Raw genomic sequence first — 461,373 nt, 5'->3', positions numbered from 1 at the left:
CGGATTTGTTTCGCTTGATCGCTGTGCCGACCAATTTGTTTTGGCGCTTGCTGACCGCACTGATATTCAGGCTGTATCTTTTGAGGCTGCCGATAACCGCTCTTTTTATGAAGAGGCGGCGTATGGTTTGCCAGTTGTGGGGGGGAGCCTTGAAGAGGCGATTTCCATAAAACCTGATTTAGTGTTGTTAACATACAGAGGCGGCCCAAGGGCTGTGGCTGTTCTTAATCAGGTTGGTATAGCAGCATATATGCCGCCTTATGCAGGCTCGCTTGATGAAAGCCTTGGTGTGCTGATGGATGTTGGCCGCTTGCTTGGGGCAGAAACCCGCGCGGGTGAACTACAGCAAAACTACAGAAAGCGCTATCAAGCGCTTATGGATGCAGAGCGATATAGCCAGAAAGCTGTTTATATGACACCGGGCGGGTTCACGGCAGGTGAGGGTACCTACATTGATGACATTATCAAGCTTGCAGGGTTTGATACGGTGGCTGCAGAGGCAGGCATCAAGGGTTGGGTGCCACTGCCACTAGAGAAAATGGTGGTGAGCCCGCCTGATTTTGTGGTGGCCACGTTTTTCCATGATGCCGATATTCATGTTTCAAGCTGGAGCAGTAGCAGGCACAGTGTTTACAAGCATTTGATGGGTGACTTGCCCATCATTCATGTTCCAAGCCGGTATCTAACATGCAGTGGTGTTTTTGCGATTGATGCGGCAGAATATATTAGAGAGCAGGCTATAGGGCTTGGCATCACTACAAAGGCAGCGCCATGATAACAATGTTCACCCGCAAGCCTTGGTTGTTTCATGGTGCATTAGCTTGTCTTTTGGTGGTGGCGGCTTTTGTGTCTGGCATGTACGGGCAAATTTCCTTAACGGCGGCGGAATTCCTGCGGGCGCTTTTGGGGCGCGGCGATGAAGGTCTGGTGCTTATTGTACAAGACCTAAGAATGCCGCGTGTGGCGCTTGCTATTTTAACCGGTGCAACACTTGGTTATACGGGCGCTGCTTTGCAGGGATTGCTGCGTAACCCGCTTGCTGACCCGGGCGTAATTGGTGTTACATCATCTGCAAGCCTTGGGGCTGTTATTGCCATTTATTTTGGTTTTTCAGCCGTTAGCCTTTTTATGGTGCCTGTTTTTGCCATGACAGGGGCGCTTTTTGCTACCTTTGTTCTGGTAATATTGGCAGCAAGAGATAGTAGTGTTTTAACACTGATACTGGCTGGCATGGGTATATCAAGCCTTGCTATGGCGGGGGTGTCGCTTGTTATGAACTTTGCCCCAACACCTATGAGTGTGCAGGAAATGGTGCTCTGGATGTTAGGATCCCTTGAAAACCGTACGTATGAAGACCTGATTCTGGCTAGCCCTTTCATTCTTGCAGGCTGGGTTATGATGCTGGGTTCGGGGCAAGGCTTGAATGCCTTGTCGCTTGGTTCAGAAGCTGCTGCAACACTGGGGATTGATGTTGCTCGCCTGCGCTGGCGTATTGTTATGGGCACGGCTTTATCAGTGGGGGCGACAGTAGCCGTTTGTGGTTCTGTGGGTTTTATTGGCCTTGTGGTGCCACACTTTGTGCGTGCAGTTATTGGCTATGAACCACGCAAAATTTTACTGCCAAGCGCCTTTGTTGGTGCTTTTATTATGCTCCTTGCCGATATTTTAACACGTCTGCCCATTGGTCACGGCCAGCTTAGGCTTGGGGTGGTAACCGCCCTTATCGGTGCACCGATGTTTATCTATATCGTTTTTAAAACGCGGGAGAGCATGCGGTGACGGGGCTTGAGCTTAAAAATATCAGTGCCACGCTGGAAGGGATGGCTGTTCTTTCCGGGGTGAGTTTCGCTGTTAAGCCTGGCGAGGTAGTGGGGCTTATTGGCCCGAACGGTGCTGGCAAAACCACAGTTTTAAAGGCAGCACTTGGGTTACTTCCTCTTGTTGGCGGTACTGTTTTTCTGGACGGGCAGCTTCTTGAAGGGATGAATGCCAAAGACAGGGCCTGCAAGGTTGCTTACGTACCACAAGGGGCGCCGGTGCACTGGCCGCTGACAGCAGAGCGTACGGTTGCTCTAGGCCGTATCCCCCACATCAGCCCGTGGCAAAATATAACAGCTGACGATACAGCCGCTATTGAAAAAGCAATGCGGGTAACCGACTGTTGGAAGCTGCGGGACCGGCTGGTAACAACGCTTTCTGGCGGCGAGCGCGCCCGCGTTTTGCTGGCCCGTGCTATTGCTGTAAATGCTTATTTCCTGCTGGCAGACGAGCCAACGGCATCTCTTGATCCAGCACATCAGCTTCAGGTTATGGAAATTTTAAAAGAACAAGCATCAAATGGGGTTGGTGCCGTTGTGGTTATGCACGATTTGGCGCTTGCTGCTCGTACCTGTGACCGGCTTATTCTTATTTGTGAAGGCCGTGTGCTGGCGGCAGGCACACCCGGTCATGTGCTCACTGATGCAAACATTCAGAAGGCTTTTCATGTGAGTGTGTCTCGCTGGAAAGCTGGTGGTGTTGATATGATCGCCCCTATAGCCCGGATTGATAGCTAATGTCTGCACGCAGTATTATGGTGCAGGGTACAGGCTCTGATGTTGGTAAATCTGTGCTGGTTGCGGGGCTTGCCCGCGCCTATACTCGGCGCGGTTTGAAGGTGCTACCATTTAAGCCACAAAATATGTCGAACAACGCGGCCGTAACGCTCGAAGGCGGTGAAATTGGCCGTGCCCAGTGGCTACAGGCTTTGGCGGCTGGGGCAGAGCCATCCATTCATATGAACCCGGTGCTTTTAAAGCCCGAATCTGAAACTGGTGCACAGATTATTGTGCATGGTAAAGTGTTTGGCAGGGCAGAGGCTGGTGCATACCAGCGGCTTAAGCCCCAGTTGTTGTCTGCGGTTAGTGAAAGCTTTAACAGGCTAAAAAATGATGCTGACCTTATACTAGTGGAGGGGGCTGGTAGCCCGGCAGAAGTGAACCTAAGGGCGGGTGATATTGCCAATATGGGTTTTGCTGTACCCCACAAAGTACCGGTCATTTTAGTGGGGGATATTAACCGGGGCGGCGTTATTGCCTCTATTGTTGGCACTCATGCTCTGCTGCCACCTGAAGAGCGCGCCTTGATTAAAGGTGTTATTATTAATCAATTCAGGGGTGATATGAGCCTGTTTGATGGCGGTATAACCCGTATTGTGGCCGATACCGGCTGGCAGTCATTTGGTATTGTTCCGTTTTTACGGGTTGTGCGTGAACTTCCCGCTGAAGATGCTGTTGTGCTTGAAGACATGCACCAAGGCGAAGCAGGAAAAAACCTCAAGATAGCTGTGCCGCTTTTGCCGCGTATTGCAAACTTTGATGATCTGGACCCCTTAAAGGCTGAAGCTGGGGTTGAGCTTGTGTTTTGCCCGCCCGGCACCCCCTTGCCGCGGGATGCTAGGCTTATTGTTTTGCCGGGTAGCAAAGCAACTATTGCAGACCTTCGTTTCCTAAAGGCGGAAGGCTGGGCAACTGATATAGCAGCCCATGTGCGGGCGGGCGGCGCGCTTCTTGGTATATGCGGTGGTTACCAGATGCTGGGCACAGTGGTTACAGACCCTGACGGTGTTGAAGGCCCAGCAGACAGGGAGGAAGGTCTTGGGTATCTTGATATGGAAACGATACTAAGGCCTGAGAAAATTATTACGGGCACAGTGGCACGTGTGCCAAATCTGGGTGCCACTATGGGATATGAAATTCACACGGGGGAAAGCTTCGCGAAAGCGGGCACGCCTATTTTTATGAAGGCAGGACAACGGGTGATTGGCCACAGTCATGCAGATAAGCCTATTTGGGGAACATATTTGCATAGCCTCTTTGATGACGGTGCCTTCAGAAGCAATTTTTTGGCACTGCTGGGTGTGAAAGGCGGGGCGGTAAACCACCGTGCCCGCGTTGAAAAATCGCTGGATGCTTTTGCGGATGCTCTTGAACAACATCTGAACCTTGATGCAATACTGGACGCGGCGCGTTAAACTGAGTATGCGTGTTTCAGAAAGGGCCAGCTATGCATGATTTACTGTTTTACTTTGATATGGCGGGGGTTTTTGTTTTTGCAATTTCAGGCGCGCTTGCTGCGGTTCGGAAAGGCATGGACCTTTTTGGTATTATAGTGTTGGCGCTTATGCCTGCGGTTGGCGGCGGTACTATCCGCGACCTTGTGCTTGATCAGCCTGTGTTCTGGATTGTGAGTACACATTCCATATGGGTGGCTCTTATTGCTGCGGGCTTAACCTTCTTGTTTGCGCGCCATCTTGAAAGCCGTATGCGCTGGCTTATTTGGGCTGACGCTGCGGGGCTTGCGCTTTTCTGTGTGGTGGGCGCAGAAAAGGCACTTGTTGTATCAGGCAGTCCGATGGTGGCGATTATGCTAGGTGTTACCACAGGCGTGGCCGGCGGTGTTATCCGCGATGTAATCTGCAATGAAATTCCGCTTGTTATGCGTGTTGATGAGTATTTTTACGCGACAGCCGCTTTTTTTGGAGCAGGTGTTTACTGCCTGATGGATTATTTGGGATACGCTGGCCCCATTGCCTTGTGGGCTGCCATAGCAACAGCCTTTACAACGCGTGCTATGGCAATTTTAAAAGGTTGGCGCTTGCCTAAAGCCCTGCGCTAGTGGGCTTCTTTGGGGGTTGAGCCGTTCTCATTGTCCATGGTGACCTTTTCTGCATGCAGGGCATAATGGTCATCAAACCACAGGGCCGCATCCATATTGTATTTGAACTCGTTAACATACCGTGCTTGCATGTCTTTATCAGCCCAACTGCGCAGGGCTGTGCGGTGGGTAAAGCGCTCGTTTGGTGTCATGGCGACATACTCTTCTGCCGTGGGCACGGGCATGGGGTAATCGTTATATCTTTTGGCGGTTACAGGTGCAGGCTCAGGCTGGGTGGCATCTGGTGAGAGAGCAAAGGTAATTCCTCTGCTGATAGCGGCGGGTACAACACTGCCGTGGTTTTCGCCTTCAAAAATAATTTTTTCAGCATAAATGCCGGGGGTTTCTTTTAGCATGCCTGCCATTTTGACAAGATCATCCACCTGAGTGCGACCAATAACGCCAGGCAGCGCAGGTCTGCCTGTTGAGGCGGGTGGTGCTGCCTCTGGCTCTTTTGGCTGCTCTAGGGCGCCGACAGTTAAGAGAACGCGCGCTGTGGCACCTGTCGTCTCTAGTTTAGGGCTAAGCCTGCTGAGGAAGTTTTTATTGCGGAACATAAAGCGGTCCCCCCACCAGATGGACGGACTAGCGATCAAATAAGTTTGAAACGCATCAGGCTGGTTTATCAGGGCATTGAGGGTAAAGAGGCCGCCAAAGGAATGCCCAAATAGCGTTTGGCTCTGTTTGTTCAGAGTAAAACGATCTTCTATTTGTGGTTTTAGTTCATCCAGTATGAAATGTAAAAAACCGCTGGCACCGCCAAAGCCTTCAGGGACCGGGCTATCAGCTAGTTGAATGGTTAGGTCAAAAGAGCGGGCTTTGCCAATATTGGTGCCCTCTGGGTACCCAATACCGACAACCACGGCTTCGGTTCTGTCTTTACCGCCGCGAACAAAGTGCCGCATGGTTTCAACCATAGTGCCAAAATAGGCGTTGGCATCGGTCAGGTAAATAACTGGATAACCACCTACCGGCGCGGGTTGAAGTGGTGTTGAGATAAAAATCTGGTATGTTCTACCGGTGATCTTGGATGTCAGGGGGTAGGTTTCCGTGTTTGGAATAACCGATTGAGAGGCTAAGGCGATTTCAGCTTTCACTGGCGTTAAAGCCAAGCAGATAAACACAAAAAATGCTAATTTTTTTATAACGGTCAGGGACATAATGTAGCCTTTAATAGAAGCGTTAACCCTATAATAATTTCGAAATTATTATAGGGTTATACCAGAAAAAAGGTCAACATATTCATGAAATATATACATTATTGCTTTTATTCAGGTGTTAGCCAGTTTTTGAACGCCTGCACTTTGTTGCTGCCGCTTAAGTGGTCTGGGTAGGCGAGGTAATAGCCGTTTTTACTGGCAACTGGTGCCCCGAACGGGGCTAGTAGCCGGCCTGATTTAAGGTCAGACTCCACATACATATTGGGTAGAACGGCCACACCAAGACCAGAGCGAACAGCTTCGATCATCATGGTGAAGTTTTCAAATTTGGGCCCTAGCTTTTGTGCCCGCTCGCCGCGGCCATTTGCATGCAGCCACACTTGCCATGCTTTTGGCCGGGTTGCCATTTGAAGATGTTCATAGTCCATAATTTCGGGGCTTTGATATAGCTCTGGCATAATAACGGGGACAATTTCTTCGTCGACAATTCTTTGGCTTTCATAGCCTTTCCATATGCCGGTGCCGTATAAAATAAAGACATCCGTATTGGCGGCGATGAAATCCTCAAGGCTTAGCCCGGTAACAATATTTAGCTGAATATCAGGGTTTTTGGCGGTGAAACCACCAAGGCGCGGGATTAACCAGCGCGATCCAAAGGTGGGTAGCAAGCCAAGGGTCAGTATGCGGTCTTCCGCGCCCCAGCTCATTAGGCGCATGGTTTCTTTTTCAAGCTTGTCCATGATGGGGGACAGGGTTGTGCTAAATTCTTTAGCGGCCTCGGTGGGCACTAGGCGCTTGCGCTCGCGCTTGAAAAGTGGCTGCCTGATAAAAGCTTCCAGATTGCCGATTTGGCGGCTAACCGCGCTTTGTGTCAGGTTCAGTTCGTCTGCCGCGCGGGTCACAAGGCCGTGCCGCATAACATTTTCAAAGCACTCAAGGGCTGTCAGTGATGGGATTTGTCTTTTCATATGGCTTTTATACCACCAATAATTTTTAAATACATGATTTTTTATCATATTATGAGTGGAAATCAGCACTTTATTTCGCTGAAATATGTATTATACATGCATAAATGTAATTTATAAAGATATGAGGACCAAGCCATGTCAGCCAAACCAGCATTTAATTGGGAAGACCCCTTTCTTCTTGAAGATCAGCTTACAGAAGAAGAACGCCTGATCCGCGATAGCGCGCGTGATTACTGTCAGGCAAAGTTGATGCCGCGTATTTTGATGGCAAACCGCACAGAAAATTTTGACCGTGCGATTATGACTGAGCTGGGCGAGATGGGCCTGCTTGGGGCAACCTTACCTGAGCAATACGGCGGGTCTGGTGTAAACCATGTGTCGTACGGCCTGATTGCCCGCGAGGTTGAGCGTGTTGACAGCGGCTACCGGTCTGCCATGAGTGTGCAGTCTTCCCTTGTAATGCACCCTATTTATGCATACGGCAGTGAAGAACAGCGTATGAAATACCTGCCAAAGCTGGCTTCTGGCGAGTTTGTTGGTTGTTTTGGCCTGACAGAGCCTGACCATGGTTCTGACCCCGGCGGCATGCGTACGCGCGCCGAAAAGGTTGATGGCGGCTATAAGTTAACAGGCAATAAAATGTGGATCACCAATAGCCCAATCGCGGATGTGGCTGTTGTTTGGGCAAAGCTCGACGGCAAAATTCGCGGCTTTATTGTTGAACGCGGGATGGAAGGTTTCTCTACACCAAAAATTGAAGGTAAAATGTCTCTGCGTGCTTCGATTACGGGCGAAATTGTACTTGATAATGTTATTGTTCCGGAAGAAAACCTACTCCCGAATGCAAGCGGCCTTGGTGGCCCGTTTGGGTGCCTGAATAAAGCACGTTTTGGTATTGCATGGGGTGCGCTTGGTGCGGCTGAGTTCTGCTGGCATGCAGCACGGCAATATACAATGGACCGTAAGCAGTTTGGTAAACCACTGGCCCAGACCCAGTTGGTACAAAAGAAACTTGCAGACATGATGACCGAGATAACGCTGGGCTTGCAAGCATGCCTGCGTGTTGGGCGGCTGCTGGATGAAGGTAAGTCAGCACCAGAAAACATATCGCTGATCAAGCGCAATAGCTGCGGCAAATCGCTTGATATTGCCCGCATGGCGCGTGATATGCACGGCGGTAATGGTATTGCAGACGAGTTCCATGTGATCCGTCATATGGTAAACCTTGAGACAGTTAATACCTATGAAGGCACATATGATGTGCATACGCTTATTTTAGGCCGTGCACAAACCGGCCTTCAGGCCTTTATGTAAGGGGTATAGAGTGGCTGGCCCCCTTACTGGTATCCGTGTTCTTGATCTTAGTCGCATTTTGGCAGGGCCTTGGTCTACCCAGTGTCTTGCTGACCTGGGGGCTGAGGTTATCAAGATTGAACGCCCGAACGAGGGCGATGATACCCGCACATGGGGGCCGCCCTTTTTTGGTGAAGGCGATGAAGCCCTTGCAGCCTACTATATGAGCGCAAACCGCGGCAAACAGTCTGTTGCGGTTGATATGGCAAGCCCAGAGGGGCAGAGCATTATCAAAAAGCTGGCAGCAAAGTCTGATATTGTTGTTGAGAACTTCAAGGTTGGTGGATTGAAGAAATACGGCCTTGATTATGAGAGCCTGAAGGCGCTTAACGTAGGCTTGATTTATTGTTCTATCACTGGTTTTGGTCAAACGGGGCCGTATAAAGACAGGCCGGGCTATGATCTGATGATACAGGGTCTTGGTGGCCTTATGAGCGTGACAGGCGAAGCAGACGATAAGCCCGGTGGTGGCCCGCAGCGCGCTGGTGTTGCGGTGGTTGATTTGTTTACTGGCCTTTATAGCACCATTGGCATTTTAGGGGCTTTGCATCACCGGGAAAAAACCGGTGAAGGTCAGCATATTGATATGGCCCTTCTTGATACACAGGTTGCTGTCCTTGCAAACCAAAGCTTAAGCTACCTTGTATCGGGGACGGCACCAAAGAGGCAAGGCAATAGCCACCCGGCTATTGTGCCGTACCAAAGCTTTGAAACCAAAGACGGCCACATGATTTTGGCAGTTGGTAATGACGGCCAGTTCAAGCGGTTTTGTGATGCGGCGGGCTTACCGGGTATAGCGGCTGACGCGCGCTTCAGTACAAACCCGGGCCGGGTTGCAAATAGGGGTGATCTGGTCCCTGTTCTTGCGGGGGTTATTGCTGGTCGCACGACAGATGAATGGGTGACAATGCTTGAAAAAGTGAATGTGCCGTGCGGCCCTATCAACACGCTTGACCGTGTGTTTGATAACGAGCAGGTAAAAGCCCGCGGCATACAACTAGCGCATAAAGATAGCCTTGGCCGTACATTGCCGGGGGTTGCTAACCCTATTCGGTATTCGGCAACACCTATAGAATATAAAAAAGCACCGCCCATGCTCGGTGAAGATACGGATGCGGTTTTAAGTGCACTTTTAGCTGAGTAGCCTTGGCCTTTAAGGCAATTACACATAAAATTGACCCATATGTGAGGCGCCTACCTGTACACCGTATGGTACTGATACCCTCTAGGCTAAGAGGAACATGCCATGAAAAAACTTAGTATCCGCATTTGTGCTATTATTTTTATGATGCTGGCTTTTGGCTCTTTTGCGCAGGCTGGTGATGACCCGGTTTATACAGGCACATTCAGTAATGTCGCTGTGGGTGGTTATGATACCGTTGTGTATTTTACAGAAGGCCAGCCGATAAAGGGTAATAAAAAGTTCAGTACTGACTATAAGGGCGCGCAGTGGCGTTTTGTAAACGCAGAAAATAAGGCGCTTTTTCTTGCGCACCCCGAACAATATGCGCCGCAGTATGGCGGCTACTGTGCATGGGCTGTAAGCCAAGGCTATACTGCATCAGGTGATCCAACTGTTTGGAAAATTGTGGATGGTAAGCTCTATCTTAATTATAATGACGATGTAAAAGCCAAGTGGGAGCAGGATATTCCCGCCTTTATAAAATCAGCCGATAAAAACTTTCCAAACCTTGTAGATGCCCCTGAATAAACATCGGGTCAGGTGATCTAAAGCCAGTGATTAGGAAGCCTTGCTGTGTGTGGGGTTTTCTTTTTTGCTGACTAAGCCCATAGTATGATCAGATACGCTAGAGGATATAATCTGACTGTGGGACTTTTTTTTATGACATTCGTGAAGAGAATTTTTGTGTTTTTTGTGCTGTTGCCGCTGTCTTTTGCAGCCGAAGCACAGACCCCCCTTATTACCTATAATACACAGTTTCACCCCACACTGGCGCGAAATGGCATTGTTGTAAGCCAAGAAACCTACGCAAGCGAAGCTGGTCTTGAAATATTAAAAGCTGGCGGCAATGCCGTTGATGCCGCAGTCGCTACAGGCTTTGCCCTTGCTGTTACGCACCCACAGGCAGGCAACCTTGGTGGTGGTGGCTTTATGATGATTTACCTGAAAGCCGAAGATAAAGTCATTGCGCTTGATTACCGCGAGATGGCCCCAAAAGCTGCCAGCCGTGATATGTATTTAGATGCAAATGGTGCGGTTGATAATAAACTGTCACGCTTTAGCCTGAAGTCAAGCGGCGTGCCGGGTACTGTTATGGGCCTTGTTGAGGCGCAAAAACAGTATGGTGTGCTTACGCTCCCTGAAGTGATGGCACCTGCGATTAGATTAGCCGAACAAGGTTTTGCCGTGCCGTGGGAGCTTGCAGAATCGCTTTCCCGCTACGGTAAGCGCTTATTAGCAGACAGTGCTAGCAAGGGTTATTTTTTCAAGCCTGATGGCAGCGCTTATGTGGCGGGAGATATATTCAGGCAGGTAGATCTGGCAGAGACGCTGAAAACTATCGCTCAAAAGGGTTCTGATGGTTTTTATAAAGGCGCCGTTGCAGATAAAATTGTCACCACAATGGAAACAGGTGGCGGCCTGATCACCCATGAAGATTTGGAAAACTATGAAGTGCGTTTCCGGGAACCTGTTTCAGGCACGTTTCGGAATGTGAAAGTCGTTACCATGCCGCCACCTTCGTCTGGCGGGGTGCATGTTATCCAGATGCTGAATGTGCTGGAAGGCTGGGATCTGCGCTCGATGGGGCATAATAGTGCGGCCTATATCCACCGTATGGTTGAAACCATGAAATATGCCTATGCAGATAGATCAAAATATCTTGGTGATCCTGATTTTTTCAAGGTGCCTGTTGCAGAACTAACCTCTAAAAAATATGCGGCTGCAATCCGCGCTAAAATTAACCCTGATACAGCAACGCCGTCTGCTGACATTGGGCCAGACCCAGACTTGCTTTATGAAAGCCATGACACCACGCATTTTTCTGTGGCGGACAGGTTTGGTAACATGGTTGCAAACACCTATACCCTGAATTTTACATACGGTAACAGCAAGTCTGTGGCGGGGGCAGGCTTCCTGCTAAATAATGAAATGGATGATTTTTCCGCAAAAGCCGGTGTGCCAAACGCATTTGGTTTGCTCGGTGGTGAAGCTAACGCGATAGAAGCAGGCAAGCGACCGCTGAGCAGCATGACACCAACATTTGTGTTCAAAGACGGCAAGCCCTATATCGCAACAGGCAGCCCGGGTGGGTCACAGATTATTACCACTGTTCTCAATGTTATTATGAATGCGGTAGAGTTTGATATGAATATTCAGGCAGCAACCAACATGCCGCGGTTTCATCATCAGTGGTTCCCGGACCAGATTTTTATGGAGGCGGGCTTCTCACTTGATACACGGCGGTTGCTGGCAAAAATGGGCCATCATCTTTCCACAGAGCCTTTTGACAGCAATGCTCATATCATTGGGGCTGCACAGTCGATCATGGTAACACCAGAAGGCTTGCTCGCTGGTGCGGCTGACCCGCGCAGGCCTGGTTCATTCGCGGCGGCTTACTAAGGACATAAAAAGGGCCACAGAAATATTTCCCGTGGCTCTTTTATCTTTTCAAAAGTTCTTATTCCGCTTGTGATGGAATATCCTTTGGTTGATCTTTTTTTACTGCCTGTAGAAGCCTGATTTTGAGGTGTTCTTTCAGGATAGTTAGATCATAGCCAATGGCATAAAGCGCAGGCACGAGTAGAAGAGTAACAAAAAACGCAATCACAACCCCTGCGGAAAGGGACATGACCACAGGTTTTAGGAAGGCCGCTTGAATAGACTGTTCAAGCATCATAGGCGTTAAACCGATAAAGGTTGTAACCGATGTTAGCAGAATAGGCCTGAACCGAGCAACGCCCGCCTCTACAATCGCCTCAACAGGGTTAAGGCCGCGTTCCCTAAGTTTGTTACTAAAATCAACCAGAACAAGGTTATCGTTGACCACAACACCAGCTGCAGCGGCAATACCAAAATAACTAAATACGGACATGGTCATATCACCAACATAGTGGCCGTATATAGCCCCAATAAAAGCAAACGGCATGGCCACCATAATGGCAAGTGGTTGCCAATAGCTTTTAAAGGCGGTCGCAAGCAGCATATACATAACAAATATGGCTACCAGATACAGGTTCACAAGCTGTTGTTGGAATTCAGCTTCGCCCTCGGCCTGACCAATGGAGCCACGCTGGATACCGGGATATTTTTTCTCCCATTCCGGGAAGAAGTTTTTATTGAGGTCTTCCATAATATTACCGCGAACACTATCTTTCATGTCCGCACTCACCCGTGCAGCCCGGTACATTTGCCAGTGGTGAATGTTTTTAATGCCGGGGGCATAGGTTAGTTCTGCGACAGTTTTAAGCGGTACTTCGTTGCCATCTGCGGTACGCACCCGGAAGTTTTCAAGACTTTCAATAGATTGCCGTGTTTCTTTGGGGTACCGCACCTTCACCTTTACGTCCTGCCCTTCACGAGGCAGGCGCTGCACTTCGTCGCCGTAGTAAGCTTGGCGAACTTGCAAGGATACATCTGCAAGCGTGAGGCCCAGCTTTTCTGCGCCCGGCTTCATGCTTATACGGATTTCTTCTGATGCGGCATCTAGATTGTTTCTAATGTCATAAAGGGCATCATAGGTACGCAGCTTTTCTTCAAGATCAGCAACTGCTTGCCTCAGAATAGTAAGGTCAGAGTGTCGAACAGAAAGTTCAAAGTCTGGGTCGTTATTACCATTCTCGTAGGTAACGGACACTTCTTTGGCGTCAGGAATATCACCAATAAGGTCACGCAGCTTAAGGGCAGCTTCTTTCGCGCCTATACTGCGGTTCTCTGCCGGGGCAAGCTTCACAATGGCAATGACACTGTCTTTTCGCGCCCGTGTGTACCAGTTTTCAACCAGTTTGCTTTTCCCGCCTGTTAACTGGTCTTCCTGCTCGATCAGTTTTTGCTCGGCGACTTGAAGCTGTTGTAATATCTCAAGCGCACGCCAGTAAGGCGAGCCTTCAGGCATCGTTACATTTATGGAGATTTCTTCACTTTCGAAGGACGGTTGAAAATTGCTTTTCACGTAACCAGACGAAAACAGGCCAAAGCCAAACATGAAAATAAAGACAAATATGGATGTTGTCAGATATTTGTTTTCTACAGCAGCCGTACCAATTTTGCGGTATTTATACTGGGCAAAGTCAGTAATGCTGGTTGCAATTTTTTTCTGAAATTTGCCAAATCGACCAACATGTTCCCGCGGTTTCATTTTTGAAAGGTGTGCTGGCAAAATCAGGAGTGATTCAATCAAAGAAAAAGAAAGCGCGGTGATAACCACCCATGTAATATGCCGTGTAAATTCTGTGGACTCGTTGTTCATAAACACCCACGGCGTGAAGGCAATGATGGTGGTTAGAACAGCGTAAATAACAGGTTTGGCAACAATCTGAGCACCAAATACAGCTGCCGTTATGCCGCCACCAGTTCTTTGGCTTTCTGTATGGATGCTTTCGCCAATAACAATGGCATCATCCACAACAATCCCAAGCACCAGCAGGAACGCAAAGGTTGATAGCATATTTAGCGAAACATCAAGCGCAGGGAGGAACACAAAGGCACCAGCATAAGCTGTAGCAATGCCCATCGTAACCCAGAAGGCGACTTTAGGGCGCAGTGTTAAAAGGAGGACAATAAGCACCAGCACAAGCCCTTGCAGCGCCGAACTGCTTATTGTTGACATACGGCTGTTAAACTCGTTTGCCTGATCAGTCCACAAGGTCATTTGAATACCGGCAGGCAGTGTTTTTGATCGTTCCTCAATCCATTTGTGAATGGATTCAGAGGCTTTAACAACGTCCATTTTCTCGGTGCTTAGAACTTGCAAGAGTACAGCTGGTTTGCCGTTCAGGCTGGCAAGTAAGTCAACATCCTCAAAGCCGTCGATCACTGTCGCTACATCACGCACGCGCACAATGCCGCCGTCTGCGGTTTGTCGAATGATGATATTTTCAAAGTCATGCTGTGTATCAGCCAGATTTCTGGCGGTAAGTGTCAGGTCGCCGCTATCTGTTTCGATGGTGCCGCCAGATGAATTAAGCGAGTTATTGGCAATGGCACGGGATACTTCTGAAAAAGTAAGGTTATAGCGGCGGAGTGCATCTTCTGATACTTCAACAGAAACTTCTTCGTTACGCGTACCAAAGGTTTCCACCAGTGAAATTGCAGGTAGTTGTGCTACTTCGCGCCTAAGTGTTTCGGATGTCTGTTTCAGTTCGCGTTCACTTACATCACCATAAACAGCAACCCTGATAAACTCTTCGCGCTGCACAAACTGTTTTACAATAGGTGGCTCTATATCTCGCGGAAAACTCGATATGGAATCAACACGAATTTTAACATCGTTCATGAACTGGGTGAAATCTGCATCCCGTAGCGCAAGGACAATAATTTGTCCAAAACCCTCGGATGATGTAGACCTGATCCAGTCGATATTATCGAGATCCTGCATGGATTCTTCAATGCGGGAAACAATTTGTTCTTCTACATCCTGTGGGCTGGCGCCAGGCCATGTTACTGTAATGGCAAGCCCTGGAAAGCGAACTGTTGGAAATACTTCCCGCTCCATGGCCATAAAGCCAAACACACCGGACAGAAAAATACCAATCATCAGCAGGTTGGCGGCTACTTTATTGCGTGCCCACCATTCAATTGTCTTGTTCATGCTGTTTCTCCCTAACGGTCTGTGTCAGAGAGGGTATTACCCGCGGCGCGGGTAATAGTGCTAACAGGCATACCGCTGTATGCGGCACGGACAGCCGAGGTCACAACCATTTCGCCTTCAGCAACACCACTGGAGACATAAACATTGTCGTCTGATGTTGAAATTACATCTACGGTGCGGATTTCTAACTTGTTGTCTTTCACAACATAAATCCGGTCGTCCCCTCTTAAGGCGAGACGTGGCATAACCATGGTTTTGGTTGGTATTGCGCTTTTAATGGTGGCTTTCACAAACATGCCAACGGCAAGAGGTTTGCCCATGTCAGCTGCTTGGCCGTAGGGGTCCTGCACTTCTGCAACCGCATATATCAGTCGGGTTTGGCGGTCGATTGCAGCATTTACCCGCACGATGTGCCCAACCCAGCTATATGATTTATTATGTACTGTGCTGCTAAAAGTAACTTCTGGGGCATTTGTGCCGTTTGAGACAAAGCCAATAGGCAAGTCAATTTCCGCAAGCTGTGTATCGGTGAGGGGTAGCCGAACCTCAACAACATCAGTGGCAAATACGCGGCCCAGTTCAGTGCTGGGTGTTACAATCTGGCCTAAGCCTACACTACGTTCAAGAACTTTGCCGTGGAAAGGTACACTAACATTTGTACGGGAAAGGTTTAGCTTTGCGGTTTCAAGATCAGCTTCAGCAGCACGTTTTTGTGCCTGAGCTTCTGCAACTTGTGGCGCGTTCAGGGCAAGGGGCGTTGGTTGCCCGTCTTTTACCCATTCATCCCACTGTTTGCGCTTTATCCGGGCATCTGCCATTTCTTTTTCAAGAACAACAGCCGTTTGAGCGACGCGGGCTTCTGCTGTTGCAAGCGCCAGATTATAATCAGCATCATCAATTTTGATAAGGGTTGCATTGGACCCAAAACCAGCACCTTCAGCAAATGATTCAGAAATAGAAACAATCCTGCCGGAAACCTGTGGCATCAGGGCTATTTCTGTTTTGGCTTTCACTTCGCCCTGTGTGGTAACGGTTAAACGTACGTCTTCTGTCTTAACCGTATCGACATAAAGCGATGTAGGTCTTTCTTCAATCTCTGTTTTTTCAGGGGGTGATTTAGCTGCATCAAGGGCTATTACAGACCCTATGCTAGCCAGCAGCACCACGGCAGGTACTACAAACTTCACAATCTTGCTCACGATATATCCTCGCATTTTATTATCAGGCTTTTGCCTGTGTTTTTTTAGTTATTGGCTTACGCCTGTCGTGTTTGTATTTACCCTCTTACTGTATAAATGAATAAAAGTCACTTATTTTTAATACAGTAAAGCTGTCTCCAGCACAGGGTGCGAGGGTGTCCCGTGCCAGAGTAATCCTTTAGGTTTTTTGCTTAAGTAGTCGCTTTTTCGCGGTTGATAGCACGCCAGCCAATATCCCTGCGGCAAAACCCATCAGACCAGTCGATACTATCAACAGCCTTGTATGCTTTTTCCTGTGCTTTTGTCACGGTGGCACCAAGCGCGGTTACATTGAGTACTCGGCCTCCAGCGGCTTGAATATGGCCGTTTTCCTGTTTGGTGCCTGCATGGAAAATGCGGACGTCAGCGTCACCAGACGCAGCAACCAAGCCTTTGATCTCGCTTCCTTTTTCATAACTAGCAGGATAACCTTTTGCTGCCATTACAACAGTTAAGGCAGCTTTTTCATCCCATTCAGCAGAAACGCCTGCAAGCTCGCCCTTTGCAGTGGCTACTAGCAAGGGCACGATATCACTTTTCAGCCGCATCATCAGAACCTGACATTCAGGGTCACCAAAGCGGCAGTTGTATTCAATCAGTTTTGGGCCATCTGCTGTGATCATGAGGCCGGCAAAAAACACGCCGCGATAGGGGTGTCCCATATCGGTCATGGCTTGCACGGTTGGTGCAATAATGGTGTCCATCACTTCTTTGCAGAGTGTATCTGTCATAACAGGGGCGGGGGAGTAAGCACCCATGCCGCCAGTGTTTGGACCAGTGTCACCTTCACCTACGGCTTTATGGTCTTGGGCAGTAGCAAGGGCGAGGGTTGCGGTGCCGTCGCAGAGAGCAAAAAAGCTGGCTTCTTCGCCGGTCAAGAATTCTTCAACAACCACTTCAGCGCCAGCACTGCCAAACGCGCCGTCAAAAATATAATCAACAGCGGCAAGAGCTTCCTCTAGGGTTTGCGCTAAAATAACGCCTTTGCCAGCGGCAAGACCGTCAGCCTTAATAACAATTGGTGCGCCTTCTTTGGTGATATAGTTTTTGGCGCTGGCAGCATCTTTGAAACGGCCATAACTTGCTGTCGGGATATTATATTTAGCGCAAATATCCTTGGTAAAGCCTTTTGAACCCTCAAGGCGTGCAGCCCCTGCTGTTGGCCCAAAAGCCAAGATGCCAGCCGCAGTTAGGTCATCAACCAGACCTGCAACAAGCGGACCTTCAGGGCCAACTACCACAAATTCAATTTCATGATCTTTGCAGAATGAAATAACTTCACTATGATCAGATGTATCAAGCGGGGTGTTAATCGCCACTTCCACTGTGCCGCCGTTGCCGGGTGAACAGTATAGGGTTTGCAGTAAAGGACTTTCGGCAATTTTCCAGCACAGAGCATGCTCACGGCCACCAGACCCGATCACAAGTATATTCATTTTTATGACTTCCCTTCAAGACGACGGTTGCTTGTTGGCGGGCCCCTTGTATCATAGCCATCTAATGTGGCAAGACTTGAAATCCATAACCAGCATCAAGAAGTAAGAAAGATATGTCAGATACGGCCCTTGGCTCAAATGAATATGAATATACGGTTTCCGAAATTTCAGGCGCGCTCAAGCGGTCGGTTGAAGACCAGTTTGGCTATGTGCGGGTGCGGGCGGAGCTTTCTGGGGTTAAGCGGGCTGCTTCTGGCCATGTTTATTTTGCACTCAAAGATGATCAGGCCGTGATTGACGGCGTGTGCTGGCGTGGTAGTGCATCGCAGCTTTCTTTTGTACCGGAAGACGGGCTTGAAGTGGTTTGCACCGGCAAACTTACGACATATCCGGCGCGGTCAAAATACCAGATGGTTGTTGACAAAATGGAGCCAGCGGGCGCTGGCGCGCTTATGGCGCTGCTTGAAGAGCGCAAGAAAAAACTGGCGGCGGAAGGTTTGTTTGACCCTGCCCGTAAAAAGCCCATTCCCTATATTCCGGGTGTTATTGGTGTTATTACATCGCCGACCGGCGCTGTTATCCGCGATATATTACACCGCCTTGCAGACAGGTTCCCACGCAGGGTTATTGTGTGGCCTGTACTTGTGCAGGGCGAAGGGGCCGCAAACCAGATTGCAAAAGCCATTGAAGGCTTTAACGCTTTAACAGCAGAAAGCCCTATACCGCGTCCAGATGTACTGATTGTTGCGCGTGGTGGTGGTTCGATCGAGGACCTGTGGTCGTTTAATGAAGAAGTGGTGGTGCGGGCTGCAAGCAATAGTGTTATTCCACTTATCTCTGCGGTTGGCCACGAAACCGACACCACCCTTATTGATTACGCCTCAGACCTGCGGGCGCCGACACCCACGGGTGCGGCAGAAATGGCGGTTCCTGTTAGGGAAGAGCTTGTCTACACAGTTGCAGACTATGGTCGCAGGCTGGTGGGCCAGAAAAATATTATGATCAGGGATCGCAGCGAGCGCCTTAAAGGGTTGGCGCGGGGGCTTCCCAAACCACGGGATATGCTGGGGCTTCTAAGTCAGCGTTTCGATGAACTTGCTGAGCGCCTACCGCGCGGCCTTATTAGTATTGCACAGGCAAAATCCATTCGGCTGAACCGGCTTCTTGGTGGGCTGAGTGCCGGGCGGTTATCGCAGCTTTTATCATTCAGAAGCAATCAGTTAGAAGTAAACGGCAAGCGCTTGCAGCCCTTGTATACACGCCGACTTGCTGATTTGTCTTCAAGGCTTGAGGGCACGGGGCGTATGCTGGATAGCCTGTCGTATGAGCGGGTATTGGACCGTGGCTTTGCACTGGTTGAGGACGCAAACGGAACACCGGTTTCAAAGGCGCAGGCCTTATCAGCGGGGGACATGTTAAAGCTGCGATTTGCGGATGATAGCCGCCAGGTTCAGGTGGTGGAAGGCGGCGGTGTGGTGCCGCCTTCTTCGCAGGCGCCCGCTAAAAAAACACCGCCTAAAAAAGCAGATAAAAAACAAACTGATATGCTGCAAGGCAGCCTGCTGTAATTATTTTTATGTGCGCCAAACTTTTGCCGCCTTCTCTTGATGGAATGCTAGAATGAAAGCTTTAGAAACTGCATTTTTATTATTGTTTACAGTGACATGTGCTGCATATGCTGTGGCTGCTACAGAGTTGCAAGGCAGCGTAGCACAGGGCGGCATGGTGTGGGGCATAGCAGAGCAGGGCGCCGTAATATTGCTTGATGGCAACCCCGTTAAAGTGGGGCCAGAGGGGCAATTTGTTTTTGGTTTTGGCCGCGACGCCGGCCCTGAGGCAAGGCTGATTATCATCAGCAGGGCAGGTAAGCGCACGGAGAAAATTCTGAAAGTAGAGCAGCGTACTTTTGATATAGAACGGGTGAAAGGCTTGCCGCCTAAAACGGTAAACCCGCCGCCAGAGTGGGCGGCACAGCGCAAGGTGGAAACCGGGCGTGTGGCCAAGGCGAGGGCAGAAACCACAGGCGATACTTTCTGGACAGAAGGCTTTATAAGGCCCGCAAAGGGCCGGTTTTCCGGCTTTTATGGCAGCCAGCGTATTCTGAACGGCGAGCCAAAAAACCCCCATTACGGGCTTGATATTGCAGCCAAAGTGGGAGAGCCTATTTATGCGCCAGCGGGTGGCACAGTGCGCCTTGCGGACCCTGGTTTTTTGCTGGAGGGCGGCATTGTTATTATTGATCACGGCTACGGTGTAACATCAACGCTGTTTCATATGAATTCGGTTGACGTAAAAGAAGGTGAAACGCTACATCAGGGCGACCCAATTGGCACGATCGGCGCAACGGGAAGGGCCAGCGGCCCTCATGTTGACTGGCGGGTGAATTGGGGGAGTGTGCGGCTTGATCCCTATTTGCTGCTGTCAGAGGCTGATAAAAAATAACAACTCATTATGCTGTAATAAGGGCGGAAAACAGGCCCGGACAAGGAAATAAAGATGATCTTCAGGCGAGGAAATAGCACACAGCAACAGCAGGCACAGTGCCGGCACAGTGTGCCATATTTGTGCGTTGTTGTGCCACTTTTGGCGCTGCCATTTGGCACCGCTACATATGCGGCAGATAACAGTTTTGAAATAGATGGTTACGTAGGCGTAACAAGCGACTACCGCGACCGGGGTATCTCAATGTCTGATCTCGACGCTTCCGTTCGGGGTTCCATTTCTGTATTTCACGATAGCGGCTTTTACGGCGGGGTAGATGCTGCCCTGATTGATGATCAGATGGGCGGGGATACCAAAACAGAATTTTTCGCGGGTTACAGCATGGACCAGGGTGATTATATTTATGATTTCTCGGCAGAGCTTGACGGCATTCACGGCAACGGATCTGACTATTACCCAGAGTTTAAAGCCAGCATGGCGCGTGACTTTGGCCTTGCCTTCATTCGCACCGGCCTTGCATACGCGCCTGAAGGCCGCTGGAACACACCAGATGTAGATAGCCTTTATGCCTATACCGATCTTGAAATTCCGGTTCCAACCTTTCCTGAGCTTACAATCATCAGCCGCCTTGGCTATGACATGCGCAGTGACCGGTCGAATTTGCTCGACTGGTCTGCCGGTCTCTCCGTGTTTGTTGACAGCTTTGAAGTGACGTTGATCTATGAGGATTCGTCCCTTGATAGCGAGATCGCAAAAGGCCGCTTTGTCTTTGGCACCCGTTTTTATTTTTAAGGCTGGATGCGCCGTTCTAACCGTCGCATGACGAATAGGATGAAGTGGTGAGTGATGTAATAATGATCACCTAAATCGGGGCGAACAGGCCGTGGCGGAGGGCGTTTTTGCGGCTATAGGTATGCACAGGCCTTTCTGCATCTTCAACCCGGCATTGCCATTCCGTGAGCGCCGGTTTCACCCGTTCCATCACTGGGGCCTGCAACGCGGGGCTAACCGCAACAATATGGTCATGCAGGGGTTTTTCGCGGTTGAAGATCAGGTTTTTGCCGTGGGCAGTGGTGCAAATGCCGCCTGCTTCCAGCAGGATAAGGTCTGCGGCTGCCACGTCCCAGTCATTTTTGGGGCGCAGCGTAACGCAGCAGTCAAACTGGCCATCAGCGATTTGACATATCCTGAGGGCAATGCTGTTTGCGGCTTCGGCCTGCATGGTTTCTGGCCACGGGTTTGGCCAGAATTTCTCATGACGGAAGGCCTCAGGGTCGCCCATCATGCGGGCTGTGTTCAGGTTATCTGCGCCTGAAACCTCAATATGTTTGCCGTTTTTGCGCGCCCCCCGGCCATATTCAGCAAAATAGAATGCGTCTTTCACCGGCGCATAAAAGGCGGCTACAACAGGGCGCTGGTCTTGCACCAATGCCACCGATATGCCCCAGTCATCGCCGCCTGCAATAAAGGCGCGGGTACCGTCGATCGGGTCCACCACCCACAGGCGGCCACAGCGCAGGCGCTCTGGCTGGTCTTCGGTTTCTTCAGACAGCCAGCCATAACCGGTCCGGTTTTGCATCAGGGTGGTACGCAGAAATTCATCAACAGCCATGTCGGCTTCGCACACAGGGTTCCCGGGGGATTTTTCCCACACTTTTACATCACGGGCGAAATAGGAAAGGGCGATCCGCCCTGCTTCCTCTGTTACCTGCCGTACAAGGCGGGCATCGTCGGCAAGCGACCACGGGCTATAATCATCATCAAACACGTTTTGGGCATTTTTTGCCACGGGTTTACTCTACATCCAAAGCGCGCATCCCCATATACGCCGGGTTATCATTCGCTTCCCTCAGTTCCCACTAAAACCTACTATGCGCCAGCCACCATCATGCCGTCAATACGGCTTGTGGGCGCGTTGGTACCATACTGCATCACCAGATCAGATGATACCTGAAGCTCCATGAACATTTCCTTAAGATTGCCAGCAATTGTAAACTCGCTCACAGCTTCGGCGATAACACCGTCCCTGATCATAAAGCCAGCGGCCCCCCGGCTATAGTCACCTGTTACACCGTTCACACCCATGCCGATAAGATCGGTAATATAAATGCCTTCCTTGATGTCGGCCATTAAGGCACTGGGGCTAAGGTCGCCCGGTGCAATATATAGGTTTGTGGTGGAAATGCCGGGCGCTGACGAGGTACCCCGGCTGGCGTGGCCGGTAACGGCAAGCCCAAGCTGGCGCGCGCTGGCGCTGTTCAAAATCCACGATTTTAAAACGCCGTTTTCCACAAGGTTCTGGCGGCTAACTGCCACACCTTCGCCGTCAAACACTTTGCTTGAAATGCCGCGTTTTATCAGCGGGTCATCGGTTACTGTAATGGCCGGGTTAAAAACAGGCTTGCCCATTTTATCTTTTAAAAAGCTGGTGCCGCGCGCCACGGCTGTGCCGGAAATAGCCCCGACAAAATGGCCCAAAAGGCTGTTTGCCACACGGGGCGCAAACACAAGCGGCATGCGCCCGCTTTTTGCTTTTGCGGGGTTCAGGCGGCCTACTGCAAGATCGCCCGCTTTTTTGCCAATATCGGCGGCGTTTGCCATGTCGGCAAAGTGGCGCTTTGACGTATAGTCATAGTCGCGTTCCATCGCGGTGCCAGTGCCAGCAACCGCCGTGGCGGAAATGGAAAAACTGCTGCCCTGATAGTGGCCTTCAAAACCGTGGCTGGTGATAAGCGAAATGGCATAGCTGCCAGCGCTGGCACCTGCGCCGCCCGAATTGGTAACGCCTTTTACGCTGTAAACCGCATCTTCTGCAATTTGCGCCAGTTCTTTTAGCTGGTCGGCAGATATATCAGTATCGTCGTAAAGGTCAAGGTCAGGGAACGGGCCGTGGGCCAGCGCTTCCTTGGGCGCAAGGCCGCAGTATTCATCCTCTGGTACAGCGCGTGCCATGGCAACAGTGCGCTCGACTAGCTCTTTCAGGTTGGCGGGCCGCCTGTCGCTGGTGGAAACCATGGCCTGCTTTTGGCCAAACATAACGCGAAGGCCAATGTCTTCGCCCTCTGAACCTTCTACATCTTCCATCTGGCCGTTGCGCCACGAAACCCCACGTGAACGGGCATCTACCGCCACAGCGTCAGCGGCGTCAGCGCCTGCTTTTTGGGCGGCATTTACAAGATCGTGAAGGGTCTCAAGGGTGCGTTGGGGCATAAACAATTCCGGTGGGTTTTAAAGCGAACACTATAGGACCGCCAATAAGCCACAAACAGGCGCTAAGGGCAAGGCAGGAGATATGATTTTTAAGGGTTACGCAGGCAAGGAAACGCCCTTCATGCTGGATGAAAGGCGCTGTAGGCTGGTTTAGTGGTGTTTCACTTCGGTTTGGTGGCCGGTTTCTTCTGCATGAAGCTCTGCCTCGTGCTGGGCTTCGGCTTCATCGTGGCTGTCGTGCCCTATTTGTTTATTCTCATCATGGCAGTAAACATAATACACATTTTCGTCTAACGCGATTGCCGCACCAGAAAGCGCAAACAGGCCTGCAACCATTATCCCCGTAATACCCTTAGTCATGTTTCTCATGATATTTCCCCTATCGTAATGAGGACAGAATAATACCGCATGATATATTACTTTTGTCTTAAAGCGGGCATCTTACTTTATTAGGCGTCATTACCCGGCTTGACCGGGTAATCTATACATTATGACAATCACCCTAGACTCGCCGATCAAGTAGGCGAGTGACGAATATTATAGACTCCCGCCTGAATGAGAGTGGCGCTATAGTAGCTACAGTTACAGTTTACGATCAGGGGGATTTATGACTGACGATGGTCTTCTCTATCACTACACCAGCAATGAAGTATTCATGAATATAATCGAAAGTGACACATTGCGTCTTTCATCTCTGGATGGAACCAATGATTATCAAGAAGGCACATGGATATTAGACAAATATACTGACTTTTTAATCAAGGAAGGTGCTGAACTAAAGAAGAATACAGGTGAATCTCGGCGTCACAAAGAAAGAATTCTAGCGGCAAGAAATAATTTTCTTGGTTTTGCTGCTTGTTTTTCTCAAGGAGGAGAGAAACTAAGCCAGTGGCGAGGATATGCCGATAATGGCAAAGGCGTGGCTCTGTGCTTAAACAAAGAAAAAATGGAGAATTTCATTAAGTCTATTAACGAACAACACAAGTTAAATATACGATATGGCGAAATTAAATATACTGAGAGTGATCATGATAAGTTTATTAAACAACATATCGAAAAAACTATAAAAAAGCTTAGTCGTTCAAAAAATCTAACTCCAGAAAAAGAAAAAGATTTAATTAACGATCAATGGGCTAGCCTTTTCTCCCATATATATTTTCATAAAAACCCTGCATTCAAAGAAGAGCAAGAGTATCGTATTTGTCTAAATGTACCAGTTATAGAATTATATGAAGAAATATGGGCAATCAGAATAGGAATGAAGGGAAAACCCTTTGGAATCGTACCTTATATCAACTTCCAATACCCTAAAATAAAGCGAAGAGCAGTACTTGGCGGTATGCTAGAGAAGGTAATCTTGGGGTCAAAAAATATCACGCCCTCAAATCATCTAGAGTTTTGGTTAAAGACAGGTGGTTTTGAAAATGTAACTGTTGAACAGTCTAAAGCCTCTTACCGCTAATCATTTCCAGACCTTCTTGCCGCTACCCGGTATGCCGAGGGTGTCCCACAGGGCGTCTACCTTATCCACCACATCTGCGTCCATCGCAATTTCCTTGCCCCATTCGCGGTGGGTTTTATTTTGATATACGATAGCGATATGCTATATTTATATCTTAAGGAGTAAGGAAATGACCATGCAGCAAATTATAGCACGTATCCCTGATGATGAGCTTGCTGAACTGGATCAGCTCGCACATCGAAAGCATATTTCACGGGCAAAAGCGATGCGTGATGCCGTTCGAATGTATCTGGATGAAAACAGCAAATCAGTTAATCAGGAGGCGTTCGGCTTGTACAAAAAGGCACCAGTTGATGGTCTTCAGGTGCAGCAAGCCCTGCGCGAGGAATGGGGCAAGTGAAGGTTGTTTTTGATAGTTGCATCCTCATTGATTACCTGAATGGCATCAAGCCAGCGAAGGCTGAGATAGAAGCCCTGGATAAAGGGTCCCGCTGTATCAGTACATTAACATGGATTGAGGTGATGGTCGGGGTTGAAGAAGACCATATTGATATTGTCAGTGATTTTTTAGCTTCCTTCACTGTATTGTCGCTAAACGCAGATGTTGCCATGGCAAGTGTGACAGTGCGGAAAGAGCGAAAAATAAAGCTGCCTGATGCGATTATTGAAGCAACGGCAATTGCAAACAATGCATTGCTTGTGACCCGTAATACAAAAGATTTTCAGGCTTCTGTCAGTGTGCGTATCCCGTACACACTGTAGGTGTTATTTCCAAATCTTCTTGCCGCTACCCGGTATGCCGAGGGTGTCCCATAGGGCATCCACCTTATCCACCACATCCGCTTCCATATAAATCTCGCGGCCCCATTCGCGGTGGGTTTCGTTGCCTATTTTATTGGTGGCATCCAGCCCCAGCTTGCCGCCAAGGCCGCTTTCGGGGGAGGCGAAATCAAGGTAATCAATCGGGGTGTTCTCCACCGTCACGATGTCGCGCACCGGGTCCATCCGGGTAGAAATCGCCCACATCACTTCTTTCCAGTCGCGGCAATCAATGTCAGCGTCCACCACAATTACAAATTTGGTATATACAAACTGGCGTAGGAACGACCACACGCCCATCATCACCCGTTTGGCGTGGCCCGCGTAAGCTTTTTTAATGCTCACAACCGCAATGCGGTAGCTGCAGCCCTCTGGCGGCAACCAGAAATCCACAATTTCGGGGAACTGCTGTTGCAGCAGCGGGATGAACACTTCATTCAGCGCTTCGCCCAGCACGCTTGGCTCATCAGGCGGCTTGCCGGTGTAGGTGGAAAGGTAAATTGGGTCTTTCCGCATGGTGATGGCGGTTACGTTAAACACCGGGAACTGTTCTACGCTGTTATAATACCCCGTGTGGTCGCCGTAAGGGCCTTCGGCGCGGTAATCGTCCAGGCTCACGAAACCTTCGATCACAATCTCTGCGGTGGCGGGCACTTTGAGGGGCACGGTCTTACAGTCTACCAGTTCCACCTTTTTGCCGCGTAGCAAACCGGCGAATTGGTATTCGCTCAGTGTGTCTGGCACGGGCGTTACCGCCGCCAAAATGGTGCCGGGGTCCGCGCCAATCACGGCGGCAGCGGGCACAGGCTCGCGTTTCTGGTCTTTCCACCTTGCATATTGCTGCGCACCGCCCCGGTGCTTTAACCAGCGCATCAGCGTTTGGTTTTTACTTACCCGCTGCATGCGGTATATGCCCAGATTAAATTTATCTTCCGGTGCGCCAGATGGCCCCTTTGTTACCACCAAGGGCCATGTTATCAGCGGCGCAGGCTCGCCCGGCCAGCAGGTTTGAATGGGCAGTTTAAAAAGGTCAATATCATCGCCCGTTAGCACCACTTCCTGTACGGGGGCTTTTTTCACCGTTTTTGGTTTCATCGCCAGCACTTGTTTGGCAAGCGGCAGCATTTTAAGCGCGTCTTTTACGCCAGCGGGTGGTTCTGGCTGCTTCAAAAACGCCAGCGTTTCGCCCACGGCGCGCAGTTCGTGCGGTTCGCGGTTCATCCCCCACGCCACACGCTCAACCGTGCCGAACAGGTTGATCAGCACGGGCATGTCTGCTTTTTCGCCGCGCTCGTTTATCACATGCTCGAACAGCACTGCAGGGCCGCCAGCCGCCAGCACGCGGGTGCCGATCTCGGTCATTTCCAGATGCGTGGAAACCGGCTCTGAAACCCGCACAAGGCGGCCTTCTTTTTCCAGTATATCGATAAAATCTCTAAGCGATTTATAAGCCATATGCGCCTTATATAGCAGCTTTTCTGTGTGCGCTACGGTGAAATGCGGCTTTGGGGGAAATTACAGCCAGCGGCGGGTGCGCATGCAGTAAGCTTGGTAATCTGCCCCAAATGTGTGCAGAAGATGTTTTTCTTCCATCGCGATAAAGCGGTAGCGCATAACAAGCAAAAACAGCACCAGCACGCCGAACGGGCTATAGCCCCCCACCCACGACCAGTAACCCGCAAGAACCACGGTCATGGCAATATACATGGGGTTGCGCGAACGGCGAAACATGCCAGTGGTTACAAGCTTTGTGGGCTTGTCGCCCGGTAAAATAGTGGTGCGCGCGCGCTTGAACTGCCTGTTGGCAACAATAGCGATAAGCAGCCCAAGTGCCATAACAAGGCCGCCTGAAAGGCTGTAGGCGACCGGCTCGCCGGTTTCCCATTTGCCGAGATAATATATTGCCACCATGGCGGCAATAAAAACATACGGCGGCAAAATACGCGGCACCCCGTATGGGGGGCTTGTATCTGTTTTAGGGTGAGTCATGGTGCTTCTCCCTCAATGTATGGGTGGTAGCTAACTAAAGCCAGCGGCGAGTGCGCATGCAGTATACCAGATATTCCTCGCCGAACACAGCCAGCATATGCCGTTCTTCCATTGCAATAAAGCGGTTCTGGATAAAGGCTATAAAAGGCAGCAACACCATAAAGGGGCTAAAGCCGCCCGTGAATGACCACAGGCCCGCAAGCGCCAGCACCATTGCACCGTATATGGGGTTGCGCGAATAGCGGAACGGCCCATTTGTGATAAGGGCTGCGGGTTTGGCGCCCGGCATGATGGTGGTTTTGGCGCGTGCAAATGTAACGGCAGACCATGCTGTGATGCCAGCCGCCGCTGCCAGCACCGCCAGCCCACCAGTGGTGAGCGTGAAAGCACCCGTTTCCATATGGCCCAGCCACAGGGAAAGCCCTGCCGCCAGCACAAACAAATGCAGCGGCAACAGGCGTGGCACCTTGTAGCCGCTGTTTTGGTTTTTAGGGTCGTTTCTGCTCATGCTGTTCCCTTTGGTGGTTGCAGAGCAGTTTTACGGCTATTTCTCCAGCAGTTCAAGCGCGGCGATGGTCATGGCCTCTACCCCGGTTTTAATCGACGGTTCTGGCGCGATTTTGAACACAGGGCTATGGTGTCCCGGAATGGCGGGGCCGCCGTTTTTCGCTGCTTCAAAGGCTTCTGCCGGTGTGCCGCCTACCATAAAGTAAAAACCGGGTACATTTTCGGGTGTGCGGGTGAAGTCTGTAAAGTCTTCCGCAGCCATATTGTGCTGTTCGTAAGCAACAATCCGGTCAGCGCCGAACTTTTCCTTGAAGGTGCTGTCGAGCCGGGTGGTGAGGGATGCATCATTTTTGGTTACTTCATAGCCGCCCTTGTGCACCATGTAGGGCAATTTGTCTTCCGGCAGGCCGGCGGCGCGGCCCATGTTTTTGGCAATGCGCTCTATGCCGGTGAGCAGGGTTTCGCGCACTTCGTCGCTGTTGGCGCGCACAGTGAGCGCCATGGTCGCCTGATCAGGGATGATGTTGCCAGCGGTGCCCGCATGGAAGGTGCCCACGGTTACAATACCTGCTTCAAGCGGCGATATATCCCGCGTGATCAATGTTTGCAGTGCGGTGACAATCTGCGCGCCGATCACGATCGGGTCTTTGCCGTACTGCGGGGCAGCGCCGTGTGTGCCAATGCCGGGCACGATAATTTCTACACTGTCGGCAGAACTATACATGGTGCCAGCGCGGTAATAGATTTTGCCAGCAACATCGGCCGAACCAACATGAAGGGCAAGGGCATAATCCGGTGTGGGGAACTTGCTGTATAGCCCGTCATCCAGCATGGCTTGCGCGCCGCCGTATGCTTCCTCTGCCGGTTGGCCGATCAGCACAAGGGTGCCTTGCCACTGGTCTTTTCTCGTGGCCATTTGTTTGGCAGTGCCCACAAGCGCCGTGACATGCATGTCATGCCCGCAGGCGTGCATCACCGGCATTTCCACCCCGTCAAGGTTCACTTGCGTTTTGGTGGAAGCATAAGCAAGGCCTGATTTTTCCTGTAGGGGCAGGGCGTCCATATCGGCGCGAATCAAAACCGTGGGGCCTTTCCCGTTTTTCATTACGGCTACAACGCCCGTTTTGCCAACACCGGTGCTAACACTGTAGCCAAGGGCTTTCAGTTCTGCGGCAAGGCGTTTCGATGTTTCGGTTTCCTGAAAAGATAGCTCAGGGTTGCTGTGCAAATGCTTAAATAGCTTTTCAAGGTGTGGGTAATCAGCATTGATATCGGCCTGAAGTGGGCTTTCTGCTTTTGTCGGTAGGCTTGTTAGTATGCTGGACGCGAGAAGTGCAATCGCAAGCTTGTTCATCGTAATTCCTTCCTGAAACTGTACAAATTGAGGGTATTTTACATGCAAAATTTCGAATATATATATTTTTTTTTCAAAAGGTGTATTTGTTACGTTGACTCCGCACTTTCCCTTCGGTATTCACGGCGGCGGAGAGGTGGCTGAGTGGTCGAAAGCGGCACCCTGCTAAGGTGTTATACTGGTAACGGTATCGAGGGTTCGAATCCCTTCCTCTCCGCCATTTTCCTTTTTATCAATAAAATCAATAACTTAAATTTGCAAAAATGGCCCTTGTAGTACAGTTTGTGGTACAAAGTGTGGTACAATTTTTTTAAGTATATTTTGCTGTTTTAGCGCAAAGATATTTCATTATAGCAACGTGCCATGACTTTCCTCTCAGAATCAGGAATAATCGGGTTCATTTTCATTAGATTTTGAGGGTTTAAAAGTTTAACAATACACTGAATTTGTATTCAGGATATTACCCGCCGATAAGTAATTAAAGCTCTTTAAAATGGATACACCCCCGAGAACTGGGTTCAGCGGGGGCGTTGCGGTTTTGCCCACTCTCAATTAGCGGGCTACGTATGAGTGTATTATTATAGCAGTGTTCCCCGTCAGGCCCTATGGAACCAAAGTTAGGGATTGCATAAGAGAGGATTTTGATTTCATTTGAAGTGACGTAAGGAATGTAGAATGAAAGCTAAATCCACTAAGTCTGCTAGCAGCAAAGCTGCCGCTGAGCAAACAGTTAAGAACATCCGCATTGTGCTGGAAAGCCTACGCGGGGAAGGCTCTATCGCTGAGCTTTGCCGCCGCGAGGGTCTTGCCCAAAGCATGTATTACAAATGGTCCAAGGAGTTCCTTGAGGCTGGCAAGCCAGTGGACCTGAGCGCCCCAAAGGTGAAAGAGGGTGAACTTGAGCTGTGGCTGGTGGGCCTTGTGTGCCCCTTCGCCACCAAGGACAATAAGCTTGTGGAAGCCTGCCTCCATGACCTCATCACCGGTCCCTTAAAGGGCATACCACTTAAGATGCAAAAGACCGACCCCAAGACTGGGGAAAAGTCTGTAATTACGTTGGGAGGGGGGAAGTGAAGGGGATAGTTCCAATATTGTTTGTTTTTGTTTGTCTTAGTGCTTGTCAAACAGAATCCAAAGCGGAGAGTGAGCAGGTGTATCCGCAAAACTCTTGCTTAAGATATTGGGATGAGGGAACCAAAAACGTTGTTTGTGCAGAAATTCGTAGACTGCTCAATAACTATGTGACGGTGTCATTGAGGGACGATGCTCAGGCAGAAGTGATTGTCTTTCAAATAGAAGGCCTTTTAGAAGGTAAGGGTGATTATTCAACGTGGCAGTATGCTGCTACTCAAATAGCAAACCATTTACTTCGCGCTAAGAAAGTACAGCAATCAAAAGTGATTGTCGAAAAGCTCATAAATAAAGAGCAGTCGGATAATACGTTGTGGCATCGGTTTTATAAATTCCAACTATATAGCCTCGCGAGAGAGCTTGGTGTTGATATCGACTTTTATCAGTCTAGTGATCAAGCTGTGGGTATTGCTAAGAATCTGTTGACGATTACTTCATCACGCAGTTTGAAGTCTCATCTGATGCTGTCAACGCAAAACTATGCTAGGATTTTTCTGTCGTCTCAGCAATATAGTCAAGCAATTGCCATGATGGATTCATGTCGTGATGCAGCTTTTGCTATCAAATATGATATCGCTGTTTCTACTTGCTATAGCCCGTATCTTGACGAGCAAGATACGCCTTCAGAAGTAAAACTAGAAATTGCTACTAAGCTATATGGTGCGACTTGCTCAAGGGGCATTAAGTCACTTTGCATGGCATTACGGCACAAATTTGCCAAATTCAATTTGATTGGAAGTGAATAAAATGTCTGATCTACAAAACTTTTGGGAAACCAATGAAGGCCAAATTCTATCAATATGGCATAATGCGTTACAAGATATTGCATCATTTAACCATTATAATAACCTGATAAAAGATCGAGAGCTTAATGCATTTTCTTCATTTATGGTCACTCAAAATTTTGACTACCAAATTATTGAAGGGGCATTATTTCAAGCAAACTCTAAACTAGAATCGTTGTCTATAGAAGATTTTACTTTTACTAGGGACATGTTGGTAAATTCAGGGCCAACCAGTTCGGCCGATGTAAACATTTTAAACCCTGATTTTATACCAGATGATTTGGCTGTGCAGTGGTCTATATTGATTGAATCTGGACTTGGGCAGCTTAGCAATGTTAGCGATGTTTCAACAACTGTAAACGTTGACAATATAATAACCATTAATGGAAGTTCTTTTCAGGTTCAGACGGCAGGCCTTGATGATATTTCTGCAATAGAAATAGCCGATGCTGGCGGCGGAAACATGGTGTCCTACAATCCAATCGAAATACCGGCTATGGAGCAATTGGGTGGCTGGTATAATGATGACTATTTACCGCAATTAGACAACTCTTCATTTTCTGATTTTGACACCGGCGTGCTAGCCTCAATTCAAGCGAGATTTGACAATCCTAATGATATACATCCCGCGGGGGTCTCTTATTTCTTTGAAGAAACTGATCCTAATTGTTCCCCGTCAGGTCCTATGGGGCCAAAGTTAGGGATTGCACAAGAGAGGATTTTGATTTCATTTGAAGTGACGTAAGGAATGTAGAATGAAAGCTAAATCCACTAAGTCTGCTAGCAGCAAAGCTGTCGCTGAGCAAACAGTTAAGAACATCCGCATTGTGCTGGAAAGCCTACGCGGGGAAGGCTCTATCGCTGAGCTTTGCCGCCGCGAGGGCCTTGCCCAAAGCATGTATTACAAATGGCCCAAGGAGTTCCTTGAGGCTGGCAAGCCGGTGGACCTGAGCCCACCGAAGGTAAAAGAGGGTGAACTTGAGCTGTGGCTCGTGGACCTTGTGTGCCCCTTCGCCACCAAAGACAGGCTGGTGGAAGCCTGCCTCCATGACTTGATCACCGGCCCCCTTAAGGGCATGACCCTTCATATGCAAAAAACCGACCCTAAGACAGGTGAGAAGTCCATCATCAAGCTGGGAGGGGAAAAGTGAGAGAGTTACGGCCTAGATATGGAATAATAGCAATAGCCTTAGCACTATTAATTATTCTTATTTGGCCAGAAAAAGAATATTATAGAAAAGCCCCGCTAAGTGGTGAGTTATTAGATGAGTACGGGTGCCCCCGATATATCAAACCTGATAACCCCCGTGTAACTGCAACGCGGGGAAAATTTTCCAATCCTCCAGATGCGGGTACGCCACTTGAAACTATAGGGCTTGTAAAAGCACCTAAAGCTGATGGGAATGGCTTTTTCTATTACCGTATGCCCATTGGTTATAGTTTGAATTGGCTGACATGGGAAGAAGAGTCTCGCTTTGATCCTAACACTCCGTTGTTTGGGACATGGTGGACTTTTTGGATGCCTGAAAAAAGATATCCTGAAATGCCTGTCGGTTATTCGCTTATGACGAAGGCCTATAAATGTGAGCAGGGTCGGCCATATCCAAGTGAAGATCATTATCTTGTATCATTTGGTGTGGAGGCTCTTGTCAATGAGAAATTAAATAGTGGCGGTACGCCAGAACATATGTGGCGCCGTAAATTTAAAAAACCGGATGGTGATATTATATTACCGTCAGGGATTATTACCCGCCAGTCAACCTCGGGGGATTTTGTCATTCCTGAAAAGTTAAGCTCAGCGCGACAGTTACCTAATGGTTTGAACGCAGATAAGGGGTGGGGTATTGGGCGTGTTTACTATCGCAATCCCGAAAATCACCCCTATCAGTTCATGATAGAGTGTGCCGATTCATTTAGCATGTTATGTTCTAGTCAGTTTTATTTCCCAGATCGCAACTTGAATATTGTCATGCATTTCACTCGTGAGCGTGTGGATATGTGGGAAGATATATTAGTTGCAGCTATGGAGCTGCTTGATCACTGGCAAGTTGATCTAGATTTGCTGCCTGTATTCCAAAACTAAAGTAATAGGGTCTATTCGATGTCTCAGACGCAATATACATTTACGGCGGCTCAAATTTCTGAACTTAAAAGTATTGTTGGCTATAATGACCAGACACAAACGTTTGATACGAGTTTATCATGGCAAGGTTATGAATATGTATCTAGCATTATAGGCGATGTTACTATAAGTGGCGATGCGACAGTTTCAGCCTTCAACCGACGGACCTCCGTACTATCAGTAGTCTCCTGCTTGCGTTCTTTGGCGGGCTTATGGAATTGACGCTTCCAGCCATAAAGGGACTTCGTGCAAACCCCGAGACGCTCTGCAACCTCTTTAACCGAATAACCTCGGTCAGTGATTTGTGCTACAGCATCACGCTTAAACTCTTCTGTATAACGAACACCTATCGGCATAATCTATAAACTCCTTGCTTCCATTTTATAAAGCGCAAGGTGTCTACAAATCTAGGGGCATCTCATTTCTGTTTAAGGCTGGATTTTATCCCTTCATACCCCCTTCCTACGCGGACACAAACTTTGGCGGGCATCTTGACAGAGCAACGCTCTGCACGGTGCAAGGCTCGCTTCACTCGGGCTTCGCCCGCGCTGGGAGGGATAAAACCTGTATCAATATAAAACAGAAACGCTTTAAGTATTTAAGTTATAGGCACTTCTTTTCAGGCGAAGCAATTTACATGTGTTATCTGAGAATAGGTACTATTCTGCCCCAGCCATTTCGATGAATGCTTCATGGGTCTCTCGATAAGATGGCCGCTGCCGGATACGCGCTATATAGGCAGCAACCTTTGGCGATGCATCGATCTGATTAAACAGAACCGAGAAGTCTAGCAGACCGCCAAAGACGACATCGGCAGCGGTGAATTGCTCGCCCAGCGCCCAACCCGTTTCGGGGGTCATTACTTCTATAGTGGCCAATACGCGAGGTATGTCCCCCCATCCAGCTGACCTTGGCTCAGGATGCTGTATTCCAGCAGCTGCAAGTGTGAGTGCAGGCTCAATTGTGTTACCTGCAAGAAACAGATAACGATAATAAGTAGCACGGTCAACAGAACCTATTGCAGGTGCCAACCCCTTTTCCGGAAACTTGTCAGCAAGGTATGCGCAGATGGCAGCCACTTCTGTAACCACCGTTCCACCATCCACAAGTGCAGGCAGCTTACCCATAGGGTTAATTTTTCGAAAGTCCGACAAATTATTCTCGTCTGTAAAGTCGATGATGATTTGTTCGTGCGGAGCATCAAGTTCTTTAAGCATCCAGTCAGTGGTGACTGCCCGGCTCATTGGGTTGAAGTAGTGCTTCATATTTTAGAGTTCCTCGTATCCATATGGAGAAGTTGAAAAATACTTTGATGGCTATGGGCTATTGCCATTTAGAGTGGATTATTCCCACTGGTTTGAAGTATATGGCAATTTATGCCGTTATATGGCATATTAAACTGATGATAAATACCAGCTTTGAACAACGTGCCGAGCGGCGTAACCGCCTCATCGGCCTGCTTCGATCTGAGGAGCACTGGAAGACCTCAGACTTACGTGAACATCTGGGTGTTAGCCAGCGTACGTTGATGCGTGAACTGGCAGAGCTAAGGCATGCCGGTTATCCCATTGAATCGGATAGGGGGCGTGGGGGAGGTATTCGCCTGAATGGTCGGTGGGGAATTGAACGCCTGAATTTAAACCATCATGAGGTAGTTGAACTAATACTCTCATTAGCGATTATGGAGTCTCTGCAATCACCACTGCTAACTGGCAATCTGAAAGCTATCAAGCAGAAGCTTTTCCAAGCCTTCCCTCAAAAGCAGCGAAGCTCAGTCAGCACTATCCGTAAACGTATAATGATTGGCGACAATGCGGCAAACAATATAGTATCCCATTATACGGCACCAGATCAGCGAATTTCCGAGAGTATAGCGGAATCATTTTTACGGCGGAATTTCTTGGAGATCGAATATCAATCTGAGGCAGGCGAGCGAACTCTTCGTGTGATTGAGACGCAGTATATACTGCTGAATTGGCCTATATGGTATATTTTGGCGTGGGATCACCTTCGATTGTCATCCCGAGTGTTCCGAATAGACCGAATTAAAAATGCTCGCATTGTTGATGGCAGCTTCCAGCTTCGCCCAAAACATATGTTCACTGGCATATACGCGCCGATTTACCAAACTATTTAGGCATAATCGGTCTGGAAGTGATACAGCATTGCTGCTCTTTTGCGTCGGGTGTTGGCGCAATTGAGTCCACACCTTAGTAACTAGTACAGCTATAAAGCTTATTTATGCGCTATTATGAAGTTGCCTTGATAAATTGTTATGCACCCATGTTTGATGTCAAAGTCGAGTGAATATGAAAAATAGAAAAAAACTAATAATACGAGTGATGATAGCGGTTTTTTTGACCGTCAGCAGCATATTGATATTCGCCCCTTGGGAGTTTGCGATTTATTATTTTGCCCCTCTCCCTGCGACCGTTCAAGAACAAGTTGATGAGGCAGTTAACCATGGCTTGGATGGCATCATTGTTTATGTCCAAAAGGAGGGACAAGAAGCTGAATTTTATGCCAGCGGCTGGCATAATAGAGATAAAAAAATTCCTGCAGATCCAAACGCGCTTTTCAAAATTGCGAGCATCGGCAAATTGTATAATGCGTCTGCCGTAGCTAAACTTGTAGCGAACGGCGCCTTGTCACTTGATGGAACGCTTGCGGACTATGTGCCGTCGCTCGTGGGGCGCATTGAGTATGCTGACGAGATTACAGTACGCATGTTGGTGCAACACCGAAGCGGCATACCAAATTACACAGATCATGATGATTTTCATTGGTCAGAACAATCTATTGGGCGCGAAGAAAACTTAAATTTGATTTTAGACACACCAGCAGATTTTAAGCCGGGGAGCGATTACAGCTATTCCAACACAAATTACCTGCTGCTTGGTAAGATAATGACTAAGACGCTGGGCTATGATCACAAACACTATATTAAAGATGAAATATTAGTGCCCCTTGGCCTGAAACGAACCTTTTTCTCCATAAATGATATTAATTTAGGCGAGCTTATGAGCGGCTATTTTGTAGGGTATGACGATGACCTTAAAGAGCTTGATCAAGGGTATGTTGCAACCGCTAAGGATGTGGGTGTTTTTCTGAGAGCTCTAAATGATGGCACGTTATTTACTGATAAAGAGCAGGATATATACGCGTCAATTTATGAATACGAGCATAAAGGCTGGGTGCTAGGCTATGTAAGTATAGCGCGTTATCACAGAGATATTGATACGGTAGTGATCCAGTTTGTGAATACGAACGGCGATGATACAGAATTGCTTACAGACATTGTTTATGACCGTATTATTCAAATTCTACGAATGCGGAATGGCAATTAGTAAGGCCATACGCTGCTAAACCATATCCACCTTTCACAGCATACTATAGCACTTAAATATTATGTTCCCCGAAATTCTTACACCTTCAGATGATGACTTAAAGTAACAAAAATGATTGGGCATTCCACCAGTTTACAGCCCCGAAAACCGTGCAGAAAACTTTTTTCTGGCAGTGCCTTTTAGAAACATCCTACTTAGGCTGACATGATCTCCTATATGCGCTATAGTTATATCCTGTGGATTCATACTTCCATACAAAATCTAATTGTGAATAGTCTAGTTCAACGTCATCCGCTATATCCAACTCTGTCAGTTTTGCTTTAAACTTCTCTTCAGAGGTATAATGAATCAAGTTTCCATTCGCTTTATTCAAAACAAAATACATTTTGGTATTTGTAACCATGGTATTTTGAGTGTCTCCACATACAACAGGCTGAAGTTTAAGCCTTAACCCCACTATATATTTTCTGGTTACGTCATAGCTTACAATTGTTCCTTCCACATATGTTTTTCCATCTTTAACAATTGAGGTTTTATCCATCGATGGCCAATTTAACAGATATCCATTAGGTATTGAGCAGGGGTTGGTAACACACCATCTGGAAAGGCTGCATTTTTATATATTTCCTGCATATTCTGTTCAAATTCTTCACCAGTTAGCTCATGAGCCCCCCAGGTATCTTTCAATAGTTTATGAGCCTCAAATAGGGTAGAAAATGCCCCTTTTTCAAAAAAGCGCGACACAGCATTTGTACCCTCCCAGTAGCAACCCTCCACCGTGGATACCGTCTGAGAGCCTAAAAAAGCTGACTGATTGCCGGAACTAGCAGTAACATCATATGTTGTTGTCCTAATACTGCATGTTACTTCCCCCGTTGGATCAATCCCATTCACCGGATCATTAGCTACGTAGCCATACATGTTCATATTATCTTCATAGCCGATGGGGTCGGTCTGCAGTTCACGAGCGAACCGTCCAATTAGGCCAAGCTTAGGCGCTTTCGTTAGTGAGTTGATACTGTTGTGCTATAGCGGTTAAACCATGCTTTTACACTCTCCACTTTTTCGATCTGGTGGCTTGGGCGCCAGCCAGAAGACCCATGAGATTCACCCGGAACCCGTGCCAATACAGCGTCTACATTGTTGAGCCTAAGGGCACCAAACCACTGTTCTGCCTCGGAAAAGGGTGTGCGCCAGTCATTGTCTCCCGACATGATTAAGGTGGGTGTTTTAACCTTGTCAGCGAAATACAGGGGTGAAAATTTTTGGTAGGCTTCGGGGTTTTCCCAAAGTGAACCGGGGAACCAGCTTTGCAGGAAGGACGGAATATCTGTGGTTGTTACAGCACTTACCCAGTTTGTGACGGGATAGAAGGAGGCTGCTGCCTGAAAACGGTCGGTTTTGACCGTGATCCATTCGGTTAGCAGCCCGCCGCCACTGCCACCTGTCACATACAGCCTGTTTTTGTTGACAAAGCCTTTATCGAGCATTGCATCAACACCTGACATCAGGTCATCATAGTCGTTGCCGGGGTAAAGATGGTGAATGCCCATGGCAAATTCCTCGCCGTAGCTGGTGCTACCGCGGGGGTTGGGGTAAAGCACAATGAACCCTGCCGCGGCATAAAGCTGTTTTTCGGCGTCAAAGCGTGGGCCATAGTTCAGCCATGGCCCTCCATGAATTTCAAGGATCAGTGGGTATTTTTTGCTTTTGTCAAAATCGGGAGGGTAAATTGCCCAGCCTTGCATTGGCCAGCCATCATGCGAGGATGCCCAGTTTATTTCTTCAACATGACCGAGTGTGATGTTGTCCATAAGTTTTTTATTGAGATCCGTAAGCTGGTGCAAGGGGTTGCCAACATGGCCTGTAAAGATGTCCCCCACCAGTTCTGGTGATGTACCGGTGAGAGCTATGGTTTTTCCTACAATAGAATATGACCCGCCGCCATAACTGGTGCCTCCTGTGCCTATGTTCGCGGCAATCTCTGTTTGCTCGCCAGACAAATTAAACTCCGCTACTTTAGTGATGCCGTGGTCATCATACATGGCATAAAGGGCTTTGCTGTCCTGCCGCCAAACCGGTTTTTTAAGGGTCCGGTCAAAGTTTTCTCCCAGAACCGAAATTTTCCTGCTTTCGCGGTCCATCACATATAGCTTGCCGATCTGGTAACCACGCTTTTTGTCATCATACCCCACATAGGCAATATAGCGGCCATCTGGTGATGCTAGGGGCGTGTTGTCAGGCCCCACCCGGTCTGTAATTTGGCGAACTTTTCCGCCTGAGGCGGAAATTTCAAATATATTAGGGTCTTTTAGCGCAAACTCTTCCGCGTGTTGGTCACGTGCTACCGACAAAATGGTCTCATTGTCAGCCCAGGCAATATGGTATGTGTGGTTCGCATGTCCATAGCGGCCCCATTCACGGGCGTCTTTTGTGAGCTGTGTCAGTTTTTTTGATTTTATATCAAGGATATAAATTTCATTGGTGCCCGGTTCTTCTGCCCCAACTCCGTTGGCCCGCCCGCCCAGCCTGTCTGTATAAACAATAGGGGGAGACCATTCAGCGCCTTTGGGTTTGTTTGCAGGTTCCGCAACTGTCAGAGGTGCGGCAGGGTCATTCTTAATCAGCGCAATCCGTGCGCCGTCTGGTGACCACGCATAGGCGTGGGGCCTGGCATCTAACTGGGTAAGGGCTGTTTTTTTGCCGGTTGCAACATCAAGGAGTAGCAACTGCGGGGAGCCTGACTGGTTAGAAATAAAGGTTATCTTTTTTCCGTCTGGTGACCACCGGGGTGAGGTATCGATCTGGTTGCCGTGCGTTAGGTCAGTATGGCTTGATCCATCAACGGTAACCAGCGCTAGGTTGGCGTAGCGTTGGTCTGTCATTACGTCGCTGAAATGTCGTACGTAAACGATCTGTTTTTCATTGGGCGAAACCTGTGGGTCTGATGCATACTGAAGGGAGAAGATATCATCTGGCTGAAGTTTTCTTTCTAAAGCCTGTGCAGGAATAGCCAGATAAAAGCATGACAGCAGAACCCAGAATAGTTTCACGACGTTGTCTCCCTATGTTAGCAAACTGGAAGTCGTTCCCTTACGGCGACATATAGCTACACATACGGTATTGGTATTTTAATCATGTACAATATGTAATCTATATACAAACTGTACACGTTTCGTGTTTAATGGGGGTCGGGGCGTGGTTTAGGGGTCTGCTAAACCGAACGGTGTTACTGGCCGGCGAATATCATCCGACAGAAGTGCGCGGCCAATGGGCGGCTCTGCGCGGGCAAGGCAGTCAGCGCGGTGGCACAGGCGGCATGTGATACCTATCGGCGTTGGTTTTACAGCCGAGATTTCTGTATTCTTTGTATAAATGAGCTTATGGGCATGCTGTGATGAACAGCAAAGGGCAATGGCGCGTTCCATGCTGGGTCGCCCGTAACCACCTCCGCCCGCTGTTACTGTGCGCACAATGGAAAAAAATCTCTCACCGTCCGGTAGTTCCACCCACTGTGTTAAAACCCGTCGCGGGTTACTAAAGGCACCGTGAAGGCTCCAGAGTGGGCACGAACCACCGTGCCGGGCGAAGGGAAAGCCCGCTCCGTCCAAGCGCTTGGAAACATTGCCAGCAGCATCCACCCTAATGAAAAAGAAGGGTACACCTTCTTGTCCCGGCTTTTGCAATGTTGTTAGGCGGTGTGCGACCTGCTCAAAACTGGCGCCGAACTGGCGCCCTATTGCCTCAATATCATAGAGGCGGGTTTTTGCAGCTTTCGCAAAGGCACGGTAAGGCATCATGATAGCGCCGGCAGCATAGTTGGCTAGGGCACGGCGGGTCAGTTTTTCACCGCTTTCAGTGTCGAAACTAGTGCCTGCTAGAATGTCTGAAATGACATCTATCATCTCCATATAGACAATTTGCAGTGCAAGCTGAAAAGTTGCACTGGCTTTATCAAGTGCTTCATCCAAAATGATTTCCCTGCGGTGCATATCAAGGCGCCGCGTAAACCCGACCATGACATCAGAAGGCAGGTGTCGAACCTTTAGGCGCTGGTCGGCAAAATATTTCTCATAGCCACCGGCCCGCTTAATATCCTGTGATAAATCCTCTGCCCGATTGTCAATTTCTATAAAGTAATTTTTGCGTGCAGCGAGGAAACGTCTCGCTTCGCTCACGGGGTCAGGCCCTGCTGTTTCACCGCCGGATTGGTCGGCTAAGGCTAGTTGGCCTTCCTGATACGCTGTATAAAGCCGGATCACGGCCTCTGCTGTGGCGGGGAAAGTGCTGCCGAAATCCTGTATTTCGAGCGGGGAAAGCCCAAGATCAGAGAATAAAGGGGCCTTGAATACTGCGATCATTTGGGCATTGAAATCATCTCCGGAACCCCGCGCTAACGACGCAATGTCAGTGCGGTAAATGTCGGCAAGCTTCAAAAGCATTGTTGCGGTAACGGGGCGCTGGTTGTTTTCAATAAGGGCGATATAGGACGGCGAGACATCAAGGTCTTCTGCCATTACAACCTGTGTAAGACCAAGGTCACGCCGAAGGCGGCGTATTCTTGGACCCATGAATGTACTGCGCTCTGTTGCCATGTTTACCTCTTTTCTTACATTCATAATATTACAAATATTACAACTTTACAAAATAATTTGTAATATTTTACAAGTTCACTTTTTGGTGTGTGCAAAAACGGAAAGAAAAGCTTATCAACTGGCCTCAAGGCAGATCAGCTGATTCCCGTAAGGGGAATGCTAGATTTGTTTAGAGGAGAAAAGAGATGCCTTATGATAATAATACTGCAAGACCAGATGGAGCCAAGACTATGAGTTATCAAGATGACATTCAAAATGTTCAAAACTTGATCAAGAGTTACAAGGGAACCTGGGACGGTATCGATGCCGAAGCAGTGGCACGTATGCGTGCACAGAACCGCTTCCACACTGGCCTGGATATCGCACGTTACACTGCAGATATCATGCGCAGGGATATGGCAGCTTATGATGCTAACCCGGCTGATTACACGCAGTCCCTTGGGTGTTGGCACGGGTTTATTGGTCAGCAGAAGATGATTTCTATCAAGAAGCATTTCGGCACCACGAAAGGGCGCTATCTGTATCTTTCTGGTTGGATGGTTGCGGCGCTTCGCTCTGAGTTTGGCCCGCTGCCTGACCAGTCCATGCACGAAAAAACCTCTGTTCCTGCCTTAATTGAAGAGCTTTATACTTTCTTGAAGCAGGCTGATGCCCGTGAACTGGGTATGTTGTTCCGTGACCTAGATGCTGCACGCAAGACTGGCAATGCAGCGCAAGAAAAGGAAGTTCAAGGTAAGATTGATAATTATCAAACCCATGTTGTGCCTATCATTGCGGATATTGACGCTGGTTTTGGTAACGCAGAAGCAACTTACTTGCTCGCGAAGAAAATGATTGAAGCAGGTGCGTGTGCGCTGCAAATCGAAAACCAAGTGTCTGATGAAAAGCAGTGCGGCCACCAAGATGGTAAAGTGACTGTACCGCACGAGGACTTCCTCGCTAAGGTTCGCGCTTGCCGTTATGCCTTCTTGGAGATGGGCGTAGACAACGGTATTGTTGTGACACGCACAGACAGCTTAGGTGCTGGCCTCACCAAGCAGATCGCATACTCAAAAGAAGCCGGTGATATTGGTGACCAGTATAATAGCTTCCTTGACTGTGAAGAAGTGGCTGCTGGCGATTTGAAGGCAAACGATGTTGTAATCAACCGCGAGGGCAAACTGTTGCGCCCGAAACGCCTGCCATCGAACTTGTTCCAGTTCAAGGCTGGCACTGGCGAAGACCGCTGCGTTCTTGATTGCATCACCTCGCTGCAAAACGGCGCTGATCTGCTGTGGATTGAGACAGAGAAGCCACACGTTGAGCAGATCGCAGGTATGGTTGACAGAATCCGTGATGTTATTCCGAACGCGAAGCTGGTTTATAACAACTCGCCGTCGTTTAACTGGACACTGAACTTCCGCCAGCAGGTATTTGATGCGTGGACCGCCGAAGGTAAGGATGTATCATCATACGACCGTGCCAACTTGATGAGCATTGATTATGACGATACGGAATTGGCGGCTGTTGCCGACGAGAAAATTCGCACCTTCCAGCGGGATGGCTCCAAGCGCGCAGGTATTTTCCACCACCTGATCACGCTGCCAACCTACCACACGGCTGCACTGTCTACTGACAACCTTGCGAAGCGCTACTTTGGTGAAGAAGCAATGCTCGGTTACGTGAAGCAGGTTCAGCGCGAGGAAATCCGCCAAGGTATTGCTTGCGTGAAGCACCAGAATATGGCGGGTTCCGATGTTGGTGATGATCACAAGGAATATTTCGCGGGTGAAGCTGCGCTTAAAGCATCTGGTGAAGACAACACAATGAACCAATTCAGCTAATAGCTGATCTATAAAAACACATTTACCGCCTTTTCCTGTTAGGGAAGGGCGGTACATTTATGTTTGCCAGATAGCGTTTACCTGACAATGCCGTTCTCATCCGGCTAGGGTATTATTTTACCAAATCCGTTTTTAGCTCAGGCTGTGCAGCATATCGGCGCGCTAGTACCGCGCAGACAATTAATTGCCATTGGTGAAACAGCATTAAGGGTAGAATAATTAAGCCAACCTGAGGGCCTGCAAAAAGCACACTGGAAATAGGCAGCCCACTTGCTAGCGATTTTTTAGAGCCGCAAAACTGTAATACGATTTCGTCTTCTCGGCTTAGATGCAAAAGTTTACGGGCAATAAGAGCGGTTATAGCAAGAACAACTGCCAGCAAGAGGGTGAGCACCCCAAACAAGAAAATAAGATCATATAATTCAACCTGTTGCCAGATGTGGTCCACCATACCTTTGGAAAAAGCAACATAAATAATGAGCAAAATAGAGCCCCGGTCCACGTAGCTAAGAACGGCTTTCTTTTCCTGTATCCAGCCCCCAATCCAGCGCCTCAGTAACTGGCCCGCAAGGAAGGGGGCCAAGAGTTGCAAGGTAATGTCCCTAAAAATTCCGAAGGATAATTCAACACCTTGGGCTTGTAGTAACCACCCGGCGAGAATAGGGCTTATGAAGACCCCTAGCATGTTTGATGCAGACGCTGAGCATATGGCAGCAGGAACGTTCCCTCTGGCGATTGATGTGAAAGCAATGGATGACTGAACGGTAGAGGGCAGCACACAGAGAAATAAAATGCCGGTTACCAAAGCGGGAGGGAAGCTGGCTGGAATAAAATACTGTAAAGAAAGCCCAAGCACTGGAAAAAGTGCAAACGTGCTGAGAAGCACTGCAATATGAAGCCGCCAGTTAAGCAGGCCGCCGAGCGCCGCTTGGGGGGAGAGGCGTGCACCATACAGAAAGAACAGAAAAATGATGCCAATATCAGCTGCGGTGCCCGCAACAACTGCTCCTTTGCCATGTGCAGGCATAATGGCCGCAATCAGTATCGTGGCAAACATAAGCGCAATATAGGGGTCAAAAGCCTGATATAGTCGTTTCAGCACGGTAATCTCCTTTAAAAGCTATCATTGTCTGAAATATTGCTATTGTAAACTATGTTTACTAAAGTAACTGTTATCGCATAATGGAATAACAAGATGTTTGACCCTGTTTGGCTTAAAAGCTTTATAACTGTAGCTGAAACGCTAAGCTTTACGGCTGCAGCTAAGCGTCTTAATCTTCGGCAGTCGACTGTTAGTGAACATGTGCGGAAGCTGGAACATGCTTGCGATCGGCGTTTTTTTGTCAGGGATACACATTCCGTTAAAATTACAAAAGACGGGGAGGCCATGGTTGGTTTTGCGGCGTCTATTCTGGAAGTTAATGCGCGGGCGCACAGCCATTTTTCCGATAATGATATTCAGGGGCGCATTAGGCTTGGTGTTTCAGAAGATGTGGTGCTGAGTGGGTTGCCGCATGCCCTGCGGCGTTTCACGCTTGAGCATCCTCAAGTGGAACTTGAACTAACAGTGGGAGTAAGCGTCTCGCTTCGTGAGCAACTTACTTTAGGTAGCCTTGATCTGGTGTTTCTGAAGCGCAATCCGGGTGAAATATATGGTGATTTGGTTTGGCGCGAGCCGCTTGTGTGGATCGCGGCACCGCATTTTCGGCTAGATAGAGACCGCCCAGTGCCTTTAATTGCATTGGCCCCGCCTGCTTTAACGAGGGCAACGGCGTTGGCTGTTCTTGAACAGCATGGGCAGAGATGGCAGCTGGTTTGTTCAAGTAGCAGCCAAAGCGGTGTGCATGCTGCGACGCTGGCTGGCTTAGGTGTAGCACCCCATGCACGGTCTCTTGTGCCTTCAGGTTTAGTGGAAATTATGGATGAAAGCTTGCCTGCTTTAGGGGATACCGAATTTGTGTTGATCGGCGGTCATGCCGCTAGAAAAGGGCCAGCTCTTGCGCTGGCAGAAATGATACGCACCAGCGGGGCCTTGCTGCGGAACAGGGAAGTGCTGCGAGCTTATTCTTAAACACTGTTCATTCCCTAAAGGGCCAGAGGCTTATGCCATGAGTGCTATGGCACATTGCCTTGCAAAATTGTAATAAGGTGGTTGGCATCGAGATGTCCGCCAGAGACAACACAAACAATAGGGCCTTCAAGGTGAGCATGCGATAGGGCGGCTGCAACCGGTGCGGCGCCTGCGCCCTCTGCTATAATATGGTGTCGTTCGGCCATAAGTTTAATGGCTTCCGCTGTTTGTGCGAGGGAAACTTGCACAGTGCCAGCAATGTGTGCCTTTGCCAATGGCCAGATGCTCGATAAAACCGTGGGGCCCCCCATGCCTGTTATGAATGTTTTAGTGTTGAATTCAACTTGGGTTGGCTTATCTGCTGTAAGCGCGGCCTGAAGCGGGGCGCCAGCTTCAGTTTCGCAGGCGATAAGCTTTGTCTTGGCACCTGCTGCTTTTAGTGCTGTTGCTATACCCACAGAAAGGCCGCCGCCGCCGTAGGGTGTAATAACAGTGGCTGTATCCGCGAGTTCATCTAGTATTTCAAGGGCAATGGTGCCATTGCCAGCCAGCACATCAGGATCTGTTGCTGGGTGAATAAAGCTAGGGTCACTAGAAGGGTTTGCCAGCATTGCCCACCAGTCTTTGTAGGGTATGGGGGTAACTTTTGATCCTAGCCTTTTCAGGGCCTCTATTTTGCTTTGTGCGGCGGTTTCCGGCACGTATGTATTTATGGGGATGCCAAGTGTGCGACCTGCATAGGCAAGGCCTTGCGCAAAGTTGCCTGCACTTGCTGTTGATGCACCGTTTTTGACAAGATCAATCCGTTTTAACAAGGCATTTGCTGCGCAGCGAATTTTGAAGGAACCAACGGGCTGAAGGTTTTCCAGTTTTAGATATATCTCTCTATCACCTTCAACCTGCAGCTTTACAAGGGGTGTTTTAATGGCGATGCCCCGGATTCTATTTTGTGCATCTTTAAACTCAGATAAGGGAATGTCTGTTACGTTGGGGTTTACCATTTTGGGGCCTCCTAACGGCAATCGCTTATTGGTGTCACTGACTAGAGAGAGTACATATCGCATGCAAAGCTTGGTGTATGCTATTTTTGTATTTCTGTGCCCTGATGGAGGGTGTTAATCCATTGGTTATTGCGCTGAATATAAACCCTGACATGCCTGCCGGTTCTGCTGTGTTTAACACCGTCTGGCGTGACATTCGTGTTTTCAAAACAACCTGTTACAATTGCCGTGCCGTGGTGGATTGATATAATATTATCGCTTGAAATATAGGAAATATATTTTGCCGGGCCCTTTGAAAGGGTGTTCAGAAAATCGGACTTTGTTCGAAGGTTACCGTGTGCGTCAACATGAATGTAATCTTCGCTGGTCATTGCACTTAAAGTTTCGATGTCGCCGTTCGCGATTGATCGGGCACGTAATTCTTCCATCTCTATAAGTTGCTCGCGCATGTCAGTCATTATAGTTCCTTCAAGGTATTTTAATGTCTCTTTCTTGTTTAAATACCGCGCATTGAATGCTGTCTCTAATACTAAAGATGGATTTACAGTATTCATTTAAGGTATGGGTTGGCTCTTTTTAAACGATGGAATACGGTGATTTTTCCCTTTTTTGTAAAGTTCTCAAGTATTGCTAACGGTATTTAGCCATGTTAGTATAGCAAAAAGGTATTGCTTTATTGAGGGGATCTTGCATTGGAGCTACGCCAGTTACGCTATTTTAAAGCTATTGCCGATGCAGGTAGTTTTGTTCGCGGTGCGCAAGACCTGAGGGTTGCCCAACCGGCTTTGAGCAGGTCTATAGCCAAGCTTGAAGAGGAGGTTGAGAGCAACCTTTTTGTGAGGCACAGTTCAGGTGTTTCTTTAACGGATGCGGGGGTTCGTTTTTACGAACACGCGACTGAGGTGTTGGGTAGCGTTCGGCATTTGCTTGAAGGCATGGCAGCGGAAGACGGCGTGCCAAGAGGCGTGGTTACTTTGGGGGCCCCTCACTCTATTCAATCAAAGCTGGTTTTACCGGCTGTGGCAGGTTTTCTGTCACAATTTCCGCTTTGTAGGCTCAACCTGCTACAGAATTCCAGCCCTAGACTGCGAAAACAGGTTTTGGAAGGCTCGCTGGATATGGCAATTTTGCCAAATGTTACAGAAAGCGGCATGCGCATTACGCCGTTGCTTGTGGAAAGCATATGCCTGATATGCCGCAAGGAAGACCGTGCTGCCTTCGGTGATAATATTGATGTAGACGATTTGTTGGAGTTGCCCTTAATCCTTACGGGGTTTCCTGAAACACTCCGTCTTTATATTGATCGCAAGTTCCCTCATCGCAGTGATGATCTAAATGTTAGAAGTGAGGTGAATAGTTCATCCATGCTTGTTGATCTTGTTGTGAGAAAAGTGGGCTATGGTATCGCGCCTTGCAGTGTGGTTGCTCAGCGCCCAGAAGGTGAACTGGCTTTTGTGCCAATTAAGGGGCTGGATGTATCGTGGACCATTGCAACAAACTGGAGCCGCTGCGGCCTAAAAGCGGTGGAAGAGCTTGAAGCGTTGATTATTAGACTGGTGCATGATCTGGTGAGTAAAGGCGACTGGCCAACAGCGGTCCTGGATTCTAAAGCGTCTGGTGGTGCAAGTTTGCCGCTATAGAAGGAACTGTCTGTTCATATTAGGATTTGAGGTTATTGTGCTCACCGGCGGTACTGTCGAAAAAGCTTTTAGGGACTGAGCCATAGCCATAGAGATTGGCGACCTTTTCTGCGAGTGCATGAGCATCATATTGGCCACTTAGTAAGTATACCCGTATCAGTCGCTCTAGGCTGCCGTTATAGCAATGGGACATGAAGACCGGATCAAGCTCAGGGCGGCAATATCCTGCGCCTTGTTCAAAAGCAATATTGCGTGAAACCAGTGCAACAATTTCTTCTCTTATTGCGGAGCTTTTGATGCCATCAAAATATCCTATCGGGGCAAGCTTAGGGTTTTCTTCGAAATACTTCAGAAAGACTTCAATTGCGTTGCGCAGTTTGTCCATAACGTCAGATGCGGGTGTGGTTGCCGGAATTCTGGCTGTTTCAATGAGTCCGGTTAGTTCCATGCGTACACGTTCTACCAGATATTCGTGGATTGCTTCTTTTGTGTCGAAATAAAAATAGAAGGTTGGCTGGGTGACGCCGGCACGGGCAACAATATTGCTGATTTTTGAATTATGAAATCCAAATTCTGCAAACTCATCAATAGCGGCATCAACTAGGCGGGCACGGGTTTTTTCCGCGCGAGGTGTGTGTTTTGTGCGTGCTCTCTTTTTCAAGGGGGCCTCTTTCGCGGTGCTATTTTCTATTTTGTGCGGTGCCATTAATTACCTTTGGAGCATGAAAAATCTAAGTGTTCTAAGGGCCGTACTTCACAGCCTGCTTATGGAAGAATATTGATAAAACTGCTACCGAAAAAAATAGCTTATGTCTACTTAATAAAAATCTACTTTTAAGTAGACTTTATGAAATTCGACCTGTATGAAAAAGAAATGGTGCTAGGTGTTATTATCAGATCGGGCACAATTTTTGATGCCGATATAGCCTGACAAACAGCACATAATATGCCTGGCCGATACTGTAGACAGGCAGTCATTTAAAAGATGGAGAATTTGAAATGAGCAAAACATCTGCTCTGGTTGGTACTGTGCATCATGTTTCATTTCGGGTTGACGATCTGGATGCAGCATTAGAGTTTTATGAAGGTGTGCTGGGGTGCACACGGTTATACCGGCCTGAAGAAATTACTGTGAAAGGCGCATGGCTACAGGCGGGGGATTCGCAGGTGCATATAATGGAAGTGCCTTCCAGTTCAGCGACGGGAACACCGCCTGATCAAATTAACCCGGTTGCAAACCATGTTGCTTTTCTGACGAGCGATATCGATGCAGCAGAAGCAGCCCTTAAAGCTCACGGCTATGAAGTTCAACACGGGCCAACAACTGTCGTGAAGCAAATTTTTGTGCGAGACCCCTCAGGTAATATGATTGAATTAGCACCGTGCTGATATGATTCACGACGGGCTAATCAAGTGATGAGAGACTGGTAAAGGCTGTATTTATACAGCCTTTCTTTTTGGTGTGGATTATGCACCAAACATGCTTTGGCATAAATATATGTATATCCAAAAGTAATGCTACTCATGAGTATGTTATATTGGACGGTATGGAGAAAAACAGTATAAGAAGTGTTCAATGATAACTATAAAGTGGGTTCGGTGTAATCGCCTGTAATTGCCATTACCTGACCTTGTAATACTGGAGGGTGTATATATGCCGCACGTCAGGGCAAATGGAATTGACCTTGCTTACGTGGAAAGCGGTTCAGGGGAGCCTCTGATACTGCTGCACGGTAGCAATGCTGACAGAACCCAGTTTGATGTGTTCCGGCCTCTTTTAGGGGAAGGTATAAGAGCTATTGCATGCGACCAGAGGGATTCTCCTGATAGCCCCTGTGAACCCGTGGGGTATGATGTTTTTGACCATGCTAGGGATGCGGCAGCCTTTATCGAGGCATTGGGCCTGAGGGAGGCCCATGTTATGGGCACGTCTTATGGCGGCATAGTTGCAATGACGCTGGCTATTGCACACCCTGAACGGGTGAAGAGCCTGATACTTGGTGCAACTGCCCCCAGTACTGCCCAGTTTAATGCGCCAGATATGGCTGCCCTGCGAAGTGAAGGGCCAGAAGTTGTTGCGCGTTTTATGCTGGGTACGGTGGTATCGCCAGATGCGATTGATAATGACCCAGACCTGATTGCGGAAACAAAAGCCGCTTTGAAAATTAGGGATGAAGCATCTTTAGCGCGCCGGATGGCTGCAGTAGCGCAGCATGATGTGCGGGACCGCCTAGCCGAGATAAAAGCACCGACGCTGATTTTGCAAGGGGATGAAGACCCGCTTGTTGATGCAGATACAGCTTTTTGGATGGCCGAGCGGATACCGGGCGCAGAAGTTCATATTCTGGAGGGTAGCCGTCACGGTCTTACGTTCCAGCATCGACAGCGTACAGCTGATTTTGTTCGGGCATTCATACTGTCACAGGTTTAAGTTTTAAGGCCATGCTCCACAGGGACTGATCATGGCATCGTAAAAGTAAATTAGGCAGCAACCTTATGTTGCTTGGGGTTGATATTAAGGGAAAGGTTTCGTTCATGGCAAGTTCTGCACCGCGTAAAGTGCTGATATCTGGTGCGAGTATTACGGGGCCAACACTTGGGTTTTGGCTGCATAAGTACGGTTTTGATGTAACCATTATTGAGCGTTCCGACAGTATAAGAATGGGAGGCTACCCAATTGATGTCCGTGGCACGGCCATAGATGTTATTGAGCGGATGGGCCTGCTGCCTGCATTGCAGAAAGAGCATATCCAATCCCGGCTTATTACCTTTATTGGCGCAACAGATAAAATCATAGGCGAAGTTGACTATGAAACACTGGCTGGCGCTGAAGGCAGGGATGTTGAGCTGCCGAGGGGCCGTATGTCGTCGCTACTTTATGACGCAACCCGCGACAATATTAATTATGTTTTTGGCGAATCTATTAAGGCGCTGAAGGATGATGGCGATGGTGTTGATATCGAGTTTGAAAGCGGCAAAAAAGACCGCTACGACTTTGTTCTTGCGGGTGACGGATTGCACTCAAATACCAGACGGCTGATTTTAGGCCCTGAAAAGCAATTCAGCAAATATTTGGGTTACTGCTTTGGTATTTGCACAATCCCCAACACTTACGGGTTTTCTAAGGAAGCAAAAGTACGCACCTCTGTTGGCCAGTCTGCCATGGTTTATGCTATAGGCGACCAAGACATTCTGCATATTTTATTTGTTTATAAAAGGCCAGAGCCTACGCGAGAAGAACTGTCTAATGCTGAATTGCAGCGTCAGTCTATCAAGCAGGCATTCGGCAATCAAAGCTGGATGTTACCTGAACTGCTTAAGGCTATGGAAAATAGTGATGACCTGTATTTTGATGCAATGCAGCAAATACATATGCCGAAATGGTCGTCTGGTCGGGTGGCGCTGTGCGGTGATGCAGCGTACGGCCCGTCATTTTTCTCAGGGCAAGGCACCAGCACATCTATTGTAGGGGCTTATGTTCTGGCAAGCGAGCTTGCGGCGCACAGCGATTATGCAGAAGCCTTTAAAGCATATGAAGCAACTGCCCGCGAGTTTATTGAGGCTAATCAGGCAACGGCCAGTGACGGCGCTGATATTTTTGGGCCCGAGACAGCTTTTAAGCTGTGGATGCGCAATAATATGATCCGGCTGGCACCGCTTCTTGCAAGGCTGGGTTTGGTGAGCCGGTCTTCCAGGAAAATACATAGTTCGCTCAAGCTACCAGATTACGACATGGCTGCTTTACGACCATAAAACGTACCGGCGTGACAGTGATGTCGCACCGACAGGACAAGTGCGCTCTGTAAACTACTAAAAACCATAAAATAAAACAAATGATCAAAGGGAGGCTGAAAAATGAAAAGCCAGACGGAACAAAAACGACAGTCCCAGCGCTTGGGACTTACAGGAATTAAAAATACATCTGGAGCTGGAGGGAAGTGGGCTATGTCGATCAAATCTTTAATGCTAGCAGGTTCAGCGATGGCTCTTGTCCATATGTCACCCGCTGTTACGGCACAGGATATGAACGCAGATACAGATTCTTCATCCGAGAAATTTGTAATGGATGAAATTATTGTAATGGCACGGAAACGTAGTGAAAGCCTCACTAGTATTCCAGAGACAATCGATGCTTTTACATCAGACTATATTGAACGGGCTGGGATCACCTCTCTTGATGATATAGGGCGGCAAACACCGAACATTATTCTTAACCGTAGGCAAGATAACGAGCCGAACGTGGTTATCCGCGGCGTGGGGTCTTTTGGTAATACGCAGGGTGTGGGCTTTTATGTTGATGATGTTCAAAACTTCACAGATCAGTCTGCTTCCATCGAAGATGTTGAGCGCATTGAAATTCTAAAAGGTCCACAAGGTACGCTTTATGGCGGCAGTAATGTGGGCGGGGCTATCAAATATGTTCTGAAAAAGCCAACAGGTGAATTTGGTGTGGAAGGTAAAGCTGAATATGGCGCTTTTGATACCCGCAACTTCTTTGGTGCCATCAATACACCTGTTATAGCAGATAAGCTTTCGGCGCGCGTGTCGGGCTATTATAATCATACCGACAGTTATACCAGCAATTCTTTCTTGGGTAATAAACCCGGGATGACAAATGAATGGGGCATAAGGCTGGCGCTGGCATGGGAAATCTCTGAGAATTTAACTGCTGATTTCAGCTACCGCCATAATGAGATTGAAAATGGTGGTAATATCTATGTGGTCGCAGCTGACGGTGCTGACTATAGCCGCGTGGTTGACTTTAATAACGATGTTTATAATGACCGGAAAGTTGACGGCGGTATCCTGACCTTGAACTATACTACTGATTTCGCTGACCTTACGTCCGTAACCTCATACACAAAACGCACAACTGCACTTGGGTGGGATCTGGATTATGGTTCCGCGGACGGTGTTTTTGCAACAAACGGTGACCGCGATGATACAACCGTGTTCACGCAGGAGCTACGCTTAACATCTAATGGTTCAGGGCCGTTTGACTGGCTTGTTGGTGGTTATTATTCGAGCGTTGATAATAGGGCGCTTACGAATAATATTGATTTGTTTTTGGGCGTTGACAGTGGTGGACCGCTGTTTATTAAAGACTTTAATAACGGTGATACCGATGAAAAGCAGTATGCACTGTTTGCGACCACAAACTATAGTTTTGGTGCCTTTAAAATTGGTGGTGGCCTGCGTGTTGCCCGTTCAGAATATAAGGGTGCAGTTGTCGGCGTGAGCGATGTTGATGTGAATGACACAATTATACTGCCTAAGGTAACGCTTTCCTACGACCTAACCGATAATGCCATGATATATAGTAATATTGCTCTTGGATCAGAACCCGGAAAAGCGAATGTGGCTTCTGGAAGCTTGTCGCCGTATGAAGCTGAAAAAGCAACAAATTATGAGCTTGGTTTGAAGGGTACAGCTGTTGATCGCAGGCTAACATATGATATTGCAGCCTTTTATATCACCTATAGTAAGCGTCAGCTGGAAAACCGGTTTGTTGATCCTGACTCAGGTTTTATTGTTGAGGAAATCACCAACATTGGCCGGTCTGTAAGTTATGGTCTTGAGGGCGGCATTAGCTATATGTTGACGCCAGAGCTGTCCTTCTCTGCCTCAGGAGGGTATCTGAAATCAGAATGGGATGATGAAGATGCTCTTTATAACCTAGAGCCTGTTGATGGTCTAAGTGTTCCAAATGCGCCAAAGTTTTCAGGTAATGCAGCGCTTGATTACCGCAAACCGGTAGGGAATGACCTTGTGCTTGGGTTGCGGGCAGATGTTAGCCACATCAGTTTATTTTACTGGGATGTGCCGAATGTTTCATCTCAACCAGCGCAGACTATTGTGAACCTGCGTGCCTCTATTGGTGATGCGGATGATAAATGGGAACTGGCAATTCGCGGCGAAAATATCTTTGATGAAGAGTATTTCACAGAATATACGCCAGATGTTTTTGGCCCGGGTATAGGGCTTGGGGCGCCAGGGAAACCTGCCAGTGTGATGGCATCCTTTAGCTTTAAGTTCTAAAACCTAGAATAGGTATAAAACGCTACAATAAAGGCCGCCTAGCTATAGGTGGCCTTTATGTGCGTGAAGTATGAACAGGCAAAACATTAGGCTTGAGGAAGCCAAATAGATGCAGAGGGGGGCTTTTATAAGACAGTGGTCTATATGCTGAAGCACCAGCGGTAAAAAAAGAAGGCCAGTACAAAATGTACTGGCCTTAGGTGTATTGGGAAACATAGTATGTGGTTACTTATCTGACAATCGCATAGCCCTGCATGCCGCGTGGGTTGGCGCCTGCCCGTAAGAGTGTGCCACCTGCACCACTTTCATAGGAGCAAGCAGAGAGCCTGCCTTCTGACCAAGGCGCACCAACGGTGATATGATGCCCGCGTTTTTGCAGTTCTGATATTGTTGCACTATCGTAGCGCTCTTCCATGATTAAAGAACCAAGGGACGCTTCACGCGGCCAGAAGCTTGCGATCATATGATCGGTATGGAAGGCGGGTGTCTCGATTGCTTGCTGCAAGGGGCGACCGTGAACAATATGGTTCAGCCACAATTGCAGTGACCATTGCTCTTGCTGATCTCCGCCCGGTGTACCAAAGGCCAGATAGGGTTTGCCATCTTTGAATGCCATGGACGGTGTCAGGGTTGTGCGGGGTCGTTTGCCCGGCTTTAACGAGTTAGGAAGTCCAGGCTGTAACCAGAACATTTGCATACGGGTGCCAAGGGCAAACCCAAGCTCTGGAATAAGGGGGTTTGATTGTAACCAGCCACCAGATGGTGTGGCAGAAACCATGTTACCCCAACGGTCTACCACATCAATATGACAGGTATCGCCGCGTTGGAATTTGTTAAGAGGCAGGCTTGTTGTAGCTGTGTTCTGCGCCATTGTCGGCTCGCCGCCACCTGCAATGGCAGACGGTGCCCCTTGTGCCCCTTTGGGGTGAACAGGTGGTAGTTTTGGCGCTGTACTATTTAGGGTGCCGGGCCGTATTTCAAGAGATGCAGTGTCACCAATGAAACTGCGGCGCATATTGGCATAATCCTTACTTAGCAGCGTCTCCATGGGTACGTCTATTTCGTCGCCGTACCATGCGTCACGGTCTGCCATCACAAGCTTGATTGTTTCCGTTACTAGGTGCACATAATCGGCACTTTCTGGTGCATAATCGGCTATGCCAGACCCTTGCAAGATCTGCACGGCCTGCAAGAGAGCAGGGCCTTGGCTCCACGCACCGCATTTAAAAAGTGAATATTCGCCGTGTGTGACAGATGTTGCCTTTTCAAGGGGAGGAGACCAGTTGTTCAAGTCGTCAGCGGTTAAAAGGCCGCGGTGACGCTGACCGCTGACATCAAGGGCCTCGGTTTCCGTGCAAAAGCGTTCAATCACTTCTGCGGCTTCGCCCTTGTACCAATAATCTATCGCGGCTTGGATTTGTTTCTCGCGGGAACCACTCACACTTTCTGCGTGCTTGATGACACGCTCATAAAAAGCGCCGAGAGGCTTGTTAGTGAAAAGGCTCCCAGGCTCAGGTGCAGAGCCATTCGGCAGAAATGTTGCCGAGGACGTTTTCCATTCATTTTGGAAAAGCTCCTTAACTGAGTTGATGGTGTTGACTGCATTTTTTAATATTGGATGGCCGTTGTTGGCGTAATAAATGGCGGGTTCCAAAACGTCGCGCACAGATACAGTGCCATAATCGCGTAGCATAGTAAGCCATGCACCAAAGGCACCCGGTACGCACGGGGCAAGAAGGCCTGTGCCGGGAATAAGATCAAGCCCAAGGTTTTGAAAGTGTTCAATTGTTGCCGCTGCAGGGGCTGGGCCTTGACCGCATATGACGGTTGGCCCTGTATCGTTTGCGCGGGTAACAAGAATGGGCACATCGCCGCCGGGACCATTGAGGTGGGGTTCAACAATTTGCAACACAAAACCCGCGCATGCGCCAGCATCGAACGCGTTACCGCCAGCTTCCAGTATCCGCATGGCTACAGCACTTGCTATCCAGTGTGTAGAAGCCACAGCACCAAACGTGCCACAAAGTTCAGGCCGGGTGGTGAAATGATCCATTTTTATATGCTCCTAAACGTGGCAGGTGGTATTTATGTATGGCTATAGCGAGTGGCTGAAGAGCAATGCAAAGACCTTATGCTCATGTGCAATATTCAAAAATTTCATGCCTCTGAAATCGTATCTTCATGGGCAACATGGGGAAACCGAAGGAACGCGCTAAGCCAGAAGGTAGACCAGAGTGCCATCATCCCGGCAAAGACGGCAAGTGCCATGCCTGTGCCTTTTTCATGCGCCAGAAACTGTTCGATAACAGGTATAGAGCTTGGGCCCAAAGAGGCACCCAGTGTGCCGGGTATCAATAAATATATAGCAACAGCGCGTGCACTAAATTGTTGCGGGAATAAAGCTTGAAAGCCAAAGGCCCCAAGGGAAATGGCTGTGCCAACGCCGACCATGGCGGTGCTTGCAAATATAAGTGCTGTATATCCACTGGAAACTACAGCAGAGAGAATGGTCGATACACCAAGTAAAATTGCAGCGTAGCGAATGACAATAACTGTGGCGTTGTCTGGCCCATGCTTTACCAGCCGCCCGACCAGCTTGCCGCCGCCAAGCGCCCCAATGACGCCGCCTGTTATAAAGGCGATACCGTATGCAAGCCCTGTTTGTTGTTCGCTCCAGCCATGAGAGCGCATAAACATGGCAGGTGTCCACGCCATGACAGCATATAAAAGAGCGCTCAGGCCGGTAATGGCGGCAAGATAGGCAAGTGCCCTGGCCCGTTTTAGCTTGAGTAGTTTGAAAAATGCGCTCAGGGAGGTTTTGCCCTGCGCTTGCGGCGCGTGTTTATATTCCGGCATAAGGGTAAGAAACGCCAAGCCAAGGGCACCAAGAATGCCGCAGCCAATGAAGAGAACCCTCCAAGGGGCAAGTCCAAAGGGGATAGCCTCTGCATGCGTTTCAAGAGCGGCAAGGGCAGGCCCGCCAATTGTCATGGAAATACCACCACCAATATAAACGCTGATTGTAAGTATGGCGACCGCAAAGGATTGCCGCTCTGGCGGGTAGATTTGCCGCAGAATTGAAATGGAGGCCGGGGAAAGCCCTGCCTCGCCGAGCGCAAGGCCAATGCGAGCAAGTAGAAGCATTGAGAAACTGCTGGCCAAACCAAAGGCAACAGTCATCACACTCCATGCTAATATACTGATGAGTATCACTTTTTTACGGCTAAACCGGTCAGCCAGATATGCCATAGGAAAGGCTGCCACCGAATATACCAGAGCAAAAGCAATACCTTGCAGTAAGCTGAATTCTACATCGCTGATACCAATATCAGTGCGTATGGGCCTGACAAGAATATTGAGAAGTTGCCGGTCCAGAAAAGCCAGTACTGAGGCAAAAAAGAGCGCAAAAAGAGTAAAACCTGTTTTCGCGTATATAGACTTTTTCATAATTTCCTCAATACTCAAAGGCCCCTTTGTTGTAGAGGCACGTTTAACTGCCGTATTAAAAGTAACGGTGTTCCTCACCCGTTCAGCGGTGGAACGTGGAGTATTTGATATCCCAAGAAAAGGCCGTGTAATCAAAGACAAAATAGTCATTGAGGCTATTCAACAAGGGTATTGGTGCGTGCTGTTATTAGCGGTCAGGTCGGTGAAAACCCAGTAGGATATGTAGTAAGCGAGGCTATTAATTTACTGGCTTATGAAGAGACTATAGTGGGGTGCCCCGGTGTGCTCAGCGTAGGCTGGAATCTTGTAAAAGATAACAGATTACCCAAAATATTTGCTTATCTACCCATCATAGCTAACAAAGACCCATTTGGGGTGTCGCGTTCCGGTGTGCTCACTGCGTACAATTCATGCAGATAAATATGTATGTGAAGTGAGATAATTGCCTATGCGACTGGGTATTGATGTAGGAGGCACAAATACAGATGCTGTACTTCTTGAGGGTAAAACAGTTTTGTCATGGGCTAAAAGCCCAACGACAGCTGATGTTACTGATGGTATTATAGAAGTTATAGAAGCTGTCCTCAAAAACGCCAATGTTGACCGCTCAGCACTTGAATGTGTCATGATTGGAACGACCCATTTTACAAATGCCCTCGTGGAACGACGTGGCCTGTTGGAAGTTGGTATAATAAGGCTGGGTAGCCCGGCAAGCGAAGCCCTGCCGCCGATGAGCGGTTGGCCGTCGGATCTCCGCACACACATGGGGGAGACGGTGTTTCTATTGCCCGGTGGCTATGAATATGATGGCAGTGAACTTACCCCCTTTAATGAAGAGAAAGTGCGCCGTGCTGTAAAAAAAATACGGGATGCCGGGCTTCGAACAGCGGCAGTCTCTTGCACTTTTGGCTTAATAAACCCGGCTATGGAGGCAAAAACCGTTGCTATATTTAAGGAAGAAGCACCTGATATTGCGGTAACAGTGTCTGCTTCTTTTGGTCGGTCAGGTTTTCTAGAAAGAGAGAATGCGACCATTATGAACGCATCGCTTGTCGATATGGCGGGGCATGTCATTACGTCTTTCAAGCGCGCACTGGATAAACTGGGTATTGTTGCGCCGTTCTATATAAGCCAGAATGATGGCACGCTTATTTCTGCGTCATATGCTGCGCGTTACCCTGTTTTAACATTTGGCTCTGGGCCAACAAACAGCATGCGCGGCGGGGCTTTCCTGACAGGTTTGAAAGATGCGTTGGTTATGGATATTGGGGGCACAACAACAGACATTGGGGCCCTGACACATGGTTTCCCTCGGGAATCGTCTGTCGCGGTTGATATTGGAGGCGTGCGTACAAATTTCCGTATGCCAGATATTCTAGCTATTGGGCTTGGCGGCGGCACACGTATTCACCTTGAGCCTGACGCATACGACAAAGATAGTTTAGCGGTGGATAGCTTCACTGTTGGTCCTGATTCTGTTGGCTACCGCCTTAATTCAGATAGCTATTTGTTTGGCGGCACTGTTTTGACTGCAAGCGATATTGCGGTGGCCGGGGGGCTGGCGTCTTTTGGTGATGCATCCTTATTGCCTAAAATGAACCCGGTGGTGGTTAAAGGCTTGCTGCGGCAATTCCAGAAGATGATGGAAGATGGGCTGGACCGTATGAAAACCGCCCAAGGTAAAGTGCCGGTGATCCTTGTAGGCGGCGGCAGTGTGCTTGTTGGTGAAAACCTTATGGGGGCCTCAACTGTTATTAGGCCTGAGCATGCATCAGTTGCAAATGCGGTAGGCGCTGCCATTGCCCAAGTGGGCGGTGAAGCCGAGAGCATTGTATCGTATGATACTGTACCGCGTGAGGAGGCTATGCGTTCCTTGCAGGAAACGGCAGTTAAGAAAGTGGTGCATGCCGGGGCTGACCCTAAAACCATAAGTATTATTGATGTGGACGAAGTTTTTCTAAGTTACATGCCAGGAAACACAGCGCAACTGCGTGTCAAAGCTGTGGGTGATCTAGCTCTTGGGAAAAATGTTGGAAAGAATGCGTGAGCTATGTTTGAGAGTGATTTAAAACCGGTAACACTTAACCAGCAAGCTCTTAATGACCTTGCTGTTGGGTGTGCATTTTTAGGGTCAGGCGGTGGCGGTGACCCCCATTATGCTTTGCTTGAGCTCTCCATATTAATTGAGAAAAAGGGCCCAGATTTTCATATTGATTTGATACCTGCGAGCAAACTTTCTGATAAAGATCTGGTTGCGCCGTGCGGCTGGCTTGGTGCCCCTACGGTGTCGCTGGAAAAGTTGCCAAGTGGCACGGAAGCTCTTGCAGGCCTTGAAATGCTGGAAGAAATAATGGGCCGGGAAGTGAATGCGGTTTTCCCTGTGGAAATTGGCGGCAGCAATGGTTTGGCTCCGCTTATTCTTGCCGTTAAAACAGGGTTGCCTGTTGTGGACTGCGACGGCATGGGGCGGGCATTTCCTGAATCTCAAATGGTTATCTTTAATGTGCACGGTGTTTCTGCAAGCCCCGCTGTGCTGACAGATGCCAAAGGGAACTCTTTTGTGATCGGTGCGGTCGATAATATCACAGAAGAGCGTGTTGCACGCGCCGCGGCGGTATCACTGGGTGGTATATGCCATTTGTTTGAATATGTTCAAAGCGGGAAACAGGTAAAAGACCATGCTATTCACGGAACGCTGTCAATCGCTGTAGAAATTGGCCGCAGTATTCGGGAAGCCAAAGAAAAGGGCGCAGACCCGTTTGAGGCATTGCTCGATGTCATGCGCTCCTTTCCGCATTATGGTGCCGCTGGCATTCTGTTCGACGGTAAAATTATGGATGTGAAACGAGAGACAAAACAGGGTTTTTCTGTTGGGCATTTATTGATTGAAGATTTTGCCGGTAAAAACCAGATGGAAATAGAATTCCAAAACGAAAATCTGATCGCCCGTGTGGGCGATAAAATATATGCAACGGTTCCTGATATTATTTCAGTGATGGATAGAGAAACGGCGCATACAATAACGACTGAGCAAATTAAGTACGGGCAGCGGGTGAAAGTAGTGGGTGTAAGTGCACCCAGTGTCTTGAGGACACCGGAAGCTCTTGAAATTATGGGGCCGAAAGCTTTTGGCATGTCTGATAGGTATAGATCTATAGAGGCCTTGAATGGCTGGAAAGGCTCTAATGATGCTCAGTGAAACAGATACAATTGAAGATTATTCAGTTTCTACTGTCCCAGAAGAGCAAACTATTAGTGGCTGGCGCGTGGCGGCTATTATTATTGGTATCAATGTTGGCTTGGCGACGTTTTTAAATGGTGCTCAGGTGGGGAGCGCTTTAGGGTTAAAAGATGCGCTTTTCTGTGCTTTTCTGGGCGGCGTTATTTTATGTATAATGGGGTCACTTACTGCTATTGCAAGTGTTCGTTCCCGCCTTTCCACATACCTCTTGGTGCAACATTCTTTCGGCCTGAAAGGTGCGGTTGTTGTTAATATTATGCTGGCTATCATACACTTGGGCTGGTTTGGTGTGAATGCGTCGTTTTTTGGCAGCGCCATGGTTGCTGCTATTAGAGAATTATATCACATAGCGGGGCCGTTTGGTGTCATTGTAATGGCAGGTAGCCTGCTTATGGCCATCACCACAATTTTTGGCTTTAAGGCTATTAATAAATTAGCCCTGTGGGCCATCCCGATATTATTGGGTATTTTCATAACTGTTTTTGTGATGAGTATTCAAAAATTTGGTGTGGTTATGACTGACCCAACCCCGCCTGTTGCGATGACATTTGGTGTTGCGTTGTCAACAATCGTGGGGGGGAACCTTCTAACGGTGGCGGCGATGCCTGATCTGTCGCGGTTTATTACTACAAATAAGCAAGCTGTTATTGGTATGTTGCTGTCGTTCCCTATAGCGACGCCGCTTTTAGTTCTTTTGGCGGCAGTGCCAACCATGGCAACAGACGATGTGGATATTATGAATATTATAACCGGGTTTGGCCTTGGGCTTCCTGCGCTTGTTATTCTGGTGTTTTCAACATGGACTGCAAACTCTGTAAACCTGTATTCCTACAGCCTCAGTTTGGCCGCGACTATACGGTCTATTAAGCCGTGGGTCTTTACGATTGTTGGGGCGTTAATTGGCGGCATTATGGCTGTTGTGGGTATAGTGGAATCCTTTGTGCCTTTCTTGTTGTTATTAGGCGTTATTATTCCACCAATCGCAGCAATTTATGTGATCGACAACTTCACGGTATTTGGAAACGGTTACGACGCAAAAAACCTGACAGAAGGCCCGTCTGTCAGGTGGCGTAGTATCGTAACATGGCTGGTTTCAGCCGCAGTTGGGCTTGCAGGCATGTATGATGTTATCGCCTTAACAACAGCGCCAGCCTTAGATGCAACACTGGTTGCAGTTGTATTGCATATGATCCTGCGTAAATGGTCCCCTCAGCCAGATGTCACCCATATTCGGTAGAATATACCCATCATAACTGTTGGGGGCATGGCTCTTCATGCATACCATCAAGGCATGATGATTAACCGTTGTGACTAAGGCAATAAACATAATATATGGAGAGGGCTGAAATGAAATTCGGATATAAATCGCTGTTTGCTGGAATGAGTGCTTTAGCGTTGCTTGCGGGGCCCGCAAACGCCCATAACCTACTTTGGATCAATGTGGTTCCTGAATTTGACAGGCAGGTTATTGCATCCCTTGGATACGGCGATTCAATGTCGTCAGGCAGTGAATTGTTAACACCTGACTGGTGGCCAGTTACCATTGAAGACTATACTGTTGTTGACCCTAGTGGCAAGCGCACACCTCTCGGCGCGCCTGAACCGGTTACTCAGAAAAAACAAACTCTGTCTTCAGGTATGACTTTTCAAGCTGAAATAGATACCGGCAGACGTAAGTTTGTGACCAATGCTGATGCAGAACAAGGCACCTACCAGATTGTGGCTAAAACACATGTCACCCATGTGCAAGTGTATGAAGGCAAGGAAGGAAACTCTGTTTTTATTAACACTGCGATAGACAAGCTGCCAAAGGGCGCGAAAGTAACGGGCGAAGGCTATAATGTGTTGTTGGCGAAGGGCGTCTTTACCGCAGGTGAATGGACTATGCCAGCCCCGATTGGCTTGCCGCTGGAGGTTGTGCCCTTGTCTGATCTGCAAAAAGCGAAACCGGGTGACAAGGTACGCTTTAAGGTGCTGATGAACGGTGAACCTCTTTTAAAAGAAACCCAGATTGTTGCCTATAACGCAAGTTTTGGCGATACATGGGGCCTTGCTTCTCCGTTAGTAAATGGTGTGGGCGAGTTCCGTATACCAGTCGCTGGGCCTTGGCGTGTTAGTATTGGGCTTGAAGGAAAAACTACTGAGTTCGATGCCTATAAAGACAAGAAAGATACTGTTCTGGTTATTGAGAGCAGCTTGGTGTTTAACACAAAGCCTTAACCCAGCATTCTTATGAAGCAGGCTAAGCGCTGTCCTCGTGAATAGAGGGCCGCTGCTTGGCCTGTTTAGCTTTTGGAAGGTTAATGGGTATCTACTCTTTTTCCACAGAACTCTGCCCTTTTGTTTAAAATTGTTACCCATATTAAAGCAAAAACACCCATTATCTCGGTTGGGACTTCTGGTTTCACGGCATACGATCATAGAGCAAGAACCAAGGGAGTGGGCGGTTCTACAATAGACTGGCATGAGTAGTTCTTGGAACACTCGCTCTTAATGACACGCAGAAAAATCACGGGCATTATGCCCTTTATACGTGAGATGCAGGGAAGAAACAAATGACAGAATATTTGAATTCCGAAAATCGCAACATCAGACAGTTGTCGCGCCGTATTTTAATGGCAAGCACGGCTTGTGTGTGCATGACAGGTGCTGCTGCATATGCACAGGATGCTGCAGATAATGAGATATTTGAAGAGATTGTGATTATTGCTGATTCAGCGCGGGCAGCAACCAAAACTGACGCTAAAATTATGGAGATTCCTCAGGCGATCAGCGTTATCACTGAAGATCAGTTTAAGGAACAAGGGGCAACAAACTTTCAGGATATTTTCCGGTACAGCGCAGGCGTTGCTACAGAGCTTGCTGGTATCGATACCCGCTATGACAGTTTTTCGGCTCGTGGTTTTGGTGTAGCACAGTATATTGATGGCCTTAACAGAATGCCGGACTTCGTATACGGCGCCCGGATGGAAGTATTTACACTGGAGCGGGCAGAGGTGTTGCGCGGGCCTTCAGCTGTGCTTTATGGTGCTGGTGGCTCAGGCGGCATTCTTAATGCTGTTAGTAAAACGCCGAATTTTGAGTTTGGCGGTGAAATTGGCGTACAGTTTGGTACCGATGACCGCAAACAGTTTATGGTTGATGTAACTGGTGGTGTGAGCGATACAGTTGCAACCCGTTTTGTAGGCCTGTTTAGGGACGCTAAATTACAGGCAGAAGATCAGGCCGATGATCGTATCCTTATTATGCCTTCGGTCACATGGTCGCCCGGCCCGGATACAGATATTACGCTTCTGGTACTTTACCAGAAAGATGATATGGGCACACAGACCTATCTACCGCTCTCAAAAACACAGGGCGCAAGTAAAGAGGACAGGCTCCCGATCGACTTCTTTGTCGGTGACAAAGATTTTAACCATATGGACACCACGCATACGTCTGGTACGCTTATGATTGACCATAGGTTTACAGACTGGATCAGCTACTCTGGTCGTATGCGTTATTACGAGCATGATGTTGATTATGCTGAAATATATGCCGATACGGCAGATGGTGTTACGCCCTTTAATGACGCTGACGAAACCATTATTCAGCGGGAGTTTTATGTTCTTGATGAGACATATAAAATTTTAAACTCTGATCACAACGTTAAGTTCGACTTTAATACAGGTGTTTTTGAACATAAGGTTCTGGTTGGTGTAGATTATACCCAATTCAAACAGGATCGCCGCGAAGGCTTTTCCTGTGATGGCTATGCAGGTTTCTTTGGGTGTTATGCAGGTGGTAGCCCTGCGCCGCTCGATCTTACAAACCCTGATTATTATGTTGATGTCGATTCAGGTTTTACCAATGGCTATGATACAAAAAGCACCCAGCTTGGTATCTATCTGCAGGACCAGATTAAATATAAAGACCGTGTAACCTTCATTGCGGGTATTCGCCGTGACCGGTCAACCTCGGAAATTAGTGGTGTTGAAGAAGAACCAAACCATGCAACGACACTGCGTTTTGGTGTGATTGTTGATGTGGGCGGCGGGCTTTCCCCTTATGCGGGCTATTCAGAATCGTTCCAGCCGGTATTTGGCGGTGACTTTTATGGTAATGCCTATAATCCACAGGCTGGCAAGCAGTATGAAGTTGGTGTGAAGTATCAACCTAATAAATCAACTCTGATCACGATGTCTTACTTCGATATCACTGAATCCGGCTTCCTGACAACAGACCCTGATAATATCCAGAACTTCATTCAGTCTGGCGAAATCAATTCAAAAGGTTTTGAGTTTGAAGCGCTTGCCAATGTGTTTGAAACGCTTACGCTGACAGCTGCCTACAGCTATACCAAAGCTGAAATTACCAGTGATAATCAGGGCCGTGAAGGTTTCAGGGTTGAAGACTTACCTGAACACGGTGCTTCTTTCTGGGCAATGAATGACTTTGTCAATTCAGGTGACATGATCATTCGGGCTGGTGCTGGTGTACGGTATGTTGGGTCAAAAATTGACTATTACAACATCTTTGAAACACCTTCGGTTACGCTTGTTGATGCTACAGTTGAAGCGTTTTACAAAGACTGGAGTTTCCGATTAAACGCCAATAATGTTTTGAATAAAAAATATTATGCGGCCTGTTCAATGTGGAGCCCGCCATCATACGGTGCTTGTTCCCCAGGGATCGACCGGCGCATAGTGGCAACTGTAAGCCGCAAGTTCTAAGACCTGAATAAAAGCCACGGTACCGGGAGGTGCCGTGGTGCTTTTGTGTTTATGATATTTTTGGTTAAGTGAGGCGGGGATAATGATGATTGGCAAGGTATCGAGTTTCTTTTTTAACTCTAGCGCAAGCAAGATATTCAGCGTGTTAATTGGTGGGATGTTTTTGGCAGCATGCGACGCATCTGTTGATAGTATGCCTTCAGCGGACATCGTTTTTAAAAATGCAAAAGTCTATACGGTAGATAAAGATAACCCTTGGGCTACTTCGGTGGCGATTAGTGGCGGTAAAATTCTGGCGGTGGGCAGTGATGCTGACACCGATAAATGGCGCGGTGATAAAACAGAAGTTATTGATCTGGGCGGAAAACTTGTCCTCCCAAGCTTTGGTGATGCACATGTGCACCCGGTATACGGCGGCCTCGCTTATGCGCGCTGTTCAATGCACGCTGCAGAAACAGTTGATGCCTATACAGATATTATTAAAAAATGTGTGGATGAAACCGATACGGACCGATGGGTTTACGGCGTGGGTTGGCGGCCTGGCCTGTTCCCGCCTGATGGCATACCACCCAAAGGCTTGCTGGATGAAATATCATCTGACCGGCCGCTGGTTTTTCGCTCGACAGGTGGGCATAGCTTATGGGTAAATTCGAAAGCTCTGGAGCTTGCGGGCATCACCAAAGATACACCTGACCCTCTGAACGGGCGTATTGACCGCGACCCTGTTACGGGTGAATTGCTTGGTGGTCTGCAGGAAACAGCTAAAGATCTGGTCGCCGCGTATTTGCCGGGTCCTACGCAGCAAGATTTAATGAAGGCGATCACCTATACGATCAACCATTTGAACACGATCGGCATTACCAATATTCTGGATGCTGGCGTGGAGGTGAATGCTGACGGTGTTAGCCCGATTGTGGAAGCCTATAAGGCATTGCAGGCAGAAGATGCCTTAACAGCAGATATTGAGGTTGCGGTAAAATGGAATAATGAGGCTGGCATGGAACAGATTCCAGACCTTATGGCGGTTGCGAAAAGTGTTGCAGGGCCAAATATTGCTTCTCATACCCTTAAAATATGGATTGACGGCGTTATTGCCCAGCGAACAGCAGCGTTGCTCGAACCCTATAGTGACGCACACGGGGAACATGGGGAGCCAACATTAAAGCCGGATGTTTTGAATGAAGTTGTGAAGCAATTTGATGAACAGGGCTTTCAGGTAATGATCCATGCTATAGGCGACAAAGGTATCCGTATGTCACTTGATGCGTTTGAATATGCCCGAAAGCATAATGGTGTTACAAAAAACCATCACCAAATTACACACGCCGAGTTCATTACACCGCAAGATATGGCAAGGTTTGCCGAGCTTGGCGTTCTTGCCAATTTCCAGCCGCTTTGGTCAACGATGGATCCATACATGCAGCTTACGGCGGTGCGTGTGGGACCTGAGCGTATGAAACATGTTTATCCTGCCCACAGTGTACTTCAGGCTGGCGGCGAAATGGTTTATGGGTCTGATTGGTCCGTTGCACCTGCTGAACCCTTCATGGGTATTGAAGTGGCGCTGACACGGAGAGCACTGGGGGACCCGGATGCGCAGCCTTTATTGCCTAACGAAGCTGTAACTCTCGAGCAGGCAATAGAGGCCTATACCCTGACGGTAGCCCGTGTAAATCATAGGGAAAATGAAACAGGCTCTTTAACTGTTGGTAAAAATGCAGATCTGGTTGTGGTGGATCAGGATGTTTTTACTATTCCTGTATACGATATCGGAAAGACAAAAATATTATTAACAATGTTTGAAGGTAAGCCACTTTATGGCAATCTGGAAGGATTGTAGGTTGAAGTGTACCTGAACGTGTTTAAAATACCTTGTCTTAAAGGTAAGGGTAATGATTGTTCATGCATCCAGATACCAAAAATGGAGCCTTTTCTTCGATAGCAATGGTTGCGTCTACTAAGCTCGCACCCCAAAGTCGTAAAGGCTATATAAAACGCAGAAACCTGCTGGTCAGAATTGAGGAAATTCTGGCTTGCAGGCTTACTGTTGTTCATGCGGCAGCAGGGTACGGAAAGACCAGCCTGTTAAGCCAGTGGCTTAAAACACTTCAGAAGCAAAAAGTTGCAACAGCGTGGTTGACGTTGGAGGAGGAAGAGGCCTCACAGTCTGCTTTTATCATCCATGTGATTACAGCCTGTATCAAGTCGGGCTACTTGGAAGAAAGCGTTCTCTCAAATATTGGCCGTGTTGACGAAAAAATGTCATTGAAGGTTTTGATGACTATATTTATCAACGCAGTTGCTGTCAGTGACAGGCCGCTGGTGATTTTTCTTGATGAATATAACCGCATTCAATCTGATGAAACGGACAGCTTTTTTCGCATTTTATTGCGCAATATGCCGGCACATGTGCACTTTGTAGTTGCCTCTAGATGGCGACCTAATATCGACCTTGAAAACCTGCGTGCGCACGATGATTTACTTGAAATTACCGCAAATGATTTACGCTTTTCGCTAGAAGAGGCGGCAAGCCTGCTTGATCTTCATATGTCGGACACGGATATAAGGCAGATAGGCAATTTTTGGCAATATACTGAAGGCTGGCCAATGGCATTGCAGATGCTGCGGTTATGGTTATTAGGTAGCAAGCAACGCGTTGGGCAAATAGCTGAATTTGCTGAAAAAACAACTGATATGGCGCGCTATCTTACCGAACAGGTTTTGTCTGAACTGCCTGAAGACGAGCAAGATTTTTTAATGAAAACCGCTATTCTTGACCGGGTAAACGGCGATATTGCTAATACCATTACAAACCGTTCTGATGGCTGGCTGATATTGGAACAGCTTTATGAACGTAACCTTTTTCTAGAACCTCTTGAAAACGATCGTCAGTGGTTTCGTTTTCATGCTGTTTTTCTGGAATATTTACGTGACATGCTTAAAAAGCGTCATCCTGATGCAGTTCAGGGGATGCACGAGCAGGCCGCGACATGGCTTAAAGAACGTGGGTATATAAGGCGCGCCATATATCATGCACAGCAAGCTCATAACGATACTTTAGCAGCCTCTATTCTAAGTGATGCGGGTGGCTGGCGTATGGTTATGGATGGTCGGATCGAGATTATCCGTGCCGCTATCCATAAGCTTGCTGATGCTGCAATTGAGAATTTTCCGAAGCTTTTACTGGCGCGGGTTTTTTTGCTGATCAAGGCGGGTAATATTGATGAAGCGCACCAGCGGTTTAAGCAGTTAAACACGGATAATAACGACCTGTGGTCTGAGCAGGATATGATCGATCATAAGATAATCGAAAATACCCTTTCAGATTATGCCGATGACCGTGTTTCGTTTGAAGAGATTAGCGAGATAGAGGCCCTGAAACAGCAAATCCCAAAGCAGGACCATCTGTTACACGCGTTGCTGTCAGATTCGCTGGCAACAAAATGTTATGCTATGCGCCTGTTTCGGCAAACACACGAAGCGTGTGCTGAGGCGGCAAGCCACTACCGCATTTTACAATCCCTGTACGGTGAAATGTTTATAAGGTTTAAGCAGGTACAGGCATATTTTGCGCAAGGCAGGCTGGATGAGGCAGAAGTTATTCTTAGACAAAATGAAAAAGAAATTGATATTCGCCTTGGGGAAAACACGGACCTTGCAGCCCATAATGCCATTTTTCTAGCGGAGCTTCTTGTTGAACGGCATGCCTTTGATGAGGCAGAAACCAGACTTTTAGATGCCTTATCACTTATTGAACAAGCCGATGGCTGGTTTGAACTGTATGCAGCAGCATATTCATCTGCCGCTGCTATTGCTTGGCAGCGCTCTGGCATTAATGAGGTTCTTGGATTGCTGGAACGCGCAAAGGCCGTTGCAAAATCGCGGTATTTGAAGCGCCTTTCACTGCTCGCTGACTGCGAGACTATTTTTTATTTATGCCAGAACGGCCAGCATATGGAAGCTCAGCCTTATGTTGGCTCCCTTGAAGCCGCGCTGGAAACTGAAAAACAGCCCTTCCATTTTATGAGTGGTCATATAGCGATTGGGCTTGGTATTTTTTATCTGTCTAATGGACAGCATGAACAGGTAGATGCCCTTATTGCGGAGCACAGTAAGGCCGCAGAAGCTTCAGGGGATACCCGCCATCTTATTGCTCTGTATAGTGTTGCTGCCATTTCGCGGTATGGCCGGGGGGATACAATGCAAGCTGCAGCCCTGTTTGATCAGGCTTTGCAGGAAGGCCTTTTTAAAGGGTTTAAGCAAACATATATCAACTATACCTACTGGTTACTGCCGCTTGTGACCTTAATTCTTAAGAGCGATACGCTGCTACCGGCAGACAGATACCGAACAAATTTTCTTATCGACCTTAAAAGAGACATGAAGAATTGGGAGAAAAGCAGGTTAAAGGATGAAAATGCTTTAACCATAGCCGAAATAGAGGTTTTAAAAGAATTAGTGCATGGGTTTTCCAATAAGGAAATTGCGCTCCAACTGGGTATTTCCCCCAACACAGTTAAATACCGCCTGAAGAGCATTTTTGCCAAGTTTGATGTGTCAAAACGGAGCGAATTAGTACAGCTTGTAAGAAACCAGGGCATGGTACCTGAGTATTCGTCTTAGTTAGTGGCATATCTACTAACTGGTCTGTTCTATTAGCCTGCTGGCTTGTATAGTAGGCGCTCTAAGGCTCTATAGGAAGCTTCCCTGCGGTAATAGCATCAGCCAGCGTCGTGCTATCAAGAACCTTGGCTGTTTGTTCATAAGCGGTAGCAAAAACGCGACGAATTTCGCAGGCATGCTCGTCTGTACAATCTTCACAGAGCCGGTAAGCCATGCGGCTAAGGCAGGGTAAGGGGGCCATCGGGCCATCAATGATACGCAAAACTTGGCCAAAGCTAATAAGATTGGGGGCCCTTAAAAGGCTGTAACCGCCGCCGCGCCCCCGCTTACTATGTAATAGGCCTTGGTGTTTAAGGTCGAGCAAGATTTGCTCAAGAAATTTTTTAGGAATATTTTGGCGTGCAGCGATTTCTGTAATCAGAAGTGCTTCACCTGGCTTTGTTTTCGCGAGTTCTAAAAGGGCACGAAGAGCATATTTGGCTTTTTGCGATATCATACCTATTCCTGAATAAGGGTTTGATACTAACCAGAGCGGAGAACTGTATGTATTCTCTACTTATCATGTAGTTTGTTAGTGGATATGCAGAGTATTTACCAGAAATTTGTATAGCAGGGCTTTGAAATGGCTAGGCATTGGCTTTTGGTGAGTTTATAGCCTCCATATCGTTGTCAACATCTCACACTCCATCTTATTATTATAGCTGCCATATATGTTTACAATGCATTATATTTATATATTATGGCTGCCTAATAATTAATTTTAGCTGCTTTATTCCAATAGATACGCCAAACCTACATTGAGATAATATATCAAAATGGTATGCGTGGTATATGGGTGAATGTGCAGAAAATCATTCTGGGGAGAATGTTAATGATACAGATATATAGGGTTTTGAACAAGGTGGCACTTTGGCCTGCAGTTGTTCTGGTCATGCTTTTGGCACAGCCGCCAGTGTATGCTGATGCAAATGAAAACTACGATGTTAAAGCGCACTACGACAAGGCGGAATATTCTATCCCCATGCGTGACGGCAAAAAGATGTTCACTGCGGTGTACCGGCCGAAGGACCGTTCAAAAGACTATCCTATTCTTTTGTTCAGAACACCTTATTCCATTAAAGCTTACGGTGATGATTTTCCGCCTGTTATGCGCATGGCACCGTCGGTTGATTTCCTGAAGTCGGGGTATATCATTGTTTTGCAGGACCTGCGCGGCACTTATAAGTCAGAAGGTGACTTTAAGGTTATTCGCAGCATTCGTGACAACAAGGATGATCCTGTCGCTATTGATGCCAGTACAGATAACTATGATACCATTGAGTGGTTGCTGCATAATATAGAAGGAAATAACGGCAAGGTAGGGCAGTGGGGCATTTCCTATCCCGGCTGGACAACCGTAATGGGTATGGTGGATGCGCACCCGGCGCTTGTTGCTTCATCACCGCAAGCCTCACCGTCTGATATGTTTGTCGGCGATGACTGGCACCATAATGGTGCTTTCCGGCTGATGTATAGCTTTAGCTGGATGAACTTTGCAGCGCGCAAGCGTGATGATCTAACCACCGAGCTTGCCAAGCCTTTTGATTATGGAACCCCGTGGGGTTATGAGTTCTTTTTGAATGCAGGACCAACATCAGAACTGAATGAAAAATATTTCGGCGGCGCCATTCCTGCATGGAATGATTTTATCGACCATCCTAACTATGATAAGTTTTGGAAAGATCAGGTGGCTTTGCCGCACATGAAAAACATCAACCACTCCATTTTAAATGTGGCAGGCTGGTTTGATGCAGAAGACTTTTACGGCCCGATCTCTATTTATAACGAGATAGAAAAAACCACGCCGGGCAACAAGAGTACGCTTGTTGTGGGGCCGTGGCGTCATGGCGGCTGGCTTACTATGGATGGTTCATATCTTGGGGATATTCAGTTTGGTTCAAAAACCTCTGAATATTACCAAAAGAACATTGTGTTCCCGTTCTTTGAATATAACCTGAAAGGCAAGGGGGACTGGAACCCGGCTGAGGCAATTGTATTTGAAACCGGCAACAATGAGTGGCACAGGTTTGACCAGTGGCCGCCTAAAGCCAGTAAAGTTAAAAACCTGTATTTTCAGGAAGGCGGCAAGCTGTCGTTCAATAAACCTGCCGATAAAAGCAAAAAAGCATTTGATAAATATGTGAATGACCCGGCAAAGCCTGTACCCTTTTCAACCGAGATTATCACAGCGCCGGGCCATGACTGGATGATAGAAGACCAGCGCCAAGTGTCTACGCGACCTGATGTTCTGACATACCGTACCGATGTTTTAGAGGAGGACATCACCATTGCAGGGCCTATTCTTGCTAGTCTATTTGTATCGACAACAGGGACAGACGCAGACTATTTTGTGAAACTGATTGATGTGTACCCTGGCGATGCGCCCGATGTGGAGATTGAACATCAAAAGGTAAAAATGGGTGATTATCAGATGCTGGTTGGTGTTGAAGTTATGCGCGCTAAATACCGTGAAAGCATGAGTGACCCAAAACCACTTAAGCCGGGCAAAGTGACCCCTATTTCGTTCAATATCTGGGATAAGTTCCATACTTTTAAAAAGGGGCACCGGATTATGGTGCAGGTTCATAGTAGCTGGTTCCCGGCTTACGACCGCAACCCGCAGCAATTTATGGATATTTATCGTGCAACGGAAAAAGACTTTAAGACTGCCGAGCATGATATTTATCGCTCCGTCCAGTTTCCGTCTCATCTGGAGCTACCTGTCTTGACCGGTAACCAAGATGTAACCGCTAGCGCAGCGCAGTAAGGTAAGAGTATGAAACGCTTTTATATGGTTATCACCGCATGTATCACTGCCTGCTTGCTGGCAGTGATACCTCTTGTTGCAGAAGATGCGGGTGCACCTTTTAAAAAGGTACAGGATATTATTGAGCATGAAGCAGCAGATAAAGGCTTGCCAATGCTGTCTATTGTGCTTGTTGACGAAAACGGCATTGTTTGGTCGGGCGGTGTAGGTGCTGATGCAAAGAACCCAAGCCTACAGGCTGATAATGATACTACGTACCGCATTGGATCAGTTTCAAAACTATTCACTGACATTGCCGTTATGCATTATGTTGAGAAAGGCCTGCTGGACCTTGATGTTCCTGTAACAACATATTTGCCAGACTTTAAACCCCATAACCCTTACGGCACCCCTATTACGCTGCGTATGCTGATGAGCCATTCATCAGGTCTGGTGCGGGAAACGCCTGTTGGTAGTTATTTTGACCCTGAAGCGCCGTCCTTAGCTGAAACTGTTCAAAGCCTGAACGGTACAACACTGGTATATGCACCAAAGACAAAGGTGCAATATTCAAATGCAGGCATTGCTGTTGTGGGCCGAGTTCTGGAAAAGGTTGCAGGCAAGCCATTTGCAGAGGTTCTGGAGACTAATCTTCTACAACCTCTTGGTATGAAAGACAGTGCCTTTGTGCCGTCTGCTCATGTTCGGAAAAGTCTCCCTGAAGCTTATATGATAAATTATCAGGGTACTCGTTCTATTGCTCCAACATTTGAGCTGGGTATCGCACCTGCTGGCTGCATGTATGCGACAATGGGTGATCTGGCCCTGTTCATGAAAGCGCTTATAGATAAGGGGCAGGGCGTAAATGGCCGTTTTATTGAAGAAGATACGCTTGATCAAATGTGGTCCCCGCAAGGAGATGTGAAAAGCGCCCGTGATCGTTCGTTTGGTATCGGTTTTATGCTGAGTGAACTGGACGGAGAAAAGTCTGTCTCGCACGGCGGTGCTATTTATGGTTTTGCGACGCAAATGAAAGTGTTGCCGAACAAAAAGATCGGTGTAGCCATTTCAACCAATATGGATATGGCAAACGGCATTGTTAACAGGATTGCGGATTATGCCCTCAGGGCGCTTATGGCCCAAAAAGAAGGCAAGCCGTTACCTGTTTATACATATACAAAGCCTGTTTCTGATGACATGGTTGCCAAAGTGGCAGGGCTTTATAAAAACCAGGATGAAAGCATTAGAATATACCGCCTGTTTAAAGACCTTTATATAGAGCGCGTTAATGACCTGTCACTGAGGCTTCGAGCAACAGACAACCATGCTATCGTTATTGATGATATGGTCGCTTACAGTGAAGATATTCGCTTTACGGATGCTAGCGTTACTGTCTTTGGCAAAGACTATGCTGCTGCAGAAGATGTTAAGCCCGCTCCTGTTAAGCCGGAATGGGTACAGTATCTTGGGGAGTATGGCTGGGACCATAATGTTTTGTATATCAGCGAAAGAGACGGCAAGCTGCATGCCCTTATTGAATGGGCGACTGATTATCCGCTTACCGATTTGGGGAATGGCACTTTTAAGTTTCCTCCACATGGCCTGTACCCAAATGAAGAAATAACCTTTAAAAAGAACAGTGAGGATAAAGTCTATACGGCTAGCCTTAATGGTATTTCTTTTGAAAGAAGAGAGGTTGGCGGTATTGATGGCCATGTCTTCAAGATTGACCCGGTGAAGCCTATTGCAGAATTGAGGAAAGAAGCACTTGCTGCCAGCCCGCCTCATGAAGACGGCACCTTTAAGCAGTCTGACCTAGTGGATGTGACAGCTTACAGCGACAATATTAAACTTGATATCCGCTATGCATCGAATGATAACTTCCTTGGTACACCAGTTTATTCGTCTGCTCGGGCCTTTATGCAGCGCCCTGCCGCAGAGGCACTTGGCCGGGCGGCAAAAAGGCTGAAAAAACAAGGATACGGCCTGCTTATTCATGATGCTTATAGGCCTTGGTACGTCACCAAAATTTTCTGGGATGCGACACCTATGTCTGGCAAAGACTTTGTAGCAGACCCATCGCAGGGGTCACGCCACAATAGGGGCTCCGCAGTTGATCTGACACTTTATGATCTGAAAACAGGGGAGCCTATTAAAATGGTTGGTCTGTATGATGAAATGTCTGAGCGTTCATTCCCCTACTATCCGGGGGGGACATCGCTGCAACGTTGGCACCGTAACGTGTTGAAAACGGCAATGGAAGCTGAAGACTTTACCGTTTACGAGTATGAATGGTGGCACTTTGATTTTGATGATTGGCGTTCCTACGCGGTGCAGAATGCTATTTTTGAAAATATAAAACCTGCACATTAAGAAGCTGTATTACACCCGCTGCTAGAGGCGGGTGTAGCCAGAATTACATTATTTTAAACCGACCTTGCATGCTTGCATATGGCTTTTGCCTTTGCAGGCATGTTTGCTTTTTGACGCCTGAATATAATTATCTATTTGTTTTATATTATTATTTTTCACACGTAGTTCGTGTTTTACTCTCCGATATATTCATTATGAATACATTACGATGATAATTTATTGACATTTTATAAGTAAATTAATAAATTATCGTCATGATTCTACTAGTATGGTCTTGGAGTAATGCTGTGTGGTGGTTTGTCATGCAGCGTAAGGGAGAGTGAATATGACTATGGATGCTTTGTCTCAGCAGTTTAAGGTTTTGTATGACCAGTGGGGCGCTGCGATTGCAAACAAGCAATATGATTGGTTTGAGCGTCATTTTGCCGATGACTTTTCAGGAACAGCCCAACCATGGCCAACGCTTTTTGTTGATAAAGCAAAAATGATTGAGCTCGATAAAGCCATCGAAAAAATGGACACCGAGTGGCAGAAAGTAACGGCGCAGCAAGTGAGCGCTAATACGGTCGTTACTATTGGTATCGTTAAATACAACGAAGAAGAATTTAGTGACAATTCAGCCATTGCTGAAGGCATGCCCTCAGGAAGTGATCTCGCCGAATTAACGCACGGTAAATCTGTCGCGTACCTGAATGGCTGGCGGCATAACGGCGAAGTTTGGCAGATATTTGATCATCATATGATTGGGATTGTGGATGACCCTAGTGCCTAATTTTGCGGGGTTGAAAGAGATTTGGTTTCAGTAGAAAGCAGCTTCAAAACATGAGAAGCTAATTGGGAGGTTGGAATGAAAATAACAAATAAAAAGATTCAAAAAAGCTTACGCAGTGGTTGTGGTTATGTGGCGCTCTTAACTGCTTCAGCCGCTATTGCACCGGCAAGTACGGCTGCAGACACGAGCGATTTTTCGTTTGAAGAGATTGTGGTGACGGCGCAGAAACGGAATGAAAGCCTGCAAGATGTGCCAATATCAGTGCAGGTTGTGGGAGCTGCTGCTATTGCCCAGCAAAACCTGACATCTGTTGTAACGCTCGCTGAATTGTACCCGTCTATCCATGTTGCTGGTAGTGGTCGCTCCAGTACCTATTATATGCGCGGTACGGGGTCTGGTGAAAGCCAGTCATTTGATCAATCTGTCGGTACATTTGTTGATAATATCTACCATGGCCGCTCACGTAATTCGGCGGCAACGTTCCTTGATCTTGACCATGTAGAGATTTTGAAAGGCCCACAAAGTACCTTTTTTGGTAACAGCGCTATCGCGGGTGCTTTTAATATTGTTACTAAAAAACCAAGCCACGAAACGGAAGGCTGGGCCCGCGGCCTTATTGGTCCTGGTGGCTCAAACGGCGGCAACTATGCCTTAGAGGGCGCGGTGAACACACCGGTTACAGATGAACTAGCACTGCGTTTTGCAGGCACACTTAATGGCCAAAAGGGCTATTTGAAAAACGTTAATACAGATGACCGCTCACCTAATGAAGATAACTATGCTTTCCGTGCTACGGCGCTTTATGAACCATCGGAAGATCTTGAGATCATTCTAAAAGGCGAATTTGGTAAAAGCGTAAATAAAGGCGGCTTGATCCTGCGCCAAGAAGATTGCCCGCCGCCAGAGCCTTATACAGCAGCAGGCTTTTGTGCCTTGAACCTTTCTGAAGGTGTGCCAATTGGTCTGGACACAAAAGAGTATGTCGCAAACGAAGGTAACGAAATCCGCCTCAAAACATATGAAGGTGTTCTGACCATTAACTACCAGATGGGGGATCATACTCTTACATCTACAACAGGTTACGGCGGTTATAAATATAACCTTGATCTGGATGATGATGGCACAACACAGCACTTGTTAAATGTTCAAGCGCCAGAGGAATACAAACAGTTCAGTCAGGAATTCAGGATTGCATCGCCTGTCGGTGAAACGTTTGAATATATGGCCGGTGTTTACTACCAGCACTATACGCTCGATATTGAGCAATCACTGAGCTATTTCTTCTTGACAGGCCCGTTCTCCGGCATTGCGCCCTTAGCCCCTTATCTGCCACTTGGCCAGCGTGTAAACGCATACCAAACCGAAGATATTTACTCAGCCTTTGGGTCTTTCACTTGGAATGTGACTGACAGGTTGAAACTTATTGGCGGTATTCGCGGCAGTATCGTGAAGAAAGATTTTGACTGGGCACTAATTTACGGCACCGCAACTGAGAATTACGGCGGCGTTGAACGGTTCCCTGCTGATGTTGAAGCTATAGCAGGTTCGCTTGGGCTTGGTAATGTTGGCGTTATTAATCTTGACCGCAAGGACGATGCCCTGTTGCCATCCGCCAAACTGCAATATCAGTTGAACGATGGTGTGATGACATACATTTCCTATTCGCGCGGCTTCAAGTCTGGCGGCTTCAGTGTTGCTGATACATCTGCAGACCCGGTTAACTATCCGTTTAACCCAGAATTTGTTGATGCTTACGAACTGGGTATCAAGGGTGAGTTTCTGGATAACACTGTCAGCATGAATCTTGCTTTGTTCTGGAACGACTTTTCTGATCTGCAGGTTTCTATTCAGGGTACTAATAGCAACGGTGGCCTCATTAATATCGTTCGCAACGCAGCTGCTTCGCGTTCAAAAGGTGTGGAACTGGAGATGCAATGGCTTGTGTCATCTAGCTTCAAGGTTGCAGCTAATGCCACCTATCTGGATTCAACATACCGTAGCTATCCTAATGCTGCACCAACCTATGCGCAGCAATATGAGGGTGAAACTGTACAGGATTTAAGTGGTCGTCCCACGCTCTATTCACCGAAGTGGAGCGGTAATGTTGCTGCAACCTATACGTATGATGTGTCAGAAGATTATACGATGACAGCCGAGGTGATTGGTATTTTCTCTAGCAGTTATTTTACCTACTCTACAGATGATGAACAATCCATTCAGGATAGCTATGGCCGTATGGATGCGCGCCTGTCGCTTGATATTGCGGACAGTGGCTGGGGCTTTGATATCATTGGTAAAAACCTGTTTGATAAAACCGTGATTAATTTCTCTGGGTATCAACCAACCTCTTTTGGTAGTCTCTTTCAGGGGCAGGAACCACCACGCCAGATTATGTTCCAGGCGCGGTATCAATTCTAGCCTGCTTGAAGGATAAAACACTAAGGGCAGCATAAAGTGGCTGCCCTTTTCTTTCCTGCTATCACCAAGATTGCTATGGTAAATTAAGGCGCATGTAAAAGCTAAGGAGCCTCCGAAATGTTTGTGACTATTGTACGTCCAGTTACTCGTATATTGAAAAAAGCCTCTGGGCTGCTTCTATGCGGCAGTATCTCGCTTGCAGCTTTAGCATCAGGCTGTCATGCCGACCAAGCTGGGCCAGCGGATTACAAAGGCAATATGCCTGAAGGTATATGGGTTCTTAATCAGGAACGTTCGAAAAAGTTTATGCCGGGCACTCACACATTGTGGGTGATCAAAGATGACGGCCAGCGGCTTGTTTGGGTTTCTGTGGAAGCAGACCCTGAGGGTCATGTAAGGGTAACCTCGTGGGACGGTGAATACGGCGGCGAGCCAGTAGAGGTTAAGGGCAGTGGTATGATGACTGTTGTCTCATCGCCAGAAAAAGGGCGGGTCTTGAACCACGGTGATATTCCCGGGCTTGGTAGTTACTCAGAAGACTGCACGGTGATGAACGAAGGCAAACGTATGCTTTGCACCTTCACACTGACCACAAGCGAAGGAGTGAACACTTACATAGATGACTTTGACTGGTTTTCAGCGGGGCCAATGGTTTTTGCTGCGCCCGAGTAGTTAAGAAGACTGCTGGTTTATAGCGTAGCGGGTGTGGTTTTGCGCCGCTACGCTTGATATACTATTTAGTGCCCTTTAGTGGAGGCCGCAGACCGTGCAGCCTGTTCATAAGCACCAGAAATTGCCCTTAGGAAGCTGTTTAGTGCCTGAATGTCATAGTCTGGATGGGAAATGAAATTAATAGCTGGTTCCAGAAATTTTTTACGATCATTCTGGAAGTCGCTATAATGTTCCTTGCCCATATCTGTTGCTGAATAAAACACTTCTTTGCCGATTTTTTCGCTGGTTGTCAGGCCAAGGCGCGCAAGCTTTTTTAGTGAATATGAAACCAGATGCATGTCCTCAATTGAAAGGGCAAAGGCCAGATCAATGCCTCGCAGTTGGCGGTTTCTGTACACGAGTAAGTGCAGCAGAAAAACGTCGATGTCAGACAGGCCATTAATAGAGCTTGAGTTGCTGCGCTGGCTCATCCACCGGCGCACAGAATTCCATAGAACTGTAAGGGTCAGTTCTAGTTCTGATAGCTGGTCACCATCAATGGAATGCTCAGGTTGCTTTTGTTTCGTCGACATAATTATCCCCTTTAATCGTCGTAAAAAATCATATCTGCAGGAGGGCAGTATGGAACTTTAAATCCGTGGCTTGTCAATGTTTTGTTTTAATAATCTCATGATTTAGATGTTTTGTTACCATGTTATTGATTTTAAAATAATAGCATTTAAAATATATTTCGTTGATAAATTATAAATGATATGTATATAAATTGTTAAAATAAACAATGGGCCAGATGGCTGCACCAACTGTGAGGGGTAATCATGGACAGGAATATGCTTCCCGATACAAAAAGCTGGTTTGAGCTAGGCGAAGCTAGCCGTAATAGCTACCGCCTAAGTGATCATGTGGTTGATATGCGCCGGCAAGAAATGGCGGCAAAAGCTGTAGAATTAAAAGCACAGCCGCAAAGTTTGATTGTGGATATGGCCAAAACAGCCTTGATTATTATTGATATGCAGAATGATTTTTGCCACCCAGAAGGCTGGATCGGCGGTATGGGCATTGATACTGCGCCAGCGCGTTCGCTTGCACTGCCCATCAATGCGGTTACCAAAAGCCTGCGCGCAAACAATGTTCCGGTTATATGGGTTAGATGGGGGGTGCGCCCAGATAAACACAATTTGTCACCCAGTACGCAGCACCCTTTTAATCCTAATGGCATGGCACCGGGTTTGTCAGGCACGCTGCAAAGCTCTGTGCGAACCTATAATGTATTGCAGAAGGGTAGCTGGGGCGCTGAGATTATTGCTGATCTGACGCAAGGCCTTGATGATGTGTATGTCGATAAGCATCGTATTAGCGGGTTTTGGGATACGCCGTTGGATTCCATTTTGCGTAACATGGGAATTAAAACTGTCATGTTTGCAGGGGTGAATGCGGACCACTGTGTTTTAGGCACGCTGATGGATGCCAATTTCCACGGCTATGATACAATCCTGCTGGAAGATTGCACTGCAACGACATCACCTGATTTTTGCCTGCAAGCAACTTACCATAACGTGCGCTTTTGTTTTGGGTTTACAGTTACATCTTCTGATGTTGTTAAAAGCTTGGCATCAGCATGAACAAAAAGACAGAAGCAGGCTCTCGGAACTGGGCATTATTCCTGCTGTTTTCAGTTAGTGTTTTAAATTTGTTTGACCGGCATGTGATCAATATTCTCGCGCAGGATATAAAAACAGACCTTGATATTACGGATACCGAGCTTGGGCTTTTAACAGGTACGGCATTTGGTATTTTTTACTCCATTCTTGGTATTCCGCTGGGTCGTTTGGCTGATCGGGTGAACCGTGTTCGGTTAATTTCAGCAGCTCTAATGCTGTGGAGCTGTTTTACAGCGCTTAGCGGGTTTGCCGTGAACTTCACCCAGCTATTCCTTGCGCGCATGGGTGTTGGTGTGGGCGAGGCTGGTTCTCATCCCGCTAGCACAACTCTTGTGCCAGATTTTTTCCCAGAAAAAACCCGGGGAACAGCAATGTCTATACTGCTCCTTGGTGCCCCTATCGGGAGCTTTTTAGGCATGTTTCTAGGCGGTATGGCAGGGGCAGCTTGGGGGTGGCGCGCAGCGTTCATTGCGGCAGGCATCCCGGGCATAATATTGGCGGTCATTATTTTATTAACTCTGCGCGACCCACGCGCTGTATCGGGCACTAGACCTGAGCCACCAAGCTTGAAAGCATCGCTTTTAGTGCTGTGGCAGACACAGCACTTGCGTTTTCTTGCAGTGTTTTTGGCCTGTGCTACATTCACTGTTTATGCTGGTGGGGCTTGGTTGCCAGCGTTTTTTATTCGGGTACACGGCATAGCTACGGCAGAAATAGGTATTTATACAGGCTTTGCCATAGGGCTTGGGGGGGGTATTGGTGTTTTGGGCGGTGGCTTTATCTGTGATTATTTCAGGGCCAAAGTAAAGTATGTTGAGTTTAAGGTGCTTTTTGGTGCGACCATTCTGTGTATTCCCTGCCTGCTGGTAACACTGTTTACAGCTCATTTTATGCTTGCTGTAGTGGCTATGTTTGCCTTTAACATATGCGTGTTTGCTTATCTTAGCCCTGCAGTTACGTTGATTCAACGTGAGGCACCAGCAGAGGTTAGGGCACTCGCGGTGGCGATCAGTGTCTCAATCGCAAATATCTCATCGCTTACCTTTGGACTGCCATTTGTTGGCTTTATGAGCGATAAATTTGCGCCTACAGTGGGCGTGTTTTCAATCGCATATGCGCTTAGTGTGTCTATTCTTCTTGTTACTTTTTTTGGACTAACATTCCTTTATATGTCATTTGAAAAGAATAAACACAGTGATGCTTTATCTTGATGCTGTGTCCGCGATAACGAGTGGAAGAAATATTATGTCAGTTAGAATTATAAGCCGTGAAGATGTTCAGAAGCACCTTTCTATGGGGGCCTGTATTGACTTGCTGAGGCCTGCGATGGTTTCGCTTGCACGCGGTGAAACACTTCAGTTGCCGCGCCAGATCCTGAAAATGGATGCAGGCCATATGTTTGGTGTGATGCCGGGCGCAATGGGGGGAACGGCAGAGTTTGGTGCTAAAATTATTAGCGTATACCCTGAGAATTTTGCAAAAGGTTTGCAGTCTCACCAAGGCCCTGTTGTTTTGTTTGACCCTGAAACAGGGGCAATGGTGGCAATGCTGCATGCGGGTGAAATTACAGGTATTCGCACCGCTGCGGCTAGTGCGGTTGCAACAGATGCACTGGCGCGAAAAAATGCAAGCCGCCTTGCTGTGCTTGGCTACGGCGAACAAGCAGAAGCCCATGTGAAAGCGATGAAAGAAGTCAGGGATATAACCAGCGTGACTGTGTGGGGCAGAAGTGCAGAACGGTGCAGGGCGTTTGCCGACAATATCCAGAAACATACAGGCATCGAGTGCCTCCCACACGACAGTGTTAAGAGTGCGGTAAGGGATGCCGATATTATCTGTACAACCACATCGGCTTATGAGCCGGTCCTAATGGGCGAAGATGTTGCACCCGGCACGCACCTGAATGTAGTGGGGTCAAGCCATGCAGGCCCTGCAGAAATAGATAATAGCTTAGTGGCAAAAGCAGAATTTTTTGCAGACCACACACCGTTTGTTCTGGCACAGGGCGCTGAGTTTCTGCGCGCTAAGGAAGCTGGTCTTGTTGATGATAGCCATATTCTTGCAGAGATTGGCGAAGTGCTGGACGGCAAACATCCTGGACGCACCAGCGACACAGAGATCACAATATACAAATCGCTTGGCCATGTTGTGCAAGACCTTGCCAGCGGGTGGTATCTTTACACAAAATCAAAAGAACAAGGCTTTGGAACTGAAGCTGCGTTTTAAGGGTAATCGTTACCGCCGTTATGAGGATATGAAAATGAAATCAGCAGACACTTTTGTCATTAACAGCCTTGAAGAACTTAGAGAATATTACGGCGAACCAAGCCCGATGGCGACAGACACGATGCTTGATTTTTTGCATGATCATATGGTTGATTTTGTGCGCAGAAGCCCTTTTGTTGCTGTGTCATCAGAAAGCATGGAGGGGCTTGATGTTTCCCCGCGAGGCGGTGAGGCTGGGTTTGTCCATGTGCTCGACCGTAAAACGGTGATGTTTGGTGATTGGCCGGGCAATAACAAACTGGAAACCATTTCAAACATCATTACCACTGGTCGCTGTGCGCTTTTGCTTCTTGTGCCAACGCTTGATGTTTTTCTGCGCATTAATGGGGCGGCAACAGTTACCCGCGACCCTGAATTGCTTAAAAGCCTTGTTGAGTTCAATAAAGAACCCAAGGTTGCGGTTAAAGTGTCAGTTGAACAGGCTTATTTCCACTGCGGCAAGGCGTTCAAGCGCTCTCACTTGTGGGTGTCAGATAGTTGGCCAGATGTTACTAGCTATCCCAAGGTTGGTAAAATTATGAAAGACCTTGTGGATATTCCAGATCACACGTCGGAAGATCTGAACGCCATGTATAATCAGGCACTGAAAGACGAGCTTTATTAATGTGGGCACCATAAGGGCAAGGGTGATCCCCTTTCCTTATGGTATGCCGTAGCTGGTTTATTGCAATGTAAAGCCGCCATCCACAGGCAGATTTTGCCCGACGACAAAAGAGGATGCCGGTTTTGAAAGCCATACAACAGCTTCCCCCACCTCAATAGGTTCACCGAGGCGGCCAATAGGGTGGGCTGCAATCATATTTTCTTCAAAATTATCAAAGGCGTCTATTGCCGGTTTGATAATAGGGGTGCGAATGGTGCCTGGGCTAACACAGTTTACCCGTATGCCTTTTGGTGCATATTCTATGGCAGTAGCTTTGGTAAGGCCAACAACGGCATGCTTGCTAGCAACGTAAGCGCTGCACCCCATGGCACCGACAAAGCCCCAAATGGATGCGGTATTTACAATGGTGCCAGACCCCTGTTTTAGCATCTGCCGTATTTGCTGTTGCATGCACAGCATTACACCTCTGATGTTAATGCTGAAAACCCGGTCCCAGTCTTCAAGCGTATAGCCATCAAGCATTTGCCCCATGGGGCCTGCTATGCCTGCGTTATTAAAGGCACAGTCCAGTTTGCCGTAACGGTTTATGATCTCTGCTGTGAGGGCTTCGACATCAGAAGGGCTTGCTACATCGGTTTTAATGAAACAGGCTGTTGCCCCGCTCTTATCAAGCTCCTGCAGAAGATCACCTGCATCTTTTTCGTTAATGTCGGCGAGCACCACAGTTGCCCCGTCGCGTGCAAAGGCTTTTGCTGTGGCGCGGCCAATGCCCGTGGATGCCCCGGTTACGAGGGCAACTTTACCAGCTAAATCTAATGTGTTTTGCATTCTTCTGCCTTTTGCAAGTGTATTGGGTGTTATTCAGCGGGCGCATATAGGGGGGCGATGTCTATATATATCCACAGCCGGTCCAGCGTGCCTTTTGCTGTGTGCCTAAGGTGACTTGATACGGGCAGCGATATGTCGCGGCCATCAAGGGTGGTGTAGATCACTTTGCCGAGTTGTACGGCAACAGTATCGCTTTCAAATACAATGTGCTCGGGCACGTGCCGCATGCCGTTGATGGTTTTGTAAAACTCGCGCAGGGTTTCAACAGCCATAGCATGGCCATGGATTGGCGGCGCATTGCCAAACCGTAGTTCGATGTTTTCATCAAACCACGGTGCTAGTTTGTTAATATCAACTGTATCGGCATCCCGGTAAAAGTCTGGTACCCAGTTTCGTGCCATTATAAACTCCCGTATTCCCTAAATAGATAGATATCCGCCATCAACAGCAATTGCTGCACCATTTACAAAAGAGGCTGAGTCAGAGAGTAGCCACTTTACAGCATCGCCGATTTCTGATGGCTCGCCGAAACGCCCCATGGAGTGCCTTTGTTTCAAGCGGCCAAAAACGTCTGCAAGGGCAGGGTCTTCTGAAAGCCGTGCGATCATCGGGGTGCGGGTAATGCCGGGTAACACTGCGTTTACGCGGATACCTTGCTGGCCGTAGTCAGCACCAGCGGCTCGGGTTAAACCCACTACACCGTGTTTAGCGGATACATATTCACACGCACCAGCCAGACCAACCTGACCAAGGGATGATGCCGTGTTTACAATGGCGCCTCCGCCTGTTTTAAGCATGGCTTTTACTTGGTATTTAAGACACAGAAAAACGGCTGTAAGGTCTATCCTGATCGCGTTCTCCCATTCTTCAAGGGAAAGCTGGTCCAAAGGCTTGTTGCGCTGCTCTAGGCCTGCATTATTAAAAGCGCCATCAAGGCTGCCATATGTGCTGACACATGCGTCGACAAGAGCTTTCACATCTTGTTCCTGCCCGAGATCAGCCGCAAAAAACTCTGCCGTACCACCGTTTGCGTTGACAGCGTCGCAGGCTTCTTTACCCGCCGCTTTTGAAATGTCGCTGATAATAAGCTTGGCACCGGCTTTAGCTAACACCAAACACGCAGCTCGGCCAATGCCGCCGCCTGCGCCCGTTACAATAATTGCCTTATTTTCCAGTTCCCGTGTCACTAAGATACATCCCTTTAAAATATAGATACGCCTCCGGCATTGTTACCAGAGGCGTATGTTGGCTTAATAATCAAACGTAAAGCGAATACCGAACGTCCGGGGTTCTTCCAGATAAGCTGTGCCCGGTCCGGGTATGCCTGCTGCGGCTGTTGCAGCGAGAACGGCTTCGTTTGTGATGTTTTTGATCCATAGCCCTAAGGTCCAGTTGCTGTCGTCTGGGTAATAGGTCAGGGTGGCGTTTGATTTCACGTGAGGCTGTTGGCGCACGCCAAGGTTATGCACATAGTCTGCGTACCACTCGCTTTCATAGCGGGCATCTGCCTGTGCCCGAATAAAGCCGCCAGCGGTTTCAAAGTCGTGGGCATAATTACCCATAATGGTCCAGTCTGCGGCATACGGCGGGCTAAAGCCTGTGAAATCATCACTTTCTGGGGTTATGAAGTCTTTGTTGCGGGCATGGAGGTACCCAACATTCAGGCTTAAAGTGTCAGAGGCTGAAGGTTTGAAGATAATATCAAGCTGATTGCCGTATATCTCAACCTTGTCAGCATTAAAGATTGGGTTATACGCCTTGCTTTGGTCATAGGCCTGAATAAGAAGGTCAGTGTAGGAATAATAATAGGCTTCACTGTTAATTTGTAGTTGGCCGTCCATAAACCGAGCCTTGAAGCCGCCTGTAAAGGCAGACAGTTTTGCCGGTTTTACAAGGTTATCATCTGTTGCTGTCGCTGCAACCTCGTTATAGGTGCCAGGCAGATACCCCGTTTGGTATGTGAGATAAACCATAACGCTGTCAGAGACATCGTATTCTGTGCCGACCTTGAAATCAAACCGGCTGAAGTCTCTATCAAATGTATAGTCTGCGCCGTCAAGGGGGGAGACGCCGTTGGCTTTTTTATCATCCTTACTGTAGCGCCCCCCAAAGGTGAGGCGGAATGTATCGCTGACACTATAGGTGGCTTGACCAAACACGGCAGCGCCTTTAATGCGGTTGCGAAGCACATCACTGCTGCGTGTCTCAAAAGCAGTGCCGGGTAGTACAAAATAATCGCCGTAGTTTACAACATGATAGGCATAAAGCCCCACCAGCCATGTTAGGTTATCGGTATCACCCGCTAGGCGCAGTTCCTGTGTCACCTGATTATAATGCTGGGAAATGCGTGCTGGTACAGCACCCAGCCAGTAGCTGGAAGACGAGTCTAGATAGAAGTATGAGGGAATATAGGTAAGGCTCATATTATCGCCGAGCGCAATTTCTAGTTCAGCGCCTGCGACCCAGTTATCATATACTTGGCTTTCTGCAACAGGTTGCCCAAAGGGTGCCAAGGCCGCAAGTGGGCCGGGCCTTAGGTCGTCCCAAGCGCGGTCGCGCAGGAACTCATTTTCGCTATATTCAAATGTTTCGGGGTCTGTTCCCTTGTTGACAAGGTTTGAAGGGCGCCCGTCTTTTGATACGCCGTAACCCCACATATACAGGCTAACATCAGACGAAGGCGTATAGAGAAGGCTAAGCCTGCCAGCGATATCATCCTTGGAATAGGCTCCTGTTTCCATAAAACCTTCATTATAGGTGTAATCAGCCGCTGCACGTACAGCGAGTGTGTCTGAAACCGGAATATTTTGGGCAAGTGAAACATGCACCATGTCATAATTTCCAGCTTCTACAACCCCGCTTGTTTCCCATTCGCCCGGTGTTGGGCGCTTAAACGCTACGTTGATTGTACCACCAAGGGCGCTTCGCCCGTACAGTGTTCCTTGTGGGCCGGGCAGGGCCTCAAGGCGCTCAAGGTCAAAAAGCGGCGCGCTGGTGCCTTCGCGCGGGATAAACACGCCGTTAAAGTTAAAAGCGATGGTGGGTTCGATGTTACTATAATCAAGGTTCGAGCCTACACCGCGCAGAAAGGCCTGTGTGGTGGCCCCCTCTTGCTGCAAGCGGGCGTTAGGAATAATGGTTTGTGCGGCTCGCAGGTCTGTTACCCCCTTTTCTACAAGGGAAATGCCGCTATAGGCTGTAACGGCCGCGGGTGTTTTTTGCAGGCTTTCGCTTCTCTTTTGCGCCGTTACAACAATATCTTCAATAACATAAGTGCCTTTTGACGCTGTACCCGCATCTGATACGGTGGTTTCGTCAGCGGCAGTTTGCTCGGCATAGGCAAGGCTGCTTGCGCCGAGGAGGCCAACAACACTGCACCCAGCGAGCATAAAGGCCCTGCTGGATAAGCGTACTGGCTGAGTACGTTTTTTGTTAATCAAAGTTCCCTCCGGTTTTCCCTAAAATTCCCTTGTAATAGAGGCTGGCAGATTACTTCCCCGTAATGCTGGCAGATATGCGACAGCCCTTTTTCTCCTTGCGAACTGGCGCCGCAAATGGAGTGGAAGGCAGCGCAGGCCAGAAAGTGCAACTAAGGTGCAACCTAATGGCAGTGCGCATATAAATGGTGTTCGATTTCTCCCCTATTGTGGATGCACTTTAGTCACTATATCTTTGGGGAGTCAAGTATCTAATCATTTTATAGAGTAAAATGTTTGCTTAAAAATTTGATGTATTATAAGGTTTTTGTGGGGAATCGGTTATTCTTTATAGAGATGGGGAGATTTCTATATGGATCCACAAAATTTAAAAAATATACCTATCATCCCTAAGAGAGTGTGTTTTGATACGTATGAACGATAAAGGATGATATTATGTCTACTCAGTCACCCAGATACGATTTCGAACCAATCATAAATAGAAAGCCTGTCAAGTTTCCCGGCGGGAAGCGTTTGGCGGTAATGATTTATGTGAATATTGAGCATGTGCCCTTTGGGTCTACGTCGCTTGCGCATGCTGTATACCCGATGACAATGCAGTATAGTCCCGATATTTTGAACCATGGCTGGCGAGATTACGGCAACCGTGTTGGCTTATGGCGCATTATGAAAGCTATGGATGAATATGGTTTTAGAGGAACGGTGAATTTGAACAGTGATGTGTGCCGCGAATATCCGCAGATTATCGAGGAAGGCAATGCCCGGGATTGGGAATGGGGCATGCAGGGTGATAACAACACCAGCATCATGACGGTGATGACGGAAGATGAGGAACGTGCATTCATAAGCAAAAATGTTGCTATTGTAGAAAAAGCAACAGGTAAACGGCCAAAGGGCTGGCTGGGCATGTGCTTGGCAGAAAGCTTTAAAACGCCTGATTTTCTCGCTGAAGCGGGTATCGAATATGTTTCAAACTATGCCCATGATGAACTGCCTGTACCAATGAAAGTTGAAAAGGGTTCCTTGCTGACAATGCCATATACGCTTGAGCTTAATGACGTGCCTACAATTATGGGTAAGGGTACATCGGCAGAGGTTTTTGGCCAAATGATTAAAGACCAGTTTGATGTGCTGTACGAAGAAGCGCTTGAGCTACCACGGGTGATGTCCATATCATTGCATCCGTTTATCACAGGCCACCCTTTTAGGATGAAGCACTTTAAAGCAGCTCTTGCCTATATTGCGGGGCATGATGATATTTGGCAAACCACGGGCGGCGAAATAAATGACTGGTACCGTGCGAACTGCATGTAAAGGCTTGACGGCATACAAAAAAGACGCTGCAAAGTATGCAGCGTCTGTAAGGCTGAGCCAAATGGGAAGGCTATCGGCTCAGGGAGATGTCAAGCACCTTACTTTCCGCTAAAATACCACTGACTTCTATAATTTGTGAGGTGTAATCAGGGTGGTTGATGCTGATGCTATAGCCTGTTGAAGTATCATGGAGATTTTCAAATTTAAAGTCACCAAAGGCATCTGTCAGGGTTTCGGCAAGCGGGGTGCTGTTTTGTAAAAGCGCTATGGTTGCGCCCTCTATGTTTTCAGCTTCACCATCCCTTGTGCCCGAGACATTGCCGCCGATGAAATGGCTGAGGAAAGCAGACAGGTTTTTATAATATACCCGTGGTTTGGTGTTTAGTTCAGGCTGTAAAACTACCAGCTTTTCTACAGCTATAGCTTTTTCCATATCAGAATCAGAAATATGCAGCGCTTTGAGAGCGTCTATCGGGCAACTTTGCACAGCACGTGGTGCTTTCCAGCCGGAATCCAGTAAATGCGCGTCAAAGTTCCATGCCTGAGGGACATTTTGTTCGTCGTTCCATTTGATCATGCCGTAGGGGCACGTGCTGACCAGATTTTTGCGCCCAACAGCTTTGTCTGGGTCAATAATCACAAGGCCGTCCGGGCGTTTGTAGATTGCGCCGTCACTTGCTGCAATACACGGCGCATCATCGCAGTGGTTGCACATTTTTGGTACATGCTGGGCATCAACCATGGATCCTGTGCCGCGCACGCGGTGCTCAATGCTAAGCGGCGTTACACCGGCAGCCCCGGGCTTTGAATAGCCCTTAAAGTCGTTATTCATATATTCGTCTTGTGTTGCAACCACGCAGTTCTGGCAGCCGGTACACAGGTTAACATCAACTACCAAGTGCCATTTTTTCATCACGTACTTCCCAACTGTTATTCCATTGTTCTACTTCAACCAGACATGAGTTTGGTGCGATTGCGGTTGTCCCTTTTGCTTGCGTGCGCGAGGGGGTTAGCAAATTCATGCAGCCACCCCGGTCCAGCACCTTGCCGTTTTCATCTTGTATGAAGTCAAACTCGGCAGAGGATTCGTAGGTTTTAAGGGTGCCACGTGCCACAAGGGGGGACACATCAAGGGCGCAGATCACCCCAGCCCTGTCATTATAAACCTTTACAAGACTATGGTGGTTTAGGCAGCGATCAGCGGCGTCTATGCTGTTCATACGGACGATCCAGTAGGCATAGCCATCAATCTTTATGCGGTGGTCCTGAATGTCATTAATATGGCTGTTTTTACCGTCCATATGGGTATGAAAGCTATAACGCGGGTGCCCGGTTACAAGCTGCAAGGGGTAAGCCTTTACCTGCTCGCCGCTCGCCGGGCCTTCCCATGCTGGTTTATAGCGGTTCAGAACGGGGCGTTCCTCGTTATCCGGGTCGCCGCGTTTCAGGGAGTTTGGTAAAAACTCTATTTTACCAGACTGTGTTTGCAGGCCGTCCAGAAAGTCGCCAGAATAGTCGCCGGGTAAAGGGTGTGGCTCTGGCACATCTTTTTTGCGCCCCTCGTGCATCCAGCGCATATAAACATTATCCCGCATGTCCTCTGCTTGTGGTGGGAACACAACATAGCCTTTTTTCAGGAACTTTGACCAGCTTGTGAAATTAACAGCATCGGTTGAATCAAAAATGCGTTTGCACCAATCAAGCTCGCTGCATCCTTCAGAATACATGGGGCCAAAACCAAGGCGACCTAAAACCTCTGTGAAAATGCGGTAGTCTGATTTTGACTCCCACAAAGGTTTAATGCATTCGTGCTGCATTACCACCATGCGGTGGTTCATTTGGGTCTGGTTATGGTGGCCAAAGGCTGCGCAGCCGCTCACTTCGCTGATGTCGGCGCGCTCTGCAACCGTGCATGCGGGCAATATAATATCGGCGAACTGTGCCTCGCCCTCGTTCCAGATAGACTGGCTCACGACAAACTCAACTTTTTCGTCACGGTACATTTCAATCCGGCGAGATGAGTTCATGGTGGTACCAAAAGACGATCCGCCATACTGGTATATCATGTGAATTTCTGCGTTGCCGGGTGAGGGGTAGGGTGCTTTTCTGAACTGCGCCTCCAGTGACATGCCGTCCCAGAGGTATGCTTCTGCCTTGCCGGTTTTAATGGCTTCTGAGATATATTCGCGGGGTACGCGCTGTTCCACCGGGTTAACAGTTACAACGTGCGGCATGCGAACATAATTATTGATAGATGATGCCGTGCGTGTCAGGTCGCCAGAAATACCGCCCTCTGCATACCCGGGAAAGTAATGAGCAAGGTCAACCGGCGCGCCGCATTGAAGGTTGCCAAAGTTTACACCCGGCTTGCCCCAGCCCTGCATGGTCATAAGCAGGATCATGTTTCGTGCCCATTGCTGGCCTGTGGCCGCCCTGCAGGCGCCGCCAAAACCAGTGCCCAGCCCGCCTGCTGAAAGGTATGTTTTTTTGCTGGCCCACATGCGCGCAAGAGAGGTAACATCTTTTGCCGGGATGCCTGTTTCACTTTCCTGCCATGCAGGGGTTTTGGGTGTACCGTCTTCACGACCAAGGATATATTCTTTCCACTCCTCAAAGCCCGTTGTGCAGTTTGCAATGAAGGTTTTGTCGTAAAGGTTCTCCGTTATCCAAACATACATAATGGCGTGCGCCAGCGCGGAATCTGTTGTGGGCTTTACCGGCAACCACTTGCCGCCAAAAGCTTGCGCTGTGGAATTATAGTGGGGGTCGATATGCACAAACTTGATACCCAGGTCTTTTGCCCACTGCCTGCGCTGCGAGCCTTCGCCGCCGCCGTAAAGGCCAGCGGTAGCTTCAGGGTCGCTTGACCAGAAAACGATCATTTCACATTCTTTTAAGCAGTCTTCCATTGTGCCGTATGGGCCGGGCAGGCCAAGACGCAAGCTGTTGCCGTAGTGATGCTGCGCGCCCCAGTACCAGCCTTCCCAGCTAATGGGGCTAAATTTCATAAGCGTGGCGCCGAGAATGTTAGTGAAGCGCATCAGGGCGGAAAGCCAGTAACCCACATTGCCCATTTGGTGGTGGGCACCGTGTGTAACGGCAATGGAGCCGGGGCCATAAGTTGTTTTTTGTCGGCGAACCTGATCTGCTACAATATCGAGAGCTTCGTCCCATGAAATACGGACATAGCCAGACTTACCACGATTTTGCGTGTTACGGTTGCCCTTGGGGTCAAAGTCTACCCGTTTCATGGGGTATTTAACGCGACGTTCTGAATAAACGACAGATTTAAGCGACAGGGCATGCGGGTTTACGGTCATTTGGCGTTTGGGGGAAAACTGAGTATCGCGCGCTTTAATAACCCAGCTTTCGGGGTCGTCGTCTGTTAGATCTATAGGTGTTGTGCGTAGAATTTTATCGTCTTTTACATAAACAAATAGAGGGCCGCCATTTGTATTGGTTACAAAACGTGTGCTGCCATCGGGCATTTTTGTGCCTTGTTTCCACATGCCGGAATTTATTTTTTTAACAAGGGTTGCAAACCATACGGTCGCAGCATCGTCGCCTGACATTTCAACCTGATAATTTTTAACGAAATGAATAATATCAGCCTGATCTGGAACAGGTTTCAAAAACTTCAGGGCGACAGAGGCATTGAGAAAGGCGACATCAACATCTGGGCTGGCATGAAGCCCGCGCCCAGACGATATATGGCCATTCTGGAAAATGAAATGGTGTGCAACTGAGTTATCTTTTAAGCGTACCTGAATGACAGCATCTCTTTGCTGCACGTGTTCCCGAAAGGAAGTATTGGTGAGTTTTACTGCTTTCATGACCTGTGGCAGGGCCTTGATAATAAGACTCAGCAGCTTTTTTTTCATTATTACTCCCCTTTAACTACATGCACGCCAGACATTCCCCAATGTCATTGTTATAGCGTTGACGTGCCTAGAACCGTAGCACGGGCCTATAAAGCCATAAGTGTATCCATTAATCAATACAAAAGGTGAGGATTATTTCTATAAATTAAGGTTTAATACAATATTGACCTTGCCTTGGGTTGTTGTTGAGCTTATAAAGTGGATGCACATTTTAATGGTATTGAGAATGATATACATGTTGCTGTGTGGCACGGCCTTGGCTGTGCCCCTTGATAGTGCAGGCTTATTTTAGAAAAGACAGAAAGTGTAATGTAATGGCTTTAAGACGGCATTTCTGCATGGTGGGTGCAGGCGCTCTAGTGATGTTATGCCAGCAGGTATGGCCGGTATGGGCGGAGGATAAAAATCTGATGAACAATGCAAAACCACTTGTGATTTATTCACCTGCCCCGCCAAGCAATATGCTGCATATGCTGAATTTACAGTTGGTCGACGTGGCGGCAAAATGCCCTGCCTTAGAGGATGTGACTGTTATTCCTGTTCCCTTGCCGGATGGTATTAACGATATCAACGAGCTTGACGAGCATGAGAAACAATACCACCTGCCAATTGTTACAACCGTAGATTTTTTGCCAGCGCGCACTAAAACCGGCCCTGGTTGGCATGGGTATACTAAAGCTAGTGCGGATTTGATGTTTGTGTCGGTCTTATATGATATCGGCTTCGGTGTGTTGGTTTTTGATTCTGAAATCAAAAACCCTAATGACCTGAAGGGGAAAAAGATAGGTGTACCGCCAAGGGCAAGCTCAGTGAGAATGTTAAGCGAAGCTTTGCTGCGTGACGGGTGGGGAATATTAGACGATGTGGAGTTGGTGGATATTGCACCGCCAAATGTACAAAAGGCCCTTGAGGCAGGCGAGATAGACGCCACAACGTGGAATTTTGTGCGAAGGAACGGTGATAGCTATATTTCATTGTTGCCCGGTCTTTTGGAAATGGAAGCTTCACATTGGCTTGAAGTGGATAGGGAAGCGGTATCTGCAATCAATAAGCATAATCCCTTTGTTGTTGGAGTATCCGTAATGGGCGCAGAAAAAGAAAGCGGCACAGGAGCGCTGAACGATATTCAGATGGTGTCTTTTACGCAGGCTCTTGCCGCATGGGAAAAAACAGATGCTGTTACGGTGAGAGCGCTGCTTGGCTGTATCCACAATCAGCTTGGTCAGTATGATGCCCTGCCACAAGAACAGGCGGGTATGCTTAAGTGGCCTGGCCTTGATTTGGGGCATTTACACCCAGCAGCTGCGGCCTTTTACAGGCTGCATGGAATGATACAATAGGCAGCTAAAGAGCTAATTTAGCTGTAAAGAAAGCCTGCTGTCTCCCATACAGACTATCAGGCGAAAAGCCCCGACATGCCCCGTTGGGGCTTTTCATTTTTTGGGATGTCGCAAGCGGTGATGCTGCTAGAATTACCTTGACAGGCGCGCAAGACAATGCAAAAAGTGTATCCACTTAATTTTAACATATTGTAATGCCATAAAAGGCTTTGTGTGGCTGCGGTGTGGCGGCCCGTTGTCTTGAGCAAAGGTTACAATAGAGGGAGTTCCTTATGTTTGCATTATCATACACTATTCCTATTAACCCGGCTGGTGCACAACCCGTATTAACGCGGGATCAGGTATGGCGCGGACTGGAAATGAAAGCGACAGATGCAAAACCCTTTGTGAAGGGAATGACCCAGTGTGATGTTCTTGAGCGTAAAGATAATACTTTACTGCGCGAGATTACCTTTGCAGGCGACACATTTCGGGAATTTATCACGTTTCATGCGCCGGTGCAGGTGCACTTCACACGGGTTGATAGCAAGGGGGCGAGCGAAGGCTTTATTGAAAACACGATCAGCGAATCTGAAGCAGGATTAATGCTTACCTTTACATTTGCTCTTACTTTTCCGGGCACCAAGCCGGGCTCTGAAGAAGAGCGTGCGAAGGGCGAGGGGATGCGCGGTGCATATGTGGGTGCGGTTGCGGCTACGCTTAACCGTGTGCGTGAGTTGGTGCAGGACGGCACCATCGTATAAAATCTGTCTCGTTATAAGAGGAATTTATTATGGCTAAAATACTGGTGCTTTATTACTCAAGCTACGGTCACACCTCATTGGTTGCTGAAGCTATTGCTGAAGGCGCCCGCTCTGCTGGCGCAATAGTCGATATTAAACGTGTTGCTGAAACAGCGCCTAAGGAGGTAGCTGAAAAAGCGGGCTTTCGCTCAAATGAGAAGCACCCTGTTGCTACGGTCGATGAACTGGCTGGCTACGACGGTATTGTTGTGGGTTCACCAACACGGTATGGCCGGATGGCGTCGCAGATGGCTGCTTTTCTCGATCAAACAGGTGGTTTGTGGCAGCGCGGTGCTTTGAACGGCAAAGTTGGCGCGGCTTTTACTTCAACAGCGACGCAGCACGGCGGCCAGGAAACCACCTTGTTTTCGATTATTACGAACCTTTTACATTTGGGCATGACGATTGTTGGTCTTCCTTATAGCTTTCAGGGGCAGATGAGGCTTGATGAAATTACCGGAGGTAGCCCTTACGGCGCGACAACAATAGCGGGCGGTGATGGGTCGCGTATGCCAAGCGAGAATGAACTGGCAGGTGCGCGCCATCAAGGGGAACTGGTGGCAAAAACAGCTGCCAAACTATTTGATTAGATTGGCCAAGGTATTTTGGCTTGAAGAAATGATTGTCCTGACAAGGGGGCCTTGTCAGCTTTGATGGGGAGATCAAAAATGGGTACGGTAGCATCTAATCCGGCAACGGCAGCGACAAAGCCCGCGCTTGCGCTTAATTTCTATTCACACGCGACCTTAGAGTGTCGAGACATTGAGTTCACCCGCCGCTTTTTTGAAGAATTTCTTGGTTTTGAAGTTGTTCAGATGGCTAAAATTTCATTTTGGGCGCGAATGGGCGGCGATCAGGTTATTGTGGTTGTGAAAAGCACTGGCAAAGAAAAGCAGGAAATGCCGTTCCTGAACCATAATGGTCTTGATGTTGAAACAGAGGCTGATGTGGATGCGGCTTACGCAGTGGTTACACGCGATGCTGAAAAATGGCATTTGAAAAAAATCACTAAACCAGTTGTGCAGCATGGTACTTATTGCTTCTATTTCTGGGATGCCGATGACAATTGCTGGGAAATTCTATCTAATCCTAAAGGTGGATACAGCTGGGGCTTTGAGCTTGGTGACCAAGAAGGTATGGGGCATATGAGTAAAAAGTTTGCGCGGCCACCCTCAACACTTAAAAAAAAGCTGATGATAGCTGAGTACTTTCGCCATTTTTATGGAAATTTCTTTAGGGAAATCTATGCCGCTTCAAGTGTGTCGGGAAGGTTGAATTTCTATGGTCTGGTACCGCGATACCCTTTTGTGTGCCCACTTTAGCCATGATATTTGCTTGACTGAGAGGGGCGGGGTGAATTACTGCTGTTATCCGTTATACCTAGGGTATATGTGCTGATGCCGTTTTACCACGACATCAGGCTACATATTTTTCATTCATCTTTTTAGTATAAATTCGCACGCTATGAAACTTGATTCAAACCTGATTACACCGCTTGAAAAAACTGACGGCCGCCGCGCTGTCGTTGAAATTCATGATATTATCAGGGATCTGATTTTGAGTGGACGACTGGCGCCGAACACAGTGTTGTCACAGGTTGAGCTGTCTAGATTACTGGGTGTTAGCCGCACACCTGTACGTGAAGCTTTACGGATGCTTCAGGAAGGTGGCCTTGTTGGTGCAGAGCCTAACTTTCGGAACCGTGTTCTAGGTTTTGACCCAAAAGACATTGAGGCGCTTTATATGAAGCGTATTATGATGGAAAGCCTTGGTGTTGTGCTAACCACCCAGCGTATGACCGATAAGCATGTCGCTGAATTGAGCGCGTTACTGGAGGCTCTTGAGGGCGACGAATCCCATTCATCTTTCACAACCTGGATTGAACTGCATCGCCGCCTGCACAGCCTGGTGGTTGCTGAAGCCGGAGCTGCTTTTGTTGCAGACCTTGAGGCGCTTGAACTGCGGAGTGAGCGGTATCAGTCTGCATATAAGGGTGCACATTTCCCGGGCTGGTGGCAGCGCGGAGAAGTGGAACACAGGGAAATTTTTGAGGCGATGGCAGCACGTGATGCCTCAAAGGCAGCCGAGCTTGCAGCCCGTCATCTTGCCCGCACAGCGCTAGAGCTGCTGGCAGCCCTTGCGCCTGAATATGATACATCAAGAATTCGCGAAAGCCTGCGATTTGCGCTTACTGCAGCGGCTGCAATGGGCGAAAAAGCCTAGAATTTCTTTTACTCTAGGCCATTTCGGTTATCAGTACGCCAAGCCCCTCTACTTCCATTTCTACTATATCACCCGCTGCGAGGAACTCTTGCGGATCCCGCCCGTGGCCAACGCCTGCCGGTGTACCTGTTGCGATTATGTCGCCGGGCTCAAGGGTGAAAATGCTGGAAAGGTGCTCAATAATCTCGGCAACACCAAACACCATCTGGCCAGTGTTGGAGAGCTGTTTGACTGCACCGTTTACAGACAGTTTGACAGACATGTTTTGCGGGTCAGGCACAAATTTCGCCGGTAAAAAATAGGGTCCCATTGGGGCGAAACCATCGTGGCCTTTGTGACGTACCCAGTCTATACCAACAGGGGGGCGTTTTGCGATCCAGTCGCGTGCGGATAGGTCATTCAGGTTTGAATATCCTGCAATATACTGAAGGGCATCTGCTGCACGTACGTTTTTGGCGTGTTTACCAATCACAACAGCAAGTTCTGCTTCCCAGTCTACCATTTTTGCAACGGACGGAATAGAAACCTTCGCGCCAGAACCTCGCAGCGTTGTGGTGGCAGGCTTGAAAAAAGAATAGGGATAATCAGGCAGCATCGGGATATTCATTTCCGCGATATGATCTTTATAGTTAGCGCCGATACACACAAGCTTTTTGGGGCTTAAGACAGGGGCGCAAAACGTGACTGCATTGGGACTTATGGCTGTGCCGGTGTCTGGTATAGCCGCTTCAATGCGTTTTGGCAGAATAATGGACCAATATCCCCAATTCTCAAGCAATGGCATCAGGTCTGCTGGGCTTTTGTAGCTTAGCTGCTTTCTATCCTCCTCCAGTAGTAGGTGGTCAAGGGTGTAAAGGGTATTATCAAGCTCAACAAAAACGGCTTGCTTGTTGTTGTGTATCGCCGTGGCCAGCCGGTAAGAACTGTTCAAGGTTTGGCTCCTCAATTGTGTTTATTAGTGGCTGCGCCGTTGGCAGCGGTATGTATGACGGGGGGCTATGTATAACGGCTTTGCCATAGATCAGGGGTGCCCCAAGTAAAAATTCTTGTTAATGTTCGTCTCTTTATGGATCCACTTTTTATGATAGTCAATATAAATATGACAAAAAATAGTAATATAATGTAATTTTCATCATAATAGTGGATGTAATATTGGGGCTAGCGAGCAGGGTGTGTATAACGGTTTTTTATGCGTATTTGTTGCTGCTGTGGGTGCGCTTTGGGTGTTGCGACGAGCCACATAGGGGCGTGTGACGCGTCATTTTGTGGCTGAATTTGGCCTGTTGATGTAGCAAAATGTGTTCCGCCATTCGTGCTGCCGCGCCCACGCTTGGCTGAAATTTGTGCCATTATCTGTGCCAAAACGTGTGCCACTGTGCCTGCATTTGTGCCAAATTTTGTGCCGTTGTGCTTAGGTTTGCGCCTGATTTTGTGCCGGATGTGCAAAAGCTGTAATCAGGTGGTCCATCACGGTTCTGACAGCAAGGGAACGATGCTTTTGCCGTGTTGCCACAATCCACGCTGGTGCGCTTTCAAGGGGATAATCAGCTAGTATGGGAACCAGTCTGTTGGCGGCGAGATCATCTTCTATGAACATGGCTGGCAAAATGGAAATACCGGTACTGGCGAGCGTTAGGTCGCGGGCAACCAGCATGTTGCCAGCAGCAATCTGCCATTTGATGTGAATGGTATGGTCACCGGGAAAATGCCATACTGAAAGGTCTTGTCGGGTGATAATGCAATTATGTTGCATCAGGTCTTGCGGGGTGCGGGGGGTGCCTTTTGCTGCCAGATAGGTTGGCGTGGCTACAACAAGGCGGTTTATAGAGGTGAGCCGCCTTGCCATCAGGTCGCTGTCTTCCAGTTCGCCCATTCTAATCGCAATATCAACAGCGTCATTAATGATGTTAATGCGGTTTTCCGATAGTCGCAGCTCTACTTGAATATTTGGATAGCTATCAAGCAGGGCGGGTAAATGCGGGGCCACCAAATGCTGGCCCATGGCAGCAGTTGTTGTAATGCTAACCCTGCCTGAAGCGCGGTTCCCAGATTTTTCCGAAAGGGTTTGGTCTATAGCAAGGGCGGCTTCAATAGCAGGTTTTGCGCTCTGATAGAGCTTCATGCCTTCGTTTGTGAGGGATAGCGCCCGTGTGGAGCGCTGGAACAGGGTTATGCCGAGCCGGGCTTCATAGTCTGACAAGCGCCTGCTAACTGTAGATTTGGGAAGCTGAACTGCTTTGGCGGCCGCAGTAAAGCCACCGTGCTCGGCAATGGCAATGAATAAAGCAAGATCATCCAGTGAATACATATTAGCCCATTAATGGAACAATTTTGTCCAAAACCCCGCAATTGTGCCCTGATTTTACGTGTATTATAGATATATTGTAATTATTTTCAAGACAAAGGCATGGGCTTCAGAATGCAATATTCAACACCACACAGGCCGGGGGCTGCTCGGCACGGCGAAAACTTTAAGGTACGGCAGTACTCACGGCAGGCTTTTGCAGGTTTGGCAGACCCTGTCTTGCAAGTTGACTGGTTTGAAATGGCTGGTCCCACGTTTCCGCCGCACCCCCACGCAGGATTTTCTGCGGTTACGTACCTGTTTGAAGATTCCGGCAATGGTTTTATCAACCGGGACAGTATGGGCAACCAGTGTGAAATACCAGCGGGTGCCATGCATTGGAGCAGGGCATCACGCGGGCTTGTGCATGAAGAGTTTCCCATACCCGGCAAGGGGCCGGTTAAGGGTTTGCAGATCTTTATCAACATACCAGAGGCTTACCAGCTAGACCCGCCTGCCGCTTTTCATGTGCCAGAGGATGATATGGAACCGCTTGTGGGGGAAGGCTGGATAAGCCGTGTTGCGGTTAAAGGCACCACACTTGCCGGGGATAGGGAGGCGTTACCGGCCCCTGTGCTGATCGAGGAAACCCGCATTGCGGGCTATAAAGAGCGCGCCTTTGATGTGCCCACAGGGTGGGGCGGCCTTATCATCCTGCTGGAAGGAACAGCAACACTTATGGGCGGGCCAGAGCTGCAAGCGCAGCAAGCGATAGCTTTTAAGGCGGAGGAAAACGAACAGCTAGTGGTTAAGGGAGCTTCTGCCGATGTGCGGTTTGTGATTATAGCAGGAAAGCGCACGAACCAGCCGGCTTTCCAGCACGGCCCCCTTACAATGGCATCCGCAGAATTATTGCAGGGCAGGCTGGAGAGCCTGAACCGCGGCGAATTTGGCACGATATAGAACGATATAAAACGGGCCTCGAACAGGTTGACATAATATGATGAAAAAGGAGTTGAAAATGACTGACTTTACCCCCGAGAATACAGCACTTGTCCTGATTGACCACCAGATAGGCACTATGCAGTTAATCAAGAATTTAGATGTTGCCCTTGTGAAGGCTCAAACGATTGCGCTTGCAAAAATGGCCCGCATACTTGGCCTGCCCGTGGTTATTACATCCAGCCAGGAAGATTATGTTCAAGGTGCTGTTTTGCCAGAACTAGCTGAGATTTTGCCAGATGCTTTTGAGAAGCGCATACAGCGTGTTGGTATCGTGAATGCGTGGGCTGACCCGGCTTTTAAGGCAGCCGTTAAGGCTACTGGCCGCACAAACCTGATTATGGCAGGTGTTACAACAGATGTGTGCCTTATTTTCCCGGCGATTGATGCTGTGAAAGAAGGCTTTGCCGTGCAGGCAGTGATGGATGCCTCAGGTTCGCCCACGGATTTGTCAGAAGAGCTTGCCCGCACGCGCATGCATGATGCCGGTGTTGTGTTGACCGCGACAAACACACTGATAGCCGAAGTGGCGCAGGAATGGTCATCACCAAATGGTCAGCAACTGATAACGCTTTTGTTCAGTGATGTTTTTCCGGCATACGGCGCAGGTATCGCTGCTTGAGTATGAATGACCCAAGGCTATGCGACACTGTTACCACTTTACGGAAAGGACTGTGCCTTATAGGCTGTAATCCACAGTCTATAAACAGACGGTAAAGGAGAGCGCGGCATGGTTGATTTTTTGACAGCAGAAATTCTGGCCCGTGCGCAATTTGCCTTTACCGTTGCATTTCATATTATCTTTCCGGCTTTCACTATTGGCCTTGCATCCTACCTTGCTGTGCTTGAAGGGCTTTGGTTAAAGACCGGAAACGACAATTATCTGGTGGCCTTTCGGTACTGGCTTAAAATTTTTGCGGTCGCGTTTGGTATGGGGGTCGTGTCTGGGCTGGTTATGAGCTACCAGTTTGGCACGAACTGGTCTGTTTTTTCAGATAAGGCTGGCCCGGTGATTGGGCCTCTTTTAGGATATGAAGTACTTTCAGCCTTTTTCCTAGAGGCTGGTTTTCTGGGGATTATGCTGTTCGGTATGGAGCGGGTGGGCCGCCGCCTTCACTATGTTGCAACCCTTATGGTGGCATTTGGCACCCTGTTTTCTGCTTTCTGGATACTGAGCGTGAACAGCTGGATGCAAACGCCGACAGGCTATGCCTTTAATGAGGTCGGCCAGTTTGTGCCTATTGATTGGTGGGCTGTTGTTTTTAATCCCTCGTTCCCGTACCGGCTGGTACATATGGTACTTGCGGCCTACCTGACCACGGCGTTTGTTGTTGGCGGTGTTGGGGCATGGCACCTGTTGAAAGACAAAACAAACAAGCCAGCACGGATTATGTTTTCTATGGCGCTGTGGATGGCCGCTTTTGTTGCCCCTATACAGATTTTTGCTGGTGACTTGCACGGCCTGAACACGCTGGAGCACCAGCCCCGCAAAGTGGCGGCAATGGAAGGCCACTATGAGACAGGTACCAGAGTGCCGCTTATTCTATTTGGCTGGCCAGATGATGACGCAGAAAAAACAAAATATGCACTTGAAATACCGGGTATGGCGAGCCTGATTTTAAAGCATGATATAGACGGTGAAATTCAGGGCCTGAAAGATTGGCCAAAGGATGAGCGCCCCCCAACAGCTATCGTGTTTTGGGCTTTCCGCATTATGGTTGCTATTGGTTTTTTAATGGTTGGGCTTGGTGTCTGGAGCCTATGCGCCCGTTTTATAGGTAGCCTTTATGATCAGGTTTTGCTGAAAAAGGCAGCTGTTGTTATGGGGCCTATGGGGTTTGTTGCTGTGCTCGCGGGTTGGGTTGTAACCGAGGTCGGTCGTCAGCCCTATACGGTGTATGGTTTGCTGAAAACGGCAGATTCTCTTTCCCCGATTGCAGCGCCTGCTGTTGCGACATCGCTTGCGGTGTTTGCTGTGGTTTATTTTGTCGTGTTTGGGGCAGGGACTTTATATATTCTAAAGCTGATGGCCCGCACCCCCGATAACGCTTCCTCTGGCCCAGAAAGCGGTAAGCCACAACGCGCAGCCGGTACTACACCAATTGCAGCCTATGACACAGAAAAACAGGAGACCAAAAATGTTTGATCTTCCCCTGATATGGTCTTTCCTGATTGCGACAGCTATTCTGATTTACGTTATTCTTGATGGTTTTGACTTGGGCCTTGGGATTTTATTCCCCTTTCTGGAAACACACGAAGACCGTGATACGGCCATGAACTCGGTTGCGCCAGTTTGGGACGGTAATGAAACATGGCTTATTTTGGGTGGTGGTGGTTTGTTTGCAACATTCCCGCTGGCCTATGCCCTGTTGATGCCAGCGCTTTATGTGCCCATTCTGGCCATGCTTTTTGGCCTGATTTTCAGGGGGGTGGCTTTTGAGTTTCGCTGGCGTGACCCAGCCCATCGCCATTTTTGGGACTTTGCCTTTACGACAGGGTCTATCACGGCAACCTTTTCACAGGGTATTGCCCTAGGTGCTTTTATTCAGGGTGTAGATGTGGATGGCCGGGCATATGCAGGCGGCTGGTGGGACTGGCTAACCCCGTTTAGCATGCTGACGGGCTTGGCCCTGATCGCAGGGTATGCGCTTTTAGGGTCTACATGGCTTGTGATGAAAACCGAAGGGCGGCTCGGCGAAAAAGCAGTGCGCTATGCACGGGTGACAGGCGTTGCAACGGTTGCTTTTATTGCCATTATTAGCGGGGCTACCCTGTCGCTTGATCCGCGCTTTATGGCAACATGGCTTTCTTGGCCCGCCATTTTATATACGGCACCAGTGCCGTTTGCTGTTGCGTTAGCAGGCTTTATGTTGTGGCGCTTTTTGAGTGCAAAAATGGATTACAGGCCATTTTTAACCGCGATAGCCCTGTTTGTGCTGTGTTTTATTGGCCTTGGGATCAGCCTATTCCCTTATATCGTGCCGCTTGAGGTAACCATATGGGATGCAGCTGCCCCTGATGAAAGCTTGCTATTTTTGCTGGTCGGCACGGCTGTGCTGCTACCTATCATTCTGGGCTACACCGCTTATGCTTACTGGGTGTTTAGGGGTAAAATGAAACCGGGGGAAGGCTATCACTGATGCAAAAGACACAAAAACAGCACCCTTCCACCTCTAAAAAGCTGCTGTGGTTTGTTGGCCTGTGGTTTGCCAGTGTTCTGGTTCTGGCCCTTGTGGGCGGCGCCCTTAAACTGGTACTTACGCCCTAATGGGTGCAAAGCAGTTTAAAGGCTTTTACCGTCAAAGGGGTTAACCGCTAGGGCTGCTATGTCTATAGCATCAATACAGCGCACATTGAGGGCAATCATTTTGGTACCATCTGGCATGGCGCCACGGCTAAAGGACGCAACACCGCATTTCTGGCAAAAAGTGTGATGAATTCTGTGCGCACCAAATTGATAGTCTGATATTGCATCTGCCCCTTTGATGAGGGTGAAATTTGCCTCTGGCACAAATGACAGTAAATAGCCTTTTTTGCTACAAATAGAACAGTTGCAGGCAATCACATCCTTGATGTCGGCTTCCACTTCATAGTGTACGTCACCGCAGTGACAGCTTCCTGTGTGTTTCATGGTTTTCCCCCGTTTTTGTATCCTGAATTATTCTTGAACTGTTTTGGTAAATTGTCGAGCCTTTCCTTAAAATTTGAAGCTGGTGTAGCTGTTTTGCGTGACAAGGCGGGAAAGCGCGGGGTAGGCTTTGTATGAGTGAAAATTTTACCAAATGGTATGACAGTATGACCTTTCCCCTGACAGTAGCGATTGCGATGGATTCCTTTAAAGGTAGCCTTTCCTCCATCGAGGCCGCTGATGCAGTGGCGGAGGGGCTGAAAAATGTCTTCCCCGGTGCAACCTCTATTGCCGTTCCTGTTGCTGACGGAGGTGAAGGTACGGTCGATGCAGTTCTCACCGCACTTGGTGGCAAGAGGGTAGAACTAGAGGTAACAGGACCGCAAGGCACGCCTGTTGTTGCAGGGTACGGTATTACACATGACGGCGTGTTAGCTATTATTGAGATGGCCGCAGCTTCCGGCCTTACACTGATACCCAAAAATAAACGAAACCCTATGCAGGCCACGACTTTTGGCACAGGGGAACTGATCCTTGATGCGGTAAAACGCGGTGTGCAAAAAATTATTATTGGCATTGGCGGGTCTGCGACTGTTGACGGCGGCGTCGGGCTTGCGCAGGCCCTTGGTGTTGGCTTTCTGGATAAATCAGGTCAGCCTCTTGCAGCCCCATTGATGGCGGCAGATATAGGGCGTATTGCCCAGATTGATTGTTCCCAAATAGGGGAGGCAGTTCGCGTCATAGAGTTTGTCGCGGCATGCGATGTAGATAATGTGCTGTGTGGCCCGTTGGGGGCTGCTGAGGTGTTTGGCCGGCAAAAAGGTGCGACAGAGGCTGATATCGCAGTGCTGGATAAAAGCCTTCGGCAGTATGCTGAATGTATTGCGGCAACGGCAGGTATAGAGATTGCGGGCCTGCCGCGTACGGGTGCGGGCGGCGGGGTTACCGCGGCGCTGCATGCTTTTTTGGGCGCAAAGTTGCTACACGGCATAGAACTGATTATTGAGACCATTCATTTTAAAGACCAAATTGGTGCGGCTGATATGGTTGTTACAGGCGAAGGCTTTATCGATAGCCAGACGGTTTTTGGTAAAACGCCGGTTGGTATTGCAAAGGCCGCTAAAGAACTGGGCATGCCTGTTGTGGCGATTGGCGGGCAGGTGGCAGCATGCGCGGTGGATGTGTACCGGCACGGGGTCGACTGTCTGGAAAGTGCCTATACAGAAGATATTGGTGTTGATGCGGCGATGGCGAATGCACGGGGTGCTTTGGTGCAGGCATCAGAGCGCAGCTTCCGGCAGATCAGGCTTGGGTATCAGTTAGGCATAAAAAAATAGCTGTTAAAAGATTTGTGAGTTTTCGTGCAGGCGAAAATGTGGCACACATAAAATAACAGTGGTCATTTTAGCCTAAATCTTCAGTTTCAGTGGTATTCATGGAATCGCTTCTTTTATTTACCTCAGGTATTGCGGTTATCAGCATACTTATGGTGCCCGTATCGGCTAAGGTTCGGGCGCCCATCCTGCTATTGTTTTTAGGGCTTGGTGTGTTTCTGGGGGAAGATGGCCCCGGCCAGATTTATTTTGATAGTTTTGATCTGGTCTACAGCCTTGGTTCTGTGTGCCTTGCTATTATTCTGTTATTTGGCGGGCTTGATATTAAATTAGCGGAACTGAAAACCGCAGTACGTCCGGCAGGGGTGTTGGCAACCGTGGGGGTTGTGTTAACCGCCGCTATTGTCGGTGTGCTTTATGCACTTATTTTTGATGCCCCCTTGGTGGAAGGCCTGCTTCTGGGGGCTGTGGTTGGCTCAACCGATGCGGCGGCAACCTTTATGCTACTGTCGCAGAGTGGGGTAAAACTGCAAGGGCGGCTGAAGGAAACCTTGTTTATCGAATCTGGCTTGAACGACCCCATTGCTATCTTTCTAACTGTTACGTTTGTCGGGCTGGTAGATGCAGACCTGCCACTAAGCTGGGATGCCATCATTGCATCGGTGCCGCTGTTTTTTCAGCAAATAGGCTTGGGCGCGGTGGGCGGTGTTTTGGGCGGTGTTGCTGTGTCGCGCATTAGCAGCAAGGTGCAGTTGCCGCGCGGGCTAAACTCGCCCTTTTTTCTGGTGGCGGGTCTTTTTACATATGCGCTTGTTGCCCTTGTTGGCGGGTCCGGTTTCCTTGCCATATACCTTTACGGCGTTGTGGTTGCCAACTATTCAGAAAAAGCCCACGAAGGCTTGATCCATTTTCACGAAGGGCTGGCGTGGCTTGCACAGATTGCCATGTTTGTCATGCTAGGCCTGCTTGTAACCCCCAGCGCTTTGCCAGAGGTGTTGCTGGTCGGTATTGTGATGGCGGCTGTGCTTATGTTCCTCGCACGGCCCCTTGCTGTTATGGCTTGCCTCGCGCCGTTTGGCTTTTCCACAAAAGAACAGCTTTATGTTGGCTGGGTCGGCTTGCGCGGCGCAGTGCCTATTTTCCTTGCTATCATTCCGGTTATTAGCCCCGGCCCACTAACACCGCAGTTCTTTAATATCGTTTTTATTATTGTGGTGGCATCGCTTGTGTTGCAGGGCTGGACCGTATCTGGTGCGGCGCACATATTTGGGGTAACCGAAAAAGATACCCCTAAAGAATAACTCGCGCGCGTGTTATTTTGCCCCGTACGGGTGCAATAAAGCCTCACTTTCGCTGGTAAAGTGTCTCTAAGTCATTTGGTTGCTTTGACAATTTTTTATCTCTAGTTTAATGATTCTTATGTGACATGGTTACTTTTTGGGTAATTTTGTCATGAAGCTAATTGCCAGAAGTGTTCACTGTGCCTGTTTTGGGGGCGCAGATGAGAGGGCATGTAGGCCCGTTTCCACCCAGTTTAAATGATCACAGGTACCATGCCCATGGATAATGGATACGCAAACTTTGAGGTGAAACTGAGTACGCTAATCGAGCAGATATACCCTGATGAAAACACAGGGCAACTGATCGACAGGATTGTGCAGACATTTTGGCCCATGGGGCTTGAGCAGATGGTGCCTGAACGCTTGCCGGGAAACAGCTTGTGGTCAGAAGATGATATTCTGGTCATAACCTACGGTAATTCGGTGGTTGATGGTACCTACAAGCCCCTTGATCTGTTACACGATTTCTTGAAACGTTATCTAACTGACATGGTCAGCGGTGTTCATATATTGCCGTTTTTCCCCTACACATCTGATGATGGTTTTGCCGTAACGGATTACTGCGCCGTGAACGGATTGCTGGGTGACTGGGAAGACATTAACCGTATTGCAGGCGAATTTAAGCTTATGTCTGATCTGGTGCTGAACCATGTATCAAGCCAGAGCAACTGGTTTAATGACTATCTGCAAGGCCATGAACCATATGACAGGTTTTTCTATGAAGCATTGCCTTCAGATGACCTGAGCGAAGTGGTTAGGCCGCGCACAAGCCCGCTTCTTCGTAAAGTTGAAACAAAGAATGGCCCGCGTCATGTGTGGTGTACCTTTAGCCATGATCAGGTGGACCTCAACTTTAAAAACCCAGATGTGCTGGTAGAGTTTTTGCGCATCATGCGGCTGCATATTGATAATGGTGTGCGTATTTTACGGCTTGATGCAGTGGCCTTCCTGTGGAAGGAAATTGGCACAAACTGCGTTCATTTACCTGAAACCCATGCTGTTGTGCGGCTCATGCGCCTGCTGCTTGATTATACCGATGAAGAAGTGGTGCTGCTGACCGAAACCAATGTGCCAAATGCGGAAAACCTTTCTTATTTTGGGAACAGGAATGAAGCCCATGCGATTTATAACTTTTCGCTGCCGCCCCTGATCTTGCATGCGCTGCTGACGGGTACCTCGCAGCACCTTATTCGCTGGCAAATGGCCATGCCACCTGCGCAGCTTGGCTGTGCTTACCTGAACTTTACCGCGTCGCATGACGGTATTGGGATGCGCCCGGCAGAGGGCCTGCTATCTGAGGCTGAGATAGATAGCGTAATTGGGGCGGTTAAATCCTTTGGCGGGCTTGTGAGCATGCGTTCGCTGCCAGATGGGACAGAGCGACCGTACGAGTTGAATATCACTTTTTTCGAAGCCATGAAAGGCACGGTTGAAGGGGTGGATGCGTTTCAGATGGAGCGGTTCCTGTGTAGTCAAACCATTATGATGGCACTTGAGGGGATCCCCGCTTTTTATATCCACTCTCTTGTTGCTACCCCAAATGACTATGAAGGGGTGGAAAAATCAAACCACAACCGGGCAATAAACCGGCACCGGTGGGACTATCCTGAACTCCGTGAAAAGCTGGATGATGCCTCTAGCATGCAGGCGAGAGTATATGCCGCCCTTAAAGGGCGTATGGCGATCCGCCGGAAACAGCCTGCGTTTCACCCTAATGCAACACAGTTTACCATGCAGCTTGGGGATAAAATATTTGCCTTCTGGCGGCAAAGCATGAACCGTGACCAGTCTATTTTTGCGCTGCATAATGTGAGCAGGGAGGAGGTTCTGGTGTCGGCTGTGTCTATTAACCTGATTGGCGGCGAAAACTGGTATGACCTGCTAACAGGTGAAAAGATTGCCGCTGATAGCGGCGATATCGTTTTTGCCCCCTATCAGTGCCGCTGGATTACCAACCGTAACTAGGTTTTTAGGCAAAGTCGCGGTTGTCTTCTTTCACAGCCTCTATCATGTCGCGCATTAGGTCTGGGTCGGCAGATTGAACCCGGCTCCAGTTCGCGATGAACGGGGTTTCCATTGGGTTTTCAAGAAAAGTAATGCCTGCTTCAACAATGTTGGAGGCAAATAGCTCTACGGTGCGTTCTTCTGTATGCCGGTCTACGCGCAGGCCGTTCATAACGGCATCGTTATAGTATGTTTCGATCATATCAAGGGCGATACGGTAATAGGTTGCCTTGAGCGTTCTAAAGGTTTCGTGGCTGAAAATGGTGCCATCTGTTGCGAGTTTTCTAAAAAGCGCTTTGCAGATATCTATCGACATGCGGGATAGCCCTTTTGTGGCGTCTTCTTCTGAGAGCGGTTGGTGCTTATGGTCGTATGCATCTGCAATTTCAACCTGACACACGGCCTTTTCACTGAGGTTGCGCCACACTTCAGATAGCACGCCGATCTCCAGCCCCCAGTCTGAGGGGATGCGCATGTCTGGCAAAATCTGGGTACGCATGGCAAATTCGCCTGCAAGTGGGTAGCGGAACGAGCGCAAGTAGCTAAGGTAATTACGGTCACCAATTGTGCGTTTCAGCGCCATTAGTAACGGGGTAACAAGAAGCCTTGTAACCCTACCGTTCATTTTGCCGTCTGCAAGACGTGGGTAAAAGCCTTTACAAAACTGATAGGAAAAGCCGGGGTTTGCCACGGGGTATACAAGGCGGGCTAGCATTTCTTTTGAATAGGTAAGTATATCGCAGTCGTGCAAAGCAACAACGGCGCTGTTTTGCTGTGCCAGAGTGTAGCCAATGCAAAACCATACATTGCGACCTTTACCCGCTTCTATGGGTGATAGACCCGCTTTTTCGAGCCGGTCACTCACGGCTTTCATTCTGGGGCCATCATTCCACAGCACGCTGTGCTTTTGCGGCAGGCGGGCAAAATATTTTTTGGCAAAGCGATATTCAGCTTCATTGGCGCGGTCTAGCCCAATCACAATGTGGCTAATGAACTTCACTTTGGAAAGCTCATCGAGAATGTTTTTAAGGGCAACACCTTCAAGCTCGGAAAACAGCGAAGGCAAAATTAATGTAATCTTGCGGGTTTTGGAAAATATTTCCAGCTCCCGTTCCAGTTTTTCAGGCTTTACAGAATGAAGGTTATGTAGGGTTGCTACATTGCCATTTTGGTGAAAATCTGCCATGCTTTCGCCCTCCGCTCAATACTGTTCCTATGCTTTATAAGAGTATAAATTCATTTCGTGAAGTATTGATAACACAGAATAAGCCCAGCCTTCCGGCCCGGGTTTATCTGACCGCCTTATGGTGCCGGTTTGCTCGCCTTGCAGAGGCGCAATTTTAGTGCCGTGCGGATTTTTTATAATAACCCCGATGTCAGCGGCTTCCAGCATTTCAATATCATTAGGTGCGTCGCCTAGCGCAAGCGACGGCGGGCGTGTTGTATCCGTTGTGTATCTGTCAAGTATTTGCCCCATTTTCACACCTTTTGTTCCCCCATATGACAAGGTGAGGAACCTGCCGCCATGCCGGGCGGAAATATTATGGTTGGTTAAATGTTGAATAAAGGAAGCCAGTTCCTTTTCGGTGCCTGACCATAGACCAGGTTCAGAGAACTGCCGCTTTGATGCCTGTTGTGCTTCGTGGGTGGGTAGGCCGGTTTTTGCCGTAATCTCAGCAACCGTCCAATCGCCAAAGCCTTGGTAAAGCCTACGCAGATGGGGCGGCAAGGCCTGCACGGTATTTCTCAGTTTTTTGTATACGGTTTGGTCAATGCTTTTGGTGTCAAAGGGGCCAGCGGGTAATAAACCACTGCCGTTTTCAATAATCGCGGGGCAATGGGTGAAGCCCATTTTTTCTCGAAGGGTGGCTATTTCAACGGCAGTTTTACTGCTGGCAAGCACAAGGGGAATGCCGCGTGCCTTTAGGATTTCAAAGGCAGGTTTAGCAGCCTCAAACCCGTAAGTTTCATGGTCAAGCAGTGTGCCATCTAGATCAGAAAATATCACAAGAGGTACTGTCATACGATCGTAGTTTACGGGGTTTGCCGGGTCTGTCAAAATTTATGTTTAAATTTACACGAACATATGTTCGGAATTTTCTGGACCTTACTTTGTAAAGCGACTATAAATTTCGAAATTATGTACCGCAGCGAAACTATGATGGGATTGAGCATGAAGAAAATGGGTTTATGGCATCTTATACTGGTTCCATTTTTAATCATGTTGAATGGGGCAGCAGGTTTGGCTGAGGCGGGGGATACCCAGTGGCCGCTTTTTGGAGGCAGCTACGGCGGCAGCCAGTATTCCCCCCTTGACCAAATCACGACCAAGAATGTTGATGACCTTGAAGTTGCCTGGGTGCATCACTCAGGTGATTTGATTGTTGCAAAAGATAAACGCTTTTCTACCGGGTATGAAGTACACCCCATTCATGCCAATGGCAGTATTTATTATTGTACACCGTTGAACCGTATTTTTTCGTTAGACCCGGCAACAGGTAAAGAAAAATGGGTGTTTGACCCCCACGCTGTGCAGGAAGAAACTGGCGAGCCTTTGATCACTCAGAAAAAGTTCCCGGCTTATTGCCGTGGTGTTTCTTACTGGGAAGCAAAAGAAAAGGTGGCGGGGGAACCGTGCCAGAAGCGTATTTTCCGAAACGATAACTATGGTCATCTGTTCGCGGTTGATGCGGATACAGGCAAAGCTTGTAAGGATTTTGGCGCAGCAAAAGGCCACCCGGGCTATGTTACAAACTGGGATTATAATGTAAACGGGTCAGACAATTACCGGGGTACTGCGACACCGCCCGGTGTGGTGGGTGATTTGGTGATTGGTGCTTCTGGAGCGAATGATAGCAATGCCAATGCCAATGATGGTATTGTGCGGGCATATGATGTGCGCACAGGCGATATGGTCTGGGACTTTAACCCTATTCCGGAGCAATACCGTGATCAAACAGGCGCGGGTAATGTGTGGGCGCCGATTGTTGCTGACGAGAAAAACGGCCTCGTATTCCTGCCAACAACGAGCCCTTCACCAGATTATTTTGGCGGTACACGGGCAGAAATGGATATGCCGCTGACAAGTGCTTTGGTTGCGGTGGATGCCAAAACCGGCGCAGTGAAATGGTCTTTCCAGACCGTGCATCATGATGTGTTTGATTATGATAACGGCGCGCACCCCTTGCTGGTTACAATCCAGAAAGACGGCAAGCCCCGTGATGTAGCTATTCTACAAACCAAAATGGGCTGGGTTTTTGTGTTTGACCGTGTCACCGGGGAAGCTATCTGGCCTATTGAAGAAGTGCCTGTGCCGCAGTCTACGGTGCCGGGTGAAAAAACATCACCCACACAGCCGGTGCCGCAAGGGATTGAACCCTTTGCCTTGCAAGGTGTAACCCGGGAAGATATGTGGGGCCTTACCCCTTTTGATAAAGCATGGTGCGAAGATAAGTTCGATACGCTGCACTATAAAGGCATGTATACCCCGCCGAGCAAAAAGGGTGCAATCGCAAGTCCGGGGCCGTTTGGTGGCGGCAACTGGGGCGGGGCTAGTTATGACCCCACCACAAATCAGTTGATTGTTAAATCGCAGAATTTGCCCATGATTTTAACCCTGACTCCACAAAATGAAATGCCAGAGGAAACGGCTTCGACCTTCTCCAGCAGGCCGCTTGTGGGCACCAATTATTATTTTCAGGGTGAAGTGTTCCTCTCCCCGCTTGGTATACCGTGCGGCAAGCCTGCGTGGGGTACACTTACGGCCCTTGATATGGATACCGGTAAGAAAAACTGGCAGGTGCCACTGGGGCAGGCACGGCGCTTTGGTGTGAATTTGCCAGAATTTTTAGGCTGGGGGTCTGCAAACGTGGGTGGCCCGATCACTACAGCAGGCGGCCTTACCTTCATCGCGGCAACAATGGACGAAAAAATCCGTGCTTTTGATACAAAAACAGGCGAAATACTTTGGTCAGACGGCTTGCCTGCTGCGGGGCCTTCAGTTCCGATGACCTATATGGCAGGGGGGCGGCAGTTTGTCGTCACAACAGCAGGCGGCGTGGCGCGGCTGTATGACAACCTATCTGATGCGCTGGTTGCTTATGCTTTGCCGAAATAAGCTTTAATTTCAGGGAATGCCCATTCAGGTGGGCATGCCTACTTATGCACAAATAGTCACCGCTATCCTGCCTATGTGGGGTGGCGGTTTTTTTATTGTGCGTTTCGCGGTGTTATATCGAGGTTGGCCCCAGTACCCATATTGGGTGGGATGCATCCGTGATAGGCAATAAAAAAAGCCGAGGCAATGCCCCGGCTTTTGTGTTTTGATTGTGTTAAACCCCGTTTAGTGGGCTTTTTCTTTAAAGCGAACTTCGCCTTCAACCGCTCCTTCAGTGCGCAGTGCATGGGCATCTGCAATAAGGAAGGCATGGATGGCTTCAGCGTCTTCTTCGCTCAGAAGGTCAGCAAAGCTTGCCATGCCCGCGTATGAATAGGCCCCGCCCAAGAGGATATTTTTAAAATTCTCATGGGTGGCTGGGGCCATGTTCCACAGGTTCGGGTATGATCCTTCAGAGCCCCGGTAAGAATGGCACCGCGCGCAGTTACCATTTTCAAAAAACAGTTCTTCCCCGCGTGCGATCACCTCTGCGCTCGCGGTGGTCATGGCGGGCAGGGGTTCTTCTGCGGGCCATGTTTTAGCGGGTGGCATGGTTACATCAGTACCACCCAGCTTGAACACAAACAGGGTTTCGGGGTTTTCATATTTTTTGGCAGCGGATTCGTCTGGGAAGTATGCGCTTTCAGAACCGCCTAGCCCGCCGAGCACTGCAACATATTGTATGCCGTCTATCATATAGGTCATGGGCGGCGCGAGCATGGCAATGCCGGTGTTGATTTCTTTTAGAACGGCTCCGGTGGCGGCATCATATACCCGGAAGATACCATCAACAGCGCCCTGCATAATCAGGCCGGCTTCGGTGGAAAGAATACCGCCTGACCACCATGTTTGGGGCTTTGATTGCCACACCACTTTTTGGGCGACCGGGTCCCATGCTTTCAAAACGCTTTCCATACGCGGGGCAAAATCATTCACGCCTGCCAGTTTATCATCGCCTTCATCTGCGAACGGGGGCATTAATGGTGGGCCTTTGCCTTCGTTCAGGCTACCGGGTTTATAGTCAACCTTGCTGTAGGCCACATATTTCATTGGCGCTTCTAGTGCAGGAATATATGTCAGGCCAGTTACCGGGCTGTATGCCATGGGCTGCCAGTTATGAGCACCGGATACAGACGGCCAGATGATGGTTGCTTCATCGCGGAAATCAAGCCGTTCATCCAGCACAGGTTTGCCAGTTGCCATATCAACATGGGTGGCCCATGTAACAGTAGTGAATTTGTCGGCAGAGAGCAGCTCGCCTGTTGCACGGTCAATCACATAATAGAAGCCGTTCTTCGGTGCCTGCATAATCACCTTACGGTCTTTGCCTTCGATATTCAGCGTTGCCATGATCATATTCTGGGTGGAGCCAAAATCCCAACTATCGCCCGGGGTGGTTTGGTAATGCCAAACCCGGCGACCGGTTTTATTATCAATCGCCACGATGGACGAAAGATAAAGGTTGTCGCCTTCATTCACGGGATCCCGCAGCCATGTGGGGTGTGGAACGCCGTTACTAGTGCCAGCATAGACAATATCCAGCTCTGGATCATAAACAATGCTGTCATACGCGCCGCCGCCAAGACCAAGGTCCCACCGGGCTTGGTCGCCCCATGTTTCACGGGCGAGGGTAATATCGGGTGTTTCATCGCCGTTTATCGCAGGGTCACCCGGAACGGTATAAAAGCGCCACACAAGCGCGCCGGTTTTCTGGTTATAAGCAGAAATATAACCGCGAATATCCATATCGCTGCCACCGTGGCTGATAATCACGTTGCCATTTGCCAGTGCGGGTGCCCCGGTTACAGAATAGCTTCGTGTACGGTCTATTAGGGTGTCCGTCCGCCATTTACGCTCCCCGGTTTTAATGTCAACGGCATCAAGGTAGCCGTCAACCACGCCGACAAACAGGGTATCACCTTCAATGGCGGCGCCTTTGTTGTTTACATCACAGCAGGTCTTGCGTGCCCAGCCGCCCTCAACCTCTGGATCATAAACCCATAGTTCTTTGCCGCTTACGGCATCAACCGCATAAACCACACTCCAAGGCCCTGTGAAATACATCACACCGTCTACCACTAGCGGGGTGCCTTGGTTGCCGCGGTGAACCCGGCCGCGTACAATAAAGTCATCAAATTTCCAGGCAAGGCCTAGGTCCGTGACTGTGTCTTTGTTGATTTGGGCTAGGGGGCTGTGGCGCTGTGCCATTTCCGTGCCGCCTACTGTAGCCCATTCCACAGTGGTTTGCGCTGCATTTGTTGTGGGCGCTTTTTCCTGTTCACCGCAACCTGCAAGGGCCGCACTAACAGCCATAGCTGCTAGCAGTGGTACCGTACGCCAATATTGTGGGCGTGGTGTTTTTATGATCATTTCATGTCTCTCTTTCCTTCGCTGTCCATTTATTGCAGTGCATGAGGCATGTCCCATTGAGGTTGTTTTTTAATGTGGCTGCGGTGCGCTTTGGTGCACACTATGTTGATCATTGATGATGAAAGCCCGCAATGCGGCAGTATCAGCGGCTGACATAATGTCATTAAACTGCGGCATACCGCTGTATGCATATGCGCCGTTCAATACAATTTCATCAAATGCTTCAAGGGTGTGTGGGGCCATATTCCATAGATTGGGGTAGCCGTTTTCAGCACCCCGGAAAGCATGACATTTACCACAGTTTAGCATGAATAGATCGCGGCCCTTAGTAAGGGTTTCTGTTGTTACTTTTGGCATTGGTGGTAGGGGCTGTATAGCATCCGGCACCAAACGGGGCGGAATGGGTATGTCACCGCCAGCCAGCTTAAACACCAGTAACTGGGTCTTGTTTTCATATTCCAGTGCTGCAACGCCGGGCAGGTAGCGCTTGATGCCGCCGCCAAAGCCGGTTGCGACGGCAAGATACTGTATACCGTCTATTTCATAGGTTATAGGGGCGGCAATAATACCAACACCAAGGAATATTTCTTTTATAATTTTGCCGGTTTGCGCATTTCTGGCGATAAGGTAGCCATCAGCCGTTCCCTGAATGACAAGGTTGCCCGATGTGGTTAGCACCCCTCCACTCCACCATGGTCGTGGCTCGGATTTCCATACAGCTTTTTGGGCAACAGGGTCCCACGCGGTGAGGATGCTTTGAAAAACCCCTTCGGCTGCTGGTGTGCCGGGACGCGGCGGGCTTGCCTGGGCACCGACAAGCGCGGTCGCAGCCTGATAGGTTAGTTGTTTTTCTTGCGAAAATGTCATGGGTAACTCAAGCACGGGGATATATACCAGTTTTGTGTCCAGGCTGTAGGCCATGGGCTGCCAATTATGGCCGCCTGCTGTTGATGGCCATATGGTTTGGCTGGTCTGACTGTAATTTGCCGTGGGGTTCATCACTGGCCTGCCGGTCGCCATGTCAATTTTGTCAGCCCAAGTAACATGGGTATATTTCTCAGCAGACAGCAGTTCACCGGTTTCGCGGTCCAAAATATAAAAGAAACCATTTTTGGGCGCCTGCATAATCACCTTGCGGGCGCGGCCGTTTATGTCCAGATCGGCTAGTATCATATTCTGGGTGGCTGTATAGTCCCAGCTATCGGCGGGGGTGGTTTGGTAATGCCATTTCATGCGGCCTGTGCTGGCATCTAGGGCGACAATAGATGAAAGATAGAGATTATCACCGCCGCCGGGACTTCTGAGCCATACAGGCCACGGTGAGCCGTTACCAACACCTATATAAAGCAGGTTCAGGTCGGGGTCATAAGTCATTGAATCCCAAACAGTACCGCCGCCGCCAATATCCCACCGGCTATTTGTAGCCCATGTTTTGCGGGCTGCAGCCAGTTCTGGGTTTTCGTCAGGCTTTGCTGGGTCACCGGGTACGGTATAAAAACGCCAAGCCTGTTTGCCTGTTTCTATGTCATAGGCTGTTACATAGCCCCTGACACCCATTTCAGCGCCGCCGTTTCCGATAACGACAAGATTACCGGCAATACGGGGCGCACCGGTAATTGAATAGGCGCGGGTACGGTCAATCAAGGTGTCTGTGCGGCGTATAAGCTTACCTGTTGCGGCGTCAAGCGTGTCAAGGTAACCATCAAGCGTGCCTATGAACACCTTGCCATTTGCAAAAGCCACTCCGCGGTTAACTGCGTCACAGCAAGTGTTGCGCATCCAGTTGCCATCAACATTAGGGTCATAGTCCCATATAAGGGATCCCGTTTTGGCATTGAGCGCGTAAACCGTGCTCCATGGGCCGCTAATATACATAATGTCATTTATTACAAGCGGGGTGGTTTCATTGCCGCGAGCTACACGCCCTCGTATCAAGTAATCACCAAATGCCCATGCAAGGCCAAGGTCTGTAATGCTCTCTGTATTAAGGGTGTCTAACCTTGAATAACGTGTGCTATTGAATGGGCCATCGTGTAAGGGCCAGTCAGCGCTATTTTGGTCTGGTGAGAGATAAGACTTTTCGCTGGTAGGGATGCCATACTGTACCGGATGGGGCCTTAATAGAATAAAGGCTGAAACTGCCAGCAAGCTTAAAAACACTATAACTGCTATGGTTCTAAAACAATTGAACCGTGTATAAAAGGAACGTTTCATGAATGGTTCAGGCCTTGTTGTTGTAGTGCAGGGTGGCTAGTTTTTGTTAATAATTTCGATATTTTATTAAAGCTAAGGGAGTTTTAGGCGAAATTTAACCGAAAATTAGCAGATATTCGCTATAATCCGAACATATATTCGAAATAATTACGATATTTATTTCGAGAGAGCAAGGCAAACTTGTGTTTTTCAGTGATTTTGCCGTGATGAGATTCACACACTGCCACGTCTTAAAAGCCTGATTTTCAGTGTTTTATAATGACATTTTTATTTATCATCCTATAGTCAGCCGCAGAAATTGGAGATTCTGCTAAGGCTTGGCAGATAAGGCTTGCAGGGCCTGTCTCCTGCGCCGGGCTTGTGCTATGGGTGGTATCAAGCTAGTCTGATTGATGGGAAGTTGTCAGGGTGGATATCGGGAATGAATAAGCTGGATACAAAAGTTAGCAAAACACTTGCTGATTTCGCATACCAAAAAATACGACGTGATATTATTCGGGGTGAATTAGGTGCGAGTGAAAAGCTGCGCCTGAATGTGCTTTGCCAGAAGTATGATATTGGCATGAGCCCGCTTCGGGAAGCGCTTGCGCGCCTGATTGGTGATGCGCTTGTTATAACAGAGGGCCAGCGTGGCTTTTGGGTTGCACCACTTTCACTCGATGAAATGATAGATATTACCTATGTCCGCAGCCTTCTGGAAACGGAAGCCTTACAGCTTTCAATCGAAAACGGTGATGATGCTTGGCGCGAGCGCTTGAAGCAGTCTTATGATGCGCTCTCCAGTATTGAAAGTAAGCTTGATGGTCGTCACCGCGATTTAGTGCCTGAATGGGAAGAAGCGAACCGAACATTCCATGAGACAATGGTTTCGTGTTGTGGCTCCCCCTGGATGATTCGCATGTTGCAGACGCTGTATCAGCAATCAGAACGGTATCGGCGTATTTCTATAGTGAATGTTCAAAGCGAACGCAGTGTTCATGATGAGCATGAAGCTATCTATGAAGCTGTTATGCAAGGGAATGTCTTGAAAGCCTGTAAATTGACAGAGCTTCATTTGCGCAGAACCACAGACGCCGTGAAAAAGACACTAAGCCTTAACACCTAAATATAATCATTCTGCTTTTCATAGCCTTCTGGGGCTTTATGTGCTGGGAGCAAAGCACCTGTTTCTGTGCCGTATGCATTTGTGCATTAGGTCAAAATTCAAAAAATTTCGAAATTAATTGACATTTATGTCTGCATTAAGCTAATAAAGCTGAAGTGTCAGTGAATAAATATAAATTTTATATTTTCTCTGCTGCTTTTCAGGGGTGCTGGCTTTGTGTGAGTGCCTTTGGTTTGTGTGATACTTGTATGATGACGCATTGTTTCAGAAATATGAGTATTTCAATTTGTTACGAGTAGTGCCGCAGTGTTGCGGTTCGTTTGGATAGTATGAGTAATGTCCCCAACTGCGGCGCAGTCAATCATAAGCTGACTTGACTGCGCTTTTTTTCTGATTGGGCATTAATTTTGCCAAACATTTAAAAGTGTGGGCGTGGTTAGATAAAATTGTTTATTGAAGGTTGCTAAAAAATCGAAAATCGTAATAAAGTGGATACAGATTTAATATTGACTGCTTTAAGGCAGGGGTCGCCTCGTTGATGGTTTTAAAGCCTGTATGAAGGCCCTGTGATGGCAGTGGGGAATATGTTTGGGAACTGGAGAAGAATATGCCCATCGTAAATATATCAATACTTGAAGGGCGCGATGATGCTGCAAAGGCCCGGTTGATTGCAGAAGTGACAGATGCTGTTGAGCATTCTATCGGGGCTTCGCGGGAAGCTATCCGGGTATTGATTAACGAAATTCCGGCAAGTCATTGGGGAACTGCCGGTGTTCCTAAATCTCAAAATAATCAGAATAAGAAGTAAGAGTGGGCCTTGTATGAAAAAGCAGCTTAAAAACTTTGTTGCAGGTGAGTTTGTTACAACAGGTTCGACATTTGATATTTACAACCCGGTTACAGGAACCGCACATGCTGAGGCATTTGAGGCTGATAAGGCTTTGGTCGACAGGGCAGTAAGTGCCGCACGTACAGCCCTGAAGGGCGAATGGGGCAGTATGCCATTGCAGAAGAGGCGCGCCCTTTTAGGGAAAGTCGCCGACCTTATTGAAGCCCGCTTTGATGAGTTTTTGGCGGCAGAAGTTGCCGACACAGGTAAGCCTGTGAGTCTTGCAAGTCATATTGATATTCCTCGCGGCGCGGCAAACTTCCGTGTGTTTGCTGATGGTATCGCTAATGTCTCGACTGAGACATTTGAAATGGATACGCCAGATGGGCGTGGGGCGATCAATTATTCTGTTAGAAAGCCGCTTGGTGTTATTGCCATTATATCACCGTGGAATTTACCATTACTTCTTATGACATGGAAGGTTGCTCCTGCGCTGGCTTGCGGTAATACGATTATTGTAAAACCGTCAGAAGAAACTCCGTCGACAGCAACACTACTTGCTGAAGTAATCAAGGAAGCCGGTATTCCAGATGGTGTCTTTAACCTTGTTCATGGCTTTGGCCCTGATTCCGCTGGAGAGTTTTTGACAAGCCATCCCGGTGTTGATGCTATCACCTTCACGGGGGAAACACGTACTGGTTCAGCTATTATGAGGGCTGCATCGGAAACCGTTAAAGCACTTTCCTTTGAGATGGGCGGCAAGAACCCTGGTATTGTTTTTGCCGATGCAGATTTTGATGCCGCAGTAGAAGGTATTGGCCGTGCGATTTTTGCTAATACCGGGCAAGTGTGTCTTGCTACGGAAAGGGTGTATGTTGAACGCCCGATCTTTGACCGGTTTGTACAGGCAATGAAAGAAAAAGCCGAGGCCATGCATATTGGCTTACCGCAAGATGCTGAGACAAACTTTGGGCCGCTTGTTTCTGCCGAGCACCGCGATAAAGTGCTTTCCTATTACAAGCTTGCTGTTGAAGAAGGCGCTACAGTTGTGACGGGTGGCGGTGTTCCAAAATTTGGTGATGAGCGTGATAATGGATATTATGTTCAACCAACAATCATTACCGGCCTGCCAGAAACAGCCCGGTGTGTGAAGGAAGAAATTTTTGGCCCAATAGCTCACATTGCTCCTTTTGATACAGAAGAAGAAGCGGTGGCAATGGCCAATGATACGGAATATGGCCTTGCCTCCTCTATTTGGACCACTAATCTGACATGTGCACACCGTGTGGCAGGCCAAATTGAAGCTGGTATTAATTGGGTTAACTGCTGGTTCCTACGAGACCTGAGAACACCGTTTGGTGGTACAAAAATGTCAGGGATTGGCCGCGAAGGCGGCATCCATTCGATTAATTTTTATTCAGAACCAGTTAATATCTGCGTAAAGCTATAGAAAACGGGGATTTCCATGACCGATAGTAAGAATACGCTTCAAAGCCTTGCTGACAGGCTATTTGATGCAGAAACATCAGGCAAGCCTTGCGCACCGCTGCGCAGTGAAATTGGTGTAGAGGATCTGGACACAGCTTATGCAATCCAGCAAATCAATGTGGATCGTGCCTTGGCATCTGGTCGTCGTCTTGTTGGGCGCAAAATTGGCCTTACGTCTGTTGCTGTCCAAAAGCAGCTTGGTGTTGATCAGCCCGATTTTGGTGCTCTGTTTGCGGACATGGTTGTGCCAGACAGTGCCGTAATCCCTTTTAGTGCAGTGATGCAGCCAAAAGTGGAGGCTGAGATCGCCTTGGTGTTGGGGCAAGACCTAACCACGGAAAACCCAACTATTGTCGATCTGATCGGTGCGACTGATTATGTCCTGCCAGCCCTTGAGATCGTTGGTAGCCGTATTGAAAACTGGGATATTAAAATCACAGATACAATTGCCGATAATGCCTCTTGTGGTCTGATCGTGCTGGGTCATAGCCCTGTGAAATTGCAGGATGTGGATATGCGTCTTTGTGGCATGGTAATGGAGCGGCGCGGCGAACCGGTGTCAATGGGCGCGGGCGCTGCATGCCTTGGCTCCCCTTTGAATGCTGCTTTATGGCTTGCCAATAAAATGGTTCAAATGGGCACACCGCTTAAAGCGGGTGATCTTGTCATGACCGGAGCTTTAGGGCCAATGGTTGCCGTTAATCCGGGTGATAACTTTGAAGCGCGGATTTCTGGCGTTGGTTCTGTGCGCACGGTTTTTGGAGAAGCCTCATGAAAGTAGGGGTGGCTATTATTGGTTCTGGCAATATTGGTACAGACCTTATGATCAAGCTGCTGCGTAAATCAGAACTGCTTGAGTGTAAGGTGATGGTGGGTATTGACCCGGCATCCGACGGACTGGCGCGCGCAGCACGTATGGGCGTGGCAACAACAGCAGAAGGCATAGACGGCCTTGTGAATATGCCAGAATTTAAAGATGTTGAGATTGTTTTTGATGCAACATCAGCGGGCGCGCACAAACACCACGATAAAATTTTACAGTCCCTTGGGAGGACAGTGATTGATTTGACGCCAGCGGCGATTGGCCCCTATGTGGTGCCACCCGTTAATATGAAACAGCACCTTGAAGCTTCTAACATCAACATGGTGACATGTGGTGGTCAGGCAACTATTCCAATGGTGGCGGCGGTGTCAGAAGTGGCAGATGTTAAATATGCTGAAATTGTAGCATCCATTTCTTCAAAGTCAGCCGGGCCGGGTACGCGCGCCAATATTGATGAGTTCACCGAGACAACCTCACGGGCGATCGAAACAGTTGGCGGCGCAGGCAAAGGGAAGGCCATTATCGTGTTAAACCCTGCTGAACCGCCGCTTATTATGCGTGATACGGTATTGTGCCTAAGCGATATGGCAGAACAAGCGGATATTGAAAAGTCTATCGAAAACATGGTGGCGCGTGTGCAAAGTTATGTGCCGGGTTACAGGCTGAAACAAAAGGTTCAGTTTGAAGTTTTTGGTCATAATAATCCGCTTAAAATACCGGGGTACGGCGAGTTTACTGGCCTGAAAACCACTGTGTTTTTGGAAGTGGAAGGCGCGGGGCACTATCTGCCTAAATATGCGGGCAATCTGGATATTATGACATCAGCAGCGCTAGCAACAGCGGAAGAACTGGTGAAACGGCGCAGTGAAGGAGTGGCAGCATGAGTATAGACCACAAACTTTATATTCAGGATGTTACTCTGCGTGATGGGATGCATGCGATCCGGCACCAGTATTCAATTGAAAATGTTGTGGCGATTGCCAAGGCACTGGATACTGCAAAGGTTGACAGTATTGAAGTGGCTCACGGCGACGGCCTATCTGGTAGTAGCTTTAATTATGGCTTTGGCCGGCATACAGACCTTGAGTGGATTGAGGCTGTATCTGATGTGCTAACACATGCCAATGTTGCAACACTGTTGTTACCGGGTATTGGTACCGTTGAAGACCTGAAAGAAGCGTACCATGCGGGGGCACGTTCTGTTCGTGTTGCCACGCACTGTTCAGAGGCAGATATCTCAAAACAGCATATTGAAAAGGCCCGTGAACTGGGTATGGATGTGGCTGGTTTCCTGATGATGTCACATATGCTGGAGCCTCAAAAGCTGGCTGAACAGGCCAAACTTATGGAAAGTTATGGTGCCCAGTGTGTTTATGTAACAGATTCTGCCGGTGCTTTGCTTATGGACGGTGTCGCCGCACGGTTTCAGGCCTTTAATGAGGTCTTGAAACCAGAGACAACAACGGGCATTCACGCGCACCACAACCTTTCCCTTGGCGTTGCAAACTCGATTGTAGCTGTGCAAAACGGCGCAACTCGTGTTGATGCGTCGCTCACAGGTATGGGAGCTGGGGCTGGTAATGCACCCCTTGAAGTGTTTATTGCCGCAGCGGATCAGCTTGGGTTTAATCATGGCTGTAGCCTGTTCCCACTTATGGATGCAGCGGACGATATCGTACGGCCCCTACAAGACCGCCCAGTACGTGTAGACCGCGAGAGCCTATCCCTTGGCTATGCTGGGGTGTACTCAAGCTTTCTGCGGCATTCAGAGAGTGCTGCTGCAGCCTACGGGCTTGATGTACGGGATATTCTGGTGGAACTGGGCCGCCGCAAGATGGTTGGCGGTCAGGAAGATATGATCATTGATGTTGCCCTTGATTTGAAGGCACAAAAAGAGGGAGTAAACTGATTATGGCACATATTGAAGCACTGGCAAAAGTGGTTGATAGCGCCGCTTTTAATGCAAAAGCTATTCCTCAGCTTGCTGAAAAAGAGGGGCTTTCCCTTTTTGACGCTTACAGTATTCAGGAAGCCAGTATTCGTAGGCGCATCGCGCGCGGTGAAAAGCACATTGGTTATAAAATGGGCTTCACCAGCAGGGCCAAAGCAATTCAAATGGGCGTTGATGACCTGATCTACGGTAAGCTTACTGATGGTATGGTGGTTGAAGACGGTGGTTTCATGAATGTGAAACACTATGTACACCCTCGTGTTGAGCCAGAACTGGCCCTGCTTTTGAAACGCCCGCTTTCTGGCCGCGTTGGTATGGTGGAGGCTTATGCTGCAGTGGAAGCTGTAGCGCCCGCGATCGAGATCATTGATAGCCGCTATGAAAATTTCAAATTCAGCCTGATTGATGTGGTTGCTGATAATTCTTCTTCTTCTGGTTTTGTACTGGGTAACTGGCGCTTAAAACCGGAAGACCCATCGAACCTTGGTATGATACTGTCATTCGACGGCAAGCCCGTGCAAATTGGCTCAACAGCGGCTGTGCTCGGTAATCCAGTGCGTTCTTTGGTTACAGCGGCGCGGATGCTTGCAGAACGCGGCGAAAGCCTTGAGGCGGGCCAGATTGTACTAACTGGTGGTGCAACTGCGGCGGAAGCCTTGAAGCCCGGCGTTTCAGTTGCGGCAGAACTTGAAGGCCTTGGTCGTGTTGGATTTACGGTAGAGGCCGCGTAAAAGGTTATATGTCGTCGCTAAAGAGAGAATATCATTATGGTAACAGTATCATCTGAGCAGCAAAAAAAGGTGCGTATAGCAGCCCGTGCGTTGGCGCGTGCCGGATTTGTTCATGCTTATGGGCACTGTAGCCTGCGTCTTGATGCTGAGTACTTTTTGGTTTGCACTGCAAAACCAATGGGGCTGATTACACCGTCTGATATCGGCACGGTTGTGCCGGTTCAGGGTGAATTGCCCGAGGGTGTTTTGGGCGAGGTTCGGATTCACCAGTATGTTTATCGAAACAGGCCGGATGTGAACAGTGTTTGCCGTACAATGCCGCAAAATGTGATGGCGCTATCTGCGCTTCATGGTATTGCAAAACCAAGGCATGGATTTGGTAGTTATTTTAGCCCCGCTATTCCAATGTGGGATGATGTGCAACTTGTACGTTCAAACCCACAGGCTGAAGGTGTTGCGGAACTTATGGCAGACGGCAAAGCTGTAATCATGCGCGGCAATGGCTTAGTGACAGCTGGGGCAGATATTGAACGAGCTGTTGTGTGGGCATGGTACGCTGAAGATATGTGTCGTGTGGAAATGGAAGCACTTCGATCTGGGAGTGATGCGCCTATTTTATCGCATGAAGAATGTCTCGCCCGCGCCACGGAAAATGGCCATATAATAGAGCGTATGTGGGATTATCTCACTTTTGGTGATGTTGAGCTATAAAAGCAATATTTATGGCCCATTTTCGAAGGTCTTATAAGGTTTTTCCGTATAATATTCGTTAGGTATACTAAGAGAAGAAGCTTCTCTTATGCTGTTTGTAGACATGCACTATTTTTATAAAATTTCATAAGAACTTTACAATTATCAGGTAGTTGTCAGTCAGCAGCACTATAAATACCAACATCAAGAAAAAGAAGGCGCTTTGATCTGCTGGGACTTCAGGTAAGCCAGTTTTTATTAAAACGTCAGAAAAGTGTGAAAGGTAATAATAGTACAATGCGGTATAGAACAGCCATAGCCATGCCCCTTGCAATGGCAATTTCAGCGTCAGCAATGGCGGATAGTGAAACAGACCTAGAACTTCGCAAAATTGTTATGCAGCAGGCGGCAGAACTAGCCGAACTGAAAGCAAGACTGGCGCAACTTGAAGAAAAAAGCAGCGTAAAAGCAGTTGCTGTTTCAGGGGAAGCCCGCACGGTTGCGAGTGCTTCGTCAGCAGCTCCAGCAACGCCGGCTTCAGCGACAGAAAGTAAAGAAACAGGTTTTACAATCAAGCCGCGTGGTCGCATAGAATATGACACTGTATTTTATGATCAAAATGACGGTGGTCGCTCCTATAATGATGGTAGTAGCTTTCGTCGGGCGCGTCTTGGTGTTCAGGGAACACTTCCCGGTAATTTTGAGTATCAGATTGAGGCTGATTTTGCAGGCGGCGATTCTGTAAAGCTTGATGATACATATCTGCGCTACAAGTTTAGCCCTAATACAGCGGTTACATTTGGTTTCCATAAAGTGTACCACTCCCTTGAGTCTGCAACGAGCGACTTGGACGTAACCTTTATGGAACGCCATATGGTTTCTAACATTTTTGAAGTCGGCGCTGGCGGTAAAATGGGTGTTTCTGTGCTTCAAAGCGGCTCAAACTGGAGTGGTCAGTTTGGTGTTTTTGCCGGTAGTGCAAATAGCGGCGATGCTAACAAAGATGGCTGGGGCTTTAATGGCCGTGTAACTTGGGCACCTATTCTGGAAGAGGGTAAACTTCTTCACGTTGGTCTGGATGCTTACTACCGTAATGAAGATGATGATGTCCTTAGTATGGGTGATAGGCCTGAGATCAGGAACGATAGCTTCAAGCCATTTGATAGTGGCACATTGATCGCAGAAAGCTATCGTTACGGTAACGCTGAGATCGCGGGTGTTTTAGGGCCTGTTTCTGCCCAGTTTGAATATAGTGTGCTAGAGACTTCAAGTTCAACAGGGGATCAATCATTTGATGGTTATTCTGGGCAGGTTAGCTATTTCCTAACAGGGGAAAGCAGGCCTTACAGTGCTGGTAAAGGCTATTTCGGTAAACTAAAACCGTTTAATCCGGTTGGTGAAGGTGGCATGGGTGCTTTTGAACTTGCTGCACGCTATAGCCGGATTGATCTTTCTGACGCTGGCCAAGGCACATACGGTGATAACCTGACGCTGGGTATTAACTGGTATCCAACAGATGCGGTTCGCTTCATGTTAAACGCTGTAGATTTTTCTGCAAAAGGTGCTTTAACCGAAAGTGGCCGTGCATACGGTATGCGAGCGCAGGTTCGCTGGTAATAAATACCTCGGATAAACAAATTGTGTTCCTTCAAATACTTGAAGGAACACATAAATACGGGTAGTCTTCAATTTACGGACATTTTCTCTAAGCGCCAGGGCCAAACAGTGCGTTTTGAGAGAATTCCGTAAAATTTTGTGTGCTGTCAGGCACTTTTACAAGAGGTGACACAATGAAAAACTGCAAGACACCAGCTTTGCTGGTGGCTGCCCTATATTATTTTTCACATATAACAGTATCAATGACGTATCTGCGGGCATGGAAAAGGGCTGGGAGGTGTGTATGTTGAATACTGCACGTGTCAAACAGTCGCTGTATGCTCTTGCTGGCGTTGTTGCAATGCCTGAATCTCTTTTTGCTAATGATGACAGCCTGTCGTTTGAGCTTGCCTATACGGCTGAAGTTTGGGGCCTTGCATCTGGCGGGAATGACAAGGGGTTTGAATATCTAGACAACCTTTATGCAGGCCTTGAGAAAAGCTGGGAAAGCACAGGCACGACAATATACCTGTCTGGTCTTTATAATAACGGGCAATCCTTTGCAGGTAATCATGTGGGCGATGCGCAAGTAATCAGCAACATTGAGGCCCCGGTGAGAGCTGCCCGCGCATATGAAGTATGGCTTGAGCAACATCTAACAGACAGCATCTCTATTAAAGCAGGCCTTCTAGACACAAACGCCGAATTTGACGTGCTCGATTCCTCTGGCATGTTTCTGGGCAGTGCGCACGGTATTGGTAGTGATATTGGGCAAACGGGTGAGAACGGCCCTTCCATTTTTCCGATAACGGCACTTGGTGTGCGGTTTCAGGCAGCACTTACGGACGAGTTGATCATTCGGACGGCCCTTATTGACGGCGTACCGGGTGATCCTGATCACTTAAAGAAAACCACCATCAAGCTTGGTAACGGTGATGGTGCCTTTAGTATTAGCGAGCTTGAATATCATCTGCCGAGGGCAAAGGTGCTAGCTGGTTACTGGCGCTACACGGCAGACTTTGAAACCCATGCCGGGACTGTAAGTGATAGTAATGACGGTTACTATCTGCGCGGTGAAGCACAGATAAGCGGTGCTGACGGTGAAAATGGGCTGTATATTTTCGGCCGTGTTGGTGTTGCAGATAGTGCTATCAATGCTTTTTCAGCCTTTTACTCTGCTGGTGTGCGCATGCAAGGTGTGTTTGCCCCAGAAAAAGCTGATGCTGTTGGTTTGGCCTTTGCATGGGCTGAAACATCAAAGGAGTATCAGCAACTGGTGCCCTTTGCTCCTGACAGGGAAATTGCAATTGAACTAACATATCAGCTTGATGTGAATGACTGGTTCAGCATTCAGCCGGATGTTCAGTATATTGTGAACCCGTTTGAGGGTGCAAAGAATGCGCTTGCTTTTGGTATACGGACAACCTTTACCCTGCCATAAGGCGAATACAGGATAATATAGAATAATTAAGAGGCCTTTGGGCCTCTTTTTTTACGGGTTTTTTCTGCAGCTTCGTCATCCAAAGGATGAAAGAGAGTCTTCCCGTTGTGGGAACTCGCAGCAGCGGTATGTTTTGTGTCGCTACCAATGAAGTCTAGCAGGTTGTTTATGAGTGAACTGGATTTAACATCACCCGTACCGCTGATCCACGTTTCGGGTGGGCCTGAGGAACGCGGTATAAGTTATGGCAAACAAGCGGGAGATCGCATTGCTATAGCGCTTGACATTTACCGCGAGGCATTTGGCCGTGTTGGTATAAACTGGGCGCAAGCAATGAAAATTGCTGGACGCTTCCTGCCCGCGGTTGAAAAATTTGATGCTGACATGCTGGCGGAAATTAAGGGTATCGCTAAAGGCTCTAATCAGCCTGTTGAAGCGATCATTGCGATAAATGCTCGCACAGAGATTATTTTTTGGCGTGATAACGAACTGGACGAAAAGTCTGAAACTGATATGCAGGAGGAATGCACCTCAGCGCTTGCCCTGCCTTCGGCAACGGCAAATGGTCATGTAATTCACGGTCAAAACTGGGACTGGAACCCAAAATGTGCAGCCTGTGCTGTGGTGCTGCGAATTGAAAATGATAATGGCCCTGATATTTTGACCTTTGTTGAAGCTGGGCAGCTTGCGCGGCACGGTATGAATGGTAGCGGCCTTGCACTTACCGTTAATGGCCTGCAATGCGATAAGGACTGTGGTAATATTGGGACGCCAAACCCGCTTATTCGTCGCCGCATGCTGCTTTCAAATAGTTTTGCAGGTGGGCTTGATGCCGTTTTAAACGGCGATATCTCTTTTTCGCATAGCCTAACGCTTAGCCACCCAGCAGGTGTTGGTAGTATTCTTGAAGCAACACCGGGTGAAACTTTCTGGCTGCAGCCTGAAAATGGCCTTTTGGTGCATGCTAACCATTTTAAATGCCCTGTGGCGCGCAGTAAAATACTGGATATCGGCCTTCGGCGTTGCCCAGAATCGCTTTACCGTGACCAGCGGGTTCTAGATCATATGATGGCAAATCACGGCAAGATAACGATTGATACCTTTAAGGAAGCCTTTACTGATACTTTTGGTACGCCTGATGCTGTACTACGCACGCCAAAAGCACGTCCTGGTGGAAATCTTTCTGGCACTGTTGCCAGCATCATTATGGATACAATGGACCGTAAGATGTGGGTGGCACCCAGCCCTTATCTGCAGGTCAATTATACAGAATATAGCCTTGATTATTAAGGTCTAGAACGCATTACAAAAAAGGCCCCCTGAGCTTAGGGGGCCTTTTTTGGTGATCAAGGGGGATTTATACGTCCGGGATATAGGTGCCATTCAAAACATCGGCAAAAAATTCGCGGGTTTTATGTATGACCAGTTCAACTTCATGGGTTACATCGTCGACAGCATCCAGTTTGGTTAAAGCGCCGTGGCGGGCAAAGGATGCTTTTAAGCTACGAATACGCTCTTGTCGGCTTTCGCCGCTATCGTTAATGCCGGGCATATAACAGCTATCGCCTTCCTCAATGGTGATTTCCCATGTTTCGCGGTCAGCGGCGCCAATAACAAAGTGTATGGGTTTGCCTTTCAGTTTTGACAGGTCAACAGCTTGGCCTACTATTTCTTCAGCGCCTTTTGTACCCACCCACCAGGGTTTATCCGGGTCTGCGAGTGTTACAACACCGGGCGCACCAACGGAGGCGGCTTTAATACGGTCTGGGTGTAAAAGGGTAAAGCGGTGGGTAAAGTGGCCGCCGCCTGAAAAGCCAAACATAAAGAGCTTTTCATCTGACACGCTATATTTTTCGGCTACTTCACGGGCCATGTCCAGCACGATCAGGTCATAGCGAATATCCTGTTCGCGCATGAATTTGTACCCACTCATATTACCGTCACCAAGTACATTGGCGGGGAATAAGGGAGCCAGAACGATACAATTATTATATTCCGCAAACTCTGCAAACATGTCGCGGTACTGGGATTGCATCCTTAGGGTGCCATGCACAGAAACTAAAATAGTGGTCTTGCTACGATCCATTTGGGCAAGGCGTCGCGGTACATAAAGCGTATAACAAAAACGGCGGTCAGCACGGGCGCTGTATATGGTGGTAACACCTGAGTGGTACACTTCGTTTAGCTTTTGTTTTTGCTCGATTTTGGATGTCATAATCTATCCTGCTGGTTTTAGGTTTCTGTCATGCAGTAGCGACGTGCCAGTGCATAGCCTTTATTAGATTTTTTCAGGTACGGTGTTGCAGCCAGCAATTGCTGGGTGTAGGGGTGCTTGGGCGCGTTAAAGATTTGGCTTGATGGGCCAATTTCAACCAGTTTTCCGTTCAGTAAAACACCCACCCTGTCGGCGATATGCTCTACAACGCCAAGATCATGCGAAATAAACAGGCAGGCAAACTGCATTTCCTGTTTTAGGGTTAGAAATAGATCCAGTACCTGCTTCTGAATTGTAAGATCAAGGGCTGAAACCGGCTCGTCTGCAATAATAAAGTCTGGTTTTGGGGCAATGGCTCGTGCGATGCACACACGCTGACGCTGGCCCCCGGAAAGCTGATGCGGAAAGCGCAGAATAGTATCGGCGGGCATGCCAACCTGCTCAAGGGCTTCCTGAATGCGTGTTTGTCGCTCTTGTGCTGTCATCCTTAAAGGGAGCAAGCTCTCTTCAATGGATTTTCCAATTCTAATACGGGGGTTTAAGGCGCCAGCTGGATCTTGGAAAATATATTGTAGTCTGCTGGTTTTAGCATATTCAAAGGCGCTGCTATAGCCACCATCAAAAGCAACAGTACCAGCGGTTTGGGCTTGCAGGCCAGCAACCGTGCGTGCAACGGTGGTTTTCCCTGAACCAGATTCACCAATAATTGCGAGTGTTTCACCAGCAGCAACGGTGAAGGACACATCCTTAACAGCCATATGGACGGTGTTTAGAAAGGGCAGGATGCGTTTGCTCTTGAAAGAAACTTCTAGGTTTTCAACGCTTAGAAGTGGTTTTGGGACGCTTTTATTGTCAAATTCCATGCTTTCATCAGGCTGTGGAATAGCGCTTAAGAGCTTTTGCGTATAAGGGTGTTTGGCAGCAGACAGTAAAATATCTTTTGTGCCGGTTTCTACGATCATGCCTTTCTGCATCACGCTTATGGTATCAGCGAGCCTTGCAACAGCACCCAGGTCGTGTGAAATTATCAGCACAGCGGCGCCCATTTCTGTGGCAAGTTGGGTCATTAACCCAAGGATTTCATCCCGAATAACCATATCAAGGGCCGTGGTGGGTTCGTCCGCTATTAGAACATCTGGCTGCATGATAAGTGCGGATGCGATCATAACACGCTGGCGCATACCGCCGGAAAGCTCGTGCGGATACGCCTTCATAATAACGTCAGGGTTATTGATTTTTACCCGGTTCAACATATCGATAGCCGCAGCATGCGCCGCACTTTTGTCTATGCCTGAATGTTCGGATAACCCTTCTGTAAGCTGAATGCCGATTTTAAGTGCCGGGTTCAGGCTTGATAACGGCTCTTGAAAAATAAAAGCGATTTTTTTACCGCGTAGCTGTTCACGACTTATAGAAGCGTTTTCTGATAACAGGTTTTCCCCGTGCCACCAGATTTCTCCCTCCGTAATTTTACATGACTTGGGCACAAGGTTTACCAGCGCTTTTGCAAGTAGTGTTTTGCCTGACCCAGATTCGCCGATTAAAGCTGTTGTACGGCCAGAGACCAAGTCTAGCGAAGCTTTTTGAATAACAGGCGTCAGCGTGTTGCCGCTCATAAAGCCAAGGGAAAGACCTTTGACTGAAACGATGTTTTCTGAATGCGTGGTCATATGCTATCCTTTGTCTTCTATGACGAAAGACTGTAGGCTTAACCAGATGAACTACGGTAAAAAACCTTAAGCTCATTATCAAACAGGATATTGAGCATTACGGCATAGCAAACTATATTCCGTCTAGCATCACGTGCACTAGAGTGTAATTTGAAAATAGGTCAGGGGCCAATAGTTTGATACATGAGATACATACAAGGCCAAAATCTCAGGCACTGTTTGAAAATATTAGAGCCAAAATCCTCGAAGGGCATCACCCGTCAGGGCAGTGGTTGAAGCAGGCTGATCTTGAAAGCCAGTATGGTGCCAGCCGCTCTGATGTGCGGAGCGCCCTGAGTAGCCTTGCTGAACGCGGTGTTGTGGAATATGTGAAAAACCGGGGCTTCCGTGTTTTTACGCGGTCCACCGAGGAGCTTGATGAAATTGCAGAGATGATAGCAGCGCTTGAAACCGCAGCGGCCGATAGCATTATTGAAAATGCAACAGTGCAGGACATGGTAGAGACACGTGAAATTGCCAAACGCTTTGAAAGCCTTATACGACAAGGTAGTCAGGCTGAACTTCGGATTGAAAACTATCGTTTCCATGACAAAATTATCAGCATGTGCGGGAACAAGCTTATTGCACGTACAGTGCGTCATTTGCGGGAATGTTGTGCTAGTGGGCCTGAGGTCCGTTATATGACATTTGACGGGCTGCAAAAAAGCAATAAGGAACATTTTGAGATTATTGAAGCAATAGAAACAGACAATGCTGTTGCTTTAAGGAATCGGTTGGCGGCACACGCTGTTCAATCAGAACAAGGTTAAGCTTACATCCTGAAGAGTTGGTTATGAAAAAGCGACCTAAGTGGTCGCTTTTTCTTTTAACGCTTATTTTTATTAGCGGCGAACAAGCTCACCGAATTTTCTTGCGGTTTCAAGGCAGGCTTCTTCTGCATCATCAATCGTGCCGGATGCCTCCAGAAAACCGTGCGTGAGGGAGGGATAGTTTTTATAATCGACCGCACCGCCGCCTGCAGATGTTACTTTTTCAGCAAATACCTTACCGTGATCACGGATTGGGTCAAACCCTGCGGACGCTATTATGGACGGGGGCATTTTATCCATATGTGCGTATTTATTCATAGATATCAGTGGGTCATTTGCATCTACGTTTTGAAACGCCATTTCGGTTGCAGCAAGCATAAAGCCTTCGTCCAACCCAAAGCCTTTTTTGAACAAATCGTATGAAGGATAGTCTTCATAGTTTTTATCGAGAGCAGGGTAATACAGGAGATGGGCTGCAGGCACCTGACCACCACTTTCAAGCTGGCGTATTGTTGTGCTAACAGAGAGGAAGCCACCGGCGCTGTCGCCGCCCACAGACACATTATTGGGGTCGCCGCCGTATTCTGCAATATTGTCCACTGTCCAGTTAAAAGCGGCTTGGGCATCAAGGCTGAAAGCAGGGTACGGGTTTTCAGGCGCGAGTCTGTAGTCAACAGAGACAGCAATAACCTTTGCCTCGGTTGCAATAAGGCGTACAGCACCATCAAGGGCCTGAATGCTGCCAAACAGGTAACCACCGCCGTGGTAATAAACTAGGACGGGCAGTTTTTCTTCGCCCGTGTCGACATCAGGCACATAAATGCGGATAGGTAGACTTGTGTGGTCTGGCCCTTCAATCGCCATATCGTAAACGGCAGCCATTGGAGGCGTTTCTTTTGTAGTTATATCCCAGTAAATATCCACAATTCCGCGCAGCCGGTTTTTTGCCGCTTCATCATTCATGGTTTTGATAAGAGAAGCACGACGGTCTTTCTCAGGCTCCTTTTTATCTTTTTCATATTCCCACTGCAGTTTGGGGTGCAGGGTTTGGCCGTCTATCACAACGGGGGGGTCTGTTAGAAGTGCTTCAAAAGCGCTATTTGGCTGGGTGCGGAAGTCAACATACTTTTGTTCGTCAGCCGTTGGCGTTCTTTTGGTTAAAGGCCCTGAAGCGGGCGCCATACCTTGCTCAACAAGCTGCGAGGCTTGGTCGCCCCTGTTTTCTGTATCCGAGCAAGCGGCAAGCGTGAAGCTTAATAGTGTCGCAACCACTAGGCTGATCGTTTTGTCATATATCATGAGCGGGTCCTTTATCATGTTTATGGCAGCATACTACATCTCTTCATAAGGACGCAGCACCACTGAAAAACCTTATCTCCACAAGTGTGTTTAGCGCGTAACGCTAACGAGTCGTGCTAGTTTCAGCATATTTTGCCAATGATATTTTCTGCAAAGTTTAAAAAATATATTTAAAAACAATGAGTTAATTTTGTTGTAAAAATAAGTTGTAAAATTGGTAACTATTTTTTAGATTATTTTACAGAAGATGAAATCAAGCGCCAATGGGCGCATAAGCAGCTCCGGGGGGAGACCATGCAACCATATAATGACAGGCTGGAAGCAGCCTATGCCGAATACGGCCCCAGAGTACTCAGGTTTATTTTGTCGAAGGTCCGGTGTTATGAAATGGCTCAAGATCTAACACAGGATACGTTTATCCGGTTTTATCAGGCTGACCAAAAAGGCCTTGTACAAGAAGTTGGAGCCTATCTGTTCAGGATAGCCCGCAACATTGTTATTGATCATATTCGTAGTGTCAGGGCCAAGTTTGCACCAAAGGAAGTTATTGAGCTAACAGAGATGGCCGAAGTGTTATCGTCAGGTTCTGATATGGAAGAGGATCTGGCAACGAAAAATAGATTGCAAGAAACTTGCGATGCAGTAGCGGTTTTGCCAGAACCTTGCCAAAGGATTTTTTGGTTAAGCCGTTTGCATGGCTACAAAAATAGCGAAATCGCCGAAAGCGAAGGCGTGTGCCTTAGTACGGTAGAAAAAAATATCAGTAAGGCAATGAAGCACTGCCGGGACTCTGTGGCTCTGGAAGCTGCTTAAACTATTGCTAACTAGGTTACGGGATTTTTTGCGGGTTACGTCATACAAAATGAAGTTCGCTTTCAAAGGTGACTTACAGGGAACTCAAAGTCCTAATACAGGGAGAAAAAGAATGGGTTTGAATACTAAGAAAGCCGTTCGTTTTGCGGGATTGCTCACAGGGTGTAGCCTGGCGGCATTGTCACAAAACGTATCTGCACAGTCAGATAGTAATAGCGGCGAATTCGAGGAAATTGTTATTACGGCATCTGGTTCACGTTTGCCTGCTGATGTTACATCTATCCCCGGTTCAGTTACAATTCTGAGCTTGGCGGAAATTCAAAAGCAATCAGGCATATCGAGTGATCTGGGTGCAATTCTGGCAAAATCAGTTCCGGGCATGGCACCATCAAGTAATGACGGGAATAACTTTGCGCAAACAATTCGGGGTAGAAAGCCAGCTTTCTTTCTTGATGGGATTCCGCAATCAGCAGCCCTTCGTGGTGGTGGCCGGGATATGCGTATTATTCACCCGAATGTTCTGGAACGTGTTGAGGTCATTCGTGGCTCGACATCGATATACGGGCAAGGTGGCTCTGGCGGTGTAATCAACTATATTACCAAGCGCCCAGCCGAGGAAGGCTATAATTTCTTCACCGAGATTGGTTTTTCTACATCTCTTTCCAACATTGATGACCGCAGCTTTAGCTATACTGGCACGCAGGGTATTTCAGCAAAAGAAGGCAAGTTTGATATTGTTGCAAATATTACATACCAGTCACGCGGGCTATATTTTGACGGTGACGGCGACCTGATACCGCCAGACCCTGCAGGTCAAACCGGTATCGCGGATATGGACGAATGGAGCCTGTTTGCAAAGGTTGGCTACGATTTCACACCAACGGTTCGCCTTGAGCTGATGGGTGTTTATTTTGATGCTGAAGTAGATACAGATTATACTGTTGGGCAAGGTAGCTTTGCCGCAGGTGTGAAATCTGTGGGCGAAATTAAAAGCCAAAACAATATTGTGCTTGGGCCATATGCCTTTGACTTTGTAGGCGTGCAAGACCCAGAGAATGATAATAAAGTAATAGCGGCTAGTCTTATTCTGGATGATGTTGCCGGTAGCTCCGTTAAACTACAGACATTCTACCAAGATTCTTATTATGTATGGCGGCACCTAGACTACTTAGGGCCCGGTGTTGCTGGCTTTCCGCCAGAAGGTAGCCAGTTAAGCACCAGTGCAGAAAAGAAAGGCTTGCGCCTTGATGTGAATACACCGGTTACAATGGGGGGTATTGACGGGTTTGTGCTGTGGGGTGTGGATTATCTGAAAGATGAAACGGAAGAGCGTTTGCTCGATGGGCGGATCCGCTCTGCTGGTAAACAGAATAGTCTCTCATTCTTTGGTCAGGCACAGCTTGATATCACCGATGACCTCCATATTCGTGGCGGCCTTAGGTATGATGACTTCAAGCTAACTATTCCTGATTTTGAAGCTATCGACTGGTATACAGCTATTACCCACCCAATTGTGGGCGCTGATCTCAATTACAGCAATCTTTCAGGCAATTTTGGTATTGTTTATGACTTTACCGACAATCTGAATGTGTTTGCTAGCTGGTCAAGTGGCTTCTCTGTCGGGAACGTTCTGCGCACTATTGGCGGCTTGCGGCCTTCTGGTTTCAGTCCGGTTCCTGTTACATATTATGTGGCAGACTTAGGCAAGTTTACGGAAGCTGTGGCAGTTGACAGCTATGAAGGTGGTTTACGCTATTCTGGCGAAGTTGTGTCAGCAAGCATTGCGGCTTTCTACAGCACAAGTGATCTGGGTGCTAGTTTCGACCCTGTAACATTTGAAACAGTACGGGCACCAGAGCGTATTTGGGGCTTGGAACTGACAGCAGATGTGAATGTTACAGATAAACTGCGTGTTGGTGGTAGTTTCTCTATTCAGGACAGTAAAACCGATGCTGATAGTGACGGGGTGTTTGAAGGCCCGCTTGATTTCAGCCGTGTGCCACCTCCGATGTTGACCACGTATGTTGAGGTTGACTTCTTTGAAGGTTGGTCTGCACGACTACAGTCAAACACTCTGTTTGATGAAAGCCGGTTTACCGCACCTTTCAATACGTCACAGCGCGATGTTGAGGGCTATACTTTATTCGACCTTTTGGTGTCTGGGCCGTTCCTTGGTGGTACGATCAATCTGGGTGTAGAAAACCTGCTTAACAAACAGTATTTCCCGCTTGTTACGCTTATGAATTGTTCTGACAGCCCAATATTTGATACATTCTGTGCCACTGCAGCACCTGGTGCAATTGGCTCAGTTCGGTATAAAATAGAGTTCTAGGCGTTTCGGAGCTTGTTAAAATATGGCCTGCGTTTTCAAAAAAGGAAGCGCAGGCCTTTTCTTTTGGAGGGGTAAATGCTGGAACTTGCAATGAGTAGGCTTTGGGCCAAGGAAGTGCTGATATACCACTGTGTGAGCTATATCTGTCTTGCGCTTTTTCTGGTGGGGGCTGCAAAATATCGCGGTGAAAAGGTGAGCTTGTATGCTTTTTTCCCTGTGTTGCAATATTATGATCTTGGTCGAAAGGCCGGGTTACCTGCTATCGCAGGTCTGTTGATGGCTTTGGGGACTCTCTCTGTTTACACAACAGATTTCTTTTACGGGTTTGTATCAATGGTGCGGTTTGCGGGTGGTTTTGTACTTGTGCCAGCTTACTGGTATATCTGGTATCAGCTTGTCAGTGCATATAAAATAAAGCCTTTAGTGTTTTATGGTGGGTTTATACCCATCATTACAGCAAATATTGTATATTTCATTTTGGGGCTAGGCTGGTTATTGGGAAAACAACCCTTTGCCATCAACCATGGGGAAAATACTTAATGCAACAGTTCCTAAAGCTTATGGCTGTTTGGGTTGCTATTCTAAGCAGCATGCCTGCGGCCATAGCATCTGAAAGCCAATACATAGAAAGCTTTGACGGTGAAACGCTGCATTATAAAATATATGGCAGTGGTGAGGAGACTATTCTCTTTGTTCATGGCTGGATGTGCGATGAAACCTTTTGGAATGCACAAATAGAAGAGTTTTCTAACGGTTTTCAGGTTATCACCCTAGACCTGCCAGGGCATGGAAAGTCGAGCAAAACTCGTAAGGGTTGGACGATCGAAGCATACGGGAAGGATATTATCACTCTCGCTAACAAGCTTGATCTGCAAAACATTATTCTAGTAGGTCACTCGATGGGAGGGCCTGTTGTTGTTGAGGCGGCCTCAGGGCTTCAGGGACGTATAGAGGCTGTGGTTGGTGTTGATACCATGAAACGCCCTAATATGGTGCTCGATGAGGCTACGATTAACGGTATGGCTGCTTCAATGCGTCAGAACTTTAAAACCATGATGCACCAAATGGTGCGAGGTGGTTATTTTCACGAGACGGCTGACCCAGCGCTTGTTGATCGTGTTGTTCGGGTTATGGAAAAGGGCGACCCAGACAGCGCAGTAGAAATGGTTTTGTCTCTCTATGGTTACGATCAGGTGTCTGCGATAAAGGCACTACAGGCGATGCCGCTTGTTTTTATAAACTCTAATGTAAAGCCTGTAGATATAGAGGGGCTTAGTGCACTACATGCTGGTGTGCGCATTCTCCGCCTTGATGGTGTTGGCCATTTTCTGATGATGGAACGCCCTGCAGACTTTAACGCAGTTCTGCGCAGTGAAATTTTACAGGCAACAGGCAAACTACATTATTAGATGAGTTATCAGGTAAATACTTACTTAACTCGTTATCAATTAGGTATTTTTTTGAAGGATTGTATGAATGGCAACTATGAACCGGCGGCATTTTCTTAAAAACTCTGTTTCAACACTGTGTGCAACGGCAGCTTTGGGCGCAATACCAAAAGCCGTATTCGCAGGTGATAAAACGTTGCTTGATGCTGATGCCGTGAAGCAAGCAGAGATGGTGCGCTCTGGCGAGGTATCAGCCCGTTATTTGGCAGAAGAAGCCATCGCTCGCATAAAGCGCCTGAATCCTTCTATTAATGCTGTGATAACACCTATGTTTGAGGCAGCACTTGACCGCGCGGACCATTTACCAACCGGCCCGTTTCAAGGAGTGCCATATCTTTTAAAAGACCTGATGGACTATAAAGGGGGGCGTACAGCTTTTGGATCCCGTATGATGATGGGGAATATATCAGCGGACACCCATGTATTTGCGGCAGCGGCTGAGCAAGCTGGGCTTAATATTTTTGGTAAAACCAATACACCAGAATTTGGTCTGCTGGGTACAACAGAACCACTAGCTTTTGGCCCGACAGCAAACCCTTGGAACCTGAAATATTCTGCTGGGGGGTCGTCAGGCGGGGCAGCGGCCGCCGTGGCAGCCGGCATGGTACCGGCAGCACAAGGCAGTGACGGTGGTGGTTCGGTTCGTATTCCCGCATCATGCTGCGGCCTGTTTGGTGTAAAAGTAAGCCGTCGGCGTAATGTGTGGCCGGGCAGGTTAGCCTTAAACGGCCTTGCAGTAAAAGGTCACCTTACCCGCACTGTTCGTGATAGCGCTGCTCTTTATGCTGTAACCGAATGGCAAGGGGCAGATGCGGCCTTGCCGCCTGTTGGCTTTGTAACAGGCCCTGCAAAAAAGCGACTTAAAATTGGCCTGCAATTAGCGAACCTTAAAGGCAATATGCCTGATGATGATGTAGCCTCAGCAATTACGGAAACAGCAGCCTTGTGCCGCCAGCTTGGGCATGCGGTGGAAGAGGTGGCCTTGCCTTTTGATACCAAGCTCTTTAGCCGGTATTTTACGGCGATGTGGTCGCGTGTGCCAGCCGGGCTTGTTGATAAGGCTGGTGCTGCAGCCCCTGAAGTGTTGGAGCCGTGGACACTGTATCTTGCTGATTATTTTAAAAATACGGGTGCAGATGATTTTAAGCCAGCGCTTGCTTTTATGGAGAGTGTACAGACCGAAATGGAAACCCTTTTTGGTCAGTATGATGTTATTTTATCGCCTGTTCTAACAAGTTCGCCCTTGCCGCTTGGGCAGCATGCCCCCACAAAGCCGGGTGACTACCTAATGGAAGATGTGATGAATTATGTGGGGTACACGCCTTTATATAACGGTAGCGGCCAACCGGCTATGTCTGTGCCGCTAAACTGGAATGAAAAGGGTTTGCCTATTGGCAGCCATTTTGGTGCGCGTCTTGGGGGTGAGCGCACCCTCTTTGAACTTGCATATGAGCTTGAGCAGGCAAAGCCTTGGAAACATAAATGGGCGCCAAACTCAGCTTATTACACATAAAGGTACTTTAAGAGATAAGAATTCCGGCAATTATGCTGGAATTCCGTCCTCCCTTATGTAGAGTTTGCATAAATGGGAGATACGACAGTGCACTATAACTTTCTTACATGTATAAAACTGGCTGGTTTAACGGCTGTTTTACTGCTTTCAGCCCCAGCGCGTGCTGATGATCCATCCTTTGTTGATACGCTTTCAGAAAAGGCAAAAAAAGAACGCGCTTATTTCGAACAGCCTAATGCCTATTTTATTGAAAAGCTTGAAGAGCCAGCGGTGGTGATAGATGGCCAAACCTTGCATCCCAAGCTACAGTATGAGTTTCAGGAACGGACAAAGTCGCGCAAGAAAAAAAACATCGATTATAACAAATGGCTGTTTGAAACCTTTGCCACGCCAGAAGGCAAAAAATGGCTTCTTGATGCTGCCGAAGAAAACTGGGTGAAGATGGCTGAAGATGTCGGCCCTATGGCAAAGACAGAAAATGTCACTATCACTGGCCCATACGGTGATCTGCGAGTGAAAGTTTACTGGCCTGAGAACCCAGATACCATGAAAGAGCCAAAGCCGGGCTTGCTCTATTTTCATGGCGGCGGCTTTTTAATGTCGACAATTGAATCTGTTGAACCCCAAGCCAAAATTCTGGCAAAAGAGGGCGACATGATTGTAATTTCGGTAAATTATAACCTGGCACCAGATTACCCTTTCCCTGCGGCGCACTTTGATGCCTTTACAGCTTATGAATGGGTTGTAGAGAATGCTAAAAAGCTTGGTATAAACCCAGGTCAAATTGGCGTTGCAGGTGATAGCGCGGGTGGTAACCTAGCTATTTCTATTGCTGATATGGAAGCTAAAACAGGCGGTCACAGGCCAAAAGCCCAGCTGTTATATTATCCTTTCACCGATGCCTATTATATGGAGTATCCATCATACGAATTGTTCGGCGATGGTTTTGGCCTTGATAAGCATTTCATGAAAACAGCAACAGAAATGTTTTTAAAACGCCCTGAAGATAAGGACCATCCATGGTTAAACCTTGTTCGTTCAGTGGACTTTGCCGAGCAACCTATAACGCTTGTTGCAACTGCGGGGTTTGATCCTATCCGCGATCAAGGCCGCGTGTTTGCTGATAAGCTGAAGGATGCAGGCATTAAGGTGGTGTATAAACACTATCCAAGCCTTAATCATGGTTTTCTGGAGGCATCCCACGCGATAGACGATGCGCGTACTGCCTGCTTTGAAACAGCCCGTCTAATGGGGCAGTTATTACGCGAATAATATATTCTGACGGAAACTGTAAAAGCCCGGTCCTTGTTTGGCCGGGCTTTTTTATGGGCTTAGTTTTGACGTGGGTCGAAATGGTCTCTGAAAGCATCACCCAGCCAGTTTATGCACAGTAATGTGCACACAATCAGCACACCGGGAAACACAGCGAGCCATGGTGCCATGTCCATAAACCGGCGGCTTTCAGCTAGAATACCGCCAAGGCTTGGATACGGTGGCGGCACACCAAGGCCCAAGAAACTAAGCGCGCTCTCAGATAGCAGGGCCTGAGCAAAAAAGCTGCTTGTCAGCACGGTAATAGCGCCGATGGTGTTAGGCAGAATATGCAGCAGAATAATTTTTAGATGGCTACGGCCCATCAGGCGTGCGGCCTCAACAAATTCGCTTTCCCTAAGGGATAACACAGCCCCCCTGATAACGCGGGTTACATTGGGTGTGTAGGCAATACCAAGCGCAACCACGAGGCCAGTTGTGCTGGCGCCGAACACGGAAATGAGGGCAAGAGCCAGCAGGATGCCAGGCATGGCGAGAAAGGCATCTGTTATGCCTGAAATCAGCCTGTCGGGTATGCCGCGAAAATAGCCTGCAACAGCGCCGAGTAGGGCACCTACTATGGTTGCGAACAGGACAGTGAAAAAGCTTACTTTAAGGCTAACAGCAATACCTACCATCATACGACTTAACAGGTCACGGCCAAAATGGTCTGTCCCAAATGGGTGTGTCGCAGAGGGCGCTAGCAAGCGGGCGTCTACATTTAGGGTTAGCGGGTCATAAGGTGTTATTAATACGCCCACTATTGAAAGGCTAATAATGCAGATCAGGCCAATAGCGCTAAAGCGGTATTTTTTTTGGCTTTTTATGGTGGATATCAGGCTCATTGCATTTTTACTCGTGGGTCAAGAAGCGGGTAGATAAGGTCGACAATCAGGTTAACAGCCATGTAAATCAGTACAATAAATAATAGCGTGCCCTGAATAACCGGATAATCGCGGGCATAAATGGCATCGACCAGTAGCCGGCCTAAGCCGGGTAGGCCAAAGATGGTTTCAATTACGGCTGTACCACTCAGGAGCGAACCAAAAATAAGCCCCAGCATGGTAATGGTAGGGGACAAGGCATTCTTGAGCGCATGTCGAATGATGATTGTTTTTTCAGGCAAGCCTTTCGCGCGGGCATAGGAGATATAATCCTGTGATAATACTTCAAGAGTGCTTGCGCGCATTAGCCTTGTGAGGATAGCGGTTTCCACAAATACAAGAGCAAGTACAGGCAAGCTAATATGGCGTGCCCATTCAAGCGGGTTATTGGTAAAGGGTACAAAACCCAGTGCGGGCATCCAGCCAAGGGTCGCTGCAAAGATAAGAATTAGTATCATACCTACCCAGAAGCTGGGCACAGATAGGAAAAAAGTGGCAGCGCCTGTAATGATGGTGTCAACTTGGGTATTCTGATAGCGAGCCGCATAAACACCGGCTGGAATGGAAATGCATCCTGCAATAAGAAATGCAATACTGACAATCTGCGCGGTAATCGCAAAATGTTTTATAATGGCATCGGTAACGGGCTGGTCGGTCATAAAGGATGTACCAAGGTTGCCAGCAGCAACATTTTCAAGCCATATCAGATACTGAACCGGCAGCGGCTTATTAAGGCCCATTTCTTCGCGGACACGCTCCAGTTCGGCGCTGTTCTCTATGTCACCCACTAGCACCGCTGCCGGGTCGCCGGGCACCATGCGGATAAGGGCAAATACAAAAACTGACAGGATTAATAAGGTCGGCAAGCTCGCGATCAGGCGTTTTAAGGCATACATCATTTTTGTGCCTCTCCTTCTTTACTGCGCCATACACCCCAAAGGCGAGGCCTGCCAAAGGGCCAAGGTTTATAACCCTCTATATCTGCGGCGGAAAGGTCAACAACGTGGTCGTTATAAAGGCCTATAACCGGCACCTGTTCAGCCATAAGCACATGCAGGCGAGTAAGAACATCCAGCATTTCAGGCCCCTCTTTGGCACTTTCTAGCTTTTCTAACAAGGTAAAGGCTTCCGGGTTGTCCCACTGCGCACTGGGGCGCTGGTCTTTGTGCCCTATAATGTTATCATATACCAAAGCGGGGTGGCTGCGGGCAGAATAACCAAACGAAGAAAGCTGGAAATCGCCCTTGAAAAAATTTGTAAGTTGGGTTGCCCAGTCAAACACATCAATTTTAACATTAAAGCCTGCGGCATTTAACATGGCTTGTATGGCGACAGCATTATCGAACATATAGCTGTACTTACGGTTTGCCTGAATGGTTAATACCTCGCCCTTATAGCCTGCTTCAGCGGCCAGTGCCCTTGCTTTCTCGGGGTTATACTCTGGCCAGACATCAGGCATCAAGGCACGGTAGGGTGACAGGCTTTGTACTGCGGAGCTATTTGGCGGTGCATAGCCAAAGCTTGTAAAGGTGCTGAGCATATCCTGCGAAATAGCATGGGCTAAAGCCCGCCGCATTCGCACATCAGATAAAAGCGGATCTTGTGTCTGGATAAGAAGGTTAGTCCAATCGAACGTATTCTGATGATATACTTTTACATCTTTCTGATGCTCTGCTCGTCGTTCAACTTCTTTTGCTGCGCTAAGAGGCAGGGCATACACCAAATCTATATTGCCAGCATATACGGACGACTTGCCCGCAATTCGGTCGGGTACGATCTGAAAAATAATGCGGTCAAAGTAAGATTTCTTCTCGCCAGTTAAGCCGCTCTCAGGGTCGGTTCTGCTGCTATAGTCTGAAAACCGGGAAAGGGACACATATTGGCCGCGCACCCATTTTTCCAGCGTGTAGGGGCCTGTGCCAATAGGTGCAACCCAAGCGCCGTTTTCATCAACACTGTCAGGGTGCAAGATCGCAGCAAGGCACTGAAAACTGGACATGCGGTTTAGAAACAGAGAACTGGCCTTGTTCAGGTAAAAACTGACACTGTATGGGCCATTCGCAACAATTTTTTCAATTTTTAAGCCATTGGGCGCGTTGCCGTTAAAGTCACTAAGACACCTAAAACCTGTTTCTGGTGCCAGCAGCCTTTCCCATGACCATAAAACGTCGGCGCTGGTCATTTCTGACCCGTTATGAAACTTTACACCTTTTCTTAGGGTAAAGTCATAGCGTTTGCCGTCTTCGCTTTCGGTTACTGTTTCAGCCAGCATAGGGGCGGGCTGCAAGCTCTCATTAAAAGCGACAAGACCTTCTGCCACATGATAGAGAACAGTATCTGTATTACCGTCGCGTTTAACACCAGGGTTTGTGCTACGAATATCTGAGTTAATGGCAACCTTTATATCGCCGCCGTAAACAGGATCTGAGGCGTGGCTCGGGTTACAGGTAACCGATAACAATACAGCACTTACGGTCAGGAAGCGTAATAATCTGGTTTGTGTTTTTAAACAGCGCACGCCTGCATATCCCTTTAAGTATTTTCTGCTACTATTTTACGGGCGCGCTTTTTAGGCCTGCGTTGTAGCCACATAACAATACCTGTAACGGCGAGGCCACAAAGAAGTATTCCAAGAATACTGAGAATTAATACCCGGAAGGGGCCGTATATCTGGCCTGAATGTACGGGCAGGAACCAGCCCATAAACAGGTCACCGGCGAGTTCTTCGCTGGCATTTTCCAGTTCCATTAATGTACCACTGTAGCGGTCAACACCTGCTATATGGTGTGCCCTTGGGTTTAAGGGCTTGCTGGCATGCAGCACGGCGCCGAGCATGCGATCGCCCATAAACCGTAGCTGTGTGATAGTACCGTCGTCAAAGTGGTCAGCGATCATATCTTTACTGGTTTGCCAAGGCGTTAGGGTTTCTGGGCGCTCGATTTCTTCAAATTCAATGTTCAAAGGGGGGCCAACAGGGGCAAAGATGTTGACGATAGGAGCAACAAGTGGCTCTGCGATAATAAGGGACCCTGCAACAGCCAGAATGATCATGAACGGGGCTGTAACAACTGCAGGAACAACATGAATATCCCGTACTGTGCGTTTTATGCCTTTATCAAAAGTTATTCTAAGGGCACGGGCAAAGCGGTTTTTCTTTGGCCACCAGAGAATAAGCCCGCTAACAGCCATAAAGGTTAGAAGTATTCCTTCCACTAAAAGAATAAAATGTCCTGTGGTGCCGGCCAGTAAGGAAACATGAATACGTTCAGAGAACTGTGCAGGATACTGCCAGACCATGCCGTGGGAAATTGGCCTGCCTGTTTCCCTGTCTAAATACACAATAGCAAGCCAAAAACCATCGTTTGGTGTCATTCTTACAATTAGCGGTACATCTTGTGCCAAGGGGTAAATAATGCGTTCTAAACTATAATCGGGATACAGCGCTTTCACAGCCTCAAGCGTTGTGTCTAGACTTATAGGGCTATTGTCAGTGTTATGAATAGCTGTCCCAAACGACCAAGGTGTCAGTGTATCTTTGTTCGTCATTATAAAGCCTGTTGCGCCTTGCAGGAAAAACAGGATGAAAAGGCAAATACCTGACCATTTGTGGATTGAAAATAAAGTTTTATTCATGACAGCAGCAATTCCTAAGTAGACAATACCTAATGGTTAAGACGAACAAAATGGTCTTTTACCAGACAGTAAAAAACAGCAGCCGCACAGCACCCATACCACTTTAGCCTGCGTATATGATTTTGCCAAAAGGGTTTACAAAAAGCAGTACCCGGCTATATCAGCTACAAACTATTCATAAAAAATGTAGGAGCCTTGCCGTGAAATCATTTATCCCTGAAAAAAGAACTCTTATGGGCCCCGGCCCGTCCGATGTGTCTGCCCGCGTTTTGGGGGCCATGGCGCGTCCAACACTGGGCCATTTAGACCCTGATTTTCAGCGGATGATGGAAGAAGTAAAAGAAGGCCTCAAAGACCTGTTTCAAACGAAGAATCGGCTTACTTTCCCTGTGTCTGCCCCTGGTTCCGCTGGTATGGAAACATGCTTTCTTAATTTGGTTGAAGAAGGCGACACAGTTATTGTTGTGCGCAATGGTGTTTTCGGTGACCGCATGCGCGAAAATGTTGTTAGGGCGGGCGGCATCGCTGTGCTGGTGGATGTTGAATGGGGTAAAGCGCCAGATGTGGCTGTCATCGAGACTGTACTTAATGCCAACCCTGAGGCAAAAATCGTAGCATTTGTACATGCAGAAACGTCGACCGGCGCTTTGGCAGATGCTGCTGCTATTTGCGCACTTGCACAGAAGCATAACTGCCTGACCATTATGGATGCTGTTACCAGCCTTGGTGGTGTGCCTGTGCTTATTGATGAATGGGGCGTTGATGCGGTTTATTCTGGGTCACAAAAATGCCTTTCCTGTACGCCGGGCTTGTCGCCAGTAAGCTTGTCAGAAAAAGCACTAGATAAAATAAAAGCCCGCAAAACACCTGTACGCAGCTGGTTTCTGGATCTTAGCCTTGTTATGAATTATTGGAACGGTGAAGGAGGGCGCAGCTACCACCACACGGCACCGGTGAATGCGCTTTACGGGCTACACGAATCCCTTGTTATCTTGTTTGAAGAAGGGCTGGGTAGTGCAATCGCTCGCCACAAGCATATGCATGAAGCACTTGTTGCAGGCCTTGAAAGTATGGGTCTGAAATTTCTGGTTGATAAAAGCTGCCGCCTACCACAACTAAACGCTGTTGTGGTGCCAGAAGGTGTTGATGAGGCCTCTGTCCGCGCGCATTTACTTAAGGCGCACAGCCTTGAAATTGGCGCAGGTCTTGGCCCAATGGCGGGCAATGTATGGCGTATTGGCCTTATGGGAGCCAGTGCACGGCGCGAGAATGTGGAGCTGTGTATCACAGCGCTTGCCGATGCGCTTAACCGCCACCAGTATAAAACAGATGTTACTGGCGCCCTGAAAGCGGCTCATCAGGTGCTGGATGCTTAAGTAAGGTATTGTCGTCATGCAAAAATTCGCTGCACTAAGCCACGAGATACAGGCGTGCACTTTGTGCAGCGAGCACTTACCCCATACGCCTCGCCCGGTTTTTCAGTCTAGCCCAGCATCAAAAATATTGATCGCAGGGCAAGCCCCCGGTCGTAAGGTGCATGAAACAGGCATCCCTTTTGATGATGCAAGCGGCGAACGTTTGCGCAGCTGGATGGGTATTGGCCTTGATGATTTTTATAACCCTGAAAAAGTAGCGATCCTGCCGATGGGCTTTTGTTTTCCGGGTACAGGTAAGTCGGGGGATCTGCCACCAAGGCAGGAGTGTGCGCCTAAGTGGCGGCAAAAAATGCTAAACAATATGCCTGATATAGGCCTTACCCTTGTTATTGGTCAATATGCTCTGGCATGGCATTTAGGCGAAAGATCGAAAGCAAGCCTAACAGAAACAGTACGTAACTGGCGGTGCTATGGCAGCAAAAATATAATGCCACTGCCACACCCAAGCCCCAGAAATAATATTTGGCTCGCAAAAAACCCTTGGTTTACAGACGAAGTTTTGCCGGTGCTTAAACAAAAAGTTTCACACAGTTTGGCATAATATCTTGTAAGCTGAGTATTCAGTTTTTTTAACTGTTGCATTGAGGTTTTGCAGTTTAGGTTAGCAGTATGCACTTATGCTACATCAGCAGGAAAATTTATGGTTCCCCCAAGTTATACCGATTCAAAAACAGATGAGAAAGAAAATCACTGGCAAACTGTTAAAAGCTTAGCTCCGTATTTGTGGGTGAAAGGCCGGTGGGACCTGCGCATTCGTGTATTGCTTGCTATGGCATTGTTGGTTCTATCTAAAGTGATTGGGGTTTATGTACCATTCCTGTTTAAAGATGCGGTTGATATTTTAACCAGTGGCACCAAGCCTGATATGGCGGTTATTGTGGCTGCTGTGCCAACGGGGCTTATTATTGGCTATGGGATAGCCCGGGTCATGACGTTGGTTTTCGGCGAACTGCGCGACGCTGTTTTTGTGAAGGTTGGTCAGCATGCCTTGAGGCAGATTGCCCTGAGTACCTTTCGGCACTTACATCAGCTTTCCCTCAAGTTCCATATGGAGCGCAAAACCGGTGGCCTAAGCCGGGTTATTGAACGCGGCACTCGCGGCATAGATTTTTTACTACGTTTCATGCTGTTTAATATCTTGCCAACACTTCTGGAAATAGTGCTGATCACTGGTATTTTTTGGCGTAATTTTGGTTTTTATTATGCGCTTATCACGTTTGTTGCCTTGGTGAGTTATATATACTTTACAGTTGCTGTTACGGATTGGCGGCTTAAATTTCGGCGCGAAATGAACGCGCAGGATACAAAAGCCAATACCAAAGCAATTGATAGCTTACTTAATTTTGAAACGGTTAAGTATTTCACAAACGAAGAGCACGAAAGCAGGCGCTATGATGAGGCGCTTGAACGGTACGAATCTGCTTCGGTTAAAAGTCAGGTTTCCCTTACCCTTTTAAATGTGGGGCAGGGTATTATTATTTCACTTGGTCTTGTAGTTGTTTTGTATATGGCAGCACAAGGTGTGGTGGATGGCCGCTTTACTATTGGTGAATTTGTGCTGGTAAATAGCCTGCTTATCCAAATTTACATGCCTTTAAATTTTCTGGGTTTTGTGTACCGCGAAATTAAACAGTCGCTTACAGACATGGAAAAAATGTTTGATGTTATTAAAACCAACCCGGATGTGAAAGATGAGCTGAATGCCGAACCGCTTAAAATCAAAGGTGGAACTGTATCTTTCAAGGATGTGAGTTTTCATTACAATCCGGCGCGGCAAATCCTGAAAGGGATTAGCTTTGAAGTGCCAGCTGGCACCACCACGGCTATTGTCGGTGCAAGCGGCGCTGGGAAATCAACCATCTCGCGTATCCTGTTCCGCTTTTACGATATAACCGGGGGCAGTGTAGAGATAGATGGCCAAAATATAGCCGCTGTTACGCAGCAAAGTATTAGGTCACATGTGGGGGTTGTGCCGCAAGATACAGTGCTTTTTAACGATAATATCCGCTATAATATTCGCTATGGTCGCCCTGATGCAACAGATGCTGAAGTTGAAGAAGCGGCGCGCTTGGCGCAAATTCATGATTTTATTCTGGGCCTGCCTGAAGGTTATGAAACGGAAGTCGGGGAGCGTGGGCTTAAGCTTTCTGGCGGTGAAAAACAGCGCGTGGCAATTGCACGAACAATTTTGAAAAACCCTGAAATTCTCTTGCTTGATGAAGCAACATCCGCACTTGATAGCCATACAGAGCGCGGGATTCAAAAGGCTTTGGAACAAATATCAAAAGGCCGTACAACACTCGTGATTGCACACCGACTGTCAACAGTGGTGAACGCAAACGAGATTTTAGTACTTGATAAAGGTGCTATTATTGAGCACGGCACCCATGATGTTTTGCTGGAAAAAGGCGGGGCTTACCACGCAATGTGGCATAGGCAGCAGCAGGCAACGGAAGCCGCCGAAAAGCTGGAAGAGTTAACTGAAGAGGAAAAGGCAGAAGCTTTTGTAAAGCTTTAGACGGTTTGCTCTTTTGCTGTAGTTTTTTGTTTTTCTGCTTGCTGTGCGGCTTTTGCTTCGCGCCACAGGCGAACCAGCGCATGGCGCAGGTTTTTGCGGGTCGAGCGCAGGTAGGGTTCATTATCAGCCAGTTCAGCAATTAATTTCCGCCGTGCGGCACCAAGGTTATGGTAGGGCATGGACGGAAATAGATGGTGCGTTGCATGAAAGCGTAAGCCCACTGGTGCCCACATAGGCGTAATGAGCGCATTACCTGGCACATCAATGGAATCGTAAAATTCTTGTGCACGGCTCATACGGTTGTCTCCGGGGTTTTTATAAGCATGGGCGACCAGTGTGCGCACCGCATTGAGCATAAATATTAAAACAGTTACAGCATACCAAACACCCAGAAAGGCAAGGGGCACCAAGCCAAAATAAACAGCGGCAAGCAAAGCAACGCCGTAAAAAAATGCACCCCATTCCTGCAATAGCCACGTGCGGTCATTCTGCTTTGTCGCCTCTGGCCGCTTGTAAGCAAGGTCAACTGTAAGCGACGACACGTGCCGCCATACAAGGGCCCGAAGTTTGGGATGCAGGTATGAAAGCGGTGTTAGCACAATGAAACGGAAGGCAAAAACCAAGGGTGGTACCAGCGAAATGATCAAGTATAGCGGTAGTTTCCAAGGGCTTTCAATGCCAATTGGTAAATATTCGCCGTCTTCATGAGTGCCATATATTTGCGGCTTATGGTGGTCAATGTGCACGCCTGCATAGGTAAACGATGGGACCATAAGAGGAATGCCACATGTCACATTCCAGACAAATCTAAACAGTTTGAAACTATCACGCTTTAGGTGCGACAGCTCGTGGATGAAAATAACCGCGCGGTACAGGGCTATGGTCGCAACAACAACGGCAACAATCTGTAGTACAGACAGAAGTGGACTGAAGGTAGCAATGGCAACAGCAGACCAGCCAATTATATTAGAGGCAAGAAAATCGGCCCAGTAAACCAAAGGGTTAGGGGCTTGCAGATCTTTTACAATTCTACGCGCTTCCCTTAGTGGGAAGTCTTCAATCAAGTCTGTTGTGGGCATCAACTGCTCCGGTCTGTCGTTTCCAGCCATGCTTTATTAAGGCATTTATCGGTGTTTATATTTGCGTTTGGTCAATTATGCCAGTTGCTTAAGCCAGAACATAAGGGCAAAAACGGGGCATTCAATGATTTTGAGCCCGTTTTTATTGCTTGTTAGCCAGATTTCTGCGGGCTGTTGCCAGAAGGGCAACATATTTTTTATAATATTCTTCCTGGATAGTCTCACAGAATACTTTGCTTGTTTCATCGGCTTTTGCGACCTTTTCGTCCAGTAAAGCTACTCGGTAGCCATATTCAAAAGCGTATAGGTCGCTGGACATATCATCAAGATAGGCTTGCTGATCTTCTTTTGAGAGTGGATCAAGCAAGCCAAACTCAGGCTCGTCATAGTGAGCGGGAATAGCTGCTTGTAGGTTTATGTTTGCCTGCCGGACGATCAGGTCCATGCTAATGTGCAGTTCATGCCGTTTGCAAACATTCAGGTAGGCGTGGAACTCTGCAGCTTCGTTAATATAATTATATAGTTGTTGGTTCGTTTTCCTGAATTTTAGCCAGTATGTGAGCGAAATGTTTTTCAGGTCATTTAGGTTTTTAGGGATAGGAATACCACCCCGTGCATCAAGAGGGCTAGGGCGCTTTCTTTCTGTAGCATCGCTTTGTGCATGCACTGGCCCCCATATAGTGAAAAGGCATAAAAGGCAGAGTATCAAGCGCGTCGGTTTCATGGTTGTCCTCATTGAGAGTGCTGCACATGCAGGTTGCATGATCTGCTTCATGATTTTATGGTATAGATATATTTTATGCAAACATAAGGTTATAATACGTGATTACTGCATTTCTATTTGCGGCGCTTATGCTCTTTCCTGAGGAGGATACGTGCACAACAACAGAAACAACAATCAGCGGTAATTCCATGCAGGGCCTGCTCTGGGACAAGCAGAACATTACGGTTTACAGTTTTGGCTGTGACACACCTTCGCGCTATGATTATATTCTTTTCACACACCCTGAAACACCAAACGCTGTGGTAAAACAACTATGGGGCCTGCCGGGCGATATACTGAGGGTGGAAGATGACGGGCATTTTTATATTAACGATGTGATGGTAATGACCCCCTTTTCGAAGCCCTACCTTTTATTAGGGGCCTATAAAACTCGTTTTAAAGAAATTGAAGGCATCCTCGACGGTTATATGCTTTTAGGCCACCCCGGCAGCCTTGATAGTGCCCGTGTGGGGCTTCTCCCTGAAAGTAGCTTTCTGGGTTATGTAAAAAAAGCTGAACCGTATGACGGGCATTAGGTGGTAGCTCCAATTACAGCAACAATGCCGATGATAAATAAGGCAATAAGACCAATTTTCCGGTAGGTGGCACTGCCATATTTTTTAAACAGGAATGACCCAAGTTTATCGCCTGCTAGTAATGCAGGTAGGGAAAGCGCTGTTAGTATAAGCTCTCTGGTACCGATAAGGCCTTCGTACGTAAATCCAAGCGTTGCAAATGCTGCTGAAAACAAAAAGAAAACCATTAGAAAAGCTCGGCTTTTGCTGGCTTCAGGGAACACAGCCATGGCATAAATAATGGCAGGTGGGCCGGGTATGGCAATAGCGCCGTTTAAAACACCAGAAAGCAGCCCTGCGCCCCATGCATTTGGGCCGCCTTCTTTCCGTGCTTCGTGGGGTTTAAACTTTGCGAGCAAAAGGCAGGCGAGCATAACGGTGATGCCAAGCACCAAGCGGAAGGTATCGGCTGAAATAAGGGTTAAAACATAAACGCCGATCATGGTCCCCACTGCCGAGAAAACAAGCATAACCCCAATGGGCTTTAGTGATGCAAGCCCCCAATAGCTGCGGATGGTAGCAACAGAGACAATAAGGGTAAGCAAGGTTACTAGGCTAACACTTGTGCCCGGCAGGAAAAACAGGCTTAAAACCGGCAAGGCGGCAAGCGCAAAACCAAAGCCGGTAAAGGCCCTTAGGATAGCTGCAAAAAAGATGGCGATGGTCATGCCTGCAATAGCACCTATGCTGAAGTCAGCCAGTATTTGGTTCATATATGTCCTTATGCAGCGTGCTTGCCGAGCCTGACCAGTCGGCCGGGAAGAGCGCCTGTTAACATGTCATTTTCAATAACAGGCGTACCATTCACAATTACAGCCCGGTAGCCTTTTGCATCTTGTAGTAACCGTTGGCCGCCTGCTGGCAGGTCTTGCACCATGCGCGGCGCATATAGGCGCAGTGCAGCATGATCAATCACATTAATATTGGCCTTTTTACCTACCTCAAGCCGCCCCCGGTCATGAAAGCCAATATAGTCAGCAACGTCGGCTGTCAGCATTTGAACGGCTCTAGCAAGAGGTATTTCTCCGGTTTTTCTGTCTCTTGCCCAATAGGAAAGCAGGTAGGTTGGGAAGCTGGCATCACAAATGGTGCCTACATGGGCCCCGCCGTCTGTCAGGCCCATAAGTGATAGCGGGTGCTGCATCATTTCAGACACAGCGTCATAGTTCATGTTGGTATAGTTATAGATGGGGAAATAGATAAATTCACGCCCGTCTTTTTCGAGCAAAATATCATAGATTTTCTCAAGCGGGCTTATACCTTCACGTTCTGCCATCTTGTAAATAGAATGCTCTATTGGTTGTTCATAGTCAGGGTTTTCGCCGAGTTTGAACATTTTGCAGGATACAAAAGCAATCTGCGCCAATAAAAGATCTGCAAGTGGCGGGATAGGTGTACCGTCGCCTGCCACCTTTTCTGATGTTTCAGAGAGCAGTCGGGCCTTGAAGGTCGCATCTTTCATAATGTTAACCCGCTCGGTAAGGGACAGGTGGGCAATTTTCTTGTAACTGGGAAAGCCTATAAAGGGGTGAAATGTGCATTGCAGCCCTAAAATAACACCAATGCCGCGCGGTGCTACCTGTAGGCGCATATTAATGCCTTTATCAGTTGCTTTTTCTGCCCGGGCGATAATTTTTTGCCACTGTTTTGGGGCAAAGTCCCGCTGCATTAAGGAAAGCGAAAAAGGCTTGCCGCCTGCTGCGCTGGCAAAAGCTTCGAGAAGATCAAACTCTCTGTCAAAAGCCTCAGGGTCACCGCGCTCAAGGTCAAAATCATTTACGGCTTGCAGAACGCCGTGATCAAGCCCTTTTAAGGCCTCGGCAATGCCCGCAAGCTCCTGCTTGCCAGCTTCAGAGGATGGCGTCCACTGGCCGTCAGCACTTCTATGTACATCTGACCGGCCCGTTGAAAAGCCAACCGCGCCAGCCTCTAAGGCTTCGCGGGTCAGTTTTTGCATGGCGGCGATATCTGCGTCTGTGGCGGGTTCATTATAAACAGCCCTGTCACCCATCACATAAACCCGCAACGGGTCGTGTACAATCTGTGCTGCAAAATCAATTGTATGGGGGAAATCAATCGCATTCATATAATCGGGAAAGCTTTCCCAGTTCCATGTAAGGCCTTCAGTAAGTGCTGTGCCGGGAATATCCTCCACACCTTCCATAAGGCGGACCAGTTTGGCGTGGTCTGCTTTTCTTACGGGCGCAAAGCCAACGCCGCAACTGCCCATCACCGCAGTTGTTACGCCGTGATTAACACTAGGTTGCAGGTTTGCATCCCACGACACCTGCCCGTCATAGTGGGTGTGAATATCTACAAAACCGGGGGTAACTATCATGCCCTTTGCATCAATAAGCTTATGTGCTGCTGCATCTATTGATGTTTCAATTGTGGTTATAATACCGTTTTTAATGCCGATATCGGCTCTATAAGGTGCGGCGCCGTTGCCATCATAAAGGGTGCCGCCTTGGACTATCAGATCATATGTCATCATTTTCCCCTTCCCGTACTAAAACACTATCAGCAAGCTGTAATGGCTTGGCAAGAGTAAAGCTTGGATATAAGGGCAGGGATTGAAATTCGTTTTTATATAGACGAAGCTGTGTTCAGTTTGACAAAACTCAAGAAATTAATGCTAGTAAAAAAGAAACTATCAGGGGCGATAAAAATATGATGCGGGAATTAGGGATGAAAATACGGTGGGTTAGCATGTGCTGTGCCCTCATAGCCTGTGTTTCAGGTTTGGCTGTGGCAGAGGAAACTACCCCTAAAATGGCCGACACCATTGTAACCGCTAAATATGTAATAACCATGGATGAAGGTAACAGTGTTTTAAAAGACGGTGCTGTTGCCATCTCAAACGGTGTTATTATGGCAGTGGGCCTGCGGGATGAAATTCTCAAATCATATGATGCTGCTGAAATAATTGATGATGACAATATGGCCCTGTTGCCGGGGCTTATTAACGGCCATACACACTCTGCTATGGTTTTATTCCGTGGGCTTGCGGATGACCTTGATTTAATGACATGGTTGCAAAATTATATTTTCCCCGCAGAAGGTCGCTATGTTGATGAAGACCTGATCAGGGCAGGGGCATCCCTTGCTTGCTACGAGATGATCAGAGGTGGCACGACCACTTTTGTGGATATGTATTTTTACCCGGATGTTATTGCAAGCGTTGTTGAAGAATGTGGTCTTAGGGCAATTATTGCTGCCCCAATGATAGATTACCCAAGCCCGGGCTTTACAGGCTGGGATGACAGCTTTCAGGCGGGCGTTGATTTTGCAAGGCGTTGGCATGGTAAAAATAGCCGTATAAGCCCTGCTCTTGCCCCGCATGCGCCCTATACTGTTTCGTTTGATCATTTGAAGGCAGCGTTCACTGCGGCACGAGAGCTTGATGTACCCATCTCTATTCACTTGGCAGAGGATAAGGCCGAGGTGAGCACCATATCAGAGCAGTATGGTACAACATCGGTGCAGCTTTTATCCCGCGTTGGTATGTTGAACCAGCCAACGATTGCCGCTCATGTTGTGTGGCCCACACCAACAGATATTGCCATGTTAGCGCGCTCACAGGTGGGGGTTATTCATAATCCTACATCAAACCTGAAAACCGCTGCTGGGGTTTCCCCTGTGCCACAAATGCTGAAAGCCGGTGTTAAGGTTGGTTTGGGTACCGACGGTGCCGCATCGAATAACGACTTGGATATGTGGGAAGAAATACGGCTTGCCGCCCTTATCCATAAAGGGGTTAACCTTGATCCAACATTAATGCCTGCCATTGATGCTTTAGGCCTTGCGACTAGCGGCGGGGCAAAGGCGATAGACAAAGCAGACACCATTGGCAGCATAAAAGTAGGAATGCAGGCTGATATGATACAGGTATCGCTTGATAGCCCGCGCCTAAGCCCACTTTATGATGTTGTTTCTCATTTGGTGTATGCGGCAACATCACAGGATGTGGTTACAACCATTGTAGATGGACAAGTGTTAATGCGGCACGGCGTTGTTAAAACACTGGATGCAGAAAAAGTGAAGGCCGATGTTGAAGTGATTGCAGAAAAAATACGCGCTGGCCAAAGTGCAGTTTCTTCCCCTACCCCCTTGAGCGGCGACGGCGCTGCACCAGAATATAACTCTAATTTGAACTAATAATTTACCTGGATTTAAGCCTCCTTTGATAAGCCCTATATAGGGCTTGTGCCCTAGGCCATAAGGCCGTGATTGGCAGATCATTTATTCGGCGAGGAAATCTGGTGGAAAAGGAAGAGTTCAGCCTGTTTTTGGTGAAAAATAGCCTGATAGATAAGGCTGACCCCCGCTTTAAAAGCTTAATGAAATGGCAGGATGTCGACCTTTTCAGAAGGCCGCTTAGCTTTTTGTTTCCCGCCGACGCCCACGGCAGGCTTGATAAATTGCTTGAATGTGACGATGCTCTTCTTGAGGGGGTGGTATTTCCGCGTGTGCCTCTGCGCCTTAAAACGGGTGGCTTCATTAACTTTGATATGAAAATGAAACGCCTTGGCTATGCAGAACGCAGGCTGGATTTTTTCCGCCCCGGTAAGCATGAAGGCTCCTTTGAAGTAGCAGATACGTCGACAGACCTTTACAGCTTTTTTAACTTTGTAGAGGGCTTGTTAAATTCACCTTATGAAGGTGAAATTGGCTTGGCTATGGTAAGTGTTGATGCCTTACGAGAAGGTAGCACACTATCTGATACAGCCAAATATGCTGCTCGCCAGGAAATTGAAAAAGGCCTGAAGGCACGCGCCATTGGGGCAACTCTTGGTATTATGGATGAGGCGAGTTACGGCTTACTTGTAGATGGCACATTTGACGAAAAAGCCTATGCTACAGAAATGCTTGCGGTTGCGGCTAGCCTTAAAATAGACCCTGCCGTATTAACGGCCAAAACCGCCCGTATGAATATGGATAACCGAACACTAGATACCGCTGAGTTGCAGCGAGCACTAGCGCATTCGCGGGCAATTTTTCTGGGTGAGGTAGACACAGGCCAACCCCTTACATGCCTAAGTGGTGTTCTGGATGGTATTCAACATAACCGTAAGCTTATTGAGCAGGCTCTCTCTAAATATGAGTACCGGGTAAGTCCTAGGGTGATACTTGATACTGTTAAAAGCACATCCCTTGCACATTTGCAGCAAGGTAAAATTAATCTTGAGGGCAAAATATGCCAGCCAGATGAAATTCTGGTTATGGCAGACCACCCTGACCTCTGTTTAGTGCATGATTTGGCACAGCTTGATGACCTTATTCGAATGCGGGTCAGGAAAAAACAGATAGAAAGAGAAGTGCCAGATTATTACGAACTTTGCCGCTCGACACTTATTCAGGAAGGTTTTTTTGAAGGGCTGGCAAAGATCATGGAAAAATATAATGAACGCCCTGTGTTTGTGGGCTTTCGCATAAAAGGTGTACCGCCTGTAAAGCGTGGTGGCATACACTGGCATGCGCTCGGGCGGCTTGCTGATCTGGGGCACCCCTTATGGATCGACAGGTTTGGGGACGCTGTTCTAGAAACCGAGGCGCTTGGCTGCGTGCGTGGTGGGTATGTAGAAATTCAGCCAAATTTAATGCGCAAACTCGCGGGCCACTTTGACGGTAAAGACCTGATGGAAAAACTAGTTGAGACATGGCGTTACCGCGATGTGGGGGTATTATCTTGCGATCTGCCGGATTATGATATGAAGGTGTTGGCGCAGGAAATGGGTATTCATATCGCTGTTGAAGATGCCACTTAAAATCTAGGCCTTTTTACCAACCATACTTGCAGGCTTAACCCAGTTTTTAAAATCTTCCTCGCTTACAAGCCCTGACTTTATAGCCGCCTCTTTGAGCGTTATATCTTCAGCATGGGCTTTTTTAGCAATGATCGCTGCTTTGTCATAGCCAATATGGGGGTTAAGGGCTGTTACCAGCATTAGAGACTGTTCCATTAATTCAGCAATGCGGTTTCTGTTAGCTGTAATGCCCATTAAGCATTTATCAGTAAAACTGTGGCTGGCATCGGTAAGCAGGCGTATGGATTGCAGCAGATTATATATAATCACCGGCTTGAAAGCATTCAGTTCAAAGTGACCATTTGAACAAGCAATTGTAACGGTTACATGGTTGCCCATTACCTGTGCACAAACCTGTGTGAGTGCTTCACACTGTGTCGGGTTCACTTTACCGGGCATAATGGATGAACCGGGCTCATTTGCGGGTAGTACCAGTTCGCCGAGACCGCTTCTGGGGCCACTTGCCAAAAACCTGATGTCGTTTGCGATTTTCATAAGGCTGACGGCGAGAACATTAAGAACACCAGATACTTCGGCTGCGGCATCATGGGCTGCTATAGCTTCAAACTTGTTTTTTGCACTGGTGAAGGGTAGGCCTGTGATGGCACAAACATGGTTGGTAAATTCTGCGGCAAAGTCAGGGTGCGCATTGAGGCCTGTGCCTACTGCTGTGCCACCCTGTGCCAGTTCCATGGCTCTTGGAAGGCAGTCGGTTAGGCGGTCAAGGCCAAGCTCTATCTGCCGGGCATAACCAGAAAATTCTTGCCCAAGTGTAATGGGTGTTGCATCTTGTGTATGGGTGCGGCCTATCTTGATAATATCTGCAAATTCAGCTGTTTTTGTTTCCAGTGCTTTGTACAGCGTTTGCACAGCAGGAATAAGGTTTTGCGTTATTTCAAGGGCTATCGCAATCGACATAGCCGTTGGGAAACTGTCGTTTGAGCTTTGGCTCATGTTCACATGGTCATTGGGATGAACAGGGCTTTTGCTGCCCCTTTTGCCGCCCAGTAATTCAATGGCACGGTTAGAGAGCACTTCATTCATGTTCATGTTTGTCTGGGTGCCCGATCCAGTTTGCCACACAACCAAAGGAAACTGATCTAGCATTTGACCCGCAATAATACTGTTTGCTGCATCAATGATCGCATTACCAATGGTCTTATCCAATTGCTGAAGCGCTATATTGGTTTCAGCAGCAGCTTTTTTCTGAATAGCGAGCGCTCTTATAAGCGCTTCTGGCATATGTTCTATACCAATACGAAAATTCTCGTGGGAGCGCTGTGTTTGTGCACCCCAATAACTGTTGGTCGGCACGTCAATGGTACCCATTGTATCTGATTCTGTACGCTTTTCGACCATGAACAGTCTCCTTCGTGTGCAGTCTATGAGAAGTAAGGTAGGGAAGCAAGCGCCGCTGATTGGCTGATCACTGCGGTCAAATTCCTAACAATTATTACATTTTTGGGATAGGCTACTTTTTGATTGCAAATAGTTTTGTCTCCTGAATAGAGATACTTAACAAAAAGCATGTAACCTATATATGTGACATAAAAGGGCAGTTGGTGGTTAGACAGATAAAAAAAGATGTGAAGAGCAAGGTCACTGTCATTGGGTGGCGTGAACATATTGCTTTTCCAGATTTGAATATACCTGTAATCCGTGCGAAGATCGACACCGGAGCCCGCACATCAGCCCTGCATGCAACACATATAAAGCCTGTTACAATAAACGGCGCACCTTGGGTTGAGTTTTGTGTACCGATCGGGAAGCTGAAACGGCAGTGCTGTTTTCCGCTTTGCGATGTGCGTGCCATTAAAAACACCAGCGGTGTGCCTGAAGAGCGCTATGTGATTGAGACATTGCTCGTGATGGGCAAAAGGCGCTGGCACATTGAAGTGTCTCTTGCTGACCGTGAAAATATGGGATTTGACCTAATCCTCGGGCGTACATCAATCCGGGGCAGGCATATTATGGTTGATCCTGGAAAATCATTTTTAGTGGGCCCACCAGTACCGGCATCTGAGGCGGTACTTACAAAAACTATTGAGGTATAACAGATGAAAATCGCCATGCTGGCCCGCAACCCTAACCTTTATTCGCATAAACGCTTGCAAGAAGCAGCCGAAGAGCGTGGCCATACGCTTGATATTATTAACACGCTGCGCTGCTATATGAATATTGCCTCCAGAAGGCCGGAAATTTATTATAACGGTGAAAAGTTGCCGCTTTATGATGCTGTCATTCCGCGCATTGGTGCATCTGTTACCTTCTACGGCCTTGCGGTTCTCAGGCAGTTTGAAATGATGGGGGTGTACCCTTTGAACGAATCTGTGGCTATAGGCCGGTCGCGCGACAAACTCCGCTCTATGCAGATTTTGGCGCGAGACGGTGTTGGCTTGCCGGTTACTACTTTTGCCCACGACCCAAAGCAGACAAAAGAAATACTGAAGCTGTCAGGGGGCGCGCCGCTTGTTATCAAGCTGCTTGAAGGTACGCAGGGCATTGGTGTGGTACTTGCTGATACAGATAGGTCTGCAAAATCGGTGATTGAGGCATTCAGGGGCGCCGGGGTGAATATTCTGGTTCAGGAGTTTATTAAGGAATCGAATGGCACCGATATTCGGGCGCTGGTTGTCGGCGGCAAGGTTGTGGCAGCAATGCAGCGTAAAGGGGCTGAAGGTGATTTTCGCTCAAACTTGCATCAGGGTGGCACTGCACACGCTGTAAAAATACGGCCAGAAGAGCGTTCTACTGCCATTCGTGCCGCCAAGGCTATGGGTCTTAATGTCTGCGGTGTTGACATGCTGAGGGCGAACCACGGCCCAGTGGTCATGGAAGTAAACTCATCCCCCGGCCTTGAGGGCATTGAAACAGCAACAGGCATTGATGTAGCGGGGCAAATTATAGAATTGCTAGAGAAAAAAGCCCAGCCGGGCAAAACCAAAACCAAGGGAAAAGGCTAATGCCAGATCGGGCTTCGTTCAGTATTGGGACGCGTCGTATTGCCCCGGGTACACGGGAAACTGTAAGCCTGCCGGTAAGCGTAACGTCTGACCACACGCCGGTTTCATTGGCTGTGCAGGTGGTGCACGGTAGACGGCCCGGCCCGACCATGTTTGTAAGTGCTGCTGTTCACGGTGACGAAGTGATCGGTGTTGAGATAGTGCGGCGTTTGCTACGTGCCCCCAGCCTTGACCGCTTGAAAGGCACCCTGCTTGCTGTGCCTATTGTTAACTCATTTGGATTTATGAACCGGTCACGTTATTTGCCTGACCGCCGCGACCTGAACAGGTCTTTTCCGGGCAGCCCAAAAGGGTCACTTGCATCGCGTCTTGCTCATATATTTATGCGGGAAATTGTTATTCGTTCCGATTTTGGAATTGATCTGCACTCAGCCGCTATCCACCGTGCAAACTTGCCACAAATACGGGTTTCATCAAAGAAGCCTGAAACATTGGCTCTGGCCGAAGCTTTTGGTGCGCCGCTTGTGCTGCGTTCCGCTCTTAGAGAAGGATCGCTTAGGAAAGCAGCGGGTGAAAAAAATATTGATGTTTTGCTTTATGAGGCAGGCGAAGGGTTGCGCTTTGATGAGTTTGCCGTTAGGGCCGGGGTTACCGGTATTCTACGCATTATGAACAAATTGGGCATGGTGTCTGCTAAAGGCATTACTAAACCCAAAGCCAGCCCTATTTGGTCAAAGTCCAGCCAGTGGGTAAGGGCACCAGCGGGCGGGTTGCTGCGCACTTTTAAACAAATTGGCGAAGAAGTGAAAGCTGGCGAATTGCTCGGTGTTGTATCAGACCCATTTGGGGAGGTTGACGCCGAAATATGCGCGGAAGACGGAGGGCTGGTTATCGGGCGCACAAACTTGCCGGTTGTGAATGAAGGCGATGGCTTGTTTCATATTGCCAGTGTAAAGGCAAAAGATGAGGCAGAAGCAACTGTTGATAGCCTTTCCGCACAGCTGGACGACGACCCCTTGTTTGACGAAGACGAAATTATATAGAGCTAAAAAGCTGAGCGATTTTTTAGCTCAGCTTTTCCCGTTGCCATAAGTCTAAAACCTTTTGAAGCCAGAGCGCTATAGCATCGTGTTTTTCTGCTTGTAAGGCCTGAATCGCCTGTTGGGCTTCAGCAGTTTGGTTTTTCCGGTACCGGTTATGGTGGTGGATAATTGTTTCCTTTAAGGCAACTGTCGTGCGCTCACGGTAGTTCCAAACAGCGCCCATTTCCTGAAAACTTACCCCCGTTTGATTGAGCTGGGGGTTTAACAGTTCATAAAGCCCTAGCTGGTCCATTTTGAGAAGCTTTTGCCTTTTTTTAGGGTCACTAATACCTGCCAGTATTTCAGGGGACGGAAGATTGGTATCTTCGAGCAGTTTGTGATGCTTATGTGTATGTGCTTCCCACTGAGAAAACAGATCCATAACAGTAGGCGTTTGTTTAAAGGCAATAACGCCCGCATTATAAATATCTGTATTAAGGGCTTTAGCGCAGAAGCTGTTATGCGGTGATACGCGCACCATTAGAAGGTCTGCACTGAATAGCAGACGTGGGAAGTCTTTAATGCCAGCATTTAAAATGCGGGTGTCTGTATCAATATAGAGCGTGCGACTGTAAGGGCTGTTTTGCAAAGCCTGCAGCTTTGGAAATTTGCCAGTAACCCATTTTGAGGCATATTTTTTGACAGGGCCTGATTGAATAATTTCAGAGATAAGCTCTGGCGGCGGCATGGGTAGATCAAGGTTTGTAAAAAGACAAATAGGGCCATTATAGCCAACCCGCCGCGCACTAAGCGCAGAAAGGGCTGCATCAAGCACATATTTATAAGACCGTGAAGCCTGATAGATAATACCGTTTTTCTTAAAGGCTTGGGTTTTTGTCGTGCGGCTACTTTCAGGCATAACCCAGAATATCTCTGAGGCCGGGTGCTGCAAAATTGACCAGTTTCTTTTGCATTTCAGGTAGCTCATTGGGCAGTTCTTCTGTGTTACCCGCCAAGTTTTCACGAGCAGTGCCGCTTTGGTTGCGGTCTGACCCTATACGCACACGCTCTTGCCAGTCATGGGGCATTTCCTCAATGCCACATTTGCCAAGAAGTTCGGCAAAAAAATCTTCTGCTTCCTCGGTTTCAAGGTTTTTAACGGCGTGCAATAGGTCTTCATACCTGATCAGCTCTACCTTGGTGCCAAGCCATGACAGGCAGTTGTGGGTGTAAATTTCTAGCATCGTAGGCACTTTGTTATGGATACCAAAAATCATCATGTTCAGGATCTCTTCTGTAGATACATTACCTCCTTTAAGATGCTCGAGGTTGCCTTGAAACGTATCAGAGAGGAAAAACCTAGCCCGTGCCAAAACCCATGTATAGGGGTCGCGTACCAGCAAAATATGGTTCACTGGTTTCAGGGCAATAGCCGAATCGTCAGAGAACAGCAGGTGGCCCCAGCTTAGCTTTGGGCTGGAGGGCGCATAGGCTGCAAGGTGCTGCGATAGTAAGGGGATTTGAATGAAGGCATCATGATATTGCTGCTGAACAGGGACAAACATGCGCATGATATTGCGGATCAGGTGTGTGCCACTTTTGGGGACGCTATTCAGAAATACAGGCTCTTGAAGCGGTGTTTGCTCAAAATTTTTGTTCAGTTCATTCAAATTGTCGGACTTTGCCAGAATGCGCGGCATGAACTTCTCCCCTGACAGTAGGTCGTTACTGTCTGTAGTGTAACAATATTTTAGGGCTGTTTCCTAAAGAAAAGTGCGCCGGCCTAAGCCGACGCACAGAATGCTAGATATCTCTGAATATGTTTCTAGAAGCCGTACTTCACGTTCAGGAAGAAACGACGACCATACCAATCATATTGGCTATAGAAGGCTGAATCGCCCACATTGTACATTTCAGAGTTGTTGTTCCAAACCCGTGGTGGTTTGCGATCCCAAAGGTTGCTTACACCAAGCAGTACAGACACATCTTCGTTGACCTTATAGGTCACAGAAGCATTGTGGTAATGCCAGAATGGAATTTCCAGTGGTACTTCAATGGTTTCACCGAAGTAAGTTGAGGTTGTACCACCCCAGCTTTCTACGTTTGATGTCGCACCAATGAAGGTAACGCCGTAGAAGAAGTCCCATTTGTCGCGCTCAAGTGTCAGGTCAACGCGGCCTGTGTATTTAGGCTCACCTGCTTCACCATTTTCATCGATGAAGGAACCAGGTAGAACCTCTGTTACATCATGGAACTGGAATGTGTGCTGTGTATCAAGTGTAAAGTACCCAAGTTTGGTATCTGTACGATACGTCAGGTGTACATCCATACCGCGGCTTTCCTGTGTCGCGATGTTGATGTAGTTATCTTCAATAGATATGATTTGGTACTCAGGCAAACCAGTTGTGCCGTCTGACCGTGTGATCAGATCACATAGAGGCTCAGTTGCCATATTCTCTGCTTCAAAACAAAGCTTCGAAATATTCTGTGCACCAACCTGAGCAATCTGGCCTTTCACTGTAATGTCAAAATAATCAACAGTCAGTGTTAGGTCTGCCCAGTCTGGTGTCCAGACCATACCCAGTGTTTTAGACGAGGCTGTTTCTGGCTCCAGAGCTTCACCGCCGCCCTGCGTAATGATGGTTGCAGAGATCGCGGATGATAAATCATCAGGGATACCGGCTGCGGCGCAGTTATCAGCAATTTGCTGGCTAATGGCGCCTTCATTAATAGCTTGGCCCCAGTTTAAGCAAGGGTCAGCCGCACTTTGACGTAGTGAAGCAGTTTGGCCCGCAAGGAACGATTCGTACAGAGCAGGTGCCCGGAACGATGTGCTTTTTGTAGCCCTGAAACGAATTTCAGGTGTTACTTGCCAGTTCAAACCAATTTTATAGGTTTTGTCTGTGTCTGACGCGAACGAAACATCACCTTGTGATGCTTTTACAGACGTATAACGACCAGAAATATTCAAGGAAAGGTCCTGAATAAAAGGCTTGTCCGCAATCAAAGGTACTTCAAGCTCACCGAATATGGCCCAAGTTTTCTGGCTACCAAAAGTTGGGCCAGCACTTGATACGCTCCATGCATTACTAACAAGATCCAGCGAGTTATTTGTAGGGTCAGACGCTGCAAGCCCTTGAAGGCGCTGCAGTTCAGCAACATCAGATGGGTTGTTACCAAGGTAGCGGATAGTCTCACCACCATTGAAGCTATACCCTGCATACGTGATGTCACCTGGTGTATCGTTCAGGGATTCGTCCTGAAACTGGAAACCAAAGGCAGCACCAACTGAACCGGCTGGCAGCTCAAACAGGCTACCTGTCATGCTGGCATCAATGGTCATCTGTTTATACAGTGTTGTGCCGGTTTCTTCGTCAAACATGAACTCGCGCTCAGCATCAGAAACATCACCCGCTAGGAAGTCTGGGTCGAGCCAGTCAACATCCACACACTGTTTGCCAGAAATTGGTGTTACTTCATCTGCACCGCAGAGACTAGTGCGGAACATTGTCATGTCGATAGAATCGTTCAGGATTTGCTGGTTATAATAGTCAGCGTCTGAACGGCTAAACTGTGCAGAAACATCCCAGTCCCAGCCCGGCAGCATGTCACCGAAGTCGCCTTTGACACCTGTTACAACACGCATGTAATCAATATCAACAGCACTATCAAACCAATCAGTGATTGGTGTTGGGCTTAGCCAGTTTTCACCTGTCCAGCCATCTGCCAATGGGTTCGCATTGCCTTCACCTACATCACCAGCATCAAAAATAAGATTGTTGGAGTTGTAAATGTAGCTCCAATACTGGCGGTAGCCATTCGCATACGTTTTGCGGCGGTTTACGAGCACTTCAGCATAAGCTGTGATGCTATCTGTGATCTCATATTCACCTTCCATCAGGCCTGTGAATGTCTCAACTTTAGGGATGAGAGCAATTTCATTCTGGTATGGGTGGTCATAGTCTGCAACACCGGCAGAAAGCTTATCATAGTTTACCTGATACCAACCGTCTGGTGCACCAAAATTACCCGGTGCAATACCTGGGATATAGTTGCCCAGATCACCGTTACGGTCATACTGGATAAGCGTTGTTCTTGCACTTTCAAGGTTTGGGTCTGCGGCATAGTCATATACCCAAACATGGCCCCAAAGAAGGTCCTGACAGGCATAGTCACCAGTACGTGGGTCAATCGCGTCCGCACGTTCGCCAGTGTCTGGGTCGTAGAAGTTACCTTCACCGCACTGGAAATACGAACGGTCACCACGTGCGAGTTCGCTCTGGCGGTAGTAATCCGCTGTGATACGGAAGTTACCACGGTCAAAAACTTGGCCGTATGTAGCGTTAATCCGTAGTTCTTCACCGCCTGAACGCTGTGGCTGGGAATAGAAGGCTTCAATAGAGCCGCCATCTTCTTTTTTGGTGATCAGGTTGATCACGCCAGCAACCGCATCTGAACCATATACTGATGACGCGCCGTCTTTAAGAACTTCAACACGCTCAATGGCAGAGATAGGAATTACGTTCAGATCGAAGGATGATACTTCACCGCGAACACCGGCTGGTCCAGCGCGGCGGCCATTCAGAAGTACCAGTGTACGGTTTGCACCAAGGCCGCGAAGGGAAATGGTTTGTGCACCAAGTCCGCCGCTTTGTACAAATTCAGCGCTTGTTGCAGCCGTTACCTGCTGCGAACCGGAAGCAACTGTTGAGGTGCGCAGAAGTGCTCCAACATCAACAATACCTTCTAGTTGTGCTTTATCTGTACGAATTACGTCAACAGGTGCGCTGCTTGAAACTTTAGAACGACGGATACGGGAACCCGTAACCACCACTTCTTCAACTTCACTCATATCTTCATCTGTATCAGAATCTTGTGCCACTGCGAGCGGTGCTGAAATTGCACCAATGGCGAGCATCAATGAAGACGCAGTACCAAGACGCAAAAACGTCTTGAGTTTCTCGCTACTATTCATAAGTGTCCTCCCAAGGAAGTTGTCGCAGTTATACTGGCCGCGACGTTTGTGCCGACAACCAGTTATTAATAAATAGACTGAGCAGGCTAGAATTAGTTCCTAAGTTTAGCGGTAGTGTTGGTACTATTTTACCGAGGATGTGACTTAAGTGTAACAGTTGGTGCTAATGAGTGACAGTCTATTACCTTGTTTTTGGTGCAATATATGGATGATTTCATGATTAAAATTCATCAACTTTATTGTTGTACAATTGTATAACAATTTGATTTTTAAGATAAAAAACAGATTTAAAATAAATTACTTAATTCTAGGGATCGTTGATTTTTTTGATTTTGTAGTACTAGGCAGGAGGTATCCTATAGCAAAAGCTCTATTCCCGGCTTTGAGGCATTCAATAATCGTTGGATATATGCATTTCGAATCAATATTGACCATAAAGACAGGAATGGTATTCGTCGGGGTGTTGATTCGTATGAGTAGATATCGACTTGCTAATTATCTATTAGTTTGATCTGCTGGCGCAGAGGAAATATTTTTAAATTGCTGGAGATAAACGCGTGAGTTCATTCCGATTTGAGGAAGCACAACCAAAAGATATAGATGTTATATTTCAACTTGTTAAAGAACTGGCGGACCATGAGGGGCGGCCAAATGCCGTGACAGCAACGCCACAAGCTTTGGCAGCCCTGCTTTTTGGTGATGCGGCTATTGCAAAAAGCTTTGTCGGATACGGTAATGATAAGCCTGTTGCCTATGCACTGGTGTGTAAAATGTTTTCGAGTTTTAGGGCTAAGCCGATTTTATACATTGAAGATGTTTTGGTAACAAAGACAGTACAGGGTTCTGGTTATGGGCGCTTTATGATGGCACATCTTGCTGACTATGCCCTGAAAACCGGTTGCTGTGCTATGGAATGGTCCGCCCTGACTACTAATGGCGAAGCCGAAGCATTTTATCAGCGCTTGGGCGCAGAGAAAGAGAATGGCAGATTGCACTTCGATATGGGGCTGGATAGCCTTAAACTGCTGGCTGAGCAGCGCGGTGGATGATGAACCGGAAAGAAAAAACAGATATTTATAAACCCTTGCTAATGGCGGTTGAAACGCTCCTGGAGGGTGAACCAAATACAACAGCAAAAATGGCGACGGTAAGCTGCATGCTTTCTGAGGCCTTTGGTGACAGGTTTTTCTGGACAGGGTTTTACTGCGTAGACCCCGCGCGCGAGACTGAACTGGTTGTTGGGCCTTATCAGGGTACATTAGGATGCCTGCGTATAGCTTTTGGGCGCGGCGTATGCGGTACGGCTGCGGCTAGTGGGCTAACGCAGATTGTGGATGATGTGCATGCCATTTCTAACCATATCACCTGCGATAGCCGCAGTAATTCTGAAATTGTTGTTCCCGTGTGGAATGCAGACAAAAAACTTATTGCCGTGCTTGATATTGATTCAACACTTTATGCGGCATTTGACGAGACGGATAAATTGTTTCTGGAAGACATGGTAACTAAAATATTCAAATGAGGACTATATGAAATATCTCCATACCATGGTGCGTGTTACAGACCTAGACGCATCGCTTGATTTTTACTGTAATAAGCTCGGTTTGGTTGAACTCAGCCGCAAAGAGGTGCCGCAAGGCAAATTTACGCTTATTTTTTTAGCAGCCCCCGGTGATGAAGCTGCCCAGGTTGAACTTACCTATAACTGGGAGCCAGAGAAATATGATAGTGGGCGCAATTTTGGCCACCTTGCTTATGAAGTGGATAATATTTACAAAACCTGTAAGGCCTTGCAGGATAAGGGTGTAATTATCAACCGCCCACCCCGCGATGGTAAGATGGCATTTGTTCGTAGCCCAGATAATATTTCTATAGAATTACTGCAAAAAGGCGAGGCTTTAGAGAAAGCGGAACCTTGGGTGTCGATGGAAAATACAGGTACATGGTAGCGTAATTTAATAAAATCCGATATATTATGTACTTGGGGTTGAAAAAACCTTTTCGCAAGTGGGTTTTGTATCATACAACTTACGCTACAGGGTTGGTACAGGTAAAGGCTAAGGTGTTTTGGGGAGTGGTTTGTGAAGCTACATTGGTCTGATCGAATTTCTTTCAAGTTAGCTTGGACAGCCGTATTAATTGCGTTTGTTGTGGGTCTCGTTTTATCTGCCGGGCAAGTTTATCTTGATTATCTTGAAGAAGATGGAATCCTTAACCAGAAGGTAGATAAAAGCCTTGAGGTAGCAGAAAATGCCGCTACCCGCGCTGTTCTTATTCTTGATTCAGATTATGCTGCTGAGGTTGTTTCGGGCTTGTTAGCGTACCCTTATATAGCAGAAGCGGCCATTCTTGATGATCATGGTTCTGTGCTGGCGGGCAATGTTAAAAACACGGCGACGGAAAAAGGTGGCGGGCTGGATTTTGCACGGCTGATTATTGATGATATTTCCATCCATAGCCGCGAGCTGGAACTTCCTGAAACAATGGCAGAGCGCCCGGGCACGTTGCGAGTTGTTGTTGACCGGGCTGTTGGACTGGAACCCTTTTTTGCGCGGGCAATTACCACTTTTATGTCTGGTCTTGTACGTAACCTGCTACTTGTCATGCTGCTGTATTTTGCGTTTCATCAAGGCTTGACAAAACCGCTCACGCAGATTGTTGACAAGATTGCGAGCATTAACCCAGAGCACCCGCATGAACAGCGTATCATCGTCAATAAACGTCATAAAAAAGATGAGTTGGGCTTGTTGGCGACGCAGATGAACCTATCGTTTGATGCTATTCAGGTCCTGCTTGATAATCTCAGATCGACAAATAAAGCACTTTCAGCCTCAGAGGAAACTCTTAGAAAGCGGTCTTGGGAATTAGAGCAGGAAATTGAACGCACTAAAAAAACCTCTGTTGAGCTTATCATCACCAAAGAGCAGGCCGAGGCAGCAAACCGAGCGAAAAGTGTGTTTCTGGCAAATGTTAGCCATGAACTTAGAACCCCGCTTAATGCGATTATTGGTTTTTCCAGTATTATGTCAGACCAGATGTTTGGCCCGATTAGCAATAATAAATACCGCGAGTATATTGATGATATTCGCTCTTCCAGCCAACATCTTTCAGATGTTCTGGGTGAGGTGCTTGACCTTGCAAAAATTGAAGCTGGTCAGTTTAAAATGGAAGAAGAAACCGTTGATCTCGAAAAGCTTATTGTTGAAAGCCAAGCCCTTGTCAATGGTCAGGCCGCGCAAAAAGGCTTTAGTATTGAGCTTGACCTTAAAGAAGGTTTGCCCAAAATTAAGGGTGACCGTCTGCGCATGAAGCAATCGGTTCTAAACCTGCTTTCCAATGCAGTTAAATTCACTCCCGGTGGCGGTTCCAATGTTAGTGTCAAAGCGTGGCAAACTCCTGAAAAAGAAATGGCCATACGTGTAAGTGATCATGGCATTGGGATCCCTGAATCTGATCAGGATCTGATTTTCACACCGTTCATGCGGGCAGCATCTGCACTTAGCCGCAGCCACGAGGGAACGGGCTTGGGGCTTTCAATAGTGAAGGTGTTTGTAGATATGCATGAAGGCCGTATTGAGCTTGAAAGTGAAGTAGATAAAGGAACAACCTTTACCCTGTATCTACCGGCATCACGGGTTATTCAAACAGTAGACGCTTAGCTTTCAAGCCTTCATATCGTCTTGGTTTATCAAATGCGCTGTGCTAGTCACAGGCATGCACATAAAGTCTGCCAAATTCAGGAGAAAATAATGCTGATTGTTCTGTCGCCAGCAAAAAAACTAGATTTTGAAAGTGAAAATTTGCGCGCTGATAACAGCATACCTGCCTTAATGACTGAAACCAAAACGCTTATCAAGCAGGCCAAAACGCTTAAGGTTGAAGACCTGAAAGCAATGATGGGTATTTCAGATAATTTGGCAGAGCTGAATGTTGCCCGCTTCAAGGCTTTTAAAACGCCCTTTACACCAGCAAATGCCCGGCCTGCACTTGATGCCTTTAAGGGTGATGTATATGTAGGGTTAAATGCAGAAACGCTTGATGATGAAGCCCGGTCTTTTGCAAATAACCACATCAGAATTTTATCAGGTCTGTACGGCGTTTTAAGGCCCCTGGATTTAATGCAGGCTTACCGTCTGGAGATGGGCGTAAAGTTTGCCTCAGAGCGAGGGGCTACTCTGTATAGCTTTTGGGGGGACAGAATTTCGAAAGAATTGAATAAAGCCTTCTCAGGAGGGGAGGACCCAGTACTGATTAATCTTGCCTCGGGCGAGTATTTTAAAGCTGTTGATAAGAAGGCGCTAAAAGCACGGATTGTAACACCTGTGTTTCAGGAAGTGCGTGATGATAAGGCTAGGGTTATTTCGTTTTTGGCAAAAAAAGCACGGGGAATGATGGCGCGTTATACTGTCGATAACCGCATTACAGACCCTGAGAAATTAAAAGATTTTTCTATTGATGGTTACAAATATCAGGCTGATAAAAGCACAAAGGATGAATGGGTTTTCCAGCGGCCTCAGCCTTAAATAGCGGTTACTGTCGCCTGTCTGAAAATATATAAATTTTTCGTGTAGTAAAGATAAGTTGTTTCGACTCTGGCATTTGCATCTGTATAGTTAGCCAAAGTCAGGAAAATTTACTGGAGCAGATCAATGGAATTCAGAGTGAATGGCCGGACCGTATCGTATGATGGGGAAGGCGATATGCCTCTTCTTTGGTACATACGCGACATTGAGGGTATGACGGGAACAAAGTTTGGTTGCGGCGCTGGTCTGTGCGGGGCTTGCACGGTTCATGTGGACGGCTTTGCTGTAAGATCGTGCCAGACATTTATGGAAGACATTGAAGGTCTTGATGTGACGACCATTGAAGGTCTTGCTGATAAAGATAAATTGCATGCTTTACAGCAGGCATGGGTCGATAATAACGTGCCGCAGTGTGGGTACTGTCAATCAGGTCAACTTATGCAGGCGGCTTCACTACTTGCCGAAAACCCAACGCCAACAGACGAAGAAATAGACACTGCGATGGAAGGTAATATTTGTCGCTGTGGTACCTATCAGCGTATTAAAAATGCCATTCGTCAAGTAGCAGGAGGGGCAGCATGAATACCTCCATAAGCAATGTGTCCCGCAGGGATGTTGTAAAAGGTTTAGGTGTTGGTACGGGCCTTGTTCTTGCGCTGCCTTTAGTAAGTAAAAACCTTTTTGCGGCCATGAAAGGCCACCCCCGTGAATTTGGCTCAGCGTACCTGACAATTGGCCTTGATGGTACAGTGCATATTTATATTCACCGTGTTGAAATGGGGCAAGGCAGCCGCACCGGGCTGCCGCAAGTTATTGCTGACGAACTGGAAGCAGATTGGGACAGGCTGGTTTTTGAAGCCGCTTACGGCGATAAAAAATTTGGTGACCAGAATACCGATGGTTCAACCTCAATTCGTATGTTCTACGATACATTTCGCCGTGCTGGTGCTGCGGCCCGCTTGATGCTAGAGCAAGCAGCCGCAGCAAAATGGGGTGTTGCATTGGGCGATGTTACCGCCCAAAAGCATCGGATTATAAATAACCTAACAGGCCAGTCAGAAGATTTCTCAGTGTTTGTGGATGCTGCATCAAAACTGCCCGTGCCTGATAGCAGCAAGGTTACATTAAAAGCTCCCAAAGACCATGCCTATATAGGCAAGCCCAAACGCAATATTTATATGAATGACTTTGTAACGGGCAGCAGCGTTTTTGGTCAGGATGTAAAGCGTGACAATATGCTGTTTGCGGTTGCTGCGCGTCCTCCTGTTGTTGGTGGTAAGTTAAAGGCCTATAACCGTGATGCCGCAATGGCCATTAAGGGTGTTGTTGATGTGGTGGAACTGCCTAGCCTTGAATTTCCGGCTATGTTCAAGCCGCTTGGCGGTGTTGCCGTTGTTGCAACAAACACATGGTCTGCCATCAAGGGCCGCACGGCATTAGCGGCAACATTTGAAGGTGGGCCGAATGCAGGGTACGATTCTGTTGAGTATGAAAAAACTTTATGGCAGGCGATCGACGGTGTTGGCACAACGCATTTGCAGCGGGGCGATGCGGAAGATGTAATTGCATCGTCAAAAAAGGTGTATCAGGCAGACTATTACGTACCGCATTTAAGCCATGCACCCATGGAACCTCCTGCCGCGACAGCGGAATGGCAGGGCGAAAACCTGAGCATGTGGGTATGCTGTCAGGATCCGCAATCAGTTCAGGAAACTGTGGCGCCGTTTTTTAATAAAAAGCCTGAAGAAATATATGTTGAGGCAACGCTTCTCGGCGGCGCCTTTGGGCGTAAGTCAAAGCCTGATTTTGCTGTTGAAGCTGCGGTTCTCGCAAAAAAAGCTGGTCGCCCTGTTAAAATGGTGTGGACACGGGAAGACGATATTCAGCATGGCTACTATCATACGGTATCTGCCCAGCGTGCAGAGGCGGCGGTTGGCGCAGATGGTAAAGTAACGGCTTGGAAACACAAAGCAGCCTATCCGCCAATATTGTCGACCTTTAAAGAAGGTGCGTCTGGCCCGCAAGGAAATGAGCTTGGCATGGGGCTTATAGATATGCCCTTTGAAATCCCGAATTTGCAGGTTGATTCAGGGGCAGCCGAGGCTCATGTGCGTATTGGTTGGCTACGGTCTGTTTGTAATATTCAGCAAGCTTTTGCTGTTGGTTCCTTTGTTGACGAGATAGCGCAAGGTGAGGGGCAAAATACCGCAGACCTATGGCTTGAGATGATTGGCAGCGACAGGCACGTTAACCCAGCAGATGACGGTGCTGAGTTTCATAACTATCATATGTCGCTAGATGAAATGCCCTATGATACCGCCCGGTTGAAATCGGTCCTCAGAAAAGCTGTGGAAATGTCCGGCTACGGCAAGGACATGCCAAAAGGTAAGGGTATTGGCATTAGCGTGCATCGTAGTTTTGTTACTTATGTAGCCTGTGCGGTTGAAGTAGAGGTATTGGAGAATGGCACCATTAAGGTACCAAAAGCATGGATTGCAGTAGACTGCGGTACGGCGGTGAACCCAGACAGGGTGAAAGCGCAGATGGAGGGCGCGGTGCTGTTTGGTATGTCGATCGCGCTTCACAGCGAAATTACAGCCGAAGCCGGGCAGATTATGCAAAGTAACTTCGACAGCTATCAGGTGTGCAGAATGAGCGAAAGCCCTGATGTTGACGTATATATCATGGAAAGTAATGCTGCCCCCGGCGGTGTGGGTGAACCGGGTGTACCGCCTGTGGCTCCTGCTCTCACAAATGCTATTTTTGCGGCAACAGGTAAGCGCATTCGTAGGCTACCCATTAAAGATCAATTAATGGCCTGAAGCCTATGGTGAAAATAATAAAAAACGGGGCAAATGCCCCGTTTTCGTTTTCTAGCCATAGGATAGTAAACTGTTAGCCAAGACGGATTTTTAAATCCATGTTTTCAGCAACAGCTTTTGTTTTTTCGCCCTGTTTGCTTGCTTCTGCCAGTTTGAAAGTGATCGGCACAACAAATGAATGCTGATTAAGCCCTTCTGGCAACGAAGGCAGCTTTGCAACGCGCAGCGCAAGGCGCATCGCCTCTGCATCCAAGATGTCACTGCCAGATGTTTCTGTAATCTGAACACCCTTTACAAGGCCGCTACCTGAAACTTCAAAGCGAACCTTTACTTTGCCCTCAATCCCGCGGTTGATAGCTGATTGTGGGTAATAATTATTTTCAACGATTTCATTACGAACCTTGGCAGACCATTCTGTCATGGTATCAGTTGCTTGTGCAGTGCCAAGTGGTAGCAGGGCAAAACTAGCGGCAACAAGAGTTGAGATGAAAGAAGTGCGAAACATATTTAGCTCCTGAAAATAGCAATGGGTTCCTTAGTTGACCTGCGCAGACTATAGTTTTCTTTGGTTTCAACTTTGTCACAGCTATGTGAATAATAAATTTATCACGCCTATCAGGGTTGCAAAAAGCGCATAGCTAAAGTGCTGGAATAGCAAAAAGGGCGTTGCTATAAGCAGCGCCCTTCATGTTTTGGTCTCATGAAAACCTGGTTTTAAAGTGTAAAAGATACAGGCACCAAGAGAGAGTCAAACTCCAGTCCTTCTGGCACAGCAGGCAGGCTTTTCAGGTTAATAACCTGTTTCAACGCTGCCATATCCAGCAATTCATGACCAGATGTTTCAATAATTGTTGCACCTTTGAGTTGGCCTTTTGCCGTCATCTGCACAAGTAACAGAACCTGACCTTGTAATTTCTTGTCGAGTGCAATCTGGGGATAGGATTGCTGCGACGCGATTTTGGAGCGAACTTTAGCAGCCCATGCATCATAGGTGTCAGACGCTTGAGCAGAAGCCAAAGGGGTGGCAAGGAAAAGTCCTGATAATAGGGCAGTTCCGAGGAGTGTTTTTTTGATAGAAGTGGGGAACATCTTCAAATCTCCGATTGGGGGGTTGCTTTTCGTTGCAGAACACATACCTACATCATGCCTGCATTAAAAATGTACACTGCCCATTCTTTGATCAGCAAAGTTAATAAACGCATAGGTGCTACGCACTTTATGCATGGCTATGTAAAGTGTTCACACGTATTCATATTTTCAGTAATCATGCGGTTGCGGTATGAATAAGACTATGGTTCATGCTGTTTGGGGTAACTGAGACCTTGCGGTAAAGGCAATGAGCGCGATTGGGGAGGGATACCAAGAGGCATCGGGGAAAATCACACATCTGACCGTTTGGCAAGGCCTCAGTTGCAACATCCAAGCAGTGCATGCTTTAGATGTTGTTTTTTGTTTCTTTATCTCCTTGTAATATAAAGGAAATAGGAAGTTCAAATGTATGCTCTTGCAAACCCTCAGGTAAGGAAGGTAAGCCTGTCAAGGTGGCAGCAAGCCTCATAGCTTCTGAATCTAATAGATGGTTCCCAGAGGCGGATACCATTTGAACACTTTTGATCTGCCCGGTTTTCATGACAGTAACGCGCACCATAACTTTACCCTCTATGCCATTCTTAATAGCACGTGCAGGATAATGCTTGTTACTGGCAATTTCCTTTTGAACCTGTGCGGCCCAGTTGTTTAGACCCTCTTGGGGCGCAGAAAATGCAGGTTGAAGTGAGACAAGGGTGCAAACTGCAGCGCATGCTAATATGATGTGGCGGCGCATTAAAAAGTCCTTTCCTGTATTTGCAATTAATAATCATTATTAACTAAGAGTACAATACAATATATTAGGAATGCTAAAAGGCTCATTTTTCGAATAGGAGCTATGCTTGCAGAGCATGGCATGCAGGCTCTGTTAATATGCGTGGCTAATGCTGCTCAACTGTGTGTTGGGCGGGCTAAGCTAAAGACGGTGCGATGCTTACATCCAGGGTTTCTTGCTGGTTTCAACGCAGTATAAAATAGTATCGCGCCAGCTTTTTGCATCTTCCATGGGAATATAAGGTAGCTTGAGCGTTGTTCCTGCCAGTTTGATGGTAAGTGTGGCTAACTGTTTGCGGCGCTGGCCGGGTGATTGTTTTACCTCAACAACCTGCGCCTTATATAGTGGGAATACTGTAAGTTTGTGACCAATGAACCCTGTGCGTATCAGGGCGTGTTGGGTATCGGTGTAATATCCGTACATACTTGTTCTGCGGGCTATTATAGGCCAAGCGAAAAACGGCGCTAAGAGCGCTAGCATGCCATCATTGCCGACCGAGAAGCTTAGGCAAAGCGCAGTGATCAAGGAAAGCGGGACAATGAACCAGACGACAATCCTGCGTGTATAATACGAACTGATAGACTGAAGCTGTGCAACGTTCCAGTTAAAGGAAGGGTATAGTTCTTCTGACAGCTGTTTGGTAAATGCGTCAGGGCAGCTGGGAATGATAAAGGCCTTTTTCGTGTTGGCTGCCGCCGATTTTTCATTGAATCCAATCTGTTTTATAGTGATATGGTGCCGGTTAAAAAGCCTTGCTGGCCATGGTTTATTGAGCCTGAGGCACTGTATTTTGCTTTTTGATAAACTGGTTTCCTGCCGTTCAAACAAGCCCTTGCTTTGGTGCAGTTGGCGTTTATCACTTGTTAAGTGGTAATCATAATAAAGTACAATAGCGCCAATGGCAGAGATCATCATCAGGCTGAGGATAAAAGTGATGATACCTGTAGAAAATAATAGCCCTATAATCAGCTTGTCACCACCGGTCATGTCTATAATCGTGGCTGCTACAGTATCGGTGAAAGCATAGTCTTTCCAGTTGACTTGGGCGATTGCGGCGATGATTAAGCTTGCAAAAATCCAGATGTTATTATTTGAAAGGCCATAGCGTATCAGCTCGCTAATAGGTTGGCGTAGCAGGGTTTTAGCCTCCGTTGGCACAGGCGTTGGCACATCTTTGCACTCTGTGCCATTTTGGTCGGAATTTGTGCCATTAGTGTGCCTGAAATGTGCCTTGTCTGGCGCTGTGGTTTTAGCACGCAGAACCAAACGCCGAATTTCTTCTGCAAGCTGTTTTTCTATGCCCGCGAGGCTCACTTCCTCGGCGGAGGATCCCGCACTTTCAATGGAGAGGGCAACCAGCCCGAAAGGCCGAAAATAGATCGGCTCTCTGATAGTAATATTCTGGATGCGATCAAAGCTGATAGAAAGCCGCTTGCGTGTCAGCACCCCGCGCTGGATAAGGACACTGTCGCTGCTTAGCCGGTAGCGAAACTTTAAATATCCCATAAAGGCCGCAGCGGTAAGTAACAGGCCAAGTACCAGCAGCAGTACTATAACGAGAAATAGTTGATTATGCAGAAAAGTGACAGCTACCGCGAGCGCCGGTAGCAGGCTTTGCAATCCTTGCTGAAAGCTCTGGAACAGAAATTTTATGGCAAAGTGCAAAATGGCGATGGGTGATAGCTGGTGCCATTTATCGGTTTGCAGGTCCTTTATGGTTTTGGGTTGCTGCGGTTCAGTCATCTACCGCGCCTGTGCTGTCTGCAATGCCGGCTTTTTGCAAAATATAACTGCGCAGTTTTGAGGCCCTGCCAAATGACAGGCCGGGAATGCTCATATCAGTGCTACCGCCGCCTGCGGTATATATTTTAAGGGTCGTAAGTTTCAGCATTCGCTCAAGCGGGCCACTTTCCATTTCCACATGCTGAATGCGGTTAAAGGGAAGCGAAATAACTTTTTGCCATATAACACCAGAACGGAAATGAATGTCGTGCTCGCGGAGGGCTACCCCGCGTGCGCCAGCAATAACGGGCGTCACTATAAAGCCTGTTGCTATAAACGCTACAAAGGCAGGGAATGCCCATAGGTAGTCCAGAAATATAATAATACCGCTCGCGAAAAACACAGCAGTAGAGCTTGTTAACCCGGCAATACCGCAGATAAACACCCAAGGGATAAGGAGGCTGGTTTTATATCCGGGATCGAGCTTTTCAAAAAGCAGGTCGCTACAAGGGTTAAGGCTGGCCTCAGGCATGGTGCTGTTTTCAAATGGTGTGCTGCTCATTTTGTCCCCCGTATGCCAATTGCAGTGTGAAAAAGTGGGGTTAAGCGCTTTTGGTGCCATGTCCCCGCTTGTCACCACACTATAAACATGGGTATAAGGCGCGGGCAATAAAAGGGTGCATGATGCGTAGAACATAGTGCCCCCGTTTCCAGGAGTGATTGACGCCATGGCGCCGCCGATTTTGAGTTTACGTGATATTGAACTGCATTGGGGTTCTGCTCCGGTTCTCGATAAGCTTGAAATGCATATCGGTATGAGCGACAGGCTGTGCCTGATTGGCCGTAACGGCGCAGGTAAATCAACCTTGATGAAAGTGATCGCGGGCCTTATTCAACCTGACGGCGGTGAACGCTGGGTACAGCCGGGTGCCAAGGTTGCCTACCTGCCGCAGGAACCAGACCCAAGTGGTTTTGCTACCCTTTATGATTATATCGCTGCTGGTCTGCCTGAAGCAGAAGCCGATGAAACATACCGTGTAGATGTGTTGGTCGAAGACCTGAAAATTAAAGCGGAAGCAAACCCCATGAGCGCCTCTGGTGGGGAAATGCGGCGTGCAGCGTTGGCCCGCGCCCTGATCGGCGAGCCTGAATTACTACTGCTTGATGAGCCTACAAACCATATGGATATTGCGACCATCGAGTGGTTAGAAGGCTACCTTGCCAGTTGGCGCGGTGCGATGGTGCTGATCAGCCACGACAGGGCTTTTCTGAACCGTTTGTCCAGCGCTAGCCTGTGGCTTGACCGGGGCCGCATTCGCCGCATGGAAGGCAAGTTTGACCAGTTTGAACTGTGGCAGGAAAAAGTTTACGAAGAAGAAGCCGACGCCCTCAAGAAAATGGACAAGCTGATCAAGGAAGAAACCCGCTGGTCAGTGGAAGGTATTAGCGCCCGCCGTACGCGTAATCAGGGCCGTATGCGGCGTTTGCAGGATTTGCGGCAGGAGCGGCGCTCTGTCGTGAAGGCAGAAGGCAGCGTGAATATTTCGGTTGCTGGCGGTGAGCGTTCTGGCGCACGGGTGATAGAGGCCAAAGGCATTAGTAAGTCATATGGTGGACGAACGCTGTTTTCAAACTTTTCAACCAAAATTGCACGCGGCGACCGCATTGGCATAATCGGCCCGAACGGGGCAGGTAAATCCACGTTGTTGAAGGTATTGATGGGCGAAATTGAGCCGGATGAAGGTACGCTGATTACCGGCACCAACCTAGCCTCGATTATGATTGACCAAAAACGTGCTGACCTCAAGGACACTATGACTGTCATGGATGTGCTAACGGGCGGCGAAGGTGACTGGGTTCATATAGGCGACGAGAAAAAACACGTGATGTCTTACATGAAAGATTTCCTGTTCGACCCAAGCGTGGCGCGCACACCTGTTTCCAGCCTGTCCGGCGGGGAGCGTAACCGGCTTTTAATAGCCGCGAATTTCGCGAAACCTTCAAACCTGATTGTGCTTGATGAGCCAACAAACGATCTTGATATGGATACGCTCGACCTGCTGCAAGAAGTGCTGGCAGATTATAAAGGCACTATCATTCTGGTATCGCACGACCGGGATTTTATTGACCGTGTGGTATCCAGCTCCATCGTGCTAGAGGGCGATGGCACGATCACGGAATATGCCGGTGGCTACAGTGATTATAAAGCCCAGAAAAAACGCGCCGCCAAGGCAGCGCCTTCTGATGAAGTGCAAAAAGATACAAAACCTAAGGCAACGGTAGTGTCTATTAATAGTGGGCAGAAGAAAAAATCGGGCAAGCTATCGTATAAAGACCAGCGCGACCTTGATAACCTGCCTGCTGAGGTGGAAACCCTGACCATGCAGATCGCAGAGATGGAAGCCAAACTTTCAGACCCCGACCTATACGGCAAAAACCCGCAGCGGTTTCAGGAGCTGACCGACAAAGTGATAAAAGCCCGCGAGATGGTGGAAGCCAAAGAGATGCGCTGGCTTGAGCTTGAGGAAATGGCCGAGAGCTTTAAGGGGTAACGCCGTTCACCTGAACTTTTTGAATCCAAAGCTCGCTCCAGCGGGCTTTTTTCTCGCTCGTGCTCAGGCTTTTGGGGCTAATGGTTTGTGCGCTTGTAAAAATTGAGCAATCATCAAGCGCGCGGCGGTTAACAGCGCCGACCAGCTTGTCGCCGGTGTTATATGTAACGCAGGCTACCACGCCACAATTTTTGCATATCCACAGGTCAGCTGTTTCGCTGCCCTGTTTAAAGAGCTGAAGGTTGGCTTTATCCTTAATCGTTATATCAAGGGAACCCGTGGCGGCAGATACCCATTCAGCGCCGTGTTTTTCGCAGAAATCACAGTCGCAGGCACGGGGTACCAAGCTTAAGGTATCATCAACATAAAAGCCAATCTCAATGGTGCCGCAGTAGCAACCGCCTTTGTGTAAAGTCATGATCATATCCTTTCAAGCGCGCGTTGCAGGCTAAAGTATGAAGTAAACACAGGCAAGGCCAAGATTTCCCCTGTTCAAGGGCGCTAAATCTGCTAATAAGGGGGCCAACTTAGGGCACATACTGTGCCCCATGCCAACTTTAAGTGATACAGTGACAGAGGATACCCATGGCTGGACATTCCAAGTTTAAAAATATTATGTACCGTAAGGGTGCGCAGGATAAGAAGCGCTCTAAAATGTTCTCGAAATTCAGCCGCGAAATTACCGTTGCCGCCAAAATGGGTGGCGGTGATGTTGATAGCAACCCACGCCTAAGGCTGGCGATTGCTACAGCGCGTGCCCAGTCTATGCCAAAAGACAATATCGAGCGGGCAATTGCAAAAGCCGAAGGCGGCGACGCTGAGAACTACGACGAAATGCGCTATGAAGGCTATGGTTCTGGCGGTGTCGGCGTTATCGTTGAAGCGCTGACAGATAACCGTAACCGCACAGCTTCTGATGTGCGCACGATCTTTAATAAGGCTGGTGGTAATTTGGGCGAAAGTGGCTCGGTTGGTTTTATGTTTGACCGTGTGGGCGAGGTTGTTTTTCCGGTTAGTGTTGCAGATGCAGACGCTGTTTTCGAGGCCGCTTTAGAAGCTGGTGCTGAGGAAGTTGAATCTGACGATGAAAGCCATGTTGTCTATACAGAAGCGGGCGATTTGCATGCTGTTGTGTCTGCGCTTACTGAGGCGCTGGGCCAAGAGCCAGAAAGCGCAAACCTGATCTGGAAACCAAAAGAGCCGATTGCGCTTGATAAAGAAGGTGCCGAAAAAATGATGCGCCTTATTGATGCGCTGGAAGATCATGATGACGTGCAGACTGTGTTTGGTAACTATGACATTCCGGCAGATGTTCTGGAGCAGCTGGCAGCAGATTAACCTGCACTATTCGGGGGAGTATCAAGGTTTTCATGCGTCTTTTAGGGCTTGATCCAGGACTACAAAAAACAGGGTGGGGTGTTGTGGAAAGCCACGGCAACCGCCTTACGCATGTGGCAAACGGTGTGGTGAAGTCTGATAGCAAAAAGTCACTCGCAGAGCGCCTTGTTGAGCTTTATGACGGCTTAACAGAAGTGCTTGCTGAATGGCAGCCATATTCCTGTGCGGTAGAAGAAACCTTCGTGAACAAAAACCCTACCAGTACCTTAAAGCTTGGGCAGGCGCGCGGTATTGCGCTGCTTGTACCATCGCAGGCTGGGCTATTGGTTGCTGAATATACCCCAAACCATGTTAAAAAATCTGTGGTGGGGGCGGGTCATGCCGCCAAGGAACAGGTTGATGCCATGGTGCAGATATTATTACCCGGTGTGAAAATAAATGGCCCTGATGCCGCAGATGCTCTTGCAGTTGCTATTTGTCATGCGCATCATGTGCAGGCAAACGCCAATATGGGCCTTGGCATGAAGGGAGTACCGCGGTGATTGCCAAATTAAAAGGGCTTGTGGATAGCACGGGCGATGATTGGGCCATTCTTGATGTGGTGGGTGTTGGCTATCTGGTGCATGCCAGCAGCCGCAGTCTTTCTGGCTTGCCGTCTGTCGGCGAGGCCGTAAGCCTTTATATTGAAACTGTTGTACGGGAAGATGCGATCACGCTTTATGGCTTTCTGACCGCCTCTGAGCAGGATATGTTCCGGTTGCTTACCAGTGTGCAGGGGGTTGGGGCAAAAGTCGGGCTTGCTATCCTGTCTGCACTGTCGCCGAATGATTTGCAAAACGCGATTGCAGCGCAGGACAAAACCGTTGTGTCGCGTGCCAAAGGTGTGGGACCAAAGGTTGCAACCCGTATCGTGACAGAACTGAAAGACAAGGTAACGGCCTTTGCCTTAAAGCCACAAGGTGTGCAAATGCCTGCGTCTGGTGCGGCACAAGTGGCCCCTGCTGAAAGCGGCGCGGTGGCAGACGCAATTTCAGCACTGGTCAACCTTGGCTATAAGCCGGTGGAGGCGCACGGCGCGGCTGCAAAAGCCGCAAGTGAGCTGGGTGAGGATGCGACGGTTGGCAAATTGGTGCCAGCAGCCCTCAAGCATTTAAGTAGTTTGGCATGACGGAAGCAGAAGACAGAATTGTAAGCGGGAATGAGGCTTCAGGTGATACACTTGATGCAGGCCTTAGGCCGCAGGTTTTGTCAGAGTTTATTGGGCAGGAACAGGCACGCGGCAACTTGCAGGTGTTTATTGAAGCAGCGCGCACCCGCGCGGAGGCAATGGACCATGTGTTGTTTTATGGGCCGCCTGGCCTTGGTAAAACAACGCTTGCGCAGATTGTGGCCCGCGAACTTGGGGTGAATTTCCGGGCGACATCAGGTCCGGTTATTTCCAAAGCGGGGGATTTGGCGGCACTGCTCACCAACCTGCAAGACCGCGATGTTTTGTTTATTGACGAAATCCACAGACTTAACCCGGCTGTGGAGGAAATTCTGTATCCTGCGATGGAAGATTTCCAGCTTGATCTGATTATTGGTGAAGGCCCGGCGGCGCGCAGTGTGCGCATTGACCTGCCGCGCTTTACCCTTGTGGGCGCAACCACACGTTCTGGCCTTATTACAAAGCCGCTTCGGGACCGGTTTGGTATTCCAACCCGGCTTGAATTTTATAAGGTGAGCGAACTGACCGAAGTTGTGCGCCGGGCATCCCGTCTTTTAGGGCTTCCTATAACAGACGAAGGCGCCCGCGAAGTGGCAGCCCGGTCGCGCGGTACGCCGCGTATTGCGGGGCGCTTGCTACGGCGTGTGCGCGATTTTGCCCTTGTGGCGGCAGATGAAAGGGTGGATGCCAAAATTGCTGATGCTGCCCTTACCCGCCTGCAGGTGGATAATTTGGGCCTTGATATTATGGATCGGCGCTATCTTTCCTGTATTGGGGAAACATACACAGGCGGCCCGGTGGGCGTGGAAACACTGGCGGCGGCGCTATCGGAACCGCGTGATGCGATCGAGGATATTATTGAACCGTATCTGATGCAAATAGGCCTTGTGCAGCGCACACCGCGCGGGCGCATGCTATCGCCCGATGGCTGGAAGCATTTGGGGCTTACACCGCCGCGCAGCATAAGTAATGGCCAGATAGACCTTCTGGGGGATAAATAATGACAATGGTACCACCCACAGGTGAATGGAACGGGGGCATCTTTCGGTTTCCCATTCGCATATATTATGAAGACACAGACGTGGGCGGCATGACCTACCATGGCCGCTATGTTAGCTTTTTTGAACGGGTACGCAGCGAAAGCATCCGGGGGTCTGAGGCCGATGTGGATGTGCTTTTCAATATCCCTGACGATGAAGGTGGTCCGCTTACCTATGTAGTGAGCAAGCTGAATATTGCGTATCATCAGCAATCAAAAATAAATGATTTGCTGATTGGCCATAGTATGGTCACAAAAGTACGCGCTGCTGCTATTGAAGCAAAGCAGTGGATTACACGCGGTGATACACTGATTGCCAGTGCTGATATTCTGGTTGCAATTGTTGGGGTTGACGGCAAACCACGCCGCTGGCACCCGAAAGCAAGAGATTGTTGGAAACAATGGATGACAGAGGCACACGAAGCCGGTCATTTAAACGAGTAGATGACGCGTTAAACGCGGGGAGACTTGAATGCAAAACGTAGCCGTTGAGGCAGTTGAACTGGGCGGTAGTGTACCTGATTTTTCGATCATGGGCATGTTTTTTCAGGCTGATATAGTCGTGCAGATTGTGATGCTGCTATTGATTACAGCCAGTGTTTGGGGCTGGTCGATTATTTTTAATACATGGATGCGTGTGCGTGCCGCCAGAAATAAAGCCGATGAGTTTGAAGAAATTTTCTGGTCTGGCAGCAGCATTGATGACCTCTATACACGGCTTAAAAATGCGCCAAACCACCCGCTTGCAGCGGTTTTTGTGGCAGCGATGCGGGAATGGCAGCGCAGCCTAAGTAGCCGTACAAGCGGTGGTGTTGATAAGGTAACCGTACAAGACCGTATTACAAAGGTTATGCATGTAACCACAAGCCGTGAGATGGACCAACTTGAAGGTCAGGTTGGTTACCTTGCAACGATTGGTTCCGCATCGCCTTTTGTCGGTCTCTTTGGTACCGTTTGGGGTATCATGAATAGTTTTACATCTATTGCGCTTGCGTCTGACACGTCGCTGGCAACTGTGGCCCCGGGTATTGCCGAAGCTCTGCTGGCAACGGCGCTTGGGCTTGTCGCGGCAATTCCATCTGTTATTTGGTACAACAAGCTTTCAACAGATATTGGCCGTTACGCCAGCCGTATTGAAGGCTTTTCTGATGAATTTGCGGCCATTCTTTCCCGTCAGCTTGACGAGAGGGGGCACTAATGGGCGCGACAGTTACAAGCGGCACAGGGCGCGGCACGGCCGGCAGGCGTGGGCGTTATAAGCCGATGGCAGAAATTAACGTAACCCCCTTTGTGGATGTTATGCTGGTACTGCTGATTGTTTTTATGGTGGCGGCACCACTGCTTACCGCTGGTGTTCAGGTGGATTTACCCAAAGCGCAAGCAAAACCTCTGCCGCAGGATAATAAGCCGCTTGAGATTACTATTAATCATGAAGGTGCCATATTTATTGTGGAAACTGAAATAACACTTGATGAACTGGTACCGCGCCTAACGGCAATTGCAGGTAATGATAAAGATACCCGCATATATGTGCGGGGCGATACACGGCTGGATTACGGGCAAGTTATGCAGGTGATCGGTGCCATAAATGCTGGTGGTTTCACGAAAGTGGCGCTTGTGGCGGAACAAAAATAGTAACAGGTTGTGGAGTAACACCAAGTGTCTGGTGGTAATTTGGGCTGGATTTTATCGGCACTTCTGCATGTAGGGGTGGTCTTGGTGGCTTTGTTGGGCTTGCCTGAGCTATCACGCCCGCGCCCCACACCGCCGCCGCCTATTGCAATTGAGTTTGTACAAATTGCAGACCAAACACGGCAAACAGCGCCAGAGGAAGTTGTGGAACAGAAACCGCAGGAAGAAGAGCCAGAGAAAAACTATGCTGCTGCAGAGCAAGCGCCTGCGCCAGTAGCTGAAGCTGTACCGCTGCCTGACAAAACACCGCCAAAGAAAGAAGTGGCACCAGAACCGAAACCAAAACTACAGCCAAAGCCTGAAATTTCCGAGGCACGCAAGCTTGCAAGCAATGTGGTGCCACGCACAAAGCCGAAGGCCCCTTCGCGGCTTAAAATTAGCCGGATATCATCGTTGATTGATAAGTCGATCGAGGAAGAGCAGCGCCAAATGGATCAGGCAGATAAAGAGCGCGAGGAAAAACAAAAGGCGAAAAAGCCTGAAGAAAAACCAACGGCATTGGCGCAGTCACTGCGGGGAACTGTTGCAACAGCGTCGCTGCGCGATGCTTTAAGCCAGAAACTTGCTGGATGCTGGACTTTTCCTCGTGGGGCAAAAGATGTTGAAAAAATGCAGGTAACGGTGCGTATTTGGCTTAGACCTGACGGCACACTTTCACGGCCGCCAGAGTTTGTTGATGCTGGTAATCTGGACGATCCAGACCGGGCTTTTTACCGTGTATTTGCAGAAAGCGCCCGCAGAGCGGTGCGTATATGCGAACCATTTGAAGAAGCTTCGCAGTATATTGGTGCGGGGCAAAAATATATTGACTTTAACTTTAACGGCGCTGAATTCGCCGGAGGGTAAACATGGCTATGATTAGGAAGTCTGTAAATCGTATTCTAGGTGTTATTCTTATGTGCCTTGTTGGGGCAAGTATGGCACATGCGCAGCTGCGGGTTGATGTAAACCGCGGTACTATAGACCCCGTGCCAATTGCGATACCTGACTTTGTGCCGGTTCAGGATGTTGAAACGCCGACAGGTACTTTGTCAGATATTGGTGTCAGTATTTCACAGGTCATAACCAGTAACCTTGTTTCAACCGGGCTTTTTAGAGCGGTTGATGAAAATGCGTTTATTGAACGTATTACGGCTGATGTTGTGGCACCTAATTTTGCTTCGTGGCGGCCCCTTGCAGTACAGGGTTTGGTAACGGGGCGCCTTCAAATTCAACCAAACGGTAACCTTCGGGTTGAGTTTCGACTGTGGGATGTGGTTGCCGAAGTGCAAATGGAAGGTGTTGGCTATAATACCCCGGTTTCCAATTGGCGCCGTATTGCCCATGTAATCTCTGACCGGATATATAGCCGCCTTACTGGTGAAGAAGGTTATTTTGACACCCGCATTGTTTATATTGCCGAGCAGGGCGACCCGCTGAACCGTAAAAAGCGCTTGGCAATTATGGATCAGGACGGCGCAAACCAGCAACTTCTGACAGACGGTAGCTACCTTGTTTTAACGCCGCGATTTAGCCCAAATCGTCAGGAAATTACATTCCTTAGCTATTTTAACGATAAACCAAGGGTGTATCTGTTTAACATTCTGTCAAACAGGTTTGAGGTGTTGGGTGATTTCCCGAATATGACCTTTGCTCCGCGTTTTTCACCGGACGGCAACAAGGTGGTTATGTCCCTTGCTGAAAACGGCAATACAGATGTTTATGTTATGGACCTGAGAAGCCGTAAAATGACCAGGCTGACGGATAATCCGGGCATTGATACATCGCCTTCCTATTCGCCAGACGGCAGAAAAATTACGTTCAATTCTGATCGTGGTGGCAGCCAGCAACTGTATGTTATGGATTCAGATGGTCGCAATGTACACCGGATATCTTTTGGTAAAGGGCGCTATGCAACACCGGTTTGGTCACCGCGCGGCGACCTGATTGCGTTCACTAAAATTGGGGACAGCAAGTTTAGAATTGGTGTTATGAACCCCGAGGGCAAGGGAGAACGCTTGTTGACAGACGCTTTTCAGGATGAGGGGCCAACATGGTCACCTAATGGGCGCGTGTTAATGTTCTTTAGGACAAACCCTTATGATGGTTCAAGCGCTTCTGGCAGACCTAGCCTATGGTCGGTGGACCTGACAGGCTATAATGAACGCAAGGTCTCAACACCGTTTGATGCCAGTGACCCAGCATGGTCGCCGCCTCTACCAGTTACGTCAAAATAGCAGGTTTAAGTGTCGTTACAGGCTGATATTGAAAGGCATATAGCGCTTTTAGAACAAGGCCAGATACTGGAAGCGATGGACCAGTTTCTGGCTGATTACGGCGTTATGTATGCAAACGGTGCCGTATTCGGTGAAGGCCTGCATGATTGCATGGCGCGTCAAATGCCTTTTATGCAATCAGTAACGCAGCTTACATGCACTATTTCAGGTTTATTTGTTGATACGTTCAGCGAATTTTGCGTTTTCAAGAACTTTGTTTCGTATAGTGGGGCAGAGGGCTTGCCGCATACGGTTGACGGGCTGCATATTCAAATGTGGGCAGGCGGTAAAATAGCGTCTGAATGGTATTTTAGCGGCGACAATATGGCGGATATCATCGCCGCTGGAATTTTAGCAGATCCAGCTCATATTCTGGAACTGCTTTAGATTACATGACCGGCACACCAATTATGTTTTGGTGGAAAGTAAAGAATATTCCATAAACGCCGATACCTATCAGCACAGTAATAATATCGCTGATCGGGGACACTTTATCGCGTTTCACCCACACGCCGTCGCGCCGGTTGGTGGCCCATATGCTGACAAGGCTGAAAATAATAAAGCCCCCAAACAGCAGAACTGAGCGGTTCTCGCCGTTTGCAAACAGGTGGCCAATACCCCAGATGGTTACCCCTATAAGCTGTGGGTGCCGCAGGATACGCCTAATGTTTGTGGGGGCGTTGCTTGCAATAAAAAGTATGATGCCAATAAGCACGAACAGGAAAGTAACATGCTTCCCCCAAACTGGCGGCGAGTATATTTGGATTACATCAACAGATTGCCAGCCCATCACGATAACAACAAAGCTGCAGAGGGAGGCAAGGGCAAACAGGCCTTTATAGGGTAATGCGCCAATTTTGCCGATAAGGTTAGTGCGGAGTGCTTGCCCAAAATAGGGTATCATATGTAGCCCAAAAAACAGGGCTATTCCAAGAAACAAGATGGCCATCTATATATCCTTTTGTTCATGACAGACACAGAGAATACCGCGAAATGGCCGGATTTAATACAGCAATATGACGCTTAATTTGCGAGCCACACTATTACCATAGTTTAGACACAGAAATCACAATTAAGGCGGGTACTCTACTTCTTGAGGGGCAAATGTAGTGGAGGATAAGCCATGAAACATTTTTTTAAACATACAGTTAGTGCAACAGTAATGATTTTTTCTTTGGGTGCTGGTTCTGCGGTGTTGGCAGATGCGCCCAAATTGATGTTGGCCCAGTATAACCAGCAGGCAGACCGTGAGTATGCGCGGGAACTAGCGGCTTTGATTAAGCGTCAGCAACAGGAATGGGACGCCATGATTGAAGAGCAAAGTAATGACATGACAAATGCATCAACCGACGCAGATCGGTCCAAGCTTGCGATGGAGCACAGAAAACAGCGCAAGGAAATGGAACAAGAGCATAAAGAACAGATTGCTGACCTGAAGGAAGACCATAAAAGCAGTTAGGCTATTCTATTTGCGGCAGGCCGTGTGGCCTGCCGGCATTTATGGTTACACCGTTGCTTGCAGTGTAGGCACTTGAAATGTTGTATCAGCCCGGCACAGAAACCATGGGTTTAAAAAGGTGGTTAGGTCTTTTGCATAGGTGAGCGGTGCTCCACCTACCACTTCAACAGAACCGCCAGCCGCCAGAAGAACAGCATGTGCCGCCGCTGTATCCCATTCACATGTTGGGCCTAGACGAGGGTAAAGGTCTGCTTCGCCGGTTGCTAACAGACAGAGTTTCAGGCTGGAGCCAATTGAAACATTGTCTGCACCGGGAAAATTCTCGAGATAGGCTTCCAACTCAGAGGAGCGATGTGATTTGCTGGCGACTATAACAAGCTTATCCGGGTTGGCGGTGCGGGTGGATATGGATTTTGTATTTATGATACTATTATCTTCAACATCAGCGACCCATGCACCCGAGCCTACAATGCCCCAGTAAAGTTTATTCATGGCAGGGGCAAGAACTAGCCCCATAATGGGGTGGCCGTCTTTGATTAGGCCAATATTAACGGTAAAATCAGAGCCTTTTTTAACAAACTCTTTTGTACCGTCCAGGGGGTCAACAAGCCAAAATATACCACCAGAGATATCAGGGCACTGGCCTTCTGATTTTGCTTCTTCGCCAACAACAGGGATGTCAGGGGCAATTTTATGAAGTGCTTTTGTTATGATTTCTTCGCCGCGCCGGTCTGCTTCGGTGACAGGCGATGTATCTGCTTTGCCGTAAACTTCAAAGTTTGAATGAAAAACTTTCATCACTACACTGCCTGCGTGTAGCATGGTCTTAATCAGTGGCTCGGTTATTCTATGCAGATCAGGTGTCATAACTACCCCAAAAAATTAACTATACTGGTTTTGTTGCTTGGCCCTGATGCATTCCTTGGTTAAAGTAGCGTGTCAGAGCAGTTGTTATTGCTTTATAGGTATTAAATAACTGCCTGTCATGAGAAACCTGTCGTATTTCATTTAGATGGTATACTGGCGGTGCATAGGGGGAGAAAAGATGTCTGATCTGGATTTTGCTTCGCTGTTATGTTCGCGATTGTGTCATGATCTTGTTAGCCCTGTGGGAGCGATTAATAACGGGCTTGAAATTCTGGCAGAAGAAAAAGATCCCGCAATGCGCGATGCTGTGCTTGATCTTATTGATAAATCGACAAGACAGACAGTTAATAAATTACAGTTTTTCAGGCTTGCCTTTGGGGCGGCTGGGGGCTTTTCCGCACAGCTTGATATGCGCGAAGCTGAAAAAGCTACACGCGCCCTGATAAGTGGCAGCCGCATTGAAATGGATTGGCAGGTATCTGTACCAAGTGCGAGCAAAAGCGTTGTGAAGCTGCTTTTAAACCTGTGTCTTGTGGTTTCTGAAACACTTATCCGGGGCGGCAAAATTACGGTTCAACTAGATGAAGCAGATGAGGCCATTAATATATCGGTGCTTGCGAGTGGTGCACGTATTATTTTTCCTGAAAATATCAGAGCCACACTGACAGCAGGAAATGCTATGGATGAACTGGAACCAAGAACCGCTCCTGCACATCTTGCATCGCTTCTTGTGCGTGAATTAGGTGGGCATCTGGAACTTGATTTTACAGAAGGCGAGCAAATTGCAGTGCATGCAAGCTTACTTAAAAAAGCATTATAATTAATAATTACGATAGGTTTTACACGTTCTTAACTCTTTTTACCTTAGGCTGGCTTCGTGACATTATTTGTACATCAATATCTTATACGTACACACGCTTTTCCTTGCATGGATGACGGACATGGATGATTTATTAAATGAATTTTTAACGGAAACAGGCGAGAGCATTGACGTTGTTGATGTTGAGCTTGTTAAGCTGGAGCAGGACCCAAACAATAAAGAGGTTCTCGATAATATATTCCGTTTGGTTCACACAATTAAAGGAACGTGCGGATTTTTAGGCCTGCCGAGGCTTGAATCTGTTGCGCATGCTTCAGAAAACGTTCTGGGGAAGTTTAGGGACGGCGAGTTACTGGTTTCAGAGCATGCTGTAACCGTTATTCTGGAAAGCCTTGATTGTATTAAGGAAATTCTGGCAGGGCTTGAAGCAACGGAAGAAGAGCCAGACGGGGATGATAGCGATCTTATTAGTCGGTTAGATGCTATTGCCGAGGGTGAGATAAGCGCCCCTGATGAGCCTGAACCAAATACCGTTGAAGGCGAAATTATTGACCCGGTTCTAGGACGTCCGTTGAAGGCTGGCGAAGTTTCCCTTGAGGAACTGGAAGCTGTTTTTAATGCGGCACCAGGGCCGGATGAAGGCGCTGACGAAAAGCCTGAGCCATCAAAGTCATCTGCAAAGTCTACCCAAAAATCACTATTTGATCGTGTTGGCGGTGAAGATTCGATCGCTGTTGCTTCACACTTGATTGCTTCGCGCCTTTCCAACGACGCAAATTTGGCAAAGTTTTTTGAAAACTCTACGCTAGATCAGCGCAAGGGTCGCTTCATGGGGCTGATGATTGCCTTGTTTAAAGATGACCTCGATACAGCAGATACTGTTGGTCGCCAGCTTGTGACTGTGACAGGGTTTGGCGATAGGCAATTTGACCAGCTTTTGACCGTTGTTAAGGATGTGCTTGCTGAATGCAAAGTGTCAGAGGATGCTGTTGATGAAGCCGTAATGACGTTTGAACTTGTTCGCGAGGCTGTTATTACCGCCTCTAAAGTGCTGGCAAAAGCGCCAGCTAATAAAGCTGGGCAAGAAGCAAAGGCCGGTGCCGCTAACCAGCAAGACACGTCTGGGCAGGAAAGTAAGCGTGTTAGCCAGTCTATCAGAGTAAGCGTGGATTTGCTGGAAGACCTGATGAACATGGTGTCGGAACTGGTGCTGACACGTAACCAGCTTTTACAAATTACCCGCGATATTGATAATTCCGAACTTGCCGTGCCGTTGCAGCGCCTAAGCCAGTGCACAACCGAGCTTCAGGAAAATGTTATGAAAACGCGCATGCAGCCGATTGGGAACGCATGGGCGAAGCTGCCTCGGATTGTACGGGATTTGACAGTCGAGCTTGATAAGAAAATCGAGCTGGAAATGATCGGTGCAGAAACCGAACTTGACCGGCAGGTCTTAGAGCTGATTAAAGATCCGCTAACGCATATGGTGCGTAACTCGGCGGACCACGGTACAGAAACACCGGCAGAGCGTATTGCACTGGGCAAGCCTGCGCATGGCACAATTGTATTGAATGCGTACCATGAGGGCGGCCATATTATCATTGAAATCAAGGATGATGGCCGCGGTATTTCTGTTTCTAAGCTCTCTAGTAAAATTCTGGAGAAAGGCCTTGCGACCAAGGCCGAGCTTGAAGACATGTCTGATACGCAGGTTCAGAAGTTTATTTTCCACCCGGGGTTTTCTACGGCTGAAAAGGTTACCAGCGTTTCTGGGCGCGGTGTTGGTATGGACGTTGTCCGCTCTAACATTGAAAAAATTGGCGGCACCATTGATATGGTGTCCATTGAAGGCAAGGGAACGTCTTTCTCTATTAAAATACCACTAACACTTGCGATTGTGGCGGGCTTGATTGTGAAAGCCGCCGACGAACGTTATGCTATTCCTCAGATCAGTGTTTTAGAGCTTGTGCGGGCCTCTGCCAAATCAGAACACAAAATTGAAAACATTAAGGATACACCTGTTCTGCGCTTGCGGAACAGGCTGTTGCCGCTTGTGTATTTGAATGAGGTTCTGGGGTTCATGACCCGCGCAGAAATTGATGCACGCGAAAATGTGGATGACTTTATTGTTGTTACACAGGTTGGCCCTTTTACTTTTGGTATCGTTGTCGATCAGGTTTTTGATACAGAAGAGATCGTTGTAAAACCAGTTGCCCCTATCTTGAAGGACCTTCAAATCTATTCAGGAAATACCATTCTGGGTGATGGTAGTGTGATTATGATTTTGGATCCAAATGGTATTGCTTCCCTTGCCAATAACGGGGTTAGTGACCACGAGGCAGAAGCCGAAGCAGAGAAAGAACAAATTAGAAAAGCGGCAAAAGGCACAACTGAAAGTATGCTGGTCTTTGCGGCGGGCAATAAAAACCCGAAAGCTGTGCCTTTAGGTTTAGTTGCGCGGCTTGAGGAAATTGATATTGCCAGCGTTGAAATTTCTGACGGCAGGCATATGGTGCAATACCGTGGCTCGCTGATGCCGCTTATTCTCGCTGATCAGGGTATGAAACTTCAGGAAAGTGGCAGGCAGCCGGTTCTAGTGTTTACCGACCGTGAATATACCATGGGGCTGGCCGTCGATGAAATTAAAGACATTGTTGAAGAACATCTGGATGTAAAACTGGCATCGAGCAGAGACGGTGTTGTTGGCTCAGCGGTTATTGACGGTAAAACAACGGAAGTGATTGATGTTTCCTACTATCTTGGCCTTGCCTTTAGTGACTGGCTAAAAAGCGGTGCGCAGCGAGATGACGGCGCTCCGGAAAAGGGTGTGAGCCTCTTGTTTGTTGATGACAGTGATTTTTTCAGGAATATGCTTAACCCTGTTTTGGGTGTGGCGGGCTATGATGTTACTTCTGTGTCTAGTGCTGCCGCTGCTTTGAAACTCATGGATGAAGGCTATAGTTTTGATGTGATTGTTTCAGATATTGATATGCCTAAAATGGATGGTTTCGAGTTTGCTCAGGCTATAAAAGCAAGCGATAACTGGAATAAAATTCCGCTTGTTGCCCTTTCTGCTATGGCAACAGAGCGCGATATCCGGCGCGGTCATGAGGCAGGCTTTGATGATTATATCGCCAAATATGATAAGGCCACACTGCTCAGAAGCCTTGCTCAACAGCTTAAGATCAAAGGAGATGCAGCATGAATAACCTCGTTGTGCGCGATGATCTAAGTGTTGTTGGAACTGGCAGCAAAGATTATGTCACCATCAAGGTTGGTGGCCAGACACTTGGTATCCCGGTTCTTGGTGTGCATGATGTTTTAAATGCACAGCAGATTACAAAAATCCCGCTCGCCCCAAACTGGGTGGCCGGGGTACTGAATTTACGTGGTCGTATTGTTACCGCGATTGATTTAAGGTGCAGGCTAGGGCTGCCGCCACTTGAAAAAGGTAAGCAAAGCATGTCTGTGGTTGTAGAGCATAATGAGGAGCCATACAGCCTACAGATCGACGCAGTTGGGGAAGTTTTGTCACTGGATGACCAGTTGTTCGAAAAAAACCCAGTGACACTTGACCCACGTTGGCGGGAAGTGAGCCGGGGGATTTACCGTCTTGAAGGGGAATTGCTACCTATTCTTGACGTAAACAGATTATTAGCATTTGAAAGTAACGGCAAGGCTGCATAACTGGTGCTGGCAGTATAGTATAGCCATTGAACCGGTAGAAGGAATTGGGAGAGGTCTGCAAATGAAGTTATGCTTGGTAGTGGACGATTCAAAGGTTATCCGTAAGGTTGCACGGCGCATCCTTGAGGAATTAAGCTTTGAAATCGAAGAAGCGGTTGATGGGCAGGATGCGCTTGACGCATGCGACAGAAACATGCCTGACGTGATTCTACTGGATTGGAATATGCCGGTTATGGATGGTCTGGAGTTTTTGAAAGCAATTAGATCACGAGAGGGTATTGAACAGCCCATTGTAGTCTTTTGCACAACAGAAAACGATATGTCTCATATTCGTACTGCGATTGAGGCTGGGGCAAATGAGTATATCATGAAGCCTTTTGACCGCGAAATAATTGAAGCCAAGTTTTCACAAGTCGGCTTGATTTAGCCATATTTTTTGAGTGATTTTAACAGTGAATAAACCTGAAAAATCGGTAGATACCGGTGGTCCTTTCCGCGTTATGGTTGTTGATGACAGCGCCATTATTAGGGGATTTTTATGCCGTTATCTTTCTGAAGATTCTGATATTGAAGTGGTAACAACCGCCCATAATGGCCAAATTGCGCTGCGTAATCTTGACACCAATGATATTGAAGTTGTTGTGCTTGATATTGAAATGCCTGAAATGGATGGCATGACAGCCTTGCCTCTTATGTTAGAAAAACACCCAGACTTAAAAGTGGTTATGGCATCTACACTGACACGCAAGAATGCAGAAATAAGCCTGCGTGCTTTGCAAATGGGCGCCGTTGATTATGTTCCGAAGCCTGAAACAGCACGCTCTGTTAATGCTAATATTGATTTTCGCCGCGAGCTTGTTGAAAAAGTAAAGGCGTGGGCGTCTGTTCGCCGTAAAAAGCGGGGGGACAAGTTACCGGCTGCCACTACCGTAGGGGCGGCTCAACCAGCCGGGTTCGTGCGCCCTGCAGAACGTGCGCAGCCCGCAGGCTTTGTGTCGGTACCGCGGCGTGTTGTTGCCCCAGTCGCTGTAGTTGCAAGACCAAGAGCTATTGACGATGATATTCCGACAACTGTACCGCAGCAGAAAAATATCCAGCTTAGGCCCGCAACATACGTAAGGCCTGCCGTGCTGCTGGTAGGGTCTTCGACGGGGGGACCTCAGGCTTTGCTAAAGTTTTTTCAAGGCTTTGAAAAAGCACCTAATATGCCTATTCTGATTACGCAGCACATGCCTGCTAATTTTACAGCAATTCTGGCAAAGCATCTGCAGCATGCAACAGGATGGGAAGCTGCTGAGGCGGTTGATGGTGAAACATTGTTGCCGGGCCAAATATATGTAGCCCCAGGCGGTAAGCATCTTGAGATTGAAAGTTCAGACGGCAAGAAAAAGGCCCGTTTGACGGACGACCCACCTGAGAATTTTTGTAAACCAGCGGTAGACCCTTTATTTAGAAGCGCTGCAACTGTTTACGGCGATAAAGTTATGGCTGTTATGCTAACCGGTATGGGGCATGATGGTCTGCGCGGGGCGCGGGAACTGGTACGTTCTGGTAGCACCCTTTATGCGCAGGATGAGGCCAGCAGTGTTGTATGGGGAATGCCTGGGGCGGTTGCCACGGCTGGTTTATGCGCTGCTGTATTGCCAATAAATGATCTTGGGGCCGCTGTGTCCAAAAGATTGCAAGGAGGAAACGGATGAGAACAGAAGATTTTGATTTCCTCGCAAAGTTGCTGAAAGAAAAGTCTGGGCTGATGCTGACGCCAGACAAAGTGTATCTGCTGGAAAGCCGGTTAACCCCGCTTGCCCGCAAACGCGGTATGGATACACTTGATACACTTGTGCAACAACTGCGTATGCGGGCAGATCTAGGGCTTGTGAAAGATGTCATGGAAGCCATGACAACAAACGAGTCCTTCTTTTTTCGGGATAATACGCCCTTTGATCTGTTTAAAAACCATGTGGCACCTGCGATAGCAAAAGCACGGGATACCCAGAAGCGCTTGCGTATTTGGTGTGCGGCAGCCTCTACTGGGCAAGAGCCTTATTCTCTGGCCATTATTCTGCGTGAAAACTGGGCAAAGTGGCGTGACTGGAATATTGAAATAGTTGGCACTGATATTTGCACAAAAGTGTTGGACAAGGCAAAGGCCGGTGAATATAGCCAGTTTGAAGTGCAGCGCGGGTTACCTATCCAACTGCTTATTAAATATTTCACACAAGACGGCGATGTATGGCGGTTAAGTAATGATATCCGTAGTATGGTTTCATATCGGCCTTTTAATCTGTTAGATAACTTTGCACCGCTAGGGACATTTGACGTTATTTATTGCCGTAATGTGCTTATTTATTTTGATCAACAGACGAAATCTGCGGTTCTGGAGCGTATGAGCAAAACTCTTGCAAAAGATGGTGCGCTTTTTCTTGGTGCTGCTGAGACAGTGCTGGGCATCACAGAAGCTTTCAAACCTGTGCGCGGTCAGCGTGGTTTGTATGTGTCTTCTAACTGTGGGGTTGAACAGCCTTTTGGGTTTGATTGATAAGGCCCTTTATGCTGCGGTAGATATAAAAAAGCAGCAAGATAATTGCTGCTTTTTTACTGTGTCACAAAATGAAAAGGCTTAGCTTGCCGCGGCAATATTATCATCCGACGGGCTTCTCAGTACATAGCCACGACCCCATACTGTTTCAATATAGTTGTCACCGTCCGAGGCGGTCGCCAGTTTTTTCCTGAGCTTGCAGATGAAAACGTCAATAATTTTCAATTCTGGTTCATCTATACCGCCGTACAGGTGATTCAGGAACATTTCCTTTGTCAAAGTACTCCCTTTTCTAAGGGATAAAAGTTCTAGCATTGCATACTCTTTGCCGGTTAAGTGGACACGCTGGTTCGCAACCTCAACCGTTTTTGTATCAAGATTAACGGCAAGTTTCCCTGTTTTGATGATCGACTGTGAATGCCCCTTAGAGCGGCGGACAATCGCATGAATACGGGCAACAAGCTCTTCTTTGTGAAAAGGTTTGGTGAGGTAGTCGTCGGCACCAAAACCAAGGCCTTTGACCTTGTTTTCCATTTCAGTAAGGCCGGAAAGAATTAAGATAGGTGTATTCACCTTCGCTGTGCGTAGTTTTTTTAGAACATCATAACCGTGCATATCAGGTAGGTTAAGGTCTAGTAGGATAATGTCATAGTCATACAGCTTTCCAAGGTCGAGACCTTCTTCACCCAAGTCTGTGCTATATACATTAAACCCTTCAGAACCAAGCATAAGCTCGATGCTGCGGGAAACTGTTGGATCATCTTCAATTAAAAGAACACGCATATTCCATCCCCCATAATAGATGTAATTTTGCAGAAGCTATTTACTTAGCTAGTTCAACACAGCCGGCTAACACAATTAAAAAAACCAGCTATAAACGCGTGTCTGCATAGTTAATATTAACTAAGGTTAACATATTTTAAAAGAAAAATTAAATTTTAACGTAATTGGTTTGACCTAAATTGCCTGACCTTTTACGAATCTTTAAAACAGCTAGTCTAATGTAGCGGGTATGTTAGTCGGGCTGATTCTAAAATAATGAGCGATTCAGGCATTAGCTTCAATAGCGTGCTTCAGGGGTAGTTGTGCATAGTCTTATTCAAGAAATTGACAGAATACGAACAGAACGACGCTATGGGCGGGTTTCCGGTGTGCGCGGACTTTTGGTGGAGGTGTCGGGCATTGGCCAGCATATCTCAATTGGATCAAGGCTTGAGGTGGAAACGCGAAGCTACAGGCGTGTCCCTATCGAGATCATTGGTTTTAGGCACGATACCGCCCTTGCCATGCCTTACGGTGTGCTGGAAGGTGTTGGTGTTGGCTGCAAGGCAACCGTTACACAGTCAGATCCTATGGTGTGTCCGTCTAATGCGTGGCTAGGGCGTGTTGTAAACGCACTCGGGGAGCCAATCGACGGTAAGGGGCCAATTCGTAGTGGTACAAGACCGAAGCTTTTGCGCTCAGGTCCGCCGCCTGCCCACAACCGGCAGCGGGTTGGTGAAAAGGTTGATTTGGGTGTGCGTGCACTCAACACGTTTATCAGTTGCTGTCGCGGCCAGCGTATGGGTATCTTTGCTGGCTCTGGCGTTGGTAAGTCGGTTCTTTTGTCGATGGTTGCGCGGCATTCAGAGGCTGATGTTAGTGTTATTGGCCTGATTGGCGAGCGGGGCCGCGAGGTGCAGGAGTTTATAGAGGATGATCTGGGGCCTGATGGCCTTGCTCGGTCTGTTGTTGTGGTTGCCACATCTGACGAATCTGCCCTTATGCGCAGGCAGGCGGCGTATCTTACAATGACGCTTGCAGAATATTTTCGTGACGGCGGCGCAGAAGTCATGTGCCTGATGGACAGCGTGACCCGCTTTGCAATGGCCCAGCGCGAGATAGGCCTTGCAGGCGGTGAGCCACCAACCAGTAAAGGCTATACGCCAACTGTATTTACAGAGCTGCCCCGTTTGCTGGAACGGGCAGGTCCCGGCCCACAGGGGGCCGGTAATATTACAGGCCTTTTCACGGTGCTTGTGGAAGGCGATGATCATAACGAGCCTGTTGCAGATGCTGTTCGAGGTATTCTGGATGGGCACATTGTTATGGAACGCTCGATAGCAGAGCGGGGCAGGTATCCGGCAATTAATATATTAAAGTCTATTTCCCGTACCATGCCGCGCTGTAACACAGATGCAGAAAATGTTTTGGTGCGGGAAGCAAAGCGCTTTATGTCGACCTTCTCTGACATGGAAGAAATGATCCGCCTTGGTGCATATCGCATGGGTAGTAACCCGGAGGTAGATGCCGCCGTTGCCTATAATCCCTATTTGGAAGAGTTTTTAGGGCAGTGGAAAGACGATAGAACCCCAATTGATGAAGGCTATGCACGTTTGCGGGAAATACTGGAAGCAGGCCCCGCTGCAGAGGTGCTGGCGCAGTTTGACCAAATGGCAGGTCAGGGGTGAGTAGCGTACTAAGTTTTTAACGATTGGGGATAGGCTGTGGCCAGTCGGCTCGATAATATTATCAGGCTACGCCAGTGGGAACTGGATGAAGAGCGCCGAAACCTTGCTATTTTGCAGGGTAAGCAGGATGCGCTTTATCACGAAATCCACATACTGGAAGAAGAGGTAATCGAGCAAAAGAAAGCCAGCAGCCTTGAGGTTTTTTCCCTGACGGTTGGTGCCTATATGGCAGGTGTCAGGAAAAAGCAGGACCTGATTTCGCACCAGATTGATGAGCTGGAGCAGGAAATATCCAAGCAGCAGGATAAAGTCGCGGAAAGTTTTCGCGAGCTTAAGACATATGAAATCGCACGCGAGCAGGAGCAAAAGCGTATTCAGCAAGCAGAAGCCCGCGAAGAACAGCAAACCTATGACGAGCAGGCCCTGCGTGGGTACGCTCGAGGCGGTGATCCTTTTGATTCAGGCTTTTAACCCGTTGGCATGAAAGACATTTCCCATAGTGGTAATATCTGTTAGATACGAAGAGAGGGAGATTGCCATGTCGCAGGAAACGGATCAGGAAGGCGCAAGCCTTATAGAGCTTCAGGAAATTGATCAGAAGCATCATATCCACCCCTTTACGGCAGCCTCAGCCTTGCGGCAAGCGCCGCCTTTCCTTATTGATGGTGCGAGTGGGTGTTACGTTTCGGGGCAGGGTATCAAACTCCTTGATATGATGGCTGGCCTTGGCTGTGTGAATGTAGGCTATGGCCGCAAAGAAATGGTGAATACTGCGGCTGAAGCAATGCAGGCTTTAAGCTATTACCACAGCTTTTCTGCTGTTTCCAATCCAACTGCCGCAGCGCTTTCCGGTCTTATTGCTAACCTTGCGCCCGAGGGCATGAATAGAGTTTTCTTTGCAAACTCAGGCTCGGAAGCGAATGAGACTGTGTTGAAACTTATTCGCTATTATTGGCGCAGCAAAGGCAAGCCAGAGAAAAAAATCATCCTCACCCGCGACTATGCCTATCATGGCAGCACGCTAGCGACGACAGCTCTGAACGGTAACCCAGCAATGCTCGAGCCTTACGGGTTAGAGACAGAAACCGGCATTGAGAGAGTAAGGGCACCTTACTGGTATAGACAAGGTGGCAGTGATACGCCTGAGCAGCACTGGAAAAAAGCGGCGCAGGATATTGAAGACAAAATTATCGAACTGGGTGCAGAGAATGTGGCAGCTATGTTTGTGGAGCCTATTCAGGCCACGATGGGCGCAATCATTCCGCCAGAAGGCTATTTACCTGAAGTAGAGCGTATTTGCAGAAAATATAATGTACTTCTGGTTGCTGATGAGGTGGTTACGGGCCTCGGGCGTACAGGCCACTGGTTTGCACAGGAAACTTTTGGCTTTAAAGCTGATATAATGACCTTGGCAAAGGGGCTTTCATCTGGCTATGTTCCTATTTCTGCTGTTGTTTTACATGATGATATTGCAAGCGTTGTTGAGGACGGGGAAAATATTTTCCAGCACGGTTTTACAACGTCAGCACACCCTGTTATGGCGGCTGTGGCACTACGGAACATTGATATTCTGATGAAAGAAGGCCTCGTGGACCGTGTCAGGACCGATATAGGGCCTTATTTTGCTAAAAAGCTGGCAAGCCTTGCAGATCTGCCTCTCGTGGGCGAGGTTCGTACATGCGGCCTTATTGCTGGTATTGAGCTTGTTAGTGACAAGACAACCCGGGCGCAGTACCCGATTGAAGCTGGCATTTGTAGCCATGTCAGCCAAGCAGCATTGCTGCGCGGTGTTATTGTACGTCCGACAGGCAATAATATTGTTCTTTGCCCACCCTTCATTGTAACACATAAGGAAATTGATGCTGCTGTTGATGTGCTGGCTGAAGCACTGACCGAGATTGAAAACGCTATAAAAGCATCTTGATTACCGACTTTCTTTCAGCACGCTATTAACATCGATAGGGAAGGTATCTGTTGTCACGAAGGACAGTTGGCCAGAAAAGTCATTTACATTCAAGGCATGGTTAAATAGTTCGGTACTGTCTGCTTTCAGGCTGGCTGAAAAGTCTTTATGGCTGTGAACCCCAAGATCAAAACGCTTGCCGTATATAAAACCGTTTAACTGAATTGGCCCTAAAATTGTAAATTCCACTTCTACAACAAAACGTTTACTGTCTTCGGGCAGACTTTCTCCTTCAGGGCCTTGGCGCTTTTGGCTGTCAGGGTTAACAAGCGGTCCTTGGCCAAACAGAAGCGCGAGCATTGAGGCTTCGCCGTTGCGCATGTCAAAAGGCAGCATCAGGCTGCGCCATTCGCCAGCCCTTTCTGGTGCAGACATTAACTGTGCGATATCTTTCTTCAGCATATCCAGTAATTGGCTATTTCTATTTTCCAGAAAATTCTCTGCCTCCCCAAGCCAGCTTGTTTTTGAGCCAAAGCCAAGCGCGCTCATTAAGAAGGTTGCACTGTTGAGAAGTTTGCCGCCGCCCTGTGCCGTTCGTGCGGCAAGGTTTGAAGCAAGCGCAGGGTTTTCCGCAGCTATCAGACTGTAAGTTTGCTCAAAGGCTGGCCAATTACTCCCAGTAGCCAGTTGAAGGCCCTGTAGTGGTAACGCAGGTGCTGCGGTCGCTGTTTGTGCTGCTTCTGTGGGCAATATAATAACTGGATCACCAACATGGGGGCGCAGGGTATTAAGTAGTGTAAGGCTTAGATTACCGAGCGGTGTTTCGAGCATCAGGTCATTCTTGGGGCCTTCTGCTGTTAGATAGCCCCGGATTACATGAACAGCAGCAATCTCTGTATTCCTGTTTGCGGGGCCTGATACTGCGGTATTTTCTTGCGGGAACTGGACGAGAACAGAACGAGGTGGTCCGCCAGTACTGTTTGTGAGCTTGGCTTTATAACTGACAGCATCTGGGGCCGCTGTATGGGGCGCAGTAATAGCACTGTTTGTTACTCTGACCAGTTCACCAGATAAAGGCCCGGCTTTTTGCTGCTCCAGTATATAAGTGCCCTTGGTGGTTTCCACTTTTGCCAGTTGGTATGACCCGAGGACGGCAGGGTTGACTGCGAGCGTTTTAGCTTCGCTTAAGGGCAGGGGCTTAACACTCAGAACTTCAGCAATTTCAGATGGGGCTACTTTGCTGATAGATGGATCTATAAGCTGAATGTTTTTTAAAGCACCTTCCGGTGTGGCTGCGGTAATGACCGGCCCAACACCTGCTGTTTGCTCTGCTTGCTGTAGGCTACTAAGGCGTGTCAGGTCTGTTTCCGGGATAAGCCTGTTAGCAGAGGGCTGTGGCTGTGTTGGTGGAGCAGGGCTGGTAGTTTGCTGGTTACTTTGTACTTGCTGTGTAGAAATAAGCGTTGCGAGGTCTGCGCTGTTTGATCTGGCGGTTGGGTCTGGGTTGTCGCTTTGTAGGCCTGACAGAGGTTGGCTTGCGGGGTTGAATGTACGCCCAAGGATTTGGGCTGCAAACTCTGCTTGTGTCAGGTTATCGGTATAGGGCTTAGATAGCGAGGTAGGCTTATACGGTATGCTAAAACCTGTTGAGATTGTTAGCTGCGGTGCAGGCTCTGCTGGTTCAGCGGGGTTTTTAGGGGGTGTATGAACAGCTATAACGGTAAGAGAAAGCCTGATGGGCGGATCAATCTTGTTACCGTTTAGGGCTAAAAGATCGGCAGCAACAGTTTTGCCGGTTTCTTTTACTTCAATAATGACATCATCCCCCGGCCTTAGGCCCGCATCAGGCCGTAGGGCAAAGGTTGCCGTTTCTGTTACAATGATAGGCCTGCCTTCAGGGTCTATGCGCTTTACCTTTTGCTCAAGTTCTTCGCCAATGTGCAGGTGGGCCGCGCTTGCTGCAATAGAAACGGCAGGGTCGCGCACTTGCTGCGTGTCTTTTGGTTCAGATTTGGCTTTATTGTCCTGACGATCTTCGCCTTCCCGCCCGGTTGCTTGCTGGCGGTCTCTTGATACAGTTGAGGCGCGTTCAGTGCCTCGCGTTAGGGGCGAGTGAACAGGCTTTGGAACCGGGGGGCCGGTGATATCACTCATGCTTGCTCCCACTTCAGGACAGATACCTAAAAGTGGCTGGTTACGCCTTCATCAGATAAGCGGCAATTTGTTTAACATCGGCTGCCGCTTCAGAAGAAGGATGCCGTGTCAGCAAGGGAACCTGCGACCGGATTGCATCCACCACTTTTTTATCAGTTCGGATAATACCGATAAGTGGCGGCGAAATCTTTAAAAATCCTTCACAGGCACGTTTAATGGCTTCAAAAGCGCGTTCACCTTCACGCTTGGAAGCCACATTATTCACCACAACTGCAATATCTGCCTTTGGATTTTGCATAACGGTTAGCTTGATAAAGGCATAAGCATCAGTGAGCGAGGTTGGGTCTGCGGTCATGACGACAAGTATTTTGCCGCCGTGATGCGAAAGGCTGGTTACCGCAGGGTCAATCCCTGCAGCAAGGTCTAGCAATAAATAATCATAGTTTTTTGCGCATAGTGTTAACTGGTGCTTCAATCCATTTAAGGTGCTGCGCGATAAAGCTCCAAGCGCCCCCGAGCCGGACTTGCCCGGCAGCACGTCAAAGCTGCTGCCATCGTTATCTTTGTATGGCAGTGCAATGTCTTCGAAAGTTGCATCGCCTGAAATAACATTGCCAAGGTCTTTCTCTGGCATAATACCAAGTTGAATATCAACATTGGCAAGCCCTAAATCACCGTCGAACAGGGCAGTTTTTTTGCCAGCATGCGAGAGTGCATGTGTGAGGGTAACGGCAAGCCATGTTTTACCGACGCCGCCCTTACCTGAGGCAACTGTAATCAGGCGCTTTTCCAGTATTTCAAGGGAATGATCTGGTCTTGGATCGGTCATGGTTGTTTATCCGTTTCGGAGTTATTCTTTTTACGTGGCCTTGAAAGAGAGGTCAGTAAGCGGGCAAGGCCTAAGGGTGTTGCTGTTTCAAGCCCGTCTGCAACAAAGGGGCTACGGCTAATGGCTGCAAGCGATAGGTAGCCGGGTCTGGCTGCCATTAATATACCAGCGTAGCGTCGTGCCGCATCAAGCCGTGTTGCAATGAAGCGCGAGCAGCCCATTTGGTTGAAAATACCGGCAATTTCCTGTGCATCTAAAGGGTCAAGCCCAGCAGGCATTACCAGTACAGGCTCTGCATTCACTTCTTTGATGAAGCTTAGCAAGGTTTCCAGTTCATCTATATCAAACGCATTGGTGCCAGGTGTGTCAATCACGGTTAGCGCTGTGTTATGGGGGTGATTTTTAATAACAAACCCAAGTTCTTGCGGCGTTGCAGCCGTTGAAACTGTCTGTTTCATAAGCTGTGCAAAATGGTCCAGTTGCTGAATACCACCAGCTTTAACGGTATCTGTCGATATAAGGTGAACGGTTCGGTGGTGTATGAGGGCGTCGGCGGTGAGCTTTGCTGCACAAATGGTTTTACCAGCACCTGGTGGCCCTATTAGCATAATGGGGCGGGTGTGTGCGTCGGTTATCGGGTTAAAGCGGATGGCGGCTTCAAGTGCTGATGAAAAGGCTTCCGGCAGGCTTGCTGCTTCTACAGCCAGTGCCGCCTGACTAAAGCGCTCCGCTGTTTCAAAAGGCAAGCCGTGATGGCTTAGAACCGCTGTGACATCTGCTTTGTCAAACTCAACTGAGATAGGTGTTTTATAGGCGGCCTCTAAGGCAACCGGTGTTTGCTTGGCTTTTGGCGCAAATGACGGTGGTGCCTCATACGGGGATGGCTGCGCTTCAATTGCGGCTACAATTCTAACACCGCCTTTGCTTTCTTCTGATTGCACAATGATGGCATCTGCGCCGAGCTGTGCCCGTACTTGTGCCATCGCTTCCGCCATCGATTTTGCATGAAAGGTTTTAAGACGCATAGTTTGTTACTGTTCCTGCACTGATAGCATTTTGTTCAGCTTTACCAAGGTTTTATATTTGACCCAAGGTTCTTATTTTTGCCTGTGGATGAATTTCATTTTGGCTCATGACCACTGTTGCTGGTCTGAAGCGCTCAACAATAGAACGTACATAAGGCCGCACCAGCGGGCTTGTTAGCAAAACGGGGGATTCGCCGCGTTCGGCCTGTTGGTCGTATATCATCCGTACTGAATTGATAAATTCCTGCAATCTGGTTGGTGGCATAACCAGCTGTTTCTCTTCACCTTGCCCAATCAGGCTTTCAGAAAATGCCTGTTCCCACTGCGGAGAGAGCGTAATAAGCGGTACCAAACCTTCATGACTTGAGTAAGCGGCGCAGAGCTGCCTGCCAAGGCGGGTCCTAACATGCTCGGTTATATACACAATATTTTTGGTAAATCCTGTTGCTTCTGCCACGCCTTCCAGAATGGTAGGTAAATCGCGAATGGAAACACGTTCTGCCAAAAGTGATTGTAAAATACGCTGTAGACCAGATGTTGTGATTTGGTTTGGTATAATATCTGTCACCAGTTTTTGGTGCTCGCTTGTTAAGTCGTCGAGCAGCTTTTGCGTTTCTGCGTAGGACAGAAGCTCTGACATATTGTTTTTAATAACTTCGGTTAGATGTGTTGTAATAACGGTTGCTGCATCCACTACAGTATAGCCCCTGAAGTTTGCTTCTTCACGAGCTGAGGGCGCGACCCATGTTGCGGGCAGGCCAAATGCAGGTTCAACAGTTGCTTCACCGGGAATTTGAACGGGTTGGCCTTCTGGGTCCATTATCAGCAGCATGCCGGGTCTTATATCACCGCGGCCAACCTCGGTTTCTTTAACCCGAAGTACATAGCTGTTGGATGAAAGCTGCATATTATCGAGAATACGCACAGACGGCATAACAAAGCCCATTTCGCTTGCTAGTTGCCGGCGCAGCGCCTTTATTTGGTCTGTTAGCCGGAAACCGCTGTCGTCATTGATAAGGGTTAGGAGGCCGTATCCAAGTTCTAGGCGCAGTTGGTCAATAGCAAGTGCAGACGATATAGGTTCTTCCACAGGCGTGGTTTTTTGCTCTTCTTTTGCGATAGCCTTTTTTGTATCCTCGCGGGTCTTTTGCATTTTCCCAAGGCTATAAGCCATGTAACCCAGTGTACCACTGAATAATGCAAAAGGTAGAAACGGCAGGCCGGGCATTACACCAAGTACCATCAAAAGCGCACTGGCCACGCCAATGGCTCTTGGGCGGGCACTAAGCTGCCCAAACAGGGCTTCATCCGTTCGGCCACTAACGCCTGCTTTTGTAACCAGCATACCGGCAGCAGTTGAAACGATGAGCGCTGGAATTTGTGATACGAGACCGTCACCAATGGTTAGAATTGTATAGCGGTTACCTGCTTGAGCAAAGCTTAAGTCATTCATTACCACACCGATAATAATACCGCCCACTATATTAATGAGGGTAATCAAAATACCGGCAACGGCATCGCCGCGCACAAACTTTGCCGCACCGTCCATCGCACCAAAGAACGTGCTTTCTTCTTCAAGTTCCTTGCGGCGGCGAACTGCTTCTTTTTCGTCAATCAAGCCAGATGACATATCGGCATCAATGGCCATTTGCTTACCTGGCATGGCATCAAGGCTAAACCGTGCAGCCACTTCGGCAATACGGCCAGAGCCCTTGGTGATAACAACGAAGTTCACAATAACCAGTATAGCAAAGATAATAATACCAATGACAACATCGCCGCCCATAAGAAAGGCGCCAAATGCTTCGATAACCTTTCCTGCAGAGTCAGTGCCTTTGTGGCCTTCAGAGAGAATAAGCCGGGTTGATGCCATGTTAAGCGATAGCCTAAGCATGGTGGCAATCAGCAGGACGGTTGGGAAGCTATTAAAGTGCAATGGTTTATCAATGAACAAAACAGTCATTAAAATCATGACAGAGAAAGTAATGGATGCTGCTAGCATAATATCCAGCAACCAACTAGGCATTGGCATAATAAGCATCAGCAGGATAAGAACCATGCCTAAAGCAAAGGCAATATCCGGGCTTTTCAGACTGTTTAAAAGTCCGTCAAAGTTCGGGCCTAAGCCTTTTGGGCTATCATTACCTTTTTCACTGCTGGAGGCAGAATCGCTCATTAGTATCTCTTATGCCTTTTCTGTGTGGCCAAGTTTTCACGGCAACACAGAAAGATATATTTCTAGATTGGAGCCCGTGTTCCGGTGTCACCCGGTTGCGGTACACTCATTCCGTCAGCATTATACTGGTTTAGTTTGTTACGAAGTGTGCGGATAGAAATACCCAAAATATTGGCGGCATGGGTTCTGTTGCCAAGGCAGTGTTTGAGAGTGTCAATAATCAGATCACGCTCAACCTCTGCAACGGTTTTGCCCACTAGGCCAATAGCATTGCTGATATCTGCATCGCTATCTTCATCTGCTTCGTTAGATGACTGGAATACCCCCGATGCCCCCATGGTTGGGGTTTGCATCGTGCTGAGGTTACCACTGGCATCGGGTAACAGGATAGCGGCTGTTGATATTGTGTCACCAGAGGCGAGAAGAACCGCTCTATGGATTGCGTTTTCAAGCTCCCGCACGTTACCAGGCCACCGGTGGTTTTTCAGCATTGCTATGGCATCATCAGAAATTTTCCGGTCAGGGGACTGATTGATTTCAGCATATTTGCTGGCAAAGTGTTTGGATAGAATTTCAATATCTGCCGGGCGTTCCCGTAGCGGTGGTACACAGAGATTAACCACATTCAGGCGGAAAAAAAGATCTTCCCTGAAATTACCGCTTTTTACAGCATCTTGCAGGTTGCGGTTTGAGGTTGCAATTATCCTGATATTAACGTTAACGGGCTTAGAGCCACCCACGCGGTCAACCTGACGTTCCTGAATTGCCCGAAGAAGTTTAGCCTGAAGCCGCACATCCATTTCGGAAATCTCATCTAGCAGTAAAGTGCCGCCGTCTGCTTCCTCAAACTTCCCTATTCTACGGGCAACAGCGCCGGTAAAGGCACCTTTTTCATGTCCGAAAAGTTCAGACTCTAAAAGGTTTTCCGGTATGGCGGCACAGTTAACCGCTACAAAGGGCTTGTTCGCACGGCGACTTTTTTGGTGTACAAAGCGGGCCATCACTTCTTTACCAGTACCAGATTCGCCCGTGATCAAAATACTTGCTTCAGAAGGCGCTACTTGCTCGGCAAGGGCGGCAACATTCTTCATAATAGCATCATGATAGATGAAAGACTGGCTGTCTTCTGTTACGGCCTCAAGAACGGCAGCGATGAGTTCTGCATCAGGGGGTAGCGGTATATATTCCTTGGCGCCACCTCTGATGGCCGCTGCTGCTACCTTTGGGTCGGTACCAATACCGCAAGCAATTACTGGAATAGAGAAATGCTCCGCCCTAAGCCGGGGGATCAGGGCAGGGATGTTATGCGACACCTCTACCATCAATAGGTCAGCCCCTCTGCTTCGCAGAATTGCAAGTGCAGTATCCACATCATTTGCATGGGTTACTTTAGCGCCGCGCTCCATTGCTATTTGGCTAGCAGCACCCAGTTGGCCTTCAAGTGTTCCAACAATCAGCAATCGCATTGTTTTTTCTCCGTTATTTTATGCCGCGCGCTGAACGGTTTCATCATTGTCTTTGCCCTTACGATTTAAAAAAGGTTATGCGTTTGGAGGGTGGCAAAATAGTATTCAGCAGCATCTCCAACCGGCGCGGGTTTTCTTTGCGTCTGATAGATGTTGCCCCCATGGCATACAGGTTGTTTACAAGGGCCTCTTCGGTTGTGCAGTGCTCGGTTTTTGCAGCTAGTGGAATAAATACCAGATGCGCCAGAATGGCACCGTAAAAAGTCGTGAGCAAAGCAACTGCCATGGCCGGGCCAATTTCAGCAGGGTTATCGAGGCTGCCGAGCATGCGGACAAGCCCTATCAGAGTACCGATCAGGCCCATGGCAGGTGCCACATCACCAGCCCGCCGCAGAAAATCAACAGCGCGCATATGGCGGGCAGAGGCAGTGCTCGCTTCACGGCGCATAATTTGTTCAATATCTTCAGGCTGTGCGCCGTCTGCAACCAGCTGCATCGCCTGCATGAGAAAAGGCGTATCCTTCAGGCGTGGTATTAAGCGTTCAAGCATAATAATGTCATTATGTTTGCGAACTTCAACAGCAATTCTCATAACCTTTGTCGCTTCTTCTGTTGGCTCACGCTGACCGTGCCGCAAGAGTGCCCAGATATTTTGTGGCAAGGTGATCATTTCCTGTAGGCGAAAACTGATCGCCGTAACGGCAAATGTACCCAACACTACAATCATCACCCCTTGCAGGTTGATGAAAGCCATAGGAGAGCCACCCAAAAATATTGCTCCGGCAACCAGCAAAAATGCTGTCAACATGCCAAAAACTGTACTCATACGGCCTGTTCCTCCCCTTGACCGGCAGCCTAAGCTCCGGCACCCCCATCCAGCTTGATAATCTCTGTCATGGTAACGCCGAGATGGTCCTCAACCAGAACAACTTCACCCCGTGCAACGAGGCGATTATTTACATAAATATCAATAGCTTCACCTACTTTTCGGTCCAGCTCTACAACTGTGCCAGGGGCAAGTTTTAATAATTGGCTTACCTCAAGAGAGGATTTGCCAAGAACAGCCTGCACCTGTACCGGTACATCAAATACCGGTTCCAACTCCTGAGCACTTCTGACTTGGCCATCTTCTTTTTGAGCAAGCTCTGGTGACTTTGATGAACCAGCAGACAGCTCCTTCAGCCCTACATCATTATTATTGTCGTCCTGATTGGCCATTCAATCTTCCTTGGTTATAACATATCCCGTTTGGTGCTATCCGATCGGGGCTTATAAGAGTTCCGTATCATTCTCTATGGGTTCGTCAGTTTTTGCTGTGTCGGGAATAACAAAGCGCTGTACGGCATTTTCTATTTCGCGCTGAATATCTGCCATGCTGCGTTCAGAGCCGCCATCAGGCCATTCAACCCTACAGTCCTGCTGTGCAAGATTTGTTTCCCCTATCAGAACAATATCACCACTAAACCCTGTTGTATGTTTCATTGCGTCAATGCGTGCGCTAATTGGTTCTGCCATGCTCTCAGCAACCCGTACCACTAGTCGTGGTTCACGGTGTGCTGTTGTCATACAGTCTTCAATCAGGGCTGAAATTTCCTCAAGAGGGTGCTGGCGTATAAGGGCAGGGGAGAGCTTGCTGGCTATTGCGTAGGCTAGCTGTACCATATCCTGTTTCAGTTCTTCCCGGAGTTGATTATGCTGGGCAAATAAGGCTTCGGCAGACTGTGATATGGTTTCCATGGCTACCTGTGTTGCAGCCTCTATCTCAGCTAATGCTTTTTCACGGCCCTCCACAAAGCCTTGGTTCCGCATTTCTTCTTTTGCAGTGACATTTTCTTTTTGCAGTCGCTCAAGCTGAACGTCATAGCGGCTTTTGGCGCCGCCATCGAATGCTTGATCAAAAGTAAATTTAACTGGTTGTGCCATTTTAATCCTGTTGAACTTAGTAAATTAGTTCATCTTCGCCTTTATTGTCAGAAAGAAGAATTTCGCCTGCTTCAGCGAGATCCTTCGCTTTATTCACCATTTCCATTTGCGCTTCGTCTACATCCCGCAATCGCACAGGGCCCATTGCCTCCATGTCTTCGCGCAGAATTTTGGCTGCCCGCTCTGACATGTTGGAGAAAAACAGATCCCGAAGCGTGTCAGAAGCACCTTTCATTGCCAGAGCGAGTTTATCTTTATCCACGTTCCGGAGCAGGGTTTGCACGCCGCTTGGGTCAAGGTTTGCAAGGTCTTCAAACGTAAACATCAAGGCACGGATGCGCTCTGCGCTATCCCGGTTACGATCTTCAAGTGCTGCAAGAAAGCGTGATTCTGCGCCTCTATCTAGGTAATTGAAAATTTCTGCAATTGTTTCGTGGCTGTCGCGTCTGCTGGTCCGGGCAAGATTGTTCATAAATTCAACGCGCAAAGTTTGTTCCACTTTGTCGAGAATGTCTTTCTGTACGGATTCCATTCTCAGCATCCGCATAATGACTTCCATGGAAAAATCTTCTGGTAGTACAGCTAACACCCGTGCTGCGTGCTCTGCTTTAATTTTCTGTAGAACCACGGCAACAGTTTGCGGATATTCGTTTTTCAGATAGCTGGCGAGCACCATTTCGTTCACGTTGCCAAGCTTATCCCACATAGTGCGACCGGCTGGGCCACGGATTTCATCCATAATTTGTTGCACCCGGTCGCCGGGCAGCATTTTACCAAGAAGGCGCTCCGTGCTTTCGAAGGAACCATTAAGGTTCCCTACAGTTGATACTTTACCGGCAAATTCAATGAAGAGCTCTTCTACAGACTTAGCCCGAACGCTGCCTAGGTTAGACATATGCTGGGACAACTCTTTGATCTCATCTTCTGAGAGCTTTTCCCATATAAGCCGGCCATATTCTTCGCCAATGGCAAGCATAAAAGCAGCCGCCTTTTGGGAGCCTGTCATTTTGCTAAGGTCTTTACTTTGCTCGTTCATTGTATCTCACTTAGTCGGTGTAAAGCCATGTTCTAACAATGGCGACAGATTCTTCTGGGTTAGCCCGAATAATTTCAGCCACTTTCTTAATTGCAGATTCCTGAATGCGGCCTTCAACTTGCGCCACGTCAATTTTACCATCAGTGCCTAGCTTTGCTGGCTCTAGTGATCCAGAATCCCGCGCCGCCATAACGGCTGCAGTTGCGGCAGGGTCTCCCGCTGCTGCTGCTGCTAAAACTTCTGCCGAAAGGCCGTAACCAGGGCCTGCAAGTGCTGCTGGGGCTTCCTGTTGCCGCGCTTCAATCTGGTTAGGGTCTATTGGTGGCGGCGCATCTGGAATTGCTTCAATAAGTCGAGCAACCAGAGGGCGAACAATCAACAGAAGCACAAGAATTGCCAGTAACACGGTACCACCGTATTTCATGACATCAAAGACATCCTGTTTGTTAAGCCCCAGCATGCTAAAGGCTTCGGTTGTTTCGCCGAGTGGGGCGGGGTCAATAAAACGCATTGTTGCAACAGTTACCTGATCGCCGCGATTTTCATCATACGGGATAGCCGTTTTAACGAGGTCTTCCAGTTGTTGCAGTTCTTCTGCCGTACGCGGCGTTGGCGTGCCTACAGTATTGCCTTCTTCGTCTAGGTCGCGAATATAATCCACGAGTACAGAAGCGCGTATCTGTGTGATTGTGCCGGGTTCTTTTATCGTTGTGGTTTCGGTTTTTGAGTTCTCAAAATTAGTGACTTCATTGGTTTTAGACGTGTCGTTGGTTTGCTGTCCATTTTGTCCGCCTTGGGCATCAGGCAGGTTAAGGGATGCTGTAACCTGCCCACCAGCGGGTGCCTCTTTTGATGTTTCTTCCAAAACATTCTGGGAAAGAACAACCTGCGTATCAGGGTCGTATGTCACTTCACTTGTTGTGGTGCGGTTCATATCCATTTGAACAGAGATTTCTGCCCGCACAAGCCCGCGCCCTACAACACTGCCGATCAATTCCTCAATGCGGCCTCGGTATATGCTTTCTGCTGAAAGTCGCGCATCTTCAAGTGTTGAAAAACTGCTAAATTCTTTTTTTGTTGCACCGTCAAGTATAAGGCGTCCATTGGTGTCTGTGATTGTAACACGGTCAGGCGATAGACTAGGGACAGCAGAAGATACAAGTGCCTGAATAGCATGGGCTTGCTGCTGGCTTATCGAGCCTGAGGTTTTCAGAAGAATAGAGGCTGAAGGCTGGCTTTCCTCACGCTGGAATGGCCGCCGCTCTGGCATAACGATATGCACACGGGCTTCAGATACAGATCTGATAAACTTTATGGTTCGTGCCAGTTCACCCTCAACAGCGCGAACATAATTGATATTCAATTCAAAGCTGGTTCTGCCAAAACTTGATTCGCCGTCGAAAATTTCTTTACCAACAACACCGCCGGTTAGACCTTCCCCGGCGAATCGTAGCCGAAGCCGGTCAACCTGTTCTTGTGGAACACGGACAAGCCTACCCGTTGCATCTGATTCGTAAGGAATTCCTTCAGCGTCGAGCTGCTGAGCGATAGACGCGGCAGCGGCCGGGTCAAGGTCAGCATAGAGCGTTGACATGCGTGAAGTTTGCAGCCCCCCAATCACAATTACGAAGAAGCCAACAACAACAACACCAACAAAGGCGACCATCATTAAACGGCCTGTACCCATGTTTCTTAAAAACTGAAAAAGACTTTCCAATGCCACCTCGGTAAATGCAATTGGCCCACCCGCCAACGCTTCACTGCGCCCCAACTTACTGTCTATTCAGTAAACAGATAGTTAAATCTAGGCAAATTTTGCCTATAAATGTAAAGAAAAATTTTGCATATCACACAATAAAGATATCTGGGCGGCCTAATCCTGTTGAATACCACGGTATTTTTGAATGCGTGTTGTGCGAAGCCCTGGCATGCCATTTTTATGAATAGCTTGTTGCCATGATAAAAATTCTTCTACTGATAGACTGTATCGACTGCACGCATCCTCTAGAGTTAGTAAACCCCCTTGTACCGCAGCTACGACTTCGGCTTTTCTGCGGATAACCCAGCGCTCGGTGTCTTGGGGAGGTAAATCTGCCAAACTCAGAGGGCGGCCAGTTGGGCCAATTATCTGATTATCAACAGCCTGTTTATCCCGGTTTTTCATGCCTGTAATCCGGTTAGTTTGCGTGAAATTCAAGTGTTACTATAGGTACTCAGGCTTAAGAAAAAACTAATGTATAGGGTTAATTGTTATTAATAAGTAAGGCAGCACATAGAATAACAAAAAAACCGAAAGGCTTTATGCCTTCCGGTTTTTTGCAAAAGAGTTAGCCTTTTATTAAATTCTGACGAGTTCTTCCAGAATTTGGTCGGATGTTGTGATGATCCGTGTGGACGCAGAGAATGCACGTTGAACTTTGATAAGTTCTGCAAACTCGCTTGCAAGATCAACTGTTGATTGCTCAAGTGAGAAGGGTGCAACACTGCCAGAGCCACCTTGACCTGCCTGCTGGTATGATGGGTCACCAGAAAGATCGGAGAGGCTGTAAGCATTACCTTGGCGCCGTGTAAGCCCGTCTGCATTTTGGAATGTTGCAATTGGTAGTTTGTAAACCGTCAGTGTCAGGCCATTATCAAAGATAGCTGTTACGTTGCCGTCCTCACCAATGGATACACCTGTCACGTTTTCAAAGCTTGCACCGTCAACACTTGAACTGAGAAGGTTTGAAGCATTGTCCGTTTGTGAAAAGCCATCACTTTCGCCGTCAGATCCAAAATCAAAGTGAATTGAGCCTTGTTCAACTTCGGTGTTTAGAGCCGCATTATATGTGAAGGACAACTGTGAACTTGCACTTGCCAAATCGACTGTTGCGCCAGCGGCGTCCTGCATTGTAGAATTTGCCAAATCGATAGAGCCATCAGGATTGAAAACAAGTTGCCCCGTGGCAATAACACCGTTTGTATGCGCTGTTGCATCTAGCTGGGTGTCGTCATCAAAGTATAGCTCATAGTCCCATGTATTGGTTGAGCCAGTATCAGCATCTTTTACAGCTGAAATGACAACAGTATGCTGGCGGCCTTGCGAGTCATAAATTTGAATATTTGTTTCCAGATCAGCTTCCACATTACCTGCAGCCAGATCACCGGTTGTATAGCCTGTAACCCCTGCCGCCGTAGTTTGGAGGTTAGCTCGCAGGGAAACATTCTGTGTGGCTGTGCCAAGGCTGTTAAGCTCGTTAATGTTGATAGGCTTAAGCTCGCTTGTGTCGTTCTGGTTTGAGGTGATACTTCCATCACTCGCTACAGGCCACCCCATAAGATACAAGCCTGATGTGTTTCGCAGATAGCCTTCATCATCCTGTGTAAATGACCCTGCACGTGTGTATAGAATTTCACCGTTAGAATCATTTGCATTTACGCCAGCTCGAACCACAAAAAAACCAGAGCCGTCTATCGACAGGTCGGTTGAACGCCCTGAAGGCTGCAATAGGCCCTGTTTTGAAACAAGGGTTTCTGAAAATGATTTTACACCACCGGGTGAATAGGAACTTAGGGACGCGGTTTCTGTAACAAGTGTTGAGAAACGCGACCGGGTTTCTTTATACCCGATTGTATTAACGTTTGTAATATTATCGGCGATTACGGCTACACCCTCAGAAAAGGCCTGTAGTCCCGATACGCCGGCTGCCAAAGCCGTGAATGCCATTATAATTCTCCTAAACTCTTTTGCATTTTCACATCACTGTGGCGTTCTGCTTTTGCTGCGGGTTATCCCCGCGCGCTAAGGCCAGACACTTCTGGTCCAGCCGTGTAATCACGATGCTAGTTTTGTGCCAGCAATCGTACGATATCTGATTGAGCCACAAGATTTGGCCCAATCGTGAAATAAGGTTCAAGGCCAGAGGTGTCGACAGCAGTTACCCTGCCTTCTACGGCAATGTTAGGGCTTACTTTTTCGCCTTCTGGGTCTGTTGCTGTAATAGACAGCTCATAAGTACCTGCGTCTGCAAGGGTGCCATCTGTTTTAAGGCCGTCCCATTTAAAGTCATGGAGGCCGAGGCCTGTTTCGCCTGTTGTTTCATAAACAACTTTGCCATCTTCGTCTTTAACCTGAATAGTAATTTCTTCAATAATATCTGTATTGCTATACTGCCAGTTAACACCTGTAGTACTGTGCTCGCCAAAGGGCGATTCAACAAGGGCGGTATGGCCTAGGTATCCAACGGCGGCACCCGCGCTGTTCAGAGATGTTAGGAGCGCGATTGATTCAAGATTTTCATTCGCCTTGATCTGTTGCTCTACGCCAGCAAAAGCAACAAGCTGGTTGGTGAATTCGCCGCTGTCCATTGGGTCAAGCGGGTCCTGATACTGCAACTGTGTTGTAAGCAAAGTCAGGAAATCGCTAAAATCAGTGGCAAGTGCCGCAGAATCTTTTTGCGCCGTTGTTGTTGCTGCCGAGTTATTAGTGACAGAAGATACATCAGCCATTTCTAAATCTTTCTTTCCGTGGTCTATCAGACCCTTACATCAAGCCCGGTTTCAACTGTAACATGAGCCAGAATTTCATCGAGTGTAGCAGTATCAAGTTCATCGCCGCCGTCGTCTGTAGTGTCGGCCCCTGAGCCACCCGCAGAGTTTTTACCGTTTTTATGCTGCTCGTCCTGAACAGCTTCGGCAAAGGCTTTGCCAGCGCTTTCACCGTCACCAGAATCCAAACTGAAGGAAATACTGCCATTTTCTACTTTGTGGCCACCAGCTTCAAGCGCGCGTTCCAGTCCCTTTGTGTCGCGCTGTAAAAGCTCTAGCGTTTCGGGCCGCTCTGCTACAACACGGGCTGTTACGGTGCCATCAGAGCCAAAGGCCATGCTCACTCTCACGCGGCCAAGCTCTGGTGGGTCAAGCCGCATAGTAAATTGATCACCCCCATTTTTAAGGGTGCGTGATACAGCAAGGTTAAGCTGCTTTGCGATCTGCCCGCCGAGAGCAGGGGAGGGTTTGCCGCCAAGTAAGCCCATGCTGCTCATAAAGCCCGTATCACCTCTCAGGCTGCTAAGGCCTGCTGAGACGGCCTCAGCGGCAGAGCCATCACCGCCGCCGCTAATTGTCTCGGGTGTCCATGTAATGACAGGCGCCCTTGCAGCTTCTGAAGACCGCGCTGCCATCATTTCAGTTACGGGGTTCGCTGTCAGTGTTGGTACAGCGCTGTTGTTTTGGCCTAAAACTGCCTCAGGTGTAAGTGGCTTGGCTGTATCAGTTGATGCCGTTTTAGATGTAGCTTGTTTTGCCGCATTTGCTTGGGCAGCCTGTGCTGTTGCGGCTGCTTGCTGGCTTGCAGTGTCAGTTGTTGCTTGCTGTGCAGGTGCTGTTTGTGCAGCGGCCTTTTGTTGTGCAGCATTGACCGTCACGGCTTGAGCTTCAGCAGCCTTGGCGTCAAGATTGACATCATAAGCTTCTGTGACTGACATAAGCTCTGCGCCGCCGCGAGTTTGCTGTGCATTCACGGGCTTGGCTGCCGCCGCTGCTGATACAATGCTCTCAGGTGTAATGTTTTGTGCCGTATCTAAGGATAATGCGGCATCAGGTGTAGGTGCTGTGACTGCTGCAAGCGTTGGCACAGTAAGCATGTCTTTAGGTGCTGCATCAGTTAGATTTGTAAGAGGCGCAGGCGGCGTTGTTGTTAGGGCCTCTAGCTGCGCAAGTGGCAGAAGGTGGACTTCACCCGTCGCTGTGCTGGCATCTGCCGCAAAAATGAAAATGTCGTTTTGCGCAGAACTTTCAAGCGAAGCTATTGTTGCCGGTTCAGTTTGTAGTTGGCCAGCCTGAATGCGATTGGCAAGCTCAAGGCCTGACATCTGAATAAGTTGCAGGCCAGCAATGCCTTCTATCGATGCTACATCGATGCTTTCTGGGGATAGAGTTTGCAGGCCGCTCAGGTCGGCAATGTCTGTGGCTTCAGCGAGAAGGTCAGATGGATCAACAACGACAATACCATCCACCCCTTCTGGTGTTTTAACACCCCAAACCTGCCCAGATGCGGAAATGGCCGGGTTTATGCTTTTGAGAGCCTCTGTGAACTGGCTTGCCAAATCGCCGTTTTCATCAACTTTGCCTGCTATTGATGCATAGAAATCGCTAAGCGACTGGGTCGGGTTCGCACCACTGTTTTGCATAAATTGTTCAATAGCGTTCATGGCTGTTCCATTATATCCGTATCGGTCAATCTGGTTTATTCAGGCCTTAATAAGCAAGTCGTGGGCCAATTTCAGAATGCCTGTGTAAGATGTTGGAAATGCTAGATGATGGTAAAGTGTGTTCAAACGCATTTGCGAGCTTTGCCCGAGATAAGGTCTTTATTGCCGGGTAAAATGCCCCCAGATTCTTTAAGGCGGAATCCCTTGCCTCTTTGTGTTATGATCCTTATATGCAGGACTTGAACCTAGCTGCGGCAAAGATTGATACGGATATGAATGATACACTGAATAGTTTAGGCTTTAAGGGTGACCCCGCTGACACACGGGTTGTTGTTGCTATGTCTGGCGGCGTTGATAGCAGTGTAACCGCCGCCCTTTTAAAAGAGCAGGGCTATGATGTGGTAGGGATTACCTTGCAGCTTTATGATCACGGTGTTGCTGTTCAGAAAAAAGGCAGCTGCTGTGCCGGCCAAGATATCCATGATGCGCGCCGTGTGGCGGAAGAGCTTGGTATTCCACATTATGTTCTGGATTATGAAAGCCGGTTCAAAGAGCAGGTCATGGAAGAATTTGCCGACAGTTATATTAAAGGGGAAACACCGATCCCCTGTGTGCGTTGTAACCAGACAGTGAAATTCAAAGACTTGCTTGCAACAGCTCGCGATTTGGGTGCTGCCTGCATGGCAACGGGGCACTATGTGCAGCGTGTTGTCGGCGATGACGGTAAAGCGCGTTTGCTGCGCGGTGTTGATAGCGGCAAGGATCAAAGCTATTTCTTGTTTGCAACCACGCAGGAACAGATCAATTTTCTGCGTTTTCCGCTTGGTCATATGGATAAAGCCGAAACTCGGCAGCACGCTGAACGGTTTGGCCTTGTCGTTGCTGACAAGCCAGATAGCCAAGATATTTGTTTTGTGCCTGAAGGCCGCTATGTTGATGTTATTGAACGACTGCGCCCTGGGGCGCTTGAGCCGGGTGATATTGTCGATGTGGACGGTAATATACTTGGGCAGCATGACGGCATTATCAAATATACGATCGGGCAACGCCGCGGTATTGGTGTCGGTGGGTCAACAGAACCGCTTTATGTAGTGAAGCTTGATCCTGTTAAAAAACAGGTCATCGTTGGGCCAAAGGAAGCGCTCGAAACACTAGAAATAGGCGTCAAGGATATTAACTGGGTTGGCGAGATTGTGCCAGAAGAGGGTATCGAGGTGGTCGCTAAAATCCGCTCTACCCGTCCGGGTGTTGCTGCGCGCCTTTATATGGATGCTGGCCGTCATGCCCGCCTGCAACTGCATGTGCCAGAGGCTGGGGTGTCGCCAGGGCAGGCCGCTGTATTTTATGATGGTAACCGCGTTTTAGGTGGTGGTTGGATCGATGCGGCAATTAGTGCAGACCCAAGATTGGCTGCGGCCTAAGCTATTTGTATATCTTTTTAATACAAAAGCGGCTCAAGTGGGAGAACTTGAAGCCGCTTTATGTCTCTATTTGATGTTATCAAAGTGGTGGTGGTGTGCCTTTGCCGCGTATAACATTGGCAATCAGCGTCACTATAAACAGAATAATAAAGGCAAGGAACAACAGTTTTGCAGCGCCTGCCAGTGTCCCTGCAATGCCACCAAAACCAAAGATTGCTGCAACTATTGCAAGAATGAAAAATGTAAGTGCCCAACTAAGCATGGTCTTTCTCCTATGTTTGACAAGTTTCATGTTAGGGATAGGCTTATTAAAACTCAGTAAGATAAAGGGTGATTACACATAAGCAGAGCATCAATATCTGTGGGGCTATGGATGCGATTATGTGTTAAAGCTTGAGAATTCAAGGCATATGACCTTAAATAAATAAAAGCCCTTTCTACTATAGTGGGCATATACAGGGGAAAGCAGGCTTTGTCTGGACAGCGCCGCACAAGACTGTCGCCAGAGGCGCGAAAAAAGCAATTGTTAGTGGTTGCAATTGACCTGTTCGCCGAAAAAGGCATTGGTGAGGCAAAGCACGCTGATATTGCTCGACGCTCGGGCATGTCTACAGCTTCTACATTTGTATATTTTCCAACACGGGATGCCTTGCTGTTAGATGTGTCTGATGAAGTGAGCCGGTATTTTCTTGCTTTGTTTGATGGTGTGCAGCCTGAGAAAGGCGGCGCTGCAGCAATACTGCGTGAGCTTGCAGGGCGCATGCTGCATGCGGAAGATGAACACCCTAATTATGTGCGAGTCTTGCTGGGCTTTAGTACGCGGTTCGATAAACAGCTACGAGATCGGTATCTGGCTTTTCAGGGGGAGTTGCTCACCAAGGTTAGCGAAATTATATGGGCGCACAGTGGCCTGCCGCGGCAAGATAACCGCGATGATGCTCGGATTTTGCTTTCCGCCAGTCAGGCACTTGCACAAATGAAGCTGGACGGCGAGCCTGATGAAAAGCTGAAACGGTTTATTGATCACACTATTGATGTGGTTCTGGCTTTTTCCAGTAAATAAAATTATTCAGCTTTTTTGATAATGGGGGCATGCGTAACCGGGCATTTCAGGCTGTTGGCGATGAAACATTCTTTTGCGGCATCTTTGTGCAGTTTCATTGCTATCTCAATATCTGAATCGGCAGATATAGTAATGGCTGGGCGCAGTGTAATAGCTGTAAAATACCCCCCGTTCCCTTCGCCTTCGGTCATGGCGCCTTCTGCTGTGTCAGCATAGCTCAACACCTGCACACCGTTTACGGCGCAAAAGTGCAGATACCATAACATGTGGCACGACGATGTGGCGGCAACCAGCATTTCCTCAGGGTTATAACGAGAGGGGTCACCCCTGAAGGCTGGGTCAGCAGAGGCAAGAATGTCAGGCTTACTGTCTGCAAGTATCACATGGTTACGGCTATAACTTTTATATGATTTTGTGCTGTTGCCGTTGTTGTCTGTCCAAACGGTATAGGTTTTATACTGGTGTGTTTTTGTCATAAGTTTTGCCCGTAGACTGAAGGGAAGTCTGTTACTCCAATTGTATAATTAGAACGATACGCTTTTCAATTTTTAGGTCAATCTCTCGTTGTGTTTGCTTTTTGACTAAAAACTGCCTTGACGGGGTGACACACCTCTTATATACCGGCGCAGTTTTCAGTATCCCAAAACGATTTGGGAATGAAGCTGATACATATAATGTTTTGTCATATGGCCGAGTAGCTCAGCTGGTTAGAGCAGCGGAATCATAATCCGCGTGTCGGGGGTTCGAGTCCCTCCTCGGCTACCAATAAACAAAAGGCCTCGCCAGTTTTGACGAGGCCTTTTGTTTATAAAATCTTTTCTGTTATTGTAAAAAATATAGTGCTGAAAAAATAGTAACCTCGTAAATGGGGCTTGATTTTATTTCTTGTAAACATATATATTTGCGTGTCGAAAATGAATGAAATAGCCGGTTGGTTGATCCGGTAGCTTGCTTTTGCAAGTAGTCAGTCGCTTATTTGTGCGATCCCACGGCGCCCTTGAGGCGCGTGGATTCTTGATGAAACAATGCGCCTCTTGTTAATGTTTAAGAGGATAGTTTCATGATTTCATATAAAAAATCATATTTGAATGTGGCCTTTAATAGTAGTTTTAGGGCTTTCTTATCGCGTCAATCCTTTGTTTTTGGAGCTGAATAATGCCTGAAACTCAGCTTCAACAGCCTCAGAGGCAGCGCAAAATATTTGTTTTTATTATTGTTATAGTCATGATTACGGCTGTTTTCTATGGTGTTTATCTATGGAAATCGGCCCGCGATAGTGCATCGATGGGGCACGGTCATGAAGCACCGCCCACCCCGGTCAATGCCAGTATAGTTCACCCTGAAAGCTTGCCTCAAGCGCTGCAAGCTATTGGCTCGCTTAAAGCAAAGCAGGAAGTAGATATCGCATCTGAAGTGGCTGGAACAATATCGGCATTACATTTTGTATCAGGCCAAAAGGTTAAGGTGGGGGACCCGCTCGTACAGCTCAATGACAGTGTTGAACGCGCTCAGCTTGCTGGCGCTATGGCGCAGGTTAAATATGCGGAACTGCAACTGCGCCGTGCCAAAGAACTCAGTTCCACGGGGGCTGAGTCCACACAAACCCTTCAGCTCCGCGTCTCTGAACTGGAGCAAGCCCACGCAGCAGTGAACCAGCTTAATGCTCTTATTGGCCAGAAAATGCTCATTCGTGCGCCTTTTAGCGGCCAAATTGGTATCAGGAACGCAGACCTTGGCCAGTATGTGGACCCTGGCGTTAGCTTTACACACCTGACCGCACTTGATGAACTGTATGTGAACTTTACCGTGCCACAGCAAGAACTGAGTAAGCTAGCGGTTGATGGCAAGGTGATTGTTGAAACAGACGCTTATCCAGGTCAGCAATTTGAAGCATATATTAATGCTATTAACCCTGTGATTAATGCCGATACGCGTAATATTGCAGTGCAGGCTACACTCAGTAACGACCGTGATCTTCTGCGTCCTGGCCTTTTTGTGACAGTTCATGTTGAGCTACCTAGTAGGGATAATGTGATTATTCTTCCCCTTACCGCTGTGCAGACCAGCGCTTACGGTGACATGGTGTATAAAGTAAAAGATGGCACGGTTACTATTGTGCCTGTCATTACAGGACAGCATGTGGGTGACCGTGTTGTGATTGAAAAAGGTGTAATGGCTGGTGAAGTAGTAATTTTGGACGGTCAGGTTCGTGTCTATCCGGGGTCTTCGGTAACAGTTGTGCAAGGTGATGACCATGCGGGGGCTGTAGGGCAATGATTTCAACTGATCTTTTTATAAAACGGCCAATCCTTTCCATTGTTATCAGTATTCTTATTTTTCTGGTTGGAGCTGTTTCTATTTTTTCATTGTCTGTTCGCCAGTATCCGAACTTACAAAGTGCAACCATTACCATTGCAACATCTTATCCTGGTGCCACACAGGAAGTGATGCAGGGCTTTGTAACCACACCTATTGCGCAAGCAGTTGCTACAGTGAACGGTATTGAATATCTGTCATCTACGTCAAAGCAGGGCTCAAGCCAGATTAAAGTAAAGCTTGTTATCAATGCTGATTCAGACAGGGCAATGACTGAAGTTCTGGCCAAGGTTCAACAGGTGAAATATTTATTGCCGGACGGTGTTTTTGACCCTGTAATTTCAAAAATCACAGACGGCGCATCAGCTGTTCAGTATATCACTTTCATGAGTGATACGCTGTCGTTGCCGCAAGTAACAGACTTTGCAACACGTGTTGCGCAGCCTTTATTCACTTCTGTGCCTGGTGTTGCTTCCGCTGATTATTCCGGTGGGCAGCCTCTTGCCATGCGCATCTGGCTTGATCCAGATAAGCTGGCATCAAGAGATTTAGCAGCGTCTGATGTAACATCAGCTCTTGTCCGCAATAATGTTCAGGCTGCACCCGGCCAGTTGAGGAACGGCGAAACTGTGATGAATATTACCGCCGCAACTGATGTTGTGGATATTGAGCATTTCCGTTCAATGGTTATTAAAAGTGGTGGCGACAATGGTGGCTTAGTTCGCCTTGGTGATGTTGGTACTATTGAACTGGGCGGGCAAAATTATGATTCACGCTCGCGCGATAATGGGAAGCTTGGGGTGATACTCGCTATTGCTCCAACGCCAGACGGAAACCCGATTGACATTGTTGAGGACACAAAAAAGCTGATTATTGAGATACAGAAAGTGGCACCGCCAGGGCTAACCGTCAAAAGCGTTTTTGATGTTACTCATTTTGTTAATGCCTCTATTGACGAAGTGAAGAATACGCTTATGGAAGCAATCGCGATTGTGGTCGTTGTGATCTTTCTTTTCCTTGGGTCTTTTCGCTCTGTCATTATCCCAGTTGTTACAATTCCATTGTCTATCATTGGGACAGCGGCATTGATGCTGGCATTTGGTTTTTCCATTAACCTTTTAACGTTGCTTGCCATGGTTTTGGCGATTGGACTTGTTGTGGATGATGCCATTGTAGTTGTGGAAAATATCCACCGTCATATTGAAGAGGGACTGTCCAGAGTTGAGGCGGCGATAGTTGGTGCCAGAGAAATTGTCGGGCCGGTTATTGCAATGACAATTACATTGGCCGCTGTTTATGCACCTATTGGCATGATGGGCGGCTTGACAGGTAGTCTGTTTAGGGAATTTGCCTTTACTTTGGCAGGCTCTGTTTGTGTTTCAGGGGTGATTGCCTTGACGTTATCCCCCATGATGAGTGCGAAACTTTTGAACAGGAAGGTTTCTGAAGGTGGCTTTGCTAAAGCTGTTGAACGCTTTTTTGAGAAAATGGCTCGTGGGTATGCCCGGCTTTTAGCAATCACTCTTCAATACCGGTCTGCAATGCTGCTACTGGCAGCAGCAACAATGGCCGCAAGTGCCTTTATGTTTCTTGGTAGCCAAAAGGAATTGGCGCCGCAAGAAGACCAAGGTTATGTGTTTACAGCGGTGAAGGCCCCGCAGTATGCCAATATTAAATATACAGATAAAGTTGCTCTGGAAATGGTGGAGATATTTAAAAGCTTTCCAGAGTATGATGGCAGCTTTTTTGTGACGGGCCAAGGTGGCCTCAATAATGCGTTTGGCGGTATTATGCTGAAAGAGTGGAGCGAGCGTGACCGCAGCGCAACTGACGTACAAAACCAGCTTTATGGTATGGCCAATAATGTTCGTGGTGCCCTGATTACTCCTTTCCAGCCAACGGCACTGCCTGCTGCTGAAGAGGGTGTGCCGTTTCAAATGGTGTTGCGCTCAACTGCAGGCTTTGGGGCGCTGTTTAATGATATGGAAGGACTAAAGGCCGCGGCCCGCAGTAGTGGTTTGTTTGTCTTTGTTGATAGCAACCTTGCGTTCGATAGCTCTACCGCACATATCACAATTGATGCTGCAAAGGCTGGCGAAATGGATATTAGCATGCAGGATATTGCTAGTACGTTAAGCTCATTGGTTGGGGAAGGGTATATCAATCGCTTCAACTATTTTGAGCGATCGTACGATGTTATCCCACAGGTGCGAGAAAAGGACCGTCTTACACCCGAAAGCCTTGGCCGCTATTTCGTGCGGACCAAGTCTGGCGATTTGGTTCCTTTGTCTACGGTCATTAAGGTGGAAGTGGGCGTGCAGGCCAATTATTTGTCGCAGTTCAACCAAATGAACGCTGCAACAATGTCTGCTGTTTTGCGTCCTGGGGTGACGATGGGGCAGGCGGTTTCCTTCATGCAGTCTCAGCCATTACCCGCGGGCACCACAATCGACTGGCTCGCTGATAGCCGTCAATATGTTCATGAGGGTAACCAGTTAACCATTTCTTTTGGTCTTGCGCTGATCGTTATTTTCCTTGTGCTAGCGGCACAGTATGAAAGCTTTCGTGACCCATTGGTTATTTTGGTTACGGTGCCGCTTGCTCTTTGCGGTGCTTTGCTGCCGCTGTATCTAGGTTTTACGACGATCAATATTTATACCCAGATTGGTCTTGTAACCTTGATCGGGTTGATCTCAAAACACGGTATTCTGATGGTGGCTTTTGCAAATGAGATTCAATTAACGAAAGGCTATAATCGCCGGGATGCAATTGTTGAAGCTGCTTCTGTTCGTATGAGGCCTGTTTTAATGACCACGGCGGCAATGATTACAGGGCTTATACCGCTTATCTTTGCAGTGGGTGCTGGTGCGGCAAGCCGTTTCGCCATCGGTATTGTGGTTGTTATGGGTATGTTGATTGGAACACTCTTTACGTTGTTTGTTCTACCAACTTTCTACACTCTTATTGCACAAAACCATCGTGCGCATGAGGCGCCAACTACCACAGACTAAGAACATATAAATAATGTCACGACAGAGGAAAAGAAGGTAAAGGCTTGTGAGTCTTTACCTTCTTTTTTGATGTGCTAGGCAGGTTTTATGTTTTTAGTTCCGCCTTTGGTGATCAGCTTTTTTACAGAGGCCTTGCTTACGGATTGACATTCGCAAAATCATATATATGATTTTTCATATATTTATGGAAAACTACTATGTCACCACTCACTTTTTATAAATGCTTGTCTGATGATACACGCTTAAAGTCTTTGTTGCTAATTACGGTTAAAGGTGAGTTATGCGTTTGCCATCTGCAATCTGCCCTAGACTTAAGCCAGCCCAAAATATCGAGGCACTTAGCCGAGTTAAGGAAATGTGGTTTGCTGCAAGATGAGCGTCGCGGCAAGTGGGTTTATTATCAGTTGAACTCAAACCTGCCAGCGTGGGTACGTACGATACTGCAAATGTCGGTTGATAATAATGAGGCATACCTAAAGCCGTGTCTAAATTTGTTAAAGCAGTCGTCAGGTGGCGCATGATGTTGTCACTAGCCATGGAAAGAAATAGTTAATGAAAATTTTGTATATTTGCACTCATAACAGGTGCCGCAGTATTTTATCAGAGGCGGTTACGAACCATAAATCGCAGGGTACAATAATTGCAAAAAGTGCCGGAAGCCAGCCGGCAGGAGAAGTGCACCCGCTTTCCATCAGGTATCTGGCTGAGGCTGGCTTTCCTGTAACTGGGCTTGTCAGTCAGTCATGGGATGATCATGAAAGCTTTGACCCAGATGTTGTTATTACTGTTTGCGATTCAGCTGCCGGAGAAACATGCCCAGTGTGGTTTGGTAAAGCCATAAAACTGCACTGGGGGCTTGAAGATCCCTCTAAACTAAAAGGGACAGAGCAGGAAGTGAAGGCTGCATTCAATAATGCGATCGATGTTATTTCTGAAAGAGTAGATGCTTTGCGGACTGTTGCTGAACTAGATAGAGCAAACTGGCAATCTGCGCTTAGGGTATTGGTGTAATATTGTGGTGTTGCCTGATTTATCATTGCCAAACATTGATGAGGCACAATTTGAGGTGCCGGATATTACAAGCTTTGCAGCTCGGTATAGCACGCATAAGCCGAGAATCTTATTGTTGTATGGTTCGCTTAGAAAGCGCTCCTTTAGTAGGCTTGTGATAGAAGAAAGTGCGAGGCTCTTGCTGCGTATGGGGGCGGATGTAAAAATATTTGACCCTTCTGGCCTACCGCTACCCGATGATGCAGATGACACGCACGCCAAGGTAAAGGAACTACGAGACCTTGTTGTATGGTCTGAAGGGCAGGTCTGGTGCTCGCCAGAGCGGCATGGCAGCATGACCGGCATTATGAAAGCCCAAATAGACTGGATACCACTCTCCCTTGGCGCAGTGCGCCCGACACAGGGCAAAACCCTTGCTGTTATGCAGGTGTGCGGTGGTTCGCAGTCTTTTAATGCCGTGAATCAATTGCGCATTTTGGGGCGGTGGATGCGCATGCTTACCATTCCTAATCAATCATCCGTTGCTAAAGCTTTTTTAGAGTTTGATGAAAACGACAGAATGAAGCCTTCAGGCTATTATAATCGCATTGTTGATGTGATGGAGGAGCTTGTTAGGTTCACTCTTTTAACCCGTGATAATGCTGCCTGTTTGGTTGACCGGTATTCTGAGCGGGTTGAAAGCGCAGAAGAATTAATGAAGCGGGTTAACCAGACCTCTCTTTGATAAAGAGCTTGATTACTTGATCGTTTTTTCGCGGTAAAAGCTACACACGTTACTAATGTGCTGATAGTGTTTGTAAAACACACTGTGTGGTGAAGGATTTGAATGGCGGTTTCTGTTACAATAGATGATGTGGCGGCACATGCAGGTGTTTCGATCAAAACTGTTTCCCGCGTTGTGAACAGGGAAGCAAATGTCAGTGAAAAAACCCGCAATAAGGTAATGGCTGCGATTGAGGCATTGAATTACCGGCCTAATCAAGCGGCGCGTGGGCTCGCGGGGCGGCGCTCATACCTGATAGGGGTGGTTTACGATAATATTAGTCCTAACTATTTAATAAATCTTCAGTCCGGCATGATTGAAACCTGCCATGCTGCCAGTTACGGTTTGGCGCTTTGCCCTGTGGCTTATGCAGAAACAGGCCTTGTTGAGCATGTAATGGCATGGGTGCGACATTCACAGGTGGACGGCGTTTTATTAACGCCGCCACTTACAGATTGTGCGCCGTTACTTGTCGCTCTTGAAAAAGCGGGGGTACCGGTTGTGCTTGTGTCTTCCTTAGGGGCAGGGCAGGTTCCTGCTGTTGTGATTGATGAAGTTGAGGCTGCACGGCAAATGACCTTGCACTTAATAGCGCTTGGGCACACAGAAATTGGCTTTATTAAGGGGCCTGCGGCTCATTCGGCCAGTCAATCACGCTATGAAGGATTTAAGGCCGCACTTGCTGGAGCGGGTATTGCTATTAATGGCGCTTATGTGGTTGAAGGTCGTTTTGATTTTGACTCAGGTGAAATAGCTGCGCAACGCTTGCTGAAAGGGAAACGCCCAACAGCGATTTTTGCGAGTAATGATGATATGGCAGCCGGGGTTTTACATGCGGCGCACAAGCTGGGTATTGCGATACCTGAAGCTTTGGCGGTCGTTGGCTTTGATGACACGCCTATTTCGCGGCAGGTGTGGCCTAGCCTTACCACGATACGCCAACCTATTCGTGAAATGGGAAATCATGCGGCTGATTTGTTATTACAGCTTATAGCGAAAAAGGTGCTTGTTGAAGATGGTAGTAGTATGGTTTTTCAACATGGCTTTGAGCTAAAAGTTCGAGGTTCGAGCCAAAAAACCAGTATTTAGGTAAGCAAAAAGCACTGGGGTTAGCTAAGTTTGTTTCCGGTTTTAGCTGTTCAATAAATATTTCTCCATTAAAATTGACAGCGCTGTCAAATGCTTTTAAAGTGCGTTCTATCAATAGGGGAATTGGTGCTCTATTAAGTATGATTTGATATTTTGTGGGCTGGTCATTTTATGCTTTGGCAGGCTTGTTATGAGTGTTGGCGCTGTAAATTGGAATGTAGTACGAAATTGTAATGGCCGCTGTTTTGGCTATTACCTTCCAGGCCCTTCATTGGGGCAAACTGAGGAGGGGTGAGGGGGTTCCCTAAAACCTCTCCTTATTTTTTGTGGTTGAAAACATAGTAAGGGAAGGGGAAATGCAGGCTGGACAATTTTGCCCGTTACGCATTAGTATACACACTGATTTTGCAGAAGTGGGTCACACCTGCAATATATGAACTGTGAAATAAAATATCTTTTTGTTGAAATAATATTATCAATATTTAATTTTTTTGGTAATATTACTACCTAAAATTTGTGCCGTACTCATACCGGTATATATAGATTGCTTACTGGCGAATGCTTGGAGCAATTAGGCCGTAGAAGCCGATTTAATAAAAGCCCACCTGGACATGAAAGTATGAAACTTTAAATAAAATTTTGAGGAAATCATGGTTAAACAGTCATTCCAGCATAAGGGCGAAACGCGTCGCCAACATTTATCTGCCGCATTCAATATAGCGAACCAGTTGGTTGATAATAGCTTAAGCCTAGAGGCTTTGGGTGAAAATATTCAAAGTCGTAACAAAAGATGCCTTGAGGGACGATTGGATAATCTCGCTGCACAGTGGAGCAGCATTTCAGCAGATAAGAACAAAAAGCGCATAGCGGTAATTTTGCAAAAACTTGCAAAATCGCCTGATGGCAGCAGGCTTCCTTTTGATCAGTTTAAGGCAAAACTTGAGGAAGACATGGCCGGGTTTGTTGTAACGGCGCATCCCACCTTTTCTTTTTCAGGCTCTGCTTGGAAATTTGCGGGAAAATATCTGACTGCCTTGTCACGCGGCGAAGATACGGCAGCAGCAGTAGCTGATATAGAACTTGAAACTGTACATCCCACGCAGTCCCCAACTCTTTATGAAGAGCTGGAATATGCCCGTGTTGCTGTATCAAATATCCGGCGCTCAATACGCACTGTTTACAAGGTGGTTTTTGAGCAAGCGGTAGAACTTTATCCCGATGATTATAAAGCGCTGAGGCCAAGGCTTGCAACTGTTGCAAGCTGGGTTGGGTTTGATCTGGATGGCAGAACCGATATCGACTGGTCTTTAGGTGTTATTTTCAGGTATAGGTCCGCGCTTGCAGGGCTTGATGAGTGCCTTACCCTAAGCGGGGCCTTACACAGCGAAAACCCTCAGGGGCAAAAGTATCTTCAAGATATTCTGGCTGGCTTCACAGATCTGCATGATTGTTTTAGCCTTGGCGAAAATAAAATGCAGGCCCATAAGGATAGCCCCATGGGACTGGGTGAGTTGAACCAGCTTGTGGTTGAAAACCTTTCCCGTAAACAAGCGGCTATAAAGCTTATAAATGAAGCATTTGAAAAGGTTCTTGCACTTGATCTAGGTAAAGCTGAATGGTGTCAGATCGCCACATTATATACAGAATGGGCATCTGTTGGACTTGGGCTTTCCCATATTCATTTTCGGTTAAATGCGGCACAGTTACATAACGCGATTGGGCCGGAAATAGAGCTAACAAAAGCACCAGATCAAAGCGCGATGCGGCGCCATTTTCTGGCGGCTATTACTGAAAAGCTGGATACGGTTGAAACCAAATCCATTAACTACGGTACATTGGCGCTAGAACAAACAACGGCTCGTCGGGTCTTTATGTTGGCAGCGCAGTTTATGAAACATTTCGATGCCGCAACCCGTATTCGTATGCTGGTAGCCGAATCTGATACGCCGTTCACACTTTTGACAGCGCTTTATTACGCCAAGCTATTTGGCGTTGAAAACCACGTAGAGATATCGCCATTGTTTGAAACAGCGATCGGGCTTGAGCGCGGGGACCGTGTTATTGCGGAGCTTTTGGATAATCCGCATTTTCTGGCTTATATCAAATCGCAGGGTAGGTTTTGCCTGCAGCTTGGCTTCTCTGATTCTGGCCGTTATATTGGTCAGCCCGCTGCCACACTTGCAATCGAACGGTTTAAGCTGCGGCTGGTAAGGCTGTGGAAGCAGCGTGGGCTAGGTGATATTCAGCTATTGTTTTTTGATACACACGGCGAATCTGTTGGGCGTGGCGCGTATCCTGAAAGCCTCAAGAAACGCTTTTTATACACGCATCCCCCCCGGGTTCGTGAGCAGCTCGCTACACTTGCTAGACCTGAAAAACATGAAGTAAGTTTTCAGGGCGCTGAAGGGTTCTTGTGGTTTTTGTCAGAAGAAACAGCTCTTGCCACACTGACAGATTTTCTGGAGGTCAGATTTGATAGCTATGATGCGAGCGACGATAGGCTTTATGAGGAAAAAGGCTGGGCACTAGATTTTTTCCTAACGCTTGTTGAATACCAAAACCATCTTACTGATAATAAAGGCTATATAAGACTGATTGATTCTATTGGTCGTAGCCTGTTGTTTCCCACTGGTTCGCGTTCTATGCGCCGCCAAAGTGGGGGGGCTGTTCACCAGCGGCTTGAACGTATTTCTCAGATTCGGGCTATTCCGCATAACGCGGTGTTGCAGCAGCTTGGGTATCTGGCCAATAGCTGTGCAGGCCTCGGTACAGCTATGAGCCGCTCGCCTGATCAGTTTACAGCCATTCATGCAAAAAGCTTGCGTCTTAAAATGGTCACGAGTTTGGCGCTTAATGCGCTCGCGCGGTCTGATGTAGGTATAATAGAAGCATATGCTAAGCTCCTTAGCCCCGGTTATTGGCTTGACCGCTGCGATGACACGGTTCCCGCCGATAAACGTGCTAACCTAAGGCGGCTGTCGTCGCTGCTTGAAGGCATGTTTGAAAGTGACAGCGTTGATGCTTGCATCCGAAAATTACGGCGTGATGCCGGCATGTTAACGGATTGTCTTGCGGATGAAGCAGAAGCAGAAATATTAACAACAGAGCCTGATGCTGAGTTATTTGAATTGCACCAGATAAGAATAGGCCTGATTGAGTATATCTTCTTAAAAGCAATGGAAATACCGCGGTTCAGTACACGGTTTGATTTCTCGCTTGAGGAGTTACTCGTCGAATTACTGCACCTTGAAGTACCGGATAGCATTGCACAGCTACGAAGGATTTTTCCTGAGGCACCAACACCGCGTAATGATGAGGTCTACGGTGAAGAGACAACGTATGAAGGCGGTGCATCTGCAGGCTATGAAATGGCCCATAGGCAAATTTTTGACAAGATTGAAAAAGCCTATGATTTGGTGCTGGAGCTTAGTGGTCTTATTGCCTTGAAGGCTGGAGCATTCGGTTAGAGCTGCACTAAGCTTTTGTGTGATGTGAGGAAGTATAATGGATTGTCAATTCGACCTGATTATTTTTGGCGGCACGGGGGACCTTTCCCGTAAGAAATTGCTGCCAGCACTGTTCGCAGGCTATGTTGCAGGACGGTTGCTTGAGGGTTGCCGTATTATACTGACATCACGTGCGCCGTATGACGGTGAAATGATTGACTGGCTAAAAGAAGTTTTTGCTGAAAATAAGCCAGCATGCGGGCTTGAGAAAAAGATGCTGGCAGAATTTGCCAGCATGGTGCGCTTTCAAACCCTAAGCCTGAAAGATGGTGGTGATGATTGGGAAGCCCTCAAGCAAAGCTTGAAAGCTGACGCTGACAGGCCTCTTGTTCATTTCCTCGCTATTCCGCCGGGGCTGTTTACCAGCACATGTGAATTGCTTGGTCAATACGGCTTGAACGGTGAAAATGCGCGTGTGGTTTTAGAGAAACCTTTGGGCCATAATCTTGAATCTGCACAGGCTATTAATGCTGATGTTGGGCGCTTTTTCTCTGAAAACCAGACATTTCGTATTGATCACTACCTTGGTAAAGAAGCGGTTCAAAACCTATTGGCTCTCAGGTTTTCAAATGTGTTGTTTGAAGAACTGTGGAGCTCGCGCACAATTGACCATATCCAGATTACAATTGCGGAAGATTTGGGTGTGGAGGGGCGCGGTGGTTTTTATGAGGGTATCGGTGCAATGCGCGATATGGTGCAAAATCACTTGTTGCAGCTTTTGTGTCTTGTGGCAATGGAACCACCGGCCCGTATTGACGCAGAAAGCATCCGTGATGAAAAACTAAAGGTCCTTAAATCTCTGCGCCCGCTTGAAGGTGAAGGCATCGATAGGAACGTGGTGCGCGGCCAGTATGGTGCTGGTGCTATGATGGGTAAAGCCGTTGGTAGCTATGCTGACGATCTGGAACTGGAAAGCCCAAGCGATACCGAAACTTTTGTTGCTATTAAAGCTAATATTGAAAATTGGCGCTGGGCCGGGGTTCCATTTTATCTTCGGACGGGTAAGCGGTTACCAGATCGGTTTGCCGAAATTGTTATTCAATTTAAACCTATTCCGCACTCACCGCATGCAGGCTGGGGCCAAAATATAAACCCGAACAGGTTTATTATTCGTCTGCAACCGGAAGATCATCTTGCGCTTAGAATGATGGTGAAAAATCATGGCGCCAAGTCAGACACTCTAAAAGAGGTTGAGATGAACCTTGATGTAGTGGCTGATGATAGTACTCGTCTTGGCCCATATTTGAGGCTTATTTTAGATACAGTGCGCGGTGATCAGAGTCTTTTTGTACACCGGGACGAGGTGGAATATGCATGGCGCTGGGTTGACCGTATTATAAATCACTGGGCTGCCAAAGGTGCTACGCCAAAAACATATCAATCAGGCACTTGGGGGCCGTATGAAGCCCACGATCTGATGACCCGTGACAGGCGTGAATGGTTTCATGAAACTAGCGGCAGAAAGGTGCGCATGTGACTAAGTGGCATATTTTTGATAGCCGCAAGGAAATGGTGCAGGCGCTTAAAACTGCAACAACAGAGGCCCTTATTGAGGGTATGCTCAAGAAGGGCAGGGCAAGTTGGGCGGTATCAGGTGGCACTACGCCGACCCCTTTTTTTGAAGCCATGCGCGATGTGCAATTGGATTGGGCCCGTGTGCAAATTGCACTTGTTGATGAGCGCTGGGTGAATCCAGGGCACGCGCGGTCGAATGAAACGTCGGTCAAGTCAGTGCTATGTAAAAACATGTCTGCAAAAGCCAGATTTATAGGAATGAAAACACCACATGAAACACCACAAGAAGCAGAGGTTTTTGTAAACGAGCGTTACGGCACAATAGAGTTACCTTTTGATAGTATTTTACTGGGTATGGGGCCTGATGCACACACGGCTTCCTTTTTCCCCGGAGCTGAAGGTCTGGGGCGTGCGTTGGACCCGTCCTGTGGTAAAGTCTGTGTGGCGCTTCATGCGCTAAAAAGTGATGTAACCGGTGATGAGCTAAACAGAATGAGTTTATCAGCTGCAGCTATAATAGCGGCAAAAAATGTAGCTCTCATGATTACAGGGCGCGAAAAAAAGAAAGTGCTTGATGAGGCACTGCAGGGAGCTAGAAGCACACCGGTTGGCCGGCTAGCGCAGCTGAAACCCTTTGATATTTACTGGGCACCCTAAAGGTGCAGGACATAAAATAATGACCAATAAAACACTCATAGATATAACGAACCGTATAAAAGAGAGATCAAAAGGCAGCCGCCAAGGATATATGGAACGAATTGATGCCATGCGATCAGAAGGGCGTGCGCGGCCTAGGCTTTCCTGCGGGAATTTGGCACATGCCCTTGCAGCGTGCTCTGATGCGGAAAAAGGCAAGCTGATGCAAGACGGTATGGCAAATATCGCTATTGTCAGTGCCTATAATGATATGCTTTCTGCCCACCAGCCATATCATAAAATGCTGGATACTGTTAAAGCGCAAATTGTGGCTGCAGGCGGTGTGGCACAAATGGCGGGCGGTGTGCCTGCAATGTGCGATGGGGTAACCCAAGGACAGGTGGGTATGGAAATGTCGCTCTTTAGCCGTGAGGTTATTGCGATGGCGACTGCAATTGCGATGTCTCATAATGTTTTTGATGCAGGCATGCTGTTTGGTATATGCGATAAAATTGTCCCAGGCTTACTGATAGGTGCCTTGTCATTTGGGCATCTTCCATTTTTGTTTTTACCAGCAGGCCCTATGCCAACGGGTATTTCAAATTCTGAGAAGGCCAAGGTGCGACAACAGTATGCATCAGGTGATATTGGCCGCGCAGAACTTTTGCAAAGTGAATCTCGGGCATATCACAGCCCCGGAACCTGTACATTTTATGGCACAGCAAACTCTAACCAGATGATGCTGGAGATGATGGGCCTACAGTTACCGGGTAGCAGTTTTGTAAACCCGTCTGACCCTTTGCGTGATAAACTAAACGAAAAAGCAGCTGAATGTGTTGTGGCACTATCATCGCCGTTACAAAAACATGGGCTTGCAGAAATGGTCACGGAAGAAGCAATTGTAAATGGTACGGTGGGTCTGCTTGCAACAGGTGGTTCTACAAACCATACGCTTCATATTGTGGCAATTGCAGCGGCAGCAGGCATCAAAATTACGTGGCAGGATTTTGCAGACCTTTCAGATATTATACCGCTATTATGCCGAGTATATCCAAACGGTACGGCAGATGTGAATGCATTTCATGAAGCTGGAGGTACGCCGTTTGTGATCCGCGAGCTATTATCGGCGGGGTTGCTGCATGATGATGTGCAAACGGTTTTAGGGCAAGGGCTAGCGCCTTTTGCCGAAGAGCCAGCTCTTGTTGCAGACCATGCTGTTTGGCGTCTTGCGCCTGATGAACCGGGCGACGATATGATTTTGCGCAAAATTGATAATCCATTTCAGAAAAATGGCGGCCTTGCCGTTTTAAAGGGCACTATGGGGGAGGCTGTGATGAAGGTATCAGCCGTTAAGCCAGAGCACCGTATTGTCGAAGCTCCTGCTGTAGTTTTTGATGATCAAAATGACCTGATTGATGCCTATAAAAGAGGCGAAATGGAAAAAGATTTTATAGCAGTTATTCGTTTTCAGGGGCCTAAGGCAAACGGTATGCCAGAGCTGCATAAATTAACACCCACACTTGGTGTATTACAGGATAAAGGTTTTCATGTTGCACTGGTCACTGATGGCCGTATGTCAGGTGCTTCAGGAAAGGTGCCTGCCGCCATTCATGTAACGCCAGAGGCTGCAAATGGAGGCATGATTGCGCGGGTTAAAACTGGTGATATAGTGCGCATTGATGCTGAGGCTGGTGTTCTTGAAGTGCTTGTAAGCGCAGAAGAAATGGCAGAACGTAATCCTGCTGAGCAACCTGCAATATTACAAACTTTTGGCCGAAATCTTTTTGCTGGGATGCGTGGGCTTGCTGGCCCTGCTGGCGAAGGTGCTACAATATTTTAATGGTTAGGGATTAATCTAGGAATGACCAAAATTTTAGAAATCATGAATGCAAGCCCGGTTATTCCGGTACTGTCCTTTAAAAGCGCAGAAGAGGCTGTACAAGTTTGTCGTGCTCTATACGGCGCGGGCCTTAAAGTTCTAGAAATCACCCTCCGACATGAAAGCGGCCTAGCAGCTATTGCTGCAGTGAAAAAGGACTTACCCGCTGACGCAGTTGTTGGTGCAGGAACAGTTTTAACGCCTGAAATAGCAAAGAACGCAAAAGAAGCAGGCGCCGCTTTTGGCGTTAGCCCTGGGTTTACAGAAGAGCTTGCAAAAGCTGTTAAAGAACTGGACTGGCCGTTTTTGCCCGGTGTTGCAACGCTTTCAGAAGCAATGCAGGCAAAAGAATGGGGCTTTACAGAATTAAAGTTTTTCCCGGCGGCAGTGTCGGGTGGTCCTGCTTTTTTGAAAGCAGTTGGCAGCGTGTTGCCTGAATTAACATTCTGCCCAACGGGCGGTATTTCTTCTGATACGGCTGAAGATTATCGGTCACTTCCCAACGTCGTAACGGTTGGTGGCTCGTGGTTAACACCGCGTGGTATAGACGGTGAAATCCATCTCAATCTTGATTTGGACTAAGCTGCTGTGGTGGGATTTTGCTAATCTGTGTAGATAGTATACTCAAAACCCTAGAAAAGATTTTTACATCTTCTGCAGAAATGCCTGCCACCATTTCTGCTTCTATTTTAAGTACAGCCTCCGCTATTTTTGTGTAGATCACGTTGCCTTGTTCTGTAAGGAAGAGATGGCTAACGCGGCCATCATCCTGTGAAGCCGTGCGGACCACCAAGCCCATCTCAAGCAAGGTTTTTACAGCCCTGCTAACAATAACCTTATCGGTTGGGGTAACCGAAACTACTTCATTTGCAGTACGCCCTGGCACTTCTGCAAGCGCTGCTAGTACGCGCCACTGAGACAGGCTAAGCCCTCCTAGCTGATCAGCCGCTCGGCCTGTTTTCTTTGATATATCGTGCGCTAGTACATTAACTTGGTACGGTAAAAATTTACCAAGCTGAATAGGCTTCAGTTTCTCATTGACTTTCATGGGCGTTTAACCTAATAGTTACATATGAAACTAGTTTCTATAGATGCAAATTTGTAGATATACAAGGTAATATAAAGTTTCTGGGGATGCCAGATTAACTATTCACATGGTGATACGGAGGTAAGGATGACTGATATTTTTGATAACCCACTAGGGCTTGACGGTTTTGAGTTTGTCGAGTTCTCAGCACCTGAAAAAGGTGTGTTGGAGAAGGTTTTTCAAACTATTGGTTTTTCCAAGGTTGCAAAGCACAGGTCAAAAGATGTGGAATTGTGGCGCCAAGGTGATATCAATTTTATTGCCAACTATGAAAAAGGGTCTCCTGCCTATTATTATGCATTGGAGCATGGCCCATCTGTGAGCGGGTTGGCTTTTAGGGTTAAAGATTCTCATAAAGCAATTAAGCTTGCTGCTGAGCGCGGTGCTCAGGTTATTGATGTACCAGCTGGCCCAATGGAGCTAAAACTACCAGCGATTAAGGGTATTGGAGGGGCTTTATTATACCTTATAGACCGTTACGAGGCAGGTAGTACGATATACGATATTGATTTTGAATATATTGAAGGTGTTGAACGCCATCCAGTTGGCTGTGGCTTTAAGGTCGTGGACCATCTGACACATAATGTTTACCGTGGGCGGATGGATTACTGGGCGGATTATTACGAGCGTATCTTCAACTTTCGTGAAATCCGCTATTTTGACATTAAGGGTGAATACACAGGCCTTTTATCTAAAGCCATGACCGCTCCGGACGGTAAAATTCGGATTCCACTTAATGAGGAGGGCCCTAGCGGTCGCGGCCAGATTGAAGAGTTTCTAGTGGATTATAACGGGGAAGGTATCCAGCATATTGCTTTCTCGTGTGATAATCTCCTTGAGTGTTGGGATGCGCTGAAAAAGATTGGTGCGCCGTTTATGACTGCGCCGCCAGCAACCTATTATGAAGGCCTTGATGAGCGCTTACCAAACCACGGGGAGCCAGTTGAAGAGCTTCAGAAACGTGGTATTTTGCTCGATGGCTCAACGACAGAAGGTGATCCGCGCCTGTTGTTGCAAATTTTCTCTGAAACAATGGTTGGTCCGGTTTTCTTTGAATTTATTCAAAGAAAGAAAGACGAAGGTTTTGGGGAAGGTAATTTTAAAGCGCTTTTCGAATCTATCGAGCGTGATCAAATTAAACGCGGCGCGCTTGAAACAGCATAAAAAGGCAACGTGATGACTGTGAATATTAAACGTATACACCATGTGGCTTATCGCTGCCGCGATGCCAAGGAAACAGTTGAGTTTTATCAGCGAGTGCTGAACATGAAATTCGTTTTGGCGATCGCTGAAGATGAAGTGCCGTCAACAAAGCAGCAAGACCCCTATATGCACATTTTTATGGATGCAGGTATGGGTAATGTGCTGGCATTCTTTGAACTTCCCAATGCGCCTGAAATGGGAAAAGACCCGAATACGCCAGCATGGGTCCAGCATATTGCTTTTGAAGTTGAGGATATGGATGCGCTTTTGAAAGCAAAAGCCCATCTTGAAGAGCAAGGGCTGGACGTTTTAGGGCCAACCCATCACGGTATATTTAAGTCTATTTATTTTTTTGACCCGAACGGTCACCGTTTGGAGCTAGCTGCCAATATTGGTACTGAAGAACAAATGGCAGAGCTTCACAGAGTTGCCCCCTTGATGATCGAAGAATGGTCAAAAACCAAGAAGGCACCAAAGCATGCTGCATGGTTACATGAACAAGCTTAAGGGATACAGAGTTTATGACATACATTGATGAAACCCATGACCCTAAGGCACAAAGCTGGCTTGAGGATGCAAATGGACATTCTGACTTTCCATTGCAAAATTTGCCGCTAGGTGTTTTTAGTCCTGAAGGCGATGATAAACCACGGGGTGGCATTGCAATTGGTGATCATATTCTTGATCTTGGCGGCCTTGAAAGCCACTTGTCGGGTGATGCTGCACTGGCAGCTAAAGCCGCTGGTGGGTCAAGCTTAAACGCCTTATTCGCACTTGGTGCAGGTCCGCGTCGTGCTCTGCGCCGTGCTGTTTTTGCGCTATTGACTGACAGCACAAAAGAAAACCTGATAAGGCCTCTGTTGTTTTCGGCTACTCCCAGCACACTGTACCTGCCCGCCCATGTTGGGGACTATACAGATTTTTACACGGGTATTAACCACGCTGAAAATGTTGGCAAACTGTTTCGCCCAGATAACCCTTTACTGCCAAATTATAAATATGTTCCGATCGGCTATCATGGGCGTGCAAGCTCTATTCGCGTTTCTGGAACGAATTTCCCGCGCCCGAAAGGCCAAATTAAAACGCCGGATGCTTCGGAACCTGCCTTTGGCCCTTGTCACAGACTTGATTATGAACTGGAAATGGGTATTTGGGTTAGCCACGGTAATGACCTTGGCGATACGATACCAATTGCGAGCGCAAAGCAGCATATTGCAGGCTTATGCTTATTGAATGATTGGTCGGCTCGAGATATTCAAGCGTGGGAATATCAGCCTTTAGGGCCATTTCTCGCTAAAAACTTTATTTCTACAGTTTCGCCGTGGGTTATAACCACTGAAGCGCTTGCGCCGTATCAGGTTGCGCAGCCCGCTCGGCCTGAAGATGATCCAAAACCACTTGCATACCTGAGTGATGCAGAGGACCAGAAAACAGGTGCCTATAATGTTATAATGGAAGTGCACATTTTAACTGAAAAAATGCGTGCGGCGGGGGAAGAGCCATGCAGGCTGAGCAAGGGTAATATGTCAGCCATGTACTGGACAGCAGCACAGCTTGTGGCACATCATGCGTCAGGTGGCTGTAATTTGCAACCGGGTGACTTGCTTGGAACAGGTACGCTTTCTGGCGCAGATTCGTCTAGTTATGGTAGTTTGCTGGAGCTTTCAAATGGTGGAAAAGCACCTATTACCTTGCCTAATGGTGAAACGCGTACTTTCCTTGAAGATAATGATGAACTCATATTATCGGCATATGCTGAAAGAGAAAATCGGGTTAGAATTGGTTTTGGCTCATGCAGAGGTAAGGTGCAACCAGCACGATGATAGAAAATAAGCTGAAACTATATGGATACTGGCGCTCAGGTACGTCGTACAGAACTCGTATTGCCCTTAATCTAAAAGGGGTTGCGTATGAGACGCACCCAGTAGACTTGCGGCAAGGCCAACATAAGCAATCCGCTTTCCTTCAGTTGAACCCACAAGGGCTGGTGCCAGCTCTTGATACGGGTACGGCGATTTTAGCGCAAAGCCCTGCGATTATAGAATGGCTTGAAGAAGCATACCCAGAACCGGCTTTGTTACCTAAAAACTTGCAAGACCGTGCCTATGTGCGGGCAATGGCTGCGGTTGTTGGATGCGATGTGCATCCAATTAATAATTTGCGTATATTACAGCATATAAAAACCGAACTTGGCGGCGATGAGGCGGCTATCTCAAACTGGACGGCAAAATGGATAAGTGCCGGTTTTGATACGCTAGAGACGATGATTGAAAAGGCCGGTGGAAAGTTTGCTTTTGGTGATGCGCCAACTGTTGCTGATTGTTACATCATGCCCCAGATTTATTCGGCAGAGCGCTTTAATGTTGATTTACAGCCATATCCTCGTTTGATGGCTGTTGCGAGCCACGCTTTGCAGCATCCGGCATTCACCAAAGCCCACCCTTCTGTTCAGCCTGACGCGGATTAAGGTGTTTTAGGCCTGTAAGGCTGCATACAGCGCTACCTTTTTAAAGGTGGGTGGCACCCATGTTACCATTCCAAAAAAATAGATACTTCTGGTGGTAATATCCAGACACTTCATTTGCTAAGTTGTGGAGCAAAATGTAAAGATTGGTTGGATATTTTCATGCATATAGATGAAAAATAAATATCATGTTTGCGCACCATTATTAGATGAAATATTGGCAGTGGGTGCTATGTGACTTAGTGACCTGTTTATGAATGAGAGGAAAAGCAATGTTGCAAGGTAAAACGGCTGTTATTACAGGTTCCACAAGTGGCATAGGGCTTGGTATTGCACACCGGCTTGCTCAGGAAGGTGTTAATATCGTCCTCAATGGTTTTGGCGATAGAGCCGCTATTGATGCAGTACAAAAGCATATTGCAACAACCTACGATGTTGATGTGGTTTATAACGGCGCTGATGTTAGCAAGGTACATGAAATTGAAGCGCTATTTACGGATGCGATTGAAAAATTTGGCTCGGTAGATATTTTGGTAAATAACGCAGGCATTCAGCATGTTGCGCCGGTTGAGGAAATGCCGGTTGAAAAGTGGGATGCTATTATTGCAATTAATCTTAGTTCGTCATTTCATACTATCCGGCTTGCTGTACCAGCCATGAAAAAAGCAGGCTGGGGGCGAATTGTAAATATTGCTTCTGCTCATGCGCTGTCGGCATCGCCCTTTAAGTCTGCGTATGTTGCAGCCAAGCATGGCATAGCAGGGTTAACTAAAACAGTAGCTCTTGAACTTGCAGAGCATAAGATCACATGCAATGCCTTGTGCCCAGGGTATGTGTTAACTGATTTGGTTGAAGGCCAGATTGCTGACACGGCTAAAGCCCGTAACATTTCAAAAGAAGACGTGGTTAAAAATGTTATGCTGTCTGCGCAACCTACAAAAGAGTTTGTGACGATAGAGCAGGTAAGCGAATTTACGGCTTATCTTTGCTCAGATTCTGCCCGGTCCATTACTGGTGCGATGCTGTCTATCGATGGTGGTTGGTCAGCAAAATAAGCTCAGTTGCACAGCTTATGTTTTCCTACATATTGGCGATTTTGGTTTGAAGTGCAGCTAACTGTTTTTTAATTTCATCCAGATCAGATTCTTCTGTAACTGGCGTTTCGCCTGCTGAACTAGGTTCAGTTTTTTCAGGAGCGTCTTCGGTCGACTTTTTCTCTGTTTTTCCCATCCACCCACCAAACATTGTATCCAGGAGATGGCGCTGGGTATTCTGCCAGTCTGTCATGTTCATGCCGGGTATGGCGGGGGGGATGTTTTTACTAAGGCCAGATAGAATCTGTTCCTGTTGTTCCTTATAAAGCTGAAAAGATTGCTCAAGAAAGTCAGGCAGCATGCTTTCTGCTTGTGTGTTATAGGCGCGGATAACATCCTTAAGGATATTAATTGGTAAAACAGTTTCGTTATCGCGCTCTTGTTCAGAAATAATTTGTAGTAGAATATTGCGGGTAATGTCTTCGCCTGTCTTACTGTCGATTATTTGCAGATCAATATTCTGACGAACCAGCTCGGCAATGTCATCTGTTGTTACATAGGTACTTGTCGCTGTATTATAGAGGCGTCTGCTAGAGTAACGCTTGATTATAATAGGGTCTTGTTTTTCTGACATATGTGTAACTCCAGCCCTATGATGACAAATTATCGTTTTTCAGGCAAATCTTTATAGTCTTTTACGCCCAATAAAAAGGGCGCACAAGTTGTACGCCCCTTAGTATAGTACAGAAAAGATAACCGGAACTGATAATTTGAAATTATGCGGCCTTAGTAGCAGTTTTAACTGCTTTTTTAGCTGTTTCCGTAGTTTCTTTACCCGCTGCCATAAACAGTTCAATTGTGTCTAGTTGCGCTTTTTTGGCAACCTCTGCGAAATCAGCGATGCGTTCAGGCGTTGCTTGTACAAAATCGCCAACAACATCAGTCGTTACTTTTTCGTATGCGGCGGCTTCTGCTTGAGGCTTAGCAATTTTGTCTAGACCTGCAAGGGCATCTTTTGTCCACGCAGCACTTAGGTCAATATTCTTCTGTGCGGCACCAATCATGATATCGCTGTATTTACCAGCAAATGTTGAAGCACTTTTAAAGGCTTCATCAAAAGCAGATGTGTCAGTTGGGATAGCTTTGAAAAAAGTTTCAAACGCTTTTGTGAAATCAGGTGTGTCAAATTTTACGGCCATTTTTTCTCTCCATTTATAAATAAGGTCGCTGCCCTTGCATTCTATATATATGCTGCAATGCAGAATTTCAAGGGCATTTTGCTGCAATGCAGCAAAATAATATTATTTAAAACACAACGTGGTAGTGGAGGAGTGTTAATGAGACAAAAGAAAAGAGCGAACCGGGGAAGGGTTCGCTCTTAATGCTTCCTGGGGGGAAGATTACTTTGGGGAAGGTAAGGACCAGGAAGATTATGCTGTTTTTGCTGCAGCCTCTGCTTTGGCAGGAACTTTTGCTGCAGCTTTAGTTGCTGTAGTTGCTGATTTTTTGCCAGCAGCCATGAATAATTCAATTGTATCAAGTTGTGCTTGCTTTGCAATTTCTGCATAGTCTGCAATACGCTCTGGTGCAGTTTGCATCATGTCTGTGTATGTGTCGCTTGCTACTTTAGCATAAGCACCGACTTCGTCTTGAGGCTTCGCCATTTTATCGAAGCTGTTAAGTGTTGCTTTTGTCCAAGCTGCGCTCAGATCAACATTTTTCTGTGCTGCACCAATGACAATATCGCTATATTTGCTAGCAAATTCTGACGTGCTTTTAAAGGCACCTTCAAAGGCAGACGCGTCTTTTGGGACTGCTTTGAAAAAAGTTTCAAAAGCTTTTGTAAAATCTGGTGTGTCAAATTTAACTGCCATTTTTTCTCTCCGAAGACAAAGAATTTTGCTGCATCTGCATTATGTATATATGCTGCGACGCAGAATGGCAAGCATAAAATGCTGCAATGCGGCGGAAAAATATTTTGGCTAACGTTTAACTACGTAAGAGCCCGGTGCGGGCTCAATAATGTGGTATTGTTCTGACCCTGGTATCCTTGCGGATTCTTGTTTGCCTGATTGGCCTTCCAGCCATTGTGTCCAGTCACGCCACCATGATGTGGGCGCAAAGGTTGCTTCATTTTTCCAGCGATCTATATCCTCGGGTTTATTATTGTTGGTCCAATGGCCGTATTTATCGGCAGATGCTGGGTTCACGACGCCTGCAATATGGCCGGACTGTGATAAAATAAAGCGGGATTTACCACGTGTTTGGGAAAGCCCTTTGAAGGAGGCTTTCCACGGTGCAATATGATCACTTTCAGTGGCAATAGCATAAAGAGGTTTACGGATTGCTTTTAGGGATAGCTTTTCTCCACAAATTGTAAAGCGCCCTTCTGCTAGGTCATTATTCATGTAAAGGCCGCGAAGGTACTCTTTGGTCATGCGGGCTGGCAAATTAGGCGAATCACTATTCCAGTATAATAGATCAAACACGGGCGGTGCTTCGCCCATCATGTAAGAGCGAATGGCGGGCCCATATACGAGATCATTAGCGCGAAGGAAACTAAAAGTACGGGTGAGATAAAAGGAATCCATATAGCCTTTTTCATCAACATCTTTTTCAATGCCGGTCAAAAAGCCTTCCTCAATAAAGACATTTAATTCGCCAGGGTCTTCGAAGTCAGTAAGTGTTGTAAAGAATGTGGCGGATTTGACTGTATTGATTTTCTTTTTTGCCATCCACGCCAAAGCAATAGCAAGCAAGGTGCCTCCAACACAGTATCCTACAATGTTAGCTTTTTCTTCCCCTGTTATGGAAAGGACAGTGTTAAGCGCTGTTAATAAACCTTCCTCAAGATATGTATCGATACCTACATCGCGGTAGCTGCTGTCAGGGTTTACCCATGATACAATAAAAACGGTGTATCCTTGCTCTACAAGGTATTTTACCATGCTATTTTCGGGCTTCATGTCGAGAATATAGTATTTGTTAATCCAAGGAGGCAGGATAAGAAGCGGTGTTTTAAAGACGGTTTCTGTCAGAGGCTTATATTGTATCAATTGAAACATTCTGTTTTGAAAAACAACAGAACCTTCTGTCGTGGCAATGTTTTTACCTATCTCAAAAGCATCAGGGTCGGTTAGGGTAACAGCAAGGCGACCATCATTGTCTTCCAGATCTTTTACCAGTTTTTCTAGGCCATCAACTAAGGATTGCCCGCCGGTTTCAACCGCTTTGTTTAAGGCTTCAGGGTTTGTGGCAAGAAAGTTTGACGGGGCAAACAAGTCTACAATCTGGCGTGTAAAAAACTTGATCCGGCGTTGTTCAGAGGGAGATAGATGGCTTAAATTTTGTGTTGCCTCTTCAATCGCGGTGGATGACAGCAAATATTGTTGCTTCACATAGCTAAAATAGGGGTGTGTTTCCCAGAGAGGGCTTTTGAAGCGTTTATCTTTTGTTGGTGTACTCGGCGTGCCTTGATCTTCTTTTGAAAATAGCCGCGACTGCGCCTCGGCCCATGCATTTACAGATTCTTGCCAATAGCCCACCTGTTGCTCAATAAGCTTGGCGGGGTTATCTAAAACCTCTGAAAAATACGCCATCATTGCTTTTGAATAAAACTCTGAACTAGGGGTGGGAATATCAAGATTAGACGGCTCTTTTTGGCCAATTGCATCCACCAGCCTTTTAGTTAATTCATCAAGTTTTTCAAAATTTGCTTTCAGTTTAGCAAAATTACCGGCATCATCTTGTAGAAATTCAGGCATATCAATGATCCTGTATTGTGGTTGCTGAACCATTATGAACATTAATTTTTCCATTGGACAAGTAACATGATTGCTCAATCGCCAATTACGTATGACTACTTCGAAAGCTTACGCCAAACGAACCAGTGGCTTGGAGCAACGACCAAGGCATTCTGGCGTAATCCTGCCTTTGGTTTGACACCAAGTCCTATACCCAGAGTTCTCGCTGGGTGGGGTGAGGTTGTTGAGCGTGCTCATAGTCGTGTTCAGGCAAAACCTGACTGGGGCATTGAAACTATCGTGATTGATGAACGTGAATATGTTGTCAGTGCAGACACTGTTGTGGATAAGCCTTTCTGTAACCTGATTCATTTTCGGGTGAATCGTAAAGAGACACGCAAAAAGCCAGCGAGCAGACGTGTTTTATTGGTGGCCCCTATGTCTGGGCACCATGCAACACTTATCAGGAAAACAGTAAAAAGCTTATTACCAGACTGTGAAGTTTTTGTAACGGACTGGAAAAATGCGCGTGATGTTCCTTTGTCAAAGGGCAAGTTTGATATTGAAGATTATACGCTGTATCTCGTTGATTTTATGAAAGAACTTGGCTCAGATTTGAATGTGATTGCTATTTGTCAACCTGCACCGCTCGCGCTTGCCGCCACAGCTATACTGGCTGAAGAAAAGTCTGATGCACAGCCAAGAACTCTTACCCTTATTGGGGGGCCTATTGATACGAGCGTTAGTAAAACAGATGTTACCGTTTTTGGGGATACATACTCAATTGAACAATTGGAAACCTCTGTTGTTCACACTGTTGGCTCAGCCTTTAAAGGATTTGGCCGGCAGGTGTATCCGGGCGCTATTCAGCTTTCCGCTTTTATGTCGATGAAGTGGCAGATGCATTTGAAGTCTCATATCAATGAAGCTTTGGCTATTGCCCAAGGTGAAGCTACGGACCACGACTATCATAACACATTTTACGATGAATACCTGTCCGTTATGGACATGACTGCAGAGTTTTACCTCTCAACTGTTGAGCGGGTTTTCCAGAAACATGAGATCGGTAAAAACAAGTTCGTGGTGAATGGTAAAAAGGTAGATATCGGTAAAATTACACGCACGGCAGTTAAAACGGTCGAGGGTGGTAAAGACGATATTACGGCGCCAGGGCAATGTAAGGCAGCTCACGGCATCCTTACAGGCCTGCCGGAAAATAAAAAAGCACATCATCTTGAGCCAGATGCTGGACATTATGGTATTTTTAGTGGCACATCATGGCGGGTGAACATTCGCCCGATGGTGCTTGCGTTTATTGATGCAAATTCTGAACCTGTTGCCGCGGAGAAGGCTGAGCCTGTTAAAGACATACCGGAGAAACCAAAAATTGCAGCAACACCGCCGCCTACGAAGACAATTGCTGTAAAAACAGGCGAGCCGGTGCAAAAAGCTAAAGCAACGACTGTTAAGAAAAAAGCTGTTGCGAAACGAATATCGAAGCCTGCAGTGAAGAAAGCAGGGCGAGCTAAAGCAATAAAGGCAAAACCCGTTGCACCACGTAGAGTCGTAGTGAAAGAAACAAAACCTGAACCAGTACCCGCTAAGGTTACTGTACAGGGTACAGCTACCAGTGCGACTCCGGCCTTGAAAGCTGAGACTACACCGGCAAAGGCTTCTCCTTCAGTGTCTGCTGATATGAAGAAACCGTCTAAAAAGGTGTAATTGTTACAGAGTAAAAAAGGTTGAGAGCCTAAAGCTGCTGCCTAATAAGGCAGCAGCTTTTTTTATAGGCAGTGTTTACGTGGGGCACGTGTAAATATACTGAATATACCATGTAATCTATCCAAAAGCCCTTGACCCGACACCTAATTAAAATGATGCTTTAAAAGAAGTGGATATTATTTGCCTGTGAGCCGGTAAATGTCTTTATCATGTCATAAACTACAGAGAAAAAGGCCTCTGTAAGGTACCTGATTCAATTTTGGTGACGTCATAAAAGGGGGAGTGATTATGGCAACTTATGAAAAGCCGTATACAGCAATCGTAACCGGCGGTACGCGCGGTATTGGCCGTGGTATATGCGAACTATTAGCCCAAAAGGGCTATAATGTAGTGGCTGGGTACGGCGGCAACGAAAGTGTTGCTGATCAGTTTAGAGAAGAAACCGGCATTCCAGCCTATAAGTGGGATGTTGCAGACTTTGATGCTTGCGAAAAAGCTGTGGCTGAGATCAAAGAAAAACACGGGCTTATAACAGTCCTTGTTAATAATGCCGGTATCACCCGTGATGGGACCCTGAAGCGCATGAACAGAAGCATGTGGGATGATGTTATTTCTACTAACCTGACATCGGTGTTTAATATGAGCAAGGTTTTGTGGCAGGATATGCTGGATGCTCATTTTGGTCGTATTGTGAATATTAGCTCCATTAACGGGCAGGGTGGCCAGTATGGGCAGGTTAATTACTGTGCAGCGAAGGCCGGTGTTATTGGCATGACTAAGGCTATGGCTCAAGAGGGCGCAAAATTTAATGTAACAGTTAATGCTGTTGCGCCAGGTTATGTCGCAACTGATATGGTTGCAGCCGTACCACAAAATGTACTTGATAAAATTATTGCAAACATTCCTATTGGCAGGCTCGGTAATCCGCTTGAGATTGCAAATGCAGTCTGGTTTTTAGTGCGGGCAGACAGTGAATTTGTAAATGGCTCAACCATTTCAATCAATGGTGGGCAGCATATGTACTAAGCTTTTTTAAAGAGGAAGCTCAGTAGTATATTTGACCTGTTTCAAGGCAAATGTCGAATTAACAGCCGCAACGTTCGGTAAATGCATTAATGTCTGTTTCAGGAATTGCTCATAGTGACCAACACTTTGAACAATTATCCTGAGCAGATAATCTTTTTCACCGCTTGTTGAGTTGCATTCAACAATATTTTTCACGCTTTGAACCGCGGTTTCAAATGCTTCTAGCGATAGTTCGTCATGGCTTTTTATGGTGATATAGGCGTATACGGTAACGCTTAAACCAAGCTTTTGTGGGTCTAGTAAGGTAACTTTACCTTTGATAATACCTTCTTTGTGCAAACGCTTAATACGCCGCCAGCAAGGGGTGTGTGATAAGCCAACCTTTTCACCGAGCTCTGCCATGGAATAGTCGGCATTCTCCTGTAAAGCTTCTAATATGGTACGATCAAACTTGTCGATTTCCATGATGAAATAACTATCCTAATTTTACAAAGAAAATATGATATATGACCTAGTATTATAGAGATTTCAGCAAAAAATAGCAAAAAAATAATTTTACGAAGCATGTATGCTAAAGCTTAATATCCTTGGGCCAACATAATATGGAAAAGGTATCCCTTTATGCCTGATAATCTCCCCATTACCTTGAATGATCGATTCACTGCGGAAAGCGGCTCTGTGCTTTTATCTGGTATTCAGGCTCTTGTGCGTTTGCCTATGGACCAGATGCGGCGTGACCGAAAAAACAATCTTAATACTGGGGTGTTCATTTCTGGTTACCGGGGGTCCCCACTTGGTGGGTATGATTTTCAGTTAACCCGTAATAAAAAGCTTTTAGATAGTTTCAATGTCAGGTTTCAGCCTGGTGTGAATGAGGAACTTGCTGCTACCGCTGTTTGGGGTTCCCAGCAGGTAAATTTGTTTGACGGGGCAACGGTTGATGGTGTTTGCGGTATTTGGTACGGCAAAACGCCGGGTGTTGATCGCTCGACAGATGCTTTCAGGCATGGCAATGCTGCGGGTTCATCGCGCCGTGGTGGTGTCCTTGTTATTGCAGGCGATGATCACGGCTGTAAATCATCGTCTTATCCGGGGCAGAGTGAGTTTGCTTTTGTTGATATGCACATGCCTGTACTGAACCCATCAGATGTTCAGGAAGTACTCGACTATGGCATATATGGCATAGAACTCTCTCGCTTTAGTGGGTGTTGGACAGCCTTGATAACCTTGACTGAGAATATGGATAGTTCAGCAACCGTGGATGTTGGGCCTGACCGTGTACAGATAGAGTATCCAAAAGATTTTGAAATGCCTGCAGGTGGTTTGAATATTCGCTTGCCAGATGCTCCGCTTGAGCAAGAAGAGCGGCTGTGGCGCTATAAAAGGCCTGCGGCTCTCGCATTTTGTAGGGCAAATAAAATTAATAAGGTTGTGTTCGAGAATCCTGAGGCAAGCCTTGGTATTGTAACGGCAGGAAAAGCACATCTTGATTTGATGCAAGCGCTTTCAGATTTGGGCATTGACGAAGGCAAGCTAAAAGATCTGGGAATTAGAATTCTCAAAATAGGTATGACATACCCACTTGATGTAGAAATTATCAGGAAATTTTCGCACGGGCTTGATCATCTGTTTGTTATTGAGGAAAAACGCAGCCTGATTGAAGTTCAAATGAAAGAAGAGCTGTATAATTATATCGTTAAAGACCCGCACTTCCCACAAATTTTGGGCAAAAATGATTCGAACGATAAACCATTGCTGTCATCATATGGGGAATTGTCGCCCGCGGTAGTCGCTGAGGCACTGGCCCGCATAATCCCTTCTGAAAAGATGGGTGAGGGTATGAAAACCCGGCTCAGCCAGTTGCTTGAAGGCAAGCGGCTAGCCGCAGAAGTTTCTTTAAAAACGCAGCGTGCACCATTCTTTTGCTCAGGGTGCCCTCATAACACATCAACCAAAGTTCCTGATGGTTCTCGTGCTTTAGCTGGTATTGGCTGTCACTACCTTGTTCAGACAATGGACAGGAACACCCAAACCTTTACCCAAATGGGCGGTGAAGGTGTGAACTGGGTGGGGCAGGCAGGCTTTACTGATACCCCTCATGTTTTTGTGAACTTGGGAGATGGGACGTATTTCCATTCGGGTGTTTTGGCTGTTCGGGCCTCTGTTGCAGCTGGTGTGAATGTAACCTATAAAATACTGTTTAATGATGCTGTTGCCATGACAGGTGGCCAACCACATGACGGCGAACTACGACCTGATATGATTGTACGCCAAGTGATGGCAGAGGGCGTGAAAAAGCTGGTGTGGGTTATGGATGATACAAGCAAGTATCAACAGGCCTTTACGCTTCCTGAAAATGTTGAAATACGTCACCGGGATGATATGGATGCAATCCAGCGGGAACTGAGGGAACATGCAGGTGTTACCTGTATTCTGTATGATCAGACCTGCGCGACAGAGCTGCGTAGAAAACGCAAACGCGGGCTGTTACCAGACCCAAATCGGCGCGCCTTTATCAACTCCCTTGTTTGTGAAGGATGCGGTGATTGTTCCGTACAGTCTAACTGTATCTCTGTAGAACCCAAAGAAACCTCTTTTGGTACAAAACGTCAAATTAACCAGACAAGCTGTAATAAAGATATGTCTTGTGTTAAGGGCTTTTGCCCATCTTTTGTAACAGTTGAGGGTGGTAAGCTGCGTAAGTCTGCCGGGGCCGAGTTTGACCCGGAAATGGTGACAGCATCACTCCCAGACCCTGTGCTTCCATCTCTTGACGCGCCTTGGAACACGCTGGTAACGGGTATTGGTGGTACTGGGGTGGTGACTGTGGGCGCCCTTCTTTCAATGGCAGCGCATATTGAAGGCAAGGCGGTTACAACGCTTGACCAAACAGGCCTTGCTCAAAAAGGCGGGGCTGTATATTCGCATATCCGAATTGCCTCTAGCGCGGCACATCTCCATGCGGTTAGAATAGGGGATGCCGGGGCCAATGCTCTTATTGCCTGTGATCTTGTTGCCGCAAGTTCTGAAGCATCGTGCCTGTCCAAACTTCAGGTGAACAAAACCAAGGTAATCATTAATACTGATGTTATGCCAACGTCAGCTTTTGTGCTGGGTAAAAATATCCCGGATGAAAACCAAAAGATTATTTCTTTGCTGCAGCAGCGAGCATTGGAAACCAATGTAACGGATGCTTACAAAGTGACCCAAAAACTACTTGGGGGCACAACGACAGCAAATATATTTATGCTGGGGTATGCTTACCAACGAGGATGTGTACCATTACAGTTATCATCGCTTTACCAAGCGATTGAATTAAACGGTGTTGCTGTAGAAGCTAATAAAAAGGCCTTCACAGCAGGCAGGCTTGCGGCATATGACAGCAAGCAATTAGCTGCATTAATGGGTGATACTAAGCAAAAACAAGAAGCAACGCTGGATGATATTATTCAGGAAAGGTCTGCGTTCCTGACCGATTATCAAAATAGCAGTTATGCGGGTGTTTATACTCAATTAATTGAAAAGGTTAGGGCGAGCGAACAGGCGTTAAATCCAAGCTCTGAGGTTTTGGCTAAAACAGTGGCTAAATATGCTTTTAAATTAATGGCCTATAAAGACGAGTATGAAGTGGCAAGGCTTTTAACCCATAAAAGCTTCTTCAATGATTTGAACGAAACATTTGAAGGCGATTATAAGCTTACGTTCCATATGGCGCCGCCTATTATATCTAGGCCAGATAAAAAAACAGGCGTGGCTAAGAAGGTTCATTTTAAAGGCTGGATATTGCCGTTTCTAAAGTTATTGGCGCAGTTTAAGGTTTTGCGCGGCACAGCTTTTGATATTTTTTCATATACGCGGGAACGAAAGCAGGAGCGGAAGCTGATTGTTGAATATCAGCAATTAGTTGATGATTTGCTCGACAACCTGACTGCGGGGAATCTTGATTTTGCATGCCAGATTGCGGCTTTCCCTGAACAAATTCGTGGATATGGCCATATTAAAGAACTCAATATTGCAAAAATAGATGGCTCATGGCATGACATGATCGCACAATTTAAGGCAGGGCATGAAAAAGAACAGCGGCAAGACCCAGCAAAGTCAGCTGTAGAAGCGATAAATCGCTTGTCAGCTTGATTTTTTGGTGTTTTAGAAAGCAGGAACTGATTTAGGAATTAATCGTATGTCTATTACCGTGAATCCAATACCAGAAAACGAACGTGGTTCATGCCCCAAAGAGCTCGCTTTTGGCGCGGCGTTTGCTGACCATATGTTTACCCAGCTCTATGATGATGGCCTTGGGTGGCATGATGCAGTTATTGGCCGTTTCCATGATTTGAAATTAAGCCCGGCGGCGGCAGTACTTCATTATGGACAAGAAATTTTTGAAGGCATGAAAGCTTATCGCCGCCCAGATGGTAAGGTTAGCTTTTTTAGGCCGGACGCAAACATCAAGCGTTTTAACCGGTCGGCTGCGCGTATGGTAATGCCTGAAGTGGATGAAGCTGTCCATTTGGAAGCACTTGAAAAGCTCATTAGCCTAGACCAAAAATGGGTGCCATCTGAGCCTGGCTCATCGCTTTATATTCGGCCAACAATGATTGCCACTAGCCCTAAGTTGGGTCTTGGCGCGGCCAAAGCCTACATGCATTTCATCATTACAAGCCCTGTTGGTCCATATTTCAAGGAAGGGCTCAACCCTGTTTCTGTCTATATTTCTGATAAATACCGCCGTGCTGTAGTTGGCGGTGTAGGTGAGGCAAAAACGGGCGGTAACTACGCCGCAAGCCTGCTGGTGAGTGAAGATGTAGCAAGTAAAGGCTACACACAGGTTCTGTGGCTTGATGCTGTGGAGGGCCGCTATGCTGAAGAAGTAGGCGCAATGAATGTGTGCTTTGTTTACGGCGGTGAAAGGGTTGTAACACCGTCGCTGAGTGGCAGTATTCTACCTGGTATTACACGTGATTCTGTCCTTAAACTGGCGCCGCATATTGGATTCGAGGTCGAGGAAGCGCGGCTGGACGTGAATACCATTCTTGCTGATATCAAGGCTGGTAAAATCACAGAAGTATTTGGCTGCGGGACGGCGGCTGTAATATCCCCGATTGGGCGTCTATGCTTCAAAGGTGAAGATTACATTATCAATGATAATAAAGCCGGGCCTGTTGCTAAAAAACTTTACGATTCGCTAACGGGCATTCAATACGGCACGGCAGAAGACCCATTTAACTGGGTTCATGTGATCGATTAGGTCGGTTTTATATATGTATTAAGCAAAAAGGCTCTGATGAAATCAGGGCCTTTTTTGTCTGATCAGCCTTAATAGTACTGCCATTAGGCCAAAATTTTAATTCCTTTTGCATGTAGCGTTTTTGCACTGTACCAATATTATTGGGAACTGGGAAACTGGAGGGGAATATGGAAAAACCATCAAAGCCGGATGGCGATATCACGATTAGTGCACATCAAAAAAATGCCAATAGTTACTGGAAAGAGAATATCAGCCTGTTGTTGAAGCTACTCGCTGTTTGGTTCGCGGTTTCTTTCGGTGCGGGTATTTTATTTGTTGATGCTCTCAATGCTATAGATTTTTTTGGTGTAAAGCTTGGTTTCTGGTTTGCTCAGCAAGGATCTATTTATGTTTTTGTGATCCTTATTTTTGTTTATGCCGCGCTGATGCGTAGGTTAGAGCAAAAACATGGCCTAGAAGATTAAGGGAGGATAGATCATGGATGCTTCAACCCTTACCTATATATTTGTAGGGATTTCTTTTGCGCTTTATATTGGCATTGCGGTTTGGTCGCGTGTTGGTTCAACTAAAGAATTTTATGTGGCTGGTGGTGGTATTCATCCGGTTGTGAATGGTATGGCAACCGCCGCTGACTGGATGAGCGCGGCGTCGTTCATTTCTATGGCTGGCCTCATTGCCTTTTTAGGCTATGATGGCTCTGTTTATTTGATGGGCTGGACTGGTGGGTATGTGTTGCTTGCTCTTCTTCTAGCACCTTATCTGCGTAAGTTTGGCAAGTTTACGGTACCCGATTTTATTGGCGACAGATATTACAGCGATGCAGCACGGCTTGTTGCTGTTGTTTGCCTTATTTTTATTAGTTTTACATATGTTGCCGGGCAAATGCGCGGCGTCGGTATTGTGTTTTCCCGCTTTCTGGAAGTTGATATAAATACCGGTGTAGTTGCGGGCATGGCAATTGTCTTTATGTATGCTGTTCTTGGTGGAATGAAAGGTATTACCTACACACAGGTCGCACAATTCTGTGTGTTGATTTTTGCTTATACTGTACCAGCGATATTTATTTCGATGATGGTTACAGGCAACCCTGTACCTCAATTTGGTTTGGGCGCAGAGGTAACTGATGGCTCTGGTCTGACGGTGCTTGGTAAGCTTGATAGTGTACTTCAGGATTTAGGTTTTAATGCCTATACTGAGGGCACAAAGTCCAAGGCTGACATATTTGCGATTACAGCTGCCCTCATGGTGGGAACAGCTGGGTTGCCTCATGTTATTGTGCGCTTTTTTACAGTACCGAAGGTTTCAGATGCTCGTAAATCAGCAGGGTGGGCGCTCGTGTTTATTGCCATTCTATATACAACAGCACCTGCTGTTGGGGCTTTCGCGCGTATCAACTTTATTAATGAAGTGAATGAAACGCCGTATCAGGCAACACCTCAATGGTTTAAAAATTGGGAAACATTGGGGCTGATTGGTTGGCAGGACAAAAATGGTGATGGCGCCATTCAGTACCGGGCGGGGGCGCCGTTTGAAGGCACCCCAACTTTCAAGGAAGATGGGCGCGGGGTAAGCGGCGAAAGGATTGTTCTGAATACTACAACTGCAAACGCCAATGAAGTTTATGTCGACCGTGATATTATGGTTTTGGCAAACCCTGAAATTGCCCAGTTGCCTAACTGGGTAATTGCACTTGTTGCTGCAGGTAGTTTGGCAGCTGCACTTTCAACGGCGGCGGGGCTTTTGCTCGTAATTTCGTCTGCTGTTAGCCATGATTTACTGAAAAAAACTTTTATGCCAGCTATTACAGACAAGCAGGAGCTTCGTTATGCACGGCTTGCTGCTGCATGCGCCATTGGTGTGGCAGGCTACCTTGGCATCAACCCACCTGGGTTTGTAGCGCAAGTGGTCGCATTTGCTTTCGGGCTTGCCGCAGCTAGCCTATTTCCTGCAATTCTTATGGGGATATTTTCGCGTCGAATGAATAAGGAGGGAGCAATTGCTGGCATGCTGGTTGGTTTATTCTCAACGTTTGCCTATATTGTCTTTTTTAAATTTGTATCTCCTGAATTAAATACAGAAGAAAACTGGCTCTTTGGTATTTCCCCAGAGGGTATAGGCGCTGTGGGAATGGTTTTGAACTTTATGGTTTCTGCCATTGTTTCAAAAACAACCAAAGCTCCGCCTCCTGAAGTTCAGGCGTTGGTAGAGGATATCAGGATACCATCTGGCGCAAAAGCAGGCCATGTACATTAACGGCTATTAGTGTTCTTGACCTACTGTCAGGCATGTTGGTAATGACATGCCTGATAGGTGTATGAATGAGTAATATTATGACCAATTCTAAACAATTGCCTCAAGTTGCAATGCTGGCACTTGGCGGAACAATAGCCATGATGCCTGATGCTGCAGGTGGTGTGACGCCAAAACTAACAGGTGAAGCTATATTGCAAATGGTGCCGGAAGCGGCGGCTGTAGCTGATATTCAGGCACATTCTTTCAGGCAGATTGCCAGCGCACATTTGACTTTGGCCGATCTTATCGATGTGGCATCTGAAATTAACCGGCTTATTGCTACTGGCGTGAATGGTATTGTTATAACGCAGGGTACAGACACCATTGAGGAAACGGCTTTTGCTCTTGATGTGCTGCTCGACTGCGCTGTGCCTGTTGTGGTAACCGGCGCCATGCGTAGCCCCTCCCAACCGGGTGCTGATGGACCCGCTAATCTTCTTGCGTCTATTCGTGTTGCAGCAAGTGATCAAGCGCGTGAGAAGGGGGTTTTGGTTACATTTAATGATGTTATCCATGCAGCGCGGTTTGTTAGTAAGCGCCATACAAGTTCTACAGCTGCTTTCCAGTCACCTTATTTAGGGCCACTGGGCGGTATTGTAGAAGGTAAAGTACGCATACCTTTTGCCTTATCACCTAAACCTTTGGTTGGCTTACATAGAATATCAGATATACCTGTTCCAGAAGTGGCGTTGCTTTCCACATGGATAGGCGATGATGGTAAAATGGTTACAGCAACAATTGCGGCTGGTTACAAAGGGCTGGTTATAGAGGGTGTTGGCGGTGGCCATGTGACACCGGCCGTAGCTGCAGCACTGGAGCAGGCAGCAAAGACGATGCCTGTTATTATGGCTTCGCGGACAGGGGCAGGCGAAGTGCTGCAAAATACATATGGCTTTGTTGGCTCAGAGATTGATTTGGCAAATCGTGGCCTGCTATTTGCTGGCACGCTAAGCGGTGCTAAGGCAAGGCTTTTATTGGTGTTGTTGCTAATGTATAGCATTGAAAGCAGAGCAGAACTTCAGCGCTATATTGATAGGTGGGCTGAGTAAGCTTGATTTGTGCTTAACGCGGAAAGCTGTTTATTTTGTAACGCTTCATTGGGTTTGATGAACCAGAATGAAATTGATTAATATAGTTAATAAACCAACCAGTTGGTTTATTAACTATTGCCTTTTATCTAAACTGCCATAATTTATACACTGAAAAGGTTGGTTCAGATGCCACACCGCTCTATGTAAAGGGTACTTACCACCCATTTAGAGGCCCAAATTAATTTGAGGAAGAAGACATGACGGTTATATCAAGCACAATTGAAGGTCGAATAGCTATTGTTACGGCGGACAACCCGCCCGTGAACGCTTTGTCGCAAGCTGTGCGTGAGGGTTTGGTGCGTGAAGTGCAGGCAATGGCGGCAGATGACGCTGTGGATGCAATTGTGATAGCATGTGCTGGGCGCACTTTTTTTGCGGGTGCTGATATAACAGAGTTTGGCAAGCCGCCTATGAACCCTTCACTCCCTGATGTGGTTGAGACTATTGAAGCAACAGAAAAACCTGTTGTTGCTGCGCTGCATGGTACGGCGCTTGGCGGCGGGCTTGAAGTGGCGCTTTCTTGCCATTACCGCGTGGCCTTGAAAAGTGCAAAAGTTGGCCTGCCTGAAGTGATGCTGGGCATATTGCCTGGCGCCGGTGGTACACAGCGTTTTCCGCGTATTGCGGGTGTTGAAAATGCACTAGACGCAATTGTGAGTGGCCGTCATATCTCTGTGGTTGAAGCACATAAATGGGGTGCCGTTGACCAATTGGTTGAAGATGCTGATCAGTTACTCCCCGCTGCAATCAAACTGGCCACGGAGAAAGTAAGCGAAGGGCCGCGCCGCACAGGTGATATCTCGATTGATAGTGGCAAATATGACCCAGCTTTCTTCAATGCTTTTAGGGCATCAGTTGCTAAAAAAACACGAGGCTATTTTGCACCAGAACAATGCATAAAAGCCGTGGAAGCTGCTGTGAATATGCCGCTTGCAGAAGGCCTTAAAGCAGAGCGCCGCCTGTTTATGGAATGCATGGGGAATCCCCAGTCGGCAGCTCTGCGGCATATGTTTTTTGCTGAGCGGCAAGTCAGTCGTATTCCAGGCATTACCAAAGAAACACCGCGCCGGGATATTAAAAAGGTTGGCATTATTGGTGCTGGCACTATGGGCGGTGGCATCGCCATGAACTTTGCCAATGCGGGTATAGAGGTAATGATGCTGGAGCTACAGCAAGATGCGCTTGATCGCGGTCTTAAAGTGGTGCGCGGCAATTATGAACGCTCAGTGAAAAGCGGCAGGCTAACTATGGGGCAGGTGGATGAGTTGATGGCGCGCTTCACTGGCACATTATCATATGATGCGCTTTCAGATTGTGACCTGATTATTGAAGCTGTATTTGAGAAAATGGAGATCAAGAAGCAGGTCTTTGCCGAGCTTGACCGTGTTGCTAAAAAGGGTGCCATTCTGGCTTCTAATACATCCTACCTTGATATAGATGAGATTGCGGCGAGCACATCGCGCCCCGAGGATGTTATTGGTCTTCACTTCTTTTCACCCGCTAATGTTATGCGTTTGCTTGAGATTGTTCGTGCTGAAAAAACGGCAGATGATGTTTTGGCTACTGCGGTTGATCTTGCGAAAAAAATTAAAAAAGTGGGCGTTGTTGCAGGTGTTTGTCATGGGTTTATTGGTAACCGGATGTTGTCAAAATATGGCTGGGTGTCTGCTATTAGTGTCATTTCAGGTAATAAACCGGAAGAAGTAGATGCGGCGTTATTTGATTTTGGTATGCCTATGGGCCCGTTGACAATGGCAGATATGGCAGGCCTTGATATTGGTTATATGAACCGGCAGTCTATCGGGCGTGATAACTATGATACACGAGCTTTTGATTGGCAAGACAAGCTGGTTGAGGCCGGGAGAAAAGGTCTTAAAGTAGGGGCCGGTATTTACGACTATGATGAGGGTAGCCGTGCACCAAAACCGTCAGCTTTTACTGAGAATATTATTGACGAGGAAAGCAAACGCTTAGGCATTACACGCACACCGAAGGCGGCGGGCGATATTGTTGAACGTGCAATTCTGGCCTTAGTGAATGAGGGTGCAAAAATTCTTGCAGAAGGTAAGGCATACCGCGCGAGTGATATTGATGTTGTATATGCAAATGGATATGGTTTCCCGCCATTTCGTGGTGGACCAATGCACTATGCCGATAGCTTAGGTCTTGATGCTGTCGTTAAAAAGCTACACGGCTTTATTAAAGAAGACAGTAATTGGGGTACGGTTGCCCCGCTTATAGAGAAATTGGCTGCAGAAGGTAAAACGTTTGCTGATTTTGACCGTGAGAATGCAGCCTAAAATAGGTATGTTATGTGGGTATATAAAGGCATGGGAAATACCCCATGCCTTTTTTGTGAACCCTGCCGGGGTACATGCAAGTGCCTATTATGGTTGTGTTGATGTGGCTGCTGCATTTGGTTTTGGTGCTCCCGGGGCTGATACAGCCCGAATACGTGTGAGCCACAAGAAGGCAGCAGGTGCAAAATAAAAACTGACCACCATTGACAGGAAAGCGCCGCCAGCAATGGCAACAGCAAAGGGAGGCCAAAACGGTCCGCCTGCAATAATTAAAGGCATAAAACCACCAACTGTGGTTATGGTTGTTGAAATGATATGCCTGCCAGTGCCCATAACCCCTTCGACAACGGCAGTAGCATCGCCGTTTCTGGCGGCCTCAATACCGCGAAGCTCACTCAAAATCACAATGGCGGCATTAATCGCAAGCCCTACAAGCCCCATAAGGCCAAATATAACTACAAAGCTAAGGGGAAAATCAAATAGCCACAGGGAGAAAAAACCTAACCCTGCAGCTTGTATTGCGGCGGCTAGTGTGATGTAGGCGAGACGGAAGCTGTTGAATGTTAGAACAACAGCAAGAAGCATCAGGACAACAAGCATGCCTGCTGTTCCAAATAATTCACTAAGGGCAGAATCGCGTTCTTCACTTTCTCCGCCAAAGGCAAGTGTATAGCCGGGCGGCAGAGAAAAGTTCTGTTCCTCTAATGCTTTGGTAATAGCCTCAAGGGGCTTAGCAGGCAGAACATCAAAATCAAGATACGCTTGGATTTTATTAATTCTCTCACCGTTTAAATGCTCAATGGCCCCAACCTTTGTTGTTAGTTTAACATCAGCTACAGCAGAAATGGGAACATCGGCAAAAGAGCCATCTTCTTCCATTTTTGATGATTTGCCGATCAGGTTCATGTTGGCGATAGAATCAAGGTCATTGCGGTTTGCACGCTTGGCAATCAGCCTTACAGGCACTTGCTGCGTTTCTTCTATAACATAGGAAACAATAATCCCGCGTGTCAGGGCTTGAAGCTGCTGTTCTACATCCCGAAGTGTTAACCCGGTAACGGAAACATCATCCTCTCGGGCTTCAACAGACACCATAGGCCTACCTGCAGAGAGAGAGGAGCGTGTATAAGTTACTTCTGGTATGTGGCTAATAATAGAACGCAGTTGATCGCCAGCGACTTCCAGAACAGCGAGGTCTGGACCGGCAACTCTAATTTCGATCGGTGCCTGAATAGGAGGGCCACTTTCAAGCTGACGCACTAAGATCATCGCTTCAGGGAATTGTTCTTCTAGCTGGCTTTGCAGCTTTGGAACAAGGCCTGCTATTTGCTCATATCTATCAACGGTTATAATATTTTCTGCAATATTCGAAATGCCGTCATTACTGCTAATCATGCTGTAATAAAATTTTGCGGGGCGTGTACCGATAAACCAGTAACTTGTATTCACATCGTCATAAGTCTGAATGACTTTATCTATTTTTTCGACAGCTTGGCGGGTTTCTTCAATAGACGCCTGTCCGGGCATATGAAGTTGGATACGGAACTGATTCCTGTCACTTGTGGGAAAAAATTGTTCTGTAAGCTGGCCTGCTAAAAAGAAGCCCATTAGCGGAATAGCGGTTGCGATAAGGACTGAGCGTAAAGGTTTTTTTACTGACCATTCCAGGCTGCGACGGAATTTTTCAGAGAAATACTTTCCTTCAATACCATCGCGCCACCATATCCGTTTAAGAGGGGCTGAAGCTGCCGCGCCTTCCCGGCCTTCTACAATTCGGCCTGCCATTGCAGAAATAATTGTGAAAGCAATCACATACGATGCCACAAGGGATGAAATAACAGCGGCAGGAACCCCAACCAAAAAGTCGCCAGCATTGCCGGGCATTAGTACAAGCGGCATGAAAGCAATGATTGTCGTGAGTGTGCTGCCAAGCAGGGGTAGCCAAAGTTTGCGAACAGTTTTTGCAACGGCTATAGAACGTCGTTCACCTTTTAGGCGTAAATGCTGGATTTCATCTGTGATAACAATGGCATTATCAACCATTATCCCGAGAGCCACTATTAAACCTGTAACCAGCACCTGCTCAATTCGCATACCAAAAGCATGGGTGATGGCAAGGGATGCCAGTAAGGTAAGGGGTAAAATTGAGGCTGATACAAGGGCAGCTCGCCAGCCTAGGGAAATGAGGAGTACAGCAAGGACAACAAGGGCACCAACCGCCAAATTACCCATCAAGCCATGTAGCCTGTCATCTGCATAATCGCGCTGGTCAAATATCCGTTCTAAATGAACACTAGCTGGCAAAGCAGCTTGATACGTTGCTACAAGCTTGCCCATCTGGTTAGACCATGCATCTATGCGGGCGTTTTCATACATACGTGCCGCAATAACAACGCCGTATTTGCCGTTGAGGTATGTTAAGCGCTCTGGCGGGTCTTGAAAGGTGCGTTCAATCTTGGCAAAGTCGCCTAGACGAAGGCTGGCTCCCGCCGGATCAAGGCCAATGGGGATACGGCGAATTCTGGCTAGGTTATCCAGTGCGCCAGAAACCTGTACAACCATTCTGTCTTTATCATTTGATACAATGCCAGCAGAACCACGTGCATCAGAGCCTTGAATGCGGGCCGCAACGTCATTAATAGTTAGGCCGTAAGCCGCAAGTTCGGCGTCATCAATACTTATGCGAAACTCTTCATCGGGCAACCCTAGTACATCTACAAAATCTGTTGCTTCCAGATTTCTAATTTTGCTTTCTATTTCACGGGCATGCCGCCCTAAAATGGCATAGTTTATAGGGCTGTCTGTTTCCCATGTGAGGGCTAGAACAGCAGAGTGTGCGTAAATGCGAGTATCAGAAAAATCGGGCGCGCTTGCACCGGCAGGCAGGTCTGTTACCTCGCTTACTTTATCCCTAAGGCGCGCTGTGATTGGTTTTGCGTCGTTCACACGGTCTTGCAGTTCAATGCTAATAAAGGAACTGCCTGGGCGTGAGACGCTGATAAGCTTTTTGACCTCGGGAACCTCGCGCATTTTACGCTCAAGCTTTTCAGTGATTTCTGCTTCTACCCGTTCTGCATCAGCGCCGGGATAAAAGGTCGTAACCTGTACTATACGGCTTTCCATGTGGGGGTCTTCAAGGCGAGGCATAGTGGAAAAAGCATTGAAGCCAGCTACAATGATAAGCAGTAACAGAAGCCACACAACCCGGGGGTGATTGTAAAGGGATCCTTTCATGGTCTCTATCCCTTAAGGTTTTTCTGAACGCGCAGAAATGGTTACATATTGGCCGGGTGCTAATCTGCTTATGCCATCAGCGATGATTAAGTCATCGTTTGTGATAGTACCAGTTACAAATGCCCGGTTAGCCTCGCTGTATAGGATTTGAACATTCTCAAACTCGACATAGGCTGGGGTGTTGGTAGTGGTAATGACCTTATAAACTCGCCACATACCGCGTACATCAGAAGAAAGCGCCCTAAGCGGTAGCCATGCGCCACTATCTTCTTGCCAGTCATTAATCACGATTGAAATTAGTTCGCCGCGAGCAATAAGGCCTGCTGGCAAATCCAGTATTACCATCATGGTGCGTGTTTGGCCTTCAATGGTGGGAACTACAGAACGCAGGGTTGCGCCATATATAATATTTCTTTTACCGTCTCGCAGTTCAAATGGTGCACCCTTCTGGATTGCAAGTGCATAAGATTGCGGCAAGCCTATATGGGCTTCCATATGACTGGTTTCAGTTAATTCAATGATCGGGGAGGCTGGTGTGACAACCGTGCCTTCATCCAGCATGCGATTGGTTATAACGCCGTCAAAAGGTGCGCGGATATGGGCTTTTTCTAAATCAACATCGAGGGCATCAATGGAAGCGTCAAGCCTCTCTAACCCTGCTTTCATGGCAATAAGATTAGCCTCTGCCTCGTCAAGGCGCTGGGCTGATACATGGCCTTGTTTATACGTTGCTGCAATTCGGTCAAAGGTGCGCTTCGAAAGTTCAAAGTTGGAGGCAATCTCATGCTTTTGCGCGAGTAATTGTTTTCTATTTGCTTCTAGCCGGGCTGTATCAAGACTGGCGATAGCGTCGCCAGCTTTGACTTTACTGCCTGTGTCTACATATACCTTTTTGAGCGTGCCGCTTAATTCAAAAGCAATATTACTAATTCTGCCGGTGACCGCACGGCCCGTGAAAGATCGCTTAGCAAAATAACCATCTTCGAGTTTAACCGTTGTCGTTATGACAGGGATTAAACGTTGTTCTTTTGTTTCAGCTTGGGCGTGACCCGAGAGGCGTATACCCACAATAGCGGCAATAACAAGCACTACTATACCATACCACCAAAGCTTTGTGGTTTTTTTGCTCATTTTTATATCCTGTTTATACATGTCGTGACACGGGCTTTAGGCCTTCTTGTGACTCTATATATAATAACTGGACCAATAAGTCTAATAATTATTGAGCTATGTATCCGTAACGTAAAATATAGTTTTAAAAGTTGTGGGGGTATAAGCATATAATCTTATGCTTTCTGGACTATATAGTATGAAAATGTTACAGAACCGCTTTCGCGCGGTATACTGTGGGGTCTTAAGTGCTTATCCGTTCTGAAGGGAATAGGGGTGAAAGATATAAAAAAGCCTAAACCAGCCAAGGCAACTCGAGGGAGGCCACGGGATGAAAGTAAGAATATTGCTATTATCGAAGCGGCAGTGCAGCTGTTTTTGGAAAAGGGCTTTGACAGCACTAGTATGGATGAAGTGGCTCGTGTTGCCGGTGTTTCAAAGCAAACTGTATACAGTCACTTTTCTGGCAAAGAGCAATTGTTCAGTGCCAGTATTAGGGCCGAAATAGAAAGCCGTTACCCTGATACCGTTTTGAAGAAACTGGAAAAACGGTCACTTGAAGGTGATATGCTTGCGGTGTGCGAGAGTTTTGCGGGTTTGCTGCTTAGTCGCCGCGCTCTGTCTATGTACCGCCTCCTCGTATCAGCAGCGGATGAAAAACCTGGTCTGGCGAAGATTTTTTGGGAATCAGGCCCTAATGAAATGGAAGCCAAACTGGAAGCCTTTTTGCAGATGTGGGTAGATAGGGGTGAGCTTGCCATTGATGACATTGGCAAGGCGTGCAATCTCTTATTTACTCTGCTAAAGGGGCGTGCCCATTATCAGCGCTCGATTGGCTTGATTGACGAAATAGACGATGACATGATCAAAGAAACCGTCAAGGAAGCAATCGGCGTATTTATGAAGCTTTATAAAGCTTAAGCGTTCGCTATTTTGGGTCTGCCATATTGTGGCCGACCTTCTTTTCGCTACTGTAACGGGCGTTTTCGCTATCGCCTTTCAGGTTTGATGGTAGTGTTTTAACCTGTGCTTTTGTCTCTGGTCCTAAAACAGTATCAAATACGATTGTGTCACCCTTGCCTTTAAAGATGCTGCAAGCTGAAAGGTTAAGGACAACAATGGCAAGTAGTAGTTTTTTCATCATGATACTGTGTATTTCCCTGATTAAACTGATTTGCGGACTGTGCCTTAATTTTTATCTAATCGCAATATCCTTGACGAAAAGCATTGTTAATGGTTGATTGCAGCCCGGCAGATGGCTGGATGATCGCTGCCCGTTCGCGGGGAGAGGAAAGTCCGGGCTTCACGGAAACACGGTGCCGGTTAATGGCCGGCGAGGGCGACCTCAGGGAAAGTGCCACAGAAAGCAAACCGCCTGTTCATGTAACAGGTAAGGATGAAAGGGTGCGGTAAGAGCGCACCGCGGCGTTGGTAACAGGGCTGGCAAGGCAAACCCCACCGGAAGCAAGACCAATAGGGATAGTTGCTTTAAGTAGCAGGCGGGTTTCTGCGCCACTGTCCGGGTGGTTGCCTGAGCATGCTGGCGACAGCATGTCTAGAGGAATGATCATCACTGTGCTCTATGCGCAGTACAGAACCCGGCTTACACGCCGTCTGCCATTTTTTATCAGTGATTAGCAAACGCGTTCGCGGTAAAGGAAGGGGTAGTTGCCCTTTTTTGCGACATATACGGTGGTTTCGCCTGGTACTTTTAGTTTTACAGGGACACCTTCTGGCTTTTCTCGCCAACGCAAAAAGGCTTGTACGTCGTCGGTACTATGGTTTTTTAGGCCCATATAATCACTGAAAGGGTGCTCGCTATTATGCTGTTCTGGAGGGAGTACTTTTACGTGGATTGTTTCGGCAAGCTGAGCACACTTTTCATATTGGTCAATATCTATCGCGGCAATCAGCTTGTCAGCATCTTCGTGGTTTATGGAATTGTCAGCCATTGGTCCTGTCTCACGATCTTTTATATAAACTCAAGGTCTCATTGAGGGATGTGTCCGCTCTTATATAGGGAAACCCGTGTAAAGCTACAGGGAATAATGGGAGCTTAGTTAGAATTCAGTAAATATGTACCATCATGAAAAATAGGAAAAACAATCTTGCCAGTGGGTTTGCTTGACTCTTACGCACGGTACATAAAGCATAGCTGGACTATACCTGAAAATTTCGATATTTTGCGCTGATGCTGGTGATGTGCTTAAAGTCTGTATCTGGTGCTAGCCTGTTTTAGATGTTTATTGGAGAATACTGTGACCAACATAACTCTGTTTCACATACCTCGAGCTTGCTCGCGTGTGACTATGACGGCGCTTGAGGAGATCGGCCTTGATTTTACAGACTATCCGCTTGATCCAAGTAAAAATCAGCAAAAAGAAGCTGATTATATAGCTATAAACCCCATGGGGCGTGTGCCGGCGCTCAAAATAGGTGAAAGAGTTTTTACTGAAAATGCTGCAATTTTATACTATCTGCATGGTCAATACCCTTCTTCCGGTTTATTACCAAAAGAAGGCTCTGATATTGGGGTTAATGAAGGACTGCAGGATTTGGTCTGGTGTGCAAGTACACTGCACCCGATAACCCGCCAGGTCAGAATGCCAATGAGGTTTACAGCAGAAAATCCTGAAGGCGTGCGTGTTGATGGTATTGCAAAATATCAACCCATTTTAGAGATGGTAACGGAAAGAGTTTCTGGTAACCGCTGGTGGTACGGCGATAGATGGTCCATTGTGGATATGTATATTTTCTGGAATATCTCTACGGCAGCAAATGGCGGTCTTGATGTTTCTGCCTACCCAGACATCGTTGATCATGCAAAACGGCTAAGAAAAAGACCGTCTTTTGTAAAGATGCTTGTTAGGGAAAAGGCCGCAGCTGCAAAGCTGGGGATTGTATTACCTGATGAGGTTCTAGTGTAGCGGCTGCCCGTCTTGAAATAGGGAAATGCTGCTTTGGGTGTGCTAGGTCACCCAGTTATTCCCTATTTCTGCCATCAGGAGTTTGATGATGTCAGAGCGCGTAATGATGCCTACCAGTTTTTCTTCCTTTGTCACAGGAACAACTTGTATAGACTGGTCTGAAAGTAGATTGAGAAGGTTTCCTACGGGGGTACTATGGGGAACTGATGTTACTGCTGTATCCATTACATCAGCGGCGACGATCACTTTATGAAGGCGTTGGCGTGGAAACCATATTAAAGGCTTCCGGCTTTTATCTTTTTGTGATTGCATGGCCCATGCAATCAAATTTGCAGGCAGGATAATACCTATTAACTTGCTGTTTGTATTTATCACAGGGATGCTTTTAATGGCATGAGAACGATAGATATCCCAGATTTCCTGTAGCGGTGTGTTTTGGAATGCTGTCAAAAGATCCTTTGTCATAATATCAGCGCATGTTTTGGCACCAAAGCGGTGTGCGGCTGCCTCCATTTCGGCTGCAGCAAGTAGGCGACCAAGATCTTCTACGCCCAGATTTGTTGATTGGTTAAACCGGATGAGTAATTCTTCGCGCTCAGCAACCGTAAGGCTTAGGGCGGAATTAGGGGCTTCTTGGTGGGGTGGGCTGCTTTTCTCCGCAGGCTGCCTGAACGGGTATATTCGTCCTGTTATTCTATTGCTTAAAATGGCAAGTGCTACAACGAGGCTGGTTGTTACGGCAACTGGCGCAACCACAAATTGAAAACTAATTTCCTGTGTGGCCTGATATTGTAAAACTATGAGTAATGCGACAGCGCCGCCCGGTGGGTGTGCCGCGCGTACTAACATCATTACGAAAATTGCACCGCCTACCGCAATGCCAGCCGACCAAGGGTAGGGTATGACATGTACAACACAAAGAGCAAATAATGCAGACGAACTATTTCCTATAATGGCAGACCATGGCTGTGCCAGCGGGCTGTTAGGTACGGCAAAAACAAGTACTGCGGTTGCGCCTATAGGGGCAATTAGAAAAAGGTTCCAACCAAATGCTTGATTCAAATAGGTGATAACGATCGCCGTAGATATAAGGCCAATACTGGCGCAGATCCCGGCTCGTGCCATTTCACGTTTATAGGCCTGCCCCATTGCGGGTGATAGACCGCGTAGCATTCGCGCAAATGCTTTCTCCAAGTGATCCACCTATCCGCACTGTATCAAGATTTATGGAGCACTGATAATTCTATGGGGCAAATTCGTCAATCTATAGATGTCGATATGGGTGTTTTATTTCCACTTTCTCTTTTTCCCATATGCCTCTCTTGAGGCATCGCATTTGATGCAGTAGGCGTATCTTGCTGGCAAGGAAACAAAAAAAGAACACTCATGCAATATTTAAATTATTACAGATAGTTAATGTTAATTTATGAAAAAATATAGGTGGTGCTGTAACCCAAAAAAATCCATTAATTCCCATGTAAAACCATTGACCCCCATATAATACCATGATATCCCAAAATGGTCCTTGATGACGATCAGGACGCGTGCGAGCACGCAAACACAGGGGGATATGGTTCAGTGGCGTTATTTTTGTCCACATTTACGAACAAGATTGACCGCAAGGGACGGGTCTCTGTGCCTGCGTCTTTTCGTGCGACCGTATCTGCCAGCAGCTTCAATGGAATTATTGTTTATCAGCATCTCTCTCTCCCCTGTATTGAGGGTGCGGATATTAGTTTTCTTGAGCAGATGTCTAACCACTTAGACACGGATTTTGGCCCGTTTAATCCTGAGCAAATGTCGATGGCGACCGCTATTCTTGCGGGCTCTAGTCAGCTAGGGTTCGATCCTGAGGGCCGAGTTGTTCTGCCGCAGGAGCTTGTGGCTTTTGCGGGAGTTGATGGTACGGCTACCTTTGCAGGGCTTGGGCGACGCTTCCAGATTTGGAATCCTGATGCCTTTATGGCCCATAAGGCAGAGGCTATGCAAAAAGCCGCCGTGACAGGGCCGACCCTGTCCCCCTTCAGGGGAGGTGGTCAATCATGACCATGCAGAGAAATGCCACACAAAAAGCCTCCCAACATATCCCTGTCCTTCTGGACGAAATTGTTACGGCCTTAGAGCCGCAGGATAATAAGGTATATGTAGATGGCACATTCGGCGCAGGGGGGTACACACGTGCCATTCTGGAGGCTGCGGATTGTAGTGTTGTTGCTATTGACCGCGACCCGGACGCTATCAAGCGCGCAGAAACTTTTGCGGTTGAATATCCAAATCGGTTTAAAATTTTGCAAGGCTGTTTTGGCGATATGGCTGAATTGCTTGCTGGGGCGGGCGTCGATGCTGTTGACGGTATTGTGCTTGATATTGGCGTTTCATCTTTTCAGATAGATGAGGCGGAACGCGGTTTTTCTTTTCAGTCTGATGGCCCGCTTGATATGCGCATGGCGCAGTCTGGTCAAAGTGCCGCTGATGTGGTGAATACTTTCGCTGAAGAAGATATTGCCAATATTATTTATGAACTTGGTGACGAACGCAAATCTAGGCGTATTGCTGCGGCTATCGTAAGAGCGCGTTTGGATCAGCCTTTTACGCGCACAAAAGAGCTGGCTGATTTGGTGGAAAGCGTTGTTGGGAGGCCGCCGCGTAAGGCGGGGCAGAAGCAGGTGCACCCGGCAACGCGCACGTTTCAGGCGCTTAGAATTTATGTGAATGATGAATTGGGGGAGCTTTCCCGCGGCCTTGCGGGGGCTGAAAGCTTGCTATCTGAGGGGGGGCGGCTGGTTGTTGTTTCCTTTCATTCGCTTGAAGACAGAATTGTAAAACAGTTTATGGCAGAGCGCGGTGGTCGTACGGCAGGTGGATCAAGGCATATGCCTCAGTCCACCGAAGTGGGGCTGCCGCCATCTTTTTACTTGAAGACAAAGGGAGCAGTGAAGCCGGGTAAGGACGAGCTTGTGGGGAATGCAAGGGCTCGGTCTTCTCGGCTTCGCACGGCTGTGCGTACAGCGCATCCCGCTTGGGGCGAAGGAGAGGGTGGCTATGCGTAAGTATGTAACCACATTTGCCGCAATCACAGCGATTGCCTCAGGTGTTGCCGTGCTCCAGCTCAAAGCAACGGTGCAGAATAAAACCGATGAGATTAGAGCGCTTGTAAACGGCATACATGATGACAAGGAAGCCATTAGAGTGCTTGAGGCTGAATGGGCTTATCAGTCATCGCCGCATACCTTGCAGGAAAATTCCATTCGGTTTTTAGCGCTTATGCCACCAAAGGCGAACCAGATTTTGTCTACTGCATCGGTAATTCCTTTGAGGCCAGAGGGTATCAAGGTCGATTCAGAAGATAGTGTTTTGTTGCCTGCTTCTTATAGCAGCGACGCAGAAAAAAACGACAGGGGCGATGAGAAGAAAACGACCAAGAAACCGCGACAGGGTGTGGGGCTATGACTGACTTTGCACAATCATACAGTTTCATTGAAACCAATAAGCCAAGCCGTATTAGTACGGCTCGTGCGCGTTTGATGATAGCGGTTTTATTGTTCTTTGCGGCTTTTTTGGTGATGATTGCTCGTACGATTGAGTTGGGGTTTAGCGCGCCGCAACCAAGAGTCGTTACATCTGGCTTGCGGGCTGTTGTGCCACCGGTTGAGGTTGCGAGGGCGGATATTGTTGATCGTAACGGCGATATATTGGCGACGAACCTCGAAACGTCTTCTTTATACGCGGATGCGACGGCCATTAAAAATCCTACTATGGCGGCGCAAAAGCTCGTTTCGATATTGCCTGATTTATCTTTTGCTGAGGTTGAGGCAAAGCTTTCTTCGGGTAAGCGGTTTATTTGGTTGAAGAGAAAATTAACGCCACGTCAAAAGTGGCAAGTGAATGCGCTGGGTATTCCTGCATTCCAGTTTCAGCGCGAGGAAGAGCGCCTTTACCCGCAAGGCAGGCTTGCAGCACACGTTCTAGGCTATGTTGATGTTGATGGTAATGGCCTTGGTGGTGTTGAGCACTTTTTTGATGCTAGTCTTGTGTCAAAAAACAAGACGGGCGAGCCGCTGAAATTATCTCTTGATATGCGCGTGCAATACGCTCTTGCTGACGAGCTTGAATCTGCCATGAATGCTTATCAGGCGATTGGTGCTGCTGGGCTAGTGATGAATGTTAATAGCGGCGAAGTATTGGGTATGGTGTCGCTGCCTAATTATGATCCGAATAACCTTCGGGGTGTTGCGGATGAAGCGCTTTTTAACCGTGTAACCCAAGGTGTTTATGAATTGGGTTCTACGTTCAAAACGTTCACTTTTGCTGCGGCTCTTGATAACGGCATTGTTGACATGACGGATGGCTACGATGCATCGAAGCCACTGCGCGTTGCACGCTTTACCATTAAGGATGATCATCCTAAAAATCGGTATCTGACGCTACCTGAAATTTTCACCTATTCATCCAATATTGGTACCGCGCAAATGGCGCTGGATTTGGGGGCTGACAAGCAGCAGGCATTTCTGTCTAGCCTTGGCATGATGCAGCCAGCAAATATTGAGTTAACAGAGGTTGGTGCACCACTTTATCCGACCACATGGCGCAAATCGTCTATTATGACTATATCGTACGGGCACGGTATTGCCGTAAGCCCCTTGCAGCTTGCCTCTGGTATTGCTGCAATGGTGAACGGTGGGCGTCTTCATCCTGCCACACTTGTCCATAATCCTGATGCTTGGCAGAATGGTAAGCAGGTTATTAGCCCCGCGACCAGTAGGCAGATCAGGCAGTTGCTTAGGCTCGCTGTCCGAAAAGGGACAGGTAAGCGTGGTGAGGCGATTGGATATCGTGTCGGCGGTAAAACGGGCACCGCCGAAAAAGCGGTCGCTGGTGGGTATAAACGAAAATCCCTGATTTCATCATTTGTTGGCGTCTATCCAATGGATGATCCGCAGTATGTGGTCTTTGCTCTTTTGGATGAACCAAAAGGAACAAAGGAAACATACGGTTTCGCTTCTGGCGGATGGGTTGCAGCCCCTGTTGTCAGGAATGTAATTTTGCGTACAGCACCACTTTTGGGTGTAGCACCAGAAAATGAAGATGAAGGTTTGTATCAAAAACTGGCTTTGATGATTGAGAAGTAGGAAATGTCGTTAACGCTTGCGCAGCTTTTGGGGGGTAAAAAGGCAGATGGCTCTGTTCTGGTGTCAGGGCTTACTGTTGATAGTCGGGCTGTGCAAAAGGATAATTTATTTGTAGCGCTGCCAGGCACTAAAGTAGACGGGCGTAGGTATATTCAGGATGCCATTCGTGCTGGGGCTTCGGCAATTCTTACGACCCCGGGTGTAAAACTTGATGATGATAGTTTTCCTGTTGTTGAAGATAGTAACCCGCGCCGTCGATATGCTGAAATGGCTGCCCGGTTTTATGCAGCTCAGCCTGCAGTGCAAGTTGCCGTTACGGGCACAAATGGTAAAACATCAGTAGCGGATTTTTGCCGTCAGCTGTGGGGGGCAGCTGGGCATGAAGCAGCAAGCCTTGGCACTTTAGGGGTGCGCTCAGAAGTTTACAGTGAACCATCTGGCTTAACGACACCTGATCCAATGGGGTTGCATAAGGCATTGAAAAAACTGGTAGATGCCGGTGTTACGCATGCTGCGTTAGAAGCATCAAGCCATGGTCTGGACCAATACCGGCTCGACGGTGTTTCTATTAAGGCTGCGGGGTTTACCAACCTGACGCGGGACCACCTTGATTACCATAAGACTGAACAAGGTTATTTTTATGCCAAGGCGCGTTTATTTGGCGAATTGCTTGGGCCGGGTGGTTATGCGGTTATTAATATCGATAACAAATGGGGCTCTGTTCTTGATGATATTGCTTGGGGTAGAGGGCTTGGAAAGCTGACTGTAGGCCGGTCAGACAAGGCTGGCTTAAGAATTATCAGCGAATGTGTGTTGCCATCTGGGCAGGTTATTAAGTTTGCCTTTGAAGAGCAGGTTTATGAAGTGGAATTACCACTTGTCGGTGGGTTTCAGGCTGAAAACGCCCTTTTGGCAGCGGGACTTGTTATTGCAAGTGGGGCTGACACTGAAAAAAGCTTTAATGCACTATCAAAGCTTGCGGGCGTGTCTGGACGTATGGAGCTTGTGGGGCACACAGCTAAAGGTGGCAGCGTGTTTGTAGATTATGCGCACACTCCTAACGGCCTCGAGACAGTTCTCTTAGCGGCACGTGCCCACAATCCAACAAAATTACATACGGTTTTTGGCTGTGGTGGTGACCGTGATAAAGGTAAGCGCGCCCAAATGGGGATGATTGCGGCAGCTTTGGCGGATTATGTGTATGTAACTGACGATAATCCACGTACAGAAAATGCGGCTACTATTAGAAGTGAAATTATAGCAACTACTCCAAATGCTATTGAAATTGGCGACCGTGCCACTGCGATTGCTGCAGCCATTACTGCAATGAGTGCCGGAGACATGTTGGTTGTCGCGGGCAAAGGCCATGAAGAAGGCCAAATTATTGGCGATCAGGTTTTACCTTTTTCAGATATTGAAACTGTCAAACGGCTTTTAAATGAAGACGGAGGGCGGATATGATTGATAGTCCTCTCTGGTCAGCCGAAGAAATGAATACCATTTATGCGAACCACCTAGAAAATGGCTGGTATGCAGATGGTGTGCAAATAGATAGTAGGGATGTGGTTTCAGGTGATTTGTTTATTGCTTTAAAAGGCAGTTCAAGTGATGGTCACCAGCACGTTCTTGGTGCATTTGCACAAGGTGCTGTGTCAGCACTCGTTTCACGTACACCTGAAGGGGTTGATAGCGCTGATAGCCGCCTTATCTATGTGCAGGATACGGTTGAAGCCATGAGGGAGCTGGCTACGGCGGCGCGTAAGCGGGTGCCCGCCAAAATTGTGGCTGTAACGGGTAGTGTCGGTAAAACAAGTGTTGTTCAAGCTCTGCGAAAGTCATTACAGCCTAGCGAGAAAACACATTCAAGTATCCGCAGTTTTAATAATTACACTGGTATTCCTTTATCATTGGCGCGCATGCCACGTAGTAGCCAGTACGGCGTTTTTGAAGTGGGTATGAATAGGCCGGGCGAAATTCTAGAGGGTGGTAACCTGATAGCGCCCAATATAGTGGTGCTGACGACTATTGGTTCTGCTCATGTTGGTAACTTTGAAAATGAAGATGCCATTGTGGACGAAAAAATTAGCATTATTGATACCCTGCAAGATGGCGGCATAGCCATTGTTGGGATTGATAACCCGCATGCGGCTAAAATTTGTGATTATGCAATTAGTCGTGGCGTTCGGGTAATAACTGTATCCGCAGAAAGTCCGGCAGATGTTAGCCCGCGTCGTATGACAGAACGGCATGATTGTACATGCCTAACAGCTGATGTATCAGGTGTTCCTGTTACCTATAAAATAGCCCAGCCGGGAAGGGAGTGGGTGCTAAATAGCTTACTTGTTCTTGCCACAGTACAAGCCCTTGACGCTGATTTGGGGCAAGCCGCTATTACGCTTGCATCCTTGGAAGCTGAACCTGGCAGGGGTCGTACTTACACTCTGGCATACGGCGATGATAATATTACCATCTTGGATGATAGTTATAATGCAAGCCCTCTTAGTATTCGTGCTGCGCTTAGAAGGCTTCGCCTATCTCCTGTCTGCGGTGAAGGACGCCGTATCGCTGTGCTTGCCGATATGCAGGAGCTTGGTGACAAGTCTGCGGATATTCATATGTCGCTGGTATCGGACCTGAAAGAGTTCGGTGTAGATAGGGTCATTGCATTTGGGGACCATATGGCGGCGGTTGGTCGGGAAGCTGGCATCCGCACAGAAAATTGGCCTCTGAAAGAAAATGTGGCTGAAAGGCTTTGGGAACGTCTTGTTCCCGGAGATTCCATTATGATTAAAGGCGCAAATAGTGCGCGGCTTGGTGATGTGGTAGCGGGGCTTTTGCAGCAGAGCAAAGCCGATACCACCACGCCATTCATGCAAGCCGGTGGCTGGTAGGGAGTTATATATGTTTTATTTGCTGGCTGAATATGGTGGAATATTTAATCTCTTCCGGTACCTGACATTTCGTACTGGCGGGGCTGTTTTGACAGCCATGGTTATATGCTTTGTTTTTGGCCCTATGATTATTAGGTGGTTGAAAAGCAAACAGAAAAAAGGCCAGCCCATAAGGGAAGATGGCCCTCAAAGCCATATTGTTTCTAAAGCTGGTACGCCCACCATGGGCGGTTTTATGATTTTGCTTGGTTTATTTGTGGCGACACTTTTATGGGCGAATCTCTCTAACCCATATGTCTGGATTGTTCTTTTTGTAACGTTAGGCTTTGGCGTTATTGGTTTTGCAGACGATTATTTAAAAGTTACAAAAGTTTCCCCTAGAGGCGTGCCGGGCAGGCTGAAGTTTGTGCTTGAACTTGCTATTGGTTTGATTGCCGCTTGGTGGATATCATCGTTAACGGGTCCAACTCTTGCTGTGCCGTTTTTAAAGGACTTTCTGCTAACATTTGGTATCTTTTATTTGCCTTTTGCAATGCTTGTTATGGTATGGGCTGGCAATGCAGTAAACCTGACAGATGGCCTTGATGGCCTTGCGATTGTGCCGGTTATGATAGCTGCCGGTGCATTTGGTCTTATTGCTTATCTTGTGGGGAGTGCAACCTATACCAGTTACCTTGGTGTGCATTATGTTGCAGGCACAGGTGAACTAGCCGTTTTGTGTGGTGCCATTATAGGGGCAGGCTTAGGGTTTCTGTGGTTTAATGCGCCGCCTGCCATGGTGTTTATGGGGGATACAGGCTCGCTTGCCCTCGGTGGCGCTCTTGGCACAATGGCTGTTATCACCAAGCATGAGATTGTGCTGGGTATAATTGGTGGCCTGTTTTGGTTGGAGACAATATCAGTTATTGTGCAGGTGCTTTCCTTCAAACTCACTGGCAAGCGTGTGTTTAGAATGGCGCCCCTCCATCACCACTATGAGCAAAAAGGTTGGGCAGAACCCACAATCGTTATTCGTTTCTGGATTATTGCTGTTATTCTGGCGCTTGCTGGCCTTGCCACCCTGAAGTTGAGGTGATGTATGATCACTGCTCCATCATATCAAGGGAAAACTATTGGGGTATTTGGCCTTGCGCGTACTGGCGTGGCAGCGGTGCATTCTCTGGTCGCATCCGGCGCGCGTGTTTGGGCATGGGACGACAAGCCTGAAAGCTGTGTAGCAGTGGGCGCTGTAGCGCATGATCTGTACGAGGCTGATTTCTCAGAATTAGATGCCCTTATGCTTGCACCTGGTGTGCCTCTTGAGTTTCCTGAGCCGCATAAACTAGTGCGGAAGGCACTGGCAGCGCATATCCCACTGATTAGTGATATTGATATTTTTCAGTCTGCACGCAAGACACTAGCAAACCACACTGTCGTTGCGATTACGGGCACGAATGGTAAATCAACAACCACAGCTCTTATCGGTCATATTGTCGATATGCTCAGATTGCCGTGTGTCATTGGTGGTAATATTGGCACAGGGGTTCTGGCCCTTAATCCGCTTCCTGAAAAGGGTGTGTATGTGCTGGAGCTATCCTCTTTTCAATTAGACCTGACACAGAGTTTTAAAGCTGACATTGCTATTCTTTTGAATGTAACCCCTGATCACTTGGACCGGCATGGAAGCTTTGAAAATTATGTGGACGCCAAGGCTAAACTTTTTGGAATGCAAAAAACTAAAAAGGGCGTTGCGATCATTGGGGTTGATGATGAAAGTGGGGCGAAGCTCGCCGCAACACTTGACCAACTGGTTATTCCTGTTTCTGTGAAACGCTATATTAAAGGCGGAGTGTATGTGCTGGACGGTATTCTCTATGACGATACCAAAGGTGACCAACTGGTAGTTGGTAATTTAAAAGACGCAAAAGCTTTGCAAGGTAGCCATAATTGGCAAAATGCGGCGGCAGCGTATGCCGCTATTAAGCACATGGGCTTTGCTCCAGACAAAATATTAAGTGCTCTTTCTAGCTTTCCTGGGCTTGTTCATCGGCAGGAAATTATTGCGACGCTGAAGGGTGTTCGGTTTGTTAATGATTCTAAAGCCACGAATAGTGATGCCGCAATGCGGGCGTTAACTGCTTTTAAAAATATTCGCTGGATAGCGGGGGGGAAAGCAAAAGAAACTAGCTTTGTTCACCTAAAGCCCATGATGGGGTCCGTTAAAAAAGCATATTTTAACGGCGCAGCAGCTTCGCTTTTTCAGCAAGATTTGGGGGGTAGTGTTCCTCATGAGGTATACGAAACCATGGCTGATGCGTTTCATGCTGCCGCGCATGATGCAGTAGAGGGTGATACGGTTTTACTATCTCCCGCTTGTACAGCTTTTGATCAGTTCAAAGATTTTGAACACCGTGGAGGTGTGTTTCGTGAAATGGTGCAGACATTAGAAGGTGCTGTGAAATGATTGCCTTTTCCAGAAACGATAACAGCCTTCTTTCCCGGTGGTGGTGGACCGTTGACCGCTGGATGTTAATCCTTATTGTTATTTTAATTGTGTTAGGCCTTTGGTTGGCGCTCACTGCTAGCCCCGCTGTAGCTGAGCGTTTGGGCCTTGATTCTATGCATTTTGTAAAAAAACAGGGATTATTTCTCGGGCTTTCTCTTATTTCAATTATCACAATATCAATGATGAGTGGCAACTTCGTTCGGCGATTGGCCGTTATTGGTTTGCCTATAACGCTTGTGCTGATGGCGCTAACATTATGGATTGGCCCAGAAATAAAAGGTGCCACTCGCTGGCTACAAATAGGTAGTTTCACCCTACAGCCAAGTGAGTTTTTAAAGCCGTTTTTTATTGTAACTACTGCGTGGATTTTGTCGGCTGACTTACGCGGTGAAAAAATACCAGCAAAACAAGTGGCGGGCGGCCTTTTCCTTCTGGTTGTTTTCATGCTCATATTGCAGCCTGATTTTGGCCAAACTATTTTGGTTAGTACAGTTTGGATTGCCCAAATGGCTCTTGCCGGACTTCCTCTCACATGGCTTGGCGTTGCGGGAGGAATGGGATTACTTGGTATTGGGATTGGATATGCTACTTTGCCGCATGTTGCCAGCCGTATTGACCGATTTATAAACCCTGCAAGCGGCGATACGTATCAGGTCGATAAAGCTATGGAAGCTTTTGGGTCTGGCGGCTTATTTGGTAAAGGGCCGGGCGAAGGTGCAGTGAAGCTGGGTCTGCCTGATGCGCATACAGATTATATTTTTGCGGTGGTTGGTGAAGAATTTGGTTCAGTTGCGGGTGTAATGCTACTACTATTGTTTGCAGGAATTGTAATTCGCGGCTTGGCACATTTAATGCACGAAGAAAATCCGTTCAGAATGTTAGCCGCAGCAGGGCTTATTATGCAGTTTGGTATACAAACGCTTATTAATATTGGTGTAAATCTCGCCTTATTACCATCAAAGGGTATGACGCTTCCTTTTATTTCTTATGGGGGATCATCCATGCTTGCACTAGCTATCGGCATGGGAATGGTACTTGCCCTTACTCGTCGAAACCGGTTTATTACCCCGTGGTCTGACCCTCTCGGCTGGAAGGCGGCTGAATGATGAAGGCGCCGCATATCATTCTGGCAGCTGGTGGTACTGGCGGGCACATGATGCCCGCTGAAGCTGTTGCCGAGATTTTGAATGAGCGGGGTTATCAGGTTTCGATCATTACCGACAAGCGTGGTGATGCGATTGAAAATGCTTTTAAGGGTATGGAGAAAACGGTACTGAAAGCCTCTAGCCATATGGGTGGGGGGCTTTGGGGTAAAGTTAAGTCCGCAATCAGTCTGGCTTTGAGCTTTTTACAAGTGCGTAGTATGTTCTCGAAAATAAGGCCTACTGTAGTTGTTGGTTTTGGTGGTTATCCATCGTTGCCTGCTGTAATGGCGGCAAAAAATCTTTCTATTCCTTATGTGCTTCATGAACAAAATGCGGTGTTGGGGCGGGTAAACCGCATGATGGCAAAAGATGCTTTGTTTGTGGCGTTAACATTTGAAGAAACTACAAAAATTCCACAGGGCACAAAAGTTATCATGACCGGTAATCCGGTTAGAAGGTTGATAGCAAAGCTCGCAAATATTGCTTATGCAGTACCTTTTGGCTTCGGCGATATCCGCTTGTTTGTGATTGGTGGTAGTCAAGGCGCCCGCATACTGTCAGATGTTGTGCCATATGCGCTTGCCACTCTTTCTGAAGAGAATAGGGGCCGGGTTGAAGTAGCACATCAGGCTCGGCCAGAAGATATAGACAGAGTTCGTGCTGTATATAATGAAGCGGGTATTAAGGCTGTAGTTTCTTCGTATTTTAACGATGTGGGAGCGGTGTTGCTGCGTACACATTTAGTTATTTCACGTTCAGGTGCATCAACGCTTGCCGAATTGATGGCTATGGGCAGGCCTGCTATTTTGGTGCCACTGGCTATTGCCGCTGATGACCACCAAATGATGAATGCCAAAATTATGGCAGATGCCGGTGGTGCATGGCTTATGAAAGAATCTGAATTTACAATCGAGGCTTTAAGGGAAAAGCTGGAAGGTATGTTTGAATATACGGGCGGGCTGCGTGACGGCTCTGATGCTATGAGAGAGATTGCAAACCTTGGGGCAGCGGAGGATTTAACAACGCTGATTATGCATGTTTGCGACGGGGAAGAGTTACCATGAAGTCTATCCCGTTTGATATAGGTATGGTGCATTTTTCAGGGATCGGTGGCATCGGTATGTCGGGCATTGCCGAAGTGATGTTCAATCTTGGTTATCGTGTGCAAGGGTCTGATATTAGCGAAAATGCAAACGTTACCCGTTTAAAAGAAATGGGTATTTCTGTTTTTATAGAACAAAAGGCAGATAACCTTGACGGTGCTAGTGTTGTAGTTGTGTCTACGGCCATTAAAAATAATAACCCAGAACTTATGGAGGCACGTAAGCGTGGCTTGCCGGTTGTTCGCCGGGCTGAAATGCTGGCGGAACTCATGCGGCTTAAGTGGTGCGTGTCGGTTGCGGGAACCCACGGAAAAACAACAACCACATCAATGGTCGCTGTAGTGCTTGAAACAGCAGGGATAGATCCAACTGTGATTAATGGGGGCATTATTAACAGTTATGGTACGAATGCTCGCCTCGGTGAAGGTGCTTGGATGGTTGTTGAAGCAGACGAGTCAGATGGAACTTTTGTAAAACTACCGGCGACGATAGCGGTAGTTACAAATCTTGATCCTGAGCATCTTGATTTTTACGGCACATTCGAGGCTGAAAAAGCAGCCTTTAAAACATTTTTAGAGCGAGTGCCTTTTTATGGCACCTCCGTGCTTTGCATTGATCACCCTGAAGTTCAGGGTTTGATTAGTCATATTCATGACCGAAAATTTGTTACGTATGGACTTTCTGCACAAGCAGACATTCGTGCAGTGAATATGCATTCAGCGTCTGGCGTTGTGAGCTTTGATGTAGATGTTCGTGATAGGAAAACTACTGAAGTTCGGCGAATTGAACAAATTTGCCTGCCTATGCCCGGTACACATAATGTTCAAAATGCCCTTGCTGCTATTGCAGTAGGTTTGGAAATGGATATTTCAGACGCCATATTACGGAAGGCGTTTTTATCCTTTAGCGGCGTTAAACGGCGTTTTACAAAAACCGGTGAAGTTGACGGCATCACAGTGATAGATGATTACGGGCACCACCCGGTTGAAATATCCGCGGTTTTAAAGGCTGCGCGTGAATCTTTTGATGGTAAAGTCATCGCTGTAGTTCAGCCTCATAGATATACACGGCTCCATAGTTTGTTCGAAGAATTTTGCACCTGTTTTAATGATGCAGATACTGTTGTCGTAGCACCAGTATATGAAGCTGGTGAAAACCCGATTGAGGGTATTTCACATGAAAGTTTAGCGGCAGGCATACGGGCTCATGGGCACCGTATTGTTGACACAATAAACGGGCAGGCTGATTTGGCATGCGCCGTCAATAAACACGCAAAAAGGGGCGATATTATAGTTTGTCTGGGTGCAGGCTCGATTTCAAAATGGGCGTATGACCTGCCGGATGAACTACAATCTTTAAGGACAGACAAATGACTGTGCAATTTTCCCATCCAGATTTTCTGGACCACTTACCTCATGTACGTGGACGGATTGTTGAAAATGCAAGCTTAGCAAGACTTAGCTGGTTTAGAACTGGCGGGCCAGCGCAGGTTTTATTTGAACCTGCAGATGAAGCTGATCTTGTTGCTTTTTTAAGGCGCATACCGGGGTTCATACCGCTTACGGTTATTGGTGTAGGTTCAAACCTGTTGGTAAGAGACGGCGGTGTTAGTGGTGTTGTTATCCGCTTGGGGCGCGCTTTTGCTGATATAAGAATTAGAGGTGATATAGTAAAAGCAGGCGCTGCCGCAGTTGATGTACATGTGGCAAAAGCCTCTGCTCGTGGAGGCCTTACTGGGCTGGAGTTTTTAATCGGGGTTCCTGGTACAGTCGGCGGAGCCTTGAGGATGAATGCTGGCGCTTATGGCCAAGAAGTCTCTGAGGTTCTACAGCATGCCCATGCTGTTGACCGGTACGGACATATTCATGAATTTACCGCACAAGATTTCAAGTTTTCTTATCGTCAGTGCAAAATTGATGACACGATGATTTTCCTGAGTGCCTCTTTCCAAGCTCAAATTGGTGAACCCGCCGCCATAAAAGCCCGGATGGAAGAAATTAACGCTACGCGGGGCGAAACGCAGCCGCTTGGCACCCGTACAGGCGGTAGCACTTTTAAAAATCCAGAGGGATATAAAGCATGGGAGCTGATTGATGCTGCTGGATGTCGCGGTATGCGCATTGGTGGTGCTCAGGTTTCTGAAAAACATTGCAATTTTTTGATTAATACGGGTGATGCAACCGCCGCTGATATTGAAGAGCTCGGCGAAACAGTGCGGCGCTTGGTGAAAGAAAATTGCGGAATTGAGCTGGAGTGGGAAATCCAGCGTATTGGTGCTAGCCTTACAGGAGAGGTAGAGTGACAGCTACACTCCGTCATTACTGGTTTGCTTTGTTGATCGGCTTATCGCTATTCGGTGTGATTGCAGGATGGCAATTTGTTGTACCTGCAGTGAACTCATGGTTTATGGAGACCACAAGATCAGCTGGTTTTGTGTTATCTAAGCTTTCTATTAGTGGTGCACACCGAACAACATCAAAAGAAATTTTGGCAGTGCTTGATATTGATGACGGCATGCCGCTTTTAAGTATTGATCTTAGCGAGATTCAGCAACGGATAGAAACATTACCGTGGGTTAAACATGCGACAATAGCGAGGATTTTCCCTGGTGATTTGACTGTAGAGATTGAAGAACGCAAGCCTTTTGCTTTGTGGCAATACCAAGGTGCTATTTATCTTATTGATTCAGATGGTGTGGTTATCACCGGTCAAGGCCTTTCCGAGTTTTCAAAATTGTTACGTATTGTTGGTGAAACGGCACCCCAAGTTGTTGCTCCGCTTCTCTCAATGTTGTCTTCTGAGCCTGAAATAATGGCATATATTAGAACGGCAGTTCGTGTTGGTGAACGCCGCTGGGACCTTATTTTTTATAATGGTGTTCGAGTGAAGCTACCGGAAGATATAGCTGTTAAATATAATAGCACAGAAGCCTGGCATAAATTTGCAGAGTTAGAGCGAACTCAAAAGCTTTTAGAGCGTGAAGTTAGTGTGATTGATATGCGTATTCCTGGCCGTGTTGCTATGCGCGTTACCCCCGCGGGACATAGAATGATGGAGGGCAAGGAATGGGCCACTTAGTGTATAGAGTAAAACTGATATGAAGCCACTCGCCAGCGGACAAGAAACAATAATTGCCGCCCTTGATGTTGGTTCAAGCAAGGTTGCTTGCTTAATTGCAGAAAGAACTGCAAGTGGAACTTTCCATGTTAAAGGTGTTGGAAACAGAGCGTGTAACGGCGGCGCTGTTGGCGGTGCCATCGTAGATATGGAACTGACAGAAAAAGCAATAAGAGCCTCCGTTGATCAAGCTGAAAAAATGGCAGGTATCACGGTCAGTGATGTGATGCTTACTTTTTCTGGAGGCGAGCCCAAAAGCCAAGTGGTTGAGGTTGAAGTTGATGTTACAGGCCATGCTGTAAGTGATGCTGACATTACAAAAGCAATGGAGCAGGCCAAGGCACAAATAGACTTTGATGAAGAAGGCTTATTGCATGCTTTTCCTGTAGCGTATGCTGTGGACGGCCATTTCGGCCCACGGGAACCTGTTGGTATGTGCGGCAAGAAGCTGTCTGTTGCAGTTTTGATTGTGACCGCTGCTTCAGGGCCACTACGTAACTTAAAAGCATGTGTTAGACGGGCGCATTTAAATGTTAGCTCTGTTGTATTAACCCCCTTTGCGGCGGGCCTTTCTTGCCTTGTGGAAGATGAAGCCAAAATGGGTGCTGCTTGTATTGATATGGGTGGCGGCACAACCGGTATATCAATTTTTGCGCAGGGTGCACTTGTCCATGCTGAAGTTATCCCACTTGGTGGAAGTCAGGTAACAGAAGAAGTGGCGCGTGGCCTTTTAACGCCGTTTGAACATGCCGAAAGATTAAAAACGTTTAACGGGGCTGCTATTGTTGACCCTGCAGATGCGAGGTTAGAAATTGAAGTGCCCCAAGTGGGTGAAGAAGATTCTGATCAAATGGCACGTATGCCAAGAAGCGCATTAACAAGCATAATCCAGAAGGAAATGGAGCTTCTGTTTACGACCATTGCAGAAAGGTTGGATGCGTCAGGGTTTTCAGGTGTAGCTGGTAAGCGTGTTGTGTTAACGGGCGGTGTGGCACAGTGCGAAGCCGTGCGGGATCTAGCTACAAGAGTTTTGGGAAGGCAAGTGCGGATTGGGCGGCCCCGAACTATTGAAGGATTGCCTGTTGCTGCGCAAATGCCAAACTTTTCTGCGTTAGCGGGGCTGCTTGAGTATGCTGTTCGTAGACCAAAAGAAGTATTTAGAAGCGATAATAAAAAACACGATGAAACCACAGGTGCCACAGGCCCTCTTGGGCGTATGGTTCAGTGGGTAAGGGACAATTTCTAATGGGCTATTCTGTCAATATGCTGGCTTTGATCGTGATTGCAGGATAAAAAGAGAAAACGGAGGAATTGGGCAAATGTCTATTGAATTTGGTAATACGGAACTAACGGAACTAACGCCGCGCATTGCGGTTATCGGTGTTGGCGGTGCTGGTTGTAACGCTGTTAACAACATGATTGCAGCACAGTTGCAAGGTGTTGATTTTGTTGTTGCTAATACGGATGCGCAGTCACTTACGGCATCTACTGCAAACAACAGAATTCAGCTTGGTGTGCAGATAACCCAAGGCTTGGGGGCAGGTGCACAGCCTAAAATCGGTGAAGCGGCAGCTGAAGAGGCCCTTGAAACCATAGATACAATTCTAGACGGTTGCCACATGGCTTTCATTACCGCTGGTATGGGTGGTGGTACGGGTACTGGTGCTGCACCGGTCATTGCCCGCCGTGCTCGGGAGCGCGGTATTCTAACTGTTGGTGTTGTAACAAAGCCTTTCCAGTTTGAAGGTGGCCGCCGCATGAAGATTGCGGAAGCCGGCATCAAAGAGCTTTCACAACACGTTGATACACTCATTATCATTCCAAACCAGAACTTATTCCGGGTTGCGAATGAACGCACAACGTTTGCTGACGCCTTTAATATGGCAGATGAAGTTTTACATTCAGGTGTTCGTGGCATTACAGACCTTATGGTTATGCCAGGTCTTATTAACCTTGATTTTGCTGATGTGCGCACGGTTATGTCTGAAATGGGCAAAGCTATGATGGGGACAGGTGAGGCAGAAGGTGAAACGCGGGCTCAGGATGCCGCTGCAGCAGCCATTTCTAACCCACTGCTTGAAGAGGCATCGCTGAAAGGTGCCAAGGGCGTTATTATCAATGTAACGGGCGGCATGGATATGACGCTTTATGAAGTTGATGAAGCCGTTAATATGGTGCGCGAGCAGGTTGATCAAGATGCACTGATTGTATTTGGCTCTGCCTTTAATCCAGATTTGGAAGGTAAACTCAGGGTTTCTGTTGTGGCAACTGGTATCGAAGGTGGTATCGGTGGTATTGATATTCCAGCTCCTGAGCGCAAACCTATTGTTGTAGAAACGCGTGAAGAGCCAGCACAAATAGAAAAAACTGAACCAGAAGTGACCGCACATGACATATCTGAAAGTGCAGAGGCTGGGGAACCTCAATCGGTTCTTGATGCGATTGCAAGTGCTGTGTCTTACAGCGACGAACAATCTGTGGTGGAAGAAGCCTCAGAAGCAGAAAATGTAGAGATTGATGAGGTGCCTGCGTCAGTTGAAGCAGAAGAAAGGCCGGTGGTTCGCAGTTTTTTTCCTGAAGAAGCTGACTTAGAGGATAAAGCTGTTGCTAGTGTATCTGAGACATTTGTGGCAGAAGCACCATTGATGCCTAAAGCTAGTGTTGAGCAACCTTTGGGAAGTGTTACATCGTCTTCGATTGTAGACGCTTATGCATCAGATGAAGCTGTGGAAGAAGACCAAGTGCCTTATGAAGAACATCAGGAAGAACAGCCACAGCAAAAACGTAGTCTGTTTCAAGTAATGACGGCTGGACTTAGAAGCTCTGAAGCTACGGCACCAGTTGAGAAGCCATTAGCTTCTAACGATGGTGTTACCACAGCACAGCCTTCTACGCCGTCTCTTGGAGGTGTTTCTGCTGATGACAGGCCCGCGCCTAAGCCGTCTACCGATCAGCTTGAGATACCCAGTTTTCTGAGACGTCAACAAAACTGATCCTGTTGGGATTTATCCCGCTCAATTCCTATTTCCTGCCGGGCTTATATAGCCCGGCTTTTTTTTGCCTTATCGCCCAAGAATATATTCAAGTGTGGTGACAACACGAACTTTTTTATGGATTTGGTTTGCCTCTATAAGCCCCGGGGCATCTTCCGCAGGTAATATTTGAAAATTCCCCTGATTTGCTTTTCTAATGCCGTTAATAGTTGTGCCTGCATCGTGTGCAAATTGCTGCGCTGCGACGCGGGCATTTGCAGTAGCTTCTGCAATCATACTGGGCTTGATGTCATTCAATTTTGTAAAGAGATAATGCGGTGTGCTTTCGCCGTAACCATCAAGGTTACCGATAAGTACACCAGCATCCAGCATATCACCTACATTTTGGGCGGCATTTGCAACCGCGTCAATGTCGTTACTACGTACCAAAATTGTTTGCTGAATGAGGTAACGGTTGGCGACAGGGCCATTATTATAGGTTCGTGCCAGCTGATCTACAACCCGAAGGCTTTGCATTTCAGTATCAGATTTAGAGATTGAATAGGTGTCTAAAAATTTGAAAACGGCATCCCGTTCGTTCGTTAACTTATTTCGTGCTTCTTGCAGTACATCGTTAGCAGCAATAAATGTAATGGCCCAGACAGCCCTGTCTGCGCGAACCTGTGTTTCAGCAAGGCCTTTAACGGTAACATATCGTTCGTCTGCGCGGCTTTCAATGAAACCTTGGCTTATGAACCAGCCTGATGCGGCTATGCCAAGTGCTATAAAAGCGGCTGAAAAAACCTGTATAGGGTTTGTTTGCATATATCATCTCCATCTTTGGTGAGGAGAGTATATGTCAAATGAGGCATTGGCTTTACTATAATGCGGCAAAATAAAGTTAAGCTTACTGCCAGCGTTTTAGGGCGTCATCATCTGCTTCTTTGGCATCAACCCATTTCCCACCAGTGTGAGTGGTTTCCTTTTTCCAGAATGTTGCCCGCGTTTTTAGAAAATCCATAAGATATTCAGCGGCCTCAAAAGCCGCACTTCTGTGGGCAGAAGCTGTGATAACAAGAACAATATTGTCGCCCGGATAGAGTTTACCATATCTATGAATGACGCAGCATCCTTCAAGCGGCCAACGTTCTTCAGCATGAAGAGCAATACGTTCAAGTTCTTTTTCTGTCATGCCAGGGTAATGTTCAAGCTCCATACTAGTTAAGATACCGCCAATATCACGCACAGTTCCTGTAAAACTAACGACTGCACCGATAGCATGGTTGCTATTTTTCAAGCGTGTAATCTCTTGTGTAATATCAAAGTCATTTTCCTGAACAGAGATAAACGCCATAATTTACCCTCCTGTTACTGGTGGGAAAATGGCAATTTCGTCAGTATCAGTAATGGGGTGAGTATGCTGGACATGCACTTGGTTTACGGCAACTCTTATAAAGTCAGCTTTTCTGAGTGCTTGAGCATAACTCTCATTAAGTGCTTTTAGGTAATGTATAAGGTCCTGAACCGTTTTGACATCTTCTGGTTTTGAGAGAAGTTCTTCTGTTTTACCAATACTTTCACGCACACTGGCGAAATAAATTAGCTGCATGTGCTACACCATATGCTTTAGGCCAGTACGTAAATAATCAAGCCCAGTATATAGTGTTAGAACGGCTGCAACCCACAGTAATGTTAGCCCAATTTCCTGAGCAGGTAGGCCAAGTTCTCTACCTCCGTCTGTCCAGGTAAGGGCTCCGAGTGCAACCATTTGTACGGTGGTTTTCCATTTAGCGAGCCAGGTTACTGGCACGCCAACCTGAATACCGGCTAGAAATTCTCTGAGGCCAGATACTAGCAATTCGCGGCACATGATAATAATTGTTGCAACAACATGAATACCACTAACCCACTCGACGCTTACGACCATCAACAAGATAGCCCCAACCATCAGCTTGTCGGCAATTGGATCAAGAAACTGGCCAATAACAGATACTTTGCCTGTTGCTCGAGCTAGGTAGCCATCAAAGAAATCAGTGATACCTGCAATAGTAAAGGTTACGAAAGCAATATGGCTTCCAAGAGGTTGGTCCATATAAAAGGACGCGACCAAAATCGGTATAACGAGTATCCGCGACAAGGTCAGGATGTTAGGTATATTCCACATGTAATAGGTATCCGAGAACAGGGTTTCCGTCACACAATAGAGTTTTCCGCGCGTGCGTCAATCACTCGTGAAAATGATCGTAAATTTGTTGTGCCGTTGCTTTTGAAATACCATCAACGCTTGCAATGTCGCGAACATCTGCATCGATCACAGCCTTTGCGGAACCAAAATGGTGCAAAAGGGCTTTTTTGCGCTTAGGCCCTATGCCTGGGATGGTGTCGAGAGGCGATTTTTTAATATCACCTGACCTGCGGGTTCTGTGGCTACCGATGGCAAAGCGGTGTGCTTCATCCCGTAGGCGTTGCAAATAGTAGAGAACAGGATCATTGATGGGTAACATAAATGTATCGCGCCCAGCTATATGGAACTGCTCACGCCCTGCGTTCCTGTCTGGCCCCTTTGAAATGGCAACAACCATAACATCTTTGATCGCTAACTTCGTAAGGACTTCCATCACAGAAGAAAGCTGGCCTTTGCCACCGTCAATAAGTAAAAGATCGGGCCACTGGCCGCGTGTACGGTCTGCATCTTCTTTGATAAGACGGCTAAATCTGCGCTGCATAACCTCACGCATCATGCCAAAATCATCGCCCGGCGTGATAGCTTCTGATTTGATATTAAATTTTCTATAGCTATTTTTCAGAAAGCCTTCTGGGCCAGCAACGACCATGGCACCGACAGCATTGGTGCCTTGGATATGGCTGTTATCATATATTTCTATCCGCGCGGGCGGAGTAGGCATTTTAAAGAGTTCTGCCAGACCAGATAATAGTCGGCTTTGGCTTGCCGTTTCGGCAATTCGTCTTTCCATTGCTTCACGGGCGTTTCTTCGTGCTTCCCCAACGATGTCAGCCTTTTTACCACGTATGGGTACCACAAGCTCTACTTTGCGCTCCATGCGCTCTGTAAGGGCCTTAGAAAGTAAACTTTGGTCATCAAGGTCATGAGATAAAAGAATAAGCTTTGGAGCAGGCTTGTTGTCATAAAATTGGGCAAGGAATGCAGAAAGAACTTCGGGTACAGTGTCTGCACTGTCATGTTGCGGGAAATAGGCACGATGGCCCCAATTTTGACCCGCGCGGAAAAAGAAAACCTGTATGGCAATCTTGTTGCTAACTTGTTCTGCGGCAACAACATCTGCTTCATCTACCATAACATTAACCATGGATTGATGGCTTTGTATTTGGGTGAGTGCATTTAAGCGGTCACGGTATATAGCCGCTGTTTCATACTCCATTTTAGCACTTGCAGCTTGCATAGTTGCCGCAAATTTTTTCTGAATGTCAGATGACTTTCCCTCCAGAAATGCACGAGTTTCATCAACCATGCTGGTGTATTCATGCTCATTTACTTTACCAACACAAGGGCCTGAACAACGCTTGATTTGATAGAGCATACAAACACGAGTTCGCGATTCTAGTGTGGTGTCAGAGCATGACCGAAGCTGAAATACTTTTTGCAGAATGTTGAGAGTTCTATTAACTGAAGAAACATTTGCAAAGGGGCCGTAATATTGACCTTTGTGATGTCGTTTGCCTCTATGTTTAGTGATTTGTGGCCATTCATGGTCTTCACGCAGTAGAATGTAGGGGAAAGATTTGTCGTCTTTTAAAAGCACGTTAAAGGGTGGTTTAAAGCGCTTGATCAGAGAGGCTTCTAAAAGCAGAGCTTCGCTTTCTGTACGGGTGGTTATAAAAACCATAGCAGTGGTAGCAGAGACCATTCGTTGTAACCGAATGGTCAAGCGGTTTACCTGCGTATAGGAAACTATCCGCTTTTTAATATTTTTAGCTTTTCCAACGTACAGCACATCGCCGTGCATATTCTGCATGCGGTAAACACCGGGTGCGATGGGAGCAGTTTTTATGTGCTCCTTAATAATATCGATACCATTTGTTAGGGCTGTATCCTGCAATGAATGCAAACTCCGTTAACTATTAAAGTTATTTGTGTAAGATTAGGGCAGAAGAATCAATGCTTCAAACAGCTTAAATGATTCGAAATATTTTTTTCCACCTAACCTGTGGATAACCTTGTGGGAAACTTAGACAACACAGATGCAATATGGCTGTAATACAAGAGTTTCTGCTGATTGCTTAAAATTTGTGCAATTTTTATAAGTCATTGATTTATATAGGGTCAAGGCAAAGCAAGTACAGAATTTTATCAAAAATGATTTTGTAATATTGTCATTACTGTGTGGCTATGGCAGCCAGCGATTCGATGTGCAAAACTGTTAAGGTTGTATTATGTGTAATCGCCAGAAAAAACCAATTATTACTAATTGGTTAAGGTAATTTGTGCCGCTCAATTTCAACACCAACGCTTGCCGCACCTTCAACAGCTTCCAGTTTTTCTACTTTTACCCTTGAGCCGATAACGCGCTCATCAACAAGTGTCATCTCAGCAATTTGTTCGGCCAGAGTCTCAACAAGGTTGATATGGCCGTTTTTAAGAATTTCCTGAATATTATTCACAATGTCATTGTAACAGACAACATTGCCAAGTTGATCGTCATGGTATGACGTATCTTCGCGTACAGATAAATCAACATTAATTCTGATTTTTTGGCGTGTATCTTTTTCGTATTCCCAAACCCCAATTTGAGCATCAGTGACATAATCACGTACAAAAACATGACGCACAGACCGTGATGCATCGGCGTAAGGCATATGCAGAATATTTGATGTGTCTTGTGCCATCTAATCAGTCCTCAACAATGTCATCGGTTCGCCAAGCAAGATGCTGGCCACCATCTAAGGTTATCATTTGCCCTGTTAGAGAAGGAGTCTCAAGTAGAAAACGAATGGCGGCTGTAAATTCTCTTATATCAGGTCCGTATCCTAAAGGTACATTCTTGCATTCCTGTTCAAAGCCTTTATGCCCTTCAACAGTGTTTGGCAAGGTTGGTCCTGGGCTAATGGCGTTTACGCGGATGTTATTTTTTGCCAAGGCTTGAGCGAGAGTACGTGTCATTGTCCATAGGCCAGACTTAGAGGCTGTATAAGACATGAAAAGAGGATTTAGCTTGAGTACACGCTGATCGATAATATTAACGACAAGGCCTGCATGTGGCGCAGGAAGCTGCTGTGAAAATGCCTGTGTAAGTATAACGGGTGCACGCAGGTTTATTCTTTGGTGAGCATCCCACGTTTCTGTTGTTAATGTGCTAATGTCATCTTTTAGGAAAAGTGACGCGTTATTTACCAACACATCAACAGGGCTTCCAGCACGCTTGCAAACTTCAGGGATGAGAGCATTGAGTTCGGCTTCGTTATTAAGGTCTGCACTAACGGTAAAAGCTTTGCCCCCAGATGCGCAGATGTCGCTCACAACATCAGCAGCATCAGCTGCTGAACTGTTATGATGCACTGCAACAGTGATACCTTCACTGGCGAGGCTTTTAGCTATAGCCCTGCCTATTCGCTTAGCAGCGCCTGTTACTAAGGCTGTTTTAAAGGTATGGGGTATCATGATGTGAAGGGAATAGTGGCTGTCGCATTGCCACTTTCTACAAGGTAAAACATATAGATACCATATAACACAAGCATACCAAGGCCTGAAAGCTTGCCTACGGTCGAGCGGTTTTTACAAAAAGGTACCAAGAGCAACGCTGAGCCAAGCATAACCCATAAATCGACATTTAAAAATGATTGAGGTACAGGGATTGTGCCTGCCATTGAAGATATGCCCATAATTGCAAGGATATTAAAGATATTAGAGCCTATTACGTTACCAACTGCAACATCACATTGCCGCCTGATGGCTGCCATCAGGGCTGTTGCAAGTTCCGGCAAGCTGGTGCCAATTGCAACAAGTGTCAGGCCAATCACAGATTCTTTAATGCCATATTCGCGGGCAATTACAACTGAGCCTTCTACAAGAAGGTCTGCACCAAAACTAATGCCAACAAGGCCGCCTAACACCAACACCGTTGCTAAAGCATAGCTGTCCGGCTTTTCGGGAATTTCATCGCAGTTGGTTATCTCAGCCGCGCCGCCAACCTTTGCACGCATTGCGGAATAAATCAAAAACAGTGCAAAGCATACGAGCAAAACAAAGCCTTGTGGACGCCCGATACTGCCTGTGAAAGCAAGCGCTATAAACAAGGCTGTTGCTAATAGCATGATAAACAAGTTACGTCCAAGCCGGGGTGCGTCGCATGTCATAGGCGCTAACAGGGCAGGGAGGCCAACGACAAGTAATATGTTAGCGATATTTGATCCAACAATATTCCCGAGCGCCAGAGTAGGGGCGCCAGACATTACAGCGTCAATGCCTACAACCATTTCTGGCGCAGATGTACCAAAGGCAACTACAGTAAGGCCTATAATTAGTTTTGAGATGCCGGCTCTTGTTGCAAGGGACGCTGCACCGCGTACCAGATAATCACCAGAAAATAATAATAGTATTAGGCCAGCAGCAACCTCAAAATAGGCCATATAATATAAGTTCCTTATGTTGCGCGTACATTTAGTTTTAGATGCTGCATGTATATAGGATTGTTTAAAGGGAAATAAAAGTCAGTAGCCCCGGTTTATATCCAGTATATTTTCTGGTAATTGCCCCTTTTCCAGAATTTTTATACTTTTCAGCACATATGCGGCGGCAGAATCGGGTCTTGTGATGGATGCAATGTGGGGCGTGACAAGAATTTTGTCGTGTTCCCAAATTGGATGTGTGCTTGATAGAGGTTCTTGGGGGAAAACATCGAGTGTTGCACCCGAGAGGTGGTCTGTATTTAAAAGGGTTATTAGATCATCAAGGTTTATAAGGCTCCCACGGCCAACATTTATAATAGCAGCACCAGAGGGTAGCCATGACATGGTTTCCATATTCATAAGCCCAATAGTTTCGCTTGTTGATGGCAGCAGGTTCACCAAAATATCGGTGCGTTCTAGGAACGCCTTAAAACCTGATGGCCCATGATAGTGTGTTATGCTCTGTTCTGTGGCCTTTTTGGTTCTGGACCATGCCGCAATGTCATACCCAAAGGGTATAAGGGCTTTTGCGGCTACAGAACCTAGAGCACCATACCCCATAATGCCAATGCGGGTTTTATGGGCTGCACGCGCTAAAGCCTGTTGCCAAAGCTTGCTCTTTTGGCCTGCGATAAAACGGTGTATTTCTCTGTGATGCATAATAACGGCCATTGTGACATATTCAGCCATGCCTTCCTTGAGGCCATCGTCGCTCATGCGGATGATTGGGGTATGATTGGGAAGGTCAGGGTCTGCAAGTATATGATCTATACCTGCCCCCATCGAGAATATGGCCTTAATGTTTGTATACTCTTTTAACAAGCCTGGTTTAGGGTGCCAAACAAAAGCGTAGGCGGGGCCATCATCGGGGGTGCCCCAGTCAGGATAACTCAAGAAATTGATGGCAGGATCAATTTCCTTAAAAGCAGTGCGCCATGGTTTGTGACTATGGTGTTCCAGATAAAACAAGATCCGGGTCATATTCTATAATTCCTGTCTTGGCAGTCTATATAAGGGGGTGAGTAATAACAATTACTGTATTCTCTGTGGAAATACAGCTTGAAATATGGCTGTAAATCTATTACTCGTGCGCCAGAATAAAGGGATGCACAGATGTCTGTGTTACTTTCCCTTGCTTTTTAAAGGTGCTGCGCTTATGGTGCGCGCCTCGAATCGCTTGGTTCACAAATTGTGGGCCTAATAATATGCCCGGAGGCCTCAAATGGCTGGCTCTGGCGAGTTAAAAGGTAAGAAAAATGGCAGTTCCAAAGAGAAAAACGACTGGCTCTCGCCGTGGTATGCGTCGTTCACATGATAGCCTGAAGGTTGCTAACTTTCAGGAAGACTCACACACTGGTGAATATAAGCTCCGTCATCACATTGACCTGAAAACAGGCATGTATCGCGGCAAGCAAATTCTTGAGCCAAAAGGCGACTATTAAACATTAAGTGCTTAATGTTTATAAAAATACAAAACCGGTGCCATATTTGGTGCCGGTTTTTGTTTTATAACCGCTATGATTTGCTATGTTACCGTAGAACTTTATTTTATAGGGGGCAGCAATGATTGCGCGCATTACTTCCATTCTGATTTTTGCCATGTTTGTGACAGGGTGTGTAACTACAAACGAGGTTACGGGCCGGTCACAGTTTATCACGATCCCTGCAAGCCAGGATGAGGCTTTGGGGCTGCAAGCCTTGAATGAGGTGAAAGACAGCAACGATCATGTGCAAACATCTGGTGCAATGGTTGAGAAAGTACGTCGAATCGGCCAGCGTATAGTGAAGGTTTCTGATAATCCGAGCTTGAACTGGGAATTCATTGTTATTGATGAGCCTGTACTAAATGCATGGGCTTTACCGGGCGGCAAAGTAGCTGTTTATAGTAAAATGATTGAAAACCTGACGGAAGCAGAGCTTGCTGCAGTTCTTGGACATGAGTGCGCCCACGCCATTTTGCGCCACGGTGCCGAGCAGGTAAGCCGCTCACAAGTGCAGCAATTGGCTGTGGTTGGTCTTGGTGCAGCTGCTGGGTTGGCCACAGAAGATGAAAAAACGGCCAGCCTAGCTGTAGCACTTGGGTCGCTTGCTGCGCAGGGGTTTGTTGCTTTGCCACATAGCCGTGATATGGAACTTGAGGCAGATCACGTTGGCACGATTTATATGGCAAAAGCAGGGTATGACCCTCGTAATGCAGTTGCATTGTGGAAAAAGATGAGTGGCCTTAAAGAAGGCGGAGGCAGCCAACCGACCTTCTTGTCAACACACCCATCTGACGGTAAACGCATTGAGCGGCTTGAAAGCCGGATGACGGAGTATCTGGGGTATTATAAGCCCTAACACCTAAGGGGCTGATGTAAGAGTATAAGGGCCTGAGTATGCGGTATAATGATACCAAAAAAATGCTTGATAATGTTATCGAGGAGATACTAGCAAGAGAGCCTATTAACCCCAAAGATATGACTGGGTATTACGGTGTTATCTCTACACCGCGCAGTGGTTCGACAATGTTTGGTGATAAATTATACCAGACAGGCCTTATGGGGTATCCGATGGAATGGTTTAACATTCGATATTTACGGGCTTATAAGCGGGTAAAGGGTGTTCAAACACTTAATTTTAGCCATTATCTTAAAGATATTGCGTACCGTGCGGCGAGCCCAAACGGTATCTTCGGCGTTAATTTTCATGTCGATCAGTATCTTGATATGCAAAAGCGCGGTATTGATTTTTTCAAGCACTTTCGTTTCGATAAGCTTTATTATGTTTCACGGAATGATAAATTTTCCCAAGCTTACTCACTTGCTAAAGCCCGCGCGACTGATGTCTGGAGTTCAAATGTTATACCAGATGCTGAGGCAGCAGATAAAATTGCTGCTATAAAAGATTCTGACATTTTAAGAGAACTTCTGCGAATTACCGGGTGGCAGGAACAGTACGAAAAAAGCCTTCAGGCTAAAGTCCATAGATCATACAGTTATGAAGATTTTTCCTCTATTACTAAGGGGGGGGATATATTCAGGGAAATTTTAGCTGATTTTAAGTTGCAGGTACCAGAAGATTATAAATTCATGACTGCATTTAAAAAGCAGTCAGATACTGCAGATAAAGAGCGTATTGAAACTTTACGTCAACACTTACTAGGGCCTGTATAAGCTTGGACATACAGGCTTGCTGCGTTTTACGGGCCGGGATGAAGATAAAAGAGATACCTAGTGTTATGGCAATATCACACATTATTCGCGGTGCAACTACAGCAGACTTTCCTGCTATTCTGGCCCTGAATGAAGAATTTGTTGAATATCTGAGCCCGCTGAATACGGAACGCTTAGAAATGCTTGTTCATATGTCAGCCTATTTAAGAGTGATAGTTTCAGGCGGTTGCGTAAAGGGATTTCTCCTCGCGTTTGCAGGGGGGGCAGCATATGACAGTACAAATTATCAGTGGTTCAATGATCGGTACGATAGTTTTCTTTATATTGATAGAATCGTGATTGCTGCTGACTGTCAGGGGAAGCAGTTTGGTCGTTTGCTGTATGATGACCTCTCTCTATTTGGTCAGGCGGTAAATGTAAAACTGTTGACCTGCGAATATAATGTTCAGCCCTTGAATGAGGGCTCGGCAAAGTTTCACGCATCTTATGGCTTTAAAGAAGTGGGCACAAAATTGTCAGGTGGGGGCAGAACGGTTGTTTCACTTCAAACCTGCCCAATAGCAGTTTAAAAAGTATCGTAATCAAGCCCGATGTCAACTGCTGGGGCACTTTGGGTTAGGCGCCCTACAGAGATATAATCAACCCCGGTTTCTGCAATTGCGCGAATTGTGCCCAGCGTTACACCGCCAGAGGCTTCACATGTAATACTACCCTTCACAAGACTAACCGCTTCTTTCAATGTTGCAGGTGGCATATTATCAAGTAGCAAGCTGTTGGCACCAGCAGAGAGAGCTTCTTGCACTTGCTCAAGGGTGTCGCACTCAACCTGAATATCCGAACGTCCTGCTGCTTTTGCCCCGGCAACAGCCTTTGTGACAGAGCCTGCCGCCGCAATATGGTTGTCCTTGATCATGACGGCATCATAGAGGCCCATTCTGTGGTTTTTACCGCCGCCCATTGCTGTTGCATATTTAGCAAGCTTCCTGAGGCCTGGAATGGTTTTGCGAGTATCTAGTAGGCGGGCACCGGTGCCATCAATCATATCTACATACTGGCGGGTAAGAGTTGCAATGCCGGATAAGTGCTGCAAGATGTTTAAGGCGGTGCGTTCAGCAGATAATAGAGCGCGTGCCTTGCCCTTTACATACAGAATGGTGTCGCCAGCGCTTAATCTATCGCTGTCTTTGGCCTTAAAGGTAATGGTGCAGTCAGGGTCCAAGCGCCTGAAGATAGGCTCAATAAGGGGCAGCCCCGCAAGAACAATATTTTCTCGTGCATTCATGCTTGCTGAAAGCATAGAGGCTGCTGGGATCGTTGTTGCGGCGGTGATGTCACCTGTGCCTATATCCTCAGCAAAAGCTATATCAATAAAGGCTTCTATTTCAGCCTGTGATAAAGGGAATATTGCCACCACCAGTTCCTATGCAAGGTCTTTTGGGGTATTGATCGAGGTACTAAGTTCCAGCATTTTTCTAAGTGGTTTTTCTGCCGCCACACGTGTTTGCTCGTCTAGGTCAATTTCTGGCCCTTCATCGCGCAGGCAAAGATACAGCTTTTCCATAGTGTTTAAGGCCATATAAGGACATGTATTACAGCTACAGTTGCCGTCAGCTCCTGGCGCACCAATAAAAGTTTTGTGCGGCGCAGCTTTTTCCATTTGGTGAATAATGCCTGGTTCTGTTGCAATAATAAGTGTGTCTGCTTCACTCTCTAAGGCAAATTTCAAAATGGAGCTAGTTGACCCAACGTGCTCTGCATGCTGCAAAATTTGGTCAGGGCACTCAGGGTGCGCTGCCACAGGCGCATTAGGGTGCCGTGCTTTCAGCTTAATAAGTTCTTTCTCGCTAAACAGCTCATGAACCATACAGGTGCCTTGCCACAAGAGCATGTCGCGGTTCAGTTTACGGGAAAGGTAGCCACCCAAATGCTTGTCCGGAGCAAAAATAACTTTTTGATCTTGTGGCAGTTGGTTCAGAATATGCTCTGCGTTTGAGCTGGTTACAATGATGTCTGTTAAGGCTTTAACTGCAGCCGAACAGTTAATATAACTTAGGACCATATGGTCAGGGTGTGCTTCAACAAACTTTTTAAATTCTTCTGGTGGGCAGCTGTCTTCTAAGCTGCAGCCAGCCTTGAGGTCAGGCAAAACAACCTTTTTCTGGGGGCTTAGTATTTTGGCCACCTCGGCCATAAAACGCACGCCGCAAAAAACGATCATATCGGCATCTGTTTCAGCGGCCCTGCGCGATAGGTCTAGGCTGTCACCAATAAAATCAGCAATATCCTGAATTTCAGCGGCCTGATAGTAATGGGCAAGAATGACAGCATTTTTTTCTGTTCTTAGGCGCTGGATCTCAGCCACTAGGTCAAGGGTTGGGTCAACCACGGGGGTATTCACAAAATTCATTAAACTCTCCTGCGGCATACTCGCTACATATCTGCACTTAAGCATTCATGGGGCATAGATACCGCCGTGAAGCCCGTATTGCAATCAAGGATTTATGTTGCTTAAGACAGGCTAAATTTTCCTGAAAGGCTGATAGGCCCATCACATGTAATCCTGTTTTCATCACACAGGGCTATTAAGTGTCCAAGAACAGAGCGTGCCGCCGCCCCGTGAAGGCGGGGGTCAACATCTTTATACATACGCTCTACCATTATATCGATAGTCATAGGCCCATCTTCAAGGTGCCTAAGAATTTGGCCTTCCCGCATTTTTCGGTGCGTTATTATGCCTCGTATAAAAGGAGCGGGGTTTTCAACCCAGGGGCCATGAGTTGGCACAAGCCTGTCTGCGTTTTCATGGGCTATTTTTTTTAGGCTTGCCAAATAGTCCCGCATATCACCGTCAGGCGGTGAAATTACTGTCGTAGCCCAGGCCATAATATGGTCGCCCACAAAGATGGTGTTTTCTTCTTGTAGCGCAAAGCACATGTGGTTTGCCGTGTGCCCCGGTGTATGAAGTGCGCGCAAGGTCCAACCATCACCGTGTATAATGTCGCCGTCTTTCAGGTGTATGTCTGGTGTAAAGGATTTATCGGCTCCTGCTTCTACTTCTTCATCATCAAGCCCAGCCTTGCGGCCAGCGCCGTGAGGGCCAAATGAAAAAATCTTTGCTCCAGTCTTTTCTGCAAGCCAACGAGATAAAGGGGAGTGGTCCTGGTGAGTATGAGTCACTAGGATATGGCTTACCGATTTTTTGCCTACAGCCCTTAAAAGAGCTTCGCCGTGGGCTGTGTCTATTGGTCCGGGATCAATAACAGCGAGATGGTTGTTGGCCCCAACAATATAGGTGCCGGTGCCAGTGTAGGTATAAGGGCTCGGGTTTTGACAAAGAACACGGCTTATAAGGCCGCTCATACGTGTTTGTATGCCGTAGTCAGCTTTAAAGTCTTGTTTGAATTCCACTTTAAATGGCCTGCAAAATAAGTTGTTCGAATATTTTGTTTAGCAGGTGCGGGGGAAAAGGAACAATAGAAAACCGGTTATGCTACGGCGAATTGAGGTGGGGCAAATGAGCATAACCGGTTTTTATGTCAGTCACTTAATCAGGCAAACCAGTGACTGGTTACTTACTCGAAACAATGTCGGTGGCAGCCGGGTCATTGTTCAAATATATAATAGCAGGCATCATGCCAGTTTATAAAGATTAGTAAAAACAAATAGTTATTAATTAGAGTTGCTTTTTGTGTGCTATATTGAAACAGTTTTGTTTCATATTGATGCGGTTACATGTGGCTCATTTTGATACAAAGAAGATTTAGGGGGCAGCCTGAGTTAGTATTTTTTTTAGTTTTAGTAAAAGAGGGTGCGCAATGTTTTCTGCGGCCTTTAGTCTTTGTATTACGTATTCACGTTTCTCTTTTTCACTAATCATGTGTTCATGTAGAAAGTTTTTGGTGCTTTGGTGGTCAATGACTGGTGTGCCTGCCAGCGCTGGATGGTAGTGCCTTAGAAGCGTTTGGTTTCCTGCTTCAAACGTTTGCTGAACAGCGTTAAATTGGTCTGGGTCAAGTTGCATTGAATATTCAGGGGGGGCCCACAAAAGCTGAATGATGGTATCCTCGTGTTCTGACGTGAAGAGATCTGAATGTTCACTCAGAAATGATAATAAGCGGGCATCAACAGCCGTATTTTGGTTGCTTACTTTCTCACATAAGCTGCTGTCAAAACCTATTGCGCTTGCAATGTCGTCTTGCAGGTCACCGTTTACCAAAAATGCTTTATTAATAAACCGTATGTGACAGGCACTCAAAATTCCTGCTTTGCGCCATAAATCAATGGTTTCCTGATAGTTAGGGCGGTTATTTTTAATCCGATTTGCGACGAGCTTGGAAAGGGTTTTGCCTTGCTTAAGCCCCCATTGGCGCCATGCTGCTACAAAAAGCTCGTCTTGGCGGCGTAAATAATAAATGAGCTTAATATCAACCAGTTTAGCCAGCTTTTGAAAAAGGCCCGGCCAGTCAGGGTGGGCAAGGTTTTCGGATGATAAAATGAGTTTGGCATTGGGGTTTTGCCCTAGGCTAGTTTCAACCCAGTGGAAGAGAGGACTAATATTTTTCTTTTCTCGCATAGCTTCTAGCTGCCATAGAACATTACCTGGCAGAACAGTGCTGCTAGATACAGCAAAGCTGGGAGACGGGATTTGATATCCAAGTTGCCGAAGGGCGTGCCAGTTTTTGAACAGAAATGTCTGTATAGTGGTAGATCCAGCCTTGGGGTGACCAATGTGCAGGTAGAGGCAGGGTTTATCCTGTTTTTCCATCACCTTTATGCCTAGTAGGCCCTGCTTATACAGAAGTCTACTATATCAAGCATGGCTTGTTTGGCTGGGTTGCCCTTAAAGATCGCAAGCGCATCTTTTGCCATGGCTCCGTAATGGTGTGCCCGCTTGATGGTGTCATCAAGTGTGCTTGCCTGTTCGAGAAGTTCGATTGCGGTATCCAGATCGCCGTCTTCCTGCTTTAGGCGTGCCATGGTGCGTTTCCAGAATAGGCGCTCTTCGTCGGTGCCGCGCCTGTAAGCAAGAATTACAGGTAACGTAATTTTGCCTTCGCGAAAATCATCACCAATCTCTTTACCGAGCGTTGCGCGCTCGGCGTTATAGTCTAGGGCATCATCAACAAGCTGGAAGGCAATACCAAGATATTTACCGTATGCATGAAGGGCGGATTCTACTTCCTCGCCTTGGCCTGCTACAACACCAGCCACTTCACAGGCTGCTGCAAAAAGAATGGCAGTTTTGGCGGTAATAACTTCAAGATATTTGTCTTCTGTTGTTGAAAGGTCGTTGGCAGTAGTAAGCTGCAAAACTTCACCTTCCGTGATAACAGCTGCGGCGCCCGCCAAAATTTTAAGAACTTTAAGCGAATCACTTTCCACCATAAGCTCAAAAGCACGGCTAAAAAGAAAGTCTCCAACAAGAACTGTGGGTTGGTTGCCCCAAATTAAATTTGCCGGTTTTTTACCACGCCTAAGGGTACTTTCGTCTACCACATCATCGTGCAGCAAGGTAGCTGTGTGAATAAATTCTACAGCTGTTGCGAGGCCAATATGCTTATTCCCAGTGTAGCCGATAAGGTCCGCCGAGGCGAGGGTAAGCATCGGCCTAAGGCGTTTTCCACCAGATGAAATAAGGTGCCCTGCAAGCTCCGGTATGAGGGAAACCGGGCTGTCCATGCGTTTTAAAATAGTATCATTCACTTCGGCCATGCGGCCAGCAACAAGCTCTTGCATTCTGTCAATGGCAGAAGCAGCTTTGTCTTTTTCAGTGTGCCCGTAAAGGGATACGATTTTGCCAGATGAGGTACCGGACATGCATAGACCCCGCTTTAGTATGTTTATCGATTTTCGCGACAATAGAAGCCACGTAACATGAAAGCAAGACCTTCAAATCGCTGCGTCAATTGACCACGGCTATTTTCTACGTACAATCAATACCTGAAAATGTTTTATCAGCTATTAAATTGTTTGTGAGTGTACGTGGACGAAGTATCAATCAGGTATGAAGATGATGATGTTCCAGCGACAGATGTTTTGTCGCGGGATGATTCTGATATAAGCCTCGATGACTTTTTGGGTGGGGCCATTCGCCTTTTTCAGCCAAAGCATGGATACAGGGTATCGATGGATACTGTAATGTTAGCGGCGGCAGTGCCTGCGCGCTCCGGCCAAACTGTGCTTGAGGGTGGCATTGGTAGTGCAGGGGCAGCACTGTGCCTAGCACGGCGTGTGGCAGGCGTTCATGTGGTTGGTATTGAAAAACAGGCTGATATGCTTGCTTTTGCAAACAGGAATATTAGCTATAATAACCTTGAAAACTTTGTATCGGTGCGACAAGGCTGCATAACCGATCTCGCCGCTGATAATGAGGTTTATGATCATGTCATGATTAACCCGCCGTACCTTGCTGATGGCAAGGGTATTCGCCCCCCAGATGCCTCAAAAGGCTTGGCACATATGGACACAAACGTAAGCTTAAAGGATTGGTTGCGGTTTTGTGTGCATAAAGTGCGAAATAAAGGCACGGTTACTATTATATATCGGGCAGACCGGGTTGATGAAGTGATTGCAAATTTATACAGGCGTGTGGGCGAAATAAAAATATTACCGCTTTGGCCGCGTATGGGTGTACCTGCAAAGCGGGTTATAATTCAGGGCCGCAAGGGCATGCATGGTGCGGCCACACTTTTGCCGGGGCTTGCGCTGCACGGTGATGTGGAGCGATACACTCAGGAAGCCAAAGAAATTTTGTGGGATGGCAAGGCGCTTGACCTGAAAGCCTTTACGTGTGGCCGCTAAAGTGGTTACTACATAGCACGTATTTTAAAGCGAGTTTTGTATGATTAAGAAAATTGGGTCATTTTGCCGTACTGTACGGCGAACATTTTTCGGCGAGCCAGCACCAAAAGTAGCAGTGCTTAGGCTTTACGGTGTTATTGGTGCAGGTGGCAGGTTTAAACAGAATATAAGCATGGCATCTGTTGCGGGCCAGATAGAGCAGGCCTTTACCATGGGCGGTGTGTCTGCGGTGGCATTGATGATAAACTCACCCGGTGGGTCGCCCGTACAATCTGCCCTTATTTTGCAGCGAATTAGGGACCTTGCGAAAGAAAAGGATATTCCTGTTCTTGCCTTTGCTGAGGATGTCGCGGCCTCTGGTGGTTATATGCTGGCAATAGCGGGCGATGAAATTTACGCTAACGAATCCTCTATTGTTGGCAGTATTGGTGTTGTTTCAAGCGGGTTTGGTTTTAAAGCAGCTATCGAAAAGCTTGGCATTGAGCGCCGCCTTTATACGGCAGGGGAAAGCAAGGCCATGCTAGATGCCTTTCAGGATGAAAAGGCAGAAGATGTCGCGCGGCTGAAGGAAATTCAGTTGGAAATTCACGAGCATTTCAAAAAGCTTGTGCGTGACCGACGTGGTAAGCGCTTGAAGGGCTTGCGCGGCAAGATGTTTTCTGGCGAGGTGTTTACAGGCGGCGAAGCGGTTAAGCTGGGCCTTATTGACGGTATCGGTGATGCGCGCACAATTCTGCGCGACCGTTTTGGTAAATCTGTAAAAATGCGTGTGATTGCTGAGAAAAAACCACGGCTTGGTAGCTTGCTTGGGCTGCGTGCTGGCAATACGTCTTCATTAGGTGCTTTAGAAGACATACCGGGCGGGTTGATTGCGGCAATAGAAGAAAGATTGATCTGGAATCGGTTTGGCCTTTAAAAGAGGGCAGTTTCAGAATTGAAAAGTGTTGGAGGGTTCTGCCTTGTCATTAACGGATAAACAAAAACAGCAATTAAATGACTACCGGGAAAGCATCGATAATATTGATGCAGCTCTTGTTTTTATGCTGGCAGAGCGATTTAAAATCACAAAAGCTGTTGGCTTTTATAAAAAAGAGTTTGATCTGCCTCCTGCTGACCCGCGACGTGAGCAGGAGCAGGTTGAGCGTTTGCGTAGTTTGGCCAAGCTTGCCAACCTTGACCCGGAATTTAGTGAGAAGTTTCTGCAGTTTATTATTCGGGAAGTTATTCAGCACCACGAACGCATCCGCGAACAAGGCTCTATATAAAGGCAGGTGAAATCCTATGACGATTGACACAGAAGAACAGCTTGAAAAGCTGAAAGAAATAGGCCGGATTTGCCGCGATGTCTTAAATGCTATGGGTGCGGCTGTACGCCCCGGTATTACGCCCCTAGAGCTTGATAAAATGGGTGGGCAGATGCTTGCGGAGCGCGGTGCCAAGTCAGCACCCATGCTTGCGTATAACTTTCCCGGCTATACCTGCATTTCTGTGGGGGATGCTGTGGCGCACGGTATTCCGGGTACTATTCCGCTCGAAGAAGGCCAACTTGTCAATATAGATGTGTCCGCTGAAAAAGATGGTATTTTTGCCGATACAGGCGCGAGCTTTGGTGTGGGTGAAATCAGCCCGGATCTGCAAAAATTGTTGGATGCCACAAGGGATGCGCAGCGCAAGGCCATGTTTGCCGCGCGTGCAGGACAGCCTGTAAATGTGGTTGGCAAAACGGTGCAGCGCGAGGCGTACAAACACGGCTTTCAAATTGTTGACGGCCTGAACGGCCACGGTGTTGGTAACTGGATACATGAAGAACCATCGGTTCCAAACCTCTATTATCCAAGCGACCGTACCAAGCTCAAGGAAGGGCAGGTTATGACCATTGAGCCGTTTCTTACCACCGGGAGCAGGCACTATTATGAAGATGCCGATGGCTGGACCTTGCGGCTAAAGGATGGCGGTTTTGGTGCCCAGTTTGAACATACATTTGTTGTGACAAAAGGCGCGCCTATTATCGTTACGGCATAGGCGGAAAGAGCACACTTACCACTAAACTGGCACATAGGGCATAGCACGGCTTGACCGGACGGGGCGGTGCCGCTAGGTTGCGCGCATTATTTACAGATAGATTCGGCTTTATATTCTTATGGCAAACAGTTCCCAAAAGGCGGATACACAATCGGGCGGCATGCCGTTCCAGAAGATGATCCTGACGTTGCAGAATTACTGGGCGGATCAGGGCTGCGTTATTTTGCAGCCTTACGATCTTGAAATGGGCGCGGGTACGTTTCACCCGGCGACTACGCTTAGGGCGCTAGGGCCTGAGGCATGGAAGGCCGCATACGTGCAGCCTTGCCGCCGTCCCACTGATGGTCGTTACGGTGAAAACCCGAACCGTTTGCAGCATTATTACCAGTTTCAGGTAATTTTAAAACCTTCGCCCGCCAATATGCAGGACCTATACCTTGGTAGCTTGAAAGCGATCGGTATTGACGCGGCCTTGCATGATATCCGCTTTGTTGAAGATGACTGGGAAAGCCCAACGCTTGGCGCGTGGGGCCTTGGCTGGGAAATCTGGTGTGATGGTATGGAAGTCAGCCAGTACACGTATTTCCAGCAAGTCGGTGGCTTTGACTGCAAACCAGTTGCTGGCGAACTAACATACGGGCTAGAGCGCCTCGCCATGTTTGTGCAGGGCGTAGACAATGTTTACGACCTAGATTTTAACGGTGCAGGTACAACATACGGCGACGTATACCTTGAGAATGAGCGTGAGCAATCAGCCTATAATTTTGAGCATGCGGATACAGAAAAGTTGTTTGAAGACTTTAAAAAAGCGCAGGCCGAATGCGCCAAGCTGCTTGAGGCAGAACTGCCGCTACCTGCTTACGAGCAGTGCATCAAATCAAGCCACACCTTTAACTTGCTGGATGCGCGCGGTGTTATTTCTGTAACCGAACGGCAGGCCTATATTGGCCGGGTGCGCGACCTTGCTAAAGGCTGCTGCGCCGCGTGGATGAAGAAAAATGGGTGGGAGGCGTAGATATGGCTGATCTCCTGATCGAATTATTCTCTGAGGAAATTCCTGCCCGCATGCAGGCGAAGGCAGCGGATGACCTGAAAAAACTGGTAACTGACGGCCTGCAGGCCGCAGGCCTTACGTTTGATACGGCAGAGGCATTTGCCACACCGCGCAGGCTTGCCCTGAATGTTACTGGCTTGCCGGTGCAAACCCCTGATATTTCAGAGGAACGCCGCGGCCCCAGCACCAGCGCACCTGAAAAAGCGCTAGAGGGCTTTATGCGCGGCGCGGGTGTAACCCGCGACCAGCTTGAAGAGCGCGAAGAAAAGAAAGGCACATTCTTCTACGCAAAAATTGAAAAGCCAGGTGAAAGTACACAAAGTTTAGTCTTTAGACTGTTATGCAGAGTACTTTGGGATTTTCCTTGGCCAAAATCTCAAAGATGGGGCAATTCTAATTTTAAATGGGTTAGGCCTCTTCATTCCGTACTGGCTATTTTTGATGGGCAAATTGTTAACGGGGCCATCAGTAGCGAGCTAGGCGATCCATTTACAATTGCTATTGGAAACCAGACCTTCGGACACCGTTTTATGGCGCCAGAGTGGCTTTCTGTCACTGACTTTGCTGACTATCAAGCCAAGCTTCTAGCGCATAAAGTGGTGCTTGACCCCGCTGACCGCATGGCGACGATTGAAGCGGCGTGTAAATCGCTCGCGGCAGAAAAGGGCCTCGAGTGGGTTGAAGACCGCGGGCTTCTCGCGGAAGTCGCAGGGCTTGTCGAGTGGCCGGTGCCTTTAATAGGCGGGTTTGACCCGGCCTTTATGGCGGTGCCAGAAGAAGTGCTGATCCTGACGATGAAAAAGGATCAGAAATATTTTGTCACTCGTGACCCGAAAACGGGCAAGCTAGCGCCGTATTTTATTACGGTGTCGAATATTATCCCTTCTGATGGCGGCAAGGCCGTAGCAGCGGGGAATGAGCGCGTGCTAACGGCAAGGCTTTCAGACGCGAAATTCTTTTACGACCAAGACCTGAAGGGCAAGTTAGAGGATAACCTGCCGCAGCTTAAAGACATCGTGTTCCATGAAAAGCTGGGCACAGTGGCAGAGCGTGTGGAGTGTATTAAAAAACTTGCAGCTTACCTTGCGCCCTTCTGCGGCGCTGACGCTGCTGAAGCTGAGCGCGCAGCCGAACTCGCGAAAGCAGACCTTGTCTCTGGCATGGTGGGTGAGTTCCCTGAACTACAGGGCGTGATGGGCCGCTACTATGCAAAAGCGCAGGGAGAAAGTGACGCTGTGGCGAATGCTATCCGCGACCATTATGCGCCAGCAGGCCCAAATGATGATTGCCCGATTGCGCCAGTGTCCATCGCTGTGGCGCTGGCTGAAAAGCTGGATACCCTTGTGGGCTTTTTCGGGATTGATGAAAAACCAACGGGTTCAAAAGACCCGTTTGCGCTGCGCCGCGCCGCCCTTGGTGTTATTCGTTTGATCACTGAAAACAATGTTCGCGTTTCACTCAGGCACCTATTCACGGAAGCCATGAAGTGTTACCAGATACCTCTTGCTAATGTTTCAGATGACCTTGCAGTCTTCTTTGCAGACCGCCTCAAGGTTCAACAGCGGGATAAGGGCGTACGCCACGACCTGATTGATGCCGTGTTTGCGCAAGGTGATGATGACCTTGTGCGCGTGCTGGCGCGCGTATCTGCGCTCACAAACTTCCTTGGTTCTGATGACGGGGTGAATTTGCTCGCGGGGTACAAGCGCGCGGCGAATATATTAAAGGCTGAAGAAAAGAAAGACAGTGCCGTTGATAGCGCTGTCAATATATCAGCGCTTGAAATGGCAGAGGAAAAGGCGTTATACGCTGCGCTAACAGCAGCCAGAGCAGACGCAGAGAAAGCACTGGCCGCAGAAGACTTTGAAAAGGCAATGGCTGCGCTCTCTACACTGCGTGCGCCAATTGATGCCTTTTTTGAAAATATAATAGTGAATGCAGATGCACCAGATGTGCGGCAAAACCGCCTGGCGCTGCTTTCAGAAATTCGTGCAGCAGTGAACACTGTTGCCGATTTTGGCCTTATTGAAGGCTGATGTGTAAGTAACTAAAGGGCACATAAAAATATAAGCCCTGTGTTTTTAGCTCCAAAATGCGAAGCCGGTCGGGGACGACGGTAACGCGGCAAAGGACTGTGATAAATGACCAAATGGGTTTACAGTTTTGGTGATGGCGCTGCCGACGGCAGTGCAAGTATGAAAAATCTACTAGGTGGTAAGGGTGCAAACCTTGCAGAAATGGCCTCGCTTGGCCTGCCGGTGCCGCCGGGCCTTACAATCACCACTGAAGTTTGTACATATTATTACGCCAATGGGCGCGAGTACCCGGCTGAACTGAACGATCAAGTAGAAGCTGCCATTGCCGCGATTGAAAAAAGTGTGGGCGCTGTGTTCGGCGATGCTGATAACCCGCTTCTGGTTTCTGTACGCTCTGGTGCGCGGGTTTCCATGCCGGGCATGATGGATACGGTTTTAAACCTTGGCCTTAACGATGAAACGGTTGAGGGCCTCGCTGCTAACAGTGAAAACCCCCGTTTTGCATGGGATAGCTACCGCCGCTTTATTCAGATGTATTCTGACGTGGTGCTGGGTGTTGACCATTACCATTTTGAAGAACTGATCGAAATTCATAAGGAAGAAAAAGGCGTTGATCTGGATACAGATCTGGATGCAGACGATTGGAAAACCCTTGCACACGCTTTTAAAGCCAAAACCGAAGAAGAACTGGGCGAGCCATTCCCGCAGGATGCCCGCGAGCAGCTTTGGGGTGCAATTACCGCTGTATTTGGCAGCTGGCACATTGAACGCGCTAAAGTATACCGTAAGCTGAATAATATCCCTGAGGAATGGGGCACAGCCGTTAACGTGCAGGCCATGGTGTTTGGTAACATGGGTGATACGTCTGCGACAGGCGTTGCCTTCACGCGCGACCCATCAACCGGTGAAAATGAATATTACGGCGAATACCTGATTAATGCGCAGGGCGAAGATGTGGTAGCAGGCATTCGCACACCGCAGTATCTAACCAAGCGTGCGCGTATAGCGGCAGAGAACACAGCACCTTCCATGGAAGAGAGCATGCCAGAAGTGTTCAAGCAGCTTGCGGATGTGTTTGATAAGCTGGAAAAACACTACCGTGATATGCAGGATATTGAGTTTACCGTACAGCACGGCAAACTTTGGATGCTGCAAACCCGTAGTGGCAAGCGCACGGCAAAAGCCGCGCTTAAAATTGCGGTTGAAATGGCTGCAGACGGTCTTATTGACAAAAAAACCGCTGTTCTGAGGGTGGAGCCAGCAGCGCTGGACCAGCTTCTGCACCCAACGCTTGACCCAGACGCGCCACGCGATATTTATACGCGCGGCCTGCCAGCCTCACCCGGTGCAGCCTCTGGTTTTGTTGTGTTTGACAGTGATGAAGCCGAAATAATGGCAAAAGACGGCAAAAGCGTTATTCTTTGCCGGGTTGAAACTTCACCAGAAGATATTCACGGTATGCATGCTGCAAAAGGCATTCTTACCGCGCGTGGTGGCATGACAAGCCATGCGGCTGTGGTTGCACGCGGTATGGGCCGGCCTTGTGTGTCTGGTGCTGGGCAACTGCGCATTGACGGCAAAGAAGGTGTTATGACCTGCATGGGCCGCGAAGTGAAAGAGGGTGATATCATTACCATTGATGGCTCTACCGGTGAAGTAATGGTGGGTGAAGTTAAAACGCTTCAGCCAGAGCTTTCTGGTGATTTTGCTAAGCTTATGGGCTGGGCTGACAAATACCGTACCCTGAAAGTACGCACCAATGCTGATACACCAAATGATACAGCAACAGCACGTGAATTTGGCGCAGAAGGCATTGGTCTGTGCCGCACAGAACATATGTTCTTTGAAGGCGAACGGATCATTGCTGTACGGCAGATGATTTTGGCGGAAGACCTTGCGGGCCGTAAGGCTGCGCTTGCAAAACTGCTGCCAATGCAACGCAGTGATTTTGAAGAAATTTTCAAAATCATGCACGGGCTGCCAGTTACTATTCGCTTGCTTGACCCACCGCTGCATGAATTTATGCCGCGCGAGGAAGATGAATTCGCTGATGTTGCAAGTGCTATTGGTATTGATGTTGCAGCTCTTAAACGCCGCGCCAGTGACTTGCACGAATTTAACCCTATGCTAGGCCACCGGGGTTGCCGTCTTGGTATTACCTACCCTGAAATTTATGAAATGCAGGCCCGGGCCATTTTTGAAGCAGCCATTGCGGTTGTAGAAGAAACTGGCGATACGGTTGTGCCTGAAATTATGATCCCGCTTGTGGCAACAGAAAAAGAACTGGCAATGCTGCGGGAACGCGTGGATGCAACGGCCAAAGCTGTGTTTAAGGAAAAAGGCAAAAAGGTTGATTATCTGGTTGGCACCATGATCGAGCTGCCACGCGCTGCTTTGCGGGCCGCTGATATTGCTAAAGCGGCTGACTTTTTCTCGTTTGGTACAAACGACCTGACGCAGACGACCATCGGCATCAGCCGCGATGATGCCGGGCGGTTCCTTGATGAATATGTGAAGAAAGATATTTTTGCACAGGACCCATTTGTGTCAATCGATCAGGAAGGCGTGGGCGAGCTTGTGAAAATCGGCGCTGAACGTGGCCGGTCAACCAAAGCGGACCTGAAGCTTGGTATCTGCGGTGAGCACGGCGGTGACCCGGCAAGCGTGGAGTTCTGCCATAACGTAGGGCTGGATTATGTTTCCTGTTCGCCGTTCCGCGTGCCAATCGCGCGTCTAGCGGCTGCACAGGCCGCGCTTAAGGGCGAATAAACTTTAAATAATATTCAAAAAGGCCCTGCCAGTTTGGCGGGGCCTTTTATTTTAGGCAGAAAAATAAACCAATAGAATAACCGCAGCCGCAACAGCTAGCAGAAGGTAGGTTTGCTTGCGGCCATGCTCGCGCTTCTCATCCTGTATTTTCTGTTTTGGTGATTTGTTCATCGTTTTGCCTCTCCCCGGAAGGTGGCCCAGTTTTAGGCCACCTTATCAAGCTAGCTTAGTCTTTTTTATAGATAGTTACACGTACGTCGCTATCTTTCACATAAAGAATAGCGTTTTGGTATTCATGCCGCATAAAGGCAATGCCGTACCCGTTCATGCTGGTATAGAGCGTACCTGCAGATTTACCGCTTTCAGTTTCTATTTCTGAATGGGGTTCGGCAGTACCGGTTAATTCAACCGCCATGAAAGATTTTTTCAAGGTGGTTTTGTGCTTCATGCGGGCGGTTAATTCCTGCCCTACATAGCAACCTTTAGTGAAAGAGACACCATTCAGCTTTTCGGCGTTTGTTTCCAGCCAAAAATGCTTTTCCACATCAATATCGCGGGTGCTGTCTGGAACACAGTGGCGAATGCGGCGCTCTTCATAGTCTTCAAGTGGCAGCTCTTCGGCACCATCCACGGGGGGTGTTGCTGAAATAACCCGCAGTTTTAATGATTTGTGGCGCGGGTCAGCATAGGCAATACCGGAAATGCCTTGTGCAGTCTCGCTGTGCCATACAGCCCAAACACTCGCGGGTTCGTCTGTGATGGTGACATCTGATCTGAGTTTATACATCATGAGCCGTTGAATCAGAGCATCTTTCCGTTTTGCCTCAACATCAAGCAGGAGGTCAACGCCGTCCTTCACGATGATCATATCAAACAGAAATTTGCCTTGCGGCGTTAGGAGCGCCGCGTAAACGGCTGCTTCGCTTGTTTTACCTACATCATTTGTCACTAACCCGTTCAGGAAACTAACAACTTCGCTTCCTGAAAGACGCAGCACAGCGCGGTTTTTCAAACAAAGTATTTGTGCAGTCATGGTTGGTCCTTAAAGTGCCCTTCATTATACCTTTGAAATGGGCGTTTTCATATGGCTTTCAAGTTGTAAGTGAGCCTCAAGCCCGTTACAACTGCGAGCATACATATATATAACAGAGTTAATAGAATGAAATCAGCAAGTTCTGACATATCCACAGGTAAAAATGATAGTAACCCGGCGCGCCTTGTTATTAGGCAGCCAGATGACTGGCATGTGCATTTGCGTGATGGTGACATGATGGCTGCTGTTGCAAGCTATACGGCGCGTCAGTTTGGCCGCGCTATTGTTATGCCAAACTTGACACCACCAATCACTACAGTGGCGGCGGCGGAAGCTTACCGTGAGCGTATAAAGGCGGCTGTTTCTGCGGATCTTGGGTTTACACCGCTTATGACCTGCTACCTGACAGATACGATAGATCCGGCAGAGGTTGAGCGTGGTTTTAAAGCCGGTGTTTTTACCGCGAGTAAGCTTTACCCCGCACATGCAACGACCAATTCAAGCCACGGCGTGACAGATATTAAGACGATTTATCCGGTGCTGGAAGTGATGCAGAAAATAGGCATGCCATTTTTGGTGCACGGCGAGGTAACTGATTCTGATGTTGATATTTTTGACCGAGAAGCTGTCTTTATAGAGCGGACCATGCAGCAGGTGGTCGCCGATTTTCCGTCTCTCAAAATTGTGTTTGAACATATCACGACCGCTGAAGCTGCAGATTTTGTACTCGAATCGGGGGCAAACGTTGGTGCAACAGTAACGCCTCAACATCTTGAATATAATCGTAATGCCATGCTTGTCGGGGGGATTCGCCCGCATTTTTACTGTTTGCCAATTATCAAGCGAGAAAAACACCGCCAAGCTTTGCGAGCCGCTGTTACTTCTGGCTCTGCTAAGTTTTTTCTTGGCACTGATTCTGCGCCGCATGTTGTGAGTGCAAAAGAAACATCCTGTGGCTGCGCGGGGATATTTAATGCTCCTTATGCGATTGAAAGTTATGCCAAAGTGTTTGAAGAGGAGGGAGCACTCGGTAAGCTAGAGGCTTTTGCCTCAGAAAATGGCCCAAAGTTTTATGGTTTGCCTGAAAATTCTCGCCGTATTGTGCTGGAACGCAAGCAAGTTACTGTGCCAAATGTATTAGAGGCTGCGGGTGCGAAGCTTGTTCCTTTTCACGCGGGCAACAGCTTAGATTGGCATTTTGTAGGCTTTGATAGCGAATAAAGACAATCAGGATGCTGGGTAACCACTTGTGAGCCAATCAATATCATATGCACTATGGGGCCTGAGCTTCGGGATTTTACTTTCTGTACCAGTTGGGCCGGTGAATATTATTTGCCTGCGCCGCGCCTTGTTTGGCCGTTCTTTTGATGCTTTTTTATTAGGCTTGGGGGCAGCCCTTGGTGATGCATTTTATGCAGCCCTTGCAGCATTCGGTATGCATGCTGTGTTTCAGCTTATTGAAGCTCATGATACTTCACTTAAGCTTATCGGTGGGTGCATCATGATCGTTTTTGCTTGGCGAATTTGGACAAGCCACCCTCACTTGAGCGAAAGCCCTGAAACGGGGGAGCTTGTAAAAGGTATGGCTGGTACTTTTTTAATGACGGTTACCAACCCTGGTGTTTTTTTAGGGTTTGTTGGTCTTTACGGCCTTGCCGGAATCGGCAGTTTAACCGAAGCTGATGGCCTGCATGCCGGTGCGACACCTCTCGTGGCAGGTGTTTTTGTGGGCGCAGGCCTCTGGTGGGGGCTTCTTGCACTCCTTACAAAGAGCTTTCGAGATAAAATTAATGACCGCCTGCTGGAAATTCTCAATCACATTTCTGCGAGCCTGATTGGCCTTTTTGCCCTGATTACCCTGCTCAGCGCACTAATTTTGTAGAAATTAAGGCAAACTAGGGCAAATTTTAATGAAATTTCTTTGCTTACCAACCATTTGGAGCATTTTGACCGCTTGATCGTAATCAATTCGCGTTCTATAGTTCACCGGATTGTTTTTTAGGGTGTGTGGTAAATTTACCCTGTAAAACATATTACTTGGAATTTTTTCGGTTAAACCCGGTCCGCTGGAGGGAGCACTAATGATATCGGTAAAATTAGGCAAAAACGTTGCCTGCATCACTTTAGCTGCACTGCTTGTTGTAGCTTGTTCAAAAGATCCAAAGCCTACACCAACGGTATCAGCACCTGCGGAGCCTGTGGTACGTGAGGACAGCGGCACGCCAGAATCGGTTAGGCAGGCTGAACTTGAGGCTATGGAACTTCAAAAATGGGGTGGCGCTACTCAGAATGGCGTTGCTGTATATGCTGGTGCTGATCGCATATTTTTTGAATATGATAGTTCAGAGCTTACTGCAGATGCGCGTTCTACGCTTGCAAAACAAGCTGAATGGCTGATGCACTATTCAAGTGTTAAAGTAACAGTTGAAGGTCACTGTGACGAACGCGGCACACGTGAGTATAACCTGGCTCTTGGCGATCGTCGTGCTACAGCTGTAAAAAATTACCTGATTGCTTTAGGTGTGCCTTCAAGCCGTCTGAAAACAATTAGTTATGGCAAGGAACGTCCTGCTGTAGTTGGTGATTACGCACAGAACCGTCGTGGCGTTTTGGTTGTAAACTAAAATAGCCTCGATTGATATTGCACGGCCCCGTGCCCGAACTGTGGGTGCGGGGCTGTCTTTTTTTGACCCTATTTTAGCTGCACAGTCAGTCTGCAACCCCCGTGCAATCCCCGTGCAATCAATGAAGGAGATAAAGGGATGAAAATCTTTTCCCACTTTGTGGTTGTTGGCCTTTATAGCGTGATACTAGTGGGTTCTGCGACTATGCCTGCACATGCAGGTGATCCTGTTATTGACGCAAAAATTGAGTTACTTGACCGGCAAGTGAAGGCCTTACAAGCAAGGCTCGGATCAAGCGGCTCTGCCGCAACCGTACAGCCATCAGCCCCGGTCATGGCAGGGGAACCGGTACAAGACCGGGTACTGCTGGCAGATCTTATGGCAAAGGTTGGCGCGCTAGAAAGCCAGATGCGGTCTTTAACGGGCAGCATGGAAGAATATGACTATAGGCTGCGCCAGCAGGATGATGCCATTGCTCTTTTACGTAAAGAGCTAGAGCTTCAGCGTGAAGATACGGCAGCTGCTATCGCAAAAGGGAACCAACAGGTGCAAGGAACGCAGGCCACAACGCCTGCTGGGGTAACGCCGCCCGCTGCTACACCGAATCAGGTACCGAAAACTGTTGTAGCTTTGCCGAAAAGTAGCCCTTCGGAGCAATATAAATACGCCTTTGCGTTTGTGCAAAAAAACGACCTGGAAAATGGCCGTATTGCACTGGAAAAATTCATTGAAGAAAACCCAAAGGATGAACTATCTGGAAATGCACGCTTTTGGCTTGGGCGTGTGCATCTGCAAGAAGGCCGAAGCGGCCTCGCGGCCCAACAGCTTTTGGCACTCATTGAAGAAAACCCGAATCACCCTAAACGAGCTGACGCTCTTGTTGATCTCGCTGATGCACTTGTAAAACTTGATAGCAGTGAAGATGCCTGTAATGCGCTTGCTGAGTTCAGACGGGTAAAAAGCACTGATACTTCAAGGCTTCAGGAACGTGCTAATCGTGTTGCTAAAGAGGCAAAGTGTAGCTAAGGCAACGAATTGCTGTTGAAGGACATGTTCTGTTGATAACAAAGCCCCCGATTACACGGGAAAATCTGATAGATGGCTATTGCAAGCTTGGTGTTGATAAAGGTACCAAGATTGCTATAGCTGTTTCTGGCGGTGCAGACAGCCTTTGCCTGCTTCTTTTGTCGCGGTTTGATTATAAAGTTACAGCAATTACGGTTGACCACGGCCTCCGCAAAGAGGCGGCCGAAGAAGCCAGTTTTGTGGCTGCACTCTGCGCAGAATATTCAATTCCGCATGTTACGCTACGCTGGCAAGGTGATAAGCCGACTGCAAACCTTCAAGCCGCTGCCAGAGAAGCGCGATATGACCTGATTAAAAACTGGTGTGTTGAAAAGGGCATTGAAACCGTTGCGGTTGCTCACCACCAGGATGATCAGGCAGAAACAGTACTTTTGCGACTTGCGCGTGGTAGCGGGGTATACGGCCTTGCTGGTATGGCACCTGTACGCTCTATAGGGCAGGGTGTATCTTTGGTGCGACCGCTGCTTGAGTACCCGAAAGAATCTCTGATTCGTACCGTTAAGGATATGGGCATAAAGTGGGTGGAAGACCCCAGCAACAGATCCGAAGCATATGATAGGGTGAAGATCCGGAAAATGCTGGCAAACCCGCCAGTTGAGGGCCTGAATGCTGCACGCCTTGCTGGAACAGCAGGGCGTTTGCGGCGGAGCAGGGATGCACTTGAATATTACGAGCGCCAATGGCTTTTGGCTGCAGTGCATTTTTATGATGAAGGGTATTGTACTGTCGATACCAAGCAATTTAAGGATGCACCGGAAGAAATTATTCTGAGGGCGCTTGCTAGTATATGCAGGTTTGTTTCTGGCGGTACATATGTACCGCGTATGGAGAAAATTCTGCGATTATACAGTGCTCTGCAAGAGGGCGAATTTAAGGGCCAGACGCTATACGGCGCTATGTTTAGCCCTTTATCTGAACATGTAGCTCTTGTAACGCGCGAGGTTTCCGCGATCTCTACGCCTGTTGCGCTCGAATCACAAGGTATATGGGATTTGCGTTTCTGGTATCAAGCACAGGGCAACATTTCTGGCTTGACCATAGCGCCAGTTGGTGAAAATGGCTGGATACAATTAAAGAATATATATAAAGATATGAAGGAATTTAGTAGCCCACGATTGGCAATTTTGGCAATGCCTGCACTATTCGACGGTGAGCAATTGCGGTCAGTACCATTTTTAGGCTATGATACGTTGAAAGATGTGTCATTCAGTTTTTCCCGCGAAGGTAACAAGTAAGATAAAATGGTCGTGAAATGTAGGATACCTCTTGCATTCAGGCATTTGACGCTTATCTGAATAGAGACATATTAAAAAAGATTATAAACACCGCTTTGCGCAGCAAAGTGAGGTGTCGCAGTGAAGGAAAGGCAGTATTGTGAACAGTTTGATGCGGAATGCGCTTGTTTGGGGCGTTATAATTGTCCTGTTGATTGCCCTGTTCCAGTTTGTTCAGGGAAGTAATAGCCATGTCCGTGAGGTCAGCTACAGTGAGTTTTTAGAGTCTGTTGAACAGAATCAGGTGAAAACTGCAGAAATAACTGGGCAAAATATTGAGTTCAAAGATGGTCAAGGTCAAGTTTTACGTACTGTAAAGCCACCATTTGATCCTGATCTATATGGAATTTTGCGCACGAATAACGTTGATTTTAAAGAGATCGTTAAAGAAGAAAGCCTGTTTACCAGCCTGCTTTTCTCTATGTTACCTTTTCTGCTGATTATTGGTATCTGGATATTCTTTATGCGCCAGATGCAAGGCAAAGGCGGTGGTGGTGGTGCTATGGGTTTTGGGAAATCACGCGCGCGCTTGCTAACTGAAAAACAGGGCCGTGTAACATTTAATGACGTTGCCGGTATTGAAGAAGCAAAAGAGGAGCTTGAGGAAATTGTCGATTTCCTGAAAGATCCGCAAAAGTTCCAGAAGCTTGGCGGCAAGATCCCTAAAGGTGCTTTGCTTGTTGGCCCTCCAGGCACGGGTAAAACCCTTTTGGCCCGGGCTATTGCTGGTGAAGCTAATGTGCCATTTTTCACCATTTCAGGCTCAGACTTTGTCGAAATGTTTGTGGGTGTTGGTGCAAGCCGGGTCCGCGATATGTTTGAACAGGCAAAGAAAAATGCGCCTTGTATTATCTTTATTGATGAGATCGATGCTGTTGGGCGACACAGGGGCGCTGGCCTCGGCGGCGGTAACGACGAACGCGAGCAAACTCTGAATCAGCTTCTTGTTGAAATGGACGGGTTTGAGGCCAACGAAGGCATTATCATTATTGCCGCAACCAACAGGCCGGATGTATTGGACCCTGCGCTCTTGCGTCCGGGCCGGTTTGACCGTCAGGTTGTTGTGCCGAACCCTGATATTGACGGCCGCGAGAAAATTCTTGGCGTTCATATGAAAAAAGTGCCTCTTGCGCCAGATGTTGAGGTTAACACCATAGCGCGCGGTACGCCGGGCTTCTCTGGTGCAGACCTTATGAACCTTGTGAATGAAGCGGCTCTTCTTGCTGCGCGTCGCGGCAAAAAAATTGTCGCCATGCAGGAATTTGAAGACGCGAAAGATAAGGTTATGATGGGTGCTGAGCGGCGCTCAATGGTCATGACAGAAGACGAAAAGAAACTAACCGCCTACCACGAAGGTGGACATGCGCTTGTTTCTGTTCATTGTAAGTCATCGGATCCTATTCATAAAGCAACGATTATTCCGCGCGGTCGTGCCCTTGGTATGGTGATGCGCCTGCCGGAGCGTGACGAGTACTCTCAAAGCCGTGAGAAAATGCATGCTAACCTTGCAATTGCAATGGGGGGCCGTGTGGCAGAAGAGATGATTTTTGGCTATGATAAAGTAACGTCTGGGGCGTCTAGTGATATTCAGTACGCAACCAGCCTTGCCCGTAGCATGGTAACCCAGTGGGGCATGTCAGATAAGCTTGGCCCATTACAGTATGCGGCGAACGAGCAGGAAGTCTTTTTGGGGCATTCTGTTTCTAATAAACAAAATGTTTCCGGGGCTACAGCTAAAGTGATTGATGAAGAAATTCGTGCTTTTGTTGAGAATGCCAATGACCGGGCTAAAAAGATTTTGACTGATCATGTCGATGATTTACACAAACTTGCTGCCGCACTTCTTGAGTTTGAAACGCTGAGTGGCGCTGAAATCAATAGCCTTTTAAAAGGTGAAGAAATACGCCGTTCTACAAAGCCAAAAGACAGTGACACCCCAAAAGCACCGCCTGCAGTTTCCACGGCTGTGCCAACAGCGGGCATTGAACACGGCAAGCAGCCACAACCTGAAGGCTGATATAGGTGTCAGTTGAAATGTTGAATAATCTACCTGACGGGACAAAGATTTATCTTTGTCCCGTTGGTTTTGTTTATGGCCACCCTAATGCCTATTCTTTTCAGCAAACGGGGCTCATGTTTCTTGAACTTCGTGTTGTTGCGCGTGTTGGCCTTGATAAAGTGGCTGATTTCTATTGTGCCCCTGCCGTTTTGCTATCTGCAAGCAAGGGCTTTTCAAAGAGTGTTCGACAACAAATAGTGCAACAGCTTCAAGCTTTGCAATCTAGCGCTAAACCCGTTGCCTTACCCCGAAGGTCTAAAAGCCTTGTTTTTACACGCCCTTTGATTATGGGCATTTTAAATGTCACACCAGACAGCTTTTCTGATGGCGGTAAATACATAGACCCGGTTCATGCTGTAAAGCAGGCACGTGCGATGGTGGCTGCCGGCGCCGATATTATTGATATTGGCGGCGAAAGCACACGGCCCGGAGCAGAGCCAGTTTGGGAAGGTGAGGAAGCTGAACGTGTTGTGCCTGTTATGGAGGCGCTGAGAGAAGATGCTATTACGCTATCTATTGATACGAGGCGGGCCAGTGTAATGGAAAAGGCGCTCGCAGCGGGTGCCGATATTATAAATGATGTTAGCGCTTTAACTTATGACAGTGAGAGCATGCGTATAGTAGCGGAAAGTGATGCTCCGGTTATTTTAATGCATGCACAGGGTACACCGGAAGTAATGCAGGATAACCCGCATTATGCTGATACATTGCTTGATGTTTATGATTATCTTTCAGACCGGATTACGGCGTGTGAAAACAAAGGGATTGATAGGTCACGGATAATCATTGATCCAGGTATAGGCTTTGGTAAAAGAATGGTGCAGGATAACCTTGCGCTGATTAATGGTATGTCCCTTTTTACGAGCCTTGGGTGTCCGATTTTATTTGGTGCATCGCGTAAAAGTTTTATCGGTGCAATAACAGGTGAAACGGAAGCGACTAAACGATTGCCCGGCTCGCTGATGGCCGCTATGAAAGCCGTGGAACTTGGCGCACATATTATACGTGTGCATGATGTGGTAGAAACCAGACAGGCTTTGCTGGTGGTACAGGCATTTAGGGACGCTGCTACGGTTGCAGCTATGCGTAAAGATTAAATTGTTAGGGCGTTACGCTCGGGGGATATTGATATGGGCCGTAAATATTTTGGAACGGACGGCATTAGGGGAACTGTAAACCAAGGTTTTATGACACCTGATGTGGCTATGCGTATTGGCCTTGCTGCGGGCAAACTTTTTACCCGTGGTGACCATGTGCACCGGGTTGTTATTGCCAAGGATACACGGCGTTCTGGCTACATGTTTGAACCTGCACTTGCTGCTGGTTTTGTGGCGGCAGGTATGGATGTTTATATGGTTGGTCCCATGCCAACACCTGCGGTGGCGATGCTGGTAAAATCACTCCGTGCTGATGTGGGTGTCATGATCTCGGCCAGCCATAACCCACACTATGATAATGGGATCAAATTCTTTGGCCCTGATGGCTATAAACTTTCTGACAAGCAGGAAGAAAAGATCGAGCGGTACGTTGATAACGGCGTGAATGATATTCTGGTGTCGTCCGAACGGCTTGGTCGTGCCACCCGGCTTGAAGATGCAGGTGGTCGCTATGTTGAGTTTGCCAAGGCAACGGTGCCAACAGGTGTTACATTTGACGGCCTGAAGGTGGTGGTAGACTGCGCAAACGGTGCGGCCTACAAGGTTGCCCCCACTGTGCTCTGGGAAATGGGGGCCGAAGTTATCTCCATGGGGGTGCGGCCTGACGGATTTAATATTAATGATGGATGTGGTTCGACCCATCCTGATCTGATGTGCGAACGTGTTGTGGCAACGGGCGCTGATATTGGTATTGCACTCGACGGTGATGCCGACAGGTTGATTTTGTGCGATGAAAATGGCCGTATTATTGATGGTGACCAGATTATGGCGCTCATTACCCGTAATTGGCATAAGCGCGGCCTCCTTAAAGGTGGCGGCCTTGTTAGTACGGTTATGTCCAATTTAGGGCTTGAGCGGCTGTTGCAGGCTGAAGGCCTTACTTTAGAGCGAACACAGGTGGGTGATCGCTATGTTGTAGAGCGTATGCGAAGTGGTGGTTTTAATGTGGGCGGCGAGCAATCTGGGCATATTGTATTAAGCGATTTTTCAACAACGGGTGATGGCCTTGTTTCTGCTTTGCAGGTTTTGATGGAAATTAGCTGCTCAGGGAAACCTGCCTCTGTCACATGTAGGCAGTTTGACCCTGTGCCCCAGCTTCTGAAAAATGTGCGCTATAAGGGGGGAGACCCTTTAAGCGCGGCTAATGTTGTTAAGTCAATTGCAGCGGCTGAGAGTGAGCTTGGTGCATCAGGTAGGCTGGTGATCAGAAAATCCGGTACAGAACCTGTGGTGCGGGTAATGGCTGAAGGGGACAATGAAGATATAGTAACCCGGCTTGTAGATAGTATTTGTTCTGAAATTGAGGCTGCAGCCTGATGACAGAAGCGGCCCTGACACGTGGCCGGGTTCTGGTTGTTGCCGGCTCTGACCCGTCGGGCGGCGCTGGCATTCAGGCTGATATAAAAACTATTTCGGCCTTGCGCGGCTATGCTGCAACTGCAATCACAGCTCTTACGGTACAAAACACGTTAGGTGTAACAGATGTTATGCCCGTGCCATCTAGCTTTATTGCAAGCCAGATAAAGGCTGTACTATCTGATATTGGCGCAGACTGTGTTAAAACAGGTATGCTTCATAGTGCAGAGGTGGTCGAAACCGTGGTATCTATTCTCAGCGAAGCCAACTTCAGGGGCGCTGTTGTTGTCGACCCGGTAATGGTGGCAACGTCTGGCGACAGGCTTTTAGAAGTAACGGCGGTTGAAAGCCTGAAAAAACTTCTCATTCCTCGTGCAACAGTTTTAACGCCTAATATACCTGAGGCTGAATTGCTGACGGGCACGGTGATAAAGTCGGTTGATGATATGCGCCGCGCTGCGGGTTTCATTATAAAAATGGGGGCTGAATCTGTGCTTATGAAAGGTGGTCATTTGGATACTGAAACCATTCATGATGTACTGATTATGGCAGATGGCACAGAATATATTTGTGCGGCACAAAAACGGCACACACGGCACACACATGGCACAGGCTGCACACTTGCAAGTGCGCTTGCGACAGGCTTGGCATTAGGGCAGGCTTTGCCTGACGCCTTTCGGCACGCGCATGCTTTTGTGCAAGCTGCAATTGAGGCTGCCCCGGGCTTTGGGGCAGGGTGCGGGCCACTTGGCCATTCTTATGTGAGGGTACCATGACGGAAGAGTTGGCGTTTCGAGTGAAAGGCGAGGGCGAACCCCTCGTTATGTTGCACGGACTGTTTGGGTCTGGCGATAATCTTGGCGGCATTATACGGCTACTGTCTGCGGAATATAAAACGATTGCACTTGACCTTAGAGGGCATGGCAGAAGCCCGCATCTGGGTACATTAAGTTACCCTCAAATGGCAGATGATGTGATGCGCTTTATGGATAAACAAGGCATTGAAAGCGCTTATGTTTTTGGGCATTCCATGGGGGGTAAAACCGCAATGCAACTGGCTATTTCACACCCGAACCGGGTGAAAAAGCTTATCGTTGGGGATATAGCCCCAGTTGCTTATACGCCGCACCATACCCAAATTCTAGCAGGAATGCAGGCTGTAGCAAAAGCGGCGCCGACTGACCGCAAGGAGGCAGAAACATTGCTGGCTGAATATGAAAGCGAGCCTGAGGTGTTGAGCTTTCTGTTAACCAATTGGCGACGAGTTTCTGATAATACTTGGGGCTGGCGGCTTGACCTAGAAGCCATTTGCCGTGATTATGACAATCTAATCGCTGGCATAGAGGGTGGTGAATATGAGGGCGAAACCCTGTTTTTAAGGGGTGGACGTTCTGATTATATAAAAGCTGAACACAGGGACACGATCTTGCGCTTGTTCCCAAAGGCTTCTGTTAAAACAGTTGAAGGCACCAGCCATTGGTTGCATGCTGAGAAACCGGACCTGATCGCTAGAGCTATTATGAAGTTTTTACAGTTATAGGGGTATGAGTACTTTTGTTGTTCCGTGTTTTTCAAGTTGTGTTGTTCTTGGCAATAAGCCTTTATGGGGCTGAAAAGGCCGCTTTTTCTTCTGATGTTGTTGATGGATTTGATGCACGCTTTAAGCTGGCTGTTGAGGAAAATAAAATTCCGGGTGCCGCTTATGCGATAATTCAAAACGGGCAAATCACCAAGGTTGAAACATACGGCGTGAGAGCATTGGGTGAAAAGAAGCCCGTAACAAAAGATACTGTTTTCCGCTTAGCCTCTGTTTCTAAAACATATACAGCAGAACTTGCCGCTATTCTGGTTGCCGAGGGTAAGCTTTCTTGGGATGCGCGTGTTGTAGATTATGTTCCCGGGTTTCATTTGAAAACGCCGGGTCACGCTGAAAAACTGAAGGTTAGCCATATTTTAAGCCATAGTTCGGGGCTGACGCCCAATGCCTATGATATTATGCTGGAAGATGGTTGGTCTCTGGATAAAATTGTGCCGCGCTTCCAAAGCCTGAAGCCCATATGCGCACCTGGCAAGTGTTATGGGTACCAGAATATTATCTTTAGTCTTATCCAGCCTGTGATTGAAAAAACAACAGGTGAACACTTTGAAACGCTGATGGAGGATAGGATATTCAAGCCACTGGGCCTTGATCATACCACTATTGGTATGGATGGCTATTTGGCGGCAAAAGATAGGGCTGAACCCCATTTGCTGACTAAAAAAGGTTGGTATAAAACCAAGGTAAATAATAATTATTATGCTGTTTCACCTGCCGCTGGTGTAAATGCAAACGTGATTGACCTTGCCAAATGGGTGCAAGCTCAAATGGGTTACGGCGTAACGCCCATTGCAACGGGTGTGATTGATGCCGTGACGACAAAACGGACCCACACTAAACGTGAACTATACCGTAAAGTGTGGAAGCCATATGTGGAAGATGCTTACTATGGCTATGGTTGGCGCATATACCAGATAGGCGGCGAAGATATTATTCTGCATGCAGGTGGTGTTGCTGGGTTCCGTAGTCTGGTTTCTTATTCAAAAGATCGCGGCATAGGTCAGGTAATTCTCATGAATGCCGAAAGTCGTTCAATTGAAAAACTTGGTGCTGATTTCTGGACAGCTCTTATTTCAGAGCTACCAACCGAACAAATGGCTCTTGCCGGGCGCTAAAATATATCCAAGGCGCAGTAAATGTACATAAAATGTTACTTTTGTTCATTTTAGTGTCATATTTTATATTCTAAAATACTTCACCAACGTAATACTCGAAGATATGACAACAGAACTTGTTGCACATTTTCCATTCAGGCTTGGGGGTATGGGGTATGTTTTGGAAACAGGTGAGCCGTATTCAGGCATTTTTCTTTATTTTAACTGCTGTCTGTATGTGTTCAGCAGCGCAGGCACAGCAAACAATTTCTGCTATGCGCGAAGCATTTCAGTCTCAGGTGTTGCAGGCTATCCCTGATTTGGCGTGGATTGATGCCAACCCACAAATTACATCTGGCTTAACGGGTGACAATTTGCAGGTGTGGGGTGTGAACCACATGGGGCAGTTTGCGATCAAGGGGGATAAAGTTTATGCCTTTTCCGGGCGAACAGGGGCACCGTCTGGTATAGCAGCGGGCCGTTTCCAAGTAGAAGGATTTAAGGTACGGGTTTATAATACGGCGAGTGGCTTTGACCAAACTGTGACCATTTCCTATAGCGGTGATTGGAATAGGGAACCTTCTGGCCAGTTTTATTATAACCAGTCAGTTGTGCCTGCTGCAGTCAAGCAGAAAATAGAGGCCTTGAAGTATAGCGAACGCGAAATCTATATGGAGGTGCTTGACTACGGTCGGTTAACACCGGATTCGTTTCCTGTTGCTGCTGTCAGGCAGTTTGTGCAGGGTAAGCTTGTTGCCAAGCAGCAGGAAGAACAGGCAAGGCAACAGCAGGCTGAGAATGAAAGGCGTGCCGCGGAAGCTGAGAGGGAACGCCAACAGGAGCAAGCCCTGCAAAACCAACAAGGGCAACAGCAAAGCCAGTACAATAATAACTCTTACCGTAACGATAATAGCTACGATGATAGTGCGGAGCGCGCCAGAAATGAGCGCGAAGAACGGGAACGCCGCGAACGGGAAGCAATCCAGCGCCAGTCTGATGCCACATGGAACGCTTATCAGCAGTCGCTTAGAAATATTGAAAATGCTTTTAAGCGTGACCCTGAAGTGCAGCGTAAGCTTGACCGCGAGCGCGAGCAAGATGAGTGGGAATATGAACAAAAGCAGCGGCGCAAGCGCGCAGAAGAAGAACAAGAGCGCCGCGAGCAGGAAGCATACGAGCGAGAACTCGCTGAAGAAAAACGGTTGAGGGATATCAGAAACCAAGAACTGCGTGCTGCCAATGAGGCCTATGAAAGACGGCGTCAGCAGGACTTTCAGGTTTGGTTTGCAAATGGTGGGCAGACACGCCTGAATAAGAAAGTGGAAAGATGGAAGGATGTTGTGGCAGACAGCCTTATGGGGCTGGACTTTGCGACAAAGAACATGGGATTTGAGCGGCAAAAGGCAGAAGAGCTGTATGCCAGCCCTGCAGGCTTGGTGCTTTTACTCGAACGTGTTTTGAAACACACAGAGATGAAGCCGTATTTAAAGCGTTTGTATGTAAAGAACGTAGCTGAATGGTATAATAGTTGGCACACAATACACGCCGACAATAATTTCTATGCTTCTTTCCCATCCAATCCTGATTATAAAAAAGGTTATGTGCCGGATATGGAGCATTTGAAAAAGCTACTGCCATATTTTAATGCCATGAACGGCAATGATATCCTTGTGAATCAGTGGTATGCGACGCCATCATATGCCCATATAAATCAATCAATTTCTATTGGCGATCGTGTTATTGAAGGTAAAGAGCGGTTAGAGACGGTTCCATCTATTTTTTATGGTGCGCTTTCGTCATCTAAAAGGCAGGTTGATTACCCTAAACATGCTAAATATTTATATGGTTTAACCTTAACGCCTGACCATGTTGCTTACCTTGAACGGCTTCTCAATATTAACAAATCAAATATTCTTATTCCATCAGGGGTGACACGTGGACATATTCAGACGCTGAATTTACTTATTTCACACGACTTGTTTTCAGGTAATGCAGCAAAAGCATATTTTAGGATGCAACAGGCGTTTGCCTTGTTAGGCATTGAAAATGTGAAAGAGCTTTTTGACCGTCAGTTATATTGGTCTGATTATAGCTTAAAAATGGGTGTGCAAGAAGAAGACAGGCTTATACAAAACTTAAATACCAAACGTTTTATTTATAACGCTGCTTATGTGTATAAGGCCAATGGCTTCTTTGCCGAAAGTGAGATTATACTGGAAAGGCTCCTCAAAGATTTCAATGCGCCTATGAATGTAAACCGTAGAAAATGGTTCCATAGCGATTTTAACTATTTTGACCTGATGATAAACCTGATGGATATATATGCACATCAGGAGCGCTGGCAAACGCTTTTAAATATGAGCGAGCGCTTTGAGGCTGATTTTTTGAGATCGGTAAAGTCTTATGATCGCTACAAAGATATATATAATGAGCCAACAATTGCAGGTAATCAGCCCGGGTTGTTGGCCTCGCGGTCTATACTCAGGTCTATATGGTGGGAGAATTTTGCTTACCGTGCCCAAGCTATGACGAGGATGGGAGACAAAAAAGGTGCAGTAAAAAGTCTGAAAGATACCTTTAAGCTTTTGAAGAAAAACCCTAGCATTATCCTGCAAGACCCATACTTTAACCGGATATTAGACCCTCTTTTACTTGAGATATCTCCGAAGGACCATAAAAAGTATCTGGCTGGAAAAACATATGCAAAGGCCCCGCCGCTTTCAAGTGTGCAACAGCCATTGGGCGGCATGGGCACACCCCTAAACCCGGACGCATGGGGGCAGATGAATGCATCTTTGATTACAGAATACAAACACCAGTATTACACGCTGAAGGATTATGATGGTGCCGCAGACGTCGCTGTGAAACTGCTGCCAACAGTGCGGGAACAATCAACACTTTCAGAGACAGACACGAAACTTCTATCTGATATTCTTTATAACACATCATACACCTATTTTCTGACTGAAAAATATGTGGAAGGCCTGACAGTTGCAAGCCTATATAACCGCCTTGTGCCAACTGATGCCAAAAAGGCTGAAGGACTAATGATGCTTAATGCTTTGATGGGCAACATCTTTTGGGTCCGGCTGCATCAATATGGTCCGTGGCTCAATCAGGGGGAGGTAGACGGCAAGCCAATAGGTGCGGGCAAGGAAGACCTTAAAACATATTTCCTGCAAACGGCACTTGTTGAATTTGGCAAAGACACAATTGATGGGGAAAAAGGGCAGTTTTTCCTTGAGCGCGCTCTTGCCGGTATGGCCAAGCGGGGTACATTAACCCACCCTCTTGTGTATCTGCTTAATGCGGCAGATTTTAGTCGCTAACAGTTGTTTGGTGTGTCGCGCGAGAAGGGTTACAAACAAAACTTAGCATAGCACCACTATACCTTGGTTTGTGATGCTATGCCGTTTGCTAAAACGGGTCAACGCCGCCTTCATCTGGCATGCGGCGTGGTGGTGACCGGTCACCTTTACCGGGTTCTGGGCGGCCGCGCCTACGCTGTTTTTCTACCATAAAGGCCATCGCTTCGCCTTGGTCAATTAGGCAGTCACCGTTATGATCCATGCTTTGGAATGTGCTATCTTCAACAGCTGCAAATTCAGCAAGTTCCAGCATATTGTTTGCGTTTTTATCAAGTTGTTCGAATCGAAAGAACATAAAGCCTTTGTCTTCAAATTGGGCGCGTCTGTATTCTTGCTCATCGAGGAGAGCATCCTGATTTAGATCAAGTGTTATAAACAGTTTCCGGCGCTCATGGGTAATATCATCACAGGAAAAAAGGCCATCATTATTGGTATCCCACTGGTCAAGAAAACGCCTTTGCATTTCTGCGGCCTTCTCTGGTGGTATCGGTGGTGGCTTAGGCGGGCCTTTCCTGTTTGAGGAACAGGCTGCAATAGCAAGCACAAGGCTTGTTACTAATACGAGGCGATAGCGTTTTGTCATAATATCCTGCATCTGTGTTTTTATAATTGTTACCATCTTATAGTACGTTTCAATGGCGATGAAAACTTTGCTGTTTTATCAAAAAATCTCGATTGACTATTTTTTATTCTGCTGTAGTGTCCGGCCCCGGTACTTCCCCCAACTGGGAAGCAGCTGTCTGTGAGGTCAGCATCACATTATTGGGACACACCTCCCCAACGAGGTGCTTACTAACTGGAAGGTTAGATATATGACGAAGCCACTACAGGCACCCGTGCGTGCTGAGTTTAGCTCAGGACCGTGTGCAAAACGTCCGGGTTGGACAAACGATGCTCTTAAAAACGCTCTCCTCGGGCGGTCACACCGGTCAAAGCCGGGTAAAGAGCGATTAAAATATTCCATTGATAAAACACGTGAAATTCTGGGTGTGCCAGCTGATTACCGTATTGGTATTGTCGCTGCATCTGACACCGGCGCTGTTGAAATGGCGCTGTGGTCACTGCTTGGTGCACGCGGTGTTGACATGCTTTCATGGGAAAGTTTTGGCGCCGGCTGGGTAACCGATGTTGTCAAACAGCTAAAGCTTGATGATGTTCGCACCTTTAATGCTGATTACGGCAAGCTGCCTGACCTGAACGCTGTTGATACAGACCGTGATGTGGTGTTCACATGGAACGGTACGACATCTGGCGTCAAGGTACCGAACGCAGACTGGATCAAGGCTGACCGCAAGGGCCTGACAATTTGTGATGCTACATCAGCCGCGTTTGCAATGGACCTGCCATGGCAGAAGCTTGATGTGGTAACCTACAGCTGGCAAAAAGTGCTGGGCGGCGAGGCTGCACACGGTATGCTTATTCTGTCACCACGCGCTGTCGAGCGGCTTGAAAGTTATACTCCGGCATGGCCAATGCCAAAGATTTTCCGCATGACCAAAGGCGGAAAGCTGATTGAAGGTATCTTTACGGGTGAAACGATTAATACGCCTTCCATGCTGTGTGTTGAAGACTATATCGACGCGCTTGAGTGGGCAGACAGCATCGGTGGCCTCACAGGTCTTGTTGCCAAATCAGAAGCAAACCTGAAAGTTTTATCTGATTGGGTAGCTTCATCTGATTGGGCTGGTTTTTTGGCTGAAACTGCAGAGACATGCTCGAACACATCTGTATGCTTGAAAGTAACGGATAGCTGGTTTGCGGGGCTTGATGCCGACGCACAAGCCGCAACCCTGAAAAAGCTAACATCAAAGCTTGATGCTGAAGGTGTTGCTTACGATATTGGGGCATACCGCGATGCGCCTGCGGGCCTGAGGATATGGGCTGGTGCTACTGTTGAAGCATCTGACCTTAAGATCCTTACTGAATGGCTGGACTGGGCATACGCAGAAGTTAAGGCTGCAGCCTAATACAAGAATATGCAGAAGGCCGATATAGGTCGGCCTTTTTTCAAAATCATACAATTTATGAAAGGATGAGATCATGCCTAAGGTGCTGATTTCTGATAAAATGAGCCCTCTTGCAGAGAAAATCTTCAAGGAACGCGGCGTTGAAGTTGATGTAATTACAGGTAAAACCAAAGAAGAACTCGCTGCAATGATCGGCGAGTATGACGGCCTTGCTATCCGGTCATCTACAAAAGTGACGCCTGCTATTCTGGAAGCGGCGAAAAACCTTAAAGTTATTGGCCGCGCGGGTATCGGTGTGGATAACGTTGATGTGGCTGCAGCTACCAACCACGGTGTTGTAGTGATGAACACACCGTTCGGTAACTCTATTACAACGGCAGAGCATGCGATTGCCATGATGATGGCGCTTGTGCGCGATATTCCGCAGGCAAATGCATCAACACATGCTGGCAAGTGGGAAAAATCCAAATTTATGGGCATGGAAGTAACCGGTAAAACACTGGGTCTTATCGGTGCGGGTAATATTGGTTCTGTCGTTGCAGACCGTGCTATGGGCCTGAAAATGAAAGTTGTTGCTTACGACCCATTCCTGTCTGCAGACCGTGCGGCTGATCTGGGCATCAAGAAAGTTGATCTGGATGAGCTCTTCAAAGTTGCGGATGTGATTACGTTGCACACGCCGCTCACTGACCAGACCCGAGGGATTGTTGGTAAAAAAGCTTTTGCCCAGATGAAAGACGGTGTTCGCATTGTTAACTGTGCACGCGGCGGCCTTATCGATGAAGCAGCTCTTCTCGTGGCGCTTAACAGCGGTAAGGTGGCAGGTGCGGCCCTTGATGTGTTTGAGGTTGAGCCAGCGACAGAAAACCCGTTGTTTGGCCACGATAAAGTAATTTGCACACCGCACCTTGGTGCATCTACCTCTGAGGCGCAGGTGAATGTTGCTTTGCAGGTTGCTGAACAAATGGCAGACTTTCTGCTAACAGGCGGTGTTACAAACGCGCTTAATATGCCGTCACTGAGTGCAGAAGACGCACCAAAGCTGAAGCCATACATGGCGCTCGCTGAGCAAATTGGCGGTTTTGCAGGCCAAATTACTGAAACAAGCTTGAAGCGTGTTGTGATCGAATATGAGGGTCATGTGGCAACTTTGAATACCAGCCCGTTAACGGCGGTTGTGCTTGAAGGTCTGCTATCGCCGCTTATGAGCAGTGTAAACATGGTGAACGCACCGATTGTTGCCAAAGAGCGCAATATTAAAATTACCGAAAGTAAACATGATCGTGAAGGCGATTATAGCACGTCTATTCGCTTGACTGTTGAAACAGAGCGCGGCGAGCGTTCTATTGCAGGTACTCTTTTTGCGAACAAGGCCCCACGTATCATTGAAATTGATGGTGTAAGGCTTGAGGCAGAGTTAGCGCCGAATATGCTTTATATCATCAATGATGATAAACCGGGCTTTATTGGTGCTTTGGGTTCCCTTTTGGGCCATAACGGTGTAAACATCGCGACATTCGCGCTTGGACGCCGTGTTGAGGGTCAGGAAGCGGTAGCCTTGGTAGCTGTTGATCAGCCGCTGCAAGATATTGTTCTTGACCAGGTCGCTGCTCTCGCCCATGTACGTCTGGCTAAAAAGTTATCTTTTTAAGTCTGACGTCAGAGTAAAGGGAGCGGACCCATGAATGGGCCTATAAAAACTATGGCGGGCAGTCTTTATGCCCGTCAGGCATTATTGCCAGAAGGATTTAGAGATCAGCTTGTTCCAGAAGCGGAACAGGAAGCGTCTTTGGTAAGGCAACTTGTCGATACCTTTCTCTCTCATGCCTATGATCGTGTTTCACCGCCGCTCGTGGAATATGAAGATAGCCTGCTTGTTGGTGCTGGGTTAACAAGCTCTGCCAAAATGTTCCGCATTATGGATTCGAATACACAGCGTATGATGGCTGTGCGCTGTGACATGACCATTCAAATGGCACGGCTTGCAGCTACACGATTCGCTGATCAGGAACGCCCCCTTAGGCTTGCTTATGCGGGTAGTGTGCTGCGTACAAAAGGCAGCCAAATTCGCCCCGCTCGCCAGTTTACACAGGCCGGTATCGAACTTGTAGGCTGTGAAAGCCTTGAAGGCGAAATGGAAGTTATTGCCATTGCTGTTGAGGCTTTGAAAGCTGTAGGTATTGCGGAAGTATCGCTTGACCTGACGCTGCCGCCGCTTGCTTCTTTACTGTGTGATGCAAAAGGCATAACCGGAGATGACCGTACGGCAGTTCTGTCAGCTCTGGGTGCAAAAGATATCGGGGCTTTTAACGGGTTGAAAGATAGGGCACTTTTTGAAGCGCTGGTTTCAGCTACAGGCCCTGTAGATACGGCGTTAGTCGCGCTGAAGACGATTGGGTTTGAGGGCGAAGCGGCATCACTGGTTGAACGACTTATTCGGCTTGTAGAGATGTTGCAGGAAAAATTACCAAGCCTCCCAGTGACACTTGACCCATGTGAAACGCACGGTTTTGAATATAAAACCGGAATTGGTTTTGCGCTTTTTGCCCGTAACGGAAATGGGGAATTAGGCCGAGGTGGTCGCTATGCTGTAACGCATGCAGATGGCCATACGGAAGAGGCCACAGGCTTTTCTGTTTACCTTGATAGCTTGATGGATGCTCTGCCTGTTGCAACAGCTGCCCAAAAAATATTTTTGCCCTTTAATACGTCAGCGAGTGAAGGTGTTAGGCTTCGTACTGAGGGCTGGCGAACAATTCAGGGGTTGACAGTTGAGGCGGATTGCCGGAAAGAAGCGGCTCGGCTTGGTTGTACACATATTTTTGAAAAGGGTGCGGTTTGCGCCCTCTAAAATGCCTTTTTAAGGCAATCAACATTTAAGGGGATATTGGCATGGGCAACGTTGTTGTTGTCGGCTCCCAATGGGGCGACGAAGGCAAGGGTAAAATTGTTGATTGGCTTTCAGAACGTGCGGACGTTGTTGCACGCTTTCAGGGTGGTCACAATGCCGGCCATACTCTGGTTGTTGATGGTAAAGTTTATAAACTTTCGCTATTGCCTTCAGGTATTGTGCGTGGCGGTAAAATAAGCATTATCGGGAACGGTGTTGTTGTTGATCCTTGGGCGCTTTTGTCTGAAATGGATACACTGCGCGGCCAAGGTGTAGAAATAAGCCCTGCATCACTTGAGCTGGCGGCAAATGCATCGCTTATTATGCCGTATCACCGCGAGCTTGATGCGCTGCGTGAAGATGCGACAAAAGGTGTTAAAATTGGCACGACACGTCGTGGTATTGGCCCTGCCTACGAAGATAAAGTGGGTCGTCGTGCCATTCGTGTGTGTGATTTACAGTCTCGTAGCATTGTAGAAGCAAGGCTGGAAGTTGCCTTAACGCACCATAATGCACTGCGTCGTGGCCTTGGGCACGACCCTATCAATGGTCAAAAAATCGCCGATGACCTGATGTCAATTGCAGACAAGATTTTGCCATATATGAGTAATGCGTGGCGTACGCTTGAGGCCGCAAAAAATGCTGGCAAACGTGTTCTTTTTGAAGGTGCACAAGGAACATTGCTTGATGTTGATCATGGTACATATCCCTTTGTAACATCGTCCAACACTATTGCGGGGCAGGCTGCTGGGGGTACGGGTATGGGACCGGGGTCACTTGATTATATCCTCGGGATTACAAAAGCCTATACAACACGCGTTGGCGCCGGGCCATTTCCAACTGAGCAAGAGAATGAAATTGGCGAATTTTTAGGGACACGCGGCCACGAGTTTGGTGTTGTAACGGGCCGTAAACGCCGTTGTGGCTGGTTTGATGCGGTTTTAGTGCGTCAAAGCCTTACTATCGGCGGTGTAACTGGTATTGCGCTCACGAAGCTTGATGTGCTGGACGGACTTGAGGAAATTAAAGTTTGTGTTGGGTACAAACATAAAGGTGAAGTGATCGATTTTCTTCCCTATGGTATGGAAGACCAAATCGCTATTGAACCGGTTTATGAGGTTTTTGAAGGGTGGACAGAAACGACCTTTGGCGCGAGAAGCTGGGCTGATTTACCAGCAACGGCAATTAAATACATTCGCCGTATCGAAGAACTGATCGGCGTGCCTGTAGCGCTGTTATCAACCAGCCCAGAGCGCGAAGATACCATTCTTGTGAAAGACCCTTTTAATCCGTAAGTTTGGACGTAAGGCTATCATTAAAAAGGCGGTCAGATTACAGTTTGGCCGCCTTTTGTATTTTTTCCTTTATTAATAAGCTCTTTCTTAACTATCATTTGGTTTCATGCTGTAACATGTGTGATATTAGATCAATGAATGTAATTTTTGGGGTCGATAGGAAAAGGATTTACTTGTGAGCGGGGAAGTGGCACCGGTTCCTACAGGTCAAAGCGCTTTTGGTGATCGGTATGAGATTATATTTGCAGCGCCCCTACCGGAGTTTTCAACTCGGGGCGGTAAAGCATATAAGGTAAAGGATAAAGAGCGCCCAAAGGCTGACCTTTATGCGATCGTCCATATTCCCTTGGTTCCTGTCCGTAATGATATATATTTAAGCTTGCAATCAAGGCCCGTTGGAAATGTCATTAACCCTGTGGCGCGGGGATTAATGAACATAGAGGATAAGGGCAGAAAACAGAGGCTTGTTACAGTCTTTGATCGTCCTACAGGCGGCGCGCTTATGGCGCCTGATGGCACCTTGAACCCTAGGGTTAATACTGTAAAACTGCGCCAAAATGCAGTTCTATCCGCCCTTAAGGCTCTCGCAGCCCTTCATAAACGTGGGCTTTCCCACAGAAATGTATTACCAACAACTATGTTTTTTGCGTCGCCAGAAAGCGACGAGGTTTTGCTTGGTGAGTGTTATAGCTTTCCAGCAGGCTATATGCTGCCTTTTGCAATGGAACCTCTTGAGCTTGCTTTTGCCGACACGACTGCCCGAGGTGTTGGGGATGCGTCATCAGACTTTTACCAGTTAGGGGCTGCCTTGCAGAGCCTGTATTTTGGGGAACCGCTCTGGAAAGGGCGGGACCGAGATGGCATGGCAATGGCGCGTATTAATCAGGGTTCCTTCTGGTCGTTATCAGGCGGACGTGAAATCCCAGGGGCTTTGGGTACACTAATACGCGGCCTGATGGCTGACGAACTGGAAGAGCGCTGGGGTTCAGAAGAAATCCTTGATTGGTTTGAAGGCATTGGCAAGCCTAAAAGAACAACAATGGCCAGTTGGACAATGAACCGTCCTACCAACTTTATGGGTACAGCATATGTTGATCGGCGATTGCTGGCCGACGCTTTTTCTCGTAACCCACAAGAGGCCGCTAAGCTTTTGAAATCAATTGATTTTCCGTCGTGGATACAGATGGCATTTCGTGATGAAATCATGACGGAAAAGATGGAAAGCGTGCTGAACGTGCGACCGTCAGAAGGCTTTGGTGGTCCGCGTGCTGATGATTACCGCATGGTATCACGGGTTTGTATGTTTTTGCACCCTACAGGACCGGTTTATTACAAGGGCTATGCTATTACACCGTCAGGTGTTCCTGCTTTAATCGCAGAGGCTTTCAGCCGCGATGACCGTGAAACAATGACAAATATTTTGGAAATATTTGATGCGAAATTTATTTCTGCTTTAACGGATATTGTTGGAGACAGAAACCCCACTTTGGGTAAAGAGCTGACAGAGATAGCAAAGGCCATGGAGTATGGCCCCAGCAAGCAATTAGGCAAAGGGATGGAGAGGGTTCTTTATGAGCTGAACCTCATTATTCCCTGTGTTAGCTTGCGCTTTGAAAATGTGTGGATTGGGTCTTTAAAGCAAATGCTGCGGGCGCTTGATAGGCTTTCAAGTGCTGGGGGCGGTAAAAACATTTTACTTGACCGTCATGTGGCGGCCTATTGCGCAACACACGGTGTTGATCTAGAGCGTGACTTTAATAAACTGGCGGCAGTGCAAAGTAACCCAGCTAAGTTTAATAGCTTGACAGCGGAGTTTTTTGGGCTGTTACAGCGGCGTATGAAGCTGGAAGCTTTACCCCATCTCACAGAAAAGCTTGTGGACGGCTTAGCCCCAACTGTAAGGGATATAAAGAATAAAAAACGGCGTGAACAGGTGCAGGTATTATTGGATAAGGTCAAAAAAGAGGGCGATATTACCAAGCTTATTACCGATGTAAACCTAACACAGATACAGGCCCTTGATGCACGTGAGTTTTCTCAGGCTTGTAATGCTGTGGTCAAGCTCGAGAAAGAAAGAGCAAGGTTATCAAAGAAAATATCACCTCGTGATCCAGAGGCACGGCAAAAAGGATACAGAGGCGCAAGAGTTGTGGCTTTTGTTGCCTTCATGGCAATCAGTTTTCTTACTTTTTATCAGGCATAAATACGTATGAAGTTAGCAAAAAAGAAAAAGAAACCGGTTAGGCGCCGCAGCCCGGGTGAAATGAGTGGATTTTTGCCGCTCTTTATCATTGGGCTGGTTGGGGTTGCCATTTTCAGTGTTGAGGCAGCAGTGCTTGTTAGTTCCGGTATGGTGCCAACTCTGGTGCTGGCCCTAACGGGTAAAGGCGAAAATAAAAGCGCTAAATTACAGTGTGTCACATTTACCAACCTGTGCGGTATTTTGTTTATGCTTCCTGATGTTATACACCGGCCAAGCAGTGTTTATGAAACCATCGCGGAACCAATTAACTTGTTGATTATGTGGGGAGCAGCCGTTTTTGGCTATGCATTGATCTATATTGGGCCACACATTGCGGCTATTGTATTACAAGGACTTTCGCAAGACCGATTAAAGCAAATAGCGGCGCAGAGGCAGGCTTTAATAGAGCAGTGGGGGCATGAAGTTCTTGGGGATAAAGATGACCAAACAGGACCGGGAGCTGCGCAAAACCTATTGCAGCGCCCAGGTTCAGGTGGGCCTGTCCAGCCCAGATAGTATGCGCTGCCACTTTATTGGGGCTTGAGCCCCAATATTCATTTACAAGTATATTTCCAAAACCCTGTAGACTTTATAGGTGGGGGCCTTGTGTCCGCGACTATTTATTCTTGCAGATTACCTTTGCCGGTATCTGATGCAATTTGTGTTATGGCCTTTTGTACTTTCTCAAAAGCACGTACCTCAATTTGGCGTACACGCTCGCGGCTTATATCATACTGCTGAGAAAGCTCCTCAAGCGTCGTTGGAGGCTCATGCAAGCGCCGCTCTGTTAGAATATGGCGTTCACGCTCGTTCAGGCCTTTCATTGCTTTTGACAACATTTCCATGCGCTGTTCATATTCTTCATTGTCAGCCGTTGTGGTTTCTTGGTCGGGGGTGTCGTCGACAAGCCAATCTTGCCATTCGCCTTCCGCATCAGCACGCAAGGGTGAATTAAGCGAATGGTCATGTGCTGAAAGGCGGCGGTTCATGTTCACCACATCTTCTTCGGGCACTGCGAGTTTTTCAGCAATCGTGGTGACATTCTCAGGGCTCATGTCACCTTCTTCAATGGCTTCAATCTGTCCTTTGATACGGCGCAGGTTAAAAAACAGTTTTTTCTGTGCAGCTGTAGTACCAATTTTTACAAGGCTCCAGCTTCTGAGAATATACTCCTGAATAGCCGCACGGATCCACCACATAGCATATGTTGCAAGTCGGAATCCTTTTTCAGGGTCAAAACGCTTGACCGCCTGCATCATGCCAACATTACCTTCAGAGATAAGGTCTGCGACAGGCAGGCCGTAACCTCTGTAACCCATGGCTATTTTAGCAACAAGTCGCAGGTGGCTGGTTACAAGCTGGCGTGCAGCTTCACTGTCTTCATGCTCGGCCCAAGCTTTTGCAAGCATATACTCCTGATTGGCCTCAAGCATTGGGTATTTACGGATTTCCTGTAAATACGAGCTTAAACTGCCTTCAGGTGTAAGAGTTGGTAAATTACTTTGATACGTCATGTTATATCCTCGCCTGCTTTTATTATGTCGTTCAATTAAGGCAAAAAAATGCAAGGTACTAAAGTTTATACGGCTCCAGAACCTTCAAAAGCGCTTCCATATCATATGGTAGGCTACTTTCGAATTTAAAGGGGGTACCCGACACAGGGTGGATAAAACCGAGCGATTTGGCATGCAAAGCCTGCCGAGGGAAAGATGCAAGTGCGGTTCTAGCCGCCCCTTTTATAGAGTTTGCAATGGCATTTCGGCCGTAAACAGGGTCGCCAACCAGCGGGTGGCCAATATGCGCCATATGAACACGAACCTGGTGGGTCCTGCCTGTTTCAAGGCGACATTCCAGAAGGGAGGCAACCGGTGTGCCGCTCTGCGCATAGGACGCGCTGACAGTATAATGTGTTGCAGCCCACTTGCCGCCGCTTGGTGCCACGGCCATTCTTTTTCTATCCACTGGATGGCGGGCTATGTTTCCCTCAATTCGGTCAGCCAGTTTTTTTGGGTGTCCTTTACAGACCGCTATATAAGTTCGTTCAATCGAATGGTCCGCAAACTGCACGGCAAGCCCGTTATGAGCTTTGTCATGTTTTGCAACAATCAGAAGGCCACTGGTTTCTTTGTCAATACGGTGAACAATGCCGGGGCGTTTGACGCCGCCAATACCTGACAGGCTGCCGTTACAGTGATGGAGAAGCGCGTTGACAAGTGTACCGTTTGGGCTACCGGGAGCAGGATGTACAACCATACCGGCTGGTTTGTTCACAACAACCAGATGCTCATCTTCAAAAATAATATCAAGCGGTATATTCTCAGCAATAGGGTCAGCGTCTTCTGGCTCAGGGAAGGACAGTGAAAAATTATCGCCTTTTTTGACATTATAAGACGGACTAAGCACAATGCCGGAAGCTGAAACAAGTTGGCCTTCCTTGATCAGCGCTTTAACGCGCGATCGAGAAATATCTGGCATTGCATCGGCCAAAAGTTTATCAAGCCGAATACCTTCGGTTTCGGGGCCAACTGTTATTTGAAATACATCCTTCTTCATGGGGACTTGTTATGACTGTTACTAATCAAAATGTCACGCCTGATGGTGCAGGAAGTGATGAAAATATTTCAGATGTAAAAGCGCCTCTAGTTCTGAAAATTATTGTGGCAGTCCTTGGTATTGCTATTATCGGCATGCTGGGCCTTATTTTGATGAAAATAATCAGCGGTGATCATAAAAAAACTACTGCAAAGCAAATGGTTGGCCATGCGGTGAGCAAACAGCAGAACATGCTGATAGAGGACAGGGAAATAAAGGTGCCAGCCGGGACAGTTTTTGAAGCAGTTACATCAGATAATGCACATTTAATTTTGCATTTTAAAGGTGCAGATAAAACGGTTTTAGTTTTGCTTGATAAGCAAACGGGTGACCTAACAAACATTACTGTTACCAAGTAGGCAAGCATGTGCGCTGCACTGCTCTGATGCCATGTGTGTTTTTGTTAATATTATTGCTTCTGTGATTTGAATAATAGGCTGCACGCCCTATATTGAACATGATTTTTATGTTTTTTACCGGGGAGATAAATTCAAGTGTTTGGGCAAATGCAGAACTGGCCACTTCTTGTGTCAAAATTTTTAGACCATGCGGCTATTAACCATCCATCACGTGAAGTTTTTTCAATGCTGCCTGAGGGCGGCGAATTTCGTTATAATTACGCGGGTCTATCTGATCGCTCCAAAAAGTGCGCACAGGCGCTAGGGCGACTTGGTGTAACTCTGGGTGATCGGGTTGCAACACTTGCATGGAATACACATCGCCATATGGAGATATGGTATGGTGCTTCTGGCATGGGGGCCGTTACCCATACAGTTAACCCTCGGCTTTTTCCTGAGCAATTGGTTTATATTTTAAACCATGCAGAAGATAAGGTTCTGATGCTGGACATTACTTTTGTCCCACTGATCGAGAAGATCGCAGAGCACCTAACGACGGTTAAGCAATATATTATTCTTGTTGGCCGTGATCATATGCCAGATACAAGCTTGCCCAATGCCCTGTGTTACGAGGAGCTGCTGGCAGCAGAGGGTGGCACTTATGAATGGCCAGTTTTTGACGAAAATACAGCTTGTTCACTGTGTTATACATCAGGCACGACCGGTAACCCAAAAGGGGTGCTGTATTCACATCGTTCGAATTTCCTTCATACACTGTTAGCACTTTCGGGTGATACACTGGGGATTACGGCATTAAGCGTTATTCTTCCTGTTGTGCCAATGTTCCATGCTAACGCGTGGGGTATTCCTTATTCCGCAACGGCGGCGGGTGCCAAACTTGTCTTGAATGGGCCGCACCATGACCCTGAGACATTGCACATGTTAATGATACGGGAAGGTATTACAACAACAGCAGCAGTTCCTACAATTTGGATGGGCATGCTGAAATACCTTACTGCAACAGGTAAAGACTGCGGCAAGATGGAAACGGTTACTATTGGTGGATCTGCGGCACCGCGCAGTATGATTGCAGCCTTTCAGGAACGTTACGGTGTACGCGTTAACCATGCTTGGGGTATGACTGAAACCAGCCCACTTGGTAGCTTGGGTAGCGAAAATGCAGCAGTACAGGGGCTTACTCCAGAGCAAAAGCTGGATGTTCAGTGTAAGCAAGGGCGTTCGGTTATGGGCGTTGAAATGAGCATTCAGGATGAAGAAGGCAACAAGCTGCCACGGGACGGGAAAACATCGGGCAGGTTAATGGTTCGTGGCCCATGGGTGATTGATAGTTACTTCAAAAGTGAAACAAGTGCTCTCGAAGCTGATAACTGGTTTGATACCGGTGATGTTGCCCTGATCGACGAATATGGTTACATGCAGATTACTGACCGTTCCAAGGATGTTATTAAGTCAGGCGGCGAATGGATCAGCTCGATTGATCTGGAGAATGCAGCTGTTGCACATCCGAATGTTTTGGAAGCAGCGGTTATTGGTGTGTTTCATCCTAAATGGGATGAGAGGCCGCTTTTGATTATTGTGCCAGAGGCTGGTAAATCAGTAACGCATGAGGAAATGACAGAATTTTTGTCTGACAAAGTTGCTAAATGGTGGCTTCCTGATGCAACTGTTCTTGTAACTGAATTACCGCACACCGCGACTGGTAAAATATCAAAACTAACACTGCGAGAGCAGTTTAAAGACTATAAATTACCTTTGGCATAAATAATGGGGTTAGGGCTGCTGGTGCCAGTAGCCCTAAGTCTTGGTTTTGTTATTCTTTGTTTTTGTACCCTGCTGCCATCCAGCGTAGCAGTTTTACGGCCACATAGGTCCAGATCAGACCTGCAATCAAATAATAAACGGATTGCAGTAAAATTGGCCATGTAATGAAAAATTCACCAATGAAAGCTGCCAGAAAAATATAGCCACCCAAGCCAAAGATCATGGCAAGCATGCCAAAAAAGCTGCGAGATGATGGGCGTTGGGGTCTGGGGTCCATTATTATTCCTTATATAGGCCGCGTAATGTAGCAGCTTTTTGTATTATACGTTTTGTTTCACCCCACAAGGGTAGATCCAGCGCTTCTTCTAATGGAAAGAAACGTGCTTCAGCGGCATCATCGCCAGCTGTTACTTTTCCTGAGATATAAGAAGCACTATAGTCTATCAAGCTATAATGATAGTCTACGGTGCCATCCTTTGCATGATGGATTAGATCAACCACGTCTAAAAAGCTATCAACTTTTGCCGTTATACCTGTCTCTTCAAATATTTCTCTTATAACAGCCTCTTCAAGTGTTTCGCCGAGTTCTTGAGCACCGCCCGGAATGCTCCAGCTACCGATGAGGGGCGGTTTTCCACGCTGAATTAGTAAAACTTCGCGGTCTTTAAAAACGACAGCACCAACACCAACAATCGGCCGAATAGGGTTTTTTCTTGTATCTAGCATAGGGGGCGTGTCATTTCCTTTTGTTCTTGTATTATTGTAGGCCGTATTAACAAAGAGCAAGCTATATGTGTGGACGCTATATTCTGACCTCACCCATAGATATGCTGCGTAGCATGTTTGATTTGGATGTTCTGCATGCGATCCCGCCCCGCTATAATATTGCTCCCCGGCAACCTGTTCTTGTTATCAGGCAAGGGGAACAGGGCACGAAGGAGCTAGCAGCCGTAGAATGGGGGCTGGTGCCTGAATGGAAAAAAGAAAAAGGGGACAAACCCCTTATTAATGCACGCATTGAAACAGTTATCGAAAAGCCATCCTTTCGATCGTCTATCAAACGCAGACGCTGTTTGGTGCCTATGAATGGCTGGTATGAGTGGAAGCTTGAGCATGGTATTCGGCGGCCTTACTGGATAAAACCCACAAATGGTGAAGTTGCAGCGTTTGCGGGCATATGGACTGTTTGGCATGGCCCGGCAGGTGAATTTTGGCTCGAGACAATGGCAATTTTAACGGCACCAACATCTGGTTCTATGAAAAGCTTGCACCACCGACGGCCGCTTGTGGTGGCTAAAGGTGCTTATAACCGCTGGCTAGAGCCACACGATCCTCTGCCCCGTGGGTTTCTTGATAGTTTTGATTGGGTACTCGAGCATGCTTTTGAGTGGCAGAAGGTGAGCCTAAAGGTTAATAGTGTTCATTATGAAGGTGCGGGCTGTTTGCAGCCAGCAGAAGATGATCGCCAAACAACTCTTTTTTAAATGGTTAGTGCAGCTCTATGGATATTCACGACAAAACATCGCTAGTTTACATCGATAAAGAAGGCAGCATTGGCAAGCTGGTTTTAAACCGTGCTGCCAAGCGCAATGCTTTAAAGGAAGCGATGTGGCGGGCAATACCAGAGGCGGTTAAGGCCCTTGATGCAGATCCACATGTTAGGGTTATATTGGTTGTCTCCGCTTCAGACACAGTTTTTGCGGCAGGCGCTGATATTGAAGAGCTGCAGGTAGCTGCAACAAATCCGGACAGGCAAGAAAGCAACAGGCTAGCAATACGGGAAGCGCAGCGCAGTCTGGCGCGGGCTGAGAAGCCAACCATTGCCTGTATTCAAGGTGCCTGTGTTGGCGGTGGGTGCGGCATTGCCATTCACTGCGATTTTAGGTTTGCCAGCGACACCGCACGGCTGGGTATTACACCAGCAAAACTGGGTATTGTTTATCCCCTTAATGATACCAAGCAACTTATAGATCTGGTCGGGTCATCGAAAGCAAAGTCGCTATTATTCACGGGGCGAATTCTGGATGCTGAAGAAGCCTTGTCTATTGGTTTGATCGACCAGCTTATCCCCAGCACTTGCTATAACGCTGCGGTACTAGAGTTTGCGTCTGAACTTGCCCGTGTTTCGCAGTATTCCATTCGGCATATGAAAAAAAATGTCCAGCGTGTGCTTGATGGTCAGGTTGATGACTGTGCCGAAACAGCAGCTATTTTTAGAGAGTGCCAGCTTCAGGAGGATGCTGTGGAAGGCATTAAAGCTTTTCTTGAAAAGAGGCCTGCTGATTTCAAATGGAATGGCTGAACCGGAATTATGTGTTTGTTTCAGAAACACCGGGCAGGCTGTAAAGCCCGCCAATGTGCAAAGCAGAAACCAGAAACATACCGGCACCGTTCAGAATAAGGGAAACGGTTAGCCTAGTTTCTTCAGGCAGATATATTGCGACGAGATTGCTGAGCAGTAAATTCACAACCGAAATGGAAAGCCAGATAATTGCAAGAGAGCCAATGCCCTGCCGAATAAAAAGCTTTATCTGATACCAGCCTGCCGCAAAGGATAGGGGCTTGTCGATTGATACTGCACATATGACAATATGGGCAATGCTGGTTAAAAGCAGGCTTAGCCAAAGAATGGCAAGTGCACCAAATAAAATAATAATACTGCCTGCAGCCCCAAGAAAAGAAACACCTGTTACGATAAAGGTACCACCAATAGATGCCGCAACAGCGGTTAATATTGTTGCCTGCAGCATATAGAGGCAGGCTTTAGCAGATCGGGTAATATTTTCACTGAATGAACCACTCGCAGGTGTTAGGTCTGGTGATGCACAAACGCGGGCCCAAAAGGGCAGTAGGCAAGATGTGGCAACAAGTAAACCAATATAACCAATAACTAATTGGCCGCTGTTTTCTATAAGGGCAGTTGTAAAAGAGTGAACGCCGTTTTCCTCATTTGTGGATGCTCCTAATGTGGCGAGAGCCGTTTCCAGAATGCGGGTGGCCGGTTTATAGACAACACTGGCGATAATACCGGATAAGATAGATAGCATGAGCAACAGTTCCAGCCGGATGTTGGCAATATGCAGTGAGTATCGCAGCATGCTAGTAATTGTGGGCATTATAAACCTGTCTGTTGATGTTGCGGCAAAATGGCCTGATACTGCTGGAAGATCAAGCGCCTTTTCGTCTGATCCTCTATTGAGGTGATATTATTAAGGAATTAAGCATGTTTGAAAATAAGGTTGTTTGGATAACCGGGGCTTCATCAGGGATTGGTGAAGCTGTTGCTTATGAAATGGCTAAAGCAGGTGCGGTTCTTATTTTGTCTGCCCGCCGCGAGGACGTACTGGCACATGTGTCGGCACAGTGTGCCAGATTCGGCGTTTCTGAAAGCAATATTAAACTATTGCCCTTCGATATAACTGACGAGGCAGTGTTTGCTGATATTACCACCGCAGCACACAGTTTTAAAGGCCGTATCGACATGCTTTTTAATAATGCGGGCATATCACAGCGCTCACTGTGTGTTGATACAGATATGGCAACGTATCGCCGTTTGTTTGAGGTGGATGTGTTTGGGCAGATAGCCCTTACAAAACAGGTTTTACCCCATATGCTTGAGCAAGGGGCAGGGCATATAGCCGTGACAGCATCGGTTGCGGGTAAAATAGGCGTTGCAGAGCGTACGGGCTACTGTGCCGCAAAGCATGCTGTGATGGGGTTCTTCGATGCTTTACGGTCCGAGGTAAATAGACAAGGCATTCATGTAACAACCATAACCCCCGGCTTTATTCGAACAGCCATTTCTGAAAATGCGCTGAAAGGGGACGGTGAAAAATTTGGCAAAATGGATAAAAATATCAGTGGCGGTATGGATGTTACAGCCTGTGCTGAAGCAATTATGAAAGGCTTTAAGCGCGGTAAAAAAGAAATTGCCGTTGGTACTGGCAAGGAAATGCAAGGTTTGTGGGTTAAACGCTTTTTCCCAAACCTGCTTTTTAAAATTACGGGTAACTTAGCACCCACCGTAACGGAGAGCTAATAAACTGGTTAGGCATCAAGCCGTGTGTCTTTTATTGGCCGCCTGACCGGGAGCAGCCTGTCCCACCATTTATGGGATGTAACAGACATGGGTGATTTGGGCTGTGGCGGCGGCGTGAAGCGCCAGTTAGGCAGGCCGTGGCCAAGATCAATAAACTGCACGCCGCTAATGTTGTGGCGATCAAGTATAAGCCGGTCATTATCGCGGTTTTGAAGCTGGGTGTTTTCATAGACACTACAGCCAACAATATAGCTGGGGCTGCCTTCTTTGTCAGCGAGAGGTAAATAAAGCGAGGCGATTGATGTTTGGATATTTTTTTTCAGAATATTAGCTTTTCTAACAACTGCGGCACTGGGCTGATCTAGTACGGCGCTATAAAAGCTGGCGGCATTTTCCTTTAAGCCGGGAGAGGTGAGATCAAAGGCATTAACGCCGATCATGGAACCCTGCCACTGGGTATCGGCCTGCGACCCCATCATGGAAATAAGGACATTATATTTGTCCAGCCTTTTCAGGAGAGCCAGCTTTGGCAGGATATCGTGCATGATACCGGGGTTGACCGCATGTAAAGTAGGCAGATACTGACCGTTTTCACGCGGCAGTTGTTCCCAATATTCCAGTAATTGTTTAAAAACACCCGTAACAGACATGGCCGTCCCCTGTCATTACCAAGTATGAATTGAGACGGTAGCATGAGCTACTTTTTTTGATCATACAAGACAAGAGGCTTGACCTATTATTGGCCTGTTTTTTGCCGGGCTTCAAATGTTTGAATCTGCTGTGTGATTCCTGCCGCCAGCTCGTTTGGTATGGGAAACGTGAGATGATACTGAGAAATTTTCCAGCCGTTATTTGTGCGAATCAGTATGCCTGTACCCCGACTGGTGCCATAATTAACACTTTCCAGAATTTCATCGAACCACGCGCTGTTACCGTCTGGGGTTAGGTTAATATGTCTCTCTTTTGGGTAATAAACCCATCCGGTTGATTTTTCAGCGTAGGCACGAAATACGGCTTTATCCCACCGTTCAGAAGCATCTGTTCCAAGGAATATAAGGTCATCGGAAGTTAGGGCGAAATATGCATCCCAGTCTGCCTCAGCAGCAGCGTGGTGGAAAGCATCAAGGGTTTGGTCAATGCTTTCTTTGCCGGTTGCAAGTGCAGGCTTTGTAAACAGGGCACAGATTATAAAGAACCCCCAAAATAGTTGTCGTAGCATCTGTGCCCCTCCAAAAGTTTATTTCACCATTTTTATTTCACCAGATTTCAAACGGGAAAGATAGCTTTTCAAATCGCGTTTAATCTCTGGAGCCATAATATAAATTCCGATGATGTTGGGAACTGCAAGCATGAAGAACAGGCTATCCATTACCAGATACACTTCCCCTACAGTGAGGAGGGGGCCGGGTATAAGGAACAAGCAGAACACAACCTTAAAGATTGTCATAGACCGTTTTGAACCGCCAAAAAGAAATTCCCATGACCGGCTGGAATAATAGGACCAGCTAATAATGGTTGAATAGGCAAACAGGAACGCAGCAAGGGCAAGAACCCATGGGAACCAGCTAATAACAGAACCAAAAGCAGCGGCGGTCATTGATATGCCGGTCGCGCCTTCACTTGCCGTATAGGTGCCAGTAATAACAATAACCAGTGCGGTCATGGTACAGACAATCACTGTATCGATGAAAGGTTCCATAAGGGCAACCATACCTTCTGAAACGGGCTCATGTGTTTTGGCGGCTGAGTGCGCGATAGTGGCAGAGCCAATCCCCGCTTCTGTAGAATATACCGCGCGCTGCATGGCGATCACGAGCGAGCCAACGACACCGCCCATGCCTGCGTCTGAGGTAAAGGCATTTGAGAAAATAGTGATGAAAGCATCTGGAATATGGCTAAAGTGGCCAAGAATGATAACCAGAGCCGCACCGATATAGATGGCTGCCATCGCAGGAACAAGGCGGGCGGTTACTTTTGCAATAGACTTAAGGCCACCAAAAATAACAATGACAGTCAGGAAGGTAACAACAAGGCCGAAGGACCATTTTGAAAAGTCGCTATCAAAACCTGTAACGGCAGCAACGGCTTCATAGGACTGGTTTACCTGCGCTATCTGCGCCATGGTTGGGATGGCAATAATAGCATAGGACCAGGCAAGTATTTTGCCGAGTTTCCCCATGCCTTTATTTTTCAGGCCCTGCTCCAGATAGTACATAGGGCCACCAGATACAGTGCCATCTGGATGAATAATCCGGTATTTTACACCGAGTGTACACTCGGCAAATTTAAGCGACATGGCGCAAAAGCCAATCAGGATCATCCAGAAAGTGGCACCCGGCCCGCCAATGCTAATGGCAACGGCAACACCTGCAATGTTACCAAGGCCAACGGTGCCAGACAGAGCTGTGGAAAGGGCTTGAAACTGCGTTACTTCACCGGGGGCTGTATCATCATTATAGCGGCCTCTAACAATGTTTAAAGCGCGCTTGAAGCTAGTGAGGTTAATGAACTTGAAATAGACGGTCAGCAGGATCATAGGGAGGGCAAGGAAGGCAACAATCCATTCTATATGGACGCCGAACAGGTTGATCTTGCTAAATACAAAGTTGCCAAATCCATTAATCACAGCAACGATAAAATCAACAAATCCACCCCGGCTTTCCAGCCCTTCATCGGCCAGAGCAGGCATAGCAAATAGTGCCCAAATTCCCAAGCTTGCTACTAATCGTTTAAATGAAGACACACCAAACTCCCTGTGGTTCTTTGTTTTTTGTTGTACGGGAGACTAATCAGCAGGCATTCCAATTAAAAGCATAAAGTCTGATTATTTCGTTTTTTGGCCTGATTGCTACTATATTTGGCGCTTACAGAGGTTTTATTTCTACAAGTATCAAAAAAATATTTCAGATTTACACTTCACCGAAGCGGGACATTAGTTCAACAAAATTACAAGGGCGGTAGCGGTTGTCGAGTTGGGTGGAAAGGATTTTGTCCCAGCCGTCTTTTACGGCACCGGTGGAGCCGGGCAGGGCAAACAACAGTGTAGTACCGGCAATGCCGCCTGTTGCACGGCTCTGAATTGTACTGGTGCCGATCGTATCATACGAAAGCATTCTGAAGAGTTCGCCAAAACCCGGTATGGCTTTTGTATAAAGTGCTTCAAAGCATTCTGGTGTTACATCGCGGCCGGTGATGCCGGTGCCACCTGTTGAAATGACAACATCAATGTTTTTATCGGCCATCCATGCTTGTAGCTGTGCGGTGATAGAGGGCTTGTCATCTTTTACAATCGCTCTGGCAGCTATAGTATGACCTGCTTTATGAACGCGGTCTGCTAAGGTGTCGCCTGATGTGTCGTCAGCCTCTGTCCTGGTGTCAGACACCGTCATAATAGCAATGTTTACGGCAATAAAGGTGCGGGTTTCATCAATTTTAGCCACGGTATCAGTCCTTTAATTTACTAAATAGCTTTAGCGTGCTTCGTCGGGGCTTTCTGGCACTTCTGTGTCAAGGCGCTCTAAAATAGGCCATGCACCTGCTGCTATGGCATCAAGGCTTGGTGTGTCTTGCCCCATTCGCATGCGGTAGAGCCAGAGGTTTGCCATAACACGTTCAATATAATTACGGGTTTCATAGAAACCGATCGATTCAATGAAGAGTAAGGGGTCTGCACCGTAATCTACTTCTCTGCGCCAGGACATCAGGCTACCGGGGCCACCATTATAGGCCGCAAGGGTCATAAACAGGTTGCCTTCTACATAGTCCATTTCCATAAGGTATTCAATATAGCGCTGCCCTAGTGCCATGTTGAATTCAGGCTCGTACAGGCGTTTACTGTTACGCCGCAACAGCGAGCCTTTTTTGGTTATAAAATGGGCTGTTGAGGGCATTACCTGCATAAGGCCACCAGCCCCAACCCGGCTTTTGGCTTGTATGCGGAAATCACTTTCTTTTTTAACCATGGCAAATATCAGGGCTTTATCAAGATTAAAGCCGCCAGCAGGTTCCCAGTCAGGCAAGGGGTAGCGGGTCGCTGTAGTGGGGGTTTCACCCGTGCCACCAGCGCGGCCAAGCCGGGTTTGCAGTGCTGGAAGATTAAGGGCGGCAGACAGAGCCAGAAGCTCTGATTGCACATCCGTGCCTTCACGGCCCCATAACAGCCGTAGTTCTTCATCGGCCATGTCATTTCGGCCTATTTCAGCAAGGGCTAGCGCCCGTTTGGTGGCAGGGTAAGCCAGCAGCGTTTGCATATAGGCTTTTGTTAGCTCAGGTACTGACCAGTCAATATCGGGAATAATACCAAGTTGGCGGCCAGCCAGCAGCCCGTAAAAGGTTTCATGGTAGGTGCTGGCACGTTTTAGGTAGCTTATAGAATCGTCATAGTCGCCAAACCTGAGGGCAGACCGACTGGCCCAGAAATTACCAGCAGCCAAGAGCCAGTCACTTGCTTGTTCGGCATCGCTCAAGAGTTTGAAATGTTTATAGGCCCCTTCAATGTCACCAGTTCGCCACAGTGCAAGGCCTGCAATCCAGTCGCTTTCGGGCTCACTTTCGCGAGCAAGGTCAGCCGCAAGGCTTGCTAGAATAATCGCTTTCTCGTCATTACCTTTATAGTAATAGCTAGCGGCGATACGCTCCAGCGCGTTGGCTTTTTCGTGTGGCACCAACAGATCCCGGCGCTCCATGGCCCAGTAGCGTTTTTCTGCCCATTCGGGTTCGCCTTTACGGACATATTTACGTACGTTGGCTGCAAAAGTGGTGATAGAACGGCGTTCATGAATATTGCGTGGCGGCAGCGGCGGTTTGGGTGTGCCTGCTTGCCCGGTTACGCCGGGGTAGCGTGTGTCAATGGGGCGCTGGGGCGTTGCTGCTTTGCCTTGCCTTTTGCGCGCCAGCCGGTACAGCCGCCATGCGTCTGGGTGGTCTGCATACTGGCTGAGCCATTTAGATAGTTCATTAAATTTACTGCGGTAGCCTGTTGGGTGCATGTAGCGCTGAAATTCCACATGCCCTAGTAGAATCGGGTTTTTCAGTTTTTTAATCAGCTTGTCGGCTGTTTGCCACTGGGCCTGTTCCTGAAGAGCGAATATTTCCTGATAGCGTTCAATATCGGCGGCCGTCAGTATCTCTGGAATAACAGAACTAGTCTGGGGGGCGCTATAAGCCTGTTCAGAGACAGCAAAAAGGCATGTGCAAAGCGCAAAAGCACTGAACCAGTTATTTCTAAAGATCGCGGAGATGCTTATCATACTCATAACTGGGTCAATTTTTCCTTAATTAATAGCAGGTCGTGCCATGCAGCAGCCTTTTGCAAAGGCTGGCTTAGCAGGAAGTCAGGATGATATGTAGCTATTGCAGCAAAATTATGGTCAGCAATTGTCAGTTCTTTCCATTTGCCGCGCTGCCTTGAAATACCGTCAGATGTATCGAACAGGGCTTTCATCGGCAACCCACCAAGCAGCATAATTACCTTTGGGGCAGCCAGTTCAATGTGGCGCTTCGTAAAGGGTAATAGCATCTCAATGGTTTTTGCGTCAGGCACAGCATTCCCAAGCGGTCGCCACGGGCAAAGGTTTGTGAGATAGGCACCGCGCCCGCGCCCCATATCAATAGCAGCCAGCATTTTATCAAGGAGGATACCCGCAGGCCCCACAAAAGGGGTGCCGGATATATCTTCTTCACTGCCGGGCGTGTCACCTATCACCATTAAGGGGCTGTCTGGCGCGCCGTCTGCAAAGACAGTGTTTTTGGCCGAGCGTTTCAAAAGCCCACCATCAAAAGCTTCAAGTGCTTCTTTAAGCTCAGCGATAGACGTGCATGCTGTAGCAACTTTCAAGGCAGCTTCTGCCCCGGCCCCGCTTGTAGGCTGTGTTGGCCTTGCTGCAATAGGTGTTGGTATTTGGGCGGCATCAGGCAAGGGCGTGCGGGTAACCGGCCTTGCAGCATGTGAGGCTGAGGCAGGCTGTGTTATGGCAGAAGGTGTGTTTTGATTCTTAGGTTCCGTGAACCTGTCCACTGGAGTATCGGCAATAACTTCATCAACCCCCATGGCAATATACCATTCAAGAAGAGCTTTGGGGTCGTGATTTTCTGCCATGCCTTGGTTCATGAAAATTACCTGCTTTCAGTTTCGCCCCAATATAGGCGGGAAGATATTATTTTGCAGTGAAAATTTTAAGAGTATCAGAGACTGTTTTGATAATTTATAGTAACTCCTACTTTAGGTAACCATAAAAGCCTTTGTTTTTTTCAACTATTTGACCTTTTCTTTAAGGGCAGGCATAAGACTTGAAAAAAATGATAGTCGACCAAAGTTACGTTTAGGCCTAAGGACGAATTTGGTGCATAAGCCCCATGGCGATATGGGCTTCAGGACGAGTGAAGGAGTGGCAGATGGAACGTGAATCCATGGAATTTGATGTAGTGATTGTTGGTGGTGGCCCGGCGGGGTTATCAGCAGCAATTCGCTTAATGCAACTGGCTCAGGAAAAAGATCAGGAATTAACAGTTTGCGTTATTGAGAAAGGCTCTGAAGTTGGGGCGCATATTCTCTCTGGTGCCGTTGTTGACCCGATCGCCCTGAACGAACTGCTACCTGACTGGAAAGAAAAAGGTGCACCTCTCAATACGCCTGTTACAGATAACCATCACTGGATACTGTCTGAAAAAGGCAAAATTGATTTTCCGCATTTTTTACTGCCGCCGCTTATGTCGAACAAAGGCATGTATACACTTTCGCTTGGGAACCTGTGTCGTTGGCTTGGGGAACAGGCAGAAGCGCTTGGTGTAGAAGTTTACCCGGGTTTTGCAGGCGCTGAGGTTTTGTTCCATGAGGATGGCCGCGTAAAAGGTGTTGCAACAGGTGACATGGGTATTGGCCGTGACGGCGAACCTAAGGCAAGCCATATGCCTGGCATGGAACTGCATGCTAAATATACGTTGTTTGCGGAAGGCTGCCGTGGCTCTCTCTCCAAGCAGCTTGAAAAAGAATTTAACCTGCGCGCAGACACAGACCACCAGACATATGGTATTGGTATCAAGGAACTGTGGGATATTGATCCGGCAAAACATGTGCCGGGCCGGGTTATCCATACACAGGGCTGGCCCCTGACAGACACTGTGGGCGGCGGCTTTATCTACCATCAGGAAAATAATCAGGTTGCGATCGGTTTTGTTGTCGGCCTTGATTATGAAAATCCATACCTTTCACCGTTTGATGAAATGCAGCGCTTTAAAATGCACCCTGCGGTTAAAGAGATTCTCGAAGGTGGCAGGCGCGTATCATACGGTGCGCGCGCCATTAATGAAGGCGGCTTGCAATCTGTACCTAAGCTTTCGTTCCCCGGCGGTGCTCTTATTGGGTGCGCGGCAGGGTTTGTAAATGTGCCGCGTATTAAAGGCAGCCATAATGCCATGAAATCTGGCATGTTGGCGGCGGAAGCTGCTTTTGATGCAGTTGCCGCAGGCTCTGTGGGTGAAGTGGAGCTCACGGGCTACGAAACAGCATTTAAAAATAGCTGGATATACAAAGACCTGCACCGTGTTCGGAATGCACGGCCATCTTTGTCAAAGTTTGGTATTACGCTGGGTACTGTGTATTCGGGCCTCGATATGTGGCTTAATAATATTGGCCTTGGCTTTTTGTTCCCGTGGACATTCAAGCATGTTCACAAGGATCATAAAGCGCTGGCAAAAGCTAAAACAGCGAAACCGATTGATTACCCAAAACCGGACGGAAAACTTACATTCGACAAACTGTCATCTGTTTTTCTGTCTAACACCAACCACGAGGAAGACCAGCCGGTTCACCTGAAACTTGCCGATGAAATGATTCCTGTGACAGTAAACCTTAAAGACTATGCCGGGCCTGAGCAGCGTTTTTGCCCGGCCGGTGTTTACGAGTTTGTTGGGGATAATCCAGACGAGAAACGCCTGCAGATCAATGCGCAAAACTGTGTGCACTGTAAAACCTGCGACATTAAAGATTACATGCAGAATATTAACTGGGTTGTGCCTGAAGGTGGGGGTGGACCAAACTATCCGAATATGTAAAGTATATTCTGTTAGGTATTAAAGGTGTAACCTCTTTATGAAATTACAGCCGCTTATTGCGACTATCCTTTTGCTCGCTTCTGGCGGCTGTGTGTCCTCTACAGGGGAGGATGCCGCGCCGACAGTGTCGCCGCTTTATAGTGAAAATAGCTATACCGCTGATAGCGCAAGCTTTTACGGCCCATTTGTTGCAGCAACAGAAGCGCAGCACAGCGAGCGCTATCAGGCCTCGGCTGATTATTACCTCGAAGCCCTGAAGCTGGACCCTGACAGCAAGTTTGTTGCTGACCGTGCTTTCTTTCAGCTAATTTATGCAGGACGTATGGATGATGCGGCTAAAATTGCTGCAGAAATTAGTATGTCTAATGTAGATGAAGAAGACGATCTTGTTCATCTCTTTTATGTCCTTCAAGCCTTTAAGCAAAAAAACTGGCCGGATGTGCGGCTGCGCATGAACGAGAGATTAGGGACAGGTTTCGGCTATATTATTGCGCCCATTTTGTCCGCTTGGAGCTATGCCGCAGAGGGTGATTTGGTGGCGGCTCAAGCCGCATTGGCACCGCTTGGAGAAAACCCGCGGCTGGCAGGTATAGAGCAGGAACATCTAGCCTATATTTATGATTATTTAGGCGATTATGGCAAGGCTGCGGAGCAGTATAAAGTTGTTACGGCTATTGAACCTTCTGTATCTTTGCAGCCGGTGATTGCCTATGCGCATATGCTTTATAAAATGGGCCAAAAAGAAGCCGCCCGGGAGTTTTTAGGTCAGCAGATTACAAAATATGAAAGCCATAGTTTTCTACTGCGCGAAGGAGCGCAGGTAACAAATGGCTTGGCGCCTACGCATCAGGTTGATACGCCAAACGGTGCCCTTAGTATGGTGTTTTACAGGCTTGCGAGCGAATTTGCGCAAAATGGGTCGTTACAAACTGCAATTGTCTATTTGCGGGTTGCATCATACCTGACACCAGAGGTGTCCGATATATACTTTATGTTAGGCTCGCTTTTTGAACGCCTTGAAAAAACTGATGCTGCGGCGCGGGCATTTAACAGCATTGCCCCAACAAGCCCCTTTAAGAAGGCAGCAGATGCCCGGCGTATTGAAGTTTTAAAGGCCGGTGGGCAGGTTGATTTGGCAGAAGAACTAACTCGTGATGCCTTGATAAAAGAACCGGGCAATTACGATATGCTCGTTACGTTGGCTGGTATCCTGCAAGGGAAAGAAAAGTTTACGGAAGCTATTGGATATTTCGATAAAGCTATTGCGCAAATTAAAACCCCACAAGAAAATGACTGGTACGTTTATTTTGCGAGGGGGGTTTCATATGAGCGCACGGGCAACTGGCCGCTTGCAGAACGTGACATGAAAATGGCCCTCAAGCTTAACAGCACACAACCGAGTGTTTTGAACTATCTTGGCTATAGCTGGATTGACCGCGGCGAAAATGTTGATGAAGCCCGCACCATGATTGAAGAAGCTGTTAAGGCGCGCCCGCTGGATGGCTTTATTGTAGATAGCCTTGGCTGGGTTTATTATTTAACAGGTGATTATCAAAAGTCGGTTGAAACGCTTGAGAAGGCGGTTCGACTAGAGCCGGGGGACGCAACGATAACCCACCACCTGGGTGATGCATACTGGCGTGTTGGCCGCAAGGTAGAGGCCCGTTTCCAGTGGCGTCATGCGCTGGAAGGTGAACTCAAGCAGGATGAACGGGATACTATTCTTCTAAAGCTTGAAAATGGCCTGTCTGACGTTAAAGAAAAGCCATGAAATGCCGTATGTTACCCGGTACCTTGATGACAGTATTACCGTAAATGCACCAGCAAAGCTGAACCTGTTTTTGCATATTACAGGCAGGCGCCCTAATGGTTACCATGAACTGGAAAGCCTGTTTGCTTTCACAAAACAGGGTGACAAGATACATATCAAACAGTCTGACCTGCCGGGTTTTCGGGTGGAAGGGCTTTTTGCTAAACATCTTAAGGGTTTAGACCCAAAAGAAAATCTGGTTTTAAAGGCCGCGACGATATTAGCTGAATATGCCGCTCGCCCGCTTGATGTTACTATTTGCCTAGAAAAAAACCTGCCTGTTGCCTCAGGTATTGGCGGTGGGTCTGCTGATGCAGCGGCTACACTGCTTGCACTTGATGCCTTTTGGGGGCTGGACTGCAATAAAAACTTCCTTGAAAGTCTGGCCCTACAGCTTGGCGCAGATGTGCCAGCGTGCCTCTATAATGTGCCGCTTTATGTTACAGGAATAGGCGAATGCATGGCGCCCGCCGACCTGCCCAAACAGTATGGGGTTGTTCTCATCAATCCGGGAGTTGCCCTTTCGACACCAGCGGTTTTTAAAGCTTACAGGGCGCAAGCTAAGCAATTTGATGCGCCGATGGGTAGGGTGCTACCTAAAGACAGCTTTCGTTTCATTGAGTTTTTAAAAGCAAAAACTCATAATAGCTTGCTTGCTGCATCTAAAACTTTATGCCCTGAAATAGTGGCGGTACTTTCCCTCTTAAAGCAGGATAAGCAAGCTTTGTATGTCCAGATGTCTGGTAGCGGTGCCACTTGCTTTGCTCTTTATAATACCCAAAAGGAAGCAGACAGTGCCGCAAGGCGAATAAGGGCCCTCATGCCGTCATGGTGGGTGATGGCTGACACGCTTTCACTATAAAGCGTTCAGGCTAGTTATAGGCCTTTATAGCGCCTGTACCATGTAACAAAGTTCTGTATACCACTTTCCAGCGATGTGCTGGGTTTAAAGCCAAAGTCTTTGGTTAAAGCTGATATATCTGCAAAGGTGCTTTTCACATCACCAGCTTGCATGGGTTCAAACTGTTTTTCAGCTTTCATCCCCAAGGCAGTCTCAAGAACTTCAATCATGTGAAGCAACTGTTCTGGCTTGTTATTGCCAATGTTGTAGATTTTGTGAGGGGCGGGGTTACCAAAGGCATTGTCATCGCCTTTTTGGGGAGGGCTGGCAAGAACGGCGAGAATACCCGTTACAATATCATCAATATATGTGAAATCGCGGGACATATCGCCGTGGTTAAACACTTTGATTGGCTTGCCGTTTAAAATAGCATCGGTGAACAGCCAGTAAGCCATGTCAGGCCGCCCCCACGGGCCGTACACGGTAAAGAACCTAAGGCCGGTTTGTGGCATGCTGTAGAGGTGCGCGTAACTTTGGCTCAGAAGCTCGTCAGCGCGTTTGGTTGCAGCATAAAGTGAAATAGGGGTTTCGACCGGGTCGTCAACAGAGAAGGGTTGTTTGGTGTTGCCGCCGTAAACACTGCTGGAACTGGCATAAACCAGATGATCTACGGTGTCAGAATGACGGCATAATTCCATGATATTTGCATGGCCGACTAAATTAGACTGTATATAGGCCGCTGGGTTTTCAATTGAATAACGAACGCCAGCCTGTGCCCCCAAATGTATGACAGCACTGATTCTATGTGTTTTGGTAACTTCACGCAGGGCGATGGCATCTGCAAAGTCGCATTTACTGAAAGAAAATGCCTTTTCTTTTGAAAGTTCTGTAAGGCGTGCATGTTTTAAGGCGGGGTCGTAATAATCGTTCAGGTTATCAATACCTAAAACGGATTCTCCGCGTGCAAGGAGTGCCTGTGATACATGCATGCCAATGAAACCCGCAGCGCCGGTAACCAGAATCGTCATAAAATCACCTTTTCCTTTAATCAGAAACTTATCTGAAACTGATCTAGAGGCAAGGTTTTTGCTATAAATGTTACTCTTTTGTGAGGTCTGGCAAGAAAAGGTATGAAAAGGCATAAAAAAGGGCTTTACAGCACCATGCGGTTTCTTTAAAAACCCGCTCACAGCTGGTGGGGCGTCGCCAAGCGGTAAGGCACCGGTTTTTGGTATCGGTATGCGGAGGTTCGAATCCTCCCGCCCCAGCCATCAGCTGATTTCAAAACAATCAAGAGTATTCCATGCAGCTTTCGCTGCACGGTCATCTTTTTGCGTGATGTCTCTTTGTGTTAGCTTGCGGCTGACCAAATGCTGTCAGTAGGGCCTTCTGCTATCCGTCTTGATGCACGTTTTGCCATAAGGGCGAAGCACAGGCTGCCTATGGCTGCCACGAAGTCAAAACTAAGGGCGCTGGTGGAGCTATTGTAAAAGGTAGGCGTGTTGTCTGTTATAAGGCCTATGAGGCTCGATAGAGGTATAAGGAGTGTTGTTAGTGCGGCTGTGTGCAATAGGGTGACACAGGCCTTAGCTGCGCCCATGGCAAATGCAACACCAATTGCGGCAAGAAAGGCTATGTAATATAGGCCGCTGTGCCATGCGCCGAGGTCGCCTGCAAAGCTGTGGAGCCATTTGGCCGCAGCAATGGTTAAAGAAAGCCCGATAATGGAACCAAGTGAAACCCCAACGGTTAGGCTACCCATGAATTCGGTAGATTTTTTTTGCTCTACATTGGCGCCGCGCCGGGCTTTTTTTCGCCGCGATTCTACCCACAGCAAATTACCTGAATAAAAGAGAAAGGCGCCAGCAAGACCCATAAAGAAATACCCCCAGCGAACTGATATGCCGCCGTAACCTCCAAAATGCAGGGCAAAAAAGCTGGTCAGTGCACTACCCCAACCATCTTGGCGCCCCGGCATCATCCCTGTGCCGACCAGTTCGCCGGTATAAGGGTCTGCATTTGCAATGCCGTATGTTGGGCCGCGAAGAAGGCGGCGGCTATCGGTGCCATCAATTCTGAGCGTGGTTTGTTTCTCGGGCTGCGTTGTATAGTGCAGAATGGTTGGCCTGAAGTCAGGGGCATCAACAGCCAGTTTTTCTATCAGGGTTGGTACGGCTAGTAAGGGTGTATTTTCAGGGTGCTGCGGGTACTTTAATGTGCCTGTTGCCCAGAGGTCAGCTATTTTATTGTCATAGAGAACCACGTTCTGCGTGTCATAAATCTGGTCATGAAAAGCAAAGATAACCGAGGTTAAAGCCATAACAATATGAAAAGGCAGGCTGAAAATCCCTAGTACATTGTGAACATCCAGCCACATGCGCTTAAGGTTTTTTCCAATACGCAGCAGGAACAGGTCTTTCACGAGACTGGGAATTAATATGATTGTTCCGGATACGAGCGCCAATGAATACAGAAGGGCTATTACCCCCATAATAGGCATGGCAATTTCATGACTGAAGGGTAGGCCTACTTGTTGATGAAGGATATTGATGAAATGTGCCAGTTCAGGTTTTTGAAGCTTTGTTTTTAAAACCGTACCGTCACCTGCAAAACTGGCCGCATAATAAGCCTGTTTGCTGCGCCTGCCTTTTTCTGGTTCAAGCGGTATATGCCACATGACACTTGAAGGTGTTGAAGGCGAAGGGTATAGGTGAATTTGGTAGCTGCTTTTTACTTCTGGGTATGCCTCTATCGTTGCATTCAGTAGCCTGTCAGTTTCTGCCAGGTCAAGAGGTGCTTCTATACCTGAAGGCGGGCTGGCCCAGTCGTTTATCTGTTTTTCAAACATTGTTATGGCCCCGGCATAAAAAGCAATAAACAAGGCTAGGCCGCTGCATATACCAACCCACGTATGAATGTCTTTATAAAGTTTGATAATATCGGTGCGCATAATAAGCTCTTTTAGAAAAACAAGAAACGCCCGCCGTAAAGCGCGCCAAAACAAATACAATTCAAGAGGCCAAGCCACATCCATGCAGACCAGCCATTTTTGAAAAGAAAACAAACACTTAGAACAGCAACCCATACAGGCGACACGAGCCACATATTAACTTGCAGCTTGTTGATTCCACCCAAAAGGCCACCCGGTCCAAACCAGGCAAGAAGGCCGGATAGGGCTATGGCAAAACTGAACCCTAAAATTGCCCCAGCGCTTGCTTTTCCAATCCAGTTTTTGCTGGAAAGTGCGTAAGGTAAGGGGGTCATTTCGCTCGGCCTTGTACCTGGTCCAGCACGCCAACGAATGGGAGAAGCGCCCACACCATCATGTAAAGCAGGGCCATACTAAAAATAGTTGGTGCTAGGGTCATGAGAGTATTGAGCGCAAAAGCCGAAAAGCAGAAGCAAAGACTGGCGCTACTGTACATCGCTATTTTAGGAAAAGGCTTTTTAAGGATACGCTGGTTTGGTGAAGCCAAATAAAAAGTTGCAGCACTTAACATACAGCTTAACACAGCTGCGATTGCCATTATTTCTGCAGGCATGATACACTATTCCTTTAGCTGTTTAAATTATGCAAAGACTTCGCCGCCATTTGGCGGCGAAGTCTGCTGTTTACCAAAGATACTGAAGACGAATGTTAACTGTTCTACCTGAGCCATAAAAACACGATGCCACACTGGTGCAAGTTGCGACATAACGCTTGTTGGTAAGGTTACGGACATTGACCGAGAATATAAGCCCATCAAGGCTTTGGTTTTTGACGCCAAAATCATACCTTGCGAACAGGTCAAACAGCGTATAGCCGGGAATTTCCATTGTGTTAGCGCTGTTGCCGTAGGTGCTGCCAACATAACGAGTGCCGCCGCCAACGCCTGTCCCGTTTAGGCCGCCTTTAGTGAAGCGGTAATCAACAAAAAGCGAGGCCATATAGTTTGGTACGCTTGCCAGTTCATTACCAAGTTCGCTGGCGGTATTGGTTTCCGTTATTTCACTGTCCATATAGGTGGCAGAACCTACCACTGCCATACCAAAGGGCAGGGTGGCCTTACCTTCCAGTTCAAGGCCCCTGATGCGCCCTTCGCCTGTTTGCACAGAACAGTTCCCTGTGCCACACACATGTGCCGGGTCTGGGTCAGGGGTGGTTATATTCTGCTGTGTAATTTCATAAGCGCCAAAGGTTAGAAAAGCATTTGAGCCTGGTGGCTGGTAACGGACACCAGCTTCGTACTGGGTGCCTGTTGTTGGATCAAACGCTGTACCATCAAAATAGCTCCCGCTCGACGGCTGGAACGATTCTGAATAACTGGCATAAGGCGCAAAGCCGTTATCAAATAAATAAACAGCCCCAGTTCGCCACGTAAAGGCATCTGCTTTTGTCAGTGTATCAACATCTGTCACAGGATTATAGCTATCGTCTTTTGACCAGTCGTAGCGACCGCCCAGTGTTACCCGCAAGTTACCATAGGCGATCTGGTCTTGTGCATAGATACCTGTCTGCTTGCTAACCGTTTCCGTATAAATCTGGGGACTGAGGTTATCGACGTAGGTGGCAGCGCCCCTATAGACCGGGTTATAAAAGTCTAAAAGTGGTAACACAACAGCGGATGAAACGAGATCGCGGTAATGTTCCCATTCTGTATGAAAATAATCAAAGCCTGCAAGAAGTGTGTGGCTTAGGTTGCCGGTTTCCACGTTGCCTTCAACCTGTGTATCAACGGCAATACCGTCAGATTCACCAGCACCCTGTACGGCGCGCCGGTTAATAGTTTGCCCCGGTATACAGCCGTCAAGCGTGCCGCAGTCAGTGACTGTGTCGCCGCGCAGTACAGAAGCCCGATAGAGTGTGTTGATATGGGTGTAGCGCAGGTTTTGGCGCATTTGCAGGTTTTCATTAAAGCGGTGCTCGAAGGCATAGCCGATCAGATATTGGCTTCTGTCAAATTTGTTCCAGTCTGGCTCGCCGATATAGGTATCAAGGCTAATATGGCTGCCGTTGCTTTCGTACAGTGTGCCTGTTGCTGGCATAAACTGGAAAGTTGAGCCACCTTCATCGCGCTGATACTGTGCCAGAAGGGTGAAAGATGTGTCTGCGGTTGGGGCCCATGTAAAGCTTGGGGCAATATAATACCGGCTGTTGCTGGTTTCATCGATCTGGGTTTCACCGTCACGCACAACACCAACCATCCGGTACATAAACTTGCCCGCGTCATCAATAGGGCCACCAAAATCTACAGCACCTTGAAACTGGGCGCGGTCAAAGTCGGTGTAGACTGCTGTTTGCAACATAACCTCGCCGTGGGCAGTGCCCATGGGGCGCTTGCTAATCAGGTTTACGATGCCGCCGGGTGCTACCTGCCCAAAGAGAACACCAGACGGGCCTTTTAAAACTTCAATCTGTTGCAAACCAAACGGGTCGAAGGAGGTGCGGGTCCACTGACCACCAGTTGGTAAGCGCAGGCCATCAACAAAATTATTGTTAGTACTAAATCCGCCCGCAGAAAAGCCGCGAACGGTAACATCATCAACCCGGCTATCAATGCCAGATGCTTCAGACTGTACACCCGCTGTATAGGCTAGGGCATCAGCAACAGTATGAACAGCGCGCAGGTCCATTTCTTCCCGCGTGATAACGGAAACAGATTGCGGTAGCTCTATAAGAGGGGTGTCAGTTTTCGAACCACCAAACGAGCGGGTTTCCCCCGTAGCTGTTACAACAATTTCGGTAATATCTTTATTTGATGCAGTGCTGGATTCTGCATAGGCATAGCCTGAAGGCGCTAATGCGGTTGTCGCAGCAAGTACTGCTATATGGGATAAGTTTTGAAAACGCATGGCAAATTTCTTTCATAAAATAATAGTCATTCTTCAAGGGAGCGAGCCTGCCAATATGAAAAGACATGTGAGAAATATGCCTGCTGCCATGCACATATAAGCTGGTTTAGTGCTGTAAATTAGTTACGGGGCCGGACGATAATGATAATCATTATTAATTGCAATATGAAAATTATAATTTCATTAAAATATCGAAATACAAGGGGGAGGTGATATGCAGTGCATATTTAGAGCAAGAGGCACGGCCGTTATTTTGTGTTTGTCACTTCACCGTCAGGTATTGCCATATCAACTGCTGTAGTGGTTATGTCAATGGCAGTTCCTGCGGTTTTGGTTGCAACTTTTACCGGCACTGTAACAATAGCACAGCCCGCAAGACACAGAGATATTATGAGTATGATAATGGCAGCCACCAAACCCTCATTTTCATAAAATAAACGAGTTGTTTGTCGGTTGTCATGTTGTAAAAGGCAAGTAGATTATGCGTTCTCACAAAACAGTAAAATACTAGTTGCCATAGAAAAAGGCGGCTCAGGAAACCTAGAGCCGCCTTAGGTGTTTTTTTGCTAGGGTTATGAAGGCTGTTTAACCACTTTAACTGTGGCAGATACGATCTGTTCGCCCATGCCGGCTACTTCATCGTCCATCCGGCCATTCACTTTTACAACCTGACCTTTATCAACCATTATGGCTGATTGCGTGTGCACGTCAATTGTATCGCCAGCGCTATCACGCAGTGTGAAAGAGCGGTCATCACGGTTAACCGCTTCCACCGTACCGGATATGGTCACATATCCTTCATCGGGTAGAGCATCAATCGCAGTATATTCACTGCCATCAAGCTTAGCTGAAGCATAGTCTTCAGTTTTTTTGGCTTTATCTTTAAGTGCAGAACTATCCATCATGCCAACAATCTTAATGTCGGTTGCGTCAATCTCCTGACCAACACCCATGAAGTCATCATCCATATTACCTTTAATGGTAACGGTGTCGCCTTTTTTAACGCTCAGTATTTTTGTTGACTGAACATCAATGGTGTCCCCTTTGCTGTCCTGAAGAATAAACTCTTTATCTTCAGCATTCACTTCTTTCACGACGCCAGTTAGTGTTACAGCGCCTTTTTCAGGCAACTGGTCAATCGTCATGTTCGTTGGTGTCTGGTCAGCGAACACGCTTGTTGATGCCAATAAAAAACTGAGTGATACGATAGCTGTTGTATTTTTGATAGACATAATACTTGCTCCTTTTGCTAGTGTATTAATCTGTGTTGGCCCTAAAGGTGTCGCTGTGTTCATCGCAGAAATACCTCTCAGTTACAGAAGCTAGCTGTCTTCAAATCAGGAATCGATGTGTGAGAAATGCAAAAAAATAAAAGAACGATAAAGAACGCACTAGTGGAGGCACTTTTGGGTCGCTGTCCTATTCTGTATGGCGGTGTTGAGGATTTTTGAGAAATTAAACTGTGATAGGGGCTAAATTTATCACGGTTGATGACTTGAAGCTTGCCTTCTTGTTCGTTACCCTTAAGTAACATCACATGTTATCACCTTGTCAGGAGTTTCCATGCTTAAAGCGCAAATTGTTCCGGTAACGGCTTTTTCCCAAAATTGCAGTATCATATGGGATGATAAAACCATGGAAGGTGCATTTGTGGACCCGGGCGGAGATGTACAAAAGCTGCGTGAAGTAGTGGATAAACTTGGTGTGAATATTACCAAAATCATCCTCACGCACGGGCACCTAGACCATGCTGGCGGCTCGCAGGACTTAAAAGAGCAGCTAGGTCTTCCGATCATTGGCCCTCACAAAGACGATAAATTCTGGCTAGACGGGATTGAAGAACACGCCGCCCAATATGGTATGCCGGGCCTTAGGTGCTGTGTGCCAGATGAATGGCTGAATGATGGTGACGAGATTATGGTTGGGAGTGAAAAGTTGACTGTGTTGCACACCCCCGGGCACACCCCCGGGCACATTGTGCTTTATAATGAAGCACACAAGGTTGCTTTTGTTGGTGACGTGCTGTTTCAGGGCAGTATTGGCCGGACAGATTTCCCAAAAGGAAATTTTGACGACTTGATAAGCTCGATCACCAAAAAGCTTTGGCCGCTTGGCAATGATGTAACCTTTGTGCCGGGGCATGGGGCGCTTTCGACCTTTGGTGCCGAACGCCAGAATAACCAGTTTGTTGCCGATAAGGTTTTAGCCCGCCAATAAGCCTTGTTGCATAGATATGCTGCTTTCTTTTATGCTCGTGCCAGTAGGGTAGGAGGGCAGGTATGCAAAAGTGGCTAGCAAGCAAGCTTGATAAGCCGTTGTCTGTTGTCAGGCAGCGCACTGAGTTGCAGCAGGTAAAAGCGCGGGAAGAGGCGGCTATTATTGCTGCCGATGATGTGTCCTATTGTAAAAACTGCCATACAAAATTGACCGGTCATTATTGCCATATCTGTGGCCAGCAGGATTCAGAGCTGAGGCGCCCAATATGGACCCTGATACGCGACATGCTTGATAGTGTTTTTTCTTCTGACAGCCGTTTGCTTAAAACGATTGTTTTGCTAGTTTTGGCGCCGGGTGGCTTAACATATGCTTATATGAAGGGTATGCGGGCGCGTTTTTCGCCGCCGCTCAGGCTTTATGTGATTGTATCTGTTATATTTTTCCTAATTATTTCTGCTGCAAATATAGCTATTTTGGATGTGAAGGTTATACCTAATGACACGACCGTGCCTGAAGGCAGTGCACATGAAGAAAAAGGCTATAGCGATTTCCCTATTAGCCTGTCTGTGCCGTACACCATAAGCGTAGGCATGTTTGTGCCCATATCAGAGGAGAAACGCACGGGTATTTCACCAGAGCATATGGCACAGTTACATCAGGAGTTGGTTGAAGGGTTGCCAGATTTAGCGGGGGTAGTGGGCGAAGCTGCAGCGGGGTTTGCCCGGGCGCTTGAAGACCCGGAGAAATTTAATCAGCTTTTTAATAAATGGCTACCGCGCGCCATGTTTGTGCTGGTGCCATTTTTTGCACTTCTGCTACGAGTGTTTCATTGGGGTAAAACAGGCTATTATATGCACCAGCTTGTGTTTTCCCTTCATTTCCATTCTTTCCTGTTCCTGTTGTTTATCGCCCTTATCGGCGTTGTCCCCTTGTGGGGAGGGGCGCTAGGGATGGACTTGTTCTGGTGGGGCAGCAGTGTTTATTTGATCATCGCGCTTAAGGTGGCAGAAGACCAAGGCATCATAAAAGCCTTCCTGAAAGCAGGCTTTATTTGGGTTATCTATTTCACTTTTATGATGCTTGTGCTTGCGCAGGTTATATTTACCGGCCTAAGGGAGCTTTAGTCCCGTTTTTTAAGGTCAAGGGAAGCTGAATTTGTGCAATAGCGCAGGCCCGTTGGTTGTGGCCCATCTGGAAAGACATGGCCCAAATGGCTGTCACATCGTGCACATAGTATTTCCGTGCGCACCATGCCGTGTGTGGTATCTGTTTTTTCCGTAATAGCGTCGTCGGATATGCCCGCCCAAAAGCTTGGCCAGCCACTACCAGATTCGTATTTTGTGATACTATCAAACAAAGGGGCCTTACAGGCGGCACAGTGGTATATGCCGTCTGTTTTTGTATCACAGTATTTACCTGTGAAGGGCGCCTCTGTGCCGCCGCAGCGGCATACTGCATATTGCTCAGGCGTTAACTCTGCACGCCAGACACTATCTGATTTTTCAATTTTTTTTGTCATTTTACCCTCACATCACACACTAGGCAGACAATATAGCTGCCGGCTGGATCATTGAGGTTGTTTAAAACATCTATGCCTTTTTTCACTTCCATTGCGGTTTGCATAACAGGGTTCTGGCTGCCTGAAAATAGGGGCTTAACAGCATCCATACCGATAGACGAGTTTAGTAAATCAGCAATGGCTTGTTCAAATTCATTAGGCCTGTCGCGGTAAAATACAACTTCATAGTCTTCAACATTTGCTGCTTTAGCGGCGGCAGCAACAGCGTCGTCAAAGCCACCTAGCTGGTCAACTAGGCCAAGCTGTAAAGCGGTTTCGCCTGACCAAACGCGGCCTTGGGCTATTCTGTCAACGGCTTCTGGTGGCATGCCGCGACCCTTGGAAACAAGATTAATAAACCGGGCATATCCGGCTTCAATATTTTGCTGGATGATATCTTTACTCATATCACTCATTGGGCGGGTAACATCAAAGGCACCTGCCAGTGCCGTTGTACCCACACCGTCGGTATGAACCCCTAGTTTATCAAGCGTGTTTTCAAAAGTTGGAACAAGGCCAAATATGCCAATAGAGCCTGTTATGGTTGATGGGTCTGCCCATATTTCGTCAGAGGTTGCTGATATCCAGTAACCACCAGAGGCGGCAACAGGCCCCATGGAAGCAATCACCTTAATGCCTTGGTCTTGTGCAGCTACCAGTTCCTGACGTATCAATTCTGATGCAAAAGCAGAGCCGCCAGGGCTATCAACACGCAGTACAATAGCGGCTGTTTCAGGGGTGTTGCGGGCTTCCCTGATATAACCTATCAGGGTTTCAGCTGCGGCAACATTAACAGGGCCTTCACCCATAACAATATTGCCTTGTGCGGTGATAACCGCGATTTTATTGGGTTTTGCAGTGTAGCGGTTGGTCGCGGCCAGATAATTCTGGAAATGAACCTGTTTGAATGAAACACCGGTTGCATCAAGGCCGTATTCATCAATAAGCGCTTTACGCCATGTTTGGCGTGGTGAAAGCTCGTCAACAAGGCCTGTGTTTAAAGCAAGGGTGCCAAAGTCACCTTCCGCAGCGCGGAGATTTTCAGCCATAGAATTAATGCTGGTATTCAGGCTGCCGGTGTTTAACCCACGCGCAGTTTCAATTGATCCTGTATATTGATCCCACAAGCTGCTGAGATATGCGAGGTTTGCTTCTTTTGCAGCATCAGACATATCATCGCGAATAAAAGGCTCCACCGCTGCTTTATAGGTGCCAACTCTGAAGACATTCACTGTTGCGCCAATTTTTTCCAGCAACCCTTTAAAATAGGTCGGGTATGAACCATAGCCTGTCATCATAATGCTGCCGTAAGGGTTCATGTAAATTTTATCAGCTTCTGCAGCTAACATATAGTCTGCCTGTGTGTAGGAAGAGGACAGTGCATATACTTTTTTACCGCTTGATTTAAAGTCGCGAATTGCGGCGGCTATCGTATGCAAGTGGCTGGGTGCAGCACCTGCAAGCGAATCTGTAATAAGCGCCATTGCTGCAATGCGTTTGTCTGCTTTTGCCCGTTTCAAGGCAGTTGTAATATCGTGTATACTGGTTTCCACAATCTGGTTGCTATACTGCGGAAACAGGGTTGCGAGAGGGTCCTGCAACTGTGTTAGCTCAACAATATTACCTTGTGGCCAAAGGATAAGAACGGAGCCGTCTTCAATTGCGGGAATGTTGGATTGCTTACTATTGGTTGCGACCATTATACCAAAAAGTCCCAGTAGTACGATAACGCCAATCGTAAAACTGCCAAGGCCTTGGACGAATTTTCCAACAAACTTGATAAGTGCCCAAATACCCTTCATCAGCTTCTACTCCTTGGCTGTATGGTAACTTTATTAAACCTCTATATAGGAAGCTATGCCTAAGTTGCAAAATATCCTTTACAAAATGTTGCTGAACATTCGCGATAAATGCAAAGATATTTCTAAAGTATAGTCATTTACTGATGTAACTCATATGGTTCCGCCCAAGCGGTGATTAACGGAAAGGTGCAGGCAGTATGGTGGTGAAAGTTGACTCTCCGCTGGTGCTATATCGCTCTAAGCGCTTTTTTTCAGCCTTTCCGTCAGTTGTAACCACTGCTTCGGGGAATATATTGCTGGCTTTTCGGCGGGCACCAGACCACCGGTGGCTGCTTGGTGATATAGCGCCTGAAGATTTCAACAGTGTTGATCATGTGCATTTTCGGTCGCATATCGCTTTCATGCGCTTTGACCCAGACATAAACGTTTTGCTGCAGCCTCAAATATTGCCGGTGCATGCTGAAGCCGGCGACCAGGATGGTAACCTGTTTCGAACACGGGCTGGGCGACTTTTTCAATATAGTTTTCGCTGGTATCCTATAACCATTGAGGTACGTGACAAGCTTGAAGAACGTGGTGTTTCGGTAACCAGCTCAGAGCATATGGGCGCGGGCTATATTTTCCACAGTAGTTATATTCGCTATAGTGATGATGAGGGGTGCACATGGTCTGCCCCCTTTGAGGTACCTGCTGATCCAAAGGTGAAATCTTTTGAGTGGCCAGAAATTACCGGTACTGGCGCTTTTAAAGGGCGCATGATTGAATGTGATAATGGCGATTTGTTGCTGGCTGGATATTTCTGGTCCATCGAAGGTGAAAAGGAAGCTGTTACGCGTTTTTTCCGTTCATGTGATCAAGGCGAAAGCTGGCACTATCAGGAAGGCTATGTTTCAGCAGGGAATGTGGGGTTGCAAGAACCAACACTGGCACGCTGGCCTGAGGGTAAAATTACGGCTTTTCACCGTACAAAAAATAACGACGACAAATTGATAATTTCCCAATCTGATGATGGAGGTTATAGCTTCGGTACACCAGAGACTGTTGACATTATAGGGCATCCGTATGATGGGCTTGTGTTACAAGATGGGCGTTTATTGCTGGTGTATGGATACAGGCACAACCCAATGGGGGTGCGTGCGCGGATTGTGGAGCAGGGGCAGGATATCGCGAGCGCACCGGAAATTATTATTAGGGATGATAGCCCGAGCCGCGATACGGGCTATCCGTCTGCAACCCTCCTGAAAGATGGGCGTGTTTTGATTGCATACTATATTGCGGATGATAAAGGTATTCGCGGCATTGAAGCCTCCGTTCTGGAATTGTGCTAAAGGATTACGAATGACAACTGAGATTGGAAAAGACCTAACCAAACATGGCTATAGGGTTTGGGGTGATAGTGACCCCTTCGAGGATATGATTGGGCCTTTTTATTTGAAGGAAAATGGTGACGGCACATGCAAGGCGGCATTTTGGGCTGAAAAACGCCACTGTAATGGTTCTGGTCCCTTACACGGCGGCTTGCTCATGAGCTTTGCTGATTATGCCCTGTTTGCTATTGCCCGCGATCAGCTTGAAGGGCGCTGTGTAACGGTTGGGTTTAACTCGGAATTTGTGTCTGCCGGCATGGAAGGGGACCTGATTGAGGCAAAGGGCGATATTGTGCGCGCAACACGTTCGTTACTGTTTGTGCGAGGGGAAGTGTTTACCGGGGATCGTATTATTATGACTTTCAGTGGTATTTTAAAACGCATTAAAGCCTAGCAAATGCTTTGCCTTTTTTGATGTTCTCTAATTTTTATGCTTTAGCTAAGATACACCTGTGCATGAAATGCTTGCCAATACTGCAATGCGGGGTTGGAGATATGCATTTTTTTAGATAGACTAAGCCCTAATGCTGCGGCACAGATGAAATATGAGTATTTTCACTTTCAGGATCATTGATTTTTGGGGAAATTAAAATGAAACCGGCCATTCTTCCTGTTACCCTGTTTGGAAGCCTGTTACTAGTTCCTACGCTTATAAGCGACAATGACAGTGCAAGAGAATTACCTGCGGAAAACTATATCTTTGAACCGCAGGCCGCGAACCTTAATATATGCGGTAAGGCGGGGGCTGAACGTGGTACCTTTTTTAAACCTGAGCTTATGCACCTTCTATCTAGTGCTGCGCATGCTGCCGCGCCAGTAAATAATCCGGTTTCACTTATGCCAGGGCTTGATGGGCGGGAGTTTAGTATTTCCAGTGTTAACCCTAAAGCACAAGCTTTTTTCACACAGGGCTTTGCCCTTATGTATGGGTTCAATCACTGGGAAGCGATCCGTGCTTTTAAAAAGGCTCAGGAATTAGACCCTGAATGTGCAATTTGCTATTGGGGTGAAGCGATGGCGCTTGGCCCCAATATCAATGATCCGGCGATGGGACCTGAGGCTGTTGAACAAGCGCTTACCGCCCTTGATACAGCGCTCGCATATAAAGACGATGCTTCGCTGACGGAAGCTGCCCTGATTGATGCGCTGGTGATGCGGTACAGCGATGATGAAACCTTGCCCCGTGCCGAGCTGGATAAGCGTTTCGCTGGTGCGATGGCCGAGGTTGCTGCAGCCTTTCCTGAAGATGAAGACATTGCTGTTCTGTACGCAGAAGCCCTCATGGACACAACGCCGTGGGATTACTGGGAACGTGATTTCACAACACCCAAGCCGGCTATAAAACGCGCCATAACCCAAATAGAAAAAACCTTGGCAAGTAACCCTGATCACTACGGGGCTATTCATCTGCTGATCCATTTATATGAAGCAAGTACAAAGGTGAAGCAGGCTGAGCCATACGCAGACAAACTCGCGGGCCTTGCGCCCGGTTCCGGGCACCTTGTGCATATGCCAGGGCATATATATTTTCGTGTTGGCCGGTATGTGGATAGCTTAAACCTTAACGTGAAGGCTGTGGCGGTTGATGAGAATTACCTAAATCAAACAACAGGTTCTGCCATCTACCGCTATGGGTATTACCCACACAATGTGCATTTTGTACTGGTGTCGGCGCAGATGGCGGGAGATGCAAAAACATCACTGGAGTATGCTGGTAAAATTGACAAGCTTATTCCTTTGGCCATTTTGAAAGAGGCGGAATGGATTGCCCCCATTAAGGCTGCTTCCTATTTTGCATATTCGCAGTTTGCATCACTGGATACGGTTATGGGGTTAGAGCAGCCCCCGCTTAGCCAGCCTTACTTAAAGGCCATGTGGCATTATGCGCGTGGTGCCGTGCTGGCTGAAGCAGGCGATGACCGCGCTCTTGAAGAGGCAGAGCAGATCAAAATCCTTATGGGGGCCGAGAAGGTGAAAACGTCTGGTATTCCGGCTGCCACTATTCTTGAGCTTGCGGGGAAAACCATATGGGCGAAATACCATATGGCCAAGGGTGAAAACGACAAGGCTATTTCTTTGTGGCAGGATGCAATTGTTCTGCAAGACAGTATGCCCTATATGGAACCACCTTTCTGGTATTATGCTGTTGAGCAAAGCCTTGGGGCTGCGCTCTTTAAAGCGGGTAGGTTCGTGGAAGCAGAGCGTGCTTTTGAAGCAAGCCTTATTCGCCACCCCAATAGCGCATGGTCACTTTACGGGTTGATGAGAACACAGACAAAACTTGGTAACACTGAAGCTGCTGCACAAACCAAGCTGCTTCTTGATAAAGCCAGCGTACAAAAAGCGCCACTGCCGATGATGAAACTGTAAGCGAATTCTTCTAAACTCATGAGCAGTTTAAGCCGCCTATTCTAGGTGGCTTAAACGCGGCTTCGAAGTAGCTTCCTAAAAATCTATAAAAAAGAATCTTTTTTACCCCTTGAACCCCCTCCGTATAGAGATTACATAGGCCATGCATTAGCACTCATGCATGGTGAGTGCTAATAATCATATGATTAGGTTTATCAATTAGGAGACAAACCATGGCTCTTCGTCCGCTCCATGACCGTGTATTGGTCAAGCGCATTGAAAGTGAAGCAAAAACTGCTGGCGGCATCATTCTGCCAGATAATGCACAAGAAAAACCATCAGAAGGTAATGTAATTGCTGTTGGCACTGGCAACAAAGCTGAAGACGGCACTGTTACACCTCTTGACGTTAAAGCGGGTGACAAAGTTCTGTTCGGCAAATGGTCTGGCACAGAAGTTAAAGTTGACGGCGTTGATCTGCTGATCATGAAAGAATCTGACATTATGGGTATTATCGAGTAACCACTCGAACCCAATTTTAGTCCTATAGTTTAACATTTAATTCAGGAGGCCCAAGATGGCTGCCAAAGAAATTAAACTCAGAGAAGATGCGCGCGCGAAAATCGTTGCTGGCGTTGACAAACTCGCAAATGCCGTAAAAGTTACACTCGGCCCTAAAGGTCGTAACGTTGTACTTGATAAATCATTCGGCGCACCACGCATTACAAAAGACGGTGTATCTGTAGCCAAAGAAATCGAGCTGAAAGACAAGTTCGAAAACATGGGCGCACAGATGGTGAAAGAAGTAGCGAGCCGCACCAATGATGTAGCGGGTGATGGTACAACAACTGCAACAGTTCTCGCACAGTCTATCGTACGCGAAGGCATGAAATCTGTTGCGGCTGGCATGAACCCAATGGACCTGAAGCGCGGTATTGATATCGCAACAGCTAAAGTTGTTGAAAGCCTCAAATCACGCTCTAAAGACATCACAACAACTGCTGAAATCGAGCAAGTTGGTACGATTTCTGCGAACGGCGAAGTGCAGGTTGGTAAAGATATTGCCGCTGCAATGGAAAAAGTTGGCAAAGAAGGCGTTATCACTGTTGAGGAAGCTAAAGGCCTCGAGAGTGAGCTTGAAGTTGTTGAAGGTATGCAGTTTGACCGTGGTTACCTGTCACCTTACTTCATCACAAATGCTGAGAAGATGACTGTGGACCTTGAAAACCCACTTATTCTTCTGCATGAGAAAAAACTTTCTAACCTTCAGCCAATGTTGCCGCTTCTTGAAGCCGTTGTGCAGTCTGCACGCCCGCTTCTGATTATTGCGGAAGACATCGAAGGTGAAGCGCTTGCAACACTTGTTGTGAACAAACTGCGCGGCGGCCTTAAAATTGCTGCGGTTAAAGCACCAGGTTTTGGTGATCGCCGTAAAGCAATGCTTGAAGATATCGCTATCCTTACTGGTGGTCAGGTTGTATCAGAAGATCTTGGTATCAAGCTTGAAAACGTTGGTCTTGAGATGCTCGGCACTGCAAAGCGTGTGAACATCACTAAAGAAGACACAACAATCGTTGACGGCGCTGGCGCTGATGACGACATCAAAGCACGCTGCGAGCAAATCAAAGCACAAGTAGAAGCAACAACTTCTGATTACGACAAAGAAAAGCTGCAAGAGCGTCTTGCAAAACTTTCTGGCGGCGTTGCAATCATTAAAGTTGGTGGTGCTACTGAAACTGAAGTGAAAGAACGCAAAGACCGCGTTGACGATGCACTTCATGCCACCCGCGCTGCGGTTGAAGAAGGCGTTGTTGCAGGCGGTGGTACAGCATTGTTGTTTGCTGTTAAAGCCCTTGCTGGTGTTGAAGGCGCAAACGACGACCAAACTAAAGGTATCGACATTATCCGCCGTGCTCTGCAAGCGCCTGTGCGCCAAATTGCAGAAAACGCTGGTGTTGATGGTGCTGTTGTTGCGGGTAAACTTCTTGAGCAAGACGATCCAAGCTTTGGTTTTGATGCCCAGAACGAAGTTTACTGTGATCTGGTTGCAGCTGGTATTATCGATCCGACTAAAGTGGTTCGTACAGCGCTTCAGGATGCGGCTTCTATCGCTGGTCTGATGATCACAACAGAAGCTATGATCACTGATGCTCCAGAAGACAAGTCTGCTGGTGGTGCTGGTGGCGGTATGCCTGATATGGGCGGCATGGGCGGCATGGGCGGTATGGGCTTCTAAGCCAGCCGTTTCATTGCAGTTTGCCTGCTAAATAGTTTAAGGCCTTCAAGGTATATCCTTGAGGGCCTTTTTCTTTCGTAGAGGCTGCGTTGTTTTCAATCAATAGGGGGTGTAAGTGCCGCAAACCCGTGCCCAAATACCTGTGTCATGTGGGTAAGAATGGCTTTAAAGTCTGATGATTTACACGCACCTTCTGACAAGGCATCAATGCGCCCTGTTTGAGCAAGCGATAGGGTAATGGCGCCGGAAAGCAAGTGGTAAAACCAGTATAGCTCAGCATCTCGGCACTCTGGACGGACCTTTTTCAGCATGCCAATAAACCGTTGCACTACAAAGTCAAAAGGCGACGGTGCAATATCAAAGTCTTCAGTGAATGCAGTGCTGTTGATTTTGGCAATGAGTGCACCGTAGTTCAGGGTGCCTGCATCGCCTGCCATCATGATGCTAAAGGTTGGTGTTAAATAGGCTTCAATCACACCCTCTGCAGTCATAGAGCCTTCATGTGCTTTTTCATATTCCTGTAACGCTTTGAGCCGGGTTTCATTAATGTTGCTAGCTCTACGGCTGATTACGGCATTGAAAAGGCTAGTTTTTGATCCAAAATAATAATGCAGTAGGGACGTATCGACGCCAGAGTTGGTTGCAATTTCACGAACTGTAACGCCGTGATAGCCTCTGCGACTAAAAAGCTCTTCTGCAGCATCGAGTATTCGTTCACACGATTCTTCTCTGCGTCCGGCTTGTGTGCGCTGTTTTCTGGTAGCTTGTTCGGCGACTGTGTTGCTTTTGGTCATACTACTGCTTTTCTGGCTTACATGGAGGTACCCTTATAAACATGCGTGGCTCAGGTATTGTTGGCAAGTGCTTTTAAAAAATATTTATTGGACAACCAATAAATAAGTTGACTCTATTATGTTTATGCGCAATCTGCGATAAGGGAACGATACAACTGGGGAATTAAAAAATGTTAAAGCATACGAAACGATACTCAAGGGCAACCGCTATTTCACTTGCTGCCATAATGTGTGTAATGGAAGGCGCTGTGCCTGCCGTTTTCGCCGCGGATGACAATGAAGTCATGGTGGCTGATCAGCGTTTTTTTGATGAAATTGTAGTAACAGCACGTCGCCGCGAGGAAACACTGGTAGATGTACCAATCGCTTTATCTGTTCAAAGCGGTGAACAACTTGATTTGAGCGGTGCTACTGACATCACTGCATTGCAGCGCATGACACCCAACTTAACGTTGCAGGTTGCGCGCGGAACAAACTCAACCCTAACAACCTTTATTCGTGGTATTGGCCAGCAGGACCCTCTTTGGGGTTTTGAGCCGGGTGTAGGTCTCTATGTTGATGATGTTTACATTGCACGACCACAAGGCGCCATTCTCGATATTTTTGATATTGAGCGTATTGAGGTCCTAAGGGGGCCACAAGGCACACTTTATGGGCGTAACACTATTGGCGGCGCGGTTAAATATGTAACAGCACGTTTGAGTGAAGACCCATCTATGAAAGTGCGCGCGAACGTAGGTACCTTTGGGCAGCACGATCTGATCGCCTCTGGGTCTGTTCCGCTTGGTGATATTATCAAGGTTGGTGCGGCTGTAGGCATTTATAACCGGGATGGGTACGGGACGAACTTTTATACGGGTTCTGAAACAAATAATAAAAAATCGTGGTCTGGCCGCTTAACACTAGAAGCAACACCTTCTACTGATTTGTTTTTCCGCATTTCAGCCGACCGTACAGAAGACGATTCTCAGGCAAATCATGGTCACCGTGAACTGCCTATTCCTGCGGCATTTGGCGGCGCACCTTTTACGGGCGCACCGTTTAATATTGATATTCCAGCAGAGGCTTTCCCTGTTCAGGAAGGTGTCTATGATACATGGTCTGGCGTTGGCGATAACAACGAGGTTATTACCCAAGGTATTTCAATGCTGGCGGAATGGACTGTAAGTGATGCGCTGACCCTTAAGTCTGTTACGGCTTACAGGGAAGGTGTTACCCACGGTGATGGGATCGATTTTGATGGTACACCTGAGCCTTTATTTGATGTTGTTGCACCACCAAGCGTGTATGACGATCACCAATTTTCCCAAGAAGTACAAGCGCTTCTGAGTTATGAAAATTGGCGTGGTGTTATTGGTGCTTACTATATGAAAGCAATGGCACAAGGGGCGTATGACACTATTCTTGGTATTGCAGCTTCTGCCTTACCGGGTGCACCTACGCCTAGCCTTACACAGGGCACAAGTGGTAGTGTCGATACAAAATCTTATGCTTTGTTTGCTGATGTTGATGTCGATATATCAGAGCGGATTAATATCTCGCTTGGTGGTCGCTGGACACGTGAAGAAAAAGAAGGGATTGTTTTTAAGGCAAATTACCTTGGTCAAGGTAGCCCGGTTACAGGCCGTGACGGTATCCTTCTTCAGCAATTAACAGATTATACCAACGAACTGACATTCGAAGAATTTACGCCGCGTGTCAGTGTGTCTTATAAACTTAGCGATAATAGCAATGTTTACGCTAGCTACAGTAAAGGCTTCAAGTCTGGCGGGTTTGACATGCGCGGCGATGCGACTGCCACACCTGATACAGTGAATGGGTATGCTCCTGAAAAAGTTGATACATACGAAATTGGCTTTAAAGGTGAGTTCTTTGATCGCCGCCTGTCGGTTGCCACAGCAGTATTTCAGGCAAAATATGATGGTCAGCAGGTTACGAGCCAGCAGATAAACTCTACCGGTACAGGTGTTGTAAGTTTTGTTGATAACGTTGGTAACTCTACAATTAAAGGGATTGAGCTTGAAGCAAAAGCACAACTGACTGATGCGTTCAGTATCGATACTGCCATTGGTTATATTGATGCATCATTTGATGAATATTTTGCTTATGTGCCAAATCCTGGCGGTTCGCCTGCTTTTGTTTTAGGGAACGTGGCTGATAGCCGTGTCTTCCAAAACACCCCTGAATGGAATGGTAATGTGGGCTTCACATATCTTTTCGACTTAGGCAAAAATGGCTCTGTAAACGTGCGTGGTGCCATGTCATTCAGAAGCGGCACTTCTATGTTTGAAACGCCAATTCCGGCAGTGGATCAAGGGGCGTACCAGCTTGTTGATATGAGCATTGTCTGGACCTCTGCTTCTGATAGCTGGCGTGTTGGTATTCATGGCCGCAATTTGGCCGATGAAGAGTACCGTACAGGGGCCTATAACTTCCCGGGCCTTGCATACGGCGATGCTGTGGTTGGTTTTTATGGCCCGCCGCGTACTGTTACTGCATCGGTTGAATACCGCTTTTAAAACTGAATGCCGGTGCTTTTTTGCACCGGCTTTTCACAAGGGATTGTTTTGTGAGTAGTAACTTTAAGATTATAAGCTGGCAATCCAGCGATGGCTTAGCGTTAAAAGGCCGCGATTACCCTGCAAACACCCATATCCCCGGTTTGTTACCTGTTGTTTGTTTACATGGTCTAACCCGTAATGTCCGTGACTTTGACGATATAGCAACATATTTGTCTGCACAGGGTAGAAGGGTAATTTCCCTCGATATGCGCGGGCGCGGCCAATCTGAGTATGATACGAATAAGAGAAATTACCGCCCAGATGTTTATGCACGGGATGTAGATGGCTTTTTAGAATCCTTAGGTATAGAGCGTGCACATTTTATTGGTACGTCACTAGGCGGTTTAATTATAGTGACGCTTGCAGGCTATAACCTCAGCCGTATAGCAGGCGCTGTTCTTAATGATATTGGCCCAAGTGTGGACCCAGCGGGTATTGCCCGTATTGCATCATACGCGGGGCAAGGGGCACATGTAAAAACTTGGGACGATGCAGTAGCTTACACTAAAATGATTGGTATTGCGGCTTACCCAAATTTTACGGACGTTGAATGGCAGAAAATGGCTCGTTGTACGTTTCGGGAAAATGAACACGGTCTTCCAGCCTTTGACTATGATGCTAAAGTTTTCCGGGCGATTAAACCTTTGTCTCTTAAAATGTTGTCAGCACTACTGTGGTTCAAGTTTCGTAAATTGGCCCGCAATAGGCCAACACTTTTATTGCGAGGCGGTATTTCAGATTTACTGGCTGATAAAACAGTTACACGCCTCAAGAAGCAGGTGCCAACCCTGTTATCTGTCGAGGTGCCAAATGTAGGCCATGCGCCGTGGCTGACTGAGCCTGTTGCCACCGAAGCTGTTGACGGGTTTTTATCACTTTCAGACAAGGGCTGGATGTAAGCTCCCCAAGTCTACCTGCTTAAAGGGTTATTTTTATAAAAGGCCCGTATATCAACCACTACAGCTTCAAGTGATGGTTGGTGAACATACATCATATGCCCGGCTGGGTAGTAAGTCATGGTTACACGCGTCATATCAATACCGTGGCGGTTAAAGGTATATTCTGCATCAAAAAAGGGTGTAGCGAAATCAAAGTAGCCTGAGGCGACCATCACTTTTAAGGAGGGGTTATAGCGCATTGCCCTAGCAAGCTGGGGCGCTGAGTTTACATAAACTGGCTCGTCGTGATTCTCGCCAGCGCCTTGCCATATCCAGTTTTTGCCCACTTCAGGGCCGTATATATAATAGGGCTCTTCGAAGTTTACGTTAAGGTCATTACGAAGATAGTGATGGATTGCAGCAGAATATGCGCCGCTCAGTGCCGCAGATCCTGCATCATAGTCTACAGTTTCTGCAGTATCGTCTATTTCATCGGTTAAATAACGGGCATCAAGCCGGCCTGTCGACAGGCCTTTATCACGCATCAGTTCCTTCACGAAGCGACCACCTAAAACTCTTAAGTTAGCGCGTTTCACGTAATCCACTTCAAGCCCTAGGTACTTTGCAAGTTTGGTGGCAACTGCATCGAACGTTGCTGTATCAATACCCGATCCCATAAAGAGAGCAGGCAGATATTCTTTTGTCGCAAAAGCGCGGACTTCTTCGAGATAAGATTCGAGGTTTTCAGGCCTGTTTACAAGCTTGTTATGATACCATGCAGTTGCCGCCATTGTTGGCAGGTAGGTAACATAGGCAACAAGGTTATTATGGGCAGGTGTGCTACCTGTATAATCAAGCGCTTGGGAAATGAGAATTAAGCCGTTTACACGTATTGCCTCAGGTCCAGCTTCCAGATATGGCATCATTGCGGCGGCCCGTGTGGTGCCAAAGCTTTCCCCCATAATGAACTTTGGGGCATTCCAGCGATTGTTCTTGCGTACCCATTCGCGCACAACCTGCGCAACAGTGCTGGCATCTTCCTCCAGCCCGTAAACATTGGCGGGTTTGCCTTTTCCCGCTAGGCGGCTGTATCCTGTGCCAATGGGGTCAATCATTACAATATCGGTTAGGTCAAGGATTGAAAATTCATTCTCGACCATTTCATAAGGGGCTAGCCCGGCATCATCTGCATCACTTGGCACAACAACGCGTTTCGGGCCTACAAGGCCCATATGAAGCCATGTGGATGATGACCCGGGGCCACCATTAAAAACAAAGGTAACAGGGCGGCTCTTTGTTGGGGTTTTGGCTATATAGGCTGTTGTGAAGGCGCTTGCATAAATGTCTCCTTCCTCGTTTTTCAACAGCAGATTAGAAACCGTGGCAGTATAATCCATTTTTGTGCCACTAAATGTGCCTTTGTGCTCTGTAACAATAGAGACAGCTTCGGGTATGGGCAGGTCTTCACTTTTTTCTTCGTCAGCATAGGCTGCTGAGTAAAGCGCACTAAAAACAGCTGTAATAAGGCAGGCTTTTTTTAAGTATCTGCGCATAACCATAATAACTCCCCCGAGTGTCTTGAATAATGCCAAGTATGCTTATCTATAGGATAGGTCGAATACTGGTTTGTCAATTTAAGAGTGGCGAAGGCTTATACGTTTTATTGGTGTTTAGAGCATTAAATCAGCTATTTTTTTATAGGCTGTGGGTAGGCCTATATTGGCAAGGTCCTCAATCGGGTGCCAGAAACCATTTTCCACATTGTGCCGCGCGCGTGCTTTAGCTGTAACCAGCTGTGTTAGCAGGTGGAAATGGGTAAATGTGTGTTTTGCCATACCAGAAACGGGTTTCCAGTAATCATCAGTGGGCGTGTGTTCCAGCCATTCTGTTTTCACCGGGAAATCAGGCCGCTCAACCCATGGGGTTGAGAAAAGCCCTGGCATACCACCGAGAAGCCCCTTGGGAGGGCGGCGTTCAAGTAGTAAATGCCCATCGTGTACTAGCCAAAAACTGATGGCACGACGAGTGGGCTTTTCTTTTTTAGGTGCTTTGACGGGGTAATTTTCCATATCCCCAGTTTTATGGGCTTCACAGTGTCGGGGTAGCGGGCACAACATGCAGCTTGGCTTTTTGGGGCTGCAATGGCTTGCGCCCAAGTCCATCATCGCTTGGGCAAAGTCCCCGGGGCGAGTGTTGGGGGTAAGGCCCTCAACAACTTCTCTAATTGGTTTTTTCGCAGTAGGCAGCGGGGTGCTGATACGGTAACAGCGCGCTATAATACGTTCTATGTTACCGTCTACAACCGCCGCGTGTCGGTTAAAGGCAATCGCTATAATAGCAGCTGCTGTGTAATCACCTATACCCGGCAGGGACCTGAGCGCAGCTTCTGTTTCGGGAAATGTGCCGTTATGGTCGTTGACGATGACACCAGCACATTTATGCAGGTTTCTGGCGCGTGCATAATAACCAAGTCCTGCCCATTCTTTTAAAACGCTATCGAGCGGAGCTGCGGCAAGGTTTTCAACGGAAGGCCATAACCGCAAGAATTTCTCAAAATAGGCTTTTACGGTTGCAACAGTCGTTTGTTGCAACATAATTTCAGAAAGCCAAACATGGTAAGGGTCTGCTGTAACGCCAGATTTTGCACGCCAAGGCAGGGTACGTTGATGCCTGTCGTACCAGTCAAGCAGGTCTTTTGAAAAATCTTTGTTCACAAGGGGTTGATCCTGAAGGTTTAGGCTTGTGCCTGCATTTCTTTACTGTAGGTTTCTGACATGGGAAACCATAGCGAAGCCGCATTGAAGGGCAAGCCAAATGGCTGTTGAAAGTGAAAAAAAAGCAAAAACAAAAAAACAGGTGCCACGTCTGAACAAGACAACGGCAGCTTCAAAAGTTGCTTTGGCCTTTATTTCACCTGCTATCAGAGCCAAAGGCTTTGCTCAGGCAGAGGTTGTGACGCGCTGGCCGCATATTGTTGGGGCAGAACTTGCGGCGTGCACTGTGCCGGTGCAGCTTTTATTTCCTCGTGGGCAGCGTATGGGGGCAAAGCTTGTTGTTAGGTGCGAGTCTGCATTTGCACCGCTACTGCAACACAAAAGCCACCGCGTTATTGAACAGGTTAACAGGTTTTTTGGGTATGGTGCTGTTGCTTCCCTTGAAGTGAAGCAGGGACCGTTGCATAAAGTTATTAGAAAAACTGCTCTCACAAAAAAAAGACTGTCAGCGCCAGAACAGCAAAAGCTGGACATTCTGGTGGGTGAAAAAGATTTAAGCCCTTTACAGCAGGCCTTGAAAAGCCTTGGCGAAATGGTTTTGTCGAATAAAAAAGAGTAATCATGAGGGTTGTAACGTGAAAGGTATGGGTATGAAGGCGTTTGTTAAATCTGGGCTGGGTATGTTTGGGTATATTCTTGTTTCACTTGCAGCAAGTGCTGCAGATGAAGCTGTGCCTGCTACTGAAGTTGTGCCGATTGAAATTGAAGATATCATCTACGGTGACCCAAATGCCCCGGTTGAAGTGATAGAGTATGCTTCTTTTACGTGCCCGCACTGCGCCCATTTTTCTGTAGAAATGATGCCGTATCTTAAAGAGAACTTTATCTCGACGGGTAAAGTGAAACTGGTTTTTCGGAACTTTATTCGTGACCGTTTAGATATGGCTGTTGCAACCACCGTACGCTGTACAGATAATAAGGAATTAACCAAAGAGTTGGTTGAAGCGTATTTTGCAGAGCAAAGCGATTGGGCTACTGCAGAAAATCAGGCTGCAGCTATCACGTCTATTGCCTATCTTCATGGTATTAGCCTTGCCAAAGTGAACGAATGCATGGCAGACGGCGCTATGATGCAAGGACTTGTGAAGAAAATGAAGGAAGGGCACGATACCTATGATATTTCATCGGTGCCTGCCATCATTATTAACGGTACAAAAGTCGCATTTAAAGACTATGACGACCTTAAAGAAAAAATAACTTTAGCGACAGGCGGTAACTAGCTGTTTCTAGAGTTTTAAGTAGATCAGAAGGGGAGTCATAAAAATGACTCGTCATCACAGTATTTTCGGGTTAAAACACAATATATGGTGTGTGAGGGTAATATGATACACAATAAATTTGATATAGTTCTTCGTTTCTTAGTTGGCGGGCTTCTGCTGGCGGTTGCGGCATGCGATGAAAGCGAAACCGCAAAAACAGACACAGCAGAAACCGTAAATACACCGGTTGCAGAGAGTGAGGCAAGCGCCACAGCCTCTGCTGAGCAAGCAGAAGGTATCACATGGGGCGACATTACATACGGCGCTGCAGACGCACCTGTTACGCTCATTGAATATGCGTCCCTTACATGCCCGCACTGTGCCCATTTTGCGACAGAGATTTTCCCAAAAATTGAAGAAAACTACATCGCAACAGGCAAAGTTAAGCTCATATACCGAAATTTTTTATTGAACCGTGTTGATATGGCTGCCTCTACTGTTGCGCGTTGCGGCGATGAAGAAACAGCCAAAAAACTTATGAAGGTTTTTTTTAGCCGTCAGGCGGAATGGATGCGAGAAAAGGACCCTGTTGATGGACTTGCGGCATTGGCGCGCAGAACAGTTAATATGAGCCGTACGACCTTTGATCGCTGTCTTTCCAACACTGAAATGCACAAGCATTTGGTGAAAATGACCACTGACGGCAAAGATGAGTTTGAAATTACTGGTACACCCACCATCATTGTGGATGGCACTGTACAAGAAAAGTATGAGTGGGATGATCTTGCTGCTGCAATAGAAGACGCACTTTAACGCTGAAATAGCCTGAGCGGGGGCTTAGGCTATTTTCTATAGAGGGGGAGTAAACCAGGGCCATGCGTTTTTCGCGCTTGCGTCTATCAGGGTTTAAATCATTTGTAGACCCAACCGAGCTTCATATAGAAAACGGCCTCACAGGTGTGGTGGGGCCGAACGGTTGCGGCAAATCCAATCTTCTTGAAGCTATTCGCTGGGTTATGGGGGAAAATCGTGCCAAGTCGCTGCGCGGCGCAGGCATGGATGATGTTATTTTTGCTGGTACTGATCGCAGGCCGGCTCGTAATATGGCGGAAGTTACACTTGTTATTGATAATTTTGAACGTACCGCCCCCGCAGAATATAATAATGAAGATACTATTGAAATAACTCGCCGAATTGAGCGGGAATCCGGCTCTGCCTACCGTATTAACGGTAAAGATGTACGGCAAAAAGATGTGCAGCTTTTGTTCGCAGATGCCGCAACTGGCGCACATTCGCCAGCGCTAGTAAGTCAAGGCCGAATTGGTAGCCTGATTAATGCCAAACCGCAGGATAGGCGACAGATATTGGAGGAGGCTGCAGGTATATCTGGCCTCCATACCCGCAGAAAAGAAGCTGAAAGCCGCCTCAAAAGCGCAGAGGGTAATCTTGTTAGAGTACAAGACGTTGTGCAGGCTATGGAAAGCCAGATATCAGGCCTGAAGCGTCAGGCAAACCAAGCTGTACGGTACCGATCTATTTCTGGTGAAATCAGGCAGGCAGAGGCAAGCTTGCTGTTCATTAAATGGAAACTCGCTTCAGAAGAGGTTATCCGGGTTGAACAAGGCCTGAGAGCGGCAGAATCTGAAGTTGCAACCATCACTAAAAAGGTTGCCGAAATTTCAACAGCACAGGCTGTAACAGCGGCTATGTTACCGCCGTTGAGGGAGGCGGATGCAGAAGCCGCTGCTAAACTACAGCGACTATCTATTGAAAAAGAAAACCTTGAACTTGAGTCTGAGCGACGCAAACAGGCTGCGCTTTCCCTGCGTGCTATGCTGGAGCAGGTTACATCAGATAAGGTGCGTGAGCAGGAAATTATTGCAGATTCACAGTCTGCTCTAGACCGCCTGAATACGGAAAAAGCCCGTCTTGAAGCAGCGCGTGACGCAGAAAAAGAGGCGGAGATAGCTGCACGAGAAGCACTGGAAACTGCCGCGAAAGAAGCAAGCGGGGCGGAATCCGAGTTTGATACTTTAAGCGAACAAGCCGCACAGGCTCGGGCGCGGAGGTCAAGTTTGGAGAGCGATAAGCTTGCTGTGGCGCGGCGCAAAGATCAGCTAGTATCAGAACAGGCTCGGCAGGCAAATGAACTTACAGCCATGTCGGCACAAGATGAAATTGTCGCGGCCTTGAAAATGGCAGAAAAAGCGGTGCTGGATGCAGAGGCGGCCCTAGCAAGGTCTGACGAAGCACTTGTTGTATCAGAGGCTGCCACAGCGCAAGCCCGTACAGCACGGAATACTGTTGATGCCTCTCGTGCTGAAATGGAAGGGCAGGTTAAAGCCCTGTCTGGTGAAATTTCGAGCCTTGTAAAAATGCTGGTTCTTGAAAATGATGATGATAGCCCTGTTGCCAGTGAATTAAAAGCAAAGCCGGGGTATGAAACAGCAGCAGGTATTGCCTTTGGCAGCGAAGCGGAAGCCGGTAAAAACCCTGATGCTAGCAGGTTTTGGCAAAAGCTTGAGGCGTTGGCAGCCCCAAGCTGGCCCAAGGGGGTTGAACCACTATCTCTGTACGTAACCGTGCCAGCAGTTCTCGCCCGGAAATTGGCATACACTGGCATTGTAAGTGGTGCTACCACACCCAATACCTCAGGCCTAAAGCCCGGGCAATCAGTGGTGGATAGGGAAGGTAAGTTATGGCGCTGGGATGGTTATGTTGTAAAAGCCGGTGCACCAACGCAGGCAGCCCTGCGACTGCAGCAGCAAAACCGGCTGGAAAGTCTGCAAACCCAGTTGCAAAGCCTTGAAGAGAAATACGCAGAGGCTGTTAAAACGGCTGAAATAGCCTTTGAGGCTCACGAAAAAGCTCGCGCAGTGGAGCAAAGTCAGCGGGCAATGCGCCAGCACGCCGAGAAAGAACTGGCTGATAAGCGCCGGGTACTTGTAAACGCTGAGCAGGAAGCCAGTAAGCGGGACAGCAAGGTTACTATGATTAAGGAATCAATGGGCCGTTTGCAAACCGAAGAAAAAGAAACGGACGCCAGGCTTGCTGACATTAATAAAAAAATTGCCGACTTACCGCAAAATGAAAAGCTTGAAAAAGAGCTATCTGAAGTACGGACTAAAGTTGAGAAACTACGACACGACTTAAGCGCGGCACGCGGTGTTTATGATGGTCTGCGCCGTGAAGCACAAGTTCGCAGTGACAGGCTTTCTGCTATTAAAACAGAAAGTGGTGCCTGGTCGCTTAGGGTATCAAGTGCAACAAAGCAGATTAAGTCGCTTGATGACCGTGCGGCATCAGCGGAAAAACAGCTTGCAGCAGCAGAAGCAAGCCCTGATGAAATGGAAAAGCGTAAACAGCAGCTTTTGAACCATTTGGCTGAGGCGGAAAAGGCGCGCCAGCAGACCAGTGATGCCCTTGTATCATCAGAGGCTGTGCTTGCAGAAAAAGACAAAGCCCTGAAAGACATTCAGGAAAGCCTGTCTACTGTAAAAGAAAGGCAAATCAGGGCCGACGCCGCGCTGGAGACAGCCGTGAGCCGCCGTAAAGATATTGCTGATCATATTGCTGAGCGCTTTGAGTGTGCACCAACCCGGCTTTTGGAAAAGGTTGAACTCGCGGCGAGCGATAGTTTGCCAGATGTTACGGTTCTTGAAATAAAGCTTGAGAAACTGAAGCGCGAACGAGACAGACTAGGTGCTGTTAACCTGCGGGCTGATGAAGAACTGGCTGAGATCAGCGAGCAGATGGACCATTTGGTGCGCGAAAGAACAGACCTTGAAGCCGCCATTGCCCGCCTTCGGCAGGCAATCGGGAGCCTCAATAAAGAAGGTCGTCAACGTCTTTTGACTGCATTTGAAGTGGTAAATAACCATTTTGGCGAACTGTTTAAAAGCTTGTTTGGAGGCGGTGAAGCCCACCTTGAGCTGACAGAATCAGATGATCCGCTGGATGCAGGACTGGAGATTTTTGCAAGTCCGCCTGGTAAACGCTTGCAGGCGCTGTCTTTGTTGTCCGGTGGAGAACAGGCCCTGACAGCCCTTTCCTTGATTTTTGCTGTGTTTATTACGAATCCGGCACCTATCTGTGTACTTGATGAAGTTGATGCCCCGCTTGACGATGCAAATGTTGAGCGATTCTGTAACCTTCTGGATGATATGATCAAGCGCACAAATACACGTTTTTTGATAGTATCACACAATGCTGTATCTATGTCGCGGATGCAGCGGCTGTTTGGGGTGACGATGTCAGAACGCGGAATCTCTACCCTTGTTTCTGTTGACTTGGAGCAGGCAGAAGAATTTCGAGATGTGAGTTAATTGCTATTTTCGATATTTCGGTTATATTACAAGTGGTTAGTATATTTTTATTGCACCTTGACAGGGCGGAGGGGCTTCACTATGTTGCAACCGCCTTTGGCAGCACCTTGATTTAGGTCAGGTGCCCCGGTAGAAACGCAGACGAAAAGGCGGTTTGTTATGGGTGATAGAGAAAAAGACCCGAAGCAAGCTTCTTTCGAAGAGCGGTTAAGCCGAGCCCGCAAGGAAGTGCCCGAAGAATGGCAGGAGGAACCTCCTGTTTCACCTCTAGGTGCAGCCTTGAAGATGAGTGCGGAACTGGTTGTTGGTAGCGGCGTTGGAGCCTTTATCGGGTACTGGTTTGACACATGGTTCGACACAAAACCGCTTTTTTTAATCGTCTTATTGATACTTGGGTTTGCAAGTGGTGTGCGGAATGTGATACGGGATGCGCGTCGTATGCAGGATGCTGACGAAGAAGCTAATTGAATTTGACCGCTTTTCCTTTACCGGAAGGGCATAAAGTAAAGAGATCGTAGCCGTGGCCCATAGTCCGATTGAACAGTTTAATGTAAAACCGTACGCAGAGATTGAGATCGCTGGGATCGATGTTTCCTTTACTAACAGTTCACTTGTTATGGTTCTGGTGGTTAGTGCTCTTTCTCTGTTCCTGGTTGGCGGTGCGAGCAAGCGAAGCCTTGTGCCGGGTCGTTGGCAGGTAATGGTAGAGTTAACCTACAGTTTTATTGCAGGCATGATCCGCGATAACGTGGGTAAAGACGGTAAGAAATATTTCCCGTTTATCTTTAGCCTGTTTGTTTTTGTTCTGGGGCTAAACCTTGCTGGTATGCTGCCATACAGCTTTACAGTGACCAGTCATATTGCTGTTAACTTTGCGATGGCGATTTTTATTTTTATCGGTGTAACAATCATCGGCTTCATCAAAAATGGTGCAGGCTATTTGAAACTGTTTGCACCGTCTGGTGTGCCTTTCTGGCTCTTGCCACTTATTGTGGCGATTGAAGTCATTTCTTATTGCACCCGTCCTATCAGTCTTTCTGTGCGTTTGTTTGCCAATATGCTTGCAGGCCACATTATGATGAAAGTTTTTGCCGGTTTCATTATCAGTCTAGCGGCTGCTGGTGTGGTTGGCATGGTGGGCGCGGTTGTCCCGTTTGCTGTGAATGTACTCTTAACAGGCCTTGAAATTTTGGTGGCGTGCCTGCAAGCGTATGTATTCACAATTCTGACCTGTATTTATTTGAATGATGCAATGCATCCTTCACACTAAAACAGGCAAACATTTTTCAACGTATTACCTTATATAGTAGAGAAGGAATTCAATATGGAACTCGAAGCTGCAAAAATGATTGGTGCTGGTATTGCGACACTTGCACTTGCTGGTATTGGTATTGGTCTTGGTAACATCTTCGGTAGCTACCTTTCTGGTGCACTGCGTAACCCATCTGCTGCCCCTAAGCAGTTCACGAACCTGCTGATCGGCTTCGCACTGACAGAAGCAACAGGCCTGTTCGCACTGGTTATCGCATTCCTGATCCTGTTCGCATAAGAACAGAAAATAGCAGGTACGGTGCGGCTTTTCCGCACCGCTTACCAAATGCCCAGATGATAATCATGTGGCATGGTTCTGCTCAGGCATGAACTGAAATTGAAACTCAAGCCATAGAGGCATGTGATGGCAGACGCCCATACAGAAGTAGTTGAACAACCAGCAGGTTTGCCGCAGCTCAATGTTATTGCTGATGGTACATTTACCAACCAGCTTGCTTGGCTGGTGCTAACATTTCTGGTGTTGTTTCTTGTTGTTTCCAGAATGGTTTTACCTCGCATTTCAAAAGTGATGGGGGAACGCGAGGAAAAAGTCGCAACCGACCTTGATACGGCGGAACGCCTAAGAAATGAAGCTGAAGAAATAAGAGTGGCTTACGAAGCCTCTGTGACAGATGCCCGCGCTAAGGCACAGCAAGTTATTGTTGCTACGAAAGAAACCATTCAGGCTGATATTGCCAAAGCGCAAGCTGCGCTGGATAAGAAGCTTGGTACAAAAGCCGATAAGGCTGAAAAAGCAATTGCAAAGGCTCGTGAAGAAGCTCTTTTGAGCATTGATTCTGTCGCGACAGAGGTTGCAACGCAAGTGATTGCCAAGCTCGGTGGTATTGAACCAAAAGACAAAGCTGTAAACGATGCTGTGAAAGCAGCTCTTGATACAGTCAAGGGAGCATAAGATGGCATCGGGTGAAATGTTCTATGCAGATCCTACATTTTGGGTTGGCTGTTCGTTTGTAGTGTTTGTTGGTGGCGTGGTTTGGCTGAAAGCGCATAAGTCAATTGCAGCGCTGTTGGATGCTAAATCAGAAGAAATCCGTAAACAGATCGAAGAAGCAAAGTCTCTCAGAGATGAAGCTGAAACGCTTTTGCATGATTATCAACGCAAACAGCGTGATGCTGAAAGCGATGCTGCCGAAATTTTAGCGCAAGCTGAAAGTGACGCAAAAATCATGATAGAAGCCGCGAAAACTGATCTGGCTTTGATGATAGACCGCCGAGAAAAATCTGCAGCAAATAAAATCAAACAAGCTGAAGCCGCTGCTGTCAAAGAAGTTAAAGCTGTTGCCACCGAAGTAGCAATTAAAGCTGCAACAAGTGTTCTTGCTGAAAGCCTTAAAGGCAAAAATGGTAAAACACTCGTTGATGCTGCTATCTCTGAAGTTGAGCAAAAGCTTCATTAGAAATTTGTTCTGAGTAACGTGTTCTGAGTACCCAAACGCCCTGCATAACTGTGGGGCGTTTTATTTTTATACCTGTTCATTTTTCTGTGTATTTTCATATATCCGCCGCTATTCTGCCGAGCACACTATAAATAGTTTTAAGGAACCAAAGACAGATGGATAAAGCCAAAGCTGGCATGTTGATGCGCTGGGCAAGCCGCGCGGCTATAACTGTGTCTTTTACCTTGGTGCTCACCAAGGCAGTTGCATGGTGGCTTTCAGATTCTGTTGCCATGTTTGGCTCGCTTACAGATTCGTTTCTGGATCTTGCGGCATCGCTTGTTACATTGTTTGCTATTAAAACGGCGCTTACACCTGCTGATGAGGAGCACCGTTTTGGCCACGGTAAGGCTGAAGCTTTGGCAGGTTTGTTTCAGGCGGCTGTTATGTCAGGTTCTGCCGTTTTTATTGCCCTTGAAGCCATTGGCCAGATTACTGATCCGCAAGAGGCCAGGGCAAGCAACCTTGTTATAGCTGTATCAGGGCTTGCGATTGTACTGTCGCTCATTCTTGTCGTTTTTCAAGCCTATGTAGTGAAGAAAACAGGCTCGCTTGCTATAGCGGGTGATAATTTACACTATAAGGGTGATCTATTGCTCAATTTGGGTGTTATGGCATCGGCTTATGCTGTCTCTATGGGGGTGTCCAGTGTTGATGGCATTGCCGGGTTGATGATAGCCGCTTATATTGTTTACGGCGCATACGATATTGTAAAGCCCGCGCTGGATATGCTGATGGACAAGGAACTGTCAGACCGTGACAGGGAAACTATTTTTAACCTTGCCCATGAAAGCCCCGGTGTGCGAGGCCTGAACCAGCTAAAAACCAGACAGGCTGGGCGTGATTGTTTTATCCAAATGAATATTGAAGTTGATGGCAACCTTAGTGTTAACGAGGGCCATATGATTGCAACGGAAATTGAAGCGACCTTAAGCGAAGAATTTCCAGACGCTGATATTGTTATTCACATTGAACCGTCATCTGAGCGCTCTGTTGAACAAACATTTGAGGAATTACCAAAACTGGAGGAATGAGTGTGCTAGTTTTATACGGCATTAAGAACTGTGATACTGTAAAAAAAGCGAGAAGCTGGCTTGATACGGCCGGTATCAACTATCGTTTTCATGATTTCAGGAAAGATGTGTTTGATGCAGCGCTTATTAGCCGTCTTGAAGAGGCGCTTGGGTATGAAGCTTTGTTGAATACACGAGGCACAACGTGGCGCAAGCTGCCTGATAGCGATAAAACCGACATCACAAGAGAGAAAGCCAACTCTTTAATGTTGGAGCATGATGCGCTTATTAAGCGCCCTGTGTGGGAAAAGGCGGGTGATTACCGGCTTGGTTTTGCGCCAAAAGATCAAGATGACATCAAGGCTTGGGCACAGGCATAAACCTTTCTTAAAGTGATGGAAAATGCAGGAAATCCCCCTTTATCAAATTGATGCGTTCACGGATGTTGCTTTTCAAGGTAACCCGGCTGCCATATGCCCGTTAACAGAATTTTTGCCAGATGAAAGCCTTCAAACAATTGCGGCAGAGAACAATCTGGCAGAAACGGCCTATTATACACCTCTGGACGGCATAGAGGCTGACTATCATTTGCGCTGGTTTACGCCAGAAACAGAAGTGAAGCTTTGTGGCCATGCAACGCTTGCTGCAGCGTATGTTATTTTCCGGCATTTTCGGCACGATATGTCTAAGCTGAGGTTCTTAACACTTTCAGGCATTTTAACCGTTGAAAAGAAAAATGGAAAATTGGAGCTATGTTTTCCGGAACTAAGAGCTGCCCCTATTACTCTTCCTGTAGGTTTAGCTGCTGCTATGGGGGCTGAGCCACAAGAGGTTTACAAAGGCGATGATGGGGACAGGGATTTGCTGCTTATATACGACAGCCCTGAAGTTATTCTTGGGCTAGAGCCTGACCTTTTTGCCCTAAAGGCATTTGCACCGTACGGCTTTATCGCTACAGCTAAAGGCCTTGGTAATGTTGATTTTGTTTCGCGGTGCTTTTTCCCTAACCACGGCATTAACGAAGACCCTGTTACAGGGTCTGCGCACTGTATGTCTGGGCCGTTTTGGGCAAAAAGGTTAGCCAAGCAAGAACTGTATGCCCGGCAAATTTCAAAGCGCGGAGGGGATTTGTGGTTAAGAGTACCCGGCGATGGTAAGGTCTATATAGCGGGTCAGGCTATTGAAGTTTTAAGAGGTACCTTCTTCCTGCATTGATTTTGTAGGTTTAAATAGCAAACTATGGACGGCTTTCTTGCCTATTCTCTAAAAAGCCCTACCATCTCTCTGTAAAGAATCTATAGGGAGATGTGAGATGTCTGGTGTTCATGATTTTAGCTGCGCCCGCTTAAATGGAAAAGACGAGAGTTTGGAGGCTTACAAAGGCAAGGTCCTGCTTATTGTTAATACGGCCTCTAAGTGTGGTTTTACACCGCAATTTGAAGGCTTGGAAAAGCTGTTCAAAGACCTGAAAGATAAAGGCCTCGTTATTCTTGGGTTTCCCTGCAATCAGTTTGGTAAGCAGGACCCTGGATCAAACGATGAAATAGGCGAGTTTTGCCAGATTAATTACGGCGTATCGTTCCCAATGTTTTCCAAGATTGACGTGAATGGCCCAGAGGCAGACCCGCTTTATAAATACTTGAAGGCTGTAAAGCCGGGGATTTTGGGTACAGAGAAAATTAAATGGAATTTTACCAAGTTTCTAATCGGGAAGGACGGTGAAGTGGTTCGCCGGTATGCCCCTCTTGATAAACCGGAGAGTATACGTAAGGACATAGAAGCTTTGCTTTAAACACCAGTTTAAATTTTTATGAGGGTATGAATTTAATAAAATTAAGTGCTTTCATGGACTTATGACTTTTTGTGCGAGATTGTTATAGAGGGAAAACGACGTGATTACCTCGCATGACTGTTATTGCATTTAAAAGAAGGCGTAAGCGCTTAATAAATAAGGTCGAAATGACATGGCCACTGGCCTTCATTTTCGTCGTTATTTTTATGGTCTATGCAACAACGACAACAGCTGACATTGAGCTGGTGGGGGCTGAGGTTAGGCATGTTTATGATGGTGATACAATAACTGTAAAAATGCACGATACATATACGGTGGAACGTGTTCGTCTGCTTGATATTGATACAGCAGAATTGGGAAGCGCTAAATGTGTAAGAGAAAGAGCGCTCGCATTAAAACAACGCGATACCTTAAAAAGCCTTTTAACAACAAATGTGTCTCTGGCGATTGAAGGAAGGGACAGGTATGGTCGGTTGCTTGCTGTTGTTTATAATGAGCATCATGAAAATGTAAATGCAACTATGCTGCGCACGGGATATGCAAGGCCCTATGCCGGCGGAATACGCAGGGGATGGTGCTAGTTCTACCATAGTAGGTTTATTCTTTAGGTGGTTTTATTTCTTCGAGGACGGTCGCTGAGCCACTGAAAAGAGTTTCAGGCAAAGGGCGATCAGACATGTCACCGTGCCAGTACCGTTCAGCCTTGCTGTAGGCAACTGACAGAGGCTCGCTTTCATTCATCATCAGGCGTGCATCTCCTGTGTGAAAACTACCCTCAAGGCGCAGGCGCATAACCCGTGAGCGGCCAATGATTTTTTTCTTCCATATTAATGCGAGTTCAAGGTTTTCTGAAACCCACAAACAGGTTTTCCTTGAAGGGGCTTTGGGGTTTATACGTAGCCGTACCTCTTCCAGAATAAGTTCGCGTGCCAATGTGTTGTAATGGTTGGCTATGGAAAGTGCCTGCTTTGGCAGGTCAGGGCACTTTATCCTGCCATGCTTGATGTCAGCTAAAAACCGAAGGGCAGGTACTGTCATAGGGCCGTCAGGGCCCTTAACTTTATATTCACGGGCTTTTTCATAATACCGAAAAAACGGATTTATCTCTGTGCCAACTGAAAAGCTATCACCCTCTTGCAGTGGCTCGTATGGGATATAGTTTTTACGGTGTACAACGTGAAAATATTCACCAGATTGAATGCTATTGTTCATACGTGTTACTGGCCAAAAAGGAGATAAACGCTAAATATATCGTATATAGGGCATGGCAAAATAATAATAAGCTGTGCACAATGTATCAAGACTGCGTCGATTGGGGGAAAAATGCAAGAAAAGGTTCTTTTGTGAAAAAGCTTGGTAATATTGATCGTCGGGAATTTTTATCTGGTGTGGCGGCGGCGTCTGTTTTGGTTGCAACCCCTGGAATTACAACTGGCCTGCTTGCAGACCCTGTTTCCAAGTGGGTGTATCCACCTGCAAAAACCGGCCTTCGTGGCACCCATGAAGGCAGTTTTGAAGCGGCGCATCAGGTTGCATGGGCTGGCGAGCAGTTTGAACGCCCACAAGAGATTACCGATAAGCCATATGATATGGTTATTGTTGGGGCTGGCATAAGCGGTTTAAGTGCTGCGGTTATGGCGCAGGAAAAGCTTGGTAGCAAAGCGAGAATTCTACTGCTTGATAACCATGATGATTTTGGTGGGCATGCCAAGCGCAACGAATTCACTGTTGATGGCAAAAAGCTTATTGGCTACGGCGGTAGCCAGTCAATTGATACTCCTTCACATTATAGCCCGGTCGCTGCCAGTTTTTTGAAGAAACTTACAATCGATGTTGAGAAGTTTTATCGCTACTATGACCGGTCTTATTATTCACGCCGCCATTTAGGCGATGCTTTGTACCTGAATGCTAAAACATATGGTGTCGATAGCCTTTATGTGCGCCGGGATAATGGTGGCTATAACGGTTTCTGGAACTGGGATAATACAGAGCAAAAGGCCGAATTAGCGGCTGTAATTCAGGATATGCCCTTATCCAGCACAGACAAAACGGCGCTGACTAAACTATTTATTGACCGTATTGACTGGCTGGCAGAGATGAGCCTTGAGGAGAAAAAAGCTTACCTGCGTAGCCATTCTTTTGAATCTTGCCTCCGCGACAACTTGGGCCTAAGCGATAAGGCACTGCATATACTGCGGGTTCAATCATACGGGCTTTGGGGGCTGGGCTGGGATGCTATATCAGGGCTAGAGGTTTACCGCATGGGTGACCCAGCAACCTTTGGGCTAGGGCTTGATGATGCTCATGTTGAAACGAGCTACGGCGATGATCCTTATATTTTCCATTTTCCTGATGGAAATGCCTCTATCGCGCGCCTTTGTGTTGCAAAGCTTATCCCTGATGCTATAGGCGATGTTGATATGGATTCTGTTGTGCCAGCAACAGTGCACTATGATCGGCTGGACCGAGATTCAAACGCAGTTCGTATTCGGCTTTCGAGTATTGCTGTTGATGCCAGAAACACCGCTGACGGTGTTGAGGTCACCTATGTTAGGGACGGCAAAACGGAAAAGATAGCAGCGCGCTATGGCATTATGGCTTGCTGGAATAACATATTGCCGCACATCATGCCAGAAATGGCTGCTCCTCAGAAAGAGGCACTGAAGTATGCCGAAAAAGTACCGCTCGTTTATACAAATGTTGCCCTTAGGAACTGGCGCGCTTTTGAAAAGGCAGGCGTTTCTTCGTTTTTTGCGCCAGGCAACCTGATTACCAGTGGGTCGCTGGATTTTCCCGTTAGTATGGGGGGGTATTTATTCCCGCATACGTCGGATGAACCAATCGTTATGCACATGCTGCATGTGCCGACACGCAGAGGCCTGCCCTCACGGCAGCAGCACCGTGAGGGGCGGCATGATTTGCTCGCTTTAACATTTGAGGATTACGAGGCGGATATTGTTTCTTTGCTGGATGGCGGCTTTGGCACGCACGGGCTTGATGTTGAACGCGATATTGCGGCTATCACCGTGAACCGCTGGCCGCATGGTTATGCCTATGAATATAATGAGCTTTTTGACCCAATTGGATGGGGGCCAAAACAAGGCCCCCACGTGAAGGGCAGAGAGACAATTGGTAACCTCGCTATCGCAAATGCTGATGCGTCTGCTTATGCTTATGTGAATGGTGCTATTGATGCCGCGGATCGTGCCCTTGCCAGCCTGCTATAATGCCTTAGCTTAGGCTGTGAAAGAGGGAAGGGAAAAGCGATGATTGATTTTGATCAGCCAGAAATGGTGGCGACCAACGGTGTAACTTTACCGGTTTTTCGAGGAGGTCCGGCATTTGATGCCACTGATAAACCTGCCGTCATCTTCCTGCATGGTTTTCCTGAAATTGCTTATAGCTGGCGCCAGCAGATGGAGGCTCTTGCAAGAGAGGGGTATCCGGTTTTAGCACCAAACCAGCGCGGCTATGCTGGTGCTTCTGCTCCAGAAGGAAAAGAAAACTATTCCCTTGCTTGCCTTACCGGAGATATTGCAGGTTTGCTGGACCACTATGGTCTTGAGAAAGCTGTATTTGTGGGGCATGATTGGGGCGCGATTATTTTATGGTCTCTGCCATTTTATATTGGTGAAAGAGTGCTTGGCTGTGCGGGGCTTAATGTGCCGTTGATGAGGCATTATCCATCTGACCCCATTTCACTATTCAGGGAAAAACTTGGCGAAGCCATGTATATTGTACGCTTTCAGGAAGAGGGGCCTTGTGAGGCGCTTTTTGAGCAAGATATAGAGAAAACGTTAAAATTCTTTTTCCGTAAGCCAAAGGCGAGCGCCGCGCATAAGCAGGAGCCGTCTTTCAATGCTAGCAACCTTGATTTGATAAGCCTTTTTGAAGCTGGTGAAGAAGCATGGGGTGGTGAATTGTTGCTGCCTGAATCTGATTTGCAGCGCTATATTGCGGCATTTACAGAAAGTGGATTCACAGGGCCTATTCACTGGTACCGCAATATGGCGGAGAACTGGCGTGCTGAGCAAGCCTTTCTGGTTGACGGTGTACTGCCAAAAGTGCAAAAGCCATGTCTTATGATAACAGCTGATCTTGACAGGGCTTGCCCCGCGCGCTTGGCTGATGGAATGGAAGCGCTTTGTAGCCCTTTTGAGCGGGTTGATCTAAAGGGGTGTGGGCACTGGAGCCAGCAGGAAAAGGCGACAGAGGTAAATACAGCACTTCTAGACTGGCTATTGAGGCATTTTAAGGTTTAGGTATTTTATGGTCACGGCGGCGCTTGAGGGTTTTCTTCTTTCTATCGGGTTGATAATGGCGATTGGGCCGCAAAATGCATATGTTTTGCGCCAAGGGCTACGCCATCAGCATGTGGGCGCTGTTTCCACGACATGTTTTTTGTCAGATGCACTTCTTATTGCGCTTGGTGTCTTGGGGGTGGGGCAGGTTATTGCAGATAATAGCCTCTTGAAAATGGCCCTTGGTTGGGGTGGGGTCGGTTTTTTACTATGGTTTGCCTGTAAAAGTGCGATGAGCGCAATAAAGCCTGAAGCTTTAACGTCTGAGGATATGGAAAAATCTGCAGAAGGCATTAAAGGGAGAGGTGTTTCTGTTGCGGTTATGCATGCTCTCGCATTCACATTTCTAAATCCGTGGGTTTACATAGATACAATGGTGCTGGTGGGCGGCGTGAGTGTCAAATATGCTACTGAGGCCACGAGGCTTATGTTCTTATTAGGTGCGTGCACGGCTTCGGGTGTCTGGTTTTATCTTCTTGGGTACGGTGCAAAAAAAGCAGCACCTATGTTTAAAAAGCCTATAACCTGGCGCATTCTGGATAGTGTAATTACTGTTATTATGTTGCTGGTCGCAGTGATGCTTATTTCTACCCTTATCTCGGGTTAATTTTATGCCAGTTATTATATTTAAAAATATATAAGCATCAATGTGTTGGTCGGACCCTTTGTCACCTTCTTAGCCAACGAAGAATATATAAATTCCTTCAAATCTCCTTTCTTTGTTTTTATGTGTTGAAAATGAGAATGAATCGCATATAACGGTGCGCGTTACTCAATGATGCTATTAAGAGGCATTTTCATTTTAAATTATATAATCATATAAGAACCCAAGAGGAAATTATGTCATCGCAAAAATTACCACGGTCATTGCGCGGGCTACCGCAATGTAGTTCACTGGTTGGAACTGTAGGGCTGGTTTCTGCGGCTCTCGCATCTTCAATTACATATGCCGCTGAGCCTGCACCACATACAGCTGATAAAGCTGACATTGAAGAAATGGTTATTGAGGGCGAAAAAGCAGGCCGTAATCCATATGCAGACCCTGTTGCACCCTATAAAATTGATAGGTCAGCTTCATCGAAGCTTACACAGTCTATTCTGGATGCAGCAAAATCAATTACAGTTATCCCGAAGGAACTGATTGATGATACCGGCACCAACACTTTCCGTGACCTGATGCGGGTGCAGCCGGGCGTAACGCTTGGGACGGGTGAGGGCGGGAATGCCTTTGGTGACCGTGTGTTTATTCGCGGGTTTGATGCCCGTAATGATATTTATATCGACGGTGTTCGCGATCCAGGTGTTACATCGCGGGAAACATTTGCAATTGACCAGATTGAAATTTTCAAAGGGCCAAGTTCTGCCTTTGGTGGTAGGGGCACCACAGGCGGTGCCGTTAGTATGATCTCGAAAGCGCCGCAGGATGAAAACTTTGGCGATGCTGAAATAACGCTTGGCACAGATAATACCCGCCGCGGCACACTTGATGTAAACCGTGTTCTTACAGATAAGCTGTCTGTACGGGTGAATGCCATGTACCATGAAAGTGATGTGGCAGGCCGTGACGAGGTATATTCTGATCGTTGGGGTGCCGCGATTGCAGCAGCCTATAAGGTTACAGATGCTGCAAAAATAACTGTTGATTATTACCATCTTGAAACGGATGCTCTGCCAGATTGGGGTGTTGCTTATGACGTGGCTAATAATGAACCATTTGATGTCGATAGGCATAATTTTTACGGCCTTGTTGAACGTGACTTTCACAAAAATAATGCCAATATTCTGACAGCTCGGCTTGAAGCGGATTTGACTGAATCCTTAAGTCTCAGAAGCGTGGTGCGCTACGGCAGCACTTGGAACGCCTATGTTGTATCAGCCCCTGAGCGCCCCGATGTATCAGACCCAGATCCCGCTAATTGGACCGTTTCAGCGTCCCCTAAAAACAGAAATCAGACGAATAAATATCTATCCAGCCAGACAGACCTGACATGGCGTACTGAGCTTGGCGGCATGAGGCATACTTTTGTAACGGGGGTTGAGTATTCAAATGAGAAGATTGAAAATCACCCTTATGCGTTCCTTGATTCAGAAGACCCAAGCACGGGGGATGTTGTTTCTGTATATACGGTTCTGCAAAACCTTTGGAACCCTGATCCATTTCAGGAATGGGTGTTTGGCCGTGAGGAAAGCGGTGCCTATACCAAATCTGATATTGATACCAAGGCTATTTTCCTGATCGACACTATTGAAATAACTGACAAGGTGCAGGTTTTTGGTGGTATTCGGTATGATGATTATCAGATTGAATATACCAGCGTTGGTGGCCGCAGTGGTGATAGCACATTCAACAGTGACATGGGTTTCTGGAACTGGCATGCGGGTGTTACCTATAAACCAAGAGATAATGGCAATATTTATGTTTCTTTTGGCTCTTCCTCTAACCCGCCGGGCGAACAGGTTGACGGTGGCGGCGCTGCATATGGCGGCATTACGGCAAGTAATGAAGATTTGGCTCCAGAACGTAACAAAAGCTATGAACTGGGCACCAAGTGGGCCTTGTTTGATGAGCATCTGCTGGTAAGCGCTGCTGTTTTCCGGATTGATAAAGTGGATGGCCGTGTAACCTCGGGGGGGCGAGGCGAGCCTGAGGTGACAACGCTGGATGGCAGGCAGCGTGTTGATGGTCTTGAAATTGGTTTTTCAGGTAATGTTTCAGAACGCTTAAGCCTCTTTGGCGGCCTTACGCTACTTGATACTGAAATTTTGGCTTCAAATGTTACGACTGACATAGGCGGCAAGTTGCCAAACGTTGCCGAAACCAGCTTTACGGTCCTTGCTAAATACAAAATGGGCCCCGGCCTTGATGTTGGTGGTTCGGTAAACTATTCCAGTAAAGTATACGGTGGTACTTCATCGGCAGGCACAACTTTTTTGCCATCTTACTGGCGGTTTGATGTGTTCGCGAGCTACCAGCTTACAGAAAAGGTTGGTGTTTCTCTTAATGTGCAAAACCTGACTGATGAAGTGTACTATGACAGCCTGTATAGAAGCAGTGCGCCCTTCACATATATTGCGCCTGGGCGATCTGCACTGATTACACTTGATGTTGATTTTTAAAACGTAGCTTATGCAAAACAGAAGGGTTTCGTTGTGTTTTTCGCAGCGAAACCTCTTTATATTAAAGGTGAAAGCATGTTGATTTGTATCCCTGATATTTTGACATCAGACGAAGTTTTATATTGCAGAAAACTTCTCGAATTTGCTCAGTGGATTGATGGTAAAGTAACTGCTGGTGCGCAGTCTGGGCAAGTTAAGAAAAATGAACAGTTGCCAGAAGAAAGCCCTGAGGCAAAAGAGGCGGGTAATATTATTCTGGATGCGCTGGGCCGCAGTCCTGCATTTATATCCGCGGCATTGCCAAACAAAATATTTCCGCCCCTGTTTAACCGGTATGCTGGAGGCCAGTATTTTGGCTCACACGTTGATAACTCTATCAGGGGTGTTAAGGGCACGGCGGTGCGGATTAGAACAGATTTGTCTGCTACCCTGTTTTTAAATGACCCTGCCACATATGAAGGCGGCGAACTGGTTGTAGAAAGTAACTACGGCGCACAGGAGGTGAAACTAGACGCGGGCAGCTTGGTGTTGTACCCGTCAACGAGCCTGCATCATGTGCAGCCTGTAACAAGTGGTACAAGGTTATGCTCTTTCTTTTGGCTGCAAAGCATGGTCCGCGATGCAGGCCAGCGTGAACACCTGTATGATTTTGACCAGTCTATACAGGAGTTATCCGCTAAAGACGGTGTGGATAGCCCAGTTGCGGTTAAACTTTCGGGGCTTTATCATAATTTAATACGCCGGTGGGCAGAAGTTTAGTCTGTTTTTCCATCCTTGTTATTGTTAAAAAGACGGGGCATACTTTTATCTTATGTTAGAGGGAAGGTATGGATAATAACAGCTTGTTTCAGGGGAAGTGTCTCTGTGGGGCAGTAAGAGTAGAAATTTTTGCTGAGCCACTATGGGTTGGGCATTGTCATTGCCCTAGCTGCAGGAAGGCGACAAGTGCAAGTTATGCTACTTATGCCGGCTTTAAAGTATCATCAGTTTTTTTTAAAGGTGAAAAGCCAAAGGTTTTCGAATCAAGCCCCGGCGTAATCCGGCGCTTTTGTGGCAAATGTGGTAGCCCCGTATCGTTCGAAGGTGAAACATGGCCAGATGAAATCCATTTGCATGTACAATTGCTTGATAATGCATCTGCCTTTACACCTACGGGGCATACCTATGTAAAAACACGTATGCCGTGGGTAAGTATGGATGATGGATTAGAGCAATTTGAAGCGTTTTCTAGCGAAGATAATCAGCCCTGATCAGGCAAGACTGAGTGTATACGCTGTTCTACGCGCTTGAGTATTTCCCGCTTCGTTTCATCATCACTGCTAGACCATACGGCTATTTCGCTGCGCGTGCGTAGGCAGCCAATACAATATGTGCCTTTGATATCTAGCTTACATGTTTTCACACATGGGGATTCTATTGTACCTATCAAGTGTCCATTCCTGTTTTTGCTGCTATTGCTCATATTCAGGAATATTGCATATGTAAAGATCTTAGCCATTTACTGTGGTTATAAGCTTGTGAAGCAACGTATTCTGCGCTAACAGATGCCAACTTTACATTACGAACTTCAGGGACCTGAACCATGGCTTCTTATCAGTATGTTTACCAAATGCAAAAGCTGTCCAAAACCTATCCAGGTGGCAAGCCAGTATTAAACGAAATATCGCTTAATTTTATGCCTAATGCCAAGATTGCTATCATCGGGCAAAACGGTGCAGGTAAATCAACGCTTATGAAGATCATGGCGGGGTATGATAAAGAATTTAGCGGTGAAGCGTGGGCCGCTGAAGGTGTTCGTGTTGGCTATTTGCCGCAGGAACCAAAGCTAAATTCTGAAAAAGATGTTCTTGGTAATGTGATGGAAGGCTTGGCCGCAACGCAGGCTATAGTCGACGAATTTAACGCTGTTGCCATGGCTTACGGCGAAGACCCTGAAAATATGGACCTGTTGAATAAAATGGGTGAACTTCAAGAACAGGTTGATGCTGCGGATGCTTGGGATTTGCAGTCTCAGGCCGAGGTTGCGATGGATGCTCTTTGCTGTCCGCCAAACGATTGGCCCGTTGATAAACTCTCTGGCGGTGAAAAACGCCGCGTTGCGCTTTGTAAACTCCTGCTTGAAAAACCTGAAATTCTACTACTTGACGAACCAACAAACCATTTGGACGCAGAAACTGTTGGCTGGCTTGAGCGCTTCCTGCAGGAATATAAAGGCTGCGTTATTCTGGTAACGCACGATAGATACTTCCTTGATAATGTTGTGGGTTGGGTTCTTGAACTTGACCGTGGCAGAGGCATCCCGTTCGAGGGTAATTATTCTGCATGGCTTGAGATGAAAACCAAGCGCATGGCACAAGAAGAACGCTCTGATAAAGCGCGTCAAAAAGCCATGACAGATGAGCTTGAGTGGATCAGGCAGTCACCAAAAGCTCGCCAAGCAAAATCAAAGGCCCGCATCAAAGCTTATGATGAAATGCTTCAGCAGCAGCAAGACCGTGTGGCTGGCCCAGCACAGATCAAAATTCAGCCGCCAGCCCGTTTGGGTGGCAAGGTTATTGAAGCTGAAGGGCTTACAAAGGCATTTGGCGATAAACTGCTATTCGACAACTTGAGCTTTAGTTTGCCGCCAGGCGGTATTGTTGGTGTTATTGGTGCGAACGGCGCCGGTAAAACAACACTTTTCAAGCTTATAACCGGACAGGAAAAGCCAGATAGTGGTACTATTGATGTAGGTAATACTGTTGAGCTTGGCTATGTGGACCAGAGCCGTGATGCATTAGACCCTAATAAAAACGTTTGGGAAGAAATTTCTGGCGGCCATGATATGTTTTATTTTGGCAAGCACGAGGTCGCAACCCGATCTTATGTAGGTGCTTTTAACTTTAAAGGTGGAGACCAACAGAAAAAGGTTGGACTTTTGTCTGGTGGTGAGCGTAACCGTGTGCATTTGGCAAGAATGCTGAAAGAAGGCGGTAACGTGCTACTTCTTGATGAGCCAACAAACGATTTGGATACAGAAACGTTGTCAGCTCTTGAGGAGGCCCTGGAGAATTTCGCAGGCTGCGCTGTGGTTATTAGCCACGATCGCTTCTTCCTAGACCGGATAGCCACACATATCCTTGCTTTTGAGGGTAATAGCCATGTTGAGTGGTTTGAAGGTAACTTCCAAGCGTATGAAGAAGATAAAAAACGTCGGCTTGGGGCCGATGCTTCACAGCCCCACAGAATTAAATACCGCCGGTTTGAACGGTAAAAAAAACTTTATGGGGGTCATCAGGGCTATATGTGATAAGCCCTATTGGTTAGGCTTACAGATAAAAAAGAGGCGAATTAATGCTTAGAAAAAATCCAAGTGGTCACTATCCAGAGGTTAGTAGCGAAGCTTACATTGATAATACGGCCATTATCTGCGGCAAGGTTATTATTGAGGCGAATGTTTTCATTGGGCCTTACGCGGTTATTCGTGCTGATGAAGTTGATGAAAACGGAGAAATGGAGCCCATCATTATCAAGCGTGACTCTAACGTGCAGGATGGTGTTGTGATCCACTCAAAAGCCGGAGCGCAGGTTATTGTTGGCGAGCGTACATCAATTGCGCACCGCTCTATCATTCACGGCCCTTGTGTAGTTGGTAATGATGTCTTTATCGGTTTTAACTCAGTTCTGTTTAACACGAATGTTGGTGACGGCTGTGTTGTGCGTCATAACTCAGTGATTGATGGCTGTGATTTGCCTGACAAATTCCATGTACCATCTACAATGCACCTTGGACCTGATTTTGATTTGGATACTATCCCCCGTGTAGTACCTGAACTTAAAAGCTTTTCAGAGTCTGTTATTGGCGCCAATCATTATCTGGTGCAAGGCTATAAAAAGCTCAGTAACGAGTTTTAGGTCGGTACTTTAACATGCAAAATCAAGGGGGCTTAAGCCCCCTTTTTTATTATTCCTGTTCGCCAAATTGTTCGTCGGTTTCAAGCTCATCAAAGATATCATCGGCTTCACTATTCGGGGCGTTGCCGTCATAGATCTCGTAGCGGCGGTTTTGCCGGAAAGCCGAACGCATCAGCACATAACCGTCAGGGTCCCGGTATGTATCCTGAATAGTTCTGTTTAGGCGCGATCTCGCATCAAGAGCATCGACCCCGGTTCTGGTCAGGTTCAAGCCCTTTTCGTCCATGTCTGCAATCACCAGTGTTACAGGATCGCCAAAGAACGATGCTGTAAAGCCCGCAAAATCACGGCCGCTTGATGGGCCGACAAAGGGAATGATTAAATACGGACCATCACCCACACCCCAAACAGCAAGTGTTTGGCCAAAATCTTCACTATGATATTTGATGCCCATATCATCGGATACTTTAAATAAACCGCCAATGCCAAGTGTACTGTTAATAACGAAACGAGAGAGTGTTTGACCCGCACGCTTGAATTTTAGCTGCAGAATGTCATTAATAAACACCCAAGGTTCCCGCAGGTTTCTCATGGCGTTGCTCACACCTTGTCTTGGTGTTTCAGGTAAAACAGCTTGGTATATATCAGTGATAGGCTGGTATAGATTTTGATCTATCGCTTTATTGAAAGCATATGTTGCTCGGTTCATAGGCTCTAACGGGTCATTGGCCTGAATATCGGACTGCTGGCGTGTTGATGCGCATGCCCCAAGCAGCAGACATGCTGCCAGTATAAAAGTTTTTGTAATAAATGTGTTTTTCATATAATCCTCAGTCTCTGAGCTGTCGGCTATGACAGGCTATTGCCTGCAATAAGCATAGTTTCTTGTCATAATGCTTTAACATATTAGCGGCTTTTGTCTCATTCGAAAATTCCTGAATGTTATTATTTAAAATAAAACTTTACTTATATAAAGAAAAGTTTATATTATGATCTTGTGAATCATAAGGGCCTATGTATGGAACAGTTACTTTTAGCTTTAAGGGCAATAGCGGAAACAACACGTTTGCGTATTGTGGCCTTGCTTGCGAAGGGTGAATTAACTGTTGGCGAAATTGTTCAAATCCTTGATCAGAGTCAGCCTAGAGTTTCGCGCCATCTTAAATTAATGGGCGAAGCGCATTTGCTGGAACGTGTGCAGGAAGGTACGCTTGTTTTCTATCGGCTTTCTGAAGCTGGTTTGTCGCAAGAGTTGATGAACTGTGTTCTGTCGCTGGTGCCTGCTGATGATGCAGGCTTTAAGGCTGATATGGTCGCGCTTGATACAATTCGCGCTGAACGTGTTGCCTGGGCACAGGAGTATTTTCGCAAAAATGCAGAAAGCTGGGATGAAATACGCTCGCTTTATATATCGGAAAGTCAGGTTGAAGAAGCCCTTCTTGCTATGCAGGGTCGTAAAAACATTAACCGGATGCTGGATATCGGCACGGGTACAGGCCGTATGCTTGATGTTTTTTGTCCCTATGTTACCCATGCTACAGGGATTGACCTGTCACGGGAAATGCTTGCGGTGGCGCGTGCCAATATGGTTGAAAAAGGTCTGGCTAACGCACAGGTGCGCCAAGGAGATATGTATAGTCTCGGCGTAGAAGACAACAGTCAGGATTTGATCGTTTTTCATCAAGTGCTGCATTTTGCGCTCGATCCATTAGCGGCGATCAAGGAGGCTTCTAGGGCTTTGTCATCTGATGGCTGTATTCTGATTGCTGATTTTGCACCCCATGAAGAAGAGTTTTTACGTATTGAGCATGCGCACAGACGCCTTGGGTTTGCCGATGAGGAAATTGTGGGCCTTGCAAAAAGCGCAGGTTTGCAGCTCCGAGAAATTAAGCATTTAGACGGTGGTAAATTACAAGTTACGCTTTGGTGTTTTACAAAGCGTGTTGGTAAGGAGTAGGGCAGTGGCCCATTTTAATGATCCATATGGCAGGGCAAAGTCTCTGTTTGCTGAACCAGTAAAGGATGTGAATGTTTCTTTTGAGTTTTTTCCGCCAAAGACGGAAAAGATGGAAGAAACACTTTGGTCCTCTATTAAAACGCTGGAAGAGCTGAATCCGTCTTTTGTATCGGTTACATACGGTGCTGGCGGCGGTACGCGAGAACGCACCCATAATACGGTAAAGCGTATTTTGGATGAAACATCCATGAAGCCAGCAGCACACCTAACATGTGTGAGTGCGACAAAAGGCGGAAGTAAATGCTGTAATACAGGATTACTGGGATGCTGGCGTTCGCAGTATAGTAGCTCTGCGCGGTGATCCACCTGAAGGGGCGAGCCACTACCAGCCGCACCCTGATGGTTATGCAAATGCTGCAGAGCTGGTTTCTGGTATTCGGTCAATTGGCGATTTTGATATTTCGGTGGCAGCATATCCTGAAATTCATCCAGACAGCCCATCGCTTGCTGCAGACCTAGATAACCTGAAACGTAAAATTGATGCGGGTGCGACCCGTGCGATAACCCAGTTCTTTTTTGAAGCGGATAGCTATTTCAGGTTTTTGGATCACTGCCAGTCTTATGGCATAAATGTGCCGATCGTGCCCGGAATTTTGCCTGTCACTAATTTTGCATCCCTCAAGGGGTTCGCGGGGGCTTGTGGTTCGTCAATACCGCAGTGGCTCGGCGATATGTTTGAAGGGCTTGACGACAGGCCGCAAACACGCACGCTTGTAGCGGCCTCAATTGCTGCAGAAATGTGCCGCCGCCTTTATATTGGTGGTGTACGGGATTTTCATTTTTATACCCTGAACAGGGCTGAGCTTACATACGCCATATGCCATATGCTTGGCATTCGCGGTACAGCCGCAGAAAGTGCGTTATAATGACTGATAAAACAAAACAGCTAGAGCAATTATGCCGTGAGCGTATCCTGATAATAGACGGCGCTATGGGCACGATGATCCAGCGTTATAAGCTGCAAGAAGCTGATTACCGCGGTGAGCGTTTTGCCGACTGGCCCTCTGATGTGAAGGGTAATAATGATTTGCTGGTTCTGACAAAGCCAGATGTTATTGCGGCTATTCACGGTGAGTTTCTGGCGGCTGGGGCAGACATTATTGAAACCGATACCTTTAATGCTACGCGCATCTCTATGGCAGATTATGGTATGCAGGAATTTGCTCGTGAGCTTAATGTTGCTGGGGCTGCTCTCGCGCGCCGTGTTGCCGATGAATGGACGTTAAAGACACCAGAAAAGCCACGTTTTGTAGCTGGTTCTATTGGGCCAATGAACCAGTCACTTTCGGTTTCGCCAGATGTGAACAACCCCGGCTACAGGTCTGTTTCTTTTGATCAGGTAGTCGCAGCCTACAAAGAACAGGTTGAAGGTTTGGTTGAGGGCGGCGTCGATATTATTCTTATTGAAACTGTTTTTGATACCCTGAATGCAAAAGCTGCAATTTTTGCAACACAGGAAGTATTTGAAGAAAAGGGCATAAAACTGCCGATTATGCTATCCTGCACGGTAACTGATATGTCTGGCCGTAACCTTTCGGGGCAAACGGTAGAAGCCTTTTGGCACAGTGTGCGGCACGCTGTGCCATTTTCAGTGGGCCTGAACTGCGCTTTTGGGGCAGAGCATCTGCGCCCACACGCGGTTACAATTGCCCATATTGCCGATACTAATGTATGTGTGTACCCCAATGCTGGCCTGCCAAATGAAATGGGCGAATACGATGAAACGCCAGAGCAAACAGGCAGCATGCTAGGCCAGTGGGCCAAAGACGGGCTTCTCAACCTAGTGGGGGGGTGCTGCGGCACGACGCCAGAACATATTGCAGCTATTGCACGTGCTGTAGAGGGTATGAAACCAAGGGCAATTCCCCGCGTGGAAACAATCATGCGTCTCTCTGGTATTGATCCGGTTCAGATAGCAAGCATTACACCGACCAGGAAAAGTTCATGAGTAAGCCGATAGCACAGTTTATAAACGTAGGCGAGCGCACCAATGTTGCAGGCTCGGCGGTTTTTAAAAAACTTATCTTAGATGAAAAATATGATGAAGCCGTAAGTGTTGCGCGCCAACAGGTTGAGGGCGGAGCCCAGATCATTGATATCAACATGGACGATGCCATGCTTGATGCTGTTGATGCTATGGAGCGTTTTCTGAAGCTGATTGCGGCAGAGCCTGACATTGCCCGCGTTCCGGTCATGATCGACAGTTCAAAATGGGCCGTAATTGAAGCGGGCCTAAAGTGCGTTCAAGGCAAGGCTATTGTAAATTCTATCAGCATGAAAGAAGGAGCCGAGCCGTTTAAAGAGCAGGCCCGGCGCATCATGCGGTACGGTGCTGCTGTTGTTGTGATGGCATTCGACGAACAAGGGCAGGCCGACAGCATTGACCGCAAGTTTGATATTTGCAAACGGTCATACGATATTTTGGTGAACGAAGTTGGTTTCCCGCCGGAAGATATAATTTTTGATCCCAATATTTTTGCGGTCGCAACCGGGATTGAGGAACATAATAATTACGGTGTTGATTTTATCGAGGCAACGCGCCTGATTAAAACCCATTTGCCTTATGTTAAAATCTCTGGTGGCGTTTCAAACGTGTCTTTCTCGTTTAGGGGTAATAACCCTGTACGCGAGGCTATGCACAGTGTTTTTCTATACCATGCCATTCGGGCTGGCATGGATATGGGCATTGTAAATGCTGGCCAACTTACAGTTTATTCTGATATTCCGCCAAACCTGAAAGAGCGGGTAGAGGATGTTATTCTAAATCGCAGAGACGATGCCACAGAACGCCTGCTTGAAATTGCCGATGAATTTAAAGGTCATGGTGCTAAAGCCAAGGTGGAAGACCTCTCGTGGCGCGAACTGCCTGTTGCAAAGCGTATTGAACATGCCCTTGTGAAAGGCATTGCCGACTATATTACAGAAGACGCGGAAGCTGCCCGGCAATTATTTGAAAAGCCGATTCAGGTTATTGAAGGCCCCTTAATGGATGGCATGAATGTGGTGGGGGACCTGTTCGGTGCGGGTGAGATGTTCTTGCCGCAGGTGGTGAAATCAGCGCGCGTCATGAAACAAGCGGTAAATTACCTGCAACCCTATATTGAGGCCGAAAAAGAAGAGGGCGCAAAAGCCAAAGGCAAAATTGTGATGGCGACCGTAAAGGGCGACGTGCACGATATTGGCAAAAATATCGTCGGGGTTGTGTTGCAGTGTAATAATTTTGAGGTGATTGATCTGGGCGTAATGGTGCCGTGGCCCAACATCCTGAAGGCGGCAAAGGATAATGACGCCGATATGATCGGCCTTTCCGGGCTGATTACACCGTCGCTTGATGAAATGGTGACAGTTGCGGCCGAAATGCAGCGTGCAGGCTTTACGGTGCCGCTGCTTATTGGCGGTGCCACCACTAGCCGGGTTCACACCGCTGTTAAAATTGCCCCTGAATATGCAAGCGGCGTTACCCATGTGCTTGATGCATCCCGCGCTGTGGGGGTGGCTAGCACGCTGGTGTCTGATGATCTGAAAGCGGCTTTTGTTGCCAAAACCCAAGCTGAATATGCCGATATTGTTGCCAAACGGTTGGCAAACCCAAAAGCAGATCGGCTCATAGCGTATGCTCAGGCAAAGGAAAATAAAGCAAGCGCTGACTTTACTGGCTTTACGCCGGTTCGCCCATCCTTTACGGGCACCAAGGTGTTTGATGATTATCCGCTCGCGGAGCTGGTGGACCGTATTGACTGGACACCGTTTTTCCGCACATGGGAACTGGCAGGCAATTACCCCGCGATCCTTACAGATAAGGTGGTTGGTGAAAGCGCAACCAGCCTATTTGCTGATGCTAAAGCAATGCTAAAACAGATTGTGGATGAAAAATGGCTAACAGCAAAAGGGGTTATCGGCTTTTGGCCTGCAAACGCTGACGGCGATGATGTCATTCTCTATACAGGGGATAATAGAGAAGAAGAACTTTCCCGCATTCACTGCCTTAGGCAGCAAATAACAAAGCGTGAAGGCCGCACAAATGATTGCCTAGCTGATTTTGTGGCCCCAAAAGGCACCAAGCCTGATTGGGTTGGTGGCTTTGCAGTAACGACAGGGCACGGTATAGATGAACATGTCGCGCGCTTTAAGGCTGCGCACGATGATTATAATGAAATTATGCTGAAGGCACTTGCCGACAGGTTGGCCGAAGCGTTTGCCGAGCGTATGCACCAGCGGGTACGTACGGAATTTTGGGGTTATGCGGCGGATGAAAACCTTTCGAATGAGGACCTGATAAAGGAGCGATACAAAGGTATTCGTCCGGCGCCGGGCTATCCTGCGTGCCCAGACCATTCTGAAAAGCCAGAGCTTTTCCGCCTGTTGGGTGCAGAAGCGCAAACCGGCATTGAACTAACTGAAAGCTTTGCCATGCTGCCAACAGCAGCGGTTTCCGGGTATTATTTTGGCCATCCGGAAAGTCATTATTTTGGTATTGGCAAGATAGGCAAGGATCAGGTAGCAAGCTATGCCAAACGGCGTGGTGTAGACGTGGAGCAGGCAGAACGCTGGCTCAGGCCAAACCTTGGATACTAAGGTTTTGTAAAGTGTGGTATTTTGCCAAAAGGTTTTTTAATTCCCGTCCTGAATTTTAGGGCAACCTTATATCAGGCGAGGGAGTGGACATATGCTTATGATGTCGAGAACCGGCTGGTGAAAGCCACGAAGGGGCGCGCCATAATTCAGTATTATGTCCTCTTAATCAGCAACTGGATTTGGAACGGAATATGTGTTTGATAATTTTTGGGATAGTCTCACATTGCAATTGTGGTGCAGGCATACTCAGGGTTGATGTGGCGCACTAAATAATGGAAAAGGCAGGGATGGTAATACAGTTAAACAAGAAGAAGTTAGGAGCTGTATTTTCCTTTTTATTGGCAGGCTTTATGCTCTCTGTCTTTAGCGTTTTCCATTCAAGTGGACCGAGTATTCATAGATTGTTAGCCCCTTGGTTATGCTGTTGTTTCCATTCTTTATAGTGAATATTTTTATTCGTCTCTTCCTTATCAAAAAGGGCATGGTGCTGTGCGTGCCTTCTTTAAATAACTGAATGTAGATGAGAAGCCTTGGGGTGTTTTTAAATGGGGAAATCCCGGGGACACAGTGCTTAATTGCTATAGTAGGTTGCCCTTGTGGGGGCTATGTTTCCGCTTCTGTAGCGTGTGCTCAGTTTTTAAGGCTTAAGCTGTGGATAAAGCTCAAACAGGCGGGCGTTCAGCGCGTCGCGGCGGGCCCACAGGTCGCGGTACCAATCAAGCCGCTTGTGAGCGTGTTTAATAAGAAGGCGCTCTGACAGAATATAGTTTTTGGCATTTTGCCCCAGTGTTTTGCGGTATTCTGCATCCTGTGCTAGTTTTGCAAGGGCCCGTTCCCAGTCTTTTGAGGTGTGGGCAATAAGCCCTGTTATACTGTCTTCTATAGTGTCAGCATACACGGTTGGGCTTGCAACAACTGCAAGACCACCTGCACCAGCCTCTACAAACTTAATGTCGCTTTTATAGCGGTTAAATACACTGTTATCGAGCGGTTGCAGGCTGATGTCGCAGCTATGCAGCAGTTTAAGGTAGGTGTTATAGTCGCAGGCAGGTTTGAAAACTTTGTTTTTGGTGTTGAGAGCCGCAAAAAACTCCTCATCATGAAGAATAACCGCCCTAAGCTGTGGATATTTTGCGAGTACTTTGTTAAAGCTTTTAATAAGAGGCGCCCACGCATCTTTCCGGTTTAAGGCACCAAAAAACACCCGTATTTCTGTATCTGTGCGGGTTATGGGGGCTGGCATTTGAAACAGGTGGTTTTCAAATAGGGCCACTTCCGGGTTGTGCGGGGTAAAAGCATCATAAAGGGGTTTGGTGCTGCACTGCACAGCATGGCACATGCTAAAACGTTCCCAGTCAAGCGAGTTGGCACGCTTTGCCGCATTAAACGGGTTTTCTGGGTAATCATCATATTCAACAATGAAAAGATAATCGCGCTCAATTGCCTGTTTTACAGCTTTTGGCCAGCCATCTTTAGTCAGGAACCCGCGCTGTAAAATCAGGACCTTGGGTTCGTCTGAAGGCAGGCCCTCTATGAAGGCAAACTTTTTTTCTTGCAAGGCGATAGAGGCACCCAGCATCCGCATGGCTGCAATGGGGTGTTGTACCCTTACATTCATAAAGCTTGTTGCAAAGGCACAAAAGGAAATATGAACCGATGCATTTGGATATGACGCCATAGAGAAACCCTGTTTAAAGCAAGCAGACTGTACTGTGCCTGCAACGTGCAAAATTATAGCTGCTGGGTCAATTGGAATTAGCGCCTTCTGGTATACTGGTCTGCACGTGTAAAGCCTGAATAAAGTATCACATAAAAGAAGCGATATTAAATCGCGTCACAATATTGAAATATAGTTCCTTTAGTAGTTTCGATCGAAGTCTACCGGCAACTTTCACTGCCCACCCAGCCTTTGGCTGCGAAGTTTCATAAAGGACTTGGCGCGCCCGCGCATTTCCGAAGCTCAGATGTGGACAGCTTGAACCAGGGCTTAGAGGCTTAATTATCCCAATAAATTTGTCCGGACGGTGGTCCGGTTAAGCCATTTTGCATGGAGAATGAGTGTGCTCAGGAATCGATTAAATCTATTATCAAGTGTTTCTATAATGCCAGTGCTTTTGTTATGTGCTGGCACAGGCCTTACCTTTGTTGGTTCGGCGGCTGTATCTGCGCAGGCACCAGTGGTGCAGCCTGTGGAAGCTATAATTGCAGGTACCGTTACCGAAGCAGGCAGTGAAAGGCCGCTGCCGGGTGTTCAGGTGCATGTTACGGGGTTGGGTAAAACCGCAGTAACAGATGATCAGGGCCGGTACCGGTTCGCTAATATTGCACAGGGTGATTATACCCTTCGGTTTGAATATGTTGGTTTCGAGGATGTTACGGTGCCTGTTAGCATTGGCGCTTCAAACCGTGAGATGCTTCAAACCGTTATGGGCCGTGGGGGCATAGACGAAGAGATAGTGGTTACAGGCCGCAGGGCCGGGCAGGCCCGCGCGCTTAACGATCAATTTGCGGCTGATAATTCGCGCAATGTTGTGTCGGCTGACCAAGCAGGTCGCTTTCCAGATTTGAATGCCGCTGAATCGCTGCGCCGTATTCCGGGTGTGTCTGTACAGCGGGAAGTGGTTGGTGGTGAAGGGCGTTATATTTCCATCCGCGGTATGGATAGCGGCCTTAATAATACACAGGTGAACGGCGTGAATGCAGCCCAGCCTGAAAAGGAAAACCGCCGTGTACCGCTTGATATGATCCAGACCAGTGCTTTGTCACAAATCACAGTACATAAAACACTAACGCCAGATCTTGATTCAGATGGTATTGGCGGCGCTGTTGAACTGGAAACGGCAACAGCGTTTGATTTTGCGGGGCCTGTTCTTGATCTCAGTGTACGTGGCTACCATCAGGGGCTTGCAGGCGGCGTAGACCCGTTACTTCAGGCCATGTATGCAACACGTTTTGGTAGTGACGAGCAGTTTGGCATTCTGGCGGCAGTTTCCTATGCTGACCGGTCTACCAGTGGGTATGTGTTTTATAACGATGAAGACCAGCTAGCCCTTGTTGAAGATGAGCCGGATGCAGGGGTAACCCCACTGCAATATCATCTTACTTCCTATGAAAACCAGCGCGAAAATATCTCTGCAAACCTTGCTTTAAACTGGGCGGTTTCATCAGCAACTGACCTTGTTTTTAAGGCAAGTTATAACCGTTTGTTCGATCAGGAACTGAGTAAAGCCTTGTATTTTGAAGGTGGTACCGAAGATTATGACGACGAAGGCAACCTTATTATGACAGAGCCGGGCACCGCCAATATCTTTAATCAGTATGAAGAAACAATCCTGACCCAGCAGGTCTACACGCTGGAAGGCCAAACAACGGCGGGTGCCTTTACGTTTGATTATAGCCTTGGGTATTCTAGCGCGGTACGGGAAGAACCCTTTGATAACGAAGTAGCATTTGAAGCAGAACTGGAAAGCAATCTGTTTGGGTATGATTTTTCGGGTGATTTCCCCATGCCAAACCTGACAGCAAATGACCGCGCCACCATTGCAGACCCAAACAGCTATGAACTGGGTTATAATGATATAGATATCGACGATTCTAAAAACGAGCGATACTCAGCCAAATTTGATGTCACTTACGATCTTGGCTCTAACTGGTTGCACGAAATCAAGGGCGGTGTGAAGTTTGAACGTTCAAAACGAACGCTTTTTGAAGCGAACGTTATGGAGCTTTCTGGCCCCCTAAGCCTGACAGAATTTGGTGTTGGCGGGTTTGTAGATGTGTCGGATACTGGTGCACCGTATGATAAATATCTTTCTCTTGATATTGAACGGCTGAAAGATTGGCGCAATTATTCTCAGTCACTGGTTGACGGTAATGCTGATTTCGAAAATGAATATGTGGATGACGGCGGTATTCCAATTGATGAAGATAGCTATTCCAGCACGGAAGACGTTTTTTCTGGCTACCTAATGGGGCAGGCGACATTTGGGGAGCTTGAAATTGTTGGCGGTGTCAGGTTTGACCATACGCGCATTACCTCAGACAATTATGAAATTATTGAGCTGGAAGATCAGGATCCGATTTATTCGGATGTGACGGGCAAGGCACATTATACGAACTTCCTGCCGCGCTTGCAGGCGAACTACAGGCTTTCTTCAGATACCGTAATCAGGGCTGCATATTTCACCTCCATCGCCCGCCCTGAGCCTTTGTTTATTTCTGGTGCGATTGAGATTGAGGAAGATGACGGCGAAGTTGATGTAACGGTTGGCAACCCAGGCCTAAAGCCAGCTTATGCCCATAACTTTGATCTGAGCGTTGAGCATTATTTTGATACTGTTGGTCTTATCTCTGCGGGTGTTTATGCGAAAAAGATCAACAACTTTATCTTTAGCGGTATTGCAGGCGAAACCGAGGCTGACCGTACCCGCTTTGAAAATGACCCCCGGCTTGCTGGTAAAATAATTGATGATGTTACAACCTATACCAACGGCGAGCAGGCCACCATTTACGGCATTGAGCTTAATTTGGTTCAAAACTTTACCAGCCTACCGGGCGCATGGGGCGGGCTTGGTGTTTATGCCAACGCAACCTTCCAGCACAGCGAAGCAGAAACCGGCATTGAAGGTATGGAGGAAATCGATTTCTTCTATGCACCCAAAATGTTTTATACAGGTGCTGTAACATACCAGAAATACGGTGTTGAAGCGGCGCTGATATACTCATGGCGCGATAGCCAGATTGTCAGGCTCTCAAGCTATGATACCCCTATTGTTGAAGAGCCATACGGATCGTTTGATGCGCAAATTAGCTATCAGGTAACTGATGCGATTAAGCTATCAGTTGACGCCGTGGACATTTTCAATAGCGGTGATAAACCAATTGTTGATGAACGGTACGGCGATGGCACACATTATCTGGAGGGGGCAACCTACACGGGACGTACGGTTACCTTTGGTATCAATGCCAGATTCTAAGATGATGAAAGCAGATAAAAATGCTGGAGGCAGGGGTAACCCTGCTTCTCGGCGTGTGGTGTCTAACGATAAAGGCACTGTTTCAAAAGTTGTAGCTAAAAGCGAGGCTCCCTCGCTTTCCGCGCTTATTACCCGCAGGCATGTATTGCTATCAGGGCTTGCGGCTGTGGCTGTGGCGTCAGTCGCCGGTATGCGGTCACGCGCTGCATTGGGTGCGATAACACCAGAGCCTGATTTTGGAAGCTACAAGCAGCAAGTGCTGATCCGTTGGGGCGACCCGTTATGGTCCACAGCACCTGCGGTTGAACTGACAGCATTAAAACCACAAGATGCTGCACAGCGCTTTGGTTACAATAATGATTTCATTACGTTTCTACCGCTCCCTTATGGGAGCACATCCTCTGATCATGGGCTTTTGGTTGCAAATCATGAGTACCCCGTACCTCACCTGATGTTTAAAGGGGTGACGAGAGATAGTGTGCCGCAGGCACTGACAGATGAGCAGGTTGCCACCACGCTTGAATCAGTTGGCCTTTCGGTGGTTGAAATAAAACGCGGTGACGCAGGCTGGGCTATTGTAGAAGATAGCAAGTTTAACCGCCGTGTAACGGGTACAACGCCTATTAAGTTCTCTGGCCCTGCCGCGGGGCACCTGAAAATGCAAACTAGCGCTGATCTGTCAGGGCACACTGTGCTTGGCACACATGACAACTGCAACGGCGGTGTTACCCCGTGGGGCACGGTGTTATCAGGTGAAGAAGGATCGCAGGATTTTCTGGGGGGTGATATATCGAGTGCACCAGACTACGATCTTCTGATGCGCTATCACTATGATGACAGTACGCCCACGGGTAAATATGGTTGGCCGGGCTATGACAAGCGCTTTGATATAGCCACAGAGCCAAACGAGCCGAACAGGTTTGAATGGGTTGTGGAGCTAGATCCATATGACCCTGCGGCGGTGCCGGTGAAGCGAACAGCCCTCGGCCGTTTTGCCCATGAAGGGGCACACTGCACACTTGCGCCTGATGGCCGTGTAGTTGTCTATATGGGTGATGATTGGGAATTTGAATATTGCTACCGGTTTGTGACAGACCGTGCGTATAACCCTGATAATCGCATTGCCAATAAAGACTTATTGGATGAAGGCGTTTTGTCTGTTGCTTGCTTTTCCGAAGATGGTACCGTTCTTTGGAAGTCACTTGTTTACGGCAAAGGGCCTCTGACAGCGGCAAACGGTTTTGCAGATCAGGGCGATGTTCTTATACAAACGCGCCGCGCGGCTGACCTTCTCGGCGCAACCCCAATGGATAGCCCTGAGGGCTATATGCCAGACCCAAGTACGGGGAAGGTTTATATTACCTTGTCTGGCAATGAAGACCGTGCGGAGGCTACCGTAAACGCTGCTAACCCACGTGCTATGAATAAAAGTGGCCATTTGCTTGAGCTTACACCGCCTGATAGCGGGGCCGGGCCAGACCATGCAGCAACCATGTTTGAATGGCAGGTCAGGCTTTTATGCGATGAAGACACCATGAAAGCATCCGGGTTTCACCCTGCAACAAAAACGAATGGCTATTTTTACGCGCCAGATAATATCAATTTTGACCCGGAAGGGGCTATGTGGATATGCAGTGACGGGCCAAATGTGCGCGGTGAAGATGGCTTGTGGAAAATGGAAACCCGCGGCGAAAATGCGTGGTTATCTCAGCTTTTCTTTCTGTCACCACAAGGGGCAGAGTGCTGCGGCCCGGCATTCACGCCAGATGGCAAAACCATGTTTGTCGCTATTCAGCACCCAGGGCAGGATTCTGCCTCAATCAAAGATGCGATAACACGGTGGCCTGATTTTGTTGACGGCGAGCCACCAAGGCCGTCTGTTATTGCAGTTATGTGGGAGTGATAATCAATGCCCGTAAATAGCTAAGGTATTTACGGGTCTTTTTCGGGTCGCTCTAGCCTACTGTGTGCTGCAATAATAGCAGTTCTGCCCATCAGGAAATATTAATAGAGCTCAGGCCAGCTGCGGCCCTGACTAAAGACTTCAACATCTAAGGCGTATTCCCGAACTCCTACTATCCTTTGCTTGCGGCGCTTAAGGGCGATGATGGCGGCCTTGACCAGCCCGGTTTCTGTATTTTTACCCCGAACCAGCACAGTGACAACGACCTGTACATACTACGGGTGACCGTTTTTTAGAAGCCCTTATCCGTAAGCTTGATCGTATCACCCTTCTCGATGTTGACGAGACTGCTCAGGCTATCCCGCGCATTATACCGCTTATTAAAAAAGACAGTAATGTTACTAAATAGTGGTGCTTTAAAATTATAATAAAGCGGCATAATATCAATAAATGATGAGCCAAATACTCATATCATATAGCGCTCAATCTGAGACAAATGTTCTGACGACGGACATCCTACTTTTCCCTGCTGTAGGGAAAAGCATGCTTTACTTTAACATAAAACCAATAGATGCGCATCGCGGTATCTTCTAGCTGGCTAAGTAAATTCAGCATCAGAGGCTATCACATAAGCTCCATGCCAAATTTGTAATTAACTATTAATAATCTTACTCTACAAGCTGTACAGCGAACTTATGTTTTAAAAGGCCTGTGATCACCTAATGTCAAGGGCTTTCACTTTTGATGGTCTACAAAAAAAAACATAAATATGCGATTACATTGCTGCTCTATTTATTTCACAATATCTAGCTTGAGCCACATGAAATTTGATACGTATCTATAAGTCTAAAGAGCGAGCTTGCACAATTTATAATTAGATACTTCGGCGTATAATCTCTTTGGTGCAGGGGTAATACCCGGAGACGAGCCGATTGCGGGTCGCGAAGCGGACGCGTCAGCACCCGAAGGGGCGCAACGTCATCATGATGGTAGTAATGGTACGCTGCTCAGGCAATATGTGAACGGGCAGGTGATTGATGAGCGGTTGATCTATCTTGATCATGTGAACAATAAGGAAAGCTATTATCACCGCAACCATCAGGGCAGCATCATTGCGCTTGCGCAGTCAACTGACGGCGTGAGTGAGGGGCCATACACCTATGATGCGTATGGGCCGGATACCGGATGATGAAACAGCTGGCCAGCCGTTCCGCTACACGGGCCGCCGGTATGACGCAGAGACAGATCTCTATTACTACCGTGCGCGCTACTACAGCCCTAAGCTGGGCCGTTTCCTGCAAACCGACCCGGTAATGCCCCCATTATAGAGGGCTTCAAAAGTAGAACCGTTATGCAGCCAAGAGCATGCCCTTGGCGAGTTTTGTTCTTTCTTTTGCCCTTGTTTCACCCTTTGAGGGTATTCATGATTGACTGGAGATTCTCTATTTGAGCATTATATTTTTACCAGTAGCTTACCTGTGTTTCCGCCTGTATAGAGAAGGTTTAGGGCATTTGGGGCGGCTTCTAGGCCGTCCACAATATGTGTGGGCATTTTCAATTTACCGTTAGCAACCCAGCTAGCGAGCTCTTTAAGTACATCTGGCATAATGTCAGCATGATCCAGGATAACAAACCCGCGTACTGTTAGCCGCCGCATGATAAGGTTCCTGAACATGTAAGGTCCCGGAACAGGCTCTGAGCTGTTATAGCTGGATATAAGGCCGCAAATGACAACCCTGCCAAAGTCCTTCATGTGTGTTAGGGATGCATCTAGAATATCACCGCCCACATTTTCAAAGCAGAGATCAATGCCATCTGGGCACAGTTTGCCAAGAGCCTCTGTTACATCCTCCGTTTTATAATTTATAGCAGCGTCATATCCGAACTCATTGACAATCATGGCGCATTTTTCATCAGACCCGGCAATGCCTATAACACGGCAACCCCGGATTTTAGCGATTTGCCCCACAATGGTGCCGACGGCACCTGCAGCACCGCTCACAACAACAGTCTCATTTTCCTTTAGACCACCAATTTCGTGCAGTCCGACATGGGCGGTTGGGCCCGCGACGCTAAGGATCGCGAAGGTTTCAGCAAGGTCAAGGCCATCTAGTACAGGGAAAAGGTCGAAGCTATCCCCGTTAGTGATAATATGGTCAGACCATGTATGGAGGCCAGCGGCATAGCGGCCAACCGGAAAGTTAGGATTTCTGCTTTCAATAATCTGCCCAAAAACAAAGCCTCGCATGGGGTCACCAATGTGGACCGGCTCCATATAAATATCCCAGTCGCTTAACCAAACACGGTTTGTGGCATCAAGGGAAAGATAGATGGTTTTAAAGAGGAATTCGCCGTCTTTCAGCGGTGGTATTGGCAGTTCTTTGAGAACAAAAGTGTCGCTTTCGATCATATTTTTTGGACGTTTATTGAAATGCCAGCTTTTTGCAATTTTTACAGTCATGGTCTTCCCCTTTATTTCCCCAGTGTAATGTTTTCTATCTGGCGTGTCCTTTGGTGTTTTCATAAAGTGTCACAACGCAGGCGCCGCCAAGGCCTATGTTGTGTTGCAGGGCAAGCCTCGCTCTTTCAACTTGCCTCTCACCAGCACTTCCCCTTAGGTGGGATGTTAATTCATAGCACTGCGCAAGGCCGGTTGCTCCAAGGGGGTGACCTTTCGCCAGTAATCCACCAGACGGGTTAACAACAAACTGGCCACCATAGGTGTTATTGCCGTCCCTTATAAAGCGCTCAGCTGTGCCTTCTGGTGTTAGCATTAGCGATTCGTAGCTTAAGAGTTCGTTTGCGGTGAAACAGTCATGAAGTTCAATAACATCAAGGTCTTCTGGATTAATACCGGCGTCAGTGTATACCTGCTCAGCAGCCTTTCTGGACATGCCAGCTCCTACTGTGTTGCGAAGATCATCTTTGTCAAAGGAGGCTGCTTCATCCGTTGTGAAGGCTTGAGATTTTATAACAATATCACCATTGATGTTATGTTTTTTTGCAAATTCTTCGTTGCATAAAATGGCTGCGGCTGCACCGCATGTTGGGGGGCAGCACTGAAACCGTGTAAGCGGCCCAAACATTTTTGGTGAGGCTAAAACCTCTTCAACAGTAATGGGGGCACGAAGAAGGGCATGGGGATTTTTGCCTGCATGCTTTCGGGCCTTCTCGGTGATCATGGCGAATGTTTCATCGGATGCGCCGTAACGCTCTTGGTAATCAAGCGCGGCACCCCCAAAAAGCCTGAGTGCCATAGGTGCATCTGATGTGCCAAAACGTTCATCAATTGTGCTAAGAAAGTCTGCAAGTGGATCGGGGCGGTCCTTGTAAACGGAAGCAAGTGATCCGGGTGACATTTGCTCAAACCCCAGAGCAATAACACAGTCGGTAACACCGTTTGCAATCACCTGCCGCGCTAAAAATAGGGCGGTTGATCCTGTTGCGCAGTTGTTATTAACATTAACGATAGGAATACCGCTTAGTCCAACAGGATAAAGCGCCGCTTGCCCTGATGTGCTGTCTCCGTATACGTAGCCAGCATATGCCTGTTTGACGTCACTGTAAGAAACACCGGCGTCTTCAAGGGCCGCTTTGGCAGCCGCTGACCCCATAGTGCGGTAATCAGCGCTATCACCGGGTTTCTTAAACGGAATCATGGAGATACCGGCAACAATAACGTGTTCGGGCATAGAGTTTTCCTTGTTTTAGCAATCTTAAGGCGCAGTTTTTCAGCTTACAGTCAGGTCAAAACCACCCGAAAGGGTGGGGCGGGCGCGCCTGTTTAGTTGAATTATCAGGGTGCCTACTAGAAATGGTGGTATAACAAGGTCAGGAAGTGAATGAAAAACGGGACATTAAGGGTGGATTTAATCCGCGAAAATCTTCTAGACCGCATACGGCAAGCAAAGGATGCGCAGCTAATCCTTATTCAGGCCCCAGCGGGGTATGGCAAATCTACTTTGCTGCGCCAGCTTGCTGAAGATGCTGAGGAACATGGTGCAAAGGTTGCTTGGATTACCCCTGTTTCGCAAGATGCAGACGTTTCCCGTTTTATGCGTTTGTTCAGTGACGCTTGTGCCCGTATCGCCGATAAGACAACAGCGGCCTCCCTTAAAAATGCAGGGCATGATGTTGCTGGTTGGTTTGCGACTATAGAGGGGTCTGCCACTTTTCTTTTTGATGAATATGATCAAATTCAAGACCCGCAGGTGGATGCACAGCTGAGGCAAATCATAGCCGCTTTACCCGAAAGCAAACGTATTGTAATCGCGACACGCACCACCCCCAATATTGCCAGTTCTAAACTGAAATTAATGGGCAAAGCTGTTGTTCTTGGAAGTGTGGACCTTAAGTTTGACCTTGGTGAAGCTTACCAGTTTATGACGGAGAGGACCCATCTGGGCCTAGAAGAGGTCCAGCGGCTCTATAGCCGGGTTGATGGCTGGCCGGCAGCTCTGCAATTCCTTAATCTATCCCTCGAGTCCGGTGGGCATACAGCTGTTCGGGCTATGCGCAGCGGCATGAATCAGGAAGTGCTGGATTATTTAGCTGAAGAAGTATTTTCCTTACAAGAGAGCTGTGTTCAAGACCTGTTACTGAAAATATGCTTGCCTGACAGACTGTGTGACAGTCTTGTTAATACGCTTACTGGACAGCAGGATGGTTTGAATACACTGAATGATCTAAGCCGTTCAGGCCTTTTTCTTGATCCTGTTGACGGTGATCGGCACTGGTTCAGGTTTCACTCTGTTTTTGGTGATTTTTTAAGGGGGCGGTTGGCACGTTCTAACAGTAATGAACAGCTTGCAAAGATGCATGTTGAAATCGCTAATTGGTTTGCGGGTCAAGGCATGCGCGAAATGGCTGTGAAACACTATTTGGCGGCTGGTGACCAGACTATGGCTATCGATTGCTTGGAGCAGGTTGTCGGCAAGCTTATCCGTGAAGAACGGCTGGGGCTTGTGATTTCGTTTGCAGAACAAATAGACAGTCAGATGCTACAAGGCTCTGTGAAACTTGTTGAAGCTGCCTCAATTGCCTACGGGTTTCAGCGTGAATTTTCCAAGGCGCATAATCTGATTGATTGGCGAGAAAAAAACTTGCCTGATGATGATAATGCGGCCCGTGCCGAGATGGAAATTCTTCGCGCGTTTGTGCTGGCGGCTGAAGATAGAGTGATGGAAATGGGCGAAGTTGCTCGCGATGCAGAAAAATGGCTCAGTGATGAACAATCCTTTTCAAAGGGAGTTGCCTATAATGCGCATGCTTTTTGGCTTGGCGCTCAAAGCCAATTTCAAGAAGCGTATGATCTGTTGCTACGTGCGCAGCCATTGCATGAAAAATCGGGTAGTTTTTTTGGTAAATCTTACGCTGATTCCATTCATGCCAGCTTGAAACTGGCTGAGGGTAATCTTGCTGAGGCCACAGCCGATTTAACCCGTGCACTGGAAGGTATAGAATCTGACGCTCCGCCGGGGGCACTAGCGGGCGGTGTGGTTGCAGCTCACTTGGGTGATGCCCTTTATGAAAGTGACAGGCTCCGCGAGGCAGAAGATGTTATTCAGGCTTATTTGCCGCTTATCGAGCAGCAATGCATCGTGGACCCATACTGTCTTGGTATGGTGAATTTGGGGCGTATGGCCGTTTTGAAAGGCAAACAGGAATATGCCCATGAAATATATGAACGGTTAATTACCTCTGGTCATAAATACGGTCTAACACGGCTTGTTAATTGTGGGCGTGCTGAACTTGCGCGGGAAGCAACTCTAAATGGTGATTTTGATACCGCTGAACGGCGGTTGCGGGCGCTTGGTTCAGAAGCACGGATGTCCCTTGATGGACAACTGTGTTTTGTCTCCAGCGAACTTGAAGTACAGCGCATTACCTATGCGCGGTTTCTGGTTCACAGCAAACAACAAGGTGAAGCACGGGCAATTCTGCAAGCTGAAATAAGAACGGCAACCCTGAAGAAACGCATCAGGCGCCTTATCAGGCTGAAAACGCTATTGGCAATTAGCCTGGACATGGACGAACAGCATGCACATTCAAGCCGTGTGATGATGGAAGCCTTGCAACTTGCAGCACCGGGCGGCTTAAGGCGTATTTTCCTGGATGAAGGGCCTGCCGTTAGCAAAGTGCTGAACCGCCTGTCTGCAGAAAATTTTGCGCATTCGCCAGAGTGGGTAGATGACCCAATCGCTGGATATGTAAAAGACCTCGTTGCCCGTGCTGGTGGGAGTGGGGGCAAGGCAAATGGCTTTGATAGCGACAGCGACGGAGAACTTGCACTCGGCGAATCATTAACGCCGCGCGAGGTTGATATTTTGAAGTTCTTAGCAAGTGGCCACTCAAATAATGACCTTGCTGACAGGCTTGCTGTTTCCAGAAACACGGTAAAATTCCATCTCAGGAACGTTTACGCAAAACTGTCTGTAAACAATAGAATGCAAGCTGTTCAAGCAGCGCGGCATTATAAATTGATCGATTAAATACATTTCTTTTGTCCATCCTATCCTACTGGGTGGGGTGGGCGGCCCCTTCTTACTGCAAACCAGTATCCACGGATAAGGAACGGGTGGGTTTTCCCCACCTCAAGTGGGAGGGTCTCCGGTTATGGGGCTATTGGTCAGCATAGATAATGGCGGAACGCTAACTGATATATGTGCATTTGACGGCAACAAAGTCGTCCATGCAAAAACGTTAACGACACCGCACGATTTAACAGAATGCCTTATGACGGGCTTGTCAGCACTGTCTGATAAATTGGATGATAAACCTGAGTTGCTTGAGCTTGTAGCATCAATTGATCATCTTAGGTATTCAACAACACAAGGAACGAATGCCATAGCGCAGCGCAAAGGGCCGCGTATTGGTATATTATTGTCTGATGAAAAGCAGAAGGATGCTTTATACGCAGCCTCACCAGAGCTGTTCGATGCCTTTATTGATACACGGTTCAGTTATGTAGGCGGGCAGTCCGACAGGGAAGTTGTGCAAACAGTTCGTAACCTAGTGGCCAGAGGGGCCAGCCGTCTTGTTGTGTGCCTTGGCGGCGATAGTTTTGCTGCAAACGAGCCAAAGCTTAAAAGAGCACTTTATGCTGCGTTCCCGCGTCACCTTCTGGGGGCAGTGCCCTTATTGTTTTCAGCTGATCTGGTGCCGGGTGCTGACGCCACACAGCGTGGCTGGACAAGCGTTATTAATGCTTTTCTGCATCCATCAATGGAGCAGTTCCTACATAATGCGGAAGAGAAACTGCGCTATCGGCGCATTCGAAATCCACTTCTTATTTTCCGCAATGATGGTAGTTCCACCCGTGTTTCACGGTCTATTGCGATCAACACCTATTCTTCTGGCCCGCGCGGCGGTGCTGAGGGTGTTGCTGTTCTTGCGGCCCTTTATGGTAATGACAAAATGGTTTCCATTGATATTGGGGGCACAACGACAGACCATTTGGTGCTTGAAAACGGTAAGGTTGCTGAAGACCGCTGCGGGCATGTTGAAGATGCGCCTGTGGCGTTCCCAATGGCACGTATCAACAGCGTTGCTGTTGGTGGTGGCTCAATCCTAAAGGTTGTAGATGGAACTGTTAAAGTGGGGCCTGAAAGTGTTGGTTCATTGCCGGGGCCTGCTTGTTTTGGGCGCGGCGGCACCGAGGCAACCATAACTGATGTCTTGCTGGTGGCAGGCCTGTTTGATCCTAAAAGTTTCTTTGGGGGCAAACTGGTTTTGGACCGAGATAGAGCCCTGAGGGCTGTCACAGATAATATTGCGACGCCGCTTGGGATTAGCCTTGACGTTGCAATCACGCGTGCAGTTGACGCGTATGATGAAAAAATTGCGAAAGCAATAGCGTGCCCTGCAAACGGCGATGATGTCACAACCCTAATGGCCTTTGGCGGGGCTGGCCCGATGAGTGCCTGCGGTATTGCTGAAAAAGCCGGGATTAATACTGTTTTGATACCTCGGTATGCGGCAGTTTTCAGTGCCTTTGGTATTGGTTTTAGCCCTATTCGCCACGTTCACAGTAAGTCAGTTGGTAGCTTTGATGCGACAGATATTGAGGCCATTCAAGCTGTGCTTATGGAAACGGCTGCTCGGTCGATGACCAGTGAAGGTTTTGACATTGAAGGCTGCGAGTTGGTTTGGCGGGCGGTTGTTGGTACGGCTGTTATGCCGCTTGCGGAAGCACCTGCTGGGGTAGGGGGGCTTGTGGAACTGGAAGTTGTTCGGCCAATTCCAACAATTGGGCTAAATGCGGCAGTTACGGCAACTACACATCAGGCGAAATCCTCAGAAATACGCGATATTTCAGGTGGACTGCCCCTCTATAAACTGGAGGAACTAGCCGTAGGTGACTGTGCTGCTGGGCCGTGCCTTGTCGAGGAAGAATTTTTTACAGCATGGATCAAGCCTGGCTGGCAGTTCACTGTCACGGCCAACAATGACCTGCTTGTAGAGCGTAAAGGAGAATAGTGCCATGCGTGTTTTTATTACAGATGCACTGATTATAGATCTGGAATCTGAGAACTGGGTTTGCCGTTCGTGCGATACAGAGCTGGGTTCTGCCAGAGAATCTTATAAGCATTTCATGAAGGTTAGGCCGCGGGATCCAAAAGAGATTCATGCCCCCATTATTGACCCAAACAAATATGAAATCACATTTGCACCAGACGCAAACTGGGTACAAATCGTTGAATATTATTGCCCGCACTGTGCCCGCCTTGCAGAAGCTGAGTATTTGCCACCGGGTCACCCACCTGCACATGACATTGAACTGGATATTGATGCCCTTAAAAAACAATGGGCAGAAAGGGAAGAATTGTCAGAGCCGGTTATGGGGCCTGAGTTTGTGGCGCCGCCACATCACCATAAGAAGGGTGGGCATTAATCATGCGTAGAGTTTCAGTAGATATTGGGGGCACCTTTACGGATTGTTTCCTTGTTTGGGATGATCATTATGTAACGGCCAAGGCCCTTACAACACATCAAAACCTTGCACTTGGTTTCAATGCGTCGCTGGCGCATGCTTATGACCAGATTGGTTTGTCACTCGAAGATGTTATGCAGCAAGTGGATAGCGTCCGCTATGCTACAACTCTTGGTACAAACGCGCTGATTGAGCGTAGGGGCCCAAAAGTTGGCTTGATTACAACGGCTGGTTTTGAAAGCACTGTTCCCTTAAGCCGTGGGCGTGGCTACGGTGAAGGTGTATCTGAGCGGTTCAAAAAAGACCTGCCGATGGCCGAGCGGCCTGATCCGATTGTGCCTATTCCGCTTATTGCCGGGGTGCGTGAACGCCTATCAGAACGCGGTGAAGTGATTATGCCGCTTGATGAGGAAGATGTACGCAAGCAGGTTCGCCGTCTGGTAGATAGGGGCGCGCAGGCTTACGTCGTCAGCCTTGTGAACTCAGTTGTGAATCCAGCCCACGAAATCCGTGTAGAGGAAATAATCAGGGAAGAATACCCTGAACATACACTTGGTTCAGCACCAATTATTTTGGCACACATGGTTGTGGGCCGTAAAGGTGAGTATGCAAGAACGTCATCAGCTATCATTGATGCTTTTTTGCATAAGGCCATGTATCTGGGTCTTTCGTCACTAGAATTAAACCTGAGGGATAATGGTCACGAGCGCCCGATGCAGGTGGTGCATAATTCTGGTGGGATGGCGCAGCTTAATTCAACGGATGCTTTGCAAACTATCCATTCAGGCCCTGTTGCTGGCATCAGTGCTTCAGAGCATTTGGCCGCTGAAACAGACATTGGCAACATTGTTTGCAGTGATATGGGCGGGACATCATTTGATATTGGCCTAGTGGTTAAAGGCGGGGTGAAGTTTTATGATTTTAACCCTGTTATTGAGCGCTGGATGGTTAATGTGCCGATGGTGCACCTTGTAACGCTTGGGGCAGGCGGTGGATCTATCGCCCGGTATGATAGGCTTCGTAAAACAATCGCTGTTGGCCCTGAGAGTGCGGGGTCTGACCCCGGGCCAGCCTGCTACGATAAAGGCGGTAGGGCTGCAACGGTCACTGATGCTGATCTGGTCCTTGGGTACTTGCAACCTGATGATTATGCGGGTGGCAGGATTACCCTGAACGAAGACCGCGCGAAAAGCGTTATGCGCCGGACGATTGGCAAGCCACTAGACATCGATGAGATTGAGGTTGCCAAACTTATCAAGCAAAAAATTGATAATGATATGGCCAATGGTATTGCACAGGAACTGCGCGCGCGTGGTTATGAGCCTGATAATTTCACGCTGCTTTCATACGGTGGTAACGGTGCTTTGCATGCATGCGGTATTGCCAGTGTGATTGGTATTAATAGGGTTTTTGTGCCGCCGTTTAGCTCAATTTTCTCTGCTGTTGGTGCGGGTAATATGGACCAGCTTCATATCCATGAGCGATCCCTTTACTTGCAGGTGTATGACAGTGGTACACGGAAACTGCTTTCTGATTTTGATTCCTTTAATGCACATATCGAACAGCTTGAAGAGCGCGGAAAAGCAGACCTTATTCGTCAAGGCTACGACGAAAAAGACATTGAGCACCGGCTTGAACTGGATATGCGTTATGGTAACCAACTGGCGCAAACTGCCGTAGTTGTTAGTAAAACACGTATTGAAAATGCTGATGATCTTCTTGATGTTATTGGTGTGTTTGGGAAGGACTACGGCAAAAGATACGGCGAAGGCAGTCAGGCCCCTGAAGCGGGTATTCGTGTCAATACGGTTCGTGTTGCGTCCTACGTGCAAACACCAAAGCTGAAATTTTCTGGCGTTCTGCCAAAAGGCAGTGACCTTAAGGATGCGCCTGCCGCGCCGGTGAAGCGCGCCTGCTATTTTGTGGGCCATGATGACCCTATTGAAACAGGGTTTTATGACCTTGAAAGTCTTGATTTTGGCTCTGTTGTGCAAGGGCCTGCGGTTATCACATCACAGTCAACAACCTTCCTTGTCGAGCCCGGCTGGCAAATCTCCATTGGAAAGTATGGATCAGGCTGGTTGCAGCGCAGTGAACAAGGTTGAGGAGAGATACAATGAGCATTGAGAACGTAAATACCCAAAAATCTAGTGCGGCAGATGTTCAAAGCGATTCTGTCAGTGAGTTCCTGAAGGATACGAGCCTGTTTTTGGCGCCCGACAAGGAAATCATGGATAACCACGGCATTGAAGACCGCACCGTTCTAGAAGAACGTAGCATGCAGGCTGAAAATGATCCGGCAAAACTGGAAATTGTCCGTGAGCGACTGCTTGCTGGCGCCAATGAAAGTTTTGATATGCTGGAAAATATGGGCGCAGCACCGGGGGCGAAATGGGGGGACTGTGTTTCCGCTATTTTCACGGCGAAAGGCGATCTTAGCCTTGCGAGCACAGGCGGTGTGGTTATTTTTTGTAACCTTGTGCAATACCCCATCAAGTACATCAATAAATACTGGACAAATGAACCCACAGTGGGTGTGCGGGAAGGCGATGTGTTCCTTGTAAATGATGCCCGCTACGGTCAGGCACATAATACGGACCAGTCCATGATGATGCCGGTTTTCTGGGAAGGTGAACTGGTTGCATGGGTGGGGGCCACTGTACACGAAGGTGAAAACGGCGCTATTGAGCCGGGCGGTATGCCCTCAATGGCAGAGCAGGTATGGGATGAAGGCTTGAAAATGTCTCCATTCCGTGTTGCGGAGAATTATACGCTGCGCCGGGACATTGTTACGTTTCTTCAAAACTCTGTTCGAGAACCAAAATTACAGTATTCCGATATGAAAGTGAAAATGTTCACCTGCCGCCGCCTTGAGCAACGTGTGCATGAAGCCATAAAGGATTACGGCCTTGAAGCCGTTGTGTCTTGCTTGCGCTCCAACCTTGAAGACACTGAGGCAGAAGTACGTCGCCGCCTTCAGGAATGGCCAGACGGTACAACACGGCATGCATGGTGGACAGACGGCACTTTGCGTGAAAATGCGCTCATTAAAATTAATCTGACTCTCACTAAAAAAGGCGACACTTTGACCTTTGATTACAGGGGGTCATCGCCTGAGTTTACCAACAGGTCTAATAATTCGCTGGATATTACCTTGAAGGGGATGTTGGCACAGCTTTTTTTAACGTACATATGGCCGGATTTGCCTCGGAACCAAGGGGTTCTTAATCCCATCAAGTTTTTGTTTGATGAAAAATCCATTTTACGCCCTGCCTTTGGGACACCAAACGCACAGAGCATGATGTCGGTTTTTACAGCATGGAGTGTGGCGCAGGTTTCAACCATGAAGTTCCTGTATTCCGTACCCAGCAAATACACTCGTGTGATTGCTCCGTGGTTTAACATGATTAACACGTTTCTATTTGGCGGTGTAACCCAGCATGGTGAAATGGTTGGGAACGTATGCGCGGACATTAACGGCATGGGCGGTGGTGCTTTGCCTGACCGCGACGGACAGCATAGCTGTGCGCCAATTTTTGCAACCATGGCCGATCTAGGTGAACAAGAGTTCATGGAAGAAGAAATGCCCTTTGTGCAACTGGTTTCCAAAAAATTGATGCGCGACAATCAGGGCTTTGGCCGGCAACGCGGTGGTATGGGGTACCAGATGATTTTGGCGCTGCGGGACAGCCCCGCATGGGGGTTCATGCTGACAGCAATTGGTTCGAAATTCCCGAATATCCCTGGTCTGTTTGGCGGCTATGGGTGTCCAACATATCCACTATGCCGGATTCAGGGTGTGGATGTGTTTGATGAAATGCATGCTGATCCATCGAAGTTTCGCTATTCCATCGAAGAATTGATGAACCAGCAACCATTTGAAGAAGGCGAATATAGCACGCATCCTATGTTCCTGCCTTATTCACTGGCTTCGCGCGGCGAGCTTTATATGATTTCACAGGGCACAGGCGGTGGCTTTGGTGATCCGCTTGAACGTGACCCCGCTGATGTAATGCGCGACTATGAAGAAGACTTGGTTTCAGAAGATGTTATTGAGCGTATATATCATGTTGTGTTTGACCCTGCGACACGGATAGTTGATGAGGCGAAAACCGCCGCTGCGCGTCAGGTTGTCAAAGATGAACGGCTTGCAAAAAGCATGAGTTTTGAAGACTTCAAAAACAGTTGGGTTAAAGATAAACCGTCTAGCGATGTACCATATTTTGGTTCATGGGACGACCCGTCGATGGTTTATGCCGGTTCGCCAGATAAATATTATCCAGCAGGGGAAGTGACCCCGCCTGTGATGATGCCTAATCCACTTAACGTCAAAATCGCAAAACTGGAGGCTGAACTGGCTGCCGCGCGCGGGGAAAGCGTAGCATCATGAGTGCGAAGGTTTGGATTGACGGCTACGACTATGCCGTCGGCCTCTTAAGGGCAGGGGGTGACCCTTGGGGCCAACCTGATGGCATGGGGCTTTTTTGCGGTGAGGTGTTGAAGCTATTATCCGCAGATTATTTTATGCTGCCAGTTGCACCGCTTTTGCAAAAACATATGACACAAACAGACGGTGACCCGGAGGATATTGCGGAAGCCCTCAATGACGCTGTTGAAGACGGTGCGTTACTTGGTGAACTTGAAACTGCAATTGCTTCCCTGTCTGCAAACGGCGTTCTCTCTAATATTCTTCTGGTTTTGCCGGGGCCTGCCACTGCTGTTTTATCGAACAGTGATGAAGATGCCATGGACTTGGCAAGCCTTGCGCTTGGGGACATTTTAAGAAAGGCCGGTTCGGCTTCTATTGTCCAGATTGGGCTTGATGAAAAGCATACTGCAGGGCTTCAAATGGCATCCAGCATGTTTCGCATTGCTGACCATTTTGGCCTTTCTGTTGCCGTATTAAACCACCAGCACGGCGAACAAGCTGCAAAAGCTTTTCCTGCAGCGGATAGCAGTGAACTGTTCGCGCAGTGTCAAACAATTGGCCCCGATGCGTTCAAGTCAGGCGGTGCCGTCAATGCTAATGCTATGGATGTTCGGATTATGATCCCGGCAGATAGCAATCCAGAGTTTGTTTTGTCGCGCATTAAAGATTTGAAAGAGGGGGCGTAGATGCATAAGACCCTACTGTTTCACGACATGTTTGACTTTTTAGTGGGGTCACGCCCAGCGCAACTGTGTGTAAGGGATGATAGACGTGCTTTAACGTTTGCAGAGGCTGCCCTTGAGGTGAACAAGATCGCAAATGGCTTGGTGTCACTTGGCCTCCAGAAAGGGGATCGGTTTGGATACCTTTCCAAAAACTGCGCTGATATGTGGCTGATGTATTTGGCTGCCTCTAAAACGGGTGCTGTGCCCGTGCCACTTAATTACCGCCTAGCGCCCGCTGAATGGGAATTTATTCTAGAAAATGCCGGTGCCAAAGCCCTATTTGTTGGCGCAGGATATACTGAGGTTGTTGCTTCCATCAAAGACCGTTTAACTACGATTAAGCATTTTGTGGCGTTCGAAGACGAACTTGCCGGTGCCGTGCTGTATGATACGTGGTTTGATAATCAGTCAGATCAACTTCCAGATATCAACGTGCATTCCGATGATATTTTCTATCAGATGTATACAAGCGGGACTACTGGTTTGCCAAAAGGGGTGCTTGTCACCCACGAAAATTACGCTGCCAATTTGGCACAATGCACCAATATGGTGACACGATTACCAGATGCCGGAGATACAGTACTTGTGGTAACGCCGCTGTATCATGCGGCAGCAGTTTGGATCGCGGCTTTTTCTATGGGGCGCGGTATGTCGATCATCTTTAAGACAGATTTTGACCCTGTTGATGTTGTTAATACGTTGGATACCGAAAAGGTGGCTTTTACCTTTCTTGTGCCAGCAATGATACAGGCGTGTCTGACACAAGTACCGGACATTAGAAGCCGGAACTGGGACAATTTAAAGATGTTGATGTACGGCGCCTCGCCCATTGCAGAAGATGTGCTGCGCCGTGCGGTTAATGTTTTTGGCTGTGATATGTATCAGGCATATGGGATGACAGAAACTACAGCTATTCTTACCTTGCTGGGCGCCGATGAGCACAGGCGTGCACTTGACGGGGAAACACATTTGCTTTTGGCAGCGGGCAGGCCCTTGCCAGGTTGTGACATCCGCATCGTTACAGAAGAAGGCAGTGTCGGTGAAATTCAGGCGCGCGGTCCGCAGATCGTGCCGGGGTACTGGAATTTACCAGATGCCACGGCATCTTTTCTTGAAGGGGGCTGGGCTCATACGGGGGACGCCGGAATTATTGATGATGAAGGGTACCTTTATATCAAGGACCGTATCAAGGATATGGTCGTAAGCGGCGGTGAAAATATCTACCCGCGTGAGGTGGAGAATGCGCTTTTTGAGCATCCGGACATTATTGATGCAGCTGTGATCGGAGTACCTGACGATAAATACGGTGAAGCCTTGCTTGCGATCATTGTAACGAAAGATGGCGCACCGCTTTCAAGGGAAGATGTGGTCGCTTTCTGTCGGACCAAACTTGGTGGGTATAAGGTACCACGGCTTGTTGAATGTGTTTCTGAGCTTCCTCGGAATGCAAGCGGCAAGGTCTTGAAACAGGTTTTAAAGAAGCCATACTGGGAACATGTTAGCCGTGGTGTAGGATAAAGTTATGCAATTAAAGCGCTCTGTTAGTGAAGTTTATGACGATACTCACATGCAATTTCGCGACAGTATTTGTAAGTTTATTGCGGCGGAAATTAGCCCCAATTTGAAACGTTGGCAGGCTGAGGGCATGGTGGATCGTAGCTTTTGGCTTAAATGCGGTGAAGCGGGTATGCTGTGTCCACAAATACCAGAAGAATATGGCGGCCTAGGTCTTGATTTTAGCTATAATGCTGTTGTTGCGGAAGAGTTAGGGTTCGAGAGTTTTCCGCCAGCTGTGCTGGTACATAGCGACATTGTGGCAGATTATATTCTTGAATACGGCACAGAAGAACAAAAAAACCGGTGGTTGCCGGGCATGGTAAGCGGTGCGGCTGTCGGTGCGATTGCGATGACAGAGCCCTCCACTGGCTCTGATTTGCAGGCAATTCGAACATCCGCCAAAAAAAGCGGTAATGGTTTTGTCTTAAATGGCAGCAAAACATACATTACGAACGGCAAGCATGCCGATGTTATTATTGTTGCCGCAAAAACAGACCCATCGGCGGGAGCAAAGGGTGTTAGCCTTTTTCTGGTGGATGCCAGCTTGACGGGCGTTAAAAGCGGCAACCCATTAGAAAAGATTGGGCAACACTGTTCTGACACGTGTGAACTGTTTTTTGAAGATGTCCACGTGGATGAAAGCGATTTGCTTGGGGATGAGGGAAAAGGCTTTGCCAACCTTATGAATCAGTTGCCGCAAGAAAGGCTTTCAATTGCCATTTATGCGCAAGCTTCAGCACAGCGCGCCTTCATGGAAGCGGTTACCTTTACGTCAGAACGCAGTGCATTTGGTAAAAAGGTAATAGAGTTTCAAAACACCAAGTTTGTGCTCGCGGATCTAAAAACAGAATTACAGGTCGGTTGGGCGCATATTGATTGGGCACTGGCCCGCCATGTGAGCGGTAATCTGACAGCAACGGAGGCATCAGCCGCTAAATTATGGCACACTGAATTTCAGTGGAAATGCTGTGACGCCGCCCTTCAGTTGCACGGCGGAGCAGGCTATATGACTGAATATGCGATTGCAGGCCTTTGGAAAGATGCGCGTGTTACCAGAATATTTGGCGGGACTAATGAAATTATGCGCGAAATTATTGGCCGCAGTCTTTGAATATAATATTGGAAATAATGAATTAATCAGCTTTCAGGCGTTTTCCCACCCTACTGGGTGGGGGTTATTTCAATATCTTTGATAACCAGTATATAGCAGAAATATTTGGGGTGAATATTTCTGCGGACAAGGGGATTATCAGGAAGGGGAACGACCAATGAAAGTTTCACAATATGCTGTTCTGGCTGCACTGCCAGCAATGGTACTATCCACCACAGGTACCGCTCAGAGTACAGTAGAACAAAACATTTTTGCGATTGAAGAAATTGTTGTATCAGCGCAGCGCAGGCAGGAATCGATGCAGGATATTCCTGTGGCGGTATCTGCGCTTGATGCCAAACGTATACGTGAAAGTGGTTTTGAAGATATAGAAGACCTATCTGCTGTTGCACCAAATTTGCATATTAGTGCGCTTTGGGGAACATCTAGTCCGAAAATCTTCATGCGGGGTATTGGTAATAATAACTTTAACCAAACCGCAGAAAGCAAAATTGCAGTTTATCTTGATCAGGTTTACCTCTCAGCGCCTTCAGGCCAATTGTTCCAGATGTATGATCTGGAACGAATTGAGGTGCTGCGTGGTCCGCAAGGAACACTGTACGGTAAAAATGCAACTGGCGGTGCTATCTCTGTTTATTCGAAACTGCCTGAAATGGACGGAGAAACAGACGGTTATGTAAGCGCAAGCTACGGTAATTATGATGCCATGAAATTTGAGGGTGCTGCGACAGTGCCCCTTAGTGAAACATTATCGGCACGAGTTGCAGGCACGTACAGCAAGCGGGATGGCTATTTAACTGATGCCAGAAACGGTGAAAAAGTAAACGATATCGATGAATGGGCTGCACGTGGTATTATAAGGTGGCAGCCAAACGCAGATGTTGACCTGAAACTAAACATTCACGGTGGTGGTTCAAGTTCAACACATAATAACAGCGTTCACCGCGGTATTTTTGATCCAGTTGCTCTTGGAAGTGGACAGTTTGTGAAGTTATCTGCAGCTGATATTATTGCGGGTAACGGCGTGGATATCCTTGGCTATCAGGATCCGAATCCAGATCCTTATGTAAATACATATGAGGGTGACACGTTTGCGAAAATTGATTTGGTCGGTGTTTCTCTTGTAGGTGATTTTAGCTTTGGTGATGGTTATACAATCACCACGGTTTCGGGTTTTGAGCAATCAAAACGCCATGTTTTACAGGAAGGTAACGGGGCGCCATCAACGATCTTTACAATCGACTGGGGTCCATCAACCTTCCGTTCTTATTCTCAGGAAATTCGCCTCAGTTCACCGGATGATGGTGCCTTTTCTTGGCTGATTGGTGCGTTTGCATTCACGGAAAAGGGTGACGTAAACAACTTCTATAACATGGCATCGGTTAATTTTGCGCTTGGGTTTGATGCTTTTAATCAGTTCTATGTTCAGCATACAGATACCTATGCTGCTTTTGCGCAGGGCTCATACGACATAACTGACAAGTTTACCCTGACACTTGGTGGTAGGATTAACTATGAGAAGCGGGATGTTGACCATCAGTCTTATGCGACAGATTCAGCCCGTACATCAGTTTTCCCTGGGCCGCTTTTTGATGTTCAGCTAGAGGAAAGCTGGTCAGAATGGTCAGGTCGTGCAGCGCTTGATTATAAAATTAGTGATGACATTTTGGCCTTCATTAGCATGAACCGTGGTTTTACAAGCGGCGGCTTTAATACGGGTGCTTTTAATGACCCGCTTGGGGCTGCTGAAATTTATAACCCTGAAGTTATTCTAAGCTATGAAGCGGGCCTGAAGACAACGCTCCTAAATAAGCGAGTTAGGTTTAACACAACGGCATTTCTTTATGATTATAGTGACCTGCAGGTGTTTACTTTCAACGCCGCTGGTCAGCAATTTATTGAAAATGCATCAGACGCTGAGGTAAAAGGCCTTGAGTTTGAATTACAGGCACTGGTAACACAAAATCTTGAAATTGGTGTTAGTGCTGGTTTCCTTGATAGCGAATATAAAAACTTTACCCGGGCAAATGGCGCCACGGTTGAGGATTTGAGCGGGAATAAGCTAATTGGGGCACCGTCTACGCAGCTTAATTTAGTGGCGACGTATACTCTGCCAACAGAGATAGGTGATTTTGCACTGCGGGGTGACTTTAGTTACACAAGCAATCGTTACTATGACGAACGTGAGCTAGACGAAATCAGTAGTGAAGGTGCAACGACAAACCTTAATGCCAGTTTGAAATGGACCAGCAAGGGCGAAAACATAGAAGCATCCCTTTGGGCACGAAACCTAACCAACGAGGTGAATATTATTGATGTTGTTGAGGTTGGGCTCTTTGGCTACCAGAACGTTTGGTATAATACACCGCGTACTTACGGTATTTCTCTCTCGTATATGTTCTAATCTACATTAGGGCGCATCAATTGAACGATGATTGGTTCAGTTGGTGCGTCTTTGTATTATTTTACTGAGAATTGTTGGATTACATGTTGATGCTGGCTGTTGTAGCTCACTATCAGTCCCTCTATGTTATGTGACGTGAAACTTTATTTGATAATAAGTTCTCACCAGAGGCTATTCTTCTCGTTATGATGATGTATGTGCCCATGCGGTTGCATATAATATGCACTGGGTAACTCTTAACCATTTAATTTCAAAAGCTAAAAGTGGTGCCGGCACCAAGAATCGAACTCGGGACCTGATGATTACAAATCAACTGCTCTACCATCTGAGCTATGCCGGCATTTCCACATTTGGAAACTGGTACCCTTGGGGTCGGGCTTGGATATAATGCGATCATTCCTGTGGCGCAAGAGAAAAAATGACAGTTTGGAAATTTTTTATACTTCTGCAGGTTTCTATGCTGTTGTGTGCTGTTTTTCTTTTCAAGAAAAGGCAAGCTTAATCATGTACTCACGTTTTCAAGTTCTTATAAATTTCACTAAGGCTTTGATGAATAAATATAATGCAAATATTTAAGATGTAATAATACGTTGTTTTTTTAGGCTCGCAAAGTAAAGCCGAATCTATTATTTTATATACCAACCATTTAGACATGATAGTTGCGGGGGTGGTGAGGGTATAAGTAAAGGTGTTCGGTTTTATCTGGACAGTAAGGAAGTTTTTTATGCTTGATATTTTAAGATCCGCTTCATCAGCCAACAAAAAAACTGATGCGGTTCTAGATGCTTTGTCCCGTTCTCAGGCCATGATAGAGTTTACTGTTGATGGTATTATTCTAAATGCCAACCAGGTTTTTTTGGATGTTTTTGGCTATAAATTAGAAGAGTTAAAAGACCGCCATCATGGCTTGTTTGTCGAAAAAGCATATTTAGAAGATCCTGCTTATAAGGCATTTTGGGCTGCACTTAAAAGAGGTGAGCCTCAATCAGCCACTTTTAAACGACTGACTAAATGTGGGGCTCCTCTTTGGTTGCAGGCAATTTATGTACCTGTATTTGGGCGAGGAGGGGCAGTAAACAAAGTTGTGAAGTTCGCTACAGATATTACTAGTACACAGGCCATGAGCGTGGATGCAGGTGGTAAGCTGGCTGCTCTTAATAAAGCTTGGGCAGTTATAGAGTTTGAACTGGACGGCACCATCATTACAGCCAATGATAACTTTTTGAGGGCCGTAGGCTATTCGCTTGATGAAGTGAAAGGTCGGCACCACAGCTTGTTTGTGGATAAGGGTTATAGTCAGACTGCAGAGTACCAAGACTTTTGGCAAACTTTACGAAGTGGTCACTACTTTAGTAGTGAATATAATCGAATAGCAAAAGGAGGGCGCAGTGTTTGGTTGCAGGCCAGTTATAACCCTATTTTTGATCATGACGGTAAGCCAGTCAAGGTAGTTAAGTTTGCGGTAGATATTACGGAACAGAAGCTAAAAAGTGCTGAATTTGAAGGTAAGGTTGAGGCGCTGGACAAGGCTCAGGCTTCTATTGAGTTTAATCCTGACGGGACCATCATTACAGCTAATGATAATTTTCTAAAGGCCGTGGGCTATTCGCTTGATGAAGTGCGCGGCAAGCACCACAGCATGTTTGTGGAAGCAAGCTACAGTCAAACTGAGGCTTATCAAGAATTTTGGGAAACCTTAAGGGGCGGTAAATACCTGAGTGGTGAATATAAACGCAGCGGCAAAGGCGGCAAAGAGGTTTGGTTACAAGCAACATATAACCCCATCATAGGCCCTGATGGTAAGCCTTTTAAGGTTGTCAAATTTGCAAGTAACATAACAGATATGGTAAAAGTGCGTGCTGAGCAGGAGCGTGTAGCCGCGCTGGTTGACCAAAATCTTGCTAAAATATTGGATATCATTGTTAATGTTAACAGCAAAACGCGCACGGCGGTTGGTGCTTCTGAACAGACAGATATGGTTGTGCAGACTGTAGCCTCTGCAGCAGAGGAACTGAATGTTTCTATACAAGAAATTGCGCAAAGTGTTTCTTATGCCCGGACATCAGCTGAGAAAACTTTTGGTGAAACCGAAGCTGCAGGGAAATCCACACACGAATTGACAGTGGCAGCAGAAGCTATGAACAAGATTGTGACTTTGATTGACGATATTGCCTCGCAGATTAATTTGTTAGCGCTTAATGCTACGATAGAGTCTGCTCGGGCAGGTGAGGCTGGCAAAGGTTTTGCTGTGGTGGCAAGTGAAGTGAAAAACCTTGCAAACCAGGTGGGGCAGGCAACTAATCAGATATCCGACGAGATTGCCAGAATGCAAAATGTGTCTTCGGAGGTTGTGGATCGGCTTGGGGCAATTAAGCATGCTGTGAGCGAACTGCAGGACAGCGTTGTTGGTATTGCGAGTGCTGTTGAAGAGCAAAGTTCTGTTTCGAATGAAATATCAGGGAATATGCAAACAGCATCAGGCGCTGTTGCCGAGGTAAGCCAAAGCTTAACAGAGCTCTCAGGCGATGTTGCTGAGGCAAATACACAAGCACAGGAAAGCATTGATCTGTACCGTAGCTTGCAGCGATAAGGCCGCTCCAGTGAGCTGCAGGTTTGATTTTTATAGAGCTTTCACTTGTGGCTTATCTTTCTTTAACCAACAGGCATTCTAAGACCTTTTATATATCCTATATTTGCCGCCCCCTGCAGGGGGCGGGCCAATGTCTGGTTTGAATTTTTCATTTATAAATTCTATATCCCTATTGACTTAGTAGTTATATAGCATAATGTCGCACTGAATGCTCAAGGTGGCACGCATGGAATTGCATTCTGGGCGCTGAGAGCAGATGGTGTGGAAAATATTCGCATGCTATATTATGGCAGAGAGTATCTGGCGTTGGGCAATATTATGGAAAATGTAACAATTGATATTATAATTGTTTTAGTGCTCGTTTGTGTTGTGTTTTTTGGATTTATCCGTGAAAAATTGACGCCTGATGTGGTGGCAATGGGTGCCGTTGTTATACTGTTGTTAACCGGCATTCTGGATACATCAGAGCTTTTAAAGGTTTTTAGCAGTAGTGCTCCTGTAACTGTCGGGGCCATGTTTGTATTAAGTGCGGCACTTGATCGTACGGGTGCTATTGACAGCATGGGGCGTATGGTTGCAAAAACTGCCAGCACATCAACCATTCTCGCGACAGGTGCCTTGATGCTGGGAGTGATGGTTTTCTCTGCCTTTATCAATAACACACCTGTTGTTGTTATCTTAACTCCCGTGGTTATTTCACTGGCACGTGCCATGAAAATAGCACCGTCCAAACTGCTGATTCCCTTGTCATTTGCTTGCATATTTGGTGGCACAACAACATTGATAGGTACATCAACCAACATTTTGGTTGATGGTGTAGCACAGAGAAATGGTATCGCCCCATTTGGTGTGTTTGAGATAACCTTGCTTGGTCTGATTATGGGAGGTATTGGCATAAGCTATATGCTCTTTGTGGGCCGCTGGTTACTCCCAAATCGGGAAACACTTGCGTCCATGTTACCAACAGGGCTGGACCGCAAGTTTATGGCAGAAGTTTTGATCCCGCTAAACTCTCCGCTGATTGGGCAAACAATTAAAGCTGCTGGCTTTACAGCAGTACGTGGTTTCCAGGTGATCGACTTGATCAGAGAAGACCTATCCCTACGCTATGATATGGAGGTAACCCCGATCAAGGCGGGTGACAGGCTTGTTATACGCAGCAAAGTGCGGGATATGATTGGCCTCCGTGAAGCGGGCGATGTCGCCTTTGGTGGTAAGGGAAAAGCACACCCGATTGAACCAATCGCGACAAAGGAAACAACCATAGTTGAGAGTATTGTTGGCCCTGATTCTGCGTCGATTGGTCGGCGGGTTAAGGACTTGGGCTGGCGCCGTACATATGGTGTTTATGTGCTTGCGATCCACCGGCACGGCCAAAACCTTGGCCTGGACTTTGCTGATGTGCGCCTACGTGTTGGCGATTCTTTGCTCATTGAAGGCACGGCTGGTGGTATCAATAGGCTTTTTGATAGCGGTGAAATTATCAATCTTTCCACACCAACGGAACGGCCGTATCGCCGCACAAAGGCACCAATTGCGTTTGGTGCGGTTTTACTGGTTATGGGCTTGGCAGCGTTTGAAGTGTTGCCGATTGCCGGTCTCGCTATTATAGCGGCGGTTATGGTTGTGTTGCTTGGCTGCCTTGAATCAGATGAAGCTTACGGTGCCATCCAGTGGAATATATTGTTTCTTATCTTTGGGATGCTTGCACTTGGTACTGCTATGGAAAAAACCGGTACCGCCAAACTGGTTGTTGATGGATTTGCCGGCCTGATTGGCGGCCTTGGTCCTGTCGCGGTTTTATCGGCTGTTTATCTCATAACCTCAATGCTGACAGAGGTTATGAGTAATAACGCAGCAGCCATTCTCATAACACCTCTTGCTATTGGGCTTGCTCATCAGCTTGGTGTGGACCCACGCCCCTTCGTGGTGGCGGTTATGTTTGCGGCGAGTGCCAGTTTTGCAACGCCTATTGGATACCAAACCAATACATTTGTTTATAATGCTGGTGGTTACAAGTTTATGGATTTTGTGAAAATAGGTGTGCCGCTGAACATTATTTTTTGGATCGCTGCAACGGTATTTATTCCTATGTTATGGCCACTGTGATCAATGTTGCAATCTGTGTTGTAGTAGCATTTACATCTGGTTAATTTTACTCTTAATGCCAATTATCATATAAAGGGATGTCTTATGCCTACACTTGATTTGGATTTTGTTCGCCAGCAATTCCCCGCTTTTGCCGAGCCAAGTTTGCAAGGAACTGCTTTCTTTGAGAATGCTGGCGGCTCCTATATGTGCAAGCAGGTAATGGGCCGGTTTGAAACCTATTTTCGCCAGCTTAAATTGCAGCCTTATTACCCCAATTCTGCGTCATCTAAGGCGGGTGACTGGATGGATGAAGGCTATAGTGCTTTGGCTCCATGGCTTAATGTTTCAGCGGACGATATTTATTTCGGACCTTCAACATCACAGAACACTTATGTGCTGGCGAATGCTGTGCATCGATGGTTACAGCCAGGTGATGAAATTATTGTTACTAATCAGGATCACGAGGCCAATTCTGGCGTTTGGCGCCGGCTTGCTGACCGCGGGGTGATTGTGCGCGAATGGCAGGTAAACCCAGAGAATGGTAAGCTTGATGTTAAGGCACTAGAGAATATCTTTACAAGTAAATCCAAGCTGCTGGTCTTTCCGCATTGCTCTAATATTCTGGGTGAAATTAACCCGGTTGCTGAAATTTGCCGTCTAGCGCGAGCCTATGGCATTCGAACTATTGTGGATGGCGTTTCATTTGCGGGCCACGGTTTACCTGATTTTAAAAAGCTAGGGGCTGATATCTATCTCTTTTCACTCTATAAAGTTTATGGCCCACACCAGGGTGTGATGGTTATTGGTAGAGACATGGCTGAGCTGCTTGGTAATGAGGGGCATTTTTTTAATGCAGACATTCGAGAAAAGCGCCTGATGCCAGCTGGGCCGGACCATGCGCAAATAGCTGCCACAAAAGGGGTGGCAGATTATTTTGAAAGTCTTTACGTGCACCATTTTGGGTTGAAAGGTATGACTAGCCCTGAACAGAAGGCAACTGCGGTAAGGTCTTTGTTACATGATGCAGAGGCGAGCCTTTTAGCGCCGCTTATAGAATATCTAAACCAGCATCCATCTGTCCGTGTTATTGGTCCTGAGGGTACAGAAGGCCGAGCGCCGACAGTATCTATAACGGTGCAAGGGTATGAACCCCTGCAATTGGCTGAAAAGCTTGGCTTGGAAGGGTTTTTCTGTGGGGCAGGGCACTTTTATTCGTATCGTCTTCTTAAAGCGTTGAATATCGACCCATCATTAGGTGTTTTAAGGTTTTCAATGGTTCATTATACATCAGCAAATGATGTGGCACAGCTTATTGATGCTCTTGATAGGCTTATCTAGGTGTTATTCCGCGAGAGCCATTTGCTCTAAAGGCTTGCCTTTAATAGTGTTAATGTCTTTCATTGGAGGGGCACCGAACATGCGGGCATATTCGCGGCTAAACTGCGACGTGCTTTCATAGCCTACACTGTAAGCTGCACTAGCAGCGTCTGTATCATTCACGAGCATGATGCGCCGCGCTTCTGTCAGGCGCAAGCGCTTCTGGTATTGCAGCGGGCTCATGGCCGTAATGCTTTTAAAATGGTTATGAAAAGAGGACAGGCTCATTTTTGCAGTAGCTGCCATATCTTCAATTCTAATTTGTTTTGTAAAGTTTTCTTTCAGTAATTGAATAACGCTGGATATGCGCTGAATATTACTACCATTCAGGGTGAGTTGGGCAATTTCGTTACCGTATGGGCTGTTTAATAAGCGATAATATATTTCACGCAGGGCAAGTGGTGCCAGAACAGGTATATCTGCCGGGGTTTCAAGTAGCTTTACAAGCCTGAGGACGCTGTCTGCCATGGCATTGTCTGTATTGCCAACAAACAAACCTCTGCATGTATTAGCAGATGGCTTCAGGGTGGCTTGAGAGACTAAATCCCCAATTTGGTGGGGGTCTATATCAATTTGGAGGGACAAATAAGGTTTTTCGATGCTTGTTTTTGTGATCTGGCCAATAATAGGCAGATCAACAGATACAACAAGATACTGCGATGGACCGTAGCTAAAGGCTTCAGCGCCGAGTGAGACAGACTTTTCCCCTTGCGCAATGATACAGAGCGACGGGTTGTAAATCGTTGGCATCTTGATATTGGCAGAAAGCATTTTGATCAGGCGGAGTGATGGTATTTCAGTTTGATAGACACTGTCTGTAATGGAGTATTTTTCAATCAGCTGTGTTAGGTCGTTTTGAGCCATTTTGGGAATTTCCAGCATTTTCAAGGGTAATTTATAACTATTATATATCATTGAATATATCCGAAATCTTTCATTTGTTATTTATTTGTAGAAATAGGCAATGCATGGAAAGCTTTGTGTATTTATCTGCAAGGAGTGGGCTACGATGCTAGAGGCATGACCTTAAAGGAGAATGTCATGCACCAAAAAAAGCACACAGTAAGGAAAATTGTTGTTATCACTGGGGGAAGCCGTGGTCTAGGCCGGAGTATGGCGCTGCATCTCGCCAGTAAAGGCATTGATAGCATTATTACATATCACAGTAACAAAAAGAGGCTGATGCGACGGCTTTGGCTGTTCGCGGGATGGGCTGCAAGGCTGGTGTTTTACAGCTAGATGTTGCCAAGCAAGCTTCCTTTGTTGCTTTTGCTGATGCTTTAAAGACTGTTCTACATGAAACTTGGGGCAGGGACACATTTGATTATCTGGTGAATAATGCGGGTGCTGGGGTTAATGTACCGTATGTTGACACATCGGTAGAGCAGTTTGATATGATGATGAATATACATATGAAAGGGCCATTTTTTCTTTCTCAGTCTTTATTACCGCTTATCACAAATGGCGGCAGTATTTTAAATGTTTCCTCAGGCCTTACAAGGTTTAGCATGCCGGGGTATGCGGCTTATGCTGCAATGAAAGGCGCTGTTGAAGTGATGACACGCTATATGGCCAAAGAGCTTGGCAGCCGCAATATAACAGTGAATGTCGTAGCGCCTGGTGCGATTGAAACAGATTTTGGCGGCGGTGTTGTACGTGATAATAAACTTATGAACCAAGCGATAGCACAGCAAACAGCCTTGGGTCGTGTTGGTCTACCAGATGATATTGGCAAGGTGGTCAGTGCCTTTTTGTCTGGCGATAACCGCTGGATCAATGGTCAACGCCTTGAGGCTTCTGGTGGCATGTTCCTGTAATGCACTCTTGACGTAAATACACAGCCTAAAGGGATAGTAATAGCATGCTATTCCTTTTGTGGGGGCTTGTATAATAACAGGATATGGTGGTCGGCATGAATATTTAAAATTGTATTTAAATTATCTTGACCAAGGAATTTTAATAGCTGCATATTACCTTAAGTGTATTTTTGAATCTTTAAATTGTTATTTTACAGTGCGATCAACTATAAAACCTAGCTTTATAGTTGATGGATGGGGGTGAATATGATGGGTAGTTTCTTTTCAATTAATCGAGGCAAGCAAGCTTTACTTATTATTGGGGCGAGCGCAGGTCTTGTTGCGTGCGGACCAGCAGTAAACAATTCTCCTGGAGTTGCAACGACTGTTCAGGACCCAAGTCGTCAAGGCGCAGTTTCTGGGATCGGAATTGAGGGGCAAGATATTCAGGCAATGACAGACCAAATGGTACGAGATATGCTCTCTAATCCAATGTTGGCTAATGCCGCAAATCCACCGCAGGTTATTATTGATAGTGGTTTTTTTGTGAATGACAGCACGCAGCGTATGAATAAGGACCTGATTACAAACCGTTTGCGAGTGAACCTTAATAGAGCATCGCTTGGGCGCATGGTTTTTGTTGGTCGTAATTATGCTAATATGGTCGAGCAAGAGCGTAACCTGAAACGTGATGGTGTTGTAGATACTGGTACGCAGGGCACAACCGCAGCTCAAGCGGGTGGAGATTATCGCTTGGGCGGAACGATTGCATCGGCTGATAGTAGGGATGCTGCTACTGGGCTGATGCAACGGTATACGCAAATTACTTTTGAAATGGTTGATTTGGAACGGGGGGTTATTGTTTGGAGTGGTATGTACGAGCTATCGAAAGCAGCAGCAGACGATATAGTTTATAGATAGATATAACTTCTTAAACAGCGCCTTATTCGGCGCTGTTTTTCTTTTTACAGATACGGGGGGTCTCATGTTTAATGTAAGAAGTTCTGTGTCTGCAATCGTTATTGCAGCCGCGCTTAGTTCTGTTCCTTTGATGGCAGATGACAGTTTGGAATACTATCATCTACAAAATGATCCTGTTGTTAGCCCTGCAGACCAGAGTAGGGAGCAGTTTTTGTTTGATCATATAGCTAATCTGTCAGCTCGCTTGTCGCAGAAAGATTTATCTAAGGATGAAAAAGTATCCCTAAAATCAGAGCTGAAAGTAGCGAAGTTAGAATATAAATCTCTTTCAAAGGCGAATAAGAAAGCGCTGAAACAAAGAAGAAAGAGTTTGGCAGCTTTACAAAAAAAGCTTGAGAAAGAGTATGGTTTAGGTCCTTACCCATATGAAATTGAAAGATTTTTGGCTGATAAGCCACAGGCATTAATTCCTTTTTATCGTAGCCTTTATATTGAAGGTGAGCGCAATGCTGCACTGAACTTTGACAGGCTTGGGCTTGCTGCGATGGAGGTTGGTCTTTATGATCACGCAGCATGGGCTTTGGATCGCAGTATTGACCGAATTGAATCCATTTATGCGAATAATCCTGAAGCAAAAGCTGCAAAATCAAAGTTTAAGGCTGAAAAAATAAAAGACTTTAAAGGCGAGCCTTATGAGCGCGCTATGGCATATTACTATCGAGGATTACTCTATCTGCGAGAAGGTGATTTTGAAAATGCCCGTGCGGTATTTCGTGCGGGTGAGTATCAGGATACCGTGGCTGATGAGGAAGAGTTTCAAGCGGACTTTGCAGTGTTAAACTATCTCGATGGTTGGTCATTACACTGTCAGGGGCGTGATGCGGCGGAATCATTCCAGCGAGCAGCGGATGTGAATAGCCAGTTATTGCTGCCTGAAGATAGTCATAATACTCTCTTTATCGCAGAGTTGCGGGCAGGGCCTATCAAGTATGGTGAGGGTGAATATAACGAAATACTCAAATTTAAGCCGGATGAGCGCTATGGTGAAACAAGCGCAACTTATGTGATTACCAATAGAACGGGTGCTCAAAAGTCTATCCCTGTAGTGTTAGCTTCAGATTTATATTGGCAGTCTTCTACCAGAGGGGGGCGCCCCATTGATGGTATTTTAGAGGGCAAGGCCCAGTTTAAGAAAACAACAGATACAGTGGGAGATGTTGCGACAACTGTAGGAGCGGCAACCGCTCTGGCTGGTATATATTCAGGGGATAGTGATGCAGCGCTTGCCGGCGCCGGAATTATGCTTATTGGAGGCATATTTAAAGGCATCGCCAATGCATCAAAGCCTGATGCGGATATTCGTATGTGGGATACATTGCCGCAAGATATTCTGGTAGGGTCAGAGGCTTTACATTATATGCCTGATGCTAAAGTTGAGACTATATACTCAGGCCAAAATGGCATGGACATTGCCAATTCTGCCAGTGCTATCATGATAGGGGGTACGCCAGAGTGTGGTGTAGTCTGGAGCAGGTCAAGAAGCGCATTGTCTGTACCAGAATCCAGCCCTGGTGCACGGTATAGTTGGAGCCAAATACGCAAGCAGAAGAAAACCATCCAAGAAAAGGATGTTGCCTTTAGAGGCTGGCTGGCGAATGAAGCACCTAGTGTTATTCAGAAAGCAGGGTTATGAAAATGACGTTCTTAAGAAAGTTTTTATCACGGGTGGTCGTGGTCGGTTTAGTGTTTGGTGGCGCTATTGTACCTTCAGTATCTGCTGATACATTGAAGTGTGATTTTAGGCCGCTTAAAAAGCTGGGGCCACCAAAGCCTGCGCTTGTGACAGATGTGCCTAGTATAATGACACCTGTAGCACTAAATAGCGTACAAATTGTTGACAAAAATATTCGCAAAAAGATTATGCCGCAGGCTGTTTTTGCGCGCATGTCTCCTACAGGGACAGTGGAAGTGATGGCCAGATTGGTGAATTGTACAGATTATGATCAAGAGATTCTTGTTCGTACATCTTTTATGGATTTAAGCCAGATGCCAAGTGAACCAACATCAATATGGAAACGACTGTTCTTGTCGCCAAAATCTACGCAAGTATATACGGAAAAATCCATGTTACCTGATGTTGGGTATTATTTGATAGAAGTTGATGAGGGAGATTAAAGCATGAGAAAACTTAGTAGGCTGCTAATGAATGCAGGGGTGATTTCATGCTTTTCCCTTTTAGGTGTTGGGCAGGCCTCTTTCGCTCAGGAACGAACGAATGTACCACCTGTTATGCAGAAAGCACCGCCGCCTGAATTGCCTAATCAAATGGATATTGTACGTGCTTTTTTTAAAGAAAATAAGCGTATGAACAGGCCTAAATTTATTCTGTTCTGGAATAGAGAATTATCCGATGAAGTAGTAACATATTATATTGATTACCAGGCTAAACAGGCAGAGGCAACAGGTGGTTCTATATCCGCATATGGGCGCGATAGTACCAGTGTTGTAGGTGGAACATGGACAGGAGCTGGGGTTTCCGCAACCTCTCGGCGTTCGGTTGATATCTCAGGCTCAACAGTCGAAGCTACACGTGTTGATCAGGTAGGTGTGGCACGGATGAACAAGGATGAGGCAAGAAAAAACCTTGACGAGCTTATTAATATGAAGCTTGAAAGCAGCTTTAAGAGCATGTTTATTAAAGGTGGCGCTAGGCTTATTAACCGTGAAATGGCTATAAGAACGACCGGTGTTACCGCCAAAGCTGATGAAAAAATAAATACGCATGCGCTTGAAACATCTGCCATAGTAGGCAAGGCAGACCTGTTGGTTGAAATTGTTTTAACCCCAAGTTTTGAGAGCGAAACAGGGCTTGCGTTTCAAGCAAATGTTGTTGTTATTGAAACGGGCGAAACCTTAGCTAGCGTATTTACAGAAGCGATGCCTCCGACAATTGATACCGTAAGTTATGAGGCAACATCGAATGGTTTTGTTAGAAACGTTAATAGGGAAGGTTTTTCTGACCAAACTATAGGGAAGCAGTTGGCGATTGATACAATGCGCGAGATAACTGACTATTGGCGCATGATGTTTGCCATGGAGTAAATGTCGTAATTCCAACCAAAGGGAAGGCGGCCTTGTGCCGCCTTTTTACCAGATTAATGGAAAGAATAGTTGATTTGCCTCTTGCTTATCGGTGATAATCTGATAAATCGTATGAATAGATATGAACTATGAACAATATTTGTGTAGGCTATTAATAGATTTAGAATGACTGTAAGAGAAAGACATAACATCCCATCCCATCGCCGTCGTGCGAAGGCTGCTGTTATATCTGCAGCACGTGCGGGCCATGCTCGTGCTTTGCTGCTTTCTTTTTCTCTTCTACTAAGCCTCCTTCTTCTACTGGGTGCTGGTCGACTAATTGGCCCTTAAGCACGCAGGCAAGAGTACATTCAGATATGTGCTTCGGTGTTTAAGGGTAGTGCCAACTGATACCTTAATTTCAGTCTTTTAATAAATATCAGGAAGTAGAATTATGTCACACAGTGAAGCTAACCGTGTGCGGATTTTTGACACGACACTGCGCGATGGTGAACAGTCACCGGGCGCGTCAATGACGCTTGAAGAAAAACTCAGAATTGCCGAAGTATTGGAGGCGATGAAAGTTGATGTGATTGAAGCCGGTTTTGCCATTGCTTCAAATGGTGATTTTGAATGTGTTCAAAAAATTGCAGAGCAAATAAAAAATTCGACAGTGTGTTCCCTAGCGCGTGCAGCGCTTGGTGATATTGAACGTGCAGGCGAGGCGATTAAGCCAGCAAAATCTGGCCGCATTCACACATTTATTGCAACAAGTCCTCTTCATATGCAGGTGAAGCTGCAAATGGACCCAGAAGACGTGATCGAAGCGATCCATAAATCGGTAAGTCATGCTCGCAAATATACAGATGATGTAGAATGGTCGGCAGAAGATGCGACCCGCAGTGAATTACCGTTTTTGTACCGGGCTATTGAAACAGCGATCAAGGCGGGGGCTACCACAATTAACCTGCCCGATACTGTGGGATATGCGACGCCAGATGAATATATGGCGATGTTCCGGTCGGTTATTGCGAATGTAGCAAATGCAGATAAGGCTATTTTTTCGACCCATTGTCATAATGATTTGGGCCTTGCTGTTGCAAATTCGCTTGCGGGTGTTGCAGGCGGTGCCCGGCAGATTGAATGCACCATCAATGGTATTGGTGAGCGTGCGGGCAACGCTGCTATGGAAGAGGTTGTGATGGCGATTAAAACGCGTGGTGACGCGCTACCCTTTCATACCCGCATTGTAACGCCAGAGATAATGCGAGCCAGCAAGCTTGTTTCAACTGTTACCGGGTTTGCGGTACAGAATAACAAGGCTATTGTTGGTGCAAATGCCTTTGCGCATGAAAGCGGTATTCACCAGGATGGTATGCTAAAAAATGCTGAAACATATGAAATTATGACACCAGCATCTATTGGGCTTATGAAATCATCCCTTACGATGGGTAAGCACTCAGGCCGTCATGCTTTTGCAGATAAGCTTAAAGATTTAGGCTATGAACTGGGCGATAATGCTTTTCAGGAATGTTTCCGACGTTTTAAGGCGCTTGGTGACCGCAAGAAAAATATTTACGACGAAGATATTATTGCGCTCGTAGACGACGAAGTTGCCACAAGCGCAAATCGCATGCAGGTTTTGTCCCTGAACACTTACTCTTCAAGTTTGGGCAGTGCTGTATCTGACCTGACAATGACAATTGACGGTGAAAAGAAAAAAACCGTTACGTATGGCTCAGGCCCAGTTGATGCTGCGTTCGTTGCTATTAAGGAACTGATTGGCTTTGAACCGCACTTACAGCTCTTTCAGGTTCATGCTGTTACGCATGGCACAGATGCACAGGCAGAATGCACAGTGCGCCTTGAGCATGAGGGGCGAACCGTCAACGGGCAGGGTGCGCACGAAGATACAGTAACCGCTGCGGCGCGTGCTTATGTTTCTGCTGTGAATAAGCTTTTGGTGAAGCGTGATAAATCAGCCCCTGGCCCTAAATAAGCCATTATTGCATTACTATTATAAGAACAATTCAAGGGCGCCTTTTGGCGCTCTTGTGCGTTTTTGGCGCGTTTTAACTCATTGAAATAAAGTCATTATATGATAAATCAACTATAAGTTGTATTATTGCAACAATATTGAGGTAATAAATAATAAGCCCCTGTTTTTGAAGGTAATTTAATTGCCTTTAAGGCATCCCTCTGACTAGAAAGACGCGCATTTATAAATGCAATTGTATTTAGTTAATGGGAAAAAATTTCATGAAAAATATTTTTAAAGTAGCATTGGCTGCGCTTGCAACGTCTGTCGCATTTTCTGCACATGCAGATGATGCAAAACTCTTTAATGGTGCCTATGTTGGTGCAGAACTTGGCTATGCTGATTTCTCTGGCGGCCTTGACGGTATTTCATATGGCGGTTTTGCTGGCGGTCGTATCCAGCTCGAAAACAACATTGTTCTAGGTGTTGAAGGTGCTTTTGGTAGCGCAGATGTTGATTATCTTGATCATATCTGGTCTGTAACCGGTACTGTTGGTCTGGTTGTTGGCGAAGATAAAAAAGGCCTTGTGTACGTTGGTGGTGGCTATACTAAAGCAAAAGCTTCAGCTTTTGGTGTTAGTGTTACCGGTGATGACTATGCTGTAAAGGCTGGTTACGAGTATGCTTTGTCAAGCCGCTTCAGCGTACGGGGTCAGGTTATTACAGCTGGCTTTGACGATACGCAGTTTGGTCTTGGCGTTCTTGCTCGCTTCTAGGCCTTTAGCTTTTATATATGGAGATAAACCCCGATTTTTCGGGGTTTATCTTTTCTTTTTCTATTCAGGAATGTCGTGAAGATTTACTGACCCCGCCATTATGATTGCGGCACCAAAGCGTATTTTATTAACCTTGGTAGGTTTTTGGCCAACAATTGTGAAAGGCAGAACATTTTCTGTAAGGCTACTATAGTAGCGCCGTGCCCGATTACAGCGCCAAGCATATTTAATCTGTGAAATCTTTTTGAAATTGATCCAAGCTTAACCAGAAGTGAATAAAACTCATACTGAGCATCACACAGGCCTTTATTTTGCCGAAAAACCAGAAAAATGCATGAAAAAACACAAACTTGCCGTATTCATGTGTAAGAACTCTTGTTTCCTTAAGCCAACTGTCCCATAACCGATATTGTAACCATATAAAAAGGTCCTTGGGGCCTTTAACCATAAGAGGCGGATAAATGCTATCTAAGCTGCTCGGCATGTTTTCATCTGACATGGCCATTGATCTGGGTACAGCCAACACCCTTGTTTATGTTAAAGGACGGGGCATTGTGCTTAATGAACCGTCAGTTGTTGCAATTAAAAGTGAAAACGGACGCGACCGTGTACTGGCGGTAGGCGATGAGGCTAAGCTCATGCTGGGGCGCACACCTAGCGGTATTCAGGCAATACGCCCGCTACGCGATGGTGTCATTGCTGATTTCCATGTCGCCGAACAGATGATTAAGCATTTTATCCAAAAAGTTCATAACCGTTCATTCGCTGCCCCTGAAGTTGTTGTATGTGTGCCTTCGGGGTCTACTGCTGTTGAAAGAAAAGCTATTCAGGAATCGGCAGAGCAGGCTGGTGCCCGTAAAGTTTACCTTATAGATGAACCAATGGCGGCTGCTATTGGGGCTGGTTTGCCAGTTACAGAGCCACAGGGTTCTATGGTTGTTGATATTGGCGGTGGTACAACAGAAGTGGCTGTTATTTCTCTTTGCGGAATTGTGTTTGCCACATCTGTGCGTGTTGGCGGCGATAAAATGGATGAAGCCATCATTGGGTATATTCGCCGAAACCATAATCTGCTGATTGGTGAAGCAACAGCAGAACGAATCAAGAAAGAAATTGGCACGGCACTTGTGCCTGAAGACGGTGTCGGCGCTGTTATGACCATTAAGGGGCGTGACCTGATGAACGGTGTGCCAAAAGAGCTTGAAATTAATCAGTTGCAAGTGGCTGAAGCACTCTCTGAGCCTGTGAGCGCTATTGTTGAGGGTGTTAAAGTTGCGCTAGAGCAAACGGCGCCTGAATTGGCGGCCGATATTGTGGACCGGGGTGTTGTTTTAACCGGTGGCGGTGGCTTGTTGCAGAATATTGATACTGTTATTCGGCGCGCAACAGGTTTGCCTGTAACGGTTGCAGAGGAACCGCTTACCTGCGTTGCACTTGGCACTGGTCGTGCCCTTGAAGATGAAAAGCTGCGTCTGGTTTTGACTGAGAGCTATTAGAACAAAGAATTGATAAACCGGCTTCTGCGGGAAAGCCGGTTTTATTCTACGAGGAGGATGTCTTCTGAAACCGCTCTTGCTGTCACGAGGGGGATCAAGTGGTGGGTCCGGCGTACGTCGCACGGGCCGCGGTAGAGAGACTCTTTGGTTTTATTTTCTTATTACGCTTGTATTTTTGGGCTTGGAGCTTTTTGGCTCTGGCGTACCGTCACAGATACGTGCGATTGCCAGCGATATTGTAAGCCCTGTTTTAAGCACGCTTGAGCGCCCTGTTAGAATTGCCCAGTCTGGCCTCGAGCGACTAGCTGGCGTGTCTGATATTTATCAGGAAAATGAAGATTTACGCGGGGAAAACGAACGCCTTAAACAGTGGCGTCAGGCGGCAATGCAGTTGAGCCGCGAAAATGAAACGTTGCGCAAAATCTTAAAAGTGCCCAAACGAGAAATTCCTCCCGCAGCAACAGCTCGTGTTATTGGTGTTGGTGGGGGTAGTTTTGAACGCAGCATTCTTACCAATGCCGGGCAAGGTGACGGCGTAAAAAATAGCCAGCCGGTCGTTGATGAAAATGGTCTTATTGGCCGTGTTATTCAGGTAGGATATTTAACAAGCAGAGTTCTGCTGATTACTGATCTAAATAGCCGTGTGCCTGTTCGTCTCGAACGTACCGGTGATGTTGCCATTGCCGAGGGGCAAAATGAGGCTTATCTGCGGCTTCAGTATTTGGCAAAGAATATTCATGTTGAAATTGGTGACAGGGTTATTACCTCTGGTCATGGCGGCGTTTTCCCTCCTGATTTGCCGGTGGCAAGAGTTAGCCATATTGATGGGGACTATATTTTTCTTGAGCCTGTAGGGCTTTTGGGCAGGCTTGATCATGTACGCATTATGGCCTACAGCACATTGCCTGAAACGGCTGACTTAGCTGAGGGACTTCTGGAAGAAGGCACGAGTAATACGACAACGGAAGAGGGTGCAGAATAATGGCAAAAGCTAGATCTGCCATAGTGTCCAGCGGCCCTGTTGGTTTTTTACCAGTTAGTATTACTTTTTTCATGGCAATTTTAATGCTGCTGCCCATTGGTAGTGGCGCCTCTAATATTATTATGCCGCATCTTGTTATGATCTCTATATTTTACTGGTTATCCTCACGGCCGCTGTTAATGCCTTACGGAGCCTGTGCAGTTTTAGGCTTGTGTATTGACCTATGGCTTAATGTACCGTTAGGGCTTAATATGTTGTTGTTGCTTTTAACGCGTCTTTTTGTACTGAATCAGCTTAAACATTATAAAGGCCGTAACAGGGCAGTGCACTGGGGTGTTTTTGCCGTTATGTCGTGCGGACTATATTTGATTTCATGGATACTGTTTTCGGCTATTCATAGCGAATTTTGGCCAATTAAACCGGTCTTGATGCAGTGGCTTGTAACAGCCTTTTCCTACGCCCCTGTTGCTTTTCTTCTGGGGCGCCTTAGGCGCTGGGCGTGGTAAGCGATGGCAAGAGAGGGCCTTAGATACCAAACCTTTAGCCGGCGAGCTTTTTTATTGGCAGGAGCAAAAGGGCTTGCTTTTACAGCCCTTGCTGGGCGGCTATATTATTTGTCCATTGTAAACGGTGAGCAATATAAATTACGGGCAGAAAAAAATCGTATTTCTATTCGCCTTACGCCGCCAGAGCGCGGCGAAATCCTTGACCGTAACGGCATAAAAATTGCTACAAACCGCCCAGATTTTAGCGTTTTTTTAATCCCGGAACAGGCGCACGATGTGGTTGCTACTTTGCAAAAACTGGGGCGCATAGTTAAGTTGGATGAAAGACGCTTAACCCGTGTGCGGCGGCAAATTAGCAGGCAGCGAAAGTTTTTCCCGGTTACGGTGGCACAGGGGCTTGATTGGCAAACGTTTTCAAAGGTGAATGTTGCAATGCCTGAATTGCCCGGTGTTGAAACAACTGCTGGATTATCTCGGTTTTATCCAAAAGGGTATGAAGTTGCTCATATCGTTGGGTATTTAGCATCACCCGACGAGGAAGAAGTTCGCCTCCACCCCATGTACCGACTCCCCGGTTTCAAGGTGGGGCGACAGGGCATTGAAAAACGTTTTGAAAATTATCTGCGCGGCACAGCGGGCACACGCCGTGTTGAAGTGAATGCTGTAGGGCGTGAAATTCGAGATCTGCCTCCCAAGGAAGAGGCTGTAAAAGGCAATGACTTGCATTTGGCGCTTGATATAAATCTGCAAAGCTATGCTTTGGAGCAATTAAATGAGAATGCGGCAGGCGTGGTTGCTATGGATGTCAATTCAGGTGACGTGCTGGCACTTGCGTCCGCGCCCAGTTACGACCCGAATGAGTTTAACCGGGGTATTAGTCAAGAGAATTGGCAGGGTTTACTGAATGACCCGAGAAAGCCTCTTTTGAACAAGTGCTTGTCTGGGCAGTATCCGCCGGGTTCAACCATTAAAATGGTTATTGCTCTTGCGGCGCTTGAGCACGGTATCATTACGCAGGACACAAAGTTTTACTGTAATGGCAACCATAAACTGGGCGACCATACCTTTCACTGTTGGAAAAGAGGGGGGCACGGAACACTGGATCTACTTGGGGCCATATCCAATAGCTGCGATGTTTATTTCTATGAAATAGCAGAAAGGCTGGACGTTGATATGATCGCCGATATGAGCCGTCGTTTCGGCCTTGGCGAAAGTTTTGAATTGGGGGTGGACGGTGAAAAACCAGGCTTGGTGCCAGATAGACGCTGGAAGTCCGTTTTTTTACAGCAAAACTGGCAACTTGGAGACACGTTAAATGTGGCGATTGGTCAGGGAGCCATGCTTGTTACACCCTTGCAATTGGCTGTAATGGTATCTCGCATTGCATCGGGTATGAGTGTGCGGCCTTTATTGATCCGTGAGAATGATGTTTTAAAACGGTCGGATCAGCTCGAGTTCAGCGCAGATGGTGTTTTTAACCAATTGGATGTTAACCCCTTACACTTGCGTATTGTTAGAAAAGGTATGGAAATGGTTATGGCTGCAGGCGGTACCGCACACGATTACCGCAGGCCAAAGAGCGCCATAAAACAGGCAGGTAAAACAGGTACAGCACAGGTTCGTCGCATTACAAAAGAAGAGCGAGTAACAGGAGTGCTGGATAATAATGAATTACCTTGGGGCGCGCGGGACCATGCATTGTTTGTGGGGTTTGCGCCAGTAGAGGCGCCCCGTGTTGCGGTCGCTGTGCTGGTGCAGCACGGCGGCGGCGGTTCGAAAGTAGCGGCGCCTATAGCCCGTGCCGTTATGGACAAAGCACTTGAACTTATGGATGCAAAAGAGCTTGATGAGGGGCAACTGTAATGGGCACTACACGGATGTTTGGCCCTAGAAGGGTAGACAAAAGCCTATATCAGCGTTTGGCTAGCTTGAATTGGGGAATTATTGCCTTGATTGTGTGCCTTGCAGGTGTTGGTGTTGCCATGCTTTATTCTGTTTCTGGCGGGTACTGGGAACCTTGGGCATCACGTCATACCGTGCGCTTTGGCTTTGCGTTTATTCTAATGCTGGTTATTGCTGTAACTGATATTCGCTACTGGATGGCAATGGCTTATCCTGCATGGGTCTTAGGCTTATTGTTGCTTGTGCTGGTTGAGTTTATTGGGGCTACTGGTATGGGGGGGCAGCGCTGGCTTGATATTGGGGTTATGCGTATTCAGCCTTCCGAGCTTGTCAAAATTGCAGTTATTATGGCGCTTGCACGGTACTTTCATGGCCGTACCTATGATCAGGCTCGTAGTCTAAGGTCACTATTTATACCCTTTATCCTTATTTTTATCCCAGCACTTTTGGTTATCAGGCAGCCTGATTTTGGTACAGGCCTTATGATCATTATGGGCGGAGCCTCTATTCTGTTTTTAAGCGGGTTGCCTGCATGGATTTTTGTAGCTGCCGGGGTTAGTGTTACAGCGGCAGTTCCTATTGTGTGGCAATTAATGAAAAGCTATCAGCGTGACCGGGTTTTGACATTTCTGAACCCTGAAGCAGACCCATTAGGAGCAGGGTATCAGATAACACAATCAAAAATTGCTCTTGGCTCAGGGGGGCTTATGGGCAAAGGTTTTATGGAGGGTACCCAAAGCCATTTGAATTTTTTACCTGAAATGAAAACTGATTTTATCTTTACCGTGTTGGTAGAGGAGTTTGGTCTTGTTGGCGCGATTGTTGTTTTAACTATGTATGCCACAGTTTTGATTTATGCCTTGCTCATTGGTATTGGGTGTAGAAATCAGTTCGGCAGGCTTATGGCTTCAGGGTTGGCGATTACTCTATTTTTATATGTGTTTATAAATGTGGGTATGGTGATGGGGCTTATGCCGGTTGTTGGTGTGCCATTGCCGCTTATTTCATACGGGGGGTCTGCCATGCTCACATGGTCGGTTGCTTTCGGGCTTATTCTCTCTGTTGCTATTCACCGCCATGTTACATTGGCACCGCGTGGCAGTGGTATTGGGTAATAAGGTGCAGGCATACTGAAGAGCTGTTGTACATCATTGACGTAGCCGTCTCACTAACAATATGCTATTGAGTTGCTGTAAGGCAGGGTACAGTTAAGTCCTGTAAAGTTAAGGGGAAGTTGGTGCCAAAAAAGCATGATCATACGCTATGTGTAGACCAGGCTGTTGCCGAGGCGGAGCGGCTATGTAATGCGCGTGGGTCGCGCTTTACAAAGCTCCGCAAACAAATACTCGTCATGATCTGGCAAGGCCATAAAGCCGTAAAAGCATATGATTTACTAGACCAACTTGCTGTTGAAGGTGGGTCAGCTAAGCCGCCGACGGTCTACCGAGCACTTGATTTCTTGATGGAAGAAGGGCTGGTTCATAAAATTCAATCCCTGAATGCCTATATTGGATGTCCGCACCCAGGCGACCAGCATATTAGCCAGTTTCTGATTTGTGATAAATGTGAAACCGTACAGGAAGTTATGACCGATGCTTTGGGCGAGGCCGTAACGGAAGCTGCAAGGGCTGCTTTTTTTACCATTCGAAGGCAGACATTAGAGTTGCATGGTCTTTGTCAAACATGCACGGGAATTAGTGGCAGCTAAAATGGCTCTATCATATGTGGCAGACAGATAGGCCACGGCGCAGTAAATACTTTTGATGATACTCCTCAGCGGGCCAATATGTTCTTACCGGTTCTATCACCGTTACTATAGGTTTATCGTATTTTTCGGCTTTTATGAGTTCAGCCCGTTTTTTTTCAGCAAGGGTTGTTTGTTCACTGTCTTCACAGAAAATTACAGAACGATACTGTGTACCATAATCCGGTCCTTGCCGGTTGAGCTGAGTTGGGTTGTGATTCTCGAAAAATAAGTCAAGAAGTGTATTATAAGAGATGATATTAGGGTCGAATTGGACCTGTACAACTTCAGCATGTCCCGTTGTATCTGTGCACACATCCTTATAGGTTGGGTCATTCAAATGCCCGCCCATATAGCCAACAGATGTATCGATTACACCCTTTGTTGTCCTAAAAACTTCTTCTACGCCCCAAAAGCAGCCTGCACCAAATGTTGCCGTTGCCATTATTTTGACCCTTTTCATATCCTAGGTTATGACTGTATTGAATATGGGATTGCTTTTTATAATTGTCGAGTATTATCCAGTAAAAATTTGGGGAGAAGTGAAGTGATGCCTAAGAAGCTATTTTTGTATGCAGTATTTATGATGTGCGGTTTAACATCACTGACTGCAAAAGCTGACATAATCCCAAAGGATTTGCTGGAGCTTGATAAACAACGCTGTTTAAAAGACTGCGTACCGGGCTTTGGTGAAACTACATGCAAGCCGCTCTGCGACTGCACTGTAGCAGAGTTTTCCAAAAGGTTGGACTTCTCACAGTACCTTGATCTTTCGGTAGAGCTTTCAAAAAATGATTTAAAGCCCGAAAACCGAAAACTTTTAGATACTATTGCAAATTATTGCACAGCTGAAATTGAAAAAGCGGGTATTGTTGTTGGCCAACCTGCACAGTAAGATTATGTCGTGGCGTAAAGGTGGCGTTAGGCCTTTTTAGGTATAGCTTTCGGGCGCCCATTCTCATCAATTGCGACAAAAATATAGCGGCCTTCCGTTACTTTATAGCGTGTGCGTACAATGCCGCGCTCGGCATAAACATCAAGTGCCACAGTCATTGATGTTTTGCCTACTTTTTCGATCTCAGCATAAACACTAATAACATCCCCAACCAATATAGGGGTATGAAACGTCATACCCTCAATCGCAACGGTGGCAACAGGGCCTTCTGCATACGTGCTTGCGGTGTCGCCACCTGCTAAATCCATCTGTGATAAAATCCATCCTCCGAAGATATTACCATTTACATTCAGGTCTGATGGCTGGGGTATCGCCCGCAGGGTTACACGGCGCTCATCTGTCATTCTCATTACCCTTTCCGTATGGTAGCTGCGGTATTTCAAGGTTTTCACCTAAAGCTTCGATATATAGGCTTCTGCTTGGAAAGGCAAAGCCTGTGCCTGCTTCCTCTACAACTGTTTTGATATGCAACAAAAGTTTTTCTTTGATGGCCAGCCATTCAAGCCACGATGTTGTTTTGGTGAAACAATAGAGCAGGATATCAATTGAACTGGCTGAAAACTGGTCAATACGTACAAATGTCGCTGTTTCGTCAGGCTGGGCAAAGTCTGTATTGCTTTGCAGATATACTTCAATTGCTGCTCGAACATGAGTGAGCTGTTCGGATGTTGAATCATACTTGAGCCCAATTACCCATTTGATACGGCGGAAGGTCATCCGGGAAAAGTTGGTGACTGCATTATCGGCAAGTTCTGAATTGGGTACATAAACGGGCGCTTTATCAAACCGCCGTACCGTCGTGGTACGAAACCCAATATGCTCTACTGTTCCTTCAACAATGCCTTTTACCAAGATCCAGTCACCGGGCTGAAAGCGTTTTTCACCAAGCACAAACAGGCCAGCAATAAGATTTTTGAACAAATCTTGAGCACCAAGGGCTACGGCAACACCAAAAAGCCCCAAGCCTGCAATCAGAGGCCCAACTTCAATACCCCAAATCTCAAGGATAGTAGCAGCACCAAGTAAAGCAAAAGCTACCTTGATCGCTTTTGAAAGCCACTGAATCATTGAGGCAGTTAAAAAACGGTCAGCCTGTTGGAGCAATTCACTAACCGGCTCTGATATCTGGTATAGTGCCCAAAATATTGTAAAGGCTACAAGTGAGCGGTTGAGGCTTGAGAAGAAGAAGCTCGTTTTTTCATCCATTTCAAGACTACTGGTAGCCAAAAATACGCCTAGTACAATAGGTATGAAGCGCAAGGGGGCTGCCGCAGCCTCAAGAATAGAATCGTCTAAGTGGGTTGCAGTGCCTGCAGCCCAGCGCTGAAAACGTTTAAACACAAAATAGGTAAATAGGTTGCGAACAGCATAGGATAACAGAATTATACATACAGCAATCAGGATTTGGCCAATGTCAACGCCGTAAAGGCCATTGCTCCAAACATCTTTCACAAGGTTTAAAAAGTCAGTTAGTTTTTCACTATTCACGGCACTTATTCCTGCATATCGCGTTTTTCATGGCTTTTATGAATGTGGTAAGCGGCCTCATCATGACCTGACCTGTTGGAGAAAAAGAGTAAAGCCATTAACCCCCCGCCAACAGCATAAGCAAAAAAGATACCTAGCCCCATGGCAATATAGCCATGGAATGACATTTCAATGCCAAGGTAGTTTATATAAGCAGCCAACAAGACATATGATATAATGCTAACGCCGAAGCATACAGCCAGAAGTATGAGAATCTTTTGTTTCACTTTTGGGTTCCTAACAGGTTTGTTGCTTAGGCCTAAGCATATATAAGAGGAATTGCAAGATTGTACGCTCCCCTGCGAGCATTCACCGCAGGGAGCATATGGCTTTGATTCTTCCGTAAAACAGGTGCATACTGTTTATGCCTATATTAATAAGGAGATATGCCATGACAGTTCGTCGTATACTGGACAGTAAAGTTTCTGAGATAATTTCTATCGATCTTGCTGCTACTATTATGGATGTTGCAAAACTCCTTGGTGAACGACGAATTGGTGCTATTCCTGTTATGTCAAAAGGAAAACTTGCCGGGATTATATCAGAGCGCGATATTATGCGTGGTCTGGCAATTCGTGGTGGTTCGGTTCTGGCCGATAAGGTGGAAAGCTTGATGACCAAATCGGTTTTTACCTGCACACCGGATGATTCTATTCACAAGCTTATGTCTATGATGACAGAACGCCGGATTCGCCATATTCCTATTATGGACAACAACGAACTTATCGGCATGATATCTATTGGTGACGTTGTGAAAGAACGGATGGCTGAAACTGAAAAAGAAGCTAGCGCTTTGAAAGAATATATCGCGTCTGCCTAGAAATAATAGATACAAGCACCTTAGCTTCTAGCCCTAAAGCATGTATTATAAACAGATACATAGTTGCTCACGCTTTTTTGCCAGTTACGTTCTGTTTCTACATAAGACCGGCCTGCCGTTATGATAGCAGGCCATGTGTCTCTGTTTTCAATCAGGCTATTGCATACATTGACTAGGCTTTCACTGTTATCTGCCTCAAACAGCTTGCCGTTGATATTTTGCTGGATCAGTTCGCGGTGACCACCTATGTCAGATGCGAGCACAAGCTTGCCCATTGCCATTGCTTCAAGGGGTTTTAAAGGGGTAACAGTCTCTGTTAGCCTAATTGAGTGGCGCGGATAAACCATAATATCGGTAAGGCTATAATAGTCTCTCACTGTATCATGAGGAACGCGGCCCGTAAAAATTACATGCTCTGTTAAGTTTAGATCATTTGTTAATTGTTTAAGCTTTTCCTCATCTGGCCCGCCGCCGACAAGAAGCAAGCGAATGTCGGGTTGCATTTTAATAAGCTCAGGCAAGGCTTTGACCAGAAAGAGTAACCCCTCATAGGCATAAAAAGACCCAATGAAGCCTAACACTATTTTGTTTTGCAGCTTCAGGCTTTGTGCGAGCGTTTCGTTTTTGTGCGCTATAAGCGGGAACTTTTTGATGTCGACAGCATTAGGAATAAGAGTAACTTTATCCTCTGCAATGCCACGGGCAATAATGTCTTGTTTTAGGCCTTCGCAAATGGCTGTAACGGCTGTTGCCTTTTTAAAAGCTCTGGTCTCAAGGCCGCGGCTTATCCTATAGCGTAAACTTTTTGCTTTTGTCGTTCCAAGGTCAACGGCAGCATCTTCCCAAAAAGCCCTTACTTCATAAACTATAGGAATTTTACCTCGCACTTTATTTGCAGGGAAAAAGTTCAAAACTGGCGAATGTGCGTGAATGATGTCTGGTTTTATTTCAGGTATGAGTATTTTAAGCCGGTTTTTCGTCAACCGCATTTCTTGTATATACTGTAAGCCTGCGGGCAAGCGTAGGTGTGAACCATCATTTGGTGTTCGGTATATTGTCCAGCCTTCGATCAGTTCTTCAAACTGGTCTGTGTTTCCGTGCCGCGCAGTCGTATATAGAACAGGGTTCCATCCCATCGCCTTTTGTTGATGCATAATCGACATAGTGCGGAAAACATAACCGCTATGTTTTGGGAGCGAATGGTCCAGAATATGTAGTATGCGCATATGAACTTTATTTACTAATGATAATAATGAATAGGCGTACTATGCATACTATTATCTTAAATGTACATCATCCAATATGTGGATTAGGTGTCGGTATCTGGTGTGAATATTAAGATGTCAGCAGGTTGGCACTCAAGGTAGGCACAGATTGCCTCCAGTGTGCCAAATCGTATGCCTTTCACTTTTCCTGACTTTAAAAGGCTTAAGTTGGCTTCAGTAATGCCTATGTGCGCAGCAAGGTCTTTCGATTTCACCTTGCGTTCGGCCAGTAATATATCAAGCTTTACAATAATGGGCATCCAGGCTTTCCCGCTATATAATCTGGTCAAGTTCTTCTTGTTGCTGGCGGGCAACATGAACAATATGAGCAAAAACAAAAGCAAAAATAGCAGGGAGTAGGGCAAAGATGTCATGACTGGATATACTAATGCTAAGCTCTTTCTGCCCTTCTGGGTATGTTGCTGTAATGATAAGAATCAGGACCGTGCGGTGCAGGAATTGTGTAACGACAAACCATATCATGGCTTGGCCAAATTTTTGACAGGCACTTTCACATGCTTCACTAAGCCATGCGTTGTTTTCGATCATGGTTATAAGGCGCAGTAAGTAAACCAAAGCACCGGCCAATATAAGAGCAGGTAGAGCAACAACGGCAAACCCTGCTATCTTTTGCCACTGTGTTAAGGCGCTTAAGCCACCATAATCCGCAAGAATTTCATGTTGGGCTATAAAAGTGTAATCACTTT

At 47.4% G+C, this 461,373-nt stretch carries 401 protein-coding genes, 4 tRNA genes, 1 other RNA gene and 3 pseudogenes (2 of these 409 cut by a window edge); 264 read left to right on the top strand and 145 right to left on the bottom strand.

Translation table 11 applies throughout. The features are described 5' to 3' along the window. The 5 genes in view from ICL80_RS15120 to ICL80_RS15100 are tightly spaced (at most 32 nt apart) and all read left to right on the top strand, a layout consistent with a single transcriptional unit that may run on beyond the window. Window positions 1–775 carry the 3' portion of an ABC transporter substrate-binding protein gene (locus ICL80_RS15120; RefSeq protein ID WP_194213562.1) on the top strand. Its footprint begins 110 nt before the window's first position, so only the last 775 of its 885 coding nucleotides appear in the window; its start codon lies off the left edge, out of view; the stop codon is at window positions 773–775. Beyond that, window positions 772–1,779, top strand: coding sequence for a FecCD family ABC transporter permease (locus ICL80_RS15115; RefSeq protein ID WP_194213561.1), 1,008 nt, complete (start codon window positions 772–774; stop codon window positions 1,777–1,779). Before ICL80_RS15120 ends, ICL80_RS15115 begins: the two co-directional genes overlap by 4 nt. Beyond that, window positions 1,776–2,555 (top strand): ABC transporter ATP-binding protein, encoded by a 780-nt coding sequence (locus ICL80_RS15110; RefSeq protein WP_228073595.1) that lies wholly within the window; start codon window positions 1,776–1,778, stop codon window positions 2,553–2,555. The genes ICL80_RS15115 and ICL80_RS15110 overlap by 4 nt, the downstream gene beginning before the upstream one ends. Next, the gene (locus ICL80_RS15105; protein ID WP_194213560.1) at window positions 2,555–4,012 is read left to right on the top strand and encodes a cobyric acid synthase; all 1,458 of its coding nucleotides are present in this window, start codon (window positions 2,555–2,557) and stop codon (window positions 4,010–4,012) included. The genes ICL80_RS15110 and ICL80_RS15105 overlap by 1 nt, the downstream gene beginning before the upstream one ends. 32 nt (window positions 4,013–4,044) lie before the next feature. Next, complete coding sequence (locus ICL80_RS15100) at window positions 4,045–4,656, top strand: trimeric intracellular cation channel family protein (protein ID WP_194213559.1); 612 nt, start codon at window positions 4,045–4,047, stop codon at window positions 4,654–4,656. On the opposite strand, the gene ICL80_RS15095 is transcribed toward ICL80_RS15100, so the two are convergent. Beyond that, complete coding sequence (locus tag ICL80_RS15095; RefSeq protein ID WP_194213558.1) at window positions 4,653–5,855, bottom strand: alpha/beta hydrolase; 1,203 nt, start codon at window positions 5,853–5,855, stop codon at window positions 4,653–4,655. The two genes, ICL80_RS15100 and ICL80_RS15095, sit on opposite strands and share 4 nt — an antisense overlap. Window positions 5,856–5,962: 107 nt before the next feature. Next, a complete protein-coding gene (locus tag ICL80_RS15090; RefSeq protein WP_194213557.1) occupies window positions 5,963–6,823 on the bottom strand; it encodes a LysR substrate-binding domain-containing protein in 861 nt (286 codons plus the stop codon). 135 nt (window positions 6,824–6,958) lie between these two features. Between ICL80_RS15090 and ICL80_RS15085 the strand changes: the two genes are divergently transcribed. The 4 genes from ICL80_RS15085 (at window position 6,959) to ggt (ending at window position 11,759) form a co-directional block, all read left to right on the top strand. Then, the gene (locus tag ICL80_RS15085) at window positions 6,959–8,137 is read left to right on the top strand and encodes an acyl-CoA dehydrogenase (protein ID WP_194213556.1); all 1,179 of its coding nucleotides are present in this window, start codon (window positions 6,959–6,961) and stop codon (window positions 8,135–8,137) included. Window positions 8,138–8,147: 10 nt separating this feature from the next. Continuing rightward, on the top strand, window positions 8,148–9,320 hold the full coding sequence (locus tag ICL80_RS15080) for a CaiB/BaiF CoA transferase family protein (protein ID WP_194213555.1): 1,173 nt from the start codon (window positions 8,148–8,150) through the stop codon (window positions 9,318–9,320). 102 nt (window positions 9,321–9,422) lie between these two features. Beyond that, a complete protein-coding gene (locus ICL80_RS15075) occupies window positions 9,423–9,887 on the top strand; it encodes a YHS domain-containing (seleno)protein (protein ID WP_194213554.1) in 465 nt (154 codons plus the stop codon). Between the two features lie 132 nt (window positions 9,888–10,019). Further along, window positions 10,020–11,759 carry a gamma-glutamyltransferase gene (ggt, locus tag ICL80_RS15070; RefSeq protein ID WP_194213553.1) on the top strand — a complete coding sequence of 580 codons (1,740 nt, stop codon included), beginning with the start codon at window positions 10,020–10,022 and terminating at the stop codon, window positions 11,757–11,759. A 58-nt stretch (window positions 11,760–11,817) separates the two neighbouring features. On the opposite strand, the gene ICL80_RS15065 is transcribed toward ggt, so the two are convergent. The 3 genes from ICL80_RS15065 to purD form a co-directional block, all read right to left on the bottom strand. Further along, complete coding sequence (locus tag ICL80_RS15065; RefSeq protein WP_194213552.1) at window positions 11,818–14,946, bottom strand: efflux RND transporter permease subunit; 3,129 nt, start codon at window positions 14,944–14,946, stop codon at window positions 11,818–11,820. A gap of 11 nt (window positions 14,947–14,957) precedes the next feature. After that, window positions 14,958–16,145, bottom strand: a complete 1,188-nt coding sequence (locus ICL80_RS15060) for an efflux RND transporter periplasmic adaptor subunit (protein WP_228073593.1) — start codon at window positions 16,143–16,145, stop codon at window positions 14,958–14,960. Window positions 16,146–16,336: 191 nt separating this feature from the next. Then, the gene (gene purD, locus ICL80_RS15055; protein WP_194213550.1) at window positions 16,337–17,620 is read right to left on the bottom strand and encodes a phosphoribosylamine--glycine ligase; all 1,284 of its coding nucleotides are present in this window, start codon (window positions 17,618–17,620) and stop codon (window positions 16,337–16,339) included. A gap of 113 nt (window positions 17,621–17,733) precedes the next feature. Between purD and xseA the strand changes: the two genes are divergently transcribed. The 3 genes from xseA to ICL80_RS15040 are packed head-to-tail and all read left to right on the top strand — an operon-like array spanning window position 17,734 to window position 20,854. After that, a complete protein-coding gene (gene xseA, locus ICL80_RS15050; RefSeq protein ID WP_194213549.1) occupies window positions 17,734–19,188 on the top strand; it encodes an exodeoxyribonuclease VII large subunit in 1,455 nt (484 codons plus the stop codon). 52 nt (window positions 19,189–19,240) lie between these two features. Beyond that, window positions 19,241–20,062: a M23 family metallopeptidase gene (locus ICL80_RS15045; protein WP_194213548.1), complete on the top strand. Its 822-nt coding sequence runs from the start codon at window positions 19,241–19,243 to the stop codon at window positions 20,060–20,062. A gap of 54 nt (window positions 20,063–20,116) precedes the next feature. After that, window positions 20,117–20,854, top strand: coding sequence for a TorF family putative porin (locus ICL80_RS15040; protein WP_194213547.1), 738 nt, complete (start codon window positions 20,117–20,119; stop codon window positions 20,852–20,854). A 70-nt stretch (window positions 20,855–20,924) separates the two neighbouring features. On the opposite strand, the gene ICL80_RS15035 is transcribed toward ICL80_RS15040, so the two are convergent. From ICL80_RS15035 to ICL80_RS15025, 3 genes are all read right to left on the bottom strand, one after another. Continuing rightward, a complete protein-coding gene (locus tag ICL80_RS15035) occupies window positions 20,925–21,851 on the bottom strand; it encodes a 3'(2'),5'-bisphosphate nucleotidase CysQ (protein WP_194213546.1) in 927 nt (308 codons plus the stop codon). 80 nt (window positions 21,852–21,931) lie between these two features. Then, window positions 21,932–23,278 (bottom strand): TldD/PmbA family protein, encoded by a 1,347-nt coding sequence (locus ICL80_RS15030; protein WP_449274503.1) that lies wholly within the window; start codon window positions 23,276–23,278, stop codon window positions 21,932–21,934. Between the two features lie 144 nt (window positions 23,279–23,422). Continuing rightward, on the bottom strand, window positions 23,423–23,641 hold the full coding sequence (locus ICL80_RS15025; RefSeq protein ID WP_194213544.1) for a hypothetical protein: 219 nt from the start codon (window positions 23,639–23,641) through the stop codon (window positions 23,423–23,425). A gap of 238 nt (window positions 23,642–23,879) precedes the next feature. On the opposite strand from ICL80_RS15025, the gene ICL80_RS15020 reads away from it, so the two are divergent. From ICL80_RS15020 to ICL80_RS15010, 3 genes are all read left to right on the top strand, one after another. Beyond that, complete coding sequence (locus ICL80_RS15020; protein ID WP_194213543.1) at window positions 23,880–24,734, top strand: DUF2971 domain-containing protein; 855 nt, start codon at window positions 23,880–23,882, stop codon at window positions 24,732–24,734. A 169-nt stretch (window positions 24,735–24,903) separates the two neighbouring features. Continuing rightward, window positions 24,904–25,134 (top strand): ribbon-helix-helix domain-containing protein, encoded by a 231-nt coding sequence (locus ICL80_RS15015; protein ID WP_194213542.1) that lies wholly within the window; start codon window positions 24,904–24,906, stop codon window positions 25,132–25,134. Beyond that, the gene (locus tag ICL80_RS15010; protein ID WP_228073591.1) at window positions 25,131–25,496 is read left to right on the top strand and encodes a type II toxin-antitoxin system VapC family toxin; all 366 of its coding nucleotides are present in this window, start codon (window positions 25,131–25,133) and stop codon (window positions 25,494–25,496) included. The genes ICL80_RS15015 and ICL80_RS15010 overlap by 4 nt, the downstream gene beginning before the upstream one ends. A gap of 3 nt (window positions 25,497–25,499) precedes the next feature. Here the strand turns inward: ICL80_RS15010 and ICL80_RS15005 are convergent, their stop codons facing one another. Genes ICL80_RS15005 through ICL80_RS14990 form a run of 4 tightly spaced genes read right to left on the bottom strand, consistent with a single transcriptional unit; the run spans window position 25,500 to window position 29,403 of the window. Next, window positions 25,500–27,008 (bottom strand): UbiD family decarboxylase, encoded by a 1,509-nt coding sequence (locus tag ICL80_RS15005; protein ID WP_194213540.1) that lies wholly within the window; start codon window positions 27,006–27,008, stop codon window positions 25,500–25,502. 60 nt (window positions 27,009–27,068) lie between these two features. Then, window positions 27,069–27,542 (bottom strand): methyltransferase family protein, encoded by a 474-nt coding sequence (locus ICL80_RS15000; RefSeq protein ID WP_194213539.1) that lies wholly within the window; start codon window positions 27,540–27,542, stop codon window positions 27,069–27,071. A 34-nt stretch (window positions 27,543–27,576) separates the two neighbouring features. After that, on the bottom strand, window positions 27,577–28,050 hold the full coding sequence (locus ICL80_RS14995; protein WP_194213538.1) for a methyltransferase family protein: 474 nt from the start codon (window positions 28,048–28,050) through the stop codon (window positions 27,577–27,579). Window positions 28,051–28,086: 36 nt separating this feature from the next. Then, complete coding sequence (locus tag ICL80_RS14990) at window positions 28,087–29,403, bottom strand: amidohydrolase (RefSeq protein WP_194213537.1); 1,317 nt, start codon at window positions 29,401–29,403, stop codon at window positions 28,087–28,089. Between the two features lie 130 nt (window positions 29,404–29,533). Here ICL80_RS14990 and ICL80_RS14985 point away from each other — a divergent pair. The 6 genes from ICL80_RS14985 to ICL80_RS14960 all read left to right on the top strand — a co-directional run bounded on the left by ICL80_RS14985 (window position 29,534) and on the right by ICL80_RS14960 (window position 33,402). Further along, window positions 29,534–29,623: transfer RNA gene (locus tag ICL80_RS14985), tRNA-Ser, on the top strand. Between the two features lie 455 nt (window positions 29,624–30,078). Then, a complete protein-coding gene (locus tag ICL80_RS18215; RefSeq protein ID WP_380083113.1) occupies window positions 30,079–30,477 on the top strand; it encodes a transposase in 399 nt (132 codons plus the stop codon). Next, entirely contained in the window at window positions 30,474–31,280 is an 807-nt protein-coding gene (locus ICL80_RS14975; protein ID WP_194213536.1) for a hypothetical protein, read from the top strand. Before ICL80_RS18215 ends, ICL80_RS14975 begins: the two co-directional genes overlap by 4 nt. Window position 31,281: 1 nt before the next feature. After that, the gene (locus ICL80_RS14970; protein ID WP_194213535.1) at window positions 31,282–32,064 is read left to right on the top strand and encodes a hypothetical protein; all 783 of its coding nucleotides are present in this window, start codon (window positions 31,282–31,284) and stop codon (window positions 32,062–32,064) included. A gap of 10 nt (window positions 32,065–32,074) precedes the next feature. Then, window positions 32,075–32,470 carry a transposase gene (locus tag ICL80_RS18210; protein ID WP_265588774.1) on the top strand — a complete coding sequence of 132 codons (396 nt, stop codon included), beginning with the start codon at window positions 32,075–32,077 and terminating at the stop codon, window positions 32,468–32,470. Continuing rightward, window positions 32,467–33,402: a hypothetical protein gene (locus ICL80_RS14960; protein ID WP_194213534.1), complete on the top strand. Its 936-nt coding sequence runs from the start codon at window positions 32,467–32,469 to the stop codon at window positions 33,400–33,402. The genes ICL80_RS18210 and ICL80_RS14960 overlap by 4 nt, the downstream gene beginning before the upstream one ends. A 128-nt stretch (window positions 33,403–33,530) precedes the next feature. On the opposite strand, the gene ICL80_RS14955 is transcribed toward ICL80_RS14960, so the two are convergent. Both ICL80_RS14955 and ICL80_RS14950 read right to left on the bottom strand, forming a co-directional pair. Continuing rightward, window positions 33,531–33,797, bottom strand: coding sequence for a transposase (locus ICL80_RS14955; protein WP_194213533.1), 267 nt, complete (start codon window positions 33,795–33,797; stop codon window positions 33,531–33,533). A gap of 303 nt (window positions 33,798–34,100) precedes the next feature. Continuing rightward, window positions 34,101–34,706: a glutathione S-transferase family protein gene (locus ICL80_RS14950; protein ID WP_194213532.1), complete on the bottom strand. Its 606-nt coding sequence runs from the start codon at window positions 34,704–34,706 to the stop codon at window positions 34,101–34,103. Window positions 34,707–34,843: 137 nt separating this feature from the next. Here ICL80_RS14950 and ICL80_RS14945 point away from each other — a divergent pair, with 137 nt between their 5' ends. Together ICL80_RS14945 and ICL80_RS14940 are read left to right on the top strand one after the other, a co-directional pair. Continuing rightward, entirely contained in the window at window positions 34,844–35,578 is a 735-nt protein-coding gene (locus tag ICL80_RS14945) for a helix-turn-helix transcriptional regulator (protein ID WP_194213531.1), read from the top strand. A 172-nt stretch (window positions 35,579–35,750) separates the two neighbouring features. Continuing rightward, window positions 35,751–36,788, top strand: a complete 1,038-nt coding sequence (locus ICL80_RS14940) for a serine hydrolase domain-containing protein (protein WP_194215902.1) — start codon at window positions 35,751–35,753, stop codon at window positions 36,786–36,788. Window positions 36,789–36,978: 190 nt separating this feature from the next. Here the strand turns inward: ICL80_RS14940 and ICL80_RS14935 are convergent, their stop codons facing one another. The 4 genes from ICL80_RS14935 to ICL80_RS14920 all read right to left on the bottom strand — a co-directional run bounded on the left by ICL80_RS14935 (window position 36,979) and on the right by ICL80_RS14920 (window position 41,383). After that, entirely contained in the window at window positions 36,979–37,329 is a 351-nt protein-coding gene (locus ICL80_RS14935) for a hypothetical protein (protein ID WP_194213530.1), read from the bottom strand. A gap of 11 nt (window positions 37,330–37,340) precedes the next feature. Beyond that, window positions 37,341–37,748, bottom strand: a complete 408-nt coding sequence (locus ICL80_RS14930; protein WP_265588854.1) for an RHS repeat-associated core domain-containing protein — start codon at window positions 37,746–37,748, stop codon at window positions 37,341–37,343. A gap of 44 nt (window positions 37,749–37,792) precedes the next feature. Next, window positions 37,793–39,841 (bottom strand): alpha/beta hydrolase family protein, encoded by a 2,049-nt coding sequence (locus ICL80_RS14925; RefSeq protein ID WP_194213529.1) that lies wholly within the window; start codon window positions 39,839–39,841, stop codon window positions 37,793–37,795. Window positions 39,842–39,991: 150 nt separating this feature from the next. After that, window positions 39,992–41,383: a helix-turn-helix domain-containing protein gene (locus ICL80_RS14920; protein WP_194213528.1), complete on the bottom strand. Its 1,392-nt coding sequence runs from the start codon at window positions 41,381–41,383 to the stop codon at window positions 39,992–39,994. A gap of 230 nt (window positions 41,384–41,613) precedes the next feature. On the opposite strand from ICL80_RS14920, the gene ICL80_RS14915 reads away from it, so the two are divergent. Beyond that, window positions 41,614–43,206 (top strand): isocitrate lyase, encoded by a 1,593-nt coding sequence (locus ICL80_RS14915; protein ID WP_194213527.1) that lies wholly within the window; start codon window positions 41,614–41,616, stop codon window positions 43,204–43,206. Between the two features lie 112 nt (window positions 43,207–43,318). Here ICL80_RS14915 and ICL80_RS14910 read toward each other — a convergent pair whose 3' ends face one another. Continuing rightward, a complete protein-coding gene (locus tag ICL80_RS14910; RefSeq protein ID WP_380083280.1) occupies window positions 43,319–44,305 on the bottom strand; it encodes a bile acid:sodium symporter family protein in 987 nt (328 codons plus the stop codon). Window positions 44,306–44,401: 96 nt separating this feature from the next. Here ICL80_RS14910 and ICL80_RS14905 point away from each other — a divergent pair, with 96 nt between their 5' ends. Then, window positions 44,402–45,277, top strand: a complete 876-nt coding sequence (locus ICL80_RS14905) for a LysR substrate-binding domain-containing protein (RefSeq protein ID WP_194213526.1) — start codon at window positions 44,402–44,404, stop codon at window positions 45,275–45,277. 44 nt (window positions 45,278–45,321) lie between these two features. Here the strand turns inward: ICL80_RS14905 and ICL80_RS14900 are convergent, their stop codons facing one another. Then, window positions 45,322–46,278 (bottom strand): pyridoxal-phosphate dependent enzyme, encoded by a 957-nt coding sequence (locus tag ICL80_RS14900; protein ID WP_194213525.1) that lies wholly within the window; start codon window positions 46,276–46,278, stop codon window positions 45,322–45,324. A gap of 80 nt (window positions 46,279–46,358) precedes the next feature. After that, on the bottom strand, window positions 46,359–46,736 hold the full coding sequence (locus ICL80_RS14895; RefSeq protein ID WP_194213524.1) for a nuclear transport factor 2 family protein: 378 nt from the start codon (window positions 46,734–46,736) through the stop codon (window positions 46,359–46,361). A gap of 234 nt (window positions 46,737–46,970) precedes the next feature. On the opposite strand from ICL80_RS14895, the gene ICL80_RS14890 reads away from it, so the two are divergent. Then, window positions 46,971–47,918 (top strand): LysR family transcriptional regulator, encoded by a 948-nt coding sequence (locus ICL80_RS14890; RefSeq protein WP_194213523.1) that lies wholly within the window; start codon window positions 46,971–46,973, stop codon window positions 47,916–47,918. A gap of 19 nt (window positions 47,919–47,937) precedes the next feature. Here the strand turns inward: ICL80_RS14890 and ICL80_RS14885 are convergent, their stop codons facing one another. Then, window positions 47,938–48,579 (bottom strand): TetR/AcrR family transcriptional regulator, encoded by a 642-nt coding sequence (locus ICL80_RS14885; RefSeq protein WP_194213522.1) that lies wholly within the window; start codon window positions 48,577–48,579, stop codon window positions 47,938–47,940. Between the two features lie 338 nt (window positions 48,580–48,917). Between ICL80_RS14885 and ICL80_RS14880 the strand changes: the two genes are divergently transcribed. From ICL80_RS14880 to ICL80_RS14865, 4 genes are all read left to right on the top strand, one after another. Next, window positions 48,918–49,307 (top strand): VOC family protein, encoded by a 390-nt coding sequence (locus ICL80_RS14880; protein ID WP_194213521.1) that lies wholly within the window; start codon window positions 48,918–48,920, stop codon window positions 49,305–49,307. Window positions 49,308–49,572: 265 nt separating this feature from the next. After that, entirely contained in the window at window positions 49,573–50,349 is a 777-nt protein-coding gene (locus tag ICL80_RS14875; protein WP_194213520.1) for an alpha/beta fold hydrolase, read from the top strand. Between the two features lie 104 nt (window positions 50,350–50,453). Next, window positions 50,454–51,671, top strand: coding sequence for an FAD-dependent monooxygenase (locus tag ICL80_RS14870; RefSeq protein WP_194213519.1), 1,218 nt, complete (start codon window positions 50,454–50,456; stop codon window positions 51,669–51,671). Between the two features lie 192 nt (window positions 51,672–51,863). Next, a complete protein-coding gene (locus tag ICL80_RS14865) occupies window positions 51,864–53,957 on the top strand; it encodes a TonB-dependent receptor (RefSeq protein WP_194213518.1) in 2,094 nt (697 codons plus the stop codon). 229 nt (window positions 53,958–54,186) lie between these two features. On the opposite strand, the gene ICL80_RS14860 is transcribed toward ICL80_RS14865, so the two are convergent. Both ICL80_RS14860 and ICL80_RS14855 read right to left on the bottom strand, forming a co-directional pair. Beyond that, window positions 54,187–56,010, bottom strand: a complete 1,824-nt coding sequence (locus ICL80_RS14860; RefSeq protein WP_194213517.1) for a gamma-glutamyltransferase family protein — start codon at window positions 56,008–56,010, stop codon at window positions 54,187–54,189. A gap of 104 nt (window positions 56,011–56,114) precedes the next feature. After that, complete coding sequence (locus ICL80_RS14855) at window positions 56,115–57,404, bottom strand: MFS transporter (RefSeq protein ID WP_194213516.1); 1,290 nt, start codon at window positions 57,402–57,404, stop codon at window positions 56,115–56,117. 448 nt (window positions 57,405–57,852) lie between these two features. Here ICL80_RS14855 and ICL80_RS14850 point away from each other — a divergent pair, with 448 nt between their 5' ends. From ICL80_RS14850 to ICL80_RS14820, 7 genes are all read left to right on the top strand, one after another. Further along, window positions 57,853–59,451, top strand: a complete 1,599-nt coding sequence (locus ICL80_RS14850; protein ID WP_194213515.1) for a hydantoinase/oxoprolinase N-terminal domain-containing protein — start codon at window positions 57,853–57,855, stop codon at window positions 59,449–59,451. 3 nt (window positions 59,452–59,454) lie between these two features. Beyond that, a complete protein-coding gene (locus tag ICL80_RS14845) occupies window positions 59,455–60,603 on the top strand; it encodes a DUF917 domain-containing protein (RefSeq protein ID WP_194213514.1) in 1,149 nt (382 codons plus the stop codon). Then, window positions 60,572–61,882 carry a cytosine permease gene (locus ICL80_RS14840; RefSeq protein WP_228073587.1) on the top strand — a complete coding sequence of 437 codons (1,311 nt, stop codon included), beginning with the start codon at window positions 60,572–60,574 and terminating at the stop codon, window positions 61,880–61,882. Before ICL80_RS14845 ends, ICL80_RS14840 begins: the two co-directional genes overlap by 32 nt. Window positions 61,883–61,992: 110 nt before the next feature. Continuing rightward, window positions 61,993–62,865, top strand: a complete 873-nt coding sequence (locus tag ICL80_RS14835) for a DUF4198 domain-containing protein (RefSeq protein ID WP_194213513.1) — start codon at window positions 61,993–61,995, stop codon at window positions 62,863–62,865. A 335-nt stretch (window positions 62,866–63,200) separates the two neighbouring features. Beyond that, window positions 63,201–65,357: a TonB-dependent siderophore receptor gene (locus ICL80_RS14830; protein ID WP_194213512.1), complete on the top strand. Its 2,157-nt coding sequence runs from the start codon at window positions 63,201–63,203 to the stop codon at window positions 65,355–65,357. 82 nt (window positions 65,358–65,439) lie between these two features. Then, window positions 65,440–67,197: an amidohydrolase gene (locus ICL80_RS14825; protein ID WP_194213511.1), complete on the top strand. Its 1,758-nt coding sequence runs from the start codon at window positions 65,440–65,442 to the stop codon at window positions 67,195–67,197. 62 nt (window positions 67,198–67,259) lie between these two features. Continuing rightward, window positions 67,260–69,980: a LuxR C-terminal-related transcriptional regulator gene (locus tag ICL80_RS14820; RefSeq protein ID WP_194213510.1), complete on the top strand. Its 2,721-nt coding sequence runs from the start codon at window positions 67,260–67,262 to the stop codon at window positions 69,978–69,980. Between the two features lie 61 nt (window positions 69,981–70,041). Here ICL80_RS14820 and ICL80_RS14815 read toward each other — a convergent pair whose 3' ends face one another. Further along, a complete protein-coding gene (locus ICL80_RS14815) occupies window positions 70,042–70,476 on the bottom strand; it encodes an RrF2 family transcriptional regulator (protein WP_194213509.1) in 435 nt (144 codons plus the stop codon). Between the two features lie 375 nt (window positions 70,477–70,851). Here ICL80_RS14815 and ICL80_RS14810 point away from each other — a divergent pair, with 375 nt between their 5' ends. The 5 genes from ICL80_RS14810 (at window position 70,852) to ICL80_RS14790 (ending at window position 79,000) form a co-directional block, all read left to right on the top strand. Further along, window positions 70,852–72,786 carry a CocE/NonD family hydrolase gene (locus ICL80_RS14810; RefSeq protein ID WP_228073585.1) on the top strand — a complete coding sequence of 645 codons (1,935 nt, stop codon included), beginning with the start codon at window positions 70,852–70,854 and terminating at the stop codon, window positions 72,784–72,786. Window positions 72,787–72,795: 9 nt separating this feature from the next. Beyond that, on the top strand, window positions 72,796–75,138 hold the full coding sequence (locus ICL80_RS14805; protein ID WP_194213508.1) for a serine hydrolase: 2,343 nt from the start codon (window positions 72,796–72,798) through the stop codon (window positions 75,136–75,138). Between the two features lie 325 nt (window positions 75,139–75,463). Further along, on the top strand, window positions 75,464–75,910 hold the full coding sequence (locus ICL80_RS14800; protein WP_194213507.1) for a hypothetical protein: 447 nt from the start codon (window positions 75,464–75,466) through the stop codon (window positions 75,908–75,910). Between the two features lie 75 nt (window positions 75,911–75,985). After that, a complete protein-coding gene (locus ICL80_RS14795; protein ID WP_194213506.1) occupies window positions 75,986–78,328 on the top strand; it encodes a TonB-dependent receptor in 2,343 nt (780 codons plus the stop codon). Between the two features lie 117 nt (window positions 78,329–78,445). Further along, window positions 78,446–79,000 carry a hypothetical protein gene (locus ICL80_RS14790; RefSeq protein ID WP_194213505.1) on the top strand — a complete coding sequence of 185 codons (555 nt, stop codon included), beginning with the start codon at window positions 78,446–78,448 and terminating at the stop codon, window positions 78,998–79,000. Window positions 79,001–79,065: 65 nt separating this feature from the next. On the opposite strand, the gene ICL80_RS14785 is transcribed toward ICL80_RS14790, so the two are convergent. Beyond that, window positions 79,066–79,572 (bottom strand): winged helix DNA-binding protein, encoded by a 507-nt coding sequence (locus tag ICL80_RS14785; RefSeq protein ID WP_194213504.1) that lies wholly within the window; start codon window positions 79,570–79,572, stop codon window positions 79,066–79,068. Window positions 79,573–79,815: 243 nt separating this feature from the next. Here ICL80_RS14785 and ICL80_RS14780 point away from each other — a divergent pair, with 243 nt between their 5' ends. The 4 genes from ICL80_RS14780 to ICL80_RS14765 are packed head-to-tail and all read left to right on the top strand — an operon-like array spanning window position 79,816 to window position 83,548. Then, window positions 79,816–80,619: a cysteine hydrolase family protein gene (locus ICL80_RS14780; RefSeq protein ID WP_228073583.1), complete on the top strand. Its 804-nt coding sequence runs from the start codon at window positions 79,816–79,818 to the stop codon at window positions 80,617–80,619. Then, window positions 80,616–81,869: a spinster family MFS transporter gene (locus ICL80_RS14775; protein ID WP_194213503.1), complete on the top strand. Its 1,254-nt coding sequence runs from the start codon at window positions 80,616–80,618 to the stop codon at window positions 81,867–81,869. The genes ICL80_RS14780 and ICL80_RS14775 overlap by 4 nt, the downstream gene beginning before the upstream one ends. Before the next feature lie 34 nt (window positions 81,870–81,903). Further along, window positions 81,904–82,884, top strand: a complete 981-nt coding sequence (locus tag ICL80_RS14770) for an ornithine cyclodeaminase family protein (RefSeq protein ID WP_194213502.1) — start codon at window positions 81,904–81,906, stop codon at window positions 82,882–82,884. A 34-nt stretch (window positions 82,885–82,918) separates the two neighbouring features. Continuing rightward, entirely contained in the window at window positions 82,919–83,548 is a 630-nt protein-coding gene (locus tag ICL80_RS14765) for an MSMEG_1061 family FMN-dependent PPOX-type flavoprotein (RefSeq protein ID WP_194213501.1), read from the top strand. A 57-nt stretch (window positions 83,549–83,605) separates the two neighbouring features. Here ICL80_RS14765 and ICL80_RS14760 read toward each other — a convergent pair whose 3' ends face one another. The 4 genes from ICL80_RS14760 to ICL80_RS14745 all read right to left on the bottom strand — a co-directional run bounded on the left by ICL80_RS14760 (window position 83,606) and on the right by ICL80_RS14745 (window position 87,816). Beyond that, the gene (locus tag ICL80_RS14760; RefSeq protein ID WP_194213500.1) at window positions 83,606–84,376 is read right to left on the bottom strand and encodes an SDR family NAD(P)-dependent oxidoreductase; all 771 of its coding nucleotides are present in this window, start codon (window positions 84,374–84,376) and stop codon (window positions 83,606–83,608) included. A 29-nt stretch (window positions 84,377–84,405) separates the two neighbouring features. Further along, window positions 84,406–84,777: a nuclear transport factor 2 family protein gene (locus ICL80_RS14755; protein ID WP_194213499.1), complete on the bottom strand. Its 372-nt coding sequence runs from the start codon at window positions 84,775–84,777 to the stop codon at window positions 84,406–84,408. Between the two features lie 18 nt (window positions 84,778–84,795). Further along, window positions 84,796–85,563: an SDR family NAD(P)-dependent oxidoreductase gene (locus ICL80_RS14750; RefSeq protein ID WP_194213498.1), complete on the bottom strand. Its 768-nt coding sequence runs from the start codon at window positions 85,561–85,563 to the stop codon at window positions 84,796–84,798. A gap of 63 nt (window positions 85,564–85,626) precedes the next feature. Further along, a complete protein-coding gene (locus ICL80_RS14745) occupies window positions 85,627–87,816 on the bottom strand; it encodes a TonB-dependent receptor (RefSeq protein ID WP_194213497.1) in 2,190 nt (729 codons plus the stop codon). Window positions 87,817–88,248: 432 nt separating this feature from the next. Between ICL80_RS14745 and ICL80_RS14740 the strand changes: the two genes are divergently transcribed. Continuing rightward, window positions 88,249–89,127, top strand: coding sequence for a polysaccharide deacetylase family protein (locus ICL80_RS14740; RefSeq protein WP_194213496.1), 879 nt, complete (start codon window positions 88,249–88,251; stop codon window positions 89,125–89,127). A gap of 70 nt (window positions 89,128–89,197) precedes the next feature. On the opposite strand, the gene ICL80_RS14735 is transcribed toward ICL80_RS14740, so the two are convergent. Both ICL80_RS14735 and ICL80_RS14730 read right to left on the bottom strand, forming a co-directional pair. After that, on the bottom strand, window positions 89,198–90,040 hold the full coding sequence (locus tag ICL80_RS14735; protein ID WP_194213495.1) for a 4Fe-4S dicluster domain-containing protein: 843 nt from the start codon (window positions 90,038–90,040) through the stop codon (window positions 89,198–89,200). Continuing rightward, window positions 90,015–93,008, bottom strand: a complete 2,994-nt coding sequence (locus ICL80_RS14730) for a molybdopterin-dependent oxidoreductase (RefSeq protein ID WP_194213494.1) — start codon at window positions 93,006–93,008, stop codon at window positions 90,015–90,017. The genes ICL80_RS14735 and ICL80_RS14730 overlap by 26 nt, the downstream gene beginning before the upstream one ends. A 410-nt stretch (window positions 93,009–93,418) precedes the next feature. Between ICL80_RS14730 and ICL80_RS14725 the strand changes: the two genes are divergently transcribed. The 5 genes from ICL80_RS14725 (at window position 93,419) to ICL80_RS14705 (ending at window position 97,353) form a co-directional block, all read left to right on the top strand. Further along, the gene (locus ICL80_RS14725) at window positions 93,419–94,348 is read left to right on the top strand and encodes an ABC transporter substrate-binding protein (protein ID WP_194213493.1); all 930 of its coding nucleotides are present in this window, start codon (window positions 93,419–93,421) and stop codon (window positions 94,346–94,348) included. A gap of 272 nt (window positions 94,349–94,620) precedes the next feature. Next, window positions 94,621–95,091, top strand: coding sequence for an SRPBCC family protein (locus ICL80_RS14720; protein WP_194213492.1), 471 nt, complete (start codon window positions 94,621–94,623; stop codon window positions 95,089–95,091). Window positions 95,092–95,120: 29 nt separating this feature from the next. Next, the gene (wrbA, locus tag ICL80_RS14715; RefSeq protein WP_194213491.1) at window positions 95,121–95,720 is read left to right on the top strand and encodes an NAD(P)H:quinone oxidoreductase; all 600 of its coding nucleotides are present in this window, start codon (window positions 95,121–95,123) and stop codon (window positions 95,718–95,720) included. Window positions 95,721–95,798: 78 nt separating this feature from the next. Continuing rightward, a complete protein-coding gene (locus tag ICL80_RS14710; RefSeq protein ID WP_194213490.1) occupies window positions 95,799–96,452 on the top strand; it encodes a VOC family protein in 654 nt (217 codons plus the stop codon). Between the two features lie 142 nt (window positions 96,453–96,594). Beyond that, a complete protein-coding gene (locus tag ICL80_RS14705; RefSeq protein WP_194213489.1) occupies window positions 96,595–97,353 on the top strand; it encodes a GntR family transcriptional regulator in 759 nt (252 codons plus the stop codon). A 13-nt stretch (window positions 97,354–97,366) separates the two neighbouring features. On the opposite strand, the gene ICL80_RS14700 is transcribed toward ICL80_RS14705, so the two are convergent. The 3 genes from ICL80_RS14700 to ICL80_RS14690 form a co-directional block, all read right to left on the bottom strand. Next, window positions 97,367–98,284 (bottom strand): fumarylacetoacetate hydrolase family protein, encoded by a 918-nt coding sequence (locus ICL80_RS14700; RefSeq protein WP_194213488.1) that lies wholly within the window; start codon window positions 98,282–98,284, stop codon window positions 97,367–97,369. Between the two features lie 227 nt (window positions 98,285–98,511). Further along, a complete protein-coding gene (locus ICL80_RS14695; protein ID WP_194213487.1) occupies window positions 98,512–98,703 on the bottom strand; it encodes a hypothetical protein in 192 nt (63 codons plus the stop codon). 61 nt (window positions 98,704–98,764) lie between these two features. Then, entirely contained in the window at window positions 98,765–99,661 is an 897-nt protein-coding gene (locus ICL80_RS14690; RefSeq protein ID WP_194213486.1) for a LysR family transcriptional regulator, read from the bottom strand. 111 nt (window positions 99,662–99,772) lie between these two features. Between ICL80_RS14690 and ICL80_RS14685 the strand changes: the two genes are divergently transcribed. From ICL80_RS14685 to ICL80_RS14665, 5 genes are all read left to right on the top strand, one after another. Beyond that, window positions 99,773–100,600, top strand: coding sequence for a pirin family protein (locus ICL80_RS14685; protein WP_194213485.1), 828 nt, complete (start codon window positions 99,773–99,775; stop codon window positions 100,598–100,600). 58 nt (window positions 100,601–100,658) lie between these two features. Then, window positions 100,659–101,261, top strand: coding sequence for an isochorismatase family protein (locus tag ICL80_RS14680; RefSeq protein ID WP_194213484.1), 603 nt, complete (start codon window positions 100,659–100,661; stop codon window positions 101,259–101,261). 108 nt (window positions 101,262–101,369) lie between these two features. Next, window positions 101,370–102,785, top strand: a complete 1,416-nt coding sequence (locus tag ICL80_RS14675; protein ID WP_194213483.1) for a cytochrome ubiquinol oxidase subunit I — start codon at window positions 101,370–101,372, stop codon at window positions 102,783–102,785. Beyond that, a complete protein-coding gene (gene cydB, locus ICL80_RS14670) occupies window positions 102,778–103,779 on the top strand; it encodes a cytochrome d ubiquinol oxidase subunit II (protein ID WP_194213482.1) in 1,002 nt (333 codons plus the stop codon). The genes ICL80_RS14675 and cydB overlap by 8 nt, the downstream gene beginning before the upstream one ends. Continuing rightward, window positions 103,779–103,907, top strand: coding sequence for a DUF2474 family protein (locus ICL80_RS14665; RefSeq protein ID WP_194213481.1), 129 nt, complete (start codon window positions 103,779–103,781; stop codon window positions 103,905–103,907). Before cydB ends, ICL80_RS14665 begins: the two co-directional genes overlap by 1 nt. Before the next feature lie 15 nt (window positions 103,908–103,922). On the opposite strand, the gene ICL80_RS14660 is transcribed toward ICL80_RS14665, so the two are convergent. Beyond that, complete coding sequence (locus ICL80_RS14660) at window positions 103,923–104,270, bottom strand: GFA family protein (RefSeq protein ID WP_194213480.1); 348 nt, start codon at window positions 104,268–104,270, stop codon at window positions 103,923–103,925. Window positions 104,271–104,401: 131 nt separating this feature from the next. On the opposite strand from ICL80_RS14660, the gene ICL80_RS14655 reads away from it, so the two are divergent. From ICL80_RS14655 to ICL80_RS14645, 3 genes are all read left to right on the top strand, one after another. Continuing rightward, a complete protein-coding gene (locus ICL80_RS14655; RefSeq protein WP_228073582.1) occupies window positions 104,402–105,604 on the top strand; it encodes a glycerate kinase in 1,203 nt (400 codons plus the stop codon). 98 nt (window positions 105,605–105,702) lie between these two features. Next, window positions 105,703–106,902, top strand: a complete 1,200-nt coding sequence (locus ICL80_RS14650) for a potassium/proton antiporter (RefSeq protein WP_194213479.1) — start codon at window positions 105,703–105,705, stop codon at window positions 106,900–106,902. A gap of 258 nt (window positions 106,903–107,160) precedes the next feature. Continuing rightward, window positions 107,161–108,906, top strand: coding sequence for a sugar phosphorylase (locus ICL80_RS14645; RefSeq protein ID WP_194213478.1), 1,746 nt, complete (start codon window positions 107,161–107,163; stop codon window positions 108,904–108,906). A gap of 4 nt (window positions 108,907–108,910) precedes the next feature. On the opposite strand, the gene ICL80_RS14640 is transcribed toward ICL80_RS14645, so the two are convergent. Both ICL80_RS14640 and ICL80_RS14635 read right to left on the bottom strand, forming a co-directional pair. Continuing rightward, window positions 108,911–110,131: a glycosyltransferase family protein gene (locus ICL80_RS14640; protein ID WP_194213477.1), complete on the bottom strand. Its 1,221-nt coding sequence runs from the start codon at window positions 110,129–110,131 to the stop codon at window positions 108,911–108,913. Between the two features lie 27 nt (window positions 110,132–110,158). Continuing rightward, a complete protein-coding gene (locus ICL80_RS14635) occupies window positions 110,159–111,004 on the bottom strand; it encodes an HAD-IIB family hydrolase (RefSeq protein ID WP_228073579.1) in 846 nt (281 codons plus the stop codon). Between the two features lie 114 nt (window positions 111,005–111,118). Here ICL80_RS14635 and ICL80_RS14630 point away from each other — a divergent pair, with 114 nt between their 5' ends. Beyond that, window positions 111,119–113,062, top strand: a complete 1,944-nt coding sequence (locus ICL80_RS14630; RefSeq protein ID WP_194213476.1) for a pyrroloquinoline quinone-dependent dehydrogenase — start codon at window positions 111,119–111,121, stop codon at window positions 113,060–113,062. Window positions 113,063–113,287: 225 nt separating this feature from the next. On the opposite strand, the gene ICL80_RS14625 is transcribed toward ICL80_RS14630, so the two are convergent. Continuing rightward, window positions 113,288–115,471, bottom strand: coding sequence for a PQQ-dependent dehydrogenase, methanol/ethanol family (locus ICL80_RS14625; RefSeq protein WP_194213475.1), 2,184 nt, complete (start codon window positions 115,469–115,471; stop codon window positions 113,288–113,290). Window positions 115,472–115,540: 69 nt separating this feature from the next. Beyond that, window positions 115,541–117,685 carry a PQQ-dependent dehydrogenase, methanol/ethanol family gene (locus ICL80_RS14620; protein ID WP_194213474.1) on the bottom strand — a complete coding sequence of 715 codons (2,145 nt, stop codon included), beginning with the start codon at window positions 117,683–117,685 and terminating at the stop codon, window positions 115,541–115,543. A gap of 421 nt (window positions 117,686–118,106) precedes the next feature. On the opposite strand from ICL80_RS14620, the gene ICL80_RS14615 reads away from it, so the two are divergent. The 11 genes from ICL80_RS14615 to ICL80_RS14565 all read left to right on the top strand — a co-directional run bounded on the left by ICL80_RS14615 (window position 118,107) and on the right by ICL80_RS14565 (window position 129,629). Then, window positions 118,107–118,790, top strand: a complete 684-nt coding sequence (locus tag ICL80_RS14615) for a GntR family transcriptional regulator (RefSeq protein ID WP_194213473.1) — start codon at window positions 118,107–118,109, stop codon at window positions 118,788–118,790. A gap of 607 nt (window positions 118,791–119,397) precedes the next feature. Continuing rightward, a complete protein-coding gene (locus ICL80_RS14610) occupies window positions 119,398–119,598 on the top strand; it encodes a 4-oxalocrotonate tautomerase (RefSeq protein ID WP_194213472.1) in 201 nt (66 codons plus the stop codon). A gap of 13 nt (window positions 119,599–119,611) precedes the next feature. Further along, the gene (locus tag ICL80_RS14605) at window positions 119,612–121,069 is read left to right on the top strand and encodes a 2-hydroxymuconic semialdehyde dehydrogenase (RefSeq protein ID WP_194213471.1); all 1,458 of its coding nucleotides are present in this window, start codon (window positions 119,612–119,614) and stop codon (window positions 121,067–121,069) included. Window positions 121,070–121,084: 15 nt separating this feature from the next. Continuing rightward, the gene (gene mhpD, locus ICL80_RS14600; RefSeq protein WP_194213470.1) at window positions 121,085–121,882 is read left to right on the top strand and encodes a 2-keto-4-pentenoate hydratase; all 798 of its coding nucleotides are present in this window, start codon (window positions 121,085–121,087) and stop codon (window positions 121,880–121,882) included. Next, on the top strand, window positions 121,879–122,814 hold the full coding sequence (locus ICL80_RS14595; RefSeq protein WP_194213469.1) for an acetaldehyde dehydrogenase (acetylating): 936 nt from the start codon (window positions 121,879–121,881) through the stop codon (window positions 122,812–122,814). Before mhpD ends, ICL80_RS14595 begins: the two co-directional genes overlap by 4 nt. Beyond that, window positions 122,811–123,839 carry a 4-hydroxy-2-oxovalerate aldolase gene (gene dmpG / locus ICL80_RS14590; RefSeq protein ID WP_194213468.1) on the top strand — a complete coding sequence of 343 codons (1,029 nt, stop codon included), beginning with the start codon at window positions 122,811–122,813 and terminating at the stop codon, window positions 123,837–123,839. Before ICL80_RS14595 ends, dmpG begins: the two co-directional genes overlap by 4 nt. Window positions 123,840–123,841: 2 nt before the next feature. Next, entirely contained in the window at window positions 123,842–124,612 is a 771-nt protein-coding gene (locus ICL80_RS14585) for a 2-keto-4-pentenoate hydratase (protein WP_194213467.1), read from the top strand. 36 nt (window positions 124,613–124,648) lie between these two features. Further along, window positions 124,649–125,323, top strand: coding sequence for a class II aldolase/adducin family protein (locus ICL80_RS14580; protein ID WP_194213466.1), 675 nt, complete (start codon window positions 124,649–124,651; stop codon window positions 125,321–125,323). A gap of 276 nt (window positions 125,324–125,599) precedes the next feature. After that, window positions 125,600–126,919 carry an OprO/OprP family phosphate-selective porin gene (locus tag ICL80_RS14575; protein ID WP_194213465.1) on the top strand — a complete coding sequence of 440 codons (1,320 nt, stop codon included), beginning with the start codon at window positions 125,600–125,602 and terminating at the stop codon, window positions 126,917–126,919. A 283-nt stretch (window positions 126,920–127,202) separates the two neighbouring features. Continuing rightward, window positions 127,203–128,339 carry a carbohydrate porin gene (locus ICL80_RS14570; RefSeq protein WP_194213464.1) on the top strand — a complete coding sequence of 379 codons (1,137 nt, stop codon included), beginning with the start codon at window positions 127,203–127,205 and terminating at the stop codon, window positions 128,337–128,339. Between the two features lie 168 nt (window positions 128,340–128,507). Further along, on the top strand, window positions 128,508–129,629 hold the full coding sequence (locus tag ICL80_RS14565; protein WP_194213463.1) for a C45 family autoproteolytic acyltransferase/hydolase: 1,122 nt from the start codon (window positions 128,508–128,510) through the stop codon (window positions 129,627–129,629). Between the two features lie 67 nt (window positions 129,630–129,696). On the opposite strand, the gene ICL80_RS14560 is transcribed toward ICL80_RS14565, so the two are convergent. Together ICL80_RS14560 and ICL80_RS14555 are read right to left on the bottom strand one after the other, a co-directional pair. Continuing rightward, complete coding sequence (locus tag ICL80_RS14560; RefSeq protein ID WP_194213462.1) at window positions 129,697–130,554, bottom strand: alpha/beta hydrolase; 858 nt, start codon at window positions 130,552–130,554, stop codon at window positions 129,697–129,699. Window positions 130,555–130,571: 17 nt separating this feature from the next. Next, complete coding sequence (locus ICL80_RS14555) at window positions 130,572–132,224, bottom strand: dipeptide ABC transporter ATP-binding protein (RefSeq protein ID WP_194213461.1); 1,653 nt, start codon at window positions 132,222–132,224, stop codon at window positions 130,572–130,574. A gap of 176 nt (window positions 132,225–132,400) precedes the next feature. On the opposite strand from ICL80_RS14555, the gene ICL80_RS14550 reads away from it, so the two are divergent. Beyond that, window positions 132,401–133,033, top strand: a complete 633-nt coding sequence (locus ICL80_RS14550; RefSeq protein WP_194213460.1) for a GntR family transcriptional regulator — start codon at window positions 132,401–132,403, stop codon at window positions 133,031–133,033. Window positions 133,034–133,105: 72 nt separating this feature from the next. On the opposite strand, the gene ICL80_RS14545 is transcribed toward ICL80_RS14550, so the two are convergent. After that, entirely contained in the window at window positions 133,106–134,332 is a 1,227-nt protein-coding gene (locus ICL80_RS14545) for an alpha/beta hydrolase (RefSeq protein ID WP_194213459.1), read from the bottom strand. A 294-nt stretch (window positions 134,333–134,626) separates the two neighbouring features. On the opposite strand from ICL80_RS14545, the gene ICL80_RS14540 reads away from it, so the two are divergent. From ICL80_RS14540 to ICL80_RS14515, 6 genes are all read left to right on the top strand, one after another. Then, entirely contained in the window at window positions 134,627–135,145 is a 519-nt protein-coding gene (locus ICL80_RS14540) for an RNA polymerase sigma factor (protein ID WP_194213458.1), read from the top strand. A 112-nt stretch (window positions 135,146–135,257) separates the two neighbouring features. Further along, window positions 135,258–137,477 carry a TonB-dependent receptor gene (locus tag ICL80_RS14535; RefSeq protein WP_194213457.1) on the top strand — a complete coding sequence of 740 codons (2,220 nt, stop codon included), beginning with the start codon at window positions 135,258–135,260 and terminating at the stop codon, window positions 137,475–137,477. Window positions 137,478–137,552: 75 nt separating this feature from the next. Next, on the top strand, window positions 137,553–138,017 hold the full coding sequence (locus tag ICL80_RS14530) for a hypothetical protein (RefSeq protein WP_194213456.1): 465 nt from the start codon (window positions 137,553–137,555) through the stop codon (window positions 138,015–138,017). Then, a complete protein-coding gene (locus ICL80_RS14525; RefSeq protein ID WP_194213455.1) occupies window positions 138,017–138,886 on the top strand; it encodes an alpha/beta fold hydrolase in 870 nt (289 codons plus the stop codon). Before ICL80_RS14530 ends, ICL80_RS14525 begins: the two co-directional genes overlap by 1 nt. Window positions 138,887–138,953: 67 nt before the next feature. Beyond that, a complete protein-coding gene (locus ICL80_RS14520; protein WP_228073577.1) occupies window positions 138,954–140,438 on the top strand; it encodes an amidase family protein in 1,485 nt (494 codons plus the stop codon). 87 nt (window positions 140,439–140,525) lie between these two features. Next, window positions 140,526–141,710, top strand: coding sequence for an alpha/beta hydrolase (locus ICL80_RS14515; RefSeq protein WP_194213454.1), 1,185 nt, complete (start codon window positions 140,526–140,528; stop codon window positions 141,708–141,710). A 59-nt stretch (window positions 141,711–141,769) separates the two neighbouring features. On the opposite strand, the gene ICL80_RS14510 is transcribed toward ICL80_RS14515, so the two are convergent. The 4 genes from ICL80_RS14510 to ICL80_RS14495 are packed head-to-tail and all read right to left on the bottom strand — an operon-like array spanning window position 141,770 to window position 146,266. Further along, window positions 141,770–142,594, bottom strand: coding sequence for an ABC transporter permease (locus ICL80_RS14510; RefSeq protein ID WP_194213453.1), 825 nt, complete (start codon window positions 142,592–142,594; stop codon window positions 141,770–141,772). Next, window positions 142,591–143,532, bottom strand: a complete 942-nt coding sequence (locus tag ICL80_RS14505) for an ABC transporter permease (protein WP_194213452.1) — start codon at window positions 143,530–143,532, stop codon at window positions 142,591–142,593. Before ICL80_RS14505 ends, ICL80_RS14510 begins: the two co-directional genes overlap by 4 nt. Beyond that, window positions 143,529–145,151: an ABC transporter substrate-binding protein gene (locus tag ICL80_RS14500; RefSeq protein WP_194213451.1), complete on the bottom strand. Its 1,623-nt coding sequence runs from the start codon at window positions 145,149–145,151 to the stop codon at window positions 143,529–143,531. Before ICL80_RS14500 ends, ICL80_RS14505 begins: the two co-directional genes overlap by 4 nt. Window positions 145,152–145,165: 14 nt before the next feature. Continuing rightward, window positions 145,166–146,266, bottom strand: coding sequence for a PepSY-associated TM helix domain-containing protein (locus ICL80_RS14495; RefSeq protein ID WP_194213450.1), 1,101 nt, complete (start codon window positions 146,264–146,266; stop codon window positions 145,166–145,168). A 233-nt stretch (window positions 146,267–146,499) separates the two neighbouring features. Between ICL80_RS14495 and ICL80_RS14490 the strand changes: the two genes are divergently transcribed. The 3 genes from ICL80_RS14490 to ICL80_RS14480 all read left to right on the top strand — a co-directional run bounded on the left by ICL80_RS14490 (window position 146,500) and on the right by ICL80_RS14480 (window position 150,220). Continuing rightward, on the top strand, window positions 146,500–147,642 hold the full coding sequence (locus ICL80_RS14490; protein WP_194215893.1) for a pyridoxal-phosphate-dependent aminotransferase family protein: 1,143 nt from the start codon (window positions 146,500–146,502) through the stop codon (window positions 147,640–147,642). A 16-nt stretch (window positions 147,643–147,658) separates the two neighbouring features. Next, on the top strand, window positions 147,659–148,243 hold the full coding sequence (locus ICL80_RS14485) for a uracil-DNA glycosylase family protein (RefSeq protein WP_194213449.1): 585 nt from the start codon (window positions 147,659–147,661) through the stop codon (window positions 148,241–148,243). 99 nt (window positions 148,244–148,342) lie between these two features. Beyond that, the gene (locus ICL80_RS14480) at window positions 148,343–150,220 is read left to right on the top strand and encodes an ABCB family ABC transporter ATP-binding protein/permease (RefSeq protein ID WP_194213448.1); all 1,878 of its coding nucleotides are present in this window, start codon (window positions 148,343–148,345) and stop codon (window positions 150,218–150,220) included. Here ICL80_RS14480 and ICL80_RS14475 read toward each other — a convergent pair. Next, the gene (locus ICL80_RS14475) at window positions 150,217–151,299 is read right to left on the bottom strand and encodes a fatty acid desaturase family protein (protein WP_194213447.1); all 1,083 of its coding nucleotides are present in this window, start codon (window positions 151,297–151,299) and stop codon (window positions 150,217–150,219) included. The two genes, ICL80_RS14480 and ICL80_RS14475, sit on opposite strands and share 4 nt — an antisense overlap. A 142-nt stretch (window positions 151,300–151,441) precedes the next feature. Further along, window positions 151,442–152,023, bottom strand: a complete 582-nt coding sequence (locus ICL80_RS14470) for a hypothetical protein (protein ID WP_194213446.1) — start codon at window positions 152,021–152,023, stop codon at window positions 151,442–151,444. A 98-nt stretch (window positions 152,024–152,121) separates the two neighbouring features. On the opposite strand from ICL80_RS14470, the gene lepB reads away from it, so the two are divergent. Continuing rightward, window positions 152,122–152,598, top strand: a complete 477-nt coding sequence (lepB, locus tag ICL80_RS14465; protein ID WP_194213445.1) for a signal peptidase I — start codon at window positions 152,122–152,124, stop codon at window positions 152,596–152,598. Here the strand turns inward: lepB and ICL80_RS14460 are convergent. After that, on the bottom strand, window positions 152,595–153,350 hold the full coding sequence (locus tag ICL80_RS14460; protein ID WP_194213444.1) for a sulfite exporter TauE/SafE family protein: 756 nt from the start codon (window positions 153,348–153,350) through the stop codon (window positions 152,595–152,597). The genes lepB and ICL80_RS14460 overlap by 4 nt on opposite strands. Before the next feature lie 8 nt (window positions 153,351–153,358). After that, the gene (locus tag ICL80_RS14455) at window positions 153,359–155,128 is read right to left on the bottom strand and encodes an N-acyl-D-amino-acid deacylase family protein (protein WP_194215892.1); all 1,770 of its coding nucleotides are present in this window, start codon (window positions 155,126–155,128) and stop codon (window positions 153,359–153,361) included. A 197-nt stretch (window positions 155,129–155,325) separates the two neighbouring features. Here ICL80_RS14455 and ICL80_RS14450 point away from each other — a divergent pair, with 197 nt between their 5' ends. Then, window positions 155,326–156,795, top strand: a complete 1,470-nt coding sequence (locus ICL80_RS14450) for an amidohydrolase family protein (RefSeq protein WP_228073563.1) — start codon at window positions 155,326–155,328, stop codon at window positions 156,793–156,795. 68 nt (window positions 156,796–156,863) lie between these two features. Next, window positions 156,864–158,405 (top strand): hypothetical protein, encoded by a 1,542-nt coding sequence (locus ICL80_RS14445; protein WP_194213443.1) that lies wholly within the window; start codon window positions 156,864–156,866, stop codon window positions 158,403–158,405. 3 nt (window positions 158,406–158,408) lie between these two features. On the opposite strand, the gene fumC is transcribed toward ICL80_RS14445, so the two are convergent. Further along, a complete protein-coding gene (gene fumC, locus ICL80_RS14440) occupies window positions 158,409–159,803 on the bottom strand; it encodes a class II fumarate hydratase (RefSeq protein WP_194213442.1) in 1,395 nt (464 codons plus the stop codon). A 203-nt stretch (window positions 159,804–160,006) separates the two neighbouring features. Between fumC and ICL80_RS14435 the strand changes: the two genes are divergently transcribed. The 3 genes from ICL80_RS14435 to ICL80_RS14425 are packed head-to-tail and all read left to right on the top strand — an operon-like array spanning window position 160,007 to window position 162,450. Continuing rightward, window positions 160,007–160,498 carry an ATP-dependent zinc protease family protein gene (locus tag ICL80_RS14435; RefSeq protein ID WP_228073562.1) on the top strand — a complete coding sequence of 164 codons (492 nt, stop codon included), beginning with the start codon at window positions 160,007–160,009 and terminating at the stop codon, window positions 160,496–160,498. Between the two features lie 3 nt (window positions 160,499–160,501). Beyond that, window positions 160,502–161,407: a 30S ribosomal protein S6--L-glutamate ligase gene (rimK, locus tag ICL80_RS14430; protein WP_194213441.1), complete on the top strand. Its 906-nt coding sequence runs from the start codon at window positions 160,502–160,504 to the stop codon at window positions 161,405–161,407. Then, complete coding sequence (locus ICL80_RS14425; RefSeq protein WP_194213440.1) at window positions 161,407–162,450, top strand: succinylglutamate desuccinylase/aspartoacylase family protein; 1,044 nt, start codon at window positions 161,407–161,409, stop codon at window positions 162,448–162,450. Before rimK ends, ICL80_RS14425 begins: the two co-directional genes overlap by 1 nt. 22 nt (window positions 162,451–162,472) lie before the next feature. On the opposite strand, the gene ICL80_RS14420 is transcribed toward ICL80_RS14425, so the two are convergent. The 3 genes from ICL80_RS14420 to ICL80_RS14410 all read right to left on the bottom strand — a co-directional run bounded on the left by ICL80_RS14420 (window position 162,473) and on the right by ICL80_RS14410 (window position 167,404). Further along, window positions 162,473–163,348, bottom strand: a complete 876-nt coding sequence (locus ICL80_RS14420; RefSeq protein WP_194213439.1) for a hypothetical protein — start codon at window positions 163,346–163,348, stop codon at window positions 162,473–162,475. Continuing rightward, entirely contained in the window at window positions 163,341–164,129 is a 789-nt protein-coding gene (locus tag ICL80_RS14415; protein WP_194213438.1) for a hypothetical protein, read from the bottom strand. The genes ICL80_RS14420 and ICL80_RS14415 overlap by 8 nt, the downstream gene beginning before the upstream one ends. A gap of 125 nt (window positions 164,130–164,254) precedes the next feature. Continuing rightward, window positions 164,255–167,404: a TonB-dependent receptor domain-containing protein gene (locus tag ICL80_RS14410; RefSeq protein WP_194213437.1), complete on the bottom strand. Its 3,150-nt coding sequence runs from the start codon at window positions 167,402–167,404 to the stop codon at window positions 164,255–164,257. A 557-nt stretch (window positions 167,405–167,961) separates the two neighbouring features. On the opposite strand from ICL80_RS14410, the gene ICL80_RS14405 reads away from it, so the two are divergent. The 7 genes from ICL80_RS14405 to ICL80_RS14375 all read left to right on the top strand — a co-directional run bounded on the left by ICL80_RS14405 (window position 167,962) and on the right by ICL80_RS14375 (window position 174,749). After that, entirely contained in the window at window positions 167,962–168,453 is a 492-nt protein-coding gene (locus tag ICL80_RS14405; RefSeq protein WP_194213436.1) for a GNAT family N-acetyltransferase, read from the top strand. Then, window positions 168,453–168,926 carry a GAF domain-containing protein gene (locus ICL80_RS14400; RefSeq protein WP_194215889.1) on the top strand — a complete coding sequence of 158 codons (474 nt, stop codon included), beginning with the start codon at window positions 168,453–168,455 and terminating at the stop codon, window positions 168,924–168,926. The genes ICL80_RS14405 and ICL80_RS14400 overlap by 1 nt, the downstream gene beginning before the upstream one ends. A gap of 7 nt (window positions 168,927–168,933) precedes the next feature. Then, complete coding sequence (locus ICL80_RS14395; protein WP_194213435.1) at window positions 168,934–169,353, top strand: VOC family protein; 420 nt, start codon at window positions 168,934–168,936, stop codon at window positions 169,351–169,353. Between the two features lie 132 nt (window positions 169,354–169,485). After that, entirely contained in the window at window positions 169,486–171,063 is a 1,578-nt protein-coding gene (locus ICL80_RS14390) for an ATP-binding protein (protein WP_194213434.1), read from the top strand. 90 nt (window positions 171,064–171,153) lie between these two features. Next, on the top strand, window positions 171,154–171,927 hold the full coding sequence (gene yaaA, locus ICL80_RS14385) for a peroxide stress protein YaaA (protein ID WP_194213433.1): 774 nt from the start codon (window positions 171,154–171,156) through the stop codon (window positions 171,925–171,927). A 126-nt stretch (window positions 171,928–172,053) separates the two neighbouring features. After that, window positions 172,054–172,509, top strand: a complete 456-nt coding sequence (locus ICL80_RS14380; protein ID WP_194213432.1) for a (2Fe-2S)-binding protein — start codon at window positions 172,054–172,056, stop codon at window positions 172,507–172,509. After that, window positions 172,506–174,749 carry a xanthine dehydrogenase family protein molybdopterin-binding subunit gene (locus ICL80_RS14375; protein WP_194213431.1) on the top strand — a complete coding sequence of 748 codons (2,244 nt, stop codon included), beginning with the start codon at window positions 172,506–172,508 and terminating at the stop codon, window positions 174,747–174,749. The genes ICL80_RS14380 and ICL80_RS14375 overlap by 4 nt, the downstream gene beginning before the upstream one ends. A 73-nt stretch (window positions 174,750–174,822) precedes the next feature. Here ICL80_RS14375 and ICL80_RS14370 read toward each other — a convergent pair whose 3' ends face one another. The 5 genes from ICL80_RS14370 to ICL80_RS14350 all read right to left on the bottom strand — a co-directional run bounded on the left by ICL80_RS14370 (window position 174,823) and on the right by ICL80_RS14350 (window position 178,897). Continuing rightward, the gene (locus ICL80_RS14370; RefSeq protein ID WP_194213430.1) at window positions 174,823–175,254 is read right to left on the bottom strand and encodes an energy transducer TonB; all 432 of its coding nucleotides are present in this window, start codon (window positions 175,252–175,254) and stop codon (window positions 174,823–174,825) included. 209 nt (window positions 175,255–175,463) lie between these two features. Continuing rightward, complete coding sequence (locus ICL80_RS14365; protein ID WP_194213429.1) at window positions 175,464–175,838, bottom strand: energy transducer TonB; 375 nt, start codon at window positions 175,836–175,838, stop codon at window positions 175,464–175,466. A 346-nt stretch (window positions 175,839–176,184) separates the two neighbouring features. Continuing rightward, window positions 176,185–176,574 (bottom strand): energy transducer TonB, encoded by a 390-nt coding sequence (locus ICL80_RS14360; RefSeq protein WP_194213428.1) that lies wholly within the window; start codon window positions 176,572–176,574, stop codon window positions 176,185–176,187. A 198-nt stretch (window positions 176,575–176,772) separates the two neighbouring features. Then, on the bottom strand, window positions 176,773–178,356 hold the full coding sequence (locus tag ICL80_RS14355; RefSeq protein WP_194213427.1) for a PH domain-containing protein: 1,584 nt from the start codon (window positions 178,354–178,356) through the stop codon (window positions 176,773–176,775). Beyond that, window positions 178,349–178,897, bottom strand: coding sequence for a PH domain-containing protein (locus ICL80_RS14350; protein ID WP_194213426.1), 549 nt, complete (start codon window positions 178,895–178,897; stop codon window positions 178,349–178,351). Before ICL80_RS14350 ends, ICL80_RS14355 begins: the two co-directional genes overlap by 8 nt. 166 nt (window positions 178,898–179,063) lie before the next feature. Here ICL80_RS14350 and ICL80_RS14345 point away from each other — a divergent pair, with 166 nt between their 5' ends. Beyond that, the gene (locus ICL80_RS14345; protein ID WP_194213425.1) at window positions 179,064–180,887 is read left to right on the top strand and encodes an ATP-binding cassette domain-containing protein; all 1,824 of its coding nucleotides are present in this window, start codon (window positions 179,064–179,066) and stop codon (window positions 180,885–180,887) included. Here the strand turns inward: ICL80_RS14345 and ICL80_RS14340 are convergent. Continuing rightward, window positions 180,877–181,305, bottom strand: a complete 429-nt coding sequence (locus tag ICL80_RS14340; protein ID WP_194213424.1) for a GFA family protein — start codon at window positions 181,303–181,305, stop codon at window positions 180,877–180,879. The genes ICL80_RS14345 and ICL80_RS14340 overlap by 11 nt on opposite strands. A 167-nt stretch (window positions 181,306–181,472) precedes the next feature. On the opposite strand from ICL80_RS14340, the gene ICL80_RS14335 reads away from it, so the two are divergent. Genes ICL80_RS14335 through ICL80_RS14290 form a run of 10 tightly spaced genes read left to right on the top strand, consistent with a single transcriptional unit; the run spans window position 181,473 to window position 188,805 of the window. After that, on the top strand, window positions 181,473–182,225 hold the full coding sequence (locus ICL80_RS14335) for a YebC/PmpR family DNA-binding transcriptional regulator (protein ID WP_194213423.1): 753 nt from the start codon (window positions 181,473–181,475) through the stop codon (window positions 182,223–182,225). 32 nt (window positions 182,226–182,257) lie between these two features. Beyond that, window positions 182,258–182,767, top strand: a complete 510-nt coding sequence (gene ruvC / locus ICL80_RS14330; RefSeq protein WP_194213422.1) for a crossover junction endodeoxyribonuclease RuvC — start codon at window positions 182,258–182,260, stop codon at window positions 182,765–182,767. Beyond that, complete coding sequence (gene ruvA / locus ICL80_RS14325) at window positions 182,764–183,393, top strand: Holliday junction branch migration protein RuvA (RefSeq protein WP_194213421.1); 630 nt, start codon at window positions 182,764–182,766, stop codon at window positions 183,391–183,393. Before ruvC ends, ruvA begins: the two co-directional genes overlap by 4 nt. After that, window positions 183,390–184,433, top strand: coding sequence for a Holliday junction branch migration DNA helicase RuvB (gene ruvB, locus ICL80_RS14320; RefSeq protein WP_194213420.1), 1,044 nt, complete (start codon window positions 183,390–183,392; stop codon window positions 184,431–184,433). The genes ruvA and ruvB overlap by 4 nt, the downstream gene beginning before the upstream one ends. Next, window positions 184,433–184,915 carry a hotdog domain-containing protein gene (locus ICL80_RS14315; protein ID WP_194213419.1) on the top strand — a complete coding sequence of 161 codons (483 nt, stop codon included), beginning with the start codon at window positions 184,433–184,435 and terminating at the stop codon, window positions 184,913–184,915. The genes ruvB and ICL80_RS14315 overlap by 1 nt, the downstream gene beginning before the upstream one ends. Before the next feature lie 28 nt (window positions 184,916–184,943). Continuing rightward, window positions 184,944–185,669, top strand: a complete 726-nt coding sequence (gene tolQ, locus ICL80_RS14310) for a protein TolQ (protein ID WP_194213418.1) — start codon at window positions 184,944–184,946, stop codon at window positions 185,667–185,669. Then, complete coding sequence (tolR, locus tag ICL80_RS14305; protein ID WP_194213417.1) at window positions 185,669–186,106, top strand: protein TolR; 438 nt, start codon at window positions 185,669–185,671, stop codon at window positions 186,104–186,106. Before tolQ ends, tolR begins: the two co-directional genes overlap by 1 nt. A 24-nt stretch (window positions 186,107–186,130) precedes the next feature. Next, window positions 186,131–187,009 (top strand): hypothetical protein, encoded by an 879-nt coding sequence (locus tag ICL80_RS14300; protein ID WP_194213416.1) that lies wholly within the window; start codon window positions 186,131–186,133, stop codon window positions 187,007–187,009. 8 nt (window positions 187,010–187,017) lie between these two features. Beyond that, entirely contained in the window at window positions 187,018–188,379 is a 1,362-nt protein-coding gene (gene tolB / locus ICL80_RS14295; RefSeq protein WP_380083284.1) for a Tol-Pal system beta propeller repeat protein TolB, read from the top strand. Window positions 188,380–188,388: 9 nt separating this feature from the next. Further along, entirely contained in the window at window positions 188,389–188,805 is a 417-nt protein-coding gene (locus ICL80_RS14290; RefSeq protein WP_194213414.1) for a hypothetical protein, read from the top strand. Between the two features lies 1 nt (window position 188,806). Here ICL80_RS14290 and ICL80_RS14285 read toward each other — a convergent pair whose 3' ends face one another. After that, window positions 188,807–189,367: an NnrU family protein gene (locus ICL80_RS14285; protein WP_194213413.1), complete on the bottom strand. Its 561-nt coding sequence runs from the start codon at window positions 189,365–189,367 to the stop codon at window positions 188,807–188,809. 174 nt (window positions 189,368–189,541) lie between these two features. On the opposite strand from ICL80_RS14285, the gene ICL80_RS14280 reads away from it, so the two are divergent. Beyond that, window positions 189,542–189,877 carry a hypothetical protein gene (locus ICL80_RS14280; RefSeq protein WP_194213411.1) on the top strand — a complete coding sequence of 112 codons (336 nt, stop codon included), beginning with the start codon at window positions 189,542–189,544 and terminating at the stop codon, window positions 189,875–189,877. A gap of 45 nt (window positions 189,878–189,922) precedes the next feature. Here the strand turns inward: ICL80_RS14280 and cysQ are convergent, their stop codons facing one another. Then, window positions 189,923–190,744 (bottom strand): 3'(2'),5'-bisphosphate nucleotidase CysQ, encoded by an 822-nt coding sequence (cysQ, locus tag ICL80_RS14275; protein ID WP_194213409.1) that lies wholly within the window; start codon window positions 190,742–190,744, stop codon window positions 189,923–189,925. A 178-nt stretch (window positions 190,745–190,922) separates the two neighbouring features. On the opposite strand from cysQ, the gene ICL80_RS14270 reads away from it, so the two are divergent. The 6 genes from ICL80_RS14270 to ICL80_RS14240 all read left to right on the top strand — a co-directional run bounded on the left by ICL80_RS14270 (window position 190,923) and on the right by ICL80_RS14240 (window position 197,790). Further along, window positions 190,923–191,564, top strand: coding sequence for a histidine phosphotransferase family protein (locus ICL80_RS14270; RefSeq protein WP_194213407.1), 642 nt, complete (start codon window positions 190,923–190,925; stop codon window positions 191,562–191,564). 121 nt (window positions 191,565–191,685) lie between these two features. After that, complete coding sequence (locus ICL80_RS14260; RefSeq protein ID WP_228073560.1) at window positions 191,686–194,769, top strand: hybrid sensor histidine kinase/response regulator; 3,084 nt, start codon at window positions 191,686–191,688, stop codon at window positions 194,767–194,769. Next, window positions 194,766–195,251, top strand: a complete 486-nt coding sequence (locus ICL80_RS14255) for a chemotaxis protein CheW (RefSeq protein WP_194213404.1) — start codon at window positions 194,766–194,768, stop codon at window positions 195,249–195,251. Before ICL80_RS14260 ends, ICL80_RS14255 begins: the two co-directional genes overlap by 4 nt. Before the next feature lie 61 nt (window positions 195,252–195,312). After that, the gene (locus tag ICL80_RS14250; protein ID WP_194213402.1) at window positions 195,313–195,678 is read left to right on the top strand and encodes a response regulator; all 366 of its coding nucleotides are present in this window, start codon (window positions 195,313–195,315) and stop codon (window positions 195,676–195,678) included. Window positions 195,679–195,751: 73 nt separating this feature from the next. Continuing rightward, window positions 195,752–196,951 carry a protein-glutamate methylesterase/protein-glutamine glutaminase gene (locus ICL80_RS14245; RefSeq protein WP_194215887.1) on the top strand — a complete coding sequence of 400 codons (1,200 nt, stop codon included), beginning with the start codon at window positions 195,752–195,754 and terminating at the stop codon, window positions 196,949–196,951. Then, entirely contained in the window at window positions 196,948–197,790 is an 843-nt protein-coding gene (locus ICL80_RS14240) for a CheR family methyltransferase (RefSeq protein ID WP_194213400.1), read from the top strand. Before ICL80_RS14245 ends, ICL80_RS14240 begins: the two co-directional genes overlap by 4 nt. Window positions 197,791–197,871: 81 nt before the next feature. Here the strand turns inward: ICL80_RS14240 and ctrA are convergent, their stop codons facing one another. After that, a complete protein-coding gene (ctrA, locus tag ICL80_RS14235) occupies window positions 197,872–198,573 on the bottom strand; it encodes a response regulator transcription factor CtrA (protein WP_194213398.1) in 702 nt (233 codons plus the stop codon). Between the two features lie 302 nt (window positions 198,574–198,875). On the opposite strand from ctrA, the gene fliI reads away from it, so the two are divergent. The 3 genes from fliI (at window position 198,876) to ICL80_RS14220 (ending at window position 202,164) form a co-directional block, all read left to right on the top strand. Continuing rightward, window positions 198,876–200,240 (top strand): flagellar protein export ATPase FliI, encoded by a 1,365-nt coding sequence (fliI, locus tag ICL80_RS14230; protein ID WP_194213396.1) that lies wholly within the window; start codon window positions 198,876–198,878, stop codon window positions 200,238–200,240. 36 nt (window positions 200,241–200,276) lie between these two features. Next, window positions 200,277–200,711, top strand: a complete 435-nt coding sequence (locus ICL80_RS14225) for a flagellar export protein FliJ (RefSeq protein ID WP_194213394.1) — start codon at window positions 200,277–200,279, stop codon at window positions 200,709–200,711. A 67-nt stretch (window positions 200,712–200,778) separates the two neighbouring features. Continuing rightward, window positions 200,779–202,164: an aminotransferase gene (locus tag ICL80_RS14220; protein WP_194213392.1), complete on the top strand. Its 1,386-nt coding sequence runs from the start codon at window positions 200,779–200,781 to the stop codon at window positions 202,162–202,164. On the opposite strand, the gene ICL80_RS14215 is transcribed toward ICL80_RS14220, so the two are convergent. The 14 genes from ICL80_RS14215 to ICL80_RS14150 form a co-directional block, all read right to left on the bottom strand. After that, entirely contained in the window at window positions 202,165–204,297 is a 2,133-nt protein-coding gene (locus tag ICL80_RS14215) for a hypothetical protein (RefSeq protein ID WP_194213390.1), read from the bottom strand. A 40-nt stretch (window positions 204,298–204,337) separates the two neighbouring features. Beyond that, complete coding sequence (locus tag ICL80_RS14210; RefSeq protein ID WP_194213388.1) at window positions 204,338–205,126, bottom strand: MinD/ParA family protein; 789 nt, start codon at window positions 205,124–205,126, stop codon at window positions 204,338–204,340. Continuing rightward, window positions 205,123–206,151, bottom strand: a complete 1,029-nt coding sequence (locus ICL80_RS14205; protein ID WP_194213386.1) for a flagellar biosynthesis protein FlhF — start codon at window positions 206,149–206,151, stop codon at window positions 205,123–205,125. The genes ICL80_RS14210 and ICL80_RS14205 overlap by 4 nt, the downstream gene beginning before the upstream one ends. A gap of 52 nt (window positions 206,152–206,203) precedes the next feature. Then, entirely contained in the window at window positions 206,204–208,327 is a 2,124-nt protein-coding gene (gene flhA / locus ICL80_RS14200) for a flagellar biosynthesis protein FlhA (protein ID WP_194213384.1), read from the bottom strand. A 62-nt stretch (window positions 208,328–208,389) separates the two neighbouring features. Further along, complete coding sequence (gene flbD, locus ICL80_RS14195) at window positions 208,390–209,793, bottom strand: sigma-54-dependent transcriptional regulator FlbD (RefSeq protein WP_194213382.1); 1,404 nt, start codon at window positions 209,791–209,793, stop codon at window positions 208,390–208,392. Between the two features lie 58 nt (window positions 209,794–209,851). Continuing rightward, entirely contained in the window at window positions 209,852–210,619 is a 768-nt protein-coding gene (locus ICL80_RS14190; protein ID WP_194213380.1) for a motility protein A, read from the bottom strand. 29 nt (window positions 210,620–210,648) lie between these two features. After that, the gene (gene fliN, locus ICL80_RS14185; protein ID WP_194213378.1) at window positions 210,649–211,011 is read right to left on the bottom strand and encodes a flagellar motor switch protein FliN; all 363 of its coding nucleotides are present in this window, start codon (window positions 211,009–211,011) and stop codon (window positions 210,649–210,651) included. A 51-nt stretch (window positions 211,012–211,062) separates the two neighbouring features. Next, on the bottom strand, window positions 211,063–211,716 hold the full coding sequence (locus tag ICL80_RS14180; RefSeq protein ID WP_194213376.1) for a FliH/SctL family protein: 654 nt from the start codon (window positions 211,714–211,716) through the stop codon (window positions 211,063–211,065). 16 nt (window positions 211,717–211,732) lie between these two features. Beyond that, on the bottom strand, window positions 211,733–212,752 hold the full coding sequence (gene fliG / locus ICL80_RS14175) for a flagellar motor switch protein FliG (protein WP_194213374.1): 1,020 nt from the start codon (window positions 212,750–212,752) through the stop codon (window positions 211,733–211,735). A 10-nt stretch (window positions 212,753–212,762) separates the two neighbouring features. Then, a complete protein-coding gene (gene fliF, locus ICL80_RS14170; RefSeq protein ID WP_194213372.1) occupies window positions 212,763–214,523 on the bottom strand; it encodes a flagellar basal-body MS-ring/collar protein FliF in 1,761 nt (586 codons plus the stop codon). Between the two features lie 102 nt (window positions 214,524–214,625). Next, entirely contained in the window at window positions 214,626–214,916 is a 291-nt protein-coding gene (gene sciP / locus ICL80_RS14165) for a CtrA inhibitor SciP (protein WP_194213371.1), read from the bottom strand. Between the two features lie 174 nt (window positions 214,917–215,090). Then, window positions 215,091–216,458 carry a flagellar hook protein FlgE gene (locus ICL80_RS14160; RefSeq protein WP_194213369.1) on the bottom strand — a complete coding sequence of 456 codons (1,368 nt, stop codon included), beginning with the start codon at window positions 216,456–216,458 and terminating at the stop codon, window positions 215,091–215,093. A 116-nt stretch (window positions 216,459–216,574) separates the two neighbouring features. Then, window positions 216,575–217,240 (bottom strand): flagellar hook assembly protein FlgD, encoded by a 666-nt coding sequence (locus ICL80_RS14155; protein WP_194213367.1) that lies wholly within the window; start codon window positions 217,238–217,240, stop codon window positions 216,575–216,577. Between the two features lie 26 nt (window positions 217,241–217,266). Beyond that, window positions 217,267–218,943 carry a flagellar hook-length control protein FliK gene (locus tag ICL80_RS14150; RefSeq protein ID WP_194213365.1) on the bottom strand — a complete coding sequence of 559 codons (1,677 nt, stop codon included), beginning with the start codon at window positions 218,941–218,943 and terminating at the stop codon, window positions 217,267–217,269. Between the two features lie 230 nt (window positions 218,944–219,173). On the opposite strand from ICL80_RS14150, the gene mnmA reads away from it, so the two are divergent. Further along, complete coding sequence (mnmA, locus tag ICL80_RS14145; protein ID WP_228073558.1) at window positions 219,174–220,364, top strand: tRNA 2-thiouridine(34) synthase MnmA; 1,191 nt, start codon at window positions 219,174–219,176, stop codon at window positions 220,362–220,364. A 79-nt stretch (window positions 220,365–220,443) separates the two neighbouring features. On the opposite strand, the gene ICL80_RS14140 is transcribed toward mnmA, so the two are convergent. Then, on the bottom strand, window positions 220,444–220,626 hold the full coding sequence (locus ICL80_RS14140) for a DUF1328 domain-containing protein (RefSeq protein ID WP_194213363.1): 183 nt from the start codon (window positions 220,624–220,626) through the stop codon (window positions 220,444–220,446). 210 nt (window positions 220,627–220,836) lie between these two features. Here ICL80_RS14140 and ICL80_RS14135 point away from each other — a divergent pair, with 210 nt between their 5' ends. Then, complete coding sequence (locus ICL80_RS14135; RefSeq protein ID WP_194213361.1) at window positions 220,837–221,427, top strand: TetR/AcrR family transcriptional regulator; 591 nt, start codon at window positions 220,837–220,839, stop codon at window positions 221,425–221,427. A gap of 2 nt (window positions 221,428–221,429) precedes the next feature. Here ICL80_RS14135 and ICL80_RS14130 read toward each other — a convergent pair whose 3' ends face one another. Further along, the gene (locus ICL80_RS14130; RefSeq protein ID WP_194213358.1) at window positions 221,430–221,903 is read right to left on the bottom strand and encodes an OsmC family protein; all 474 of its coding nucleotides are present in this window, start codon (window positions 221,901–221,903) and stop codon (window positions 221,430–221,432) included. Window positions 221,904–222,115: 212 nt separating this feature from the next. Between ICL80_RS14130 and ICL80_RS14125 the strand changes: the two genes are divergently transcribed. The 12 genes from ICL80_RS14125 to ICL80_RS14070 all read left to right on the top strand — a co-directional run bounded on the left by ICL80_RS14125 (window position 222,116) and on the right by ICL80_RS14070 (window position 237,735). Then, window positions 222,116–222,192: transfer RNA gene (locus tag ICL80_RS14125), tRNA-Met, on the top strand. A 390-nt stretch (window positions 222,193–222,582) separates the two neighbouring features. Next, window positions 222,583–223,704 (top strand): efflux RND transporter periplasmic adaptor subunit, encoded by a 1,122-nt coding sequence (locus ICL80_RS14120; protein WP_194213356.1) that lies wholly within the window; start codon window positions 222,583–222,585, stop codon window positions 223,702–223,704. Next, window positions 223,701–226,754 (top strand): efflux RND transporter permease subunit, encoded by a 3,054-nt coding sequence (locus tag ICL80_RS14115; protein WP_194213354.1) that lies wholly within the window; start codon window positions 223,701–223,703, stop codon window positions 226,752–226,754. Before ICL80_RS14120 ends, ICL80_RS14115 begins: the two co-directional genes overlap by 4 nt. Window positions 226,755–226,951: 197 nt before the next feature. Next, the gene (locus ICL80_RS14110) at window positions 226,952–227,275 is read left to right on the top strand and encodes a metalloregulator ArsR/SmtB family transcription factor (protein ID WP_194213352.1); all 324 of its coding nucleotides are present in this window, start codon (window positions 226,952–226,954) and stop codon (window positions 227,273–227,275) included. Window positions 227,276–227,306: 31 nt separating this feature from the next. Next, window positions 227,307–227,765 carry an arsenate reductase ArsC gene (locus tag ICL80_RS14105; protein WP_194213350.1) on the top strand — a complete coding sequence of 153 codons (459 nt, stop codon included), beginning with the start codon at window positions 227,307–227,309 and terminating at the stop codon, window positions 227,763–227,765. 25 nt (window positions 227,766–227,790) lie between these two features. Continuing rightward, complete coding sequence (gene arsH / locus ICL80_RS14100) at window positions 227,791–228,489, top strand: arsenical resistance protein ArsH (protein ID WP_380083286.1); 699 nt, start codon at window positions 227,791–227,793, stop codon at window positions 228,487–228,489. Between the two features lie 102 nt (window positions 228,490–228,591). Next, window positions 228,592–229,617 (top strand): LacI family DNA-binding transcriptional regulator, encoded by a 1,026-nt coding sequence (locus tag ICL80_RS14095; RefSeq protein WP_194213338.1) that lies wholly within the window; start codon window positions 228,592–228,594, stop codon window positions 229,615–229,617. Window positions 229,618–230,267: 650 nt separating this feature from the next. Then, window positions 230,268–233,084, top strand: coding sequence for a phosphoenolpyruvate carboxylase (locus tag ICL80_RS14090; RefSeq protein ID WP_194213336.1), 2,817 nt, complete (start codon window positions 230,268–230,270; stop codon window positions 233,082–233,084). 37 nt (window positions 233,085–233,121) lie between these two features. Then, the gene (gene zwf, locus ICL80_RS14085) at window positions 233,122–234,600 is read left to right on the top strand and encodes a glucose-6-phosphate dehydrogenase (RefSeq protein WP_194213334.1); all 1,479 of its coding nucleotides are present in this window, start codon (window positions 233,122–233,124) and stop codon (window positions 234,598–234,600) included. Continuing rightward, on the top strand, window positions 234,597–235,295 hold the full coding sequence (gene pgl / locus ICL80_RS14080; protein WP_194213332.1) for a 6-phosphogluconolactonase: 699 nt from the start codon (window positions 234,597–234,599) through the stop codon (window positions 235,293–235,295). Before zwf ends, pgl begins: the two co-directional genes overlap by 4 nt. A 19-nt stretch (window positions 235,296–235,314) precedes the next feature. Then, entirely contained in the window at window positions 235,315–237,114 is a 1,800-nt protein-coding gene (gene edd, locus ICL80_RS14075) for a phosphogluconate dehydratase (protein ID WP_194213330.1), read from the top strand. 21 nt (window positions 237,115–237,135) lie between these two features. Further along, complete coding sequence (locus tag ICL80_RS14070) at window positions 237,136–237,735, top strand: bifunctional 4-hydroxy-2-oxoglutarate aldolase/2-dehydro-3-deoxy-phosphogluconate aldolase (RefSeq protein WP_194213328.1); 600 nt, start codon at window positions 237,136–237,138, stop codon at window positions 237,733–237,735. Here ICL80_RS14070 and ICL80_RS14065 read toward each other — a convergent pair. Continuing rightward, window positions 237,716–238,201, bottom strand: coding sequence for a MarR family winged helix-turn-helix transcriptional regulator (locus tag ICL80_RS14065; protein WP_194213326.1), 486 nt, complete (start codon window positions 238,199–238,201; stop codon window positions 237,716–237,718). The genes ICL80_RS14070 and ICL80_RS14065 overlap by 20 nt on opposite strands. Before the next feature lie 126 nt (window positions 238,202–238,327). Here ICL80_RS14065 and hppD point away from each other — a divergent pair, with 126 nt between their 5' ends. The 5 genes from hppD to ICL80_RS14040 all read left to right on the top strand — a co-directional run bounded on the left by hppD (window position 238,328) and on the right by ICL80_RS14040 (window position 242,962). Continuing rightward, on the top strand, window positions 238,328–239,404 hold the full coding sequence (gene hppD, locus ICL80_RS14060; RefSeq protein ID WP_194213324.1) for a 4-hydroxyphenylpyruvate dioxygenase: 1,077 nt from the start codon (window positions 238,328–238,330) through the stop codon (window positions 239,402–239,404). Window positions 239,405–239,416: 12 nt separating this feature from the next. Next, complete coding sequence (locus ICL80_RS14055; protein WP_194213322.1) at window positions 239,417–239,950, top strand: VOC family protein; 534 nt, start codon at window positions 239,417–239,419, stop codon at window positions 239,948–239,950. A 14-nt stretch (window positions 239,951–239,964) separates the two neighbouring features. Further along, window positions 239,965–241,266, top strand: coding sequence for a fumarylacetoacetase (gene fahA, locus ICL80_RS14050; RefSeq protein WP_194213320.1), 1,302 nt, complete (start codon window positions 239,965–239,967; stop codon window positions 241,264–241,266). Further along, window positions 241,263–241,910 carry a maleylacetoacetate isomerase gene (gene maiA / locus ICL80_RS14045; protein ID WP_228073557.1) on the top strand — a complete coding sequence of 216 codons (648 nt, stop codon included), beginning with the start codon at window positions 241,263–241,265 and terminating at the stop codon, window positions 241,908–241,910. The genes fahA and maiA overlap by 4 nt, the downstream gene beginning before the upstream one ends. A gap of 269 nt (window positions 241,911–242,179) precedes the next feature. Continuing rightward, on the top strand, window positions 242,180–242,962 hold the full coding sequence (locus ICL80_RS14040) for a 3-hydroxybutyrate dehydrogenase (RefSeq protein WP_194213318.1): 783 nt from the start codon (window positions 242,180–242,182) through the stop codon (window positions 242,960–242,962). Window positions 242,963–242,987: 25 nt separating this feature from the next. On the opposite strand, the gene phaR is transcribed toward ICL80_RS14040, so the two are convergent. The 4 genes from phaR to ICL80_RS14020 all read right to left on the bottom strand — a co-directional run bounded on the left by phaR (window position 242,988) and on the right by ICL80_RS14020 (window position 246,705). Further along, window positions 242,988–243,575, bottom strand: coding sequence for a polyhydroxyalkanoate synthesis repressor PhaR (gene phaR / locus ICL80_RS14035; RefSeq protein WP_194213316.1), 588 nt, complete (start codon window positions 243,573–243,575; stop codon window positions 242,988–242,990). Window positions 243,576–243,717: 142 nt separating this feature from the next. Beyond that, a complete protein-coding gene (locus tag ICL80_RS14030) occupies window positions 243,718–244,140 on the bottom strand; it encodes a phasin, PhaP (RefSeq protein WP_194213314.1) in 423 nt (140 codons plus the stop codon). Window positions 244,141–244,371: 231 nt separating this feature from the next. After that, window positions 244,372–244,815, bottom strand: a complete 444-nt coding sequence (locus tag ICL80_RS14025) for a phasin, PhaP (RefSeq protein WP_194213312.1) — start codon at window positions 244,813–244,815, stop codon at window positions 244,372–244,374. A 108-nt stretch (window positions 244,816–244,923) separates the two neighbouring features. After that, window positions 244,924–246,705 carry a PHA/PHB synthase family protein gene (locus tag ICL80_RS14020; RefSeq protein ID WP_194213309.1) on the bottom strand — a complete coding sequence of 594 codons (1,782 nt, stop codon included), beginning with the start codon at window positions 246,703–246,705 and terminating at the stop codon, window positions 244,924–244,926. A gap of 66 nt (window positions 246,706–246,771) precedes the next feature. Here ICL80_RS14020 and phaZ point away from each other — a divergent pair, with 66 nt between their 5' ends. Then, window positions 246,772–248,406, top strand: a complete 1,635-nt coding sequence (gene phaZ, locus ICL80_RS14015; protein WP_194213307.1) for a polyhydroxyalkanoate depolymerase — start codon at window positions 246,772–246,774, stop codon at window positions 248,404–248,406. 288 nt (window positions 248,407–248,694) lie between these two features. Then, window positions 248,695–249,432 carry an acetoacetyl-CoA reductase gene (phbB, locus tag ICL80_RS14010; protein ID WP_194213305.1) on the top strand — a complete coding sequence of 246 codons (738 nt, stop codon included), beginning with the start codon at window positions 248,695–248,697 and terminating at the stop codon, window positions 249,430–249,432. 6 nt (window positions 249,433–249,438) lie between these two features. Here phbB and ICL80_RS14005 read toward each other — a convergent pair whose 3' ends face one another. Further along, window positions 249,439–249,897, bottom strand: a complete 459-nt coding sequence (locus ICL80_RS14005; RefSeq protein WP_194213302.1) for an Lrp/AsnC family transcriptional regulator — start codon at window positions 249,895–249,897, stop codon at window positions 249,439–249,441. A gap of 156 nt (window positions 249,898–250,053) precedes the next feature. Here ICL80_RS14005 and ICL80_RS14000 point away from each other — a divergent pair, with 156 nt between their 5' ends. The 6 genes from ICL80_RS14000 (at window position 250,054) to ICL80_RS13975 (ending at window position 260,363) form a co-directional block, all read left to right on the top strand. Then, window positions 250,054–253,566: an indolepyruvate ferredoxin oxidoreductase family protein gene (locus ICL80_RS14000; protein ID WP_194213299.1), complete on the top strand. Its 3,513-nt coding sequence runs from the start codon at window positions 250,054–250,056 to the stop codon at window positions 253,564–253,566. A gap of 46 nt (window positions 253,567–253,612) precedes the next feature. After that, window positions 253,613–254,680, top strand: coding sequence for a branched-chain amino acid aminotransferase (locus ICL80_RS13995; RefSeq protein ID WP_194213297.1), 1,068 nt, complete (start codon window positions 253,613–253,615; stop codon window positions 254,678–254,680). Between the two features lie 167 nt (window positions 254,681–254,847). Next, on the top strand, window positions 254,848–255,144 hold the full coding sequence (locus tag ICL80_RS13990; RefSeq protein ID WP_194213296.1) for a DUF4212 domain-containing protein: 297 nt from the start codon (window positions 254,848–254,850) through the stop codon (window positions 255,142–255,144). 13 nt (window positions 255,145–255,157) lie between these two features. Then, on the top strand, window positions 255,158–256,933 hold the full coding sequence (locus ICL80_RS13985) for a sodium:solute symporter family protein (protein WP_194213293.1): 1,776 nt from the start codon (window positions 255,158–255,160) through the stop codon (window positions 256,931–256,933). 77 nt (window positions 256,934–257,010) lie between these two features. Further along, entirely contained in the window at window positions 257,011–258,021 is a 1,011-nt protein-coding gene (locus ICL80_RS13980; protein WP_194213292.1) for an asparaginase, read from the top strand. Between the two features lie 239 nt (window positions 258,022–258,260). After that, the gene (locus ICL80_RS13975; protein ID WP_194213289.1) at window positions 258,261–260,363 is read left to right on the top strand and encodes a 3-hydroxyacyl-CoA dehydrogenase NAD-binding domain-containing protein; all 2,103 of its coding nucleotides are present in this window, start codon (window positions 258,261–258,263) and stop codon (window positions 260,361–260,363) included. A gap of 87 nt (window positions 260,364–260,450) precedes the next feature. On the opposite strand, the gene ICL80_RS13970 is transcribed toward ICL80_RS13975, so the two are convergent. Together ICL80_RS13970 and ICL80_RS13965 are read right to left on the bottom strand one after the other, a co-directional pair. Next, the gene (locus tag ICL80_RS13970) at window positions 260,451–263,597 is read right to left on the bottom strand and encodes an efflux RND transporter permease subunit (RefSeq protein WP_194213287.1); all 3,147 of its coding nucleotides are present in this window, start codon (window positions 263,595–263,597) and stop codon (window positions 260,451–260,453) included. 12 nt (window positions 263,598–263,609) lie between these two features. Continuing rightward, a complete protein-coding gene (locus tag ICL80_RS13965; RefSeq protein WP_194213285.1) occupies window positions 263,610–264,728 on the bottom strand; it encodes an efflux RND transporter periplasmic adaptor subunit in 1,119 nt (372 codons plus the stop codon). A gap of 255 nt (window positions 264,729–264,983) precedes the next feature. Here ICL80_RS13965 and ICL80_RS13960 point away from each other — a divergent pair, with 255 nt between their 5' ends. Then, window positions 264,984–265,628, top strand: a complete 645-nt coding sequence (locus ICL80_RS13960; RefSeq protein WP_194213283.1) for a TetR/AcrR family transcriptional regulator — start codon at window positions 264,984–264,986, stop codon at window positions 265,626–265,628. Between the two features lie 7 nt (window positions 265,629–265,635). Here ICL80_RS13960 and ICL80_RS13955 read toward each other — a convergent pair whose 3' ends face one another. Continuing rightward, window positions 265,636–265,851, bottom strand: coding sequence for a hypothetical protein (locus ICL80_RS13955; protein ID WP_194213281.1), 216 nt, complete (start codon window positions 265,849–265,851; stop codon window positions 265,636–265,638). Between the two features lie 107 nt (window positions 265,852–265,958). On the opposite strand from ICL80_RS13955, the gene rnpB reads away from it, so the two are divergent. Next, window positions 265,959–266,329: RNase P RNA component class A (gene rnpB / locus ICL80_RS13950), an RNA gene on the top strand. 12 nt (window positions 266,330–266,341) lie between these two features. Here rnpB and ICL80_RS13945 read toward each other — a convergent pair. Beyond that, the gene (locus ICL80_RS13945; protein WP_194213279.1) at window positions 266,342–266,659 is read right to left on the bottom strand and encodes a hypothetical protein; all 318 of its coding nucleotides are present in this window, start codon (window positions 266,657–266,659) and stop codon (window positions 266,342–266,344) included. A 306-nt stretch (window positions 266,660–266,965) separates the two neighbouring features. On the opposite strand from ICL80_RS13945, the gene ICL80_RS13940 reads away from it, so the two are divergent. After that, window positions 266,966–267,634, top strand: a complete 669-nt coding sequence (locus ICL80_RS13940; RefSeq protein ID WP_194213277.1) for a glutathione S-transferase family protein — start codon at window positions 266,966–266,968, stop codon at window positions 267,632–267,634. 42 nt (window positions 267,635–267,676) lie between these two features. On the opposite strand, the gene ICL80_RS13935 is transcribed toward ICL80_RS13940, so the two are convergent. Further along, complete coding sequence (locus tag ICL80_RS13935; protein WP_228073556.1) at window positions 267,677–268,828, bottom strand: HPP family protein; 1,152 nt, start codon at window positions 268,826–268,828, stop codon at window positions 267,677–267,679. 324 nt (window positions 268,829–269,152) lie between these two features. On the opposite strand from ICL80_RS13935, the gene ICL80_RS13930 reads away from it, so the two are divergent. The 15 genes from ICL80_RS13930 to ftsZ all read left to right on the top strand — a co-directional run bounded on the left by ICL80_RS13930 (window position 269,153) and on the right by ftsZ (window position 286,497). Then, window positions 269,153–269,680, top strand: a complete 528-nt coding sequence (locus ICL80_RS13930) for a division/cell wall cluster transcriptional repressor MraZ (RefSeq protein ID WP_194213275.1) — start codon at window positions 269,153–269,155, stop codon at window positions 269,678–269,680. A 2-nt stretch (window positions 269,681–269,682) separates the two neighbouring features. Continuing rightward, complete coding sequence (gene rsmH / locus ICL80_RS13925) at window positions 269,683–270,684, top strand: 16S rRNA (cytosine(1402)-N(4))-methyltransferase RsmH (RefSeq protein WP_194215883.1); 1,002 nt, start codon at window positions 269,683–269,685, stop codon at window positions 270,682–270,684. After that, the gene (gene ftsL / locus ICL80_RS13920; RefSeq protein ID WP_194213272.1) at window positions 270,677–271,084 is read left to right on the top strand and encodes a cell division protein FtsL; all 408 of its coding nucleotides are present in this window, start codon (window positions 270,677–270,679) and stop codon (window positions 271,082–271,084) included. The genes rsmH and ftsL overlap by 8 nt, the downstream gene beginning before the upstream one ends. Continuing rightward, on the top strand, window positions 271,081–272,763 hold the full coding sequence (locus tag ICL80_RS13915) for a peptidoglycan D,D-transpeptidase FtsI family protein (RefSeq protein WP_194213270.1): 1,683 nt from the start codon (window positions 271,081–271,083) through the stop codon (window positions 272,761–272,763). The genes ftsL and ICL80_RS13915 overlap by 4 nt, the downstream gene beginning before the upstream one ends. Window positions 272,764–272,766: 3 nt before the next feature. After that, window positions 272,767–274,224, top strand: a complete 1,458-nt coding sequence (locus ICL80_RS13910; RefSeq protein ID WP_194213268.1) for a UDP-N-acetylmuramoyl-L-alanyl-D-glutamate--2,6-diaminopimelate ligase — start codon at window positions 272,767–272,769, stop codon at window positions 274,222–274,224. Further along, window positions 274,221–275,654 (top strand): UDP-N-acetylmuramoyl-tripeptide--D-alanyl-D-alanine ligase, encoded by a 1,434-nt coding sequence (locus tag ICL80_RS13905; RefSeq protein WP_194213267.1) that lies wholly within the window; start codon window positions 274,221–274,223, stop codon window positions 275,652–275,654. Before ICL80_RS13910 ends, ICL80_RS13905 begins: the two co-directional genes overlap by 4 nt. Before the next feature lie 10 nt (window positions 275,655–275,664). Further along, on the top strand, window positions 275,665–276,729 hold the full coding sequence (mraY, locus tag ICL80_RS13900) for a phospho-N-acetylmuramoyl-pentapeptide-transferase (RefSeq protein ID WP_194213265.1): 1,065 nt from the start codon (window positions 275,665–275,667) through the stop codon (window positions 276,727–276,729). A gap of 3 nt (window positions 276,730–276,732) precedes the next feature. Then, window positions 276,733–278,097, top strand: a complete 1,365-nt coding sequence (gene murD / locus ICL80_RS13895; RefSeq protein ID WP_194213263.1) for a UDP-N-acetylmuramoyl-L-alanine--D-glutamate ligase — start codon at window positions 276,733–276,735, stop codon at window positions 278,095–278,097. Beyond that, the gene (gene ftsW / locus ICL80_RS13890; protein WP_194213261.1) at window positions 278,094–279,245 is read left to right on the top strand and encodes a putative lipid II flippase FtsW; all 1,152 of its coding nucleotides are present in this window, start codon (window positions 278,094–278,096) and stop codon (window positions 279,243–279,245) included. Before murD ends, ftsW begins: the two co-directional genes overlap by 4 nt. Then, window positions 279,242–280,348, top strand: coding sequence for an undecaprenyldiphospho-muramoylpentapeptide beta-N-acetylglucosaminyltransferase (murG, locus tag ICL80_RS13885; protein WP_194213259.1), 1,107 nt, complete (start codon window positions 279,242–279,244; stop codon window positions 280,346–280,348). The genes ftsW and murG overlap by 4 nt, the downstream gene beginning before the upstream one ends. Then, window positions 280,345–281,760: a UDP-N-acetylmuramate--L-alanine ligase gene (gene murC, locus ICL80_RS13880; protein ID WP_194213258.1), complete on the top strand. Its 1,416-nt coding sequence runs from the start codon at window positions 280,345–280,347 to the stop codon at window positions 281,758–281,760. The genes murG and murC overlap by 4 nt, the downstream gene beginning before the upstream one ends. Continuing rightward, window positions 281,757–282,689, top strand: coding sequence for a UDP-N-acetylmuramate dehydrogenase (murB, locus tag ICL80_RS13875; protein ID WP_194213256.1), 933 nt, complete (start codon window positions 281,757–281,759; stop codon window positions 282,687–282,689). The genes murC and murB overlap by 4 nt, the downstream gene beginning before the upstream one ends. Beyond that, on the top strand, window positions 282,686–283,465 hold the full coding sequence (locus ICL80_RS13870) for a cell division protein FtsQ/DivIB (RefSeq protein ID WP_194213254.1): 780 nt from the start codon (window positions 282,686–282,688) through the stop codon (window positions 283,463–283,465). The genes murB and ICL80_RS13870 overlap by 4 nt, the downstream gene beginning before the upstream one ends. A gap of 19 nt (window positions 283,466–283,484) precedes the next feature. Beyond that, complete coding sequence (gene ftsA, locus ICL80_RS13865; protein WP_194213251.1) at window positions 283,485–284,750, top strand: cell division protein FtsA; 1,266 nt, start codon at window positions 283,485–283,487, stop codon at window positions 284,748–284,750. A gap of 73 nt (window positions 284,751–284,823) precedes the next feature. After that, the gene (ftsZ, locus tag ICL80_RS13860) at window positions 284,824–286,497 is read left to right on the top strand and encodes a cell division protein FtsZ (RefSeq protein ID WP_194213250.1); all 1,674 of its coding nucleotides are present in this window, start codon (window positions 284,824–284,826) and stop codon (window positions 286,495–286,497) included. Window positions 286,498–286,566: 69 nt separating this feature from the next. Here ftsZ and ICL80_RS13855 read toward each other — a convergent pair whose 3' ends face one another. From ICL80_RS13855 to ICL80_RS13815, 9 genes are all read right to left on the bottom strand, one after another. Then, window positions 286,567–287,301, bottom strand: a complete 735-nt coding sequence (locus ICL80_RS13855; protein ID WP_194213248.1) for an SIMPL domain-containing protein — start codon at window positions 287,299–287,301, stop codon at window positions 286,567–286,569. 82 nt (window positions 287,302–287,383) lie between these two features. Continuing rightward, window positions 287,384–287,830 carry a molybdenum cofactor biosynthesis protein MoaE gene (locus ICL80_RS13850; protein WP_194213246.1) on the bottom strand — a complete coding sequence of 149 codons (447 nt, stop codon included), beginning with the start codon at window positions 287,828–287,830 and terminating at the stop codon, window positions 287,384–287,386. A 3-nt stretch (window positions 287,831–287,833) separates the two neighbouring features. After that, window positions 287,834–288,085 carry a molybdopterin converting factor subunit 1 gene (gene moaD, locus ICL80_RS13845; RefSeq protein WP_194213244.1) on the bottom strand — a complete coding sequence of 84 codons (252 nt, stop codon included), beginning with the start codon at window positions 288,083–288,085 and terminating at the stop codon, window positions 287,834–287,836. Window positions 288,086–288,088: 3 nt separating this feature from the next. Continuing rightward, a complete protein-coding gene (gene pgsA / locus ICL80_RS13840; protein WP_228073554.1) occupies window positions 288,089–288,673 on the bottom strand; it encodes a CDP-diacylglycerol--glycerol-3-phosphate 3-phosphatidyltransferase in 585 nt (194 codons plus the stop codon). A 28-nt stretch (window positions 288,674–288,701) separates the two neighbouring features. Continuing rightward, the gene (gene uvrC / locus ICL80_RS13835; protein ID WP_194213242.1) at window positions 288,702–290,555 is read right to left on the bottom strand and encodes an excinuclease ABC subunit UvrC; all 1,854 of its coding nucleotides are present in this window, start codon (window positions 290,553–290,555) and stop codon (window positions 288,702–288,704) included. A gap of 373 nt (window positions 290,556–290,928) precedes the next feature. After that, the gene (folB, locus tag ICL80_RS13830) at window positions 290,929–291,342 is read right to left on the bottom strand and encodes a dihydroneopterin aldolase (protein ID WP_194213240.1); all 414 of its coding nucleotides are present in this window, start codon (window positions 291,340–291,342) and stop codon (window positions 290,929–290,931) included. A gap of 4 nt (window positions 291,343–291,346) precedes the next feature. Continuing rightward, the gene (locus ICL80_RS13825) at window positions 291,347–292,114 is read right to left on the bottom strand and encodes an SDR family oxidoreductase (protein WP_194213238.1); all 768 of its coding nucleotides are present in this window, start codon (window positions 292,112–292,114) and stop codon (window positions 291,347–291,349) included. Beyond that, window positions 292,111–293,082 (bottom strand): calcium/sodium antiporter, encoded by a 972-nt coding sequence (locus ICL80_RS13820; RefSeq protein ID WP_194213236.1) that lies wholly within the window; start codon window positions 293,080–293,082, stop codon window positions 292,111–292,113. The genes ICL80_RS13825 and ICL80_RS13820 overlap by 4 nt, the downstream gene beginning before the upstream one ends. A gap of 81 nt (window positions 293,083–293,163) precedes the next feature. After that, window positions 293,164–294,102, bottom strand: a complete 939-nt coding sequence (locus ICL80_RS13815) for a 2-hydroxyacid dehydrogenase (protein WP_194213224.1) — start codon at window positions 294,100–294,102, stop codon at window positions 293,164–293,166. 275 nt (window positions 294,103–294,377) lie between these two features. Here ICL80_RS13815 and rpmF point away from each other — a divergent pair, with 275 nt between their 5' ends. The 4 genes from rpmF to ICL80_RS13795 all read left to right on the top strand — a co-directional run bounded on the left by rpmF (window position 294,378) and on the right by ICL80_RS13795 (window position 296,845). Beyond that, window positions 294,378–294,563: a 50S ribosomal protein L32 gene (gene rpmF / locus ICL80_RS13810; RefSeq protein WP_194213222.1), complete on the top strand. Its 186-nt coding sequence runs from the start codon at window positions 294,378–294,380 to the stop codon at window positions 294,561–294,563. Between the two features lie 121 nt (window positions 294,564–294,684). Continuing rightward, a complete protein-coding gene (locus tag ICL80_RS13805) occupies window positions 294,685–295,461 on the top strand; it encodes a M48 family metallopeptidase (RefSeq protein WP_194213220.1) in 777 nt (258 codons plus the stop codon). 38 nt (window positions 295,462–295,499) lie between these two features. Next, window positions 295,500–296,276 carry a Stf0 family sulfotransferase gene (locus ICL80_RS13800; RefSeq protein WP_194213218.1) on the top strand — a complete coding sequence of 259 codons (777 nt, stop codon included), beginning with the start codon at window positions 295,500–295,502 and terminating at the stop codon, window positions 296,274–296,276. A gap of 65 nt (window positions 296,277–296,341) precedes the next feature. Further along, window positions 296,342–296,845, top strand: a complete 504-nt coding sequence (locus ICL80_RS13795) for a GNAT family N-acetyltransferase (RefSeq protein ID WP_228073553.1) — start codon at window positions 296,342–296,344, stop codon at window positions 296,843–296,845. Here the strand turns inward: ICL80_RS13795 and nadC are convergent. The 5 genes from nadC to ICL80_RS13770 all read right to left on the bottom strand — a co-directional run bounded on the left by nadC (window position 296,842) and on the right by ICL80_RS13770 (window position 302,093). Next, window positions 296,842–297,687 carry a carboxylating nicotinate-nucleotide diphosphorylase gene (nadC, locus tag ICL80_RS13790; RefSeq protein WP_228073552.1) on the bottom strand — a complete coding sequence of 282 codons (846 nt, stop codon included), beginning with the start codon at window positions 297,685–297,687 and terminating at the stop codon, window positions 296,842–296,844. The genes ICL80_RS13795 and nadC overlap by 4 nt on opposite strands. Before the next feature lie 9 nt (window positions 297,688–297,696). Continuing rightward, window positions 297,697–298,683: a quinolinate synthase NadA gene (gene nadA / locus ICL80_RS13785; RefSeq protein WP_194213216.1), complete on the bottom strand. Its 987-nt coding sequence runs from the start codon at window positions 298,681–298,683 to the stop codon at window positions 297,697–297,699. Window positions 298,684–298,784: 101 nt separating this feature from the next. After that, on the bottom strand, window positions 298,785–299,684 hold the full coding sequence (locus tag ICL80_RS13780; RefSeq protein WP_228073551.1) for an MBL fold metallo-hydrolase: 900 nt from the start codon (window positions 299,682–299,684) through the stop codon (window positions 298,785–298,787). A 352-nt stretch (window positions 299,685–300,036) separates the two neighbouring features. Beyond that, window positions 300,037–301,041, bottom strand: coding sequence for a hypothetical protein (locus ICL80_RS13775; protein WP_194213214.1), 1,005 nt, complete (start codon window positions 301,039–301,041; stop codon window positions 300,037–300,039). 11 nt (window positions 301,042–301,052) lie between these two features. Next, a complete protein-coding gene (locus ICL80_RS13770) occupies window positions 301,053–302,093 on the bottom strand; it encodes a polyprenyl synthetase family protein (RefSeq protein ID WP_228073550.1) in 1,041 nt (346 codons plus the stop codon). Window positions 302,094–302,258: 165 nt separating this feature from the next. Here ICL80_RS13770 and ICL80_RS13765 point away from each other — a divergent pair, with 165 nt between their 5' ends. The 7 genes from ICL80_RS13765 to ppdK all read left to right on the top strand — a co-directional run bounded on the left by ICL80_RS13765 (window position 302,259) and on the right by ppdK (window position 310,958). Then, complete coding sequence (locus tag ICL80_RS13765; RefSeq protein ID WP_194213212.1) at window positions 302,259–303,077, top strand: tRNA1(Val) (adenine(37)-N6)-methyltransferase; 819 nt, start codon at window positions 302,259–302,261, stop codon at window positions 303,075–303,077. 40 nt (window positions 303,078–303,117) lie between these two features. Further along, entirely contained in the window at window positions 303,118–303,993 is an 876-nt protein-coding gene (locus ICL80_RS13760; protein WP_194213210.1) for a S49 family peptidase, read from the top strand. A 43-nt stretch (window positions 303,994–304,036) separates the two neighbouring features. Next, entirely contained in the window at window positions 304,037–304,342 is a 306-nt protein-coding gene (locus ICL80_RS13755; protein WP_194213208.1) for a chorismate mutase, read from the top strand. Window positions 304,343–304,358: 16 nt separating this feature from the next. Then, window positions 304,359–305,099, top strand: coding sequence for a type I methionyl aminopeptidase (map, locus tag ICL80_RS13750; protein ID WP_194213206.1), 741 nt, complete (start codon window positions 304,359–304,361; stop codon window positions 305,097–305,099). Between the two features lie 160 nt (window positions 305,100–305,259). Further along, window positions 305,260–306,114, top strand: coding sequence for a glycine--tRNA ligase subunit alpha (locus tag ICL80_RS13745; protein ID WP_194215877.1), 855 nt, complete (start codon window positions 305,260–305,262; stop codon window positions 306,112–306,114). Between the two features lie 2 nt (window positions 306,115–306,116). Then, on the top strand, window positions 306,117–308,189 hold the full coding sequence (glyS, locus tag ICL80_RS13740; RefSeq protein ID WP_194213204.1) for a glycine--tRNA ligase subunit beta: 2,073 nt from the start codon (window positions 306,117–306,119) through the stop codon (window positions 308,187–308,189). A 105-nt stretch (window positions 308,190–308,294) separates the two neighbouring features. After that, window positions 308,295–310,958: a pyruvate, phosphate dikinase gene (gene ppdK, locus ICL80_RS13735; RefSeq protein ID WP_194213202.1), complete on the top strand. Its 2,664-nt coding sequence runs from the start codon at window positions 308,295–308,297 to the stop codon at window positions 310,956–310,958. A gap of 226 nt (window positions 310,959–311,184) precedes the next feature. Here the strand turns inward: ppdK and ygfZ are convergent, their stop codons facing one another. Further along, the gene (ygfZ, locus tag ICL80_RS13730; RefSeq protein ID WP_194213201.1) at window positions 311,185–311,991 is read right to left on the bottom strand and encodes a CAF17-like 4Fe-4S cluster assembly/insertion protein YgfZ; all 807 of its coding nucleotides are present in this window, start codon (window positions 311,989–311,991) and stop codon (window positions 311,185–311,187) included. A gap of 126 nt (window positions 311,992–312,117) precedes the next feature. Here ygfZ and pyrC point away from each other — a divergent pair, with 126 nt between their 5' ends. From pyrC to ICL80_RS13670, 12 genes are all read left to right on the top strand, one after another. After that, a complete protein-coding gene (pyrC, locus tag ICL80_RS13725) occupies window positions 312,118–313,212 on the top strand; it encodes a dihydroorotase (protein ID WP_194213199.1) in 1,095 nt (364 codons plus the stop codon). A gap of 28 nt (window positions 313,213–313,240) precedes the next feature. Further along, window positions 313,241–313,873: a LysE family translocator gene (locus ICL80_RS13720; RefSeq protein WP_194213197.1), complete on the top strand. Its 633-nt coding sequence runs from the start codon at window positions 313,241–313,243 to the stop codon at window positions 313,871–313,873. Between the two features lie 199 nt (window positions 313,874–314,072). Further along, window positions 314,073–314,615, top strand: coding sequence for a peptidoglycan-associated lipoprotein Pal (gene pal, locus ICL80_RS13715; protein WP_228073548.1), 543 nt, complete (start codon window positions 314,073–314,075; stop codon window positions 314,613–314,615). Window positions 314,616–314,753: 138 nt separating this feature from the next. Then, entirely contained in the window at window positions 314,754–315,641 is an 888-nt protein-coding gene (locus ICL80_RS13710; RefSeq protein WP_194213195.1) for a tetratricopeptide repeat protein, read from the top strand. A gap of 32 nt (window positions 315,642–315,673) precedes the next feature. After that, the gene (gene tilS, locus ICL80_RS13705; protein ID WP_194213193.1) at window positions 315,674–316,936 is read left to right on the top strand and encodes a tRNA lysidine(34) synthetase TilS; all 1,263 of its coding nucleotides are present in this window, start codon (window positions 315,674–315,676) and stop codon (window positions 316,934–316,936) included. 151 nt (window positions 316,937–317,087) lie between these two features. Beyond that, window positions 317,088–318,992: an ATP-dependent zinc metalloprotease FtsH gene (gene ftsH / locus ICL80_RS13700; RefSeq protein ID WP_194215875.1), complete on the top strand. Its 1,905-nt coding sequence runs from the start codon at window positions 317,088–317,090 to the stop codon at window positions 318,990–318,992. Between the two features lie 17 nt (window positions 318,993–319,009). Next, the gene (gene folP, locus ICL80_RS13695; RefSeq protein ID WP_228073547.1) at window positions 319,010–320,131 is read left to right on the top strand and encodes a dihydropteroate synthase; all 1,122 of its coding nucleotides are present in this window, start codon (window positions 319,010–319,012) and stop codon (window positions 320,129–320,131) included. 33 nt (window positions 320,132–320,164) lie between these two features. Then, window positions 320,165–321,508 (top strand): phosphoglucosamine mutase, encoded by a 1,344-nt coding sequence (gene glmM / locus ICL80_RS13690; RefSeq protein WP_194213183.1) that lies wholly within the window; start codon window positions 320,165–320,167, stop codon window positions 321,506–321,508. Then, window positions 321,508–322,323: a bifunctional hydroxymethylpyrimidine kinase/phosphomethylpyrimidine kinase gene (gene thiD / locus ICL80_RS13685; protein ID WP_194213181.1), complete on the top strand. Its 816-nt coding sequence runs from the start codon at window positions 321,508–321,510 to the stop codon at window positions 322,321–322,323. The genes glmM and thiD overlap by 1 nt, the downstream gene beginning before the upstream one ends. Continuing rightward, window positions 322,320–323,087: an alpha/beta fold hydrolase gene (locus tag ICL80_RS13680; protein WP_194213179.1), complete on the top strand. Its 768-nt coding sequence runs from the start codon at window positions 322,320–322,322 to the stop codon at window positions 323,085–323,087. Before thiD ends, ICL80_RS13680 begins: the two co-directional genes overlap by 4 nt. Window positions 323,088–323,101: 14 nt before the next feature. After that, a complete protein-coding gene (locus tag ICL80_RS13675) occupies window positions 323,102–324,259 on the top strand; it encodes a serine hydrolase domain-containing protein (protein ID WP_194213177.1) in 1,158 nt (385 codons plus the stop codon). A 155-nt stretch (window positions 324,260–324,414) separates the two neighbouring features. After that, a complete protein-coding gene (locus ICL80_RS13670) occupies window positions 324,415–327,567 on the top strand; it encodes a hypothetical protein (protein ID WP_194213175.1) in 3,153 nt (1,050 codons plus the stop codon). An 88-nt stretch (window positions 327,568–327,655) separates the two neighbouring features. Here the strand turns inward: ICL80_RS13670 and ICL80_RS13665 are convergent, their stop codons facing one another. After that, the gene (locus tag ICL80_RS13665; protein ID WP_194213174.1) at window positions 327,656–328,189 is read right to left on the bottom strand and encodes an EF-hand domain-containing protein; all 534 of its coding nucleotides are present in this window, start codon (window positions 328,187–328,189) and stop codon (window positions 327,656–327,658) included. A 229-nt stretch (window positions 328,190–328,418) separates the two neighbouring features. On the opposite strand from ICL80_RS13665, the gene ICL80_RS13660 reads away from it, so the two are divergent. The 6 genes from ICL80_RS13660 to ICL80_RS13635 all read left to right on the top strand — a co-directional run bounded on the left by ICL80_RS13660 (window position 328,419) and on the right by ICL80_RS13635 (window position 336,516). Further along, window positions 328,419–329,573, top strand: coding sequence for a phosphoserine transaminase (locus ICL80_RS13660; protein WP_194213172.1), 1,155 nt, complete (start codon window positions 328,419–328,421; stop codon window positions 329,571–329,573). Window positions 329,574–329,646: 73 nt separating this feature from the next. Further along, on the top strand, window positions 329,647–331,224 hold the full coding sequence (serA, locus tag ICL80_RS13655; protein ID WP_194213170.1) for a phosphoglycerate dehydrogenase: 1,578 nt from the start codon (window positions 329,647–329,649) through the stop codon (window positions 331,222–331,224). A 30-nt stretch (window positions 331,225–331,254) separates the two neighbouring features. Next, the gene (locus ICL80_RS13650) at window positions 331,255–332,424 is read left to right on the top strand and encodes an ATP phosphoribosyltransferase regulatory subunit (protein ID WP_194213167.1); all 1,170 of its coding nucleotides are present in this window, start codon (window positions 331,255–331,257) and stop codon (window positions 332,422–332,424) included. Window positions 332,425–332,465: 41 nt separating this feature from the next. Further along, a complete protein-coding gene (locus ICL80_RS13645) occupies window positions 332,466–333,758 on the top strand; it encodes an adenylosuccinate synthase (RefSeq protein ID WP_194213156.1) in 1,293 nt (430 codons plus the stop codon). 175 nt (window positions 333,759–333,933) lie between these two features. After that, on the top strand, window positions 333,934–335,961 hold the full coding sequence (locus ICL80_RS13640) for a hypothetical protein (protein WP_194213154.1): 2,028 nt from the start codon (window positions 333,934–333,936) through the stop codon (window positions 335,959–335,961). A gap of 6 nt (window positions 335,962–335,967) precedes the next feature. After that, window positions 335,968–336,516 carry a hypothetical protein gene (locus ICL80_RS13635; RefSeq protein ID WP_194213152.1) on the top strand — a complete coding sequence of 183 codons (549 nt, stop codon included), beginning with the start codon at window positions 335,968–335,970 and terminating at the stop codon, window positions 336,514–336,516. Window positions 336,517–336,620: 104 nt separating this feature from the next. Here the strand turns inward: ICL80_RS13635 and rpoH are convergent, their stop codons facing one another. Together rpoH and ICL80_RS13625 are read right to left on the bottom strand one after the other, a co-directional pair. Then, a complete protein-coding gene (gene rpoH, locus ICL80_RS13630; RefSeq protein ID WP_194213150.1) occupies window positions 336,621–337,514 on the bottom strand; it encodes an RNA polymerase sigma factor RpoH in 894 nt (297 codons plus the stop codon). 58 nt (window positions 337,515–337,572) lie between these two features. Then, window positions 337,573–338,553: an RluA family pseudouridine synthase gene (locus ICL80_RS13625; RefSeq protein ID WP_194213148.1), complete on the bottom strand. Its 981-nt coding sequence runs from the start codon at window positions 338,551–338,553 to the stop codon at window positions 337,573–337,575. An 11-nt stretch (window positions 338,554–338,564) separates the two neighbouring features. Between ICL80_RS13625 and ICL80_RS13620 the strand changes: the two genes are divergently transcribed. Beyond that, window positions 338,565–338,951 carry a hypothetical protein gene (locus tag ICL80_RS13620; RefSeq protein ID WP_194213146.1) on the top strand — a complete coding sequence of 129 codons (387 nt, stop codon included), beginning with the start codon at window positions 338,565–338,567 and terminating at the stop codon, window positions 338,949–338,951. A 135-nt stretch (window positions 338,952–339,086) separates the two neighbouring features. Further along, window positions 339,087–340,712: a long-chain fatty acid--CoA ligase gene (locus tag ICL80_RS13615; protein ID WP_228073546.1), complete on the top strand. Its 1,626-nt coding sequence runs from the start codon at window positions 339,087–339,089 to the stop codon at window positions 340,710–340,712. Window positions 340,713–340,761: 49 nt separating this feature from the next. Here ICL80_RS13615 and ICL80_RS13610 read toward each other — a convergent pair whose 3' ends face one another. Continuing rightward, window positions 340,762–340,989, bottom strand: a complete 228-nt coding sequence (locus ICL80_RS13610) for a DUF2842 domain-containing protein (protein WP_194213144.1) — start codon at window positions 340,987–340,989, stop codon at window positions 340,762–340,764. A 2-nt stretch (window positions 340,990–340,991) separates the two neighbouring features. After that, complete coding sequence (locus ICL80_RS13605; RefSeq protein WP_194213142.1) at window positions 340,992–341,438, bottom strand: NUDIX hydrolase; 447 nt, start codon at window positions 341,436–341,438, stop codon at window positions 340,992–340,994. A gap of 65 nt (window positions 341,439–341,503) precedes the next feature. On the opposite strand from ICL80_RS13605, the gene ICL80_RS13600 reads away from it, so the two are divergent. Together ICL80_RS13600 and ICL80_RS13595 are read left to right on the top strand one after the other, a co-directional pair. Beyond that, entirely contained in the window at window positions 341,504–342,196 is a 693-nt protein-coding gene (locus tag ICL80_RS13600; protein ID WP_194213140.1) for an SOS response-associated peptidase, read from the top strand. A gap of 17 nt (window positions 342,197–342,213) precedes the next feature. Next, window positions 342,214–343,014 (top strand): enoyl-CoA hydratase/isomerase family protein, encoded by an 801-nt coding sequence (locus tag ICL80_RS13595; protein WP_194213138.1) that lies wholly within the window; start codon window positions 342,214–342,216, stop codon window positions 343,012–343,014. A 7-nt stretch (window positions 343,015–343,021) separates the two neighbouring features. Here the strand turns inward: ICL80_RS13595 and ICL80_RS13590 are convergent, their stop codons facing one another. After that, window positions 343,022–343,828: a hypothetical protein gene (locus ICL80_RS13590; protein ID WP_194213136.1), complete on the bottom strand. Its 807-nt coding sequence runs from the start codon at window positions 343,826–343,828 to the stop codon at window positions 343,022–343,024. Window positions 343,829–343,935: 107 nt separating this feature from the next. Here ICL80_RS13590 and ICL80_RS13585 point away from each other — a divergent pair, with 107 nt between their 5' ends. After that, window positions 343,936–344,751 (top strand): SDR family oxidoreductase, encoded by an 816-nt coding sequence (locus ICL80_RS13585; protein WP_194213134.1) that lies wholly within the window; start codon window positions 343,936–343,938, stop codon window positions 344,749–344,751. Window positions 344,752–344,759: 8 nt separating this feature from the next. Here ICL80_RS13585 and ICL80_RS13580 read toward each other — a convergent pair whose 3' ends face one another. The 6 genes from ICL80_RS13580 to ICL80_RS13555 form a co-directional block, all read right to left on the bottom strand. Continuing rightward, complete coding sequence (locus ICL80_RS13580; RefSeq protein WP_194213132.1) at window positions 344,760–345,401, bottom strand: PAS domain-containing protein; 642 nt, start codon at window positions 345,399–345,401, stop codon at window positions 344,760–344,762. An 86-nt stretch (window positions 345,402–345,487) separates the two neighbouring features. Then, window positions 345,488–345,970 carry a nuclear transport factor 2 family protein gene (locus ICL80_RS13575; RefSeq protein ID WP_194213131.1) on the bottom strand — a complete coding sequence of 161 codons (483 nt, stop codon included), beginning with the start codon at window positions 345,968–345,970 and terminating at the stop codon, window positions 345,488–345,490. A gap of 18 nt (window positions 345,971–345,988) precedes the next feature. Continuing rightward, complete coding sequence (locus tag ICL80_RS13570) at window positions 345,989–347,494, bottom strand: alanine/glycine:cation symporter family protein (protein ID WP_228073544.1); 1,506 nt, start codon at window positions 347,492–347,494, stop codon at window positions 345,989–345,991. A 166-nt stretch (window positions 347,495–347,660) separates the two neighbouring features. After that, complete coding sequence (gene moaB / locus ICL80_RS13565; RefSeq protein WP_194213129.1) at window positions 347,661–348,191, bottom strand: molybdenum cofactor biosynthesis protein B; 531 nt, start codon at window positions 348,189–348,191, stop codon at window positions 347,661–347,663. A gap of 30 nt (window positions 348,192–348,221) precedes the next feature. After that, window positions 348,222–350,006 (bottom strand): lytic transglycosylase domain-containing protein, encoded by a 1,785-nt coding sequence (locus ICL80_RS13560; protein ID WP_194213127.1) that lies wholly within the window; start codon window positions 350,004–350,006, stop codon window positions 348,222–348,224. Next, window positions 350,003–350,860: a uracil-DNA glycosylase gene (locus tag ICL80_RS13555; RefSeq protein ID WP_194213125.1), complete on the bottom strand. Its 858-nt coding sequence runs from the start codon at window positions 350,858–350,860 to the stop codon at window positions 350,003–350,005. The genes ICL80_RS13560 and ICL80_RS13555 overlap by 4 nt, the downstream gene beginning before the upstream one ends. 284 nt (window positions 350,861–351,144) lie before the next feature. Here ICL80_RS13555 and ICL80_RS13550 point away from each other — a divergent pair, with 284 nt between their 5' ends. The 3 genes from ICL80_RS13550 to ICL80_RS13540 are packed head-to-tail and all read left to right on the top strand — an operon-like array spanning window position 351,145 to window position 355,475. Beyond that, window positions 351,145–352,803 (top strand): electron transfer flavoprotein-ubiquinone oxidoreductase, encoded by a 1,659-nt coding sequence (locus ICL80_RS13550; protein ID WP_194213123.1) that lies wholly within the window; start codon window positions 351,145–351,147, stop codon window positions 352,801–352,803. 37 nt (window positions 352,804–352,840) lie between these two features. Further along, the gene (locus ICL80_RS13545; RefSeq protein WP_194213121.1) at window positions 352,841–354,574 is read left to right on the top strand and encodes a tetratricopeptide repeat protein; all 1,734 of its coding nucleotides are present in this window, start codon (window positions 352,841–352,843) and stop codon (window positions 354,572–354,574) included. A 1-nt stretch (window position 354,575) separates the two neighbouring features. Continuing rightward, a complete protein-coding gene (locus tag ICL80_RS13540) occupies window positions 354,576–355,475 on the top strand; it encodes a 4-(cytidine 5'-diphospho)-2-C-methyl-D-erythritol kinase (RefSeq protein ID WP_194213119.1) in 900 nt (299 codons plus the stop codon). Window positions 355,476–355,489: 14 nt separating this feature from the next. Here the strand turns inward: ICL80_RS13540 and ICL80_RS13535 are convergent, their stop codons facing one another. Beyond that, window positions 355,490–356,482, bottom strand: a complete 993-nt coding sequence (locus ICL80_RS13535; RefSeq protein ID WP_194213117.1) for an NAD-dependent epimerase — start codon at window positions 356,480–356,482, stop codon at window positions 355,490–355,492. Window positions 356,483–356,650: 168 nt separating this feature from the next. Here ICL80_RS13535 and ICL80_RS13530 point away from each other — a divergent pair. Then, window positions 356,651–356,725, top strand: a tRNA-Gln gene (locus tag ICL80_RS13530). Window positions 356,726–356,805: 80 nt separating this feature from the next. Here ICL80_RS13530 and ICL80_RS13525 read toward each other — a convergent pair. From ICL80_RS13525 to ICL80_RS13500, 6 genes are all read right to left on the bottom strand, one after another. Next, a complete protein-coding gene (locus tag ICL80_RS13525) occupies window positions 356,806–358,404 on the bottom strand; it encodes a PepSY-associated TM helix domain-containing protein (RefSeq protein ID WP_194213115.1) in 1,599 nt (532 codons plus the stop codon). Window positions 358,405–358,415: 11 nt separating this feature from the next. Beyond that, window positions 358,416–358,718 (bottom strand): hypothetical protein, encoded by a 303-nt coding sequence (locus ICL80_RS13520; protein WP_194213113.1) that lies wholly within the window; start codon window positions 358,716–358,718, stop codon window positions 358,416–358,418. Next, on the bottom strand, window positions 358,715–358,996 hold the full coding sequence (locus ICL80_RS13515) for a hypothetical protein (protein WP_194213111.1): 282 nt from the start codon (window positions 358,994–358,996) through the stop codon (window positions 358,715–358,717). The genes ICL80_RS13520 and ICL80_RS13515 overlap by 4 nt, the downstream gene beginning before the upstream one ends. A gap of 70 nt (window positions 358,997–359,066) precedes the next feature. After that, entirely contained in the window at window positions 359,067–361,286 is a 2,220-nt protein-coding gene (locus ICL80_RS13510; protein WP_194213109.1) for a TonB-dependent siderophore receptor, read from the bottom strand. A gap of 248 nt (window positions 361,287–361,534) precedes the next feature. Next, window positions 361,535–361,699, bottom strand: coding sequence for a hypothetical protein (locus ICL80_RS13505; RefSeq protein ID WP_194213106.1), 165 nt, complete (start codon window positions 361,697–361,699; stop codon window positions 361,535–361,537). Window positions 361,700–361,858: 159 nt separating this feature from the next. Then, window positions 361,859–362,518: a hypothetical protein gene (locus ICL80_RS13500; protein WP_194213104.1), complete on the bottom strand. Its 660-nt coding sequence runs from the start codon at window positions 362,516–362,518 to the stop codon at window positions 361,859–361,861. Between the two features lie 331 nt (window positions 362,519–362,849). Between ICL80_RS13500 and ICL80_RS13495 the strand changes: the two genes are divergently transcribed. Together ICL80_RS13495 and ICL80_RS13490 are read left to right on the top strand one after the other, a co-directional pair. Then, entirely contained in the window at window positions 362,850–363,503 is a 654-nt protein-coding gene (locus tag ICL80_RS13495) for an MBL fold metallo-hydrolase (RefSeq protein WP_194213101.1), read from the top strand. A gap of 62 nt (window positions 363,504–363,565) precedes the next feature. Further along, entirely contained in the window at window positions 363,566–364,627 is a 1,062-nt protein-coding gene (locus ICL80_RS13490) for a DUF3667 domain-containing protein (RefSeq protein WP_194213099.1), read from the top strand. Here the strand turns inward: ICL80_RS13490 and msrB are convergent. Together msrB and sppA are read right to left on the bottom strand one after the other, a co-directional pair. Then, on the bottom strand, window positions 364,624–365,022 hold the full coding sequence (gene msrB, locus ICL80_RS13485) for a peptide-methionine (R)-S-oxide reductase MsrB (RefSeq protein ID WP_194213097.1): 399 nt from the start codon (window positions 365,020–365,022) through the stop codon (window positions 364,624–364,626). The two genes, ICL80_RS13490 and msrB, sit on opposite strands and share 4 nt — an antisense overlap. Beyond that, window positions 365,019–366,863 (bottom strand): signal peptide peptidase SppA, encoded by a 1,845-nt coding sequence (gene sppA / locus ICL80_RS13480; protein WP_194213096.1) that lies wholly within the window; start codon window positions 366,861–366,863, stop codon window positions 365,019–365,021. Before sppA ends, msrB begins: the two co-directional genes overlap by 4 nt. Before the next feature lie 203 nt (window positions 366,864–367,066). On the opposite strand from sppA, the gene ICL80_RS13475 reads away from it, so the two are divergent. From ICL80_RS13475 to groL, 5 genes are all read left to right on the top strand, one after another. Beyond that, window positions 367,067–368,191, top strand: coding sequence for a sialidase family protein (locus tag ICL80_RS13475; RefSeq protein ID WP_194213093.1), 1,125 nt, complete (start codon window positions 367,067–367,069; stop codon window positions 368,189–368,191). Window positions 368,192–368,201: 10 nt separating this feature from the next. Next, window positions 368,202–368,624: a PaaI family thioesterase gene (locus ICL80_RS13470; RefSeq protein ID WP_194213091.1), complete on the top strand. Its 423-nt coding sequence runs from the start codon at window positions 368,202–368,204 to the stop codon at window positions 368,622–368,624. A gap of 197 nt (window positions 368,625–368,821) precedes the next feature. Beyond that, window positions 368,822–370,600, top strand: a complete 1,779-nt coding sequence (locus ICL80_RS13465) for a tetratricopeptide repeat protein (RefSeq protein ID WP_194213089.1) — start codon at window positions 368,822–368,824, stop codon at window positions 370,598–370,600. A 212-nt stretch (window positions 370,601–370,812) separates the two neighbouring features. Further along, window positions 370,813–371,100 carry a co-chaperone GroES gene (gene groES, locus ICL80_RS13460; protein ID WP_194213088.1) on the top strand — a complete coding sequence of 96 codons (288 nt, stop codon included), beginning with the start codon at window positions 370,813–370,815 and terminating at the stop codon, window positions 371,098–371,100. Between the two features lie 55 nt (window positions 371,101–371,155). Then, entirely contained in the window at window positions 371,156–372,814 is a 1,659-nt protein-coding gene (gene groL, locus ICL80_RS13455) for a chaperonin GroEL (RefSeq protein WP_194213086.1), read from the top strand. Between the two features lie 95 nt (window positions 372,815–372,909). Here groL and ICL80_RS13450 read toward each other — a convergent pair whose 3' ends face one another. Beyond that, window positions 372,910–373,608: a TetR/AcrR family transcriptional regulator gene (locus tag ICL80_RS13450; protein ID WP_194213084.1), complete on the bottom strand. Its 699-nt coding sequence runs from the start codon at window positions 373,606–373,608 to the stop codon at window positions 372,910–372,912. 170 nt (window positions 373,609–373,778) lie between these two features. On the opposite strand from ICL80_RS13450, the gene ICL80_RS13445 reads away from it, so the two are divergent. Further along, entirely contained in the window at window positions 373,779–376,127 is a 2,349-nt protein-coding gene (locus ICL80_RS13445; protein WP_228073542.1) for a TonB-dependent receptor, read from the top strand. A gap of 50 nt (window positions 376,128–376,177) precedes the next feature. Further along, window positions 376,178–377,068 carry an alpha/beta fold hydrolase gene (locus ICL80_RS13440; RefSeq protein ID WP_194213082.1) on the top strand — a complete coding sequence of 297 codons (891 nt, stop codon included), beginning with the start codon at window positions 376,178–376,180 and terminating at the stop codon, window positions 377,066–377,068. Window positions 377,069–377,079: 11 nt separating this feature from the next. On the opposite strand, the gene ICL80_RS13435 is transcribed toward ICL80_RS13440, so the two are convergent. Further along, the gene (locus tag ICL80_RS13435; RefSeq protein ID WP_194213080.1) at window positions 377,080–378,606 is read right to left on the bottom strand and encodes a S10 family peptidase; all 1,527 of its coding nucleotides are present in this window, start codon (window positions 378,604–378,606) and stop codon (window positions 377,080–377,082) included. 111 nt (window positions 378,607–378,717) lie between these two features. Further along, window positions 378,718–379,761, bottom strand: coding sequence for an A/G-specific adenine glycosylase (gene mutY / locus ICL80_RS13430; RefSeq protein WP_194213078.1), 1,044 nt, complete (start codon window positions 379,759–379,761; stop codon window positions 378,718–378,720). A gap of 100 nt (window positions 379,762–379,861) precedes the next feature. Between mutY and ICL80_RS13425 the strand changes: the two genes are divergently transcribed. From ICL80_RS13425 to ICL80_RS13360, 14 genes are all read left to right on the top strand, one after another. Further along, window positions 379,862–380,380, top strand: coding sequence for a DUF721 domain-containing protein (locus tag ICL80_RS13425; protein WP_194213076.1), 519 nt, complete (start codon window positions 379,862–379,864; stop codon window positions 380,378–380,380). Between the two features lie 31 nt (window positions 380,381–380,411). Continuing rightward, a complete protein-coding gene (locus ICL80_RS13420) occupies window positions 380,412–381,041 on the top strand; it encodes a thioredoxin domain-containing protein (protein ID WP_194213074.1) in 630 nt (209 codons plus the stop codon). Window positions 381,042–381,143: 102 nt separating this feature from the next. Further along, window positions 381,144–381,833 carry a thioredoxin domain-containing protein gene (locus tag ICL80_RS13415; protein WP_194213072.1) on the top strand — a complete coding sequence of 230 codons (690 nt, stop codon included), beginning with the start codon at window positions 381,144–381,146 and terminating at the stop codon, window positions 381,831–381,833. 62 nt (window positions 381,834–381,895) lie between these two features. Continuing rightward, window positions 381,896–385,345, top strand: coding sequence for a chromosome segregation protein SMC (gene smc / locus ICL80_RS13410; RefSeq protein ID WP_194213070.1), 3,450 nt, complete (start codon window positions 381,896–381,898; stop codon window positions 385,343–385,345). 159 nt (window positions 385,346–385,504) lie between these two features. Beyond that, window positions 385,505–385,813: an AtpZ/AtpI family protein gene (locus ICL80_RS13405; protein ID WP_194213061.1), complete on the top strand. Its 309-nt coding sequence runs from the start codon at window positions 385,505–385,507 to the stop codon at window positions 385,811–385,813. Between the two features lie 52 nt (window positions 385,814–385,865). After that, a complete protein-coding gene (locus tag ICL80_RS13400) occupies window positions 385,866–386,615 on the top strand; it encodes a F0F1 ATP synthase subunit A (RefSeq protein WP_194213059.1) in 750 nt (249 codons plus the stop codon). Window positions 386,616–386,669: 54 nt separating this feature from the next. Next, window positions 386,670–386,894: a F0F1 ATP synthase subunit C gene (locus ICL80_RS13395; protein ID WP_194213057.1), complete on the top strand. Its 225-nt coding sequence runs from the start codon at window positions 386,670–386,672 to the stop codon at window positions 386,892–386,894. A gap of 126 nt (window positions 386,895–387,020) precedes the next feature. Further along, window positions 387,021–387,569 (top strand): F0F1 ATP synthase subunit B family protein, encoded by a 549-nt coding sequence (locus ICL80_RS13390; protein ID WP_194213055.1) that lies wholly within the window; start codon window positions 387,021–387,023, stop codon window positions 387,567–387,569. Between the two features lies 1 nt (window position 387,570). Then, entirely contained in the window at window positions 387,571–388,074 is a 504-nt protein-coding gene (locus ICL80_RS13385; protein ID WP_194213053.1) for a F0F1 ATP synthase subunit B family protein, read from the top strand. Window positions 388,075–388,229: 155 nt separating this feature from the next. Next, a complete protein-coding gene (locus ICL80_RS13380; RefSeq protein ID WP_194213052.1) occupies window positions 388,230–389,147 on the top strand; it encodes a cation diffusion facilitator family transporter in 918 nt (305 codons plus the stop codon). Beyond that, complete coding sequence (locus tag ICL80_RS13375; protein ID WP_194213051.1) at window positions 389,144–389,506, top strand: ArsC family reductase; 363 nt, start codon at window positions 389,144–389,146, stop codon at window positions 389,504–389,506. The genes ICL80_RS13380 and ICL80_RS13375 overlap by 4 nt, the downstream gene beginning before the upstream one ends. A 22-nt stretch (window positions 389,507–389,528) precedes the next feature. After that, complete coding sequence (locus ICL80_RS13370; protein ID WP_194213050.1) at window positions 389,529–390,341, top strand: PhzF family phenazine biosynthesis protein; 813 nt, start codon at window positions 389,529–389,531, stop codon at window positions 390,339–390,341. 97 nt (window positions 390,342–390,438) lie between these two features. Further along, window positions 390,439–390,918: a glutathione peroxidase gene (locus tag ICL80_RS13365; protein WP_194213049.1), complete on the top strand. Its 480-nt coding sequence runs from the start codon at window positions 390,439–390,441 to the stop codon at window positions 390,916–390,918. A gap of 167 nt (window positions 390,919–391,085) precedes the next feature. Beyond that, a complete protein-coding gene (locus ICL80_RS13360; protein WP_194213048.1) occupies window positions 391,086–391,499 on the top strand; it encodes a thermonuclease family protein in 414 nt (137 codons plus the stop codon). Between the two features lie 16 nt (window positions 391,500–391,515). Here ICL80_RS13360 and ICL80_RS13355 read toward each other — a convergent pair whose 3' ends face one another. Further along, window positions 391,516–392,130 (bottom strand): DUF2441 domain-containing protein, encoded by a 615-nt coding sequence (locus ICL80_RS13355; protein WP_194213047.1) that lies wholly within the window; start codon window positions 392,128–392,130, stop codon window positions 391,516–391,518. 131 nt (window positions 392,131–392,261) lie between these two features. On the opposite strand from ICL80_RS13355, the gene ICL80_RS13350 reads away from it, so the two are divergent. From ICL80_RS13350 to ICL80_RS13325, 6 genes are all read left to right on the top strand, one after another. Further along, window positions 392,262–394,145 carry a flavin monoamine oxidase family protein gene (locus ICL80_RS13350; RefSeq protein ID WP_194213046.1) on the top strand — a complete coding sequence of 628 codons (1,884 nt, stop codon included), beginning with the start codon at window positions 392,262–392,264 and terminating at the stop codon, window positions 394,143–394,145. A gap of 39 nt (window positions 394,146–394,184) precedes the next feature. Then, window positions 394,185–395,180, top strand: a complete 996-nt coding sequence (locus ICL80_RS13345) for an alpha/beta fold hydrolase (protein ID WP_194213045.1) — start codon at window positions 394,185–394,187, stop codon at window positions 395,178–395,180. A gap of 7 nt (window positions 395,181–395,187) precedes the next feature. Then, window positions 395,188–395,826 (top strand): LysE/ArgO family amino acid transporter, encoded by a 639-nt coding sequence (locus ICL80_RS13340; RefSeq protein ID WP_194213044.1) that lies wholly within the window; start codon window positions 395,188–395,190, stop codon window positions 395,824–395,826. Between the two features lie 233 nt (window positions 395,827–396,059). Next, the gene (locus ICL80_RS13335) at window positions 396,060–398,336 is read left to right on the top strand and encodes a TonB-dependent receptor (RefSeq protein ID WP_194213043.1); all 2,277 of its coding nucleotides are present in this window, start codon (window positions 396,060–396,062) and stop codon (window positions 398,334–398,336) included. Between the two features lie 75 nt (window positions 398,337–398,411). Then, window positions 398,412–399,095 (top strand): Fe2+-dependent dioxygenase, encoded by a 684-nt coding sequence (locus ICL80_RS13330; RefSeq protein ID WP_194215870.1) that lies wholly within the window; start codon window positions 398,412–398,414, stop codon window positions 399,093–399,095. A gap of 68 nt (window positions 399,096–399,163) precedes the next feature. Next, a complete protein-coding gene (locus tag ICL80_RS13325) occupies window positions 399,164–399,586 on the top strand; it encodes a GFA family protein (protein WP_194213042.1) in 423 nt (140 codons plus the stop codon). Here the strand turns inward: ICL80_RS13325 and ICL80_RS18290 are convergent. Further along, on the bottom strand, window positions 399,577–399,798 hold the full coding sequence (locus ICL80_RS18290) for a DUF1289 domain-containing protein (protein WP_194213041.1): 222 nt from the start codon (window positions 399,796–399,798) through the stop codon (window positions 399,577–399,579). The genes ICL80_RS13325 and ICL80_RS18290 overlap by 10 nt on opposite strands. 120 nt (window positions 399,799–399,918) lie before the next feature. On the opposite strand from ICL80_RS18290, the gene ettA reads away from it, so the two are divergent. Both ettA and ICL80_RS13310 read left to right on the top strand, forming a co-directional pair. After that, window positions 399,919–401,589, top strand: coding sequence for an energy-dependent translational throttle protein EttA (gene ettA / locus ICL80_RS13315; RefSeq protein ID WP_194213040.1), 1,671 nt, complete (start codon window positions 399,919–399,921; stop codon window positions 401,587–401,589). An 80-nt stretch (window positions 401,590–401,669) separates the two neighbouring features. Then, entirely contained in the window at window positions 401,670–402,230 is a 561-nt protein-coding gene (locus ICL80_RS13310; RefSeq protein ID WP_194213039.1) for a DapH/DapD/GlmU-related protein, read from the top strand. Between the two features lie 49 nt (window positions 402,231–402,279). On the opposite strand, the gene ICL80_RS13305 is transcribed toward ICL80_RS13310, so the two are convergent. Beyond that, window positions 402,280–403,053 carry an MlaA family lipoprotein gene (locus ICL80_RS13305; protein ID WP_194213038.1) on the bottom strand — a complete coding sequence of 258 codons (774 nt, stop codon included), beginning with the start codon at window positions 403,051–403,053 and terminating at the stop codon, window positions 402,280–402,282. 195 nt (window positions 403,054–403,248) lie between these two features. On the opposite strand from ICL80_RS13305, the gene ICL80_RS13300 reads away from it, so the two are divergent. The 3 genes and pseudogenes from ICL80_RS13300 (at window position 403,249) to metH (ending at window position 408,822) form a co-directional block, all read left to right on the top strand. Continuing rightward, the gene (locus tag ICL80_RS13300; RefSeq protein WP_194213037.1) at window positions 403,249–404,187 is read left to right on the top strand and encodes an ArsR/SmtB family transcription factor; all 939 of its coding nucleotides are present in this window, start codon (window positions 403,249–403,251) and stop codon (window positions 404,185–404,187) included. Between the two features lie 43 nt (window positions 404,188–404,230). Then, window positions 404,231–405,113: pseudogene (metF, locus tag ICL80_RS13295) on the top strand (methylenetetrahydrofolate reductase). Then, window positions 405,113–408,822 (top strand): annotated as a pseudogene (metH, locus tag ICL80_RS13285) (methionine synthase). Before metF ends, metH begins: the two co-directional pseudogenes overlap by 1 nt. Window positions 408,823–409,459: 637 nt before the next feature. Here metH and ICL80_RS13280 read toward each other — a convergent pair. Continuing rightward, entirely contained in the window at window positions 409,460–410,500 is a 1,041-nt protein-coding gene (locus ICL80_RS13280; RefSeq protein WP_194213025.1) for a glycosyltransferase, read from the bottom strand. A 424-nt stretch (window positions 410,501–410,924) separates the two neighbouring features. On the opposite strand from ICL80_RS13280, the gene ICL80_RS13275 reads away from it, so the two are divergent. From ICL80_RS13275 to ICL80_RS13260, 4 genes are all read left to right on the top strand, one after another. Next, on the top strand, window positions 410,925–413,798 hold the full coding sequence (locus tag ICL80_RS13275) for a TonB-dependent receptor (RefSeq protein WP_228073536.1): 2,874 nt from the start codon (window positions 410,925–410,927) through the stop codon (window positions 413,796–413,798). A gap of 1 nt (window position 413,799) precedes the next feature. Next, complete coding sequence (locus tag ICL80_RS13270; RefSeq protein ID WP_194213023.1) at window positions 413,800–415,701, top strand: PhoX family protein; 1,902 nt, start codon at window positions 413,800–413,802, stop codon at window positions 415,699–415,701. 1,030 nt (window positions 415,702–416,731) lie between these two features. Then, window positions 416,732–416,890 carry a hypothetical protein gene (locus tag ICL80_RS13265; RefSeq protein WP_194213022.1) on the top strand — a complete coding sequence of 53 codons (159 nt, stop codon included), beginning with the start codon at window positions 416,732–416,734 and terminating at the stop codon, window positions 416,888–416,890. Further along, window positions 416,862–417,029, top strand: a complete 168-nt coding sequence (locus ICL80_RS13260; RefSeq protein ID WP_194213019.1) for an RHS repeat-associated core domain-containing protein — start codon at window positions 416,862–416,864, stop codon at window positions 417,027–417,029. Before ICL80_RS13265 ends, ICL80_RS13260 begins: the two co-directional genes overlap by 29 nt. A 125-nt stretch (window positions 417,030–417,154) precedes the next feature. Here ICL80_RS13260 and ICL80_RS13255 read toward each other — a convergent pair whose 3' ends face one another. Continuing rightward, window positions 417,155–418,162: an NADP-dependent oxidoreductase gene (locus tag ICL80_RS13255; protein ID WP_228073534.1), complete on the bottom strand. Its 1,008-nt coding sequence runs from the start codon at window positions 418,160–418,162 to the stop codon at window positions 417,155–417,157. A gap of 34 nt (window positions 418,163–418,196) precedes the next feature. Then, the gene (locus ICL80_RS13250) at window positions 418,197–419,393 is read right to left on the bottom strand and encodes a lipid-transfer protein (protein WP_194213016.1); all 1,197 of its coding nucleotides are present in this window, start codon (window positions 419,391–419,393) and stop codon (window positions 418,197–418,199) included. 150 nt (window positions 419,394–419,543) lie between these two features. Between ICL80_RS13250 and ICL80_RS13245 the strand changes: the two genes are divergently transcribed. The 9 genes from ICL80_RS13245 to ICL80_RS13205 all read left to right on the top strand — a co-directional run bounded on the left by ICL80_RS13245 (window position 419,544) and on the right by ICL80_RS13205 (window position 434,859). Then, window positions 419,544–422,192, top strand: a complete 2,649-nt coding sequence (locus tag ICL80_RS13245; protein ID WP_194213014.1) for a LuxR C-terminal-related transcriptional regulator — start codon at window positions 419,544–419,546, stop codon at window positions 422,190–422,192. Window positions 422,193–422,316: 124 nt separating this feature from the next. After that, the gene (locus ICL80_RS13240; RefSeq protein ID WP_194213012.1) at window positions 422,317–424,179 is read left to right on the top strand and encodes a hydantoinase/oxoprolinase family protein; all 1,863 of its coding nucleotides are present in this window, start codon (window positions 422,317–422,319) and stop codon (window positions 424,177–424,179) included. 4 nt (window positions 424,180–424,183) lie between these two features. After that, a complete protein-coding gene (locus ICL80_RS13235; protein ID WP_194213009.1) occupies window positions 424,184–424,594 on the top strand; it encodes an acetone carboxylase subunit gamma in 411 nt (136 codons plus the stop codon). Window positions 424,595–424,596: 2 nt separating this feature from the next. After that, a complete protein-coding gene (locus tag ICL80_RS13230) occupies window positions 424,597–426,738 on the top strand; it encodes a hydantoinase/oxoprolinase family protein (protein ID WP_194213007.1) in 2,142 nt (713 codons plus the stop codon). A gap of 11 nt (window positions 426,739–426,749) precedes the next feature. Continuing rightward, window positions 426,750–429,023, top strand: coding sequence for a hydantoinase B/oxoprolinase family protein (locus ICL80_RS13225; RefSeq protein ID WP_194213005.1), 2,274 nt, complete (start codon window positions 426,750–426,752; stop codon window positions 429,021–429,023). Beyond that, the gene (locus ICL80_RS13220; RefSeq protein WP_194213003.1) at window positions 429,020–429,748 is read left to right on the top strand and encodes a hypothetical protein; all 729 of its coding nucleotides are present in this window, start codon (window positions 429,020–429,022) and stop codon (window positions 429,746–429,748) included. Before ICL80_RS13225 ends, ICL80_RS13220 begins: the two co-directional genes overlap by 4 nt. Further along, a complete protein-coding gene (locus ICL80_RS13215) occupies window positions 429,749–431,305 on the top strand; it encodes a long-chain-fatty-acid--CoA ligase (protein ID WP_194213001.1) in 1,557 nt (518 codons plus the stop codon). It begins immediately after the preceding gene. 4 nt (window positions 431,306–431,309) lie between these two features. Then, entirely contained in the window at window positions 431,310–432,455 is a 1,146-nt protein-coding gene (locus ICL80_RS13210) for an acyl-CoA dehydrogenase family protein (RefSeq protein ID WP_194212999.1), read from the top strand. 157 nt (window positions 432,456–432,612) lie between these two features. Beyond that, entirely contained in the window at window positions 432,613–434,859 is a 2,247-nt protein-coding gene (locus ICL80_RS13205) for a TonB-dependent receptor (protein WP_194212997.1), read from the top strand. Window positions 434,860–435,123: 264 nt separating this feature from the next. Here ICL80_RS13205 and ICL80_RS13200 read toward each other — a convergent pair. Further along, window positions 435,124–435,199, bottom strand: a tRNA-Thr gene (locus ICL80_RS13200). Window positions 435,200–435,583: 384 nt separating this feature from the next. On the opposite strand from ICL80_RS13200, the gene ICL80_RS13195 reads away from it, so the two are divergent. From ICL80_RS13195 to ICL80_RS13185, 3 genes are all read left to right on the top strand, one after another. Beyond that, window positions 435,584–437,449 (top strand): methyl-accepting chemotaxis protein, encoded by a 1,866-nt coding sequence (locus ICL80_RS13195; protein WP_228073531.1) that lies wholly within the window; start codon window positions 435,584–435,586, stop codon window positions 437,447–437,449. Between the two features lie 261 nt (window positions 437,450–437,710). After that, on the top strand, window positions 437,711–439,558 hold the full coding sequence (locus ICL80_RS13190; protein ID WP_228073529.1) for an SLC13 family permease: 1,848 nt from the start codon (window positions 437,711–437,713) through the stop codon (window positions 439,556–439,558). 84 nt (window positions 439,559–439,642) lie between these two features. Beyond that, on the top strand, window positions 439,643–440,878 hold the full coding sequence (locus tag ICL80_RS13185) for an aminotransferase class V-fold PLP-dependent enzyme (protein ID WP_194212996.1): 1,236 nt from the start codon (window positions 439,643–439,645) through the stop codon (window positions 440,876–440,878). A gap of 3 nt (window positions 440,879–440,881) precedes the next feature. Here ICL80_RS13185 and ICL80_RS13180 read toward each other — a convergent pair whose 3' ends face one another. Further along, the gene (locus tag ICL80_RS13180; RefSeq protein WP_228073527.1) at window positions 440,882–441,832 is read right to left on the bottom strand and encodes an AraC family transcriptional regulator; all 951 of its coding nucleotides are present in this window, start codon (window positions 441,830–441,832) and stop codon (window positions 440,882–440,884) included. A gap of 126 nt (window positions 441,833–441,958) precedes the next feature. On the opposite strand from ICL80_RS13180, the pseudogene ICL80_RS13175 reads away from it, so the two are divergent. The 13 genes and pseudogenes from ICL80_RS13175 to ICL80_RS13115 all read left to right on the top strand — a co-directional run bounded on the left by ICL80_RS13175 (window position 441,959) and on the right by ICL80_RS13115 (window position 456,063). Beyond that, window positions 441,959–442,734: pseudogene (locus tag ICL80_RS13175) on the top strand (SDR family NAD(P)-dependent oxidoreductase). Window positions 442,735–442,980: 246 nt separating this feature from the next. After that, window positions 442,981–443,634 carry a penicillin-binding protein activator LpoB gene (locus ICL80_RS13170; protein WP_228073525.1) on the top strand — a complete coding sequence of 218 codons (654 nt, stop codon included), beginning with the start codon at window positions 442,981–442,983 and terminating at the stop codon, window positions 443,632–443,634. A gap of 64 nt (window positions 443,635–443,698) precedes the next feature. Continuing rightward, window positions 443,699–445,327 (top strand): hypothetical protein, encoded by a 1,629-nt coding sequence (locus ICL80_RS13165; protein WP_194212995.1) that lies wholly within the window; start codon window positions 443,699–443,701, stop codon window positions 445,325–445,327. Window positions 445,328–445,329: 2 nt separating this feature from the next. After that, the gene (locus tag ICL80_RS13160; RefSeq protein WP_194212994.1) at window positions 445,330–445,809 is read left to right on the top strand and encodes a putative periplasmic lipoprotein; all 480 of its coding nucleotides are present in this window, start codon (window positions 445,330–445,332) and stop codon (window positions 445,807–445,809) included. Window positions 445,810–445,812: 3 nt separating this feature from the next. Next, complete coding sequence (locus tag ICL80_RS13155; protein ID WP_194212993.1) at window positions 445,813–446,736, top strand: hypothetical protein; 924 nt, start codon at window positions 445,813–445,815, stop codon at window positions 446,734–446,736. 433 nt (window positions 446,737–447,169) lie between these two features. Next, complete coding sequence (locus ICL80_RS13150) at window positions 447,170–448,714, top strand: 2-isopropylmalate synthase (RefSeq protein ID WP_194212992.1); 1,545 nt, start codon at window positions 447,170–447,172, stop codon at window positions 448,712–448,714. A gap of 260 nt (window positions 448,715–448,974) precedes the next feature. Then, window positions 448,975–449,469 carry an outer membrane beta-barrel protein gene (locus ICL80_RS13145; protein ID WP_194212991.1) on the top strand — a complete coding sequence of 165 codons (495 nt, stop codon included), beginning with the start codon at window positions 448,975–448,977 and terminating at the stop codon, window positions 449,467–449,469. A gap of 461 nt (window positions 449,470–449,930) precedes the next feature. Beyond that, a complete protein-coding gene (locus ICL80_RS13140; protein WP_194212990.1) occupies window positions 449,931–450,965 on the top strand; it encodes a rod shape-determining protein in 1,035 nt (344 codons plus the stop codon). 76 nt (window positions 450,966–451,041) lie between these two features. Next, a complete protein-coding gene (gene mreC / locus ICL80_RS13135; RefSeq protein ID WP_194212989.1) occupies window positions 451,042–451,947 on the top strand; it encodes a rod shape-determining protein MreC in 906 nt (301 codons plus the stop codon). Beyond that, complete coding sequence (mreD, locus tag ICL80_RS13130; protein WP_194212988.1) at window positions 451,947–452,453, top strand: rod shape-determining protein MreD; 507 nt, start codon at window positions 451,947–451,949, stop codon at window positions 452,451–452,453. Before mreC ends, mreD begins: the two co-directional genes overlap by 1 nt. A 3-nt stretch (window positions 452,454–452,456) precedes the next feature. Further along, complete coding sequence (gene mrdA / locus ICL80_RS13125; RefSeq protein ID WP_194212987.1) at window positions 452,457–454,316, top strand: penicillin-binding protein 2; 1,860 nt, start codon at window positions 452,457–452,459, stop codon at window positions 454,314–454,316. Next, the gene (gene rodA, locus ICL80_RS13120) at window positions 454,316–455,470 is read left to right on the top strand and encodes a rod shape-determining protein RodA (RefSeq protein WP_194212986.1); all 1,155 of its coding nucleotides are present in this window, start codon (window positions 454,316–454,318) and stop codon (window positions 455,468–455,470) included. Before mrdA ends, rodA begins: the two co-directional genes overlap by 1 nt. Before the next feature lie 122 nt (window positions 455,471–455,592). After that, complete coding sequence (locus tag ICL80_RS13115; RefSeq protein ID WP_228073520.1) at window positions 455,593–456,063, top strand: transcriptional repressor; 471 nt, start codon at window positions 455,593–455,595, stop codon at window positions 456,061–456,063. 10 nt (window positions 456,064–456,073) lie between these two features. Here ICL80_RS13115 and msrA read toward each other — a convergent pair whose 3' ends face one another. Continuing rightward, window positions 456,074–456,544: a peptide-methionine (S)-S-oxide reductase MsrA gene (gene msrA, locus ICL80_RS13110; protein WP_194212982.1), complete on the bottom strand. Its 471-nt coding sequence runs from the start codon at window positions 456,542–456,544 to the stop codon at window positions 456,074–456,076. Between the two features lie 105 nt (window positions 456,545–456,649). Here msrA and ICL80_RS13105 point away from each other — a divergent pair, with 105 nt between their 5' ends. After that, window positions 456,650–456,994: a hypothetical protein gene (locus ICL80_RS13105; RefSeq protein ID WP_194212980.1), complete on the top strand. Its 345-nt coding sequence runs from the start codon at window positions 456,650–456,652 to the stop codon at window positions 456,992–456,994. A 26-nt stretch (window positions 456,995–457,020) separates the two neighbouring features. On the opposite strand, the gene ICL80_RS13100 is transcribed toward ICL80_RS13105, so the two are convergent. From ICL80_RS13100 to ICL80_RS13090, 3 genes are read right to left on the bottom strand one after another with little or no spacing between them, the layout of a single operon-like run. Continuing rightward, window positions 457,021–457,398: an acyl-CoA thioesterase gene (locus ICL80_RS13100; RefSeq protein ID WP_194212978.1), complete on the bottom strand. Its 378-nt coding sequence runs from the start codon at window positions 457,396–457,398 to the stop codon at window positions 457,021–457,023. Beyond that, window positions 457,388–458,542, bottom strand: coding sequence for a mechanosensitive ion channel family protein (locus ICL80_RS13095; RefSeq protein ID WP_194212976.1), 1,155 nt, complete (start codon window positions 458,540–458,542; stop codon window positions 457,388–457,390). Before ICL80_RS13095 ends, ICL80_RS13100 begins: the two co-directional genes overlap by 11 nt. 5 nt (window positions 458,543–458,547) lie before the next feature. After that, window positions 458,548–458,808, bottom strand: coding sequence for a hypothetical protein (locus ICL80_RS13090; RefSeq protein WP_194215944.1), 261 nt, complete (start codon window positions 458,806–458,808; stop codon window positions 458,548–458,550). Between the two features lie 164 nt (window positions 458,809–458,972). Between ICL80_RS13090 and ICL80_RS13085 the strand changes: the two genes are divergently transcribed. Next, a complete protein-coding gene (locus ICL80_RS13085) occupies window positions 458,973–459,401 on the top strand; it encodes a CBS domain-containing protein (RefSeq protein WP_194212974.1) in 429 nt (142 codons plus the stop codon). 20 nt (window positions 459,402–459,421) lie between these two features. On the opposite strand, the gene ICL80_RS13080 is transcribed toward ICL80_RS13085, so the two are convergent. The 3 genes from ICL80_RS13080 to ICL80_RS13070 all read right to left on the bottom strand — a co-directional run. Further along, entirely contained in the window at window positions 459,422–460,627 is a 1,206-nt protein-coding gene (locus tag ICL80_RS13080; RefSeq protein ID WP_194212972.1) for a TIGR04063 family PEP-CTERM/XrtA system glycosyltransferase, read from the bottom strand. Between the two features lie 83 nt (window positions 460,628–460,710). Further along, window positions 460,711–460,926, bottom strand: a complete 216-nt coding sequence (locus ICL80_RS13075; RefSeq protein ID WP_194212970.1) for a helix-turn-helix domain-containing protein — start codon at window positions 460,924–460,926, stop codon at window positions 460,711–460,713. 13 nt (window positions 460,927–460,939) lie between these two features. After that, window positions 460,940–461,373 carry the 3' portion of a DUF2975 domain-containing protein gene (locus tag ICL80_RS13070; protein WP_194212968.1) on the bottom strand. The gene runs 97 nt beyond the window's last position, so only the last 434 of its 531 coding nucleotides appear in the window; its start codon lies beyond the right edge, outside the window; it ends in the stop codon at window positions 460,940–460,942.

The organism is Kordiimonas pumila (assembly GCF_015240255.1).
GTDB lineage: Bacteria > Pseudomonadota > Alphaproteobacteria > Sphingomonadales > Kordiimonadaceae > Kordiimonas > Kordiimonas pumila.
Note: the sequence above shows the minus strand (reverse complement) of the source record. Positions and strands in the feature narration are given on the sequence as shown.

What these genes read in the sequence shown, in the direction of transcription:
- ICL80_RS15115 (WP_194213561.1), top strand. Translation starts at nt 772, where the DNA reads ATGATAACAATGTTCACCCGCAAGCCTTGGTTGTTTCATGGTGCATTA.
- ICL80_RS15105 (WP_194213560.1), top strand. Translation starts at nt 2,555, where the DNA reads ATGTCTGCACGCAGTATTATGGTGCAGGGTACAGGCTCTGATGTTGGT.
- ICL80_RS15100 (WP_194213559.1), top strand. Translation starts at nt 4,045, where the DNA reads ATGCATGATTTACTGTTTTACTTTGATATGGCGGGGGTTTTTGTTTTT.
- ICL80_RS15095 (WP_194213558.1), bottom strand. Translation starts at nt 5,855, where the DNA reads ATGTCCCTGACCGTTATAAAAAAATTAGCATTTTTTGTGTTTATCTGC.
- ICL80_RS15090 (WP_194213557.1), bottom strand. Translation starts at nt 6,823, where the DNA reads ATGAAAAGACAAATCCCATCACTGACAGCCCTTGAGTGCTTTGAAAAT.
- ICL80_RS15085 (WP_194213556.1), top strand. Translation starts at nt 6,959, where the DNA reads ATGTCAGCCAAACCAGCATTTAATTGGGAAGACCCCTTTCTTCTTGAA.
- ICL80_RS15075 (WP_194213554.1), top strand. Translation starts at nt 9,423, where the DNA reads ATGAAAAAACTTAGTATCCGCATTTGTGCTATTATTTTTATGATGCTG.
- ggt (WP_194213553.1), top strand. Translation starts at nt 10,020, where the DNA reads ATGACATTCGTGAAGAGAATTTTTGTGTTTTTTGTGCTGTTGCCGCTG.
- ICL80_RS15065 (WP_194213552.1), bottom strand. Translation starts at nt 14,946, where the DNA reads ATGAACAAGACAATTGAATGGTGGGCACGCAATAAAGTAGCCGCCAAC.
- purD (WP_194213550.1), bottom strand. Translation starts at nt 17,620, where the DNA reads ATGAATATACTTGTGATCGGGTCTGGTGGCCGTGAGCATGCTCTGTGC.
- xseA (WP_194213549.1), top strand. Translation starts at nt 17,734, where the DNA reads ATGTCAGATACGGCCCTTGGCTCAAATGAATATGAATATACGGTTTCC.
- ICL80_RS15045 (WP_194213548.1), top strand. Translation starts at nt 19,241, where the DNA reads ATGAAAGCTTTAGAAACTGCATTTTTATTATTGTTTACAGTGACATGT.
- ICL80_RS15040 (WP_194213547.1), top strand. Translation starts at nt 20,117, where the DNA reads ATGATCTTCAGGCGAGGAAATAGCACACAGCAACAGCAGGCACAGTGC.
- ICL80_RS15025 (WP_194213544.1), bottom strand. Translation starts at nt 23,641, where the DNA reads ATGAGAAACATGACTAAGGGTATTACGGGGATAATGGTTGCAGGCCTG.
- ICL80_RS15020 (WP_194213543.1), top strand. Translation starts at nt 23,880, where the DNA reads ATGACTGACGATGGTCTTCTCTATCACTACACCAGCAATGAAGTATTC.
- ICL80_RS15015 (WP_194213542.1), top strand. Translation starts at nt 24,904, where the DNA reads ATGACCATGCAGCAAATTATAGCACGTATCCCTGATGATGAGCTTGCT.
- ICL80_RS15005 (WP_194213540.1), bottom strand. Translation starts at nt 27,008, where the DNA reads ATGGCTTATAAATCGCTTAGAGATTTTATCGATATACTGGAAAAAGAA.
- ICL80_RS15000 (WP_194213539.1), bottom strand. Translation starts at nt 27,542, where the DNA reads ATGACTCACCCTAAAACAGATACAAGCCCCCCATACGGGGTGCCGCGT.
- ICL80_RS14995 (WP_194213538.1), bottom strand. Translation starts at nt 28,050, where the DNA reads ATGAGCAGAAACGACCCTAAAAACCAAAACAGCGGCTACAAGGTGCCA.
- ICL80_RS14990 (WP_194213537.1), bottom strand. Translation starts at nt 29,403, where the DNA reads ATGAACAAGCTTGCGATTGCACTTCTCGCGTCCAGCATACTAACAAGC.
- ICL80_RS18215 (WP_380083113.1), top strand. Translation starts at nt 30,079, where the DNA reads ATGAAAGCTAAATCCACTAAGTCTGCTAGCAGCAAAGCTGCCGCTGAG.
- ICL80_RS14970 (WP_194213535.1), top strand. Translation starts at nt 31,282, where the DNA reads ATGTCTGATCTACAAAACTTTTGGGAAACCAATGAAGGCCAAATTCTA.
- ICL80_RS18210 (WP_265588774.1), top strand. Translation starts at nt 32,075, where the DNA reads ATGAAAGCTAAATCCACTAAGTCTGCTAGCAGCAAAGCTGTCGCTGAG.
- ICL80_RS14955 (WP_194213533.1), bottom strand. Translation starts at nt 33,797, where the DNA reads ATGCCGATAGGTGTTCGTTATACAGAAGAGTTTAAGCGTGATGCTGTA.
- ICL80_RS14950 (WP_194213532.1), bottom strand. Translation starts at nt 34,706, where the DNA reads ATGAAGCACTACTTCAACCCAATGAGCCGGGCAGTCACCACTGACTGG.
- ICL80_RS14945 (WP_194213531.1), top strand. Translation starts at nt 34,844, where the DNA reads ATGATAAATACCAGCTTTGAACAACGTGCCGAGCGGCGTAACCGCCTC.
- ICL80_RS14940 (WP_194215902.1), top strand. Translation starts at nt 35,751, where the DNA reads ATGAAAAATAGAAAAAAACTAATAATACGAGTGATGATAGCGGTTTTT.
- ICL80_RS14935 (WP_194213530.1), bottom strand. Translation starts at nt 37,329, where the DNA reads ATGGATAAAACCTCAATTGTTAAAGATGGAAAAACATATGTGGAAGGA.
- ICL80_RS14920 (WP_194213528.1), bottom strand. Translation starts at nt 41,383, where the DNA reads ATGGCAACAGAGCGCAGTACATTCATGGGTCCAAGAATACGCCGCCTT.
- ICL80_RS14915 (WP_194213527.1), top strand. Translation starts at nt 41,614, where the DNA reads ATGAGTTATCAAGATGACATTCAAAATGTTCAAAACTTGATCAAGAGT.
- ICL80_RS14905 (WP_194213526.1), top strand. Translation starts at nt 44,402, where the DNA reads ATGTTTGACCCTGTTTGGCTTAAAAGCTTTATAACTGTAGCTGAAACG.
- ICL80_RS14900 (WP_194213525.1), bottom strand. Translation starts at nt 46,278, where the DNA reads ATGGTAAACCCCAACGTAACAGACATTCCCTTATCTGAGTTTAAAGAT.
- ICL80_RS14895 (WP_194213524.1), bottom strand. Translation starts at nt 46,736, where the DNA reads ATGACTGACATGCGCGAGCAACTTATAGAGATGGAAGAATTACGTGCC.
- ICL80_RS14880 (WP_194213521.1), top strand. Translation starts at nt 48,918, where the DNA reads ATGAGCAAAACATCTGCTCTGGTTGGTACTGTGCATCATGTTTCATTT.
- ICL80_RS14875 (WP_194213520.1), top strand. Translation starts at nt 49,573, where the DNA reads ATGCCGCACGTCAGGGCAAATGGAATTGACCTTGCTTACGTGGAAAGC.
- ICL80_RS14870 (WP_194213519.1), top strand. Translation starts at nt 50,454, where the DNA reads ATGGCAAGTTCTGCACCGCGTAAAGTGCTGATATCTGGTGCGAGTATT.
- ICL80_RS14865 (WP_194213518.1), top strand. Translation starts at nt 51,864, where the DNA reads ATGTCGATCAAATCTTTAATGCTAGCAGGTTCAGCGATGGCTCTTGTC.
- ICL80_RS14860 (WP_194213517.1), bottom strand. Translation starts at nt 56,010, where the DNA reads ATGGATCATTTCACCACCCGGCCTGAACTTTGTGGCACGTTTGGTGCT.
- ICL80_RS14855 (WP_194213516.1), bottom strand. Translation starts at nt 57,404, where the DNA reads ATGAAAAAGTCTATATACGCGAAAACAGGTTTTACTCTTTTTGCGCTC.
- ICL80_RS14850 (WP_194213515.1), top strand. Translation starts at nt 57,853, where the DNA reads ATGCGACTGGGTATTGATGTAGGAGGCACAAATACAGATGCTGTACTT.
- ICL80_RS14845 (WP_194213514.1), top strand. Translation starts at nt 59,455, where the DNA reads ATGTTTGAGAGTGATTTAAAACCGGTAACACTTAACCAGCAAGCTCTT.
- ICL80_RS14840 (WP_228073587.1), top strand. Translation starts at nt 60,572, where the DNA reads ATGGCTGGAAAGGCTCTAATGATGCTCAGTGAAACAGATACAATTGAA.
- ICL80_RS14835 (WP_194213513.1), top strand. Translation starts at nt 61,993, where the DNA reads ATGAAATTCGGATATAAATCGCTGTTTGCTGGAATGAGTGCTTTAGCG.
- ICL80_RS14830 (WP_194213512.1), top strand. Translation starts at nt 63,201, where the DNA reads ATGACAGAATATTTGAATTCCGAAAATCGCAACATCAGACAGTTGTCG.
- ICL80_RS14825 (WP_194213511.1), top strand. Translation starts at nt 65,440, where the DNA reads ATGATGATTGGCAAGGTATCGAGTTTCTTTTTTAACTCTAGCGCAAGC.
- ICL80_RS14820 (WP_194213510.1), top strand. Translation starts at nt 67,260, where the DNA reads ATGCATCCAGATACCAAAAATGGAGCCTTTTCTTCGATAGCAATGGTT.
- ICL80_RS14815 (WP_194213509.1), bottom strand. Translation starts at nt 70,476, where the DNA reads ATGATATCGCAAAAAGCCAAATATGCTCTTCGTGCCCTTTTAGAACTC.
- ICL80_RS14810 (WP_228073585.1), top strand. Translation starts at nt 70,852, where the DNA reads ATGATACAGATATATAGGGTTTTGAACAAGGTGGCACTTTGGCCTGCA.
- ICL80_RS14805 (WP_194213508.1), top strand. Translation starts at nt 72,796, where the DNA reads ATGAAACGCTTTTATATGGTTATCACCGCATGTATCACTGCCTGCTTG.
- ICL80_RS14800 (WP_194213507.1), top strand. Translation starts at nt 75,464, where the DNA reads ATGACTATGGATGCTTTGTCTCAGCAGTTTAAGGTTTTGTATGACCAG.
- ICL80_RS14795 (WP_194213506.1), top strand. Translation starts at nt 75,986, where the DNA reads ATGAAAATAACAAATAAAAAGATTCAAAAAAGCTTACGCAGTGGTTGT.
- ICL80_RS14790 (WP_194213505.1), top strand. Translation starts at nt 78,446, where the DNA reads ATGTTTGTGACTATTGTACGTCCAGTTACTCGTATATTGAAAAAAGCC.
- ICL80_RS14785 (WP_194213504.1), bottom strand. Translation starts at nt 79,572, where the DNA reads ATGTCGACGAAACAAAAGCAACCTGAGCATTCCATTGATGGTGACCAG.
- ICL80_RS14780 (WP_228073583.1), top strand. Translation starts at nt 79,816, where the DNA reads ATGGACAGGAATATGCTTCCCGATACAAAAAGCTGGTTTGAGCTAGGC.
- ICL80_RS14775 (WP_194213503.1), top strand. Translation starts at nt 80,616, where the DNA reads ATGAACAAAAAGACAGAAGCAGGCTCTCGGAACTGGGCATTATTCCTG.
- ICL80_RS14770 (WP_194213502.1), top strand. Translation starts at nt 81,904, where the DNA reads ATGTCAGTTAGAATTATAAGCCGTGAAGATGTTCAGAAGCACCTTTCT.
- ICL80_RS14765 (WP_194213501.1), top strand. Translation starts at nt 82,919, where the DNA reads ATGAAATCAGCAGACACTTTTGTCATTAACAGCCTTGAAGAACTTAGA.
- ICL80_RS14760 (WP_194213500.1), bottom strand. Translation starts at nt 84,376, where the DNA reads ATGCAAAACACATTAGATTTAGCTGGTAAAGTTGCCCTCGTAACCGGG.
- ICL80_RS14755 (WP_194213499.1), bottom strand. Translation starts at nt 84,777, where the DNA reads ATGGCACGAAACTGGGTACCAGACTTTTACCGGGATGCCGATACAGTT.
- ICL80_RS14740 (WP_194213496.1), top strand. Translation starts at nt 88,249, where the DNA reads ATGTCTACTCAGTCACCCAGATACGATTTCGAACCAATCATAAATAGA.
- ICL80_RS14735 (WP_194213495.1), bottom strand. Translation starts at nt 90,040, where the DNA reads ATGAAAAAATGGCACTTGGTAGTTGATGTTAACCTGTGTACCGGCTGC.
- ICL80_RS14730 (WP_194213494.1), bottom strand. Translation starts at nt 93,008, where the DNA reads ATGAAAAAAAAGCTGCTGAGTCTTATTATCAAGGCCCTGCCACAGGTC.
- ICL80_RS14725 (WP_194213493.1), top strand. Translation starts at nt 93,419, where the DNA reads ATGAACAATGCAAAACCACTTGTGATTTATTCACCTGCCCCGCCAAGC.
- ICL80_RS14720 (WP_194213492.1), top strand. Translation starts at nt 94,621, where the DNA reads ATGTTTGCATTATCATACACTATTCCTATTAACCCGGCTGGTGCACAA.
- wrbA (WP_194213491.1), top strand. Translation starts at nt 95,121, where the DNA reads ATGGCTAAAATACTGGTGCTTTATTACTCAAGCTACGGTCACACCTCA.
- ICL80_RS14710 (WP_194213490.1), top strand. Translation starts at nt 95,799, where the DNA reads ATGGGTACGGTAGCATCTAATCCGGCAACGGCAGCGACAAAGCCCGCG.
- ICL80_RS14705 (WP_194213489.1), top strand. Translation starts at nt 96,595, where the DNA reads ATGAAACTTGATTCAAACCTGATTACACCGCTTGAAAAAACTGACGGC.
- ICL80_RS14695 (WP_194213487.1), bottom strand. Translation starts at nt 98,703, where the DNA reads ATGGCACAAATTTCAGCCAAGCGTGGGCGCGGCAGCACGAATGGCGGA.
- ICL80_RS14690 (WP_194213486.1), bottom strand. Translation starts at nt 99,661, where the DNA reads ATGTATTCACTGGATGATCTTGCTTTATTCATTGCCATTGCCGAGCAC.
- ICL80_RS14685 (WP_194213485.1), top strand. Translation starts at nt 99,773, where the DNA reads ATGCAATATTCAACACCACACAGGCCGGGGGCTGCTCGGCACGGCGAA.
- ICL80_RS14680 (WP_194213484.1), top strand. Translation starts at nt 100,659, where the DNA reads ATGACTGACTTTACCCCCGAGAATACAGCACTTGTCCTGATTGACCAC.
- ICL80_RS14675 (WP_194213483.1), top strand. Translation starts at nt 101,370, where the DNA reads ATGGTTGATTTTTTGACAGCAGAAATTCTGGCCCGTGCGCAATTTGCC.
- cydB (WP_194213482.1), top strand. Translation starts at nt 102,778, where the DNA reads ATGTTTGATCTTCCCCTGATATGGTCTTTCCTGATTGCGACAGCTATT.
- ICL80_RS14665 (WP_194213481.1), top strand. Translation starts at nt 103,779, where the DNA reads ATGCAAAAGACACAAAAACAGCACCCTTCCACCTCTAAAAAGCTGCTG.
- ICL80_RS14660 (WP_194213480.1), bottom strand. Translation starts at nt 104,270, where the DNA reads ATGAAACACACAGGAAGCTGTCACTGCGGTGACGTACACTATGAAGTG.
- ICL80_RS14655 (WP_228073582.1), top strand. Translation starts at nt 104,402, where the DNA reads ATGAGTGAAAATTTTACCAAATGGTATGACAGTATGACCTTTCCCCTG.
- ICL80_RS14650 (WP_194213479.1), top strand. Translation starts at nt 105,703, where the DNA reads ATGGAATCGCTTCTTTTATTTACCTCAGGTATTGCGGTTATCAGCATA.
- ICL80_RS14645 (WP_194213478.1), top strand. Translation starts at nt 107,161, where the DNA reads ATGGATAATGGATACGCAAACTTTGAGGTGAAACTGAGTACGCTAATC.
- ICL80_RS14640 (WP_194213477.1), bottom strand. Translation starts at nt 110,131, where the DNA reads ATGGCAGATTTTCACCAAAATGGCAATGTAGCAACCCTACATAACCTT.
- ICL80_RS14630 (WP_194213476.1), top strand. Translation starts at nt 111,119, where the DNA reads ATGAAGAAAATGGGTTTATGGCATCTTATACTGGTTCCATTTTTAATC.
- ICL80_RS14625 (WP_194213475.1), bottom strand. Translation starts at nt 115,471, where the DNA reads ATGATCATAAAAACACCACGCCCACAATATTGGCGTACGGTACCACTG.
- ICL80_RS14620 (WP_194213474.1), bottom strand. Translation starts at nt 117,685, where the DNA reads ATGAAACGTTCCTTTTATACACGGTTCAATTGTTTTAGAACCATAGCA.
- ICL80_RS14615 (WP_194213473.1), top strand. Translation starts at nt 118,107, where the DNA reads ATGAATAAGCTGGATACAAAAGTTAGCAAAACACTTGCTGATTTCGCA.
- ICL80_RS14610 (WP_194213472.1), top strand. Translation starts at nt 119,398, where the DNA reads ATGCCCATCGTAAATATATCAATACTTGAAGGGCGCGATGATGCTGCA.
- ICL80_RS14605 (WP_194213471.1), top strand. Translation starts at nt 119,612, where the DNA reads ATGAAAAAGCAGCTTAAAAACTTTGTTGCAGGTGAGTTTGTTACAACA.
- mhpD (WP_194213470.1), top strand. Translation starts at nt 121,085, where the DNA reads ATGACCGATAGTAAGAATACGCTTCAAAGCCTTGCTGACAGGCTATTT.
- ICL80_RS14595 (WP_194213469.1), top strand. Translation starts at nt 121,879, where the DNA reads ATGAAAGTAGGGGTGGCTATTATTGGTTCTGGCAATATTGGTACAGAC.
- dmpG (WP_194213468.1), top strand. Translation starts at nt 122,811, where the DNA reads ATGAGTATAGACCACAAACTTTATATTCAGGATGTTACTCTGCGTGAT.
- ICL80_RS14585 (WP_194213467.1), top strand. Translation starts at nt 123,842, where the DNA reads ATGGCACATATTGAAGCACTGGCAAAAGTGGTTGATAGCGCCGCTTTT.
- ICL80_RS14580 (WP_194213466.1), top strand. Translation starts at nt 124,649, where the DNA reads ATGGTAACAGTATCATCTGAGCAGCAAAAAAAGGTGCGTATAGCAGCC.
- ICL80_RS14575 (WP_194213465.1), top strand. Translation starts at nt 125,600, where the DNA reads ATGCGGTATAGAACAGCCATAGCCATGCCCCTTGCAATGGCAATTTCA.
- ICL80_RS14570 (WP_194213464.1), top strand. Translation starts at nt 127,203, where the DNA reads ATGTTGAATACTGCACGTGTCAAACAGTCGCTGTATGCTCTTGCTGGC.
- ICL80_RS14565 (WP_194213463.1), top strand. Translation starts at nt 128,508, where the DNA reads ATGAGTGAACTGGATTTAACATCACCCGTACCGCTGATCCACGTTTCG.
- ICL80_RS14560 (WP_194213462.1), bottom strand. Translation starts at nt 130,554, where the DNA reads ATGACATCCAAAATCGAGCAAAAACAAAAGCTAAACGAAGTGTACCAC.
- ICL80_RS14555 (WP_194213461.1), bottom strand. Translation starts at nt 132,224, where the DNA reads ATGACCACGCATTCAGAAAACATCGTTTCAGTCAAAGGTCTTTCCCTT.
- ICL80_RS14545 (WP_194213459.1), bottom strand. Translation starts at nt 134,332, where the DNA reads ATGATATATGACAAAACGATCAGCCTAGTGGTTGCGACACTATTAAGC.
- ICL80_RS14540 (WP_194213458.1), top strand. Translation starts at nt 134,627, where the DNA reads ATGCAACCATATAATGACAGGCTGGAAGCAGCCTATGCCGAATACGGC.
- ICL80_RS14535 (WP_194213457.1), top strand. Translation starts at nt 135,258, where the DNA reads ATGGGTTTGAATACTAAGAAAGCCGTTCGTTTTGCGGGATTGCTCACA.
- ICL80_RS14530 (WP_194213456.1), top strand. Translation starts at nt 137,553, where the DNA reads ATGCTGGAACTTGCAATGAGTAGGCTTTGGGCCAAGGAAGTGCTGATA.
- ICL80_RS14525 (WP_194213455.1), top strand. Translation starts at nt 138,017, where the DNA reads ATGCAACAGTTCCTAAAGCTTATGGCTGTTTGGGTTGCTATTCTAAGC.
- ICL80_RS14520 (WP_228073577.1), top strand. Translation starts at nt 138,954, where the DNA reads ATGGCAACTATGAACCGGCGGCATTTTCTTAAAAACTCTGTTTCAACA.
- ICL80_RS14510 (WP_194213453.1), bottom strand. Translation starts at nt 142,594, where the DNA reads ATGAGCCTGATATCCACCATAAAAAGCCAAAAAAAATACCGCTTTAGC.
- ICL80_RS14505 (WP_194213452.1), bottom strand. Translation starts at nt 143,532, where the DNA reads ATGATGTATGCCTTAAAACGCCTGATCGCGAGCTTGCCGACCTTATTA.
- ICL80_RS14495 (WP_194213450.1), bottom strand. Translation starts at nt 146,266, where the DNA reads ATGAATAAAACTTTATTTTCAATCCACAAATGGTCAGGTATTTGCCTT.
- ICL80_RS14490 (WP_194215893.1), top strand. Translation starts at nt 146,500, where the DNA reads ATGGGCCCCGGCCCGTCCGATGTGTCTGCCCGCGTTTTGGGGGCCATG.
- ICL80_RS14485 (WP_194213449.1), top strand. Translation starts at nt 147,659, where the DNA reads ATGCAAAAATTCGCTGCACTAAGCCACGAGATACAGGCGTGCACTTTG.
- ICL80_RS14480 (WP_194213448.1), top strand. Translation starts at nt 148,343, where the DNA reads ATGGTTCCCCCAAGTTATACCGATTCAAAAACAGATGAGAAAGAAAAT.
- ICL80_RS14475 (WP_194213447.1), bottom strand. Translation starts at nt 151,299, where the DNA reads ATGCCCACAACAGACTTGATTGAAGACTTCCCACTAAGGGAAGCGCGT.
- ICL80_RS14470 (WP_194213446.1), bottom strand. Translation starts at nt 152,023, where the DNA reads ATGAAACCGACGCGCTTGATACTCTGCCTTTTATGCCTTTTCACTATA.
- ICL80_RS14460 (WP_194213444.1), bottom strand. Translation starts at nt 153,350, where the DNA reads ATGAACCAAATACTGGCTGACTTCAGCATAGGTGCTATTGCAGGCATG.
- ICL80_RS14455 (WP_194215892.1), bottom strand. Translation starts at nt 155,128, where the DNA reads ATGACATATGATCTGATAGTCCAAGGCGGCACCCTTTATGATGGCAAC.
- ICL80_RS14450 (WP_228073563.1), top strand. Translation starts at nt 155,326, where the DNA reads ATGAAAATACGGTGGGTTAGCATGTGCTGTGCCCTCATAGCCTGTGTT.
- fumC (WP_194213442.1), bottom strand. Translation starts at nt 159,803, where the DNA reads ATGGTCGAAAAGCGTACAGAATCAGATACAATGGGTACCATTGACGTG.
- rimK (WP_194213441.1), top strand. Translation starts at nt 160,502, where the DNA reads ATGAAAATCGCCATGCTGGCCCGCAACCCTAACCTTTATTCGCATAAA.
- ICL80_RS14425 (WP_194213440.1), top strand. Translation starts at nt 161,407, where the DNA reads ATGCCAGATCGGGCTTCGTTCAGTATTGGGACGCGTCGTATTGCCCCG.
- ICL80_RS14420 (WP_194213439.1), bottom strand. Translation starts at nt 163,348, where the DNA reads ATGCCTGAAAGTAGCCGCACGACAAAAACCCAAGCCTTTAAGAAAAAC.
- ICL80_RS14415 (WP_194213438.1), bottom strand. Translation starts at nt 164,129, where the DNA reads ATGCCGCGCATTCTGGCAAAGTCCGACAATTTGAATGAACTGAACAAA.
- ICL80_RS14410 (WP_194213437.1), bottom strand. Translation starts at nt 167,404, where the DNA reads ATGAATAGTAGCGAGAAACTCAAGACGTTTTTGCGTCTTGGTACTGCG.
- ICL80_RS14400 (WP_194215889.1), top strand. Translation starts at nt 168,453, where the DNA reads ATGAACCGGAAAGAAAAAACAGATATTTATAAACCCTTGCTAATGGCG.
- ICL80_RS14395 (WP_194213435.1), top strand. Translation starts at nt 168,934, where the DNA reads ATGAAATATCTCCATACCATGGTGCGTGTTACAGACCTAGACGCATCG.
- yaaA (WP_194213433.1), top strand. Translation starts at nt 171,154, where the DNA reads ATGCTGATTGTTCTGTCGCCAGCAAAAAAACTAGATTTTGAAAGTGAA.
- ICL80_RS14380 (WP_194213432.1), top strand. Translation starts at nt 172,054, where the DNA reads ATGGAATTCAGAGTGAATGGCCGGACCGTATCGTATGATGGGGAAGGC.
- ICL80_RS14375 (WP_194213431.1), top strand. Translation starts at nt 172,506, where the DNA reads ATGAATACCTCCATAAGCAATGTGTCCCGCAGGGATGTTGTAAAAGGT.
- ICL80_RS14370 (WP_194213430.1), bottom strand. Translation starts at nt 175,254, where the DNA reads ATGTTTCGCACTTCTTTCATCTCAACTCTTGTTGCCGCTAGTTTTGCC.
- ICL80_RS14365 (WP_194213429.1), bottom strand. Translation starts at nt 175,838, where the DNA reads ATGTTCCCCACTTCTATCAAAAAAACACTCCTCGGAACTGCCCTATTA.
- ICL80_RS14360 (WP_194213428.1), bottom strand. Translation starts at nt 176,574, where the DNA reads ATGCGCCGCCACATCATATTAGCATGCGCTGCAGTTTGCACCCTTGTC.
- ICL80_RS14355 (WP_194213427.1), bottom strand. Translation starts at nt 178,356, where the DNA reads ATGACTGAACCGCAGCAACCCAAAACCATAAAGGACCTGCAAACCGAT.
- ICL80_RS14350 (WP_194213426.1), bottom strand. Translation starts at nt 178,897, where the DNA reads ATGAGCAGCACACCATTTGAAAACAGCACCATGCCTGAGGCCAGCCTT.
- ICL80_RS14345 (WP_194213425.1), top strand. Translation starts at nt 179,064, where the DNA reads ATGGCGCCGCCGATTTTGAGTTTACGTGATATTGAACTGCATTGGGGT.
- ICL80_RS14340 (WP_194213424.1), bottom strand. Translation starts at nt 181,305, where the DNA reads ATGACTTTACACAAAGGCGGTTGCTACTGCGGCACCATTGAGATTGGC.
- ICL80_RS14335 (WP_194213423.1), top strand. Translation starts at nt 181,473, where the DNA reads ATGGCTGGACATTCCAAGTTTAAAAATATTATGTACCGTAAGGGTGCG.
- ruvC (WP_194213422.1), top strand. Translation starts at nt 182,258, where the DNA reads ATGCGTCTTTTAGGGCTTGATCCAGGACTACAAAAAACAGGGTGGGGT.
- ruvB (WP_194213420.1), top strand. Translation starts at nt 183,390, where the DNA reads ATGACGGAAGCAGAAGACAGAATTGTAAGCGGGAATGAGGCTTCAGGT.
- ICL80_RS14315 (WP_194213419.1), top strand. Translation starts at nt 184,433, where the DNA reads ATGACAATGGTACCACCCACAGGTGAATGGAACGGGGGCATCTTTCGG.
- tolQ (WP_194213418.1), top strand. Translation starts at nt 184,944, where the DNA reads ATGCAAAACGTAGCCGTTGAGGCAGTTGAACTGGGCGGTAGTGTACCT.
- tolR (WP_194213417.1), top strand. Translation starts at nt 185,669, where the DNA reads ATGGGCGCGACAGTTACAAGCGGCACAGGGCGCGGCACGGCCGGCAGG.
- tolB (WP_380083284.1), top strand. Translation starts at nt 187,018, where the DNA reads ATGATTAGGAAGTCTGTAAATCGTATTCTAGGTGTTATTCTTATGTGC.
- ICL80_RS14285 (WP_194213413.1), bottom strand. Translation starts at nt 189,367, where the DNA reads ATGGCCATCTTGTTTCTTGGAATAGCCCTGTTTTTTGGGCTACATATG.
- ICL80_RS14280 (WP_194213411.1), top strand. Translation starts at nt 189,542, where the DNA reads ATGAAACATTTTTTTAAACATACAGTTAGTGCAACAGTAATGATTTTT.
- cysQ (WP_194213409.1), bottom strand. Translation starts at nt 190,744, where the DNA reads ATGACACCTGATCTGCATAGAATAACCGAGCCACTGATTAAGACCATG.
- ICL80_RS14270 (WP_194213407.1), top strand. Translation starts at nt 190,923, where the DNA reads ATGTCTGATCTGGATTTTGCTTCGCTGTTATGTTCGCGATTGTGTCAT.
- ICL80_RS14260 (WP_228073560.1), top strand. Translation starts at nt 191,686, where the DNA reads ATGGATGATTTATTAAATGAATTTTTAACGGAAACAGGCGAGAGCATT.
- ICL80_RS14255 (WP_194213404.1), top strand. Translation starts at nt 194,766, where the DNA reads ATGAATAACCTCGTTGTGCGCGATGATCTAAGTGTTGTTGGAACTGGC.
- ICL80_RS14250 (WP_194213402.1), top strand. Translation starts at nt 195,313, where the DNA reads ATGAAGTTATGCTTGGTAGTGGACGATTCAAAGGTTATCCGTAAGGTT.
- ICL80_RS14245 (WP_194215887.1), top strand. Translation starts at nt 195,752, where the DNA reads ATGGTTGTTGATGACAGCGCCATTATTAGGGGATTTTTATGCCGTTAT.
- ICL80_RS14240 (WP_194213400.1), top strand. Translation starts at nt 196,948, where the DNA reads ATGAGAACAGAAGATTTTGATTTCCTCGCAAAGTTGCTGAAAGAAAAG.
- ctrA (WP_194213398.1), bottom strand. Translation starts at nt 198,573, where the DNA reads ATGCGTGTTCTTTTAATTGAAGATGATCCAACAGTTTCCCGCAGCATC.
- ICL80_RS14220 (WP_194213392.1), top strand. Translation starts at nt 200,779, where the DNA reads ATGTCGCAGGAAACGGATCAGGAAGGCGCAAGCCTTATAGAGCTTCAG.
- ICL80_RS14215 (WP_194213390.1), bottom strand. Translation starts at nt 204,297, where the DNA reads ATGAGTGATATCACCGGCCCCCCGGTTCCAAAGCCTGTTCACTCGCCC.
- ICL80_RS14210 (WP_194213388.1), bottom strand. Translation starts at nt 205,126, where the DNA reads ATGACCGATCCAAGACCAGATCATTCCCTTGAAATACTGGAAAAGCGC.
- ICL80_RS14205 (WP_194213386.1), bottom strand. Translation starts at nt 206,151, where the DNA reads ATGCGTCTTAAAACCTTTCATGCAAAATCGATGGCGGAAGCGATGGCA.
- flhA (WP_194213384.1), bottom strand. Translation starts at nt 208,327, where the DNA reads ATGAGCGATTCTGCCTCCAGCAGTGAAAAAGGTAATGATAGCCCAAAA.
- flbD (WP_194213382.1), bottom strand. Translation starts at nt 209,793, where the DNA reads ATGCGATTGCTGATTGTTGGAACACTTGAAGGCCAACTGGGTGCTGCT.
- ICL80_RS14190 (WP_194213380.1), bottom strand. Translation starts at nt 210,619, where the DNA reads ATGAGTACAGTTTTTGGCATGTTGACAGCATTTTTGCTGGTTGCCGGA.
- fliN (WP_194213378.1), bottom strand. Translation starts at nt 211,011, where the DNA reads ATGGCCAATCAGGACGACAATAATAATGATGTAGGGCTGAAGGAGCTG.
- ICL80_RS14180 (WP_194213376.1), bottom strand. Translation starts at nt 211,716, where the DNA reads ATGGCACAACCAGTTAAATTTACTTTTGATCAAGCATTCGATGGCGGC.
- fliG (WP_194213374.1), bottom strand. Translation starts at nt 212,752, where the DNA reads ATGAACGAGCAAAGTAAAGACCTTAGCAAAATGACAGGCTCCCAAAAG.
- sciP (WP_194213371.1), bottom strand. Translation starts at nt 214,916, where the DNA reads ATGAAAAACCGGGATAAACAGGCTGTTGATAATCAGATAATTGGCCCA.
- ICL80_RS14160 (WP_194213369.1), bottom strand. Translation starts at nt 216,458, where the DNA reads ATGGCATTCACGGCTTTGGCAGCCGGCGTATCGGGACTACAGGCCTTT.
- ICL80_RS14155 (WP_194213367.1), bottom strand. Translation starts at nt 217,240, where the DNA reads ATGGCTGATGTATCTTCTGTCACTAATAACTCGGCAGCAACAACAACG.
- ICL80_RS14150 (WP_194213365.1), bottom strand. Translation starts at nt 218,943, where the DNA reads ATGAACGCTATTGAACAATTTATGCAAAACAGTGGTGCGAACCCGACC.
- mnmA (WP_228073558.1), top strand. Translation starts at nt 219,174, where the DNA reads ATGCAGGACTTGAACCTAGCTGCGGCAAAGATTGATACGGATATGAAT.
- ICL80_RS14140 (WP_194213363.1), bottom strand. Translation starts at nt 220,626, where the DNA reads ATGCTTAGTTGGGCACTTACATTTTTCATTCTTGCAATAGTTGCAGCA.
- ICL80_RS14130 (WP_194213358.1), bottom strand. Translation starts at nt 221,903, where the DNA reads ATGACAAAAACACACCAGTATAAAACCTATACCGTTTGGACAGACAAC.
- ICL80_RS14120 (WP_194213356.1), top strand. Translation starts at nt 222,583, where the DNA reads ATGCCTGAAACTCAGCTTCAACAGCCTCAGAGGCAGCGCAAAATATTT.
- ICL80_RS14115 (WP_194213354.1), top strand. Translation starts at nt 223,701, where the DNA reads ATGATTTCAACTGATCTTTTTATAAAACGGCCAATCCTTTCCATTGTT.
- ICL80_RS14110 (WP_194213352.1), top strand. Translation starts at nt 226,952, where the DNA reads ATGTCACCACTCACTTTTTATAAATGCTTGTCTGATGATACACGCTTA.
- ICL80_RS14105 (WP_194213350.1), top strand. Translation starts at nt 227,307, where the DNA reads ATGAAAATTTTGTATATTTGCACTCATAACAGGTGCCGCAGTATTTTA.
- ICL80_RS14095 (WP_194213338.1), top strand. Translation starts at nt 228,592, where the DNA reads ATGGCGGTTTCTGTTACAATAGATGATGTGGCGGCACATGCAGGTGTT.
- ICL80_RS14090 (WP_194213336.1), top strand. Translation starts at nt 230,268, where the DNA reads ATGGTTAAACAGTCATTCCAGCATAAGGGCGAAACGCGTCGCCAACAT.
- zwf (WP_194213334.1), top strand. Translation starts at nt 233,122, where the DNA reads ATGGATTGTCAATTCGACCTGATTATTTTTGGCGGCACGGGGGACCTT.
- edd (WP_194213330.1), top strand. Translation starts at nt 235,315, where the DNA reads ATGACCAATAAAACACTCATAGATATAACGAACCGTATAAAAGAGAGA.
- ICL80_RS14070 (WP_194213328.1), top strand. Translation starts at nt 237,136, where the DNA reads ATGACCAAAATTTTAGAAATCATGAATGCAAGCCCGGTTATTCCGGTA.
- ICL80_RS14065 (WP_194213326.1), bottom strand. Translation starts at nt 238,201, where the DNA reads ATGAAAGTCAATGAGAAACTGAAGCCTATTCAGCTTGGTAAATTTTTA.
- hppD (WP_194213324.1), top strand. Translation starts at nt 238,328, where the DNA reads ATGACTGATATTTTTGATAACCCACTAGGGCTTGACGGTTTTGAGTTT.
- ICL80_RS14055 (WP_194213322.1), top strand. Translation starts at nt 239,417, where the DNA reads ATGACTGTGAATATTAAACGTATACACCATGTGGCTTATCGCTGCCGC.
- fahA (WP_194213320.1), top strand. Translation starts at nt 239,965, where the DNA reads ATGACATACATTGATGAAACCCATGACCCTAAGGCACAAAGCTGGCTT.
- maiA (WP_228073557.1), top strand. Translation starts at nt 241,263, where the DNA reads ATGATAGAAAATAAGCTGAAACTATATGGATACTGGCGCTCAGGTACG.
- ICL80_RS14040 (WP_194213318.1), top strand. Translation starts at nt 242,180, where the DNA reads ATGTTGCAAGGTAAAACGGCTGTTATTACAGGTTCCACAAGTGGCATA.
- phaR (WP_194213316.1), bottom strand. Translation starts at nt 243,575, where the DNA reads ATGTCAGAAAAACAAGACCCTATTATAATCAAGCGTTACTCTAGCAGA.
- ICL80_RS14030 (WP_194213314.1), bottom strand. Translation starts at nt 244,140, where the DNA reads ATGGCCGTAAAATTTGACACACCTGATTTCACAAAAGCGTTTGAAACT.
- ICL80_RS14025 (WP_194213312.1), bottom strand. Translation starts at nt 244,815, where the DNA reads ATGGCAGTTAAATTTGACACACCAGATTTTACAAAAGCTTTTGAAACT.
- ICL80_RS14020 (WP_194213309.1), bottom strand. Translation starts at nt 246,705, where the DNA reads ATGCCTGAATTTCTACAAGATGATGCCGGTAATTTTGCTAAACTGAAA.
- phaZ (WP_194213307.1), top strand. Translation starts at nt 246,772, where the DNA reads ATGATTGCTCAATCGCCAATTACGTATGACTACTTCGAAAGCTTACGC.
- phbB (WP_194213305.1), top strand. Translation starts at nt 248,695, where the DNA reads ATGGCAACTTATGAAAAGCCGTATACAGCAATCGTAACCGGCGGTACG.
- ICL80_RS14005 (WP_194213302.1), bottom strand. Translation starts at nt 249,897, where the DNA reads ATGGAAATCGACAAGTTTGATCGTACCATATTAGAAGCTTTACAGGAG.
- ICL80_RS14000 (WP_194213299.1), top strand. Translation starts at nt 250,054, where the DNA reads ATGCCTGATAATCTCCCCATTACCTTGAATGATCGATTCACTGCGGAA.
- ICL80_RS13995 (WP_194213297.1), top strand. Translation starts at nt 253,613, where the DNA reads ATGTCTATTACCGTGAATCCAATACCAGAAAACGAACGTGGTTCATGC.
- ICL80_RS13990 (WP_194213296.1), top strand. Translation starts at nt 254,848, where the DNA reads ATGGAAAAACCATCAAAGCCGGATGGCGATATCACGATTAGTGCACAT.
- ICL80_RS13985 (WP_194213293.1), top strand. Translation starts at nt 255,158, where the DNA reads ATGGATGCTTCAACCCTTACCTATATATTTGTAGGGATTTCTTTTGCG.
- ICL80_RS13980 (WP_194213292.1), top strand. Translation starts at nt 257,011, where the DNA reads ATGACCAATTCTAAACAATTGCCTCAAGTTGCAATGCTGGCACTTGGC.
- ICL80_RS13975 (WP_194213289.1), top strand. Translation starts at nt 258,261, where the DNA reads ATGACGGTTATATCAAGCACAATTGAAGGTCGAATAGCTATTGTTACG.
- ICL80_RS13970 (WP_194213287.1), bottom strand. Translation starts at nt 263,597, where the DNA reads ATGAAAGGATCCCTTTACAATCACCCCCGGGTTGTGTGGCTTCTGTTA.
- ICL80_RS13965 (WP_194213285.1), bottom strand. Translation starts at nt 264,728, where the DNA reads ATGAGCAAAAAAACCACAAAGCTTTGGTGGTATGGTATAGTAGTGCTT.
- ICL80_RS13955 (WP_194213281.1), bottom strand. Translation starts at nt 265,851, where the DNA reads ATGATGAAAAAACTACTACTTGCCATTGTTGTCCTTAACCTTTCAGCT.
- ICL80_RS13945 (WP_194213279.1), bottom strand. Translation starts at nt 266,659, where the DNA reads ATGGCTGACAATTCCATAAACCACGAAGATGCTGACAAGCTGATTGCC.
- ICL80_RS13930 (WP_194213275.1), top strand. Translation starts at nt 269,153, where the DNA reads ATGGTCCTTGATGACGATCAGGACGCGTGCGAGCACGCAAACACAGGG.
- rsmH (WP_194215883.1), top strand. Translation starts at nt 269,683, where the DNA reads ATGCAGAGAAATGCCACACAAAAAGCCTCCCAACATATCCCTGTCCTT.
- ftsL (WP_194213272.1), top strand. Translation starts at nt 270,677, where the DNA reads ATGCGTAAGTATGTAACCACATTTGCCGCAATCACAGCGATTGCCTCA.
- ICL80_RS13915 (WP_194213270.1), top strand. Translation starts at nt 271,081, where the DNA reads ATGACTGACTTTGCACAATCATACAGTTTCATTGAAACCAATAAGCCA.
- ICL80_RS13910 (WP_194213268.1), top strand. Translation starts at nt 272,767, where the DNA reads ATGTCGTTAACGCTTGCGCAGCTTTTGGGGGGTAAAAAGGCAGATGGC.
- ICL80_RS13905 (WP_194213267.1), top strand. Translation starts at nt 274,221, where the DNA reads ATGATTGATAGTCCTCTCTGGTCAGCCGAAGAAATGAATACCATTTAT.
- mraY (WP_194213265.1), top strand. Translation starts at nt 275,665, where the DNA reads ATGTTTTATTTGCTGGCTGAATATGGTGGAATATTTAATCTCTTCCGG.
- murD (WP_194213263.1), top strand. Translation starts at nt 276,733, where the DNA reads ATGATCACTGCTCCATCATATCAAGGGAAAACTATTGGGGTATTTGGC.
- ftsW (WP_194213261.1), top strand. Translation starts at nt 278,094, where the DNA reads ATGATTGCCTTTTCCAGAAACGATAACAGCCTTCTTTCCCGGTGGTGG.
- murG (WP_194213259.1), top strand. Translation starts at nt 279,242, where the DNA reads ATGATGAAGGCGCCGCATATCATTCTGGCAGCTGGTGGTACTGGCGGG.
- murC (WP_194213258.1), top strand. Translation starts at nt 280,345, where the DNA reads ATGAAGTCTATCCCGTTTGATATAGGTATGGTGCATTTTTCAGGGATC.
- murB (WP_194213256.1), top strand. Translation starts at nt 281,757, where the DNA reads ATGACTGTGCAATTTTCCCATCCAGATTTTCTGGACCACTTACCTCAT.
- ftsA (WP_194213251.1), top strand. Translation starts at nt 283,485, where the DNA reads ATGAAGCCACTCGCCAGCGGACAAGAAACAATAATTGCCGCCCTTGAT.
- ftsZ (WP_194213250.1), top strand. Translation starts at nt 284,824, where the DNA reads ATGTCTATTGAATTTGGTAATACGGAACTAACGGAACTAACGCCGCGC.
- ICL80_RS13855 (WP_194213248.1), bottom strand. Translation starts at nt 287,301, where the DNA reads ATGCAAACAAACCCTATACAGGTTTTTTCAGCCGCTTTTATAGCACTT.
- ICL80_RS13850 (WP_194213246.1), bottom strand. Translation starts at nt 287,830, where the DNA reads ATGGCGTTTATCTCTGTTCAGGAAAATGACTTTGATATTACACAAGAG.
- moaD (WP_194213244.1), bottom strand. Translation starts at nt 288,085, where the DNA reads ATGCAGCTAATTTATTTCGCCAGTGTGCGTGAAAGTATTGGTAAAACA.
- folB (WP_194213240.1), bottom strand. Translation starts at nt 291,342, where the DNA reads ATGGCACAAGACACATCAAATATTCTGCATATGCCTTACGCCGATGCA.
- ICL80_RS13825 (WP_194213238.1), bottom strand. Translation starts at nt 292,114, where the DNA reads ATGATACCCCATACCTTTAAAACAGCCTTAGTAACAGGCGCTGCTAAG.
- ICL80_RS13820 (WP_194213236.1), bottom strand. Translation starts at nt 293,082, where the DNA reads ATGGCCTATTTTGAGGTTGCTGCTGGCCTAATACTATTATTATTTTCT.
- ICL80_RS13815 (WP_194213224.1), bottom strand. Translation starts at nt 294,102, where the DNA reads ATGACCCGGATCTTGTTTTATCTGGAACACCATAGTCACAAACCATGG.
- rpmF (WP_194213222.1), top strand. Translation starts at nt 294,378, where the DNA reads ATGGCAGTTCCAAAGAGAAAAACGACTGGCTCTCGCCGTGGTATGCGT.
- ICL80_RS13805 (WP_194213220.1), top strand. Translation starts at nt 294,685, where the DNA reads ATGATTGCGCGCATTACTTCCATTCTGATTTTTGCCATGTTTGTGACA.
- ICL80_RS13800 (WP_194213218.1), top strand. Translation starts at nt 295,500, where the DNA reads ATGCGGTATAATGATACCAAAAAAATGCTTGATAATGTTATCGAGGAG.
- ICL80_RS13795 (WP_228073553.1), top strand. Translation starts at nt 296,342, where the DNA reads ATGGCAATATCACACATTATTCGCGGTGCAACTACAGCAGACTTTCCT.
- nadA (WP_194213216.1), bottom strand. Translation starts at nt 298,683, where the DNA reads ATGAATTTTGTGAATACCCCCGTGGTTGACCCAACCCTTGACCTAGTG.
- ICL80_RS13775 (WP_194213214.1), bottom strand. Translation starts at nt 301,041, where the DNA reads ATGGAAAAACAGGATAAACCCTGCCTCTACCTGCACATTGGTCACCCC.
- ICL80_RS13770 (WP_228073550.1), bottom strand. Translation starts at nt 302,093, where the DNA reads ATGTCCGGTACCTCATCTGGCAAAATCGTATCCCTTTACGGGCACACT.
- ICL80_RS13760 (WP_194213210.1), top strand. Translation starts at nt 303,118, where the DNA reads ATGATTAAGAAAATTGGGTCATTTTGCCGTACTGTACGGCGAACATTT.
- map (WP_194213206.1), top strand. Translation starts at nt 304,359, where the DNA reads ATGACGATTGACACAGAAGAACAGCTTGAAAAGCTGAAAGAAATAGGC.
- ICL80_RS13745 (WP_194215877.1), top strand. Translation starts at nt 305,260, where the DNA reads ATGCCGTTCCAGAAGATGATCCTGACGTTGCAGAATTACTGGGCGGAT.
- glyS (WP_194213204.1), top strand. Translation starts at nt 306,117, where the DNA reads ATGGCTGATCTCCTGATCGAATTATTCTCTGAGGAAATTCCTGCCCGC.
- ppdK (WP_194213202.1), top strand. Translation starts at nt 308,295, where the DNA reads ATGACCAAATGGGTTTACAGTTTTGGTGATGGCGCTGCCGACGGCAGT.
- ygfZ (WP_194213201.1), bottom strand. Translation starts at nt 311,991, where the DNA reads ATGACTGCACAAATACTTTGTTTGAAAAACCGCGCTGTGCTGCGTCTT.
- pyrC (WP_194213199.1), top strand. Translation starts at nt 312,118, where the DNA reads ATGAAATCAGCAAGTTCTGACATATCCACAGGTAAAAATGATAGTAAC.
- pal (WP_228073548.1), top strand. Translation starts at nt 314,073, where the DNA reads ATGATATCGGTAAAATTAGGCAAAAACGTTGCCTGCATCACTTTAGCT.
- ICL80_RS13710 (WP_194213195.1), top strand. Translation starts at nt 314,754, where the DNA reads ATGAAAATCTTTTCCCACTTTGTGGTTGTTGGCCTTTATAGCGTGATA.
- ftsH (WP_194215875.1), top strand. Translation starts at nt 317,088, where the DNA reads ATGCGGAATGCGCTTGTTTGGGGCGTTATAATTGTCCTGTTGATTGCC.
- folP (WP_228073547.1), top strand. Translation starts at nt 319,010, where the DNA reads ATGTTGAATAATCTACCTGACGGGACAAAGATTTATCTTTGTCCCGTT.
- glmM (WP_194213183.1), top strand. Translation starts at nt 320,165, where the DNA reads ATGGGCCGTAAATATTTTGGAACGGACGGCATTAGGGGAACTGTAAAC.
- thiD (WP_194213181.1), top strand. Translation starts at nt 321,508, where the DNA reads ATGACAGAAGCGGCCCTGACACGTGGCCGGGTTCTGGTTGTTGCCGGC.
- ICL80_RS13680 (WP_194213179.1), top strand. Translation starts at nt 322,320, where the DNA reads ATGACGGAAGAGTTGGCGTTTCGAGTGAAAGGCGAGGGCGAACCCCTC.
- ICL80_RS13670 (WP_194213175.1), top strand. Translation starts at nt 324,415, where the DNA reads ATGTTTTGGAAACAGGTGAGCCGTATTCAGGCATTTTTCTTTATTTTA.
- ICL80_RS13665 (WP_194213174.1), bottom strand. Translation starts at nt 328,189, where the DNA reads ATGACAAAACGCTATCGCCTCGTATTAGTAACAAGCCTTGTGCTTGCT.
- ICL80_RS13660 (WP_194213172.1), top strand. Translation starts at nt 328,419, where the DNA reads ATGACGAAGCCACTACAGGCACCCGTGCGTGCTGAGTTTAGCTCAGGA.
- serA (WP_194213170.1), top strand. Translation starts at nt 329,647, where the DNA reads ATGCCTAAGGTGCTGATTTCTGATAAAATGAGCCCTCTTGCAGAGAAA.
- ICL80_RS13650 (WP_194213167.1), top strand. Translation starts at nt 331,255, where the DNA reads ATGAATGGGCCTATAAAAACTATGGCGGGCAGTCTTTATGCCCGTCAG.
- ICL80_RS13645 (WP_194213156.1), top strand. Translation starts at nt 332,466, where the DNA reads ATGGGCAACGTTGTTGTTGTCGGCTCCCAATGGGGCGACGAAGGCAAG.
- ICL80_RS13635 (WP_194213152.1), top strand. Translation starts at nt 335,968, where the DNA reads ATGAAGTTAGCAAAAAAGAAAAAGAAACCGGTTAGGCGCCGCAGCCCG.
- rpoH (WP_194213150.1), bottom strand. Translation starts at nt 337,514, where the DNA reads ATGACGTATCAAAGTAATTTACCAACTCTTACACCTGAAGGCAGTTTA.
- ICL80_RS13625 (WP_194213148.1), bottom strand. Translation starts at nt 338,553, where the DNA reads ATGAAGAAGGATGTATTTCAAATAACAGTTGGCCCCGAAACCGAAGGT.
- ICL80_RS13620 (WP_194213146.1), top strand. Translation starts at nt 338,565, where the DNA reads ATGACTGTTACTAATCAAAATGTCACGCCTGATGGTGCAGGAAGTGAT.
- ICL80_RS13610 (WP_194213144.1), bottom strand. Translation starts at nt 340,989, where the DNA reads ATGGACCCCAGACCCCAACGCCCATCATCTCGCAGCTTTTTTGGCATG.
- ICL80_RS13605 (WP_194213142.1), bottom strand. Translation starts at nt 341,438, where the DNA reads ATGCTAGATACAAGAAAAAACCCTATTCGGCCGATTGTTGGTGTTGGT.
- ICL80_RS13600 (WP_194213140.1), top strand. Translation starts at nt 341,504, where the DNA reads ATGTGTGGACGCTATATTCTGACCTCACCCATAGATATGCTGCGTAGC.
- ICL80_RS13595 (WP_194213138.1), top strand. Translation starts at nt 342,214, where the DNA reads ATGGATATTCACGACAAAACATCGCTAGTTTACATCGATAAAGAAGGC.
- ICL80_RS13590 (WP_194213136.1), bottom strand. Translation starts at nt 343,828, where the DNA reads ATGCCCACAATTACTAGCATGCTGCGATACTCACTGCATATTGCCAAC.
- ICL80_RS13585 (WP_194213134.1), top strand. Translation starts at nt 343,936, where the DNA reads ATGTTTGAAAATAAGGTTGTTTGGATAACCGGGGCTTCATCAGGGATT.
- ICL80_RS13580 (WP_194213132.1), bottom strand. Translation starts at nt 345,401, where the DNA reads ATGTCTGTTACGGGTGTTTTTAAACAATTACTGGAATATTGGGAACAA.
- ICL80_RS13575 (WP_194213131.1), bottom strand. Translation starts at nt 345,970, where the DNA reads ATGCTACGACAACTATTTTGGGGGTTCTTTATAATCTGTGCCCTGTTT.
- ICL80_RS13560 (WP_194213127.1), bottom strand. Translation starts at nt 350,006, where the DNA reads ATGAGTATGATAAGCATCTCCGCGATCTTTAGAAATAACTGGTTCAGT.
- ICL80_RS13555 (WP_194213125.1), bottom strand. Translation starts at nt 350,860, where the DNA reads ATGAACCAAGGCATGGCAGAAAATCACGACCCCAAAGCTCTTCTTGAA.
- ICL80_RS13550 (WP_194213123.1), top strand. Translation starts at nt 351,145, where the DNA reads ATGGAACGTGAATCCATGGAATTTGATGTAGTGATTGTTGGTGGTGGC.
- ICL80_RS13545 (WP_194213121.1), top strand. Translation starts at nt 352,841, where the DNA reads ATGAAATTACAGCCGCTTATTGCGACTATCCTTTTGCTCGCTTCTGGC.
- ICL80_RS13540 (WP_194213119.1), top strand. Translation starts at nt 354,576, where the DNA reads ATGCCGTATGTTACCCGGTACCTTGATGACAGTATTACCGTAAATGCA.
- ICL80_RS13535 (WP_194213117.1), bottom strand. Translation starts at nt 356,482, where the DNA reads ATGACGATTCTGGTTACCGGCGCTGCGGGTTTCATTGGCATGCATGTA.
- ICL80_RS13525 (WP_194213115.1), bottom strand. Translation starts at nt 358,404, where the DNA reads ATGCGCACCGATATTATCAAACTTTATAAAGACATTCATACGTGGGTT.
- ICL80_RS13520 (WP_194213113.1), bottom strand. Translation starts at nt 358,718, where the DNA reads ATGACCCCCTTACCTTACGCACTTTCCAGCAAAAACTGGATTGGAAAA.
- ICL80_RS13515 (WP_194213111.1), bottom strand. Translation starts at nt 358,996, where the DNA reads ATGCCTGCAGAAATAATGGCAATCGCAGCTGTGTTAAGCTGTATGTTA.
- ICL80_RS13510 (WP_194213109.1), bottom strand. Translation starts at nt 361,286, where the DNA reads ATGCGTTTTCAAAACTTATCCCATATAGCAGTACTTGCTGCGACAACC.
- ICL80_RS13500 (WP_194213104.1), bottom strand. Translation starts at nt 362,518, where the DNA reads ATGTCTATCAAAAATACAACAGCTATCGTATCACTCAGTTTTTTATTG.
- ICL80_RS13495 (WP_194213101.1), top strand. Translation starts at nt 362,850, where the DNA reads ATGCTTAAAGCGCAAATTGTTCCGGTAACGGCTTTTTCCCAAAATTGC.
- ICL80_RS13490 (WP_194213099.1), top strand. Translation starts at nt 363,566, where the DNA reads ATGCAAAAGTGGCTAGCAAGCAAGCTTGATAAGCCGTTGTCTGTTGTC.
- msrB (WP_194213097.1), bottom strand. Translation starts at nt 365,022, where the DNA reads ATGACAAAAAAAATTGAAAAATCAGATAGTGTCTGGCGTGCAGAGTTA.
- sppA (WP_194213096.1), bottom strand. Translation starts at nt 366,863, where the DNA reads ATGAAGGGTATTTGGGCACTTATCAAGTTTGTTGGAAAATTCGTCCAA.
- ICL80_RS13470 (WP_194213091.1), top strand. Translation starts at nt 368,202, where the DNA reads ATGACAACTGAGATTGGAAAAGACCTAACCAAACATGGCTATAGGGTT.
- ICL80_RS13465 (WP_194213089.1), top strand. Translation starts at nt 368,822, where the DNA reads ATGAAACCGGCCATTCTTCCTGTTACCCTGTTTGGAAGCCTGTTACTA.
- groES (WP_194213088.1), top strand. Translation starts at nt 370,813, where the DNA reads ATGGCTCTTCGTCCGCTCCATGACCGTGTATTGGTCAAGCGCATTGAA.
- groL (WP_194213086.1), top strand. Translation starts at nt 371,156, where the DNA reads ATGGCTGCCAAAGAAATTAAACTCAGAGAAGATGCGCGCGCGAAAATC.
- ICL80_RS13450 (WP_194213084.1), bottom strand. Translation starts at nt 373,608, where the DNA reads ATGACCAAAAGCAACACAGTCGCCGAACAAGCTACCAGAAAACAGCGC.
- ICL80_RS13445 (WP_228073542.1), top strand. Translation starts at nt 373,779, where the DNA reads ATGTTAAAGCATACGAAACGATACTCAAGGGCAACCGCTATTTCACTT.
- ICL80_RS13435 (WP_194213080.1), bottom strand. Translation starts at nt 378,606, where the DNA reads ATGGTTATGCGCAGATACTTAAAAAAAGCCTGCCTTATTACAGCTGTT.
- ICL80_RS13425 (WP_194213076.1), top strand. Translation starts at nt 379,862, where the DNA reads ATGGCTGTTGAAAGTGAAAAAAAAGCAAAAACAAAAAAACAGGTGCCA.
- ICL80_RS13420 (WP_194213074.1), top strand. Translation starts at nt 380,412, where the DNA reads ATGAAGGCGTTTGTTAAATCTGGGCTGGGTATGTTTGGGTATATTCTT.
- ICL80_RS13415 (WP_194213072.1), top strand. Translation starts at nt 381,144, where the DNA reads ATGATACACAATAAATTTGATATAGTTCTTCGTTTCTTAGTTGGCGGG.
- smc (WP_194213070.1), top strand. Translation starts at nt 381,896, where the DNA reads ATGCGTTTTTCGCGCTTGCGTCTATCAGGGTTTAAATCATTTGTAGAC.
- ICL80_RS13405 (WP_194213061.1), top strand. Translation starts at nt 385,505, where the DNA reads ATGGGTGATAGAGAAAAAGACCCGAAGCAAGCTTCTTTCGAAGAGCGG.
- ICL80_RS13395 (WP_194213057.1), top strand. Translation starts at nt 386,670, where the DNA reads ATGGAACTCGAAGCTGCAAAAATGATTGGTGCTGGTATTGCGACACTT.
- ICL80_RS13390 (WP_194213055.1), top strand. Translation starts at nt 387,021, where the DNA reads ATGGCAGACGCCCATACAGAAGTAGTTGAACAACCAGCAGGTTTGCCG.
- ICL80_RS13385 (WP_194213053.1), top strand. Translation starts at nt 387,571, where the DNA reads ATGGCATCGGGTGAAATGTTCTATGCAGATCCTACATTTTGGGTTGGC.
- ICL80_RS13380 (WP_194213052.1), top strand. Translation starts at nt 388,230, where the DNA reads ATGGATAAAGCCAAAGCTGGCATGTTGATGCGCTGGGCAAGCCGCGCG.
- ICL80_RS13375 (WP_194213051.1), top strand. Translation starts at nt 389,144, where the DNA reads ATGAGTGTGCTAGTTTTATACGGCATTAAGAACTGTGATACTGTAAAA.
- ICL80_RS13370 (WP_194213050.1), top strand. Translation starts at nt 389,529, where the DNA reads ATGCAGGAAATCCCCCTTTATCAAATTGATGCGTTCACGGATGTTGCT.
- ICL80_RS13365 (WP_194213049.1), top strand. Translation starts at nt 390,439, where the DNA reads ATGTCTGGTGTTCATGATTTTAGCTGCGCCCGCTTAAATGGAAAAGAC.
- ICL80_RS13360 (WP_194213048.1), top strand. Translation starts at nt 391,086, where the DNA reads ATGACATGGCCACTGGCCTTCATTTTCGTCGTTATTTTTATGGTCTAT.
- ICL80_RS13355 (WP_194213047.1), bottom strand. Translation starts at nt 392,130, where the DNA reads ATGAACAATAGCATTCAATCTGGTGAATATTTTCACGTTGTACACCGT.
- ICL80_RS13345 (WP_194213045.1), top strand. Translation starts at nt 394,185, where the DNA reads ATGATTGATTTTGATCAGCCAGAAATGGTGGCGACCAACGGTGTAACT.
- ICL80_RS13340 (WP_194213044.1), top strand. Translation starts at nt 395,188, where the DNA reads ATGGTCACGGCGGCGCTTGAGGGTTTTCTTCTTTCTATCGGGTTGATA.
- ICL80_RS13335 (WP_194213043.1), top strand. Translation starts at nt 396,060, where the DNA reads ATGTCATCGCAAAAATTACCACGGTCATTGCGCGGGCTACCGCAATGT.
- ICL80_RS13330 (WP_194215870.1), top strand. Translation starts at nt 398,412, where the DNA reads ATGTTGATTTGTATCCCTGATATTTTGACATCAGACGAAGTTTTATAT.
- ICL80_RS13325 (WP_194213042.1), top strand. Translation starts at nt 399,164, where the DNA reads ATGGATAATAACAGCTTGTTTCAGGGGAAGTGTCTCTGTGGGGCAGTA.
- ICL80_RS18290 (WP_194213041.1), bottom strand. Translation starts at nt 399,798, where the DNA reads ATGAGCAATAGCAGCAAAAACAGGAATGGACACTTGATAGGTACAATA.
- ettA (WP_194213040.1), top strand. Translation starts at nt 399,919, where the DNA reads ATGGCTTCTTATCAGTATGTTTACCAAATGCAAAAGCTGTCCAAAACC.
- ICL80_RS13310 (WP_194213039.1), top strand. Translation starts at nt 401,670, where the DNA reads ATGCTTAGAAAAAATCCAAGTGGTCACTATCCAGAGGTTAGTAGCGAA.
- ICL80_RS13305 (WP_194213038.1), bottom strand. Translation starts at nt 403,053, where the DNA reads ATGAAAAACACATTTATTACAAAAACTTTTATACTGGCAGCATGTCTG.
- ICL80_RS13300 (WP_194213037.1), top strand. Translation starts at nt 403,249, where the DNA reads ATGGAACAGTTACTTTTAGCTTTAAGGGCAATAGCGGAAACAACACGT.
- ICL80_RS13280 (WP_194213025.1), bottom strand. Translation starts at nt 410,500, where the DNA reads ATGGCGTCATATCCAAATGCATCGGTTCATATTTCCTTTTGTGCCTTT.
- ICL80_RS13275 (WP_228073536.1), top strand. Translation starts at nt 410,925, where the DNA reads ATGCCAGTGCTTTTGTTATGTGCTGGCACAGGCCTTACCTTTGTTGGT.
- ICL80_RS13270 (WP_194213023.1), top strand. Translation starts at nt 413,800, where the DNA reads ATGATGAAAGCAGATAAAAATGCTGGAGGCAGGGGTAACCCTGCTTCT.
- ICL80_RS13260 (WP_194213019.1), top strand. Translation starts at nt 416,862, where the DNA reads ATGATGCGTATGGGCCGGATACCGGATGATGAAACAGCTGGCCAGCCG.
- ICL80_RS13255 (WP_228073534.1), bottom strand. Translation starts at nt 418,162, where the DNA reads ATGACTGTAAAAATTGCAAAAAGCTGGCATTTCAATAAACGTCCAAAA.
- ICL80_RS13250 (WP_194213016.1), bottom strand. Translation starts at nt 419,393, where the DNA reads ATGCCCGAACACGTTATTGTTGCCGGTATCTCCATGATTCCGTTTAAG.
- ICL80_RS13245 (WP_194213014.1), top strand. Translation starts at nt 419,544, where the DNA reads ATGAAAAACGGGACATTAAGGGTGGATTTAATCCGCGAAAATCTTCTA.
- ICL80_RS13240 (WP_194213012.1), top strand. Translation starts at nt 422,317, where the DNA reads ATGGGGCTATTGGTCAGCATAGATAATGGCGGAACGCTAACTGATATA.
- ICL80_RS13235 (WP_194213009.1), top strand. Translation starts at nt 424,184, where the DNA reads ATGCGTGTTTTTATTACAGATGCACTGATTATAGATCTGGAATCTGAG.
- ICL80_RS13230 (WP_194213007.1), top strand. Translation starts at nt 424,597, where the DNA reads ATGCGTAGAGTTTCAGTAGATATTGGGGGCACCTTTACGGATTGTTTC.
- ICL80_RS13225 (WP_194213005.1), top strand. Translation starts at nt 426,750, where the DNA reads ATGAGCATTGAGAACGTAAATACCCAAAAATCTAGTGCGGCAGATGTT.
- ICL80_RS13220 (WP_194213003.1), top strand. Translation starts at nt 429,020, where the DNA reads ATGAGTGCGAAGGTTTGGATTGACGGCTACGACTATGCCGTCGGCCTC.
- ICL80_RS13215 (WP_194213001.1), top strand. Translation starts at nt 429,749, where the DNA reads ATGCATAAGACCCTACTGTTTCACGACATGTTTGACTTTTTAGTGGGG.
- ICL80_RS13210 (WP_194212999.1), top strand. Translation starts at nt 431,310, where the DNA reads ATGCAATTAAAGCGCTCTGTTAGTGAAGTTTATGACGATACTCACATG.
- ICL80_RS13205 (WP_194212997.1), top strand. Translation starts at nt 432,613, where the DNA reads ATGAAAGTTTCACAATATGCTGTTCTGGCTGCACTGCCAGCAATGGTA.
- ICL80_RS13195 (WP_228073531.1), top strand. Translation starts at nt 435,584, where the DNA reads ATGCTTGATATTTTAAGATCCGCTTCATCAGCCAACAAAAAAACTGAT.
- ICL80_RS13185 (WP_194212996.1), top strand. Translation starts at nt 439,643, where the DNA reads ATGCCTACACTTGATTTGGATTTTGTTCGCCAGCAATTCCCCGCTTTT.
- ICL80_RS13180 (WP_228073527.1), bottom strand. Translation starts at nt 441,832, where the DNA reads ATGATATATAATAGTTATAAATTACCCTTGAAAATGCTGGAAATTCCC.
- ICL80_RS13170 (WP_228073525.1), top strand. Translation starts at nt 442,981, where the DNA reads ATGATGGGTAGTTTCTTTTCAATTAATCGAGGCAAGCAAGCTTTACTT.
- ICL80_RS13165 (WP_194212995.1), top strand. Translation starts at nt 443,699, where the DNA reads ATGTTTAATGTAAGAAGTTCTGTGTCTGCAATCGTTATTGCAGCCGCG.
- ICL80_RS13160 (WP_194212994.1), top strand. Translation starts at nt 445,330, where the DNA reads ATGACGTTCTTAAGAAAGTTTTTATCACGGGTGGTCGTGGTCGGTTTA.
- ICL80_RS13155 (WP_194212993.1), top strand. Translation starts at nt 445,813, where the DNA reads ATGAGAAAACTTAGTAGGCTGCTAATGAATGCAGGGGTGATTTCATGC.
- ICL80_RS13150 (WP_194212992.1), top strand. Translation starts at nt 447,170, where the DNA reads ATGTCACACAGTGAAGCTAACCGTGTGCGGATTTTTGACACGACACTG.
- ICL80_RS13145 (WP_194212991.1), top strand. Translation starts at nt 448,975, where the DNA reads ATGAAAAATATTTTTAAAGTAGCATTGGCTGCGCTTGCAACGTCTGTC.
- ICL80_RS13140 (WP_194212990.1), top strand. Translation starts at nt 449,931, where the DNA reads ATGCTATCTAAGCTGCTCGGCATGTTTTCATCTGACATGGCCATTGAT.
- mreD (WP_194212988.1), top strand. Translation starts at nt 451,947, where the DNA reads ATGGCAAAAGCTAGATCTGCCATAGTGTCCAGCGGCCCTGTTGGTTTT.
- mrdA (WP_194212987.1), top strand. Translation starts at nt 452,457, where the DNA reads ATGGCAAGAGAGGGCCTTAGATACCAAACCTTTAGCCGGCGAGCTTTT.
- rodA (WP_194212986.1), top strand. Translation starts at nt 454,316, where the DNA reads ATGGGCACTACACGGATGTTTGGCCCTAGAAGGGTAGACAAAAGCCTA.
- msrA (WP_194212982.1), bottom strand. Translation starts at nt 456,544, where the DNA reads ATGGCAACGGCAACATTTGGTGCAGGCTGCTTTTGGGGCGTAGAAGAA.
- ICL80_RS13105 (WP_194212980.1), top strand. Translation starts at nt 456,650, where the DNA reads ATGCCTAAGAAGCTATTTTTGTATGCAGTATTTATGATGTGCGGTTTA.
- ICL80_RS13100 (WP_194212978.1), bottom strand. Translation starts at nt 457,398, where the DNA reads ATGACAGATGAGCGCCGTGTAACCCTGCGGGCGATACCCCAGCCATCA.
- ICL80_RS13085 (WP_194212974.1), top strand. Translation starts at nt 458,973, where the DNA reads ATGACAGTTCGTCGTATACTGGACAGTAAAGTTTCTGAGATAATTTCT.
- ICL80_RS13080 (WP_194212972.1), bottom strand. Translation starts at nt 460,627, where the DNA reads ATGCGCATACTACATATTCTGGACCATTCGCTCCCAAAACATAGCGGT.
- ICL80_RS13075 (WP_194212970.1), bottom strand. Translation starts at nt 460,926, where the DNA reads ATGCCCATTATTGTAAAGCTTGATATATTACTGGCCGAACGCAAGGTG.